Origin of the sequence: Nocardiopsis deserti (assembly GCF_008638355.1) — a bacterium.
Lineage (GTDB): Bacteria > Actinomycetota > Actinomycetes > Streptosporangiales > Streptosporangiaceae > Nocardiopsis > Nocardiopsis alborubida.
On the sequence record NZ_VWVS01000001.1, the window covers coordinates 112,721 to 574,093 of the forward strand.

Genomic DNA, 461,373 nt, shown 5'->3' on the forward strand with positions numbered 1-461,373 from the left:
ACCGACGCCACCGGAACCCTGGTCGGCATCGTCACCAACCGGGACATGCGCTTCGAGAGCGACCGCGACCGCCTGGTCCGCGACGTCATGACCACGGAGAACCTGGTCACCGCTCCCGTGGGCGTCAGCCGCGAGCAGGCCTTCGACCTGCTGCGCAGGCACAAGGTCGAGAAGCTGCCGCTGGTCGACGGCCAGAACCGGCTGCGCGGCCTGATCACCGTCAAGGACTTCATCAAGAGCGAGCAGTACCCCGACGCCACCAAGGACGCCGACGGCCGCCTCGTCGTCGGCGGCGCCGTGGGCGTGGGCGCCGAGGCCGAGGAGCGCGCCAAGCGGCTGGTGGAGGCCGGTGTCGACTTCATCGTCGTGGACACCGCCCACGGCCACTCCTCGGGGCTCGCGGACATGATCGCCAAGCTCAAGGCCAACTCGCGCGCCGACATCGTCGCGGGCAACATCGCCACCAGGGCAGGGGCGCAGCTGCTCATCGACGCCGGGGCCGACGCCGTCAAGGTCGGCGTGGGCCCGGGCTCCATCTGCACCACGCGGGTCGTGGCCGGTGTGGGCGCCCCGCAGCTCACCGCCATCCTTGAGGCCGCCAAGGCGTGCGGCCCGGCGGGCGTCCCGCTCATCGCCGACGGCGGGCTCCAGTACTCCGGTGAGATCGCCAAGGCCATCGCGGCCGGTGCCAGCACCGTGATGCTCGGCAGCCTGCTCGCGGGCGTGGAGGAGAGCCCCGGCGAGCTGATCTTCATCAACGGCAAGCAGTTCAAGGCCTACCGGGGCATGGGGTCGCTCGGTGCCATGCGCGGACGCTCCTTCTCCAAGGACCGCTACGCGCAGGCCGACGTGGCGACCGAGGACAAGCTGGTTCCCGAGGGCATCGAGGGCCAGGTGCCCTTCCGCGGCCCCCTCCAGGCGGTCGCCCACCAGCTCGTCGGGGGTCTGCACCAGTCCATGTGGTACGCCGGGACCCGCACGGTGACCGAGCTGCGCGAGCGCGGCCAGCTGATGCGCATCACCAGTGCCGGGCTGCGCGAGAGCCACCCGCACGACATCAAGATGACGGTCGAGGCGCCCAACTACAACGCCCGCTGACGCGGTGGCCGGGCGGCCCGGCGCCGCCCGCCTTCGGGGTCGATAGACTCACGACGGCAGGAAACGCGCCGGTAGACCGTCCGGCAAGGCACGTCAGAGGGGATCGAAACGTTGGCTCAGGTGGAGATCGGGCTGGGCAAGAACGGACGCCGGGCCTATGAGCTCGACGAGATCGGGATCGTGCCTGCCCGGCGGACGCGGGACCCGGAGGAGGTGTCCATCGCCTGGCAGATCGACGCCTACCGGTTCGAGACCCCGCTGGTGGTCAGTCCCATGGACAGCGTGGCCTCACCCCGGACCGTCGTGGCCGTGGGCGAGCAGGGCGGCCTGGGCGTGCTCGACCTCGAAGGGCTCTGGACCCGCTACGAGGACCCGGAGCCGCTGCTCCAGGAGATCCGCGAGCTCGACGACGTCGCCGCCACCCAGCGGCTCCAGGAGATCTACGCGGCGCCCATCCAGGAGGAGCTGATCGGTCGCCGGATCGAGGAGATCCGCGACGCGGGCCTGGTCACCGCCGCCCGGCTGTCGCCGCAGCGCACCGCCCAGTACCACAAGGCGGTCGTCGACGCGGGCGTGGACATCTTCGTGATCCGCGGCACCACGGTGTCGGCCGAGCACGTGTCCGGCCGCGCCGAGCCGCTCAACCTCAAGCAGTTCATCCACGAGCTGGACGTGCCGGTCGTGGTCGGCGGCTGCGCCACCTACACCGCGGCGCTGCACCTGATGCGCACCGGCGCCGCGGGCGTGCTGGTCGGCTTCGGCGGCGGCTCGGGCCACACCACCCGCTCCGTGCTGGGCGTGGCCGTGCCGATGGCCAGCGCCGTCGGCGACGTGGCCGCGGCCCGCCGGGACTACCTGGACGAGTCCGGCGGCCGGTACGTGCACGTCATCGCCGACGGCGGTATGACCGGCAGCGGCGACATCGCCAAGGCCCTGGCCTGCGGCGCCGACGCCGTCATGGTGGGCTCCCCGCTCGCGCGCGCCACCGAGGCGCCCGGCGGCGGCTACCACTGGGGCAGCGAGGCGCACCACAACGAGCTGCCGCGCGGTGAGCGCGTGCACGTCGGCACGATCGGCGACCTGAAGTCGATCCTGCACGGCCCGGCCTCCACCAGCGACGGCTCCATGAACCTCATGGGTGCTCTTCGTCGCACGATGGCCACCTCCGGCTACACCGACCTCAAGGAGTTCCAGCGGGTCGAGGTCGTGGTCAACCCGCACCACTAGGGGTGTGTCCGCCCAGGGCACGGACCCGGAAAGGGCCGCGCCGGTCTCCGCCGGCGCGGCCCTTCGCGTGTGCGTCCCCGCCGCGCGGCGGCTCCCCGATCCCGAGGGCACCGGCCACGAGGCGTCGCCGGTCGCGTACTTTGGTTCCGGCGTGATGTGGAATTGACGTTTCCTTGACGATGTGGAGTGCCCATGGGTGAACGACGTGCGTCCGGGGCCGAGGGGCGCCGGAGTCGTGGCCCGCTGGTCGCCGTCTGCGTGACGCTGACGGTGTGCCTGCTGCTGACCGGTGGAGTGGTCGTCCTGGTCAACCGGATCTCCGACGCGTTCAACGAGTGGTCGCCGCCCAGTGCCTCGGGCGTCGAGCCGCCGGTGGGCACGATCCAGACCCCGCCCCACGACGAGCTCACCGGTCCGCCGGAGCCCGCCGACGTGGCCCCGGCGGAGGAGGAGTCCGCACCCGAGGAGGCGGGCGCCGACGAGCGCCAGACCCCGGCCGCCCCGGAGTCGCGCCCCAGTGCCGAGTGGCTCGACCAGGTGTCGGAGACGACCGGCATTCCGCGCCGGGCCCTGGAGGGGTACGCGGGCGCGCAGCTGGTGGTCGCCCAGGACCAGCCCTCGTGCCGGCTGTCCTGGCCCACCCTGGCCGGGATCGGGTACATCGAGTCGCACCACGGCACCTACGCCGGGGGCGAGATCGGCGACGACGGGAGCACGACCGTCGACATCATCGGCATCCCGCTGGACGGCACCAACCGGACCCGGGCCATCCCGGACACCGACGGCGGCCGGTACGACGGCGACACCGAGTGGGACCGGGCGATCGGCCCGATGCAGTTCATCCCGCACACCTGGGAGCGCTGGGGCGACTCCCCGTCCGGCAGCGACCCAGACCCGCACAACATCGACGACGCCGCGCTCTCCGCGGCCCGGTACCTGTGCTCGGAGGGCCGCGACCTGACCGTCGCCGCCGACTGGGAGGCCGCGCTCCTGGAGTACAACAGCTCCGACGAGTACGTCGCCGACGTCCTGGCCTACGCGCACGCCTACGCCGACGCGGCCTGACCGGACGGCCGGTCCTCGTGGGCGGGCCGTCTCCGGCCCGCCGCGGGGGCGCTCCGCCGCCCGGGGAGTTGTCCACAGGCGACACGACGGGCTGTGCGCGGGGGCGGTCGCCGTGGTCTCCTGGAATTCGGGGGGACCCGCCGTCCGCCCTGGTCAGCCGTGCGCGCGAGCCTCCTGGCGCGTGGGGGCCTTCTCCCTGGCCAGGGCGCTCTCCGGGGCGAGCCGGGCGAGCAGGGTCCGGCCGATGTCGAGCAGCTGCGCCTGCTGCTGCGGGCTGAGCACGTCGAACAGGTTGTCCCGCATGCTCCGCACGTGCCGCGCACCCGCCTCGTCGAGCATCCGCTGCCCCGCGTCGGTGAGCACGGCGAACCAGCTGCGGCGGTCCTGTTCGCAGTGCACGCGCTCCACCAGACCGGCCTCGGAGAGTTTCCTGACCGCGTGCGAGACGCGGCTGGGCCGGGTGTGGGTGAGCTCGGCCAGGTCACTCATCCGCAGCGACCGGTGGTCGGCCTTGGACAGGAGCACGAGCAGCTCGTAGTAGGTCAGCGGCAGGTCGACCTCCTCCTGCAGGTCCTGCTCCACGCGCTGGTCCAGCAGCCGGAAGGCCAGCGTGGCGGCGTCCCAGGTGCGCTCCTCCGCGGTGTCGAGGCACTCGTGTTCGCTCATGCGCAGATATTACCACGCTGGAATGTTGCGCGCTGAATTATTCTGACTTACTCTCGTGCTGAACATTTCAGAGCTGAACTAAATCTCGGCCCTACGGAGAGAGCGAACCCATGTCCTCCACCGATCCCACCGCTGCCTCTCGGACCGCGCCCGAGCCCACCGGCCCCCGGGCCGCGCCCACGGCACCGCTGCCCTCCGCCGCGCTCCCACCGCTCGGCGGCCGCGCCCTGCTGGCACTCGCCCTCCTGGCGACGGCCCACTTCGCACTCTCGGTCGACTTCAACATCGTCTACATCGCCCTGCCCGAGATCGGCGCCGCGCTCGGCTTCACCCCGTCCTCGCTCCAGTGGGTCGTCAACGCCTTCGCCCTCGGCTACGGCGGCTTCCTGCTCCTCGGCGGCAGGGCCGTGGACCGCCTCGGCGCCCGCCGCGTGCTCGTCGCCGGGGCCGTGCTCATGGGCGCCGCCTCCGTCGTCGGCGCCCTCTCCTGGAACCCCGCGGTGCTGATCGCCGCCCGCGCGGCCCAGGGCCTCGGCGCCGCCGCGCTCTTCCCCGCCACCCTCGCCCTGGTCGGCTCCGTCTTCCCCGCCGGACCCGAACGCATCCGCGCCATGGCCGTGTGGGGAACCGCCGGGGCCTTCGGCGCCCTCGCGGGCGGTGCCGTCGGCGGTGTCCTCACCAGCGCCTTCGGCTGGTCCTCGGTGTTCTGGGCGCTCGTCCCGCTCCTGCTCGCCGTCACGCTCCTGGCCCCCCGCGCCCTGCCCGCCGACGGCCGCCGTCCCAGCCTGACCGGGTTCGACGCCCCCGGCGCGGTGATGGTCACCGCCGGATCGCTCCTGCTGGTACTCGGCATCTCCCAGGGGCAGAGCGTCGGCTGGGCCTCATGGCAGAGCACCGGGGCCGTCCTGCTCGGCCTCCTGGCCCTGGGCGCGCTGCTCCTGACCGAACGCCGATCGGCCGACCCGCTGCTGCCTCCCCGCCTGCTCACCAACAGGTCCCTGCTGGTCACCATGGCGCTGATCTTCGTGCTCATGGGCACGGTCAACACGCTGCACTACGTCTACACCACCCACGTCCAGACCACCCTGGACCTGAGCCCGCTCGCGGCCGGGCTCGGCTTCCTGCCCCAGGGCGTCGCGGCCATGCTCGGCTCCGCGCTGCTGCTGCCTCCCCTGCTCAACCGCTGGGGGGTGCGCCGCGCCCTGTTCGCGGGCACCGCCGGGGCCGGCCTCACCGCCGTGCTCTTCGCCGCCGCCGTCGCGGCCGACTCCTACTGGGCGATGCTCCCGGCCGTCGTCCTGCTCGGCGTCACCGCCGGGACCACCTACCCGGTCGTGTTCGCCGCGGCGGGGGCGGCCGTCGACGACGCCGAACAGGGCGTGGGCTCGTCCGCGGTGTCCACCTCCCAGCAGATCGGCGGAGCGGTCGGACTGGCCGCGCTGGTCGCGGTCGGCGACGCCGTGTCCGGGGCCGGTGCCGCCGGGCTGGGCGCCGCCGCCCTGGTCGGAGGCCTGGTCACCGCGGCCGCCGCTCTCCTCGCCCTGGCCCTGCCGAGGAGGTGAACCGGTTCCCGCCCCTTCCGCCCCGACCCGAACTCCCCGTGACACGCCGGTCCCGGACGCCCGGTGTGATCATCGCCCCCGGTTAGCCTGGGGCCCTCTCGGATGGACACGGGCCCGGGGCGGGTATGCGCCTGGGAGAAAACCCATCGAGACGGAGGAGACGGATGACTACCACCTGGCTGGGACCGAAGGGGCGCACCGAGGCGCTCGCGTCGATGGCCGACGAGGAACTCGACGTCCTCGTGGTCGGGGGAGGCATCGTCGGGGCGGGCATCGCCCTGGACGCGGTCTCGCGCGGACTGTCCACGGCACTGGTCGAGGCGCGCGACTTCGCGTCGGGCACCTCCAGCCGGTCCAGCAAGCTCATCCACGGCGGCCTGCGCTACCTGGAGCAGTTCGACTTCGAGCTCGTCCGCGAGGCGCTCCACGAACGCGGACTGCTCCTCACCACCATCGCCCCGCACCTGGTCCGCCCGGTGCCGTTCCTGTTCCCCTTCGCCCACCACTGGGAGCGCGCCTACATCGGCGCGGGCGTCACCCTCTACGACGCCCTCGCCATGAGCTCGCGCAACAACCGCGGACTGCCCACGCACCGCCACCTGACCAGGTCCGGGGCGCTGCGGGTCTTCCCCGCGCTCAAGCGCAGCGCCCTCGCCGGGGCCATCCAGTACTGGGACTGCCAGGTGGACGACGCCCGCCTGGTCACCAGCGTGCTGCGCACCGCCGCCGGCCTGGGGGCCAAGATCGCCTCCCGCGCCCAGGCGGTCGGGTTCCTGCGTGAGGGGGAGCACGTCGTCGGCGCCACCGTCGCCGACCTGGAGGGCGGAGGGGAGCGGCGCGTCCGCGCACGCCAGGTGGTCAACGCCGCGGGGGTGTGGACCGACGACATCCAGGAGATGGTCGGCGGCCGCGGCCAGATCCACGTCAGCGCGTCCAAGGGCATCCACCTCGTGGTGCCGCGCGACCGCATCCAGGCCTCCTCCGGGATGATCCTGCGGACCGAGAAGAGCGTCCTGTTCGTCATCCCGTGGGGCCGCCACTGGATCATCGGCACCACCGACACCGCCTGGGACCTGGACAAGGAGAACCCCGCGGCCAGCCGGGCCGACATCGACTACGTCCTCGACCACGTCAACCAGGTCCTGCGCACGCCCCTGGGCCGGGACGACGTGGAGGGCGTGTACGCGGGCCTGCGCCCACTGCTGACGGGGGAGTCGGAGGAGACCTCCAAGCTCTCCCGCGAGCACACGGTGGCCCACCCCGTGCCCGGCCTGGTCCTCATCGCCGGGGGCAAGTACACCACCTACCGCGTGATGGCCAAGGACGCGGTGGACGCGGTCGCGCACGGCCTGGGCAACGGGATCCCGGCCTCGGTCACCGACCGGTTGCCCCTGGTGGGCGCGGACGGCTACTGGGCGCTGTACAACCAGCGCCACCGGCTGGCCCGGAACTCGGGTCTGCACGTCTCCCGCGTCACCCACCTGCTGCGCCGCTACGGCTCCTCGGTCCACGACCTGCTCGACCTGGTCCGGGAGCGCCCCGACCTCGGCCGACCGCTCGCGCACGCCGAGGACTACCTGCGCGCCGAGATCGTCTACGCGGCCGAGGCCGAGGGGGCCCGCCACCTGGAGGACGTCCTGTCCCGGCGGACCCGGATCTCCTTCGAGACCTGGGACCGGGGCATCGCCGCCGCGGAGGAGGCCGCCGAACTGCTCGCCGGTCCCCTGGAGTGGAGTGAGGAGCAGGTCGGGCGCGAGGTCGAGTACTACCGCAAGGGGATCGAGGCCGAGCGCGCGGCGCAGGAGCAGGACACCGACCAGGAGGCGGACGCGATCCAGCACGGTGCTCCGGAGATCGTCCCGGAGGCCAGCATCACGCGCCCCTGAGCGTCGAGCCGCCGCACCGCCGAGGACACCGGGATATGCGCCCGGTCGGCGCGGAGCCGTTCGTACGCTCGGGCGGTCAGGGCCCCGGTGGCCCCGCCTCCGGGCACGGGACCACCGGGGGCCGGTCACCCGCCGCCCTCAGGAGAGCTGCCTGATGACCGGCTCCAGTTCGCCCCTGAGCCAGCCCAGCCCGATGGGCGCCGGGGAGTTCAGGGCGTTGGCGAAGGCCAGGTCGGCGTAGTACACGGTCGAGGCCCGGACCGCGGGCAGCTCCTGGAAGAGGGGGTCCCCGGCCAGCCTGTCGCGGTCCTCCCCGGTCGGTGCCCACACCATGAGCACGTCGGCGTCGAGTTCCTCGGTGCGCTCCAGGGGCAGCGGATCGCCCGTCTGCGTGTTGTCCTGGTTGTCCGCGGGCCGGAGGCCGAACAGTTCGAGCACCGAGCCGTTACCGAAGGCGTACTGCCCTGGATCGGCGCGCACCCACTGGTAGGTCCTGGACCCGATGTCGGGCACCGGCGCGCCGACCTCGGCGAACGCCGCGCTGATGTCGGTGATCAGCTCCTCGGCCTCCTCCTCCCTGTGCAGTGCCTGGGCGGTGGTGCGCAGGCGCGTGTCCCAGTCCACGTTGGCGGCCTCGGAGTCCGGGGCGACCGTCGGGGCGATGGCGTTGAGCTGCTCGAACGTGGTCGCGTCCGGAACCTGGTAGGTCTCGGCCAGGATCAGGTCGGGCTCCATCGAGGCGATGGCTTCGAGGTTGGGTCCGCCGTCGGCCGAGACCAGGCCGGGGACGGCGATCCCGGCCAGCTCCTCGGTCAGCCAGGGGGTGGCGGTCTCCAGGGCCTCGGGGTCGGCGGCGACGGCGACCGGCGTCACCCCCAGGGAGACGGCCTCGTCGGCCGCGGCGAAGCCCAGGGCCAGGACCCGGCTCGGGCTCTCCTCGACCGTGACCTCGCCGTGCCGCGTCTGGACGGTCACGGGATAGCCGTCGGCGCCGGAGGAGGACCGCTGGTCGCTCTCCCCGGCCCCGGCTCCGCAGCCGGTCACGGCGACGGCCAGCGCGATCGCCGCGGCGGCGCGGCGCCTCCTGCGGCCGGCAGCCGCGCGGCCTCGTGGAATCCTCACGTACGCACACCTCTCACTCGGTGCGAAGCGCTGCTCCGCGCCGCCCGTCGGACGCGGGGCGCCGGACGGGCCCCACGTCGACGTGCGGTTAAGGGAAGGCTTACCTTAATAGTCGCCGGTGGGGGAGCGCCACCCCGCCCTCCCCCGAACGGCGCCGGGCACGGGGCGGGGGCGCCCCGGAGACCGGTGTTCCTCGTTCCCGACCAGGTCGCCGGGCGGGCCCGTCGCCTCGGGGGCCCGCGTTCCCGCTACGCTCGGTCGCATGTGGCGATTCGTACGCAAACCAGCCAGGGTGCCGCGTCGGGGCGCCGACATCGGGGCGCACCTGGTGCCGGAGGCCTTCGGAGTCGACCCCGTCCTGAGATCGGCGTGCGAGGCAGTCCGCGAGGGCGACCTCGAAGCCGGTACGTCCCTGCTCGTGGAGAGCCGCGAGGACCCCGAGACCCGGGTGCTGCGGGTCGAGGCGCTGGCCAGGGCCGCCGCCGACCTGCCCGAGGAGGTCGTCGGCCTCTTGGAGACCGGTGCCGACCGGGCCGACACCATGCTCTGGCTGGGCCACACGCTGCTGGCCCGCGCCCTGGTCCGGCCCTCCGGGAGGACCCGGGCCGACGAGAAGGCCGCCTCCGCCGCCCTGCACGAGGCGGGGGACGCCCTGGAGGCCGCCGCGCGGCTGCGCCCCGACGACGCGGCGCCCTGGGCGGGGCTCCAGACCGCCGCGATGGGCCTGGGCGCGGACCGGGAGGAGAAGGACCGGGTCTGGGGCGAGATCACCGCTCGCGCTCCCCACCTGTTCCCCGCCCACGCGGTTCGCACGCGCACCCTGTCGGCCGCCCGGGGCGGCAGCGCCGAGGAGATGTTCGCGTTCGCTGGAGCCGCCGCCGACACCGCGCCCGCGGGCAGCCCGCTGCCGTCCGTGCTCGCCCTCGCCCACGCCGAGCACGTGCGCACGGAGCAGAAGCGCCTGCTCGCCGAGGGCAGCGCCCCCTACATCGTGGACATGGCCCTGGGCCGCCTGCACGGGGAGTCGGTCCAGGAGCTGTTCGCGCTCGCGCGGGCGTGGGCCGTCGAGGCGGTGCCGCACCCGCGCGACGCCCAGGCCCACCACCTGTTCGGATGGGCCTTCCACCGGGCCGGGATGGCGGAGGCGGCGCACTGGCACCTGAGCGCCGCGGGAACCGTGCGGTGCGACATGCCCTGGTCCTTCTTCGGCTCCGCCCACACCGAACTGATCCGCGCGATGGCCGAACTCGGGGTCGACCCGGGCCGGGGAGACCGGGGCCCGGCGGCGACCTGAGTACCGCTACTCAGGTGGGGGCGGCGCGCACCGGGCAGTCTGGGGTACATGAACCACCGGTCTCCCGCCCCCACCCCGCGCACGGTCCTCCTCGCCGTGGCCGCGGCCCTCGCCGCCACGGCCCTGGCCCACCTCGTCGGGTGGGGCGTCGCCCACGCCATGGACGCGGCCCACACGGCGCCCGACGCCAACATCGGCGCGGGGATGGCCCTGCTGCTCCTGCCCTTCCCCCTCGCCCCGGTCATGGCCTGGCCGCTGGTGTGGGCCGTCCGCCTGCCCCGGCCGGGGATCACGGCGCTGGTGTGCGCCCCCGTGTACCTGGTGCTGGCCGTCGGGGTGTGGACCCTGTGGCCCGGCGCGGCCGACCGTGTGCCGCGGACCTCGTTCCTGTACCCCGTGCTGGAGTCCACGTGGAGCCTGGTCGCCGCCAACGCGGTCATCCTCGCGATCGCGTTGGTCACCGCGGCGCTCATCGTCCGCGGCCGGTCCGCCCGCGCCGTCCGTTCCTGAGGGAGCACGCGCCCCGGTGTCCGAAAAGCCCTCGCCACGGCGGCGGGGCTCGGCGACAATGCACGGGTGCTACTGACGATCACGACCACGGCGAGCCCGGCGACGGACCTCGGTTTCCTGCTGCACAAGCACCCCGACAGGGCGCAGAGCTTCGAGCAGTCCTTCGGCACCGCCCACGTCTTCTACCCCGAGGCCACCGAGCAGCGCTGCACCGCGGCGCTGATGCTCGACGTCGACCCGCAGGCGCTGCTGCGCACGCGCACGTCGGTGAGCACACCCGACTTCGCGCTGGCCCAGTACGTCAACGACCGTCCGTACGCGACGTCGTCGCTGTTCACGGTGGCGCTGGGACGGGTGATGCGCTCCGCGCTCCGGGGGGACTGCAAGCAGCGCCCCGAACTGGCGCGCACGCCGATCCCGCTGGAGCTGCGCATGCCCGCGGTGCCCTGCCGGGGCGGCGCCGAGCGCGTCCGCGCGCTGTTCGAGCCCCTGGGGTGGGCGGTGGAGGCCGAGCCGGTCCCGCTCGACCCGGGGCTGCCCGGATGGGGCGACTCGCACTACCTGTCGCTCACCCTCACCGGCACCGTCCGGCTGTCCGAGGCGCTCAGCCACCTGTACGTGCTGCTGCCGGTCCTGGACGGCAACAAGCACTACTGGGTGGACCGGAGCGAGGTGGACAAGCTGCTGCGGGCCGGTGGACCGGCTGTCGGGACCACTGCCGGAACCACCGGTGGCGCCGGGACCGGCGCTGCCGCTGAGCCCGCTGACAGCGACGGAACCGACGGAACCGACGGGCTTGCTGGGCTCGCTGAGACCACCGAGAGCGCTGAGAGCGACGGGGTCGACGAGAGCGACGGGCCCGCGGAGACCGGCTGGCTCGCCGGGCACCCCGAACGCTCCTGGATCGTCCGCCGCTACCTCAACCGCCGCGACGGCTACGTGCGGACCGCGCTGGCCCGCCTGGCCGAGGCCGACGACCTGACCGGGGACGAGGAGGGCGACGACCCCGGAGTCGAGGAGGCCTCCGCGGCGCCGCCCCCGGAGGAGCGCGCCCCCAGCCTGGCCGAACAGCGGGCCGGGGCGGTCATGGCGGTGCTGGGCGCCGAGAACGCCACCAGCGTCATCGACCTGGGCTGCGGCGCGGGGCAGCTGCTCACCCGCCTGGTCCGCGACCACTCCCTGGAGCGCGTCACCGGCGTGGACGTCAGCGTCGTCAGCCTCGAACGCGCCCACCGCAGGGTCTGCAAGGGCTGCGACCCGGGCGGGCGCGGCCGCCACCGGCCCCTGTTCTCCGACACCGTCACGGCCCGCGGCCGCGGGGAGGCGCGGCAGAGGCCGGAGCTGTTCGTCGGCTCGGTCGTCTACCGCGACAGGCGGTTCGAGGGCTACGACGCCGCCGTCCTCATGGAGGTGGTCGAGCACCTCGACCCCTCGCGGCTGCCCGCGATGGAGGAGAGCGTCTTCGGCTCCGCCCGGCCCCGCGTCGTCGTGGTCACCACGCCCAACGCCGAGTACAACACCCACTACGAGGGGCTGGAGGACGGCGCCTTCCGGCACAGCGACCACCGCTTCGAGTGGACGCGCGCCGAGTTCACCCTGTGGGCGGACGGGGTCGCCGAGAAGCACGGCTACCGCGTCCGCTACCTGCCGGTCGGGCCCGAACACCCCGACACCGGCGCACCGACCCAGATGGGAGTCTTCAGCAGATGAGTACGACCGAGAGGGCCGGGGCCGCCGAGCCGCGCGTGCTCGGCGTGCCCGAGATGGGGCTCGTCGTGCTGGTCGGGGTGTCCGGTTCCGGCAAGTCCACCTTCGCCGCCCGGCACTTCGCGCCCACGCAGGTGATCAGCTCCGACCACTGCCGCGGCATGGTCAGCGACGACGAGAACGACCAGGCCGCCACCGCCGACGCGTTCGCGCTCCTGCACACCGTCGTGGACATCCGGCTGCGCCGGGGCCTGCTCGCCGTGGTCGACGCCACCAACGTGCAGAGCAGGGCGCGCCAGGAACTCGTGCGCATCGCCAAGGACAACAACGTGCTGTCCACGGCCATCGTGCTCGACGTCCCCGAGGCCCTGGCCCGGGAGCGCAACCGGGACCGGCCCGACCGCGACTTCGGCGACCACGTCATCCGCCGCCAGCGGCGCGACCTGCGCCAGAGCCTGCGGCACCTGCGCCGGGAGGGCTTCCGCAGGGTGCACGTGCTCCAGGGGCCGGAGGAGATCGACGCCGCCACCATCGAGCTGGAGCGCGCCTGGCCCGACCGCAGGGAGCTCACCGGCCCCTTCGACGTCATCGGCGACGTGCACGGCTGCCGTGGGGAACTGGAGGAGCTGCTGGGCGTGCTCGGCTACGAGCTGGCCCGCGACGACCTGGGGCGCCCGGTCGGCGCCCGCCACCCGCAGGGGCGCACCGCGGTGTTCGTCGGCGACCTCGTGGACCGGGGCCCCGACAGCCCCGGCGTCCTGCGCCTGGCCATGGGTATGGTCGCCGACGGCGACGCCCTCTGCGTGCCCGGGAACCACGAGAACAAGCTCGTCCGGGTGCTCAAGGGGGGCAAGGCCCAGCTCACGCACGGCCTCGCCGAGACCATGGAACAGCTGGGACGCGAGGACGAGGAGTTCCGCAAGCGGGTGCTGGACTTCTGCGACGGACTGGTCAGCCACCTCGTCCTGGACGGGGGCGCGCTGGTCGTCGCGCACGCCGGACTCAAGGAGGAGTACCACGGGCGGGCCTCCGGCCGGGTGCGCTCCTTCGCCCTGTACGGCCAGACCACCGGCGAGACCGACGAGTACGGCCTCCCGGTGCGGCTGCCGTGGGCGCGCGAGTACCGCGGCCGGGCCGCCGTGGTCTACGGGCACACGCCCATGGTCAAGGCCGAGTGGGTCAACAACACCCTCTGCCTGGACACCGGCTGCGTGTTCGGCGGCAGGCTCACCGCGCTGCGCTACCCCGAGCGCGAGATCGTCGACGTGGAGGCGCACCGCACCTGGTACGAGCCCACCCGGCCGCTGACGGACACGGCGGGCGGGGAGGCCGCCACACGTCCCGACGCCGCCGTGGACGTCACCGACATCGGCGTCGGCGACACCCGCACGGGCATGTTCGTGGAGACCGGGCACGGCCTGGTGCGCGCCGACGGCGGCAGCACACTGGCCGCGCTGGAGGTCATGAGCCGGTTCGCGGTGGACCCGCGCTGGCTGCTCTACCTCCCGCCGACCATGGCGCCCGCGCCGACCTCGGCCGAGCCCGGTCTGCTGGAGCACCCGAACGAGGCCTTCACCTCCTTCCGGGGCTCGGGGATCGGCGAGGTCGTGTGCGAGGAGAAGCACATGGGGTCGCGTGCCGTGGCGGTGCTGTGCCGGGACGGCGCCGCCGCCGAGCGGCGGTTCGTGCCCGGGGAGCTGGGCACCGTCTACACCCGGACCGGGCGGCCCTTCTTCTCCGATCCGGCCCTCCAGGCGCAGGTCGTGGACCAGCTGCGGCAGGCGGTCACCGACGCCGGGCTGTGGGACCGGCTGGGCACCGACTGGGTCGCCCTGGACGGGGAGATGCTGCCGTGGTCGGCCAAGGCCCGGTCGCTGATCCGCGAGCAGTACGCGTCGGTGGGCGCCGCCGCCCGCGCGGCCCTGCCCGCCGCCGGGATCGCGCTCGCCGCCGCGGCCGGGCGCGGTGTGCCCGTGGACGGGCTGATCGACGGGGTAGCGCGCCGGACGGAGCAGATGGAGGAGTTCAGCCGGGTCTACCGGCGCTACTCCTGGGACACCGACGGCACCGCCGGACTCCGGTACGCGCCGTTCATGGTGCTGGCCTCCGAGGGGCGCGAGTACGGGGACGCCGACCACCTGTGGCACATGGCGGTCGCCGAACGGCTCGCCGAGGCCAGCGCACTGGTCCACCCCACCCGCTACCGGGTCGTGGACACCACCGACCCGCAGGCGTGCGCCTCGGCCGCCGACTGGTGGACCGACATGGTCTCCACCGGCGGCGAGGGGATGGTGGTCAAACCCGTCCTGGGCGCCCGCGCCACGGGCCGCAAGGGCCTGGCGCAGCCCGGACTGAAGGTGCGCGGGCCCGAGTACCTGCGCATCATCTACGGGCCCGACTACACCGACCCCGAGCGGATGGCGGTCCTGAAGGACCGCAACGTGGGCCGCAAGAGCGGGCTGGCCATGCGCGAGCACAAGCTGGGCCTGGAGGCGCTGGCCCGCCACGCCCGGCGCGAGCCGCTGTGGCGCGTGCACGAGCCGGTGTTCGCGGTGCTGGCCCTGGAGTCGGTCCCGGTCGACCCCCGGCTGTAGGGAGAGGGGGCGGTCGCCGCCTCCTCTCCGCCATGATCTTGTACCTATAGCGAGGTTCGAGCGCCGAGATCGGCTACAAGTGCAAGACCATCCCAGGTCAGGGTCCCGTGTGCCACATCAGCACCACCTCCGGCCAACCGGGTCCGGGCGCGGCGGAGCGGCGGACTAGGAGGTTCCCACGAGGCGGAGGCGCCGCCGGACCGGTCCGATCCCACCAACGGCGTTCCGATTCGCCTCCTTTTCACGCCCTCTCTTTCGGTCGGACATCCGCAGGGGTCATGATGTGCACGCCCGTCAACCCCCAGTCCCCTCCGGAGAAGATGTGTCCCCCAACCGACCCGGACGCCTGGTCGCGTCCACGTCCGCCGCGGCGGCGGTACTCCTGGGCCTCGGGCTCACGTCCGCGCCGACCGCCCTCGCCGACACCGCCGCCCCGGTGGTCAGCGAGGTCTACGGCGGAGGCGGCAACAGCGGCGCGGACCTGCGCCACGACTTCGTCGAACTGGGCAACCCCACCGGCGAGCCGTTCTCCCTCGACGGCTGGAGCGTGCAGTACCTGCCCGCCAGCCCCAGGCCCACCACCCAGGTGCAGGTCACGGACCTGAACGGCGAGATCGGCGCGGACGGGCACTACCTCGTGCGCCACGCGGCGGGCGCCGGGGGCAGCGTCGACCTCCCCGACCCCGACGCCACCGGCGGCACCAACATGTCCGCCACCTCCGGCACGGTCCTGCTCGTACGGGGCACCGACCCCGTCACCTGCCGGACCGCCGCGGAGTGCGCCGCGGACGAGTCCGTCGCCGACCTCGTCGGCTACGGGGACGCCGTCATCCACGAGGGCGCGCCCGCGCCCCGGCTGAGCAACACCACCTCCGCCTCGCGCGACGACGCCCTCACCGACACCGGCGACAACGCGGCGGACTTCACGTCCGGAGCCCCCACGCCCACCAACACCGCGGGCCAGACCCCCGGCGGGGGAGGAACCGACCCCGAGGAGCCCGTCGAGCCCGGCGACCTGCGCGTCCACGACGTCCAGGGCACCACCCGCACCTCCCCCTACGTCGGACAGCAGGTCACGGGCCTGCCCGGCGTGGTCACGGCGGTCAACCCCTTCGGCAGCGCGCAGGGCTTCTGGTTCCAGGACACCGAGGGCGACGGCGACCCGCGCACCAGCGAGGGGTTGTTCGTCTTCACCGGCTCCACCACCCCCGACGTGGCCGTCGGCGACGAGGTCCTGGCCGCCGGACGGGTCAGCGAGTACCGGCCCGCCTCCGGGGCGCAGACCATCACCCAGCTGGACCGGGCCCGCTGGACCGTCCTGTCCTCGGGCCACGCCACGCCCGCCCCGGTCCTGCTCGACGAGGACGCCGTCCCCGAGGCGTACGCGCCCGAACCCGGCGGGGACGTCTCCGCGCTCGACCTGGAGCCCGGAGAGTACGCCCTGGACTTCTGGGCCGCGCACGAGCACATGCTCGTCCGCGTGCAGGACGCGCCCGTCGTCGGCGCCACCGACGACTACTCCGCGCTCTGGGTGACCACCGAGCCCGGACAGAACCCCACCGTCAACGGCGGCGCCCGCTACGGCTCCTACGACGACCCCAACTCCGGACGGATCAAGATCGAGTCGCTGCTCGACCGCGACCGGCACCCGTTCCCCGAGGCCGACGTGGGCGACACCCTCGCCGGGGTCACCGAGGGGCCCGTCTACTACAGCCGGTTCGGCGGCTACCTCATCCGCGCCACCACCCTGGGCGAGCACGTCCGGGGCGGCCTGGAGCGCACCGCCGTCCGCGACGCGCGGCGCCACGAGGTCAGCGTGGCCACCTACAACGTCGAGAACCTCGGCGGGCGCGACGACCAGGCCAAGTACGACGCGCTGGCCACCGGGATCGTCGAGTCCCTGAACTCGCCCGACATCATCGGCCTGGAGGAGATCCAGGACAACACCGGCCCGACCGACGACGGCGTCGTGGACGCCGACGTCACCCTGGACCGGCTGGTGGAGGCCGTGGCGGCGCACGGCGGCCCCGCCTACGAGTGGCGGCAGATCAGCCCCGAGGACAAGCAGGACGGCGGTCAGCCCGGCGGCAACATCCGCAACGCGTTCCTGTTCGACCCCGAGCGCGTGCGGTTCGTCGACCGCGAGGGCGGCGACGCCACCACCGCCGTGGAGGTCGTGGAGGGCGAGCGCGGCGCCGAGCTGTCGGTGTCCCCGGGGCGGATCAGCCCGCGGGACGAGGCCTGGGACTCCAGCCGCAAGCCTCTGGTCGGCCACTTCCGCGCCCTGAACCGGGACATCTACGTGGTCACCAACCACTTCAACTCCAAGGGCGGGGACGAGTCCCTGCACGGCGTCCACCAGCCGCCGCGGCGCACCAGCGAGACCCAGCGCCACGCCCAGGCCGGGCTCGTGCGCGACTTCGCCGAGGAGCTGCTGGCCGTGGACCCCGAGGCCAACCTGGTGGTCATGGGCGACCTGAACGACTTCCAGTTCTCCCGGACCCTGGAGATCCTCACCGCCGACGGGCCGCTGCACAACCCGATGACGGACCTGCCCGAGGAGGAGCGCTACAACTACGTCTTCGACGGCAACTCCCAGGCGCTGGACCACATCCTGGTCAACCAGGCGCTCGCGGGCCGGGTCGAGTACGACATCGCGCGGATCAACTCCGAGTTCTCCGACCAGGTCAGCGACCACGACCCCCAGGTGCTGTGGCTGGACACCCGCCGCGGCACCCCGCCCGGGCGCCCCTGAGGCCGACCGGCTCCCGGCGCGACCCCCGCGCCGGGAGCCGGGTCCCCCGTGCCGCGAAGGCGACCGTCCCCCGGTCGCCTTCGCGTTTTCTCCGGGACGGACCCTCAGCGCACGTCCCTGCGGCTCAGCACCGTCGCGGAGAGCGCCCACAGGGCGAGGGTGGTCACCGCGGCCGCGAGCACGACGGAGAGCGCCGTCGACAGGTCGAGGGACCCCGCACCGGAGACGGCCGTGCTGCCCAGGCTGAGCGACGTGGTGACCAGCGACTGGGGCAGGAGGTAGGAGACCGCCCCGCCCTCCCCGGAGTAGAGGAGGCCGACCCCGGCGACGCAGCCCAGGAGGCCCAGGGCGACGGGCGCGGCGAAGGAGCGGACCAGCATCGACAGCAGGGACTGTAGCGCGACGACCGGTAGCGCGGCGACGACGCCCAGCAGGGCCGCGGCCGCGCTGTGCCAGGGCAGCCAGCCGTCCAGGCCCAGGACGAGCTTCCCGCTCAGCACCACCAGCCCCAGCAGCACGAGCTGCATCACCAAGGCCACCAGGGCGAGCGAGACGAGCTTGGCGCCGACGACCGAGAACGCCCGCGCGGGGGTGGCCATCAACAGGTTCCAGTTGTGACCCCGGTGCTCCATGCGCCAGGCGGCCGACGCCGCCACCGCGATCCCCATCGACATGAACACCATGCCGTAGAAGAGCACCACCTGGGACCAGTAGGACGCCCACCCGGAGGAGAGGGCCTCCGCGTTGCCCGCGTAGTTCACCGTCCCCGTGATGACCGCGAGCAGCGGCAGCACCACGGCCACGATCCACAGGGCCGAGCGGCGCAGCTTGGCGAGTTCGGCGAGGACCATCCCCATCACGCCTCCGTCCGGTCGAAGCGGTGGCTGGCCACGGCGAACAGGGCGGCCACGAGCACCAGGAACGCGGCCAGCCAGCCGTATCCGGGCGTGATCGCGACGAAGCCGTCGTCGCCCATCCCCAGCGGGGAGACGACCGCGTAGTAGCCCCAGGGCAGCGCGCGCGCCAGGGCCGGGGGCATCAGCAGGGTGAACACCCCGCAGAACGAGCCGAGCAGCCCGAGCGCCAGCCCGACGAGCTGGTTCTCCACCCGGGCGGCCAGCAGCACGTGCAGGCACAGCATCGCCAGGTTCACCAGGAGCAGGCCGAAGGCGTACCAGACCCACATCCCGACGCGCGGCTCCACGGTGATCCCCGCGGCCAGGCCCGCCGTGAAGACCAGGGCGGTCTGGAGGGCCACCGCGACAGCCAGCAGCAGGCCCAGCACCGCGACCTTGGCCCGGCACAGCCGTCCCGGACCGAACCCGGCCACCTGCGACAGCGTCCAGCCCCGGCCCTGGTGCTCGATGTCGACCTGTCTGCTGGCCAGCACCGAGACCAGGAGGGGCGAGGTCATGGCCGCGATCATGACGTAGCTCATGAGCAGGCTCTCCCACGGCTGGGCGGCCGGATCGCCGAAGCCCTCCCGCACGGAGTCCGACATCAGGTTCATACAGGACAGGCCCACGACGGCGGCCACCATGACCGCGCAGACCACCACGACCCGGAGCCTGCGCGCCTTGCGCAGTTCGAGTTTCACCGCCGTCAGGATCACAGCAGCCCCTCACGGCCGGTGAGGTCCATGAAGACCTCCTCCAGGGACTGCTGGACGCGCCGTACCCCGTGGACCGGTACGTCGCCCTCGACGAGGCGCCGCACGAGCGCGGCGGTGTCCTCGTCACCGAAACCGGACAGGCGCACGCCCCGCTCCGCGCGCACGGCGGGGATGCCCAGGGCCAGGGCCCGGTCGGGTTCGGGGGTGTCCACGAGCAGGTCCGGCACGCTGCGGTGGAACAGCTCGGTCCGGGTGCCCTGGAAGACCAGCTTTCCGCGGCCCAGGATGCCCAGCACCGAGGCCATCCTGTCGATCTCGTCGAGCAGGTGGCTGGAGACCATGACCGTGACGCCCTCCCCGGCCAGCGCCACCAGCAGCTCGCGGATCTCCTCGATGCCCGCGGGGTCCAGGCCGTTGGTGGGCTCGTCGAGGACGAGCAGGCGCGGCTCCCGCGCCAGGGCCATCGCGATGCCCAGGCGCTGCTTCATCCCCAGCGAGTACGCGCGGACGAGCTTGCCCATGTGCTCCTGGAGGCGCACGGTGGCGACCGCGCGGGAGACCTGCCGGTCGCTGAGCCCGAGCATCCGCTGGACGATCGCCATGTTCTCCCGCCCGGTCAGGTGGGCGTAGCCGGGAGGCGCCTCGATGAGGGAGCCGATCTCCCGCAGCAGGGCGGGGCGCGTGTCCCGGTTCATCGGCTGCCCGAAGACGGTGATCTCGCCCCGGGTGGGCCGGGCCAGCGACAGCAGCATCTTCATGGTGGTGGACTTGCCCGAGCCGTTGGGGCCCAGGAAGCCGTAGACGCAGCCCGGCGGCACCCGCAGGTCGAGGTCGTCGACGACGGTGCGCGCACCGTAGGCCTTCGTCAGGTGGTGGGTGGTGATGATGTGGTCCATGGAACTCCTTCCGCCGAGGAGTCTCCGGTGCCGGACCCGAGGAGGGCATCGTGCCGGGGGAGGGGAAACGCGCTCGTACCGCGGTAGGAGGAGGGGACGCGGGGCGGCGGGGGGCGCCGGGGCGGGGCCGGACACGCGGAGCCGGGCGGGGCGGGGGCGCGACGCCGGAGCCCGGGAGACCGGGCGCGGATCCGGGCGGGGGGACGCGGTGCCGGGGGCCGGAGCGTCGGGGCGTCAGGGCTTCGGGGTGGCCGCTCACGCCTCCCGGAGCAGGTCCTCGCGGTCCACCAGCCCGGCGCGGAACGCGAACAGCACGGCCTGCACCCGGTCGCGGGAGCCGGTCTTGGCCAGGACGTGGCCGACGTGGGTCTTGACCGTGGGCATGGACAGCACGAGGCGCTCGCAGATCTCCGTGTTCGTGTACCCCAGCGCCACGGCGACGAGGACCTCCTGCTCGCGCGGGGTGAGCGAGGCGACGGCGCGGCGGGTGTCCCTGTCGGTCGGGGCCGGACGGGAGGGCGGGCCGCCGAGCAGCGGGCGCACGTGCCCGAACAGCCTGCGCGTGGAGCTGGCGGAGATGACGGAGTCGCCGCGGTGCACGGTCCGCACGGCCTCCAGCAGCTCCTCGGGCGGGGTGTTCTTGAGCAGGAAGCCCGCGGCCCCGGCCTCGACGCCCTCGACCACGTACTCGTCGGTGTCGAAGGTGGTGAGGATGACGATGCGGCAACCCGCCCCGGAGGAGACGAGGGAGCGCGTGGCGCTCAGCCCGTCCGTGCCGGGCATCTGGACGTCCATGAGCAGGACGTCGACGGGGTCGGAGCGCTGGCGGCTGAGGGCCTGCGCCCCGTCGCCCGCCTCCCAGGCCACGGTCAGGTCCGGCTGGGAGTCGATGACCATCGCCATGCCCGCCGTGAACAGCACCTGGTCGTCGGCCAGCCCCACGCGGATCACGCGTCCTCCCAGGGGACCACCGCGCGCACCCGCCAGGTGCCGGTCGCGTCGTCGACACCGGCCTCCAGGGTGCCGCCGTGCAGGCCGACGCGCTCGCGCATGCCGACCAGGCCGTGGCCGGGGCCCCGCCGACCGCCGTCCGGGGCCGCCCCGGGGGCGGAGGGCGCCCCCGCCGGGGAGGAACCTCCGGTGGGAGAGGGTGCCCCGGTGCCGGAGGGTCTTCCGATGCCGACGTGCCTCCCGATGACGGAGCGTCTTCCGGTGACGGAGGGCGTTTCGGTGCCGGAGGAACCCGCGGGCGCCGAGGACTCTGAGGGGCACGTGGGTGTGGTGAGGGCCGCGGGTACGGCCTCGCGGACGGAGTTGGCCACGTCGATCCCGACCCGCCCGGGCGACCACGTCAGCTCGACCCGCACGGCAGCGGGTCTCCCGTGCTTGAGCGCGTTGGCCAGCGACTCCTGCACCACGCGGTAGACCGTCAGGGACGCGGTCGTCGGCAGGGCGGCCGGGGCGTCCGCTTCCGTCCGGCCGCCGCGCGGGGCGGCCGGGGACCCGTGCTGGACCAGGCGGATCCGCAGACCGGCGCGGCGGTACTCCTCGACGAGGCCGGGCAGGTCGCCGACCCCGGGGGCAGGGGCGGCCCCGCGCTCCTCGCCGTCGCGCAGGACACCCAGGAGCTGGTGTAGTTCCGCCGCCGACTCGCGCCCCACCTGGGCGATGGTGGCCAGGGCGGTCACCGCGCGCTCCGGGGCGGCGATCGCGGCGTAGCGGCCGCCGTCGGCCTGGGCGACGATGACGTTCAGCGAGTGCGCGAGGATGTCGTGCATCTCCCGGGCGATGCGGGTCCGCTCGTCGAGCGCGGCCAGGCGCACCTCCTGCTCCCGCTGGGTCTCCAGCAGCCGGGCGTGCTCCACGACGCGGGCGAACTCCTCGCGGTTGCTCCTGCGGAACACTCCGAGCAGGGAGAACAGCGCGACCGCCGTCCACGCCGAGAAGACGCTGTTGAGGCGCATCTCCGGATCCGTCGAGAGCGCCTCGGCCGGAACGTCGAGAACCCCCCACGCCGCTCCGGCCAGGAGCAGGACGAAACCGACGACCCGCCACGGGCGGGCGAGTTCGGCCTGCACCGTGTAGGCGGCGATCAGGGCGCTGACCAACGTCGTCGCGGTGAGGTGCTCCAGCCACAGGATGTGGCACGCCAGCAGCACCGCCAGGGCCGTCAGGGCCGGGAGCGGTCGCAGGCGGCGCAGGGCCAGGGCGGCGCAGCACCCGGCGGTCATACCGAGGTAGGCCCACGACTCGGCGGTGTGGAACCCGGACACCGGCAGGGACGCCGCCGACAGCCCGAACCAGACCGCCGCCCAGAGCGCGTCCACGGCGAGCACGTGGCCGCGGGCCCAGAGCGCGGCGCGGTCCAGGAGGGAGCGCGGGGACAGGTCGGCCATTCCTCCACGATAGGAACGCGCAGGCCGTGGAGCCTCATGCCCCGGCATGAGATCGCGGTGTCCGAAAGGCGGTCCCGTGGCCCCCGGATGTCGTCGAAGGGCAGGTCGGGGGTGTGGCGTGTCCCCGGGGCCGCTTCCGGAGGACGCCTATCCTGGGGAGCGCTCGCGACGCGGCGGGCGCACTCCACCCAGGGAAATGAGACATGAACGTACTGCTCACCGGTGGTGCCGGATACATCGGCTCCCACACGGCGGTCGAACTCCTCGAAGCCGGGCACGAGGTCGTGGTCGTGGACCTCCTCTCCAACAGCCACGAGGAGGCCCTGCGCCGCGTCGAGCGCATCACCGGGCGCACGGTCGCCTTCCACCGGGCCGACTGCGCCGACCCCGAGGCGATGCGCCGGGTCTTCGCCGAGCACCGCGTCGACGCCGTCATCCACATGGCCGGGCTCAAGGCCGTGGGGGAGTCGGTGGAGCAGCCGCTGCGCTACTACCGCAACAACATGGACGCCCTGTTCACGCTCATCGAGGTGATGGACGAGCACGGCGTGCGCGACCTGGTGTTCAGCTCCTCGGCCACCGTCTACGGCGACCCCGAGCGGGTGCCGATCACCGAGGACAGCGCCCTGTCCGCCACCAACCCCTACGGCGCGACCAAGCTGTTCGCCGAGCGCGTCCTCCAGGACGCGGCCGCCGCCGACCCGCGCTGGCGGATCACCGCCCTGCGCTACTTCAACCCCATCGGCGCCCACCCCAGCGGCCTGATCGGCGAGGATCCCCAGGGCGTTCCCAACAACCTCTTCCCCTACGTCGCGCAGGTCGCCGCGGGTCGCCGCGGGCGGCTGAACGTGTTCGGCGACGACTACGACACCCCGGACGGCACCGGCGTGCGCGACTACCTGCACGTGGTGGACCTGGCCCAGGGGCACATGGCCGCCGTGGAGCACCTCGCCGACGCGTCCGGGTACCGCGTGTACAACCTGGGCACCGGGCAGGGCACCTCCGTCCTGGAGGGCCTGCACGCCTTCGAGCGCGCCACCGGCGCGGCCGTTCCTTACGCGGTGGTCGAGCGTCGCCCCGGCGACATCGCCGTGTGCTTCGCCGACCCCTCGGCCGCCGCCCGCGACCTTGGCTGGAAGGCCGTGCGCACGGTGGACGACGCCTGCCGCGACGCCTGGCGCTGGCAGTCGGCCAACCCCGCGGGCTTCACGGCCTGAGCCCCGGGGGAAGCCCCCGGACGGTCCGTCGGCGCGTGCTGAGCCGGACCGCACACGCGTGCGGGGCCCCCGAGCACGCGTGACGTCCTAGACTGGGCGGACATCCCTGTACTTCCTGCGGAAGGTCCTCCGTCGTGTCCGTTGGTGCTGAGAGCACGTTCGACACCGTTCTCGTCGTCGACTTCGGTGCGCAGTACGCGCAGCTGATCGCACGCCGCGTCCGCGAATGCCACGTGCACAGTGAGATCGTGCCCTCGACCATGCCCGTCGAGGAGATGCTCGCCAAGAAACCCAAGGCCATCATCCTCTCCGGCGGACCGTCGTCGGTCTACGCCGAGGGGGCCCCGAACCTGGGCCCCGAGCTGTTCGAGACCGGGGTGCCCACCTTCGGCATCTGCTACGGCTTCCAGGCGATGACCCGGGCCCTGGGCGGCACCGTCGCCAGGACCGACCTCAGTGAGTTCGGCCGCACCGAGCTGTCGGCGGTCACCGACTCCCTGCTGTTCGCCGGGATGCCCGCCGAGCAGCTGGTCTGGATGTCGCACGGCGACTCGGTGGTGGAGGCCCCCGAGGGCTTCGCCACGACCGCCAGCACCGCGGGGGCTCCGGTCGCCGCGTTCGAGCACACCGGCCGCAACCTCTTCGGCGTCCAGTTCCACCCCGAGGTCCTGCACACCGAGCACGGCCAGGAGGTGCTGCGCCGCTTCCTGTACGAGGGCGCCGGGTGCCGTCCCACCTGGACGATGGTGAACATCGTCGAGGAGCAGCTGGAGCGCATCCGCGAGCACATCGGCGACAAGCGCGTCATCTGCGGGCTGAGCGGCGGAGTGGACTCCGCCGTGGCCGGTGCCCTGGTGCAGCGCGCCGTCGGCGACCAGCTGACCTGCGTCTTCGTGGACCACGGCCTGCTGCGCAAGGGCGAGGCCGAGCAGGTGGAGAAGGACTTCGTCGCGATCACGGGCGCCAAGCTCAAGGTCGTGGACGCCGAGGAGCGGTTCCTGTCCGCCCTGGCGGGGGTGACCGACCCCGAGGAGAAGCGCAAGATCATCGGCCGCGAGTTCATCCGCGTGTTCGAGCAGGCGGCCCGCGAGGTCGTCGCCGAGAGCGGCGAGACCGGTGCCGAGGTCGAGTTCCTGGTGCAGGGCACCCTCTACCCGGACGTGGTGGAGTCCGGCGGCGGTACCGGGACCGCCAACATCAAGTCCCACCACAACGTGGGCGGCCTGCCCGACGACCTCCAGTTCACGCTGGTGGAGCCGCTGCGCGAGCTGTTCAAGGACGAGGTGCGCAAGGTCGGCGAGGAGCTGGGGCTGCCCGCCGAGATGGTCTGGCGCCAGCCCTTCCCCGGCCCCGGCCTGGGCATCCGCATCATCGGCGAGGTCACCCGCGAGCGCCTGGAGATCCTGCGCGAGGCCGACGCGATCGCCCGCGAGGAGCTGACCCGCGCCGGGCTCGACCGGGACATCTGGCAGTGCCCGGTGGTGCTGCTCGCCGACGTGCGGTCGGTGGGCGTGCAGGGCGACGGGCGCACCTACGGCCACCCGGTCGTGCTGCGTCCGGTCAGCAGTGAGGACGCCATGACCGCCGACTGGTCGCGCGTGCCCTACGACGTGCTGGCCAGGATCTCCAACCGGATCACCAACGAGGTGCGCGAGATCAACCGGGTGACGCTGGACGTGACCAGCAAGCCCCCGGGCACCATCGAGTGGGAGTAGCCCCTCCAGGGGGGTGAACCCCCGGGAGGCGGGCCTCTCCGAGGCGGCGGACGGGCCCGGGGCGACGACGCGTCGTCGCCCCGGGCCCGTCCGTTCGTTACGGCGGTGCCGTCCCGGGTGCATCCGCCGTCGCGTGGCGCGCGGTCAGCTCGGGCGTCGGTTCCGGGGCCGAACCTCCCTCAGCGCGATCCGGGTGTGTGTCTGCGCTGCTCCGGAGTGCTGCTTTAGGCGGCGCAGGAGGTGGTCGAGCGCCGCCGTGCCGGGGACGAACACGTGCAGCAGGTAGTCGTGGGGCCCGGTCATGTGCACGGCGTCGTGGATCTCGGGGATGTCCGCGATCCGGGCCAGGAACGTGTCGTAGTCGATACCGCTCTCAAGCCGCACGTCCACGTAGGCCTCCAGGCCGCAGGGCGCGAGAGGGAAGCCATCGGCCAGGACGGCCTGGTAGCCGACGATGGTGCCGTTGCGCTCCAACCTCCGTACACGCGCGGCCGCGGCGTTCGTGCTCAGGCCCACGGCGGTACCGAGAGCGCTGAAGGAGATCCTGCCATTCTCGCGCAGGATGCCGAGAATCCTGCTGTCGATGTCGTCCACGCGGGAAGAATATCCGTGGAACGGAGGTCTTCTCCGCCGGTTCCGGGGCGCTGCGGCAGTCTGCCCGCATGGATACGGGAGAGCTGTTCGTCGCGGGGGGCCTCGCCGGACTCGGTGTGGCCATGCCCCTGGGCGCCATAGGAGTGCTGCTGTTCCGACAGGGGACCACCGGCGGGTTCGCCTCGGCCTCGGCTGGCGCGTTGGCGGTGGCCGCCGTCGACACGGCCTACTGCATCGCCGCGGTCGTCCTCGGTTCGACGGTGGGAACGTGGGTCGCGTCCTTGGGCAGGGCGCCCGGGGCCGTGGCCGGGATTGTGCTCGTGGCCCTGGGTGCCCACGGACTGTGGCGGTCCTGGGGAACCTCCCGGTCAAAGGCCCGCGGTCCGCGCCCGGGGCGCCCGGAGACGGTCGCGGGGACGGAGGCGCTCCGGCAGACGGCCGCGGTGACCTCGAAGACGGTGCCGAGGACGCACACGGGGCGGGTCTTCCTTCTCTTCCTCGGTCTGACCGCCGTCAACCCGGTCACTCTGGTGTACTTCACCGCGCTCGCCACCGCGCTGGAGGGGGTGGGCGCGTCGGTGTCGGCGACGGCCGCCTTCGTCGCGGGGGTCGCCGCGGCCTCGGCGCTCTGGCAGATCGCGCTCGCCGGAGTCGGTGCGTTCCTCGGCGGCAGGATCACCGAGCGGGCCCAAAAGGCCGTCGGCACGGTCAGCTCCCTCATCGTCCTTGTTCTCGGCGCGGCCGCGCTCCTGCGGGCCACGGGCTGAGCCGCCACACGCCCAGGGGGCCGCCGAGCCGCCGTGCCCGTCCCCGGCCCGGACCCCGACCGCGCCGTCCCGGGCGCCGGTTGTCCACAGGCGCGAACCGGGGGTGGCGGAGCGGGGCGCGGATGCGGTGTCCTGGAGGTACGGGGGGCCTCCCGCCCCGTCGGCACGGTGCTGCCCTCCGACGGGCCCGCCCCGGGCCGTCCCGGTACGTCCCGGCCTGCTGTGGTCTCGGTCCGCCCCGGACTCAGTCCACGATGTGCTCGATGTTGATCTCCGTGGCCTCCGCGCCCGCCCGGTGGTTGAGGACGAGCGTCCGCGGCTCCATGTCGTCGCGGAGTATGAACACCAGCTCGCCCTCCGCGGCGGCCCCGGGACCGATCCCGGCCGGGTCCCACAGCGGATCCTCGACCTCGCGCACGGACGGCGCCTGGGCGCTGACGGGTTCCCCGCTGGTCGTCATGTGCTGCGCCGCGTGGTCGAACTCCACCAGTTCGTCGCTGGTGTTGACCAGTTCCAGGTCCACCACGCAGTACTGGCCGGTGGAGGGCAGCTCCGAGCGGATGTTGTGCTCGGTCAGGCCGCAGCTGACCCCGCTGATCCAGTACTCGACCATACGGTCGGCCGAGGCGCCCGACATCCCGCTGGGCACCTCGCCGGGCGCCTCCTCCTCGTCGGCGCCGCCGGGGGACTCGTCACCGGGCGCGGGATCCCGCGGTTCCTGGGCGGAGCCCGTCTGCCCGGAGGCGTCCCCCTGGGAGTCCCCGTCCCCGAAGAGCGACCAGTCGCTGAGGTTGGTCAGCACGGTCGCCATGATGACCAGCGCCGCCAGCAGCGCCACGGCGCCCAGGACCAGGGCCACGACCGTCCCCCTGCGCCGGTTCGGCGCGGCGGGCCGGTGCGGTGGCGGCGGCACCGGCGGAACGTAGGGCTGCGGACCCCGGCGGCCCGTCTGCTGGTCGGCCGGGGGAACCATCGGGATCGGACCGGTCGAGGCCGGGTGCGGCGCCTGGGGGGGACCGGGCACGGGCCGGGGCTGCTGCACCGGCCCGCCCTGGGGCTGCCCGCCCGGAGCCTGGCCCCCGGGGGCCGGCCCGCCCTGCTGTTGCGCCTGGCCCCCCGGCGGGGGACCGGCGGGGTGGGCGGCCGGATGGCCCGGCGGGGGCCCCTGCGGGCGCGGGTAGTTGCCCGTCTGGTGTGCGGGCGGGGGCATGGGCGGTGCGCCCTGGTACTGGCCGGGCGCAGGGTGCCGCATGCCCGCCATGGTCTGGCGCGGCCCCTGCTGGGGGTGGGGCATGCCGGGCGGGGGCACCGGCGGCAGGTTGGGCCGCCACGACTGGTGCAGCGCGTGGGAGACCATGTCGTTGGGGTTGCTGTTGTCCTCGCCGCCCGCCAGCTCCAGCAGCAGGTCCTGCGCGGTGGGGCGGCGGCCCGGCTCCTTGGCCAGCGCGCGCGTCACCAGGCGGTCCAGGGGGCTGTCCAGGTTGCCGATCTGGGGTTCGGCGAACAGCACCCGCTTGCCCAGCGTCATCGCGTCGCCGTTGCCGAAGGGGTGGGTTCCGTTTCCGGCGAAGGCCACCAGGCAGCCCCAGGCGAAGATGTCCGCCGAGGTGGTGACCTTCTCCTCCAGCAGCTGCTCGGGCGCCATCCAGCCGGGGCTGCCCATGACGATGCCGGTCTGGGTGTGGTTGGTGGCGGTGTTCATCGCGCGGGCGATGCCGAAGTCGATCACCCGGGGCCCCGAGAGCGACAGCAGCACGTTGGCGGGCTTGAGGTCGCGGTGGACCAGCCCGGTGCGGTGGATGGCGGCCAGGGCGGCCGCCACGCCCAGCGCGAAGCCGTGCAGCGTCGAGGAGTCCAGGGGGCCGTTCTCGGCGATGTGCTCGGCCAGGGCGGTGCCCGCGATGTACTCGGTGACCATGTAGGGACGGTTCTCGAACGTCCCGTGGTCGAGCACCTTGGCGGTGCAGAAGGAGGCGACCTTGCGGGCGTTCTCCATCTCGTCGCGAAAGCGCGCCCGCGTCGCCTCGTCGAAGGCGAGCTCCGGGCGGATGACCTTGATGGCTACCTGGTTGTTGCGCTCGGGAGTGCTGCCCAGGTAGACGGTTCCCATGCCGCCGCTCCCCAGCTTGCCGGACAGCACGTAGGGACCGATGGTGGCCGGATCCCCGGCGGCCAGCGGTTCCAGGTTCTTCGGGAGCCCATCCGACGGCAAGCGACCCTCCCCGACGGTGTCCAAACTCCGCCTTGCCCCAAGGTAGCGGTGTTTGTGCCCGGATTCCCACTCACGGGCCTGGTTGGGCCGTTCTGGGGGCGGGCGGAAACTGACATGACAGTGGTGACGATCCCCGAACCGCGTCCGGGGTTCCCGTTTTCCTCTGACGGCGTACGCGCCGACGGGAGGCGGTGAACACACCGACGCCCCTGGAGGGCTCTGTGTTCACGCAAGGTGGGGGTTCCTTTACGATTGGGGACTCGTGACCGTTAATACCACCGTAACCGTGCGGGTCCCCGCGAAGGTGAACCTCCAGTTGGCGGTGGGGCCCAGACGTGAGGACGGGTTCCACGACCTCGTCAACGTGTTCCACGCCGTCTCGCTGTTCGATGAGGTTACCGTCCAGGCGGCTTCCTCGCGTCGACCGAGCCCCTCCGGCGGTGTCGGATCCGCCGCCGGGGCCTTCGCCGGACTGACCGCGGGCGGTGCGTTGGGGTCCCACCTGTCCCGTGTGCCCCTGGACGGGTCCAACCTGGCCGCGCGCGCCGTGACCCTGCTGGCGGAGCGGACCGGCCGGGGTTTCCCGGTCACGGTCCACCTGGACAAGCACATCCCGGTGGCGGGCGGCATGGCCGGGGGCAGCGCGGACGCCGCGGCCGCCCTGCTGGCCTGCGACCGCCTGTGGGGCTGCGACCTGCCGCTGGAGGAACTGCTCGGGTACGCGGCCGACCTGGGCAGCGACGTGCCCTTCGCGCTGTTGGGCGCCACGGCGGTGGGCATGGGGCGCGGGGAGATCCTGCGGCCGATGACCAGCCCGGGAAGGTTCCGGTGGGTCTTCGCGCTGTCGGCGCACGGACTGTCCACGGCCAGCGTGTTCGCCGAGTACGACCGCATCCGACCGGACGCCCCCGAACCCCGGCGGGACCGGGTGCTGGCCGACGCGCTCGTCAGCGGCGATCCGGCGGCCCTGGGCGCCGCGCTGACCAACGACCTCCAGGAGGCCGCTCTCTCGCTGTTGCCCGAACTGGAGCGCACCCTCAAGACCGGCTCCGGAGCGGGGGCCCTGGGCTCCCTGGTGTCGGGGTCCGGTCCGACCTGTGCCTTCCTGGTCGGCGGGGGCGACGAGGAGGAGTCGGTCGTCGCGGAGCGGGAGGCCGCGGTGGTGGCGGCGCTGGAGGGCAGCGGACTGTGCGAGCAGGTCGTGACGGCGTACGGGGACGTCCCCGGGGCCACCGTCCTGTGATCTAAATCACTCCCGCTTTTCCTGGTCGGAGAGGGTCCGCGCCAGTTGACCTCAACCTTTGTTGGGGTTCAACACTGGTGGACATGACGACCGCAACCGCCCTCTCGCGCTACGCCGACCTGCCCGCCCTCATCGGACTCATGGAGGGTGACGAGAAGCACAACGGAGCGGCCCACTCCACACTCGACGTCGTGTGGGTGCTCTACGACCGCGTGCTGTCCGTCACCCCCGAGACCGCCGACGATCCGGCCCGGGACCGGTTCCTGCTCTCCAAGGGCCACGGTCCCGCCGCCTTCTACGCCGTGCTCGCGGCCAAGGGCTTCCTGGACGTGCCGACGCTGCGCGGTTGGACCGCCTTCGGCTCCCCGCTCGGCCACCACCCGGACCGCCTGCTCGTGCCGGGGGCGGAGATCGGCAGCGGGTCGCTCGGCCACGGGCTGCCCCTGGGGCTGGGCAGCGCGCTCGGCCTGCGCGCCCAGGGGATCCGCCGCCCCGACGGCGCGCGGCCCCGCGTCGTGGTGCTCGTCGGCGACGGCGAACTCGACGAGGGCAGCAACCACGAGGCCATCGCGGTCGCCGGACGGCTCGGCGTGGACAACCTCACCGTCGTCGCCGTGGACAACGCCTCCGCCAGCCACGGGTGGCCGGGCGGGATCGGCGCCCGCTTCGAGACCGAGGGCTGGGAGGCCCGCGACGTCTCCGGACGCGACCACGACGCCCTGTACGGGGCACTCACCCGACCCCACCCCGGACGGCCGCTGGCCGTCGTCGCCCGCGTCCGTTCCTAGGAGAGCCTCATGCGTGACACCTTCGCCGCCACCGTCAACCGGGCCATGGACACCGACCCCCGCCTGACCGTCGTCCTGGCCGCCATCTCCGCGGGCATGTTCCGGGGCGCCGCCGCCCGCCACCCCGGGCGGGTGATCGACGTGGGCATCCGCGAGCAGGCCATGATCGGCGTGGCCGGGGGACTGGCCCTGACCGGGATGCGCCCGGTCGTGCACAGCTACGCGCCGTTCCTGGTGGAGCGGCCCTTCGAACAGGTCAAGCTGGATCTGGGCCACCAGGGCGTCGGCGCCGTCCTGGTGAGCATCGGCGGCTCCTACGACGCCGCCGAGGAGGGGCGCACCCACCAGGCGCCCGGCGACGTGGCGCTGCTGGACACCCTGCCGGGGTGGACCGTGTACGCGCCCGGGCACCCCGACGAGGTGCGCGCCGCCCTGGAGGCCGCCCTGCCGGGCGAGGACCGTGTGTACGTGCGGCTGTCGGGGACCTCCAACCGCGCGGCGATGTCGTTGGACGGACGCCTCAGCGTGGTGCGGACGGGCTCGCCGCGCTCGGCCGGGGTGGTGGTGGCGGTCGGACCGATGCTGGACCGGGTGCTGGAGGCCACCGCCGACCTGGACGTGACGGTCGCCTACACCGCCACCGTGCGCCCCTTCGACCGTGAGGGGCTGAGCGCGCTCGTCGGCGCGGCGGGCAACGCCGACGTGCTGGTGGTGGAGCCCTACCTGAGCGGGACCTCGGCGCACGAGGTCGCCGCGGCGCTGGCCGACCGGCGCCACCGCCAGCTGGGCCTGGGCGTGGCCCGGGACCGCGAGGTGCGCGCCTACGGGACCCCGGCCCAGCACGCCCGGGCGCACGGGCTGGACACCGAGGGCATCGCCAAGTCCGCCCGGGCCTTCTTCCTGGTGTGACCTGTTGCTGGTGTGAAGCCCGCGCGTCCGGAGGGGGGACGCCGCCCACCCGGCCTGTGCGCGCCCTGACGTGACGCCCGCGCGCCCGGAGGCGGGGACCGCCGGCCCGCGCGGGCCTTCACCCGCCGGTGGTCCACGCCTCCCGGTCCGCCCGTCGGGCGGGGCTCCCCAGCCCCGCCCGACGGGCGGACCCCGCGTCCCGGCAGCCGCCCCCGCTTACTTGACGGCGCCCATCGACAGACCGCGCACGAGCTGGCGCTGGGCCGTCCAGCCGATCACCACGATGGGCAGCGAGGCCATGACGGCGGCCGCCGCCAGCTGCGCCACGAACAATCCCTCGCTCGTGATGAAGCCGGTCAGGAACACCGGGACGGTCGCGGCCCGGGCGGCGGTGAGGTTGACCGCGAAGAAGAACTCGTTCCAGGCGAAGATCATGCAGATCAGCGCGGTCGCCGCGATGCCCGGGGCCATCACCGGCATCATCACCGACCACAGCACGCGCGCCAGCCCGGCGCCCTCCACCCGGGCCGCCTCCACGATCGCCTTGGGCACCTCCAGGAAGAACGACCGCAGCATCCACACCGCGATGGGCAGGTTCATCGCCGTGTACAGCACCACCAGGGTCCACACGTTGTCCAGCATCGACAGCTGCGAGGCGGCGACGTAGATCGGCACCACGACCGCCACCACCGGCAGCATCTTCGTCGAGATGAAGAAGAACAGCACGTCCTGGGTCCGCTTGACCGGGGCCACCGACAGCGCGTAGGCGGCGGGCAGCCCGAGCAGCAGCACCAGGAGCGTGGACGCCAGGGTGGCGATCATCGAGTTGCCCAGGTACGGCAGGAAGTCCGCGCCCAGGACGGTGGAGAACCGGTCCAGCGTCGGCTGGAAGAAGAGCGTCGGCGGGTCGGTCGCGGCCTGGTTCTCCTCCTTGAACGCCGTCAGCACCAGCCACAGCACCGGGAACACGAAGACCAGTCCCACGGCCCACGTGAACACGGTGAGGGCGGCGCCCCCCAGACGGGCCCGGGAGCGGCGGGCCCCGCGCGGCGCGCGTGCGGCGACGGCGCCGCCTCCGGTGCCCGTGGGGCGTTCGGGGGCTCGGGCGGTCACGAGCTCACCTCCTGTGCGTTCATGAACGTGCGGAAGATCAGCCGCAGGGCCAGCGTCGCCACGATGATGGTGCCGACCACCACCACGACGCCCATGGCCGCGGACTGGCCGATGTCGAACCCGAGGAAGGTCCGCTGGTAGACGTAGAAGGGCAGGTTGGAGCTGGCCGTGCCCGGCCCGCCCTGGGTCATCATGTAGATCGTGTCGAAGGTGTTGACCACGTAGACCGACCCCAGCAGCACGCCCAGCTCGATGTAGCGGCGCAGGTGCGGCAGGGTGATCCAGGCGAACATCTGCCACCGGGACGCGCCGTCGACCTGGCCCGCCTCCAGCACGTCGGAGCCCTGGCTCTGGAGTCCCGCCAGCACCAGCAGCATCATGAACGGCGTCCACTGCCAGACCAGCGCGGCCACCACCGACAGCACCGGCGCCTGGGAGACCCAGTCGAACGACTCGACCCCGAACGGCGACAGCACGAAGTTCACCAGGCCGAACACCGGCTCCAGCATGATGTGCTTCCACAACAGCGCCGTGGCCACGGGCAGGATCAGGAACGGGGTGATGACGAGCGTGCGCACCACGCCGCGCCCCCGGAACCTCCGGTCCAGCAGCAGCGCCAGTCCGATGCCCAGCAGCATCGCCACCACGACGCAGGAGGCGGTGATCAGCACCGTGTTCGCCGCCGCGCCCAGGAACTGCCGGTCGGTGAAGACCGCCGCGTAGTTGGCCAGGCCCACCCACGCCTGGGAGTCCGGCCGCAGCAGGTTCCACGAGCGCAGCGAGTACACGACCGTCGCCAGGAACGGCAGCTGGGTGACGACCAGCATGAACACCAGGGCGGGCAGCAGCGGGGCCCTGCGGGCCCATCCGCCCCCGCCGCGGCTCCGCCTCGGCCGCTCGGGCGGCGTCGGTGCTGCGGGCGCCTCGCGCGCGGGCGCGGTCACAGCGCTCATCGGTCGTCCTCCTTGTAGGTCTCACCGACGGCCTCGGCGTACTCCTGGCTCTGCTCCAGCGCCTGTTCGACGGTGATCTGCCCGGCTATGGCCGCGCTCAGCTGCTGGCTGACCCGGGTTCCCAGGTCCTGGAACTCGGGGATGGCGAGGAAGCCGATGCCCTCGTAGGGAACCGGGCGCGTACCCGGGTCCTCGGGGTCGGCGCGCTGGATGCCCTGGAGCATGGGCTCGGCGTAGGCCCGCGCGACCTCCTGGTACTCGGGCACCTCGAACGTGGAGAGCCGGTTGCCGGGCGGCACCCGCTGCCAGCCGTACTCCTCGGCGACGGTGCGGACGTAGTCCCTGTCGGTCATCCACTCCAGGAACGCCCACGCCTCCTCCTTGTGCTCGGAGGTGGAGGGGATGCCCAGCGCCCAGGTGTAGAGCCAGCCGCCGTAGTCGGTCTCGGCCACCGGCGCCGCGGCGTAGCCGTTGAGCCCGGCCACGGTCGCGGAGTCCGGGTCCTCGATGGTGCTGACCATGGAGGTGGAGTCGTAGAACATGGCCGCCCGGCCCTGGGAGTAGCGGTTCAGGCAGTCCCCGAATCCGCTGTTGGCGGCGCCCGGCTGGCCGTGCTCGCGCGCCAGGCCCACGTAGAACTCGGCCGCGCGCCGGAACTCGGGGGAGTCGATCTCGGCGTTCCAGTCCTCGTCGTACCAGCGTCCGCCGAAGGTGTTCAGGACGCTGTTGAAGGGGCTCAGCACCTCGCCCCAGCCCGCGAGGCCGCGCAGGCAGATCCCCGAGACCCCCGGCTCCACGCCGTCGAGCTCGGCGGCCAGGTCCGCCACCTCCTCCCAGGTGGGGTTCTCCGGCATCTCCACGCCGGCCTCCTCGAACAGGTCCTTCCGGTAGGCGAGGAAGGAGGACTCGCCGTAGAAGGGCACCGAGTACATGTCGCCCTCGTAGGACAGGTCCTCCCGGATGGAGGGGATGAAGTCCTCGTGGTCGTAGCCCTCGGCGGCGTCGATGGAGGGTTGCAGGTTCTCCAACCAGCCGTACTCGGCCCACTGGCGGGTCTCGTAGTTGCTGATCATGACGACGTCGAACTCGCCCCCGCCGGTCGCCACGGAGGTGGTGATCTTGGCGCGGGCCTCGTTCTCCGGCAGGGACACGAAGTCGATCCCGATGCCGGGGTGCTCCTCGCGGAACCGCTCCTCCAGGGAGATCGCGTCCTGCATCTGCGGGTTGGACACGATCGCGACGGTCAACCGGACGGCGCCGTCCTCGGAGGAGAGGGCGCCCATTCCGGCGCACCCGGTGAGCAGCAGTCCGGAGGCGGCCACGGCGGTCGCCCGGACGGCGTAGGTGGTGTGCACGTTCGCTGCCTTCCCGGGTCAGGCGGTCTCGTCGGGGACGATCTGGACCTTCACCCCGGTGCCCGCGCGCATCATGGCCAGCGCCTCGGGGAACTTCTCCAGGGGCAGGGCGTCGGTGAGCAGTGGAGCGGTCCGCACGGCGCCGGCGCTGATGAGGTCCACGGCCGCCCCGTAGCTGTTCAGCACGGCCATGGAGCCCACGACGGTGATCTCGTCGTTGTAGATCCGGAACGGCGACAGAGCCACGCGGGCGGCCTCGTCGGCGACCCCGAAGACCAGCAGGCGCCCGCCCCGCCTCAGCGAGTCGAAGGCCGCCTCGATGGCCGGGGGCGCGCCCGTGACGTCCACCGCGGCGTCGAAGCGCTCGTCGCCCAGTTCGGCCGTGTCCGTCGCGGTGGCGGCGGCGCCGAGGTCGGCCGCGATGGCCAGGCGGCGGGTGTTGCGGTCGACCACGGTCACGCGGGCGCCGGAGTTCTGCAACAGCTGCTGGAGGAGCAGGCCCATCGTCCCGGCCCCCACCACCAGGAAGCGCTCGCCGTTCTCCACCCCGATGCGCCGGACACCGTGGACGGCGCACGAGAGCGGCTCGACCAGGGCGCCCTCGCGCATGCTCACCGAGTCGGGGAGGCGGTAGCAGTTGGCGGCGGGGACGGCCACGTACTCGGCGAACGCGCCGTCCACGGTGTCGCCGATCGCGCCCCAGTTGGCGCACAGGTTGCCCCGTCCGGCGCGGCAGTACTCGCAGTGCCCGCAGAACAGGGAGGGGTCCACGGCCACACGGTCGCCCGGGCGCAGGTCTCCCGGGGCGTTCTCGCCGACGGCCGTGACCGTTCCGGCGAACTCGTGCCCGGGCACCAGCGGGTAGGGGCTGGGCGGGAACTCCCCGTCGGCGATGTGCAGGTCCGTCCCGCAGATCCCGCAGGCGCCGACCCGGATCACCACGCCGTCCGGAGTGGGGTGCGGGTCGGGGCGGTCCCCCACGGTGACGGAGCCCGGTTCGGTGATGATGGCAGCACGCACGGTTGGGAACCTCCCGTTGAACGCTCATGTGAGCGACATGAGTCACAGATGTTTCGAACATTGAACGCCCACGGGAAACCGCTGTCAATGGATGGGAGCACATTCGAGTACACTCCTGCACGTATGAGCGATCAGCGTGGTGAGGTTCAGGAGACGGCCCCCAGCGGCCCCGCGGAGATGGTGCGGCTCGCCGCGATCGCCCGCAGGTTCTACCTGGACGGGCGGTCCAAGGTGGAGATCGCCGAGGAGTTCGGCCTGAGCAGGTTCAAGGTCGCCCGGGACCTGGAGGCCGCCCGCAGCAGCGGGATCGTGCGCATCGACATCCGCCTGCCCGCCCGGCTGGACGGGGAGCTGTCCGAGCGCATGCGCGCGGCCTTCGGCCTGCGCCGGGCGATCGTCGTGGACGCCCTGGACGACCCGCGGGACACCCGCCGGGCGCTGGGGTCGGTGGCGGCGCGGCTGCTGTCGGAGATCGTGCGGCCCGACGAGGTGCTGGGGCTGGCCTGGAGCAGGTCGCTCCAGCTGATGGGCGTGGACATGGTCGACCTGCCGCGCTGCACGGTGGTGCAGCTCAACGGTGTGCTGTCCGAGCACGCGGAGGGCGGCGGGTCGGTCGAGACGGTGCGCCGGGCGGCCGCGCTCTCGGGCGGGCCGGCGTACCCGATCTACGCGCCGCTCATCCTGCCGGACGCCGCGACGGCGGCGACGCTGCGGGCCGACCCGGGCATCGCCTCCGCGTTCGCGCACTTCGACCGCCTGACGACGGCCGTGGTGGCCATCGGGGGCTGGGACGAGCGCAACTCGACCGTCTTCCAGGCGCTGGACCCGGACTCGCGGGACAGGTACACCGCGCTGGGTGTGTGCGCGGAGATGTCCGCCCAGCTGTTCGACGCCGACGGACACCAGGTGCACTCCGACCTGGACGAGAGGGTCATCAGCGTCCGGGCGGACCAGCTGCGCCGGGTGCCCGAGGTGGTGGCGGTCGCCGGGGCCGGGGACGAGGCCAAGGCCAGGGCGATCGGCGCCGCGCTGCGCAGCGGCCTGGTGTCGACGCTGGTGACGGACGACGCCGTGGCCCGGCTGCTGCTCGACGAGGAGCCGGCGGAACGGGAGTGAGGTCCGGCAGCCGTCCCGGGGACCGGGCGGCGGACGCGGGCGCGGGGAGAGGCGGGGGGACCGGGGACGCCGCGTGCCCGGCGCTTTCGCCCGTCCGGGGGCAGCCCTTCCGCCCCGGGGCCGTCCCGGGGACCGGGCGGCGGTCAGCGCACCACGGCACTGCCGCCACAATGGACAGTGATGAATCTGGTCAATCTTCAGGACGTGTCCCTGGCCTACGGGCCGCTCGTACTCCTCGACAAGGTGTCGCTCGGCGTCGACGAGGGTGAGCGCATCGGCGTCGTCGGCCGCAACGGCGGCGGCAAGTCCACGCTCATCTCCGTGCTCTCGGGCATCACCCAGCCCGACTCCGGGCGGGTGGTGCACAACCGCGGGCTGCGCATCGGCTTCCTGCACCAGCGCGACACCTTCCCCGACACCACGGTGGGGGAGTTCGTCCTGGGCGACCGGGCCGAGCACGAGTGGGCGGGCGACGCCCGCGTCCGCGACATCCTGCGCGGACTCCTCGGCGGCTGGGCCCTCGACACCCCCATGGCGGGCCTCTCCGGCGGCGAGCGGCGCCGCTCCGGCCTGGCCCGGCTCCTGGTCGGCGACCACGACCTCATCGTCCTCGACGAGCCCACCAACCACCTCGACATCGAGGGCATCGCCTGGCTCGCCGAGCACCTGCGCGGCCGTCCCGAGGCGCTCGTGGTCGTCACCCACGACCGCTGGTTCCTGGACGCCGTCACCACCCGCACCTGGGAGGTCGGGCGAGGCGCCGTCGAGCGCTACGAGGGTGGTTACGCCGCCTACGTCCTGGCCAAGGCCGAGCGCGAGCGCCAGGCCGCCGCGTCCGAGGAGCGCCGCCAGAACCTCATGCGCAAGGAGCTGGCCTGGCTGCGCCGCGGCGCCCCGGCCCGCACCTCCAAGCCCAAGTTCCGCATCGAGGCGGCCAACCAGCTCATCGCCGACGAGCCGCCGCCCCGCGACACCGTCGAACTGGTCAAGTTCGCCAGCTCACGGCTCGGCAAGACCGTCATCGACCTCAAGAACGTGTCGGTGGCCATCCCCGACCGGACCCTGCTCGACCACCTCACCTGGCAGCTGGGCCCCGGCGACCGGGTCGGCCTGGTCGGGGTCAACGGCGCGGGCAAGTCCACCCTGCTCAAGATCCTGGCCGAGGAGCGCGAGCCCGACTCCGGCACCGTGCGCACCGGCCGGACCGTGAAGCTCGCCCACCTGTCCCAGAACGTCGTCGAACTCGACCCCGCCGCCCGCCCCCTCCAGGCGGTCATGGACGTGCGCGAGCACATCACCATCGGCAAGCGCGACTACACCGCCAGCCAGATGCTGGAGCGGTTCGGCTTCCGCGGTGAGCGCCAGTGGACCCCGATCGGCGACCTGTCCGGAGGTGAGCGCCGCCGCCTCCAGCTGCTGCGCCTGCTCATGGACGAGCCCAACGTGCTGCTGCTGGACGAGCCCACCAACGACCTGGACATCGAGACGCTCACCGAGCTGGAGGACCTGCTCGACGGCTGGCCCGGCTCCCTGGTGCTGGTCAGCCACGACCGCTACTTCCTGGAGCGCATCACCGACCGCGTGCTGGCCCTGATGGGCGACGGCGGCCTGGCCTTCCTACCCGGGGGCGTGGACGAGTACCTCCAGCGCCGCGCGGCCAGCGCCGGTGAGGCCACCGTGCCGCTGGGCGCCTCCGAGACCGCCGCGGCCCAGGCCCCGGCGGACCAGCAGCCCGCGGTGTCGGCGGCCGAGCGGCGCGCCGCGCAGAAGGAGATGCAGCGCGTCGAGCGGCGCATGGACCGCATCGCCAAGCGCGAGGGGGAGCTGCACGAGCTGATGGCCGCCGCGGCCGAGGACTACACCCGGCTCTCCGAACTCGACGCCGAGGCCAAGGCCCTGGCCGCCGAGCGCGGGGAGCTGGAGGAGGTCTGGCTGGAGCAGGCCGAACTCGTCGGCGAGTGAGGTCGTAGCGCGGCGGACCGCGAAGGACGCCAGGCCGGAGCGTTCCGGCCTGGCGTTCGGTTACGTCGGTGGCGGACAAGCGGCCTTGTCCCGCGCCGTTTCCCGGAACCCCGCCTGGCTCACAGCGGCCCGGCGGGGACGCGCGGTGTCGACCCTACAGCTTGACCTCGCGGGTCAGCCTCGACGCCCACGGGCACCAGTGCAGGCCGGGCAGGAAGGCGCCGCCCGCCTCGTCCAGGTGGTCCTCGACGTAGATGGGTGAGGCGTCGCAGACCTCGATCGCGACCTCGAAGAAGTGGACGGTGTCGGGGTCGAGGTGGAAGCTGTACTTCGGGTTGTAGGGCTTCGCCCTCTTCATGAGCCTGCCCATGACGTGTACCTCGTTCTGCTCCTCCCCGGAGAGGATGCGGCGCGCGTGGGCGATCTTGCTCTCGTCGGTGAGTTCGAACACGAATTCGGGGCTTCCGTCGTGGAAGCCGTTGAACGCGAAGTAGGCGGCCTGGGCCATGGGGTCTCTCTCCTTCTGCATCCGTGCCGGAGACAGCGGCCTCCGCCGTCAGCCACCAGCCGGGGTGGGTCGTGCTGTGTACAGGGGTAAGCATCCGACGGCGGAGGGCGGCTGGCGGTCGAAACTCCGGGAGCCGGTCGAGGTGTCGGGCAGCGGTGTGCGGCAGAACGGGGCATAGCGGTTCGGAGGCCGCATGGAGACAGCAGAACCGGACCGGAGGAATGCCATCCCCCGACGTGTCCGGAACGGTCCGGGGCCTGGTCCGCGTGACCGGCCGGGCGCGGTGCGCGGGCGGTACGGCTGGACCGGGACCCTTTCCTGAGAAAGAATCCGAGCCACGGCGGCGTGTGCTCCGAATACGTCGTGAAGCACCGCGCCGCGCGGTGGGCGTCGGCGCCCCGGCAATCAAGGAGATGGACGCGGATGAGCGACCTGGACGAGATCCCCGTGACCCTGATCGACGGACGCGAGACGACGTTCGGCGAGTGGTCCGGCAAGGTGAGGCTGGTGGTCAACGTCGCCTCGCGCTGCGGATACACCCCGCAGTACGAGCGGCTGGAGAAGCTCCAGCACCAGTACGGCGACCGGGGGTTCACCGTGCTCGGCGTCCCCAGCAACCAGTTCCTCCAGGAGTTCGGCAGCGAGGAGAGCATCGCCGAGTACTGCTCGGCCACCTGGGGCGTCACCTTCCCCATGACGGCCAAGGCCAAGGTCAACGGCAGGCAGCAGCACCCGCTCTACGCGGCGCTCTCCTCGGCCGCCGACGAGGACGGCAGGGCCGGGAAGGTCAAGTGGAACTTCGAGAAGTTCCTCGTCCTTCCCGACGGCGGCGTGCACCGCTTCCGCACCTCGACCGAGCCCGACGACCCCAGGATCACCGCGCTCATCGAGAAGGCGCTCCCCGGCGGCGCGGAGTAGCCGCCCCTCCGCGACCGAATTCGCCGTGATCTTGTACTTGTAGCGAGGTTCGAGCGCCGACGTCGGCTACAAGTACAAGATCATCGCAGGTCAGGGCCTCACAACTCACGCCGGCAACACTTCCGGCCAGCCCGGGGCCCACCCCTGCCCGCCCCGAACGCGGCCGCCGGGTCCACCGGACCCGCCGGTCGGACGGCCCCGGTCGCCTCAACCGACCTGCCGGGCGAAGACGGCGGCGATCTCGCGCGCGCCCTCCTCGTTGGGGTGGATGTCCGGTCCCCGCTCGCCGTGGCACATCCACGTCAGGTCGCAGACGTTCTGGAGGTTGGCGGGCAGCCCCGTCTCGCTGCCCTGGGGCACCTCCTGGTTGGTGGACTCGAAGACCGCGTCCACCTCCGCCACGTCGATCCCCTCCGCCCGGTAGGCGTCGGCGATCGTCCCGTTGACCTCCAGCAGGATGTCCACCGCCTCCTCGGCCAGACCCCCGCGCGCCTCGATCTCGGGGAAGAGCTCCTCGGCCTCCTCCGCCGACGCGGCCGCCTGATGGGCGGGGTCCCCGTCCATCAGCAGGAAGGCCAGGAACGGGTTGTAGTAGGTCATCCCGATGATCTGCGTGTCCGGTCCCGCCGCCTCGCGCAGCCGCTCGGCGATCTCGGGGGTCTCCTCCCGGAGCCGGTCCAGGCCCTCGTCCACGCACGCGCGGTCGATGTCCACGTCCCCGGAGTCGGGGGCCTGCCCCTCGGGGGTGCTGATCCCCCGCACGCAGCTCGTGAAGTTGTTGGCGCCGATGGTGAGCGTCACCAGGTCGACCTCGCCCCCGTGCTCCGCCAGGAAGGCCTCGGCCTCCTCCAGCTGCGAGCCGTGCTCGTAGCGGGGGTCGCAGCCGGGCAGGCCGCCCTCCATGAAGGTGGTGGTGTCCTCGCCCGCGCACCCCATCCGCTCGTGCCGGAGCTCCGGCCGGTCCTCCTTCAGGGTGCGGTACAGGATGTCGGTGTACCCCTCGGAGGTCTCCACCGGTTCGCCGTTGCCGTCGGGCTGCACGCCCACGCTGATCGAGTCGCCCAGGGACAGGTAGTGGCCTCCGGAGTCCGCCCCGCCGCCGTCACCGCTCCCGCCACCGTTGCCCGAGCACCCCGCGACCAGCACGGCCGCGGCCGCCACGGCCATCCAACGGACTCGCACATGTCCCCCCGAACGATCGACTGCGCGTACCGGGGCTGCACTACCCCGGGAGGCGCGGACCTCACGCGCGGTGCCCGGGAGGCGTTCGCCACACGGCGGCGATCTCCTGCGCGCCCGCCTCGCTCGTGTGGATGTCCGGACCCCGTTCGGCGCCGCGCACCCGCGTCGGGTCGCGGATACCGCTCGCCCTAGCCCTGCTGCCCCTCGGGGCCCCTGTCGAGGGGCGCCAGGAGGCGTCTCAGCAACGATGCCAGCTGTTCGCGGTCTCCGTCGGCCATCGGCGCCAGCAGGGTCTCCTCGTAGCTCAGGAGCGACTTGAGGGCCGCGTCGATGCGCTGGGCGCCCTGCTCGGTCAGCCGGACCAGGACCCCGCGCTTGTCGGCGGGGTCGGGGCGGCGCCGCACCAGACCGGCCGCGGCCAGCCGGTCCACCCGGTTGGTCATGGTCCCCGAGGTCACCAGGGTGGCGCGCAGCAGCCGCCCGGGGCTCAGCTCGTACGGGGGGCCGGAGCGGCGCAGTTCGGCGAGCACGTCGAACTCCCAGGGCTCCAGGGCGTGTTCGGTGAAGACGGTGCGCCGGGCGCGGTCCAGGTGGCGCGCGAGCCGCGACACCCGGCTGAACACCTCCAGCGGCGTCACGTCCACGTCGGGGCGTTCGGAGCGCCACGCCTCGATCAGCCCATCCACCTCATCGCGCATGGGGACAGCTTATCTCTTGACATCAAGATAGTGGGGCGGGTATGCCGTGCACACCCGCCCCACAGGTCAAGGAGGACCGTCCGAGGTCAGCCCGCCCTGCGTTTGCCCGGACTCAGCTTCGGCTTGGGCTCCAGGCTCGACAGCCCGTTCCACGCCAGGTTGACCAGGTGCGCGGCGACCACCTCGCGCTTGGGCCTGCGCACCTCCAGCCACCACTGGCCGGTCAGGGCCCACATCCCCACCAGGGCCTGGGCGTACATGGGGGCGAGCGCCGGGTCGTAACCCCGTTCGGCGAACTCGTCGACCATGATGTGCTCGACCTGGCTGGCGATGTCGTTGAGCAGACTGGCGAAACTTCCCGTGCCGGAGGCCGCGTGCGAGTCCCGGGTCAGCACCCGGAACCCCACGGTGTTCTCCTCCACGTACCGCAGCAGGGCCAGGGCCGCGTTCTCGATCTTGCTCCGAGCGCCGTCGGCGGAGAGGGCCTCGCCCATCATCGCCAGGAGGGTGCGCATCTCACGGTCGACCACGACCGCGTAGATGCCCTCCTTGCCGCCGAAGTGCTCGTACACCACGGGCTTGGACACACCGGCCCGCGCGGCGATCTCCTCGACGGAGGCCGCGTCGAACCCGCGCTCGGCGAACAGCTCCCGGCCGATCTCCACCAGCTGTTGCCGACGCTCCTTGCCCGTCATGCGCTTGCGGCGCACACGGATCTTCTGATCGCTGTCGGCTGCTCCCATGATGGCTACCGATCCTAGACGCTGACCCGTTTGGCGGCGAGTCGCTCGTTGTTGGGCCAGCGGACCTTGGAAGCCCAGCCGAGCTTCTCGAAGATCCAGATGACGCGGGCGGAGATGTCGATCTGGCCCTTGAGCACGCCGTGGCGCGCGCAGGTGGGGTCGGCGTGGTGCAGGTTGTGCCAGGACTCGCCGAAGGACGGGATGGCCAGCCACCACACGTTGCGGGAGCGGTCGCGCACCTCGAAGTTCTCCTCGCCGATGGTGTGGCAGATGGAGTTGATCGACCAGGTGACGTGGTGCAGCAGGGCCATGCGCACCAGGCTGGCCCAGAAGAAGGCGGTGAACGCGCCCCACCAGGACATGGTGACCAGGCCGCCGATGAGCGCCGGGGCGCCCAGGGAGAAGACCACGATCAGCCCGAAGAGCCTGTCGACCAGGACGATGTCCTTGTCCTTGAGCAGGTCGGGCGCGAAGCGGCGCGGCGAGGTCTTCTTGTCGTCCAGGTACATCCACGCCATGTGCGCGTAGTACAGGCCCTTGGCGACCGACTTCCAGTCGTCTCCGAAGCGCCACGGCGAGTGCGGGTCGCCCTCGGCGTCGGCGTACTTGTGGTGGCGGCGGTGGTCGGCCACCCACTTGATGACACTGCCCTCGATGGCCATCGAGCCGGCGATCGCGAGCGCGATGCGCAGCGGGCGATTGGCCTTGAACGAGCCGTGCGTGAAGTGGCGGTGGAAGCCGACCGTGATGCCCAGCCCGCTGATCAGGTAGAAGACCGAGGCGATGGCGATGTCGGTCAGGGTCAGGCCCCAGCCCCAGAAGAAGGGCAGTGAGGCCAGCAGCGCGATCAGCGGCACGAACACGAACGCGAAGACCGTGTACCGCTCGGCCTTGCCGCGCAGTTCGGGCTCGTACTCGGGGATCGCCTCGCGCTTCGTCTCTGTCTTCTTGGTCGGTAGCTCGGGAGCAGCGGTCATGGTTCTTCCTCGCTGTCAGGCAGTCGGGCGACGTCGTCGCGGTCAGGACGGCGTCCGAGGGCACCTGAGTGACCGCCGCGACGACCCAACCTATTCCTACGTAACCGTAACCTACGATGCCGTAGGTTTGGCAACCCCTCCATGAAAGGCGCTATCTTGGTGGCTGGCGTGCGGGTGGTGTGTTCCACCCCGACGCGTTCCCGGATGATGTAATCGGCAGCATGTGGGGTTTTGGTCCCCATCGTCCAGGTTCGAGCCCTGGTCCGGGAGCTACCCCGGTGTCGCGCGCGCAAGCGCGGGGCGCTCCAGCGGGTCCGCGCGCGTCCCGCCGAGGACGTGCCCGGAACGCGGTGTCCGGCGCCGTCCGAAGACCGCGCTCGTCGCGCCGGGTCGTACGTCCCGTCTCACACCGCGTACCCCTGCGGAACGGACACAACCATCCGAAGCGGTGCATCTCACACCGAACCCTCGGAAACCGACGCCACAGGCGCGGTGCGGCCAACAGCCGCTCACCCCCGCGTCACGCGCCCGTGGGGCGCTGGTGACGCACATGTATCCTTCCCATGTCGGCCGCTGGTCATCCGACGGCCGCCCGTGCGGCATGCGGGTCGCGCCGCCGAAGGGTGAGCCGACATCTCAGCCACCAGCTACCACGAGGGACTCCTCAGTGAGCGTGAACCGTCCGGCTGCCGTCATCGTCCTCGCGGCGGGCGAGGGCACCCGAATGAAGTCGAAGCTTCCCAAGGTCCTCCACGAGCTCAACGGCCGCAGCATGCTCGGCCACGTGCTCGCGGCGGCGCGGGAACTCGATCCCCAGCACGCGGTCGTGGTCGTCGGCCACGCGCGTGAGCAGGTCAGATCCCACCTGGAGGAGATCGCCCCCCAGACCGCCACCGCGGTCCAGGAGGAGCAGAACGGCACCGGTCACGCCGTTCGCATGGCGATCGAGGACCTGGCCGCCAAGGGCGTCAAGCTCAGCGGCACCGTGGTCCTGACCTGCGGTGACACCCCCCTCCTGCGCGGTTCCACGCTCGCGGAGCTCGTCGCGGCCCACGAGGAGGAGGGCAACGCCGTCACGGTGCTCTCCGCGCGCGTACCCGACCCCCACGGTTACGGCCGCATCGTCCGCGACGCCGACGGCGACTTCACCGGCATCGTCGAGCACGCCGACGCCACCCCCGAGCAGCACGCGATCGACGAGATCAACTCGGGCATGTACGCCTTCGACGGCGCCCTGCTGTCCGAGGTCGTCCAGCGCCTGTCCACCGACAACGCCAAGGGCGAGGAGTACGTGACCGACGCCGTCTCCCTGCTGCGCGGCGACGGCCACCGGGTCGGCGCCTGGGCGGCGGGGGACTGGCACGAGGTCCAGGGCGTCAACAACCGCGTCCAGCTCTCCGAGGCCCGCCGCGTCCTCAACGACAGACTGGTCAACGAGCACATGCTCGCCGGGGTCACCGTCGTCGACCCCGCCACCACCTGGGTGGACGCCCAGGTCGCCATCGGCCGCGACACCGTGATCGAACCCGGGACCCGGCTGCTGGGCGCCACCTCCGTCGGCGAGGACGCCGTGGTCGGCCCCCGCGCGGACCTGAGGGACACGGTCGTCGGCGCGGGCGCCACGGTGCGCGAGACCACGGCGGACCGTGCCGAGATCGGCCCCGGGGCCTCCGTCGGCCCCTACACCTACCTGCGGCCGGGCACCCGCCTGGCCGAGCGGTCCAAGGCCGGAGCCTTCGTCGAGGTCAAGAACTCGAACGTCGGCGCCGAGTCCAAGATCCCGCACCTGACCTACGTCGGCGACGCGGACATCGGCGTGGGCAGCAACATCGGCTGCTCCTCGGTGTTCGTCAACTACGACGGGGTCAACAAGTCCCGGAGCGTCATCGGCGACCACGTCAGGATCGGCAGCGACAACACCATCGTCGCCCCGGTCCACGTGGGCGACGGCGCCTACTCCGGGGCGGGGACCGTGGTCCGCGACGACGTGCCGCCCGGTGCTCTCGCGGTTTCCGAGGGGCACCGCCAGCGCAACGTCGAGGGCTGGACCCGGCGCAAGCGCCCGGGCACGCCCTCCGCCGAGGCGGCGGAGCAGGCCGATCGGCACAGAGCCGACGACAAGCAGTGACTGTGGGGGAGAAACACGTGACCGGGATGAAGGCCACCGGCCAGAAGAACCTGATGCTCTTCTCGGGGCGCACGCACCCGAGCCTGGCCGAGGAGGTCGCGAAGGAACTGGGGATCGACGTGGTCCCCACCCGGTTCGACACCTTCGCCAACGGTGAGATCTTCGTCCGTTACCTGGAGTCGGTGCGCGGCTCGGACGCGTTCGTCATCCAGTGCCACTCCGACCCGATCAACGAGTCCATCATGGAGCAGCTGATCATGGTGGACGCGCTCAAGCGCGCGTCCGCCAAGAGGATCACCGTGGTGACCCCGTTCTTCGGCTACGCCCGGCAGGACAAGAAGCACCGCGGCCGCGAGCCCATCTCGGCCCGCCTCATGACCGACCTGTTCCGCACCGCGGGCGCGGACCGGATGATGGCCGTCGACCTGCACACGGACCAGATCCAGGGCTTCTTCGACGGACCCGTGGACCACCTGTTCGCGCTGCCGATACTGGCCGACCACATCGCCAGCCGGGTCGACCAGTCCGAGATCACGGTGGTCTCCCCGGACGCGGGCCGGGTGCGCACCGCCGACCGCTGGGCGGACCGCCTCGGCGCTCCGCTGGCGATCATCCACAAGCGCCGCGACCCGGACGTGGCCAACCAGGTCCGCGTGCACGAGGTCGTCGGTGAGGTCAAGGGCCGCGTCTGCGTGCTGGTGGACGACATGATCGACACCGGCGGCACCATCGTCAAGGCCTCCGAGGCCCTGTTCGAGCAGGGCGCGTCCAAGGTCCTGGTGGCCGCCACGCACGGCGTGCTGTCCGGTCCCGCGGCCGAGCGCCTCCAGAACTCGCGGATCTCCGAGGTGGTCATCACCAACTCGCTGCCCGTTCCGGAGGAGCGCGCCTTCGAGAAGCTGACCCAGCTCTCGATCGCGCCGCTGGTGGCCCGCGCCATCAGCGAGGTCTTCACCGACGGTTCGGTCACGAGCCTGTTCGAGTAGACGCGGGGGACGCGCGTCCCGCCTGCCGTCCGGGACCTCCCGCGGCCGCCCTTTTGGGCGGGCCGCGGGAGGTCTCCGCCGTTGCGGGCCCCCTCCGGGAGTGGCGCACGGCGGCGCGGACGGTCCCCAGCGCGTGGATCGGCGCGTTCCCGGTCCCGGCGTGACCGGACCGGCGTCCCGGCGCCCTGGCGGCGACCTGGAGGGCGGGCGGGGTCGACCCCCGCCGCCGTGGCGGATGTCCCCGCCGACGTCCACCCGGAGGCCGCCCGGCCCGCAGGTTTCTCTGGGGGCTTGTCCGGACCGGGGAGGGAATCGCGGACCATGTTCGGAGTCGTCGGCGAAGCCATTAGACTTGACCGAGTGTCCCCGTGCCCAGGCGGAGCCCTAAGAAGGCTGCGTGTGGAAGGCGGGCAGGGGTGCGCGACGAGCGTTCCCGGGCCGGGCGGGTCCGGTGGCGGCTCGCCGGGCACGCCTGGAACCAGGGCGGTTGCGTCCCTGCCTGAGGGCAGTCCCCGCCGCATTCACCGCCGAGGGCGGGAATCGTTCGTGCTACTGGAGTCGTGTTCCCCGTGCTGCGGGGTTGAACCCGAGGAGTTTTGTCGTGTCCGAGGTACGTATCGCTGCCGAGCCCCGCACGGAATTCGGCAAGGGCGCCTCTCGTCGCGCCCGCCGCGCGGGTAAGGTGCCGGCCGTCCTCTACGGCCACGGCACCGAGCCCCGCCACCTGAACCTGCCGGGCCACGAGCTCATGCTCGCCCTGAAGACCCCCAACGTCCTGATCCGCCTCGACGGCCTGGACAAGGACAACCTTGCCCTCCCCAAGAGCGTGCAGCGCGACGCCATCAAGGGCTTCCTGGAGCACATCGACCTGCTGGTCGTCTCCAAGGGCGAGAAGGTCGAGGTCGAGATCCCGGTCCACCTGATCGGTGAGGTCAAGGCCCCGGGTGTGCTGAACCAGGAGCTCGTCACCGTGGCCGTCGAGGCCGAGGCCACCCACATCCCCGAGGGCGTCGAGTTCGTCATCGAGGACCTGGAGGTCGGCGCCAACCCGACCGCCGCCGACATCAAGCTGCCCTCCGGCGTCACCCTGGTGACCGACCCCGAGGCCATCCTGCTCACCGTCTCCGCCCCCCGCGTGGAGGAGGAGCCGGAGACCAGCGAGGAGGCCGCCGAGGGCGCCGAGGCCGCTGAGGGCACCGAGGCCGAGTAGACGGTCGCAGGCCACAGACGACGACGCGCGGTCTCCCGAGAGGGGCCGCGCGTCCGTCGTGTCAGCCGCCGTCCCGGTAGGGTCGTGCCCCATGGGCAACTGGTGGGGCAGGCTGTTCGGCGGCAGGGGCTCCGGCGCGGAGAGCGCCGGGGACGGCAACGTCGGCGGAGAGAACGAGGACATGGCCGATACCGAGCGCTGGCTCGTCGTGGGGCTGGGCAATCCCGGGCCCAAGTACGCCGGGAACAGGCACAACGCCGGTTTCCTGGTGGTGGAGGCACTCGCGGGCGGCGAGCGCTGGAAGGCGCACAAGGCGCACGCCGAGGTGGTGGAGACCCGCCTGGACGGTGTTCCCGCGGTGCTGGCCAAGCCGCGGAGCTTCATGAACCTGTCGGGCGGCCCGGTCTCCGGCCTGGCCCGCTTCTACAAGGTCCCGGTCGAGCGGATCGTCGTGGTGCACGACGAGATGGACATCGACTTCGGCGCGCTCAAGCTCAAGAAGGGCGGCGGGCCGGGCGGGCACAACGGCCTGAAGTCGATGACCTCCTCCCTGTCCAGCCCGGACTACATCCGCGTGCGCTTCGGGGTGGGCCGCCCGCCGGGCCGGATGGACCCGGCCGCGTACGTGCTCAAGGACTTCTCCTCCACCGAGCGCGCCGAGCTGGACCTCAACGTCGAACGCGCCGCCGACGCGGTGCGCACGGTCCTCACCGACGGCCTGGGCCGGGCGCAGAACATCTACCACACCGCCGCCTGACCTCCGGGGCGCCGGGGTCCGCCGGGGCGGGGTTCACACGCCCGCCGGACAACCGCTTCGGCCAGGGGTTGCGCGGGGCCCCGAGTCGGGCACGGCGCACGCTGGGTCGGAAGTACCGCGCCCGCCGGCGGAGGAAGGCCGACGGGCGCGGCGACGGGGGCGCGGTACCCGGCTACCGGCCGTGGCCCGCCCAGGGCGGGCGGCCCTGCCCGTCGTCCTCGGCCTCCTTCAGAAGGGAGCGGAGGGTGAAGTAGGCGGGCTTGCGGTCGAAGTCCCCGTCCATGACGGTCGCCGCGCCCTCGCCCTCGAAGAACACCGGTACCCACGAGTACCTGTCGGTGAAGCCCCAGATGGTGAAGGAGTCGCAGCCCTCCACCCCCAGGCAGGCCTCCAGCGCCTGCCCGTAGTAGTCGGCCTGCCGCTCCAGCTGCTCCCCGGTCGGCTCCCCGTCCTCGGGCACCGCCATGCGCACGTCCACCTCGGTCAGCGCCGTGCCCAGGCCGAGGTCGTCGAAACGCTGGAGGTTCTCCTGCAGGCCGGACGGGAAGCCGTACCGCATGCTCAGGTGCACCTGGGCGGAGAACCCGTGCACCGGCACGCCGTCCGCCAGCAGTTCCTGGACCAGCGCGTGGTAGGCGTCGCTCTTGGCGTTGACGTCCTCGACGCCGTAGTCGTTGAAGTACAGCTCCGCCGACGGGTCGGCCTCGTGGGCCCAGCGGAAGGCGTCGGCGATGATCCCCGGCCCGAGCTCGCGGATCCAGATGTTGTCCTCGGTGCGCAGCTCCCCCGACTCGTCGAAGATCTCGTTGGCCACGTCCCACTGCGAGATCCGGCCCTCGTAGCGGCCGACGACGGTGGTGATGTGGTCGTGCAGGATCTCGCGCAGCTCCTCGTCGGTGAAGTCGCCCTCCTCCAGCCACCCGGGGTTCTGGCTGTGCCACAGCAGCGTGTGCCCGCGCACGTCCTGGCCGTGGCGCTCGGCGAAGTCCACGATCCTGTCGGCCGTCCCGAACGCGTACTCGCCCCGTGCGGGGTGGATGTACTCCCACTTCATCTGGTTCTCGGGGGAGACCGAGCTGAACTCCCGGGCCAGGATCCGGCGGTACTGCCGGTCCGAGGTGAAGGGGTCGGGGTAGTCCTGGTCCTCGTGGTGTCCGCCGCCCGCAACGGCGGTGCCGATGACCAGCCCGTCGGGCGCGGCCCAGCGCAGCGTGCCCGGCTTGGCGTTGTGCCGGGGGTGGTTCGGCGGCCAGTGGCCGTGGTCGTGCCCGGGGGAGGCGACCGCGGGGGCGGCCAGGGGGACCGACAACGCCGTCGCGGCGAGGACGGCGGTGACGAGGCGGAGCGGCTTCATGGGGGGATCTCCGATCTGGCGACCGACGAAACTTCCGGAAAGTTCCGTAACATGTGAAGGTCAATGGACCCTAGGTCGCCGCCGGGCGCAGCGTCAAGATCCCGTCTCGGCGCTGTCGCCCCACCAGCTGTGCTCGTACTCTGGGTGAGCACAAAGGAGGACCATGCCCGACACCCCGTCCCGAGACGTCACGATCTCCGCCATCGCCGAGGAGGCGGGCGTCTCCGCGCCGACGGTCTCGCGCGTGCTCAACGGCCGGGGTGACGTCGCCCCCGCCACGCGCGAGCGCGTGGAGAGCCTGATCCGCGCCCACGGCTACCGGCGCCGCGGAGGTCGGCCCCGGGAGCGCGTCGGCCTGCTCGACCTCGTCTTCAACGACCTGGACAGCCCGTGGGCCGTCGAGATCATCCGCGGGGTGGAGGACGCCGCGCACGAGAGCGGGACCGGCATCGTGGTGTCGGCCATCCACCGCCGGGTCAGCTCCACCCGCCAGTGGCTGGAGAACGTGCGCTCGCGCGCCACCGACGGGGCGATCCTCGTGACCACGGACCTGGATCCCGAGCTGCGCGAGGAGCTGCGGGAGCTGCACGTGCCCGCCGTGGTCGTCGACCCGGTCGGCGTCCCGGACCTGGACACGCCCACGGTCGGCGTCACCAACTGGGCAGGGGGCCTCAGCGCCACCGAGCACCTGATCCACCTCGGCCACCGGCGCATCGCCTTCGTCGCCGGGCGCCCCGAGCTGTGGTGCAGCCGGGCCCGGCTCGACGGCTACCGGGCGGGTCTGGAGACCGCGGGGCTCGCGGTCGACGACGAGCTGGTCGTGCCGGGGGAGTTCGGCTACGAGTCCGGCTTCCGGGCGGGGGAGCGATTGTTCGAGCTCGCCGAGCCGCCCACGGCCGTGTTCGCGGCCAGCGACCAGATGGCGCTGGGCGTCTACGAGGCGCTGCGGCGGCGCGGCCTGCGGGTGCCCGCCGACGTCAGCGTGGTCGGCTTCGACGACCTGCCCGAGGCGCGCTGGTCCTCGCCCTCCCTGACCACCGTGCGCCAGCCGCTGTCGGACATGGGCAGGCTCGCGGTGCGCACCGTGCACCGCCTCGTGCAGCGCGAGACCATCGAGAGCCCGCGGGTCGAGCTGGCCACCGAGCTCGTCGTGCGGGACAGCACCGCCCCGCCGCCGTGAGGAACGGGGGGAGAGCGTTGACACCCCGACACGGCGCTCCTTAGGCTGCTTTCGCCGGAATGTTCCGGAACCCCCCAGGCTCCGTGCCAAGGAGACCCGCGTGACCACCACCCCCCGACGGACGCGGGGCCGCGCCCTCGCCGTCCTGCTCGCCCTCGGCTTCGCCCTGTGCGCCGCGGCTCCCGCGGGCGCCCGCCCCGCTCCGCCCTCCCCCGGCGGACACGCCACCCCCGACATCGTCGACTCCACCCAGCACGGCGGCCGTGCCGTGGCCCTCACCTTCGACGACGGGCCCGACCCGCGCAACACCCCCCGGCTGCTCGACGTGCTGCGACGACACCGCGTCCACGCCGTGTTCTGCCTCTGGGGTGAGCGCGTGCGCCAGCACCCCGACCTCGTCCGACGGATCGCGCGGGAGGGGCACACTCTGTGCAACCACTCCATGCGCCACGACGACATGAGCGCCTGGTCGCCGGAGCGGATCCGCGCCGACCTGCTGGAGACCGGCGCGGCCATCCGCGAGGCGGTGCCCCGTGCCCGCGTCCCCTACTTCCGGGCGCCCTACGGGGCCTGGGGCCAGAGCCCCGAGGTGGCGGCCGGGCTGGGCATGCAGCCGTTGGGCTGGAGTCTGGCCGTCGAGGACTGGGCGCCGCCCGGCACCGACGAACTCGTCCGGCGTCTGGAGGAGGGCGTCGCCCCCGGATCGGTGGTGCTCCTGCACGACGGCGGGGGCGACCGCGGCCAGACCGTCGACGCCGTGGCCCGGATCATCCCGGCACTGAGGGCCGAGGGCTGGCACTTCACCCGCCCCGCCCGACGCTGACAGGCCGTGTTCCCTCCGGTCCTCCGCTCCGCCTCGTCCCGCCCTGCGCTCACAGCCCCACGTCCGAGGAGAAGACCATGTTCCCCATCCGCGCCCGGCGAGGCCTGGCCGTCGTCATGACGAGCACGCTGTTCCTGATCGGCGGCTGGAGCGCCGTCGGCGCCGCGGCCGCACCGGCCGAGGCCGACGCCGGGAACTGGGTCGGCACCTGGGCGGCCGCGCCGACCGCCACGCCCGCCACGGCTACACCGGTCCTGCACGACGAGACCATCCGCCAGGTCGTGCACACCAGCGTCGGCGGCGACCGGCTGCGCCTGCGCCTGACCAACGAGTTCGGGGAGAGCGCGCTGCGCGTGGGCGAGGTGCACGTGGCCCTGCGCGCGGGCGACTCGGGAACCGACATCGACCCGGCCACCGACCGCACGGTCACCTTCGGCGGCCGTGCGTCGGTGACCGTCCCGGCGGGCGCGCCCATGGTCAGCGACCCGGTGCCGCTGGAACTGCCCGCACGTTCCGACCTGGTCGTGAGCATCCATCTGCCGGAGGAGACCCGGGTGACCACCCTGCACGGATCCTCCTACCAGGAGAACGCGGTGGCCGCGGGCGACGTCACCGGTGACACGTCCGTCGAGGCGACCCGCACGCTCACCCAGTGGCACTTCCTCTCGGGGGTCAGCGTGCGGTCCCGCACGCGGCTCGCGGACGCGGTCGTGGCCCTGGGCGACTCCATCACCGACGGTTCCGAGACCGAGGTGAACGCGAACCACCGGTGGCCGGACCTGCTCGCCCGGCGCCTGCCGCACACCGGCGTGCTCAACGCGGGGATCGCGGGCAACCGCCTGCTGCACGACCCCAACCCGCCCGAGGGCAGCGAAGCCGAGGGCTTCGCGGCCTTCTTCGGGCAGAGCGCCCTGCGCCGCTTCGACCGGGACGTGCTCGCACACCCGGGCGTGGGCCACGTCATCGTCCTGCTGGGGGTCAACGACCTGGGCCACCCCGGCACCGTGGCCCCGGTCTCGGAGACCGTCACGGCCGAGGAGATCATCGGCGCCCACCGCCAGATCATCGCCCGCGCCCACGCGGCCGGACTGCGGGTCTACGGGGGCACCGTCCTGCCGTTCGGGGGCGACACCCTGGGGTTCCACACCGAGGAGAACGAGGCCAAGCGCCAGGCGGTCAACGCGTGGATCCGCACGAGCGGGGAGTACGACGCCGTCATCGACTTCGACGAGGTGATGCGCGACCCGGCCGATCCGCTGAGCCTGCTGCCCGCCTACGACAGCGGTGACGGCCTGCACCCCAACGACGCCGGTATGGCCGCCATGGCCGACGCCGTACCGGCCCGGCTCTTCCGTCCGGGGCGGGAGGGGTAACCACACCGGGAGGACCGGGGGCGGCCCGCGACCACCCCGGCGCGGCCGGGGCCGGACGCGGTCCGCTTCCGTGCCCGGTGTCCGCACCGCCCTGTTCCCAGTGGTTGCCCTGTGCTGTCCGGTGCCCGTGCTGCGGGTGGTGCTCGTGCGGCTCCGCACGGCGCTCCCGCCGCAACCGCAGGGCCGCTGTCGGCGGGGAAGGACACGAGGCGTGGACGCCCGCCTCAGCCGCGTACCAGGCGCCAGAAGGCCAGTGCGGCCTCCTCCGGTGCGGTGGGCCCGCTCGACCCGTCCGCCTCCCAGGCCCCCCCGGTCTCGGGAGGCCTGCCTTCCACCTCTCCGGTGCCGACCCAGTCGGCGATCACACCGACCAGCGCCCCCGCCAGGTAGGCGGCGTGCGTGCGCACCGGCACGTCGTCGAACCCGGGCGGCCTCGCCCCCCGCGCGAACCGTGCGGCCAGCTCCTCGGCGAGCCGCCCCCGCAGGCGGTTCGTGAAGCGGGCGCTGCCGTGGTCCGACAGCATCCGGCGGTAGAGCACCGCGCTGTCCGCCACGTGCCCGAACAGGTCCACCAGCGGTTCCGGAGCCCGGTCGCGGGGCGCGTCCAGCGGGCACAGCGCCGCGCAGCGCGCCACGTGCGCCACGGCGCTCTCCATGGCGTCGGCGACCAGCGCGTCCAGGTCGGCGTAGTGCTGGTAGACGGTCGCGCGGTTGACCCCGGCTCGCCTGGCCACGGTGGAGACCGTGACGGTGCCCGACGGGCTCTCCGCGGTCAGTGACAGCAGGGCGGTGCGCAGGCGGTCGCGGGTGCGCTGGACACGGGGGTCGTCGGGGTTCACGGGGACAGTATACGACGCCTGTATCTCATCGGCATGTGTTGTTTAAGCGACAATCGTCGCTTATGTTGTCCCCATGAGGATCGAGATCTGGGCCGACACGGTCTGCCCCTGGACGTACGTCGGCAAGCGGCGCCTGGAGCGGGCGCTGGCCGGGCTCGACGGCGCGCTCCGTGAGGAGGCCGAGGTGGTCTGGCGCCCCTACCGGATCGACTCCACCGCCCCGGCCGCGGCCGAACCCCTGGACCCCCTGCTGGGGGACCCCCTCGTGGACACCGCCCTGAGGGCCTGTGCGCCCGACCTCACTCCGGCCCAGAACCGCGTCCGCGTGGCCGAGGCCGCCGCGGCGGAGGGGCTCGGCCCCCGCTGGGGCGCGGTGTGGAGGGTCAGCAGCCACGACTCCCACCGCCTCCTGGCCCTGGCCCTGGAGGCCGGCGGCCCCGCTCTTCAGGGCGCCGTCGCCGAGGGCGTCCTGCGCGCCCACTTCACGGCGGCCGAGGACATCGGTTCCGCAGACGTCCTGGACGGCGTCGCCCGCGAGGCCGGGTTCCCCGACGGCGGCCGACTCCTGGCCGGGGGCGCCGGGGAGGGGCGGGTCCGCGAGCTCCTCCTGCGGGGCAGGGCCGTGGGCGTGCGCACCTCACCGACCCTGGTGGTCAACGGCCGGGCCCTGGAGGGCGCCCAACACCCCGACGCGATCCGCGGCTTCCTGGTCGGAGCCGCCGGGCACACCCCGCGCCGACTCCCCGAGGAGGTCGAGCGCTTCCGCCAGGCGGAGTCCCTGCTGGGCCGGGGCGACCCCCTCGGCGCGCTCACCCTGCTCCGGCCGATGCTCGACGAGCACGCCGCGGACCGGAACGTGCGCCTGCTCGCGGCCCGCGCCCACTACCGCTCCGCGCAGTTGGGCCGCGCCCGCCGCACACTGGAGGAGCTGGTGGCCCAGAGCCCGGACGACGCGTACGCGCGCCTGCTCCTGGGCCGCACGCTCCAGCGCCAGGGGGAGCGGGAGCTGGCCGAGCCGCACCTGCGCCTGGCCGGTGCCATGGCCCCCGAACACGTCTGACCCGGAGCCCGGGCCGCCGCAGGGAGGTCCGGGTTTCGGCTGTGTCCCCCGGGCGGCCACCGGTGTCCCCATCAGGTCACCCCAGCGTGGCCGAACGGATCCAGGCACAGGCACATTCTCGTGTTGAACAGGGCTTCTTGTCCAACAAGCCGCAACGCCACGCGACTTTTCCACTACTTTTGGTTACTGTTCGGGGCGTTGGTCTCCGCGCCCGACGCACCTGCCCCGCTCACGTCCTCAGAGTGCTCTCCCGTGGCGCGCGGAGCGATGCCGTGTGAGCTGCCAGAGTCGTGGGTCTTGGGGGAGTGTACGTGGTCACAACCAGCCGGACGGAGACCGTCCGCGAACAGTCGACGCGGATCGTGGTCGGCCCCGGGATCCCAGGGGCCTCAGGGATCCCCGGGACCGCGGGCGCCACCGGGCAGCGCGGAGCGATCGCCCCCGGCGGGACCAACGGCGCCTGGGTGCGCCCCTACGTGGTGAGCCTGGTCGGCCTGGACCTGGCCGCCGCCCTCACGGCCACCCTCAGCGGCACCGCGGCCCGCTTCCCCTCCGCCCTCGGTGCGGCCACCACCCTGCCCTACCTGGCCCTCTCCCTCCTGCTGCCCCCCGTGTGGGTCCTCTTCGTCTACCTGGGCGGCGGCTACGCCCGCCGCTTCCTCGGCGTGGGCACGGAGGAGTACCGCCGCGTCGCCACGGCCGGGATCGCCCTCGCCGCGACCGTCGCGGTCGGCGCCTACGCCATGCGCTTCGACCTCGCCCGCGGCTACGCGCTCGTCACCCTGCCGCTCATCCTCCTGCTCACCCTCGGCCTCAGGTACGCGCGCCGCAAGGCCCTGCACCGGCGCCGCGGTTCGGGCCAGTGCATGAGCGGGGTCGTGGTCGTCGGCTACCGCGTGGCCGTCCGCGACCTGGTCCGCCGGTTCCGCGGCGAGGTCTACCACGGCATGCGCGTGGTGGGCGTGTGCCTGCCCCAGGAGGAGGCCGACTCCGGTTCGGGCGCCGACGAGGTGGAGGGCTGTCCGGTCCTGGGCACCTTCACCGGCGCGGCGGAGGCCGCCGCCCTGGTCGGGGCCGACACCGTCGCGGTCCTGGCCTGCCCGGAGATGGACGGGGCCGAGCTGCGCCGCCTGGCCTGGCGGCTGGAGGAGACCGGCACCGACCTCATCGTCGCCTCCGCGCTCATGGACGTGGCCGGGCCGCGCACCTCCATCCGCCCGGTCGCGGGGCTGCCCCTGCTGCACGTGGAGCACCCCGAACTGGTGGGCGCGCGCCGCGTCCTCAAGGGCGCCTTCGACCGCTGCGCCGCCGCCCTGGCCCTGGTGCTGCTGTCTCCGCTGTTCCTCGCCCTGTGCGTCCTCGTCCGGTCCGAGGGCGGCGGGCCCGCCCTCTTCACCCAGACGCGCGTGGGCAGGGGCGGGGACGAGTTCACCGTCTACAAGTTCCGTACGATGGTGATGGGGGCCGAGGCGTTGAAGGCGATGCTCCAGCCCCGCAACGAGCACGAGGGCGTGCTGTTCAAGATGCGCCGCGACCCCAGGGTGACGACCGTGGGGGCCTGGCTGCGCCGGTACTCGCTCGACGAGCTCCCCCAGCTCGTCAACGTGGTCCGGGGGGAGATGTCGCTCGTCGGCCCGAGGCCGCCGCTTCCGGAGGAGGTCGCCCGCTACGGGGACGACGTCCGCCGCAGGTTGGTGGTCAAGCCGGGTATGACGGGTCTGTGGCAGGTGAGCGGCCGCTCCGACCTCTCCTGGGAGGAATCGGTCCGGCTCGATCTGCGGTACGTGGAAAACTGGTCGCTGACACTGGACGTCCAGATCTTGTGGAAGACGTGGTCAGCGGTGATCCGTGGGGCGGGAGCATACTAGCCGGTGAAGAACATCCGAAACGATCATGAGGTGGCCCGGGACCTGGCGAGCGAGGCGGGGCAGCTGCTGCTGCGCCTGCGCGCCCGACACGGTTTCGACGAGCCCGACGTCCTGCGCACCCTGGGGGACCGCACCTCCCACGAGTTCCTGTTCTCCGCGCTGGGACGGCTGCGGCCCAGCGACGCGGTCCTCTCGGAGGAGGGGGCCGACGACCCCGCGCGGCTCAACGCGCGCCGGGTGTGGATCATCGACCCCCTCGACGGCACGCGCGAGTTCGCCGAGGCCGGGCGCACCGACTGGGCGGTGCACGTGGCGCTGTGGGAGAACGGCGACCTGGTCGCGGGCGCCGTGGCGCTGCCCGCCCAGGGCAGCACCCTGTCCACGGTCGACCCGCCGTGGCTGCCCGAGGAGCGCCCCTCGGACCAGCGGCTGCGCATCACCGCCAGCCGGACCAGGCCCCCGGCCTTCGTCCAGAGGATGGCCACCCAGCTGGGCGCCGAGGTGGTCCCGATGGGCTCGGCGGGCGCCAAGATCTGCGCGGTGCTGCTCGGCATAGCCGACATCTACGTGCACGCGGGCGGCCAGTACGAGTGGGACAGCGCCGCCCCGGTGGCGGTGGCCCGGGCCTCGGGTCTGCACACCTCCCGGATCGACGGTTCCCCGCTGCGGTACAACACGGCGGACCCGTTGCTGCCGGATGTCCTTGTATGCCGATCGGAATTGTCGGGTATGTTGTTGGCGAGCATCCGCGACGGCGCGGACCTGGACAGCGCGGGTCCGCACGCGGGGGGCTGATAGGACGACCCCTCCGCCGTCGGCCCTGTCGGTATTTCTAAGGCGGATTCATGGGTCAGGCGAGTCAGCAGGCCGGACGCTACCAGCTCTCCCAGCTGGACGTCCTGGAGGCCGAAGCCATCTTCATCATGCGCGAGGTGGCCGCGGAGTTCGAGCGGCCGGTGCTGCTCTTCTCCGGCGGCAAGGACTCCATCGTCATGCTGCGCCTGGCCGAGAAGGCCTTCTGGCCCGGCGCCGTTCCGTTCCCCGTCATGCACGTGGACACCGGCCACAACTTCGACGAGGTCATCGAGTTCCGCGACCGCCGGGTGGCCGAGGCCGGCGTCCGCCTGGTCGTGGCCTCGGTGCAGGAGCAGATCGACGCGGGCAAGGTCACCGAGCCCACCGGCCGCTGGGCCAGCCGCAACCGCCTCCAGACCTCGGCGCTGCTGGAGGCCATCGAGGAGAACGGCTTCGACGCCGCCTTCGGCGGTGCGCGACGCGACGAGGAGAAGGCCCGGGCCAAGGAACGGGTCTTCTCCTTCCGCGACGAGTTCGGCCAGTGGGACCCCAAGAACCAGCGCCCCGAGCTGTGGAGCGTGTTCAACACCCGCATCGAACGGGGCGAGCACATCCGGGTCTTCCCGATCTCCAACTGGACCGAGCTGGACGTGTGGGCCTACATCAAGCGGGAGCGGCTGGAGCTGCCCTCCATCTACTTCGCCCACGAGCGCGAGGTCTTCGAGCGCGACGGCATCCTGCTGTCGAACTCGCCCATCATCAACCGCGACGACACCGAGGTCCCGTTCACCGAGACCGTCCGCTACCGCACCGTCGGCGACCTCACCTGCACCGGAGCGGTCAAGTCCACGGCCGTGGAGATCGACGACATCATCGCCGAGATCGCCGCGACCCGGGTGACCGAGCGGGGGCAGACGCGGGCGGACGACCGCACCAGCGAGGCCGCCATGGAGGACCGCAAGCGCGAGGGCTACTTCTAGCGCGACGGCCGGAAGGGGTTCACGGCCCGCCTCATCCGTCGTGATCTTGTACTTACAGCGGGGTTCGACCGCCGACATCGGCTATAAGTACAAGATCATCGCAGGTCAGGGCCTCATGTGCCACACCGGCAACGTTTCCGGCCAGCCCACGGGCATCCGCGCCGGAACCCGTTCTCCGCAGACCACACACTCCGCATTGGACCAGGCAAGCATGAGCAACGACATCCTGCGGTTCGCGACGGCGGGTTCCGTCGACGACGGCAAGAGCACCCTGATCGGCCGACTGCTGTTCGACTCCAAGTCCATCTTCGAGGACCAGCTCGACGCGGTGGAGCGCACCAGCGTCGCGCGCGGCGAGGAGCAGACCAACCTGGCGCTGCTCACCGACGGCCTGCGCGCCGAGCGCGAGCAGGGCATCACCATCGACGTGGCGTACCGCTACTTCGCCACCCCCAAGCGCACCTTCATCATCGCCGACACCCCCGGGCACATCCAGTACACCCGGAACATGGTCACCGGCGCCTCCACGGCCGACCTCGCCATCATCCTGGTGGACGCGCGCAAGGGCCTCCAGGAGCAGAGCCGCCGCCACGCCTTCCTCACCACCCTGCTCCAGGTGCCCCACCTGGTGCTGGCGGTCAACAAGATGGACCTGGTGGACTACTCCCAGGACCGCTTCGAGGAGATCAAGGCCGAGTTCGCCGACTTCGCCACCAAGCTGGACGTGTGCGACCTGACGTTCGTGCCGATCTCGGCCCTGAACGGCGACAACGTGGTGACCCGCTCGGAGAACATGCCCTGGTACACCGGGCCCTCCCTGCTCCACCACCTGGAGAACGTGCACATCGCCTCCGACCGCAACCTCATCGACGCGCGCTTCCCCGTGCAGTACGTGATCCGGCCGCACAGGTCGGCCGACCCCGAGCTGCACGACTACCGGGGCTACGCGGGCCAGCTCGCGGGCGGCGTCCTCAAGCCGGGCGACGAGGTCACCCACCTGCCGTCCGGGCTGAACACGCGGATCGCCAGGATCGTCACCGCCGACGGCGACGTCACCGAGGCCTACTCGCCGATGTCGGTCACCCTCCTGCTGGAGGACGAGATCGACATCTCCCGGGGCGACATGATCTGCCGCCCCAACAACGCCCCCGCGGTCACCCAGGACGTGGAGGCGATGGTGTGCTGGATGACGGACGCGCGCAAGCTGGAGCCGCGCTCCAAGCTCATCCTCAAGCACACCACCCGCACCGCGAAGGTCGTGGTCAAGGACCTGCGGTACCGGCTGGACGTCAACACGCTGCACCGCGACGAGCAGGCCGAGCACCTGTCGCTCAACGAGATCGGCCGGGTGCGGCTGCGCTCCACCCAGCCCCTGTTCGTGGACGAGTACGCCAAGAACCGCCAGACGGGCGGGTTCATCCTCATCGACGAGTCCACCAACGTCACGGTCGCCGCGGGGATGGTCGTCAAGACCGACTGACCCCGGTCGGGGTGCCACCGGGCGCCCAGGGCCGCGACCGACCGTGCGACGGGGCCGCCTCCGGGCGGCCCCTCGCTCCGTCCGGGCGCCGGCGCACGCACGGAATCCGGGATGGGACGGGCCTCTTCCCTCCAGTCATCACTTCGGGCGCACGAGGCGTGACCGAAAGTAATAGCCTGGTGGGGTGGACGATGGTTATCGACTGGTGTTCGTCGGCGGAATGGGCCGCTCCGGCTCGACCCTGATCGAGCGGCTCCTCGGCGAACTGCCCGGGTTCTGTTCGGTCGGCGAGGTCGTGCACCTGTGGCGGCGCGGACTGGTGGAGGACGAACGGTGCGGCTGCGGCCGACCCTTCTCCGGCTGCGGTTTCTGGTCCGACGTGGGTAAGGAGGCCTTCGGCGGCTGGGACCGTCTGGACACCGGGGAGGTGCTGCGGCTCAAGGACCGAGTCGACCGCACCCGGTTCCTGCCGGTGCTGCTCAACAGCCCCCACCAGGGCCTGCTCGCCTCCCGCTGCGACCGTTACACCGAGCTCTACCACCGCCTGTACTCGGCGGTGTCCCTGGTCAGCGGCGCCCACGTGATCGTGGACGCCAGCAAGCACGCCTCCCTGGCCGCCTGCCTGCGCTGGCGCTACGGCGCCCGGATGCGCCTGCTGCACGTGGTGCGCGACCCGCGTGCGGTGGCCCACTCCTGGGCCAGGCGTGTGGCGCGCCCGGACGCCTCCCCCGACAGCAGCGAGCCGGAGATGGCCCGCTACTCGGCCGGACGGGCGTCGGTGCAGTGGATGACCCAGAACGCCTGCTTCGACGCCCTGGCCCGGCGCGGCGTCCCGACGCTGCGCGTGCGCTACGAGGACTTCGTCGCCGACCCCGGTGGCGAGTTCGACCGGATCGCCGGGTTCGCGGGGTACGCGGGCACCCCGCCGGACGCGGCGCAGGGCTGCTCCGGCCTGTCGGAGGGGCACGCCGTGTCGGGCAACCCGATGCGCTTCACGGCCGGGCGCGTCGGGGTCCGCGCCGACCACGGGTGGCGCGAGGCGATGCCCTCCTGGCGGCGGCGCCTGGTGGCCGCCGTGACGGCTCCGTCCCGGGGGCGTTACGGATACTGAAGTCCGTTTTGCCACTTCAAGGACTGTTGTCCACCCCAAATATGACGTATGGTGTCCATCTAAATACACTGCGTCACATTTGGAGAGCTAGGGGGAGTTCGCCGTGGACAGGGGACCGGTACGGGCACTGGCGACGACGGGGGCACTGACCCTCGTCCTGACACTGGCCGGGGCGGGGGACAGCCCGGCGGGCGGGACCCCGTCCTCTCCACGGCACCCCTCGGACCGGCCGGCGGGGGCGACGGAGCCGCCCTGGCGCGGGGGGTACGCCACCGACGAGGAGTGCACCGTCTCGGAGATCCTGGAGCCCTCGTGCGGGGTCTGGTGGGGGGCCAGCCCCTACCAGGACCGGATCGAGCCGCTGGAGGAGGCGGTCGACCGCCGCATGGACATCGTCTACACCTGGCGCGGCGTCGACCAGGCGAACATCCCCGGCAGGCGCGAACGGGAGCTGATCGCCGAGGGCAGGTTCGTGCACACCAACATCGAGGCCCGGCGGTTCACGCGCTCCGGGCATCCGGCGATCTCCTACGAGTCCATCATCGACGGCGAGTTCGACGACTCCCTGCGGTCCCAGGCCGACGCCATCGCGGAACTGGGGGTGCCCTACTTCGTCACCTTCGACCACGAGGCCGACGCCAACACGCGCTACGACAGGCGCGGCACACCCGAGGAGTTCGTGCGGGCCTGGCGGCACATCGTGGACCTGTACCGCGAGGAGGGCGCGGACAACGCCATCTGGGTGTGGAACGTGACCGGGTGGGAGGGCAACTTCGACCGCCTCCCCGGCCTGTGGCCCGGCAACGACTACGTCGACTGGGTCAGCTGGGAGGCCTACAACATGACCGGCTGCGACTCCCAGCCGCACTGGGACGAGGTGTACTCCTTCGAGGACATGATGCGCCCGGCCTACGAGTGGTTCCAGAACGAGGGGCCCGAGCACGGGATCGACCCGGACAAGCCGGTGATGATCGGCGAGATGGGCACCACGCCCATCGGCCCGCAGGAGACCCTGGAGTGGTACTCCGAGATCCCCGACGTGCTGCGCCGCTACGAGCGGGTGCGCGCGGTCAAGGTGTGGGACAACAAGCTGTCCTCGGACTGCGACTTCCGGATCCGGGCCAACGAGTACGCCCAGCGCGGCTTCGAGGCGGCCGGACAGGACCCGTACGTGTACCTGCCCGAGCAGGTGCGCGACCTGGCCGAGTACGCCCAGGAACGGGGTTGACCGCCCGGGGCCCGGATCGTCCGGGACGGTCCGCGCGGGCCGCCGCTCCCACAGGGGGCGGCGGCCCGCGCGTGTGAGGGCCGTGCGCGGGGGGCGTGTCGCCACCCTCGCTCCAGTGCCGCGTCCTCGCCCGGTGAGGCCCGTGCGCGGGGGTGTACCGGGTTCAGCCGCCCACGGGCCGGAACATGGACCAGGTGCGCGGGCCGCTCCCGGGCAGCCCGTACTCGGCGGTCACCCGGAAGCCGAGCGACGTGTACAGGCCCACGTTGTCCTCCGTCGAGGTCTCCAGGAACGCCGGGAAGCCCGCCGCGTCGGCCTCGTGCAGGCCAGCGCCGATCACCGCGCGCCCCAGGCCCTGGCCCCGGGACGCGGGGTGGACGCCGACGGTGCCGAGGAACCACACCGGCTCCTCCGGCCGGTACGGCTCCATGGCGGCCTCGGCCGCCGCGTAGGCCGGGGCGCGGTCGCCCGCCAGCTCCACGAGCCGGGGGAGCAGGGCCTCCACGGCCTCCTGCGCGCCGTCGGAGCCGGGCACCGTCCAGACGGAGGCCGCCCGGAGGTCGTCGCTCACCCACACCCGCCCGTACGGAAGGCCGACGTCGGCGAGGAAGACGCGCTGGAACTCCCGCAGCCGGGTCCCGTGGTCGTCGGCGCTGATCACGTGACGCGTGAAGGGATAGTCCGCGAAAGCGGCGGCCAGCGTGTCCGCCGCCCCCTCGACGTCCTCGGGGGTGGCTTTCCGGATCATGCGCGTCCTTCCCGGCTGCTCGGTCCGCGCGCCGGACGCCCCGGTGCGCGGACCGAGGCTACACGCCCCTGCCGCGCAGGTGCAGCGCGCGCGTGATCCACCCGGCGGGCACCCCGAACACCACCGCCAGCGCCAGGTAGGCGCGGACCTCGGCCGGGCGGCTGCGGACCGTGGTGCCGATCCAGCGCAGCGCGGCGCGCCGGCGCCCGGAGGCGGCCTCGGCGAAGGCGATCTGCCCGGCCACGCGCGCGTGGCCGCGCGGTACCAGCGCGAACTCGGGGTAGCGGTCCAGCAGCCAGCGCAGGGCGGTGGAGATGGTCCGCCAGCGCCCGGAGAAGTGCGACCTGCGGTGCCACAGCACCCGCACGCCCGGTTCGGGGATGTTGCGGATGGGGCCGCGCCGTGCCAGCCGCAGCAGCAGTTCGTAGTCCTCGGCGTAGCTGCCGGGGATCTCCTCGCTGACGGTTCCGCAGCCGTCGATCATGGCGCGGCGCCGGATGAGGAACGTGGACGGGTGCAGCTCGGTCAGGCGCGACCCCAGCAGGTCGCCGAAGGTCACACTGGTGCGGTCCAGGCTGCGGACCGCCTCGACCCTGTCGTAGACCACCCGGATGCCGCAGCACACCAGCTCGGTGCCGGGCTCGTCGAGCATGACGTCGACCTGTGCCCGGAGCTTCCCGGGCAGCCACGTGTCGTCGTCGTCGCAGAAGGCCACCAGGTCGGTGTCGGCGGCGAGCACGCCGGTGTTGCGGGCCCCGGCCAGGCCGGGGGTGAGGGTGTTGGTGACCACCCGCACGGGGCGGTCGCCGTCGGAGCGGGCCAGGGAGGGGTCGGGCTGGTCGTTGTCGAAGACGACGATCGTGGTGATGAGACCGGAGTAGTCCTGTTCGCTGATCGCCCGCAGGGTGCGGCGCAGCAGTTCCGGCCGGTCCCGGGTGGGCACCACCACGGTCACGCCGGGCCGGGGCGCGGTGTCGGGCGCGTCGGCCGCGCCGGTCTGGGCGCCGGTCTGCGCGGAGGTGTGGTCGGCGGCGCGGTCGGTGGCCTTGGGGACGGTTCGGGTGGTGGTCAGCGGGTCCGTGCCGCTTCCGGCGGTGCGGACGGCGGAGCCGGTGGCCGTGGCGGCGGGGTCCGCGGCGGTTTCCGCCGCCACGGCCCGGGTGCCCGTGAGCAGGTCGATGAGCTCCCCGGCGCGCAGCGCTGCGCGCTCGGTGCCCTCGCCGTCGTCGGGGTCCACCCGGAAGTCCCCCGGTGAGGCGAGCGCCCTGTCCAGGAGTGCGGAGAGCTGCTGGGGGGTGGCGCAGGAGCGTATCCGGCCCGCCTCCTCCAGGCGCCGCACGAACAGGAGCTGGTGCTCGTCGACGTGCTCGTCCAGTTCGGGGTCGCGGGCGACGACGATGGGCAGGCGTCCGGCGCGGCGGGCCTGGACGATGGTGCCCGGCCCGCCGTGGGCGACGACCACCCGGGCCCGGCGCATGTGCTCGCCGAGTTCCTCTCCGGGCAGGAACGGGGTGCCCGCGGCCACGGCGGGGGCGGCACTGTGCCCGTGCTGGACCAGGAAGCGCAAGGCCCGGTGGCGCCGGGCGTAGTCGTCGATCCAGCGGACCAGCCGGTCGAAGGAGTGGTGGTCGGTGCCGAGGCTGACGACCACGTCGGGGTGGCCGCTGTCGTCGGAGCGCGGGACGGGACGCGTGGTCTGTTCGGTCAAAGCAGCGGTCCTACCGTGATGGCGGTCGGCATGAAGGCGCGCTGTTCCTCCCACTGGGCGAGGAACAGCCGGGTGAACGGACGGCACAGCCGGGCGGTGAGCGTCGGTGTGTCGAGGCGGTCGTAGACCTCGATGTAGACGGTCGGTATCCGCAGCAGCCACGCCAGGGCGAAGAACGGCAGGGCCACCCCGGCGCCGGTGGTGACCACGGCGCAGGGGCGCCGCTCGCGCAGGACGCGGACGGCCAGCCAGGCGTTGCGCAGCAGGTTGCCCACGTGGCGGGTGGTGGGGTGGAAGGCCCACCGGACGCGCTCACCGGCCAGGGCGGACTCGGCGTCGGGGGTCCGGAAGGTCACCCACACGCGCTCGCGGTGCCGCCACCAGGGGCGCAGTGAGCACAGCTGGGTGAGGTGCCCTCCGCTGGAGGCCACCAGGAGAACCGGTCGTGGAGACATGTGGTCATCATTTCATAACTCTGTGTAGTCGTTGGGATGGTCGCGGCGAGGCGCACCGGTTGTCCACAGGCGAGAAGTGCGTCTTCCGCGGAGCGCACGCAGGGGCTTTCATGGATAACGGGGGGTCCCCGGGCCCGCCCTGCCTCGGCGTGCCCGCACCGCCTCCGGCTGCCGTCGTGTGTCCGCGCAGCTCTCGTTCACCGCCGTGTGTCCGCGCAGCTCTCGTTCACCGCCGTGCGCCCGCACCGCCTCCGGCTGCCGCCGCAGCTGCCGCCTCTGGCGGGCGTCGTCGGTTGCCGCCGCCGTGTGCCTTACCGGCGCGGGCCCAGGCCCAGGAGACCTCGCAGCGACCACACCGTCACCAGGTGCCCCACGGCTCCCGAGGTCACCGCCATCGCCAGCGTCGCGATTCCGCCGCCCAGCAGCGCCTCCAACAACAGCGGCAGGGCGCCGAACCACGTCAGCGCGCTGGCCGTCGCGGCCAGCACCGGACGGCTGAACGGGTGCAGCACCACGCGGGACCGCAGCTGCCACAGCGGGAGCAGCTTGCGCACCAGCATCGCGGCCACCAGGGCCACGGCCGCCCCGGCCGCTCCGGCCACGGGCACGAGCAGCACGCACACCAGCACGTTCGCCGCCAGCGACAGCACGTTGTTGACCAGGTTCAGCCGGGTCAGCCCGGTCATCGTCAGGACCAGGTCGCCCATCCCCAGCGCGGCGGCCGTCAGCTGGCCCGCGCACACCACGACCAGCGCCGTCGCCCCCGCCGCGTACTCCGGCCCGAACAGCCGCATCACCTCGTGGGCGAACACCAGCACCGACAGGTACAAAGGCCACAGCAGGCACACCAGCCACGCCGTGCCCGCCTGGTAGAGGGTCCGGACCCCGGCGTGGTCGCCCGTCGCCAACTGCTCGGCGAACCTGGGCTGGGCCGCGTACAGCACCGCCTGCGTGCCGAACTGACCGACCACCATGACCCGTGTGGCCGCCGTGAACACCGCCGCGCCGGTCAGCCCGCCCAGGAGCGCCACGAGGACCACGCCGCCGCGCTGCACGCCCATCTGGGCGACCGCAGCCACCGCGCGAGGCAGGGAGAAGGACCAGAACGTCCGTGCGTCCACCCGTTCCACGGACTCCTGAGTCACAGGGGTTGCGGCGAACACGGGTGCACCGGGGGCACTGCCGGTCTCCGGAGCCGCGGTCGTCCCCGTGGTCGCGGTCTCGTCATGGGTATGGCCAGCCCCCGGAACCACAGCCGTTCCGGTGGCACCGGGGCCACCAGTGGCGCCTTGCTTCCCTGCGGGCACCGCCTCTCCGGGGCCGTCCGTCTTCCCGGGGCCATGCGCCTCCCCGGGGACACCACCGGCCTCGGGAACGGCCCGGCGCACGACACGGCCCAGCCAGAACCACGCCACCACGGCCGCGGGCAGGTACGGCCCCGCCCACGCCAGCGCCAACAGCCCCGCCGCCCCCGACAGCGCTACCCCCGCCACCAGGGCCAGCTGGGCCAGCGGACGGCCCACCTTGTCCACCAGCACGGTCCCGGCCATGTCGTGGTGGGCCCGCGTCGCGGCCAGGGCCGTGTCCGCCAGCACCGCGAACGGCAGGAACACCGCCAGCAACCGCAGGTAGACCTCCGCCCCGTCGCCGCCCAGGCCCCGCGCGACCGGCCCGGCGCACACCAGCAGCAGCACCGCCAGCGCGCACGCCACCAGCACGGCCGGGGCCACGGCCGTCCGCAGCAGCCGGGGCCCGCCCCCGGGTCCTCCGAACACCCGCATCCGGGCGATGAAGTACACCAGCCCGTCCGACGCGCCCAGGTTGGCCACCACAGCGGCGATCAGGAACACCGACGTCGCCGAGAACAGCAGCCCCGCCGTCTCCTGGGAGAACGCCCGCGTGATCGTCACGATCACGGCCAGGTTCAGCACGGCGCCGACCACGGCCCCCGCCATGTTGACCGCCCCGCCGCGCAGGACGCGGCGCAGCCCCGCCCGCTCCCGCTCCGAGAGGGCGGTCACGCGCGCCACGAGGGGACGCGCCCCCACCAGTCCGCCAACCGGGCGTCGCTGTCGGCGAACCGCGCAGTCAGTTCCGCGCGCAGCCCCTCGGGCATCGTCGTCCGGGCGCGCGCGTTGTGCCTGCCCGGGGCGTTCCCCGGCCCGGGCGGCAGCCCCAGGAACCGCTCCACCCCGTTCAGCGCCCGCGCCGTGCCGTCGAACAGGTCGGCGTGGTCCACCACGTGCATCCGGTCCCGTCCCAGGTGCTTCTCCATCCGCGCCAGCTGGTCCGCGTAGCGGCCGCGCGCCACGTAGCCGTGGTGCTGGTGGGAGTACGAGCGGTACCCGGGGTCGGCCAGCATCCGCTCCTCCTCACCGGCCAGCCGCTCCGGCTCCAGCTCCAGCGCCCGCTCGAACGGCTCCGTCTCGAACCCGCGCGCGGTCTCGTGCGCGTGCGCCGAGTAGGCGCGCTCCACCGGGTCGCGCAGGATGACCACCACCCGCACGTCCGGCAGGTCGCGGGCGATCCGCTCGGCGGCCAGGGGATGGAACAGGTAGTACGGGCTGGACTCGACGACCCTCACCCGGGGGCGCCCCCGCCGGGCCCGCAGCGACGCGCGCAGGGGAAAGTACGCCCGGTACCGGTCCGGGCCGCCGCGGTATCCGGTGTCGAAGTAGTGCACCCCCTTGCGCAGGGTGGGTCCGGTGACGCACGGGTGCAGGCACAGCGACCTGAACAGCGACGTCGTGCCCGAGCGCTGCGCCCCGCAGACGAGGAAGTCGGGCAGCGCGCGGGCCGGTGCGGTGAGCGCGCCCAGGCCGTCGGCGAGGGGCAGGAGCGCCTCCCGGGCCGGGGCGGCCATGCGGTGGAACAGGACGGGAACGGTGCTCCGGGGCATCACGTGCTCCTTCTGTCGCGGTTTCGGTCACTCCGGTCGCCGTCCTCGGCGCCCGGGCGCGGCGGGTCGTGTCGATCGATCGGGGGGCCTGGTCCGGCGGGTCCGCCCGGACCTGGCGGGCCGCTCGGACGGGCGGGCCGTTCAGACCTGGCGGGCCTCGTGCGCCTCGTGGGCCGCCCTCTCCTGGAGCCCCTCCAGCGCGGGCAGCAGCCAGTCGTCCACGGCCGCGAGGTGGCCGCCGCTCTCGTCCTGCCGGTCGTGCAGGTACCGGGTGGCCAGGTCGATGAGGTACAGCGCCATCACGGTGGACACCGTGTGGGAGCTCACCCCGGTCTCGGACATGAGGGGGTCGCGCAGCAGCCGCGACCCGCTCTCCAACCACCGGTGCACGCCCGGGTGGACCCCGGCCTGCACGCACTCGTTGAGGTCGTAGTGCAGGGCGTCGAAGCCCGCGGGCGCGTCCATGGCGAGCCGTTCCCAGTCCCACACGAACGCGCGCCGGGCGGTGCTGGCGATGTTCCACCTGGTCAGGTCGCCGTGCCAGGCGCCGAACGGCACGTACACGTCGGGCAGGCGGCGCAGCGCGGCGCGCAGCGGCGCCACCTCGGGGCGCGTGCCCAGTGTCACGATCCGCTCCTCCAGCGACCGCCGGTAGGGGCTGTCGGACAGCCTTCGGCGCCGCACCCTGGACAGCCCGACGATCTGTGTCACGCACCTCAGCAGCTGGCGCCGCGTGGGCCGGTCGGTCTGGACGCCGACCGGCAGCGCCTCCTGCACCAGCAGCGGGTGGCTGTTCCACTCGCCCTCGTGCATCAGCCGGGGAACGGTCACGTCCGGCAGACGGGCCTCGGCCAGCTGGCGCAGGGCCCGCGTCTCGGCGCGTACCAGGCGCGAGGTCAGGTCGTTGACGGCCACCTTGGCGTAGCCGATCGTGCGGCCGCCGGGCGTGAGCAGCAGGAGTACGGGCTTGCGGTTGGCCCGGGGCGGGCCCACGTGGATGGCGACGGCCAACTCGCGGTCCAGCGCCGACGTGAGCGCGTGCTCGATGCCCGGGCCGACCCCCACGTAGAGCCGGTCGCGCAGCAGGAGCGGAGCCAGCCCGGTGGCGAACGCCCCGGTCAGCAGCAGCGTGCGCGCCCGCTCCCGGAACGAGTGCCCCTGGGAGAAGGACGTGATGCCCCGGGTGGCCGCCGACCGGTCGTGGGCGGGCAGGATCACCCGGGGGTTCTGCGCGTTGGGGACCGGAAGGTACTGGGTGCCCCGGTCGCGGCGGACCAGCCGCCGCATACCGCGGTCGCCGGGGCCGAGCAGCCCGCCGCACGGCCACAGCACCGCGGCGAGGTCGGTCAGGTAGGTCGTCTCGCTGTTCACCAAAGACCCCCGCGGGTGCGCGAGGTCCGCCGCCGGAGCACCGGTTCCTCGCCCCGCCACAGCAGGGCGACGGCGACCATGGTGACGGCCAGCGGGGACATCAGCGCGACGTAGAAGAACATGTACCAGAACAGCAGCAGCACGGTCAGCAGCGCGCCCTGCCCCTCCAGAGAGGACACGCGGCGGTAGCGCCACACGACGTGTGCGAAGAAGGCCAGCATGAGGCCGGTGCCCACCCAGCCGCCGGCGATCAGCGTCATCCACAGCTGCCCCGCGTTGCCGATGACGTGCTGGCCGCAGCCGGGGCACTCGGCGGTGGGGCCGACCGCGATCGAGTCCGAGCTGCCCAGGCTCTCCCGGGTGGTGCCCCACCCCATGACCGGGGACAGCTGGGCGGCCTCCACGGACGCCGCGTTGGTGGCGGCCCGGCCGTCGTCGCTGTGCGGGTTGTCGAGCCTGGCCCGCACCACGTCGGCGAGCGGGGAGGCGGCCAGCGCCAGCAGCACCGCCAGGCACGTGACGGCGCAGGCGCCCACCAGGACCACCCGGCCGCGGCGCAGCGCCACCAGGGCCGCGAAGGCCGCCGACAGCGCCAGCCCCGCCCACAGGGCCCGGTTGAGCGAGTACACGGCGGGGACCACGGCCAGCGCGGCGGCGGCCAGCGCACCCCAGCGCACCCATCCCGAACCCTGTGCCACCCAGCTCACCACCAACCACACCAGCAGCAGGGAGAGCATGTATCCCCAGATGTTGGTGTACTCCCAGGGCGCCTTCGGGCGGGCCGACTCGTACCCGAAGATGTCCATGACCTGTGCGGACGCCGGGTGGATGAGGGTCTGCATGTAGGGGTCGGAGGCCAGGGGGGCGGGGAGCAGGTACTCCGCCGGGGCCGTGAACTCGAACCGGGGCGCGAGCATGCCCAGGTAGCCGCCCGCGATCGTGGCCAGGCACAGTACCGCCAGCGCTCCCGCGACCGCGCGCGTGGGCAGCTCGCGCTCGGAGAGGTTGCCGACGTAGAGCATCAGGACCGTCAGCACCAGGTAGTTGACCGCACGGAGCACGGCGCCGCCGTACCCGCCGCTGCCCGGCACGGTGCCGGGCATCTCCAGCTGGACCAGGCACAGGCCCAGCACCGTCCACAGCAGGAACAGCGCCCACAGCCAGAACCCCGGGGGGACCCGCAGCCCCGTGGCCCGGTGGCGGCGCACCAGTTCGGCGGCCATCGGGACCGCGAACAGCCAGTACGCGAACTGTCCCAGGCCCAGCGCCCACCACAGCGGGTACCCGGCCAGCAGCCAGAGCAGCGGCCGACCGGCGACGTCGTCGGTTCCGCCCGCCGGGAGCGGGTTCCCAAAGCCCCCGGCGACAGGGCCCACCGCCCCGGCGGTCGGCCGGGGAACGCGGGCGGACGTGCTCCAGGCCATCAGTTCCGGGTCCCCGACGCGGTGTCCGGGGCGGCGGAGTCCTCGGCGGTCCCGGTCGGCCGGGAGTTCTCGGTCTCCTCGGTCTCCTCGGCGGCGAAGGCCACGAGGGCCTCGGTGGCCTCGGCGCCGCTGACGGTCGTTTCGGGGGCGTGGGGCTCCTGTGCCTCAGCGTTCCGGGCCAGCCCGAAGGCCATCTCCGCCTCCGAGGCCGTGCCCGGGGCCGCGGTGGTTCCCGCGGTGTCACCGCTGGTCCCGTCGGTCCTGTCCGTGCCCGCTGGGTCCGTGCCCGATGGGTCCGTGCCCGCTGGGTCCGGGGCAGTGGTGTCTTCCGCCGCCCGGTCGGTCTCGGTGGCCTCCTCGTCAGGGGAGCCTTCGGTGACCTCGGGGGCCGCCGGGACCTGGGTGGCACCGTCGCCTCCCAGCACGCGGGGGACCTCCAGACCCGCGGGTATCCCACCGTCGCGGGACGACTCCAGGTCCTCCGAGGACTCCGCCGGATCCTCCGTGGCCTCCGCACGCCGGGGACCGGGCACCCCGGGGACCCCTTCCGCCTCCCTGGGCGCCGGAGGCCGGGCCGTCTCACCGCGCCCCTCCGTCCCCTTGGTTCCGGCAGCCGCGGGCAGTTCGCTGACGATGCCGGTCAGCGTGATCCCCGCACCGGCGCGGCCCTTCACGGTCCCCGTCGACCCCCCGGCCTTCTCGGTCGCCACGCCCGCCTCGTCCGTCTCGGCCTTCTTCTCGGCCGCTTCGTCCCTCCCGGGCGTGCGACCGGCTCCGGCGGGTCCTTCCTCCCCGCGCACTCCGGCGGCGGACGGCGACGCCAGCGGCGCGGGCCCGGCCAGCGGCTGGCGCGGCAGGACGGCCGTGCCCGGGACGGGGACCCCGAACCGGTCGGCGAGGACGAGCAGCCCCCTCAGCTCGGCGCGGCGCGTGCGGCCCAGCTCGACCACCGGCAGCATCAGGTCGGCCGAACCGGCCAGCGCGTGCGCGTCGGCGCGCTCGCTCACCGGTGCCACCGCCACCACCACGTACTCCGCCCCCGCACGCAGCAGCCGCACCAGCTCCGGCATCGCGGTGCCCTGCACCGGCGCGTCCAGGCCCGGCGACCCGTACCGCAGGACCCGCAGGCGGGGCACCAGGTCGGGCCGCACCTCCAGGTCGGCGGGGTCCTCGCCCTCCAGCAGGGCCTCGGCCAGGCCGGGGCCCTCCGGCAGCCCCAGCAGCTCCCCGACGGTGTCGGTGCGGGGGTCGGTGCACACCAGCAGCGTCTCCGAGCCCGTGCGGGCCAGGGAGGCGGCCAGGTTCACCGCGGTCGCCGTACCCGCGCGGCCCGGGGTGGTCGCGGTGACGAGCAGGACGCGCCCGAGGACCGCCTCCTCGCCTTCGAGGAGCTCGGCCAGCCCGACCTCCCCCTCGGCGCCGCCCGCTCCTGCGGACCTTCCTGCGCGGTCGGTCACTCCGGTCCCACCCGACCCGGTTCTGGTCAGCCCAGCGCCCTCCGAAGGGCGGTCGGCCGCCGCGGGAACGGGGCCCGCGGCGAGGCGGGCGCGCACCAGGTGCGCGAACTCGTTGACCCGCTGACCGCGGCGGTCACCGTCCGGCAGCAGCCCGGGGGAGCGCTGGCCGCGCCCGACCCGCTCGGACAGGTCGAGCAGTACCGGCACCGCCCCGATCCGCCCGGTCTCCTCGGCGTCGTGCAGCCCCGGGTCGAGGCGGTCGCGGACCACGGCCGCCAGCAGCCCCGCCAGCAGGCCGAGCGCGGCGCCGCCGACCAGCCACAGGGCGGGCAGCGGGCTGCTCGCGCGCTCGGGGAGCCCCGCCGGGGTGATGACCCTCCCGGGCTCGACCGTCTCCGCCAGGGCGCTGAGCGGGCTGATGCCGTTGCCCAGCTCGGTGATCTCCGCGCGCAGCGCCTCGACCCGCGCGTCGGCGCCGGGGTCCGCGGACTCCCCGGCGGCCTCGGCGAGGGCCTCGTAGCGGGCCTCCTGCTCCCCGCGCAGCGCCTCCAGGTGGCTGTCGATCAGCCCGTCGATCCGCTCGCGGCGCAGTTCGAGGTAGGCGTCGGCGTAGGCCTGCGTGCCCGCCCGCGCGGCCTCGGGGCTCCCGGCCGAGTAGCTGATCTCCAGGACGCTGCTGTTGGGGGGCACGCTCACGTCCACCCGCTCGCGCAGGTCCTCCACGGAGGGCGCGGTGCCGCCTCCCGCGCCCAGGGACTCGGCCACGGCGGACGACACGCGGTCCGACAGCAGGACCTGCGCCTCGGTGTCGAGGTTGACGTCCCCGGCCAGACGGCCGGAGCGCTCCCCGGTGAACTCGGCCATCCCGCTGGGCTGGACCTGGACGGCGGAGACGGAGGTGTAGGCGGCGGGGAGTCCGATCACCGCGGCGGCGGCCAGGGCCAGCCCGCCGAGCACGCCGGCGCCGACGAACCGCCGGCGGCGGCGCAGCAGTGCCGTGTACTCCCTCAGTTCCGGTCCGGACGGGCCGGGGGCGTCGGTGTCCATCGAGTCCTCTCCGCACAAGAGTGGTCAACACTTTTAGTGATTGATTGCATACTAAGTGTAATCCCTTGGGAGATCTTCGCGGCATGGGCGAGCGGCCGTTTCTCGATGCGGGAAGTGACCGGAACGGGAGAGCGCGTAACGGGAGGGCACGGCATGACCGAGGAGGACCCCGGACACGCCGAAGGGGGCGGCGGGACACTCCCACCGCCCCCTCGGGCGTTGCCGGGGTGGCCGGACCCCTGGTGTGACACGAGGGTCTTGACCTGCGGTGATCTTGTACTTATAGCGAGACTCGACCGCCCAACCTCGCCATAAGTACAAGATCACGCCGGAGGAGGGGCCCGGCGAACCCGTGTGGTCACGGTCTAGCTGAGGACCACCGTGGGCGGAAGGCCGGTGGAGGACTCCCACGCCTCGTCGCACTCGTTCTGGCTGGAGACCGTGTGCGCCAGGGCCGAGCAGGTCCGGTACTGCGCCATCTGCTCCTGGTACACCACGGCCACCGCGAACAGCGACAGCGACATCACGATCCCCAGCACGCCCACGACCACGCTCATCAGCGCGCCCGGCGCCTCGGTGCGGTTGGCCCGCGCGGCCCGCCTCGCCCGGAAGCCCTGCACGACACCGAACACGGACAGCACGACCCCGTAGGGCGGCAGCAGCAGGCCGGCCGCCCCGAAGAACAGGCCCCACAGGCCGCCGCGTTCGGCTCTGGGCGGCTGCCCCTCGGTCCGGGGCTCCGGGCTGTTGTCGGTCAAGGTTCACTCCTTATGCGCGCCCCCTCGGGGCGCCGTGGTCGCCTCCGCTGCGCGGAGGCTACCCGTCGTCCATGGTCACGCCGGTCCGCGGGCCGCCGAGACCCCCGTCACAGGCCGGCCAACACCCACTCCCCGTGGGTAGACGCTACCTGGACCGATAGGGTGTGACCGCGGGCGGGCCCAGCGGGCGCGCCCGCTGCCCGCACGTCACCCGCCGCCACCCCCAACGGACGCCTCCGGTCCACGGACGCCCGACAGGGGCCGCGCGGCGGAGGACGATCGGGTCACCCGCAAACCCTGCCTTCGGCGCGATGGCATGGGCTGGCGTGCGTCACACACCGCGCCTGCGGCGGGGTGGCGCGGTCCGGCGCGCGCGCCGAACCCCCGGACCGGCATACGCGAGATCCGGATGCTGCGCCGTCCCCCGGCGCCCCCGGAGGCGGGAGGCGGCTCTCGCACCGTTCTCTACACAATGGGAGAAGCATTGTCCGCGCGAGTGGTGGTCCTCATATCGGGCACGGGCAGCAACATGGCCGCCCTGCTGGACGCGGCCAGGGACCCGGCCTACGGGGCGACCGTCGTCGCCGTCGGCTCCGACCGCGAGGGGACCCGCGGCGTCGAACTGGCCGAGGAGGCCGGGGTACCCGCGTTCGTCGTCCCCTTCCGCGACTACTCCGACCGCTCGCGGTGGAACGCCGCCATGGCCGAGCGCATCCACGAGCACCGTCCCGACCTGGTGGTCTCCGCGGGCTTCATGCGCATCCTCGGCCCCGCCGTGATCGGCAGCCACCCGGCGGTCAACATCCATCCCGCGCTCCTGCCCTCCTTCCCCGGCGCGCACGCCGTGCGTGACGCGCTCGCCCACGGTGTCCGCGTCACCGGCACCACCATCCACTTCCTCGACGAGGGCGTCGACTCCGGTCCGATCATCGACCAGGTGGCGGTACCCGTCGAGGACGGCGATGACGAAGCCAGCCTCCACGAGCGCATCAAGTCCGTGGAGCGGACGATGCTGGTCGACACGGTCGGCAGGCTCGCCCGCGAGGGCTGGACCATCGACGGCAGGCACGTGCGGTTCGGCCGCACCGAGCAGCGCGTCACCGACGCGACCGACACGAAGGAGAACCGGTGACCCAGCAGGCCATCAGGCGTGCGTTGATCAGCGTCTACGACAAGACCGGTCTGGAGGAGCTGGGCATCGGCCTGGCCGAGGCCGGGGTGGAGATCGTCTCCACCGGCTCCACCGCCGCGCGGTTGCGCGCCGCCGACATCCCCGTCACCCCCGTGGAGGACGTCACCGGCTTCCCCGAGATCATGGAGGGCCGCGTCAAGACGCTGCACCCCTCCGTGCACGCCGGACTCCTGGCCGACCGGAACAACCCCGAGCACGTCGCCAGGATCAAGGAGCTGGGCATCGCCCCCTTCGACCTGGTCGTGGTCAACCTCTACCCCTTCCAGGACACCGTCGCCTCCGGCGCCTCCGAGGCCGACTGCATCGAGAAGATCGACATCGGCGGCCCCGCCATGGTGCGCGCCTCCGCCAAGAACCACGGCAGCGTCGCGGTCGTGGTCGACCCGGGCAGCTACGACGCCGCCCTGGAGGCCGTCCGCGACGGCGGCTTCACCCTGGAGCAGCGCAAGCGCCTGGCCGGGCTCGCCTTCCAGCACACCGCCGCCTACGACGCGGCCGTCGCCGGGTGGTTCGCGGCCGACTACGCCCCCGACGAGGAGGCCGCAGAGACGGGCTGGCCCGGCTTCCTGGGCACCGTCCACAGCCGCAGGGACGTGCTGCGCTACGGCGAGAACCCGCACCAGAAGGCGGCGCTGTACACCGTCGCGGGCGCCCCGGAGACCGGCCTGGCCGGAGCCGAGCAGCTGCACGGCAAGGCGATGTCCTACAACAACTACGTGGACGCCGACGCCGCGCTGCGCGCCGCCCACGACTTCGACCAGCCGTGCGTGGCCATCATCAAGCACGCCAACCCGTGCGGGATCGCCGTCGGCGCCGACAACGCCGAGGCCCACCGCAGGGCGCACGCCTGCGACCCGGTGTCGGCCTTCGGCGGCGTCATCGCCACCAACCGCCCCGTCGGCGAGGAGCTGGCCGGACAGATCGCGGAGATCTTCACCGAGGTCGTCGTCGCGCCCGCCTTCGAGCCCGCGGCCGTGGAGGTCCTCAGCCGCAAGAAGAACATCCGCCTGCTCGTGGCGGACGGCTCCGGCTCCGGCGCGGGCGTGGAGCACCGCCAGATCAGCGGCGGCCTGCTGGTGCAGTCGCGCGACGCGATCGACGCCCCCGGCGACGACCCCTCCACCTGGACCCTGGCCACCGGCGAGCCCGCCGACGAGGCCACCCTGGCCGACCTGGCCTTCGCCTGGAAGGCCGTGCGCGCGGTCAAGTCCAACGCCATCCTCCTGGCCTCCGGCGGCGCCACCGTGGGCGTGGGCATGGGGCAGGTCAACCGCGTGGACTCCGCCCGCCTGGCGGTCACACGCGCGGGCGAGAGGGTGACCGGGTCCGTGGCGGCCAGCGACGCCTTCTTCCCCTTCCCCGACGGCCTGGAGATCCTCACCGAGGCGGGGGTCCGCGCCGTCGTCCAGCCCGGCGGCTCGGTCCGCGACGAGGAGGTCGTGGCCGCGGCCAAGGCGGCCGGGGTGACCATGTACCTCACCGGGACCCGGCACTTCTTCCACTGAGCGAGGAGACACACGCATGAGCGCGATCGTTCTGGACGGCAAGGCCGTCGCGAAGTCCATCCGTGAGGAGCTCTCCGAGCGGGTGGCGAAGCTGCACGACCGCGGCGTCACCCCCGGTCTGGGCACCGTCCTGGTCGGCGACGACCCGGGCAGCCACTCCTACGTCCGCGGCAAGCACCGCGACTGCGCGCAGGTGGGCATCGCCAGCATCCGCCGCGACCTGCCCGCCGACGCCACCCAGGAGCAGGTGGAGCAGGCCGTCCACGAGCTCAACGCCGACCCGGCCTGCACCGGCTACATCGTGCAGCTCCCGCTGCCGAGGGGCCTGGACGAGAACCGCGTGCTGGGCCTGATCGACCCGGTCAAGGACGCGGACGGCCTCCAGCCCTCCAACCTCGGCAGGCTGGTGCTGATGCAGGAGGCGCCGCTGCCGTGCACCCCGCGCGGCATCGTGGAGCTGCTCACCCGCTACGACGTGCCGCTCAGGGGCGCCGAGGTGGTCGTGGTCGGGCGGGGCGTGACCGTGGGCCGTCCCCTCGGCCTGCTGCTGACGCGCCGGTCGGAGAACGCCACCGTCACCCTGTGCCACACCGGCACCCGGGACCTGGCCGAGCACACGCGCCGCGCGGACATCATCGTCGCCGGTGCCGGTGTGCCGGGGCTGATCACCAAGGACATGGTGAAGCCGGGCGCCGCGGTGCTGGACGTGGGCGTCTCGCGCACCGAGTCGGGCCTGGTCGGCGACGTCGTCCCCGACGTGGCCGAGGTGGCCGGGCACCTGTCGCCCAACCCCGGCGGCGTGGGCCCGATGACCCGGGCGATGCTGCTGGTGAACGTGGTGGAGGCCGCCGAGCGGCAGGCCGCCGCCCTCTAGCCGTGCCTCTCCGGGCCCCGTCCGAGGCGGGGCCCGGACACCGGGCGGGCACGGCGGTGCCTGTGGCGGGCGGGCACGGGCCCGCCCGCTGCCGCCCCCGGCGGTCTGCCCGGGGCCGGACCTTCCGCCGCCCGCGGGCGCGCTGACCGCGCCCGGAACGGCTCCGGTGTCACACACGGGCCGAAACCGCTCACACCGAGTAGCCGACCTCGACCCGACCGCTGGCGGAGGACCCCTCCGGCGGGGCCGGGAACGCTCAGCTGGCCTTGCGAGCCGGTCCGCCCATCGGCATCGGCCGTACCAGGCCCAGCGCCACGACCTCGTTGGCCAGCCGCGTCCTGCGGTTCTGCCCCTCGGGGATGCGGAACTTCTGGTACAGCCGCAACAGGTGCTGTTTGACCGCCGCCTCGGTGACCACCAGTGCCTCGGCGATGTCCCGGGCGGTGGCGGGGGCGACGAAGGCCTCCTCCGACAGCGCGGGCTGGCACAGCGCGGTCAGCACGTCCAGCTCCCGGCGGGTGAGCTCGGGGGCGGCACCGCGGCGCAGCTCGATGTCGGGGCTGATCTGCTCCTTGGGGAGCCCGCCGACCCGGCAGCGCGCGGTGCCGAAGCTCACCACGTCGCCCTCCTCCAGCACCCGGCGGGCGATGGGGCGGCCGTTCACGCGCGTCCCGTTGCGCGACAGGCCCAGGTCCACCACGTAGACGTAGGGGCCGCGGCGGACCAGTTCGGCGTGCAGCTGGGAGACGCTCGGATCGTTCAGCCGGATGTCGGCGCCCTCCCCGCGGCCGACCGTGGTGACCTCACCGGCGAGCTGGCGTATGTCCCCGGTCTCTTCGACGCGGAGGTAGGGCCCGTCCACGGTGGTTCCTCCCGGACTGGGGTGGCGCTGCCGGTGGGGGTGCGGGCGACGGTGGTGGAGGGGAGGCTGTCGGGGGGTGACGGTTCGGTCTACGCGTGGAGTGGGCTTCATGGGGGTGGTCCTCGCTCACCGGTGCACTCATCTCCACCTTGGTTACCCGGGCGGTAAGCGTTCTACGCGCTTACTCCGGAGTTAGACGGATAAGGCGTGCAAATACGGCTCTGTGGCCGAACCGGAAGCGGGAAACGGTCACGGGCTGTCGGGGCCGGGGCGGGTCCGTTTCCGTGAGCCCTGAGGAGCCGGCGATACGGATCACTACAATGGGCGCTGTCTCTCCCGGACGGGAAGCCTCGCTTCCCGCGCGGCGCCGCCGAAACCCTCACGGACGTGAGCCTCCGGAGCGGTGTTCGGTTTTCGGACAGCCAGTCCTCGACGGATGGCCGGTCCGTGCCAGTTCCCGGGAGAAGACCGTGAACGAGCCGCGAGGCGGCCAAGCACATTCGTAACCGAACGGGTCGGGACGCGGTGGACAAGGCGGGGCAGGCGGATTTGGCGGACGCGGACGAGGGCGCACCCGGTGCGAGGGCACCCGGCGAGGCGGCCCGCGGCGGGCGGGTTCCCGAGGGGGGCCCACCGGACGGGGACGGCCCCGACGGGCCGGAGCCCGGCGACGACTCCGGGGAGGATTCCGGGGAGGTCGCGCGCGGGCGGACCGCAGGGGAGGAGGGGCCCGAGGCGCCGTACTGGCTCTCGCAGGTGCCCTACTTCCTGGTCATGTCGGCGCTCGCGGCGGGGATCGTGGTCGTGGCCGCGGCCTACTTCAAGCGCGGACCGGCGATCATCGCGGGAGCGCTGCTGCTGGCGGCGACCTTCCGGGTGCTCCTGCCCCGGGACTGGGTCGGCATGCTCGCCGTGCGCCGCCGGTGGATCGACCTGCTCACCCTGACCACCCTCGCGGTCCTGCTGATCGTGCTGGCATGGGTGGCGCCGCAACTGTCCGCCTAGGCGTCGAATAAGCTTGACGTCGAGATACCGCGACACCGAGAAGCCACCGCCTCCCCGGGGAGCACGGACCCCGGGCGGGACCGGTGGACCGCCGGGTGCGCGGACCGGCGCCGGCCACGAGCCGGACGCGGGTCCGCGACGCACGAGGCGGCAGCGAAGACTGAAGGGACAGCCACACAGCCATGGCCAAGATCAAGGTCGAGAACCCCGTAGTCGAGCTCGACGGCGACGAGATGACCCGGATCATCTGGTCCTTCATCAAGGACCGTCTGATCCTTCCCTACCTCGACGTCGACCTGAAGTACTACGACCTGGGCATCGAGGAGCGCGACCGCACCGACGACCAGATCACCGTCGACGCGGCCAACGCCATCAAGGAGCACGGCGTCGGCGTCAAGTGCGCCACCATCACCCCGGACGAGGCCCGGGTCGAGGAGTTCGGCCTCAAGAAGATGTGGCGGTCGCCCAACGGCACCATCCGCAACATCCTCGGCGGCGTCGTCTTCCGCGAGCCCATCATCTGCGAGAACGTGCCCCGCCTGGTCCCGGGCTGGACCAAGCCGATCATCATCGGCCGCCACGCCCACGGCGACCAGTACAAGGCCACCGACTTCAAGGTGCCCGGCCCCGGCACGGTCACCATGACCTACACCCCGGCCGACGGCAGCGAGCCGGTCGAGTTCGACATCGCGAACTTCCCCGAGGCGGGCGGCGTCGCGATGGGCATGTACAACTTCCGCAAGTCCATCGAGGACTTCGCGCGCGCGAGCCTGAACTACGGCCTGGACCGCAACTACCCGGTCTACATGTCCACCAAGAACACGATCCTCAAGGCCTACGACGGCATGTTCAAGGACGTGTTCCAGGAGGTCTTCGAGAGCGAGTTCAAGGACCGCTTCGACTCCGCGGGCCTGACCTACGAGCACCGCCTCATCGACGACATGGTCGCCGCCGCGCTCAAGTGGGAGGGCGGCTACGTCTGGGCCTGCAAGAACTACGACGGTGACGTGCAGTCCGACACCGTCGCCCAGGGCTTCGGCTCCCTCGGCCTGATGACCTCCGTCCTGCGCACCGCGGACGGCCGCACGGTCGAGGCCGAGGCCGCCCACGGCACGGTGACCCGCCACTACCGCCAGCACCAGCAGGGCAAGCCCACCTCCACCAACCCGATCGCCTCCATCTTCGCGTGGACCCGCGGCCTGGAGCACCGGGGCAAGCTCGACAACACCCCCAAGGTCGTCGAGTTCGCCAACACGCTGGAGGACGTCGTCATCAAGACCGTCGAGGGCGGCCAGATGACCAAGGACCTCGCGCTGCTCGTCGGCGGCGACCAGGAGTTCCTGACCACCGAGCAGTTCCTCGCCGCTCTGGACGAGAACCTCGCCAAGCGCCTGGCCTGAGCCCCTGCGCTCCGCCCGTGCGGCGGTGCGCGGGGCCGGGCGGAGCCCGGACGGTCCTGATCCCGGCCGTCCGGGTGAGACCTCGGTCACGCCCGGCCGCCCCCAGGGGCGGCCGGGCTTCGCCGTGTCCGGGGCGGGGCACAACCCGCTTTCGGGCGGGTCCGGTTGTCGCAAACGCGGTGTTCGCGGGGTTCTGGGCCCGCGGTCGACCAAAGTTTCCCGGCGTGTTTCCCGTGTTCGGCGTACATACGCGGGTCCGCGGTGGGAGGATGGCAACGCCGGATCACCGCAGAGGCCCGAGGGTGCGACATAGGCCACGTGCACAGGATTCGCACCTTAAGCGAGCTTTGACCTATTGTGGAGACGTGCCGGTGAGAACCGGCAGGCCAGAGCGGGTTTCGGCTCCTCTGCCACTATGACCGACGTGCCGGCCGTGCGCCCGCTGGGGGGTAGGCGCGCACAGTACGGAACGTCACGAAGAAGGGCCCGTCGCTTCGGCGACGGGCCCTTCGCCTTTCCCCGGACCGCCTGCTCTCCCCCGACCCGCGGCGGTCCGGCGTCCGGCCTACTCCTGGAAGGCGCTCTCGGGGATCGGCTCCCCGGCCCGCATGGCGCCGAACATCTCCTCGGAGCGGACCTCGTCCCAGACCACCACCGAGCCGACCCCGTCCAGCGTGGGGGTCTGGCCCACCGGGATCGCGGTGGTCTGCGTACCGCCGCGCATCGCCAGGAGCATGCTGCCCAGGTGCCGCAGGTCGTCGCCCTCGTCCACCATGAAGGTGTCGGTGCCCGCGAGCACCAGCGGGACGGACTCGAAGGGGTTGAACAGGGTGGAGGGCGCGCTGGCCGTCTGGACCAGCGCCGAGAAGAACTCGCGCTGGCGGGCGATGCGGTCCAGGTCGGCGCGCGGCGTGGCGCGGGTGCGCACGTAGCCCAGGGCGGTGCCGCCGTCCATCATCTGGCAGCCCGCCTCGATGTCCAGCCCGGCCTTGGGGTCGACCATGGCCTCCTCGGGGCACAGCTCGACGCCGCCGACCGCGTCCACGATGTCGACGAAGCCGCCCATGCCGATCTCCACGTAGTGGTCGATGTACACGCCCGAGGCGCGCTCGAAGGTCTCCACGAGGGGGGCGGGGCCACCGCAGACCTCCTCGCCCGCGTCGTTCGTGCCGCACACGGCGTCGGCGAAGGCGGTGTTGATCTTGTTGTCGGCGTAGCCGGGGACGGCGAGGGGGACGTAGGAGTCACGGGGGACGCTGACGATGACGGGGTCGCCGTCGTCGGGGATGTAGAGCACCATGATGGTGTCGGTCCGGCGGCCCTCGGCGTAGCCGGTGGCCATCTCGTCCATCTGCTCCTCGGACAGGCCCTGACGGCTGTCGGAGCCGACGATCATGTAGGTCGTGCCGGGCTGCCCGTCCGGGCGGCCCTCGTAGTCCAGCAGGGCCTCCACCCGCTCCAGCCGCGAGTTCGCGTACACGTAGAACCCGCCGACGAAGGCCAGGGGCAGGACCAGGACCAGGGCCAGCACGGTCACCGTGATGGTGGTGGCCAGTCTGCGCTTGCGCTCCTTGCGCCTGCGCTCGATGCCGCGGCCGTCGTAGACGCGCCCGGCGCTGTGGGTGCGCCGGGACCTCTGGGACCTCTGGGATTGCTGGGGCCGCCTCGGCCGCGCCGGGGGCACGTCCTCGGCGGGCGGGAGCCGACGTGTCTCGCCGACCACCCTCTGCTCGGACTCGCGCGGGCGGTAGAGCTTCTCGAACTCGTCCGGCCTGCCAGGGGTCCCGCCGCGCCGGAACACGCCCGGTCTGTCGTGCTCGCCGGTGCGACCGGGGTCGTCCCGGTTCCGTCGGTCAGCCATCGCATCGCCCATCTGCTCAGCGTCGTGGATCGCCTCGTCGCTTACTTCCACCCTGTGTGATCGCGAAAAGGGTAGCGGGGTTCGGCGGGATGTCTCTTTTCGGCCTCCGGGGCCCGGAGGGACCGGCCGCGAGACCGCCTCCGCACGGTACCCGGGGTCCCGCGCCCGTCGGACCGTTCGGCTTCCATCGCCGCAGATCAGACAGCTTGCGTCACACCAGCAACGCTCCCGGCCCGGCCGTTCCAGGCCGGTGCCCGGCCCGAGCGGGTCAGCGCAGCCGGTGGGCGCCCGCGGAGGGCACGGCGGCGCGCACGCGCGGAGGGACCCGCCCGTCGGCGCGGAACTCCCGGGCCAGCGCCTCGCCGATCCCCTCCACGCGCTCCCGGGCGGCCAGGGCCAGCACGGTCCCGGCCCAGCCGGACATCCGCACCCCGCGCGCCCCGGCCCGGGCGGCGGTCTCCGCGGCCAGCTCCACCTCCGGGGTGGGCAGACCGAAGCGGCGCAGGGACAGGTGGGAGGCGGACAGGACCGGCCCGATCTCCCCGAAGCGCCCGGCGCGCAGCAGCCCCACGGCCGCGTTGAGCCGGTGCACCTCGGTCACCGCGTACTCGACCCGGCGGCGCAGCACGGGGTCCGGCAGGCTCGCCAGCGCCCCGGACAGGTCCTGGACGGCGCGCAGCGGCCCGAGCGTCCGCTGCGCGCGCTCCAGTTCGGCGGAGCGGGCCGCGCGCAGGTCGCGCCGGGGCAGGGCGCCGGTGTCCGCCACCACGAGCCGCAGCCCGGCCTCGGCGAGGTCGAACGGCAGCACGGTGGTGCGCAGGGTCCTCAGGTTCACCCGGACCGCGCACCCGGGGCGGGCCGCCAGGGCCACCCGCTGGTCGGCGGTGGCGCCCTCGGGCGGCGGACCGCCGCCCAGGTCGGCCAGGGCCAGCGCCACCGCCGCGCCCACGGCGGCCGCGTAACCCAGGGAGGCGTGTTCGGGCAGGTCCGATCCCAGCACCGCGCGGACGCCCGTGTCACCGCCCAGGACGCCCGCCCGGCGCGCGTCGGCCACGGCCCCGGCCACGGCCCGCGCCGCCGCCTCCCGGGGGCGCAGCGGGCGGTGCGGTGCGGCCACGTGCACGCCCCGGTCCGGCGCGGGGCCCACGGCGGCCGTCACGCCCCAGGGCAGGGCGGCGTACAGCCCGACCCCCGCGCTGGCCGCGGTGTGCTCGCCCATGACCGCCAGGCGCCCGGGCGCGTGCCACACGCCCTCGGGCGGCGTCCCGAACCGCGTCTCGAAGCTCCTGACCAGTGCGTCGGCGTCCGGCGCCTCCTCGGGCCACGCCCCCCGAGGACCCGCCGACCGCACACCCAACACGGCACGCAGCCGCGCCCCCGCGCCCCCCACCGAGGCCCCCTTCTCCGGATGGACTTCCGACCCCAAGTCTGCCCAAGGCCCGGACGTGTCCGTGATCACCCCCGGCGAAGTGCTTCGTCCCGTTACGGGGGCCTCGCCGCCGAACCCGGAGCGGAGGCTTCACGGGGAAGCGCGGCACCGCTACGGTTGCGGGCCACCGGTGACCGCGGAGCCACGCGGGGTAGGACACGGGTGACACGGGAGACGGAGAGGGAGGCCGCGTGGCCGCAGCGCTGGACCGGGCCAGGGACACCGGCAGGCACTACCGGAACCTGGGCATGGACACGTACTGGGAGCTGCGGCGGCGCAGGCCCGCCGTCGACCACCTGGTCCGGGCCTACGAGCGCTACGCCGACCGCAACGGCAACCAGCTGGCCGGGGCGGTCACCTACTTCGCCTTCCTGTCCTTCTTCCCGCTGCTGGCGCTGGCCTTCGCCGCGGTCGGCTACCTCGCGGCCGTGCAGGTCGAGGTGGGCGACTACCTCCAGCAGGCGCTGGACGGCGTCCTGCCGGGCCTGTCCGGCGAACTGCCCATCGACGAGATCGCCCGGGCCCGCGTGGGCGCCGGCGTCATCGGCGCGCTCGGTCTGCTCTACGCGGGCCTGAACGCGGTGGCGGCGCTGCGCGAGGCACTGCACTCCATCTGGCTGAAGAACCTCAAGGAGGGCCCCAACCTCCTCCTGCGCAAGCTGGTCGACCTGCTGGTCATGCTGGGCCTGGGCGCGGCGCTGCTGCTCGCGGTGGCCTTCACCAGCGTCGCCCAGACCGCCACGCAGTGGCTCCTCGGGCTGGTGGGCCTGGACGGCTCCCTCCTGGCCAACCTGTCCCTGCGCGCCCTGGCCCTGGCCATCGCGATCGGCGCCAACATGGCGATCTTCGTGCTGGCGTTCGCGCTGCTGTCGGGCAGCGGGCGGCCCACGCGGATGATGTGGCGGGGCGCCCTGCTGGGCGCGGTCGGGTTCGAGGTCCTCAAGGCCGCGGCGGCGGTGCTGCTGGCCGGGACGCTCAGCAACCCCGTCTACGCGTCCTTCGCCGTCCTGGTGGGGCTGCTGGTGTGGATCAACCTCGTGATGCGCCTGGTGATGTTCAGCGCGGCGTGGACGGCCACGTGGCTGCCGATGCCGCCGCCCTACACCGGTTCCCTGCCCCTGCCGGGGGAGTACGGCATGGACTGGACCCGTCCGGACTGGGGCCCGGGGGTGTCGGTGCGGGAGGCGGCCGAGCGCGGCCGGGCCCGGCGCGCGCTGGCCGGGGCGTTGTCCCTGCTGGGGGCGGCGACCGCCGCGGGCGCCGCGGCGTGGGCGCTGCGCCGCCGCGGCGGCGGCCGCGGATAGGCGTTCCGGCGGCGCGGCCGAAACAGAAATTCTTTCCATGGAATTCGCATTACACGAGGCGATTGTCCCGTATGCGTGCGGTGCGTGGGGGGTAGTCCTCCCCTGTCCCGGTTGACCGGTTCTCCGGGGCGCGACGGTGCGACGGCCGGAGACGGTCGGCAAACACCCCCTTCGGAGGGCAGATGGGAATCGCATTCAACTCGTCCGAACGCGCGACGATCGGAGTGGAGTGGGAACTCCAGCTCGTCGACCGGCGCAGTCGGCACCTGAGGCAGGAGGCGCCCAAGCTCCTCGCCGAACTCCCCGAGCTCAGCTCCGACTCCGCCCCGCCGCTGCGCCACGAGCTCATGCAGTCCCAGGTGGAGGTCGTGACCGGGATCTGCGAGACCGTCGAGGAGGCCAGGGGGGACCTGGGCCGCAACCTCGACCGCATGAGGGAGGTCCTCACGCCCTGGGGGACCACGCTGACCTGCTCGGGAACCCATCCCATCGACGACTGGCGCGACCAGGAGCTCAGCCCGGGCAAGCGCTACGGCGAGCTGGTCGAGCAGATGCAGTGGCTGGTCCGGCGCATCCTGACGTGCGGCGTCCACGTCCACGTCGGCGTGCGTGACAGGGACAAGGCCATCCCCATGGTCAACGCCCTGACGCGCTACCTGCCGCACTTCCTCGCCCTGAGCGCGTCCAGCCCGTTCTGGGGCGGCCAGGACACCGGCCTGGCCTCCTCCCGATCCGTCATCTTCGGCACGCTGCCCACCGCGGGGCCGCCGCCGAACCTTCCGCACTGGGCGGCTTTCGAGGAATACCTCGAAACGCTTCTCCGGGCAGGTACCATCGCCTCTATCAAGGAAGTGTGGTGGGACATCCGTCCGCACCCTGATTTCGGCACCATCGAGATCCGGATGTTCGACGGTATTCCCACCCTGCGCGAGGTGGGAATGGCCGCCGCGCTCTCTCAGAGCCTGGTGGAGCTGTTCGATCACCAGCTCGACCGCGGGTACGGTCTGCCCAGCCCGCCGTCCTGGGTGGTGAAGGACAACAAGTGGCGTGCCACCCGCTACGGACTCGACGCTCGTGTCATCACGGACGCGCGCGGAACCACCGTTCCGCTCCGCGACGACCTGTACGAGCTGGTCCGCGAGCTGAAACCGGTCGCGACCCGCCTGGGTTGCGCCGAGGACCTGGACCTGATCTCCGAGATCCTGGACAAGGGCGCCTCCTACGAACGTCAGCGCGCGGTCATCGCCGAGGGTGGATCCCTCGACGACGTCGTGGACATGCTCGCCGCCGAGCTCCAGGGCGGTCCTCCCACCCGCGCAAGGGTCGGTGCCGGCGACGGAGCCGGTACGCGCTGAGACGTGGAGAAGAGGGGACCCTCGCATGCAGGGACATGACCTGCCGGAGCAGTTGACCGCTTTCCTGGCGCGACACGGGCGGGATCTGAGCGGCTTCCGCCGGGACCTGCACATGCACCCCGAACTCGCCTTCGCCGAACACCGCACCACGGGGCGGATCGCCGAACGCCTGCGCGGGGTGGGCCTCGAACCCCAGGAACTGCCCCAGGGCACCGGTCTGGTCTGCGACATCGGATCCGGCGCCGGTCCCCTGGTGGCCCTGCGCGCCGATATCGACGCCCTGCCGCTGACGGACGAGAAGGACGTCCCCTACCGCTCCACCGTGCCGGGGGTCGCCCATGCCTGCGGGCACGACGTGCACACCACGGTCGTGCTGGCGGCCGGGGTCTTCCTGGCGCAGCTGGAGAGGGCGGGCGCGCTGCCGGGCAGGGTCCGGCTCATCTTCCAGCCCGCCGAGGAACTCCCCGGCGGCGCCGTGGAGGTGATCAACGCTGGGGCCATGGAGGGCGTGGACCGCATCTTCGCCCTGCACTGCGACCCCCGCCTGATGGAGGGCCGGGTCGGGCTGCGCACGGGCGGCATCACCGCCGCCTGCGACCAGCTCATGGTGCGCCTGTCGGGCCCGGGCGGGCACACCGCGCGCCCGCACCTGACCTCCGACCTCGTCTACGCCCTGGGCAAGGTCGTCACCGAGCTGCCCGCCGCGCTGTCGCGGCGGATCGACCCCCGGGCCGGGTTCAGCCTGGTGTGGGGCAGGATCAGCGCCGGATCCGCGCCCAACGTCATCCCCGACGACGCGGTCGCCGAGGGCACCGTGCGGTGCCTGGACGACGAGGCCTGGCACGCGGCCCCCGACATCATCAAGGGGCTGGTGGAGTCGGTGGCCTCCTCCTACGGCGCCGAGGCCGAGGTGACCTACCGGCGCGGCGTGCCGCCCACCATCAACGAGGCGACCAGCGTGGCCGTCATGCGCGAGGCCGTCACCGCCGCGCTGGGTCCCGAGGCGGCGGCCTCCACCCCCCAGAGCCTGGGCGGCGAGGACTTCGCCTGGTACCTGGAGCACGTCCCCGGCGCGCTGGCCCGTCTGGGCACCCACTCCCCGGACTGGGACGGTCCCATGCTGGACCTGCACCGGGGCACCTTCGACGTGGACGAGCGCGCCATCGGCACGGGCACCCGCTTCATGGTGACCACCGCGCTGACGGCGCTGTGGGAGAGCTCGCGCCGCGACACCCGCGTGGACACCGAGGAGGCCATGGCCTGAGCGGGCCGCGGGAAGCAGGGGCGGGGAGCCCCGCGCCGCCGTGCGCACGGACGGCGGCGGACCCCAGCGCGCACGAGCGCATAGCACCGACCGGCTCCCCGCCCGCGTACCGCCCCGTCCGCCTGATCCGGCGACCCGCGCCCGCCTGTCAGGGCGCCTCCCCAGCTGGTGGCATCCTGAATCCATGAACCAGCCACTCACAGTCGACCAGATCCGGCGGGCGCCGAAGGTACTGCTGCACGACCACCTCGACGGCGGGCTGCGCCCGGCCACCGTCGTGGAACTGGCCCGGGAGACCGGCTACACCGGCCTGCCCACCTACGACGCGCAGGAACTGGGGCGGTGGTTCCGCGAGGCCTCCGACTCCGGTTCGCTGGAGCGCTACCTGGAGACGTTCGCGCACACCACGGCGGTCATGCAGACCCGTGACGCCCTGGTGCGGGTCGCCGCCGAGGCCGCGGAGGACCTGGCCGCCGACGGCGTGGTCTACGCCGAGCAGCGCTACGCCCCCGAACAGCACCTGGAGGCCGGGCTCACCCTGGAGGAGGTCGTCGAGGCCGTCCAGGAGGGCCTCGAACTCGGCGAGAAGCGCGCCGCAGACCAGGGGCGCGGCATCCGCACCGGCCAGCTCGTCACCGCCATGCGCCACGCCGCGCGCTCCTCGGAGATCGCCGAGCTGGCGGTCCGCTACCGCGACGCGGGCGTGTCCGGGTTCGACATCGCGGGCGCCGAGGCGGGCAACCCGCCCACCCGGCACCTGGACGCGTTCGAGTACCTGCGCCGGGAGAACTTCCACTTCACCATCCACGCGGGCGAGGCGTTCGGCCTCCCCTCCATCTGGGAGGCCCTCCAGTGGTGCGGGTGCGACCGCCTGGGCCACGGCGTGCGCATCATCGACGACATCGACACGGAGGGCGGCGGCGCCCCCAGGCTGGGCCGCCTGGCCCAGTACGTGCGCGACAAGCGGGTGCCGCTGGAGATGTGCCCCAGCTCCAACGTGCAGACCGGAGCCGCGGAGTCCATCGCGGACCACCCCATCCGGCTCCTGCACGACCTGCGCTTCCGCGTCACCGTCAACACCGACAACCGCCTCCAGAGCGGCACCAGTCTGTCGGAGGAGTTCGCCCGGCTCTCCCAGGCCTTCGGGTACGGCTGGGACGACCTCCAGTGGTTCACGGTCAACGCCATGAAGTCGGCCTTCCTGCCCTTCGACGAGCGCCTGGCACTGATCAACGGGGTCATCAAGCCCGGCTTCGCCCAGCTGAAGTGGACGACCTCCTGATGGACAGACCCAACCCCACCACCCACTACTCCACCTTCACGCGGGTGGCGGCGATCGCGTGGATCGTGGTCGCCGCCCTGCTGCTGGTGGACGTGCTCCTGCGCGGCGAGGGCCGCCAGGCCTGGATCGCGGGGGCGCTGCTGATCGCGACCGTCTCCGCGGTCCACCTGATCTGGCTCCGCCCGCGCGTGGTCTCCACCGAGCGCGGCCTGCGGGTGGTCAACCCGCTGCGCGAGACCTTCGTGCCGTGGGCGGCGGTGCTCTGGGTGGACGTCACCGACGTCCTGCGGGTGCACACGCCGGGGGGAGTGGTGCGCTCGTGGCCGCTGCGCGAGACCAAGCGCCAGCGGGTCCGCGACAACATGCGCAGGGAGGGGGGCTTCCTCGACCCGGACGACGAGGACTCCGCCTCCACGCGTCCGGTGGACCTGGCGGCCCGGCAGCTGCGCCAGGACGCCGAACGCCACAAGGCGCGCCCGCTCAGCGGGCCGGTCAGGGACGTGGACGAGGCGGGCCCCGCCGCGCTGGGCGCGGAGGACGAGCCCCAGACCATGGTCCCCCTGGAGGTGATCGTGGTCGTCGGCGCGACCGCGGCCCTGCTCGTGGCGGTGTTCCTGCTGGCCTGAGTGCTTTCCCTCCCGGATCCGGCCCGGCCCCACCCCCGTGTGGCGGCCGGGTCCGCCGTGTCGGGGGTTGACGCGCCCCCCGAGTTCTGGTTAGGTAAGGCATGCCTAAGGGAGAGTGTTCCGGGCGGACGACTTCGCGCGGATGGCCGTCCACCCGGAACTTCCCCCGAGGGTGACGCGCGCGGTTCAACTGAATAACGGAAGTACAAGGTGCCCAGGTCGCGAGTCCAACGGGATCTGCGGGGATTCCGCGCGACGCGGGCGCCGGGGCAAGCACCGCCTCCGACCGGAACCCGGTCGGTACCGTCCACCCCAAGGCCTCGGGGTGTACGCTCGCCACGCCGGTACCGGACGGGTCCGGTCGGAGGCGCCCCACCCACGGTTCCCAGGGCTGGGTTCCTAGGCCTGGCCGAGGACCCTGTTGAGCAGCTCGCCCAGCCTGCGGGCCCGCTGCGTGACCACCTCCAGGGCACGTTCGGCCTCGAAGGGCTCGAACACCGCCCCCACGGCGTCGTTGCTGACCACCACCAGCCCCAGCACCTCGGCGCCCGCCTCCACCGCCGCGACCGCCTCCAGGGCGATCGAGTGGCCCACCAGGTCCGCGCCCGCCTGCCGCAACACCTTCAGCTCCGCCGGGGTCTGTGTCTGCGGCCCCGTCGTGCACACGTACACGCCCTCGGGGACCGAGGCGTCCGCCTCCTGGACGGCCCGCCGCAGCCGGGGGCTGTAGACCGACGTCAGGTCCACGAACGAGGGCCCGACCAGCGGCGACCGGGCGGTCAGGTTGATGTGGTCGCGCACCACCACGGGCTGCCCCGTGGCGAAGTCCGTGCGCAGCGACCCGGCGGCACCCGTCAGCACGACGGTCCCCGCGCCCGCGGCCACGCCCGTGCGGACGGCGTGGGCCACCTCCAGCGGGCCGCGGCCCTCGTAGAGGTGGACGCGCCCCATGAACACGATGGCGCGCTTGTCGCCCACCCACATGCTGCGGACCTTGGCGGAGTGCCCCCCGGCGGCGGGCGCGTGGAAGCCGGGCAGGTCGGTGACGTCCAGCTCGATGTCGTACGAGCCCAGCGTGTCCACCGCGCCCGCCCAGCCCGAGCCGAGCACCACCAGCGCGTCGAAGCTGTCGGCCCCGGTACGGGACAGGAGTTCGCGCGCCGCGTCGGCCGCCATCTCCCCGGCCTCGCCGACCGTCCTCGGCTGCTGCTCTGGTTGCATCACACGACGGATGCTACCTCCGCGTGACCGCGGCGTCCGGGAGCGTGCGCACGTGTGTTCCCGCGGGCCGCCGGGCGGCGCGCGCGGGGGTTTCGGGGAGGGGAGCGGTCACAGCTCGGTGGGCAGGCACTCCCGGGCGAGCAGGTCGGAGACGTACCAGTCGGGCGCCCCGGCCTTCTCGGCGGCCACCGCCAGCTCGCCCAGCTGGATCGCCGAGGGCATTCCGCCCTCGTAGCCGTCGAGTACGTAGGCCCACGCCGTCACCACGCCGCGGTCCGCCGTCCGGGCGCGCACCGTGACCTTGCGGTAGGCCCGTCCGTCGCCCGCGACCGACCACAGCGCCCGGCTGCGCCGCAGTTCCTCGTACTCGTCCTCGGACACGCCCCGCAGACGGCGCTGACCCCCGCGAGACTCCTCCAGGGCCCCCTGCCAGAAGTCCAAGTGGGGTTCGTCCCATTCCATGAGGTCGTACAGGGCCACGAAGACCCGTCGGTCCGCGTCCTCGACCAGGGTCGCCAGCGCGCCCCCGGGCTCGGGGAGGCACTCTCCGAAGGTCAGACGCCAACCCTCCAACCAGCCCGTGGTGATCAGGGGGGAGTGCGGGGCCCGCCGGGCCATCTGCCCGGGGTGGAGACTGGTTCCGTACGCCGCGTAGATGGACACGGGGCCATCGTAGACCGGTTGGCCCGGGGTGCCTGCTATTTCCCCCGGTCGGCATGGCCGACAATGGGAACAAGCGACGAGAACAGGTGGTGCCGCGCCATGCCCGCATATCACCCGGACCGGGGACGCGCGTGGCGGCCAGGCCGCAGAGGGAGTGAGGCAGCGTGACGAAGGTCGTGATCATCGGTGGCGGACCCGGGGGCTACGAGGCGGCGCTGGTCGCCGCGCAGCTCGGCGCGGACGTGACGGTGGTGGAACGCGACGGCATCGGCGGCGCCTGTGTCCTCACCGACTGCGTGCCCTCCAAGAGCCTGATCGCCACGTCCACCCGCACCACGTACGTACGCGAGTCCGACAGCCTCGGCATCCGCATCCGCGACGCCCAGGACGAGGACGCGGTCCGGGTGGACACCGACCGGATCAACTCCCGGATCAAGCTCCTGGCCCAGGCCCAGTCCGAGGACACCCGCGCCCGCCTGGTCAAGGAGGGCGTGGAGGTGATCAGCGGCGAGGCCCGGCTGGTCGACCCGCACATCGTCGCCGTGGGCGACCAGCGCCTGCGCGCCGACGTCGTCCTCATCGCCACGGGCGCCCACCCCCGGGAGCTGCCCTCCGCCAGGCCCGACGGCGAGCGCATCCTCACCTGGCGCCACCTCTACGACATGGAGGAGCTGCCGGAGAGGCTGATCGTGGTCGGCTCCGGCGTCACCGGCGCCGAGTTCGCCAGCGCCTACCAGTCCCTCGGCTCCCAGGTCACCCTGGTCTCCTCGCGCGACCGCGTCATGCCCACCCAGGACCCCGACGCCGCCGAGGTGCTGGAGCAGGTCTTCATGCGCCGCGGCATGACCGTCCTGAACAAGACCCGCGCCGAGTCGGTGGTGCGCACCGACGACGGCGTTCTCGTCACCCTCTCCGACGGCCGCACCGTGGAGGGCAGCCACTGCCTGATGACGGTCGGCATGATCCCCAACACCCAGGACCTGGGTCTGGAGGAGGCCGGTGTCCGCCTGGGCGGCGGCGGCTTCGTCGAGGTCGACCGGGTCTCGCGCACCACCGTCCCCGGCGTGTACGCCGCGGGCGACTGCACGGGCGTGAACATGCTGGCCTCCGTGGCCGCCATGCAGGGCCGCATCGCCATGTGGCACGCGCTCGGTGAGGCCGTGTCCCCGCTCAAGCTCTCCACCGTGGCCTCCACCGTGTTCACCCACCCCGAGCTGGCCGCCGTGGGCGCCAGCGAAGACGACGTGCGCAGCGGCCGGATCGACGGCCGGTCGGTCACCCTGCCGCTCAACACCAACCCGCGCGCCAAGATGAACGAGGTCAAGGACGGTTTCGTCAAGCTGATCTGCCGCCAGCACACCGGCATCGTGCTGGGCGGGGTCATCGTCGGCCCGCGCGCCAGCGAGCTCATCCTGGGCGTGTCCATCGCCGTCCAGCAGCGCCTGACCGTGGACGACATCGCGCACACCTTCTCGGTGTACCCGTCGCTGTCGGGCAGCGTGACCGAGGCCGCCCGCTCGCTCATGCTGGCCTCCCCGGAGTAGGGGGGAGCGCCCGGAACGGGGATCTGCCCGGCCCGCCGCGGGGAGGCGGCGGGTCCGGTCGGTCGGGTCCGATCGGGCGGGCTTGGTTGGCGACCTCTTTACCCGCTTCTGACAAGAATCGAGTAATGTCGTTTCGTGATCTGTCCCAAGTGTCAAAGCACCATGCGCACGTTCGACCGCCAGGGCGTCCACATCGACCGGTGTGACGGATGCCAGGGCATCTTCCTCGACCGGGGTGAACTGGAGCGGGTCGTGAACGCCGAGCAGCGGCACTACGGTGTCGCGCCGCCGCCCGACCCCCACCAGGCTCCGCCCCACGGCTACCCGCAGCAGCACCGCGGCGGTTACCCGGACTCCCCGAAGGGCTACCGCGGCGGCCGAGGCGGTTACCCCGACTCCCCCAAGGGCTACCGCGGCGGTCACGGCGGTTACCCCGACTCCCCGCGCGGCTACGGCGGACGCCGCAAGAAGAGCTTCCTCGAGGGATTCTTCGACTGAGCCGAGCCGTTCCGACAACCTGATCGAGCAACCCGTGCACCCGCTGATCTGTACCCACTGCGGGGAATGGGACGAGACCCCCGACACCGCTGCGGGGGTCTCCGTGCTGCGTTGCGCCTTCTGCCAGCGCACCCGCCCGTTCCTGCGCCTGCCCCTGTACTGCGTGTCGGGGCCCAGCGGCACCGGCAAGTCCACCATCGCCGGAGTGCTGCTGGAGCGGCTCCGCGACCGCTTCGTCGTCCTGGAACAGGACCTGTTGTGGGTCGGTGGACTCCGCGACCCCGCCGACCACCACCGGCTGTTCCGCTCCACCTGGCTGCGCACCGCGGCCATGGTCCAGCAGAGCGGACGGCCCGTCGTGCTGTGCGGCACGGTGGTGCCGCCGGAGCTGGAGCACCTGCCCGAGCGCGCCCTGTTCACCGGCGTCCACTACCTCGCGCTGACCTGCGAGCCCGGCGTCCTGGCAGGGCGCCTGCGGGCCCGCCCCGCCTGGCGCGAGTGGGACGAGGAACGGATCGCCGAGACGCTGGAGTACGCGGCCTGGGTGGAGTCCGAGGCCGCGCACCTGGAGCCCCCGGTCGACCTGCTGGACACCAGCAGCGCTGAACCCCGGGAGACCGCCGAGGCCGTGTGCCGGTGGATCGAGAAGCTGCACGCGTCGGAGGCGGCCACTCCCTGACGTGCGCTTCCTGGCGGCCACTTCCTGACGTGCGCTTCCTGGCGGCCACTTCCTGACGTGCGCTTCCTGGCGGCCACTTCCTGACGTGCGCTTCCTGGCGGCCACTTCCTGACGTGCGCTTCCTGGCGTCGTTGCAGGGAGAACCCTGGACCGGCCGTGGGCGCGGGAGGGCGACCAACACCCGGGGGCGGGAGATGGCCGGTCTCTGCTGCGTTGGCACCAACGGCGGGAGCGACTCCGGGAGGGCGGTCAACGCTTGCTGTGCGCGCGTGGTCGCTCGCTCCTGCGGCACCGGCTGCCACGTAGTGGTGTGGGAGGGCGTTCAACGGTGGGCGTTCGGGGGTGGTGGGCCTCTGCTGCGTTGGCACCAAAGGCGAGCGGGCCCTCCGGCCTCGGGCAGCGGTGCCGACCCCCGGTGGTGGGGGTGGGCGACGGTGGCAGCGACGACGGTGGGTGCGGGGCGCGGGCTGCATGTCGGGCGCGGGCATGCCAGGGCTCGGCACGGCCGGGGGTCATGCCCGGGGCGGTGGGTCCGGGTCCCCGCCGGGCGGGTGGTGCCGTTCTCGTCCTCGGTGTTGGTGTGTGCGCAGTTCGCGTTGGTACTTGGCCCGGTTGTGCGGGCCGCACAGCGGTTGCAGGTTCGCCACCACCGTGCGCCCGCCCCGGGAGAACGAGGTGACGTGGTCGGCCTGGCAGAACGAGACCGGCACCTCGCATCCGCCCGGGTGCGCACACGTGCTGTGTCCGTGGAAGGCGGCGGTGCGCTGTCGGGCTGAGGCCAACCGTCGGCTGTGGCCCACATCCAATACCTGTCCGGTGGGGGGTGCGGTGAGCACCCGCACCACCTCGGCGTCCCCCGCGAGTTCGTGGACCACCCCGGCCGGAATGACGCGGCCGCGCTCGTCCAGAGCGGGCCTCTCCTGGCCTTCGGCGTTCAGGTAGGTCTGCACCGGCACCAGGAGGCGGATCTGCGCGAGCGGGGCAGGGGCGTTGTCGCATCCGGTGTGGGTGGTGGCAAAGCGCAGTGCCGCGATGAGCGCGTCATGCTCACGCTGAGACCGGGTACGGGTGTCCTCGTCCGAAGGCGGGGTGGTGAAGGTGTCGATGGCCGCGCGCACGACCAACGCGTCCCCACTGCCTCCCCAGGCCTGCAACTGGTAGCTGCCCTGGAACGTGTCGTGCACGCTCAGGCCACGCCCGGCATGGGCGGCCTCGTGGTCGCGGTCCAGGCGGTGCGGGTCCAACCGGTAGGCGACCTGGCGGGCCACCGACCGAAGCTGGTTGACCGACAACGCAGGCCGCTCGACCTTCGCGGCCACCAACGCCGACTCAAACCCGCCCCGGTACCCCTGCTCGTCAGGAAAGTGGTCCTCATCCCGGTTCTGGACGGCTTTATCGGTGGCCTTGGCGATCGCCACCGCCTCACCCAAGGCCACCGTGTTTTCCTCCAAGGCCTGGGCGGTGGCAGGCAAGGTCTCCTCATGCACGTGCTGGGCCAAACGCACCAAATCCTTCGCCTGACCGGCAGGCACCTTGCACTGGTGGGTGATCCACTTATCCAACGTGGAGTAACCGCTGTAGCGGCCCACCTCGCCCCGCGCGTACAAACCCGCCATCCGCACCAACGCGCGCAAGCGGATCTTCTCCAGCTGCGCCCACAGGGCGGCGACTTCCTCAGCGGCGGCCTCGTCCGCTCCGGGCGGCAGTTCCCCGCTCCATGCCTGGTCGATGATCTCGCGCGCAACGGCCAGCGCGGCCACGACCGGGGAGCATTCCCCGGGGGCCGCGTCGGGCGCTGCAAGCATCATCTCCATACCTCTTATTATAAGCCAGAGCCCGCCATTATTCCACTATTCACAGCCCTGGATTTCCTACCTTTCTGGCTTTCTTCTCGGAGATCCGCCCATGATCGGCAGGCCACAATTACGGCGACCCGAAAGCCGCCCGAAAAGGCGCAACCAGAATGGTCGCTCACTGTTGGTGCCACCGTCGCCCACCTCGACCACAGGAGCCCGGGGCGCCACCCAAGACTGGAGGGTCCGCCTGCCGTTGGTGCCGACGCAGCAGAGCCCCACCACCCCCGCACCCCAGGCGTTGGTCGCCCTCCGCCAGTGGCTCCCGCCGTTGGTGCCGCTGTTCGTCGGGAACCCTCAGCCCATCCAACGCTCACCGCTTACCAGAGCCCGTTCCATTTCGCGGCAGCGGGCGCGCTTTCGTTGCCGCCAACAACCCCTGGCAGGAATGGCGTAGGGAGGGAACCTGATGACGGCCCCTCCCTGCCCCTCAATCCATTAATTCCCTTGGGGTGCCGGGCCCGGGTGTTTAAAGGCATGCCAAAACACGCAGGGGTGGGATCCCCCCTATTTCCAGGAAACCATCACCACACCACCCACGACCAGCCCCAACCACCACCTGTGGAAAACGTGGAAGACACGGGAAGGGCCCCGGGCGGGGTGCCCGGGGCCCGAGGCCCTTCATCGTTCTGTCGACTGCGGGTGGGGCGGAAGCCGAACCCCCAGAAGCCGACCCTCAGAAGTCGAAGCCGCCGAAGTCGCCGCCCCCGAAGTCCCCGCCTCCGAAGTCGCCTCCGCCGAAGTCCTCTCCGGCGCCGACCTCACCGCCGCCCATGCCCATACCCATGCCCATCATCGACCCCATCATGGAGCCCATCATCATGCCGGTGAACATACCCATCATCATGTCCGTGCCGAAGTAGCCGCCCGCGTAGGGCGAGTAGGCCGGACCGGCGTCGTAGTACGGGCGGCGCTGGCCGTTCACCTCGACCAGGCGGACGTCGGGCTGGCCGCCGGTGCGTACCGCACGCGCGCAGTCGGCGCAGGCGGTGACCTCGCGGGGCGCGCCGCCGGGCGGGGCCCAGGTCACGTCCTCCACGGACGGGCCGTGCTGCGGGTTGAAGAAGCAGGGGCCGCGCCGCTCGGGCACCGGGTCGCCGTGGAGACGGGCCCGGGTGGCGGTCATGTAGTACCGGCCGTCCTCCAGCGAACTGGTGACCAGACGGACCTGCTCGGGCTCGCGGATGTTGTCCAGCTGGGCCTTGGCCTGGTCGTAGGCGTCCATGGCCTGGGAGTAGTCGTTGCGGGTGGCGTCGTCGACCTTGGAGACGTCGATCTCCAGCCGGGCGACGTCCTCACCGAGGCGCACGACGTCCTCGGTGGCCATCTGCCTGATCTCCTCCAGCTGCTTGGCCTTCTCCGCCTCGCGCTTCTTCCGCTGGTTGTAGACGAACCAGCCGCCCGCGGCGACGATCACCAGCAGGAGCCCGAGGAGCACGAACCCGGAGGTGGCCCCGGCCTGCTCGGCCTCCTCGACCTGGGTGGCGGCGTCGGGGACGGCGACGAGGGTGTCGACCTGGTTGCCACCGCCCTCCCGCATGGCGATCTCCCGGATGGCCTCGGTGTCCTCGACGTTGGGGGACATGACCTGGAAGGTCTGGCTACCCGCGAACACGCCGTAGACGCCGTCGCCCACCTCGTCCATGACGGGGTTCATCAGGGCGTCGAGACCGGCCTGGGAGGAGATGCTGTCAGTGGGCAGGATCACGTAGTAGACGGGGACGTCCGCGTCGGCGGCCGTCGTCTCCAGGATTCCCTGCTCGGCCTCGGGGATCGCGTCGATGCTCGGATCGACGAAGACGTTGTCGTTCCCGAGCTCCTCGGCGATCGCCTGGGACTCGGGCGGTTGGGTCTGGGCATCGGCCGAGGCGGGCACCACCGCGGCGCTCACCATCGCCGCCGCGAGTCCGGCGGTCAGCACTGTGGGTGTTACCAAGCGGCGCAACATGATCGTTCCTCTCGCCTCCCTCTCCAACCTAGACGAACGGGTGCCCCCGCGGGGTTCCCCCTGTGCCGGATCTCACCGGCCGTACACGCGGCGCGGCCCGCCGGAAGCGCTCCGGCGGGCCGCTGGGGACGGGGGAGAGGCGTGTCAGCCCTGGCCGGAGGCCCCGGCGGGAACCTTCTGCACACCGGGTTCGCCGACCTCGCCCTCGACGTCGTCGTGCGCCTCGTCCAGCGGCACGAAGCCGGAGGCGTCGCGCGGCGCGTGGTAGCGGGCCACGTCCAGGATGCCCTCGCGCTTGGCGACGATGGTCGGGACCAGCGCCTGACCGGCCACGTTGACTGCGGTGCGGCCCATGTCCAGGATCGGGTCGACGGCCAGCAGCAGGCCCACGCCCTCCAGGGGCAGGCCCAGGGTGGACAGGGTCAGGGTCAGCATGACCGTCGCGCCGGTGGTCCCGGCGGTCGCGGCCGAACCGATCACCGACACGAACACGATCAGCAGGTAGTCGGTGAGGCCGAGGCTGATCCCGGGGAAGAACTGGGCGATGAAGATCGCCGAGATCGCCGGGTAGATGGCGGCGCAGCCGTCCATCTTGGTGGTCGCGCCGAAGGGCACGGCGAACGCGGAGTAGTAGCGCGGCACGCCCAGGTTCTGCTCGGTCACGCGCTGGGTGACGGGCATGGTGCCCATCGAGGAGCGGGACACGAAGGCCAGCTGGACCGCGGGCCACACGCCGCTGAAGTACTTCGCCGGGGACAGGCCGTTGAGGCGGGCGAGCACCGGGTAGACGACGAACAGCACCAGCGCCAGGCCGATGTAGATGGTCAGCGCGAACTTGCCCAGGGCGCCGATGGTGGTCCAGCCGTAGCTGTACACGGCGTTGCCGAGCAGGCCCACGGTGCCGATCGGGGCCAGACGGATGATCCACCACAGGGCCTTGAGCACGATCTGGAGCGCGGAGTCGGTGAAGGCGATGAAGGGCTCGGCGGCCTTGCCGACCTTGATCGCGGCGATGCCCAGGACGATGGCGATGACGATCAGCTGGAGGACGTTGAAGTCCAGCGAGGCGCTGAAGCTGCCGTCGTCGGCGGAGGACACGCTCGCGCCCAGGCCGAGGAAGTTGGCGGGGACGATGCTCTCGATGAACGCCATCCAGGAGCCGGTGCCCGAGGGCTCGGCGGCGGTGGTGGCGTCCACGCCGCTGTTGACGCCGGGCCGCACGAGCAGGCCCAGGGCGATGCCGATGCCCACCGCGACCAGGGCGGTGCCGCCGAACCACAGCAGGGTCTTCCAGGCCAGCCGCGCCGCGTTGGTGACGTTGCGCAGGTTGGCGATGGAGGAGATGACGGCGAGGACGATCAGCGGCGGGACGATGGTCCGCAGCAGCGTGACGAAGGTCGAGCCGACGGTGTCGAGGGTGACGGCGAGCCAGTTGGTGGCGTCACCGGTCTCGGGGGCGGGCGGGCTGAGCTGGAAGGCGACGGCGCCCAGGACGACGCCGAGGACCAGGCCCGCCAGGACCTGTGCCGCGAACGGAAAACGGAGGGTTCTGCGCTTCTTGGGCGCGTCTGTGCTCTGTGCGGACACGGGATGGGACTCCAGTGGTGGTGAAGGCAGCCGGAGGGGTACGTACGGCGGAGCGGTCGGCGCCGCCGGGGTTTCCGGCACGGGAAACGGCGGGCATCACCGAGGGGATGGTGACGCGGGGAAGGGTGCGCGGCGCGCTGCCCGGAAGGGCGCGCGTGAACCTAGCGACACGCCTGAGAGCCGCGGCGGCACAGGTCGATGTGCCACCGTCGCGTCAGTCCCCAGATGTTCGTCACAGACAAGGACAATAACGTCCGTTCCTTATCTATTCCATACGCGGGTGTCGACAACTTGCTGTCCCTGGCGCCACATCGTCCACTCCACGGGCGCTGCGGCGCGTTCCGCCCGGCGCGGATGCGTCGAGGATCACTCCAGGGGCGAGGCCGGGTGGGACAATCTGTGGAAAACACCGTTACGGGGTGACAGTGATGGCTACCGTGGGCGACGAGAACGATCCGACGAACGGAGACCGTGACATGTCCGTTCCAGCCGTGGCAGTACGCCCGGACCCTGAGACCGATGGTGCGGTACTGCTCCCGATGCCGCCGCAGGACGGGTTCACCGCCGAGGACCTCGACCGCATCCCGGATCTTCCGCCCCACACCGAACTCATCGACGGAAGTCTGGTGCTGGTGAGCCCCCAGAAGCTGTTCCACATGCTCTTCCTCGAACTGTTGGGAGACGCGCTGAAGGCGCACGCTCCCAGCGGTCTTCGGTTGGCCAGGGAGTTCTCGGTCAGACTGGGTGAACGGCAGCGGCCAGAGCCGGATCTGATGCTGGTACGGGCGGACGCCTTCGCGAGGTTGGAACAGACGTGGTTTCCCCCCGAAGCGGTGGAACTCGCGGTCGAGGTCGTCTCGCCGGAGTCGGTGATCAGGGACCGTGAGCGCAAACCCCAGCTCTATGCCCGTGCGGGCGTCCGGTTCTTCTGGAGGGTCGAGCAGGAGGGAGACGACGCGGTGGTCTACGAGTACGAGAAGGATCCGGCAAACCCCTCCGGCGACTACGGACGACCGATCGCACATCGTCAGGAACTCAGGACCTCCGCGCCCCTCAAGCTGGAGTTCGACCTGACCGATATCCTGAACCGCTGACCACGTGCGAGGGGGAGGCACCGGCTGCCGGTACCTCCCCCTCCCCCTCCCCCTTCGCCCGCGCGTGGCGCGGACGCTAGGCGTCCTTGATCTCGCAGACCACCGCGCCGTTGCCCACGGTCTCGCCCGCGGTGATCCTCAGGCCCGTCACCGTCCCGGCCTTGTGCGCGTTGAGCGGCTGCTCCATCTTCATGGCCTCGATGACGACCACGGTGTCGCCCTCGGCGACCTGCTGGCCCTCCTCGGCCACCAGCTTGACCACGGTGCCCTGCATCGGCGAGACCAGCGAGTCGCCGCCGACCGCCACGGTGTTCCCGCCGCCCCTGCGCGCGGCCCGCTTTCCGCGGCGCTGGCCGCCCGCGGCCGGGGCGGCTGCCGAGGCGCCCAGGCCCGCGGGCAGCACCACCTCCACGCGCCTGCCGCCCACCTCGACCGTGACCCTCTCGCGCTCGGCCCCGACCGGCTCGCCCGGGGTGCCCGACCACGGCTCGATGGTGTTCTCGAACTCGGTCTCGATCCAGCGGGTGTAGACCCCGAACGGCTGCCCGGGGTCGACCGGGGCGAAGGCCGGGTCGCTCACCACGGCCTGGTGGAAGGGGATCACCGTGGGCATCCCGCCGACCGTGAACTCGGCCAGGGCGCGTCGCGAGCGCTGGAGCGCCTCCTGGCGCGTGCGGCCCGTCACCACGAGCTTGGCGACCATCGAGTCGAAGGCCTGGGGCACCGTGAACCCGGCCTCGCAGCCGGTGTCCACGCGCACGCCCGGGCCGCCGGGCAGGCTCAGCTCGGTGATGGTGCCCGGCGCGGGCATGAAGTTGCGTCCGGCGTCCTCGGCGTTGATGCGGAACTCGAAGGAGTGCCCGCGCACCTCGGGGTCGCCGTAGCCCAGCTCCTCACCGTCGGCGATGCGGAACATCTCCCGGACCAGGTCGATCCCGGTGACCTCCTCGGTCACGGGGTGCTCGACCTGGAGGCGGGTGTTGACCTCCAGGAAGGAGATGGTGCCGTCCACGCCCACCAGGAACTCGCACGTGCCCGCGCCCGTGTACCCGGCCTCGGCCAGGATGGCCTTGGAGGAGGTGTGCAGCCGCTCCATCTGCTCCGCGGACAGGAAGGGCGCGGGTGCCTCCTCCACCAGCTTCTGGTGGCGGCGCTGGAGCGAGCAGTCGCGGGTGGAGACCACCACGACGTTGCCGTGGGTGTCGGCCAGGCACTGGGTCTCCACGTGCCGGGGCCTGTCCAGGTAGCGCTCCACGAAGCACTCGCCGCGCCCGAAGGCGGTGACCGCCTCGCGCACCGCGGACTCGTAGGCGTCGGCGACCTCGTCCAGGGTGTGGGCGACCTTGAGGCCGCGCCCGCCGCCGCCGAAGGCGGCCTTGATCGCGATGGGCAGGCCGTGCTCCTCGGCGAAGGCCACGACCTCCTCGGCCGACTCGACGGGGTCGGCGGTGCCCGCCACCAGCGGGGCGCCGACCTTCTGGGCGATGTGGCGGGCCTGGACCTTGTCGCCCAGGGCGGTGATCGCCGAGGGGGACGGACCGATCCAGGTCAGTCCGGCGTCGATGACGGCCTGGGCGAAGTCGGCGTTCTCGGCCAGGAACCCGTAGCCGGGGTGGACGGCGTCGGCACCGGAGTCCTCGGCGATGGCCAGGAGTTTGGCGATGTCCAGGTAGGAGTCCGCCGGGGTGGCGCCGCCCAGCGAGTGGGCCTCGTCGGCGACCTTGACGTGCAGGGCGTCCAGGTCGGGCTCGGCGTAGACGGCGACGCTGGAGAGTCCGGCGTCGCGGCAGGCGCGGGCGATGCGCACGGCGATCTCGCCGCGGTTGGCGATCAGTACTTTACGCACGGTGGGAAATCCTTCTGCTCGGCGCGGGGCGGACAGTGCGCCGACCGCTCCTTGGAGAGTCTGTGTGTGGGGACGGCGGGGTCATCGCGTACTCAGCCGCCAGGCGCCGGGGCCCGGACGCGGCGGGGCGCCGCGCACCAGGCGCGAGCGGTCCCGCCACCCGGACGGGCGCTCGGGCGCGGGCTCCTCGGCCGCACGGGCGGCCCGGGCGCGGGCGCTGAGCACGGCGGTCAGGGCCGCGAGCTCCTCGGCGGTGGGCTCACCGCGGACCACGGCCAGGTGCGGCGGGTTCTCCGGCGCGCTCACAGCGGGATGTTCCCGTGCTTCTTGGGCGGCAGCTGCTTGCGCTTGTTGCGCAGGGCCTTGAGGGACTTGGCGATCCGGACCCGCGTCTCGGAGGGCATGATGACCCCGTCCACGTATCCCCGCTCGGCCGCGGAGTAGGGGTTGAGGAGGGTGTCCTCGTACTCGCCGACGAGCCGGGTGCGCTCGGCCTCGACGTCGTCGGAGGCGGCCAGGGTGCGCCGGTGCAGGATGTTCACTGCGCCCTGGGCGCCCATGACCGCGATCTGCGCCGTGGGCCAGGCCAGGTTGACGTCGGCGCCCAGGTGCTTGGAGCCCATGACGTCGTAGGCGCCGCCGAAGGCCTTGCGCGTGATGACGGTGACCAGGGGCACCGTGGCCTCGGCGTAGGCGTACAGCAGCTTGGCGCCGCGGCGGATGATGCCGTCCCACTCCTGGTCGGTGCCGGGCAGGAACCCGGGCACGTCCACGAAGGTCAGCACCGGCACGTTGAAGGCGTCGCAGGTGCGCACGAAGCGCGCGGCCTTCTCGGAGGCGTCGATGTCCAGGCAGCCCGCCAGGCTCATGGGCTGGTTGGCGACGATGCCGACGGACTGGCCGTCCACGCGGCCGAAGCCCACCACCATGTTCGTGGCGAACTGGGCGTGGACCTCCAGGAAGTCGCCGTCGTCCAGGACGGCCTCGACCACGGTGCGCATGTCGTAGGGCTGGTTGGCCGAGTCGGGGATGAACGCGTCCAGGGCCAGGTCGGCGTCGGTGGTCTCGTCGCCCGGGGAGTCCTCGGGAGGCAGCGGCGGAGCCTCCTCCAGGTTGTTGTCGGGCAGGTGCGAGAGCAGCGTCCTCACGTACTCGATCGCGTCCTGCTCGTCGGCGCCCATGTAGTGCGCCACACCCGACCTGGTGTTGTGGGTGCGGGCGCCGCCCAGCTCCTCCATGGAGACGTCCTCGCCGGTGACGGTCTTGATGACGTCGGGGCCGGTGATGAACATCTGCGACGTCTCGTCCACCATCACGACGAAGTCGGTGAGGGCGGGGGAGTAGACGTGGCCGCCCGCGGCGGCGCCCATGATGAGGGAGATCTGCGGGATGACGCCCGAGGCGTGGGTGTTGCGTTTGAAGATCTCGGCGTACAGGCCGAGCGCGACCACGCCCTCCTGGATGCGCGCGCCGCCGCCCTCGTTGATGCCCACGACGGGGCACCCGTTGGTGAGGGCGTGGTCGAGGACCTTGACGATCTTCTCGCCGTAGACCTCGCCCAGCGATCCGCCGAAGACGGTGACGTCCTGGCTGAACACGGCGACGGGACGCCCGTCGACCGTTCCGTGGCCGGTGACGACGCCGTCACCGTAGGGGCGGTTGTGCTCCAGGCCGAAGCTGGTGGAGCGGTGTCGGGCCAGGGCGTCGAACTCCACGAACGAGCCGGGATCGAGCAGTGCGTCGATCCGCTCGCGGGCGGTCATCTTGCCTTTGGCGTGCTGTTTCTCAACGGCTCGAGCAGACCCTGCGTGTACGGCCTCGTACCGGCGTCGTTGCAGGTCGGCGAGCTTGCCCGCGGTCGTGTGGATGTCGATCTCGTCCGCGGACAGCGGTTCAGGGGCTTCGGTGGCCATAACTACGCAGGTTAACCGCGAGGGATCGTCACACGGGAACCCAGCCCGGGGTTACCGACGGGTAGGTATGCTGCGGGGCCGCTCCGACCAGGCCCGTCGCCGAAGCCCGGATCCGGAGGGCGAGGAAGGCGCACGGAGCGTGCGCGCGGAGCCTCGGCGCGGAACGCGGTATCGCCGAAACCGCGTGAGGAAATGTGCTCCCCTTTCTTGTGAGCAACAATGGTTAACGTGCGGGCAAAACATCAGAAATGCGCCCCCGCGCACCTGGCGGCGGGTGCGATCTCTGTAGGGTCGGTGACCATGACAGCGGTAAGCGCAGAACGCGACAGTGCACGGCAGGAAGTTCCCGAGCAGCTCAGGAATGACGTCAAACTGCTCGGCGAGATGCTCGGAACGGTCCTCGCCGAAAGCGGCGGCGAGGATCTGCTCGCCGATGTCGAGAAGCTCAGGAGAGCGGTCATCGGCGCCCGCGACGGATCGGTCACGGGGGAGGAGATCACCGCGATCGTCGCCGCCTGGCCGCTGGAGCGCGCCAAGCAGGTGGCCCGCGCCTTCACCGTCTACTTCCACCTGGCCAACCTGGCCGAGGAACACCAGCGGATGCGGGCCCTGCGCGAGCGCGACGACGCCGCCAACCCGCCCCGCGAGTCCCTCGCGGCGGCCGTGCGCGCCATCCGCGAGGACGACGGGGGTGAGGAACGACTCAACGAGCTGGTCGCGGGCATGGAGTTCCACCCCGTGGTCACCGCCCACCCGACCGAGGCCCGCCGCCGCGCCGTGTCCACCTCCATCCTGCGCGTCAGCGCCCAACTGGAGGCCTGGCACGGCTCCCACCAGGGCAGCAGCGCCGCGGCCGAGGCGCACCGCCGCCTGCTGGAGGAGATCGACCTGCTCTGGCGCACCTCCCAGCTGCGCTACACCAGGCTCAATCCGCTCGACGAGGTGCGCACCGCCCTCGCCGCGTTCGACGAGACGATCTTCTCCGTCATCCCGCAGGTCTACCGGAGCCTGGACGCCGCCATCGACCCCGAGGGCACCGGTGTGCGCCCGCCCCGAGCCACGCCCTTCGTGCGCTACGGCAGCTGGATCGGCGGCGACCGCGACGGCAACCCCTACGTCACCTCCGACATCACCCGCGAGGCCGTGCTCATCCAGTCCGAGCACGTGCTGCGCGGTCTGGAGGCCGCCTGCACCAAGGTGGCCCGCACCCTCACCGCCTACTCCAACCTCACCCCCGCCAGCCCGGCGCTGCTCGACGCGCTCTCCTCGGCCAAGGCGGGACAGCCCGAGCTGACGGCGGAGATCGGGGCGCGCTCGCCCAACGAGCCGCACCGCCAGCTGTTGCTGCTGGCCGCCGCCCGGCTGCGGGCCACGCGCGAGCGCGACGCGGACCTGGCCTACCCCGACGCCGACGCCTTCCTGGCCGACCTGCGCACCGTGCAGGAGTCCCTGGCCGGGGCGGGCGCGGTCCGGCAGGCCTACGGTGAGCTCCAGCACCTGGTCTGGCAGGCGCAGACCTTCGGCTTCCACCTCGCCGAACTGGAGATCCGCCAGCACAGCGAGGTGCACGCCGCGGCGCTCGCCGAGCTGCGCGAGGGCAAGGAGCTGTCCGAGCGCACCGAGGAGGTCCTCGCCACGATCCGGGTGATCGCCTGGATCCAGGAGCGCTTCGGCGTGGAGGCCTGCCGACGCTACGTCGTCAGCTTCACCCGCTCGGCCGAGGACATCGCGGCCGTGTACGAGCTGGCCACCCACGCCCTGCCCGCCGGACGCGTGCCGGTCCTGGACGTGGTCCCGCTGTTCGAGACCGGCGCCGACCTGGACGCCTCGCCGCACGTGCTCGACGGCATGCTCAAGCTGCCCCAGGTCAACAGGCGCCTGGACGAGACCGGCCGCAGGATCGAGGTCATGCTCGGCTACAGCGACTCCGCCAAGGACGTCGGCCCGGTCAGCGCCACCCTGCGCCTCTACGACGCCCAGGCCCGCCTGGCCGCGTGGGCGGGCGAGCACGACGTGCGCCTGACCCTGTTCCACGGCCGCGGCGGCTCGCTCGGCCGCGGCGGCGGCCCCGCCAGCCGCGCCCTGCTCGCCCAGGCGCCCGGCTCGGTCGGCGGACGGTTCAAGGTCACCGAGCAGGGCGAGGTCATCTTCGCCCGCTACGGGCAGGCGGCGATCGCCCGCCGCCACATCGAGCAGGTCGGCCACGCGGTGCTGATGGCCTCCACCGACGGCGTCCAGGAGCGCGAGCGCTCGGCCGAGCGCGAGTACCGCGCCCACGCCGACACCATCGCCCGCGCCGCCCAGGAGGCCTACCTGGAGCTGATCAACACCGAGGACTTCGCGGTGTGGTTCTCCCGGGTCAGCCCCCTGGAGGAGCTGGGCGAGCTGCGGCTGGGCTCGCGCCCCTCGCGGCGCGGCGCCGCGCGCGGGCTCGGCGACCTGCGGGCCATCCCGTGGGTGTTCGCCTGGACCCAGACGCGGGTCAACCTGCCGGGCTGGTTCGGCCTGGGCACGGGCCTGGCCGCCGTGGAGGACCTGGGCGTGCTCCAGGCGGCCTACCGCGAGTGGCCCATGTTCTCGTCGCTGCTGGACAACGCGGAGATGAGCCTGGCCAAGACCGACCGCGACATCGCCGAGCGCTACCTGGCGCTGGGCGGGCGGCCGGAGCTGACCGAGCTGGTGCTCGCCGAGTACGACCGCACCCGCGAACTGGTGCTCAAGGTGACCGGACACAGCCGCCTGCTGGAGAACCGGGCGGTGCTCTCCCGCGCGGTGGACCTGCGCAACCCGTACGTGGACGCGCTCTCCCACCTCCAGCTGCGCGCCCTGGAGGCGCTGCGGGGCGAGGAGGCCGACTCCCTGTCGGAGGAGGACCAGCAGCACCTGGAGCGGCTGCTGCTGCTCTCGGTCAACGGTGTGGCCGCCGGACTCCAGAACACCGGCTGACCACCGGTCGGCCCGCACGCGCGAGGGCGCCCCGCACCCGGGAGGGGGTCGCGGGGCGCCCTCGCGCGCCCGAGCCCGTTACTCGGGGAAGGCGCTGGTGTCGATGGTGAGGTCGAACGGCTCGGGGAGGTGGATCTCCTTGCCGAAGGGGACCTTCGTGGAGCTGGTGTACCTGCCGTTCCCCGGATCGGAGTAGAGGGTGACCTCGCCCCCGCCGGTCTGCGGGTCCCAGCGGTCCACCAGCAGGTACAGGGGGATTCCGGCGTGGGCGTAGCCCCAGAGCTTGGGCTTGCGGTCCTTGTCCGCGGTGCTCTTCGACGTCACCTCGACCACCAGCAGGGCGTCGGACATCATGCTGTCGGGGTCGTACTCCATGGCCGAGTAGGGCAGGACCACGAGGTCGGGGATGTAGACGCCGGTCCTCATGGGGACGCGCACATCAAGGGTCTGATGGAGGCTCGCGTCCGCGAGGTCGCTTCCATCCCGCAGGAACTCGCGATACATCTCCCTTTGGATCAGGGAGACGATGTGGGCGTGTTCGCGTGTTGGGGGTGCCACAAGAAAGAGCCCGCCTTCAATGATCTCGGCCCGCCACCCGTCGGGCAGGTCCAACTCCTTCCAGGTGCGCAACATGAGCTCCCAGTGAGACGGTGTTCCGGGAGCCGTCTCAGTTTCCGCGATACTCATCTGTCGCGTCACCTCCAGTAGCTGAACGTAGCAACGCACGACCATCAAAGCGCTGGTTTCAGCTTAACGGGCTACCCTTTGCCGCACAGGGGTTTCCGGACAGGGTTGCGGCGCTGCTGTAATGGGGGCATGGCCAGCGCACACGACCCCTTCCCGCGACCCCCGCTCGACGCGGCGGCCCTCGACGCGGCCCTCGCCCGACCGGGCGGCATGTGGCACCGGGTCGAGGTGCTCCCCGAGGCCGCGTCCACCAACACCGAGCTGACGGCGCGCGCGGTGGAGGGCGCCCCGCACGGCAGCGTGCTGGTCACCGAGCACCAGACCGCCGGGCGCGGACGCCTCGGCCGCGGCTTCTCCACCCCGCCGCGCGCCGCCCTCACCTTCTCCCTCCTGGTCCGGCCCGCGGTGCCCGTCGCCCGGCTGGGCTGGCTGCCCGCGCTCATGGGCGTGGCCGCGGTCGGCGCCGTGCACCGGGTGACGGGGGTCAAGGCCGCGCTCAAGTGGCCCAACGACGTCATCGTCCCCGCGCACCTGCGCTCGGAGCCCGCGACGGCCGACGGCAAGCTCGCGGGCATCCTCTCCGAGGCCGACTTCTCCTCCGGTCAGCCCGGCGTGGTCGTGGGGATGGGCCTCAACGTGTCCCAGGAGCGAGCCGAACTCCCCGTGGACACCGCCGTCTCCCTGCGCGGGGAGGGGTCGGACGCCCTGGACCGGGGCGTCCTGCTCGCCGCCGTCCTCGGTGAGTTCGAGGAGCTGTACACGGTGTGGACCGCCGCCGGAGGCGACGCCGAGGCCAGCGGGCTGGCCGCCGCCTACCGGGACGCGTGCGTCACCATCGGGCGCCGCGTGCGGGTCCACCTGCCCGGGGACCGGGTGCTGGAGGGCGCCGCCACCGGCGTCGACGCCGACGCCCAGCTGCTGGTGCGCGGGCCCGGCGGGGAGCGGGCCCTGAGCGCGGGCGACGTCGTCCACGTGCGCCCCGGTTCCTGACCCCCGCCCCGGGCCCTTCGCCGCCGTCCACAGGGGACTTCGGGCACTCCCGCGGCGACCCTTCCGTGTGCGATCATCACCGGGTGCGGCCGCCGCCGACCGCGGGCCGCGCGGGCCTGTCGGCAGGCACCCTGTCAGGGGAGAAACCGCGGGCGTAAGCTGGAGTGGAACCCCGTGCCGCATTGTCGGCCGGTGCCGAAGTGACTGTTCCCCGTCCCGGCGGGGATGGCCCGTGAAAGAGAACGTATGCCGTCGCGTCCCGACCCGAAAGCGATCGAGTCCGCCCTGCTCGGCGGTGAAGCGGTCTACACCAGGGAGCAGGCGATCGAGCTCGCCGGCGCCGACAACGAGCTGGCCGGGCGCATCTGGCGCGCCCTGGGCTTTCCCAACCAGGGCGACGACACGGTCACCTTCGCCGAGAGCGACGTCGAGTCGCTGCGCATCGCCAACTCCCTCGTCCAGGAGGGCGTCCTGGACGAGGAGGGCGTGGTCCGCTTCGCCCGTGCGATGGGCCAGACCATGGCGCGCCTGGCCGACTGGCAGACCAGCATACTGAGCACCCTCATCTACCAGGAGGGGGAGGACTCGGTCAGCCCGCTGATGAACCAGGTCAAGGAGCTGCTGCCGGACGTGGAGCGGCTCCTGCTGCACATCTGGCGCAGACAGCTCGCGGCCTCCTCCGCCCGTACCCTCGCGGTGATGTCCGACAACGACGCCGTGCCCAACTACTACCCGCTGGTCGTCGGGTTCGCCGACCTGGTCTCCTTCACCACCCTGAGCCGCGAACTCGACGAGGTCGAGCTGGCCGGGGTGGTCGAGGGTTTCGAGGCCACCGCCGCCGACATCGTCGCCTCCGGCGGAGGCCGGGTCGTCAAGACCCTGGGCGACGAGATCCTCTACGTCGCCGACTCCCCGGCCGAGGCCGCCGACATCGCGCTGCGCCTGGCCTCGGGCGTCAAGACCCACGTGGAGGTGCCCGACGTCCGGGTCGGCCTGGCCGCCGGGCCGGTGCTGACCCTGCACGGCGACGTGTTCGGCACGACCGTCAACCGCTCCAGCCGCCTGACCTCCTTCGCCAGACCCGGCACGGTCCTCATCGACGAGAGCCTGGCCGAGAGCCTGACCGACGAGGAGGGCCTCCAGGTGGTGCGGGTGCGCGCCCGGCACGCGCACGGTCTCGGCCTCATCCAGCCCTACGCCCTGCGCCGCAACTTCGAGCCCGCGGGCTGAGAACCCCCGCGTTTTTCCCCGCCCGACCACCGTGTGCGCCGAAGCCCGCCGGGATAGGCTCGGAGGCGTCGCACCAGCCCGCGAGAGGTCAGGTGGTGAACCGGTGACTGCCCCTTCCCCCGTCCAGCGTCTGCGCACCTCGGGTGTCTTCAGCCTTGAGGGCAACGGGTTCGACGTCGAGAACAACGTCTGGATCGTCGGAGACGACGACAGCGCCATCGTCATCGACGCCGCCCACGACCACGAGGCGATCGCCCGCGGTCTGGGCGACCGCGAACTCATGGCCATCGTGGCCACCCACGGACACAACGACCACGTCAACGCGGCCGTCGCGCTGGCCGACCTGGCCGACTGCCCGATCCTGCTGCACCCCGACGACGCCGAGCTGTGGCACCGCGTGCACCCGCACCGGGAGCCGGACGCCCCGCTGCTGCACGGTGAGACGCTGGTGGTCGGGGGAGTGGAGCTGGACGTCCTGCACACCCCGGGCCACACGCCGGGCGGGGTGTGCCTGTACGCGCCCGCGCTCGGGGCGGTCTTCACCGGCGACACCCTCTTTCCGGGCGGCCCCGGCGCCACCGGTCAGCCGTTCTCGGACTTCCCGACGATCATCGCCTCCATCCGCGAGCACCTCGCGGGCCTGCCGCGGGACACGGTCGTCCACCCCGGGCACGGGGAGTCCACCACCGTGGCCGAGGCGGCCGAGAACCTCGACGCCTGGGCGGCACGGGGGTTCTGAGCCGGGTACTGGTCGGCGCCGAGCGGCACCGGGCGGGCCGCTCCGCCGGGGGCGCCCGAGGCCCGGTCCGGCATCCGCCGAGCCGGGATCGTCCGGGGCAGTCCCGGACAACGGGGCCGATCAGACTCTTCCGAACCGGTCCTCTACGCTCGGATTGCACTTTCTGGATCGGAGCACCATGAACCCCACCCGTCTCGCCCCCGCAGCCCTCCTCGTCGCCCTGGCCGCCACCGCGTGCGGCCCCGAGCCCACTGCCGAGAGCGAGAGGCAGACGGCCGCGGACACGTGCCAGGAGCACGTCGAGCGATCGTGGGAGTCCCTGGTCAGCGCGGAGTTCGAGACCTCCTCCGACATCACCGTGACCAGCGACGAGAACTCGTGGGATTACGAGGTCGTCGCCAGCGCCACCACGGAGAACGACGCCGGTGAGGTGGAGCGCGCCGAGTACAGGTGCTTCGCCGTCCACTACTCCGGTGACTGGTTCGTGGTGGATATGCGGGACGCCGCGTAGGAGCCGGACACGGCGAAGGCGCCACACCCGCTGGGGAAGCTCGTCCCCCGGGGGGCACGGCGGAGGCCCGTTCCGGCTGGACGGCTCCGCCCTCTGACCGGGCCCGGGGCGACCGCTTCGGAAGGCCGTCCCGGCCCGGCCAGCGGTCCCGGTCCGGATCTGGTTTCGATCCGGTGCCCGAGTACCGGACGGTTGTCAACGTGCTGCCGAAGGCTCGTCAGTGGATGCGCAGGGTGTCGATGAGGCGGGCGATGTCGGCGGCCTCGTCGTGGGCGCCGATGGTCAGGGCGAGCCGGTGGACCTCGGTCAGGGCGACCAGCAGGTCGGTGATGAGAGTGGACACGGGGGGTGCGGTTCCGTTTCGGGGGTCGGGGGCTCATCCCGGCAGGGGACAGGGCCCGTGGAGCGTCGGGTTGACGGAGGTCCACGCGCACCCGGACACGGGGCAGTGCCAGTGCGCGTTGGGATGGACCCGGGCGATGGTCGCCTGGGCACGGCGGATCCGGGTGTCCAGCCCGTGCGGGGTGGCGTCCGAGAGGGGTGCGAACTCGGCGTCGCCCTGGTAGAAGGCGAAGAAGCGCCGGGACGCCGGTGCCCACATCACCCACCAGAGGCGGCGGTGGAGTGAGTGGAGCTGCTGGGCGGCCGAGTACTGCGCGCGGTCGTCGCTGACTTCCCAGGCCACTGCGCTCACCGTTTTCCCACTGCTCACGTCCGAGTCGGGCGAAGGGCGGTCGGTAGTCTCGGCCCTTCACGGAATCAGCATGCGCCTTGGAAGAAAGGTCCCTCCACCGTCTGCGGAGTTTCGGCAAACGCCTGACGGGATGGGGAACCCAGGCGTAACCTCTCGCGTATGGCGGAACCCCCTTTTTCCGATGTGCTCACCAAGTTCCGAGAGCTGAACGGGCTTTCCCAGAAGCAACTCGCGCACCGTGTTCACACGTCCGTGGCCTCGGCTTCCCGATGGACGAACGGGCATGCACTGCCCCAACTGCCGATGGCGGAAAAACTGGACGCCGAGCTGAAAGCCAACGGGAAACTGTTGGCCGCGTGGCGTCAGGCTACTGCGGGCACGACGTTGCCGGAGTGGGCCCAGACATTGTCCGGCATAGAGGAGGCCGCGCGCACGCTCCAGATCGTGTCGCCCGTACTCGTCCCGGGATACCTCCAGAGTCCGTCGTATGCCACAGCCGTGTTCCGGTCCGGTTGGCCGTTGGCTTCAGATGAGGAGATCACCCAGCTCACCAACCTACGCACAGGACGCCTCGCGAAACTCCCCCGGCTCCGGGTGACAGCGGTGTTCCCTGTGGCCGCTCTGACCAGCTTCGATGATGCGGTAAGGAAAGAGCAGGTAGCGCACCTGTTGGAGCTTGTCGGCTCGGGGCGGGTCGTGGTTCATCTGGTTCCGGTGGGCTCGATCCTGGTCGATCCAGCGTCAACGCTTCTGGCGTTTCGGCTGCACTCCGGGGAACTGGCTATCAGCAGTGATCATGCAGACGGTAACGTCATCCACGTAGCCGAAACCCATGAAAGGTTGCAAGCACTCGTCATGGGGGCTCTGGCGGTGGCCCTCCCCGCCCGACACTCACTCGATGCGTTGAAGGACCTCGCATGAACGACTGGCACAAGAGCACCTACAGCTCGACAGGATCGAACTGTGTCGAGGCACGCGAGCACGTGGGAGGCGTGGACGTGCGCGACACCCAGAACCGGCAGCATGGGTACATCACGGTCCCGGCGGGTCAGTGGGTGGCGCTGCTGGCCGGACTGGATCGGGGCCTGTAACAGCCCATCCGGCACTCGGGGGGTTGGTATGAACGACTGGCACAAGAGCAGCTACAGCCCCAACGGGTCGAACTGCGTGGAAGCGCGGGAGCACGCGGGAGGCGCGGACGTGCGCGACACCCAGAACCGCGAGCTGGGGCAGTTGGAGTTCGCTGCCAGCGAGTGGACGGCGCTCGTGGACTCCCTCAAGCTCCACGGCTAGTGCGGTGACCGGAAAGGTTCACCGGGGCGTGCATATCGGGGATGATCTTGCTCCCAGAGGCACTGTCGACGGTCCACAGTGGCACCAGTAGCAAGATCACCGAGGTCAGGGACCCTCGTGTCACACCGGCAACGTTTTCGGCCAGCCCACTAGCGACCGCGCAACGAAGGGCAGTGCTTCCACGGGAGGCGCTGCCCTTCTTCGTGTCCGTCATGGCGCTCGCAAATGATTCCAATTCGGGCGAATAGGATAAGTCTGGTGGAGGGTGAAAACTCACCTGTCCTTTTCCGGTGTGCGCTCTGATCTGGGCTTATGTCCGACCGGGTGGCTTTTTCGAACCAGGTTCGAAGAAAAGTTCGCCATCACGCTCCGTGTGCCCTACTCTTCTACCCGAACACACAACTCCATACGCAGAAAGACCCCGCGACGGTTTCCCACCGCCCGGGGTCGTGGCCAGCAACTAACCACCTTTACAGCAAGGATTTTGCCAGCATGCGCCAGTTTAGCGCTGCGCTTCTCAGCCGTGCCCTCGGCCCGCTGATCGCGTTCTTCTCCTCCCCGTGCGGACGCCACTCCACCGTCGTCGGCCGCCGACGACGCTCCACCCGCGTCCGCCGCTACGCTCCTTCACCGCCCGCCGCTCCCGTACAGGCCAGCCGGAACCGGGCCCCCTCACGCCGCGGGGCTCCCGGACCTCCCGCGTCTCCCGGGCCTCGCGAAACGCCCGCGCGCACCAGGGTTCCCGCACCGCGACTCAGGCCGCCCAGCGAACAGATCGACGCCGAGGAAGTCGCCCTCGTACGCCCCTACTTCACCGCCCACGAAAGCCTCCGCGCCGCCGAGCCCCGGGTTCCCGCACCTCGCAAGCCTGGGCCCAAGACCCCCACGCCCAACAGCCCCGCGCCCGGTAGCTCTGCACCCTGGGAGACCGAGACCGAGGAGGTGCGCCGCGCGTTCGAGCAGGCCCGGATACGCGCCGCCGCCATCGTCCGGCAGCGGCGGGAGGACCCCGGCGGTGACCTGCTCGGCGGCCCCGCACCCCAGTTCGGCGTCGTCCGGCCCCCACGACCCGCGCCCGCACCCGCTCAGCCCGGTAAGTGGGACGAACTGACCTCCCGCATCCGCCTCCTGCTCCAGCAGCGGCAGGGCGCGACGGCGTGAACGCCGCCCCGACGGGGGAGGACCCCGGCCCGCGCCCCGACGACCCTCCCGCCGCACCGGCCAGGAGGCACGGCGGGGCCGGTTCGGGTGCGCGCCCCGTCCGCCCGCCCGTCCGCCGACCCGGGAACGCGCCCCGGGTCGGCGGACGGGACCGCCTTCAGGCCAGGTCCGAGTACCGCCCGACGTTGGGCACCGGCGGGGTGTCCTTCGGGCGCACACCGATCTTGGACCCCAGCCACACCAGGGGGTCGTACTTGCGGTCCGCCACCCGCTCCTTGAGCGGGATCAGCGCGTTGTCGGTGATGCGGATGTTCTCCGGGCACACCTCAGTGCAGCACTTGGTGATGTTGCAGTACCCCAGCCCGAACTCCTCCTGGGCGATGAGCCTGCGGTCGGCGGTGTCCTCGGGGTGCATCTCCAGCTCCGCCACCCGCATGAGGTAGCGCGGCCCCGAGAAGTGCTCCTTGTTCTCCTCGTGGTCGCGGATCACGTGACACGTGTTGTTGCACAGGAAGCATTCGATGCACTTGCGAAACTCCTGCTGGCGTTCCACGTCCGCCTGGCTCATCCGGAAGTCGCCCGGCGCCTTGGCCGGATCCGGGGTGAACGAGGGGATCTCCCGCGCCTTCTGGTAGTTGTACGACACGTCGCACACCAGGTCCCGGACCACGGGGAAGGCGCGCATCGGCGTCACCGTCACCACCTCGTCGTCCTCGAACACGCTCATCCGCGTCATGCACGACAGCCGGGGACGGCCGTTGATCTCCACCGAGCACGAACCGCACTTGCCCGCCTTGCAGTTCCACCGCACCGCCAGGTCCGGGGTCTGCGTGGCCTGGAGGCGGTGCAGCACGTCGAGCACCACCTCGCCCTCGTTGACCTCGACCCGGTACTCGGCGAGCCCGCCCTCGCCCGAACCCCGCCACACCCGGAACACACGCTCGCTCATGACTGGCCCTCCTCGGCCGCGTCGTCCGCCGCCCCCGTCGCCCCCGCTGTGGGCAGCTCCTCCTCCGTCAGGTACTTGGCCAGCTCGTCGCGTTCGAAGAGGGCGAGCAGCCCGGCCGGGATGTCGGCGACCGCGAGCCGCGACAGCGACACCCGGTCGGCGCGGTCGGCCCGCACCGCCAGGTTCACCCGCCGCCACTCGGCCGACATGCCGGGGAAGTCCTCGCGCGTGTGCCCGCCGCGCGACTCCGTGCGCTCCAGGGCGGCGGCGGTGACCGCGCGCGAGACCAGGACCATGTTGGGCAGCGCCAGCGCCAGGTGCCAGCCCGGGTTGTACACCCGGTCGCCCGGCGCGCTGAGCATGCGCGACCGCTCCTCCAGCTCCGCCAGCCGCTCCAGGGCCCGCTCCATCTCCGGGCCCCTGCGGATGATGCCCACCAGGTCGTTCATGGTCTCCTGGAGGTCGGTGTGCAGCGTGTACGGGTTCTCGCCGCCGCCCTGCTTGAGGAAGTCCAGCGCGTACGAGGACGCCTCGGCCGCGACCCGGTCCAGGAGTCCGGCCGGTGCGGGCCGGTCGCCGAGCCCGTCCACGTAGGCCGCGGCGCCCAGCCCGGCCCTGCGCCCGAACACCAGCAGGTCCGACAGGGAGTTGCCGCCCAGCCGGTTGGAGCCGTGCATGCCGCCCGCCACCTCACCGGCCGCGAACAGCCCCGGCACGTCGGAGGCGGCGGTGTCGGCGTCCACCCGCACCCCGCCCATCACGTAGTGGCAGGTGGGGCCCACCTCCATGGGCTCGGCGGTGATGTCCACGTCCGCCAGCTCCTTGAACTGGTGGTGCATGGACGGCAGCCGCTTCCTGATCTCCTCGGCGGGCAGGCGCGTGGACACGTCCAGGAACACGCCGCCGTGCGGCGAGCCGCGCCCCTCCTTGACCTCGGTGTTGATCGCCCGCGCCACCTCGTCGCGGGGCAGCAGCTCCGGCGGCCTGCGGTGCCCCGCGGGGTCGTCGTACCAGCCGTCGGCCTCCTCCTCGCTCTCCGCGTACTGGGAGCGGAACACGTCCGGCACGTAGTCGAACATGAACCGCCTGCCCTCGGAGTTGCGCAGCACTCCGCCGTCGCCGCGCACCGACTCGGTGACGAGGATGCCCTTCACCGACGGCGGCCAGACCATCCCGGTGGGGTGGAACTGGACGAACTCCATGTTGATCAGGGACGCCCCGGCCCGCAGCGCCAGCGCGTGGCCGTCGCCGGTGTACTCCCAGGAGTTGGAGGTGGTGCGGAAGGCCTTGCCGATGCCGCCGGTGGCCAGGACCACCGAGGGCGCCTCGAACAGGACGAACCCGCCGTCCACCCGGCGGTAGCCGAACGCGCCGACGATCCGGCCCGGAGTCCTCCCGGCCGTGCCCCTGTCAGCACTCCCGTCCGCGTCCACGGCCGTGGCACCGGCACCAGTACTGCCACCGGCACCGGCGCTGCCGCCAGTACCGCCGCCGGGCCCGTCCTCCTCGGTGACCAGGCGGGTGATCGCGGTCTCGGCGAACACGCGGATCCGCGCCTCGGGGTCGCCCAGCTCCGCGGCGTCCTCCTGCTGGAGCGCGACGACCCGCTGCTGGAGGGTGCGGATCATCTCCAGGCCGGTGCGGTCGCCCACGTGCGCCAGCCTCGGGTACTCGTGGCCGCCGAAGTTGCGCTGGCTGATCCTGCCCTCGGCGGTGCGGTCGAAGAGCGCGCCCCAGTACTCCAGCTCCAGGATGCGCTCGGGCGCCTCGCGGGCGTGTAGTTCGGCCATGCGCGGGTCGTTGAGGAACTTGCCGCCGCGGACGGTGTCGCGAAAGTGCACGCGCCACTCGTCGTCGGGGTTGGCGTTGCCCAGGGCGGCCGCCGCGCCGCCCTCGGCCATCACCGTGTGGGCCTTGCCGAACAGCGACTTGGAGATCACCGCGGTGCGCTTGCCCTGCTCGCGGGCGGCGATCGCGGCCCGCAGCCCGGCTCCGCCCGCCCCGATCACCACGACGTCGTAGGCGTACCGGGTGACCCCGGGTTCTGCTGTGGGGGGCATCTGGTCGTGCCCTCCTTCCCCTTGGCTCAGTTGAGGATGCGCAGGTCGTTGATGGTGCCGCTGGCGATCAGGGCGATGTAGGCGTCCGTGAGGATCAGGGTCGCGATGCTCAGCCAGCCGAAGTACATGTGCCGGTGGTTGAGCACGGAGAGACGGCCCCACATCCAGTAGCGGACGGGGTGCCTGCCGAAGCTGCGCAGCCGTCCGCCGAAGACGTGGCGGCACGAGTGGCAGCTGAGCGTGTAGCCCCACAGCATGACCACGTTGAGGAGCATGATGAGGTTGCCCAGCCCGATGCCGAAGCCGCCGTCGGTCCCGTGGAAGAAGGGGACCAGCATGTCCCACGTGTTGAGGACCGTGAGGACGAGGGCGGCGTAGAAGAAGTAGCGGTGGCCGTTCTGGACCAGCATCAGCGGCCGGGTCTCGCCGGTGTAGGCGCCGTGGGGTTCGCGCACGGCGCAGGCCGGGGGCGAGAACCAGAACGAGCGGTAGTAGGCCTTGCGGTAGTAGTAGCAGGTCAACCGGAACAGCAGCAGGATCGGCAGGCTGATCAGGGCGTAGGGGATGAGCGGCGGGAACTCCACCGGCAGGCGCCCGAACAGGGCCGCGTCGGGCGCGCACTGCTGTGCGATGCACGGCGAGTAGAACGGGGTCAGGTAGTGGTGCTCCTGGACCCAGTAGTGGTCCTGCTGGAGCACCCGCAGGGTCGCGTAGACGACGAAGGTGGCCAGCCCCAGCGCGGTGAGGAGGGGGCCGAGCCACCAGTTGTCGGTGCGCAGGGTTCGTTGGGGGATGCGTGCCCGGCCTCCCCCGGGGCCTGCGCTTTCGGTCGCTGTCACCGTTGTCTTGCACCTCCTGTGGGAAGGTCCCGGCCGGGCGGGGCGCGGTATCCGCCTGTTTCGGCCGCGACCGTTGCGCCGGACGGCTGCGGGGAGGAGTCGTAGCGAACCGGCCCGCAACGCAACGTTAGGCCGTTGTGATCACGGTCACGTCCCGGAGAGTGGGAGGCGTCGGGGAAAGCCGTGTGAAATGCGCCACTTCTGAGCGCTTATTTGGGGTGTTTTGTCGGGTTAAGTAGTTAGAGATCCCTTATGCCAAACCCGTTTCTTCAGGGGTGCCAGTGGCATGTGGTAAAGGAGATATCCATCGGAATCCGACAGGAGGCGTTCCCGGACCGGGGTGCCCCGGCAGACGCGCGGATGACGGCGGTGCCCGGGACGGGGATGGTTGCGGAGCGTCCGCCAAGGGGTGCTGGGTTCGGGCTGACCGGAAACGTTGCTGGTGTGACGCGAGTGGCCCTGACCTGCGGTGATCTTGTACTTGTAGCGAGTTTGGGCGCCCAAACTCGCTACAAGTACAAGATCACGGCGGAGGGGACGGGGCCGCTCCGGCTGCGTTCGTGCGGCGGGTCAGTCCGAGGGCTCGTCCTCGCCGGAGAGCAGGACCTCCAGGTCCGGCCCCAGGTCCTGCGGCGACATTCCCAGCAGGTAGCCGTTGAGGTGGCGGCGGAACGCCTCCGCCGAGTGCGAGGGCTCCACGTCACGGCGCCGCGCCAGCGCCACCGTCCGCAGCAGTCGGGGCCTGGCCAGCGGCGTTCCGCGCAGGCTCTGCCGGTTGCGCAGCACCATGCTCGGCACCACCGCCAGCCCCATGCCCGCCTCCACGAACCGCAGCACGGCGTCCATCTCCCCGCCCTCCACAGCCAGCTCGGGCTCGAACCCGGACGCCCGGCACGCGCGCAGCGTCGCCTCGCGCACGTCGTAGCCGCGCCGGAACATCACCAGGGGGCGCCCCCGCAGCTCGGTGATGCGGATCGAGGCCCGCCCGTTGGGGGAGGGGCCCGACATCGGGCTCGCCACCACCAGGTTCTCCCGCAGGATCGGCGTGGTGGAGAAGTCGGGATCGCTGCTGTGCAGCGGCAGGATGATCAGCGCCAGGTCCAGCTCGCCCCGCCCCAGGTCGCGGATGAGGTCGCGTGAGCCGCTCTCCTCCACCTGGAGTTCGATCCCGGGGAAGCGGGTGTGGAAGTCGGCGAGCACGTCGGCCAGCAGTCCCGCGCACAGCGACGGGGTCGCGCCGAGCCGCACCCGGCCCCGGCGCACCCCGGCCAGCTCCGCGACCTCGCGCCGGGCCGTCTCCAGGTCGGCGAGCATGCGCTGGGCCAGCGGAAGCAGCGCCTCACCAGCCGGTGTGAGTGTGATGTTTCCCCGGGCACGACTGAATAACGGCGCACCCAGCTCCTGTTCAAGACTGCGGATCTGTTTGCTCAAACTGGGCTGCGCGACGCGGGAAAGCTCTGCTGCGCGGGTGAAATGGCGTGTGCGGGCCACCGCGACGAAGTAGGCCAGCTGCTGGAACTGCATGTTCCATAGCCTACGTCTATCGACTCAAGCATCCTGATGACTTGGACGTCAGGCTTAACCAGAACTTACAGTGACAGGCTGTGGCGAACAGTACCTTGACCAAGAAGCGGTCTACGGCCTACGGGTCCACGGTGGCGCTCAAAGCAGCGATGGCGGTCACCGGGGCGATCCTCGTGCTGTATTTGATCGCGCACATGTACGGCAACCTCAAGATCTTCTCGGGCCAGGAGGCTTTTGACGGCTACGCCCACAGCCTCCGTGAGCTGGGCTACCCGCTGCTGCCCGAGAGCGGATTCCTGTGGATCTTCCGCATCGTCCTGCTGGCGAGCGTCCTGATCCACATCTACGCGGCGGTGTCGCTGTGGGCCCGCGCCCGCAGAGCGCGTCCCGCCGCCCAGCGCTACCAGGTGAAGAAGAGGGTGGCCCGCAGCTACGCCTCCTACACCATGCGCTACGGCGGCGTCCTGGTCGCGCTGTTCGTGGTCTTCCACATCCTGCACCTGACCACGAACACCATCGCTCCCGGCGGCGCGTCCGACAGCCCCTACGAGCGGCTCGTGAACGGGTTCCAGCCCGAGTTCTGGTACGTGACCCTGTTCTACGTCCTGTCCGTGATCGCTGCGGGCCTGCACCTGCGACACGGCATCTGGAGCGGCCTGGCGACCCTCGGCGTCAACCAGGCCAGCCGTCAGGGCATGCTCAACGCGGTCGCCGTGGGTCTGTCGCTGATCGTGACGGTCGGCTTCCTGCTCCCGCCTCTGGCGGTCACCTTTGGACTGGTGAGTTAATTGTCTGAGAACGACTTCTACCGCGTCGGCGACCCGATCCGGGACGAGAAGGCCCCGGAGGGCCCGATCAACGAGCGCTGGGACAAGCGGCGCTTCTCGGCCAAGCTGGTCAACCCCGCGAACCGGCGCAAGCTCTCCGTGATCATGGTGGGCACCGGCCTGGCCGGCGCCTCCGCGGCCGCGACCCTGGGCGAGGCGGGCTACAACGTCACCTCGTTCTGCTACCAGGACAGCCCGCGCCGCGCGCACTCCATCGCGGCCCAGGGCGGCATCAACGCCGCCAAGAACTACCGCAACGACGGTGACAGCATCTACCGGCTGTTCTACGACACCGTCAAGGGCGGCGACTTCCGCTCCCGCGAGTCGAACGTCTACCGCCTGGCCCAGACCAGTGTCGAGATCATCGACCAGTGCGTCGCCCAGGGCGTGCCCTTCGCCCGCGAGTACGGCGGCCTGCTCGACAACCGCTCCTTCGGCGGCGTGCAGGTCTCGCGTACCTTCTACGCGCGCGGCCAGACGGGCCAGCAGCTGCTCATCGGCGCCTACCAGGCGCTGGAGCGCCAGGTCGCGGCGGGCAGCGTCAAGATGCACACCCGCCACGAGATGCTGGAAGTCATCGTCGTGGACGGCCGGGCGCGCGGCGTCATCGTCCGCGACATGGTCACCGGTGAGATCGAGACGCACTTCGCCGACGCCGTGGTGCTGGCCACCGGCGGCTACGGCAACGTGTTCTTCCTGTCGACCAACGCGATGGGCTCGAACGTCACCGCGACCTGGCGCGCGCACCGCAAGGGCGCGCTCTTCGCCAACCCGTGCTACACGCAGATCCACCCGACCTGCATCCCGGTCAGCGGCGACTACCAGTCCAAGCTGACCCTGATGAGCGAGTCGCTGCGCAACGACGGCCGCATCTGGGTGCCCAAGGCGCACGGGGACACCCGCGACCCGCGCCAGATCCCCGAGGACGAGCGCGACTACTACCTGGAGCGCATCTACCCGGCCTTCGGCAACCTGGTGCCGCGTGACATCGCCTCCCGCGCCGCCAAGAACGTCTGCGACGAGGGCCGCGGCGTCGGCCCCGGCGGTCTGGGCGTCTACCTGGACTTCGCCGACGCCATCGGGCGCATGGGGCAGGACGCCGTCGAGGCCAAGTACGGCAACCTGTTCGACATGTACCAGCGCATCACCGGCGAGAACCCGTACGAGGTGCCGATGCGCATCTACCCGGCGGTGCACTACACCATGGGCGGCCTGTGGGTCGACTACGACCTCCAGAGCTCCATCCCGGGCCTGTTCGTGACCGGTGAGGCCAACTTCTCCGACCACGGCGCCAACCGCCTGGGCGCCAGCGCGCTGATGCAGGGACTGGCGGACGGCTACTTCGTCCTGCCCAACACCATCAACGACTACCTGTCGGCGGGTCCCTTCGACGCCATCGACGAGTCGCACCCCGAGGCCGTGTCGGCCAAGGAGCAGGTCACCTCCCGCATCGACAAGCTGCTCTCCATCCAGGGCTCCCGCACCGTCGACTCCTTCCACAAGGAGCTCGGCCACATCATGTGGGAGTACTGCGGCATGGAGCGCAGCGAGGAGGGCCTGACCAAGGCCATCGAGCTCATCCGGGCGCTGCGTGCCGAGTTCTGGCGCGACGTCAAGGTGCTGGGCACCAACGAGGAGTTCAACCAGGCCCTGGAGAAGGCCAACCGCGTGGCCGACTTCCTGGAGCTGGGCGAGCTCATGTGCATCGACGCCCTGCACCGCCGCGAGTCCTGCGGCGGCCACTTCCGCGCCGAGAGCCAGACCGAGGACGGCGAGGCGCTGCGCCACGACGACGAGTTCGCCTACGTGGCTGCCTGGGCGTTCGGCGGCGATGACAGCAAGCCCGTACTCCACAAGGAGAACCTGGAGTACGAGTACGTCGAGATGAAGCAGCGGAGCTACAAGTGAACATCACCCTGCGCGTATGGCGTCAGAAGGGGCCGGACGACGAGGGTCGGCTGGCCACGTACAAGCTCACCGACGTCTCCCCGGACATGTCGTTCCTGGAGATGCTCGACGTCCTCAACGAGAAGCTCACGCTGGAGAACGAGGACCCGGTCGCCTTCGACCACGACTGCCGTGAGGGCATCTGCGGTGCCTGCGGTGTCGTGATCGACGGTGAGGCGCACGGCCCCGAGCGCACCACGACCTGCCAGCTGCACATGCGCAGCTTCAACGACGGCGACACCATCACGGTGGAGCCGTGGCGGGCCAAGGCGTTCCCGGTCGTCAGGGACCTGGTCGTGGACCGCGGCGCGTTCGACCGCATCATCCAGGCGGGCGGCTACATCAGCGCCCCGACGGGTACCGCGCCGGACGCCCACGCCAACCCGATCCCGAAGCCGGACGCGGACCGCGCGTTCGACGCCGCGACCTGCATCGGCTGCGGCGCGTGCGTGGCGGCCTGCCCGAACGCCTCCAGCATGCTGTTCACCGCCGCGAAGGTCACCCACCTGGGCATGCTCCCGCAGGGACAGCCCGAGCGGTCCTCGCGCGTGGTGAAGATGATCAACCAGCAGGACGAGGAGGACTTCGGCGGCTGCACCAACATCGGTGAGTGCGCCGCGGTCTGCCCGAAGGGCATCCCGCTGGACACGATCTCGCAGCTCAACCGCGACCTGCTGGGCTCGCTCAGCAAGGGCGTCGGCTGACCGCCGACCCCTGTCGCACCGCACGGGCCGCGCTCCTCCGGGGGCGCGGCCCGTCGCCTCTCCCGGGGATCACTCGGCCAGGCGCCGGAGCGGTCCGGCGTCCTGCTCCGCCGTCTCCCGGGCGCGCTCCGGGACCTTGCGCGTCTGACGGCTCGCGACGAAGTCCTCGACGGCGGTGACGACCGCGGCCTCGACGCTGACGCCGTCCTCCTCCGCGACCTCCCTGATCAGGGCGTGGAGGCCGTCGTGCATGTGCAGATGCATGTCCATGCCACGACGCTACCCGGAGACGGTCTCCGGTACGGGCGGAAACGGGGAACGCGTGAGGGATTCCCGGCCCCGCGCTCCCGGCGGCCGACCGCGGGCCCGCAGCGGTCAGCGGGGTGACGACGTGGGACGCCAGCGGTTCAGGGCGGACGCGGCCGCGGATCTCAGGTCCGGTAGCGCCGGGCGACCGTGTGGAAGGCCTCCTTGGGCTCCCAGGACGACGGATCGCCCCCGGCCGTGCGCACCACGCCGAACCCGGCCGCGTCCAGGTCGTACACGGGGTTCTCGCTGTGGGGGAAGTCCGGCATGGCGAACGTGAACACGAACGCGCCGTGCACCCCCCGCTCCCGGTACAGCCCCAGCAGCGCGTCGAGGTACCCGGCCTGCACGGCCTCGTTGCGCGCGGTGCCCCGGCGCAGGCGCGGCGGATCGGCGAACCAGTTCACCGCGAGGAAGGACCCCGCCCCCCGCAGGTCGGCCCCGTCGTGCGCGCCGCAGCCGAACTCGGTGATCACCAGGGGCTTGGCGGAACCGCTCCGGAGGGCGTCCAGGCGCCGCTCGTAGGCGTCGGCGTCGGTCCCGAACCGGTACAGGTTCACCCCGGCCAGGTCGAAGCCCGACCAGTCCACCTCCTCCCAGCCCCCGGCCCCGTAGGTCACCGGCCCCCCGAAGTTCTCGCGGGCCACGTCCAGGGCCGCGGTGAGCAGCGCGGCGAGCCTGCGGTTCATCCGCCGTTGGAAGGGACGGCGCAGCCACGGGCGGATGACGAACTGCAGGCGGGCGAAGTCGCTCGCCCCGGGGAGCAGGCCGGGGGAGGTCAGCGAGAACTCGGTGCCGACCATGAGGGTCACCCGGCCCGGGTGGTCCAGGCGCAGCTCCTCCGCCATGCGGGCGGTGGCGGCCAGGTGCTCCAGCCGCTCGGCGACCGGCGGGTTCTCCGGCTGCGGGCGCACCCACACGTCCAGTCCCGCCTCCAGGGCGGCGCGCGCGGCGGCCCGCTGGCGTCCGGTGTCGGCGCCGATCAGCATCACCGCGGTGCAGTGCAGGTCCTGGCGGATGACGCGCATGTCGCGCGCCGCCGCCTCCTCGGGTACGCCGTCGGTGTGGTGGGAGATTCCTCGGATGTCCACGCGCCCATCCTGTCAGGAGGCCCGGTGGATCAGAAGGCCCTGCCCCGTCCGCGGTGCGTTCTCGGCCGGGAACAGGGGCGCCGCAGGTCCCGGCCCCGGCTCTCCGGCCGGGTCCGGCCGGAGAAGCGCGGGCAGCGGACGACCGGGTTCAGAAGGCGGCGGGGCGCAGCATGCAGTAGGCCGAGGGTGCCGCCGGGGGGTGGACCGCCCGCACCATCCGGAAGTCGTAGTCCTCGTAGTAGCCGATGTCCGCCGGGTTCGCCGTCTCCAGGTAGACCGGCACGCCGTCCGCGTCGGCCCGGGCCAGGCCCGCGCGCAGCAGCCGCGCCCCCGTGTCGCTCCCGTTCGCCGCGGGGTCGGAGCCCAGCACGCACAGGTACCAGTGCGGGTCCTCCGGAACGGACGCCCTGAGCTCGCCGTTGTACCAGGTCAGCTCCGGCAGCCGGGACAACCCCACCAGCCGGATCCAGTGCGGCAGCGACCGCAGCGGGACCGCGGCGCCCTCCCGCCTGACGCCGGGCGGGGTCCACAGGGCCGCGCCCCGCACCACCGGTTCGCGCGCGGGGCCCTCCAGGGTCTCCGCCACGACGGCGTGGCCGCCGGGGACGTGGCCGAACCCGGCCAGCAGCGCGCACGCGCGGAAGTTCTGCACCATGCGCAGGTCGTCGTCCGGGAAGAGCCACCGGAAGAGCGGGTCGTGGTAGAGGGCGCGGCTCAGCACCCGTGCCACGGCGGGCACGTCGTTCATGGTCGCGGTGCGGACCGCCTGTACCGCTGTGGGGGTCACGGGCGCTGCCTCTTCCCTGGGGCCGGGGTTCCCTTGTGCCGGGGGGCTCCGATCACCGCTCATGGTAGGGCTCGCGACCGTCGCGGGTGGGGTGTTTCCTCAGGAAGGGGCAGCGGGCCCGCGAGGCCTCAGGAGGGGTCGCGCAGCAGGAAGTAGTTGGTCCCCGCCTCCGGGCTCTCCGTCTCCCGCACCAGCCGGAACCCGAACCGCTCGTAGAAGCCGACGGTCTTGGGGTTGAGCGTCTGGGTGAACACCGGAAGCCCCTCGGAGTCGGCGCGGTCCAGGCCCGAGGCGAGCAGTCCGCCGCCGACGCCGGTGCCGGAGGCGGCCGGGTCCACGCCCAGCGCCGCCAGGTACAGGTGGGGTTCCTGAGGCGCGGCCAGCTTCCACTCGGCGAACACGCGCACGAACGCCGCCAGGCGGGTGCGGCCGATCAGGGGACCCCAGTGCGGCCAGGTGCGCAGCGACACCAGTTGGCCCTCGGGGTTGGTGGTGGGGGGCGCCCACAGCGCCGCGCCGCGCACCACCGGCGCCTCCTCGCTCTCGTCCCTGGTCTCGGCGACCCTGGTCCCACCCGAGGGAACGTAGCCGAAGCCCGCGGTCAGGGCGAAGAAGCGGCGCGTCCTGGCCATCCGCAGTTCGTCGTCGGGGAACAACCACCGGAAGAGCGGGTCCTCCTGCGCTGACCTGGCCAGAACGCGCGCGACGCCGGCGACGTCGTCGATCGTGGCGGTACGGGAGGCTGCTGTGACGGTTGGACTCATCCCGGAATCTCTCTGATAGGGGCCTTTCGACCATGGTAGATCACGGAACCATCACGACAGTGCCGTGGTGGGGGTCGGGGCGTCCGGGGAGAACGCGGCCGGGACCGGCTGGTCGAACACGTGGGCCCGCACCCAGGCGTGCATCGCGATCGCGGCCGCGGCCCCGGCGTTGATCGACCGGGTCGAGCCGAACTGGGAGATCGACAGCACCGCCCGGCACACCCGCCGCACCTCCTCCGAGAGCCCCGGACCCTCCTGCCCGAACACCAGCACCGCGTTCCTGGGCAGCGGGTAGGTCTCCAGCGGCACCGAGCCCGGCAGGTTGTCCACGCCGAGCAGCGCCAGACCGCGTTCCTCGGCCCACGCCACCAGCGCCTCCGTGTCGGGGTGGTGGTGGACGTGCTGGTAGCGGTCGGTCACCATCGCGCCGCGCTTGTTCCAGCGGCGGCGGCCCACGATGTGCACGGCCGCGCACCCGAACGCGTTGGCGGTGCGCACGACCGAGCCGATGTTGAAGTCGTGCGTCCAGTTCTCCACGGCGACGTGGAAGGGGTGGCGCACGGTGTCGAGGTCGGCCACGATCGCCTCGCGCCGCCAGTACCGGTAGCGGTCCACGACGTTGCGGCGGTCGCCACCGGCCAGCAGTTCGGGGTCGTAGTGGTCGCCCTCGGGCCAGGGGCCCTCCCACGGGCCCACGCCCACCTCGCGCGCCTCGTCCTCGTCGGCGCCGTCCGCGGACGCGCGGGAGGCGGGACCGCGGACGGCGCCGGAGGGAGGGAACTGGGGTGCGGGGTGCTCGTTCATCCGTTCCAGCTTACGAACGCTCCGCGGTGGGGCCTCCTACAGGTTGATGTCCCCGTGGAAGTCGCGGCCCTGGAACACGCGCGCCTTGCCGCTGACGTCTCCCTGGATGCTGTTGTGCACGGCCCCGTCGCCCTCCTGGACGACCTCGCGGCGCAGTTCCTCCATCAGCGCGTGGATGGCGGGGTCCGCGCCCTCGGCCCGCTCCAGGTGCTCGGCGACGGCGGCCAGCGCCTCGGGGTCATCCGGCTCCAGGAGGGCGTCGTCCAGGACCTGCTGGGATTCGGGGTCGGAGCGAAAGCGCGCGAAGACCGCCTTGCGCAGGGACTTGAAGGCGGCGACGGTGCCTTCGGTCGCCGCCTCGGTGATCTTGCCGACCGCGCCGGTGACGACGGCGGCGGCGATGGCGAGGGTGACGGGATCGGCCACGGGGGGGGCTCCTTCGTGAGGGAGGTCGCGTTCGCCCCCAGTCTTCCCCCTCAGGCGCGGTGCTGTCGCCTCTTCGTCACAAAGAGTGCCACCGTGCGCCAGCCGAGCATGGTCGCGGCGAGGAACAGCGAGGTGACGATGACGAAGCTGAGCGGGGCGCCCTCTCCCAGGAACACGCGCAGCGCCATCCCCGCGGCCACGGTCACGGCCCACACGAACACGCCCGTCGGCCAGATCCGGGCGGGGGCGGTCCAGGCGAGGGTGACCGCCCAGCCCAGGACCGTCCCGGCGGCGAACGGCCACGCGGTCCAGGCGGTCTCGGCCAGGGCCGTGCCGGTCCCGTGGTCGGTCCTGCCGATCACGACGAAGGCCAGCACGCAGACCAGGTCGGCCAGCAGCGCGGCGAGGGCGCGGGGCGCGGTGGAGGAACGCATACGGCCAGGCTATGCCCGGGTCGCGGGAGCGGTCGGGCGGGGCGGTGCGGTGCGCCGCGACGTGTCGCGGCGGTGGGTCGCGGGCGCGGGGCGCGGTGGTGCAGGGGAAATCCGGTGGGCGGGCGGAGAGGGGGAGAACCCCTACCGTCGCGGGAGTGTCCTAGGTTGGTGGTCGCCGATCGCGCCGACCGCCGGTGGCGAACGTGCCCCCGCAGCCCCACCCGACCCCGGATCCAGAAGGTCGTCCACGCCACATGAGCGCCGCCCCCTCGCCCATGCACCCCGGTTCCGCGCCGCCTCCCCTGCCGACCGGCGTGCGACCCCTCGCCTCCGACGAGCCCCGGCGCGTCGGCCCCTTCCGGGTGGTGGGCCGGATCGGCTCGGGCGGTATGGGCGTGGTCTACGCGGCGCTGGACGACGCCGACCGGCGGGTGGCGGTCAAGTGCGTGCACCGGGTCTACGCGGGCGACGGGGAGTTCCGGGAGCGCTTCGCCCGCGAGGTCGCCCTGGTGCGCCGGGTGCGCGCGGCCTGCGTGCCCGGGTTCGTGGGCGCCGACACCCGTGCCGAGGTTCCCTGGCTGGCCACCGAGTACGTCCCCGGGCCGACCCTGGACGCCCGTGTGCGGGCCCGGGGACCGCTCACCGGCGCGGCACTCACCGCGTTCGCACTGGGCGTGGCCGAGGCCCTGACCGCGATCCACGGGACGGGTGTGGTGCACCGCGACCTCAAGCCCGGCAACGTGATCCTGTCCCCGGACGGCCCGAGGGTGCTGGACTTCGGTATCGCGCGGACGGTCGACGGCACCGCGCTCACCCGGACCGGCGGGCTGGTCGGCACGCCGGGCTGGACCTCCCCGGAGCAGTACGCGGGACGCGGGGCCACCGACCGCTCCGACATGTTCGCCTGGGGCGGGCTGGTGGCCTTCGCCGCCACCGGACGCAACCCGTTCGGCGCGGGCGGCACCGACACCATGGTGCCGCGCGTGCTGTCGGAGCCGCCGGACCTGGAGGGCCTTTCCGGGGCCCTGCGCGCGCTGGTGGAGCGGGCCCTGGACAAGGACCCGGCGCGGCGGCCGGACGCGGACGCGGCGCTGCGGGAGGCGGCCGCGCTGCTGCGCGCCGCCTCCGGTGAGGACACCGGCGCGGACATCCCCCGGCTCGTGGCACGGGCCTGGACCGGCGCAGCCGACCCCGACGACGGCCGGACCGACCTCTGGCGCTTCCACGCCCCGCCCCGGCGCTCCTGGGCACGCCGCAACCAGCGGCCCCTGGCGGTCGGCGCGGCCGGACTCGCGCTCGCCGTGCTGGCCGGGACGGGTCTCGCCTCCCTCTCCGGCGGCGGGGAGGGAGGGTCCGGGGCGGACGGCACCCCCGGCGGGGGGACCTCCACCGCGGACACCGCCGACGGCGGCGGTGCGGGGCAGGGCGGTGCGGGGGAGGACGTCCCCGCCGAGTACCGGGACCTGTACGCCACCGGAACCGTGGCCGTGGAGCCCGTCCCCGGCGACAGCGCCCGGCTCGTCCGCACGCTCGAACCCGCGGAAGGGGGCGGCGAAGCGCTGGACCAGCTGCGGCTGACCTTCACCCGCGGGGAGCGCTTCACGAACTCGGTCACCGTCACGGCCACCGCCGAGTACCTCCCCGACTTCGGCGGCCTGAGCATCCACAGCGACGACTTCTCCTGGGTGTGGATGATCACTCCGGAGCAGGAACACCTCGACTTCTCCCGGCCCGGCAGCCGGGGCATGCTCGCCGAACTCGACCCGGCGAACCCGGTGGCCGAGTTCACCGTGACGATCGTCGGCGCCGTCACCGGCGGCGTCTTCTACTACATGCCCGCCGAGGTCCTGGACGAGGGCCAGCGGGCCGCCCCCGGCTACCCCGGCGGTTTCTGCCACGTGGCACCGAACCTGGGCAACGAGCAGACCTACCCCGGCTTCACCGACTCGCCGGGCCTGGCCCCGCACGACGCCACGCTGGTCGACGGCGTCCCCGTCAACAGCTGCGTGTACGAGGAGTCCGACCCGTTCTCCTGAGCCCGCGCCCACCGCCTTCGACCCCGAACCCCAGGAAGGGCACACGTTGACCTCCCCGACCCCGCAGACCACGCCTCCCTTCGACCGGAAGCGGCTTCCCCCCGGCGTGGAACCGCCCACCGCGGCCGACCCCGAGCGCATCGGCGGCTACAGCGTGGTCGGCTGCGTCGGTGCGGGCGGTATGGGAGCCGTCTACGCGGGCCTGGACGCGGGCGGCGGCTGCGCCGCGGTCAAGGTCGTCCACGCCCACTTCGCCGCCGACGCCGACTTCCGGGCCCGGTTCGTCCGCGAGGTGGAGATGGTCAGGCGGGTGCGCGCCGCCTGCGCGCCCGCGTTCCTGGACGCCGACGCGCGGGCGGACACGCCGTGGCTGGCCACCGAGTACGTGCCCGGCCTGACCCTGCGCCAGCACGTACGGCGGCACGGACCGCTCTCGGGGGGCGTCCTGCTCGCCCTGGCGGTCGGCCTGGCCGAGGCGCTCACCGCGATCCACGCGGCGGGCGTGGTGCACCGCGACCTCAAGCCCGGCAACGTCATCCTGTCCCCGACCGGACCGAAGGTGCTCGACTTCGGGATCGCCCGCGCCGTGGAGGGCACCGCGCTCACCCGCACCGGCGGCCTGTTCGGCACCCCGGGGTGGGTGGCCCCGGAGCAGTACGAGGGCCAGGCCGCCAGCGACCGGTCCGACATGTTCGCCTGGGCGGGTCTGGTCGCCTTCGCCGCCACCGGCCGCGACCCCTTCGGACGGGAGTCCGCCGAGGTGGTGTCCCACCGGGTCCGCAACGGCGAGCCGGACCTGGACGGGGTGCCGCCCGAGCTCCTGGACCCGGTGCGGCGGGCGTTCGACAAGGACCCCGGACGCAGGCCCCCGGCGGTCGAGGTGGTCACCGCGCTCACCTCCGGCTGGAACGCCACCCGGATCCAGCCCTTCCACGGCGACCCGGTGACCGAGGTCGTCCCCGGCCTGCTCGCCACCGAGTGGCGGGGGGTGGAGGCTCCCGCGCCCCGCCGGGTGCGCCGGTCGGGCCGGGCGCCGCTGCTCGCGGCCACCGCGGCCGTCCTGGTCGCCGCGCTGGTCGGCACCTGGCTGGTCGTGCGCCCCGAAGGCGGTCAGGAGGCCGCCGACGGGGGAGCCGCCGACGGGGGAACCGCCACCGGGGACGCGGCGGGCACCACCGGGGACGCGGCGGGCAGCGGGGAGCCCGCCGTGCGGACCGACCCCGAGAACTTGGAGGCGGTGGTGGGGGAAGCCGTCGAGCTGGCCCTCGGCGCGTCGAGCTTCACGGCCTACTCCGCGACGAGGGAGGCCGAGATGAGCACGGGGAGCACGACCAGGTACTCCTACACCGAGGACCCCGAACCCAGGTACTTCCAGAGCCTCTACGCGGGACCGGCCACCTTCGTCACCCTGGAGGTCGGCGAGGGGCCGGACGACGTCCTGGCCCGCACGGACTCCAACCTGGTCGGGCTGGTCGAGGGCGCGTACTACCGTCCCGCGCCGGAGGAACTGGAGGACGGGCCCCGGGCGGGCTGGACGTCCACCGTGGAGTCCCTCCGGGCCGTCCTCGGCGAGGGGAGACAGGTCAGCTACCAGGGGGAGTCGGCGCCACCCGTCACCGACTACCCCGAGGACATGACCGAGGGCGTCGACCTGAGCGGACGCACGGGACACCACTACACCGGAACCTACGTCGGGGAGTCGATCCTCGCTCCAGGACAGGAGGCGGAGTTCACCTTCGACCTGTGGATCGGCGGGGACGGCTACCCGCAGCACTTCCAGACCTACGAGTCCTCGGAGGGCGAGGGCGTCAACGGCACCTTCCTGACCGGGAACTCCACGACCGTCGGCTTCCTCCAGTTCAACGGGCCCGTGGAGGTCGAGGTCCCCGACGAGTCGGAGATCGCCGCCAGCAGGGAGGAGGCGGCCCCGCAGACCGGGACCGGCTGAGCTCCGCGCCGCGTCGCGTGCAGACGTCCGCGAGGACACCGGGGGGAGCCGCCCCCGACCCCGGACGATCGCGCCGTCCGAGCCCGCCCGGTGCCGAGCGCCGTCCCGCGCGCGGCACCGGGCGGGGCGGTCGCTACCCCTCGCCCCGGAGGTTCTCCCTGAGGAACTCCACCTGGAGCAGCATCAGGTTCTCCGCGACCGTCGGGTCCGAGGGCGAGTGCGTCACCCCCGACAGCGGCAGCACCGTGTGCGGGCGCCCCGCCGCCATCAGCGCCGACGACATCCGCTGCGTGTGCGCGAAGGCCACGTTGTCGTCCGCCAGGCCGTGGACCATCATCAGCGGGCGCTCCAGCCTGGCCGCCTCCGCCAGCAGCGAGCTGTGCCCGTAGGCTTCCGGCTCACCCTCGGGGGTGCCCAGGTAGCGCTCGGTGTAGTGGGTGTCGTACAGCTCCCAGTCGATGACCGGCGCGCCCGCGACCGCCGCGTGGAACACGTCCGGGCGGCGCAGCACCGCCAGCGCCGCCAGGTACCCGCCGAACGACCAGCCGTGGATGCCCACCCGTGACACGTCCAGGCAGTCGAACCGCTCCGCCGCGTCCTCCAGTGCCGCCACCTGGTCCTCCAGGACGGGCGCGGCCAGGTCGAGGTGGACGCTCTGCTCCCACTCCACCCCGAGGCCCGGCGTGCCCCGACCGTCCGCGATGAGCACCGCGAACCCCTGTTCGGCGTACCACTGGGCGGTCAGGTACGCCCCGCGCGCGTTGAGCACCCGCTGGGCGTGCGGGCCTCCGTAGGGCGCCATCAGCACCGGCAGCGGTCGCAGCTCCTCCCGGTACCAGGACGGCAGCACCAGGGCGCTCGGGATGCGGCGCTCACCGGCACGCCAGAACTCCACGCGCGGCTCCGGCAGGTCCGGGGCCTCGGCCAGGCTCTCGATCTCGGAGCAGGACCGGCGCGTCTCGGTGCTGGCGCCGCGCAGCACCACCGTGTGCGCGCCCGGGAAGTCCATCGACCGGTGCTGCACCACCAGGGTGTCGCCGCGCAGCCGTCCCGAGCGCAGGCCGCTGTGCGCGCCCGAGTCGGCGGACCTGCTGCACCCGTGCCCGGGCACCTCCACCGGCGCGGCCAGGCCCGTGTCCAGTTCGACCAGCCACAGCGACACGTCGCCGGGGCTCCCCGCAGGCGATCCCGAGTACAGGACCCGGTCGCCGTCCACGTCGACCACACCGCGCACGTACACGTCCGCGGGGCTGACCGGGGCGTCGCCGACGTAGACCCGGCGCTCGCCCCCGGCCTCGCGGCCGATCCACACCAGGGCGCCCGCACCGGTGTAGGCGGGCACGCCCGGCATCAGCTCGACCCACACGCCGTCGGACTCGGTGCGCGACTCCGCCACCAGGCCGGTCGCGGGGTCGGCGCTGAACAGGGTCAGCGTGCGCTGGTCGCGGCTCTGCGCGGTGAACACCACGGTCGGCGTGCCGTCCGGCCCGGTCGTCCAGCCGACCGTCGCCAGGTAGGGCAGGGCTTCGCGGTCCCACTCGACCCAGGCCGGCTCGGGCCGTTCGCCCCCGCGCGGGCCGACCGGGAACACGGCCAGGCGCACGTCGGCGTTGGCGCCGCCCGCGGGCGGGTAGCGCAGGGCCGTCGGCTCCTGGCCGGGACTGCCGGGATCGGAGACGTACCAGGTGTTCACCCCGGACTCGTCCACGCGCGCGACGGCGAGGGCGGAGCCGTCCGGCGCCCACCAGAAGCCCCGGTAGCGCCCCATCTCCTCGGCGGCCACCAGCTCGGCCAGGCCCCACGTGACGTCGGGGCCGTCCGGTTCGACCACCGGGCGGTCGCCGTGGTCCGGTTCGGCGGCGTCGATGTCCAGGACGCGCACCGCGCCACCGCTGACGTAGGCGATCCGGTCGCCCGCCGGGCTGATGCGCGGGTCCACGACGGGGGCGGCGGCGGGCAGCTCGCGCGGAACGGCGCCGTCACCGACCAGGTCGACGTAGAACAGCCGCCCGGACAGGGTGAACACCGCGCGGGTGAACGCCTCGTCCACCGAGTACGACACGATTCCGCCGCCGCTCTCGCGCAGCCGCTCGCGGCGGGCCCGCTCCTCGGGCGGAAGGTTCTCGTCGTCGGCGCCCAGGGACCGGGGGTCGGCGACCACCGTGTCCGTTCCCGTCCCCTCCGTGTCGTGCACCCACAGGCAGGTGGCCTTGTCCACCCCGTCGCGCCCCCGGAGGAAGGCGACGCGCCGTCCGTCCGGCGAGATCTGGAACGCGCGGGGGACACCGATCGAGAAGCGCTGCGTGCGGGCCTGTTGGCGAGGAAAACTCATAGGCCGATTGTGTCCCATGCCGCGTCCGCCCGGGGCGCCGGTCGGCGGCCGAACGCCCTCCGTGAAGCGTGCGGTGTGGGAGGTGGCGCGCGGTTGCGACCGGTATCGTTCGCTACGTGACTGACAGGCGACTGATGATGGTGCACGCGCACCCCGACGACGAGAGCATCGTCACCGGAGCCACCCTGGCCAAGTACGCGGCCGAGGGGGCAGGTGTGACCCTGGTGACCTGCACGCTGGGGGAGGAGGGCGAGGTCATCCCCGAGGAGCTCGCGCACCTGGCCTCCGACCGCGAGGGCACCCTCGGCGAGTACCGGATCGGCGAGCTGGACAAGGCCTGTCTGGCCCTCGGCGTACGCGACCACCGCCTCCTGGGCGGACCCGGCCGCTACCGGGACTCGGGGATGATGGGCGCGCCGACCAACGAGCACCCCCGGGCGTTCTGGGGTGCGGACGTGGAGGAGGCCGCCACGCTCCTGGCGGAGGTCATCCGCGAGGTCCGCCCGCACGTGCTGGTCAGCTACGACGAGCACGGCGGCTACGGCCACCCCGACCACATCCAGGCGCACAGGGTCGCCCGGCGGGCCTTCCTCCGGGCCGGGGAACGGGCCATGCCCGGCACGCCCTGGCAGGTCCGCAAGCTCTACGCGATCGCCCAGCCGGTCTCGCGCATCGAGGAGTCCATCGCGCGGCTGAGCGAGGAGTCCGGTTCCTTCACCCCGCCCGCCCGGGTGTCCGACATCGCCCGGGGCACCCCCGAGACGGCGGTGACCACCCGCGTGGACGCCACCGACCACTGGGCGGCCAAGACGCTCGCGATGCGCGCCCACGCCACCCAGATCACGGTGGAGGGCGAGCGCTTCGCCCTGTCCAACGGCATCGCCCAGGAGATCGACGCCGTGGAGTACTTCACCCTGCTGGTGGGACCGACGCCGCGCGCCCACCGCGGCGAGTACGAGACCGACCTGTTCGCGGGGCTGTGACCGCGACCGGTGGCACCGAGCGTCTACCCTCGTCGCTGTGACCACCACACCTGAGACCGCCGCGCCCGCCGAGGGCGAGTCCTCCGCCGGGTTCCTGTCGCCGGTGCTGACCGGGACGACCTTCGTGGTCCTGCTGCTGCTCGGCGCCGCCGTGGGCATGCTCGGCACCACCGGCGCGGGCTGGCTGACCCTCCGCTGGGGCGCGGGCACGGCGGTCCAGGCCGCGAGCGCGGCCGGGCTGCTGGCCTTCCTGGCGCTGCTGTACGGCACGTGCCGCCTGTGCGCGTGGGGCAGTCGCCGCACCTCCGGGGCGGTGGCCTTCGCGGCCGGCTACCTGGCCGCGCTGATAGGGACGGTCGGCTACATGCCCGGCGGCGACATCGTGCTCACGAACCACATCATGCACAACGCGTACCTCTTCGGGGTGATGCTGGTGCTGGTGGTCGCCGTGATCCGCAGCTGGTCCTTCGTCCCGCCGCCCGGTCCCCCGAGGGCAGGGACGTCCGGGACCGACGTGCGGTCCGCGGGCGGGGGCTACCGGCGGACGCGGCCCTCCGAGCGGGCGCGGCCCTGGCGAGAGGGCTAGGACCGCGGCCCGGGAACCCCCTCCCCGCGCCGAGGCCTGCGACCCCCAGCGGACGCCACGCGCAGCACTTTCCCCGTCCGGGCGCCCGCAACAGGTTCCCGAACGACGAGGGCCCGTGAGGCGCACGCCTCACGGGCCCTGCCGGCCTCGGGCCCGGTCAGGCCCAGAACTGGAGGAGCAGCTCGCCGTAGAAGGCGACGCCGCTGAACACCGGGTTGGGCAGCACCAGGTCGAACAGGCTGTAGACCGCGTTCACCAGCAGGTCGTTCAGGCCCGGGAACCACAGGATCGCGAACACGGCCACCGAGCCGAACAGCGCGTTGTCGCGGGCCACGGTGACCCAGCCGCCGCGCTGCCAGGCGGCCAGTACCTCGAAGCCGTCCAGGCCGGGAACCGGCAGCAGGTTGATCACGGCGGCCGTCAGGTTCGCGAAGCACAGGAAGGCCATCGCCGAGATCGCCCAGTTGGTGGTGTCGTTGCCCGGGGGTACCAGGACGGACACGGTGATCGCGAACGCGGCGGACACCAGGAGGCTGGCCAGCGGTCCGGCGAGCGCCACCAGGACGCGGCGGCCCCGGGACGGGATGCGGTCCCAGTCCACGTAGGTGGGCGGACCGGTCATGCCGAAGGCGCCCAGGCCCAGGTAGGCCGAGGGCAGGACCAGCCCGGCGAAGGCCTGCCGGTAGGCGAACGGGTTGAGCCGCAGGTAGGCGCTGCCGCGCAGGGACCGGTCACCGGCCAGGTAGGCGGCGAGCGCGTGCGCGAACTCGTGGACGGCCAGGGAGACGATCCAGCCGAGCAGGATGAACACCGGCGGGACCAGCGGGGTGACGCTGGTGCCCTCGGCGACCCACTCCAGCTCCGCGGCGGTCCACGACAGCCAGCCCGCGAACCCCGCCAGGCCCAGCAGCAGCACGAACACCGGGCTGGGCACGAAGTCCGCCCAGCTCTCGGGGCGCGGGGTGTCGGGGTCGCTCCCGGACGCGGCGTCCTCGGAGGCGTCCGGTTCGGCGTCCGCCTCGGAGGCGTCCGGCCGGGCGGACGAGGGGTCTGAGGCCTTCGTCCTCACGGCGTCCCGTGACCGGGCGCCGGTCCCGGAGTCCTCGACGCCGCCGGGGCCGTCGGTGTCCTCCTCCAGGTCCGGCCGGTTGAGGGCGTCCTCGGGCATCTGCTCCCACGGGTCGGCGACTGCCCCGCCGGCCTCGGGCACGTCGGTCGTCTCCGCCTTGCGCGGCGGCTCGGGCGCGGGCATGGTGCTCCTGCTGGTCTCGGGTGGTTCGCGCTCCAGGTTAGGCCCTGGCCGGCACCCGTTCGCAGCGGGTGGCCGATGCGGGGCGCAGCCGGAAGGCGCGGTTCCCCCGCATGCGGACTCCGGGCACCGAACGCGGCTCCCGGGCCGCGCCGCGACCGCCCGTCACGCCATGCCTGCCGGTCACGCCATGCCTGCCGGTCACACCACGGCCCGGGGCGCCACCGCCGACTGGTGCAGGCAGGCGATCGCGAACGCCCGCCCCGGGGCGGTCAGCTCCCGGCGCCCGGCGCCGTCGTCGTCGGTGAGCAGGCCCAGGGTCTCCAGCAGCCAGCTCACCGCCATCACCAGCGCGCGCACCTGGTCCGAGGCGGCCTCCGCGGTGCGCCGGTGCGACGCGGCGTGCCTGCCCGAGGGCGCCGGAGGCTCCACCGGCACCCACCCCGACTCGGTCAGCGCCCTCTCGGCCGCCTCCACGTCCGACTCGCCGCGCCGCGCGTGTGAGCCACTGCCCTGCGGAGTGCGCGCCAGCAGCATGCCCAACAGCGTCTCCGCCGCGGCCTGGTCCAGGCCCCCGGTGCGGCACAGGGTCTCGGTGGCCGCCTGCCACAGCGCCTCGGGATCCTCCCGCAGTTGGCGCCCGCGCCGCGTCAGGACCAGGCGGCGGCCCGACCGGCGCACCGCGCGCATCCCCCGCAGCGCCTGGTGCAGGGCGATCAGCTGGGTGGCGTCGGTCTCGCTGCGCGGCGGCTCGGGGACGGTCCGCCAACCGAAGTCCTCGCACATCTGGCGCACCACGCCCGGCGAGATGTAGCCGATCTGGGTGAGCGCGATCCCCTCCGCGGCCAGGTCCAGCAGCCGCTGCAGCGGTGCCATCGCGGCCTCGGCGCCGCGCGGCACGTCTGCGCCCGCGATGATCTGGCCCACCAGCGGCCACAGGCGCTGGCGGTGCGGATGCGCGGACGAGCTCAGCCAGGCCCGCACCCGCTCCTCGCGTATCCGGTCCAGGTGGCTCAGCCCCCGGTTGTCCGGCTGGGTGAGGAACGACCGGGCGAACCGCTCCTGGGCAGGCCGCCACCCGCGCTTGCCGGGGCGCACGTCGCCCAGGGTGATCGCCAGCTCCAGCGCCGACGCGGTCTCGTCGCGGGCCACGATCTCGGCGTCGCCGACCGCCGTCCCCCAGGTCAGCTCGGGCAGGTCCGGAGGCTCCACGCCCGACTCCCACATGAGCCGCTCGTACATCGCCAGGCCCGCGGCGTGGTCCCCGCCGTAGACGGTGAGCAGGGCCGCGGTCTCCGGCGCCGAGCAGATCTGCGCGTACCGGTGCAGCTGGAGGAGGGCGAAGAGGTTGCCGAGGGCGCGGACCGCGAACAGCTGGTCCTCGGCGGAGTCGTGGAAGCGGACCGGTAGCTCGAACCAGCAGAACCGCTGGACGGCGTGCTGGTTGAGCCTCTCGATCTCCTGCTCCGGAGCGAGCGTGTCCAGGGCCGACCGGGCCATGTCGGCCGCACGCTCGTCCCGGCGTGCCAGCTCGGCGAGGGCGGACGCTACTGCTTCGCGCATGACGGGCGCTCACCACCTCCCCGCGTACCGGCGCCCGTTCCGCGTGGATGTGCCGCCGGGGGGCGCGATGCTTCGTTGTCGGTTCCTCGGCGGGCTGGCTGGACCCGCTGCGGAACTGTGCGTTTTCTACCCCGCAGGGCTCGAAGAATGCCACTGTCCAGGCGCGACATGCGCGCCTCGCGACGCCCGCCGGGCGGACACCGCCTCACTTCGTGGAATCCGGAACGCACGGGGTTCAGGGCGTTCGCGGCGGGCTCCCGCCGCGGCGGCGAGGGGGTACGGGGGGAACGACCCGGCTCGCGGCGATCGTCGGCTCGGCGACCTCCACCGCGGAGCCGTCACGGCGGCGCACGGTGAGGACGCCGTCGTCCCAGGACTCCACGACACCGACGATATCGGTGAACCCGCCCTCGGGGAGGCGTATTCGTACAGAGACTCGCCGACCGATGTCCGCAGGAGAGATCCTGTGGACCAGACGTCCTCCCATGTGCAAGGAAATGCCCCCCGGTTGTGCGCTGGGTGTTCTCCGCCGTCATACTAGGAGTACGACATCTGTGCCAATTGCTTGCAGAGCCCGGGAACAGGGGCAGGGCGCCCGCACGCCGGTCCCGGCCCGGGGTCTGCGAAGATCCCCGCCTCCCCCGTGGGACGCGGGGGTGAGACAAGGAGTACGACGTGACCTACGTCATCGCGCAGCCCTGTGTTGATGTACTGGACAAGGCGTGCATTGACGAGTGCCCCGTGGACTGCATCTACGAGGGCGACCGCATGCTCTATATCCACCCGGACGAGTGCGTTGACTGCGGTGCGTGTGAGCCGGTCTGCCCGGTGGAGGCCATCTACTACGAGGACGACCTCCCCGAGCAGTGGTCCGACTTCTACAAGGCCAACGTCGACTTCTTCGACGACCTGGGCTCCCCGGGCGGCGCCTCCAAGGTCGGCAAGATCGACCGCGACCACCCGCTCGTGGCCAAGCTGCCGCCGCAGGCCGAGTAGCCCGGCGGCGCGCCGGGCGGGTTCCGGTGCTCCGAGGCCGGGGAGGACACCCGCGGCACCCCCATGGCGCAGAGGGTGCGCGGTCTCGCGCGGCCCGGCGTGGACGACGTGTCGCGCCGACCCCCGTGGCGGGGTCGGCGCGATTCCTGTGTGACGTGTGGTCCTGTGTGACCTGTGGCAACAGACCCGACCTGGATGGAGTAAGTGCGATGGCCGAGCGGCGACCCGTGGCGAAGCGGCTCCCGACCTTCCCGTGGGACCGGCTGGCGCCGTACAAGCGCAGGGCCGCCGAGCACCCCGACGGCATCGTCGACCTGTCCGTCGGCACCCCCGTCGACCCGGTGCCCGCCCTCCTGCGCAAGGCCCTCGCCGACGCCGCCGACGCGCCCGGCTATCCCCAGACCTGGGGCACCCCCGCGCTGCGCGCCTCCGTCGCGGGCTGGCTGGAGCGCCGCCACGGCGTGCGCGTCCCGGAGGGCGCGGTCCTGCCCACCGTGGGCTCCAAGGAACTCGTGGCCTGGCTGCCCACGCTCCTGGGCCTGGGCGCGGGCGACACGGTCGTCCACCCCGAACTGGCCTACCCCACCTACGACATCGGCGCGCGCGTGGCCGGGGCCACCCCGGTGGCCTCCGACGGCCTGACCCCGCTCGGCCCCGCCCCCGTCGGACTGGTGTGGGTGAACTCGCCGAGCAACCCGACCGGCCGGGTCCTGGGCACCGCGCACCTGCGCAAGGTGGTGGAGTGGGCCCGCGAGCGCGGCGCGATCGTGGCCTCCGACGAGTGCTACCTCGACCTGGGCTGGGACGGCGCCGAACCGGTGTCCATCCTGCACCCGGACGTGTGCGGCGGCTCCCACGACAACCTGCTGGCCGTGCACTCGCTGTCCAAGCGCTCCAACCTGGCCGGGTACCGCGCGGCCTTCGTCACCGGGGACCCCGCGCTGGTCGAGGAGCTGCTGGCGGTGCGCAAGCACGCCGGGATGATCGTCCCCGCGCCCGTCCAGGCGGCCATGAGCGCCGCTCTGGACGACGACGCGCACGCCGCCGAGCAGAAGGAGCGCTACCGCTCCCGCCGCGCCAGGCTGCGCGAGGCCCTGGAGGGCGCGGGCTGGCGCATCGAGCACTCCGACGCCGGGCTGTACCTGTGGGCCAGCCACCCCGGCCACGACGCCTGGGGCGCGGTGGCCCACCTCGCCGAACGCGGTGTGCTGGTCGCCCCCGGGGACTTCTACGGCCAGGCGGGCGCCGGGCACGTGCGCGTGGCGTTCACCGCCACCGACGAGCGGGTCGAGGCCGCGGCCGAGCGCCTGGCCTGAGGCGGGCGCCGCCGTCCGGGCGGCCCCTCCGCCGGTTGTCCACAGGCGGGCGGAGCCGGTGGCCGCCGCGTACCGGAGTGTGGTCCCCTTGTCGTGTCGGGGGCCCACCTCCCCCGGTGCCATGCGGCGTGCCCGCCCGGCCACCGGCGCGCGGGGCCGGTTCCCGAACCGGTCAGCGAACCGGCCCGGAAACGGGACCGCGAACCGTCCCGGACCACCGGGTCACTCCAGTGCCCGGATCATTCCGGGGCTCGGGTCACTCCAGAGCCCGGGTCAATCCAGGACCAGGCCGCCCCCGGTGTCGCCCCCGCCGGCCGCCGCCCAGTCCTCGGCGTCGTCCGTGCCGTCCGAGGCCCGCCACCGCTGGCCGTCGTAGGACACCGACGTCAGCCCGTACTCCTCGGCGTGGGCCACCGCCCACAGGGCCATCGACCAGCCCAGGTCGCCGGTCCGCGGCTCCTCGTCCCCGTCCAGCGGCAGGTCCGCCGGGTCGGTGCCGAACACCCGCTCCATCTCCTCCAGGGCGGCGTCGGTGTCCGCGTCCCCGGACCGCAGGTCCTCCAGCCCCTCGGCGCCGTACCAGCACGTCAGCGCGGCCCCCTGCGTTCCGGTGAAGACCTCGGCCATCCGCGTGGACAGGCGCTCGTGCTGGTCGTAGGCGTAGCCGTCGGCGCTGCGCTGCACCGCCTGGGCCGCCTCGTAGACCGGGATGGACCTCCAGCCCTCCACCTCCACCAGCTCCTCGTAGAACGAGCTGCTGGCGTACACCGGGTCGAGGATCTGCTCCGGGTCGCCCCACTCCTGGGAGGGCCGCTGCTGGAACAGCCCCAGGGAGTCCCGGTCGCCGTACTCCACGTTGTAGAACGCCGACTCCTGCCACACCGTCGCGAAGGCGATCGTCACGGCCTCCGGGGGCAGGTCCCGGCCGAACGCCACGCCTCCCACGGTGGCCGCGCTCGCGGCCTGCGCGCCCTCCATCGAGTACCGGCCGTCGGACAGCGTCAGGCGGCAGCCGGGCTCGGGCGGGGGAGTGGTGTCGATCGGCTCGAACGTGGTCAGCACGTAGTAGGCCCCGGCGACGAGCGTGCCGCAGACGAGGACCAGGGAGAGCAGGATCTTGACGAAGGCGGAGAGCCTCCGGCGCTTACTGGGCACGGGCGAACCAAGGGTCGGCGACAGGTGGGCGCGCCGCACCGGGAGGGGCGTCGCGCGGGGGCGCACGCGGCGCCACGGCCGCATTCTAGCCGCCGTCACGGCGGCGGGCGGGCCGTGCCGGAGGTGCGTGCCGGAGGTGACGGCCGCCTCGGGGAGGGGGTGCCCCCGCACCCGGCGCGAGCGGCTAACGTGTGTGCACATGACCAGCTCGTACTCCAGCCCGCTGCCCGACCGGATCGACGAACTCTGGGAGAGCCGCGCCGAGCTCACGCCCGGCCACGCCGAGGCCCGTGAGACCATCATCGGCGCGATCGACCAGATCGACGAGGGCAAGGCCCGCGTGGCCTTCGTCGACCCCTCCACCGACGAGGTCGTGGTCGACGAGCGCGCCAAGCGCTCCATCCTCCTCGGCTTCAAGGTCCTGGAGATGAAGGAGTCGCACGTCGGCGACTTCTACCACCACGACCGCATGCCGCTCAAGACCCGCTTCGACGGCGTCCGCGTCGTCGCCGGGGCGATCGCCCGCTGGGGCTCCTACCTCGCCCCCGGCGTCGTCCTGATGCCGTCCTTCACCAACATCGGCGCCCACGTCGGCTCCGGCACCATGGTCGACACCTGGGCCACGGTCGGCTCCTGCGCCCAGGTCGGCGAGAACGTCCACCTGTCCGGCGGCGTCGGCGTCGGCGGCGTCCTCGAACCGCCGCAGGCCTCCCCGGTGGTCATCGAGGACGACGCCTTCCTCGGCTCCCGCAGCATGGTCGTCGAGGGCGCCCGCGTGCGCAAGGGCGCCAAGCTCGGCGCGGGCACCATCCTCACCTCCTCCACCCGCGTGTTCGACGCCGAGACCGGCGAGGAGCTCCCGCGCGGCGAGGCCCCGGCCTGGTCGGTGTGCGTCACCGCCAACCGCGCCAAGAGCTTCCCCGGCGGCGACTTCGGCATGCCGGTGCTGCTCGTGCTCAAGCGCCTGAAGGAGGGGCAGGAGCACGACAAGCTCGCGCTCAACGACCTGCTCCGCGAGCACGGCGTCAACGCCTGACCCGCCCGCACCTCCTCCGGGGCGTCCTTCCGCGCAGGGAGGGCGCCCCGGCCGTGTCTCCGGGGCGAGTTCTGGTCGCACCCCCGGCTGCCCCAAACTAGGTGTGCAGCTACTCCGGAGCGGGGGTGCGGATTCCCCGGCTCGACGGTCAACCAACCTCACCGAAACGGGGCGACACATGCTGGACCTGACCTCGGACGCCGCGGCCCTGACCGCAGCCCTCGTGGACATCCGATCCGAGAGCGGCGACGAGAAGGTCCTCGCCGACGCCGTCGAGGGCGCCCTGTCGGCCCTGCCCCACCTGCGCGTCAGCCGCGACGGCGACGCCGTCGTCGCCCGCACGGACCTGGGCCGCCCCCGCCGCGTCGTCATCGCAGGGCACATCGACACCGTCCCCATCGTCGACAACGTGCCCTCCCGCGTCGTCGGCGACCGCCTCTACGGGTGCGGCACCTCGGACATGAAGGCCGGTGTCGCCGTCCAGCTCAGGCTGGCGGCCCTGGTCACCGAGCCCGTGCACGACGTCACCTACGTCTTCTACGACAACGAGGAGGTCGACGCCTCCCGCAACGGCCTGCTCCGTCTGGCCCGCGACCACCCCGAGTGGCTGGCGGGGGACTTCGCGGTCCTCATGGAGCCGACCGGCGGCGTCATCGAGGGCGGCTGCCAGGGCACCATGCGCGTGGAGGTCACCACCCGGGGCAAGCGCGCCCACAGCGCCCGCTCGTGGATGGGCGTGAACGCCATCCACGGCGCCGGAGCCGTCCTGGACGTCCTGCGCGCCTACACCCCGCGCGAACCCGAGGTGGAGGGGCTGCGCTTCCACGAGGGCCTCAACGCCGTGGCCATCGAGGGCGGGGTCGCGGGCAACGTCATCCCCGACGCGTGCGTGGTCAGGGTCAACTACCGCTTCGCCCCCGACCTGTCCGTCGCCGACGCCGAGGCGCACCTGCGCGAGGTCTTCGACGGGTTCGAGGTCGCGGTGGTCGACGCCGCCGCCCCCGCCCGGCCCGGGCTGGACGAGCCCTCGGCCGCGGCGTTCGTCACCGCGGTGGGGGAGGGCAGCGCCCGCGCCAAGCTCGGCTGGACCGACGTCTCCCGCTTCTCCGAGCTGGGCGTGCCCGCCGTCAACTACGGCCCCGGCGACCCGACGCTCGCCCACACCAAGGACGAGTACGCCGAGATCCCCCGGATCCACGAGGCCGAGGAGCGCATGGCCGCCTGGCTGTCGGGCACCCGCTGAACCCCGCCGCGCCCCGGTCGGCGGGTCCGTGACCAGTCCGGACACCGGCCGGGGCGGCGAAAAGGCCGTTGGCGGTCACCCCGGTGAAACGTGTGATTCACGTGTGAGCCGGTTCCACGCGGATAGCTTTACCTCATGACGGAAGAAGAAGAGACCGTGCGACGCGCAGGGCCCCTCACCTACCGGGGCGACTCCATCCCCAACACCACCACCGACCAGCGCCTCCTCGACCAGCGGGGCCCCACGGACTGGGTGCACACCGACCCGTGGCGGGTGCTGCGCATCCAGTCGGAGTTCGTGGAGGGCTTCGGCCTGCTCTCGGAGCTGCCCTCGGCGGTGAGCGTGTTCGGCTCGGCCCGCCTGCGGCCCGGGAACCGCTACTACGACATCGGCGTCCAGATGGGCGCCAAGCTGGCGGAGGCCGGGTACGCCACCATCACCGGCGGCGGGCCGGGGATGATGGAGGCGGTCAACAAGGGCGCCCAGCAGGCGGGCGGGCTGTCCGTCGGACTCGGCATCGAGCTGCCGTTCGAGCAGACGCTCAACGACTACGTCGACATCGGGGTGACCTTCCGGTACTTCTTCGTCCGCAAGACGATGTTCGTGAAGTACTCCCAGGCGTTCGTGGTCCTGCCCGGGGGCTTCGGCACCCTGGACGAGCTGTTCGAGGCGGCCACCCTCGTGCAGACCAACAAGGTCACCCGCTTCCCGATCGTGCTGGTCGGCACCGAGTTCTGGGGCGGGATGCGCGACTGGATCCGCTCCAGCCTGATGGAGAACCAGCTCATCAAGTCGCACGACATGGAGCTGGTCCAGGTGACCGACGACCTCGACGAGGTGGTCGAGATCATCCGCAAGTCCCACCTGGACATCACCCGCCAGCACGTGCAGTCGGAGGAGCAGCCCGGTCCGGAGCAGTAGGGGAAGGCGGGTGGCGACCCGCGGGGGAGAGCGGTGGACCGCCGGGGGACGGTGCACGGCCCCCGGCCGAGTGCCGTCCCGGCCCGGGCGGCGCGGTGGTCCCGGCGGGGTGCGCCCCGGGCCGACCGCGACGGCCGTACCCCGCCCGGGCGGCGTGTGGCACGATCGTGTCCGTGCCTGTTCTCATCATGGTCCTCGTCGCCGCCGCCGCGCTCGCCGTCCTCGTGGGGGTCGTCTACGTCGTGCTGGGCAAGGGCGGCCAGCTCGCCCGCTTCGAGGCCGACCACCCCCCGCTCGCCCTGCCCGAAGACCGGCCCGTCAAGGCGTTCGACCTCGGCCGCCTGATGCTGCCCCTGGCCATGTGGGGCTACCACGTGCGCGCCGTGGACGAGCTGCTGCTGCGCCTCACCGCCACGCTGCGCGAGCGCGAGGAGCACATCCAGGACCTGGAGTGGCGCCTGTCGCGCCTGGACCCCTCCTACGTTCCGGAGGGCACCGGGCCGATCCCCGGGACGCACCTGCCCGGCGACGCCTACGCCCCCGAGCAGAGCGCGCGCGGCCCCGCCGGGGCCGGGAGCACCGCGGTCGGGGGCTTCGGGAGCGGTGCCCTCCGGCCCGGGGCCGTGGCCGGACCGGCGGATTCCACAGCCTGGGGTCCCGCGCCCGCCGGGGCCACGGGGGCCACCGCGCCCACCGCGCCCACCGAGGTCATCGAGGGCTCCGAGGCCGCGGAGAAACCGGAGAACGCGGAGACCGAGGAGAAGTCGGAGAACGCCGCGCGCCCGGAGGGCACCGGGAGCCCTGAGTCCTCACGGAACCCCGATCCGGACCGGAACCCCGAGCACGACCGGAGCCCGGAGTCCACCCGGAGTTCCGGGGGAGCGGAGGGTTCCGACGGGACCGGGACGCCCGGGGACCCGACGGCCGCCGGGGCCGGGAAGCGCCCCGAGGCGGCGGGAGGCTCCGGGGCCGCGGACGCCTCCGGCGGCTCCCCGTCCCGCGGCGACGAACACTGACCTCGCACCCAAACCTGTGACGCGGGTCACGTCCGGCGGTACCTCCCTGACCTGGTGTTCGCCTTTCCCTATGCCGTGCATCACAGTCCCCGCGCGGTTATCGGGCGAAACCTGCGGGTTCCGGTGCTCTATCCTCGGTCGCTGTATCCGCGTTCCCCCCGCTCCGCCGGAGCGGGTGCATCACCGTTGAGGATGGCGAGGATGGACACAGCAGCCGAACTGGAGTCGGGAGCCGACGACCGGCGCGAAGGGCCCGCTTCCTCCGTGACAGCCGCCTCCCCCGTGCAACAGCTGTCCCTGTGGCCGCCGCCCAGGTCGACCCGGCACAGCGGCAGGCGCCGCCGCCAGTTCACCGTTCTGGGCGCGGTCGTGCTGGCCGTCCTCCTGGTCGGCGGAGGGGCCACCGCGTGGGCCCTGCTGGCCGACGGCGAGGAGACACCGCAGGAGGCCGCGGCCCCGGCGGAGGAGTTCGTCGGCGCCTGGGCGGGCGAGATGGTCCAGGTGAACACCGAGGGCCAGCACGTCGCCGACTGGCACGCCGAGGTACGGATCGAGGAGGGCGCCGAGCGCGGCAGCACCGCCTGGACGACCTTCACCTGCTCGGGGACGCTCGTGCTGTCCGCGGGTGACAACGACCGGCGCGTCTACGCCTACACCGAGACCGCCGACCCCGAGGACCGCTGCGTCGACGAGGCCGAGCTGACCCTGTCGCCCGTCGCGGACGGCGGACTGAGGGCGGAGTGGTCCTCGATCACCGACGAGGGCACCCGGATGACATCGACGGGTCCTCTGAGCTGATCCGGTCGTCCGGATCACCGCCCGCTCCGGGCGCTGGTCCGACCGCCGGGAGGCGGTACCGTCTCCGGGTCGTCCGACCGCGGCCCTGAGGGGTCGGGTTCCCGCTGAGGGGCGAAATCCCAGGTCGGAGTTGTTGTTCAGGTGTCGCCGGACTTTCGGGTCCGGCCGCCGCCCCGGGTGCGGGTCCGCGCGGAGCCTTGTGCGCTCACCAGGTTTCGGCCAGTACCGATATAACCTTACTGACCGACGTTTCTTCGTTGGTGGAGACCGCCGGAGGCGGCCCGGCCGCTGACTGGCGCACACACGGGGGCCAACCTCCGAGATAATGGTCGAAGAGTGATTCACGTCCCTTAAGCCACACGGGCGAGAGTCACGCGGAACCGGCCCACGGCTCCGGAGCCGAGACGACCCAAGCGGATCGGCGCCGGTGCTGTGGGTCGGCCCCGGTCACCCGCGAGGAACACCTAGAAAGGGGAATGGCATGGCGGCGATGAAGCCGAGGACCAGCGACGGGCCGATGGAGGTCACCAAGGAGGGTCGCGGCATCATCATGCGGGTCCCGCTGGAGGGGGGCGGACGCCTGGTCGTCGAGCTGACGCCGGCCGAGGCGACCGAACTCCGGGACGCGCTCAAGGGTGTCGTCGGCTAGGTCCGACACCACGTTCTTCCCTCCCCCACCCGGGCAGGAACGCCCGACGACCCCCCGAGGTCGTAGACCCCCATGACAGCGAACGATTGTGAGCGGCCTGTGCCATTCGCCACGGAGATCCAGCCCCGTCCGGGGAGCCTCGCCGAATCCACCGCGGACCTGCTGGTCCTTCCCGTCCTCTCGGGAGACGGCGGACCCGCGGAGGTTGAAGGGGTCGCCGAGGGCGGCCTGACACAGGTGCTTCCGGCTCCGCTCACCGATCTGTTCGCGCACTACTCGCTCGCCGGGAAACCCGGTGAGCTGGCCCAGTTCCCGGTGCCCCGGGACCAGGGGCTGGTACGGCTGGCCCTTCTGGGGGTCGGTTCGGGTTCCCCCGACGACCTCCGGAAGGCCGGCGCAGCCCTGTCCCGGGCCGCCCGGGGAAGAGAACGGGTCGCCCTGGCCTGGCCGGGGGTCGGCGGCGACGCCGCCACCGCCTTCGCCGAGGGCGCCCTCCTGGCCTCCTACACCTTCAGCCTCAAGACCGCCGAACCCCCGGCGGACAGGCGCCCCGCCCCGGTGATCGAGGTGGTGGACCCGGGCGCCGGGGACCTCGCCGACGCACTGGAGCGCGGTACCCGGCTGGCCGCGGCCACCGCCCTGGCCCGCGACCTCATCAACACCCCGTCCCTGACCAAGGACCCCGAGTGGATGGCCGCCCGCGCCCGCGAGGTCGCCGCCGACTCCGGCCTCCAGGTGCGGGTCTGGGACGAACGGGAACTGGAGGACGAGGGCTTCGGCGCCATCCTCGGCGTCGGCCGGGGCTCCTCGCGCCCCCCGCGTCTGGTCCAGCTCTCCTACACCCCCGACGACCCCGCCGCACACGTGGTGCTGGTCGGCAAGGGCATCACCTTCGACACCGGCGGCCTCTCGCTCAAGCCCAACGACAACATGTCGCTGATGAAGACCGACATGAGCGGCTCGGCGGTCGTGCTCGCGGTGCTGTCCGCCCTGGCGGCCGTGGGCTCCTCGGTCCGGGTGACCGGCCTGCTGGCGCTGGCCGAGAACGCCTTCGGCGGCGACGCCACCCGCATCGGCGACGTGCTCACCACCTACGGCGGCACGACCGTCGAGGTGCTCAACTCCGACGCCGAGGGCCGCCTGGTCCTGGCCGACGCCATGGGCTACGCGGTCGCCGAACTGGCCCCGGACGTGCTCGTGGACGTGGCCACCCTCACCGGCGCGGCCAAGGTCGCGCTCGGCACCGGAACGGGCGCCCTGTACAGCACCGACGACGCGCTCGCCGCGGAGATCGAGACCGCGGGCCGGGCCTCCGGCGAGCCCCTGTGGCGCATGCCGCTGACCGAGGAGTACGTCGAGACCACCAAGTCACGCGTGGCGGACCTGGCCAACATCGGGACCCGCCGCGACTTCGGCCCGGCGGGCGCCACCGACGCCGCGCTGTTCCTGCGCGAGTTCACCGGCGGCCTGCCCTGGGCCCACCTGGACATCGCGGGCCCCGGCCGGTCGACCAAGGAGAGCGGCCTGCTCAGCAAGGGCGGCACCGCCTTCGCCACGCGCACCCTGCTGCGCTGGCTCGCCGAGCGGTAGGACGGGTCCGGGCCGAGGGGATCCCGGCCGCACGTACGCGGCCGGGAGGGTGTTCATACGTGCGCCCTCCCGGTGCCGGTTCCTCCGGTTCGGCTGAGCGCGCTCGCGACGAGCAGGGCCGCGACCCCCGTGCCGGCGGCCAACGTGAAGACGCCCGGATACCCCGCCAGCAGTTCCGCGGAGAGCACGGCCCCGGCGACGGCGAGCAGGGCGGACGTGCTCAGCGAGTCGAAGACCTGGAGCGCCGAGCTGTTGCCGCCCTGTTCGTCGGAGGCGGACAGGGACAGCACCGTCGACGAGATCCGCGGGTACGCGATTCCCATGCCGGTCCCCATCAGGACGCACCCGAGGGGGACACCCGCGAGGGGGAGCACCCCACCGATGAGTCCCAGCACCGCGACCGGTCCGCACAGGACGAGCAGGGCTGCGGGCCACAGGGGGAACGGCCGGTCGCTCCCGCCCTTGCCGCGCCGCCCCTGCACCCAGGCCCCCAACGCCCATCCGAAGGCACCGATCGCCACGATGAGGCCGGAGAGGGCGGGCGGGTGGCCGAGGCCGTGCTGGAGGTGGAGGGCAAGGTAGACGTCGGTGACCGTGACGGTTCCGCCCAGGAGGCCGCGCAGGGCGATCCACCGGGGGACGCCCGCTCCCGCGCGAAGGGTGCCCCTCGGGACCAGGCGGGCCGCCGCCACCACCAGCACGACCACGCTGAGCGCGGTGCCCACCAGGAGTTCCGGTGGCGGCCGCTGCCCGGCGACGTGCAGTCCCACGACGGACGCCATGGCGACGACGGACCAGAGCACGCGTCGGTTCAGCAGGCGTCCGGGGGCGGGGTCAGACGTGAGCTGCCGCGCGGGCCCGGCCAGCACGAGCAGGAACGCGGTCGCCCCCGCCAGGACCAGGGCGAACACCGCACGCCAGTGCAGTGCCTCGACCAGGACCCCGGTGAGCAGCGGCCCGGCGACCGCGGGCAGCAGCCACGCGGCGGTGAGCAGGCCGAACACACGAGGCCGCAGCTCCTCGGGGACGCCGCGTGCGATGATCACGTACAGGACCACGGAGTCGATTCCCCCGCCGACGCCCTGGAGCAGGCGGCCGAGCACGAAGACCCCGATGTTGGGAGCCGCGACGCACAGCGCGATGCCGACCAGGAAGGCCAGCCCCCCGACGAGCAGGGGTTGTGCGGGCCCGCGTCGGTCCGCCCAGCCTCCGCCGACAGTCATGCCGATCAGCCCGGCAGCCAGGGTGGCGGAGAAGGCCAGGGCGTACCACCGGTCGGCGGACAGGTCCCGGACGACCACGGGCAGGGCGGTGGTGACGGCGAAGGACTCGAAGGCGATACAGGTCATCAGCCCCAGCACACCGACCAGCAGGGACCGGGTCCCTGGTGCCCACAGGCGGACCGGGGACGGTGACGGACGTGTCCTGGTCATCGGAGCTCCGCGTCGTCTCCGAGCACCAGGGCGATCTTGCCCCGGCCGTGCCCGGTCTCCACGTCCCGGTGCGCGTCCGCCGCCCCGGAGAGGGGAAGCGTGCGGCGGACGGCGACGTGGAGCCTTCCCCCGGCGCACAGGTCGAGGAGCTCCCGCAGGCGTGCCGCCGACCGGTCGCTCCGGATCCACCGGCAGCCCAGGTCCTGGACGAGGTCCATGTCGACGATCGTGCCGATCCTGTCGCGGTCGGGGACCAGGCGCACGGCGGTCCGGAGGTTGCCGTGACCGGCGGTGTCGAAGGCCGCGTCGACGCCCTCGGGGGCGGCCTTCCGGACGCGGTCGAGTTGGCCGTCGCCGTACTCGACGGCGACGGCGCCCAGCGAACGCACATACTCCAGGTTGGCCGCGCTCGCGGTGCCGACCACCCGCGTGCCGCGCCCGACCGCCAGTTGGACGGCCATCGAACCCACTCCGCCCGCCGCACCGTGGACCAGCAGTGTCTCCCCGTGCGCCACGCGCAGGAGTTCGAGCGCTGTGTGCGCGGTCTGCCCCGAGGCGGACAGGGCGCCGGCGACCGTCCAGGGGATCCCCGCGGGCTTGTGCGCGATCTGGTCCGCGGGCACGGCGACGTACTCGGCGTAGCAGCCGAGCACCCGGAACCCGGCCACCTCGTCGCCGGGGGCGAAGCCGTCAGCCTCGGGGCCGACCTCCTCGACCACGCCCGCGAACTCGTTGCCGAGGATCTGGGGGAACCCGATCACGGCGCCCGGGGGGACCCACCCGCCCCGGATCGCGGCGTCGGTGGGCTGCACACCCGCCGCCCGAACGCGCACCAGCACCTCGCCGGGTCCTGCGACCGGGCGGGGAAGATCCCGCTCGGTGAGCAGGTCGGCGGGTCCGAAGCGGTCGATCGCGGCGGCTCTCATCGTGGTCATCGGACGGCCTCCCCGGCGCCCAGGAACGCGACCAGTTCGTCCTCGGATCGGTGCCCGCTGAGAACGCGGTCTCCGCTGACGAAGGTGGGGACGGACCTGATCCCGCGCACGACGGCGGCGCGGTGGTCGGCCTCGACCTCCGCCAGGAGGTCTTCGCCCGCGAGGAGGTCGTCGACCTCCGCACCCCCGATCCCCCAACTCGCGGCCAGCCGCCGCAGCGCGACGGGGTCGGTCAGGTCGTCGTTGGCGGCCAGGTGGGCGGCGAAGGCGTCGTCCCACGCGCGGTGGGCGTCCACACCGCGTGCGGTCGCGTACTTCAGCAGACGGTGCACGGGGCGCGAGTCCACGCTCCGGGCCCCGTCCATGTCGATGGTCAGGCCCTGGGCTCCGGCGGCGGTCGCGACCCTGGACCGGACCGCCTCCCATCCCCTCTCGTCCATGCCCCACGAGGCCAGGGCCGTCTCGCGAACGGTCAGGAAGGCTCCCTCCGGACCCGTGGGCTCCAGCAGGAAACTCCGGTGCTCCACCACGGCCTCCCCGTCGAGGCGGCCCAGCGCGGACCGGAGCCGCCGGTGCCCCATCCAGCACCACGGGCACCGGACATCGGCCCACACGGTGATCGTCGTCGTCATGTCCGCCCACTTTCCCTTGCGTGATCGGTAGGGAGCCCAGCAGACTTCATCAAGCGGACTTGATGTCAAGTCGTCGATGGGGGAGGTGGGACGGGTGCCACAACTGGATCCCGATCTGCTGTGGCTCAGACCGGGCCAGGTCGCCGAGCGGGCGGGAGTGGCCGTGTCGGCGCTGCACTACTACGAGAGCCTCGGACTGATCCGCAGCCGGCGCACGGCCGGGAACCGCCGCGAGTACCGGCGGGACACGTTGCGGACCATCGCGTTCATCCGCACGGCCCAACGCCTCGGCGTCTCGCTGAGCCGGATCAGGGAGGCCCTGGACCAGCTCCCCGAGGAAGGGTTGCCGACCAAGCGGGACTGGGCCCGGATCTCGCGGCAGTGGTACGACGAACTGACCGAGCGGATCGAGGAGCTCACCGCCCTGAGAGACCGGTTCTCCAACTGCATCGGCTGTGGATGCCTGTCGCTGACGGCGTGCCCCTACTCGAACCCGGACGACGTCCTGGGCCGGGAGGGGGCGGGCGCGCGCCGCTTCCCCTGACGCTCGGGGGAGCCGCCGGTCGCGCGGGCCCCCGGACACTCCGGAGGGAGCCGCGACCCCCGCTCGCGCCCACCGGCACGCGCACGGGAGGGGGCGCCTCGGCAGGGCGCGGGACGGGACTACCCCGGCAGGACGCGCTGGAACTCGTGGAGGCGCTCCACCGGGCGGAAGCCCAGGCGCAGGTTGACCCCGCGCATGGGGGCGTTCTCCGGGGCGTTCCAGGTGCGGACCTGGACCCGCTCGGGGAACTCCGCGGCCAGCACCTCCAGGTTGCGCAGCTTCAGCGCCGAGCCCAGGCGGTCGCCCCGGTGCTCGGGCGCCACCAGGGTGTCCTCCTGGTAGGCGGCGCCCTCCCCCTCGGGCAGGGCGATCTCGCTGTACCCGGCCAGGCCGCCGGTGGAGGTCCGGGCCGCGCAGACGAGCGTGCGGTACCGCTGGGCGCGGCGGCGGTCCTCCTGGTCACGGACGCGTGCGGGGTCCCAGAGCCCGCGCTCGAAGGCCATCTCCCCGAGCGGGACGTCGGCCTGCATCCGCGTGCGCAGCCGCGCGTAGTCGGCCAGCAGCTCCTCGGGGCACGTGTCCGTCCAGGTCAGCAGCTCGTAGCGGGACCCGAGGGCGAGCACGTCGGCGCCGACCTCCTCGCGGACCCGCGCGGCCAACGGGAGTTCCAGGACGTAGTAGTCCTCCTCGTGGACCGCCCCGAACCCGTGGGCGAGCGCGAAGCGGACGCCGGACCAGTCCTCGAAGGAGCGGTCCGGGGGCAACTGGACCTCGCCCAGCACGGTCGTGCGCCCCTCGTCGGCCAGGACGCGCTCCGCGTGTTCCAGGAGGCGGCTCCCGTGGCCCCGGCGCCGCACCCCGACGGGCACGTTGACGTCCGCCTCGGCCAGGTGCAGGTTGTCCTGGTCGCCGAACTCCAGCAGGAGCGCGCCCACGACCCCGCCGTCATCCCCGTGGGCCGCGTAGGCCAGGGCCCGCCGTTCGCCCCCGCGTCCGGAGAGCACCGCGCGCAGGGAGTCCGGGTGCGGGAGCGGGACCACCCCGGGGTCGCGGTCGGCGAGCGCGGCCGCGCGCACGGCCGCGTACCAGGCGTCGAAGGCGGCGGGATCGGTGCTGTCGATGCGGCTGATCACCGTCGTTCGGTTCCTTTGCGTGGGCGGGTGCGCGGGGCGGTTTCGAGGAGGGCGGAGCCGTGGAGAGCGCCCTACCGGATGGCGGCCAGCAGCCCCTCGCCCACCGGCATCAGCATGGGGATGAACTCCTCCCCCTCCCGCACGCGGCGGATCACCTCGCGCACGGCGGTCTCGCGGGGGTCGGGCACGCGCAGCGGGCCGTCCGGCTCGCTGGAGGCCACCATGGCGCCGTTGAACACCACCATCCCGCCCCGGCGCAGCAGGCGCAGCGCCTCGTCCATGTACAGGGGGTAGGACACCGTGTCGGCGTCCACGAACACCAGGTCGTACCCGCCGTCGGTCAGCCTCGGCAGCACCTCCAGGGCCGTCCCGCGGATCAGACGCGCCCGGCCGGGGCCGAAACCCGCGCGGGAGTACGCCGAGCGCGCGTAGTCCTGGTAGGCGGCGTTGGTGTCCACCGTGGTCAGGATCCCGTCCGGGGCCATCCCCCGCAGCAGCCAGATCCCCGACACCCCGCACCCGGTACCGATCTCCACCACGGAGCGGGCGCCGATGGAGGCGGCCAGGAAGCGCAGGGCCGTGCCCGTCGCCGCGTCGACCGGTGGGGCCGACGACCGGCCTCCCGCCTCGTAGGCCTCCGCCAGCGGCTCGTCCTCCATGGCGTCCTGCTCGAACCGGGACTGCTCGGCGCGGACCCAGGTGATCCGGGCCGAGGTCTCCTCCGGGCTGGCGATAACGGCCTCCCACAGCGTTCACGTGTCTGGTGGGGCTCTGACCAGGGGGTGGTCACCCAACGTAGGATGTCGGTCGCGGCCAGGTCATGTCCCTGGCAAAAGACTAGCCTGAACCGGACCGAACTCCGAGCGTTGCGGCGGGAACTTAATCCACGTCTCCCGGCGTTGAAACGGGATGAACGTACGTTGATCGCCACGAAGCAAACGCCCCCGACCAACCTGGCGGCGAATCGACGGGATGAAGGGAGCAGCGGTGCCAGAGTCCGGCCCTGCCGTGGAATTCGAGGCATGGGAACCCCCGAGCTGGGACGAGGTCGTGCGGACCCACTCCCCGCGCGTGTACCGGCTCGCCTACCGGCTGACCGGCAACAAGCACGACGCCGAGGACCTCACGCAGGAGGTCTTCATCCGGGTCTTCCGCTCGCTGGCCAACTACACCCCCGGCACCTTCGAGGGGTGGCTGCACCGCATCACCACCAACCTCTTCCTCGACATGGCCCGGCGCCGGGCCCGCATCCGCTTCGAGGGCCTGGCCGAGAACGCCGACGAGCGCCTGGAGGGCCGCGAGCCCTCTCCCGCGCAGCGCTACGACGACCGGCACTTCGACGCCGACATCCAGTCCGCCCTGGACGCGCTGCCCGCCGAGTTCCGCGCCCCGGTCGTCCTGTGCGACATCGAGGGACTCTCCTACGAGGAGATCGCGGCGACGCTCGACGTCAAGCTCGGCACCGTCCGCAGCCGGATCCACCGGGGCCGCGCCCAGCTGCGCCGGGCCCTGGAGCACCGGCGGTCCCTGGCCGTCGACAACGAGGCGCGCAGCGGCGGAAACGTCATCAACGGGGAGGCGGAGTGAGTATGAACCACCTCGGAGAGCGGCTCTCCGCGCTCATCGACGGCGAGCTCGGCCCGGTCGACCACGAGAGCGCCCTCATCCACCTGGCCAAGTGCGAGTCGTGCCGCTTCGAGGCCGACATGATGCGCCGCCTCAAGCGCCGCCTGCACGGCCTGTGCGAGCCCGAACCCGACATGGACTTCATGGGACGGCTCACCAGCCTGTCCCGCGACCAGGGCCCCTCGGACCGGGGGCCCTCCGGCCCCTCCGGCGGCGGGAACGGCTTCGGCAGCAGCCCGCCCCTGGGCTCCTCCCGTCCCCTGGGGGGCTTCCCCGGCGCCCTGGCCGCCGCACCTCCGATCCCGGGGGGCCCACCGCCCGCCGCGGGCGGCCCGGCTCCCTCCCGGCCGGAGCGCGCCGCGGGGGCCGAGCGCCGACGCCGCGGCGACCGCCTCGCGGACCTGTTCCCGACCTTTCCCGGCGGCCGCTACGCCGTCGCGGGCTTCGCCGTGGCCACGGCCCTGCTCGGCAGCGCGTTCGTGGCCGGGGGCGACACCGAGGAGACGCCCGTGGTCGAGCCCCGCCTGGCCGACTACGCGGTCGAGCACGCGCTGACCAGCCGCAACATCCCGGTGGTCGACGCGCGGCCCACCGCCGCCGAAGCCCCCCACGGCCCCACCGAAACCACCCGGTGAGCGCGGAGGAACCCTCCTCCGCGAACTCCGCCCCGGTCACGATCCTCGTCGTGGCACTGCTGTGCGCCCTGCTGCTCACGGCCGCCGCGCACCCCCATCCCACCGCGGTCCCGGCCGAGGGAGGCGACGACGGGATGTCGGTGCTGCACCGCGCCGCCGCCGCGGAGGACGAGGTCGCCTACTCGGCCGTGCGCGAGATCACCGGACCGGAGGACGCCGAGGGCACGGAAGGCACGCAGGCGGCGGAGGGCCGTGCGCTGCGCGTGCGCGTGGTGAGCAGGCCCGGCGACGGCATCGCCCTGGCCCCCGTCGGCGACGAGGAGTCCGCCCTCGTGGTGGACGCCTCCTCGGCCCTGGAGTCACTGGACGACCGCCTGCTCAGCATGCTCGGCGACACCTACGCCGTCTCGGACGCCGGCTCCACCCGCCTGGACGGCAGGGAGGCCCGCCTGGTGGAGGCCAGACGCGCCGACGGCACCGTCGCCGGGCGGTTCTGGGTGGACACCGCCACCGGCCTGCTCCTGGGCAGGACCGTCTACGGGACCGACGGCGAGCAGGCGCTGGGCTTCCGTCTCACCGGGCTCGAACTGGGGGAGGAGGCCTGGCCCGAGGAGGCGCTTGGCGACTCCCCCTGGAGCGACACCCTCACCGGGACCGAGCGCGCCGACCTGCGCGCGAAGGAGTGGCCCCTCCCGGAGCACCTGGCCTGGAACCTGCGGCTGGTCGACGCCAGGTCCACCGAGCACGGCGGGCACCGCGTCGTGCACGCCGTCTACTCGGACGGTCTGTCCCAGGTGTCGGTTTTCACCCAACGTGGGAAGCTGGACAGCAAGCATTCCCCCACAGACCCGACCGGATACGCCGGAACCGGGACGGGGGGAAGCGGCGTCACACCACAACACGGCACGATCTTCGGCGGAGACGCGGGTCAGTACCAGAGCATGTGGCAGGCGAACGGCTTCGTCTACACGGTGCTCGCGGACGCCCCCGCGGGGCTGGCCTCGTCCGCGGTGACCGCGCTGCCCGGGCCGGGTTCGGGTTTCTGGGCCCGGGTGCACCGCGGTCTGTCCCGGCTGGGGTTCCTCTAGGGCCCCGGCCGGTCCCGTGCCGTCCCACAGCCGAGCGACTTACGGAGCAGGTCTTGAGCGAGGAAAACGGCCGCCCGGAACACGGGGGAGAGCCCGGCCGGGCGACCCCGTCGGGCGGTGGAACACCCCCTGAGCGCGCCGCACCCGGTCCGGCGAGCGCGCCGACCGGGGCACCCGCGGAGCGCCCCCGGTGGCCCGCACGGGCCGCCGGAACACCGCTGACACCCTCCCGGAACACCTCCGCGGACCAGGGGGGCGACCCCGCGCCCCCACGTCACCCCGGGCCGGTTCCGCAGCCCGGACAGGGAGTCCCCGGCGCGCAGGCCGCCCCCATCCAGCCTCCCGGCAGTGGAGACCCCATGAACCCCGCCCCTGACCCCGGACCGGGTGAGCAGCCCGCCACCCCCCGATCCGACCAGACCTCCCCCCATCCCGGGACCGGAGGCTTCCCCGGTCCCGGCACTCCCTCCGGCCCCACCGCCTACGGTGGTTCCGCCGCCCACCCCGGTTTCGGTGACCCCTCGGGCCCCACCGCCTACACCAGCTCCGCCAATCCCTCCGGTCCCGCCTACCCCGGCCCTGGTACCCCCTCGGGCCACGGCGGCCCCATGAACCCCGGTGTTTCCTCGGCTCCCGGACAGCACACCGGCCCCACAGGTCAGTCGGCCGCCCACGGCGGCTACGCGGCGGCATTCCAGGCGGGGCACGCCGCCCCCGCGAACCAGCCCGGCGCCCCCGGCCCGGGTTCCCCGGCGCCCGGTGTCACCGGGACCCACGCGACCGACCCCTACGCAGCCCCGCAGCCCCCCGCGCCCAGGCGGCCACGGCGCGGAGTCCCGGTGTGGATGGTGCTGTCGGGCATGCTCGTCGTCGCGCTCATCGCCGGAGGCGCCGGCGGCGTCGCGGGCACCCTCCTCGGCGGCTCCTCCGGCAACGAGGCGGCGCAGGAGGAGGGCCCGGTCATGAACGAGCCGCCGCCCGAGGCCCCCCAGCGCGACCCCGACACCATCGCCGGTGTGGCCCAACGGGTCAGCCCGAGTGTGGTGTTCATCCGCAGCGCCGACCCCAGCGTCCCGAGCAGCGGCTCCGGGTTCGTCATCGACGGGAACTACGTGGTGACCAACGACCACGTCTCCGCCGGTCTGGAAGCGGACGGCATCGTCGTGGAGTACAGCGACGGCAGCCTCTCCGACGCCTCCGTGGTCGGCTCCGACCCCAGCTCCGACCTCGCGGTGCTGTCGCTGGACGACCCGATCGACGTCGAACCGCTCCAGTTCGGCGACTCCGAGCAGGTCATCGTCGGCGACGAGGTGATCGCCATCGGCGCGCCCCTGGGCTTCTCCGGAACCGTCACGCAGGGCATCATCAGCGCCGTCAACCGCCCGGTCAGCTCCGGCGAGGGCGAGAACGCCAGCCGCTTCTACGCGCTCCAGACCGACGCCGCCATCAACCCGGGCAACTCCGGAGGCCCACTGGTGGACCTGGAGGGCCGGGTCATCGGGGTCAACTCGATGATCGTCACCATGGGCTACATGGGGGAGCCCACGGGCAACATCGGCCTGGGCTTCGCGATCCCGTCGGCGGAGGTCGACCGCGTCGTCAACCGCCTCATCGAGTACGGCGAGACCAGCTACGCCGACATCGGGGCCGAGATCGACCTGGACAGCCCGGTCGCGGGCGCGGTCATCGCCGACGGCGGGAACGCGGTGGAGAGCGGCGGCCCGGCGGACCAGGCGGGTCTGGAGCCGGGCGACGTCATCCTCTCCCTGGACGGGCGCCCGGTGAACTCGGGTCAGGAGCTGCTCGCCATGCTGCGCAGTCGCAGCCCGGGTGACGAGGTCGAGGTCGAGTACGACCGCGACGGCCAGCGCGAGACCGTCACGGTCACGCTGGGCTCGTCGGACTGACTACCCCGGACCGGCCCCCGCCCCGGACACACGCGAGGCCCCCGAGCCCGGAGCTCGGGGGCCTCGTCGCCGCCCGGGGCCGCAGCCCCTGAGGGGGTGTCGTCCGGGAGCTGTCTTTCGGACCGGCCTCAGTTCGAGGAGGTTGGCTCGGGCGCCCGGACACGGACCGAGGCGAAGGTCCGAAGAACCGCTGCCTAGCGGCCCGCCGGGGAGATGCCCAGCTGCATACCGGCCAGCCCGCGGGGCTTGCCGACCAGGGTGTCGGCGATCGAGGTGATCACCCTGCTGGCCTCGGCCTCGGGCTCGGTCAGCACCAGGGGCTTGCCCTCGTCGCCGCCCTCGCGCAGCCGGGTGTCCAGCGGGACCTGGCCCAGCAGCGGGATGTCCGTGCCCAGCGTCCGGGTGAGGGCGTCGGCGACCGTGCGGCCGCCGCCCTCACCGAACAGGTGGACCGGCTCCCCGCCGCCCGGCGGCAGGTAGTACGACATGTTCTCGATCACGCCCGCGATCCGCTGGTGGGTCTGGGCCGTGATGGCGCCCGCGCGCTCGGCGACCTCGGCGGCGGCCTGCTGCGGGGTGGTCACCACGAGCAGCTCCGCGTTGGGCAGCAGCTGCGCGGTGGAGATGGCGATGTCACCGGTGCCCGGGGGCAGGTCCATCAGCAGCACGTCCAGGTCGCCCCAGAACACGTCCGACAGGAACTGCTGGAGGGCGCGGTGCAGCATCGGGCCCCGCCACACCACAGGCTGGTTGCCCTGCGTGAACATGCCGACCGAGATGACCTTGATGCCGTGCGCGCTGGGCGGCAGGATCATGTCCTCGACCTTGGTCGGGAAGTCCGACGCGCCGAGCATGCGGGGCACCGAGTGGCCGTAGATGTCGGCGTCCACGACGCCGACCTTGTGGCCCTGGGCGGCCATGGCCGCGGCCAGGTTCACGGTGACGGAGGACTTGCCGACGCCGCCCTTGCCGGAGGCGACGGCGAAGACGCGGGTGAGCGAGTTCGGCTTGGCGAAGGGGATCTCCTTCTCCGCCTGGCCGCCGCGCAGCTTGGTCTGGAGTTCCTTGCGCTGCTCGTCGCTCATCACGTCGAGCTCGACGCGCACGGAGGTGACCCCGGCGACCTTGGTCACCGCAGCGGTCACGTCCTTCTCGATACGGCCCTTCATCGGGCATCCGGCCACCGTGAGGTAGATGCCGACGCTCACGGTACCGTCGTCGGCGATGTCGACGCTCTTGACCATGCCGAGATCGGTGATGGGGCGGTGGATCTCCGGGTCTTGCACCGTGGCCAGGGCTGTGTGCACCTGCTCGGTGGATGGTGTGGAGGACATGTGCTCAATCGTAGGTCAGCGGGACGGGACGGCGGCCTGCCGGATCGCTCCCGCGGGCCATCTCCTTCAACGAGGGCGCCGTGCCGCGCATTCCGTGCCCCGTGGACCCGCCCGGTGCGGCCGCCGCCACGGCGGCGTGCCGCGGGGCCCGTGAAGGACCGGGGGAGGGGCCGCGGGGGGAGGGTGTGAGGGATGTCGCGGGGAACACGGGGCGCGGAGGGCGCCGTCCGGCACCGTGCGCACCACCCTGTGCGTGCCGTGAGCAGGCGATAACGGCGTGGCCTTAACGCTGGCAATACATGCCCGGATAGTAGTCTCGGCGCACGATGGGAAATGTGCCGCCACCGCCTGGTTCGTCCTGGCCCGCCGCGCCCGAGGGGCCGGAGGGGCGGGCTGCCGGGGCCTACACACAGGAGCAGACCTGGGCGGATCCTCCCGGAGGGGGGAGGTTGACACCGCCCGGGGGCTACGCCGTGGCCGCCGCCGACCCGAACGTGTGGGCCTGGCCGCCGCCGAGGCCGGTGCGCAGGAACCACTTCGCCCGCGCGGAACTCCCCGGGGACGAGTCCTACCACAGGCTGGGCCGGACGTCCCGCTTCCGCTGGTGGTTCACGCCGCTCACCCTGGCCGTCCTCGCGGTCCTGGTCTTCTTCCTGTGGATGGCCATCATCCTGTCGGTGACGATCGTGGCGATCATCAACGGCAGCGGACTGGCCCCGGACTCGGTCACCCTGAGCGTGATCGCCGAGATGGCCTTCGGACTCCTGGCGTCGGCGCTGTTCATCCCCATCGTCCTCTTCCTGGTCCGCGTCGTGCAGTGGCGCCGGATCGGTTCCCTGTTCTCCGTCGAGGGGCGGATGCGCTGGGGCTGGCTGGTCCGCTGCACCGCGGCGGCGGTCGTCCCGGTCGCCCTGTGCGTCGTGGCCTTCCTGCCGCTGGCCGAACTCCTCCGGCCCGACCTGGTGCCCCGTGAGGCCTCCGGCGGAACCGAGGTGTTCGCCGCGGCGATGACCGTCATCGTGCTGCTGGTGCCGCTGCAGTCGGCGGCCGAGGAGCTGACCCTGCGCGGCATGCTCATGCAGCTGGTGGGCGCGCTCGGAGCCCGTCCCGACGAGCGGCGCGGCGGGTCGGCGGTCTCCCGGGTCCTGCGCTCCCCGAGCCTGGCCGTCCTGGCCAGCGGAACCCTGTTCGCGGCGCTGTACCTGGCCACGCACCCGGGCGACCCGTGGACCACCGCGGCGCTCGCGGTCATGGGGTTGGGGGTGTCCTGGCTGACCTGGCGCACGGGCGGACTGGAGGCGGCGATCAGCCTGCACGTGGTCAACAGCCTCGTGCAGTTCACGCTGTGCGTGTTCGAGGGCCGCACGGAGCAGATCGGCACGGGGGTCATGGTCGGCTCCGGCCTGCCCCTGGGAGCGGGCACACCGCTGGTGCTGGTGCTGACCCTGATCCAGGTGGGACTGTACGCGCTGGCGGTGGTGTGGTTGGCGGGCCGCCGCGGGGTGCGGCGCAGGAGCGCGGCCCCGGCGCGTTAGGGCTCGCGGATCCCGGGTCGGGCGACCGGCTCGCCGGAGGGGGCCTTCGCGGGCCCGCGGACCGGGTCGCCGTTCTGCTCGGGGAACACCCACGCGCGGTAGGAGAAGAACCGGAAGAGCGTGCCCAGGCCCACCCCCACCACGTTGCCCGCGATGTTGCTCGCGAGCGGGCCGTCGAACCCCAGCACGTACACCGAGAAGCCCAGGCAGGCCAGCTGGAGGAGCATCCCGACGCCGTTCATCAGCAGGAACAGCGCGGTCTCGCGGCCGTAGCCGGTCCGGGCCCGGTCGCCGAAGGTCCAGAACCGGTTGCCGACGAACGCCACCGCGATCGAGCACAGCGTCCCGATCACCTGCCCGGTGAGCGGACCCGCCCCGGCCGCGCTCCACAGCAGGTTGGTCGTTCCCAGCTGCACCACGTAGGCCACGGCGCCCACGGAGCCGAACTTTCCCACCTCCCGGACGAGCTTGGCGATCCTGGGACGGCGGGCGAGGAAGTTCCGCACGGTCTGGGCCTCCGGTCCTGTGGTCGGGGTGGTCGGGCCCGCCTCCGCGCGGACCCGTCTCGGCGCGGACCCGTCTCGGCCGGGCCGCCGACCGGGGGCGGCGGGGGCCTGGGACCGCCGCGTTCGCACGCCCTAGACTCTAACCGGGGGTCGCACCAAGGCCCCGGCCGCGGGTTCCGAGCCGATCCGGCCAGGTCCCGCCGCGCGGGGCCGTCCCGTCACCGCGGTTGACGAGCAGCATGTGAGTTGAGGAACTGTGAGCGAGCGTAACCGCACCGTCCCGCGCGTGGGAATGGTGGGAGGGGGCCAACTCTCCCGGATGACCCACCAGGCGGGCATCGCCCTGGGGGTCGACTTCTCGGTACTGGCGGCCAGCCCCACCGACAGCGCCGCGCTGGTGTGCGGTGACGTCTCCCTGGGCGACGACCGCGGCCTCGACGACGTCCTGGCCTTCGCCAAGGCCCACGACGTCGTCACCTTCGACCACGAGCACGTGCCCGAGCCCGTCCTGCGCGCGGTCGAGGAGGCCGGGGGCCTGCTGCGCCCCGGCCGCGACGCGCTGCGCTTCGCCCAGGACAAACTGCGCATGCGCACCCGCATGGCCGAGCTGGACGCGCCCTCGCCGCGCTGGCGGGCCGTCACCACCCTGGAGCACGTCACGGCCTTCGCCGGGGAGACCGGGTGGCCGGTCGTGCTCAAGGCCGCCCGAGGCGGCTACGACGGCAAGGGCGTTTGGGTCGTCGGCGGCGCCGACGAGGCGCGCGGGGTCGTGGACCGCGCCGCCGCCGAGGAGGTGCCGCTCCTGGTCGAGGAGAAGGTGGACTTCTCGCGCGAGCTCGCCGTGCAGGTCGCGCGGTCCCCGCACGGGCAGGTCGCGGTCTACCCGGTCGTGGAGACCGTGCAGCGCGGCGGCATCTGCCACGAGGTGATCGCCCCCGCCCCGGGCCTGTCCGAGGACAAGGCCACCCGCGCCCAGCAGCTGGCCATCGAGATCGCCCAGGCGCTGGACGTGACCGGGGTCCTGGCCGTGGAGCTGTTCGAGACCGCCGACGGCGTGGTCGTCAACGAGTTGGCCATGCGCCCGCACAACTCCGGCCACTGGAGCATCGAGGGCGCGCGCACCTCCCAGTTCGAGCAGCACCTGAGGGCGGTGCTGAACCTGCCGCTGGGCTCGCCGCGCACCAACGCGCCCTACACCGTCATGGCCAACCTGCTGGGCGGCGAGGACCCCGAGGTCTACCGCCGCTACCTGCACGTGATGGCGAAGGACCCCGAGGTGAAGGTGCACTTCTACGGCAAGGACGTGCGTCCGGGCCGCAAGATCGGGCACGTCACCGTGATGGGTGAGGACTACCGTGACCTGCTGGCGCGCGCGCGAGACGCCGCCGCCTACCTGCGAGGAGACGAACAGTGACCGACAGCGCCAACGGGCGGGACGCGAGGGGCCCCGTGGTGGGCATCGTGATGGGCTCGGACTCCGACTGGCCGGTGATGCGGGAGGCGGCCGAGGCCCTGCGCGAGTTCGACGTCCCCTTCGAGGCCGACGTGGTCTCGGCTCACCGCATGCCGCACGAGATGATCTCCTACGGAGCCGAGGCCGCCGGTCGCGGCCTGAAGGTGGTCATCGCCGGTGCGGGCGGGGCGGCCCACCTGCCGGGCATGCTGGCCTCGGTGACGACCCTGCCGGTGGTGGGCGTCCCGGTGCCGCTCAAGTACCTCGACGGCATGGACTCGCTGCTGTCCATCGTGCAGATGCCCGCCGGGGTGCCGGTGGCGACCGTGGCCGTGGGCGCGGCCCGCAACGCGGGTCTGCTGGCGGTGCGCATCCTGGCGGCCAGCGACCCCGCGCTCGCCGAGCGCATGGCCCGCTTCCAGGAGGAGCTGAAGGAGCAGGCCCACGCCAAGGGCGAGCGGCTGCGTCGTGAGGTGGAGAGCGGGGGCAGGCCCACCGGCTTCGGCCGCTAGCCCGACCACGCCCGAACGGCCCCGGCGCCCGTCCACGGGTGCCGGGGCCCTCGCGCGCCCGCTCAGTCCCCGGCGGGCAGGAGGACGCGCAGGCCCTCGACGGCCTGGTCCACGGTCGGCAGCGCCTCGGGGTCGATGAGGTACTGGATGAGGTAGCCGGTGACGAAGTTGTAGGCCATGGAGCCCAGACCGGCCTCGACGGCGGGGTCGACCTCCCCGGGTTCCAGGTCGAGCAGGAGCGCGGCCAGCCCCCTGCGGGCGCCCTGGAGGCCCTCGGCCAGGACGGCGCGGACACCGTCGTCGAACTGGGCCTGCGCGTAGGCCTGGACACTGGCGACGAGCAGGTCGCGCTCCTCGGGCAGGGTCCGGAAGAGCGCGTCGAGCAGGACGCGCAGCCTGTCGGCCGGGGCCTCGGCGCGCGAGGCGCCGACGGCGGCCTCGAAGGTGTCGCCCCACTCCCCGGTCGCCTCGATCACGGCCGTGTTCATGAGGTTGTCCTTGGACCCGAAGTGGTACCCGATGGAGGCCAGGTGCGCCCCGGAGGCGGCGGCGATGTCGCGCGCCGTGGTCTTGTTGTAGCCCTTCTCCACCAGGCACTTCCTGGCGCCCGCCAGCAGGTCTTCGCGTTGGCTCATGCCGGTGATCCTACCACTTGAACGTACGTACATATTGACACCTGATTTTGACGTACGTACGATCACGGCCATGAATCCTCAACGTGCCACCGCCCGTACGTGGGCCGGACTGGTCTGCCTGCTCATCCCGGCGCTGCTGGTGTCCATGGACATCTCGGTGCTCTTCGTCGCCGCGCCCGCCATCGCCGAGGCGCTCCAACCCACGTCCGCGCAGTGGCTGTGGATGATGGACGTCTACGGCTTCGTGATGGCCGGACTGCTCGTCACCATGGGCGGTCTGGGCGACCGGATCGGCCGCAGGCGGCTGCTGCTCACCGGCGGGGTGCTCTTCGGCGCCGCGTCCGCGCTGCTGGCGCTGGCGCCCACGGCGGAGCTGTTCATCGCCGGGCGGGTCCTGCTGGGCGTGGCCGGGGCGACCCTGGCGCCCTCCACGCTCTCCCTGGTCCGCGACATGTTCACCGACCCCCGGCAGCGCGGCACGGCGGTCGGTGCCTGGACCGTCGCCTTCACCGGCGGCGCGGTGGCCGGGCCGATCCTCGGCGGGCTGCTCCTGGAGTTCTTCTGGTGGGGCTCGGTCTTCCTCGTCAACCTGCCGTTCATGGTCGTGCTGGTGGTCGCCGCGCCCCTGCTCGTCCCCGAGTCGCGCGACCCGGAGGCGGCCGGCTTCGACCTGCCGGGTGCGGCCCTCTCGCTCGCCGCCGTCCTCGGCCTGGTCCACGCGGTCAAACGCCTGGCCGAGCACGGGATCGACCTCCACGCCCTCACCGCCCTGGCGGTCGGAGCGGCCCTCCTGGCGCTGTTCGTGCTCCGGCAGCGCCGCGCCGCGCACCCGCTGATGGACGTCTCGCTCTTCACCCGCCCCGCGTTCACCGCCGCGGTCAGCGGCAACACCGTCGTGGCCTTCGCCGCCGGGGGAATGGGGCTCCTGACCTTCACCTTCCTCCAGACCGTGCACGGGTTGAGCCCGCTCCACGCGGCCCTGTGGGGTCTGCCGACGCTCCTGGGCACCGTCCTGGGGGCGACCCTGGCCGGCGCGGCCGCGCCCCGGGTCCGCCCCGGCGCGCTCATGGCGGGAGGACTGGCCCTCAGCGCGGTGGGGTTCGCGGTCGTGGGCCTGGTGGACACCGACACGCACCTGGCGGTGTTCCTCGGCGGCTACACCCTGCTGACCTGCGGCGTCGGCGTCGTCGCGACCCTGGCCAACACCCTGGTCCTGGCCACGGCACCCCGCGAGCGCGCCGGTGCCGCCGCGGGGATCTCCGAGACCAGCACCGAGTTCGGCGCCGCCCTGGGCATCGCGGTCCTGGGCACCGCGGCCGCCACCGTCTACCGCACGACCGTGGCGGACGAGCTGCCCTCGGTGGACGGGGGCGCGGCCGAGACCGTCACCGGAGCCCTGGCCGCCGCCCCGGGGGCACAGGACCCCGGAGCCCTGCTCGACGCGGCCTTCACCGCCTACACGGCCGGGGTCAACACCGCCGCCCTCATCGGCGCGGGCGTCCTGGCCGCGATCGCGCTCCTGGTCGCCGTCGCCCTGCGCAGGCTACCGCCCGGGACGGGAGAGGAGTCCGGCGCACCGGCCCCGGCCGACGACGCGCCGGCCCGTCCGTGACCGGAGAGCCGTCCACACCGGTCGCCGTCCACACCGCGCGCCCCGCACCGGCGGCTGCCCGCTCCGGCTCCGGCCGACGACGCGCCGGTGCGCGCGAACCCCACGGGGCGGGCGCACCGGCGCCCGTTCACCTCGGGGCGGTGCCGAGGTAACCGGCGAAGCCCTCGGTCAGGACGCACTCCCCGGCCGGGCGCTGTTCCAGGTGGCCGCCCTCCAAGAGCTGCCTGACCGAGGCGTACTCCGCCCCGGGCGCCTCCACGAGCCCCTCGGCGGGGACGAGCACCTGCTCGCCTCCGCCGGGCTGCTCGAAGTGCGGGGCGATCGGCCCCACCAGGGCGGTGAACTCCTCGGTCACCTCGTAGCAGTTGTAGTTGTGCTCGGGCCCGTCCGGCCAGGTGTTCAGCGAGTCCGGCGGCAGGGCGCGCTGTTCGTACCGCGCCCCCGCCGGAGCCAGGAACGTGCCGCGCGGGGACCCGAACCGGTCCAGCATCCACCCCTCGGGCAGGACCCGCAGCTCGGTCACCGGCTCGCCGTCCTCCACCACGAAGCCCATGTGGTCGGGGTAGTCCCAGCCCTCGGGTGTGGCCCAGCGGTCCAGGAACGCGACGGGGGTGAGGCCGCCGAGCCGCTCGTACCCCTCCATCAGCGTGCCGACCGGTCCGTCCTCGGGCAGGTCGGCGGGGCCCAGGCGGCGGTCGCCGCACAGGTACCGCTCCAGGTCCTCCTCGCTCGGCGGGGGGTCGAGCACCGGGCACCGTGCCTCCTGCGGCGCGAGCGACACCGAGGGCGCGGGCGGCGCGGGCACCGCGTGGGCGGGCTGGGCCGCCAGGAGCAGGGCCAGCGCGGTGCCGACCGTCACGGAAAGCTTCACGGGTGGGACTCCGTCCGTCCTCGGACGCCCGGCACGGCGCCAGACGTACTCAAGTAACTACGGAGTGAAGTCAACCATGGTCAGTGCGTCACGATCGGGGTTCCGGCCGAAAAGGCGGACGGCCGGACCCGCGCGGGTCCGGCCGTCGTGCGTGACGAGGGGGAGGGGCTACTGGCGGCCCAGCGCCCGGTAGGTCCAGCCCGAGGCACGCCAGAACGTGGGGTCGAGCGCGTTGCGCCCGTCCACGATGCGCTTGCGGGCCACCACTCCGGCCAGCTCCTCCGGGTTGGCCTCGCGGAACTCCGCCCACTCGGTGAGCAGCAGCACCACGTCGGCGCCGCGCGCCGCCGCCAGCATGGAGTCGGCGTAGTTCAGCTCCGGGTGCGCCTCGCGCGCCCGCTCCAGGGCCTGCGGGTCGTACACCGTCACCTGGGCGCCCAGGGAGGCGATGGTGGAGGCCACGTCCAGGGCGGGCGAGTCGCGGATGTCGTCGGAGTTGGGTTTGAACGCCGCGCCCAGAACGGTCACCGTGCGACCGGCGAAGCTCCCGCCGATCAGCTGGCGGGCGATGTCGATGGTGCGCGCGCGGCGGCGCTGGTTGATCGCGTCCACCTCGCGCAGGAAGGACAGCGCGGGCTCCACGCCCAGCTCGTCGGCGCGCGCCATGAACGCGCGGATGTCCTTGGGCAGGCAGCCGCCGCCGAAGCCCAGACCCGGACCGAGGAACTTGCCGCCGATGCGGTCGTCGTAGGACAGCGCCTCGGCCAGCTGGATGACGTCGGCCCCGGCCACCTCCGACACCTCCGCCATGGCGTTGATGAAGGAGATCTTCGTGGCCAGGAAGGCGTTGGCCGACACCTTGACCAGCTCGGCGGTCTGGAGGTCGGTCAGCAGGAAGGGGACGCCGTCGTCGATCTGGCGCTGCCACAGGGCGCGCACGGCCTTCTCGACCCGGGGGGAGTCGGTGCCGATCACGATCCGGTTCGGGTGCAGGGTGTCCTCCACCCCGAAGCCCTCGCGCAGGAACTCCGGGCTCCACCCCAGCTCGGCCTCCTCGCCGGCGGGGGCCAGCGCGGACAGCCGTGCTGCCAGGGTCGCCGCGGTGCCGACGGGGACGGTGGAGCGGCCCACGACCACGGTGGGCCGGGTCAGGTGCGGGGCCAGCTGGTCCACCGCGGCGTTGACGTAGCGCAGGTCGGCCGCGCCGGAGTCGTCGCGCTGCGGCGTGCCCACGCAGATCAGGTGCAGGTCGGCGAACTCCGCGGCCTCGGCGAAGGAGGTCGTGAAGTGCAGGCGGCCGGTCCCCAGGTTCGCGGTGAGCAGCTCCTCGAGCCCGGGCTCGAAGAAGGGGACCCTGCCGGAGCGGAGCATGTCGATCTTGGCCTCGTCGACGTCGAGTCCCAGGACCTCGAACCCCATCTCGGCCAGGCAGGCCGCGGTGGTGGCACCCAGGTACCCGGTACCGATGACGGAGACGCGCATACGGTCCGCTTCGACCACTGGTGGTGTCCTTCCTCGCTTTCGTCCGCTCCCGTGTCGCTAGGTTGTGCCCGCTGGAGGCGGTCAACACCCTGCTTGAGGGCAGAAAACGGACATTGTTCAGCCTACGGGTGTGCCCGGGGCGCGATGCATCACCTTACGCGCCGGGGTGTGGCGCACGACCGAACGCCGCGTGAACAGTCAGGCGCTCAGGTTACCGGTGGGTGCGGCGTATCGGTCACGGGGGCGCTTTCAGCGCCGGCGACCGAATCTCGGCCCGCGCCCGCCCCCGTCCAGGGGGGTCCACCCGGTGCCGTTCTCACCGCGGTGGAAGGGCGTGGTCGTCCTGTCCGGGTCGTCCTCGAAGCCGCCGGGGTCGGCGCCCAGGCCGCCGCCGAACCCGGCGGCGGGGTCGGCGGCGGGCTCGTCAGCGAGGTGTGCCGGGGCCGGAACATCGGGGACCGCGTCCGGGACCGTGTCGCCGACCGTCCCGCGCCGGTACTCCTCCCGGCTGGCGCGGGCCACGACCCGGCCGCCGGAGGGCGAGGCCCCGTCGACCGCGGCACGCCACCGGACGGGCATCGCGGCGGAGAACAGCAGCAGCGTCCCCAGCGGCAGCGCCACGGCCAGGCCCGCGCCCGAGGGGTAGAGGAAGCTGTCCTCGTTCAGCCAGGACAGCGCCGCCTCCATGGACGCGGGGTGCGCGACCGGCCACAGGCTCAGCACGGTGAGCAGCGCCCCGCTGGCCCCGGCCACCAGCGGCGACAGCCGGGACGCCACCAGGTAGGCGCACACGGCGCCCAGCAGCCCCAGCACCACCGCCGACGACACCGTCGCCACGCTCACCTCACCCTCGGCGAACCGGGGGAGCAGGCCGGACGACCAGGCCGCGGCGACCCACAGCACGGGGGCCAGGGCGACGCCGCCGAGCAGGCCTACCAGGTGGTGCAGCACGGTGAATCCTTCCCTCGCGTCACCCGCAGACGTTCTCCTGAGCGGTCGAGACCGAGCCGGACTCCTCTCCGGCCGACGGCTCCTCCTCCGGGGTGGCGTCCGCGGTCTGCGGGGCCTCGAACGCCGTGTAGTCGAATCCGATCACGATCTGGAGCTCACCGTCCAGGGCGGTGTCCTCGACCGCCTGGGAGCCCGGCATCATCCCGGCCACGTACTCGGCCGCGGCCGCGTCGCCCGGTCCGTGGCGCACCTGGGTGGTGGCGACGTCGAGGCTGCTCCAGTTCCGCGCCGGGGAGGACACCTGGAACCCGGCCGCGGCCAGGTCGGCGTCCAGCTGCGCGCCCAGGCCCGCGGTGCCGATCCCGTTGAACACCTGGACCCGGATGTCGCCGGGCCGGAGCTCGGACCCGGCCTGCGCCTCCTCCTCGGGGGACTCGCCGACGGGCCGGTCGGCACGGACCGCGGCGAACAGCTCGCGGGCGGCGGGCTCGTCCCACAGCACGGCGACGTCGCCGCGCGGCGTCCAGTACTCCATGTCGGCGATGGGCACCTGCGTGAAGGTGACCTCGCTCATGTCCAGGTCGCGCATCTGGTACGCGAGCTCGTTGATGGTACTGGTGTCCAGTCCCTGGTCCACGGTCACCGACGACAGGGCGCTGTCCAGGAAGTCGGTCAGCTTGGCCGGGTCGGAGAGCGTCTCGGTGCTCATCGCCTGGTCGAGCATGGCGGACAGGACCTGCTGCTGGCGCTCGATCCGGTCCAGGTCGCCGCGCGAGGTGGCGCGGGTGCGGGAGAAGGCCAGGGCCTCGGTCCCGTCCACCCGGTGCGTGCCCGCCTCCATGTCCAGCTGGGCCTTGGGGTCGTGGATCGCCTCGGGCAGGCACACCTCGATGCCGCCCAGGGCGTCCACCACGTCCACGAAGCCGTTGAAGTCCACCTCGACGTAGTGGTCGATGCGCACGTCGGTCACCGACTCCACGGTCCGCACGGCCAGCTGCGGGCCGCCGTGGGCGTAGGCGGCGTTGATCTTGTCGGGGCCCTGGCCGGGGATGTCCACCCACAGGTCCCGGGGGATGCCGACGACGGTGAGCTGGTCGCGGTCGTGGTTGAGCCGCACCAGCATCATGCTGTCGGAGCGCTGGCCCGGGGTGGAGCCCACGCTCAGGTCCTCCTGGGCCTCCGCGCTCATCTCGTCCCGGTTGTCGGAGCCGATCACCAGGAAGGTCAGGCCGCCGGTCTGTTCGGGACGGCCCTCCTCGGACAGGCCGCCGAACACGTCGAACCGGTTCAGGGCCCCCGACATCCACCCGGTGAGCGCCCACGAGGTGCCCGAGGCGAGCAGGACCAGCGCCGACAGCGCGCTCATCACCAGCAGGCCGGTGCGGCGCCGGCGGGTGGCGGCGCTGGGCACGGTAACCCGTCCTGACCTGGGGGAGCGCTCGGGCGGGAGGGGCTGCGAGCGCTGGCGGCGGAACTCCTCCGCGGGCCCGTGCCGTCCCGCCCTGTCATCGCTCATCGGCGTCCCCGTCCCAACCGGTCAACGGTGTCCTTATCTCTAGGTTGTCACCCGATTCGCCGAAGCGCGCGAGATGTCGACCCCCGGCGTGTTGTCCTCCCCTTTGCCTGTCCGTCCCCTTGTTATGACGCCGTGAACTGCGCGGGGGTTCCGTGCGAACGGTGCCATCCTGAGCCGTATCCGGTACCACCACGTGACCGAAATCGCGGTCCGGTGCGGTGACAATGTCCTGGCCCGGTCACGTCGGGCCCGGTCACGTCGGGCCTGACCATGTCCTGGCCCGGTCCGCGGCCGAACGCGACCCCCGCCGTATCCGAAAGGGGCCCGCGCGGGGTGCGCCCGCCGCGCACCGTCCCCCTCACCACATCCCTCTCGCAGCACGGAGTTCCAGTGACCCACCCCTACCCCGAGGCCGTCTCCAGCAGGAACTGGCTCGTGGCCCTCCTGCTCTGCCTGTTCCTGGGCACGATCGGCGTCCACCGCTTCTACACGGGCAAGATCGGCACCGGCATCCTGATGATCGTCACCTGCGGCGGCGTCGGCGTCTGGACGCTCATCGACCTGATCATGATCATCGTCGGCTCGTTCAAGGACGCCGAGGGCAGGCCCGTCAAGAACCAGGGCTGAGGCACCGCGGCCCCGGCCCGGCGGGTTCGCGCCGGGCCGGGGCCACGGCGGGCGTGCAGTACCGTTGACGCGCGTACGACACGCTCCTACGCAGTCCCGACACGTCTTGACCCTGGGAAGTGCCCGTGTCCTGGCCGCCTGTCTCCGTCGTCATGCCCGTACTCAACGAAGAGCGCCACCTCGCCGCCGCGGTGGAGCACGTCCTCGCCCAGGACTACCCGGGCGAACTGGAGGTCGTGCTCGGGGTCGGGCCCTCCTCGGACCGCACCCGCGAGGTCGCCGACGGGATCGCCGCCGCCGACCCGCGCGTCAAGGTGGTGGACAACCCCACGGGGAGGACCCCCTCCGGGCTCAACGCCGCCATCGGAGCCTCCTCGCACGACATCGTCGCCCGCATCGACGGGCACGCCATGATGCCCTCGGACTACCTGCGTGTGGCGGTGGAGACGCTCCGCGAGACCGGCGCCGACAACGTCGGCGGGATCATGGCAGCCGAGGGCACGACCCCCTGGGAGAGGGCGGTCGCCGCCGCCATGACCTCCAAGGTGGGCGTGGGCAACGCGCGCTTCCACACCGGCGGCGAGGGCGGCCCGGCAGACACCGTGTACCTGGGCGTCTTCCGGCGTTCGGCGCTGGAGCGGGTCGGCGGCTACGACGAGGCGTTCCTGCGGGCCCAGGACTGGGAGATGAACCACCGCATCCGCACCACCGGCGGCACGGTGTGGTTCCAGCCGCGCATGCGGGTCTCCTACCGTCCCCGGCGCAACGCGCGCCTGCTCGCCAAGCAGTACTTCCACTACGGCCGCTGGCGCAGGGTGGTCTCCCGCCAGCACAAGGGCACCATCAACCTGCGCTACCTGGCCCCGCCCGTCGCCCTGACCGGTGTGGTCGTCGGTCTGGTCGGCGGCTTCTTCCTCTGGCCGCTGTTCCTGGTCCCGGCCGCCTACCTGGCGCTGGTCACCGCCGCGTCGGTGCCGCTCGGCCGCGGCCTGCCCGCCGCCAGCCTGCCGATGATCCCGTTCGCGCTGGCCACCATGCACATGTCCTGGGGCGCCGGGTTCATCACCAGCCCGCCCGGACTCGGCTCGGACTCGCGTACGGCGCAGGCCGCCCGGACCTGAAGCGCCCTCACCCCGGCCGTTTCCGGCCCCGGCCCTCCCTCGTGCCGGAGCGGGCCTTCTGCTAAGCAGTGGGAAGAGCGACAGGGAACGGAAAGTGGGCGTCATGGACGACTTGCGCGGTGACCAGGCCGTGTGGCGGTTCGACGGTGAGACGGTCGCGATCAGGTACGAGGCCCAGGGCTGGTTCAAGGACCCCCTGCTCAAACGGATCGGCCAGCTCGAACTCCCCGTGGCCGCGATCGCCGAGGTCGACTTCCAGCCCGGCGCGGGCCGCAGGAAGGGATGGGTGCTGCAACTGCGCCTGCACGAGCGGACCGACCCCTACGCGGCGGTCGGCGCGATGCTCAAGGAGAAGTCCCAGCCCTTCCGGCTCACCGGCCAGGCCAGCGGCGAACTGGTCGCCGAGTACCTGGCCGACCAGATCCGCTTCGCCGCCGAGCAGAGCGGGCCGCCCGCCCCCGACACGGCCGCCCTCCTGGTGCCCCGCCTGCCCTTCCACATCCAGACCTCCGAGGGCACCGCGACCCTGGACGGCTCCACCGTGCGCCTGGTCTGGTCCGGCGGCGAGGCGAGCGGGCGCAAGCGCAGGGCGCAGCGCCGCGAGTACGACCTCTCCGAGATCACCGGGGTGGACTGGGCGCCCTCCGACGGCTGGGAGCGGGGCTACATGCGCCTGGTCACCGCCGACGCCGGCAAGGACGCCGGGAAACCCAAGCAGGACCTGCGCGCCCTCGTCGCCGAGGAGGGCGCGCAGGGCTACGACACCCTGCTCATGGCCGCGACGGTCACCGCCCACGTGTGGGCCGCGGCGGCACCGGGGGCCGGCGGCCCGGAGGGGCGCGGCGTCGCCGCCAGGCTCAGGGACCCCCGGTGGTGGCTGGACGCGGCGGTGCGGTCGACGGACCAGCTGCGGAGCCTGACAGTGGGATCCGCGGCCCCGGACACGGACGCGGGCACGGAGAACGCCGGGCCCGGCGCGGGAACGGGGGCCGCCTCCGGGGAGGCGGCCGGGCTCCCCGACACCGAGTGGATCTTCCGGCAGATCGAGCACCTGGGCGAGCTGCACGCCAGGGGACTGCTCACCGACGAGGAGTTCTCCGCCAAGAAGGCCGAACTCCTCGGCCGGATCTGAGGCGTCCGTCCTGTCCGGGCCCCGCCGGTGTGATCCTGTCGGTGGGGTCGGTGGGGTCGGTGGGGTCGGTGGGGTCGGTGGGGTCGGTGGGGTCGGTGGGGTCGGTGGGGTCGGTGGGGACGGTGGGGACGGTGGGGTCGGTGGGGTGCGGTCCGGCTCAGGGCTTCCCGGAAGCGCCGTCCTTGAGCGCGGACACCGTCCCGGGGACGTCGTCCACCACGACCGCGTCCATCCCCGCCTCGGCGAACCGAGCCGCGTCCACGGGGTCCGGGCACCAGGAGACGACCTCGATCCCCGCCCGGTGCGCCAGGTCCACGGTGTACTCCACCGACCGGCGGCCGGGTCGGGGCGCGTCGCCGGACAGGCCGAACGAGCGCGCGTCGATCGCCACCACCGGGCACCCCATCCCGGCTGCGCCCGCCACGGCCTGGTCCAGCGGGTTGCGCACGAACGGCATCCACGCCGTGGGCACCGACGGAACCTCCTCGCGGACGGCGAGCAGGACGCCCGGGTCGAAGGAGCAGACGAACACCCGGCGACGTCCGGCCTCCCTGCGCAGGTAGGGCAGGAGAAGCGAGACCGTCCGGCGCGAGGGCGCGTCGACCGCGTCCTCCATCACCGACTTGACGTCCACGTCCAGGCCCACCCCGGTCGGGATCGCGGCCAGGCCCTCCTCCAGGCCGATCAGCCCGGCCTCGGCGCACTCGCGCGCGGTCAGCTCCACGATCGCGCGGCCGTCGTCCAGGGCGGCGTTGTGGTGGAGGACCAGCGCGTCGTCGGCGGTACGGCGCACGTCGATCTCGACCCAGTGCGCCCCGGCCCGCGCCGCCGCGGCGTAGGACTCCGCCGTGTTCTCCCGGGCGCCGTCCACCACGCCGCGCCCCGCGCCGCGGTGCCCGACCACCTCGGTCGCCTCGAAGACCCGGTTCACGCGTCCGCCCCCGACAGGGCGGCCCGCTCGCGTTCGCGGCGCAGCAGCGTCTCGGCGATCTCCACGTCGCCCGGGTTCGTCACCTTGATGTTCGTCTCCTCGCCCGGCACGATCCGCACCTCCTCCTCCGGCAGGTACCGCAGCACCACGCCGCAGTCGTCGGTGGCCACCAGGTCCGGGTCGGCCGCGGCCAGCTCGTAGGCGCGTCGGACCACACCGAGCCGGAAGCCCTGCGGGGTCTGCATCCTGCGCAGCTCCGCGCGCGGGGGGACCCGCGCGATCACCTCGCCGCCGGAGCGGCCGGTCGCCACCCGCACCACGGTGTCGGCGCTGGGCACCGCAACCCCGACCGCGCCCGCCTCCTCCAGCGCGGCCACGCACGCGCTGATGACGGCCGGGCTCACGAGCGGGCGCGCGGCGTCGTGCAGCAGCGCCAGGTCGGTGTCGGCGGCGCCGCCCATCGCGGCCAGGGCGGCGAGGGAGGTGCCGGTGCGGGTCGCGCCGCCGGGGAGGACGGCGGTGACCTTGGTGAACCCGGCGGCGTCGACGATCTCCCGGACCCGGTCCAGGTACTCCTCGACCATGAGCACGACGATCTCGTCGACGTCCGGGCACGCCTCGAAGGCGGCGATCGCGTGCTCCAGAATGGGCCGACCCTCCAGGGGCAGCAGCTGCTTGGGCGCGGGCGCGCCCATCCGCGTGCCCACCCCTCCGGCCAGAACCGCCGCGATCACGCGCGGACGCATGGCTCCACCTCTTCCGTCGTCCACGGCCGCCGTCCACAGCGGCCGAATGCCCCTGGCGCGCCCGGTCGTGTTCGGGTTTCCCGGGTGTACGGGGGTCCCAACCGTCGCCCTCCACCAGCCTCAACGGACGCGCTCCGCGCGCGGTTTCCTCTGGACCCGCCGACACCGTGCTGCCCAACGACACCGTGCTGTCCGCGGTCCCGCGTCCTCCGCGATCCAGCGCGGCCCGGTGCGTTCCCGGCCGAGGCTAGCCGACAGCCCGCCGCGCCGCGCCTTCGCACGGCGCCTTCGCCCCACCCGCCCTGTCCGACCCCGTCCCGCCGCACAACACCACTTCCGTCGGATTCGGCATCCGGTCCGGCGCCCCCGTCCGACGGCGCCTCCGCCCGGGGCGACGCCCCGTCCCACAAGGCACCCCGCCCTCCGCGCACCGCTCCCGGCGCCCCTGGGTGAAGGTACAAAACACGCATTGGTGACAGGTGGGGTGGCACAGCCCGTCGTTCGCGGCGGTAACCTATGGACGCCTGTATGGCGTGCCCGGTGCCGACCTCCTCCCAGAAGCGGTCGTTGAACCGGGCGCGGTCCGTGACATCCCCCGGTCGCCCGGACACGCTCCCCCGTTTCGGTACGCCGTACGGGGTGGACCGCGTATGTCGGCCGGTGCGCACAGGCGAGTACGAGCACGCCCGTCCGGGCCTCAGCGTGGACCGGACGAGACATCAACCCTTGGAGGTGGCGGTGGCGTCAAGGGCGCTGGCCGTCTGGGAGCACCGGAAGGTCGTCGGCCTCCTGGTCCGGCGCGACCTGAAGGTCAAGTACCAGCAGTCCGTACTGGGGTACGCGTGGACGATGTTGGAGCCGCTGGCTCTGACGATGGTCTACTTCGTCGTCTTCGGCCTCATCCTCAACGCGCAACGGGGCATGCCGGAGGAAGCCCGGGCCCAGGGCGGCTTCCTGCTGTTCCTGGTGGCGGGGATCCTGCCGTGGAACACCTTCGGAGCGATCCTGTCCGAGGCCCCCCGCGCGATGATCACGCACGCCAAGCTGATCACCACCATGAAGGTGCCGCGGGAGATCTTCCCCACCGCCACGGTCGGCACGAAGCTGATCGAGTACCTGCTCACCTGGCCCGTGCTGATCCTCTTCGTGATCTTCCTCGGCGGCAGGCCCTCGTGGGAGGGCGTGCTGGTGTGGCTGCCGCTGGCCATCGTGCTCCAGTTCGTCTTCGGGCTGGGCCTCACCCTCTTCCTGTCCGCGGTCAACGTGCTGCTGCGCGACGTCGAGCGCCTGGTGCGCATCGCCTCCCGCATCCTCTTCTACGGCTCGGCGATCCTCTTCCCGGCCGCGATGGTGCTCGACTCCGCCGCGGTCCCCGAGTGGGCGAAGACACTCTTCCAGCTCAACCCGCTGCTGGGTATCTTCGAGATGCACCGTGCCGTGTGGTTCGCCGGGTTCGAGGAACTCACCCCGAGCACCCTCGCGTTGACCTCGTCGGTGGTCGGTTCGATCCTCATGCTGATCATCGGATACTGGACGTTCCGCCGTCTGGAGATGTCCGTCCTGAAGGAGCTGTGATGGCGCACACGACCTACGGCGCCGGGACCACCACCGGGCCGGTCATCGAGGCCAAGAACCTCGGCGTCAAGTTCGCCGTGAACCGTCGGCGCAAGCGCAGCCTGCGCGAGATGTTCATCCACGGCACCAAGCGCGACCCCAACGCCGAGGGCGACGAGTTCTGGCCGCTGCGCGACGTCACGTTCGACATCGGGCGCGGCGAGTGCGTGGGCATCGTGGGCAAGAACGGCACCGGCAAGTCGACCCTGCTCAAGCTGATCGCCGGGGTGCTCATCCCCGACGAGGGCGAGGTGCACGTCCACGGCAAGGTGGCCCCGCTGCTGGAGCTGCGCGCCGGATTCAACGACAACCTGACCGGCCGCGAGAACGTGTACCTGGTCGGCTCCCTGCACGGGATGACCGAGAAGCAGATCGACGAGCGCTTCGACGAGATCATCGACTTCGCCGAGATCAAGCCCAAGTTCGTGGACACCCCGGTGCGCCACTACTCCAGCGGCATGAAGGTGCGGCTCGGCTTCGCGCTGATCTCCCAGCTGGAGCACCCGATCATGCTGGTCGACGAGGTCCTCGCGGTCGGCGACAAGGCCTTCAAGAAGAAGTGCTACGAGGCCATCGACCGCATGCTGGCCAACCACCGCACGATGGTGCTGGTGTCGCACAACGAGAACGACCTGCGCCGGTTCTGCAACCGCGGGCTCTACGTCAAGGGCGGCGGGCTCGCCCTGGACACCGACATCGACGCCGCGCTCGCCGCCTACAACGACGACACCCAGGCGGAGATCGCCGAGCGCAAGAAGCGCGACGCGGACAAGAAGAAGCGCGCGGAGGAGAAGGCCAGGAAGGCCGCCGAGGCCGACAACGGCGGCGGAGCCGACGGCGACGGCGGACAGGCCGCCTGAACCGCCCGGGTCCGCCCGGTCCTCTCCCCGAACGCACTGACGCACTGACGCGCACCACCGGAGTCCTGTCCGGCGGTGCGCGTCTCGCGTGTCACCACATGTCCGGACAGGGCCCCGCGTCGCCCGGCCGCGCCACGGCGACCCGCGCGTGTGTCAGTGATTGAACCGTTACACAGAGTGAGGAACGGTGTCTCTCAGCAGAGCTGGAAGGGGACACGTCCATGGCCCACAGCGGCACCGTGGCGCGGCTGGCCGCGCGGATGCTGGAACGCAGACACGTCACCCGCGCCGGGGTGGCCCGGATCAGCGTCCTGGGGGCCGTCGGCGCGGCGGTCTGGTTCTCCCGGGCCGACACTGTCGGTGGTCTGGCGGGCTCGGCCTTCCTCGGCGCGGTCCTGTTCTGCGACGCGGTCCGCGAGCGCATGCGGGCCGACCGGCGCGACGCCCTCACACTGTGGCTCGTGGCGATGCTGTCGCAGCTGCGCGAGTACGCGGTCTACCTCGGCCTGGCGGCGGGCGCCGTGGCCGCCGGGATCGGCGGGGCCTGGGGGTGGGCCGCGGGCGCGCTGGTCGCCCTGGCTCTGCGCGAGTCGTTCCTGGCCTCCGGGTCCGCTCCGGCCGTCCCGGGGCAGGGGCCGGGTCGAAGGAGGCCCCCGCCGTCCGCCCAGCGACCCGCTGGCGGCCTCCTGGGAGGTCTGGCGCCCCGTCCCCCCCAGGGATCCCGCACCAGCGACCCCGGACTGACCGCGCGACTGTTCGGCGCCACTGTGGTGGACGGCACAACGGGCGGCTCGCGCCCGCCCCGTGCCCCCGCCGGAGCCGCCGCGAACGGAACGGCCGTGAACGGACCCGCGGTGAACGGAATCCACGTGAACGGGGCCGTCGGACGCGGGGTCCCCTTGTGCGGGAGCTCTGAGGAGGAGACCTCCCCGAACGGGGCCTCTGCCGGGGACCGCGCCGCCGACCGCGCCGACCGTTCCGCCCCCTCGCCGCTGCGTCGGATCGCGGACTTCCCCCAACCCGTGCGCTTCCTGGCCATCGCGGTGACCGCCACGCTCTGGGACGCGCGCGTCGCCTTCGTCACCCTCGTCGTCGGCTGCGTCGTCGCGGCCACCGCCCAACTCGCCGATCCCGCCCGGAGCCGGCGGTGAACGAGAGCGCCGCGCACGGGGGACCGGACCGGGGGCAGTATGACCCGTTCCGTCCCGACCTGCGGTTTCTTCGTGATGACAGTCACATGGCGCTCCTGCTCGGCCGGATCGCCCCCGGGGGAGCGCCGCCCCTGCTCACAGCGCTCACCGGGCTCCTGGTCGTCGGAACGCTCCTCGCGGCAGGCCACGGACGGCTGGCAGGCATTACCCTGTTCGCACCGGTCGCTGCCCTGCTACTGTCCGGACTGGCCTCGGGCCACCCCCACGACGGACGGTTCGACTGGCTCGTGCCACCCGTCCTGCGCGTCACCGAGTACGGATACCTGGCGGTCCTGGGGCTGGCTTCCGGTGTACCGGGTCCCCTGGTGTTCGTACTCTTGGTGGCGGTCGCCTGTCACCACGGCGACGACGTGGCCCGTCCCGCGGTCGGCTCGGCCCGTCCCGAAGGGGTGCGCGCCGCGGCCCTCGGCTGGGACGGCCGCATGCTCGTCATCGCGGTCGGAGGAGCGCTGCACGCGCTCGCCCCCGCCTACGGCATACTCGCCGGATACCTGGCGGTGCTGCTCGTCCGTGAGGCCGTGCGCACCTGGAGCGCGACACCGGTGGCCGACGTGCGCGCCAGCGCCGCCCCCGGCGACGGCGACACGGGCCGGGGGGATCCGCGGATCCCCCGACCAGGCCACGCAGACGGGGGCCAACCGGCCGCCGGAACGAACGGGGAGGCGTGAGAGCCCTCCCCGACTAAGGAGGAACACGCCCTCATGCTCGGAATGGTTCTCGCCGCAGGCGCGGGGCGCCGTCTACGCCCCTACACCGACACCCTGCCCAAGGCCCTGGTGCCCGTCGACGGTGAGACGACCATCATGGACATCTCGCTGCGCAACCTGGCGGCGGCCGGGCTGACCGACGTCGTCGTCGTGGTCGGCTACCGCGCGGAGGCGGTCGAGGCGCGCAAGGAGGCCCTGGAGGAGCGCCACGGCGTCAAGCTCACCCTCAGCCACAACGACAAGGCCGAGGAGTGGAACAACGCCTACTCCCTGTGGACCGCGCGCGAGTTCTTCTCCGAGGGCGTCCTCCTCGTCAACGGCGACACGGTCCACCCCGTGAGCGTCGAGGAAACGCTACTCGCCGCACGGGGACCGGAACTCCTCCTCGCGGTGGACAGCGTCAAAAGCCTCGCTGACGAGGAGATGAAGGTGACCCTCGACGAGGAGGGCCACCTGCGCACGATCACCAAGCTCATGGACCCGGCCACCGCCGCGGGCGAGTACATCGGCGCCACCCTCATCGAGGGCTCCCTGGACGCCCGCCTCGCCGACGCCCTCAAGGCCACCTGGGAGCGCGACCCGCAGCTGTACTACGAGGACGGCTACCAGGAGCTGGTCAACCGCGGCGAGAAGGTCGCCGTGGCGCCGATCGGCGAGGTGGACTGGGTCGAGGTCGACAACCACGACGACCTGGCCAAGGCGAGGGAGATCGCATGCCGCTACTAGCCCGCATGCTCCCCTCCCCGCTGGCGATCGACGTGCGCAGGGGAGCCGTCGCCTCCCTCGGGGCGCTGCTCGCCGACCGCAGGATCGCCACCGAGGGCCGCATCGCCGTGGCCGTCGGCCCTGGCCAGGGGGCGCAGATCGCCGCCGAGCTGGACCTGCCCAACTGCGAGGTCTTCCACGTCGAGGAGGGCACCGTCGACGCGGCGACCGAGCTGGGCAAGAGGCTCCGCTCGGGCGCCTACGAGGCGGTCGCCGGGATCGGCGGCGGCAAGACCATCGACGTGACCAAGTTCGCCGCCACCATGGCGGGGATCCCCATGGTGGCCGTGGCCACCAACCTCGCGCACGACGGCATCGCCTCGCCGGTCAGCTCGCTGGAGCACGAGGGTGGCAAGCCCTCCATCGGCGTGACCATGCCCATCGCCGTGGTCATCGACGTCGACTACGTCCGTGCGGCCCCCCCGCACCTGGTGCGCTCGGGTATCGGCGACGTGGTCAGCAACATCTCCGCCATCGAGGACTGGGAGCTGGCGGGCCGGATCAACGGCGAGCCGGTGGACGGGATGGCCGTCACCTTCGCCAGGGTCGCGGCCGAGGCGGTCCTGCACCGCCCGGACTCGGTGGAGTCCGAGGCCTTCCTCACGGTGCTCGCCGAGGGCCTGGTGCTCTCGGGGATGGCCATGTCGGTGGCCGGGTCCAGCCGCCCCGCCAGCGGCGCGTGCCACGAGATCCTGCACGCGGTCACCCAGCTCCACCCGGGCACCAGCAACCACGGCGAGCTCGCCGGGCTGGGCGCGCTGTACGCGTCCTTCCTGAGGGTGCGGCACCTGGGCTGGTCGCAGGCGCGGATGAGCGAGATCCGCGACTGCCTGATCCGCCACGAGCTGCCCGTCGTGCCCTCCGACGTCGGACTCGACGAGGCGGAGTTCGCGCGGGCGGTGGTCCACGCCCCGGACACCCGTCCGGGCCGGTTCACCATCCTGGAACACCTGAACCTCTCCGAGGACGAGATCGGACGGAGTGTCAAGGACTATGTCGAAGCCGTCGGTCGCTGAGGTCCGCGCGGGCGGCCAGCCCGTCGGCATCAAGGAGAGGACGAACGAGGAGCACTGGGCGGGCCGCCTCTACATGCGCGACCTGTCCCCGTACCTGACCACGTTCTTCGTCCGGCTCGGCGTCCCCCCGAACCCGATCACCTACCTGATGATGGCCTTCGGCGTGCTCGCCGGGGTCGTGGTCGCCTTCGGCGGCCTGTGGTCGGCGATCGTGGCGGCGCTGTTCGTGCAGGTGTACCTGCTGCTGGACTGCTCCGACGGCGAGGTGGCCCGCTACACCGGCCGCACCAGCGTGGCCGGGATCTACCTGGACCGGATCGGCCACTACGTGTCCGAGATCGCGCTCCTCATCGGACTGGGCGTGCGTGCCCAGGGCGAGTGGGAGCCGGGCGGCTGGGTGATCCTGGGCATGGCCGCGGCGATCGGCGTGGCGCTCATCAAGGCCGAGACCGACAACGTGGTGGTGGCGCGTGCCAAGGCGGGCCTGCCGGAGAAGGTCTCGGACGAGGCGATGCGTCCGCGCTCGTCCGGGCTGAGCCTGGCCCGCCGCCTGGCCTCGGCGCTGAAGGTGCACCGCCTCATCCAGGCCGTGGAGCTGTCCCTGATCGTCGTGGTGGCGGCCGTGGTGGACGCCTTCCTCGGCGACCTGGCGGCCACCCGGATCCTGGTGGCGGCGTGCGCGGCGGTGGGCGTGCTGATGAGCTTCGCGCACTTCGTGAGCGTGCTCGCCTCGCGTCGCCTCGAATAGCACGGACAGTTCGGGCGTCCCCGTCCCGAACCGGGGTGGAGCGACACGAACAACGCGCCGGTGACGTTGACGTCACGAACGGGGCCGTGCAGGTTACCCTGTCCACGGTCCCGTCCACCTTCCCTTTATTCTTTCGTTAGTCTGTTTCTGCGAGTGTTGGTCATGTGTCAACCTTCCAGAAACACTTCGTCCACTGAACGGTCGCAGCCATGGCCACACCCGTGATTCCGTCCTCGCCGAGCCCGGAGAAGCCTGAGATGACGGTCTCCCCAGCGCCCAGAGCCGAACGGAGCCGCCCCCAGGTGTCCGCGCCCACCCTGTCCTGCGTCCTGCTGACGATGGGCAACCGTCCCGCCGAGCTGCGCCGTGCCATCACCAGCGTGTTCGAGCAGGAGGACGTGGACGTCGAGGTCGTGGTCGTCGGCAACGGCGCGGACCTGCCGGAGCTGCCCGAGGGCGTCACGCGGGTGCGCCTGCCGGAGAACGTGGGCATCCCCGAGGGGCGCAACCACGGTGTGCGCGCGACCAGCGGCGACATCATCCTCTTCCTGGACGACGACGGCTGGTACCGGTCCACGGACCTGGCCCGCCACGTGCGCGAGCGCTTCGCCGCCGACCCGTCGCTGGGCGCGCTGTCCTTCCGTATCGCCGACCCCGACGGCGGCCCCGACCAGCGCCGCCACGTGCCGCGCCTGCGCGTGGGCGACTCCCGGAAGTCGAGCGTGGTGACCACGTTCCTGGGCGGGGCGTGCGCGATCCGGCGCACCGCCTTCGAGGCCGGGGGCGGCCTGCCGGGTGACTTCTTCTACGCGCACGAGGAGACCGACCTCGCCTGGCGGATCATGGACGCGGGCTACGAGATCGAGTACGACGCCGAAGCGGTGATGTACCACCCGGCGGTGGCGCCGACCCGGCACGAGAACTTCTACCGGCTCAACGCCCGCAACCGGGTGTGGCTGGCCCGCCGCAACCTGCCCTGGCCCCTCGCCGCGGCCTACCTCGGCACCTGGGTCGGGCTGACCGTGCTGCGCGAGCGCGACCGCGGCGCGCTGCGCTCGTGGTTCGCGGGCTTCCGGGAGGGCTGGCGCGAGGAGGCCGGCCCGCGCACCCCGATCAGCTGGTCGACCGCGTGGAGGATGACCCGCGCCGGACGCCCGCCGATCATCTGAGCCCCCGGCGCCGGGCGGGCCCGCCGCCCCCGCGCGCCGGTAGCCGGCGGGTTCCGCCCGCTCAGCAGCCCGGGACGCCGACGGAGCGGGGAGGTTGCTGGCGACACCACAGCGGCTCCCAGATTCGAAGGCGGGGCGACAGCCATGTCCGAGCAGCCTCTGGTCCAGGTGCCCGAGCATCCGATCGTTCCGCGTCCGGCCCCCCACCCCCGCCGCCCTGCGCGAGGCCGTGGCCCGCATCACCCCCTCGCGGCTCAGGGAGTTCGACCGTCGGCTCGTGGAGACCAGCACCAGAGCCCGGACGGGACAGACTCCGGGACCCCTGTGGCTGTTCTGCCGTTCGTGGGCCCAGTTCGTGGAGATCCACAGACACCCCGACGTGGCACGCAGACACGAGGAACTGCTGGCCATGGTCGAGCAGGGCCATCCGGACACGCGGAAGGCGATCTCGGAGATCTCCCGTATCCTGGCCTGGGCCGACGAGGAGCTCGACGAGTGAGCGCGTGGTCCTGAGTGAGCGCGTGGTCCTGGTGTTTCGAGCCCCCCCGACCTGGCCGAGGGGCTGCCGGTCGGCGCGGTGGCGGAGATCGAACGGTTGGCTTCGGAGCTGGCGGCCATGGGAGCCGAAACCGACCATGTGGGGCACCCGCAGGACCGTTCAGGAGGGCTACGCGAGTTCCCTCTGGGGAACGGCGTCGGGTTCTTCCCGTTCCCGATGGCGCACCATCTACGGGAGATCGTGATCGGGCAGGTCACACTGTGGCCGCACAAGGCGTGAGGGAGGGGCCGGGCACCGCGGGTGCCCGGCCCCTCGCGCGTGTGCGTACCGGACGGCGGCCGCGGCCGCGGTGTCTCGCGGCCGGAAAACTGTTGCCGCTTGACAATAGTTGACTCTGTCGGCATTGTTTACGATTGGGAAGCCCGCCCCCGGGGTGCTGGCTGCCCCGGGCAGGGCGGGGACGCCGAGGTTCCACCCACACGTGGCGCCGGGCCGACCGCCTGGCCCGCACCAGTGGCTCAGGCCGTACGGAAGTTGGTCTGGTCGGAGCTGTCGGAGCGTTCTTCGGCGCGGTTCGCCGCCTCGCGGAAGGACACGAGCCCTTCCATGAGCATCACCCGCTTCCGCGGGGGCATGCGGGCGATGACCTCGTGGAGCTCCGCCTCCCTGCGGGCTCTCAGGTCGCGCAGGAAGGACCGGCCGCTCTCGCTCAGCCAGAGCCTCAGCTCACGACGGCTGTTGGGGCTCGGTGTCCGGGTCACGAAGCCGACCGCCTGGAGGCGGTCGCACAGCCGGCTCACGGACGGAGGGGTGGAACCCAGGCGCTCGGTCACAGTACGCAGGTTCACGCCGTCCTCCTCCTCAAGGATGAAGAGGACCTTGAGCTGCGGAGGAGAGACCGGTGAGGAGGCGACCTCACGGCCGCGCCCCCAGAGCACTTCCATGAGTTCGGTGACGGTGGATGCCGCACGGGCTGCCTCGGCTGTCGGTTCCTGTGATTCAGGACTCACTTTCCACTCTCACACATCGCGTCTGTGAGCCGTACCCGTCCGCGAGCCGGAAACCGGGTATCTCTACGACCATAACGGAACGCCCCGTTCCGTGCCCGCCGACCGTACCCGTGCCGGTGCGCGGGGTACTTCTCCAATCGGCACAGAAAACGCAGGTCGAGCCAGTGAACATATTCGAGACCGTAGCGCGGTCCCTTCGTGAGGCCCAGCCGCACGGGCTCATGGCGGTCCTCCGTGAGGCTCTCGCTGCGGACTACGCGGCGGCGTCCGCCGAACTCTTCCTCGCCGACTACGGACTCAAGGTACTCTGCCACGTCCCCGATCCGCCCGGGGAGTGCGCGGGGGAGTACTCCGTCTTCAACAGCGTCGTGGGCCGGGTCTTCGGCGCGCAGGAGACCTTCGTCGAGGACAGCTTCGGGTCCGAGGCCGTGACCGTCCACCTCCCGGTGAGTGCCCGCGGCGACCGCCTGGGCGTACTCACCGTCGAGCTGAAGGCGGACGACTACTCCGCCGAGGTGCTCACCCAGCTGGAGCAGGTCGCCGACGTGCTCGGGCACGAGCTCCTCGTCGCCGAGCGCGACACCGACGTCTACCGGGCGCTGCGCCGCAGGGACCGCCTCACCCTGGCCGCCGAGGTCCAGTGGGACCTGCTGCCGGGCCGGGGCTTCGAGTGCCCCGAGTACAGTATCGGCGCCCAGCTGGAGCCGGCCTACTCCATACGGGGTGACAACTTCGACTGGTCGGCCGCACCGGACCAGCTCATCCTGGGCATCACCAACGGCATGGGCGAGGGCATCGACGCCTCGCTCCTGACCAGCCTGGCGGTCAACGCCCTGCGCAACGCCCGCCGCGGCGGGATCCCGCTCGCCGACCAGGTGGCCCTCGCCGACAAGGCCGTCTACTCCCACTACCGGGGGGAGCGCTACCTGGACGTCCTCCTGCTCGGCTTCGACCTGGCCACCGGCGAGGTGCAGGCGGTCGACGCCGGCTCGCCCCTCCTCTACCGCCTGCGCGGCGACCGGGTCGAACAGCTGCCCTTCGAGGCCCAGCTGCCCATGGGTATGGCGGAGGACACCGTGTACACCGCGGAGAGCTTCAGGGTCGAGCCCGGAGACCGGCTGGTGTTCGTCAGCGACGGGGTGTTCGACGCCCGGGGCTCCTCCGAGGAGGAGACCTTCGGCAGCCGGGCCCTGTCCCGGGCCATCCTGGCCACCAGGCTGGTGCCCAGCGCCTCCGTCCCCCAGGAGGTCCTGCGCCACCTGGCCGAGTACCGGGGCGAGCACGAGTCCGTCGACGACGCGCTGGTGGTCTGCCTGGACTGGAGGGGACGGACCGAACAGGCGTAGGCGCGGTGCCGCGCCCGCGGTCCGGTGCGCACCGTGTCCCATTCCCACCCGTCCCCCGTCTGGTAGACAATTGCCACGCGGCAACAACGTAGGACCTACCCCTTACAGCGACATGCAGTGACCACGAGGAGATGTATGACTGACGGAGCATCCGACCACTCCGGGTCGGGCGCGCGGATCTTGTCCGCCTTCCTCCGGCGCCGCAGGGAGCAGATCGCCCAGCGGTGGGCCGACCTTCCCCTCTTCCAGACGGTGTTCACCGTCACCCGGGACGAGGCCGTCGAGGCCTGTCACGCGGTCGTCGACTCCCTCTCGGTGGTCGCCGACAGCGGACGCGTCGACGACCTGGAGGCCCCGGGCTTCCACCCCGTCCGCGACCAGCTCGTCGCGATGACCGCCTCGCGCGCGAGGTCGGGCCTGTCCACCGCCCAGGTCGACCGCGAGGTCGGCGTCCTGGGCGAGGCCGCGATGGAACTGCTGGTCGCGGACGCTCCCGAGACCGGGCCCGAGGAACTGTGCGACATCCGCGTCCAGCTCGCCACGCTGTTCGCCACCCTGCGGGTCATGGTCGTCGAGAGCATGCTCCAGGAGAACCAGGAGATCATCCAGCGCCAGCGCCAGCAGCTCCTGGAGATGGCGACCCCGGTCGTCAAGCTCTGGGACCGCCTCGTCGCCGTGCCGCTCATCGGCATGCTCGACAGCGCGCGCAGCCAGGTGGTGATGGAGAACCTCCTGGAGGCCATCGTCGAGCACAAGGCCACCATCGCCATCCTGGACATCACCGGCGTGTCGACGGTGGACTCGCTCGTCGCGCAGCACCTCATGAAGACCGTCGCCTCGGCGCGGCTCATGGGTGCGGAGTGCGTGATCTCCGGCATCCGCCCCGCCATCGCCCAGACCATCGTCCAGCTCGGCCTGGACCTGGGCCCGGTCACCACCCGGGCCAGTCTGGCCGACGCGCTGGAGTGGGCGCTGGAGCGCCGCCAGCGCAACGCGCCGTCCATGCAGGGTTCCTGAGAGCTGATCGGACAGGTACGTGAATAGTCCTCCCACCATCCCGGTCCTCGACCTCGGCGGGTTGCTGCTCGTGAGCATCCAGGGCGAACTCCCCGACGAGGCCGCGGTCGACCTCCAAAGCGACGTGACCTCCGCGGTGGCCGACACCGGTTCGCGCGGACTCATCATCGACATCAGCTCGCTCGACATGGTCGACTCCTTCCTCGCACGCGTCCTCGCCGAGGTGGCGGCCTCCTCCCGGCTCCTCGCGGCCAGGACCGTCCTGGTCGGCATGCGCCCGGCGGTGGCCATCACCCTGGTCGAACTGGGCCTGACCCTGCCGGGCATGGACACCGCCCGTACGGTCACCGAGGCGGCGGCCAGTTTCGGGGTCACCATCGAGCGGAAGGAACGGCCGGAACGGGGCGCGACGTGAGCCAGGTCTCCGTGGAGCCGATCCGCGTGCCCATCCGCAGGGACACCGACCTGACGTCGGTCCGTCAACAGGTGCGCGCCCTGGCGCAGCAGACCGGGTTCGGCCTGGTCCAGCAGACCAAGCTCGTGACCGCGGCCAGTGAGCTGGCCCGCAACACACTCCTGCACGGCGGGGGCGGGTCCACCGAGATCCGCGTCGTCCACGGCCGGTTGGGGCAGGGCGTGTGCGTGTCCTTCGTGGACTCCGGACCGGGGATCCCCGACGTGGACATGGCCCTGACCGACGGCTACTCCACCGCGGGCGGCCTGGGCATGGGCCTGAGCGGCTCCAAACGCCTCGTGCAGGAGTTCGAGATCCAGAACCTCCCCGAAGGAGGGACCAGGGTCACCATCACCTCCTGGGCCGATCCCTACGGGCGCGGAGCCCGATGACCAGAGTCTGGGACCTGGCGGTCACCGACGCCACGCGCGTGCCCGAGGCGGCCAGGACCGCACGGAGCGCCGCGCGCGGCGTCGGCCTGGACGGGGCCGTGGCGGACGCCGCGGCCCTCACCGCGTCCGAACTGGCGACCAACATGTGCAGGTACGCGGGCGGGGGGCGCTTCGTGGCGGAGGAGGTCCGGGACCCCTGGGGGGTGGCCCGGGCCCTGCAGATCCTCGCGCTGGACCACGGCCCCGGCATCCCCGACGTCCCGCGCGCCATGGAGGACGGCTTCTCCACCGCTACCGAATCCCTGGGCACTGGGCTCGGTGCCTGCGCGCGCGCCGCCGACTTCTTCGAGGTCCAGAGCGTCCCCGGCAGGGGGACGGTCGCGGTGGCCCGGTTCGCCCGGTCCGCCGACCGCGCCCTGTTCGGGGCCCGCGCGGCCACGGGCGGGGTGCACCTGTCCCTGGGCGGTCACACGTTCTCCGGCGACGCCCTGGCCTTCCACAGCTCCGGAGGACTGCGCACGGTCATGCTCGCGGACGGGCTCGGGCACGGTGAGGCCGCCGCGGAGGCCTCCGACGCGGCCGCCCGCTTCGTGACCGGCAGCAGGGGAGGAGCCCCCGACGCGCTGCTGCGCGGGCTGCACGAGGCGCTGCGCCGCACGCGCGGGGCTGCCGTCGCGGTCGCCGCGGTCGACGAGTCCAGGGGGCGTCTCACCTTCTGCGGGGTCGGCAACATCGGCGCGCGCCTGTACAGGGACGGGCGCTGGGAGACGCTGCTCTCCAAGCCCGGCATCGTGGGGGCCTTCTCCCTGCGCACACCTGCCCCGGCGCTGCGAGAGTGGTCCCCGGGCGACATGCTCGTCCTGCACAGCGACGGGCTGCCGGGACACTGGAAGCCCGAGGGCGCCGAGCGGCTGCGCGGCCACGACGCGGCGGTCGCGGCCGGAGCGGTGTTCCGGGACTCGGGCAGCGCCGCCCGCCGGCTGCGCGACGACACCAGCGTCGCCGTGGTCACGCACACCGTACGTCCTGACGGAGGAGGACGATGACGCAACCGCTGCTCGACCTGCGGGTCCGCGGCGCGGTCGACGCGGCGCTGGCCCGCGCGGCCGTGGCGCGCGTGCTCGGCGCCGCGCGCGCCGGGGACGAGGCCGAACTGGAGTTCCTGGACGACGCCTCCTCGTGGGCGCTGCGCGCGGCGGGGCCCGGCGGTCCGGCCGCGCTGGCGGTGGAGCTGTCCGAGGACGGGCTCGCCCTGCGCGCCACCGTCCGCGACGGCTCGGGGGAGAGCAGGTGGGAGTCCGACCTGTCCCTCCCCGAGCCCCTCGACGCGGGGGTCGCGGCGGACGGGGGACCGGAGGGGCCGGACGCCGAACTCCTGGCGGCGGAGCTGCTGCGTGTCTCCGAGCGCGCGGGGAGGGTGGCCGCCGTCGCGGCCGAGCGCGCACGCGAGCTGGAGTGGCACCAGCGCGAGCTGGAGGAGACCAACCAGGGCGTGCTCGCGCTGCACGCCGAGCTCGCCGAGGCCAGCGACGAGCAGCGGAGGCTCCTGGCGGCCGAGCGGTCGGCCCGGGACCAGGCGGAGGCCGCCCGCAACAGGCTCACGTTCCTCTCCACGGCCAGCGCGAGGCTCATGACCTCCCTGAACCAGTCGGAGATCTTCGCCCGCCTCCAGGACCTGCTCGTGCCCGGGCACGCGGACGCCGTCGAGGTGTGGCTCGCCGGTGAGGACGGCGGCCTGTGCGCCTCCGACGGGCGCGAGGCGGCCGTGCCGGACACGGTGCTCCTGGCCGCGGCCCGGCGGCGGCCCACGGACTCCCTCGCAGAGGAGGGGCAGCTGGCCCTCCCCCTGCTCACGGGTTCGGGGCTGCTCGGAGTCCTGCTGCTGCGCCGCGCCGACCCCCCGGACGCCGACGACGAGGTCGTGCTGGTCGAGCTCGCGGGGCGGGTGGCGGCGTCGCTGGACAACGCGCGCCGCTTCGAGCGCGAGCGCGACACGGCGGCCACCCTCCAGCGCGCCATGCTCACCGAGCTGCCCGAGACCCCGGGGATGGAGCTGACGGCCCGTTACCTGCCCGCCACGCGCGGGATGAACGTGGGCGGTGACTGGTACGACGTCTTCTCGCGGGGCGACGGCGAGTTCATCGGCGTGGTCGGCGACGTCACCGGACACGGTATCCACGCCGCGGTGATGATGGGCCAGCTGCGCACGGCCCTGCGCGCGTACGCGCTGGAGGAGCGCAGCCCGGCCGTGCTGCTGGAGCGTCTGCACCGGCTGCTGGGCCACCTCGAACCGGACCTGTTCGCGACCGCCGTCATCGTGCGCTTCCGGCCGGGGGACCCCGAGGTGGTGATGGCCGGAGCCGGGCACCCGCCGCCGCTGTGGCGGGACGGCGAGGGCACGGCGCAGGCGGTGCGGCTCCCGTCCGGAGGCATGCTCGGCCTGCCGGTGGAGCTGACCTACACCGACCACACCGTCGAGCTGCCGCCGGGCTCCGCGCTGCTGCTGTACAGCGACGGCCTGATCGAGCGGCGCGGCGAGTCCATCGACGACGGGATCGCGCGCCTGGTGGAGGGCTTCGGCGGGCCACCGTACTGGCGGGGCGGCCCGGACCAGGCAGCCGACGACCTGCTGGACGCCATGGTCAAGTACCAGGACTGCGACGACGACGTCTGCCTGCTGGTCTTCCTCGCCGCTGAGCGGGACACCCCGCGGGCGGACGGGTAGCGGCCCGGCCCCGCACACGTCGGGGCCGGGCACCTCCTCGGCGCCCGGCCCCGTCGCTACCCGGCCCCTCGGGGCGCGTCAGTCCGCGGATCAGACCTCGGTGACGGCCTCGTCGTACTCCAGGCGCGGCAGGCGGTCGAACCACGCGTCCGGACCCGGCCTGCCGATGTTCATGACCACCAGGGGCCGCAGCGTGGAGTCCTCGCCGAAGAACTCGCGGCGCACGCCCTCGGCGTCGAAGCCGGTCATCGGTCCGGCCGCCAGGCCGGCGGCGCGCACGCCCAGGAGCAGGTAGCCGATCTGGAGGAAGGCGTTCTGCAGGGCCATGCTCTCGCGGGCCTCGACGGGCATCCCGGAGAAGTTGTCCCGGGCGTCGGGCGCGACGGGGAAGGTCTTCGGGAAGTGCTCGTGGAAGTCGGAGTCCGCGGACAGGATCAGGGTGAGCGGCGCCGTCGAGGTCTTGGGGGCGTTGTTGCCCGCCATGTGCGGCACGAGGCGCTCACGGGCCGAGGCCGAGCGCACCACGGTGACCCGCAGCGGCTGGTTGTTCATGGCGGTCGGCCCGTACTTGACCAGGTCGTGGATCGCGCGGACCTGTTCCTCGGTCACCGGTTCGTCGGTGAAGCTGTTCGCGGTACGCGCGTCCCGGAAGAGCAGGTCCTGGGCCGCCTTGTCGAGAACCAGGGCGTCAGTCATGTGTTTCCTCGTCGTGCTCGTGGTGTGGCGGGGGGCCGTGCGGAGTCGGCTCCGACAGGGACCACAACACTTGTTGACGAGGAAGATATTTCTTGGAGAGTCAGAAGTGGGTTCAATCACGCACGGGAGTGCGCTGGCGACTCCGCGGGGGCGGTACGACGGGCAGGGGTTCGCCGGAGGCCTCGTCCGCCCACGCCTCCAGGCGCTTGACGAACAGGCGCGCCTGGACCGGCCAGTGGAAGGAGGTCCGCGCGATCCGGTGCCCGGTGCTCGCCAGGTTCCGGCGCAGCTCCTCGTCCCGGCGCAGCCGCAGCACCGAATCCGCCGCGGCCGACACGTCCCCGAACGGCACCACCAGGCCCGACGGGCCCTCGGGGCGGCCGGTCACCAGCTCCTGCGCCATCGGGTTGGGCGTGGTCACCACCGGCAGGCCGTGCGCCATGTACTCCACGACCTTGGTCGGCATCGAGTGCCGGTAGTTGGGCGTGTCGTGCAGCAGGCTCAGCCCCGCCATGGCACCCGCGCAGATCCGCAGCGCCCGGTCGTTGGGCACGAACCCGTACCAGTTGAGGACGTCCTCCTGCTGGGCCTCGCGCAGCAGCGGCCGCACCCCGGCGTCGGCGCCGCCGATCACCTCCAGGCGCACGCCGTGCGGGCGCAGCATGCGCCCCAGCTCCACCAGTTCGCGCGCGCCGCGCGCCTCGGACACCTGGCCCAGGTACACGATCCGGTCGTCGCCCGGTTCGCGCGCCGGGAACTCCGGCACGTCGGTGGTGTTGGGCACCACCGGGTGCTCCAGGCGGAACCGGGAGCGGTAGCCCTCCTCGGCCAGCAGCAGCCGCATCCGCCGCTCCGCGTGCCGCTCGAAGGAGCGCACCACCGTGCCCAGCGGACGCCGCAGCGCCCGGGGCACCCACGCCTTGGTGAGCAGGGCCGCGGCCGTGTCCTCGTGCACGTCCCACACCGTCACCGGGCGCCTGGACGGCAGGGCCAGCAGGAGCTCGGGGTCGTGGAAGAGCAGCAGGTCGGCCATGGGCGCCTGCTCGGCGAGCACCGCGCGGGCGGCGCGCAGCGAGGCGAGCCGTTCGCGCCCCGAGGCGCGCGGCACGTCCACCGAGCGCAGTTCCGACCACGGGGTCACCCCGCACTCGCGGAACGGCGCCACATAGGTCACGGTGTGTCCGGCGTCCAGCAGGGCGCGGATCTGCCGGTGCAGGATCCGTGCGTCCTCCGGATGGTGCACCACCGTGGCCACGAGCGCGTGCATCGAGTTCACCTACCTGTGTCGCCGTCTGAGGCCCTCTCGGGCGGATCGGCCGGGCCGCTCCTCCTGGGGCGGTATCAGCTCTTCGCCACGGTATTCAGCGGGGGAGACGTGCCGAGGAAAGCCCGGTGGCCGCACGGGGTGCAGCGGGTGAACCTTCGGTCAGGGGAAGGTGAACGCCGAAAGGCACGCCGATGGACGGGGTGTGCGTCCGGGTCGGCGTGCCTGACGGGCGGGCTTCCTCAGGTCACAGGACCTGGAAGCCCTCGCGCGTGACGTGGCGCCGCACCTGCGAGGGGACCGCGGGGTCCGTCTCGGGGTCGGGGCGGCGCAGCACGCCCCGGGTGTCCAGGAGCAGCCGCGCGTACTCCTCCAGCCGCTTGGGCCGGTACTCGGCGTGGTCGGTGAGCAGGATGGTCAGGTCGGCCTCGGCCAGGGCGCGGTCCAGGTCGGTGGACCTGGGCACGTCCACGCCGTCGACCTGCCAGGACTCCACGTGCGGGTCGTGGTAGGTCAGCGTGGCGCCCTTGGCGGCCAGCTTGCGCGCGACCGGCCGGGCCGGGGACTCGCGCTGGTCGGCGATGTCGGCCTTGTAGGTGACGCCCAGCAGCAGCACCTTGGAGCGCGACAGCGCCAGGCCGGAGTCGTTGAGCAGCTCCTGCGCCCGCTGGATGACGTAGGAGGGCATGCGGCCGTTGATCTCCTGGGCCAGCTCCACGAACCGGAACGGGTAGCCGAGGGTCTTGACCTTGTACGACAGGTAGTTCGGGTCGATGGGGATGCAGTGGCCGCCCACGCCCGGGCCCGGGTAGAAGGCCTGGAAGCCGAACGGCTTGGTGGCCGCCGCGGCGATGGAGTCCCACAGGTCCACGCCCAGCTCCTGGCAGAAGATGGCCATCTCGTTGACCAGGGCGATGTTGACGTGGCGGTAGGTGTTCTCCAGCAGCTTGGCCATCTCCGCCTCGCGGGTGCCGCGAGCCCGCACCACCGTGTTCACGAAGGCGCCGTAGAAGTCCGCCGCGGCCTCCCCGCACTCCGGCGTCAGGCCGCCGACCACCTTGGGCGTGTTGGCCACGCCGAAGGTCGGGTTGCCCGGGTCGATGCGCTCGGGCGAGAAGGCCAGGTGGAAGTCGGCGCCCGCGACCAGGCCGGACTTCTCCAGCAGCGGGCGGACGACCTCCTCGGTGGTGCCGGGGTAGGTGGTCGACTCCAGGATCACCAGGGTGCCGGGCTGCAGCTGGGCGGCGATCGCCTCGGCCGCGGACGTGACCGCGCTCAGGTCGGGACCGCCCTCGGCCGACAGCGGCGTGGGCACGCAGATCACGATGGTGCGCGTGGCGGCCAGGCAGGCCGGGTCGGTGGTCGCGGTGAAACCGCGGTCCAGCATCCCGCGGACGTCCTCCGCGGAGAGGTCGTCCACGTGCGACACGGCGTTGTTGAGCCCGGCGACGACGCGGTCGCTCACGTCCAGACCGGTGACCTTCAGGCCAGCGGACACGGCCTCGGCCGCCAGCGGCAGGCCGACGTAGCCGAGGCCGAGAACGACGAGGTCGCTGACCGCACCGGCGGACTGCTCGGAGACAAGGGCTGGGTTGGAGGCTGCGGCATCCACTTCGTGGTCACACTCGCATTCATCTCGTGAACGGGCGTAAATAGCGGGGAGTGCCATTGCTCAGTGCGTTGGACGTCCGAGTGTAGGCACGTGTTGTCCACGCTTACGGGTTCTGGCCTGGTTCGGTCATTTCTCGAATCTGAACCCGATACGCCTGGTTGTAGCGGTATGCGGCCTCGGCCCAGGTGCGGTCAGCGCCGACGAGGCTGCGACCTGCACTGCCGTAGGAGATCCGCTTTTCACGACTGTAAGCGAGTTTTGTCAGCACATCGGCTAGAGTCGCCGATTCGCCCGCCGGAATTAACTCTCCGGTCACTCCCGGTTCCACGATCTCTTGCAACGCGGGAAGATCACTGGCCACCACCGGAAGGCCGCCCGCCATGGCCTCCACGGGTTTGAGCGGGGTGACCAGACGACACACCCGCTCGTCGCGCCGCGGCACCGCGAACACGTCCAGGGCGGCGTGGTGGTCGCGCACCCGCGCGGCCGGGACCCGGCCGGTGAAGTGCGCGGCCCCCTCCAGGCCCAGCGAGTCGGCCAGGGAGCGCAGCGCGGGCAGCTCGGGGCCGTCCCCCACCACCAGGGCGTGCGCCGCCTCCCCGCGTTCGCGCATCAGGGCCACCGCCTCCAGCAGCGTGTCCAGGCCCTCGTAGCCGAAGCAGCTGGTGGTGGTGCCCACCACGAAGTCCTCGCCGCCGATCCCCAGCTCAGCGCGCACCCCGGCGCCCGAGGGCAGCGGGGCCAGGAAGGAGGCGTCCACCGCGTTGGGCACCACCAGCAGGCGCTCGCGCGGCACGCCGCGCGCCTCGATGTCGGCGCGCATCGCCTCGCCCAGGGTCACCACCAGGTCGGCGGCCAGCATGCACTCGGTCTCGCTTGCGCGCTCGGCCTGGTAGAAGGCGTCGTCCACGCTGCGCGAGGGGTCGCGCGAGAGCCACGACTCCTCCAGGAAGCCCCGGACCTCGTACACCACCGGCAGGCCGAACCTGCGGCCCAGCTCCAGGGCCAGGCGGGCGTTGTGGTGGTTGCTCGCGGCGTGCAGCACGTCGGGCCGCAGCGCCTCCACCAGCTCCGACCCCAGCCGCACCCCCGCGGCCAGCTCCCGCCCGGCGTCGGCGGGCGCCGTCCAGGGGAGCAGCCGGTGGTAGGGGACGCCGTCCACCCGCACCAGCGTGCGGGGGTCGGGCACCCCCTTGACCAGCGGGTACCCCGCCCGGGTGACCACGTGCACGTCCATCCCGGCCTCGCGCTGGGCGACCGCGATCTTGTGGGTGCGCTGGGTGTAACCCGCGTTGGTGTGCGGCAGCGCGTTGGTCACCAGATGCAGCACCCGCAGACCCGCCCCGGGTGACGCCGGATCCCCGGCCACACGCCACCGTTCACCCTCCGATGCCTCCGGTCGCCGAGCGTTCACCGTGGCGTCGGGCGGCGTTCGTGGATCGCGGGTTAACGTGATGGCGTGACGGTCAGGCGACGTGGACGGAGGCGTGGCGACAGCGCGTCCCGTGGCCAGGGCCGTCCGGTACTCCGCGGCCTCCCGGAGAGCGCCTTCCGGAAGCTGTTCGACCAGCTCCCGGGCGGTGGCCGCGTCTCCTGCCGCCAGGCAGGCCGCCACCAGGCGGCCCACCCGGCGGGGGGAGGCACCGCTCGCCGCGGCGAGCACCGCCTCGCGGGCGTCCGCGCGCCGGCCCTGGTCCCACAGGGCGTAGGCGCGGGCCCGGCCGCCCGCACGGGAGGCCAGGGCGCGCACCGCGCGTCGCGGCGGACCGGGCGTCAGCCGCAGCGCCAGCAGCGGCAGCCGGGCCGGTTCGGCCCGCAGGTGTCGCCAGGCCAACGAGAGGGTGAACGTCGCCGCCCGCGGCCAGCGGGTGCGCGGACGCGGAACCTGGGATTCGGAAGCTTGGGTGTCATGCACGGTCAGTCACACAACCACGCGGACGTGACCGTACGGTGACACCACGGCGACACGGACGGGACGGCTCGGGCAAGGAACGCCGCCGAACCACACCAGCCCCGCCGGTCACGGCGGGAACACCACCCCAACAGAAGGAAACGTGAGAGCCGTGGCAACGAGTGCCCCCCTGGGGAGCCAGGACACCGGGATCGTGCACGTCGTCGGCGCGCGCCCCAACTTCGTCAAGGCAGCGCCCGTCGTCTCCGCCCTGCGCGGACGCGGCGCCCACCAGGCGGTCGTGCACACCGGCCAGCACTACGACGACCGCATGTCCGCCGTGTTCTTCCGCGACCTGGGCCTGCCCACCCCCGACGTCGACCTCGGCGTCGGCTCGGGCTCCCACGCCGCCCAGACCGCCGCGCTCATGGTGGGCCTGGAGCAGGAGTTCACCGAGCGCCGGCCCGGCATGGTGGTCGTCTACGGCGACGTCAACTCCACCGTGGCCGCGGCCCTGGTCGCCGCCAAGCTGCACGTCCCCGTCGCCCACGTGGAGGCGGGGCTGCGCTCCTTCGACAACACCATGCCCGAGGAGATCAACCGCCGGGTCACCGACCAGCTCAGCGACGTGTGCTTCGCCACCAGCCCGGAGGCCGTCGGCCACCTGGCCGCCGAGGGCGTCCCGCCCTCCCGCGTCCACCTGGTCGGCAACCCCATGATCGACACCCTCCTGGGCAACCTCGACCGCTTCGACGCCGACGCCCTGCGCGAGCGCCTCGACCTGCCCGAGCGCTACGTCGCCGCCACCCTGCACCGGCCCGCGAACGTGGACGACCCCGACACCGTCGCCCGCCTCGCCGCGCGCCTGCACGAGATCGCCGACCTCGCCGACGTGGTCATGCCCGTGCACCCGCGCGGCAAGGCCGCCTTCGACCGGGCCGGGCTCGGCGACCACCCGCGCGTGCGGCTCCTCGAACCCCTGGGCTACCTCGACTTCGTCGCGCTCACCCGCGGCGCCGCCGCCGTGGTCACCGACTCCGGCGGCGTCCAGGAGGAGACCACGATCCTCGGCGTCCCCTGCCTGACCCTGCGCCCCAACACCGAGCGCCCCGTCACCATCACCCACGGAACCAACCAGCTCGTCACGGAGGCCGACCTCCTCCAGGCCGTCACCAAGGTCCTGCACGGGCGGACCCCGGAGCGGATCGGCGACACCCCGCCCCTGTGGGACGGCCGCGCCGGGGAGCGCATCGCCTCCGTGCTCACCCAGTGGTCGAGGTGAACCCGATGACACACGAACACCGCGCACCCGTTCCCGCACCCAGGAACGCCAGCGCACGGGAACGCGCCGTACGGGGCGCGGTCCCGGTCCAGGCACGCGGGGTCCGCCGGAGAGCGACCCCGATTCCCCCGCAGCGGTCCAGGTGATCCACCATGGCACACGTCCCTCCATCCGTCCCGCACCCCAGAGGCCCCGCCGGGCCCGCGACACGCCTGGCCAAGGGCATCCGCACCCGGCCGGGCGCGCGCAGGGTGCACCGCACGTCGCAGTCGGACCCGACGCACGGCGCGGTGGTTTCGCCGAACCGAACCGAACACAAGGTGGCAGACCGTGAAACGGCGTGAACAGAGCCAGACCGAACAGCTCCGGCAGGCGCTGGCCGAGCGCGAGGCCCAGCTCCAGGAGGCGCGCACCCGGCTCGCCGCCCTGGAGGGCTCCACCTCGCTCCAGGTGGGCAAGGCGCTCACGGCCGCCGCGAAGCGCCCCGGCCGGTCCCTGGTCAAACTTCCCCGTGACCTCTACCGCCTCTGGCGCAGCAGCGGTACCACCCGGCACACCGAGCGACGCCGCGGCGGCGCCGAGCCGGTCCGCTCCTTCGACGCCGAGCGCCAGGAGTCGCGCCTGCTCACCGGCCTGACCGGCGGCAGGGAGGACCTGCTGGTCGCCGCCACGGTCGTCGGTCCCTCCATCGCGGAGGCGATCGACCCCTACGTGCGCTCGGTGCCCCTGCGCCCGCACGACGCCCAGATCGTCATGGACGGCGTCGACGTGGACCTGGTCCTGGTCTCGGCCTCGGCCGCCGCCCCCGGGTCGCCGTGGGCGCACGTGGGAGACCCCGCGGCAGCCGACCGCACCCGCGCCCTGCACTGGGTGCTGGAGTCCGCCGCCTCCCGAGGCATCCCCACGGTGCTGCTCGACGACGTCCCCTCGCCGCCCGCCCTGCGCGAACTGGGCTTCGACAGGGTCCACCGGGGCGACGCCGGGGTCCCCCTGCACCTGTTCAACCCCGTCGCCGCCGACCTGACGCCCGGACCCGAGGCGGTGTTCGTGCGCGTCCACCGCGAGGAGCCCGTCCCCGACGTCCTCGCCGAGCTGGGCGCGGGCGTGGTGGAGGCCGACTCCCGCGGCCTGGCCGACGCCCTGCGCGCCGCCAACGTCGCCGTCGTGGCGCCCCTGACCGCAGAGGAGGCCCGGCTGCACCGCCGCGCCTGGGCCTGCGGCACCCGCGCGGTCACCGCGGGGGAGGGCCTGGCCGTCACGGTGCCGCGCATGCGCGTCGAGGAGCCCACCGCGGCCGAGCAGCGGGGCATGCTCCGCCAGGTCTTCCTGCGCGAGGCCACCCCGGTGCGCCTCGCCGAGATCCTGGACGGTCTGGACTTCCCGCCCGGCACCCCCGGCCCGGAACTGCCGCTGCGCGGCCGCTCCGTGGCCGTCCTGGCCGACCCGGCGGGGGAGGCCGACGCCGACCGGCTCGCCGACGACCTGCTGTCCGCCGCGCTCAGGCCGGCCGAGGTGGTCGTGCCCGGCGCGGCCTCCCGCCTGCCCGGGGTCCAGCGGCTGCGCGCCGAGGGCGTCACCGTGCGCACGGTGCGCTTCAGCGCCCCGGACACCCCCGAGGAACTCACCCGCGACGAGCCCGGCGCCCGCGCCGGGGAGCCCTGGGCCGTCCTGGCCGAGCGCGCCACCGCGCCGTGGTCGCACCTGTGGACCGCTCCGGTCGGCCGCAGGCGCCTGGCCGACCTGGTGTGCGCCGTGGAGTGCACGGACGCCGACGCGGTCGGTACCGTCGACGCGGCGGCCCCCGAACCGGGCGAGCACGGTTTCTTCGACCGTCCGGACACCGCGGACCGTCAGTACGTCTTCGTCAGCGCGGTCGTGCCGGAACTGGTCCGCACCACGCTGCTGAGGCGCGGCTGGGACCCGGCGGAGTGGAACCGCCGCGGCACCCGGCTCCTGGCCCTGGGCCCCGACCACGGGACGGGCGACGACGCGGAGGACCCCGTGTCCGACGCGGCGGATGCCTCGACCGGCGCCGTCGGATGAGCCGTACGGGCAACGAGAAAGCATCCGAAGGGAAGAACGTGAGCACACCGCCTCCGCGCGCACTCCTGTACGGGGACGTGGACCTCAACATCATCGACGGTTCCGCGGTCTGGGCGCAGTCGATGGCGCAGGCCCTGGCCGCCGCCGGATGCGAGGTGACCCTGCTGCTGAAGGCGCCCGTGCGCACCGACCGGCTCACCGAGCCCCTCACCAGGGTGCCCGGGGTCCGGCTGCTGCGGCCCTACGAGGACAAGGCGCTGCCCGACCTGGGGCCGAGGGGGCTCACCCCGGAGCAGGCCGTCACCCTGATGACCAGGCACCACGAGCGCAAGCCCTTCGACCTCGTGGTCGTGCGCGGGCGCCGCCTGGCCGGGCTGGCCGCGCAGGAGGAGGCGCTGGCGGGCCGCCTGTGGACCTACCTGACCGACTTCCCGCACAGCGTGGGAGAGCTGTCCGCGACCGCCACCGCCGAGCTCACCGAGATCGCGCTGGCCTCCCGGTTCCTGCTCTGCCAGACCGAGGAGCTGCGCGCCTTCCTGGAGTCGACGGTGCCCGCCGCCTGCGGCCGGTCGGTCCTGTTCCCGCCCGTGGTGGTCGTCCCCGAGGACGTGCGCGCCGACGGCGGGACCCAGGCCCGGGCCCGCCTGGCCTACACCGGCAAGTTCGCGCCGCGCTGGAACACCCTGGAGATGACCGAGCTGCCCGCCGAACTGGCGCGGCGCGGGGTGGACGCCGAACTGGTGATGATCGGCGACAAGATCCACGCCGAACCCGCCGACTGGGCCAAGAACATGCGCAGGGCCCTGGAGGGCACCCCGAACGTGGACTGGCGCGGCGGGATGTCGCGCGCCGAGGCGCTCCGCCAGGCCGCCGAGTGCGGCTTCGGGCTGTCCTGGCGCGACCCGTCCATGGACGCCAGCCTGGAGCTGTCCACCAAGGTGCTGGAGCTGGGCGCGCTCGGCCTGCCGGTGGTGCTCAACCGCACGCCCATGCACGAGGCCATGCTGGGCGCCGACTACCCGCTGTTCGCCGGGACCGACGTCGCCTCGGTCGCCGACGCGGTGGCCCGCGCCCACGGCGACCGCGCTGTCTACGCGGACGCCGCCGCGCGCTGCCGCGACGCCGCGGCCGACCACACCCTGGAGCGGGCCGCCGAGCGGCTGCGCGGCTACCTCGCCGACGCCCTGCCCCCCGTCCCCGAGGGCGCCGACCCCGAGCGGCCGCTCAAGGTGGTCATCGCCGGGCACGACATGAAGTTCTTCACGCGTCTGGCCGAGTACCTGGACTCGCTGCCCGGCCTCGACGTGCGCATGGACGAGTGGGAGGGGCTGAGCACCCACGACCAGTACCGCTCCCGGGAGCTGGCCGCCTGGGCCGACGTGGTGATCTGCGAGTGGTGCGGGCCCAACGCGCTGTTCTACTCCAAGTGGAAGCGCCCCGACCAGCGGCTCATCGTGCGGCTGCACCGCTTCGAGCTCTACGCGGAGTGGCCCCGCAAGCTGGACATCGACAAGGTCGACGCGGTGGTGTGCGTGAGCCCCCACTACGCCGACCTGACCCGCGAGATCACCGGATGGCCCGCAGGGAAGGTGGTCGTGGTCCCCAACTGGGTGGACGACGAGCAGCTGGGCCGCCCCAAGCTCCCCGGGGCCGAGTACTCCCTGGGCATGGTCGGTATCGCGCCCTCGCGCAAGCGGTTGGACCGGGGCCTGGACGTCCTCGCCGAGCTGCGGCGCATGGACCCGCGGTACACGCTGTCGGTCAAGACCAAGCAGCCGTGGGAGTACTGGTGGATCTGGAACCGGCCGGAGGAGCGCGCCTACTTCGAGCGCGTCTACCGGCGGATCCAGCGCGACGAGCGCCTCGCCGCCGGGGTGGTGTTCGACCCCTTCGGGCCGGACGTGGCCACCTGGCTGCGGCGGGTGGGGTTCATGCTCTCCACCAGTGACGACGAGTCCTTCCACCTGGCGCCCGCCGAGTGCGCCGCCTCGGGCGGGGTGCCCGCCCTGCTGCCGTGGCCGGGCGCGGACACCATCTACGACCCGCACTGGATCCACGACGACGCCGTGGCGATGGCCGAGGCCATCCACGCGACCGTCAGCGAGGGGCGGTTCTCCGCCGAGGCCGCGCGCGCCCACGAGGAGGTCACCACCGTCTACGGCCTGTCCCGGGTGCGGTCGCTGTGGAGCGACCTGGTGGTCCGCGGCAGGGCGCCCCAGGCGGAGCACTCCACCGCCGCCGCGGGCGCCTGAGGAGGGCCGGGAACCGGGGCGCGGGCCCGGTCCGAGGCGTCGGCCGGGCCGCGGGTCCGGGCCCCGGTCCGAGGCGTCGGCCGGAGCCCGGGTCCCTCCCCGGGGCCTCGGCGCCTACACGGGCCCGGTCATCTTGGACAGGCCCCCCGCGCCCGCGGGCAGGAACAGCGCGAAGGTCGTCGGCTTGGTCTGCACCAGCTCGATCCGGGCACCCTCGGACTCGGCGATGTGCCGGGCCAGGGCCAGGCCCAGCCCGGTCCCGCCCCCTCCGCTCACCTCGCGTTCGAAGATCCGGCCCGACAGGTGCTCGGGCACGCCCTCGCCCTCGTCGCTCACCTCGATGCGCACCGACTGCCCGGTGTCCAGCCGTCGGATGGTGACCGTTCCCGCGCCGTGCTTGTAGGCGTTCTCCACCAGCGTCGCCACGATCTGGGCCAGGTCGGTGGAGACGGTCATCGCGGTCAGCCCGTCGTCGCCGGTGACGAGCAGTCTGCGCTGCGCGGACTGGAAGACCGGCTGCCACTCCTCCTGGAGGTGGTTCAGGACGGGGTCGAGCTCCACCGCCTCCACCTCGGGGTTCTGGCTCTTGCGGGCCCGCCCCAGCAGGCTCTCCACGGTCTCCACCAGGCGTTCGGTCTGGGCGAGGGCGGCCTCGCCCTCCTCACGGACCACCTCGGGGTTGTCCGCCTCGGCGAGGATCTCCTCCAGGCGCATCGTCAGTGCGGTCAGCGGCGTGCGCAGCTGGTGCGAGGCGTCGGTCGCGAAGTGGCGCTCGGTGGCGATCAGTCCGGCGATGCGCTCGGCGCTGCGGTCCAGGACCTCCGCCACCCGGTCGGCCTCCGGTATCCCGTACCGGTGCCCCCACGGCGTGGTCACGCCCGAGCCCAGGCGCTCGGCGGTGGCCGCCAGGTCGAGCAGGGGCAGGGTCAGCCTGCGGGCCTGGAACATCGACAGCCCGACGGCGACGCCGATGGCCAGCAGGGACAGCGACGCGATCCCCATCCAGGCGCGGACCACGCTCTGCTGCACGCTCTCGGCGCTCATCCACACCTCGACGCGCGTGCCCCGGCCGGTGGTCGCGGCCGCCTTGAGCATGCTCGGGGAGTCGGGCGCCTCGGGGTTGAGCGCGGGATCGCCCGCGGTCACCGAGGTGGGCTCCCCCGCCGGGGTGATCCGGATGAAGCGGTGGGGATGGTCGCGGTCGAACTCGCCCAGGTCGAGTTCGCCGTGCAGCTCCAGCATGGTGTCGCTCTCGGAGCCGATCAGCTCCGCCTCGCCCTGGAGCTGACGGGTGCTCTCGTCGTACACCAGTTTGTACGTGAGCGCGCCCAGGGGCAGCCCGAGCAGCATGACGGCGATGACGGTCACCACCAGGGTGGAGAAAACCATCCGCCTGCGCATGTCACCTCATGTCCGTCCGACCCGGAGGCGACCGACCGGCGCGGGGCGCCTCGAAAGGTCGTGTCAGTCTCGCTCGAACCGGAAGCCCACGCCCCGGACGGTCGTGATGTACGACGGCTGGTTGGCGTCGTCCCCCAGCTTGCGGCGCAGCCAGGAGATGTGCATGTCCAGGGTCTTGGTCGAACCCCACCAGTTGGTGTCCCACACCTCGCGCATGATCTGCTCGCGGGTGACCACCTTGCCCGCGTCGCGGACGAGCACGCGCAGCAGGTCGAACTCCTTGGTGGTGAGCTGGAGCTCGCGTTCGCCCAGCCAGGCCCGTCGGGAGTCGTTGTCGATGCGCACGCCGTGCACGACGGGCACCTCGGCGCCGCCCCGGCGCAGCAGGGCGCGCACGCGCGCCAGGAGTTCGGCGAGCCGGAAGGGCTTGGTGACGTAGTCGTCGGCGCCCGCGTCGAGGCCGACGACGGTGTCGACCTCGTCGGCGCGGGCGGTCAGGATGAGAATGGGCGTTCCGTGACCCTCGGCCCGGAGCCGACGCGCCACCTCAAGCCCGTCCATTTCGGGTAGCCCGAGATCCAGGACCATGAGGTCTATGTCTCCCGCACGGGCACGGTCGAGTGTCTCAACGCCGTTGACGGTCACGTCCACCGTGTAGCCCTCGCGCCGGAGCGCGCGCGCGAGAGGCTCGGAGATCGAGACATCGTCTTCGGCCAGCAAAACGCAGGTCATGTTGTCGATCGTAGGTCCGGGGACGCGCATTTCCCTATTATGCGCGCCGGATGTCCCAAGGTTGGTCGAAAATACGCTAATCACATACCGGGCAAAAGGTTCAATTCGCCATCCCAGTACTTTTCTTTACACTTACATGGTGATACTGGGAAACTCGTGTCAGGTTCCGTGTCATCCGGACCGCGCCCCCGGGTGAACAGTGTGGCTGGGAAAATGGGACGATTCATTGCAAAACGTTTGGTAGGTCGGCGCCAGGACAACGAAGCGTGGAGCCGAAGCACCCGTCACCAGCCCCGACAGCGAGGAGAACGTACGTGAGTCCCGACAGTTCGCCACCGCCCTGGAGACCGCCGGGGGCGTACACGCCCCAGGGAGGGCAGCCTCCCCACGGGGTCCAGAACCCGCAGGACGCACAGGGTCCTCAGGGCCGACCGATGCCTCCGAACCCGCAGAGCCCCCAGAGCCCTCAGAGCTTCCAGAGTCCTCAGAGCCCGCAGGGCCCACCGGGAGGCCCGAACCCACAGACAGCACAGGGGAGCCAAGGGCCACACACCTCCCAGACTCCCCAGGGGCCTCCACACCCTCAGGGGTTCCAGACACCTCAGGTCTCTCCTGCCCCTCAAGGCTCGCGGGGTCCTTACGGACCGCAGATTTCCCAAGGACCTCAGGGACCTCAGGGACCTCAAGGTCCGCAGGGGCCTTACGGGCAGCCGCCCCAGCCGCCCCGCCCGTCCCAGCCGGGCCGCTACGGCACCGGTCTGCTGGCCGTGCTCGCCGTGATCGCGGTGCTGGCGGGTGCGTCCTTCCTCGGTGGAGGACTCGCCCTCGGTGGCAGGGTGACCGGTCTCGTCGCCGCGGACAGCGGTTCCGAGCCCTCGGCGGAGCCCGGCGGCGAGCCGACACAGGAGGCGCCGACCGAGGACCCGGCTCCCACCGGGGCCCCAGCGCCCACCCGGGAGCCCCTGCCCACCGACGAGCCCTCCGCGGAGCCGACGGACGAACCGACCTCCGAGACGGAGAACCTCATCAGCTCGGAGGAGCTGATCAACGAGCTGCGCCGCGACTTCGAGATCGACGCCCGCCAGGACATCACCGACGAGGTCTGCGGTTCGGACCCCGGCGCCGAGGAGACCACCCTCTTCCAGTGCACCTCGTCGATGGACACCAACCTGGTGCGGGTGGCAGCCTTCGAGAACTCCGGAATCGCGATGATCGCCGCGATGGCCATGCTGGAGAGCGAGGAGAACTCCGCGGCGGACATCCAGGACGCCTGCCACTTCGTGCTGGTGTGGTTCGAGGAGAACGGCCTGGACCAGCAGGAGCGCGACGACATGGCCGAGGCCACGCGCGAGATCGTGGGCTGCCCCTGACCGGATCCGGCGGGCTCCGGGGCCCGGCCGAGGGACCGGACCGCCGGGAGGACTGCCGGTGCGGAGCCCAGGGCCCGCAGGCCCGCAGACCAACGAAGCGCCAGGGCCGGACGGCCGCCCGACTCCGCACGCGCGGTGTCAGCAGGCCGTCCGGCCGCCCTTGGAACCAGCACTGTGGGGCCAGCACTGTGGGGCCAGCCCTTCGGGGCCGACCCGGTGGGGTCGGCCCCGGTGTCAGGAGTCCGAGCCCGGGGAGTCCGCGCCCGCGGCCTCCCCGCGCCTGCGGCCCAGGTAGAGCGCGGCCCCACCGGCCGTGACGGCGACCGCGGCCGCCGCCACCAGGCCGAGCAGCGCGCCGCCCGTCCGCGGCAGGGAGCCGTCCGCGTTCCCGCCGGGCCTGCCGGAACCGTCGTCCGGGCCGTCCGTGGCGGGCGGGTCCGTCGGGTCAGGTCCCGGCCCGCCGTCCGGGTCGGTGGGCTCGCCGGTGGGTTCGCCGGTCGGCGGGTCGGTGGGCGTTCCGCCGCCGTCACCCTCGGGGACGGTGGCCCGCTCTCCCACCACGATGCGGCCGGAACCGCCCTCGGGGTAGGCGGCCTCGGTCACCCGGCCCTCCAGCGTTCCGGTGAGCAGCCCCTCCAGCGCGGCCTGGTAGGTCGCGCCCACCACGGTGAAGTCCGCTCCGCGGAAGGGGTACATGTCGCCGCCCCGGGCGGAGAAGTCGTTGGTCACGATCGTGATCGGGTCGCCGTCCACGACCTCGCCGTCCTCGACGAGCACCGTTCCGTCGTGCAGGATCGCGCTGCGGACCCGCTCGCCGGGGGCGGTCACGGTGCCCTCCTCGTCCACCACCTGCGCCGCGCGCTCCGGGTCGTAGGCGAAGTTGACCCCGGCGACCTGCATGAACGCGCCGCTGGCCGCGGGAGCCGCGGCCACACCCTGCTCCAGCAACTCCTTGACCTGCGAGCGCGGGAGGTCGGGGACCACCGCCACCTGGTTGGCGAACGGGGCGATCGAGTAGGTGTCCAGCGCGGTCAGCGGACCGGCCGGGAGCACCGAGGCGTTGCGGATGCCGCCGCCGTTCTGGATGCCGATCCGCGGAGCGGGCACACCGTACTCCTGCGCGTTGCGCACGCCGGTGTCCAGCAGCGCGTCGGCCACCAGGTTGCCCAGGTTGGTCTCCTGGGTGCGCACGCCGGGGTTCTGGACGCCGTTGAGGTCGACCTCGCTGGTGGCCACCTCCGTCTCCGCCAGCCCCGCGACGTACTCGGACACGGGCGCGGTGACCTGCGACGCCACCTCGGGGTGGGGCCCGACCGCGTCCTCTCCGACGCCGGAGACCCGGACCGGCCCCGAACGGTCGGAGACCGACACCAGGTCACCGCCGTCGAAGTTCACGACCAGCCGGCCCACGTACTTGTAGTTGGACCCGGCGGTGACGATGGGCACTCCGACGCCCTCGGGGTTGGTGGCCATGAGCGGGTAGGTCAGGGGCTCGCCGGTCTCCGGGTGCGCCGTGACCTCGTCGCCGGGCACCAGGGCGTCGTCGGCGTCGGCCATCACCTCGTGTCCGCCACCCGCGACGATGACGTCGACGCCGGTCAGCTCACGGGCCACCCGCTCCTCGTAGGCGATCCCCTGGAGGTGCGACAGGAGGATGATCTTGTCCACGCCCTCGGCGGTCAGCCGGTCGACCTCGGCCTGCACGGGGGCGACGAGGTCCTCCACCACCACGTCGCGCGGACTGGTGATGGTGTCCAGCGGCGGGTACAGCGCGCCGACGACGCCGACCTCGTGGCCGGAGGCCTCCACCACGGTGCTGGGCGCGATCCGGCCCCCGTCCGCCAGGGCGGCCAGGCGCGGCTCGGCGGACACGTCCACGTTGGCGGCGACCACCGTGGTGTCCCCGCCCAGCCGTTCGAGGAAGTCCGCGTACACGTCCGGGCCGAAGTCGAACTCGTGGTTGCCCATGGAGACCGCGTCGTAGTCCGCGTGGTCGGCGGCGAGGGCGTCGTGGAAGGGGGCGCCCTCCTCCCGGGAGGCGGCGAACTCCGGCCCCGGCAGGTACATGTCCCCCGCGTTGACCGTGACGACGCCGCGCTCGTCGGCCTCGTCCTCCCCGGCCGCGGCGCCGCCGCCCTCGGCCTCGCGCAGCCGGTCGAGCAGTGTCGTGAAGCGGGCGGCGCCGCCGAAGTCCTCCTGTCCGGAGGCGGAGAGCAGCTGGGACTCGGGGTCGTTGGCGTGCAGGACCGTCAGGGTGAAGTCGGCGCCGTCCCCGGGGTTCATGGGGACGGCCGCGCCGGCCGCGGGGGCGGACGGCACCACCAGGGCGCCGGTCAGCACCAGAGCGGCCGAGGCGCGCACGAGTCTGGACATCGTTGCGGGGCTCCTTCGCGGGCGGGGGATCCGCCGGGGCGGACGGGGCGGGGGACAGGTCCGGAGGGGTTCACACTAGAGCCGCCGGGGCCGGGGCACATGGTTCCCAGGGTTACGATTTGCAGAATCTGCGGTTCCGATACCGGTTTTCGGCCTGCCCGTATCGCGCTGCGTGATCGGGCGGCTCCCATGGTCCGCCCGGAGCCGCGCCTCCCGCGCCCCGGACCCCTACCATGGGTGGGACAAGCCGTCTCGACATCCCTCGGAGGACGTCCGTGTTTTCCTCTGGCCAGGACCCGTACGACCCCAACGGGCCGCAGGGCGCGGGCGGCGTCCCGCCGTACGGGACGCCCGGCTACGGGGCCGGTTTCGACGCGCTCCACCCCGACGCCCCCCTCCCCAGGAAGGTGGCGGTCGTCCGCGCCCTGATGTTCGTGGGCGGCGCCTGCGGGCTGGCCCTGTCCGGCCTCTTCCTCATGGGGCTCAGCGTCTCGGCCGACGCGATGGACGAGGCGCTGCGCCAGCAGGCCGAGCTCGCCGCGGAGGAGGGCCTGGAACTCGCCGTCAGCGCCGAGGCGATGCGCGCCATGATGGTCGTCATGGCGGCGGTCACGGGCGTGTACGGGCTGCTGTCCACGCTCCTGGCGGGCAGGATCCGGCGCCGCACGGTCGGCGTGTTCTGGGGCGTCGTGCTCTTCCAGGGCGCGGCGGGCGCGCTCCTGCTGTGGACCGTGCTGGCCGGGGACGTCCTCGCACTCGTCCCGCTGGGCTTCGCGGTCATGATGCTGGCGTACATGCTCTCCCGCGAGGGCCGCGCCCACTACGGGCTCCTCTGACCGGGGTTGTCCACAGCCCCCTACCGGAGGCCGGGCCTCTCCGGTTTCCTGGAAGTCGGGGGCCCCGGGGCCCGCCCACGTCGTGCTGCCCGCCTTCCCCGGCACGCCACCCCGAGCGGGCCCCGCCCGGTCCGGCGCACGCCGCCAGCCCCTCCCACGCTCCTTTCCGCGTCCCCTTCCACGGTCCCTCCGCGACCCCTCCCTCAGCCCTCCCCGCGGCTGAACAGCCCCGTCCGCGGGGGCTGCGGCGGGCGCACCGCCACCTCCGTCCACCGCCGCTCCAGCAATCCCCGCACGGCCGCCGCCCCGGTGACGGCCCCCGCCTCCCCGGAACCACCGGACGCGCGCACCCCGCCCCCGGCGTTCTCCAGGGACAGGGCGGCGCGCAGCAGTCCGGCGGAGTCGGGACGCTCCCCGGGGTCCTTGGACATCGCGGCCAGCACCAGCCGCTCCAGACCGGGCGGCAGGTACTCCAGGTCCGGCTCCTCGAACATCACGCGCCGGGCCATCTCCTTGGCCCCGGCCCGGCCGAACGGGTCGTGCCCGGCCGCCGCGAAGGCCACCGTCGCGCCCCACAGGAACACGTCCGCGCTCTGTGCGGTGGGCTGGCGCCGGTACTGCTCGGGGCTGATCCACCCCGGGGTGCCCAGCCGGTCGACCCGCTCGCTGACCCGCCCGTCGGCCAGCCCCTCCGGCGAGGGCAGCCGCAGGTCCCGGTAGGCCCGGCGCATCCGCCGCAGACGCATCCACTTGGTGGGGTCGGGGTCCTCCACCGGGTGCGCGATCCCGAAGTCCAGCAGTTTGGGCCCCTTGTCCGAGAGCACCACGTTGCTGGGCTTGAGGTCGCGGTGGACCACTCCGGCGGCGTGGACGGCCCGCAGCGCCTCGGCGGCGCCCACGGCCAGTCCCAGGAGCATCCCCCCGCGCAGACGGCCGTACCGCTCCACGTGGTGGCGCAGGGTGGGCCCCGGCACGTACTCGGTGATCATCCACGGCCGCGGCGCCTCCACGTCGGCGCGCACGAACCGCGCCACCGAGGGGCTGTTCACCCTCGCCAGGAGGCGGGCCTCGTGCGCGAAGCGCTCCCGGAAGCGCCGGTCCGCCGCCTGCTCGGCGTGGACGACCTTGACCGCCAGGTAGCCGTGCACGCCGGGGGAGTCGGCCGCGTAGACCGTGCCCATCCCCCCGGAGCCGATCCGCCCCCGCACCCGGTGCCCGCCGATCTCGCGGGGGTCGTCCGGCTCCAGGGGGTCGAGCCTGCGCACGCCTCGCGCCTTCATGGGGACTCCCGTTTCACTGGGGACACAGGGGACGCGATCCTATCGGCGTGGGCACGGCGTTCGGAGGTCCATGCGGCCGAAAACCCCTACACGGCAGGAGGTTTCGGTATAAAGATGTCGTAAAGCTCATGCGTGGCCGCACGCCCGAACCGGGAAGGACACGATGGAGCTCACCCTCTCCGGCGGGCACAACGTCATCCTCACCTCCGACATGCGCCGGTCGATCCGCCTCGCCGCGCCCCTGGGCGACCGGAGGGACGTGTGGTGCCCCGACGTCCGCAAGCCGGGGGAGAGCGCGCCCCTCATCGCCCAGGGCCTGGCCGAACGCGACGCCCACGGGGCGCTCGTCCTCACCGAGCGCGGGGTCCAGGTCCGGTCCGTGCTCCTGCCCCTGGTCGGCCTGGTCGGCGAGCCCGGACGGGAGGGCAGGCCCACGCTCGATCCCTCCCTGCCCGAGAAGCGCGCCCGCGCGCTACGTGCCGCCCTGGACCAGACACGGGTTGGAGGTGTTCCTCGCGGTGTCGGCCGACCGGACGGACGGGGCAAAACGCTCCTGCGCGTGCTCTACGCGTCCTTCTGCACCCTGGGCATGGCCGGGGGCTTCCTGGGCCTGCCGTTCGTTGTCGTACTCGTGCTCCTGGTGGTCACTGTCCTTGCGGTGGGAGGCGCGTCCATGGCTCACCTGCGTCTTCAGCAGGCGGATACGGAGCACGACCCCGTGCGGACCGTGGTGTCCGCGGAGGGGGAGTTCGTGTCCCCCGGAACGCTCGACGAGGAGTCCCGCGCACTCCTGGAACGCGCGCAGGGCGCCGTCGACGCTGTCCTGGGCTCCCCGCTGCACGAACGCGGGCTCCTGTTGGACACCGTCCGCAACCGCGTGGTGCTGGCCGACGTGGAGTGGTCCGTCGCCCGCAGCCTCCTCCACCAGACCCGGGTCAGGGAGCGGATCGCACGGACGCCCACGCCCGGCCAGCGCAGCCGCGAGGCCGCCGCCCGCGCCGGTGCCGTCCTGGCCGCCGAGACGGCCGAGGTGACGGCGCGGATCGCCGTCCTGGAGGACTACGCCGGACGCGTGCGCGCCGCCGAACTGGACGAGCAGGACCGCCGGTCGGCCCGGGAACTCGACGCGATCGCCGCCGAGGCGGCCGAGGTCGGTGCCGTGCACGAGCAGAGCGCCGAGATGCTCGACTCCCTCGTCCGGGCCCAGGAGCTGGCCCTGCGGGTGGCCGCGCTCGCCGACGACCAGGACTGAACCGCTCCCGCGCGGGGTCGTCCACAGGCCGAGGCCGGGCCTGCCGAACGTCGGCGGTCTCTGGCACTGTCGTAGGGGAGGAAGGGAGCTCCGCCATGACCCCCGGACAGTTCATCGACGCCGCCCTGTGGTTCCCCGAGGCCGAGGAGACCGAGCCCTTCGGCCCCGGCTACCTGGTCTACAAGGTGGCCGGACAGAAGATGTTCGCCCTGCTCATGGGGGGAGGTGCCGGGGGCGGCCCCGCCACGGTCAACCTCAAGTGCGATCCGGAGCTGGCCCTGGAGCTGCGCGACCAGTTCCCCGCGGTCACCCCCGGGTACCACATGAACAAGAAACACTGGAACTCCGTGCTCCTGGACGGCACGGTGCCCGAGGACGAGATCCTGGAGATGCTCAGACACTCCTACGTCCTGGTGGCGGGGAGCCTGCGCCGGGCCGACCGCGACCGCGTGCTCGCGGTGCTGGGCGACGGCGCGCCGGAGACCGGCGGACCGGCCCCGCTGGCCCCGGAGAGGGTGTGAACGAGGAGAGGACCGCCACGTGCCCGACGCGACCTTCCGACCAGCCGTCGTCCAGGGCGTCCTGGAGCGGGTCACCTACGCCAACGAGGAGAACGGGTACACCGTCGCCAAGGTCGACACGGGCCGGGGCGCGCACGACCTCCTCACCGTCGTGGGTTCCCTCATGGGCGTCCAGCCCGGCGAGGCGCTGCGCATGCGCGGCCGCTGGGGCTCCCACCCCCAGTACGGCCGCCAGTTCCACGTGGACGACTACACGACCGTCCTGCCCGCCACGGTCCAGGGCATCCGCCGCTACCTCGGCTCCGGCCTGATCAAGGGCATCGGCCCCAAGATGGCCGAGCGGATCGTCGGCCACTTCGGCACCGACGCGCTGGAGGTCATCGAGGAGCACCCCGAACGGCTCATCGAGGTCCCGGGCCTGGGGCCCAAGCGCACCCGGCTCATCGCCGACGCCTGGGAGGAGCAGAAGGCCATCAAGGAGGTGATGGTCTTCCTCCAGGGCGTGGAGGTCACCACCTCCCTGGCCGTGCGCATCTACAAGAAGTACGGCGACGCCTCCATCCAGATCGTGCAGAAGGAGCCCTACCGCCTGGCCACCGACGTGTGGGGGATCGGCTTCAAGACCGCCGACACCATCGCCCGCGCGGTCGGCATCCCGCACGACAGCCCGCAGCGGGTCATGGCGGGCATCCAGTTCACCCTCTCGGAGTCCACCGGCGACGGGCACGTCTACCTGCCCGAGGAGAAGCTCATCTCGGCGGCCGTGAAGATCCTCCAGGTGGAGGCCGGGCTGGTGATCGAGTGCGTGGCCGAACTCGTGGCCACCGAGGGCGTGGTCCGCGAGACGGTGCCCGGGCCCGAGGGCGAGCCCGTGCGCGCCGTCTACCTGCTGCCCATGCACCGCGCCGAGATCGGCCTCGCCTCCGGCCTGCGCGGCCTGCTCCACGCCCCGGCGGACCGCATGCCCGCGTTCGCCGGGGTGGACTGGGACGTGGCCCTGGACTGGCTGCGCTCGCGCACGCGCGCCGACCTCGCCGAGGCCCAGAGCGAGGCCGTGCGGCTGGCCCTGTCGGAGAAGGTGTGCGTGCTCACCGGCGGGCCCGGCTGCGGCAAGTCCTTCACGGTCGCCTCCATCGTCACCCTGGCCATGGCCAAGCACGCCACGATCGTCCTGGCCGCGCCCACCGGACGCGCCGCCAAGCGCCTCACCGAGATGACCGGCATCGAGGCCCGTACGGTGCACCGGCTCCTCGAACTCCGCCCCGGAGGCGACGCCGCCTACGACCGCGACAACCCCCTCGACTGCGACCTCCTGGTGGTGGACGAGGCCTCCATGCTGGACGTGATCCTGGCCAACAAGCTGGTCAAGGCGGTCCCGCCCGGGGCGCACCTGTTGTTCGTCGGAGACGTGGACCAGCTGCCCTCCGTGGGCGCGGGCCAGGTGCTGCGCGACCTGCTGGACGGGGACTCCCCCGTGCCGAGCGTGCGCCTGACCCACGTCTTCCGCCAGGCCCAGCACTCCGGGGTGATCACCAACGCCCACCGGATCAACGGCGGCGAGCCGCCGGAGTTCCAGGGGATGTCCGACTTCTTCCTCTTCCCGTGCGAGGAGTCCGAGGACGCGGCCGAGATGACCGTGGACGTGGTCGCCCGCCGTATCCCGCGCCGGTTCGGCCTCGACCCGCGCCGGGACGTGCAGGTCCTCACCCCCATGAAGGGCGGCCCGGCCGGCGCGGCCAACCTCAACACGGCCCTCCAGGGCGCCGTGACGCCCTCCGGCGAGCACGTCCCCGAACGCCGGTTCGGCGGACGCGTCTTCCGCGTCGGCGACAAGGTCACCCAGGTCCGCAACAACTACGACAAGGGCGAGAACGGGGTGTTCAACGGAACGCTCGGCGTGGTCACGGGGCTCGACGAGGTGGCCCAGGAGGTCCTGGTCCGCACCGACGAGGACGAGGAGATCGCCTACGACTTCGCCGAGCTCGACGAGCTCGCCCACGCCTACGCCATCACCGTGCACCGCTCCCAGGGCAGCGAGTACCCCGCGGTGGTCGTGCCCGTCACCACCAGCGCCTGGATGATGCTCCAGCGCAACCTGCTCTACACGGCCGTCACCAGGGCCAAGAAGCTGGTCGTCCTCGTCGGCTCCCGCCGCGCCCTGGCCCAGGCGGTGCGCAACGCCTCCTCCGGACGCAGGCACACGGCCCTGGCGCACCGGCTGCGGTCGGCCGGTCGTCCGCTGGGGGAGCCCCCGGCCGCGGACGCCCCCTGACAGCACACCACGAGAAAAGACGGTGAACGTTCGCCGATATCCATCACGCGCGTCCGTCGGGCGAAATATGCTCTGCCCCAGTCTCCGGCTTCGGGCGCCGCGTCCCGACCCGATCGGACGACCAGCCACATCGGAGGCCGACGCTCTTTCCACTCCCCCCGGAGAGCGGCGGCACCCCCGGGCGCCGGCCTCCCAGCGCCGGCGCCCGGGGCCCACGCCCGCCGCCCCGAAGGTCCCAGGCCCTGGCTAGGGTGGAGCACTGTGGAACAGCAGACCCTGATCGTGGTGGGCGCCGTCATCGTCCGTGACGGCCGCGTCCTGGCCGCACAGCGCGCCGAACCCGAGGTCCTGCGCGGCCGGTGGGAGTTCCCCGGGGGCAAGGTCGACCCGGGGGAGGCCCCGGATCTGGCCCTGGTCCGCGAGTGCCGCGAGGAACTCGGCGTCACCGTCCGCCCCCTGCACCAGCTCGGCGCGGACGCGCCCTTTCCCGCGCCCGCCAGGAGGCACACGCGTCCCGCGGTGCTGCGGCTCTGGCGCGCGGAACTGGTCGCGGGGGAGCCCCGCCCCCTGGAGCACCTGTCCCTGCGCTGGCTCGCCGCCGACGAGCTGCGCGGACCGGACTGGCTGCCCGCCGACGTGCCCTTCCTCGACCTCGTCGAACCCCTGCTCACCCCGGGCGCGGTACCCCGTTCCTGACCCACGCGGGTGCGCGGGCGCCGCCGTGCGCGCGGGAGCGGGCGGACGGTCCCGCGCGTCGCCGCGCGCCGGACAGGGGCGACCGGGCTCCGCGGGGCCGTGACGACGGCGGCGGCCTGCACGTTTCCCCACCAGACCACCATGACCGCATAAACTGGCGGCGGGCCGTGGCACTCCGCGGTTCTTCCCAGTACCAGGAGAACGAGACTTTCCCATGTCCAGCGCTACGCCCGTCGAGGGCTCCGCACGCCGCAGCGACCTCCGTAACGTCGCGATCGTGGCCCATGTGGACCACGGCAAGACGACCCTCGTTGACGCCATGCTCTGGCAGTCCGGTGTGTTCCGGGAGAACCAGGACGTCGACGACCGGGTGATGGACTCCAACGACCTCGAGCGCGAGAAGGGCATCACCATTCTCGCCAAGAACACGGCCGTCCACTACACCACGCCCGAGGGCGAGGACGTGGTCATCAACATCATCGACACCCCCGGCCACGCCGACTTCGGCGGCGAGGTCGAGCGCGGCCTGTCGATGGTCGACGGCGTGGTCCTGCTCGTGGACGCCAGCGAGGGCCCCCTCCCGCAGACCCGCTTCGTGCTGCGCAAGGCCCTCCAGGCCAAGCTCCCCGTCATCCTCGTGATCAACAAGGTGGACCGGCCCGACAGCCGGATCGCCGAGGTCGTGGACGACACCTACGAGCTGTTCATGGACCTGGACGCCGACGAGTCGCAGATCGAGTTCCCGATCGTCTACGCCTGCGCCCGCGACGGCAAGGCCTCCCTGGAGCGCCCCGCCAACGGCACGGTGCCCGACAACGACAACCTCGTGCCGCTGTTCAGCACCATCCTGGACACCATCCCGGCACCCGAGTACGTCCCCGGGGCCCCGCTCCAGGCGCACGTGACCAACCTGGACGCCTCCCCGTTCCTGGGCCGCCTGGCGCTGTGCCGCATCCAGCACGGCGAGCTGCGCAAGGGCCAGCAGGTCGCGTGGATCCGCACCGACGGCAGCATCCAGCAGGTCAAGCTCACCGAGCTGCTCATGACCGACGGCCTGGAGCGCAAGCCCGCCGAGAAGGCCGGGCCCGGCGACATCGTCGCCATCGCCGGTATCGAGGAGATCATGATCGGCGAGACCCTCGCCGACCTGGAGAACCCGGTCGCGCTGCCGCTGATCCGGGTGGACGAGCCCGCCATCTCCATGACCATCGGCACCAACACCTCGCCGCTGGTCGGCAAGGTCAAGGGCGCCAAGGTCACCGCGCGCCTGGTCAAGGACCGCCTCGACAAGGAACTCATCGGCAACGTCTCCCTGAGGGTCCTGCCCACCGAGCGCCCCGACACCTGGGAGGTGCAGGGCCGCGGCGAGCTGGCGCTGGCCATCCTGGTCGAGCAGATGCGCCGCGAGGGCTACGAGCTGACCGTCGGCAAGCCGCAGGTGGTCACCCGGGTCGTGGACGGCAAGGTGCACGAGCCCGTCGAGCGCCTCACCGTGGACGCCCCCGAGGAGTACATGGGCGCCATCACCCAGCTGCTCAGCATTCGCAAGGGCCGCATGGAGAACATGGTCAACCACGGCACCGGTTGGGTGCGCATGGACTGGCTGGTGCCCTCCCGCGGCCTCATCGGCTTCCGCACCGAGTTCCTCACCGAGACCCGCGGCACCGGCATCGCCCACCACGTCTTCGAGAAGTTCGAGCCGTGGTTCGGCGAGCTGCGCACCCGCCCCAACGGGTCCCTGGTGGCCGACCGCGCCGGCGCCGCCGTCGCGTTCGCGATGTTCAACCTCCAGGAGCGCGGCACGCTCTTCGTCGAGCCGGGCACCGAGGTCTACGAGGGCATGATCGTGGGCGAGAACTCGCGCTCCGACGACATGGACGTGAACATCACCAAGGAGAAGAAGCTCACCAACATGCGCTCGGCCACCGGCGACGAGCTGGTGCGCCTGGTGCCGCCGCGCAAGCTGTCCCTGGAGCAGGCCCTGGAGTTCTGCCGCGAGGACGAGTGCGTGGAGGTCACCCCCGAGCACGTGCGCATCCGCAAGGTCGTCCTGGACCAGAAGGAGCGCGGCCGGATGACGGCCAACAAGAAGCGCCAGCAGCAGTAGGACCGCTGCCCCCGTGCGTGGGCGGGCCGCCTCGGCGGCCCGCCCACGACGCGTTTTCCGGTGGCTCCCCTCGGGTAGACCCGTGAGCAGCTTGACTTCTCTCCCAGCTGAAGCGGGGAGATTCTTTCCTCGCGGGTTGAGCCTTCTGCTTCGTAGCCGGTTGTCGACCCGAACCAACGGCGGGGGACGGGGGGCCGCCCATCGGTCTTACATCAGCTCCACAGACATCTTCCGCCAGCCCGGCGGTAGGCCGAACCGGACGTGGTTCTCGTCCGAGCCGACGCGGGTCAGGCGAGCACCGGCTCGAGCGTTGGTTCGCGGGTTCGGCGATTCTGGTGGGCGGTGATCCGCCCGGGGCGGACAACCGTTTCCCGTCCCGTTCCGTGGGAGCCGATTCCTCGCTTGCCCGAGAGCCAGAGTTTCCTCGGAAGGATCCAGATGAAGTCCGAGCCCACGTGTCCCCGTTGCGGGCGCGCGGTCCAGCCTCCGGGGCTGTGGACCAGCGCCTGGCAGTGCGAAGCCCACGGGCCGGTGGCGCCGCTCCAGGAGGTGCGCGCCCCCGGGCCGGCCGCGCTGGAGGCACTCCTGCCCAAGGCGCACGTCCCGGTCTGGATCCCCTGGCCGCTACCCGCCAACTGGGTGGTCACCGGCTTCGCCGAGGCCGGTGACGACCGCAGCGGCGCCCTCGCCACGGCCGTCGCCCTCTCCGGTCCCGACCTGGTCGGCGGTGTCGGCGAGGTGGTCATCGTCGCCGAGGACCCGGGGGTCGGGCTCGGCGCCCGCCTCGCCGGGCTGGAGGGCCCCGACCCCGGCGACGGCTTCGACACCTCCGCCGCCGACGCCAAGGTGCGCTTCGACGGCCACGAGATCGCCCTGTGGAGTCTGGCCCTGGGTCCCGACCGCGCCGTCTACACCGGCGAGGCGCTCGCCCAGTGGCTGTGGCTCGTCTTCGCCTCCGCCGACACCGGCGTGCTCATGTGCGAGATCAGCGCCCTGCGGGACCTGCGCGACATCCGCGACGGCGGACTCTCCCTGGAGCCGCCCTTCGGCGCCCCCAGTCCCTTCCTCACCCGGGCCCTGGCGCCCCGGCGGGACGCGGGCTGAGCGGGAGGCCCTCGCCCCGGCGGACCGCGCCGGACCACGGCCTACGTACAATCGCCCGGTGACACGTATCGACCTGCACGCACACAGCTCGGTCTCCGACGGAACCGACACCCCCGCCGAAGTCGTCGAGCACGCGGTCGCCGCGGGTCTCGACGTGCTCGCCCTCACCGACCACGACACGGTCGGCGGAATCGGAGAGGCGGCCGAGCACCTGCCCCCCGGATTCACCCTGGTCCCCGGGATGGAGCTCTCCTGTGCCCACGCCGGGTCCAGCGTCCACCTGGTGTGCTACCTGTTCGATCCCGACGACCCCGCGCTCACCGGTGAACTGCGCCGGGTCCGCTCCGACCGGGCCTCCCGCGCCGAGGAGATGGTCCGCAAGCTCCGCGAGCACGAGGTCGACGTCACCTGGGAGCGGGTGCTGGAGATCGCGGGCGCGGGCCGCGACGAGTACGCCGACGCCAACACGATCGGCCGCCCGCACCTGGCCCGCGCGATCGTGGAGGCGGGCGCGGCCAGGGACGTGCAGGACGCCTTCGACCGCTGGATCGGCTCCGGCGGCCCGGCCTACGCCTCGCGGTACGCGATCGACCCGGTCCACGCGGTGGAGCTGGTCCGGGCGGCGGGCGGGGTCTGCTCGCTGGCGCACCCGGGGCGGGCCGAGGGCGCCCTCAACGGCGCGGTCCCCCTCGAACTCGTGGAGCGCATGGCCGGGGCCGGCCTGGGCGCGATCGAGGCCGACCACCCCTCGCACAACCGGCAGCAGGCCCGCCACTGGCGGGGCGTGGCCGGGGAGCTGGGCGTGCTGGTCACCGGCTCCAGCGACGACCACGGAAGCCTCACCGGTCACCGCCTGGGGTGCAGGACCACCGCCCCGGAGGCGTTCGAACAGCTCGTGGCGCCCGCGACGGGGGTACCCCTTCTGCGCGGGTGAACCGCGTGTCGTCCTCCCGGCGTCCGGTACGGTACCGACCACTGTGCGGGAGCGCGACAATGGTCGCAGCGCAACCACCCATACCCGGACGAAGTCGAGAGGTCTGAGCCGTGTTCTGGAATCGGAAGTCGAAGAAGCAGGAGGGCCAGGAGGCCACCGATTCCGCTGCGGAGGCCGCGGCGGAGCACGAGGAGACCGCCTCCGCCAGCGGGGACGGGTCCGCTGACGACGGGGCGAAGGACCCGGCCGGAACCGCTGAGGCCGCGGCGGAGGCCGCCGACGACGGTGCCGCGGAGCCCGCCGCCGACGCCGGGGACGCCGCGAAGGCGGAGGACGAGGGTACCGACGGCACGTCCGACGAGGACACCACCGCGGACAGCGTCGAGGACGACGTGGACGACACGGACGACGTCGAGGACTCCGCGGACGGGGACGGGAAGACGGAGAAGGCCGGGGCTTCGGAGGAGTCCGAGGACTCCGACGAGTCCGCGGAGGCCGAGGAGCCGGTGAACGCCGACGTCTTCGCCGACGAGGGCGAGGAGGTCGGGGTGACCGGCCCCGACGGAGAAGGCATCACCCGCGTGCGCACCGCCGGGACCTTCGAGTTCGACGACGAGGAGTACCCGGTCGTCAGCAACACCTGGATCATCGACGCCGACGACGAGGGCGTCGTCGTCATCGACCCCGGCCACGACGCCGAGGCGATCCTGGCCGCCGTCGGTGAGCGCGAGGTCTACCTGGTGGCCTGCACCAACGCCTACAGCCCCCACATCGAGGCGGCCATCAAGGTCGCCGAGGAGTCCGAGGCCCCCATCGCGCTGCACCCCCGCGAGATGCGCGCCTGGCGCCGCCACCACGGCGCCGAGCACCGCCCCGAGATCGAGGTGGAGGGCCAAGGCGCCCTCGACATCGGCAAGCTGCACATCGACGTCCTGGCCCTGCCCGGAACCTCCCCCGGCACCGTCGGCTACTACCTCAGCGAGCGCGGCGTCGTCTTCGGCGGTGACACCCTGCGCAAGGGCGAGCCCGGCATGGTCGGCAACACCTACATCGACTACACCACGCAGCTCGCCTCCATCGGCGAGGCGCTGCTGTCCCTGCCCCCGGACACGCGCATCCTGCCCGACCGCGGCCCCGCCACCACCGCGGCGGCCGAGGGCAAGAACTTCGACTCCTGGGTCTGAGCACGGACTCTCCGGGGCCCCGTCCCCGCACGGCCGCCGCTGACCCGCCACGTTGACGGGTCAGCGGCGGCCGTCGCCGTGGGGACCGCGATCAGCGACGGCCCACCGACTCCGCCTCGTTCCAGAACGCGGTCAGCGCGCTCGCGACGGTCTCGGGCGCCTCCACGTTGGGGGAGTGCCCGGCGCCGGGCACCACGAGGCGCTTGGCGCCCAGCCGCTCGGCCATCCGGTCCTGCTCCTCCAGCGGCCAGGCGTCGTCGTTCTCGCCGTACAGGACCAGCTTGGGGGCGTCCACCCGGGCCAGTTCGTCCACGCGGTCCGGCGCGGACACCAGTTCCTCGGCCATGTGCATCAGGCCCACGGCGCTGCTCCTCAGCAGCCGGTCGCGCAGGAAGTCACGGATCTCGGACCGGGGGCTGCGGGCCCGCGCCACGGAGTCGAACTGCTCCTCCCACAGCTCGCGGAGCCGCTCGGTGGTGGGGTTGATGGACACGGCGGCGATGAGGCCGCTCGCCGTGCCCGCGCCCGGACCGCTCAGGGCGCCGGGGCCCGAGCACAGGAGGGTGAGCGAGGCCAGCGGCGCCATCTCCACCAGCGCGGCCTCGCGTGAGACCAGCCCGCCGAAGGAGTGGCCCAGCAGGTGGACGGGGCCGCCGTCGCCGACCTGGTCCAGGACCTCGGCGACCACCGCGCCCAGGGAGGGCAGGCCGTAGTCCGGCCTGCGCACGCCCGGGGGAGGGGAGAGGGATTCGGGGCCCGGTGACTCGTAGGTGCCGGGAAGGTCGATCGCGACCACCTCCCGCCCGGCCTGGGCCAGGCTCTGGAGGAGGGCGATGAAGTCCTCCTTGCTGCCGGTGAACCCGTGCACCAGGACAGCGGGGGCCAGTTCGGGGCCGCCGGAGGTGGGCAGCGCCCGCAGGGCGGCCACCGGACCGTACGACAGGGTCAGATCGGCGCGTCGCACGCCCGGTGGCAGGTCGATGAACTGAGGTGTACTCACGTCGGGTCACCCTAGACGATCGTCGGCCCGGGCAGACATAACCCGGGCCGTGGCCGACGGCCGGGGCCGGTGTGGACGTCGGCCCCGGGGCCCCGCGACCGGGCCGCGGGGCACACGGCCGCGACGCCCGCCCGTGGCGGGCGCCGGAAGGGATCAGGTGTTCTCGGGGTCCCTGCGGACCGCGCCGCGGGTACGGCGGCGGCGCCGTACCTTGCGCGCGCCCTCGTCGGAGGGTGCCGCGCCCTCACGCGGCGCCTCCTGGGCCGCCGGGGCGCCCTCGGCCTTCCTGCCCGCCGCGGCCTCGGCCCCGGCGCTCTGGCCGCCTCGGGTGCGCCGACGCGGACGGCTGCTGCGGCTCCGGCCGCGACCGCCCTCGTCACGGCCGCTCTCACCGCGTGCGCTCTCACCGCGTGCGCTCTCACCGCGCCCGCTCTCGGCACGCGAGCCCTCGCCGCGGCCCCGGCCCCGTCGGCCGCCGCGCTCGCCGCGCGCCACGCCGGTGTCGCCGATGTCCTCGATCTCCTCGGCCTCCAGACCCGCGTGCTCGTCACGCCGGTCCGCGGCCAGCTTGCCCTTGGTCCCGGTCGGGATCCGCAGCGCCTCGAAGAAGTGCGGCGAGTTGGAGTAGGTCTCCTCCGGCTCGTGGAAGGGCAGGTTGAGGGCGCCGTTGATCAGCTTCCAGCGCGGCATCTCCTGCCAGTCCACGAAGGTGACGGCGGTGCCGCTGCGCCCGGCGCGGCCGGTGCGGCCGATGCGGTGCGTGTAGGTCTTCTCGTCCTCGGGGGTCTCGTAGTTGACCACGTGCGTGACGTCGTCCACGTCGAGTCCCCGGGCGGCCACGTCGGTGGCGACCAGGATGTTGATCTTGCCGTTGCGGAAGGCCCGCAGGGCCCGCTCGCGCTGGCTCTGCCCCAGGTCGCCGTGGACGGCCGCGACGGCGAACCCGCGCGTCTCCAGGTCGCCCGCCACCCGGTCGCAGGCGCGCTTGGTCTGGCAGAACACCATGCTCTGGCCGTGGTCCTGCGCCTGGAGCAGGCGGGCGAGCATCTCGATCTTGTCCATCTGGTGGGTACGGAACGCGTGCTGCGTGATCTGCCCCGTGATGGCCGAGCCGTCGATCTCGTCGTCGTCGCTCGCGCGCACGTGCGTGGGGCGGTGCAGGTACTTGCGCGACAGGGAGACGATCTCGCTCGGCATGGTGGCCGAGAAGAGCATCGTCTGGCGCTCGCTCGGGGTCCTGGTGAGGATGCGCTCGATGTCGGGCAGGAAGCCCAGGTCGAGCATCTTGTCGGCCTCGTCCAGCACCACCGCGGACACGCCGCCCAGGCTCAGGTGCTTCTGCTTCTCCAGGTCCAGCAGGCGGCCCGGGGTGCCGACGACGACGTCGGTGCCCTCCTTGAGGCCGTTGACCTGGGGCTCGTAGGAGCGGCCGCCGTAGACGGTCAGGATGCGGGTCCCGCTGCGCTTGCTGGCGGTGGTCAGGTCCGCGGCGACCTGGATGGCCAGCTCGCGGGTGGGGACCACGACCAGGGCGCGCGGCCGCTTGGACGTTCCGGGGTCCTTCTGCGCCCGCTGGAGCAGGGGCAGGCCGAAGGCCAGGGTCTTACCGGTGCCGGTACGGGCCTGGCCGATGATGTCGCTGCCGCCCAGCGCGATCGGCAGGGCGAGCTCCTGGATGAGGAAGGGCTCGATGATCCCCTCGGCCTCCAGGGCGTCCGCGAGTTCGGTGCTCACACCGAGGTCGCGGAAGGTCGTCTTCGGTTTGGTTGTGACTTCTGTGCTGCTCAGGGCTCAAGCCTCCATCTTGGCGGGCCGCAACGTTGGCGTGGCCGCGGCGGGATGCGGTCGCGGACGGCTCCTTGGCCGCCGCGGGGGCGCGGCTCACCGGTCGTTCCTCTCGCGGAACGGTGCGGTGGCGCTGCCGTGAGGACCCGTGCGGCGCAGGGGTTTTGTCCGGCCGCGGATCGGGACCTTCCCCGCTCGGGACGGGGAGCATCCGTGGTTCGTTGTTTTCCTCGCGCGGTCCGGTCCACCGTCGGTGGGGCCCGCGCCTGTGCGGGCGCCGCCTCCGCGGCGCCGGTACGTGGGAGATCCCGCGTGTGTGAGGGAGATGTTCGCGTCGGACGCACACACCGGTCATCACGCAGAGTCTAGCTGCTGACTCGCCAGGTGGACATACCAGTTCACCGGGCTGTGGACGGCGTGGACCGTACCCGCTCCCGGCGTGTACAACCGTGCCTTCGGTCCGTTTAGTCCCCGGTTCGGTGCCCGGGAGGCCTGGCGATACCCTGGCGGGCATGACCCACGGCCCCTCCGCCGAGCCCGGCGTGATCGACCTGCTCGGCCTGCTCGCCTACGCGGAGCTCGGCTCCTTCTTCCGCCTCGCCGACGACGCGGGCCTGGCCCCGTCGCTGCGCTCCAAGGGTCAGCTGGCCGCCCTGGCCGCCACCGAGCAGGCGCACTACCAGTCGCTCCGCGACCGGCTGGAGGAGCTGGGCGTCGTGCCCGAGGAGGCCATGGGGCCCTTCGTGGAGCCGCTGGACGCCTGGCACGACAGGACCGAGCCGCAGAGCTGGCTGGAGAGCCTGGTCAAGACCTACGTCGGCGAGGGCATCGCGGGGGACTTCTACCGCAAGGTCGCCGAGCTGGCCGACGAGGAGACGCGGACCCTGGTCGTGGGCGTGCTGGCCGAGACCGGCCGGGCCGAGTTCGTCTCCGCGACGGTGCGCGCCGCCGTGGAGGAGGACCCCAAACTGGTCGGGCGCCTGTCCCTGTGGGCCCGCCGCCTGGTCGGCGAGGCGCTCAGCCAGGCGCAGGCGGTGGCGGTCTCGCGCCCCCAGCTCGCCGCGCTCCTGGCCGGGGATCCCGGACGCGTCCCGGACGGCACGGGGCTCGGCGACCTCGCCGCGGTCAGCCGGATGTTCGCCTCGCTCACCGACCGCCACTCCGACCGCCTCAAGGCCATGGGACTGACCGCCTGACACGCGGTCGCGGCGGCCGGATTCCTTGCCCGTCCTTGACCGGGTCCTGTGGGATCTTGGTCAAGCGCGGGTAATATCCAACACTTTCGTGACGATTCGTTGGGCACTGGCCGTAAAATCGATGAAGTTTCCGTCTCCTGACCACGCGAGTAGGTACTTCCATGCCCAGTGGGACCTCCGTGCGCCATCCGCTGGCCGGACTCACCCGTGACTTCCACCGGATCGGCCCCCTCGGCGCCCCGATCGAACCCTGGATGTGCGCTGAGCTGGACCAGCACGCCGCACAGGTGTGCGAAGGCATCACCTCCTCCGGCGGCGAGCTCAACGCCCGTACCCTGGGCACCTACCTGCACGGATTCCTCGACGGCTGCCTCGAACGGGGCTGGGACTCCGAGGCGGTCGAGTACGACTGGGAGACACTGCGCATCCTCGCGATCTGCCGACTGGCCAAGGAGCGCGGTTTCGTCCGCTAGGTTTGGTGGCGTCCGCAGACCGGTGTGGTCCACAACCCGAGCTCCTCGTGGCCCCCGTCCCTGCCCGTTCTCCGGTGGAAACCCGTCTTCGGGCGTACGCTGAAAAGTACCGGTGACTCCACAGCGGCCGATTCCGGTCCGGCGCACCGCGGCAGAACCAGGGCCCTGCGGAATGCAACCTGGGACTGACGGCGTTATGTCGGTCCGGAAAACGGACCCACAGGCACCGTAACTGGCGGAGCGGCCCGCAGAGCCGCGAGAAAGGAAGGCGAATGAGGAGCGGTCGGCATGGGGCGGCGCGCCCACCGGTCGGCGTCCTGATCCAACAGGACCGCGTCGACTTCGCGCTTTTCGCACTGATCTTCGTCGTCGCGCTGGTGTCGATGGTCTTCACCGGGCCCGGGAACGTCGCTTTCTGGCTGGCCTTCCTCCCGATCATCGCCTCCGTCGTGCTGACCTTCCGGCGGATCGAGCACCTCTCGCGCCTGGAACTGCGGGACTCGGAATTCCTCTAGGAGGCGTCCGGCGGGCCGGTCGCAACGGCCCGCCGAGCGCTCCCGACGGCACACGGCGGGGGCGGGGCCGCACGGCCCCGCCCCCACCCCGTGTCCGCGCCCGTGACTACGGTGCGGGCGGCTCACCGCCCGCACCGCGCCGCGCGCTCTGGGAGGTCGCGCCCTCGCGCGGCTCCGTGCGCTCTGCGGCCGCGGGACGGCCCAGGGCCGCCTCGCGGCCGGCCCGGTAGCTGCTCTCCTCGCTCATGCGGCTGGTCTCGCGCTCGGCCACGTCCAGCCAGCGGGACCAGCGCGAACGCATCGGCTCGATCATGCCGCCGCCCACACCGACGACGAGGATGCCGCCGACCGTGGCCAGGACCGCGATCAGCACCGGCACGGTGACGGTCACCGCCACGCCCATCTGGTTCAGCGCCGCGATGACGCCGAGGGCCAGGATGAACACCCCCGCGGCGTTGGCCAGGAAACGGCCGTAGGAGAGGCCGCCCAGCGCGCCGGAGACGATGTCGCGGACCGCCTTGGCGATCATCGCGGCCACCACCACGATCACCAGCGCGACGATGCCGCGCGGGATCCAGGCGATGACGTCGTTGAGCAGCGTGCTGATCGGGTTCGGTCCGAAGACGCTGAACGCGAGCGTGAACACGAACAGCAGCCCGACGTAGTAGATGATCTTTCCGCACAGCTCGCTGGCGCTCCAGCGGCTGCGCTCGAAGTACTCGCCCACACCTCCGCGGTGCAGGGCACGGTCCAGCCCGACGCCGTGCAGACCCTTGGCGACGGCCTTGCCCACCAACCAGGCGATGATCCATCCCAGGACCAGGATCACCAGGAAGCCGATCAACAGCGGCACGAAACTCGCCACCGCCTGCCAGGCCGTCATCAGGCCCTGACCCATGTCCATAACGTCTTCACCCCCAAATCGCTTGCTCCGCCGGGGCTTCGAAGCGAAGGACCGGGCGGATACGGCGAAGAGAAGTGCGTTACTTCTCATTCCGGCGATACCCGGAGGGCGGCAATTGAATCGCTTGTCCCACACAAGCGAAGGCGATTACCTTTTTTTGGGACATTCCTTGCCCGACGATGGGAAGAAATCCCTTTCTCGGCTGTCGGGGCGCTTCTGGGACGTCGCCGGGAAAGGCGAAGGCCCCCGTGCGCGCACGGGGGCCGGTCGTCGTCCGGGCAGGCGCGAGGCCGACGGTGGGCTGGCCGGAAGTGTTGCTGGTGTGAGACGTGGGTTCTGACCTGCGATGATCTTGTACTTGTCGCTGGTGTCGGGGCTCGAACCTCGCTACAAGTACAAGATCACGGAGGGCGGGGCGGGTCGGCGGCCCCTCCCGGTCAGCGCGCTAACCCTGTTCGCCGGAGCCGCGTTGCAGGTCCCAGCCGCTGATGCCGCGCCAGGCCAGGCGGGCCACCAGCTGCTCCGCCGCGTCCTTGGGCACGGAGCCGCGGCTGTTGAGCCAGTACCGGGCACTGGTCTCGGCCATGCCGACCAGCCCGATGCTCAGCAGGTGCGCCTCCTCGTCGGAGATGCTGGTGTCCTGGCGGATCACCTCGCCGATGAGCTCGGCGCAGCGCTGGAAGGTCTCCTCGCTCTTCTCCCGTACGGCCGGGAGGTTGCGCAGGTCGGACTCGAAGACCAGGCGGAAGGCCTCGCCGTCGCCCGCGACGAAGTCGAAGTAGGCGCGGAAGCTCGCGATGACGCGCTGGCGGTTGTCGTCCGTGCTCTCCAGGGCCTCGCGCTGCTTCTCGACCAGCACCTCGGAGTGTTCCTCCAGCAGGGCCAGGTACAGCTCCAGCTTCCCTGGGAAGTGCTGGTAGAGGACCGGTTTGCTGACTCCGGCGCGGTCGGCGATCTCGTCCATCGCCGCCGCGTGGTACCCGCGCGCGACGAAGACCTCCTGGGCCGCTGCCAGGAGTTGGCGGCGGCGCCTGACCCGGGGCAAGCGGGTACCCCGGGCGCGGGAGTCTGAAGGAGCTGTCACACCGACCCTCCGAACTCGGCATGGCAGATGCACGCCATAACCGGACATCTGCGTGGCTAGTGCTGACGGACCGCGGCCAGTGGGCGCGCTCCACAGCGGTCCCCCTCATCCTACTCCGGCGTAAGTTCCCCGTGAGCAGCGGGAAGCCGGTTGGTGCCCCGGACGGGCGCGGCGCGGCACCGGCCGAACAGGTGGTCAGGGTCGCGATCGGCGGCCGGGAGGAAGCGGAGGAAAAAGGACGCGGGCCCGGGGGAGACCTCCCCGTCAGCGCCGGTCCTCGTCGTCCACGCCCGCCTCCCGGGCCTGTTCCACCACGTCCGCCTCGGCGGCGCGCTCGAAGCTCTCCTCGGACGGGTCCTCCCATCCGTCCACGCCCTCGTCGCCCCCGGCGGACGCGCGCTGCTCGACCGCGTCGGCCTCGGGCACCTCGGACGCGGGATCCCCGTCGGCGGCCGGGCGTCGTCCCACGGAACGGTTCTCCTGTGCCACAGGGTCCTCCCCAACGTCGTCGCCGTGCGTACGCCCGACCACTACCCGCCGCCCGGGCCGGTACGCGCGGCCCCGGGGACGAACCCGCCCGCGGGGCGGGTCGCCGACCAGGGCCGGGGGCCCGGCGGACCGCGTGGGGACGAAGCGGGATGAACCCGCCCGCGGCGTTGGTTGTGACGGGGAGGGACGGGCCCGCGAAGGGTGTGCTCCACGCCTCCCGGTGGCGGGAATGCAATACCCCACCCGTTAGGTTGGGTATAAGTGCAAGCACGCTTCGCGTCCCCGCCCCCTCGCCCGGTGGCCCCTGCGGTACGGGCGGTGCGAAGCAACCCGAACAGACATGAGGAGTCACCGTGTCGCTGCCGCCGCTGGTCGAACCAGCTGACGAGCTGACCGTGGACGAGGTGCGCCGTTACTCGCGTCACCTGATCATCCCCGACGTGGGTATGGACGGGCAGAAGCGCCTGAAGAACGCCAAGGTCCTGGTCGTCGGCGCGGGCGGCCTGGGCTCCCCGGCGCTGCTCTACCTGGCCGCCGCGGGAGTGGGCACGCTCGGCATCATCGACTTCGACGTCGTCGACGAGTCCAACCTCCAGCGCCAGGTCATCCACGGACAGAGCGACGTCGGCCGCCCCAAGGCCGAGTCCGCCCGGGACAGCATCAAGGAGGTGAACCCGGGAGTCCGCGTCATCCTGCACCAGGAGCGCCTGGAGTCGGACAACGCGCTGGAGATCTTCGCCGACTACGACCTGGTCCTGGACGGCACCGACAACTTCGCGACCCGGTACCTGGTCAACGACGCCTGCGTCATCCTCGACAAGCCGTACGTGTGGGGTTCGATCTACCGCTTCGACGGCCAGGTCAGCGTCTTCTGGAACGAGTACGGGCCCCAGTACCGCGACCTGTACCCCGAGCCCCCGCCGCCCGGAATGGTGCCCTCCTGCGCCGAGGGCGGCGTCCTGGGCGTGCTGTGCGCCTCCATCGGCTCGGTCATGGTGAACGAGGCCATCAAGCTGATCACCGGCATCGGTGACCCGCTGGTGGGCCGCCTGCTCATCTTCGACGCCCTGGAGATGACCTGGCGCGAGGTCAAGGTCCGCAAGGACCCCGACACCGAGCCGGTCACCGAGCTCATCGACTACGAGGCGTTCTGCGGCGCCGTGTCGGAGGAGGCCACCGAGGCCGCCGCCGGTTCCACGATCACCGCGGGCGAGCTCAAGGACCTGCTGGACAACAAGCCCGAGGAGATCTTCCTCGTGGACGTCCGGGAGAAGAACGAGTACGAGATCGTCAGCATCCCGGGGGCCACGCTCATCCCCAAGGGCGAGTTCCTCAACGGCAGGGCCCTGGAGCAGCTGCCGCAGGACCGGCGCATCGTCCTGCACTGCAAGTCGGGCGTCCGCTCCGCCGAGGCGCTGGCCGCGGTGCACGCGGCCGGGTTCTCCGACGCCGTCCACGTGGGCGGCGGCGTCCTGGCCTGGATCAACCAGGTCGACCCGAGCCTGCCCGAGTACTGACGGACGGGCCCGACGGGGGACGGGGCGGTGCCGGGAGGCGATCCCGGCACCGCCCCGCCGCGTTCGCGCCCCGGCTCCCGCCGTCGTGCCTGCTCAGCCCGCCGGTTGGGTAGGAGTCCGGGTAGGGGCCGTCGGCCTGCGGCGGCCCGCTCCTCGGGAGGTGGCTCCATGGGACGCAGGGGACGCTGGGCGGACTGGGTGGCGATCCTCGCCGGTCTTGCCCTGGGACTGAGCTGGATCTGGCACGGGATGTACGGCTTCGGCGGGGGCGCGATGTTCGTCCTCGGGCTGGGCGTCATCATGGCCTCGGTGGTCTCCATCACCCGGCCGGGGGCGCTGTCGAGCGAGGCTGGCGTCCTCGCGATCGGCGTCCTGGTCTTCGTGATGCCGTGGCTGCTGGGCTTCACCGACCTCACCGCCGCCGCCTGGACGGCGTGGATCCTCGGCGCCGTCGTGGCCCTGCTGGGGGCGTTCGGCCTGTTCAGGGCCTCCCAGGCCCGCAGGCGCGATCCCGAGCTCGCCTGGGGCGAGCACGGCGACCAGGTCACCGCCTGACCGGGCGCCGCACGCGCCCCGGGGCCGCCTCCGCGCGGCCCCTCGCCGTGTCGGTGGCCCCCGGTAGGCTGCCGTCTGTGTTCGAGGACGCGGAGGGCGGGCCGGACGACTACGCCGAGGAGGTCCTGGCGGTGGTCGAGCGGATCCCGCCGGGACGGGTGATGGCCTACGGCGACATCGCCGAGTACGTCGGCAGGGGAGGACCCCGCCAGGTCGGCTCGGTCATGTCCTCCTGGGGCGGTGCGGTGGCCTGGTGGCGTGTGGTGCGCGCGGACGGCAGACCGCCCTCCTGCAACGAGGTCCGCGCCCTGTCCCACTACGCGGCGGAGGCCACGCCCATGCGCCCCGGAAGCGATCGCGTGGACATGCGCAGGGCCCGCTGGGACGGGGAGGGCGGAGCCTGAGCGGTCCACTGTGGCGGGGATGACGTGCGGGATGGTCGCCACCCTCTGGTGAACTGGTGGGTGTGAACACATCTCCGTACCGTCTCGTGCGGCGCGCCCACCAGGTGCAGCCGCCGCCGGTGCTGGACGAGAACCAGCGGCGCGTGGTCGAGCACGAGGGCGGGCCCCTGCTGGTGCTCGCCGGGCCCGGGACAGGCAAGACCACCACGATCGTCGAGTCGGTCGTGGACCGCATCGACCACCGGGGCGCGGACCCCTCGCGCGTGCTGGTGCTCACCTTCAGCCGCAAGGCCGCCCAGGAGCTGCGCGAGCGCATCACCGCCCGGCTGCGCCGCACCACCCGCGAACCGCTGGCCCTGACCTTCCACAGCTACGCCTACGCCCTGATCCGGCGCGAGTTCCAGCGCATGGGCGACCTGCCGCCGCGCCTGCTCTCGGGCCCCGAACAGCTCATGGAGGTCCGCGAACTCCTGCGGGGCGAGGCCCTGGACGGCGCGCGGGACTGGCCCGAGCGCCTGCGCCCCGCCCTGGAGACCCGCGGGTTCGCCGAGGAGCTGCGCGACTTCCTCATGCGCGCCCAGGAACGCGGCATGGGCCCGGCGGAGCTGGCCGCGCTCGGCCACGAGCGCGACCGCGACGACTGGGTGGCCGCGGCCGGGTTCCTGGACCGCTACACCGGCCGGTTCGACATCGCCCCCGTGCCCACGCTCAACTACGCCGAGCTCGTGCGGGTCGCCGCCAACCTGCTCTCCGACCCCGGGGTCCGCGCGCGCGAGCGCGCCGCCCACGAGGCGGTGTTCGTCGACGAGTACCAGGACACCGACCCCGCCCAGGAGGAACTCCTGCGCGCCCTGGCCGGAGACGGCCGCGACCTGGTCGCGGTCGGCGACCCGGACCAGTCCATCTACGCCTTCCGCGGCGCCGAGGTGCGGGGCATCCTCGACTTCCCGCGCCGCTTCCCGACCGTGCGGCGCACCGAGGCGCCCGTGGTCGCGCTGCGCACCTGCCGCCGCAGCGGCCGCGCCCTGCTCTCGGCCTCCCGCGGCCTCACCCGGCGCCTGCCTGCGGTCGCCTCCGCCCGCGGCCACGTCAACGAGCACCGCGACCTGACCCCCGCCGAGGGCGTGCCCGACGGCGAGGTCCGCGTGCTGCTGGCCGACAGCGCCGCACAGGAGGCCGCGGTCGTCGCCGACACCCTGCGCCGCGCCCACCTGGTGGACGGCGTCCCGTGGTCGGACATGGCCGTGCTGGTGCGCTCCTCCACCCGGCAGCTGCCGGTGCTGCGCCGCGCCCTGACCGCCGCCTCGGTCCCGGTCGCGGTCGGCGCCGACGACCTGCCCGTGGCCGCCGAGCCCATCGTGCGCCCCATGCTCGCGCTGATCCGCTACGGCCTGGCCCCGGGCGAGCTGGACGACGACGCCGCGCGCGAACTGCTCACCAGCCCCTTCGGAGAGGCCGACACGGTACGGCTGCGCAGGCTCGTGCGCGCGCTGCGCCGCCTGGACCTGGACCGCGCCCGCGACGGACGGGCGGACGGGAGCGCGGCCGAAGGCGCGGACGGGAGCACCGACGGGACCGGGCACGCGGACGAGGGAGCCGGTGTGCGGACCGCGCCCGCGACGGGGCCCGGCGCGACCGGCGCCGGGGAGGACCCCACGGCACCCTCCGGTGCCTACCGGCCGTCCTCGCAGCTGCTCGTGGACGCCCTGCGCGACCCGGCCGAACTCGTCCTCGTGGACCCCGAGGTCGCCGCGCCCGCCACGCGCGTCGCCCAGGCGCTGCGCACCGTCCGGGAACTGGCCGCCAGGGGAGCCGACGCCGAACAGGTCCTGTGGGAGCTGTGGCGCGACAGCGGCCTGGCCGACCGCCTGCTGCGCGCCAGCCTGGCCGGGGGCCGCCGCGGCGCCGCCGCCGACCGCGACCTGGACGCCGTGGTCGCCCTGTTCGAGAGCGCCGCCCGCTACTGCGACCGGCTGCCCCCCGGCAGCCCCGCGGGGTTCCTGGAGGACCTCGCCGCCCAGGAGATCCCCGGCGACAGCCTCGCCGAGCGCGCGCCCGAGGGCGAGGCGGTGCGCATCCTCACCGCCCACCGCTCCAAGGGCCTGGAGTGGGGCCTGGTCGTGGTCGCCGGAGCCCAGGAGGGCGACTGGCCCGACCTGCGCCTGCGCGGCTCCCTGCTCGGCGTGGAGGAGCTCGTCGACACCGACGTGCACTCCGCCGACTCCTCCGGCGCCGCCCTGGCCTCCAAACTCCTGGACGAGGAGCGCCGACTGTTCTACGTGGCCCTCACCCGCGCCCGCCGCTCCCTCGTGGTGACCGCGGTGGGCGGGGAGGACACCGACGAGCGGCCCTCGCGCTTCCTGACCGAGATGGGCCTGGGCGACCCCGAGCCCGTCAGTACCGGCCTGCGCTGGCTGTCCCTGCCCGCGCTCGTCGCCGACCTGCGCTCGGTGGTCACCGACCCCTCCGCGCCCGAACCGCTGCGCGAGGCCGCCGCCACCCACCTGGCCCGTCTGGCCGAGGAGGGCGTGCGCGGCGCCGACCCCGCGGAGTGGTACGCGCTCACACCCTTCACCGACGACCGCCCCCTGGCAGAGGAGGAGGACACCGTCCGCGTCTCGCCCTCCCAGGTGGAGAGCTTCACCAACTGCCAGCTGCGCTGGCTCCTCGAACGCGCCGCCGGAGCCTCCTCCGGCGACTCCGCCTCGGCCCTGGGCACCGTCGTGCACGCGGTCGCCGTCCTGGTCGCCCAGGGCAGCACCCCCGACGAGATCAGCGGGCGCATGGACGAGATCTGGGCCGACCTGGACTTCGGCGGCCCCTGGCAGGCCAGGGCGCAGCGCGACCGCGCCGACACGATGGTCCGCAAGCTCGTGGACTGGGAGGCCGCCAACGACCGCGAACTCGTCGTCACCGAGGAGGGCTTCCGGGTGGACGTGGGCGGCATCGAGATCACCGGCCGCGTGGACCGCCTCGAACGCGACGACCAGGGGCGCGCCGTGGTCGTGGACATCAAGACCGGCAGGAACAAGGCCGACGACCTGGCCCGCCACCCCCAGCTCGGCGTCTACCAGATGGCGGTGCTCAAGGGCGCCTTCGCCAAGCTCGGCCTCACCGAGCCGGGCGGTGCCACGCTCGTGCAGGTCGGCGAGAAGATCCAGAAGGCCCGGGAGCAACCCCAGCCACCACTGAGCGAGGACCCCGACCCCGGATGGGCCGGGACGCTGGTGCGCGAGGTCGCCACCGGCATGGGCGGGTCCCGCTTCACCGCGACACGCAACAAGGGATGCAGGTCGTGCGCCGTGCGCGCCTGCTGCCCGGTTCAGGACGAGGGCAGACATGTCTGAAACCCACCCCCACCCCCGCCAGTCCCCGTCCCCGCCCCATCCAGACCCCGGCTCCGCCCCCGCTTCCCGTCCCCGCTTCTCGCCCCCGGAACTGGCCCGCCTCCTCGGCCAGCCCGAGCCCACCGCCGAGCAGTCCGAGGTCATCTCCGCCCCGCTGGAGCCCGGCGTGGTCATCGCGGGCGCCGGGTCCGGAAAGAGCGAGACCATGGCCTCGCGCGTGGTGTGGCTGGTCGCCAACGGCCACGTGCGCCCCGAGCAGGTCCTCGGCCTGACCTTCACCCGCAAGGCCACCGCCGAGCTGGCCGAGCGCGTGCGCAAACGCCTGGAGCAGCTGCGCGCCACCGAACAGCTGCCCGAGGAGCTGCTCGACGGCGAGCCCACCGTGTCCACCTACAACGCCTACGCCGGGCGCATCGTCTCCGACCACGCCCTGCGCGAGGCGGTCGAGCCCACCTCCCGGCTGCTCAGCGAGGGGCAGGCCTGGCAGATCGCCGCCCGGATCGTCGGCGAGTACGACGGCCCCATGGACCTGATCACGGTCGGGGCCGACACCGTCACCCGCCGGGTCCTGGAACTGTCCGGGCAGATCGCCGATCACCTCACCACCACCGAGCAGGTGCGCGGCATCGGCCGGTGGCTGCGCGCGGCCGTCGACGCCCTCCCGCGCAAACCCGCGGTGCCCACCCGCAACCTGCTCAACGCCCAGCTGCGCCGCGAACAGCTCCTGCCGCTCGTGGAGGGCTACGAGCACGCCAAGCACGTGCGCGAGGCCATGGACTTCGGCGACCAGGTGTCCCTGGCCGCGCGCATCGCCCAGAACCATCCGGAGGTCGGCCTCATCGAGCGGGGCCGGTTCCGCGTGGTGCTGCTGGACGAGTACCAGGACACCAGCCACGCCCAGCTCGTCCTGCTGCGCGCGCTGTTCGGCGAGGGCCACGCGGTGACGGCCGTCGGTGACCCCTGCCAGTCCATCTACGGCTGGCGCGGGGCCGTCGCCGCCAACCTCGCCAACTTCCCCAACGACTTCCCGGCCGCCCCCGGCCGGGCCGCGTCCGTGCGCCGTCTGGCCACCAGCTTCCGCAACGGTGAGAGGGTCCTGGAGGTCGCCAAGCACATCTCCGAGCCGCTGCGCGCCGAGAGCGCCGAGGTGCCCGTCCTGTACCCCGGCCCGGCCCGGCGCGGCCGCGGCGCCGTCCGGACCGGCCTGTTCATCGGACAGCGGGAGGAGGCGCAGTGGATCGCCGAGCAGGTCAGCGGCTACCTGCGCGCCGCCCCCGGTCGGGCGGGCAGCGCCGCGACCGCCCCCGACGGGCTGTCCTGGCCGCCGGGGGAGTCGGGCAGCGCCGCGGACGGCGGCGTCAGCCCCGGGGACGTCGCCGTGCTGTGCCGCAAGCGCTCGCAGTTCCCGGCGATCAGGGAGGCCCTGGAGGCGCTGGACATCCCGGTGGAGGTCGTGGGCCTGGGCGGGCTCATGATGGTGCCCGAGGTCCGCGACATCATCGCCACCCTGCGCGTGGTCCACGACGCCTCCGCGGGTAACGAGCTCGCCCGCGTCCTCACCGGGCCGCGCTGGCGGATCGGCCCGCGCGACCTGGCCGCGCTCGGGGCCCGCGCGGCCGAGCTGGCCCGCCAGACCCGGCGCGACCTCACCACGCCCGATCCCGGAGAGAGCGCCGAGGACGACATCCTGCGCCGCACGGTCCTGGACCTGACCGCCGAGAGCGGCAGCCTGGTGGACGCGGTGGACGACCCCGGCCCCGCCGAGAGGTACTCCGCGGCCGCCTACGAGCGCCTGGGCCGCCTCGCCGAGGAACTGCGCTCCCTGCGCAAGCTCGTGGGCCAGCCGCTGCCCGACCTGGTCACCGAGACCGAGCGGATGCTCGGCCTGGACATCGAGGTGGGCGCCCGCAGCGGCCGCGACCCCCTGTCCGCCCGCGCCGACCTGGACGCCTTCGTCGACCACGCGGTCCGCTTCGCCGGAAGCAGCGAGGACCCCACCCTCGGCAGCTTCCTCAGCTACCTCAGGGCCGCCTCGGAACGGGAGAGCGGTCTGGCCCCCGGCGAGCGCGTCGGCGGGAGCGACACCGTCAAGCTCATGACCGTGCACGCCTCCAAGGGACTCCAGTGGCCCGTGGTGGTCGTGCCCGGTGTCAGCGGCGGCAAGTACTCCCCGCTGTTCCCCACGAGCCTGTCCGAGGGCGACATGTGGATCAAGGGCGAGCACCTGCTGCCCTACCGGCTGCGCGGCGACCGACAGAACCTGCCCGAGCTCCTCGCGGTGGACAAGAAGGGCATCGACGCGTTCAAGGAGGCCGAGCGGGAGCGCCACCTGCTGGAGGAGCGGCGGCTGGCCTACGTCGCCGTCACCCGCGCCTCCTTCGCCCTGCTGTGCACCGGTCACTGGTGGGGGACCGACGCCGCGAGCGAGCGCGGGCCCTCCCCGTTCCTGGAGGAGATCCGCCTGGCCTGCGAGGGCGGTGCCGGGGAGGTCGCGCACTGGGAGCCCAGGCCCGACCCCGACGACAACCCGTACGAGGAGGAGGACGACGGCACGGCCCTGTGGCCGCCGGAGGAGGACGACGGCGCCGACCCCCAGGCGGAGGAGGGCGCTGACCCGGACCGGCCGCGCGATCGCCGCGCCCAGATCGCCGAGGGCGCGGCCATGGTCGAGCGCGCCCGCGCCCGCCTGCTCGCGGGTGAGGCCGACCCCGCGGAGGAGGCCGCGCCGCCGCCCGGGCTGCGCCGCCGCATCGGGGGCTGGGAGCGCGACACCGAGCTGCTGCTCGCCCACCGCCGCACCGAGGGGCAGAGGTCGGGGGACGGCACGGTTCAGGTCGAGCTGCCCGCCCACCTGTCGGTGTCGTCCATGGTGTGGCTGGCCCGCGACCCCTCCGCCCTGGCCCGGCAGATCCGCAGGCCGCTGCCCCGGCCGCCCGCGCCGCACACGCGTCGGGGCACCGCGTTCCACGCCTGGCTGGAGCAGCGCTTCGGCCAGCGCGCCGCCCTGTTGGACGAACTTCCCGGAGCGGCCGACGAGACGGCGGGGGAGGACGAGGACCTCGCCGACCTCCAGCGCCGCTTCGAGGAGAGCGAGTGGGGCCCGCGCGTCCCGGTCGAGGTGGAGGTGCCCTTCGAGACGGTCATCGGCGACCGCCTCGTCCGGGGGCGCATGGACGCGGTCTTCCACGACCCCGCCTCCGGCCGCTACGACGTGGTGGACTGGAAGACGGGGAGTCCGCCCGGCAGCGGAGCCGAGCGCCGCGCCGTGGGCGTGCAGCTGGCCGCCTACCGGCTGGCCTGGGCCGACCTGGCGGGGGTCGGCCTGGAGGAGGTGAGCGCCGCCTTCCACTACGTGCGGGCCGGGCTGACCGTGCGCCCCGCGGACCTGCTCGACGCCGAGGGGCTTGCCGCGCTCATCGACGCCGTCCCCGAACCCGGGTGAGAGGTCCGCCACCGCTGAGGGTCGCCGTCCGTTCACCGGTGTGGTGGACAATGACCCGCGTGTCGATCCCAGGAATCCCCCAGGACAGCGGCGCCCCCGTGCGCGCGGGAGTGCCCGAGCACGGGCGCGTCCCCAAGTACTACGCGGTCCGGATACGGCTCACCGAGCTGGTGTCCGGACTGGCGGTGGGCCAGCCGCTGCCCACCGAGCGCGAGCTGGCCGAGCGCTTCGGCGCGGCCCGCGAGACGGTCCGCCAGGCGCTGCGCGACCTCCTGCTGGAGGGCAGGCTCAGCCGCCGGGGGCGCGGCACGGTGGTGGCCGGTCCCAAGCTGGAGCAGCCCCTGTCCCTGGCCAGCTACACCGAGGGCGTGCGCCGCCAGGGGCTCCGGCCGGGCCGCTCCCTCATCGACCTGCGCAGCTGGCCGTGCCCGCCCCGGCTGGCCGAGGAGCTGCACCTGAGCCCGGGCGAGCCGGTCTGGCACCTGGAGCGGGTCCTGCTGGCCGACGACGAGCGGGTGGGGCTGGAGTCCACCTACATCGCGGTGGCGCGCGTGCCCCGCCTGGACGTCGACTTCGACCCGGACTCCACCTTCTACGGCTACCTCGCCGACAGGGTCGGCATCACGTTCGGCGACGCCGACGAGCGCCTGGAGACCGTGCTGGCCACCCCGCGCGAGGCCCTGCTCATCGGCACCCCTCCGGCGCTGCCGATGCTGCTCATCCACCGGGTCTCCCGGGACGAGAAGGGCGGTCCCTTCGAACGGGTGCGCTCGCTCTACCGGGGCGACCGGTTCAGCTTCAGCGTCCACCTGGCCGGGGACGGGCGGGGATGAGGGTCTTCGCCGGTGGCCGCGACCCTGTCGGCCGCAGTTCAGAACCCCTGTGCCACACCAGCAACGTTTCCGGTCGGCCCGAGGCCAGCACCTACGGGCGGACGCTCCGAGCCCGGATTCCGGGACGTGCGGGGAACGTCGGGCGCCGTGGGCCGTCCGCCGAGGAGGGATCTGCTCGCCGGGTACTTTTTATATCAGAATGATAACGGGTCTGGTCCAAAGTTTGGCCCCGGTTCACCGGGGGGTCCCCGCCGCGCTCGGTCGCCTCCACCCGCACCGACGAACCTCGAACCATGAGAGTGATCATCGTCGGTGCCGGAGTCCTCGGCACCATGCACGCCTGGCACGCCGTCTCCCGAGGCCACGAGGTCGTCCACCTCGAACGCGAGGCGGCCGCCCGCGGCGCCTCCGTCCGCAACTTCGGCCTCGTCTGGGTCGGCGGACGCGCGCCCGGCCCCGAACTGGAGGCCGCCCGCCGGGCCCGCGTCCTGTGGCAGGAGATCGCCGAACGCGTCCCCGCCCTGGGCTTCCGCCCGTCCGGCTCCCTGACCGTCGCCACCACCGACCACGAGCTGGCCGTGGCCGAGGCGGCGGCCTCGGCACCCGACGCGGCCGAGCGCGGCTACGAGCTCCTCGGCCCCGAGCGGACCCGCGAGGTCAACCCGGCCCTGCGCGGCGACCACCTCGGCGCCCTGTGGTGCCGCAGCGACGCCCAGGTCGAACCCCGCACCGCCCAGGCCGCCCTCCAGACCGAACTCGGCCGCAGCGGCCGCTACACCCTCCTGACCGGGCGCGAGGTCCGCGACCTGGCCGGACCGGGCGCCGTCCGCGACGACCACGGACAGGTCCACCGCGGCGACGCCGTCGTCCTGTGCACCGGCGCCTGGCTCGGCGGCCTGGTCCGCGAACTCGCCCCCGACCTGCCCGTGCGCCGCGTCCGCCTCCAGATGGCCCAGACCGAGCCCCTGGGGGAGACCCTCACCACCTCCGTCGCCGACGGCGACAGCTTCCGCTACTACCCGGCCTACCGGGGCCCCGAACTGGACGCCCTCAACGAGGCCCAGCCCCAGCCGCCCACCGCGCGCGACCACCGCATGCAGCTGCTCATGGTCCAGCGCGCCGACGGCTCCCTGACCATCGGCGACACCCACGAGTACGACGCGCCCTTCTCCTTCGACACCGCCGAGGACCCCTACGAGCACCTCGCCGGGGTCGCCAGCCGCCTCCTGGGCCGACCGCTGCCCCCGATCCGCCAGCGCTGGGCGGGCGTCTACGCCCAGTGCGCCGACCCCTCCCGGGTCGTCCACCGCGCCCCCGTGGGCCCCGACGCCTGGCTGGTCACCGGACCGGGCGGGCGCGGGATGACCTGCTCCCCGGCCATCGCCGAGACCACCGCCAACGAACTGGGCTGGTAACCATGCACTCCACCACCGTCCCCGCCCCGCCCGTCGAACTCGTCGTCCTGGACATGGCGGGCACCACCGTCGCCGACGACGGCCTCGTCGAGGCGGCCTTCGAGGCGGCCCTGCCCGACCACACCACCGAGGCCGCCGCGTACGTGCGCGCCACCATGGGCGAGTCCAAGATCACCGTCTTCCGCCACCTGTGCGGCGACGAGGACCGCGCCCAGGAGGCCAACCGCGCCTTCGAGCAGGCCTACGCCCGCCTGGTGGACGAGGGCCGCTGCGCGTCCCTGCCCGGAGCCGAGGAGGCCCTGCGCGAGCTGCGCGCCCAGGGCCGCACGACCGCCCTGGCCACCGGCTTCTCCCGCGACACCCAGGAACGCGTCCTGCGCGCCCTGGGCTGGCGGGACGCCGCCGACCTCGTCCTGTGCCCCGCCGACGCGGGCGGACGCGGTCGGCCCCACCCCGACATGGTGCTCACCGCAGCCCTGCGCGCGCGGGTCTCCTCCGTGGCCGCCGTCGCCGTCGTCGGCGACACCGCCTCCGACGTCCGCAGCGGACTGAGCGCGGGGGCCTCGGTCGCCGCGGGGGTCCGCACCGGCGCCCACGACGACGCCGCCCTGCGCGCGGCCGGGGCCACCCACGTCCTGGACGGCGTGGCCGACCTGCCCGGGCTGCTCGCCGCGCGGGAGGGCTGAACCCGTGGGTATCCGCTTCGACCGCGTCAGCGTCGCCTACGGGGAGACCGTGGTCCTGGACGACCTCGACCTCACCGTCGGATCCGGCGAGTTCATGGCGCTGCTGGGCCCCTCCGGCTCGGGCAAGACCACCGCGCTGCGCGCCGTCGCCGGGTTCGTCCGCCCCGCGTCCGGACGCGTCCTGCTCGGCGGGCGCGACGTCACCGGCCTGCCACCGCACCTGCGGGGCGTGGGCATGGTCGTGCAGAGCTACGCCCTCTTCCCCCACATGCGGGTGGACCAGAACGTCGCCTTCGGGCTGAGGGCGCAGGGCGTGCCGCGCCGCGAGATCGCCGGGCGGGTCGCCGAGGCGCTGGAGATGACCGGGATGGGGGACTACGCGCGCCGCCACCCGCGCGAGCTGTCCGGCGGGCAGCAGCAGCGGGTGGCCATCGCCCGCGCCCTGGCCATCCGCCCCGGCGTGCTGCTGCTGGACGAGCCGTTGTCCGCGCTCGACGCCCAGCTGCGCTCGGACATGCTCGCCGAGCTGGCCCGCCTGCACCGCGACCTGCCCGACGTCACGATCCTCTACGTCACCCACGACCAGAGCGAGGCGCTCACCCTGGCCGACCGGGTGGCGGTCCTGGACCGGGCCCGGCTGCGCGACTGCGACACGCCCCAGCGCCTCTACCAGCGCCCCCGGACGCCGTTCACCGCCCGCTTCGTCGGCGGCGCCAACCTGCTGCCCGCGCGCCTGGCCGACGGGCGGGTGCACTGCTGCGGCACCGCCCTGGAGGCCGACCCCGGCGACCTGCCGCCCGGCACCGGCGACGGCGACGGGCTGCGGGTGTGCCTGCGCCCGCACAGGCTCACCCTCGGCGGGGGCGAGCACACCCTGGAGGGGCGGGTCACCGACGTCCAGTGGCGCGGCTCCACCCACCGGGTCACCGCCCTGGTCGACGGCGTCCCCGTCACCGCCGAACTCCGGGAGATGCGGACCCCGCCCGAGACCGGTGCGGCGGTGACGCTCGGCTTCGCCCGCCGGGACGCCGTCCTGCTGCCGGAGGAGGCCTCGTGAGCGTCCGGACCGCACCGACCCCGGCGGGCACCGCGTCCGCGCCCTCCGAGGGCGGGGCCGCACCGGCCCGGGCGCCCCGCACCCTCCCCGTGTGGGTGTGGGCCGTGCCGCCCGTCGTGCTGCTCGCCCTGGTGTTCCTGTACCCGCTCGCCCTCGTCGCGCTGGAGTCGGTCACCGCGTCCGGAGGCGGACTCACCGCCGCCCACCACGCCGACGTCCTGTCCTCGGAGTCCTTCCGGTCGGCGCTGGTCACCACCGTGCTCATCGCGGTCACCGCCACGCTGGGCTGCCTGGTCCTGGGCTTCCTCCTCGCCCTGGTCGTGGCGTTCGTGCCCTTCCCCGGCAGCGGGGCCGCCGCCCGGTTCATCGACACCTACCTGTCCTTCCCGTCCTTCCTCATCACCCTCGCGCTGCTGTTCCTCTACGGCACCGTGGGCGTGGCCAACGGCGTGTGGACGGAGGCCACCGGCGCCGAGACCGGTCCGATCAGCTTCCTCGCCACGCCCTGGGGCGTGGTCCTCGCCGAGATCACCTACTTCACGCCGTTCGTCATGCGGCCGCTGCTCGCCGCGTTCGCCCAGCTCGACACCGCGCAGATCGAGGTCGCCTCCTCCCTGGGGGCCCGCCCCCTCAGGATCGTGCGGGCCGTCATCCTGCCGGAGGCCCTGCCCGCGCTCGCAGCCGGAGGCGCGCTCGTGCTGGTGCTGTGCCTCAACGAGTTCGCGATCGTCCTGTTCACCGGGGCCAAGGACGTGGTGACCCTGCCGATGCTCGTCTACAGCGCGGCGATCCTGGAGGCCGACTACACCACCGCCTGCGTCGTGGCCACGGTCAACGCGGCCCTGTCGGTCTCCCTCTACCTCGTCTACCGCGCGGCCACCGCCCGGCTGCGCGCACCCTCCGGAGGCCGCCGTGCTCGTGCATAGCCGACCCGCCCGCTGGGTCGTGTGGGCGCTGTTCGCCGCGCTCGTCCTGCCGCTGTTCCTGCTCCCGCTCGGCGTCATCGTCACCGCGTCGGTGTCCACCAACTGGAGCGGTGTCCTGCCCTCGGGGCCCACCCTGGACAACTTCGCCGGGCTGTCCCGGGGCACCACCCTGGAGGCGCTGCGCGTCAGCGTGGTCACCGCCGCCACCGCCAGCGTCCTGGCCCTGGTCGCCGGGACCTGGTCCGCGCTGACCGCGCACGCGCTGGGCCGACGCGGCAGGGCCGTCCTCGACGCCCTCTTCATGCTGCCCGTCGCGGTCCCCACGGTGGTGGTCGGACTGTCCCTGCTGGTGGCCTTCAGCCGCCCGCCCCTGCTGCTCAACGGCACCCAGGCCCTCGTGCTCATCGCGCACACCGTGCTGGTGACGGCCTTCGCCCACCAGTCGGTCTCCGCCGCCCTGGACCGGCTCGACCCGGCCTACGCGCAGGTGGCCGCGTCCCTCGGCGCCCGTCCGGCGCGGGTGCTGTTCCAGGTGCGGCTGCCCCTGCTGCTGCCCTCGCTCAGTGCCGCCGCCGGGCTCTGCTTCGCCCTGTCCATGGGCGAGCTGAGCGCCACGATGATGCTCTACCCGCCCAGCTGGATGCCGTTGCCGGTCCAGATCTACGCCGCCACCGACCGGGGCGCCCTCTTCTCCGGGGCGGCCTCGGCCATCGTCCTGATGGCCACCACCCTGGCCGTCCTGCTGCTGCTCTCCCGTGTGCGCACCCGCGCCGCCTACCGCTGACCTCTTCTCCCAGGAAGGCCCGCCATGTCCGCCGTCCGCATGACCGCCGCCCGCATGACCTCAGCCGCCACGGCGCTCGTCCTCGCCGGTGCCCTGACCTCCTGCGCCGCCTCCGACCCCGTCGACAGCGTCACCGTCTACACCGCCGACGGCCTGCGCAACGAGGAGGGCACCGGCTGGCTCGACCAGGTCTTCGCCGACTTCGAGGCCGAGACCGGCGTCACCGTCCAGTACGTCGAGGGCGGCTCGGGTGAGATCGTCCAGCGCGCCGGACGCGAGAAGGCCAACCCTCAGGCCGACGTCATCATCACCCTGCCGCCCTTCATCCAGCAGGCCGACGGCATGGGCCTGCTCCAGCAGTACGAGCCGCAGGGCTCCGAGCACGTCGAGGCCAAGGACCCCGAGGGCAGGTGGACCTCGATCGTGGACAACTACTTCTGCCTCACCTACAACACCGAGGAGCTGGAGGAGCCGCCCGCCACCTGGGAGGACCTGCTCGACCCCCGCTTCGAGGGCCGCCTCCAGTACTCCACGCCGGGCGTGGCGGGCGACGGCACGGCCGTGCTCATCCAGACCATGCACGACTTCGGCGGCCTGGAACCCGCCATGGACTACCTCGGGCGGCTCCAGGCCAACAACGTCGGCCCGTCCTCCTCCACCGGCGCGCTCGGCCCCAAGGTGGACAAGGCCGAGCTGCTGGTCGCCAACGGCGACGTCCAGATGAACTTCGCCCAGGCCCGCACCATGCCCAACCTCGGCATCTGGTTCCCCGCCACGGAGGGAGGCCGACCGACCACCTTCGCCCTGCCCTACACCGCCGGGCTCGTCGAGGGCGCGCCCCAGGCCGACAACGGCCGTGCCCTCCTCGACTTCCTGCTCTCCGAGGCCGCCCAGGAGCAGGTCGTCCCCGTCGCCGGGGGCTTCCCCGCCCGCACCGACGTCCCGGTGGAGGGCGGGGGCGCCGAGGAGCTGGAGGCGCTCATGGAGGGCGTGGAGGTCTTCGAGCCCGACTGGGACGACATCGACGCCAACCTGCCCGAGTACCTCGACGCCTGGCGCGAGGCCACCGGCAGCTGACCCGGGCCCGTCGCGGGCCCCGGGTGCCCGCCCGGGGCCACCACCGACCCGTACGCGGCCGCCGGTCCCGCGTGCCGGAGGGAACGCACACGAGCCCGGCGGGGTGTCCGGCGCTCCGGGCGGAGGCGGGGCGCCGAGAACCCCTCTCGGCGCCCCACCCGCGCCGACGCGTCCGTCCGGGCCCGCGCTCAGATCACGCCGAAGACGAACCCGCCCGGGGAGGCGGAGTCCTCGCCGAAGAGGTACTCCCGGGCCGACAGGACGAACTCCGCGCGGCCGATGAACCCGTCGCCGTCGGTGTCCAGGGCCTTGAACCGGTCCAGGGCGTCGGAGGAGGAGGCCCCCAGGACCTCGGCGTACCTGACGTACTCCGCCTCGCTGATCGACCCGCCGTCGTCGGTGTCGAGGAGGTCGAAGACCGCCTCGGCCACGCCCTCGGTCATGTTGAACCGGCTCCTGTCCTCGGAGGCCGCGTGCATCGCCGCGACGAACGCCTCCCGGTCCAGGCGCGCCTCGACGGGCGACCCGTGGCGGAGCAGCTCCAGCCAGAGCATCTGGTAGGAGGCGTGGACGGCCTGGGCCCGGCGGTCGCTCAGGTCCAGCGCGTACCCGTTCGTGTAGCGGTCGACCAGGCGCTGGTAGTCGTCCCAGGTGATGGCCCCGTCGCGGTCGGTGTCCAGCGTGTCGAAGAGGCGGCCGAACCTCTCGGCGACCGCGGTGGCGGGAACGGTGTCCACGTGCATTCCTCTCGTCGGCGGGCGGGCGCGTCCCGCCCCTGCACCTTCGAGTGTCCCGCGACCGGAGGGGTTCCCCGACCCCCCGCGGCGCCGCGCGCCCGGGCGGTCGGCGCCCCCGCGCGCCCGGCCCGGCCCGAGGCCGCGCACCGAGCGGGCGGGGAGGTCCCCGGCCCGCGTGCCGGGGCGGTTCGCGCAGGTCCTAGGCTCGTTCCCGACAACGACGTCGAGCAAGGACGGGCCCCATGGACGTACGCGCCCACATCGAGGCACACCGGGACGAGTTCGTCTCCTCCCTCAAGGAGTGGCTGGCGATCCCCTCCATCTCCGCCGACCCCGCGCACCACCCCGACGTGGTCCGCTCCGCCCGGTGGCTCGCCGACCACCTCACCGCGACCGGCTTCCCCACCGTCGAGGTGTGGCAGACCCCCGGCCTGCCCGCCGTGTTCGCCGAGTGGCCCGCCGCCGACCCCGACGCCCCCACCGTGCTCGTCTACGGACACCACGACGTCCAGCCCGTCGACCCGGTCCAGGAGTGGGAGACCGACCCGTTCACGCCCACCGAGCGCGGCACCTCCCTGTTCGCGCGCGGGGCCTCCGACGACAAGGGACAGGTGCTCTTCCACGCCCTCGGCGTGAGCGCCGCCCTGGCCGTCTCCGGCGCGGACGCCCCGCCCGTCACGCTCAAGCTGCTCGTGGAGGGAGAGGAGGAGTCGGGCTCGGTCCACTTCGCCGACCTGATGCGCGCCAACCGCGACCGCCTGGCCTGCGACGTCGCCGTCATCTCCGACACCACCATGTGGGCGGCCGACACCCCGTCCATGTGCGTGGGCATGCGCGGCGTCACCGACGTCGAGATCAGCCTGTACGGCCCCGGACGCGACCTGCACAGCGGCTCCTTCGGCGGTGCCGTCCCCAACCCGCTCAAGGCCATGAGCGACCTGCTGTCCGGCCTGCACGACGAGGACGGCCGGGTCGCCGTCCCCGGGTTCCACGACGGGGTGGTCGAGGCCAGCCAGGAGGAGCGCGACCTCATCGCCCGGCTGCCCTTCGACGAGCGCGAGTGGCTGGCCACCGCCGCCTCCACCGCCACCTGGGGCGAGCGGGGCTACAGCACGCTGGAGCGGATCTGGTTGCGCCCGACCGCCGAGATCAACGGCATGTGGGGCGGCCACACCGGCTCGGGCGGCAAGACCGTCGTCCCGCGCTCCGCGCACGCCAAGGTCAGCTTCCGGCTGGTTCCCGGCCAGGACCCGCTGCACGTGCAGGACCGTGTCCGCGCCTACGTCGAGGCGGCCACTCCCGAGGGCCTGCGTGCCGAGACCGAGTTCGGCGGACCGGGCGTGCGCGCCTGCGCCTCCGACCTGTCCTCCACCGCGCTGAAGGCGGCCCGCTCGGCCATGGAGCGCGCCTTCGGCACGCAGGTCCTGTTCACCCGCGAGGGCGGCAGCGGCCCCGAGGCCGACATCGCCGACGTCCTCGGGGCACCGCTGGTCTTCCTCGCCGTCGGCCTGGACGAGGACCGCATCCACGCCCCCAACGAGAAGGTGGAGGTCCCCCTGCTGCTCAAGGGCGCCGAGAGCGCCGCGTACCTGTGGGAGGAACTCGGCGGCGTCGGCTGAGCCGTGACCGCGCCGCGCACGGGGGCCGCGCAAGGATGCGCGCGGCCCCGACGGGTGTTATGCACGCTGTAGACACGGGCCCCGCCAGGCGGGCCCGCCGAACCGGAAGGACCCATGGACGCCGACGCGACTCCCTCCCTCTCCCGCTTCTCCGTCGACCCCGCCGCGCACCGGCGCCTGGACGGGGAGTGGCTGGCCGAGGCGTGGGCCGCCCCGGGCACCCGGGTGCTGGTGCTGGAGGGCGGGGACCCCGTCAGCCACGGCTGGCGGGCCGTCATGGCCAAGCAGTCCCGGGCCCTGATCACCACCGGGGACAGCCCCGAACTCGTCATGGTCCCCCCGGCCGAGGCGCCCGAGGGCGAGCGCTACCTGCTCGGCACCGACGGGCGGGACGCCTACTTCGCGGTCCGCTCCGGCCGGGAGCTCGCCGCCACCGAACAGGCCGTCCCGGCCTCCCTGCGCGAGATCGGCTCGTTCCTGGGCGACCGCGACACCGGGCTGATGACCCGCGCCGTCGCCCTCGCGAACTGGAACGCCACCCACGGGTTCTGCCCCCGCTGCGGCTCCCGCACCACCCCGGCCGCGGCCGGGCACGTGCGCGTGTGCGACGAGGAGGGCACCGAGCAGTACCCCCGGATGGACCCGGCGGTGATCATGCTGGTGCACCGCGAGCGCGACGGCCGCGAGGAGATGCTGCTCGGCAACAACCCCAACTGGGACGCCCGCCGCTTCTCGGTGCTGGCCGGGTTCGTCGACGCGGGGGAGTCGCTGGAGCAGGCCGTGGTCCGCGAGGTCGCCGAGGAGGCGGGGATCGTGGTCGAGCGCCCGCGCTACCTGTCCTCGCAGCCCTGGCCCTTCCCGCGCAGCCTGATGGTGGGCTACACCGCGCGGGCCGTGGGCGAGACCGAGCGCACCGACGACGAGATCGGCGTCACCCGGTGGTTCACCCGCGCCGAACTGGCCGAGGCCGTGCACTCGGAGAAGATCCTGCTGCCCGGGCGGGTCTCGATCGCCCGCACCCTCATCGAGCACTGGTACGGCGCCGAGCTCCCCGGCGGCTGGTGACCCGGACCAGCTCCCGCGAGCGGCCCCGCGGCGGCCGGGAGCCGCTGCCGGCGAGGACGCTTCCGGGGCGCGGGGGAGCGCCCGGGGCGGGGCCGGGGCCCCGCCGTGATCTTGTACTCATAGCGCGTCTCGACGGCCCAACCTCGCTATAAGTACAAGATCACCGCAGGTCGGAACCTCTCGTGCCACACCAGTAACGTTTCTGGCCAGTCCGCTAACGCGAACCGGGGGAGGCGCCCAGTTCGTCGGGCAGCACGGTGAGAGGACTCGTGCTGCTCTCCACCACGTCCCGCGCCAGTTCGGCCACCTTGCGGCCGCGCGAGCGCGCCGAGGAGCGCAGCCGCTCGAAGGCCTCGCGGGGCGCCATCGTGTGCCGCTCCGCCAGGACCCCGATCGCCTGCTCGACCACCACGCGCGAGTGCAGCGCGTGCTCCAGCTGCGCGATGGTGTGCCGCAGCCGCTCCACCTCCGAAGCGCCCTCCGGGGCCCGGCCGGGCGCCTGGGAACGCGGGGTCCGGTTCCCCGACTCGCCGGTGAGCAGGTCCGCCAGGACCATCGCGCTCACCAGGTCGGGCACCTCCTCGCCGCCGCCCACCCGCCACCCGGCCGGGGTGCGGCGGACCACACCGGTGTCCACCGTGTCGGCGACCGCAATGTCATGAGGCCTCATGTCCTCCCCCAACTCCACACTCCCCGTCGTCATCGTCCGAGCCCTTCGTGACCCGAGCGCCGTCGGAGGTGCACCGCCGAAGGCGGGCCCCGCGGTGCGCGCCCCGGGCCGCGCCCCAGGGCGCGGCCCGCGTACCGCGTACCGTCCTACGACAGCTCGGCCAGCTTCTGCTTCACCTGAGCGAGCGACGGGTTGGTCATCGCCGCGCCGTCACTGAAGACCAGCGTCGGAACCGTCTGGTTGCCGCCGTTGGCCTTCATGACCAGTTCCGCGGCCTCCGGGTGCTCCTCGATGTTCACCTCACGACCGGTGATCCCCTCGCGGGCGAGCTGGCTCTTGAGCCGCTTGCAGTACCCGCACCACGGGGTGGTGTACATCGTGAACTGTTCGGTCGCCGCGCTCGTCATGTCGCTCACGTCCTTCTTTCGTCTACGGTCGATGGGTCGGTCCGGTCATCTCAACACCGAGGGGGCCGGACCGCTTCCCGGGACCGCGCGACACAACGTGGGACGCCTCACAGGACCAACTGGTTCTGGAATGTCTGATGTGCCTCACGCGGCCCGGCGGCGGGCGGGGGCCGATCCGCTCCCCGCCACGACCGATACTTGAGAGACTGGGACCCCATCCACCCCGACCCTACGCAGGAGCACCATGGATCCCGACCGCGTCCTGGAGGGACTGGACCCGGAGCAGACCCAGGCCGCACGCGCGCTGCGCGGCCCCGTGTGCATCCTGGCCGGTGCCGGAACGGGCAAGACCCGGGCCATCACCCACCGCATCGCGTACGCGGTCTCCAGCGGGGTGGTCGCCGAGCAGCAGGTCCTCGCGGTCACCTTCACCGCGCGCGCCGCCGGGGAGATGCGCGGCAGGCTGCGCGCCCTGGGCGCCCCCCGCGTGCAGGCCCGCACCTTCCACGCCGCCGCCCTGCGCCAGCTCTCCTTCTTCTGGCCCCAGGTCGTCGGCGGCGAGAAGCCCACCCTGATCGAGAGCAAGCTCTCGGTGGTCTCCCGCGCCGCCCACTCGGTGGGCCTGCAGCCCGACCGCAACGGCCTGCGCGACCTGGCCAGCGAGATCGAGTGGTCCAAGGTCACCCAGGTGCGCCCCACCGACTACGACAAGGCCGTGGTCAAGGCGGGCCGCCAGCCCCCGATGCCCGCGGGCGAGGTGGCCCGGGTCTTCGAGGCCTACGAGGACATACGCCGCGAGCACAACCTCCTCGACTTCGAGTCCATGCTCGAACTCACCGCCGGAATGATCACCGAGTACCCGGCCATCGCCCAGCGCGTGCGCGAGCAGTACCGGTACTTCGTCGTCGACGAGTTCCAGGACGTCAACCCCCTCCAGCGCCTGCTCCTGGACGCCTGGCTGGGTGACCGCGACGACCTGTGCGTGGTCGGCGACCCCAGCCAGACCATCTACTCCTTCGCCGGGGCCACCCCCGGCTACCTGACCGGGTTCGGCGCCCGCTACCCCCACGCCACCGTGGTCCAGCTGGTCCGCGACTACCGCTCCACCCCCCAGGTCGTGCGGGTGGCCAACCACGTCATCGCCCAGGCGCGCGGCACGACCTCCGCCCAGCACCTGACCCTCCAGGCCCAGCGTCCCGACGGCCCCGACCCCATGTACCAGGAGTACGACGACGAGCCCGCCGAGGCCACGGGGGTCGCCCGCAAGATCAGCGTCCTGATGGAGGGCGGCACCCCGGCCAGCGAGATCGCGGTGCTGGTGCGCACCAACGGCCAGTCGGCCTCCTACGAACAGGCCCTGACCGACGAGGGCGTGCCGTTCACGATGCGCGGGACCACCCGGTTCTTCGAGCGCCCCGAGATCAAGCAGGCCGTGCACACCCTGCGCGGCGCCCGGCACGGTGCGGCGGGGGAGGAGGCCGAGCCCCTGGTGCGCACCGTCCGCCAGCTGCTCGGGCAGCTCGGCCTGACCGAGGCCGCGCCCGAGGGGCGCCAGGCCCGGGAGCGCTGGGAGTCGCTGTCCGCGCTGGCCCAGCTGGCCGAGGACATGGCCGCCGCGCCGCGGCCCGACGGCGCGCCGGTGACCATGGCCGACCTCGTGGACGAGCTCGACGTGCGCATGGCCACCGAGCACGCGCCCGGCTTCGAGGGCGTCACCATCGCCTCCCTGCACGCGGCCAAGGGCCTGGAGTGGGACGCCGTCTTCCTGGTCGGCCTCACCGAGGGCATGATGCCGATCATCTACGCCGAGACCGACGAGCAGGTGGAGGAGGAGCGCCGCCTGTTCTACGTGGGCGTCACGCGGGCCCGCGAACACCTGGCGATGTCGTGGTCCCTGGCCCGCTCGCCCGGCGGCAGGAAGACCCGCAAGCCCTCACGCTTCCTCGACGGCCTGCGCCCCGCCTCCCCGTCCACCGCCTCCCGGCGCGCCGAGCGCCGCAAGGGCGGTGTGACCCGCTGCCGGGTGTGCTCGGCCACCCTCACCGACGCGGCCGAGCGCAAGCTGGGCCGCTGCCTGGACTGCCCCTCCAGCTACGACGAGGCCCTGCTGGAGCGGTTGCGCGAATGGCGCCGCGCGTGCGCGCAGGAGCAGAAGGTGCCCGCGTACGTGATCTTCACCGACGCCACCCTCCAGGCCGTCGCCGAGCAGGAGCCCGGCAGCCTCACCCAGCTCGCGGCCGTGTCCGGTGTCGGCGCGGTCAAGCTCGATCGCTACGGTGAGGCGGTACTGGCGCTGGTGGCGGGCGCGGACCCGGCGGACGTCGCGGACCGCGGGGCGCAAGACGACGGGGAGGAGGCGGCGGATGAGTGAGAGCGCCGACGCGCAGGTGCGGGGGCAGTCCCTCGCCGATCTGCTGACCGTGCTGGACCTGGAGCGGATCGAGGACGACATCTTCCGGGGCAGCAGCCCCGAGGAGGGCCCGCAGCGGGTGTTCGGCGGCCAGGTCGCGGGCCAGGCGCTGGTCGCGGCGGGGCGCACCGTCCCCACCGAGCGCCACGTGCACTCCCTGCACGCGTACTTCATACGCCCCGGCGACCCCTCCGTGCCCATCGTCTACGAGGTGGACCGCGTCCGGGACGGCCGCTCCTTCACCACCCGCCGGGTGGTGGCCGTCCAGCACGGCAAGCCGATCTTCACCCTGTCGGCCTCCTTCCACAAGGAGGAGCCGGGCCTGGACCACCGGATCCCGATGCCCGACGTCCCGCCGCCGGAGGAGCTGCCGAGCACCCGCGAGCGCCTGCGGGAGGCCTTCGGCCGGGTGCCCGGGTTCGTGCGCTGGCACCCCATCGAGCTGCGCCCGGTGGGACCGCTGTCCTACGAGGCCGAGCGCGACCCGCGGCTGCGCACCGCCAACAACCCGGTGTGGCTCAAGGTGGACGGCGAGCTGCCCGACGACCGCCTCACCCACGTGTGCCTGATGACCTACGCCTCGGACATGACCCTGCTGGACACCGTGCTGCTGCGCCACGGCCGCTCCTTCGCGGGGATCTCCATGGCCAGCCTGGACCACGCGATGTGGTTCCACCGGCCGTTCCGCGCCGACGAGTGGCTGCTGTACGCGCAGGAGGCCCCGACCGCCCAGGGGGCCCGCGGCCTGGCGCGCGGGCTGGTCTACACCCGCGAGGGCGAACTCGTGTGCTCGGTGGTGCAGGAGGGACTGATTCGGGTGGTGGACGCCGAGGGCTGGTCCGACACCCTCCCGGAGCCGTTCTAGAGGTCGCGGGGACGACCCCGGACGGAGAAGGCCCCGGTCACGGCACGTGCCGTGACCGGGGCCTCGTCGCGTCGCGGGGAGGGGACCGGCCGGGAGGGCGGGGGATGCCAGAGGGCAACGCTTCCGGGCGCCGCGGCATTCCCGCGAACCCCTGACCGGATGCGGACGTTTCCGCAGGTCAAAAATAGGTTGCTCTCTTTCTGAGCCAACCCATAGTGTGTACCTCGTCGCAATGACCGCTCCCGGCGCGGGTGCAAGATCCCGTCGCCCGACAGTGAAGGAGGTGCCCGATCCAATGACCAGCATCACGGAGACCACAGGCTTCGTCGCCGGCTTCGCCATGCCGTCGCGTCAGCTGTCCCCGACCGCTGTCCAGGGCACCCTCCTGGGCGGTCACACGGACGTCTTCGCCGTCTTCGGCGAGGCTGCCACCGCTGGCGTCGGCAACGGCGGTACCGGGTTCCTCGGATCCCGTTCCCCGTTGATGGCGTCCCAGGTCGAGCGGACCGTCCTCGGCAACGGCAGTGGTGTGCCCGTCGAGTCCGAGCTCGCCCTTGATCGCGGCAAGCGCCAGACGAAGCACGCAGCAGAAGCTACCCAGCGCCCGTATGGCGCATCGGGGGAGTGTCCACGGAGGATTCCGGCCTAGAGCAGGACAGGCCGAGAGCTTCGACCGTGGCCGCGGACCCCGACAGGGGCCGCGGCTTTCTTTGTATCTTCGCCAGTTCCCCGTCCCCCAGGGACGAGGGAGAGGGCGGCGGCATCGCAAGTCCAGGTCCCCCACCGGACCGGTTCCGGTGACCAGTCACCGACCGCGTTGTACGAAACGATCAAAGATCTTGGAGGGCACCGATGCTTGCGTCGGTCCTGGAAACGCCCTGGCTGGGCGACACCGAAGTTCCCTGCCGCCTGGAGCCCGACCTGTTCTTCGCCGAGGCGCCCGCCGACGTCGAGGCGGCCAAGGCCGTCTGCGGCGCGTGCCCCGTACGGGAGCAGTGCCTGGCCGACGCCCTGGAGCGCGGCGAGCCCTGGGGAGTCTGGGGCGGGCAGCTGCTCGTCTCCGGACAGGTCGTGGCGCGCAAGCGCCCCAGGGGTCGCCCCCGGAAGAACCCCGCTCCGGTCGCGGCCTGACCGTTCCAGCCACAGCCTCACCCCCGTAGACCCGAAGGATCGAAGACAGATGATGATGATGGAACTCATGCGCGTGGTCGAGCGGACCGACGTCGAGACGCGTGAACAGCAGGGCAGAAGGCTCACCGCCCGCCAGCTGCGCGCCCGCCAGCGCGAGGAGCGCCGTGCCGAACAGGCGCTCATGGAAATCGCGTGGTCACGTCTGTGTTGACGTGACGTGACGCACGACGCCCTGAACTGATCACGGTGCCGGTCCGGGACCGGGCGGGGCTCCTCCGGGGGTCACCGTCCGGTCTCTTTTGTGTATCCGAAAGGGCGCAGGAATGTCTCGGGAAGCCCCTTCGTGGCCTGTCCCACAGCCGAAAAACGGCCCTGGTCAGGGCGGAATGTGCTATCGGTCCGTGTTTTTCGGTTACGTTCCGGGAGTCGGAGAAGCCAGCAGATCAGCGACATAACAGGACAGGACACACCTGTGCTGGAGCGCCTCGCTCGGCTACCGTAAAGTTCGTGCTCTCGAACACCAAAATCGAGGTACGACGCAGTCCTCGTCGCCGCCGCACGGTGTCGGCCTACAGGGACGGGGACACCACGGTCGTCCTCGTGCCCGCGACGTTCTCCCGCGCAGAGGAAAAGCGCTGGGTGGGCCGCATGCTGCAACGACTGGAGGCCCGCGAGGGGCGCCGTAACCCGGGCGACGCCGAACTCCACGAGCGAGCGCTGGAACTGGCCCGCCGCTACCTGGACGGCACCGAGCTCCCCGAGAGCGTGCGCTGGGTGGACAACCAGAACTCGCGCTGGGGGTCGTGCACCCCCGAGACCCGCACGATCCGCATCTCCCGCCGCGTCGCCGGAATGCCCTCCTGGGTCGTGGACTACGTCCTCATCCACGAACTCGCGCACCTGTTCATCCCGCACCACGGCCGGGAGTTCTGGGCCCTGGTGCGCCGCTACCCCAAGGCCGAGCGGGCCCGGGGCTACCTGGAGGGCTTCAGCGCCGCCTCCCGCGCCGAGTCCGGCGAGCCCTTCGGCGCCGGGGACGACGAGGAGGAGCTCGACGTCGCCGAGGTCGCCTTCGAGGAGTGATCGGGCCCGCTGGGGTCCGTCCTCACACAGATCTCGCCCAGAGCAGGGACGAGGCGGGAGAGACCGCCGCTTCGTAGCCACCCGCGGCCGACCCGTCGCGGCCCGTGGAACGAGCGGAGCGAGTGGCTCCCGCCCCTCATCGGTGGGTTCATGGCGGCGTACCACGCCGCCATGAACCGCCATCTGGCGACCTGTGAAGACGGACCCTAGATGGCGGCCCCGGCTTCGAGGTCGAAGGGGACGCCTGTGAGCTGCTCGCTCGCCGCCCACAGCCGCCTGCCCTCCGCGGGGTCGTCGGCGCCTGTGGGGAGCTTGACGGGCTTGGGGGTGCCGGAGGTCTGATCCCGTCCGGCGGGGCCGATGAACCTGCCCGACCGGACGTACGGGCTGGTCGCCGCGTACAGGGAGGGCCAGGCCGCACCCTCGGCCGAGCCCATGAGCAGGCGTGCGGCGACCGGGGTGATCATGCGGCTCAGAGCGCCGCTGCCGTGCTGCTGCAGACCGGTCATCGCCGCCCCCGGGTGGACGACGAGCGCCTCGACGGGGCTGCCTGCGGTGCGGCGCGCGAGTTCGAGGGTGTAGACGACGTTGGCGCGCTTGGACTTGGCGTAGGCGCCCATGGCACGGTAGCTCCTTTCGCTCATCAGGTCGTCCAGTCTGGCCATCGGCCACCGCGCCGCGATGGCGCTGACGGTGACCACGCGCGGTGCGGACGAGCGGCGCACGGCGGGCCAGACCTGGGCGTCGAAGGCGAAGTGGCCGAGGTGATTGGTGCCGACCGTCATCTCGAGGCCGTCGTGGGTGGTCCGCCGCTCGGGCAGGTTCATCACGCCGGCGTTGTTGAAGAGCAGGTCGACCGTCTCGGTCTCGGCGATTCGGGTGGCCGCGTCGCGGACGGAGGAGAGGTCGGAGAGGTCGAGCACGAGGGTGTCCGTCCGGGCCTCGGGGGACGCGGCGCGCACAGTCTCCGCGGCCTGCTCCAGCCTGGTCCGGCTGCGGCCGGCCAGGATGACGCGGGCCCCGTGCCGGGCGAGCGCGCGGGCGGTCTCGAGTCCGATCCCGCTGTTCCCGCCGGTGATCAGTGCCGTGCGGCCGGTCTGATCGGGGATGTCGTCGGGAGTCCAGTGGTTCACCGTTGTCACGCTCCTCGGATGCGTTGGTTCTGTGATCGGCCATGCGGCGCTCGGCAGGGTCGTGATGCCGAACGGGAAGAGCATGCCGAGGGCGTCCTCGGCGAAGGCGGCTTCGGGGGCGACCTGGGATGCCGTCCAGGCGCATGCCGCTGAAGGCCCCGGCGGCACCGGGCCGCCATGCACTTCCTGTGGGTGTCGGTGTTCTCCCGGGCTGCCGCCGCGCCAGATCATGTCGTCCGCCCAGAGCCGGTCGACAACGTCGAGACAGCCCCCGTTGACGGCTTCACCGATGAAGGGCGTCGGTCCCGGTGCGCGGCCCAAGACCTGCCCCCTTTTCAGACCGGTGGTCTGTTCGACTGTGCCCCCAACATAGAAGACCACCGGTCTGATGTCAAAAGACCGGCAGTCTGTAGCCTGGGGGCATGACGAACTTCCAGCGCGCGCGCAGTGAGGAGCAGCGCGGGATACGGCGCCAGGCCATCCTCGACACCACCGCCGCCATGCTCGAGGAGCTGCCCATCGGCGAGATCAGCCTGAACGAGCTGAGCCGCCGCGCCGGGCTGGCGAAGTCCAACGTGCTGCGCTACTTCGAATCGCGTGAGGCGATCCTGCTGGAGCTGCTCGACCGCGCCTGGCGGCAGTGGGTGGCCGACCTGCCCGCCCTCGTGCACGCCGGCGTCGACCAGGACGCTCCGGTGAGCCGGCGCGCAGAGCAGTTCGCCGCCGTCATCGCGGGCTCCCTCGCCCAACGCCGGGTCCTGTGTGACCTGCTGAGCGCGCAGGCGGGCGTACTGGAACACAACGTTTCCCCGCAGGTGGCCGCCCGCTACAAGCGCGCGGCCGTGGCCAACGTCGCCGACATCGCGGCGTTGGCCCACCAGTACCTTCCTGAGCTGGGCGAGAGCGCACCGCGGTTGACCGCGGCCATGATCATGGCCGTCGGCGCCGTGTGGACACACGCACGGCCCTCCCCGGCGATGCTCGCCGCCTACGAAGCCGACCCCTCGCTCACCGCGTTCAAACTGGACTTCGTGACCGCTCTGCAGGAGATGCTGGCCACGCTCACCGCGGGCACCATCGCCCGCGCCTCCGCCTGAGCCCGTCCAGGCGGCAGCCGTGAGCCGGGCCGCGGTGGCCGGCGCGCGGTGGCGCGTCGCGACCAGGTACGACAAGACCGCCACCTCCTACGGAGCAGCGGTCTCTCCCGCCTCGTTCCCGCTCCTGGTGAGACCTGTTTGAGGACGGACCCCAGGGCGGAGCCGTGCACGGACTCGACGGGGCCCGCGATCGACGGGAGCTCGCGGTCGGCAGGGGACCGAACGCCGTTTCGGCCCCGCTCCGCCCCTCGGGGTTCCGGTGGCCGAACCCGTCGGGCTCTCCCGCTCCGGGACCCGGGAACTGCCCGGTCGTTCGGACACGGGCGGGAACACGTGGGCGTCGCTACCGATGCGGACAGGAACAAAAGGCCTCTTTCGCCCTTATCGCTCTCCTTCTCCCGTGTGTTCTGGGGTACTTTTCTGCGGTCACGCGGGCCACGGGCCCCACCGAACCGAAACGGACACCCACTCCCCATGAGGACACTCAAGAAGACCCTGGCGACCGCCGCCGCGACCCTGACGCTTCTGGCCGCCGGTGTGGTCACGGCCTCTCCCGCCAGCGCCGCCGCCTACAACGGCGCCTGCGGTTCGGGCTACTCGGTGGTCAACTCCGCCCCGGTCCGCTTCGACCTGGGCACCGTGTTCCTGACCTACAACAGCTCCAACGGCTACAACTGCGTGGTCACCGTCCGCAGCGCCGACAGCGAAGGCTTCGCCATGCCCATGAGCGCGGGTCTGCGTCGGGCGGGGGACGACGGTTCCTTCGTGTCGGACACGGGCGAGTACAGCTACTACGCCGGTCCGGTGTACGTGTACGCCAGCGGCTCCTGTGTCGACTGGCGAGGCGTCATCGGCAACCAGGCCACCGAGCGCTACGCCACCAACTGCGGCTGACCCGAGACGAACGGCCCCGCCGGAGAGCTCCGGCGGGGCCGTCGTGTGCCATGGGACCGCGGGAACGGGGCCAGCGCCCGCGTCGGCGGGCGCCCGAGCCAGCGCGCGCCCGCGTTCCGCGTCAGCGCGTGCCCGGGTCCGTGCCCAGAGGGCGTGCGGACGAGCGCAGGTGGCGGGCCACCGCCTCGGCGGCGGTGCGCACCAGGGAACGGCACACCTCGTCGGAGGGGTCGGGCAGGTCGTCCACCGGGAACCAGCCCAGGTCGGCCGACTCGTCGGGGTCGCGCACCAGCACCGCGTCCTCGGGGGCGACCGCCGCGTACTGCACGTCCAGGTGGAAGCTGCCGCCCCCGCAGGGCACCGCGTGGCGGTCCAGCCCGACGGGCTCGGGCAGCAGGGTGAGCCCCCGGATGCCCGACTCCTCGGCCGCCTCGCGCAGCGCCGCCGCGCCCAGGGTGGCGTCCTCAGGCTCGCAGTGCCCGCCGGTCTGCAACCAGATCCGGTGGATCCGGTGCAGGGTGAGCACCGCACGCGAGCCGTCGGCGGAGATGATCGCCGTGCTGGCCGTCACGTGGCCGGGCAGGCAGGAGCGCCACATCCCGTCCCCGTGCGCGTCCAGGTGGTCGAGGTAGGAGCGGCGCAGCTCCTCCTGCCGGGCGTCGGGCGCGGTCCACGCGCCCAGCACCGCCCGGGCGTCCGCGTGCAGTGACACCTACGCGCCCTCTCCCCGGTCTCCCCGGCCGTCGTCCTCGTCGCCGTCCCGGTCGGCGCCGGAGGCGTCCTCATCGGACCTGCCCTCAGCCGACGCGTCCTCGTCGGCCCCCGCCCTCTTCTGGCCGGGGACGTCCCCGGTCAGCGAGGAGATGTCGAAGTCGGCGCCGCCGAACTCGTCACCGCCCCCGCGCACGAAGGCCTCCGGGTCGTCCAGGTCGCCGCCGGTGGGCATCAGGTCCGGGTGCTCCCAGACCGCGTCCCGGCCCTCCACGCCACGCGCCTCCTCCAGGGCGGACCACAGGGCTGACGCCTCGCGCAGACGGCGCGGGCGCAGCTCCAGGCCGACCAGGGCGGCGAACGTGTGCTCGGCGGGCCCGCCGGTCGCCCGGCGCCGCCGGGTCGCCTCGGCCAGGGCGTCCGCCTGCGGCAGACGGCCGGACACCGCGGACGAGACCACGGTGGCCACCCAGCCCTCGATCAGGGCCAGGGTGGTCTCCAACCGGGCCAGCGCGGCCTTCTGCTGCGGGGTGTCCTCGGGCTGGAGCAGTCCCTCGCCCCCGACGCCGCCCAGGGCCTCCTGGAGCGCCTCGGGGTTGGTGAGGTCGATCTCACCGAGCCGGTCCTCCAGGCCGCTGATGTCGAAGGACATCCCGTCCGCGTACTCGTTGACCAGCCGGGACACGTGCGAGCGCAGCCACGGCACGTGCGAGTACAGCCGGTGCACGGCGGCCTCGCGTGCGGCCAGGTACAGGCGCACCTCGTCCTCGGGGACCTCCAGGCCCTCGCTGAAGCGCGCCACTCCGGAGGGCAGCAGCGCCGCGCGGCCCTCACCGGCCAGGGGCAGCCCGATGTCGGCGGTGCCGACCACCTCGCGGGACAGCTCGCCCACGGCCTGGCCCGCCTGGCGGCCGACCATCATGTTGCCCATCTGCTGGATCATGCCCAGCAGCGGACCGGCGACGGACCGCATCTCCTCGGGCAGGTTCTGCCCCATCGACCGGACGGTCTTGCTGGTCAGCGGGTCGCACAGCTGCACCCACGAGTCCATCGTCCGTTCGATCCACTCCGACCGGCTCCAGGCCTGGGCGGTGTGGACGCCCGACGGCAGGTCGGTAGCCTGGTCGAGCCACAGGTCGGCCAGGCGCAGGGCCTCCTCGACCCTGGCGTAGTCGGACGCCGGAACGCTCGGGTCGCCCTCCTGGGCGACCGTCTGGCGCGCGACGTCCTTGGCCATGTCCCAGTTCACCCCGGACGACGACTTCTGGTCGCCTCCGGGACCGGGACCGGGTTGGGCCGACATCATGTCGGCGAACTGACGCAGCATGTTGGCCATCTGCTGCGGGTCGCCGAACGGGAAGCCGTCCGGCGTTCCGGATCCTCCTCCGCCCGGGCCGCCGCTGCCGGCACCCGAGCCGGAGTCGCCAGAACGGCGTCCGGACTCGTCATCGGGATCGTTCGGCATGCTGAAACCGAATGGCAGGTCGCTCACAATCAGACCTCAGGCAGGATTAGGTTTGGTCTCCACTGTCACGTTAGCTGGGAGTCGCCCGGAGTGAATACCGAAAGCAGCCAGGTTCGCCCAGAGCACAGCCCCTCCGAGGGAGCGGGCACGGTGGTCGCTGTCACCGGTGCCGCCTCCGGGGTGGGCCGGCTCCTCGTGCAACGCCTGGCCGCGCCAGAGAGTTCCGCACGCCTTCGCGAGGTCGTCGCCATCGACGCCGAACTCGCCGACCTGCGCGGTGTCACCTGGCGCATCGCCGACGTGTGCGACCCCGGACTGGTCTCCCGGCTCGGCGGGGTCGACGTGCTCGTGCACACCGCCGACGACCGCTCCCTGGACACCCGGCCGGCGCGGCGCCGCGCGCACAACATCCGCGCGGCCCAGACGGTCCTGACCGCCGCGGCGGCCTCGGGGGTGCCCCGCGTCATCCTGGTCACCAGCACCATGGTCTACGGAGCCGCCCCGGACAGCCCCGTACCCCTGGCGGAGAACGCGGCGCGCGTGTCCGACAACAGCGAGGGGCTCATGGGCGACTTCGCCGAGATCGAGGCCCTCGCCGAGCGCGCCCGCCGGGCCCACCCCAGCCTCACCGTCACCGTCGTGCGCCCCGCCCCACTCGTGGGGCCCGGGCTCGACACCCTGCTCAGCCGCCACTTCTCCGCCCCGCGCCTGCTCACAGTCAAGGGACACGAACAGCACTGGCAGTTCTGCCACGAGGACGACCTGGCCAGCGCCCTGGCCTTCTGCGCCCTGCACGGGGTGGACGGGCCCGAGGGCGTGGTCGCCGTCGCCAGCGAGGGCTCCCTCACCCAGGACGAGGTGGAGGCCGTCGCCGGGATGAAGCACTTCGAGGTGCCCGCCAACCTGGCCTTCGGCGCCGTCCGCCGTCTCCACCAGGCACGGATCACCCCGGCGGCGGAGGGCGAGCTGAAGTTCCTCGTCTACCCGTGCGTGGTGGACTGCGCGGTGCTGCGCGAGGCCGGGTGGAAGCCCGCCCACGACAACGGATCCGCCCTGGCCGCCCTGCTGGAGTCCCGGAGCGGCAGGCCCGCGCTGGTCGGCCGCAGCCTGGGCCGCAAGGAGGTCACCATCACCGCCGCGGGCGCTGCCGGAGCCGCCGCGGCGGCCATCGGCACCGCCGCCGCCATCCGCCACCTGCGCAAGCGCAAGGGGGTGTGACGCCCGGGGCCCGTGCGCGTGCGGCGCGCACCGGTGCCGCCCGCCGTCGTACCCGATCACGACCCCGGAGCCCGTGCGCGTGCGACGGAACGCGCACCCGGTTCCCCGCAAGGGGGAACGTCCGGTTGGTACGGTCATGTCGTGGAAGAGATCACTCTCGCGTCAGTACGCGACACCCCCCTGTCGGTGGACGAGGTCCTCGCCGCGGTCTCCGACCCGCGCGCGGGCGGCACCGCGGTCTTCGTCGGCACCGTCCGCGACCACGACCACGGCCGTGACGTCGCCCGCCTGGCCTACTCCGCCCACCCGACGGTGGAGGCCCAGCTGCGCGTCGTCATGGAGAAGGTCCTCAGCGACACCTCCGTCCCGGGCCGCCCCGTGGTGCGGATGGCCGCGACGCACCGCGTCGGTCAGCTGGAGATCGGCGACATCGCGGTGGTCGTGGCCGCCGCGGCCGAGCACCGGCAGGAGGCCTTCGAGGCCTGCCGCCGCCTCATCGACGACCTCAAGGCCCAGGTGCCCATCTGGAAGCAGCAGGACTTCGAGGACGGCCGCAGCGAGTGGGTGGGCGCTCCCTGACCGTCCGCGGCGGCCGGACGGACCGGAGGGAGGGCGGACCCCCGCGGGTCCGTGCGCGGCAATAGGCTGGGGGGCATGCTTCGTCGTGCCATGACCCTCGTTGTCGCGCTCGTCCTCCTCGTCGGGCTCGGGATCGGCAGTCTCTACCTGCCCGTGCCCTACCTGGTCGCCGCGCCGGGGCTGACCGTCAACACGGTCGGGCAGACCGACCGCGGGCCGGTCATCGAGATCGAGGGCGCCGAGAGCTACGAGCACGAGGGCGCGCTGTCCATGGTGACCGTGCAGTACGCGGGCGGCCCCCAGCACCGGCTCGACTTCCTCACCGTCGTCACCGCCTGGCTCTCGCCCACCCAGGCGGTCCTGCCCGAGGAGCTGCTCTTCCCCTCGGGGCGCACGCCCGAGGAGGTCAGCGAGCGCCAGACGGTGCAGATGAACGACTCGCAGACCGACGCCACCGCCGCCGCGCTCACCCAGCTCGGCATGGAGTACGAGGCGGTCCCCGTGGTCAGCGGCACCGTCGAGGGCATGCCCGCGCACGGCGTGGTGGAGGCGGGCGACGCCGTCGTGGCCGTGGACGGCGAGCCGGTGCCCACACGGGGCGGCGATCCCGACGCCCCCGCGGGCAGCGCCGCGGTCGTGGAGATGGTCGGCGACCGCGAGCCCGGCGACCCGGTCGGGCTCACCCTGGAGCGCGACGGCGAGACCGTCGAGGTGGAGGTCGCCAGCGAGGAGGGCGACTCGGGCGGCGCGGCGGTCGGCGTGCTCATCGCCGACGAGACCGACTTCCCCGTGGACGTGGAGATCACGATCGGCGACATCGGCGGACCCAGCGCGGGCATGATGTTCGCGCTCGGGATCATGGACCGCCTCAGCGAGGAGAGCCTCACCGGCGGCGCGGCCGTCGCCGGGTCGGGCACCATCACCGCGGACGGCCGGGTCGGCGGGATCAGCGGCATCCCGCAGAAGATGGTCAGCGCCCAGCGCGACGGGGCCGAGTACTTCCTCGTGGCCGCCGACAGCTGCTCCCAGGTCTCCCAGTCGGCCGCCTACGGCGAACTGGAGGTGGTCCGGGTGGAGACCCTCGACGACGCGGTCGGGGCGCTGGAGACCATCCGTACCGGCGAGGGCGAGCTGCCGCGCTGCGAGTAGGGGGTCGGCGCCCGCTTCGGGACCTCCGCCCCGCTTCGGCCCGTGCCCGGGTACCCGGAGTACTCGGGCGCCCGGAGCAGGGGGACCTTCGCCCCCGCGCGCACCCCCGTTCCTCGGGCGCGCGCTTCGGGCCCTTGGAACCCCGTGGGCGCCCTCGCGGTCTCCGGGCACCGCGCGGGTCAGCCCTGTTCGGACTCCTCGTCCAGGTCCAGGGTCAGCGCCAGCGCCGAGGTCAGCGCGGGGATGAGGTCCGCCCCGTTGAGCACCTCCGACTCGCTGTCGTGGCTGCGCATGCGCATCGCGCAGTGCCGCGAGCCGTCGCGCAGCACACCGGCGACCATGCGGATCTCCTCGGTCTCGCGGCCGGAGGAGGCCGGCTGCTCGTCCGGGGCCAGGGTCTCGTCCGTGCCCTTGACCACCAGGCGCTCCATCACCAGCGCGCACCCGGCCACGCCCTCCGGCCACAGGATGCGGCCCAGCGCCTCCTCCAGCGGGACGTCGGCGGGCAGCTGCTCCTGCTCGACGGGGGTCAGCTCACCGGGGTCCGCGGGGGAGTCGATGCCCAGCAGGCCGGCCAGTGCGGGCTCCGCCCGCAGCAGCTCCGCGGTCGGCACCAGGGCGTACAGGCCCAGCGGCCGGTCCCAGCCCTGTTCGGCTGCGTGGCGTTCGAGGTCCATGACGGCTTCGCGAATGTTCGACACGTTTCCATAGTGACCGATGCGGGAAGCGCGACGCCCCTGTTTTCGGACAGTAGGGTCGCCACGTGGCCTTCCGGATGCGACTCCGATACAGCAACGATGCAGCCTTGTCACTCTGACGAGGGCCATTTCGGGAACCCTGCGGCCACCGATTAAGTTTTCAGTAACAGAGCGCCACACGCGCACCCATACGCACCTACCAAGCCAGAACGAGGGGGAGGCGTGAGCTTCCGATCGCCCGGCGCACCACCTGCGCGTATGCCTCGCCGATCAAGGTTGCTCGCGCCAGTCGCGGCGACCGTGGTCGTCATCATCGCGGGGCTGATGCTCGCCGCGAACTTCTGGACCGACTTCAAGTGGTTCGATTCCGTCGGCTACACCTCGGTCTTCCTGACCGAACTGTGGACCCGCGTGCTGCTGTTCGCCGTCGCCGGCCTGGTGATGGCCGTCATCGTCGGCGCCAGCATCTTCTTCGCCTACCGCTCCCGGCCCGGCATCCGGCCGATGAGCCTGGAGCAGCAGGGCCTGGACCGCTACCGGCAGTCCATCGACCCGCACCGCAAACTCTTCTTCTGGATCGCGGTGGGAGCCCTCGCGCTGCTGGCCGGAGCCGCGGCCAGCGGTGACTGGCGGTCCTACCTCCAGTTCGTGAACAGCACCGACTTCGGGGTGAACGACCCCGAGTTCGGCATGGACGTGGCCTTCTTCGCGTTCACGTACCCGTTCCTGCGCATCCTGCTCGGCTACCTGTACGCGGCGGTCATCCTGGCGTTCATCGCCGCGGTGATCGTGCACTACCTGTACGGCGGGGTCCGCCTCCAGAACGACTCCGGTCAGCGTGCCACCCCCTCGGCCCGAGTGCACCTGTCGGTGCTGCTGGGCCTGTTCGTGCTGCTGCGCGGCGGTTCCTACTGGCTGGACCGCTACGGCCTGGTCTTCTCCGAGCGCGGCTACACCTTCGGCGCCTCGTACACCGACGTGAACGCGGTCAAGACCGCGCTGCTCATCCTCACGGTCATCTCGGTCATCTGCGCCGTGTTGTTCTTCGCCAACATCTACTTCAAGAACATCATGGTTCCCATGGCCAGCCTCGGACTGCTGGTGCTGTCCGCGGTGCTGGTCGGCGTGGCCTACCCCGAGATCGTCCAGCGCTTCCAGGTCTCGCCCAACGAGCAGCGCCTGGAGAGCCCCTACATCGAGCGCAACATCGAGTACACGCGCCAGGCCTACGGCATCGCCGACGCCGAGGTGGAGGCCTACGACGCCACCACCGAGCTCAGCGCGCAGGACCTGGTGGAGGAGTCCCAGGACACCACCGTGCGCCTGGTCGACCCCTCGGTGGTCTCGCAGACCTTCCAGCAGATGCAGCAGGTCCGCGGCTTCTACCAGTTCCCCGAGGTGCTGGAGGTCGACCGCTACCCGAACTCCGAGGGCAACCTGATCGACACGATCGTGGCCGTCCGCGAGCTGGACGGGCCGCCCGCCGACCAGGACAACTGGCTCAACCGGCACCTGATCTACACCCACGGCTACGGCATGGTCGCCGCCGCGGGCACCCAGATCGACGCCGAGGGCCGACCGGTCTTCACCGAGTACAACATCCCTCCGCGCGGTGAGCTGAGCGACGTCGTCGGCGAGTACGAGCCGCGCATCTACTACGGCCGGGAGGGCGCCGAGTACGCCATCGTCCAGGCCGAGGAGGAGTACGACTACCCCCTCGACGCCGAGGAGGAGACGGGCGACGTCCCGACCCCGGAGGACGCCGTCGAGGCCGAGGTCACCCCGAGCCCGGACGAGGCCCGCGCCCCGGCCGACGCCGACCAGGAGGCCGCGGAGCAGACCGCCGAGGAGGCCCCCGCCGAGGGTGAGGGCCAGGGCGGCGGAGAGGGCGGTGAGGGCGCCGAGGAGGGCAGCGACTCGCAGGCCTACAACCGCTACGACGGCGACGGCGGCGTCCAGCTGGCCAGCTTCTTCGACCGGATCCTGTACGCGATCAAGTACCAGGAACCCAACATCCTGCTCAACAGCGCCATCACCGACGACTCGCGCATCATCTACGAGCGCGACCCGGTGGAGCGCGTGGAGAAGGTGGCCCCGTACCTGACCACGGACAGCCGCCCCTACCCGGCGGTCGTCGACGGCCGGGTCGTGTGGATCGTGGACGCCTACACCACCTCCGACGGCTACCCGTACGCCAACCGGATCGACTTCACCCAGGCGGTGACCGACACCTTCACCGACGGCTCGGCCCAGCAGGTGGGCGCGCTGCCGGGCAACGAGGTCAACTACATCCGCAACTCGGTGAAGGCCACCGTCGACGCCTACGACGGCACCGTCACCCTGTACGCGTGGGACGAGGCGGACCCGGTCCTCCAGACCTGGATGGACGCCTTCCCCGGGACCGTCGTCAGCAGGGACCAGATGAGCGAGGAGCTCATCGACCACCTGCGCTACCCGGACGACCTGTTCAAGGTGCAGCGCCAGATCATGCGCGAGTACCACGTGACGGACGCCGCGGCCTACTACGGCGGTCAGGACTTCTGGTCGGTTCCCAACGACCCGACCAACGAGACCGAGGCCCCCGAGCCGCCCTACAGGCAGACCATCCAGTACCCGGGCGAGGAGTCGACCTTCTCGCTGACCAGCACGTTCGTGCCGCGCGGCCGCGAGAACCTGGCGGCCTTCATGGCGGTGGACAGCGATCCGCGCTCCGAGAACTACGGCCAGCTCAAGCTGCTGGAGCTGCCGCGGAGCACGGTGATCCTCGGCCCCGGGCAGGTGCAGAACGCCTTCGACGCCGACGCCGACGTCCGCGAGGTGCTGCTGCCGTTGGAGCAGTCCAACGCGGAGGTGACGCGGGGCAACCTGCTCACGCTGCCGTTCGCCGGCGGCCTGCTCTACGTCGAGCCGCTGTACGTGCAGGCGGGCGGCGGCGGCGCCGCCTCCTTCCCGCTGCTCCAGCAGGTCATGGTCGGCTTCGGTGACGAGGTGGCCATCGGCAACAGCCTGCCGGACGCGCTCAGCAACCTCTTCGACGGGGAGGGCGCGCCTCCCGAGGAGGGCGCCGAGGAGGCCCCCGAGGAGGAGGCCGGAGCCGGTGACGGCGGAGGCGGCGAGGGCGGCGGAGGCAACCAGGACCTCACCGACTCCCTCAACGAGGCCGTCGAGGCCTGGGAGGAGGCCCAGCAGTCCAACGAGGAGGCCAACGACCGCCTGCGTGAGGCGCTGGAGGACATCCAGCAGCAGCTGGACGAGAACTGAGCCCCGCCCTACGGCGGTGACCGCTCGGTGAGGGGGCGGGGGTCCGAGGACCCCCGCCCCCTCCGGCGTTCCCGGGAGGCCGTGTCCGGGGGCCTCAGCGTCCCCGGGACCCGTGTCCCCGGGAGAGCCACGGGGGCGGGGTCCGAGAGGGCTCCACGCGCCCCGTGTCCGGCGCTGGCGAGGGCTCCGCGCGCCCGCTGGCACGTCCCGGTCCGCCGATTTGGGTTTTTGTTCAGGGCGCGCTACTGTGTAGACACAACGACGCGGGGTGGAGCAGTTCGGTAGCTCGCTGGGCTCATAACCCAGAGGTCGCAGGTTCAAATCCTGTCCCCGCTACCAGACCCGGACCCGGGAGAAATCCCGGGTCCGTCGGTTTTCCTTTCTCCTCCTTTTCGGAGGAGAGCGGAAGCGGACGCCCCCCAGGGGGAGTCCGGGTGGTCAGACCAGGGTGCAAGCGCTGGTAGGATTGCCGAAGGCGGTCGGGAAACCGACTACCACAGGGTGGGATCTCCACCGGTTTTCTCCAGGGAAACTCAGGGAAAACCGATTTGCCACCCGGGGCTAAACCCCCTAAAATAGAGATCACGACGCGGGGTGGAGCAGTTCGGTAGCTCGCTGGGCTCATAACCCAGAGGTCGCAGGTTCAAATCCTGTCCCCGCTACCAGTAAAACGCCGGGCGCATTTCGCGCCCGGCGTTTTTCGTGTGCCCGTGTGCCCGTGTGCCCGTGTGCCCGTGTGCCCGTGTGCCCGTGTGCCCGTGTGCCCGTGTGCCCGTGTGCCCGTGTGCCGCCCGGTCTCCCGGGCGGCACACGCTCAGCGGGTGCGGCCCTCCACGAGTTCGACCACGCGGTCGGCCCGCTCGGCCACCTTGGGGTCGTGGGTCACCACGACCACCGCGGCGTCGCGGATCCGGGCCTGCTCCAGCAACTGCTCCATGATCATGGTGCTGCTGGCGGCGTCCAGGGCGCCCGTGGGCTCGTCGGCGAGGATCAGGGCGGGTTCCCGGCTCAGCGCCCGCGCCAGGGCCACACGCTGCTGCTCACCGCCGGAGAGCTGGTGCGGCTGCGAGTGCAGCCGGTGCCCCAGCCCCACGGCCTCCAGCAGTTCGCGGGCCCGCGCCCGGCGGCGCAGCAGCGGCACGCCGCCGAGCACCATCGGCACACCGACGTTGGCCAGGGCGGTCCGCCGCTCCAGCAGGTGGAACTGCTGGAACACGAAGCCGATCCCCTCACCGCGCAGGCGCGACCTCGCCCCCTCGCCCAGGCGGGTGGTGTCCACGCCGTCGAACGTGTACGTGCCGCCGCTGGGCCGGTCGAGCAGGCCCAGGACGTTGAGCAGGGTGGACTTGCCCGAACCGGACTGGCCGACGATCGCCACCACCTCGCCCCGCCCCACCCGGAACGTGCAGTCGCGCAGCACGTCGATCCGGTTCCCCGACACCGTGAAGTGCCGGGTCATCCCCTCCACGTCCAGCAGGGGCGCCGGACGGGGGCGGCGCGGCACGGCCTCGGGGACCGGTGCGTCGAGGGACATCTAGCCCTCACCCTCCTCGGCGGTCTCGTCCTCGGAGCCGTGCGCGCCGGGCACGTCGAACCGGGGGTCGAGCGGGATCGGGTCCAGGACCCTCTCACCGACGCTCAACCCCTCGGTGACCTCGACGGACGACCCGTCGGAGACGCCCAGCTCCACCTCGCGGGTCTCCTCGGCGCCGTTCTCGCCCACCACCACGACCTCGCCCGACCCGGCGGTGCCGCGCACCGCGGTCACGGGGACGATGAGCGCGTTCGCGGCCGCGCCGGTGCTGACCGACAGCTGTCCCAGCACGCCCTCGAAGACCTCCAGGTCGGCGGGCACCCGGCAGGCCAGTTCGGCCCCGCCGCCACTGCCGACACCGCCGCCCTCGGCGTTCTCGCCGCCCTCGGCCCCGGGGACGGTTCCGCCTCCTCCGGCCGTGCCCAGGGACAGGAACTCGCACCCGGCCGCGGGCGGCCCCTGATCGATCTGGAGCAGGATGTCCTCGGGGTCCTCGTAGAAGCGGTAGAGGTCGTTGGGCGGGATCGACGCGACGGCGCGGAACTCCTCGGGGGCGACCGTGGCCACCACCGCGCCGGGCTCCAGCACGTCGCCGACCAGGACGTCCTCCAGACCCGACACCGTTCCGGCGGCGGGCGCGTACAGGGTGACCTCCTCGGTCGCGGGGGCGTCGGGGGCCTCCCCGCCCTCCCCGGTGACGGGCGCCTCCCCGGCGGGCACCCGAACGTTGACGACCGGGGCGCCACGGTCGACCTCGGCGCCCTCACCCACCCACAGGTGGGAGACCGTGCCCCCGTTGCGGGCCTCGACCGTCTCACCGGGCTCGGCCCGGACGACGGCGTCCAGCACCAGCACGGAGCTGACCTCGCCCATCACCACCTCGACCGGTTCCCCTCCCACGTCCAGGGCGGCCTGCTGCATGCCCGCGTCCTCTCCGGCGCCTGGGCCGCCCAGACGGGACACCAGGAGGTAGCCGGCGCCGGCCAGTCCTCCCACGAGGACCAGGACCGCGCCGATGATGATCCACTTCTTCACGTGATCTCTCCTATTCCCGGAGTCCGGCGACCACGGACGCGCGCAGCGCCCGCATCGCGGGGATGATCCCGGCCAGCATCCCGACGAGGGCGGCGCTGCCCAGGCCGACGAGTACTCCGGACGCGGGGATGTTCAGGGGGACGTCGGCGGGCAGCGACACGAGGCTCCCCAGCACCGCGCCGCCCGCGGCCAGCAGGGCCCAGCAGGCGGCGAGCGCGATGATCCCGGCCACCAGGGACACCACGACCGACTCCATGACCACGGCCACGAACAGGGTGAACCGGCTCGCGCCCAGGGCGCGGTAGGTGGCCAGTTCGCGGCGGCGCTCGCGCACGGTGACCAGCCCCACGTTGAGCACGCCCAGCAGGCCGGTGGTGAGGGTGACGGCGGCGATACCGGTGAGACCCCAGGACATGTAGGTGATGACCTGGCCGACCTCCTCGGCGTAGTCCGTGCGGTAGGCCATGACGGCGTCCCGCTCCTCCACGCCCCAACGCCAGGACACCGACGCCAGGCGGTCGGAGAAGACCTCGCCCCACGGGTCCTGCGCCGCGGGGTCGCGCGGGTCGATCCGCACCTGGTAGGTGGTCATGTCGCCCATGAGGAACGGGTCGGCCGACTCCTCCTCCTGCTCCTGCGCGCCGGTGGAGGTTCCGAAGAGCAGTTCCTCGGAGGAGGGGGCGCGCAGCAGGTAGGCGCTGTACCAGCCCATGTCCAGCGCGGAGCTCTCCAGGACGCCGACGACGCGCACGTCCGTCCACCGGCCGGTGCCGATCTGGACGCGGGTGAGGTCGCCCAGCGCGTCGGCGAGCTGCTCGTTGACGACCATGACCGGGGCCAGCGACTCGGTGTCGGCCTCGGTGAACCAGCGGCCCTCGGCCAGGTTCATCCGCCGGATGTCACCCAGGGTGGGGTCCACGCCGAGGAACTCCACGTCGGGCAGGACCGAGCCGTCGGCGCGGATCGCCGGGGCCTGGGAGGGCCTGTGGTAGATCGAGATGTCCTGGCCGCCCGCACGGAGCAGGTCCTCCTCGAAGGCGGTGCGGTCGGTGACCCGGCCGTACACGGTGACCTCCAGGGTCGCCGGGCGGCCCGCGTTGGCCTCGCTGTAGGCGGTGGCGAAGCGCTGGCCGAAGTCGCTGGCGCTGACCACGAGGATCAGTGCGCCGACACCGACGACGATGCCCGCGCAGGACAGGATGGTCCGGGCCACGTTGGCCCGTGAACCGGCGAAGGCCAGCACGATCCCGGCTGTGAGGGAACGCAGCATTCGGCCCCTTCCCGTGATGTCTGTGAGATCCGGGCGCCGCGACGGCGGCGCCGGGATACCCGCGGGGGTGGCGGGGTTTCACCAGACTCATCGTGGAAGGAGGCGGTTTCGGTTCAGCCCGTCCGAATTAATTTCGGGCCGCCGTTTTGGACCGCACGCTGGAGAGGGAATGGACGGAAGCGCGGCGGGGCCGGGGCCTCAGACCGCCTCGAAGTCGTCACAGGTGAGCGGTGCTCCGGAGCCGGTGTCCGACCAGACCACCGTGTGCACCCCCGCGGAGGGGGAGTCCTCCGCACCCTCGAAGTCGTCGGGGTGGCGCACGCGGGTCCACTCGCCGGACGCGACCGCCGCCTTGGTGGTGGCGGTGCCGCCGCGGGGGCCGATGACGGAGACGGTCACCGATGCGGTGTCCGCGTCCTCCGGTGCCAGGACGCCCAGTTCGACGGGGCCGCCCGCGGGCACGCGAGGCACCTCGGTGCGCCAGGGACGGGCGGTCCGGCTGTCCACGGCGGGCACGCACAGGTACCTGGAGGGGTCGAACGCGGTGTCGGGGACGCCCAGGCCGGGGCCCTCACCCTGGACGGAGGAGCGCACGGTGTCGGCGATCATCTCGCGCAGCTGTTCGGGGCTGTGCCCGTGGCCGCCGCCGCAGGCGGTGGCCAGCAGGACCGCGGCCGCGCACAGGGAGGCCCGGAGGGGTGTCGTGGTCAGCACGCCACCGCACGTTACTACGTACGGTGGCTCCGTGTGTGCTCTCTGTTGTTCTCGGGGGGTGGGGTCAGACGCGGTGCAGTGGGGTGGGGCCTCCGTTGAGCCAGGTCAGCACCTGGTCGTGGACCGCGCCGTTGGTACACACCAGGGGGCCGCCGTCCTCGAAGCCCCCGCCGCGCAGGTTGGTGGCCCGTCCGCCCGCCTCCTCCAGGATGACGGGCAGCGGTGCGGCGTCCCACAGCGACAGCTCGGGCTCGGCGGAGATGTCCACGACGCCCTCGGCGACCATCACGTGCGACCAGAAGTCGCCGTAGGCGCGGGTGCGCCAGACCGAGCGGGTCAGGCCGAGGAAGGAGTCGAGGCGGCCCTGCTGCTCCCAGCCGGTCAGCGAGGAGAAGCTCAGCGAGGCCTCCGACAGCTCCGACACCTTGGACACGTGGCAGCGCGAGGCCTTCGACAGGCTGCGGCCCTGCCAGGCGCCGCCGCCCCGGGAGGCCCACCAACGGCGGTACAGCGCCGGGGCCGAGACCACGCCCACCACGGGACGGTCCCCCTCCAGCAGGGCGATCAGGGTCGCCCACACCGGGACACCGCGGACGTAGTTCGCGGTGCCGTCGATGGGGTCGATGACCCACACCCGGTTGCTGTTGCCCGTCTTGCCGTACTCCTCGCCCACCACGGCGTCGCGGGGCCGGGCGCGGGAGAGCACGCCGCGCAGCGTCTCCTCCACCATCCGGTCGGCCTCGGTGACGTGGGTGAGGTCGGGTTTGGTGTCGACGACGAGGTCAAGCGCCCGGAAGCGCTTGAGCGCGATGTCGTCGGCAGCGTCGGCGAGCACGTGGGCCAGCCGCAGATCATCGTCAAAGGACACCATGACCGGTAACGCTACCCTCACGGGCACGAACATGGCCAAAGGGGCGCACGCGCGTGACCAGAGTGTTAGTTCCCCGCCGCCGGGATCCGAGGGAACGACGGCCCGGCGGGGAGCGTCAGGGGTGTCGTCCGCGGCGGCGGATGCGAGGATGGGGACATGGACACCGCGAACCGGCAGGGGCGCGCCGAGGGCACCTCGGCGCGGGAGCGCTTGTTGGACGCCGCCTACGCCGAGGTCGTCTCGGGCGGGTGGTCCGACCGGCGCATGGTGGACATCGCGGCGGTCGCCCGGGTGTCGCGCCAGACCCTGTACAACGTGTTCGGCAGCAAGGAGGGCCTGCTCCAGGCCGTCGTGGTACGCGAGGTCAACGCGCTGCTCGACCGGGTGGTGCGCCTCCTGGAGGAGGAGGGCGAGGACCCGCCGCACGCGGTGAGCCGGGCCACGCGCCTGGTGCTGCTGTCCGCCCGCGACAACCCGCTGCTGCGCGCGGTGGTGACCGGGGACCACGGGCTCCTGCCGGTGCTCACCACGCGCGCCGAGCCCCTGCTGGACGTCCTGGGCGAGCGCATCACCGCCCTGCTGGGGGAGCGCTATCCGGAGCTGGCCGACTCCGCCGCCGAGGTCGCGGCCGACGTCGCCCTGCGCCTGACGGTGTCCTACTCGCTGCAACCCATCGACCCCGACGAGGCCGCGCGCAGGGTCGAGACGGTCGTGCACGGGATGCTGATGGTCGGCCGCTGAGAGGGGTGGCGGCGTGGTGGAGGGTCCGCTGACGGAGAGCGAGCGCCGGGAGGTGCTGCGCGCCTGCATGGCCGACGGGCGGATCACCGCGATCCCGGTCCGCCGCGCCGCCCGGCTGATCCTGCTCGACCAGGTGGCCCGGGCCTTCGAACCGGGGGTCCGCTACAGCGAGGCCGAGGTCAACGCGGTCCTGAGCGGGTTCAGTGCGAACGTGGCGGTGCTGCGCCGCGGCCTGGTCGACGAGGGGTTCATGGAGCGCGACCGCACCCGGTACTGGCGCTGCGGCGGAACCGTGGAGGTCTAGCACCTGCCGGGAACGTGGCTGGTGTGGTTCCAGGAGCTCTGACCTGTGATGATCTTGTACTTATAGCCAGTGTCGGCGCTCGAACCTCGCTACAAGTACGAGATCACGCCGCAGAGCAACGGCACGATGAACCCTTCCGGTCCCCGTCTCCTCGGGGTTCCGGCCCGGGCAGCCACAGCCGATGGAAGCCGACGCGGCGGCCCGGGGAGGACAGCCCGGCCGCGTTCAGCGGCGGGGCGCGGCGAGCAGGTCCACCACTCCCGTACCGTCCTCGTCTCCGTGGCCCCGTGCGAGGCGGTGCTCCATCAGCTCCGCGTACGGCGCCAGGAGTTCGGTGCTCACCCCCTGCTCCTCGGCGGTGCGCAGCAGGGTCCGGTTGCCCCGTACCTGCATGGAGAGGTTGGAGACGACGCCCCTGGTGTAGTCGCCGCTCTCCAGCTGCTCCGCGGCGGTGTGGACGCCGACGGTCATCGCGCTCAGCCAGTCCGCCAGCAGGGACGCGAACCCCTTCAGCGGCACGTCCTCGTCGCGGACCAGGGCGAAGGCGTGCGCGACCCCGGCGAACATGCCGCTCATCGCGCTGAGCAGGGCCACGTCGTGCAGGTCTGCCAGCCCGGCGTCCTCACCGACGAACACGGTCCCGGCCACGGTGGACAGGGCCGCCTCGTGCTCGGCGAAGGCCTCCCCGGAACCGCTGTAGAACACGTACCCGCCCGAGCCGGAGGCGCCGATCATCGGCGGAACGGCCATGACGCCGCCGCTGACGAAGCGGGCGCCACGTCCGTGCGCCCACTCCGCGCGGGCCCGTGCCTGGTCCGGCGTCCCGGTGGTGAGGTTGAACAGGTCCCGGCCCGCCAGGTCGGCGGCGTCCAGCACCGCGCCGACGGAGTCGTCGTCGAGCAGGCAGGTCACCACCAGGCGGGCGGAGGCGACCGCCCCGGCCGCCGTCGCGGCGACGTCGGCGCCCTCCCGGGCCAGCGGCTCGGCCCGGGACGGGGTTCGGTTCCAGACGGTCAGCGGGTGTCCGGCGGCGAGCCAGGCGCGGGCGAGGGCGGTGCCCATGTCCCCGAGCCCGAGCAGGGCGACGCGGGGCTTCTCGGTGTCGTGTGCGTTCATGTGCACTAGGCTCGTCGCCCGTCGGAGCCCCGACAAGTACGCACTTTCAGGTGCGTGCGCACTCCGGGGTAAGCACGCAGGCGGGAGGGAGGGCGATGGCCGTCGTACGGAGGCCCGGCGCGTACCACTGCGGTATCGACGCGGCGATGGACGTCATCGGTGGCAGGTGGAAGGTGCTCGTCCTGTGGGCGCTGGAGGAGGAGCCGCACCGCTTCGGCGAGCTGCGCCGCATGCTCGACGGCGTCACCGAGAAGGTCCTGGCCTCCCACCTGCGCGAGCTGGAGCAGGACGGAATCGTGCGCCGACGGGACTTCGGGGAGGTCCCGCCGCGGGTCGAGTACTCGCTCACCCCGCTGGGGAAGTCCCTGAACGAGGCCCTGGCCCCGCTCGGGGCCTGGGGCCGCGCGCATGCCCTGACACCGGCCCGGCCGGTGTCCGAGGAGTCCAGGGCGGCTCCCTGACTCCCTCTACCCGTTCCGTTCGACGGAGTGCCTGCCCGCGCCGCCTCGACGCCTGAGAGGCCGTACGAAGAGAACCGCCTGCCAAGCGAGCGCGACGACGGCGAGCCCGAGGAGCACGTAGGCGAGGACCGTCAGGTCCGGCCCGCCGTTTTCCCTCCACACGTCCAGGAGTACCGCCGCTATCACGAGGAGGGCGTTGGCGGCCCCCACGACGGCCACCGCGGTCACCCGTCTGTCGTTGTCCTTCATGGAAATGCCTCCTGGGGGTGGAGCCGGTCAGGAATCCGTCTCGTCGGTGTCCCTGGTGTCCCTGGTGTCCCTGGTGTCCCCGGTGTCCCCGGCGTCCCCCTCGCGACTGGTGAGCAGGCGGCGCAGGGAGGCCACGCGGTCCGGGTCGAGTCCTCCGCGCTCCAGCGCGGCCTGGATCGCGCAGCCGGGGGAGTCGGGCTGGTGGGAGCAGCCCGCGGGGCAGTCCTCGGCGGCCTCGGCCAGGTCCGCGAAGCCCTCGACGATGTCCTCGGGGTCGATGTGGGCCAGGCCGAAGCTGCGCACGCCCGGGGTGTCGATCAGCCAGCCGCCCCCGAAGGGCAGCGCGGCGGCGGACGTGGAGGTGTGGCGGCCGCGCCCGGTGACGGCGTTGACGTGGCCCACGGCCCGGTCGGTGCCGGGGACGAGCCGGTTGACCAGGGTGGACTTGCCCACTCCGGAGGAACCCACGAGCACGGTGGTGCGGTCGGCCAGACGGGCGCGCAGGCCGTCCAGGCCGCTCTCGGGGTCGAGCACCTCGTAGGGCACGCCCAGGGGCGCGTACACCCGCACCAACTCGTCCGGGGCGGCCAGGTCGGCCTTGGTCAGGCACAGCAGGGGGGAGAGCCCGGCGTCGTAGGCGGCGACCAGGCAGCGGTCCACGAAGCGCGGCTGCGGCGCGGGATCGGCCAGGGCGCAGACGATCGCCAGCTGGTCGGCGTTGGCCACGATCACCCGCTCGACCGGGTCGGTGTCGTCGGCCGTGCGCCTGAGCACGGACGCGCGCTCCCTGACCCGTACGACACGCGCCAGGGTGTCGGGTCTGCCGGACAGGTCGCCGACCACGTCGACGCGGTCGCCGACCACGATCGAGCCGCGGCCGAGCTCGCGGGCCTTCATCGCCACGACGGGAACGCCGTTCACCAGGCAGCGGTACCGGCCCCGGTCCACGGCGGTGACCAGGCCCTCCACGGCGTTCTCGTGCTTGGGGCGGTTGCGGGTGCGGGGGCGCGAACCGCCCCGGGCGCGCACGCGGATGTCGTCCTCGTCCAGGTGGCGTCCCCCGCCCCGCGTGCGGCTCATGCCAGGGCCTCCGCCCACAGGCCCGGGAAGTCGGGCAGGGTCTTGCGCGTGGTGGCGATGTTCTCCACCTCCACCCCGGGCACCGCGAGCCCGATCACCGCTCCCGAGGTGGCCATCCGGTGGTCGTCGTAGGAGTGGAACACCCCGCCGCGCATCGGGCGCGGGTTGATGACCAGTCCGTCGGGCAGCTCCTCGGCGTCGCCGCCCAGCCGGTTGATCTCGGCGGCCAGCGCGGCGATGCGGTCGGTCTCGTGGCGGCGCAGGTGCGCGATGCCGGTCAGCCGGGAGGGGGTCGTGGCGAGCGCGGCCACGGCGGCGACGGTGGGCGTGAGTTCGCCCACGTCGCGCAGGTCGGCGTCGATGCCCAGGATCCGACCGGTGCCGCGCAGGGTGAGCAGCCCCTCGGGCGAGCGGGAGACCTCGCCGCCCATCCGGGTGAACAGCGAGCGCAGCTCGTCGCCGGGCTGGGTGGTGTGCTCCGGCCAGTCCTCGACCGTCACCTCGCCCCCGGTGACCAGGGCGGCGGCCAGGAAGGGCGCGGCGTTGGACAGGTCGGGCTCCACGGTGATGTCGGAGACCTTGACCGGTCCGGGCTCGACCCTCCAGGAGTTGTCGGCGGTGGACACGGCGACCCCGGCCGCGCGCAGCATCTCCACGGTCATGTCCAGGTGCGGCTGGGAGGGCACGGGGGGCCCGGAGTGGCGCACGTGCACGCCCTCGGTGAAGCGGGCGCCGCTCAGGAGGAGGGCCGACACGAACTGGGAGGAGCCGGACGCGTCGAGCGTCACCTCGCCGCCGCGCACGGCGCCGGTGCCGTGCACGGCCATCGGCAGCGCGCCGCGGCCGCCGTCGTCGATGTCGGCGCCCAGGGCGCGCAGCGCGGCCAGCAGCTCGCCCACGGGCCGCTCACGGGCACGCGGGTCACCGTCGAACTCCACGGTGCCCGAGGCCAGGGCCGCCACCGGCGGCACGAACCGCATCACCGTGCCCGCGTTGCCGACGTCGACGGAGGCCGGGCCGCGCAGCGGGGCGGGGGTGACCGCCATGTCCTCCCCCTCCGCGGCGATCCCCGCGCCCAGGGCGCGCAGGGAGCCCGCCATCAGCTCGCTGTCCCGGCTGACCAGCGGACGGCGCACCAGGCACGGTGTCTCCGACAGGGCGGCCAGGACCAGCGCGCGGTTGGTCATCGACTTGGACCCCGGCAGCGACAGCCGGGCGCGCACCGGCCGCTCGGCCGTGGGCGCGGGCCAGTGCCCGCCGGGGGTCCCGGCGGAGCGCGGGGACGTGGCGGTGTCGGGGTTCTGGCCGGACTGGACGGGCTGCGAGGACGCGGACTCAGGCATGACACAAGGTTATCGGGATCGGCGCGGCCGCAGGCGAACGCCTTCCCGCCTGTGGACAACCCGTCGGACGGGAGCGGCGCCCGATTCGTCGGCACGTCCGCAGACCGGTCCGGCGGTTGGCCCGGCGCCCGCTTCGGCCACGGTTCCGGCGGCCGGTCCGGCGGTTGGCCCGACGGTGCGTCCGTCACGGGCCCGGAGCGGCCGGACGATCCGGGACGGACGTATCCTTGTCAGGCCATGGTGTATCTGGATCACGCTGCCACGACCGACGTGCGCCCCGAGGCCGCCGCCGACATCGCGGCCGAGCTCGGCGCCCTCGGGAACCCGTCTTCGCTGCACGCCCACGGGCGCGCCGCGCGCCGCACGGTGGAGGAGGCGCGCGAGCGCCTGGCCGGGGCGCTCGGCTCGACCCCGCACGAGGTGGTCTTCACCGGCGGCGGTACCGAGTCGGACAACATCGCCGTCAAGGGCCTGTACTGGGCGCGCAACACACCCGACGCCCGCAGGCCCAGGATCCTCACCAGCGCCGTCGAGCACCACGCCACCCTCGACCCCGCGCACTGGATGGCCGAGCACCAGGGCGCGGTGCACGAGAAGGTCCCCGTGGACGCGTGGGGGCGGGTGGACCCCGAGGCCCTGCGGGAGGCGATCGAGGGCGGCTCCGGGCCCGAGGCGGTCGCGCTCGTGTCGGTCATGTGGGCCAACAACGAGGTGGGCACGGTGCAGCCGGTCCGGGAGTTGGCCGCCGTCGCCGCCGAGTACGGCATCCCCTTCCACACCGACGCCGTCCAGGCCGTGGGCGTGGAACCGGTCGACTTCGCCGAGAGCGGGGTGAGCGCGCTGACGGTCAGCGGCCACAAGCTCGGCGGCCCGGTGGGCGCGGGCGCGCTCCTGGTCGCGCGCGGTCTGGCCCCGGTGCCGGTCCTGCACGGCGGCGGCCAGGAACGCGACATCCGCTCGGGCACCCTGTCCCCGCCGCTGCTGCGCGGGCTGGCCACGGCCGTCCACCTGGCGGTCGCCGAACGCGAGGAGCACGCCAAGCACCTGGCGGCCCTGCGCGACGAACTGGAGGAGGGGGTCCGCGCCGCGGTCCCCGACGCGGTCGTCAACGGCGACCCCGCGCGCAGGCTGCCGGGGATCTCGCACATCTCCTTCCCCGGCTGCGAGGGGGACGCGCTGCTCATGCTCCTGGACGCCAAGGGCATCTCCTGCTCGACCGGTTCGGCCTGTTCAGCGGGGGTGGCCCAGCCCAGCCACGTGCTGCTGGAGATGGGCGCCGACGCCGGGACCGCGCTGAGCAGCCTGCGCCTGTCGCTGGGCCGCACCTCCACCCGGGAGGACGTGGCGGCGCTGGTGCGGGCCATCGGACCGGTCGTGGAGAGGGCCAGGGCCGCGCGCGCCAGACGTCGCTAGCGCCCTGACCACGAAGGTTCGCCGGGGCCGCCCCCTCCGCCGTGATCTTGTACCTAGAGCGCGTCTCGACCGCCCAACCTCGCTATAAGTACAAGATCACCGCATGTCAGGGCTCTTGTGGCACACCAGTAACGTTTCTGGCCAGTCCACCCGAGGAACGCGGCGGCCCCGAAGACGGAGCGGCTACTCCGCGCGGTGCACGGTGACGGACTCGATGGTCACGTCCTGGGTGGGGCGGTCGTTCATGTCGGTCGCCGCGTTGGCGATGCCGTTCACCACCTCCATGGAGGCCTCGTCCGCGACGTGCCCGAAGATCGTGTGCAGGCCGTTCAGGTGCGGGGTGGGCTCGACGGTGATGAAGAACTGCGAGCCGTTGGTGTCCGGGCCGCGGTTGGCCATGGCCAGCACGCCCGGCTCGGAGAACTCCCGGCCGGAGCCGAACTCGTCCTCGAAGGTGTAGCCCGGGCCGCCCTGGCCCGTGCCCTGCGGGTCGCCGCCCTGGATCATGAACCCGTCGATCACCCGGTGGAACACGGTGCCGTCGTAGAACGCGGCCTCGCCCGTGGCCGGGTTGGGCACGCCCTCGCCCTCGGCGAGGCCCACGAAGTTGGACACCGTGACGGGCGCCTCCTCGGGGAACAGCTCCAGTTCGATGTCGCCCTCGCTGGTGTGCAGCGTGGCGCCCTCGACTCCGGTGACGTCCACCTCGGCGGGGCTGCCGGTCTGCTCGGAGGTGGTCTCCTCCGGCGTGCCGCCGCCCTCCGAGCCGCCCTGGTCGGCCGGGGCGGCGGCACCGTTGGCGCAGGCGGAGGTGGCGAGCAGGGCGGTGCAGGCCAGGAGGACTGTCGCCGGGAGGGGCAGAAGCTTCATCGGTTCACTTCCGGAGAATGAGGATCGCGGCTGGGCGGCACACAGGCTACTCGGCCGGGGGAAGTGCCCTCGTCAGCGGGTTGGCTTTCCGTCATGGCGTGACCACGGTCCGCCCCCGAGGCCACTCCCGCCGCCCCGCCGCGACGCCCCGATGACTTGTCACGGATCGCCGTACCCGTCCGGTCGCTTGACCGGCGACCCCGGCACGGGAGAGGGTCGGAAGAGGACGGGGCGGGGCACCGGCGGTGTGCCGGGAGCGAGGCCCCGCCGGGCGCTGGAGGGAGGGAAGTGGATTGAACACCGCACTACCGTCCGCGATGTGGCTCCCCTTCGCCGCGAGGGTGCTGCGCGCGCGCTCCGACAGGGGGCTCTCACGCGCCGAACTCGCCGCGACGGTGGGGGTGACCGACGACAAGCTCCGCGAGGTGGAGAACGCGCACTGCCGACCGGCCCGCTCGCTGGTCGAACGGGTGGACAACGCCCTGGGCGCCGAGCACCAGCTCGTGGACGCCTGGGCGATCACCCTCCAGGCGGAGGCCTTCCCCAACGAGTTCGGGGACCAGCGCGAGCTGGGCGTCCACGCCACGCACCTGTGGGAACACCAGCCCATGGCGGTCCCGGCGTTCCTGCGTACCCCCGAGTACTCGCGCGCGGTGCTGCGCCCGCGCCATCCGGACCTGTCCCCGGACGAGGTCGAGGAGATGGTGGAGGAGGAGATGGCCCACCGGGCCGCGATGACCGGAACGGAGGGGCCCGTGCTGCGGGTGGTCCTCAACGAGTCGGCCCTCCAGCGCCCGCAGGGCGGCGCGGCCGTCCTCAACGCCCAGCGCGACTTCCTCGCCGACCTGATCGAGGCGGGCATCGTCACCCTGGGCGTGATCCCCGAGCAGACCCCGAACCACCCCGGGCTGGGCGGCGCCTTCCGGCTGATGGAGTTCGCCGACCGCCCCAGCATGGTCTACGCGTTCGCGGCCGAGGGCGGGGACCTGACCGCCGAACCCGAGCAGGTGGGCCGCTGCACCACGGTGCGCGAAGCCATCGAGGCCGCGACCGTGGAACTCACGCCGGGGTCGGCACTGCTCGCCGCCCGCTGGCCGGCGGGGTAGCGGGCCGCCCGCCGAAACCCCCGGAGGCCTTGGGGGTACGCCCCGTGATGGGCTAGGTTGCCCGCCATGGATATCGCGATCACATCCGGATACGTCGTCCCCGTCGACGCAGACCCCATCGACGGGGGCACCGTCCTCATCTCCGACGGCCGGATCGCCGCCGTCGGCGCCGACGTCACGGTCCCCGAGGGGGCCACCGTCGTCGACGCCTCCGGCAGGTGGGTGCTCCCCGGCTTCGTGGAGGCCCACGGCCACATCGGCATCGACGAGGAGGGCATCGGCTGGGCCGGTGACGACACCAACGAGATGACCGACCCCAACGGCGCCCGCATGCGCGCGCTGGACGCCATCAACCCCGCCGACCGCGGCTTCGCCGACGCCCTGTCCGGAGGTGTCACCAGCTCGGTCGTCAAGCCCGGTTCGGGCAACCCCATCGGCGGCCAGACCGTGGCGGTCAAGTGCTGGGGCCGCAGCATGGAGGACCGCCTGATCCGGCACCCGGCCAGTGTCAAGAGCGCCCTGGGTGAGAACCCCAAGCGGGTCTACGGCAACAAGGACAAGCTGCCCTCCACCCGCCAGGGCGTGGCCGCCGTCATCCGCGACGCCTTCACCAAGGCCCAGGACTACCGGGCCAGGCGCGAGCACGCGGCCTCGGAGGGCACCCCGTTCGACCGGGACAACACCCTGGAGGTGCTGGTCCGGGTCCTGGACGGCGAGCTCCCGTGGTGCCAGCACACGCACCGCGCCGACGACATCCACACCGCGATGCGCCTGTCCGACGAGTTCGGCTACCGGCTGATCATCAACCACTGCACCGAGGGCCACCTGCTGGCCGACGAGATCGCCGAGCGCGGTATCCCCGTCATCACCGGCCCGCTCATGACCAGCCGCTCCAAGGTGGAGGTCAACAACAAGACCCTGGCCAACCCCGGCATCCTCGACCGGGCGGGCGTCAAGGTCGCCCTGACCACCGACCACCCGGTCGTCCCGATCGAGTTCCTGGTCCACCAGGCCACCCTGTGCGTCAAGGAGGGCATGGACCCGGTCTCCGCGATCCGCGCCCTCACGGTCAACCCCGCCGAGATCATGGGCATCTCCGACCGGGTCGGCTCCCTCAGGCCGGGCCTGGACGCCGACGTGGTCGTGTGGTCGGGTGACCCGCTGGACGTGATGAGCCGCGCCCTGCGCGTGTTCGTCGACGGCCGCGAGGTCTACACCTACGACGAGCGCACGCGCGAGCGCACCGTGCTCGACGCCTACTACCGCGAGCGCTGAACGGCCGAGCCGGGACCCCCCGACCCCGGGTTCCCGGACGCTCCGCTGCCGCCGGACAGCGGTCGGGCGGCGGACTGACCGGGTGCGCCGGCCCGCCGCCCGACACGGAGGCGTCACGGTGAAGGGGAGGGGCCGGGGGCCCGCGGAACACGTCCTCCTAGGACAGCCCCACCGTCCGGAAGGGGGCCCCGTCCGGCGGAGCCGTGGCGCCTTCGGACCCCTCGGCCCCGCGGAGCGCCACGGTGACCTTCTCCATGCCGGTCCTGCGCAGTACCTCGTCCGGACCCGCGGAGCCCAGCGGCGTCAGGACGATCGGAGAGCCCGCCGCGACCGGGGCCAGCAGCAGTTCCGCGCCCCCGCCGAGCAGGGGCAGCGGGGCGTCGGGTTCGGCGAACAACGCCACGCGATCCCCGGCGTCCAAGGCCCACCGGTCCGCCCAGCGGCGGCCGCCGGAGGCCAGCTCCGTGCCGGTCCGGACGTCGGGGCCGCGCAGCGCGGGCGCCCCCGGGTCCACGGGGTAGGGCGAGAAGTGGTCCCCGTGCCCGCGCACCTCCACCGAGTAGTCGAGGACCATGGGCGGCACGTCGGCCAGCGGCAGCCCCAGCGGGTGCAGGGACGTGCCCACCACCTCCTCGGCGCCGCTGTCCAGGGCGGCCTCCAGGCGGTCGGCGTCGGCCACGGCGACCTGGGCGCCCTCGGGCAGGTCCGCGCCGGGCCGCGCGAACTCCGCCACGGCCCCCACCGACCAGCACGAGAGCAGCCACACCAGCGACTGCCAGTGCACCGGCAGGGCGAGCACCACCCGGTCGTCCGGTTGCGCTCCCAGACCGTCCACCAGCATGTTCGCGGTCTTGGACACCCAGTTGTCGAAGGTGGCGCGGGACAGCTCCACCCGGCCGCCCGAGGCGTCGTAGGAGGTCACGAACGGTCGGGACGGGTCGTCGGAGACCAGGGCGCGCCACAGCTGCGCGGGAGTTTCGGACATGACCGCCACTCTAGGGCGTCGCACGGGGTCCGTGCGGACCCCGTGCGCGGGCCGTCGCGGGCACCGGACAGGGCGTTTCGCACTCCCCCCTCGAGCGGGGCCCGCGCGCGGGCCGCCGCGGGTGTGCGTTGGTACCGGGGAGCTGTCAGAGTTGCCCCATGCGCTTGCTCCCCGGACGGTTCCTCGCCCGTGCCACCGCGCTTCCCACGATCGCCGTCTCGGCCTGGCTCCTGGTGGCCTTCCCCCTCCTGGCCCTGGGCTCCCTCACCCCGCTGACGGCAGCCGTCCTCGGAACGCCCGCCGTGCTCGCGGCCTGCCTCCTGGTGCCCCGGCTCATCCCGGATCCGCCTGACCAGGAGGACGCGCCCTGGTGGCCGGTCGTCCTCGTCGTGCTGATCACGGTCGCCTTCGCCGCCGTGCAGATCGCCTACCACGCCGAGGCCCTGGTCATCCGCCGCGACCCGGCCTCCTACGCCATGTACACGGCGTGGATCGCCGAGAACGGGTTCCTGCCCATCCCGCAGCAGCGCGAGCTCATCGCGGGCGACGACCCCTCGCTCAGCTACGAGAGCCTGGCCCACTACCAGCGCGGCGACGTCATCTGGCCGCAGTTCATGGCCGGTGCGCCCCTGGTGGCCTCCATCGGCTACTGGCTGGGCGGGCTCGACGGGATGCTCGTCACGACGCCTGTCCTGGGCGCGCTGGGCGTGCTCACCTTCGCCGGGCTCACCGCGCGCCTGGTCGGGATCCGGTGGGCGCCCCTGGCCGCCCTGGTCCTGGCCGTGTGCCTGCCCCAGCAGTGGGTCAGCCGCTTCACCTACAGCGAGCCGGTCACCCAGGTCCTGCTTCTGGGCGGCCTGGTCCTGGCCTACGACGCGCTCGTGCGGCGCACCCGGATCACCGACCGGTGGTCGTCCGCGCACACGCTGGCCGCCGTGGCGGGACTGGCGTTCGGTCTGGGGCTGGTGGTGCGCATCGACGCGATCCGCGACCTGCTGCCCGTGATCGGGTTCGCCGGCCTGCTGCTGCTCGCCCGCCGGGGACAGGCCCTGCCGCTGCTGGGCGGGCTGGCCGCGGGAGTGGGGCTGGGACTGTACGCCGGATACGGGCTGTCCCTGCCCTACCTGGAGTACCTCTCCGACTCCCTCAACCCCCTGCTGCTCATCAGCGCCGTCGTCATCGCCGTCACAGTCGCGGCCACCGCCGCCCTGTGGCGCCACGGCATCCCGCACGTGGAACGCGTGCGCTGGCTGCCCGACGCGGTGACCGCGCTCGCCCTGCTCGCCATGGCCCTGTTCGCCCTCCGCCCCCTGCTGTGGCCGGACTACGGGCACGGCAGCGACTTCACCGACGGCTGGGTCGCCTACGTCCAGCAGCGCGAGGGCCTGGCCCTCGAGGGAAGCCGCACCTACTACGACATGAGCCTGTACTGGGTGGGCTGGTACGTGGGCCTGGCCGCGGTCCTGTTCGCCTCGGTCGGCGTCGCCCACGTGCTGCGCCGCCTCTTCCAGCGGCGCGACCCCCAGTGGCTGCTGCCCGCCATGCTGCTGGTGTGGACGGTCGGCACCACCCTGCTGCGCCCCGCCATCACCCCCGACCACCCCTGGGCCAGCAGACGGCTGATCGCACTGGTCATCCCGGCGTTCATCCTGTTCGCCGTCTGGTTCCTGGCCTGGCTCACCCGCTACTGCGCCGTCGCCGCCCACTCCGGCCGGAGCACGGCGGTGGCCCGCGCCCTCCCGGTCGTGGTCGCCGCCAGCGCCGCGGTGGCGCTGCTCGTCCCCACCGCGGGCACGGCGGCCGCCGGGATCATGGGGTACAGACAGGACGTCGGCAGCGTCGCCGCCACGCACCGGCTGTGCGCGGCGCTGTCGGAGGACGCCTCGGTGGTCGTGGTCGACTCCGACATGGCCGGGAACTACATGCCCCTGCTGCGCAACGTCTGCGGGGTGCCCACCGCCTCCATGGACGAGCCGACCCCCCAGGACGTGGACCGCGTCGTCTCCGAGATCCACGAGCGCGACCGCGACGCCGTGCTCGCCGCCTCCGACTGGCAGGTCCTGGAGGACCTCACCGGAGGCGAGGCCGAGCCGGAGCGACCCTTCCACGTGCTCGCCCGGATGGACCCGAGTACCCTCATGGAACCGCCGACCGGTTCCTGGGCCTTCAGGGGAAGTGTGTGGGTGTCCGTGTTCCCCGACGGGGGATGAGGGCCCGGTCCGGCCCCTCCCGATCCCATCCCGCTGAAGAAGAACCCATGAGCGACAGACGCGACGACGCACCCAGGCAGCACGGCGAGGACCAGCCGGTCCGCGTCACCATCGTGCTCCCCTGCTACAACGAGGAGAACCACGTCGTCGACGAGGTCAAACGGATCTGCGGCGCCATGGACGCCTCGGGGTACTCCTACGAGCTGCTGGCCGTGGACGACGCCTCCACCGACGCGACCCTGGCCCGGCTGCGCGATGTGGAGCCCCTCTACCCGCACATGCGCGTCATCGCGTTCGGGCACAACGGCGGGTCGGGCACCGTCCGCCGGATCGGCAGCCAGCGGGCCCGCGGCGAGTTCGTCGTGTGGACCGACGCCGACATGAGCTACCCCAACGAGCGCATCCCCGAGCTGGTCGGCATGCTCGACGAGGACCCCGGGACCGACCAGGTCGTGGGTGCGCGCACCCAGGAGATGGGCAGCCACAAGGCACTGCGGGTGCCCGCCAAGTGGGTCATCCGCAAGATCGCCGAACGCCTCACCAACACCCGCATCCCCGACCTCAACTCGGGGCTGCGCGTGTTCCGCCGCGACATCGCCCGCCCCTACCTGCGGCTGCTGCCGCCCGGGTTCTCCTGCGTCACCACCATCACGCTGGCCTTCCTGTCCAACCAGCACCCCGTCAGGTACGTGCCGATCGAGTACGCCAAGCGCGCGGGCACGTCCAAGTTCCACTTCGTCGGCGACGCCTACCGCTACATCCTCCAGGTGCTGCGCATGGTGATGTACTTCAACCCGCTCAAGGTGCTCATGCCGCCCGCCCTGGTGCTGCTGGGGGTCGGCGCCGCCAAGTTCGTCTTCGACCAGGTGCGCAACCCGCTCTACGTCCCCAACAACACCGTCATGATCCTCATGACGGGGCTGATCATCGCGGCGATCGCCCTGCTGGCCGACCTCATCGTGCGCTCCAGGGAGAGCGCGTGAGCCCGGTGACCCGGGTGGCCCTGGTCGGGCCCGCGCACCCCTACAAGGGCGGCGGCGCCCGGCACACCACCGAGCTGGCGCACCGGCTGAGCGCGCTCGGCCACCCCACGGCCGTGGAGTCCTGGCGGGCGCAGTACCCGGCCGCCCTCTACCCCGGCCAGCAGACCATCGAGGACCCCGAGGGCGAGCCCCATCCCGGAACCCGCCACGAGCTGGCCTGGTACCGGCCGGACGGGTGGTGGCGGACCGGGCGGCGCCTGGCCCGCGACGCCGACCTGGTGGTGCTCACCCTGTTCTCCCCGGTGCAGGTGCCCGCCTACCTGGGCGTTCTCGCCGGGGTGCGCTCCGTGCGGCGTTCCGGGGCGCGGGTGGTGGCGCTGTGCCACAACGTGCTGCCCCACGAGCGGCGGGCCGTGGACGTGTCCCTCGTGCGGGCCCTGCTGCGTCGGGTGGACGGCGTGGTCGCCCACTCGCCCGAGCAGGCGCGCCTGGCCGAGGGGCTCAGGGGGCCCGGGACGCGGCGGCCCGTGGTCGCCGAGATGCCCCCGCACCTGCCCGAGACCGGCGGTGCCGCGAACCCGGTGCCGGGGGAGCGGCGACACCTGCTGTTCCTGGGCATCGTCCGCCCCTACAAGGGAGTGGACCTGCTGCTGCGTGCCCTGGCCGACGGGGCGCCCGGGGACGTGGCGCTCACCGTGGCCGGGGAGTTCTGGGGCGGCACCGCGGAGCTGGAGGAACTGGCCGCCGGGCTGGGGATCGCCGACCGGGTGCGGTTGCGGGACGGATACGTCCCCGCAGACGAGCTGCCGGAGCTGTTCGCCTCGGCCGACGCGGTGGTGCTGCCCTACCGCACCGCCACCGCCACCCAGAACGTGTGGCTGGCGCACGAGCACGGGGTGCCGGTGGTGGCCACCCGCGCAGGAACCCTCCCCGAGCACGTGCGCGAGGGGGTCGACGGCCTGCTGTGCGCGCCGGGCGACGCCGCCGACCTGGCCCGCGCGCTGGGGGAGTTCTACGCGCCGGGGGAGCCCGAGCGTTTGCGCGCCGGGGTCCGCCCGGTGGAGGCGGAGCCGTACTGGCGGGCCTACACCGAACGGCTGCTCGGGGCCTGAGCCCGTACGCCGGTGAGGACGCGGGGCGGCCCGGGCCCCGGGCCCGAGCGACGGGGAACCGGGGCCCGCGCGGTCACTCGGGGCGGTCGTCGGTCCAGCCCATGGACTCGTGGAGCCGGTAGCCGACCACGTCCGCGGGCCTGAGCCAGGCGGTGTCCGACGCCGCGGGTTCGATCACGACCACTTCGTAGGACAGCAGGGCGCCCGTCTCCGGATCGAGGAGGAGGCGGTACTCGTACGCACCCGACTCCCCCGACCCGGCGTCGTAGGCCAGGCCGACGGCTGGCCGTCCCGACACGTCGGTCACCCCTTCCAGCGGACGGGCCCCGGGGAGCCGCGCGAGCACGGTGTACACGCCCGCCCGCACCTCGGGCGGGAACGGGTACTCCAGCATGTGCGCGATGGAATCCACGTTCTCGCTCACGGTGGCCTCCTCGGAGGCGTACAGCAGCAGTCCCGACAGCTCCTCCGGGTCCGGGGACAGGTCCTGGAGCTCCTCGAACGTCAGGACCTCCGTGCCGAGGGCGTACGCCACGGGGTGGTCCTCGTCGGAGGGACCGAGGTCGGATATGTCCGGAGGGACCTCCCCGCTCTGGGTCTCGTGGTCCGGGGGCCAGTAGGTGGGGCGGCCGTCGCGTTCCCAGGCGTTCCGGTCCTCCTGCCGCACCAGGGACCAGTCGGTCGAGACCACCCGGTCCGTGGTGGCCCCCTGCTCCATCGACGTCCACGTCTCCCAGGTCTGGAGCCCGTAGACGCCGTAGCGCTCCTCACCGGAGCCCGCGCTCCGGGAGCTGCCGCGGACGGTTCGTACGTACCAGGTCCCGCCGTCGGCCTCCTGGGAGCGTGCGGCCTCGATGACGGGCCCCATGACCTCCATCACGCCGGGGGCGCCCCCGGGCTCCTCGGAGGAGGTGGGGCCAGGTCCCACCGCGACCGAGTCCGGCTCCGGGCCGCCGACCGGGCCCAGGACCAGGAAGGCGAACACGGCGGCGGCTGTCAGGACGGCCGCTCCGGACAGGGTCAGGGGCAGCAGGGAGACCGGTCGGGAACGGGACGGTCTGCCGCCGCCCGGGCGCCAGCCCGTGCGCAGGGCCAGTTCCTCGATGCCGGGTTCGCGGACGTCGGCCCGCATGCGGCGCAGGTGGTCGAGCTCGTTCACCGGAAGTCCTCCTTCACGGCCGTGGCGGCGGAGAGAGCGGCGCGCACCCGTTTGCGGGCGCGGTGCAGCCGGGAACGCACGGTGCCCACGGGAATGCCGAGCACCAGGGCCGTCTCCTCGTAGGTCATCTCGCCCCAGGCGACCAGGAGCAGGGCGTCGCGGTCGCCCTTGGACAGGCGGGCCAGGGCGGCGGCCAGGCTGCCGGAGAGCGCGGTGGCGTCCACGCGCGCGGCGGCGCTGTCGGCGAAGCTCTCCAGGACCGGGTCCACCCCGGTCCGCGCCAGGGCCCGGTAGTGGCGCGTCTCCGTGCGGTGGTGGCGGCGCACCAGGTTGGCGGCGATCCGCCAGAGCCAGGGACGGGCGTCGGGGTGGGCCGGGTCGTAGCGGTGGCGCTTGCGGAAGGCGGTGTGGAAGGTCTCGGCGACCACGTCATCGGCGTCCGGGCCGCCTAGTCGCCGGGCGACGTAGCGGTGCAGGGCGGGCGCGTGGCGGCGGAAGACCTCGCCGAAGCGCGTCGGCTCCTCCAGCGACCGCAGGATGACGGCCGCGTCGGTCTCCGCGTCGTCGGGCGCACCGGCCCGGGAGGCGGCAGGGGGCATGGGGGATCCCATCGCTTCGGGTTCTGTCGGGGGTGGTCTCACACCTGTAGTAGCCCGATGCGGGGAGGAGGGTTCACGGGTTGTCCGGTGTTCCGTATATGTCGCACGTCACTTCCGTGCCACTGGTGTCCGCACGTCACGTCTGCGCCGCTGGTGTCCGCAGGTCGTTTCCATGCCGCTGGCGTCCGGCCGTCACACTCGTGCCACCGGTGCTGCGCAACGGGTCAGGGGCGCGGTCCGGGTACGGCCTCCGGCCCTGGTAGGGCCCGCCGGGACAGCAGCACCGACAGCCCCGCCCAGGCCACGTCCGCGACGGTCATCACCAGTCGCGACAGCACTGCCACCACCAGCGCTGCCCCGGCGTCCACCACCGGTGACAGCGCCACCACCAGCACCGCCTCGCGCACCCCCAGGCCCGCCGGGGCGAACACCACCAGCAGCCCCAGCGTCCACGCCAGCGCGTAGGCGCCCACCGCCGGGCCGAGCGACCGCAGCGCCTCGCCGCCCACCGCCCAGGTCAGCAGCCACACGTGCAGGCCCAGGGGCACCCACGCCACCAGGGTCCACCCCACGGCTGCGGCCATGGACCGCCCGCGCACGTCCAGGGGCCCGGCCTCGGCGACCTCGCGGAACCGGGCGAACGGGCGGGCCGCCAACCGGATCCCCCAACCGACCACGCGCGGGTGCAGCGCGGCGAGCAGCAGGGGCGCCAGCGCCAGCGCCCACCACCAGCGGCGGGCCGCCTCCGCAGACGACAGCGGCAGGGCCACCGCCGCGACCGCCAGACCGGCCGCGACCGTCACCCCCACCGCGAGCAGGGTCGCCGCCGCGCCGCGCGTGCGCGGCACGTTCCAGTCCCGGGCCAGCTCCACCTGGGCCACGAAGGCCCACACCGAACCCGGCAGGTACTTGCCGAGCTGCCCCACGAACATGACGCGGGCCGCCGTGCGGCGGGGCAGGGGGGAGCCCATCCCGGCCAGCAGCGCGCGCCAGGCGAGCATCTGCGCGGTGAGCCCCGCCATGCCCGTCAGCGCCGCCGCGGGCAGCACCCACAGGGGCAGCGCCGCCGCGGCGTCCCGGGCCTGCCCCCAGTTCGCGCGCAGGGCAAGCCCCACGCACACGCACACCACCAGCAACAGCGCCAACCGCACCCACGGGCTACTGCGCAGCCGACTCAGCACGTGGCCTCCCTCCCGTACGTGCCGACCCTACGCCGCCCGCACATCCAGTGATTCCCGCGCACCCAGCGGCCCCCGTGGACGTCCGGGACCGGCGTCGCCCCGTCCTCCCGGCCGCGTGGGCGTTCCGGTCCGGCGTCCCCGCGCGCTCCGACCCGCAGCCCCGTGGACGCCCCGGACCAGCGGTCACAGCCTGCACCCCTGGACCGCAGGCCCCACCACACCCCGAGGCCTCTCCCGCACCCCCGGCCAGCGGCGGAACGCGGCGGTGACACCCCGCACACATCCGGCGCCACCGGTGGTGCGTCCGCACGCGCCAAAGGAGTGGAGCGTAGGGTTGCGCCCTATGAGTGGTGCGAACGACCCGGCCCCCGTCCCCTCCCCGACCCCGTCCGCCATGCGCAGGGCCCTGGCCCGCGCCCGGGACGGCAAGACCCTCGACGTCACCGAGGCCGAGGTGCTCCTGCACGCCAGGGGCGAGGACCTGGACGTCCTCCTCGACCACGCCGCGAGGGTGCGCGACGCCGGGCTGGAGGCCGCGGGCCGCCCCGGGGTCGTCACCTACAGCCGCAAGGTGTTCGTCCCCCTGACCCGCCTGTGCCGCGACCGCTGCCACTACTGCACGTTCGCCACGGTGCCCGGCCGCCTCGACGCCCCGTTCCTGTCGCCCGACGAGGTCCTGGACATCGCCCGGCAGGGTGCCGCGATGGGTTGCAAGGAGGCCCTGTTCACGCTCGGCGACCGGCCCGAGGACCGCTGGAAGCAGGCCGCCGAGTGGCTCAACGCCCACGGCTACGACGACACCCTGTCCTACGTGCGGGCCATGGCCATCATGGTGCTGGAGGAGACCGGCCTGCTCCCGCACCTGAACCCGGGCGTGCTCACCTGGGCCGACTTCCAGCGCCTCAAGCCCGTCGCCCCGTCCATGGGGATGATGCTGGAGACCACCTCCACCCGCCTGTTCACCGAGAAGGGCCAGGCCCACTACGGCAGCCCCGACAAGGACCCGGCGGTACGGCTGCGCGTGCTGGAGGACGCCGGGCGCTCCGGCGTCCCCTTCACCACCGGCATCCTCCTGGGCATCGGCGAGAACACCGCCGAGCGCGCCGAGTCGATCTTCGCGATGCGCGGCGCCTCCCGCCGTTACGGCGGCGTCCAGGAGGTCATCGTGCAGAACTTCCGGGCCAAGCCCGCGACCGCGATGATGCACCGGCCCGACGCCGAACGCGAGGAGATGGCCGCCGCCATCGCCGTCACCCGCCTGGTCATGGGCCCCAGAGCGCACGTGCAGGCGCCGCCCAACCTCATCGGCGCCGAGCACGGGGGCGTGGACGAGTACGGGCTGATGCTCCGCGCGGGCATCGACGACTGGGGCGGCGTCTCCCCGCTCACCCCCGACCACGTCAACCCGGAGCGGCCCTGGCCGCAGATCGACGACCTGGCCGCGCGCACCGCCGCCCACGGCTTCGCCCTGCGCGAGCGGCTCACCGTCTACCCCGAGTACGTCCTGGCCGGGGAGCCCTGGCTGGACCCGCGCGTGGCCGGGCACGTGGCCGCGCTCGCCGACCCCGGGACCGGCCTGGCCCGCGAGGACGCGCCCGTGGTGGGCCGCCCCTGGCAGGAGCCCGAGGCGGTGCTGGTCTCCTCCGGCCGCACCGACCTGCACACGGGGATCGACACCGAGGGGCGCACCGCCGACCGCCGCGGCGACTTCGACGCCGTCTACGGGGACTGGGACGAGCTGCGCTCCGGCGTGGACCGCGAGGGGGCCGTGCCGCGCAGGTTCGACCCCGACATCGCGGCGGCGCTGCGCAGCGCCGAGTCCGACCCCGCGGGCCTGTCCGACGACGAGGCACTCGCCCTCCTGCACGCCGACGGGGCAGAGCTGGAGGCGTTGACCGACCTGGCCGACCGGGTGCGCCGGGACACGGTCGGCGACGACGTCACCTACGTCGTGACCAGGAACATCAACTTCACCAACGTCTGCTACACCGGGTGCCGCTTCTGCGCGTTCGCCCAGCGTCGCACCGACGCCGACGCCTACACGCTCTCCCTGGAGCAGGTCGCCGACCGGGCCGAGGAGGCATGGAAGGCCGGGGCGACCGAGGTGTGCATGCAGGGCGGCATCCACCCGGACCTGCCCGGCACCGCCTACTTCGACATCGCCGCCGCCGTGCGCGAGCGCGTCCCGGACATGCACGTCCACGCGTTCAGCCCGATGGAGGTGGTCAACGGGGCGGCGCGCACGAACCTGCCGGTCCGCGAGTGGCTGCTGCGCGCCCGCGAGGCCGGGCTCGGCTCCGTGCCGGGCACCGCCGCGGAGATCCTCGACGACGAGGTGCGCTGGATCCTCACCAAGGGCAAGCTGCCCGCGGCCGAGTGGATCGACGTGATCACGTCCGCGCACGACCTGGGCATCCCCACCACGTCCACGATGATGTACGGGCACGTGGACTCGCCCAGGCACTGGGTGGCGCACATCAAGCTGCTGCGCTCCCTCCAGGAGCGTGCGGTGGAGCGCAACGGCCGCCGGGGGTTCACCGAGTTCGTCCTGCTGCCGTTCGTGCACACCAACGCGCCCATCTACCTGGCCGGACTGGCCCGCACCGGACCGACCGTCCGGGAGAACCGCGCCGTGCACGCCCTGGCCCGCCTGCTGCTGCACGGGCACGTCGACAACATCCAGTGCTCGTGGGTCAAGCTGGCCGAGGACACCTGCCGCCAGCTGCTCTCGGGCGGGGTGAACGACGTCGGCGGCACCCTGATGGAGGAGACCATCAGCCGGATGGCCGGGTCGGGGCAGGGGTCGTTCAAGACCATCAGCGACATCCGCGCCCTGGTCGAGCCGACGGGCCGCCCCGTCCGCCAGCGCACCACGACCTACGGTCCGGTGCCGGGGGAGCGCCAGCGCGCGGCCGAGGCCAGCGACGGCGTGGCCCCCAGCGTCCGGCGCCCCTCCCTGCCGCTGGTCTAGAAGGAAGAGGGGGCGAAGCACCGGGGGATGGCGCTTCGCCCCCTCTCGCGGGGGTCGGCGGCCCGTCAGCCGACGGGGAGTGTGTGACGGGCCGCCGGGGAGCCGCGTGTGGCGGAAGGGGTGGGCCCCTCCGTGCGGCCTCGGGTCAGCAGGCGCCGACGAGCCTCCAGACGCCCCACTCGCCGGTGGTGCCCGGCTCCTCGCCCCGGGTCCACCACTGGGCGCGGTACTCCGAGCCTCCGTGGGAGACCACGTCGCCGCCGGTGTAGACGCTGTCGGACGTCCAGGCCGCGGCGGTGCAGTCGCCGGGCTGCTCGGTGGGCCCGTCGGTCGGCTCCTCGGTGGGCCCGCCGCCGTCGCCGGGGCCGTCGGCCAGGCGGGCCGAGATGGTCTCGGCGAAGGCGTAGCCGCTGGTGGCGTCCCAGTTGATGGACCAGGTCATCACACCGCCGATGGGGCCGTACGGGGTGGCGGGGGAGAAGGACCCGCAGTTGGTCCCGGCCTCCAGGCAGTCCAGGGCGCGCACGACCTGGCTGGGCGCCATGTACCCGCCCCCGGCGGCGGACTGCACGGCGGGCAGCCCGAGGCCCACCTGGTCCGGGCTCAGGCCCATCTCCAGCTGGATGCAGGCCAGCGCGGCGACGAAGTCCGGGGTGCCCTGGTGGTACACCTGGTCGTCGCACCCCAGCATCGAACCGGAGTTGTAGTACTGCATGTTGACGATGGTGAGGATGTCGGAGATGTTCGACGCGAGCTTGTAGTACTCCCGGTCGGGGCTCTGGAAGTCGATGGTCTGCGGCGCCATCGTGACGATCAGGTCCGCCCCGGCCCGGCCGCTCAGGTCGTGCAGGGCGTCGGACATGTACTGGGCGTTGATGCCGTGCTCCAGGTCGATGTCGACCCCGTCGAAGCCGTACTCCTGCATCAGCTGGTACGTGGTGTCGGCGAAGTTGCGGGCCTGGGCGGCGTTGGCGACGTCCACGTGCCCGAGCTCGCCGCCCACGGAGATGATGACCTTGCGGCCCTCGGCCTGGATGGCCGCGATGTCGTCGCGGAACTGCTGGTCGGTGTAGCCGTTCAGCTCCTGGCTGGCCAGGTCGAACGTGATCCCGCCGTCGAGGGTGGGGTGGTTCTCGGCGAAGGCGACGGCGACCAGGTTGTACGAGGAGGGGATCTCCGACAGCGGCATCACGGTGGAGCCGTTGGAGAAGTTGTGCCAGTACCCGGTGAGCCACTGGCCGGTCTGCTGGACCTGGGCGGAGTCGCTGTCGGACACGGTCTCGACCTCGGCGGGTGCGGGGGAGAGCTGGCTGAAACCGGCGAGGAGTCCGGCGGTCAGGAGGGCGAGGGCGCCGGTCAGCGCGGCCTTCGCAGCTCTGGGGGCTTTCCTGGGGCGGTGTTCGGGCATGGGGGGTGCTCCTTTCGTCGAGCGGGGGAGACGAAGGGGCTCTGGGAGCCGCTAATTGTTAGGAAACTTTAAAGTTGTCACGCGGCTGCGTCAACGAAAACGGTAAGGAAAGTTTGTAGTTTTTCTGTGGGTCTCAGTACCTTCCTGAGCCTCAAGAACCCCTTCAGTACCAGGAGTGGCGACCGCCGCGCGTACCGTTCGTCACGTTCCGTGCGCGCCCGCGCGGGCGTTCGCGCCCCGCGGGCTCTGGTTCCCACGGATTCACACGGAGCGTGCGGAACGGCCTCCGGAGGCCCCGGCTCCCGCGGAGAGTCGCGGCCCCGTCCCGGGCCTCACGAGTCCTGCGGACCGGCCCCGGCCGCACCGGGACTCACGGGCGGTACACGGGCCTCACCCCCTGCCGCCCCGGAACTCACGAGCCGTACGGACCCGCGCCCGTGTCCCGGATGTCCAGGTCCCGGCTCATCTCCTGGAACACGGCGTGGTCGATGTCGCCCTCCCGGTACATCGACACCAGCGCGTCCCTGCGCGCCTGCGTGATCTGCGCGTGCACGGCCCTGCCGCTGTCCGCCCGTTCGCGCGCCCGCCCGTCCCCGGCGTCCATCAGCCCCCGCACCTGCGAGACGCGCCGCGTGTACACCGAGCGCAACGATTCGGCGGTGCGGTCGTCCACCTCGCCCTCCCGCAGCAGCTCGTCCACCTTGCCCAGCGCCGCGCAGCTCATCTGCTCGTCCGCCCGCAGGAACTCCATCCGCCGCGCGCCCTCGCGCGCCATGCCCAGCTTGCGCAGCAGCAGCGGCAGCGTCATCCCCTGCCCCACCAGCGTCCCGAGCACCACGACCCCCGCCACGAAGACCAGCGCGCCCCGTTCGGTGAACGGCTCACCGCCCAGCGTCGCGGGCAGGGACAGGGCGATCGCCAGCGACACCGCCCCGCGCATCCCGCTCCACCCGATGACCAGCCGCTCCCGCGGATCGGCCCCCTCCAGCTTCGAGAACGGCGGGATCCGGTGCAGCGGGATCACCACCAGCATCAGCCCCATGCGCAGGGCGACCGCCGTGGCCGTCGTCGCCAGCGCCACCCACACCAGGTCCAGGAAGGCGAACTGGTCCCGCACCGCCGTGACCACCGAGTCCAGCTGCAACCCCAGCACCACGAACAGCATCGACTCCAACAGCCCCACGAGGGTGCCCCAGATCGTCTGCCCGTTCACCCGCACCCGCGGCGGAAGCAGTCCCTCGCCGCGCGTGCCCAGGTAGAACCCGGCGACCACCGCCGCCAGCACCCCGGAGAACCCCGCCATCTCCGCCGGGATGTAGGCCGCGAACGGCGTGACCAGCACGACCATCAGCTGGAGGGACGGATCCCGCATGCGGGTCCGCGACCACGACACCGCCAGCGCCACCGCGGCGCCGTAGACCAGGCCGCCCGCCACGACCTTCAGCAGCTCGACCAGGCCCTCCTGGGGCGTGAGCGGGTGCGCCATCGCGGTCACGGCCAGGCTGAACAGCGTCAGCGCCACGCCGTCGTTGATGAGGGACTCGCCCTCCAGGAGGGTCAGCACCCGGCGCGGGGTGCCCACCCGCTTGAGGATCGCCGACGCCGCCACGGCGTCGGTCGGCGCGACGGCGGCGCCCAGGGCGATCGCCGCGGGCCACCCCACCGACGGCATCAGCAGGTGGACGATCCCCGCCAGGCCGAACGCCGTCAGCAGCGTCACCCCCACCGCCATCACCACGATGGGGCGCGCCAGCTCGCGCATGTCCTTGGGGGAGGAGAAGAACGCGACGTTGTAGATCAGCGGGGGCAGGAACACCAGCAGGATGACCTGGGGAGGGATCGACAGCGAGTGCAGCCAGGGCACGAGCCCCAGGGCCATGCCCAGCAGCACCAGCACGACCGCGCCCGGCACCCGCAGCCGCCCCGCGACCAGTCGGCCGCAGATCACCGCGACCACGATCACCAGCGTGGCGACCACGTATTCCTCGACGGACACCCCGCACCTCCCCGCCGGCCCCCGGACGCACCAGCATGGCGCTGCCGGGGTCCGCCGGTCGCCCTGACGCGCCGGTCGCCGGGGGACACGCCCCCCGGCGACCACCGTGTCAGCCGGGCTGACCGGAAACGTTCACCGGCCCAGCGTGATCTTGTACTTGCAGCGCGTCTCGGACGTCCAACCTCGCCATAAGTACAAGATCATCACGAAGGCAGTTCCCTGGTTCACGCCAGCGACGGTTCCGGCCATTCCACTAACGCACGGCGACGAAGTCCTCCGGGTCGCGCGGCGGCCTCTCCCGCGGCGCCTCGGCCGCGTGCCCCACGGCCACCGCGCCCATCGGCCGCCACTCCTCGGGAACCTCCAGCACCTCGCGCACCACGTCCGCGCAGAACATGGTCGAGGAGACCCAGGCCGACCCCAGGCCCTCCACGGCCAGTCCCACCAGCAGGTTCTGCACCCCGGCGCCCATCGCCACCAGGAACATCGACCCCTCGGCGTCGGCCCGGCGCGCGTCCGGGTAGGGGTGCGCGCCGTCGGCCACCAGGAAGGGCACCACCAGGTACGGCGCGCCGCGCAGCACGTCGCCGCGCCGCGTGCGCCGGGCGATCTGCTCCTCGGTGAACCCGTCGCCGCGCAGGTCCGCCACCCACGCCGCGAGCATCGCGTCCAGCAGCCGCTCGCGCGTGTGCGCCGACTCCACCAGCACGAAGCGCCACGGCGTGGTGTGGTGCGGCGCGGGGGCCGTCACCGCAGCGGCCACCGCCCGGCGCACCGCCGCCGGGTCCACCGGCGCGTCGGTGAACGAGCGCACCGTCCGTCGGGCCGGGACCACGTCCCGCGACCCGTACCGGAACAGGTCGGCGTCGGGCGGGCGGATCAGCACCGCCGCCCCCGGGCCGTCCTCCTCGGTGACCAGGTCGCCCAGACCGCTGACCACCGCGACCGGGACCCCGTTCGTCTTGCCCTTGACCAGCTCTCCCGCCCCGGCGATCTCGTCGGCCACCGCGTTGACGGTCGCCTCCATGAGGTTGCCGTGGGTGTCGGCGGTGCCGCGCAGGTCCTGCACGGCGGACAGCCCGGCGGCGCCGATGGCCACGTCGGTCTGCCCGACCCTCCACGGCCGCCCGAAGGTGTCGGACACGATCACGCCGACGTTCACGCCCAGGCGCTCGCGCAGCCCGGCGCGCAGCGCGCGGGCGGAGGCGTCGGAGTCCTCGGGCAGCAGCAGCACGGTGCCGGGCTCGACGTTGGAGGCGTCCACTCCCGCGGCGGCCATGACCAGTCCCTGCCGGGTCTGCATGATCCCGGTCCTGCCCGCGCGGGCCACCACCCGGACGGTCTCGGAGGCGACCGCCTCGTCCCGGTCCATGCGGCGGGCACGGCCCTCGGCCTTGCTGACGACCTTGGAGGTGACCACGAGGACGTCCCCGTCGGCCAGCGCGGTCCCGGAGGCGGCCACCGCCTCGGCGACCAGGGCCGACAGGTCGTCGCCGGAGCGCACCTCGGGGATGCCGCCGAGTCCGCGCACGCGCAGTTCGGCGCTCACTCGCCGTCTCCCCGCCCGCGAGCCAGCTCCACGGCCAGGTCCACGGCCGCCTGTGCGAGCGCCTCGGTGGCGGCGGGGTCGCTCATGTACAGGGGACGCGAGCGCACCTCGATCCCCTCCACCTCGGTACCCGCGTCGGCCTCGTCCACCAGCCAGCCGTCCAGCAGGTCGGCGCCCAGGTGCGCGGCGACCGCGCCCGCGCTGGTCTCCACCCCGATCGCGGTCAGGCAGGCGTCGGCCATGCCGCGCACCGGCGCGCCGCCGATGATGGGGGAGACGCCCACCACGGTCTTGTCCACCATGGCCTCGCGGATCCCGGGGACGCCCAGGACGGAGCCCACGCTGACCACCGGGTTGGACGGGGGCAGGATCACGGCGTCGGCCCCGGCGATCGCCTCCAGCACACCGGGCGCGGGCTTGGCCGTCTCGGCGCCGACGCTGACGATCTGTTCGGCGGGCAGCGCCGCGCGGTGTCGGATCCACCACTCCTGGAAGTGGATGGCCCGGCGTCCCTCCCCGTCGTCGACGACCACGTGCGTCTCGACCTGGTCGTCGGTCATCGGCAGCAGCCGCACGCCCGGCCGCCACCGGTCGCACAGCGCCTCGGTGACCGCCGAGAGGGGGAACCCGGCGGCGAGCATCTGCGCCCGAACGATGTGGGTGGCGGTGTCACGGTCGCCCAGACCGAACCAGATGGGCTTCATCCCGTAGGCGGCGAGCTCCTCCTTGACGGTGAAGGACTCGTCGGTCCGGCCCCAGCCCTGCTCCTCGTTGATCCCCCCGCCGAGGGTGTACATCACCGTGTCCAGATCCGGACAGATTCTCAGCCCGAACAGGGTGATGTCGTCACCGGTGTTGCCGATGACGGTGATGCTGCTGTCTGTGGTGTGCTCTTCGGTGGCCGACGCCACGGTTCCGAGCGCCGCCCTGAGGCCGCGGAGGAACCGCGCGCCGCCGATACCGCCAGCCGGTACGACTATCCGCATGCGTCCAAGTCTGGCAGTCTGGGGGCGTGTATGGGTCGTCTGCCCCGCCGTGGGCACGACCCGTGCGTGACCGTTCCGGTATCGGAGGTCCGTGAACTCCGGGGCTGCGGTCGCCATCCCACTCTTCGGCCCCGCCCGGTGTCCCCACATCCATGCCCGGACGCGGCCGATCCACACGTGACAGCCCGACGCCGTTTCCATCGACCCGACGGCGAAGCAGCAGTAGATGGGGAACCTCTCTTGAAGAACGAAACGCTAGAACGCCTGCGCCTTCCGGGGGCCTGGGTCCTGCTTGCAGCCGCGGGCGTGCTCATGCTCTCCGGGCTCATCCAGGTGATCGTCCGATCCAGCGGCTGGCGCTCGGAGACCTCCTTCGCCTCGGCCATGTACGACGCGGGCTCCGCCAACTTCTTCGGCGTGACCATCACGGTTCTGGTCGCCGTCGCCGTGGCCCTGGTCCTGACCAGCGAAAGGACCAGGTCCGGGGCCTCCCCGGTCGTGCTGACCGCGATGATCGTCACCGGTGTGGGCCTGCTGTTCTGCCTGATCACGGTGATCTGCGGCTTCATCGACGCGATCAACATCGGCCACGGCTTCGCCCGGATGCTGAGCACCGTCGCCCAGGGCGCGGTGCTCGGCATCTTCGGCTTCGCCGCGCTCAAGGCCTTCAACGACCCCACCCTGGTCCCCAGAGTGGTGGCGCCGCAGAACGCCTACCCCCAGCAGTTCCCGCCCGCCACCGGCGCGCAGCAGTCCTTCGCCCAGCCGGCCTACCCGGGCCAGCCCGCCGACCCCACCCAGAGCGCCGCCCAGCAGTACGGCGTGGACCCGGCGCAGCAGCAGGCCTACGGTCAGCAGTACGGTGCGGACGCGGCCGCCCAGCAGTACGGCGCCGACGCCCAGCAGTACGGGACCGGCGCGCAGCAGGCGTACGGTCAGCAGTACGGGGCCGACCCGGCGCAGCAGCAGTACGGTACGGGCGCGCAGCAGGCGTACGGCCAGCAGTACGGCGCCGACGCCTCCGGGCAGCAGCCCGTCCAGCAGGGCTACGAACAGCAGGGCTACGACGCCTCCCAGCAGTACGGCCAGCAGTACGGGGCCGATCCCGCCCAGCAGTACGGTGCGGACCCCGCGCAGCAGCAGGCGTACGGTCAGCAGTACGGGGCCGACCCGGCGCAGCAGCAGTACGGTACGGGCGCGCAGCAGGCCTACGGTCAGCAGTACGGCACCGACGCTTCCGGGCAGCAGGCCGCCTACGGCCAGCCGGGCGAGTACGCCTACGACCCGTCCCAGTACGCCCCGCAGGGCACCGAGCAGCAGCCCGCCTCCGGCGAGCAGGCTGCCCAGGACGCGATCCAGTACGGCTGGTACCAGGGCGCTGACCAGGGACAGCAGGCGCAGGACACCCCGGCCGACAGCAATCTTGATCCTTTCTTTAACTCCGGTGAGAACAACGGTAACCAGACGCCCGGACAGGGTAGGGGGTCGTACGGAGGCCAGTACGGACCGGACACCGGATACGGCTCTGACCAGCAGGGACAGGGCGGTACCGGTGGCCAGCAGGGGTGGTACGGCGGCGAGGACAAGCGCTGACCCGGTTCCGGCGGCCCGCGCTCCCCACCGTCTCGGAAGGTCGTGAATTGCGTGGTAATTCGCAGAACGGACATCACCGGACTGCCGCTGGCGGTTCGTCGCATGATATTCAGTGGATTACCACGCAGGGCGCTTGACTCTCAGCAAGCGACCCGCGTGTAATTTCAAGGTGGGATTCCACCCGGCCCGGGGGACGAAAAGGGCCGGGGACATCTATGGGGGGCAACAGGAGGTGCGCATGAGCGAGGTCATCCCGCTGGCGCACGGCTCGGATGAGGATCTGGGCTGGCAGGAACGTGCCCTGTGCGCGCAGACCGACCCGGAGGCGTTCTTCCCCGAGAAGGGCGGCTCGACGCGGGAAGCCAAGAAGGTCTGCCAGTCGTGCGAGGTACGTGCGGAGTGCCTGGAATACGCGCTGGAGCACGATGAGCGCTTCGGCATCTGGGGGGGACTCTCCGAACGCGAGCGCCGCAGGCTGAAGAAAGCCGCCGGGGGAGATTTCGATTTCCTGGCGGAGATGCTCTAGGGCCGCGTGTTGGGACGCGCGTCCGGGTTACGAACCCGGGCGCGCGTTTCTCATGTCCGCCCTCTCCCCGGGTGTGCGGCGATTGCGTCCGGGGTGCGGCCGGAGGCGGTAATGCCCCGATATGACGGACGCCATTCGGACGTGTGTTCGGATTCGGTGTTCCCGTAGTGGTGGGAATGCTCCGATATGGCCGGGCCGCAGCGGCGTGTGACGAAGAGGCCCGCAATGGTGCCGAGTGGCGTAGGGTGATGTCCCGCGCGGGCCGTGTCCGGCCCCGACGAGGTCATGAGGGCCGCGGCCGGCCGTGAACGTCCCGCGCGCGGACCGCGTCCGGAGCGCGGTCGCCCCCGTCGGCCCCGCCCGGCCGGACCCGCGGACCCGATCGGGGCCGCGCCCCTCCCGGAGAGAACCCACCACAGCCGTGCCTGACCAGGATTTCGCCCGACACGTCGTCACCGCGGTCATCGTGTCCCACGACGGCGCCCGCTGGCTGCCCGAGACGATGCAGGCGCTGCGCGACCAGTCCTGGCCCGTGCAGCGGGCCGTCGCCGCCGACACCGGCAGCGCCGACGACAGCGCCGACGTCCTGGCCCGGTTCCTGCCCGCCGACGCCGTCGTGGGCCTGCCCGCCAGCACCGGGTACGGCGACGCCGTCCGTGCCGCCCTGGAACTGCCGCGCTCCACCAGCGCCGTACGCGGCTTCGACGAGGACGCCACCGAGTGGATCTGGCTGGTCCACGACGACCTCACCCCGGACCGGGACGCCCTCGCCCACCTGCTGGACGCCGCCGACCAGGACCCCCGCGCCGCCGTTCTGGGCCCCAAGCTGCGCGACTGGTTCGACCGCCGCCTCCTGGTGGAGGCGGGCGTGACCATCGACGGCGCCGGCCGCCGCGAGACCGGGCTGGAACAGCGCGAGTTCGACCACGGCCAGCACGACGGCACGCGCCAGGTCCTCGCGGTCTCCAGCGCGGGCATGCTCGTACGCCGCGACGTGTGGGACCGCCTCGGCGGCTTCGACCCCTCCCTGCCGCTGTTCCGCGACGACATCGACTTCTGCTGGCGGGTGGGCGGCGCCGGGCTGCGCGCCCTGCTCGTCACCGACGCGGTCGCCTACCACGCCGAGGCCTCCGCCCGGCGCCGTCGTCCCATCTCCGCCACCCGCAACCACCCGCGCCGGGTGGACCGCCGCCACGCCGTCTTCGTGCTGCTGGCCAACCTGCCCCTGGGCGGCATGGTGGCCGCGCTGCTGCGCAACTCCGTGGCCTCGCTGCTGCGCGTGGTGGGGTACCTGCTCATCAAGCAGCCCGCCAACGCCCTGGACGAGGCCGCCGCGATCACCCTGGTCTACATGCGGCCGCTCCGGCTGGTGCGCGCCCGCTTCCGGCGCCGCCGCGACCGCCGCCGCACCTACAGCGCCATCCGGCCCTTCCTCGCGCGCGGCGTGGCCATGCGCCAGGTGCACGACGTGGTCACCGGAATCCTGTCCGGCGAGCCCGTGCGCAACACCCCCGGCCGCCACCAGGCCGTCACCGCGCCACCCGCCGCCGAGGAAGAGGACGAGGTTCCCACCGACACCGCCGGCTTCGTGCGCAGTGTGCTCCTGCGCCCCGGGGCGCTGCTGGTCCTCGCCCTGACCGCGGTCGCCCTCGTCGCCGAGCGCTCCCTGCTCCTGGGCGACCTCCTCGCGGGCGGCGCCCTGCCCCCGGTCGCGGGCGGCGCGGACGACCTGTGGAACCTCTACCTCTCCGGCAGCCCCGACAGCGGACTCGGCGCGGACGACCCCGTCCCGCCCTACGTCGGCCTGCTCGCCCTGCTGTCCACGCTCACCCTGGGCAAGCCCTGGCTGGCCGTCACGATTGTCCTGCTGGGCTGCGTGCCCCTGTCCGGGCTGACCGCCTACCTGCTCGCCCGCGAGGTGCTGGGCTTCGGCCCCGCCCGCCTGTGGATGGCCGCGGCCTACGCGCTGCTGCCGGTGGCCACCGGCGCGGTCGCCCAGGGCCGCCTGGGCACCGCCCTGGTCCACGTCCTGCTGCCGGTGCTGGGGCTGCTGCTGGTGCGGCTGGTGTCGATGCCGCCCAAGCCCTCGCGCCGAGCGGCCTGGGGGGTGGGCCTGGTCCTGACGGTCGCCACCGCGTTCGTCCCGATGGTGTGGCTGCTGTCACTGGTCACGGGCCTGCTGGTGGCCGTCGCCTTCGGCCACCTGGGCCGCCGGATCTACGTCAGCGTCGCGCTGGGCCTGGCCGTCCCGCTCGTGCTGCTGATGCCGTGGACGCTCGAACTGCTCCTGCACCCCAGCCTGTGGCTGCTGGAGGCCGGGCTGCACCGCCCCGAACTGTCGGCGCCGGGCGCCACCCCGCAGGAGCTGCTCATGCTCTCGCCTGGCGGACCCGGGACGCCGCCGTTCTGGGTCACGGCCGGGTTCGCCGTGGCCGCGCTGTGCTCCCTGCTGCTGCTCCGCAACCGGATGCTGGCCGCGGCGGGGTGGTCGCTCGCCCTGTTCGGGATCCTCGTGGCCGTCCTGACCAGCCGGGTGGTCATCGAGCCTTACTACGGCGGCCCCCCGGCGCCGGTCTGGCCCGGTGCGGCCCTGACCTTCGCCGCCACGGCGGTGCTGCTGTCGGCGGCGACCGCCGCGCGCTCCTTCGGTGACATGGTGCGCCTGGGCGGGCCGCGGCGGGTCTTCGCGCTCGCCGTGGGCCTGCTCGCCCTGGCGACCCCCGTCTGCGCTGCGGGTGTGTGGATGTGGGAGGGCGTGCGGGGGCCGGTCACCGCACGCGCCGAACCCGTCGTTCCCGGCGTGCTGGTCGAGGCCGAGGCCGCCGGGGGTGGCGGCCCAGACGACGGGGCGGAGACCCGGCCGCGCACCCTCGTCGTCACCGCCGACGGGGAGGGCGGCGTGGACTACCTGGTCGTGCGCGGGAGCGAGCCGCGTCTGGGCGAGGAGCAGCTCGTGCCCGAGAGCGGGGTCCGCGAGACGATGAACCGGGCCGTGGCCGAACTCGCCGTGGGCCAGGGCGGCGACCAGATGTACACCCTGGCCGACTTCGGCATCCAGTACGTGCTCTACCCGCGCCCGGAGATCAGCGGACCCGCCGACGTCACCATGGTCGACACCCTGGACGGCACACCGGGACTGGAGCGCCAGTCGCTGTCGCAGCACTACGCGCTCTGGCGGCTGGCCGTCCCCACCGGCGCGCTGCGGGTGGTCTCCGAGGACGGTGTCGACGCCGATGTCCTCGCGGTGCGGGGAGCTGCGGACGAGGTGAGCGCCCCGGTCCCGCGGGGCGACACCGGGCGGCTGCTCGCCCTGGCCGAGGCCGCCGACAGCGGCTGGCGCGCCAGTCTGGACGGCGTCGAACTGGACCCCGCCCCCACCCGGAGCGGAACCCAGGCCTGGACGCTGCCCGTGGAGGGCGGCGAGCTGCGCGTCTGGCACACCGACTACGTTCGCGCGGCCTGGCTGCTCACACAGGGACTCCTGCTCACGGTGGTCGCGGTCCTCGCCGCGCCGGGTGTGCGGACCGAGGAGGACGTGCGGCTGATCGAGGCCACGCCCACACCCCGTCCGCGGCGGCCGGAGCGGCTGCGGCGTTCGGGGAGGTCGCGCGGGTCCTCGCATCGGGGCTCACGCGCCGGCTCCGGCCGTTCGGGACCCGACGGTGAGGGCTCCGGCGCGCGCGCGGACGGGGACGCCGCACCGGACGCGACGGAGGGCGGCCCGGCCGGTCCCCCGCCCCCGGGGGAGGACACCGGCGCTCTGCCCGCCGTCCGGGGCAGGGGCCGCCGCCGGGGCACCCGCAGCGTGCGCAGGGGGGAGCGGCGCCGTGGTCGGTGACCGGGGGAGGCGAACGCGCCGGGGAGCAGCGGACGAGGAGACCGGGACGGCCGGGCCGACCAGGCCCGCCGGGTGTCCGGTACCGAACGGGAGGACCAGGCCGTGCGACTGATCGTGGAGAACCGGTTCGCGCTGTTCGGGCTGGTCGCGCTGGCCCTGGCCGCGCTGTTCGGCGTCGCGTTCGCGACCGGGCCGATCACCGCCGAACTGGGCGTCACCACACCCGGGACCGTGCGGCCCGACCACGCGGTGCGGGTGTGTCCCGCCCCGCACGAGTCGGGGGAGAGCTCCGTGGCCGCGTTCGCTCCGAGGGTGAGCCGCGACGACGAGGGCGAACTGTGGGCTGAGTCGGTTCCCGAGGCCCCCGAGGAGGACGTGGACGGTGGGGAGAGCGGTGAGGACGGGAACGGCGGTGACGCCGAGGGCGGCAGTGACGGCGGGAACGGCGAGAGCAGCGGTGACACCGAGGACGGTGAGGACAGCGCGACCGATGGGAACGGTGGAAACGCGGGGAGCGCGGACGGCACCCGGGGCGACACGGTCGGCGGGGAGCTGACCGAACCCGGCCGGGTGTGGAACACCGACACCGCCGGGACCGACACCCCCACCGCCGTCCGCGCCGAGGGGGCCCTGGCCTCGGGCCTCGACGCAGCCCAGACCACCCTCTCCGACGGCTCGGCCACCGAGGTCCGCTGCCTCGAACCCGCCGTGGGGACCTGGTTCGCCCTCCCCGGCGGCGACGGCACCGAGGGCATGCGACTCGACGCGCTCACCGTCCACCTGGCCAACCCCGAGGACTCCCGGGCCACGGTCAGCGTGGACGTCTACACCGAGGGCGGCCCCTCCTACTCCGAGGAGAGCAGGGGCATCGCCATGCCCCCCGGGGCGTCGACCGCACTGGACCTGACCGAGCTGGTCGGCGGAACCAGCGCCGTCGGCGTCCACGTGCGCACCAGCACGGGACGGGTCGCGGCCTCCCTGCTCGCCGAGCACTCCTCCGGTACCGCCGACTGGGTTCCGCCCACGGCCGCGCCCGCGCGGGAGCACGTGGTCCCCGGCGTTCCCGGGGGCGAGGGCCGTCGGCGCCTGCACGTGGCCGCGCCGGGTGACGAGCCCGTCCAGGTGCGCGTGCACACCGTCACCCCGGCCTCGGAGGGCGAGGCGGACGAGGCGGAGGAGGAAGGCGGGCAGGGCGAGGAGGGGCAGGGCACCGGGACCGCCGACGACCCGCTGACCTTCAGCGTGCCCCCGGCGGCCTCCGCCTGGCTCAGCCTGGAGACCGTCCTGGCCGGGGAGCCCGGCGCGGTCGTGGTGGAGGCGGACGCGCCCGTGGTCGCCGGTGTCGCCGCGGAGGCGGTCACCGGCGAGGGGGAGGACGTCGAGGTGGTCGAGGCCGCCTACACCTCCGCCGTGCCGCCGCTCGGCTTCCCGCTGGACACCACCGCGGTCCTGCCCGATGTCCCCGAGGGCGCCGACACCGAGCTGCTCCTGACCGCGGTCGGGGGCGACGCCACGCTCATGGCCACCCCGATCGGCGCCGACGCGACCCAGGGGGACGCCGTGCGCGTGCAGGTCGCAGCCGGGACCACCACCGCGTTCGGCGGGGACGACGGCTGGCAGGCGCCTCCGGGCACCGGGTCCGAGGACGGCTACGCGGTCCGCCTGGAGGTCCTGGACGGCTCCGCGCCCGTCCACGTCGCCCGCGTGCTGCGCGGCGGCGGAGACGGCCTGGGCGTGCTGCCGGTGACTCCCGCGCCGGTGCGGACCGAGCTCCCGGTGACGCGCGACAGCATGGTGGGAGTGGTCCCCTAGGCACGCTGGCCGGGACTGTCGCCGGTGTGACGCAAGACCCCTGACCTGGGAAGGGGGCCAGCGCCCCGGGGCAGCCCTGAGGAACCCCGGGCGAGGGCGGTCAACCCTCGGGGTCCACCGACTCCGGTTCCACGCCGAGCAGGTTGGCGACCTCCTCGACGACCGTCTCGTGAACGAGGAGGGCCGTCTCCTCCGGATCCTTCGTCCGGATCTCCACCGGACGCCGGTACACCACGATCCGGGCCCGGCCGGAGGGGTCGGTCTCCAGGCGGGAGAACGGGATCGCCTCGGTCAGGGGGCCGTGGGGCGGAACCGGGGGGACGTCCTCCACGAGGAAGTCGACATTGGCCAGCTCTCGGGCCCACAGGCGTTCGAGCCGTTCGACGGCGTCCAGGACAAGATCGTCGAAGGCCTGCGCTCGGCTCCGAAAAACCGGCAGGTCAGAGGGCACGAGAGGACCGCGGATGCCTCGGCCTCTGCGGTCCCGGCGCCGCACTCGGTCTGGTTGGCCACTGGAAAGGCGCACTCGTCGCACACTTCGAGACTAAGCCATCACGGGCCCCGCGCGTAGTCCCTCCCGGGGCGAAAGCGCTCACGCGCCCGAGGAGCGGCCGCCGGACGGTGACGGGGGACGGGTCGGAGGTGGTGAGCCGACCCCCGGGAGGCGGCCGGAGGACGGCGCGCGGAGGCCGCGGACGAGCGCGAACGGACCAGCTCATGGAACGATGCTGGCGTGTCCCTCAGTAAAGGCATACAGTCGAACGCTGTGAGCCCTGTTCGACGCTGCTCCCGTACCGCTTGCAGACAGCCTGCCGTCTTCACGCTCACGTACGTCTACGCCGACTCGACGGCCGTCCTCGGCCCGCTCGCCGCCTACGTGGAACCGCACTGCTACGACCTCTGCGCCGTGCACGCCGACCGGCTGACGGCACCGCGCGGTTGGGAGGTCGTCCGACTCCCGGTCGAGACGTCGGGCGGCGGCCCGGGCAGCGACGACCTGGAGGCCCTCGCCGACGCCGTACGTGAGGCGGCCCGCCCGCCTGCCCGCAAGGACCCCTCCGACGAGATCGGCGAGGGGACCGAGACGCTGCGCCGGGGGCACCTGCGCGTGGTCAGATCCGATCCGGGGCGCGGTGAACAGCAGCCCCCCCGGCACTCCGGCGGGTAAGCCGGTAGACGGCGCCGACGCCGCCCCGCCCCGCCGCGGCGGAGAGGGCCCCGGGGCCGAACCGGCGGCGGTGCGGGGGTTCGCGGGGGCGCCTTGCTAGTTTTGTACCGCGCGCGGCCCGGCCGCGCGGGACCGAAGCCAAGCAGGACCGACCTGGCCGGAGAAGACGTGGCTGACCTCGCAAGCATCTTCAAGGCATACGACGTGCGGGGCGTGATCCCCGACACCTTCAACGCCGACATCGCCCGGGCGATCGGCGCGGCCTTCGCCCGTGTGGTCGGCGGGGAGGCCGTCGTGGTGGCCCACGACATGCGCCCGTCCTCGCCCGAGCTGGCCACCGCCTTCGCCGAGGGCGTCACGGGCCAGGGCCTGGACGTGGTGTTCGCCGGTCTCGGCTCCACCGACCTGCTCTACTACGGCTCGGGCCAGCTGGACCTGCCCGGCGCCATGTTCACCGCCAGCCACAACCCCGCCGAGTACAACGGCATCAAGATGTGCCGGGCCGGGGCCGCGCCCATCAGCGGCGAGACGGGCCTGGACGAGATCCGCGGCCTGGCCGAGGAGATCCTGGCCGGGAAGGAGCCCGTCGGGGGAGCGTCCGCCCACGACGGCCCCGCCGGGACCATCACGCACCGCGACCTGCTGGCGGGGTACGCGGACTACCTGCGTGAACTGGTCGACCTCTCGGACATCCGGCCGCTCAGGGTCGTGGTGGACGCGGGCAACGGCATGGGCGGCCACACCGTCCCCGCCGTCCTGGAGGGCCTGCCGCTGGAGGTCGTCCCCCTCTACTTCGAGCTGGACGGCACCTTCCCCAACCACCCGGCCAACCCCCTGGACCCCGACAACCTGGTGGACCTCCAGGCGAGGGTCCGCGAGACCGGCGCCGACATCGGCCTGGCCTTCGACGGCGACGCCGACCGCTGCTTCGTCGTGGACGAGAACGGCGACGCCGTGCCGCCCTCGGCCGTCACCGCGCTGGTGGCCGCCCAGGAGTTGGAGCGCGAGCCGGGCGCCACGGTCATCCACAACCTCATCACCTCCAAGGCCGTCCCCGAGATCGTCCGCGAGAAGGGCGGCGAGCCCGTCCGCACCCGGGTCGGGCACTCCTTCATCAAGGCGACCATGGCCGAGACGGGCGCGATCTTCGGCGGGGAGCACTCCGCCCACTACTACTTCCGCGACTTCTGGCGCGCCGACACCGGTATGCTCGCCGCGATGCACGTCCTGCGGGTGCTGGGCAACGACGACCGCCCCCTCTCCCGGATCGCCGAGGCCTACTCGCGCTACGCCGGGTCCGGCGAGGTCAACTCCAAGGTCGCCGACGCCCCCGGGCGGATGGCCGCGGTACGCGAGGCCTTCGCCGGGCGGGACGGCGTCACCGTCGACGAACTCGACGGCCTGACCGTCTCCCTCCCCGACGGGTCGTGGTTCAACGTGCGCGCCTCCAACACCGAGCCGCTTCTGCGGCTCAACGTCGAGGCCCCCGACGAGGCGTCCATGGCCGGTCTGCGCGACGAGGTCCTGGCCATCGTCCGCGCCTGACCAGGCATCATTGGGAGCAGAGGGACACCCCACTGCAGAGGAACGAGGACATGAGCACGAAGATCGACGGCTGGCTGCTGGAGATCCTGGCCTGCCCGCAGAGCCAGGCCCCGCTGCGCCACGACCCCGAGACCGACGAGCTGGTCTGCGACGAGAGCGGCCTGGCCTACCCCATCCGGGACGGCATCCCGGTCCTGCTGGTCGACGAGGCGCGAAAAATCGGGTGAGACCGGGAACGCCTCGGGCGTTCCAGCAGTCATAACGGTTGCGCCGGGGTAACGGGGCACGACGGGACGCACCACCGCGTTCCCCGCAACCCGTACCCTGGTGCTGCGCGCCCTCTCACCCCTATCCTCCCGGAGGACACCGATGCCCGGTCCCGAATCGCTACTGCCGAGCGACCCCTCCTCGTTCGGCGAGTACAGCGTGACAGGACGGCTGGGCAAGGGCGGCCAGGGAATCGTCTACCTCGCCGAGGACGCCGGCGGCGAGCAGTACGCGGTCAAGGTCCTCAACGACCAGTGGTCGCGCGACAGCGACCTGCGCAAGCGGTTCGAGAAGGAGGTCCGGGCGGCGCAGAAGGTCGCCTCCTTCTGCACCGCCGCGATCATCGACGCCCAGCTCGACGGCGACCCGCCCTACGTGGTCAGCGAGTTCGTGCCGGGCAAGGACCTCCAGGAGACCATCGCCAAGGGCGCCACCCAGAAGGGCTCCACCCTCCAGCGGCTCGCCATCACCACCGCCACCGCCCTGGTCGCCATCCACAAGGCGGGCATCGTCCACCGCGACTTCAAGCCCGGCAACGTGCTGCTCGGCCCGGACGGCCCCCGCGTCATCGACTTCGGCATCGCCCGGATCGACGACGGCACCGCCACCATGACCAACTCGATCGTCGGCACGCCCTCCTACATGGCGCCCGAGCAGATCGAGGGCCGCGGCATCACCGACAAGTGCGACATCTTCGCCTGGGGCTGCGTCATCGCCTTCGCCTCCACCGGGCGGGCGCCGTTCGGCTCCGACACCGTCCCGGCGGTCGTCCACCGCGTGGTCAGCGCGCCCCCGGACCTGACCGACATGGACGAGGCCCTGCGCCCGATCGTCGAGTCCTGCCTGGACAAGAACCCGGACAACCGGCCCAACGCCCAGACGCTCCTCATGCGCCTGCTGGGCCACGACGGGCCCGAGACCTCCGGTCCGTCCACCGACGACGTCGTCAAGCAGGGCGAGAAGATCGCCCAGACCGGCCTTTTCACCGGCGCCCAGATGCCCTACCGGCCGCACACCGGGCCGCAGCAGCCGCACACGGGCCCCCAGCAGCCGCACAGCGGTCCGCAGGCGGGTGCCGCCGCCGGGTACATGCAGCCGGGCACCTCCAACCCCCGCCCGGGCATGCCGGGGCACCCGATGGGCTCCGACCCCCGCCACGGCTTCGTCCACCCCGGCACCTCCAACCCCAGGCCCGGGATCCCCGGACACCCGGGGGTGTCCAACCCGCGTCCGGGTGCTCCCGCGTACCCGCCCCCGCCGCCCGGCATGCCCCACGGCCCGCACGGCGTCGGCAACCCCATGGCCACGGGCATGAACCCCAACCAGACCTACGCCCGCCCCGGGGCGCAGCAGCCCATGCCGCGCCCCGTCGAGCAGAACTCGGTGCTCCAGCAGAGCTGGGTGATCCCGGCGGTGCTCATCACCATCGTGATCCTGCTGCTCGTGCTGCTCCTGATCGCCGTCAGCGGCGGCTGACCACTCAGATCCGGGTGAGCTCGTTCATGGCCCGGGACACGGCCTCGTCCACGAGGTCGCGCACCTGGGGCCAGCGGTCGTCCACGCAGTCCGTGGGCATCACGGTCACGCTGTCGGTGCCGGACATGCCCAGCGCGTCGCGCACCCCCTCCGCGGTGGTCAGACGCGCGTCAGCGGTGACCGCGAGCACCCCCGTCCGGGGACGGCCCACCTCCTGGACCACCACGAACAGCGACAGGGACGCCCCGCCCACCGTCAGCTCCAGCGCCGTCCACCAGTGCGCGGCCCCCGGCGTGAGCAGGTTCCGGGCCACGACCTCCGAGGCGGTCCCGGGCTCGGAGTCGTCCGAACCACCCGAGTACACCGACGTGCGCGCCGCGGGGTCCAGCGCCCGCAGGATCATGGCCAGCGACTCCCGGCGCGAGCGCACGTAGTCCAGGACGCGGCGGCGCGTCACCGCCGCCAGCGGCGACACGGGGGAGCGGGGCTCGGGGACGTGCTCGGGGGTCCAGCTCAGCTCGTCGAGCAGCGTGCCGGTCACCAGGCGCGCGAAGTGACGGACCATCCCGGCCAGGCGCTCGTCGGCGTCGCGCCCGCTCCACGGCGGCGCCAGGGGGTCGGGCAGCAGCGGCGGGAAGTCCGCCCGCCGCAGCACCAGGGACGCCAACAGCCACGGCAGTGCCCACGCGTGCGTGCCCTCGGGGCGCTCGGGGTCCAGTTCGGCCAGCACCGCCACGCCCTCGGCGTAGATCTGGGCGGCGCGCACCACCGGATGGGCGGGCACCGAGGCGGCCCGCGCCAGCCGCAGCGCCTGCTCGGAGTCCACGGGGCGCAGGGGGGAGCGCGCGGGGCAGTCCTCGGGCAGGTTCCTGGCGCGCTCGGCCAGCTCCGAGACGAACGCGGCGGTGAACTGCCGCCCGGAGGCCCCGTCCGCCGCGGCGGACACCACCAGCTCCTCCAGTGCGGGGCCGCCGCCCAGCGCCCGCACACGGCGGACGGTCAGCTCGCGCCGCGCCGCGGCCCGCGCCTCCCGGGGCTGGCTCTGCCGGTGCTGGGCCCAGATGGCCCGCAGCCGGTCGACGTCCATGAGGTCCTCGCGCACCAGGGCCGGAATCCGGTCCAGGTCCGCACCGCAACGTAGGGTATCCACGTGTCTTCCGTAGCCAGTGGGCAGTTGGCCAAAACCTGTCACGGGCCCCGACCTGTGGCCGCTACCGGACGCGTCGGCGTGTAAACCGGGGGTGGTCAGGGGCGGCGGCCGTGCAGCAGCCGCATCGCCTTCTGCTTCTCGAAGTCCAGTGCACGGGCGGGCGCCGCGGCGAGCCTGCCCAGCCGCTCCCCGTGCGAGCGCACCCGCGCCAGGACCTCGGGCTCGGCCAGGACGCGCAGGGCGAAGGCCAGCGCGGCGGGCGGGATGTCGAACTCGCGCTCCAGTTCCAGGCCCACCGCGATCGTGCGCAGGTCCTCCTCCGTGAACCGGCGGTGCCGGTGCCCGCGCCCGGTGGGCTGCTCCTGGGTGCGGGGCAGCAGGCCCAGACCCTCGCGGTAGCGCAGCATCCGAGCGGTGGTGCCCACCCGGTCGGCGGCCGCGGAGATCGGCACGGGGCCGAGCGGCTGGAGGTCGGACGGGGTCGGGTCGTCGTCGAGGGCGGCCATGTCCGCGACCCTAACCGAACCTCCCGGCCAAAGAGCGCAAAACTGACAGTCAAATGTCAACTTCGTACGGTCGTCCGGGCCGCGGCCCTAGAATCGGGTGCGCCACGACCATCACGAGTGAGGAACGCATGGCTTTCGACTTCAAGGTCGCCGATCTCTCCCTGGCCGCCTTCGGACGCGACGAGATCCGGCTCGCCGAGCACGAGATGCCCGGCCTCATGGCCACCCGCGCCGAGTACGGGGACAGCAAGCCGCTCCAGGGCGCCCGCATCATGGGCTCGCTGCACATGACCGTCCAGACCGCGGTCCTCATCGAGACCCTGGTCGCCCTGGGCGCCGAGGTGCGCTGGGTCAGCTGCAACATCTTCTCCACCCAGGACCACGCCGCCGCGGCGGTCGTCGTCGGCCCCGACGGCACCGCCGAGGACCCCAAGGGCGTCCCGGTCTTCGCCTGGAAGGGCGAGACCCTGGAGGAGTACTGGTGGTGCACCGAGCAGGCGCTGACCTGGCCGGGCGCCGAGGGGCCCAACATGATCCTGGACGACGGCGGCGACGCCACCATGCTCGTCCACAAGGGCGCCGAGTACGAGAAGGCGGGCGCGGTCCCCGACCCCGACAGCGCCGACAGCGAGGAGATGGGCGTCGTGCTGCGCCTGCTCAGCGCCAGCCTGGAGCGCGACGCCACCAAGTGGACCGAGATCGCCAAGCGCATCAAGGGCGTCACCGAGGAGACCACCACCGGTGTCCTGCGCCTGTACGAGATGCGCCGCGAGGGCACCCTGGCCTTCCCCGCGATCAACGTCAACGACTCGGTCACCAAGAGCAAGTTCGACAACAAGTACGGCATCCGCCACTCGCTGCCGGACGGCATCATGCGCGCCACCGACGTGCTCATCGGCGGCAAGGTCGCCGTGGTGTGCGGTTACGGCGACGTCGGCAAGGGCGCGGCCGAGGCCCTGCGCGGCCAGGGCGCCCGCGTGGTCGTCACCGAGGTCGACCCGATCAACGCCCTCCAGGCGGCCATGGACGGCTACCAGGTCACGCTCCTGGAGGACGTGCTGGAGACCGGTGACATCTTCATCACCACCACCGGCAACTTCAACGTGATCATGGCCGACCAGATCACCCGCATGAAGCACCAGGCGATCGTCGGCAACGTCGGCCACTTCGACAACGAGATCGACATGGCCGGTCTGGCCAGGGTCCCCGGCGTCGTCAAGAAGGAGATCAAGCCGCAGGTCCACGAGTGGACCTTCTCCGACGGCAAGTCCGTCCTGGTGCTCTCCGAGGGCCGTCTGCTCAACCTGGGCAACGCCACCGGCCACCCCAGCTTCGTGATGTCCAACAGCTTCACCAACCAGGTCATCGCGCAGATCGAGCTGTTCACCAAGCCCGACGAGTACCCGACCGACGTGTACACGCTGCCCAAGATCCTCGACGAGAAGGTCGCCCGGCTGCACCTGGACGCGCTCGGCGTCAAGCTGACCCAGCTCACCAAGGAGCAGGCCGCCTACATCGGTGTGGACGTCTCGGGTCCCTACAAGCCCGACCACTACCGCTACTAGGCGGTGTCGCTTTAGGGCTCCGCTGCGCTCCGCCCCGTGTTCGGGCGCCCGGAGAACAGGAACCTTCGGCGCCTACGGCGGGTTCGCTCGTTCCTCACGAACCCGCCTCCGGCACCTCCAGAACCCTGTGGGCGCCCGAACGTGTCGCCCACGGGGGTGAGCCGACCAAGAAAGCAGGAGCCGGGCAGCACATGACACTCCCCTCCCACCAGGTGGCGGACCTCGGCCTCTCCGGGGCCGGGGTCCGCCGCGTGGACTGGGCCGAACGCTCCATGCCGGTGCTGCGCAGCGTGCGCGAGCGTTTCGCCGCCGAACGCCCCCTGGACGGCCTGCGCGTGGCCGCGTGCCTGCACGTGACCGCCGAGACCGCCAACCTGCTGCGGGCCCTGCGCGCGGGCGGCGCGAGCGTGTGGCTGGCGGCGTCCAACCCGCTGTCCACACAGGACGACACCGCCGCCGCCCTGGTCACCGAGTACGGGGTTTCGGTCCACGCCTGGGCCGGAATGGACCCGGTCTCCTATGACCGGAACCTGGTCACGGTCCTGGAGTCGCGGCCGCACCTGTTGCTCGACGACGGGTGCGACCTGGTCAACACGGCCCACCTGGCCCGCCCCGACCTCCTCGACGGAGTGCTGGGCGGCTGCGAGCAGACCACCACCGGCGTGATCCGGCTGCGCAGGATGAGTGCCGAGGGCGAACTGCGGCTGCCGATGGTCGCGGTCAACGACACCGCCACCAAGCGCATGTTCGACAACCGGTACGGCACCGGCCAGTCCACCATCGACGGCATCCTGCGGGCCACCAACGCCCTGCTCGCCGGGCGCACGGTCGTGGTCGCCGGGTTCGGCTACTGCGGCCGGGGCCTGGCCGAGCGCGCCCGCGGCATGGGCGCCCGCGTGGTCGTCACCGAGGTCGACCCGGTCAAGGCCCTGGACGCGGTCATGCAGGGCTACACCGTCAGCACCATGGAGGAGGCGGCCCCCGCCGGGGACGTGTTCGTCACCGTCACCGGCAACCGCGACGTCGTCCGCGCCGAGCACCTGGACCTGATGAAGGACGGCGCGATCCTCGCCAACTCCGGCCACTTCGACCTGGAGATCGACCTGAACGCCCTGGAGGACCGGTCCGTGGAGGTCAACCGGGGCGTGCGCGAGCAGGCCGACGAGTACGTGCTGGCCGACGGGCGCCGACTGCTCCTGCTGTCCGAGGGGCGCCTGGTCAACCTCGGCGCCGCCGAGGGGCACCCGGCCGCCGTGATGGACCTGTCCTTCGCGGTGCAGGCCCTGACCACGGCCTGGCTGGCCCGCAACGCCTCCGACCTGGAGCCGGGCGTGGTGGAGGTGCCCGCCGAGACCGACACCGAGGTGGCCCGGCTCGAACTGGCCGCGCTGGGGGTGCGCATCGACGCGCTCACCCCCGGGCAGGAGGCCTACCTGCGCTCCTGGCACGCCTGACGGGCGGCCCCGCGCCCGACCGGTCCCTCAGGTCGCGCTCAGCGCGGTCGCGGCGGCCGTCGCCGGAGCGGGAACCGGCTCGCCGCGCCCGCTGTCTCCAGACGTCCCGATTCAGGGGGAGGAGTGCGGGCCGTACCACTGCTGCCGGGGGCCGCCCTGCGGGTACCCCGGCTGGGAGCGCTGGGCGGCGATCTCGTGGCGGCGCCGGCGCTCGGCAAGCACCGCGGCCAGGAAGTAGGGCGGGGTGGTCCCCGGCGGAGGGGGCGGGCTGATCTGCGCGGCCACCGCGTCGGCCAGCCGGACGCCCATCTCGTGGCGGGTGTGCTCGGCCAGCTCCCCGTACCGGAGCACGTACTGGCGCGCCGCCGCCGCGGTCTCCGGGGACAGCCTCGACAGCTCGGTGTTCGACGCCCAGGCCGCCAGGTGCGGGGGCATCGGGACGACCTCCTCGCGCGGCCTGCCGCCGCGCTCCTCCACCACCATCGTCCCGGCCACGAAGTCGCCCACGCGGCGACCGTCGCGGTTGATCATGGACGTGACCAGCGCGACCACGCCACTCGTCAGCCAGATCTCCACGAACGCGGCCAGCGCCCGGCCCAGTGCCTGCCGGAACCGCTCGGGGGAGCCGTCGGTGCCGACCACGCGCAGGCCCAGGGCCATCTTGCCCAGGGAGCGCCCCCGGGAGACGGTCTCGAAGACGGCCGGGTAGCCGACCAGGACCAGGACCATGCTCGACAGGGACACGGCCGCGGTGATCGCGGGGTCCAGGTCCCTGCCGATCCAGGTGACCAGGACGCTCAACGCGATCAGGGCGATGACCTGGACCAGGGCGTCGATGGCCAGGGCCGCGGCCCTGGTGGCGAAACCGGCCGGACGCAGGTCCAGGACCACGGCGTCACCCGTGACCAGAGGTGTCACGCCGTACACGTCGGCGCGGGCGTCGCCGTTGCCGGGATAGGACACCAGCACTCGCTCCCTCAGGGCTGTCTGAAACCGTCGTCCCGACATTACCCGGCACGCGGGACGGCTGTTCGCAGCGGAGTCGGGAGTGCGCTCCGAAGGGGTGGGCCGAGGGGGCCCGGCGACCGGCGCCCGAACCGGACCGCGCGCGAAACGGATAGGGTCCCTTGCGTGGATATCGACGTGTTCGCCGCGGCGCACGCCCCGGAGTGGGAACGGCTGGACCGACTGGTGCGCAGGCGCCGCTCGCTGGACGGTGAGGAGATCGACGAACTCGTCGAGCTCTACCAGCGGGTGTCCACCCACCTGTCGGTGGTGCGCTCCTCCGGGCAGGACCCGGCGCTGGTGGGCAGGCTGTCCGCGCTGGTGGCGCGGGCCCGCTCCGCGGTGACCGGCGCGCACGCCTCCGCGTGGCGCGACGTCGGCGGGTTCTTCACCCGCGTGTTCCCGGCGGTGCTGTACCGGCTGCGGTGGTGGTGGATCGGCACCAGCGCGGGCATGGTCGCGATCGCCGCGGTCACCGCCCTCTGGATCGTGTCCGAGCCCGACGTGCTGCACGCCCTGGGCACGCCGGACTTCATGGCGCAGTACGTCGACCACGATTTCGCGAACTACTACATGGAGAACCCCCGGGGCTCGTTCGCCGCCCAGGTGTGGACCAACAACGCGTGGGTGTCGGCGCAGGCGATCATCTACGGCGTGGCCCTGGGGCTGCCGACCCTGGCGGTGCTGCTGATGAACGCGGTGAACGTGGGCGTCGCCGCGGGGATCATGCTCGCCCACGGCCAGGGCGACGTGTTCTTCGGGCTGCTCCTGCCGCACGGGATGCTGGAGCTGACCGCCGTCTTCGTCGCGGGCGGGGTGGGCCTCAAGCTGGGGTGGACCATCATCGCGCCCGGCGACCGCACCCGCATGCGCGCCCTGGGTGAGGAGGGGCGCGCGGCCATCGCGGTGGCCCTGGGGCTGGTGGTGGTGCTGCTCATCTCCGGGCTCATCGAGGGCGCGGTGACCGGCAACGCCGCGGCCGGGGTCATCCCGATCCCGGTGGCACTGGGGATCGGCGCGCTGGCGGAGCTGCTGTTCGTGGTCTACGTGTTCACGGTGGGCAAGAAGGCCTACCGGGAGGGCGAGACCGGCGACCTGGAGAACGCCCCCGCGGCCGTCCCGGTGGCCTGAGGTCTTCATCCCGCCCGGCGCTTTTCCGTGGCATCATCCGGGTTATGGAGACCGACACCTCCCACTGGTTCAAGAGCTCCCACAGCAGTTTCGAGGGCGCGTGCCTGGAGGTTGCCTTCGCCCGCCCGGGCTGGTTCAAGAGCAGCCACAGCTCCGCGGAGAGCCACCACTGCGTGGAGGTGGCGTTCGAACACACGGGGAACTCCGTGCGGGTGCGTGACTCCTTGGCGCCCCGGGCCGGGAGCCTGGCGGTCAGTCGGGGAGAATGGTCCGCCCTGGTCCGTTCGCTGGGTGCGGCGGTGGACTGACCGCTCCGGGACGGCCTCCGGGGCAGCATGAGGTCGGCGGCCGCGTAGGACCCCTTGTTTCCACAGTAAGCCGGGGGAGCCGTCGATGGCGGCCTGTGTCGCTGCCTGTGGAAAACGCGGGCCCGTCAGTGCTCCGGCTGCTCGCCCCGTGCGGCCCGGTCCCGCCACTCCCGGGTTCGTTCGGTGTCGGGATGGTCCCTGCCCAGAGCCTGGTCACGTACCTTCAGGCAGGCCTCGAACCAGCTCTGGGCGGCGTTGAGATCACCGCTCTCGAAGGCAGCGCGGCCCAGGTAGTAGTCGGCCTGGGCGGTCAACGGATGTCGTTCTCCCATGGTGCGCGCCCGGATCAGCCGTACCTCGCGGAACTCCTGTCCGGCGCTGACCGGGTCCCCCTTGCGCATCACGGCATAGGCCAGGTTCTCCCACGCGGCCAGGGCCCTGGCGTCCTCTGGTCCGGATACGCGGCGCCAGGCGTCGAGCACGGCACGGAACTCCTCCGTCGCGGTGCCCCACTCCTCACGTCTGATCGCTATGAGGGCGAGTTGGAAGCGCGCGTCCAGGGTGTTCTCGTGGTCGGGGCCGTGGTGGAGTTCGCTGAGCTCGAACAGAGCACGGTACTCGGTCTCAGCCTCGTCGACGAGCCCCTGGTTCATCTGGGCCTCGGCGCGGTGGTGCCTCGCTCTGAGCGTGAGTCGATGCGTGGGACCGTAGTTCTCCTCAGCGATGCTCCACAGTCGCGTGGCCTGGTCGTAGGCCCACTCCATGAGCCCCAGGTGGATGAGCCTGCGATTGATCTGTGCGGAGTTCTCCATGAGCGATCGCACGAAGGACTCAGCGTTGGCGTTGATCGTCGGCAGGTCGACCGGGCGGAGCTGTGCGCGCAACGCCAAAAGGTTGCTGTAGGCGGTCAGCTCGACCAGGGGGTCGTGATCCTGTTGCCAGGTGAGCAGCTCCTCCGCCTCCTCCAACAGGGGAAGCTCGGAGGTGGTGAACCCGGCGCGTACCGTCTCCGAAACCAGCGGGTGGAGGCGCAGCGCGGTCTCCTCGTGGGCTGTCACCACCGTGACCAGGCCCTGCACGACGAGGGAGTTCACGGCGCGCGCCAGCTCCGCCTCGTCCAGGAAACCGAGGGGATCACCACTCATCCTGGACACGGGTAGCCGACGCAGGGGGACCTCCCGGCCCTCCCCGCCGAAGACCGACAGCAACCTCAGCAGCGGCACGGCCTTGGGCTCGCGCTCCTCCACCAGGCGCAGGGACAGCTCCCACACCCCCGACAGCAGCCCGCGCTCGACGTCGCCACCGGTGATGAAGGGCGCCGCCAGCTCGTCCAGGGCCCCGACGCCCTCGTCGAGCCGCGTCAGCAGCGCGTGCGCGTCCGGGAACAGCACCCGGTGCGTGGCCAGGATCCGACCGGCCAGCGCCAGCGCCAGCGGCACCCCGCCCAAACGGCGGGCCAGCTCCTCCGCGCCCGCGAGCCCGGCCGCACCGCCCGCCCCCGCGTGGTCGGCCAGGGCCTCGGAGGCCGCCGGCCCCTCCAGCTCCCCGATCCGGTGCACCCGCGCGGGCGCCCACTGCGCGGGGTCGTCCACCCGGCTGGTCACCAGCACGAACCCGCCCGGGCTCGCCCGCATCCACCCCAGCTGGTCCCCGGGCCGGTTCTCCGGGTCCAGCTCCTCGGGCCGGTCGGCGTTGTCGATCACCAGCAGCCACGGCCGCGCCGCCGCGTCCAGGTGCCGCCACACCCACCGGGCCGCCTGGCGCCGCGCCCCCTTCACCTGCTCGGCCTCCTGCCGGGAACCGCCCACCTCCACGGCGGCCTCGACCATGCTCGCAGCCACGCTCCCGGGCCGAACCCAGAACACCGTCCACCCGTCGCGCCGCGCCCGCTCGGCCAGCTCAGCCGCCACCGTGGTCTTGCCGAACCCGCCGGGCCCGGTCAGCACGTGCGGAACCGGCGCACCGGCCTCCATCGCTCCGCCCAGGGATTCCAGGAGCCCCTCACGTCCCCGTACGGCCGTCGCCAGCCGCGGCGGGTCAAGGGACACGTCGGCGAGCTGCGGCGGAGCGGGAGCGGGCGCCTGGAGGGTCACGCCGCCGTGGATGTCGCGCACCTGGAGCAGCTGGCCGTGGACGGCACCGGAGGAGGCGTTGCCGTGGGCCCCGGGGGGAGAGGTCATACCCTCCATACTGCACGCCCGGGCGCCGCCCCGGGGAGGGGCGGCACCCGGACGGTGACGGAGGGGGCCCGGCCCTACAGCCTGCCCTGGGCCTTGAGGTTGATGTAGGCGTCCGCCAGCGCAGGAGCGATGTGCTCGGGGTCGGCGTCGACCACCTCCACCCCCATGCGGCGCAGCTCGGCGGTCACCCGGCGCCGCTCGCCCAGCGTCCGCTCGGCCGCGGCCGCCCGGTACAGCGCGTCCGCGCTGCCCCGCTCGGCGGCCATCAGCTCCACCGCCGGGTCGTTGACCGCGGCGACCAGCAGCAGGTGCCGGGAGGTGAGCACGGGCAGCCTCGGCAGCAGCCCTGCCTCCAGCGACGCCGCGTTCAGGTCGGTCAGCAGCACCACCAGCCGCCGGGCCCGTCCCTGGGTGCCCAGGACGGTCCCCACCAGGCCCGCCGGGTCGGACTCCACCAGCTCCGCCTCCAGCGGCGCCATGGCCTCCACGATCCGGCCCACCTGCTGTCCGCCCTTGCCCGACGAGCGCACCTGCGCGCGCGTGCGCCGGTCGTAGGCCAGGAAGTCCACCCGGTCGCCCGCCCTGCCCGCCAGCGCCGCCAGCAGCAGCGCCGCGTCCATGGCGTGGTCCAGGCGCGGGGTGTCTTCCACCCGACCCGCCGACGTGCGCCCGGTGTCCAGCACGATGAGGATGCGCCGGTCCCTCTCGGGCCGCCACGTGCGCACCACCACGCCGTCGCCTCGGGCCGTGGCCCGCCAGTCGATGGACCGCACGTCGTCGCCGGGCACGTAGTCGCGCAGGGAGTCGAACTCGCTGCCCTGCCCGCGCACCATCGCCGTGTGCTGGCCCTCCAGCTCGCGCAGCCGGGACAGCTTGCCCGGCAGGTGGCGCCTGCTGTGGAAGGGCGGCAGCGTACGCACGGTCCACGGCGCGGGCAGCGTACGCTGCCTGCCAGCCAGTCCCAGCGGCCCCAGGCTGCGCACGGTCACACCCGCGGCCCGGGCGTCGCCGCGCCGCGTCGGGGTCAGGACGGTCCTCACCCGGCGCCGCTCCCCGGAGGGCACGCGCAGCGGCTGGCTGCGCGGCGCGGCGTGCGCGCTCGGCGGCCAGGCGTCGCGCACCGACCCCCGCAGCCCCCGCCGCGTGGGGTTGGCGACGGTCACGTACACCGTCGCCGAGTCGCCCAGGCGCAGCGACGTGTCTCCCTCCCGGGACAGCAGCACCGCCTTGGGGCTCGCCGCCAGCACGACGTCCAGGGCGAGCAGCACCGCCAGCACGCCCAGGGCCGCGGCCGCGGCCGCGGCGCCGATCAGACCGGACAGCGCCACCGCGACCGTGGCCGCCAGCGCCAGCAGCACCGCCCGGCCGGTGACCACCATCAGCGCGGCACCGGGACGGAGGCGAGCACACCGTCCAGGATTCCGTCGGTGGTCGCCCCCTCCAGCTCGGCCTCGGGGCGCAGCGCGATCCTGTGCCGCAGTGTGCCCTTGGCCAGCGCCTTCACGTCGTCGGGGGTGACGTAGTCGCGGCCCGACAGCCACGACCACGCCCGGCTGGTGCGCAGCAGCGCCGTGGCGCCGCGCGGGGACGCGCCCAGCTGGAGCGACGGCGACTGCCGGGTGGCCCGGCACAGGTCCACGATGTAGCCCAGCACCTCGGGCGCCACCCGCACCCCCTCCACGGCCTGCCGGGCCGCGCGCAGCTCCGCCGCGCCCGCCACCGCGGTCACCCCGGCCGCGACCAGGTCGCCCGGGTCGAAACCGGCCGCGTGGCGGCCCAGCATCTCCACCTCGGCCGCCCGCTCGGGCAGCGGGACGGTCACCTTGAGCAGGAACCGGTCCAGCTGGGCCTCGGGCAGCGGGTAGGTGCCCTCGTACTCCACCGGGTTCTGGGTGGCGGCCACCATGAACGGGTCGGGCAGCGCGGACGGCCTGCCCTCCACGGTCACCTGGCGCTCCTCCATCGCCTCCAGCAGCGACGCCTGGGTCTTGGGCGGGGTCCGGTTGATCTCGTCCGCGAGCAGCAGGTTGGTGAAGACCGGCCCCTCCATGAACTCGAACTTCGCGGTGTGCTGGTCGTAGACCAGCGAGCCCGTCACGTCGCCCGGCATCAGGTCCGGGGTGAACTGCACCCGCTTGTGGTCCAGGGACAGCGCCGCCGCGAGGGTGCGCACCAGCAGCGTCTTGGCGACGCCGGGCACACCCTCTATCAGCACGTGGCCGCGGCACAGCAGCGCCACGACCATCGCGGTCACCGTCTCGTCCTGGCCCACGACCGCCTTGGCCACCTCGCGGCGCAGGGCGACCAGGGCCGCGCGCGCCTCGTCGGCTGATGGCAGTGCCTCGGGTGTGAAGGCGCTCACGTGCCGTCTACCTCTCTCGATACCTCAGTGGTCGGTCGCTGGTCCCCGCGGCTCAGGGTCACCGGAGCCTCCGGGCGCGCTCGTCGAGTTCGTCGGCGAGCCTGACCAGCATGTCGTCGTCGCCCGCGTACGGGTCGGGGGGCTCGGGGTAGAGCAGTGCCCTCAGGTGGGCGGGGTCGTCGCCGGTCCGTGAGGCGACCGCCGCCACGACCGCGTCGGGCGCGGCGTCCGCGCCCAGCCCGAGCTTGGGTGCGACCCGGTCAAGGAACCCCGACCGCAGCGCGGCCGCGGCCCGGTCCCGGGCCCTGCGCGACCGGTACAGTCCCGCACGTCCCTCGGTGGTCTCGGAGGCGCGTACGACCACGGGCAGCGACTCGGGAACCAGGGCGCCCATCCGGCGCCCCCGCCACAGGGCGAGCAGTGCCAGCGCGGCCACCAGCGGGACCAGGGACCAGCGCAGGCCCAGCGGCAGCAGCTGCCACAGGCCGGAGCCGCCCTCCTGCTGGGGCGGGTCGGGACGCAGCCACACCACGTCCTCGGCGGCCAGGAGGTTCATCGCCAGGGCGGCGTTGCCTCCGGCGGAGAGCGCGGTGTTGGTCAGCGGCCTGCCGGTGCCCAGTACGGTCGTGGTGGCCCCGCCCCGTCCCACCTGGACCAGGGCGTCGCCGCTCCCGCCCGGGTAGCAGCCCACGGCGTCCGTGCCGGACCCGGCCGTGTACAGCTCACCGGCGACGTAGGCCTCGCCCGCGGCCTCGGCGGCCGACAGCCCGCACTCGGGGGCGTAGGGGGTCTCCGGCGTGGGGAACCCCTCGGGCTCCTCCCGGCCGGTCATCGTCACCCCGGGGGCGAACGCCTCCAGGGACTGCGTGGACGGTTGCACCAGGACGGTGTCCACGTCGAGCGCGGCCAGGGACTCCAGCTCCTCGGGGAGCAGCCTGTGGTCCAGGAAGACCGCGAGCACGGCGTCGTCCCCGGCGTCGGCCACGGCCTCCTCGGCGGCGGAGGAGGAGCGCACCACGTGCACGTCGCGGTCCTGCTCCAGCACGTTCACCAGGGCCCGCGTGCCGTCCGGGGCGATGGAACCGGGCTCCAGGTGGCCGGTGGGGAACTGCTCGCTGCCCAGCGACAGCAGCACCGAGACCGTGACGAGCGCGGTCACCACGGCGGCCGGGACCCGGACCGAGCGCCACACCCGCAGGGCGCGCGATCCCTCCCGTGACGGCGCGCGGCCGGTGCCGCGCGGGGGAGCGGCGGGGGAAGCGGTGGCCGTCATCGGCTCGCCCCCCCGGCGGGCCGGGCGGCCCTGAGCCGCGTGTCCAGCTCGCGCAGGAGGCGCGCGGAGTCGGCGGTCGCCGGGCGGTCGCCGTAGGCCACGTCGTTGAAGACCCGCGCGCCCTCGCTCAGCCCCTCGGCCTCCGCGGTCAGCACGGCGGAGGCCTCCGCGGCCAGCTCGGTCGCGGTGCGCCCCGCGCGCGGCGTGATGATCGCCCGCTCCTCAAGGTCCACGCTGACGGCCCTCAGCCTCTCCGTGACGGCGGCGGCGAACTCACCGGCGCTCTCGTGCCGGTCGGCGGCGGCCCGGTGGTCGGTCGCCGACATCGGAGCGCCCTCGTGCACGGGCGCGCCCGTGCGACGGCTCCGGGTCGGGCGCAGCCAGAGGACCAGCCAGACCACCAGGACCGCGACGACCACCAGCAGCGGTCCCAGGATCGTCCAGCCGCTGAGGACGCCCGGCGCGTCGGAGACCAGACCCGCGAGGAGTTCTTCCAGCCAGGAGAGGAAGCGGTCCCACAGGGAGGGCTCCTGTTCCCCGTACAGGGGGTCGCTCAGCTCCTCGACGGCGCGCCGCTGCCCCTCTTCACGGGTCACCTCCCCGGCGGCGGGTGCCCTCACGTCCGCGGCTCCGGCAGGTAGATCTCCGGGCCCGCCTCGTAGCCCGCCTGGGCCGCGTTGTGCAGCTTCAGGTCCAGGCCCTCGCCGCGCATCCGCGCGTCCACGTAGAGCAGGGTGGCCACGCCCACGGTGAAGGGCGCGGTGAGCGCGTAGACCACGACGTTGCCCACGTAGATGACGGCGCCCGCCACGACCGCGGCCCAGGTCTCACCGGGGGCGACGAAGGTGGGGATCACCGAGAGGAGGCTGAAGGGCGTGCTCAGCAGGCCGCTCACGAAGAACATCAGGACGAAGGCCAGCAGTGAGATGCCGAAGGTCCGCCACCACCTGCCCCGGTTCAGGCGCCAGGAACGGGCGAGGGCCGCGCCCACGCCGAGGCGTTCGAGCACCACGATCGGCATGGCGAAGTAGATGCGGATGTAGATCCAGGTGGCCAGCGCGGTGGCGCCGAGTCCCAGCAGCACCGCGGCGACGGCGATGACGACCCCGACGGCCTGATCGCCCGAGACACCCACGAAGACGCCCAGGACCAGGCCGAGGACCACCACCAGCATGATGACGAAGGAGGCGATGAAGAGGTACAGCAGCTTCAGGACCGCCAGGCCGACGACGCCCCAGATCCGGCCCTTCACGGCGTCCCAGGCCTGCCGCGGGCTGAGCTTGTGGCCCAGGACGGCCATGCCGACCACAGCCGTGAGAAGACCGGTGACCAGGATGATCCCGGCCTGGGTCAGCAGACCGCCGCCGTACGCGGCGGCGAGGGACCAGCCGCTGAACGGGAACGGGTCGTTGGGGTCGACCGACGCGGGGTCGGACATCACCTGGTCGACGAAGGCCCCGTAGTCGGACATGTAGCCGCTGACGCCGACCGAGCTGATGATGCTCGCGACCGCCATGACGATCAGCGCGAGCCCGACGGTGGTCTTGGGGTTGTTGCGGATGAGGCTGAACGCGCCGTTGAGGATGTCCCCGAGCGTCATCGGCCGCAGCGCGACCACACCGGGCTTGAGCGCGCGCGGCTGCCCGTACGGGAGCTGTTGGCCGTATCCGGCCGGTGCTCCGTATCCGGGCTGTCCGTAACCGGGCTGCTGACCGTACTGTCCGTAGCCCGGCTGCTGTCCGTATCCGTACTGCTGCCACTGCGCCTGCTGGCCGTGTCCGTACGGTCCGTGACCCGGCTGCTGTCCGTACGCGGGCTGCTGGCCGTACCCGCCGCCCCGGGGCGGCTGCTGGCCGGAGGCGTGCCAGCCGTACTGGTCGTACCCGGGCTGCTGCCCGGGGGGCGCCTGCCCGGCATCGGACCCCTGTCGGCCGTATCCGGGCGTCTGCTCGGGAGGGGCGAAGCCCGGCTGTCCCTGGGGCGCCTGTCCGGCGGGCGCGGAGCCCGGCTGCCCACCGGGGGGCGTGGAGGGGGCGGAGGGCGGACCCTCCTGACCCGGGGCGGCCCAAGCGCCGGACGCGGGCGGGGGAGCGGCCTCGGAAGCCCCGCCGCCGTCCGGTCCGTCCGGGGGGTTCCCCGACGTGTCCCGGTGGTCGTCCTCCTGGGTCATCTGCCCCGCCCTCCATGGGGTTCGGTTACGCTGCGCGAGCACGCTTCCGCGGTTTTCGGCCTCTGGGAAACCAACCTACCCGCCGGTTCCACCGCTGCCCGCGATGTTCGGGCGTATGCGGACGCAACCGACCCACTTCATTCCTTTTGTATGCTTTCTGTTACCAACAGGCCAAGTCGCGAAGGTTCGCGTGCCAGGTCACCAGGGTCGACGCGCCGCAGGCCGAAACGGTTCCCACGGACCGAAAAACACCGACCACTCTCCCGATCCCGCCCGAAGGTGGCAAGGTGGGGGGAGGACGAAGCAGTTTCTTGCGTCTCGGGGCGCACCGAACGTTTATGCCGCTTGAGTGTTTCCAGAGAGAGGAGTAGGCGCCGCCGTACCCGCTTTCGCGCGGGTCCGACGCCCGGCGCCGGACGCACCGATGAAGGGACGTGTACTGGTTGTCGACGACGACCTCGCCCTCGCTGAGATGCTGGGCATCGTTCTGCGTGGCGAGGGGTTCGAGCCCTCGTTCGTGCATGACGGGGACAAGGCCCTGGAGGCCTTCCGTGAGACCAAGCCCGACCTGGTTCTCCTCGACCTGATGCTCCCCGGCGCCGACGGGATCGACGTCTGCCGTCAGATCCGCGCCGAGTCCGGCGTGCCCATCGTGATGCTCACCGCCAAGAGCGACACCATCGACATCGTCCTCGGGCTGGAGTCGGGCGCCGACGACTACATCGTCAAGCCCTTCAAGCCCAAGGAGCTCGTGGCCCGCGTCCGCGTGCGCCTGCGCCGCACCGAGGAGCCCGCGCCCGAGGTGCTCCAGATCGGGGACATCACCATCGACGTCGCCGGGCACGCCGTGCGCCGCGACGGCGAGCAGATCAGCCTCACCCCGCTGGAGTTCGACCTCCTGGTCGCCCTGGCCCGCAAGCCGCGCCAGGTCTTCACCCGTGAGGTGCTGCTGGAGCAGGTCTGGGGCTACCGGCACGCCGCCGACACCCGCCTGGTCAACGTCCACGTGCAGCGCCTGCGCGCCAAGATCGAGAAGGACCCGGAGCACCCCGAGGTCGTCGTGACCGTCCGCGGCGTCGGCTACAAGGCCGGAACCGCCTGATCCCCCCGAGCCGCACATGACCGCAGCCACACCAGAGGAGGAGCGGGGGACCGCCTCCGACACGCAGATCCCGCCCTCCGGGCCGCCCGCGACCGGAGGGCGCCGGCGCGACGGCGGCACGGGGCTCACCCGCTCCTACGCGCTGGCCCAGCGCGCCGCCCGCGCCCTGGTGCGCGGCGTCCACAGCAACTGGCGCCGCTCGCTGCACCTGCGGGTCATCTCCACCACCCTGGTGCTGTCCCTGGTGGTGATGGTGGGCCTGGGATACGTGCTCATCTCGCAGGTGCGCGGCGGTCTGCTCGACGCCAAGATCTCCACGGCCGTCACCGACCACCGCGCCGGGCTCAACTACGCGTCGGCCGAGCTCCAGGAGAACGAGTCGGGCGACCGCAACCGGCTCATGTACAACCTCGCCAACGAGCTCACCAGCCGCAGCGGCGACACCGGGCTGTACAGCGTGGTCATCCTGCCCTCGGTGGGCGGCGAGGTCGGCTGGGCCACCGGCGAGGGCAGCGTCCCGCAGCGGCTCATCAACCAGGTCCACGAGTCCGAGGTGGACGAGCAGCAGTACCACACGTACACGCGCATCACCACCGACCGGGGCGAGGAGCCCGCGCTGGTGGTCGGCGCGCAGCTCACGCACGCCTACGAGCTGTACTACATCTTCCCGCTCCAGCACGAGCAGCAGATCCTCGACCTCGTCCAGGGCACGGTCGGCCTGGTGGGCGTGCTGCTGGTCATCCTCCTGGGCCTGATCGCCTTCGTCATCACCCGGCAGGTGGTCAGCCCGGTCCGCTCGGCCGCCCAGTCCGCCGAACGCCTCTCCTCGGGCGTCCTCACCGAGCGCATGGCCGTCCACGGCGAGGACGACCTCGCCCGACTGGCCCTGTCCTTCAACGACATGGCGGGCAACCTCCAGGAGAAGATCCAGGAGCTGGAGGAGCTGTCCAAGCTCCAGCGCCAGTTCGTCTCCGACGTCTCCCACGAGCTGCGCACCCCCCTGACCACCATCAAGATGGCCGGGGACGTGCTCTTCGACGAGCGCGAGGAACTCGACCCCACCATGCGCCGCTCGGTGGAGCTGTTGCAGAGCCAGGTGGAGCGGTTCGAGGAACTGCTCTCCGACCTGCTGGAGATCAGCCGCCACGACGCCGGTGCCGCCACCCTGGGCACCGAGTCGCTCGACATCCGCGACGCCGTGATGAAGGCCGTCGGTGACGCCGAGCAGATCGCCGAGCGGCGCGGCATCAAGGTCGTGCTGCGCCTGCCCACCGAGCCCTGCACCGCCGAGTACGACGGCCGCCGCATCAACCGCATCCTGCGCAACCTGGTGGTCAACGCCATCGAGCACAGCGAGGGCCGCGACGTGGTGGTCACCGCCGCCTGCGACCGCGACGCGGTCGCCGTGGCCGTACGCGACTACGGGGTGGGCCTCAAGGAGGGGGAGGAGCACCTGTGCTTCGACCGCTTCTGGCGTGCCGACCCGGCCCGGGTGCGCACCACCGGCGGCACCGGACTCGGGCTCTCCATCGCGAAGGAGGACGCCACCCTGCACGGCGGCTGGCTCCAGGCGTGGGGCCAGCCCGGCCAGGGCTCCCAGTTCCGCCTGTCCCTGCCGCGCCGCTCCGGCAGCGAGCTGCGCGGCTCCCCCCTGCCGCTGGTGCCGCCGGAGTTCGCGCTGGGCCGCACCTACGCCGCGTTCACCGACAAGTCCGACAGGACCGACAGGAGTGAGAACGGCAACGGCGCCGTCCGCGCCGAGAGGGTTCCCGCCAGGAACGGCGCGGACGCCACGGAGGAGGGCGCGGCGGCCGCCCGCGCCGAGCAGCGCGAGGGCGAGGAGAAGCTGTGAGGACACCGCACCGGTTCGGCCGCGCCGCGCGCGCCTGCATGGCCGCGGCCGTGGCGGCCGTGTCCATGGCCGCCTGCGCGACCGTTCCCACCACCGGCCCGGTCGTGGCCAGCGACGGCAACGAGTCCGAGGGCGACCCCTACGGCGGCTACGTGCGCCTGCTGCCCGCCGGACCCCAGGAGGGCGTGGCCCCGGAGGGCCTGGTCAGCGACTTCCTCAAGGACATGGGCAGCTTCGAGCAGGACTACGAGGCCGCTCGCAGCTTCATGCTGTCGAGTACGGACGAGTCGTGGAGCCCGGACGGGACGGTCAAGGTCTTCCCCGGCCACGACACCGTCGACCTCGACACCGAGATCAGCGGCGACGGGATCACCGCCACCGTGCGGATGCGCAGCTCACTGGTGGCCACGATCGACGAGGACGGCAGGTACGTCTCCGGAGACTCCGGCCGCCTGCTCGACGAGACCTTCGTCCTGGCCAGGGAGGACGGCGACCCCGAGGGCGAGTGGCGCATCCAGAGCCTGCCCGACGAGCTCATCCTCAGCCAGCTCGACGTGGAGCGCACCCACCGCCCGTTCAACCTGTACTACTTCAACCCGGACGAGAACGCCCTGGTCCCGGACCCGGTCTACCTGCCGGTCAGCAACGACGAGCTCACCAAGCGCCTGCTGCACAGGCTCGTCGAGGGCCCCAGCGCCTGGCTGGACCCCTCCGTGCACTCCTCCTTCCCCGAGGGGGCCGATCCCGAGGTGGAGGTGGACGAGGCCCGGGTGACCGTCAGCGTGACCGTCCCCGGGCAGGCCGACGAGTTCGGCATGGGCGCCCAGATCGCCTGGACCCTGCGCCAGCTGCCGGAGATCCAGGAGTTCACGCTGCGGGTGAACGGCACGGAGGTGGACTTCCCCGGAGCCGAGGGCGAGAGCGCCGACCGGCCGCGGCCGGGCAGCGCCTACTGGTCGGAGGTCAGCCCCGGCGCGACCTCGCCCGGCGTCCACGTCTACTACTCCCACGAGGGCCAGCTGTGGTCGGCCTCGGACTGGGACACCGACACCTTCGGCAACAGTGAGCCGGTACCCGGCCCCCTGGGGTCCGGTGAGGTCCCCCTGGAGAGGTTCGCGGTGTCGCTGGACGAGCAGACCATCGCCGGGGTCACCACGGGCGGCCGCGAGGTCGTCACGAGCGAGGCCACCCCGGGCGCCGCCGTCCGGGAGGTCCTGGCCGACGGGGTCTTCACCGAGCTGTCCTGGGACGTCAACGGCGACCTGTGGGTGGTCGAGGAGGTCCGCGAGGAGGACGGGGAGGACGGCGAGGAGGCGCGGGAGGACTCCGACGCCGAGAGCCCGAACCTCAACGGCCCGCCGCCGTCCCCGGGCCCGACGGACCTGTGGCTGCTGCGCGAGGGCCACGAGGTGGTCCGCGTGGACGTGTCCGACCTGCGCGAGAGGCCGCTGGTGCAGTTCCAGATCTCCCGTGACGGCACCCGCGCCGCGGTGGTGACCGAGGTGGACGGGCGCCGCTCGCTCCAGGTGGGCCGCGTGGTGGAGGACGCCGACGGGCAGGTCTCCGTGGAGTCGTTCGTGACCCTGGCCCGCGAGCTGGAGGACGTCACCGACATCTCCTGGCGCTCGGGCGACCAGCTGGTCGTGCTCGGCACCCGCGAGGGCGGTACGAGCCAGGCCCTCCTGGTGTCGCTGGACGGCGGCACGCCGCCCGCCAGCGCCGGGACCCCCGTCGCGAGCATGGTGACCGTCTCAGGCGCCCCTGGCCAGCCCCTGGTGGCCGGTTCCGACGACGGCAACATCTGGGTGTCCAGCGACCCGCTCAACTGGCAGAGCGTCGTGGAGGGCGGCTCACCCGCCTTCCCGGGCTGAGGAGCCCGGGAAGGCGGCCGGACCCCGGTCGCCTTCCCGGGACGAAACCGGGATGCGCCCGGCGCGGGGGCCTGGAAGGGTGGTGCCATGGACGACCTGACGCGGCTGGGCACCCCGATCGACGCACGCCCCCACTTCGCCGGTGAGCGGGAGGACCTGCTCGCGCTCCTGCGCGGCCTCACCCCCGACGAGTGGCAGGCCGAGGCCGTGACCGGGTGGAGCGCGCGCGACGTGGCCGCCCACCTGCTCGGCGACGACTACTGGCGCATCGCGGGGATGCGCGACCGCTACCGGGCGGCCCCGGCACCGGCGCCCGGGGAGCCGCTGGCGGCGTTCGTCCACCGCAACAACCGGGAGTGGGTGCGGGCCACCGCCAGGATCAGCCCGCAGGCGCTGGTCCAGACGCTGGAGATGACCGGACGCGAGCTGGCGGGACTCTGGCGCTCGGTGGACCCGCACGCCCCGGGTGTCGCCGTCTCCTGGGCGGGCGCCGACCCGGCGCCGGTCTGGCTGGACTGCGCCCGCGAACTCACCGAGAACTGGGCCCACCGGCAGCAGATCCGGCACGCGGCCGGACGGGCCACCGACCCCGGGCCCGCGGGCTCCCTGGTGCTGGACACCTTCATGCGTGCGCTGCCGCACACCCTGCGCGACACCCCGGCGCGGACGGGAACGCGGGTGAGCGTGGCCGTGGACGGCCCGGACGGCGGGGAGTGGACCGTCACCCGCACCGGGACCGGCTGGTCTCTGGCCACGGCCGGAGCGGGCGGCTCCGGTGCGCCCGCGGCGGCCGTGCGGTGGGACTTCGAGACCGCCTGGCGGCTGTGCGTGCGGGGGATCGAACCCGAGGAGGCCGAGGAGAGGGGTGAGCTCTCGGGCGACCCCGCCCTGGCCCGGGCCTGCTGCCGGATCGTGTCGATCATCCGCTGACCGCGCGGACCGGCCCAGCGGGCGGCTGCGCGGACCGGCCCTCCTCGGAGCCGGTGCAGCGGCGCCGGGACAGCGAGGCCCGGACCACGGCGCAGGGACAGCGTTGCCCGGACCGGAACCGGAGTCGGTGAGGGGCGGGGAGGCCTCCGAGCGCGTCGTCCACGGGTCCGACGTTGTCCACAGGTTCGGGAAGGGGCTGGCGGATGCCGGTTCGGGCGCTGACCCTCGAGGTATGGACGATCGGACACACCCCACGGGCGTGCTGAGGTGGATACTCGGCGCGCTGCTCGACCTGCTCCTGCCGCAGTCCTGCGCGGCGTGCGCGGGCCCCTCGGGGCCGCTGTGCGCGGACTGCCTCACCGCGCTGCGGCGCCGTCCCCACCGGTGCGCGCCCAGGCCGGGCTGCCCGCCCGTCTGGGCGGCCGGTCCCTACGCCGGACGCCACCGCCGGGTGCTGCTCACCTACAAGGAGGGCGGTGCGGACGCCCTGGCCGCGCCCCTGGGCGGGTGGCTGACCGCCGCCTACACCGCGTCCGGTCTGGCCCGTCCGGACACCCTGCTCGTCCCCGTCCCCGGGCGCGGCCCGCCGGGGGACCCCCGGGCGCCGGTCACCCGGCTGGCACGCGCCTGCCTGGCGGAGGCGGGCGGAGCGGGCGCGGGGAGGGTGACGCCCCTGCTGCGCTACCGGAGCCGTCCCCGGCGCCAGGCCGGTCTGGGACGGGCCGAGCGCCTGGCCAACCGGGCGGACACCCTCGTCGCGGACCGCCCGCTTCCCCGGCTTCCCGCCTCGGTGCCCGGCACGGGGGTCGGGGGAGTCGCGGTCGTGGTGGACGACGTCCTCACCACGGGCGCCACGGTGGCCGAGGCGACCCGCGCCCTGCGGGCACGCGGGATCCCCGTGGCGGGCGCGGTGGTCCTCCTCGAACGTCTGCCCGGCGTTGTCGGCGGTCCTTCGAACGGGGAGGAGGCGGACGGTGCAAGAAGGTTTTACGAATCCTCGTGAACAGGTGAAAAGTCCATGTACGAAGGGCTTTGAGGCACTTGCCGATGAGTTGGGAGGGTGGCCGCTACCTGACATCCTCGCCAGGACAGGTTACGGTCACGGTATGGCACCCGTCCGGGTCCGTGGTTGCGTCGGAGACTCTGAGCTCCCGGGAACACCGGGGCGCCACTCCGGCAAGCCGATGCCAGGCGCAGGCGAAACGGCCCACGTAAGGCGACTTTTCGTCGACCGATCACGGTGCGCCTTAGAGGTAAGCCCTGCCCCGCGGAGGGTCCAGATGTCCCTCATGACAGGGAGAAGAGCAGTAGTCGCGGACAAGAGCGGCGACACTCTCAGCAGGCGGATGTGGGGACGAAGACCAGGTCGGCCGGACGGGTGGCATCCCATCGTCCGGGGGTTCGCCAACGGCGAACCCCCGGCGGCGATCCCCTCGTGTCATCACCGTGCCCGTTCCGCCGCGGTCCCGGACAACCCGTGGGTTCTTGAAGGGCGCGCTGTCCCACCCGCCCCAGTAATCCTTTCCTCCATCACGGTGGTTCTCACCAATCGTGTCCGCGGGGCGCGTGATGAGGCCCCCGCAGGTGGGTATACGCATCTCCAACCGAGCCGTGCCCCCTACAGGACAGGGGCACCAGCGGAAGGGGGCTAGCGAGCGACACCCCTTCCGCCCCCCTGCTGGCGGAAGGGACGCAGAGCCAGCCTGGCCGTCGTCTTCTGACGGCCACGCGATGAAGGGGGTCCTATGGACATCATCGTCAAGGGTCGACGCACCGGTGTGAGTGAGAAGTTCCGTCAGCACGTCGACAGCAAGCTCGACAGGCTCTCCAAGTGGGAGAAGAAGGGCATGACCATCGACGTGGAGGTGTCCACAGAGCGCAACCCCAAGCTCGCCGACGTCTGCGAGCGGGTTGAGCTGACCATCCGGACCAACGGTCCGGTCATTCGCAGCGAGGCCGCCGCCTCGGACCGGTACGGCGCCCTCGACCTCGCCCTCGACAAGATCGAGGCCCGCCTGCGCAAGTCCGCGGACCGGCGCAAGGTCCACCGGGGCAACCACGCTCCCGTCTCCGTCTCGGCAGCCACCGCCGGCCTTCCCGGAGACCTGCCCTCGTCCACCACCGCAACCGCGACGCAGGCTCCCCCCGTCCAGCGGCGCGGCGGCGAGGAGGACGTCAACGGCACGGAGGTGGACGGGAGGTTCTCCGACGAGTTCGTCGAGCTCGACACCCAGGGAGAGGTTCCCGTCGTCGTCCGGGAGAAGTTCCACAGGGCCAAGCCCATGAGCATCGACCAGGCGCTCATGGAGATGGAACTCGTGGGCCACGACTTCTACCTCTTCCACGACGAGGTCAAGGACGCCCCGAGCGTCGTCTACCGGCGCAAGGGCTTCAACTACGGCGTCCTCCGACTGGTCGACTAGACGTCCGCGACCGCCCTCGACGGATCCCCCCGCACACGAAGCCGCGGCGGGTCCGCTCGGACCCGCCGCGGCGGTGCGCGCTCCCCCCGTACCCGGTCCGACGCCCAGCTTTCGTCCCCGGTCGGTCGGGCCGCGGGCTCCCGCCTACTCCGGCCGGTGCTCGGCCTCTTCCTGCTTGATCCGGTGCAGCGGGGTGTCGTGCGGCTCCTCGGCCTCCGCCCGGGGCGTGTCGAGGACGACGTCGCTCATCAGGTCGAAGACCAGGGCCACGACGGCCGCCGCCACCAGCAGGACCGCGGCGATCACCAGCAGGACCACGGACATCCCCATGGCGACGCCGATCCCGCCCACGACGAACCCGGCGCACGCGAGCAGGACCGCCGCCCACGACGACACGCGCCCGCGATGGCTGTTGCTCGGGGCCAGGCTGCCGCCCTGGTTCTGAAAACCACGGATGCGTCCGAAGCGGCTGTTGCCGTCGGGATGCTCCTTCTCCCAGGCCAGGGCGGGGTCGTCGGCCACCGGGTCGCGCCGCAGGACGGGCGACTCCCCGACGACCTCCTTGGCCGCGTCGTCGGGAGAACGAGGGGAGGGGGCCGACAGGTTCCTCGCCTCGCGGCCCCCGTCGTCCCGGGTCCCGCGATCCTTCTTGTCTCGGTTCGTTCGCATGGTGATCCCCCCTGGGAACACGTTCGCGTCCAGTCCGCCCGCGGCCGTTCGACCGCGGTGCGACCTCCTATGACGTGCCTACCCACGAAAGCCGGGAGCCATCGGCGCCCACGCGGGAAGAGTGGGAAGGTGGTCGGCGTACGCGACCGGCGCCCCGTCCGCGCCGGTACCCGGTCCCCCCTGGTATCGGGGCGTCGCGAAAAACCTTCCGGCTCCTCTGTCAGGTCTGTGACATGCGGGAACATATCGGTTGGTTTTCTTCGTTGCGCACAGGGAAACGTGCGGGCGGACCGCTCCACCTGAGAGGGTGGGCGTAGGGTTCGTGTCCTCTAGGATGTAGGGCCGAGGGCCCAGGAACCCCCGCCGTCCTCCGCGGCCACGGGAAAGCGGTCAGCGGGCCTAGATCTGAACTCCACGTGGGTGGAGCCAACCGCGATCTGCGAGGAGCGCATAGGAAGTGCCAGGGATACTCGACAAGCTCCTGCGCGCGGGTGAGGGAAAGATCCTGCGCCGACTCAACAAACTGAAGGACCAGGTCAACTCGCTCGAGGAAGACTACGTCGACCTCACCGACGAGGAGCTGCGCGACCTCACCGGCGAGTACAAGGAGCGCTACGAGGACGGGGAGTCCCTGGACGACCTGCTCCCCGAGGCCTTCGCCACCGTCCGGGAGGCGGCCAAGCGCACCCTGGGCCAGCGCCACTTCGACGTCCAGATCATGGGCGGCGCAGCGCTGCACCTCGGCAACATCGCCGAGATGAAGACCGGTGAGGGCAAGACCCTGACCGGCACCCTCGCGGTCTACCTCAACGCGCTCGCGGGCAAGGGCGTCCACGTCATCACGACCAACGACTACCTGGCCAAGCGCGACGCCCAGAACATGGGCCGCATCTACCACTTCCTCGGCCTCGAGGTCGGCGTCGTCGGACCGCAGATGACCGCGGCGGACCGCCGCAGCGCCTACCAGGCCGACATCACCTACGGTACGAACAACGAGTTCGGCTTCGACTACCTGCGCGACAACATGGCGCTCTCGCTCAAGGACACCGTCCAGCGCGAGCACTACTTCGCCCTGGTCGACGAGGTCGACTCCATCCTCATCGACGAGGCCCGCACCCCGCTGATCATCAGCGGTCCCTCGGAGCAGAACTCCCGCTGGTACGCCGAGTTCGCCAAGATCGCCCCGCGCCTCAAGCGCGAGGAGGACTACGAGGTCGACGAGAAGAAGCGCACCGTCGGCATCACCGAGTCCGGCGTGGCCAAGGTCGAGGACTGGCTGGGCATCGACAACCTCTACGAGGCCGTCAACACCCCGCTCATCAGTTTCCTCAACAACTCGCTCAAGGCCAAGGAGCTGTACAAGCGGGACAAGGAGTACATCGTCAAGGACGGTGAGGTCCTCATCGTCGACGAGTTCACCGGCCGCGTCCTGGCGGGCCGCCGCTACAACGAGGGCATGCACCAGGCCATCGAGGCCAAGGAGCGCGTCAAGATCAAGGACGAGAACCAGACTCTCGCCAAGGTCACCCTCCAGAACTACTTCCGCCTCTACGAGAAGCTCGCCGGTATGACCGGTACCGCCCAGACCGAGGCGGCGGAGTTCACCCAGACCTACAACGTCGGCGTGGTGCCCATCCCCACCAACAAGCCGATGATCCGCGACGACGTCAAGGACGTCGTCTACAAGCACGAGGACGCCAAGTTCCAGGCGCTCGCCGAGGACATCGCCGAGCGGAACGAGGCCGGACAGCCCGTCCTGGTCGGTACCACCAGCGTCGAGAAGTCCGAACTGCTGTCCCGGATGCTCAAGCGCGAGGGCGTGTCCCACGAGGTCCTCAACGCCAAGAACCACGCCCGTGAGGCCGCCATCATCGCCCGCGCGGGCAAGCTCGGCGCGGTCACCGTCGCCACCAACATGGCCGGTCGCGGTACCGACATCATGCTGGGCGGCAACCCCGACTTCCTCGCCGACGAGGAGCTCCAGGGCCGCGGCCTGAGCCCGCTGGAGACCCCCGAGGAGTACGAGGCCGCCTGGCCCGAGGCGCTGGAGAAGGCCAAGGCCGACTACGAGGAGGAGCACGAGAAGGTCGTCGAGGCCGGCGGTCTGTACGTGCTCGGCACCGAGCGCCACGAGTCGCGGCGCATCGACAACCAGCTCCGCGGACGCTCCGGCCGCCAGGGCGACCCCGGTATCTCCCGCTTCTACCTGTCACTCCAGGACGACCTGCTGCGCCTGTTCAACAGCAGCCGCCTGGAGGCGTTCATGAACCAGCTGAACATCCCGGACGACCAGCCCATCGAGTCCGGCATGGTCAGCAAGGCGATCGCCTCCGCGCAGGGCCAGGTCGAGACGCAGAACTTCGAGATCCGCAAGAACGTCCTCAAGTACGACGAGGTCCTCAACCGCCAGCGCAAGGTCATCTACGCCGAGCGCCGCAAGGTCCTGGAGGGCCAGGACCTGCGCGACCAGGTCGTCAGCATGCTGGAGGAGGTCCTGCGCGGCTACGTCGTGGAGGAGACCGCGGGCGGCGACCCCAGCGACTGGGACCTCGACAAGCTCTGGCGGGCGTTCAAGCAGGTCTACCCGATCAGCGTCACGGTCGACGAGTTCATCGAGGAGAACGGCGACCTGCACACGCTGACCACCGAGGTGATCGCGGACCGCGTGGTGGAGGACGCCAACAGCGCCTACGAGGCCCGCGAGGCCGAGCTGGGCGAGGAGGCCATGCGCGAGGTCGAGCGCCGGGTCATCCTCCAGGTCATGGACCGCAAGTGGCGTGAGCACCTCTACGAGATGGACTACCTCCAGGAGGGCATCGGGTTGCGTGCCATGGCGCAGCGCAACCCGCTGATCGAGTTCCAGCGCGAGGGATTCGACATGTTCCAGCAGATGCTGGAGGCCATCAAGGAGGAGTCCGTCGGCTACCTCTTCAACGTCGAGGTGCAGGTCCGCAAGAAGGAGGAGCCCGCCCTCACCACCGCCGCCGCGGCCAAGACCGCCGCGGCCGTCGGCGGCTCCGCCAGCGCGACAGCCGTCGCGACCGCGGTGGAGGAGGACGAGGAGGTCGAGGACGCCGCCTCTCCGGTGGAGGAGGCCGAGCCCGCCGAGGACGTGGTCGTCCCCGGCTTCGGCGAGGGCCAGCCCAACCGGCTCCAGTACTCCGCGCCGAGCGAGGACGGCACCGTCGAGCGCCACAGCGAGACGGCCGACGAGTACTCCGGCACGGCGCGCAACGCGCCCTGCCCCTGCGGCTCCGGCAAGAAGTACAAGAAGTGCCACGGCGACCCGGCAGCCAAGTAGGCGGACAGTAGGCCCCGGCGAGAGCCGGAGAGAAACGCGGGCGGGGGGGGGGCGCCCCCCCCCCCCCCCCCCCCCCCCCGGGGGGACGGCCCCCCGAGGGAGCCGCGCCCGCGCGCGTTTCTCTCCGGCCCCGTGTCCGGGCGGCGGTCCCGCCGCCCGGACACGGGGCCGGGCTCAGGCGGGCAGGGGCCGCTCCCGGACGACGTGCTTCATCACCAGCGTCGAGCTCAGGTGCTGGACGCCGGGCAGCGTGGCCAGCGCCTCGTCGTAGAGCACGCGGAAGGCGGCCAGGTCGGCGCTGACCACGCGCAGCAGGTAGTCGGGGTCTCCGAACAGGCGCTCGGCCTGGACGACCTGGGGGATGTCCTCGACCGCCCGCTCGAAGGCCGCGACGGTGTCCCGGTCCTCCTGGCGCATGGTGACGAAGACCAGCGCCTGGAAGCCCAGTCCCACCGCCTCGGCGTCCACGACCGCGCGGTATCCGCTGATCACCCCGGCGCGTTCGAGTTCGCGCAGTCTGCGGTGGCACGGGGAGACGCTGAGTCCGACGCGGTGGGCCAGTTCGGTGATGCTCAGGCGGCCGTCCTCCTGGAGCTCCGCAAGAATCTTCCGGTCAACGTTGTCCATGGAGAAGATTCTTCCACCAGTAGCCGTTTCCGCCGTAAGAAGTGGAACTATTTTCGGGCGTTTTATGGCTACTCTTCCCCTCTGAACAGGTATTTCGAGGAGAGGGGTGTCCGTGGAACCGGCTTCGGTCGCGGCGTTCTGGACGGTGTCCGTCCTGCTGATCCTGGTGCCGGGGGCGGACTGGGCGTACACCATCTCCGCCGGGCTGAGGGACAGCTCGGTGCTCCCCGCGGTGTCCGGGCTGCTGCTGGGCTACGTCGCCCTCACCGGGGTCGTGGCAGGCGGGGTCGCGGCGCTCGTGGCCAGCACACCGGCCGTGCTCACCGGCCTGACCGTCGCGGGCGCCGCCTACCTGGTGTGGCTCGGAGCGGTCACCCTGGCCCGTCCCGCGGTGCCCGGAGCGGGCGGCACCGCGGTGCCCTCCTCCCGGAGTTCGCGCGTGCTGACCGGTACCGGCGTCAGCGGCCTCAACCCCAAGGCCCTGCTGCTGTTCCTCGCCCTGCTGCCGCAGTTCACCGATCCGGAGGGCGGATGGCCGATGGCCGCGCAGATCGGGACCCTCGGCCTGGTGCACACGGTCAGCTGCGGGGCGGTCTACCTGTGTGTGGGCGCGCTCGCCCGCACGGTGCTGGGGACGCGCCCCGCCGCCGCGCGCGCCGTCAGCCGTTTCTCCGGTGCGGCGATGATCGTCATCGGCGTGGGCCTGGCGGCGGGCCGCTTCCTCTAGGCATCGACGGGCGCAGCCAGAGGCCGAGTAACGGGCACCGGCGCCCAGCACCCGGGCGACCGGGCCCCTAACGCGTGGCGCGGCGGTGGAACCCCCGGACCGCGATCGGCGCGCAGATCGCCACGATGACGAGGCACCAGGCGAACGCTCCCCATCCGCGCCACTCCAGCGGCTGTTCCAGGAGGAAGCCGCGGACGGCGTCGACGACCACGGTGATCGGCTGGTACTCGGCGAACACCCTCAGGCCGGTGGGCATGGACTCGGTGGGGACGAAGGCGCTGCTGGCGAAGGTCAGGGGGAGCAGCCAGACGTAGTTGGCCGACTGGACCCCCTCGGCGTTGCGGACCAGCAGCCCTATGAGCGAGGAGATCCAGGAGAAGGCGAGGCTGACCAGGAGCAGCAGGGCGATGGCTCCGATCCAGCCCGCCACCCCCGCCGTGGGCCGGAAGCCGACCACGAGTCCGATCAGTACGCCGACCAGGATGACCAGCGAGTTGCGCACCACGTCGGCCAGGATCCGGCCGCTGAGCACCGCCGAGGGCGCCATCGGCAGAGAACGGAACCGGTCGACCAGCCCCCGCTTCATGTCCTCGGCCAGGCCGACGCCGGAGTTGACCGCTCCGAACGCGACGGTCTGCACGAGGATGCCAGCCATGAGGAAGTCGGTGTAGGCCATGTCGGGGGTGAGGATCGCGCCCCCGAACACGTACCGGAACAGCAGCACGAAGATGATCGGGTTGACCGTCGCGAAAACGAGCTGCTCCGGGATACGGGGGACGTGCCGCAGACTTCGCTCGGTCAGTACGAGTGTGTCGGTGATGGTCCCTCGCAGCGCCCCGTGGACAGGTGCGCGGTCGAACGCGAGGGGCTCATCGCCCGGGAACCCGACCCCGAGGACCGGCGCGCCACCCTGCTGCGGCTCACGGCTGACAGCCGGGCCCGGATGCGTCGACTGCACGAGGCGCAGAACCAGCTCGCTGAGGAACTTCTCCTCCCTCTCCGCTCAGGGGACCGGGTGGAGCTCCACCGCATGCTCACCCTGCTCAGGGACGCCGCCACGCACGAAGGGGCGCCCCTTGCGGGGCGCCCCGAGGAGGCATCCGACTGAGCGGAACCCGGACGGGTCAGCAGGAGGAGCCCGCCTCGCCCTTCGACGAACCTCCGGACTCCGGCGGGTCCTCGCCCGTGTTGGTCCCGGTGTGCACCCGCACGGTCTCGCCCGGGTCGTCCGGGTCCTGCTCCCGGCCCGGCGTGGGCAGGTTGAGGCGGGTGATGAGCAGGTAGAAGATTCCGAAGTAGGCCGCGAAGTACACCAGGCCCAGCAACAGGATCAACCCCAGCCCCTGGGTGTTGTCCTTGGTGGCGTTCAACAGCATGTCGATCAGCCCCGCCGAGAACCCGAAGCCCAACTGGGTGTCCAGCGCGTTCATCACCGCCATCGAGATGCCGGTCAGCACCACGTGCACCGCGAACAGCGCCGGAGCCACGAAGATGAACGCGAACTCCACCGGCTCGGTGATGCCCGTGACGAACGCGGTCAGCGCCGCGGGGATCATGATCGAGCCGATCTGCGTCCGCCGGGCCTTGGGCGTGGCCAGCCACATCGCCAGAGCCGCACCGGGCAGGCCGAACATCAGCACCGGGAAGAACCCGGACAGCAGACCGCCGGCGTCGGGGTCGCCGGCGAAGTAACGGGTGATCTCGCCGTGCGTCACGGCGCCGTCGGGCGCGGTGTAGGTGCCCGACACGAACCAGATGAACGAGTTCACCACGTGGTGCAGGCCCAGCGGCAGCAGCAGGCGGTTGATCACCCCGTAGGCTCCGGCGCCCACCGCGCCCGCGCCGATGATGCCCTCACCCAGGTCCTGGATCCATCCGCCCACGACCGGCCAGATGAGGCCAAGCGCCACGCCCATCAGCAGACCGGCCAGCGCCGTCACGATCGGCACGAACCTGCGGCCGCCGAAGAAGCCCAGCCAGGTCGGCAGCTTGATCCGGTGGTAGCGCTGCCACAGCAGGGCCGCCACCAGGCCCACCGCGATGCCGCCGAGCACGTCGGTCGGGTTCTTCACCGCGTGGTTGATCACCGGCATGACCGCGTTGACGGCCTCGGGATCCGTGATGGGCTGGCGGGTCACCGGGTCCACCGCCAGCGGGTACGTGGTCAGCCGCGACCCCAGGTCGCCCGTGGCGCCGTCGAAGGTCACCATCGTCCAGGTGGCCACCCGGTCGAACACCAGGTAGCCCACGACCGCGGCCAGGGCGGTCGAACCGTCGGCGCGCTTGGCGAACCCGATCGCCACACCGATCGCGAACAGCAGTGGCAGGGCCTGGAAGACCGCGTCGCCCGCCATGCCGACGGCACCCGCGACCGGCTCCATCCAGCCCATCCCGGAAAGCCCGGCCAGGCCGTCGGCGCCGAGCAGGTCGGGCTGGCCCAGACGGAGCAGGATCGCGGCGGCGGGCAGGACCGCGATGGGCATCATCAGGCTGCGGCCGAGCCTTTGCAGGACGGCGAGCGTCGACGATCCGCGCTTGGACCGGCTCGCGTCGCCGCCCGGGGGCTGCGACGCGGTCGGTGTCGGGGTCTGGTCCGAACTCATGGGGGGTCCTTCCTCGGACACGCGCCTCGTGGGCGCGGGACTTCAGTCGCCGTGCCGCCGGGGGTCCAGCCGGGAGTGCAGCTGGTAGCGGTCGGCTCGGTAGGTGGACAGCGCCAGTTCCACGCACTGTCCGTTGGCGAAGCTCCGGCGCTGCATCACCAGCACCGGGCTCCCAGCTGGCAGGCCGAGGAGTCGGGAGTCGGCCGAGTCGCAGATCCCGGCCTCGATGGTCTGTTCCCCGGAATCCAACAGGATGTCGAACTCGTTTTCCAGCACCTCGTAGAGGGAGCGTTCGGCGAGGTCGTAGTCCTCCAGGCCCGGGACCATGGCGGCGGGGATGTTGGAGCGTTCCACGGCCATCGGCTCGTCGTCGGCGGTGCGCATGCGCTCGATGTGGTGCACCAGGGTGCCCGGCGCGATGTCGAGCATGCGCGCGGTGTGCCCGCTCGCCGGGATGACCTGGCGGATCAGCTCGCGCGCGCCCGGCTCGAAGCCGCGTGCGCGCATGTCCTCGCTGAAGGAGGCCAGGACCAGGGACATCTCGATCTTGGGGCGGGCGATGAAGGTCCCCTTGCCGGGGACCCGGTACAGCCGCCCCTCGGCCACCAACAGGTCGATGGTCTGGCGGACGGTCATCCGCGAGAGCCCGTAGGTGGCGCTGAGCTCGCGCTCGGAGGGGATCATGTCGTCCACGCCCAGCCCCGCCGCGGTGATCCAGTCCAGGAGCAGGTCGCGCAGTTGGCTGTACTTGGGCAGCGGGTTGCTGGGGTCGATCGACATGGAGCGGGCGGCCTTCTCGGTCGGCGGGCGGGGTTGGCGTCAGACCTTAGCGCGGACGGACCGTGCGTGTCCGGCGGACCCGGCCCGGGTACTTCCGGGACGATTCGGACATGACTGGTATAGTCCGGACTAGACCACAGCTCCGACCGCGTGTCAATCCACCCAGAGGCAGGCGGTTCGCACCTGTTACCAGGGCAGACCGCGGGATCCGTCCGGGGGTCCGGCCCGACCGTGCGGGCGCCCCTGTCCGCGGTCCGTCAGCCGAGGCACGTGTTCGGCAGCGTCCACCGCCCGCGCCACCCACAGGAAAGGCCCTCCATGACCACCACGACGAGCGCGATGCGCTCCGAGATCGCCGAGCAGCCGGAGGCGCTGCGCCGCACCTTCGCCGAGCTCCTGCCGCTGCGCCCCGAGATCGAGGCCCTGGGCCGCCGCACCAGGCACGTGCTGTTCATCGCCCGCGGCTCCTCCGACAACGCGGCGGTCTACGGCAGCTACCTCCTCCAGGCGCACACCGGCCGCCTGGCCACCCTGGGCTCGCCGTCCATCGCCACCACCTACGGGGCCCGGATCGACCTGTCCGACGTCCTGGCCGTCGCGCTCTCCCAGTCCGGCAGGACCGAGGAGATCGTCGAGACCATGCGCTGGGCCGCGGACTGCGGCGCGCGCACCGTCGGCGTCACCAACGGCGCGGAGTCCCCACTGGCCAAGGAGGCCGACGTCGCCCTGGTCACCCGGGCCGGGGACGAGGTCGCGGTGCCCGCCACCAAGACCTACAGCACCCAGCTGGCCGCCCTCGCCGTCCTGGCCCTGGGCCTGGGCGCCGACCTGGACCCCGGCGACCTGACCCGGGCCTCCGACGGCATCGAGGAGACCCTCGCGGCGCCCTCGGACGCCCTGGAGGAGATCGTCGAGCGCATGGTCGCCGTACAGGGAGCGGTCATCTCCGGCCGCGGCATGGCCTTCTCCACCGCGCTGGAGGCCGCTCTCAAGCTCAAGGAGGCCTGCTACCTCCACGCCATGGGCCTGTCCTACGCCGACCTGCTGCACGGCCCCATCGCCGTGGTGGACCCGCGCACCCCCGCGCTGCTGGTGGCCGCGCCCACCGGCCCGACCCTCCAGGGCACGGTCTCCCTCGCCGAACGCGTCCGCTCCGCCGGGGCGCCGGTCTTCGGCTTCGGCGGCGGCGACGCGCTGGCCGCCGCCAGCGACGTGTCCGTGCCGGTCCCCGACGTGCCCGAGTGGGTGTCCCCGATGAACCTCATCGTCCCCGCCCAGCTGCTCACCGAGCGCCTGGCCCGCCGCCTGGGCTACGACCCGGACGTCCCGCGCGGCCTGAACAAGGTCACGCAGACCTCCTGAGCGGAGCACAACACCCCGTCCGGCCCCGCACCCTGGTGCGCGCGGTGCGCCGCCCCTAAGCTCGCCCTCAGGTTTCGGGTACACCCCGTTCCACGGCAGAACACGGAGGACACATGGCGGACAAGGCAGCGGCGATCGTCGCCGGTCTGGGCGGCGCGGACAACATCGAGGACATCGAGGCCTGCATCACCCGGCTGCGCACCGAGGTGGCCGACCCCGGTCTCGTGGACGAGAAGGCCCTCAAGGCCTCCGGAGCCCACGGCGTGCTGGTCTCGGGCAACGTCGTCCAGGTGGTGGTCGGCCCCGAGGCCGACGCCCTCACCGACGACATTCGGGACCTGCTCGAATAGGCCCCGCCAGGAAGGATCAAACCCCCCAGGGAGGGAAGACATCCCCCATGCCAGACGTGATCGGTACGCTGCGCGTACTCTCCCCCGTGCCCGGAACGGCGCTGTCCCTCGAAACCGTGCCCGACCCCGTCTTCTCCCAGTCGATGGTCGGCCCCGGGGTCGCCGTCCACCCCGAGCCCGGTCAGGAGGGCGGGCAGGAGGGGGTCCAGGACGCCGTGTCCCCCATCGCGGGGACCCTGGTCAAGCTGCACCCCCACGCGTTCGTGGTGATGGCGCCCGACCACCGCCGGGGCGTGCTCGTCCACCTGGGCATCGACACCGTCCAGATGGCGGGGGAGGGGTTCACCCTCCTGGCCGCCGAGGGCGACGAGGTCGAGCCGGGCACCCCGGTGGTCCGCTGGTCGCCGGGTTCGGTGGCAGCGCAGGGAAGGCCGTCGGTGGTCCCGGTGGTCGCCCTGGACGCCTCGCCCGACGCGCTGGGCGATGTGGTCAGCGGCTCGGTCGACCGGGGGGACGCCCTCTTCACCTGGGCCTGAAAGGTGCGCGGACGCGCGCCCGCGCACACCGCTCACCGGAGCCCGAACCGCCGCCACGCGCGCCCGTGTGGCGGCGGTTCCGCGTCTCGGCCTGTCGCAACGGGTATTCTCCGGCGGCGAACCCACGATTTCGCCGGAGATGAAGCCCGCCATGAAACTGTCCGTTCCGTACGCCCTGGCCCCGGCCTGCGTGGGACTCGCGCTGATCGCCACCGCATGCACCACAGAGGAGGTGGGTTCCTCGCAGGAGGACCGCGAACCCCAGCCGTCGGCCGAGGCCGAGCCCTTCGAGCCCGTGCTCGCGCCCCGGCTGCTGTCCGAGATGGACCTGGACGACAAGATCGGCCAGCTTCTCGTCCTGACCGCCCAGGGCACCTCGGCCGCCGAGAACGCCGCCCAGATCGAGGCCCACCGGCCCGGCGGCATCATCTACTTCGACGCCAACCTCACCGACGCCGAGCAGATCGCCACCATGTCGGCGGGCGTGCAGGACCTCGCCGCCGAGCAGGGACAGGGCGTGCCGCTGTTCGTCGGGATCGACCAGGAACAGGGCCTGGTGGCCCGGCTGCCCGTGGGCACCAGCTTCCCTGACGCCATGGCCGTCGGCGCCACCCGCGACACCGGACTGGCCGCGCTGCGCGCCTCCACCACCGCCGAGGAGCTCACCGCCCTGGGCATCAACCTCAACTACGCGCCCGACGCCGACGTCAACACCGACCCCGCCAACCCGGTCATCGGCATCCGCTCCTTCGGCTCCGACCCCGACCTGGTCGCACAGATGGCCGTCGCCGAGTCGGGCGCCTACTCCGAAGCCGGCGTGGTGTCGGTGGTCAAGCACTTCCCCGGGCACGGCGACACCGACGTGGACAGCCACAGCGGCCTGCCCGTCATCGACATGCCGCGCGAGGAGTGGGAGGCCGAGCACCTGCCGCCGTTCCGGGCGGCCATCGACGCGGGCGTGGACGCCATCATGACCGCCCACGTGCTGATGCCGCAGCTGGACGGGAGCGAGGAACCCGAGCCCGCCACCATCTCCCCGGAGCTGATCGACGGCATCCTCCGCGACGAGCTGGGCTACGACGGCGTGGTGACCACCGACGCCCTCAACATGGAGGGCGTGCGCCAGCGCCACTCCGACGGCGAGATCGCCGTGCGCGTGCTGGAGGCGGGCGTGGACCAGCTGCTCATGCCGCCGGACCCCGCCGCCGCGGTGTCCGCGATCCGCGAGGCGGTCGAGCAGGGCCGCCTGACCGAGGAGCGCATCGACGAGTCCGTGCTGCGCGTCCTGGCGCTCAAGGAGGAGCGCGGGATCCTGGAGGCCGGACCGGTGGACGTGCAGGGCGCCGCCGCCGTCCTGGAGGACCCCGAGCACACCGAGGCCGCCCAGCGCGTGGCGGACGCCTCCGCGACCCTGCTGCGCAACGAGGGCGACCTGCTGCCGCTGGCCGAGGGCAGCGGCGTCCGGGTCCAGGGGGTGGGCGCGGAGCAGATCGCCGCCGCGCTCACCGAGGCCGGGATGGACGTGGTGGAGAGCGGGGCCGACGCCGTGGTCGTGGGCACCGGGGGCGGCAGCGGGGCCTCGGAGCAGAGCGGTCTGGTCCAGGCGGCACGTGCCGAGGGGCTGCCGGTCGTCGTGGTGTCCCAGGGCACGCCCTACGACCTGGCGGCCTTCCCGGAGGCGGAGGCGTTCGTGGCGGTGTACTCGTCCGTGGACGTGTCCCGGGCGGCCGCCGCGCGGGTCGTCGCCGGACAGGTGAAGCCCTCCGGGAAGCTGCCGGTGGACATCCCGGCGGCCGACGTGGAGATCGGGACCGGGCTGACCACCTGACCGGCCGGGTCTCGCCGGGGGTTGAAACGGGCGGGGAACGGGAAGAACGCCTCCCCGCCCACCTGGGGAGAGGCCACCGACGACCGGAGGAGGGATCGGATGGACGGCACGGGACGTGTGGACGGAACCCGGCGAGGGGTTATCTGCGACTGGGGCGGTGTCCTCACACCGCCGCTGCCCGTGGGCATCCGGGCCTGGCTGCACGCCGACCGCATCGACGTCGAGCACTACCACGAGGTCATGCGCCCCTACTTCGACGGCAGCGTCGAGGGGGAGAACCTCGTGCACGCGCTGGAGCGGGGCGAGATCGACACCTGCGCGTTCGAGCGCGAGCTGGCGGCCCTGCTGCGCTGCACGCACGGCGGCCCGGTGGTGGCCGAGGGGCTGATCGACCGCATGTTCTGCGAGTTCGACCCCGTGCACGACATGTACGAGGCCCTGCGCGAGGCCAGGGCCGCAGGAGCCGCGACCGCCCTGCTGTCGAACTCCTGGGGCAACTGCTACCCCCGTGAGCACTTCGACACCACCTTCGACGCGGTGGTGATCTCGGGCGAGGTGGGAATGCGCAAGCCCGAGCACCGCATCTACCTGCACACCTGTGAGCGGCTCGGCCTGCGTCCCGAGGAGTGCGTGTTCATCGACGACCTGGAACACAACGTCCGCACGGCCGAGGAACTCGGCATGACCGGCATCCTGCACACCGACGTGGACACCACGCGGTTGGAGCTGGAGCGCTTCCTGGCGCCGGACGGCGACGGCGCGCCCCCGGTGCCCGGGGAGCGGGCGGCCTGATCCCGGGGTTTGGCACACTTGATGTGTTCAGCCCACATTTTGGAGAGCCACTCGCATGTACGTCTTCCTGCCCAGCACCATCCCCGCCCTGGCTCGCCTGCTGGAGGAGGGGCGGCTGGAGGGCGTGCCGCTGACCGCGTTCGCGGCCGACCCCGGTCCGGACGAGGACGTGGAGGAGACGGAGTACGAGGCCATGTACGCCGCCGCGCGGGAGTCGCTGGCGCTGCTGGCCGCCGAGCCCGACGCCCCCCGGAGGCGGGTGGTGCTGGCCGCGAACATGCCCGACCACGTCGTCGAGCGCGCGGGCCGCGCGGGGCGGGGAGTGGTCCGGGTGAGGGTCACCGGAGCCGTTCCGTACAAGAAGCTGGCGTCGGCGCACGTGGACGACGCCGACGCCGTCGCGGACGTGACGGCGGCCGTCCAGGACCCGTCCTCCGACGCGGTCGAGGACCACGAACTGATGTGGTTCGCCGTCCAGGAGTTGCGCTACCTCGTAGAGGAAGCCTCGACCAAGCACCCGTAGAGCGCGAACGCACACCCCCGACCTCCGGCTGACGTGCTCGCGACCACACACCCTCCTGGCCGGACCCGGACGGAGGTTTCCACCCTTGTGCGCCCATACGGCAAGATGGAGGGGACCCCACCCCCGTCGCGTCCCGAGGAGTTCGCCATCAGCCGCCTGGTGCTATGGAACATCGACCTCACCCTCCTCGACGTGGGACGGGTGACGAGGGCGGCCTACGCCGAGGCCTTCGAGAAGGTCACCGGTGAGCCCCTCGTCTACCTGACCTCGTCGGCGGGCCGGACCGACTCGGAGATGTTTTTCGAGTTCTGCGCCCGCAACTACGTCGACGTCGAACCCGACACCAGCTCCCTGGGCGAGTTCCTCGACGCCCTGGAGGAGTCCTTCGGCAGGCGTTCCGAGGAGCTGCTCTCCAAGGGCCGCGTCATGCCCGGTGCCGCGGCCTCGCTGGCGGCGGTGGCCTCGATGCCCGACACCGTCCAGACGGTGGTCAGCGGCAGCACCCGCGCCAACGCCACGGCCAAGCTGGTCGCCTTCGGCCTGGACACCTACCTCAACCTGGCCATCGGCGGCTACGGGTCGGTCAACTACCCCAAGTCCAGCCTCATCCAGTCCATCCGCCTGCACGCGGCGGGTGAGGGCGGCCGGGTCTACCCCGAGGAGGAGACGGTCTTCATCACCGACTCCGCCCCGGACGTGCGCGCCGCCGTGATCGGCGGCGCGACCCCGGTCGCGGTGCTCAACGGCTCGACCACGGAGAGCCAGCTGCGCGAGGTCGGGGCGGTCGTCGTCCTGCCCGACCTGACCGACCCCCGGGCCGTGATGACCGCGGTCCACCAGGCAACGGCTCGGTAACGACATGTCCCCCCTGTTCGGGGGGTAGGTGGTGGCCCGTGTACGCAGTAACCGATCACCGCAATCTGTTTCTAACACTCCGCAACCACCCTGTAACGGTGTTGGTCCTGCCCCCGGGCCCGAAAGCCAGTAGCCTTGGCACCGGGCGGGGCGGGGACAACGAGGTCCGGCGCCCCGCGACCCCAATCCGAACCACCACGGCCGTGGGCTCCTTGCGGCCCAGGGAGTTCACACCGAATCACGCAGTGGCCCAGAAGTTCACAGGTCATATGACCGGTTGTTCTGCCAGCACTCGTGCGACGTTGCTCACAAAGGAGTGAGAGATCCCTATGTCCGGGCAATCCGACGTCCAGCTCCAGAAGCTGCTCAGTGAGGCGGCCGCCAAGTGGTCCCCCGGGGCGCGCATCAGCCCCGAGGAGGCCGACGCCGTCCGCCGTTTCCTCCCCGTGTACTACCGGCACACGGATCCCGAGGAGATCAGCGGCCGTTCCCCCGAGCAGATCTGCGGCGCGGCCGAGGCCCACCGCTCCTTCGGCGCCCAGCGCGCCGTCGGACGGGCCAAGGTCCGCGTCTACACCCCCGACGCCGCGCGCGACGGCTGGGACCAGCAGACCGGCGTCGTGGAGATCGTCACCGACAACGCCCCCTTCCTCGTCTCCTCCGTCACCATGGCCCTCAGCGACCTCGGTGCCGGGGTCCGGCTGATCATCCACCCCCAGATGACCGTCGGCCGCGACCTGGAGGGCCGTCTGGTCCGGGTGGACCCGGAGACCGGCGGCGAGGGCCTGCTGCCCATCGACGAGTCCTGGATGCACATCGAGATCGACCCGCAGCCCGACCCCGGGCGCCTGCGGGAGATCACCGCCCGCGTCGAGTCGGTCCTGGCCGACGTGCGCTACGTGGACGAGGACGCCGGCAAGATGAGCGACCGGGCCATCCGGATCGCCGACGAGCTCGCGGCCTACCCCGACCGGCTCGTGGCCGGGGGAGTGGACCCGCGGGAGATCGGTGAGAGCGTCGACTTCCTGCGCTGGGCAGCGGGACGCCACTTCACCTTCATGGGCTACCGCGAGTACACCCTGGTCACCGACGAGAACGGCGACGACTCCCTGCGCCCCGAGCCCGGCTCGGGTCTGGGCATCCTGCGCATGGACTCGCCCGCCTCCACCAGCTTCGCCGCCCTGCCCCCCGAGATCCGCGGCAAGGCCCGCGAGCCCTACGTCCTGGTCCTGACCAAGGCCAACTCGCGCGCCACGGTCCACCGGCCCAAGTACCTGGACTACATCGGCGTCAAGAAGTTCGACGCCCAGGGCAACATCGTCGGCGAGCGCCGGTTCCTCGGCCTGTTCACCTCCCAGGCCAGCACCACCAGCATCGCCCAGATCCCCATCATGCGCCGCAAGCAGGCCGAGGTGCTGGCCCTGGCCGGGTTCGAGGCCGACAGCTACGACGGCAAGGACCTCACCGAGCTGCTGGAGACCTTCCCCCGGGAGGAGCTCCTCCAGATCCCCGTGGGAGAGCTGTACAACATCGTCCGCGGGGTCCTGCGCCTGCGCGACCGGCGCGGCACCAAGCTGTTCATGCGCCGCGACCCCTACGGCGGCCGGTACATGTCCTGCTTCGTGTACATGCCGCGCGACCAGTACAGCACCCGGGTGCGCCTGGACATCCAGAAGGTCCTCGCCGAGGCCTTCCACGGCGCCACGATGGACCACAACGTGCTCATCGGCTCCGCCCCGCTGGCCCGCCTGTACCTGGTGGCCCGCGCCCAGCACGGGCACACCCTCGCCGACATCGACCAGGTCGCCCTGGAGGAGAAGGTCCGCGAGGCGGCCCGCTCCTGGGACCTGGACCTCGACGACGCCCTCGCCGCGGCCTTCGGCCCCGTGCGCGCCACGGAGTTCAAGGAGCGCTACTCGGGCGGCCTCACCGAGGCCTACAAGGTCGACAACAGCCCCGCCACCGCGGCGGGCGACATCCGCGAGCTGGAGAAGCTCCTCTCCCGCACCGCCCCCGAGCGGCGCCACGGCGAGTTCTCCGCGGTCCTGTACCAGCGCGAGGACGCCGACCCCGGCTGCTGGCGGTTCCGCCTCTACCGGATCGGCGAGCCCATCTCGCTCTCGCGCGTCCTGCCCGTCCTGGAGAACCTGGGTGTGGAGGTCGTCGACGAGTGGCCCTACGACGTCACCGTCCGGGACGTGGGCCGGGTGTGGATCTACGACTTCGGCCTCGGCCCGATCCCCGAGTCCGACCTGGCCCCCGAGCGCCTCAAGTGCCTGTTCGAGGAGGCCTTCGACGCCTCCTGGCGCGACCTGGGCGAGAGCGACCGGTTCAACGCCCTGGTGGTGCGGGCGGGCCTCGACTGGCGCCAGCTCACCGTGCTGCGCGCCTACGCCAAGTACCTGCGCCAGACCGGGTCCACGTTCACCCCCGAGTACCTGGCCGACGTGCTGGTGGCCAACGTCGGGATCGCCAACCTGCTGGTCGAGCTGTTCGAGACCCGCTTCGACCCCGACCAGCCCGGCGAGGGCCGCGACGAGCGCGCCGACGTCCTCGTCCGCAAGGTCGAGGGCGAGCTGGAGGCCGTGGCCAGCCTGGACCACGACCGCATCCTGCGCGCGTTCCTGGCGGCCATCCGCGCCACCCTGCGCACCAACCACTACCAGGGCCACCCCTACCTGGTGCTCAAGCTCGACCCGCAGGAGATCCCGGACCTGCCCCACCCGCGGCCCCGGTTCGAGATGTACGTCTACTCCCCGCGCGTGGAGGGCGTGCACCTGCGCTTCGGCGCGGTCGCGCGCGGCGGACTGCGCTGGTCGGACCGCTTCGAGGACTTCCGCACCGAGATCCTGGGCCTGGTCAAGGCCCAGATGGTCAAGAACTCCGTCATCGTCCCCAGCGGCGCCAAGGGCGGCTTCGTGTGCAAGCGGCTGCCCCAGAACGGCACCCGCGACGAGGTGATGGCCGAGGTCGTGGCCTGCTACAAGCAGTTCATCAGCGGCCTGCTCGACGTCACCGACAACCTCGTGGACGGCGAGACCGTGCACCCCGAGCGCACCGTCCTGCACGACGGCGACGACTCCTACCTCGTGGTCGCCGCCGACAAGGGCACCGCCACCTTCTCCGACACCGCCAACGCCATCTCCACCGAGCGCGGCTTCTGGCTCGGCGACGCCTTCGCCTCCGGCGGCTCGGTCGGCTACGACCACAAGGCCATGGGCATCACCGCGCGCGGCGCCTGGGAGTCGGTCCGGTTCCACTTCCGCGAGATGGGGGTGAACGTGCAGGAGGAGCCGTTCACCGTCGTCGGCATCGGCGACATGTCCGGCGACGTGTTCGGCAACGGCATGCTGCTCTCCCAGCAGATCCGGCTGATCGCGGCCTTCGACCACCGCCACGTCTTCCTCGACCCCGACCCCGACCCGCACACCTCCTGGGTGGAGCGCAAGCGCGTCTTCGACCTGCCCCGCAGCACGTGGGAGGACTACGACCCCAAGCTCATCTCCGAGGGCGGCGGCGTGCACCCGCGCACGGCCAAGTCCGTGCCGATCACGCCGCAGGTGCGCGAGGCGCTCGGCATCGACGAGGGGGTGCGGAGCCTCACACCGGACGAGCTGATCCGGTGCGTGCTCACCTCCCCCGTCGACCTGTTGTGGAACGGCGGCATCGGAACCTACGTCAAGGCGAGCACCGAGACGCACGCCGACGCGGGCGACAAGGCCAACGACCAGCTGCGCGTGGACGCCGCCGAGCTGCGCGTCAAGGTGGTCGGCGAGGGCGGCAACCTGGGCCTGACCCAGGACGCGCGGATCGAGTTCGCCCGCGCGGGCGGCCGGATCAACACCGACTTCATCGACAACTCCGCCGGTGTGGACACCTCCGACCACGAGGTCAACATCAAGATCATGCTGGACCGGGAGGTGTTGGCGGGCAAGCTGGACAAGGCCGACCGCGACCAGCTGTTCATCGACATGACCGACGAGGTCGCCGAGCTGGTCCTGGACAACAACGACGCGCAGAACACCGTGCTGGCCGCCGCGCGCAAGCAGGACGGCCAGATGCTGCACGTCCACGGCCGGTACATGCGCCACCTGGAGCGCACCAGGGTGCTCAAGCGCAAGCAGGAGGACCTGCCCTCCGACAAGACGATCGCGGAGCGGCGCGCGGCGGGCAGGGGCCTGACCAGCCCGGAGTTCGCCACGCTGCTGTCGTACACCAAGATCAGCCTCAAGGACCAGCTCGACCTGTCCGACCTGTCCGAGGACCCGTACCTGACCGACGCCCTGACCTCGTACTTCCCGACGCCCCTGCGGTCGGAGCGCTTCGCCGCGGGTGTGCACTCCCACCCGCTGCGCCGGGAGATCATCGTCAACCAGGTCGTCAACCAGATGGTCAACCGCTCCGGTCTGACCTTCGCGTTCCGGCTCAACGAGGAGCTGGGGTCCAGCTCCGCCGACATCGCCCGCGCCTACCTGGTGGTGCAGGACGTGCTGGGGCTGCGCCGGTTCTGGAGCAGGCTGGAGGAGCTGGACCACGAGATCTCGATGGACAGCCAGCTCGTCCTGCTGCTGGAGGCGCGCAAGCTCGCCGAGCGCTCCGCCCGGTGGCTGCTGCGCAACCGCACCTTCCCCTTCGACATCAGCAGCGAGATCGGCTACTTCGCCGACGGCGTGGGCGAGGTGCTGCCGCAGCTGGTCCAGCTGCTGCGGGGCCGAGACCGCGAGGCCTTCGTCGAGCGCCGCGACCGCTACACGTCGATGGGCGTGCCGACCGAGCTGGCCGAGCAGGTGGCCGTGATGGTGCCCGCCTACTCCACGCTGGACCTGGTGGAGATCGCCCAGCGCACCGGGCGTCCGGTGGAGAAGGTCGCCGAGCTCTACTTCGAGCTGGCCGACCGGCTCAACATCAGCTGGTGGCGCGAGCGCATCATCGACCTGCCGCGCGACGACCGGTGGGTGACGACGGCGCGCTCCTCGCTGCGCGACGACCTGTACGCGGCGCACGCCGACCTGACCGCGCGGGTGCTGGAGAGCGGCCCGGCGCAGGAGCCCTCCGAGCTGATCGCCGCGTGGATCGACCAGAACCGCGACCGGGTGCAGCGCGCCGGGATCACGCTGTCGGAGATCCAGGAGAACGAGCGCTTCGACCTGGCCACGCTGTCCGTGGCGCTGCGGTCCTTCCGCGGCCTGGTGGGCTAGCCAGTGTTGTTCTGGGCCTCCGCTCCGCTTCGTCCCGTCCGTCGCCCGCCACCGTCCTCAACGGACGCCTGCGGCGCGGTCGTTCGGGCGCCCGGAGCACGGGAAGCGGGTTGAAGCAGGCACAGGGGCGCCGGAGGCGGGTCCGCGAGGAACGAGCGAACCCGCCTCCGGCTCCTCCAGAACCCCGCGGGCGTCCGAACCGAACCCCCGCAAGCTGAGGTCCCTCCAGAAAACAGGACCTGGCCCCCGTCCGCCCCCGACGGGCTCCCCGCGCCGGTGCGCGCGGGGAGCCCGCACCTGTTTGGGGCCTACACTGGGGTCCGTGGCAGAACTGGACCCAGCAGAGAAGATCAAGGACCTCGCGGCGACCCTGGCGAGCGTCAGCGCCGTGTTGGACCTGGAGGCCATGCACACGCAGATCGCCGAGTTGCGCGAACAGTCCGCGGACCCCGAACTGTGGGCCGACCAGGACAACGCGCAGAAGGTGACGCGCCAGCTCTCCAGCCTGGAGTCCATGGTCAACAAGGTCAACGGCATCAGCCAGCGGCTCGACGACCTCGGCGTGCTCTACGAGCTGGCCGAGGGAGAGGACGACGCCGACACCAAGGCCGAGGCCGACCGCGAGCTCGACCAGCTGCGCAAGGAGATCGGCGAGCTGGAGGTGCGCACCCTCCTCAACGGGCCGCACGACGAGCGCGAGGCCATCGTCACGATCAACTCCCAGGCGGGCGGCGTGGACGCCGCGGACTGGGCGCAGATGCTCCAGCGCATGTACCTGCGCTGGGCCGAGCGGCACGGCTACCCCACCGACATCTACGAGACCTCCTACGCCGAGGAGGCGGGCATCAAGTCCACCTCCTTCGCGGTCAAGACCCCGTTCGCCTACGGCACCCTGCGCGGCGAGCACGGTACGCACCGCCTGGTGCGCATCTCGCCCTTCGACAACCAGAACCGGCGCCAGACCTCGTTCGCGGGAGTGGACGTCGTCCCGGTGGTGGAGCAGAGCGACCACATCGAGATCGACGACGGCGACCTGCGGGTGGACGTGTACCGCTCCAGCGGCCCCGGCGGCCAGGGCGTCAACACCACCGACTCGGCGGTGCGCATCACCCACCTGCCGACCGGCATCGTGGTGTCCTGCCAGAACGAGCGGTCGCAGCTGCAGAACAAGGCCACGGCCATGTCGATGCTCCAGGCCAAGCTGCTGGTGCGCAAGCGCGAGGAGGAGCAGGCGGCGCTGGACGAGATCCGCGGCGACTCGGTGAGCAGCTGGGGCACCCAGATGCGCAACTACGTCCTGCACCCGTACCAGAGCGTCAAGGACGTGCGCACCGGTGCCGAGACCGGCAACACCTCGGGTGTGCTGGACGGGGACATCGACGAGTTCATCGACGCCGAGATCCGCTGGATGCGCAGCCGCGAGCGCTCCGAGGACGCCTAGGGGAGCCTTCCCCCGGCGGCCCCGCCGCGGGGGAGGGCCCCGGCGGGCCAGGTGTGCCGGGACGGTCACCGAGCCGGGGCGCCCTCCGGGGGACGGCGGCGAGCGGGACGGAACCCGGGGTCCGCGGTCCGCACGGCCGGAGTCCCCGGCGGCCGGGACGGTTCCGGCGGAGGCCGCGGACACGCCCGGTCGCAGCGGCGGAACCCCGTGTGAGCAGGTGGGACAGATGTGGATGTTGTGTCCCAATGGTGATGATCACGTCTCCGCAGTTTTACCGAAACTGCTATATGTGAACGTTATCATCGGTTGACGCCTCCGATATGCTCGAGGCTGTTGTCCGATGGTGCACTGATCTTCGGGTGTGAGGCGACCGGGACAATCCGGGCCGCTCCCCCCTCTACACTGTCGGTTGGCCATGTGGCCGGTACGATCCCGCGCGGAGTGCCCTCCACTGCGGGTGCCCATACCTTCGAGAACCTTGTGATGCGCCTGTGATCCACTTCGATAACGTCACCAAGGTCTACCCGACCCAGAAGCGCCCCGCGCTCGACGGCGTTTCCATTGACGTAGACAAGGGCGAGTTCGTCTTCCTGGTCGGCCCGTCCGGCTCCGGCAAGTCGACCTTCCTCCGCTTGGTCCTCAAGGAGGAGAAGCCCGACAAGGGGCGTGTGCACGTCGCCGGCAAGGACCTGGCGCGCCTGTCCAACTGGAAGGTCCCGCACCTGCGTCGCCGTATCGGCTGCGTCTTCCAGGACTTCCGCCTGCTGCCGAACAAGAACGTCTTCGAGAACGTCGCCTTCGCGCTGGAGGTCATCGGCAAGCCCCGCCGCTTCATCCGCAAGGTCGTCCCCGAGGTCGTCGAACTGGTCGGCCTGGAGGGCAAGGCCGGGCGGATGCCCAACGAACTCTCCGGCGGTGAGCAGCAGCGCGTGGCCATCGCCCGCGCGTTCGTCAACCGCCCCCAGATCCTGCTGGCCGACGAGCCCACGGGCAACATCGACCCCGCGACCTCCATCGGCATCATGAAGGTGCTGGACCGAATCAACCGCACGGGCACCACCGTCGTCATGGCGACCCACGACGCCGCCATCGTCGACTCGATGCGCAAGCGCGTGATCGAGCTTGAAGAGGGCTTGGTAGTGCGCGACCAGACGCGCGGCGTCTACGGCCAGGCGTACTGACCTCCCGCTGCGAGGACCGGCGCGGCGAAGCCCCGAAGGATGGACCTTTAACAGATCATGCGAGCACAATTCGTTCTCTCCGAGACGTGGATCGGCCTTCGCCGAAACCTGACGATGACCATCGCGGTCATCACGACGGTGGCCATCTCACTGACTCTTTTCGGCGCCGGTCTACTGGTCAACCAGCAGGTCTCCGAGATGCGCACCTACTGGGACGAGCGGATCACGCTCACCGTCTACATGTGCACCGAGATCTCGCCCACCACGGCCTGCCAGGAGAACGGTCCGGCCACCGACGAGGACCGCCAGGCCCTGGAGCAGACCCTCGACGGCCTGGAGCAGGTGCAGGAGTACACCTACCTCACCACGGCCGAGGCCTGGCAGGACTTCCAGGACCGGTTCGGCTCCTCCAACGAGGCGCTGGCCAACGCCACGCAGGAGGGCGACATCCCGGACAACTACCGGGTGCAGCTCACCGACCCCTCCCAGTACCAGACCGTGCGCTCCGCGGTGGAGGGCGCCCCGGGCGTCGACAGCGTCTCCGACGACGAGCTCGTGCTGGAGCAGTTCTTCGGACTGCTGGACGGCCTGCGCGCGGCCGCCCTGGTGCTCGCGGGGGTCCAGCTGGCCGCCGCCGCGCTGCTGATCGGCAACACCATCCGGCTGTCGGCCTACAGCCGCCGCCGGGAGACCGGCATCATGCGGCTGGTCGGCGCGTCGAACTTCTACATCCAGCTGCCGTTCCTGCTGGAGGGCGCGGTCGCCGGCCTCATCGGCGGTCTGATCGCCTCCGGCTTCATCGTGGCCACCCGCTACACCCTGCTCACGCAGATCGAGGACTGGTTCCAGTTCGACATGGCCCTGGGCGCGGGTTCGCTGTTGTACGTCATCGGCGTCTCGATGATCCTCGGCATCCTGCTGTGCACCATCACCTCGTTCCTCACCCTGCGCCGCTACCTCAAGATCTGACGCGGCCGCCTGGGGCGGGGAGGATTCGACACCGGGGGGCCACGTGCCCCCCGGACGTATGAAGGGACACATCTGTGGCACGGGAGACCGGGCGCAAGCTCATCGCGCAGAACCGCCGGGCCCGGCACGACTACCACATCGACGAGACCTACGAGGCGGGCCTCGTCCTCACGGGTACCGAGGTCAAGTCGCTGCGGCAGGGCCGCGCCTCCCTCGTGGACGGCTTCGCGCACATCAACGACGGCGAGGTGTGGCTGGAGAACGTCCACATCCCCGAGTACTCCCAGGGGACGTGGACCAACCACGCCGCCCGACGATCGCGTAAGCTACTCCTGCACCGCGAGCAGATCTCCCGGCTGATCGGCAAGACCCGGGAACCCGGCCGCACGCTCGTCCCGCTGTCCCTGTACTTCAGTGACGGGCGCGCCAAGGTGGAGATCGCTCTGGCCCGCGGTAAGCGTGAGTACGACAAGCGCCACGACATCGCCGAGCGCGAGGCGAAACGCGACATGGAACGCGCGATCCGCCGCCGTCGATGAGGCACCCGAAAGGAACACACACGGTGTCCCCCCGTCCCCTCGGCCGGATCACGGCCGCCGGCAGCGGCCTGCTCCTCGCCGCCGCCCTGGTCGCGTGCACACCGCATCCCAGTCCCGAGGTGGCGGTCAGGTCCTTCCTGCTCGCCTGGCAGGACGGTGACCACGAGACCGCCGCCGCCTACACCGACGGCGACCCCGCACAGGTGTCCGCGGCCCTCACGGACATGCGCGAGCAGCTCGACCTGGCCTCCCTGCGCTTCCAGCTCGGACCCATCTCCCGCGAGGGCGAGTCGGCCCAGGCCGAGTTCGGCGTCAACGCCGACCTCGGCATCGGCGACCCGACCTGGAGCTACACCGGGCGCATGCCCCTGGAGTGGGGCCCCGACGGCTGGCGCATCTCCTGGTCCACGAGCGTGCTGCACCCCGACCTGAGCGAGGAGGAGCGCCTCGCGGTCAGCTACGAGAGCCAGGAGCGCGGCCAGATCCTCGACCGCGAGGGCGAGCCGCTGGTCACCGCGGACAGCGTGACGGCCTTCGGCGTCTACCCCGCGGACATGGAGGACAAGGAGGCCGGGGTCACCCAGCTCGCCGAACTCCTCGACGAGGACCCCGACCCGCTCCTGAACCGGGTGCGCTCCGCGCCGCCCGAGCAGTTCCAGCCGCTGGTGCTCATGCGCGGCTCCAGCGTGGACGAGACGCTGCTGAGCGAGGCCTCGCGGATCTCCGGGGTGGACACCCAGGAGGTCCAGGTCAACCTGACCCCCTCGGTGTCGCCCTTCCTGCTGGGCGAGGTCGCCGGCACCGCCGAGCACCGGGTCTCCTCCCGGGTGCCCGGCTCCTACCAGGCGGGCGACACCGTCGGCCTGAACGGGCTCCAGAACATCTTCCAGCACGAGCTGGCCGGTTCGGGCACCACCCAGGTGGTCTCCCTGGACCAGGACGGTCAGGTCACCGACGTCCTGGAGGCGTGGGAGGGCTCGCTCAGCGGGGCCATCGACACGACCCTGGACCTGGACGTGCAGCGGGCCGCCGAGTACGCGCTGGACGTGGTGCCGGGCAACGGCTACCTGGTGGCGGTCGACACCGGCAGCGGCGAGGTCCTGGCCGCGGCCAGCGCCTCGGGCAGCACCGCGGACGACAACGCCTTCACCGGTTCCTACCTGCCGGGCAGCACCTTCGGCATGGTCACCGCCCTGGCCGCCCTGGAGTCGGGCGCGGCCACCCCCGAGAGCGAGGTGCCCTGCGGCTACTCCGCGGAGATCGGCGGGCGCACCTTCGTCAACCCGGGCGGCGGGGCCCTGCTCGACCAGCCCACCCTGGCCCGCAACATCACCTTCAGCTGCAACGTCGGGTTCGCGGGCCTGGGCACCGAGGTGGGGGCGGAGGCGATCGCCGAGACCGCCGGGCGGATGGGCATCGGCGCCGAGTGGCAGCTGCCCGTCCCGGCCTCCTCAGGCTCGGTGGAGGTGGAGGACGGCGAGGAGAACGTGGCCGCGGCCATGATCGGCGAACACGGGGTGCGGGTCAGCCCGCTGTCCATGGCCCTGGTCGCGGCCGCGGTCGCGGACGGTACGTGGAACGCGCCGACCCTGGTGCCCGAGGAGGGGCCGGATCCGGTCGGGGCCACCTCCCTGGACAGCGCCCATCTGGAGGTGGTCCGCACCGGGCTGCGCGACGCGGTGGTCAACCGCATGCCCGAGCTGCTCGCCACCGGGGGAGAGGTCCACGGGCAGGCGGCCCGCGTGGAACAGGACGACACCTCGCTGCACTGGTTCGTCGGCTACAAGGACGACGTGGCCTTCGCCGTCCTGGCCGAGGCGGACCCGGCGACGACGCTGGTGTCGCAGCACGCGGTGAACGCCGCGGGCTCCTTCCTCAGCGGGATGGCCAACGGGGTGCCCGAGGAGGCGCCCGTCGGACCAGCGGCCGGTGAGCAGGTGCTCGACGGGACCACGACCGGCGAGGGTGTGGGCCTCCCCTCGGAGCAGACGGGGCCGACGCAGACGGGGCCGACCAACCAGGCCGACCTGACGGGCACGGAGGAGACCGGCTGGTAGGGCCGTCCGGTCGACGGCGGCTCCGGTCACCGCTGCCTCCGGACAGGGCAGAACCCGGCAAAGAGCGGGCACTCGGGCAACCCCCCGGGGGCCCGCTCGCGTCTTCCCCTATGACTGGGCCGCGACAGGGGGTAGCGGACCAGTGAGGGACAGGACCTCATCTCGGGGGAGATCCTGTCGTTTCCCAAGGTCGGCCCGACCCTGCCGACCGCCCCCGCGGGTCGCGTCGACCACCTCTTGCGTCCGCGCCCGCGGGGGTTTCTCCCTGTCCGGTCCGGAGGCGGTCGCGGATTCCCCACCGCGAGCGGGAATCAGCTTGGCCCCCGTGCTGTTCAACAGGTAGAGTGACGGACGCGCGAGCGTTCGCCGCTCGCTTGTCGGTCGCCCCGCCTGGCGGGGAGGCCGTGAAAATTGCACAGGGGGTGATCGGTTTCGACTTCGGTAGTCGTTCCAGGGGAAGCGGGTCGAGGGTTGCGTTTGTGACCTCGTTAATCCTGCATTCGCGTAAACACAAGTGCCAATTCTAAGCGCACTGAGTTCGCTCTCGCTGCCTAAGCGATAGCGTCTCTGTCGGCCTGGGCTCGTCATCGGCCCAGATCCCGGCATCAGCTAGATGACTCACCGCTCAGATCAGGCCACGGGGCCTGAGCGGGACATTTTCGTGGCTGGGCCTGTCAGCGATGTGTCCGTGCAAGCGCTGGGGCCGAGTAGAACGACAGCGCGGACTGCACCCGGAGAAGCCCTGGCTCGGTGCTGAAGGACGCGGGTTCGATTCCCGCCACCTCCACGTGTGCGCGGGCTGCTGCTCGCCGGTCTTCGACCGGCTCGCCGCAGCCCGCGATGCTTTCCGGGGGGAGACCCCCCGAACCCCCCGAGGTGCCCCCCTGTGGTTGAGGCCGTGCTGGTCGGTGGGGTGGGTGGGTCGCTTTCTTGCGACGTGAGGCTTCGCCTCGCGGGTCGTGGTCAGGCCACGGCGTGGGCTGTTGCTTGTCGGTCTTCGACCGGCTCGCCGCAGCCCGCGATGCTTTCCGGGGGGAGACCCCCCGAACCCCCCGAGGTGCCCCCCTGTGGTTGAGGCCGTGCTGGTCGGTGGGGTGGGTGGGTCGCTTTCTTGCGACGTGAGGCTTCGCCTCGCGGGTCGTGGTCAGGCCACGGCGTGGGCTGTTGCTTGTCGGTCTTCGATCGGCTCGCCGCAGCCCGCGATGCTTTCCGGGGGGAGACCCCCGGTGGGCGGCTCGACCTGTGGTCGGGGCCGTCTCCTTGTGTTTTCTGGGGGCACACCGTGACGCGGGCTGTCGCTCGGAGGCTTGTCGCCTCCTTGTGGCAGCCCGCTTTTCTGTGTCCGCCTGCGCCCCTGACCTGCCTGTTCGTGGTGGTTCAGGGGCGTTTTGCGTGTCAGCGAACGGGGAGGTGACGCTACCTAGGTTGTATTCCTAACTAGGTAGCTCTATGGTCTAGGTAGCGAACACGAACACGGAGGTGTGGAGATGACGTTCCCCCCGACCCTGGAGTTCTCGTCCCTCGGACTGGGACTGGCCGCGCTGGTCGTGCTCTACCTGCTGGCCGTCGAACCCTGGTGGGGCAGGAGCGCCTACGCCCGGCTGGAGCGCGTGCGCGACACCGACTCCGGAGCGCTGCTGCGGCTGTTCGGCACCAGCGCCTTCGTCTGGTGGGGGCTCACCGCGGTCGTCCTGCTGATCGTGGCCCTCTCGCCCGGACTGCGCTTCGCGGACGTGGGGTTCGCGGTCCCCGAGGAGGGCATGGCCGACACCCTCGGAACGATGGCCGGCGTGCTCGTCGCGGTCGTGGCGGGCCTCGTGCTGATGCGGGTGAGCGGACTGGACCGCCGCCTCCTCGCCGGACAGCGGGCGGTCTCCGCGATGCTGCCGCGCGACCGGCGCGAGCGCTGGGCCGCGGCCGGGGCCTCGGTCACCGCGGGCGTGTGCGAGGAGGTCGTCTTCCGTGGTCTGCTCATCGCCCTCGGCGTCTCCCTGGGGCTGGACGTGGTCGTCGCCGCCGGGCTCAGTCTGGCCGTCTTCGCCGTCGCCCACGTCTACCAGGGCCGCACCGGCGTCGTCCTCGTCACCCTGGTCGGTTTCGGCTTCACCCACCTGTACCTGAGCACGGGCAGTCTGCTGCTGCCGGTGTTCCTGCACGTCCTGATGGACCTGCGCTCCCTCCTGGTGGCCCCGGGGCACCGCGAAGCCGGGACAATCAGTGTCGGCAGTGCCCGATGAAGGGGGAGACACGCATGGACCGCCGCGCGAGCTGGCTCAAGGGGGTGCTCGACCTCCTGGTCCTGGCCAGCCTGACCGGGGGCGAGAGCTACGGTTACGCGATCGCCAGACGGCTGGACGAGTCCGGGTTCGGCAAGATCCGGGGCGGGACGCTCTACCCCGTGCTCAACCGGCTGGAGGAGGCCGGGCTGGTGGCCGCCGAGTACCGGGCGGCCGAGAAGGGCCCGGGCCGCCGCTACTACGTACTGACCGACGAGGGCCGCGCCGTCCTGGGCGAACAGGGTGCGGCCTGGATGGAGTTCGACGCCTCGGTGCGCTCGGTACTCGCGGAGGGAGGAATCCGATGAGCGACTACCTCACCCGGCTCGGAGACCGGCTGGGCGAACGCGGTGTGGACGCGGACAGGTCCCGCGTCCTGCTGGAGGACCTGGCCGCGCACACGGCCGAGAGCGGGGTCGACCCGGAGGAGGAGTTCGGCCCGGTCGAGGAGTTCGCCGACGCCCTGGCGCCCCCGCCCGACGCGCGGGACGAGGCCGCCGCGCAGCCGGACGTGCTGGTCTGGTCCGCCGACGCCTTCGAGGGTCCCGCCCGCCTCGCCGCGATGGGCGCCCAGGGCTGGGAGGTGGAGCGGGTGGACCGGCTCGGCCGCTTCGTCAGCCGCCGCGCCCCCGAGCGGCCGCAGACGTGGGAGTACCGCCAGGAACTCAGCCCCGGTCCGGGCGACCGCGAGCGCCTCGCGGAGCGTCTGGCGCCCGAGGGGTGGGAGCCGTGCGGTCACTGGTCGGTCCTGGCCTACTTCAAGCGCCCGGGGTCGGCCACCGCCGGGCCCGCGGCCGAACTGTCCGCCCCGCCCGCGCCCGGCCGCCGCCGCTACTTCCTGGGCTGGAGGGGCGCGCTGGCCATCGGCGCCTGCCTGCTGGTCGCGGTGGTCGCGGGGACCTGGTCGATCCTGCGGCTGACGGAGGGCTCCTCCGGGGCGGAGGGCACCGCCGACTGGGCCGGGTTCGCGGTCGGCGCGGTCCTCGGCGCGCTCCTGGCCGTCGGGCTCCTCCGGGGCGCCGCGCGGCTGGTGGCGGTCCGGCGCGGCCGCGGCTGACCCTCGGCGGGGGACACCCTCGGAGGGTGGGGTACCGCACTCCCGGTGACTTTCCGGGTACGGTCGGATCCGAGGCGGTGAACCGGTGCCGCGACGAAAGCGTTATCCTCTTTGCCCCCCGACCCCGTATCCGCGGGTGAGCGAGAGCCTTCGACCGAAAGCCTTCCGATGCCGAAGAAGACAGCCGCCTCCCTCAACGCCGATCGCTCCTCCCTGGCCCACAAGGTGCGCTACGCACTGCGCAACCCGGGCAAGGTGGTGCCGTACGTGCGCCGCTCCGCCCGTGACCTGAAGCTGCGCCTGGCCCACCGCGCCCACGTGGACTACTACCGGGCGGTGATGGCCTCCGACGCCGCACGCGACCCCAGGTCGGCTGTGGGCAGCCAGAGCCAGGAGCGCTGGCTGGCGCTGGGGCAGATGCAGTTCGACTACCTGGTCGAACACGGCCTCAGACCGGAGCACCGGATGCTCGACATCGGCTGCGGGAACCTGCGCGCCGGGTGGCGGCTGATCGACTACCTCGACCCGGGCGGCTACTACGGGATCGACATCTCCCCGGACATCCTCATCGCCGCGAAGGGCGTGCTGGCCGAACGCGGGTTGCAGGAGAAGCTGCCGCACCTGACCATCACGCGGGACCTGACCTTCTCCTTCCTTCCGGAGGGGTACTTCGACGTCGTCCACGCGCACAGCGTGTTCTCGCACTCGCCCATCGAGGTGATCGACGAGTGCCTGGCCAACGTCGAGCGGGTCCTGGCGCCGGGCGGGTTCTTCGACTTCACCTACGACCGGACCGAGGGAGCCGAGCACCAGGTCCTGCGGGAGGACTTCTACTACCGGACCGCAACGCTCGTCACCCTCGCGGAGAAGCACGGGCTGTCGGCCCGGTTCATGGAGGACTGGGAGGAGCGGCCGCACGGCCAGTCCAAGATCCGTGTCACCGCGCGCGGCTGACCCCGTCGCTCCCTCCCGTCCGCCCCCGGGTGTCCCGGAGTGGCCCGGACGTCCTCAGCGCCTTCCACGCATGCCTTCCACGCGTCCTCCCCCGCATGCCTCCCGCGGGCGCCGCGGGTGCGGGGCCGGGGACGGCCCCGCACCGGACGGTGTCAGAAGCCGGAGGTCGGGCGCGGCGTGTAGTGGCGCTCCAGCTCCTCCACCTCGTCCTCGGTCAGCTCCAGCGACAGCGACGCGATCGCGTCGTCCAGGTGGTGCGGCTTGGTGGCGCCGATGATCGGCGAGGTCACCGCGGGGTTCCGGGACACCCAGGCCAGCGCGACCTGGGCGCGGGGGACCCCGCGCCTCTCGGCGATCCCGCCGACGGCGTCCGCGATCGACCGGTCCGCCTCCGCGTACAGCCGCGCGCCGAACGCGTCACCGCGGCTGCGCTCCGTCTCGGCGTCCCACGCGCGGGTGAGCCGACCGCGCGCCAGGGGGCTCCACGGGATGACCCCGATGCCCTCGTCCGCGCACAGGGGCAGCATCTCCCGCTCCTCCTCGCGGTAGAGCAGGTTGTAGTGGTTCTGCATGGTGGCGAACCTGGTCCAGCCGTTGACGTCGGCGACCCGCAGCGCCTTGGCGAACTGCCAGGCGTACATCGAGGAGGCGCCCACGTAGCGGGCCTTGCCCGCCCTGACCACGTCGTGCAGGGCCTCGACGGTCTCCTCGATCGGCGTGGTGGGGTCCCAGCGGTGGATCTGGTAGAGGTCCACGTAGTCGGTGCCCAGGCGCCGCAGGCTGTGGTCGATCTCGGTCATGACGGCCTTGCGCGAGAGCCCGCCGCCGTTGGGGCCCGGGCGGGTGCGGCCGAACACCTTGGTGGCCAGCACGATCTCGTCGCGGTCGGCGTACTCGGCCAGGGCGCGGCCGACGATCTCCTCGCTGCTGCCGTCCGAGTAGGTGTTGGCGGTGTCGAAGAAGTTGACGCCCGCCTCGACCGCCTGGCGGATGAAGGGTCTGCTGGCCTCCTCGTCCAGGGTCCAGTCGTGGGCACCCCTGGCGGGATCTCCGTAGCTCATGCACCCGAGGGTGACGCGGGAGACGTCCAGTCCGGTCCGGCCCAGCTTGACGTAGTCCATGGGCTCGCCTTCCGTCGAGGGAGTGGGACGGCACGACTCTAGGGTGCCGGAGTGCTGGCGCCCCGCACGGCCTCCAGGAATCTACGTCGTAAAGCTCCGTGGAGACGCCGGGGCGATACGCGGACGGGTGCGGTGCCGGTCGCACCGCACCCGTCCCGCGTGGCTGTCACGCCTCGGTGGCTCCCACGAGCCAGGCGACCTTGTGGGCCGTGACGCCGAGGCTTCCGCTACTGCCGAGGTAGACCCCGAACGAGGCGATGAACGCGTAGTCGTGCTCTCGGCGCTCACAGATCACGTCCTCAACCGCACACGCGGATGACGGGTTGCGCACGCGCAGACACGGCGACGACTGTTCGTCGACCACGTCCGCCCGTACGTCGTAGCGGGACAGTTCCGCGGCGAGTTTGCCGAGGTGCTCGTGCTCCTCGGAGGGCACACGGGTCGGCTGCTCGTCCCTCGTCTGTCTCGACTTGGCCATGGCGCAGATCCTTTCGTGTCGAGCGTGGTGGCTCTCCTCGATGCCCTGTCGCCATTGTCACCCAGGGTTATATTACTAGTCCGTAACGCGGTTACGACACGCCGTTACTCCACCCAGGCGCCCTCGTACATCACCTCGCGAACGCCGAGGTCGTCGTCGAGCACGACGAGGTCGGCACGCCCTCCGACCTCGATCCGGCCCACCCCGTCCAGTCCCAACGCCGCGGCCGGAACCGACGACGCCGACCGCACGGCCTCGGGCACGCCGACGTCCAGGCCCCGCACGGCGTTGCGCACCGCCTGGGGCAGGACGATCGTGCTGGAGGCGATCGTCCCGCTCTCCGCCAGACGCGCCTCGCCGCCGCTCACCCGCACCCGCAGGTCGCCCAGCGTGTACTCACCGTCGCCCAGGCCCGTCGCCGACATCGCGTCCGTCACCAGGGACACCCTGCCGGCGCCCGCGGCGTCGAACACCAGCCCGGCCGCGCCCGGGTGGACGTGCACGTTGTCCAGGATCAGCTCGACCGTCACGCGCTCGTCGCCCAGCGCGGCGGCGATCGGTCCCGGGTCGCGGTGGCCCAGCGGGCGCATCGCGTTGTAGAGGTGGGTGGCCACCGACGCCCCCGCGTCGAAGGCCGCCAGCGTCTGCTCGTAGGTGGCCTCGGTGTGCCCCACCGCCGCCACCACGCCGGAGGAGGCCGCCGCGCCGATCAGGTCCAGCGCTCCGGGCAGCTCCGGGGCCACCGTGACCATGCGCACGTGCCCCCGTCCGGCCTTGAGCCAGCGGTCGAACTCGGCGGTGTCAGGGTCGCGGAGCAGTTCGGGGTCGTGCGCCCCGCACCTGGACCGGGAGATGAAGGGGCCCTCCAGGTAGATGCCCGCCAGCTCGCCCGCGTCGCACAGCTCGGCCAGCGCCGCCACCTGGCGGACGGTGTCCTCCGGGGTGGCCGCCACGAGGCCGCCCACCAGGGAGGTCACACCCCGGGAGCGGTGGAACGCGATCGTTGCGCGGACGCCCTCGGGGTCGGTCTCGGTGAACGCGTGCCCGGCGCCGCCGTGGACGTGGGTGTCGACCAGCCCGGGGACGACCCAGGCGCCGCCGAGGTCGCGTCCGCCGGGAACGGGGTCGTCCGATCCGAACGCGGCCACGCGGCCGTTCTCGATCCTCAGCCATCCCTCGTGGACCCCGTCGGGGGTGACGGCGCGCGCGTTGGTGAGTGTGACGGGGGTGTGGGCCATGTGAGGGGTCCCTCGTGTCGTCTCGTCGGTGTGTGTCGCACATTACACAGGCCTTCGGGGCCGTCACCGCGGGCTTCCGTATTGCCTGCAGAGCTGGGCGATCCCGCTCCCTGGGACGGCTGTCCGAGGGCTGGACCGCCCACCGTGGTGGGCGTGCACGCATTGACGATAACGGCCGGGGCGCCTCATGATGGAGACATGTCCGCCGGTGAGCTGCTTGTCCAGCGCCTGCATGTCGATCTGAGACAGCAGGCGAGCGCGCTCTGTCGTAGCTAGCGCCCTGCGGGGCCCCGCCCCGCGCCTCCGTGCCCTGTCGCAGACACCGGACGCTCATCTCTCCCCTGGGTTCTGTCGGGACCGCACCGCGGTCCCGGAAGCAGACCTGCCAGGCCCGACACAGGCGGTTTCCGGACAGCGCCGTCCGCTCCCCGTGTCGGATGCGAGGAACCGCGAGAGTCCAAGGACGTTCGTCATCCCCTCCTTCCGGTGTCAACCGCCTCCGCCGTCTTCTCCGGCTGGTGTCCCCTCCGATCCCGGCTCGCTCTGTTCGAACCCAGGAGTTCTCGCATGACCCGCTTCACCGTGCTCGTCGCCGCCCCCCAGGTCCGCTCCTCCGTCCGTGACGCCGCCCTGCGCGCGGCCTCCGAGGTCGCCGCCCGCGCGGGTGTCGGCTCCCGTCCCGACGTCATCGACATCGCCGAACTGGGCGCCGAGCTGCTCTCGGAGTCCTCCGCCGCCGTCGGGGCCGCGCTGGCGAAGGTGCGTGAGAGCGATGTCCTGCTCGTCGCCTCCCCGCAGGCGCACGGCACCTACACCGGTCTGCTCAAGGTCTTCCTCGACCGCCTGCCCGAGCTGGGGCTGGGCCACACGGTCGCGATTCCGCTGGCGGTCGTGGAGGACCTGCGCAACAGCCGGGGCATCGAGGAGGACCTGCGCATCCTGCTGGCCGACCTGGGCGCCTGGGTGGCCGAGCCCGGCCTGATCCTGGCCGAGGGGGAGACCGGCCAGCCCGACAGCGTGGTGCGGGCGTGGGCCGACGTCGCCGCCCCGGGCCTGCGCGAGGCCGTGTCGGTGGCTGTCTGACAGGGTTTCCTGTGGCAGCGGTCCCGCGGTACCGGGGGAGGCGCGGACGAGTTCCGCCCTCCCCCGTCATCGAAGGGGTGTGTGCCGCCCCCGCGCACGCCCACCGTCTCCGCGCGGTCTACGCGTGGGCGCGCCTGCGGCTGGTGTCCGCCTCGGCGGCGGCCACGTTGCCGCGGACCAGGACGACCACGACGAGGGTCAGCGCGAACCCGCCCACGCGCAGGGCCAGCATGACGGGGTCGTCGGGCAGCCGCTCGCCGAACAGGATCGTGCCCGTCACGACCATGAACACGTTGCCCACGACGTTGGACACCGGAGCGGTGATGGAGGCGCGTGAGCGCTGGAGCGAGGTCTGGAAGAGGACGATGCCCACCGCCCAGCCCACCGCGTACAGGTAGGGGTAGGGCGACAGCAGCGCGGGGACGACCGCGTCCCACAGACCGTGGTCGGCCAGCAGGCCGCCCAACCCCTTGCCCTGGAGGCCCGCGCTGCCCTGGGCGAAGCCCGCGGCCGCGCCCAGGGCGGCGGCGGACACGTAGCGGCCGCGGCCGCCGGCCAGGCCCACGACGACCAGGCACACCGCCACGGTGAGCAGGCTGACGGTGATGAGCAGCGGGGTGTCGGCGGTGGTCCCGGTCTCGGCGCCCTCGGCGGTGGACAGGCTGAGCAGGCCGAGCGCGACCGGCATGATGCCGAGCGCCACGTACTCGCCCCGCGTGAGGCGCTCGCCCAGGACGAGGGTGATGACGAGGATGCCGCACGCGACCCCGGCGGCGAAGGCGGGCTGGGCCACGGACACGGGCGCGAGGCCGAGTGAGACGATCAGGCCCACGCTGCCCAGGGCGGCGAAGAGGCAGCCGAGCATCCAGCGGGGGTTGGTGAGAAGGACCCGGGCCAGGTGGAGGGGGCGGTTGATCGAGATCGACTCCGCGCCGTGCAGTGCGCGCTGTTCCACGGTCAGGCCGACGGTGTAGACCACCGCGGACAGCAGGGCTGCCAGGAGTCCGGTCACGGGGGCCCTGCTTTCCGTCGGGGCGCGGAGTCGAGAGGCAAGCAGCGGCCGCTAACGTCGGTGTAGGCGGTCCCGCTCAGCCGCAGAGAGTTGACGAATTCTATATAACCAGTTCTAGTCTTGTCTGACGAACCCCCTGTGGGGGGTAGAACCCGTTATGGGAACGCAGGGGGCGCGGTGCGCGGATCCGAGAAACGCTCCGTGTGGTGGTCGCGCGTGGCCGACCGTTTCGGGAAGCCTCAGCTCCGCCGCTTGGGCCTGCGCCGGTCCCAGGCCCGTGAGCCGCGGCGGCCCCGCCCGCCGCTGTCCCGCTCGGGGCGGCTCCTGGACCGGTGGCCCGGGCGGCTCCGCCTCCCGTGGCTCCGGCCCCGCTGGGACAGCCACTCCCGCTTCGAACCCGGGCCCCTCGGGCTGCTCGGGGTCATGCTCTCGGCGATGGCGGTCACCCTGCTGCTGATCCAGACCGGCTCCGGGGGAGGGGCCGCGGAGGACGGGCGCACCGAGGAACCCGTCACCGTGCCGGGCCCGCCCGACGGCGAACTGCGCGTCATGGTCGTCGGCGACTCGCTCTCCCAGGGCAGCAGCGGCGACTACACCTGGCGCTACCACCTGTGGTCCCATCTGCGTGAGGCCGAGGTGGAGGTCGACTTCGTCGGCCCCTACGACGGCGTGTACGGGCTGGCGGACCGGGAGTTCGGCAACCAGGACTACGCCGACCCCGACTTCGACACCGACCACGCCGCCCGCTGGGGCACCACCGCGCAGGACCTGTCCGCCGGGGCCGCGCGGGTGGCCGCCGAGTACCAGCCGCACTACCTGCTCCTCCTGGCCGGAACCGAGGACATCCTGGCGGGCGACGACGCGGACAGCGCGCTGGAGGGGGTCGGCGAGACGGTGTCCACGGTGCGCGTCGTGCGGGGGCAGACCCGGTTCGTCCTCGGGGAGCTGCCGCCGGTGGAGGACCCCCGGGCCAACGCCGAGATCGACCGGTTCAACATGGGGCTGGTGGACCTCGCCGCGCAGCTCACCTCCAGCGACTCCCCCGTGGTGGTCGCCCGGATCGCCGACGGGTACGCCTCCGTCAACGACAACTGGGACGAGGCGCACCCCAACGCGCGCGGCGAGCTGAAGATCGCGGCGGCCTTCGCCGATGCGCTCGCCGAACCGCTGGGGGTCGGCCGGACCTACCGGCGGCCGCTGCCGGATCTGGCGGTGGGCCCCGCGACCGCGCCCGAGCCCGTGGCGGAGGAGTCCGACGACGGCCTCGTGCTCAGCTGGGACGCCGTACCCGGCGCGACCGGCTACCGGGTGGTGCAGCGGCGCATGGGACCGGACCCGGACGAGGCCGCCGTGCTCCCCGTGGACGTGCGCGTCGACGGGGACAGCCGTTCCGTGCTGGTGGAGGCGCTCTTCAGCGGAGCCCGCTACGAGTTCGTGGTGCGCTCGTTCAAGGGCAGGGACGAGGGGGCGGAGTCCGAGCCCCTCCAGTGGGTGTGGGACGACGACCCGCCTCCGGGGCCGTCCTGGCTGCGGGTCGTCGACGGCGGGGCGACCGTGGAGTGGGAGGACGTCGAGGAGGCCTCCCACTACGAGGTGTGGGTGCGCGCGCTGGACTGCGGCGTGGCCGACGACCGGCGCGTGCCCGTGCCCGAGGGCCGGTTCGCGCCCGCGGCCGACCGCGGCCGACACGCCTTCCCGGCTCTCGACCGGCGCGTGCCCGTGGACGGCGGCCCGTACGCGCCCCTGGAGGGTGACCGCGCCTCGGAGGCCCCCGTCGAATCGCCCGCCCCCAGCAGCGGACCGTCCGACCCCGAACCCGACGCGGGCCCCCGGCCGCAGCCCACACCCGCCCCCACACCCGCTCCCACGCCGTCCGAGCCGGAACCCGGGCCCGTCGCGCCCGCCCCGGACTGCGAGCGCCGCGACGGGCTCGGTCCCGGGGACGGGCAGGGATGGCGCACGCTGGGCCCGGCGGGGGAGGAGCCGCGCTGGTCGGCGACGGTCTCCGGCCCCTACGAACTCGTGGTCCGCTCCTACCGCGACTACGTGGAGGGCGGCTACTCCGACAGCGTTCTGCTCGCTGGGGGCTGACGGCGGGGCGGGGGCTGTTTTCCTGGGGCGGAGGTCTGATGGTGTCGGTCGTAGGGCTGGTGTTCCGGCGAGTGCGGGGAGGAAGGGGCGCCCGGTCGCTGCCCCGCCTGCTGCCGTGGGCGGTGGGGCTGCTCGCCGGTGTGCTGGCGCTCGGCCCCGCGCTGGGGCCCGGGTACGTGCTGCGCTACGACATGGTGTTCGTGCCCGACCTGTCGCTGGGCACGGTGCTGCGGGGCGCGGACGGGTTTCCCCGGGCGATTCCCAGTGACGCCGTGGTGGCGGCGCTGTCCGCGGTCCTGCCCGGGGACGTGGTGCAGTCGCTGGCGCTGCTGGCGGTGTTCGCCGTGGGCGGGGCCGGTGCCGCGCGCCTGGCGCTGCGTGTGCTGCCCCGTGGGGGCGCCGGGGCTCTGGTGGCGTCGGCCGCCGCCGGAACGGCCTACGTGTGGAACCCGTTCGTGGCCGAGCGGCTGCTGTTGGGCCAGTGGGCGATGCTGCTGGGTTACGCGGGGCTGCCGTGGGTGGTGGGGGCCGCAGTCCGTCTGGCGGAGGTGCGGCCGGGCGCGGGGCTCGCCGGGCTGGTGCGCGCGCTGGTGCCCGCCGCGGTCGGCGGGTTCTCGTCGGTGGTGCTGACCGCTCTCACCGCCGGTCCCGTCGCCCTCACCTCCCGCCCGCGCGCGCCGGTCTGGCGGGCACCGGGCTGGTGGGCGCGTGCGGGGCTGTTCGCGCTGGCACTGGTGGTGGTCTCCCTGCCCTGGCTGCTTCCGTCCCTGACCAGCGGGGCGGGCACGGACCCGGCCGGTGTGGCGGCGTTCGCGGCCCGCTCCGACACCCCGTTCGGGGTGGTCGGCTCCCTGCTGCTCCTGGGCGGGGTGTGGAACTCCGGTGCGGTTCCGGCGGGTTACGGCGAGCCGGTGACGGCCGCGGCCCGCCTGCTGCTGTGCTTGCTGGCGCTGGTGGGCTGGGTGTGGTTGCTGCGCCGGGAGCGACCGGGGTTCGGCCCCGGCCTGTCGGCGGCCGCCGCCCTGGGCCTTCTGATCGCCCTGCTGGGCGCCACCGGACCGGGGCGTGCGCTGCTGGTCTGGCTGATCTCCGCCTGGCCGGGGTTCGGGCCGCTGCGCGACGGCCAGCTCTACGCGGCCCCGTTGTCCCTGGTCCAGGCGCTCGGCCTCGGCGCGTGCGTGTGGTGGCTGGCCGGGCGGGAGGGCGCTGCGCTGCGGACGGGGCTCGCGGTGTTCGTGGCGCTGCTGCCGGTGGTGGTGCTGCCGGGGCTGCTGTGGGGCGCGAGCGGTCGGCTGGCCCCGGTGCACTACCCCGGGGAGTGGCTGGCGGCGCAGGAGGCGGTGGCCGCCGACGACCGGCCCGGGGCGGTACTGGTGCTGCCCTGGAGCGCCTACCGCGGACCCGACTGGGCGGGACGGGCCGCGGTCGTCCTCGACCCGGCGACCAAGCTCTTCGACCGGCGCACCCTGTGGAACGACGACCTGGTCGTGGGCACCCCGGACGGGGGAGAGGTGGTCGTGACCGGCGAGGACGCGCTGGCGCGGTGGGCCGCCGGGGTGCTCGGACCGGACCCGGAGACGGGCCTGCCCGAGCGGCTGGACGCCGCGGCGCTGGGCGGGCTGGGGGTGCGGTACGTGGCGTTGTCCGCGCCGGTCGATAACCGGTTCTGGTCAGGTGTGGAGGGCCTGTCCGTGGTGGTGGAGGGTCCCGACATGGTTCTTCTCCGGGTGCAGGACCAGCATGTAAAGGCTGACAAAGCTGGCATTCCGGGGTTGGAAGTTACCAGCGGGTTAGTTACAGTTGGGGCAATCATCTGGTCTATGGCTAGATCAGGTTCTAGTCTCGTTTTCCAGCGCTCCGGCCCCAGCGCGGGATCGGGCGCGCGGAAGGAGATCCCCAAGTGATCAAGGTAATCGCCGCCTGCGTCATCGGCGCGGCCCTGGCGGGAGGTGCCACCTTCGTGGCCACCAACCTCGCCACGGACTCGACCGCCACCGCGGAACCGGTGAACGAAACCCTCTACAACTACGGCGACCGCTAGGACGGCCGTACGGCGGAGGTCCGCGGGCGCTCCGCCCCCAGCGGGGCGCCCCACTCCCCGACCCCCGCGGCCCCGGGCACCGTCCCCCGGCCGCCCACCACCACCGACGTCCGGCCCACGGGCCTGTTCGGCGTGCGCCCCATCCTTCCCCCAGGTGGTCGCCGTGCGTGCTCGACCGCACGCGCGAGGTAGCGGCACGCGGTCCGGCCGGACACCGCGCGGAAGGAGAGCGTGTGGTCTTCCAGAAGGTCCACCGGATCCGCCAGGAGGCGGAACCGGGCCTGCCCGCGGTCACCGGGGCCCCGGCCGCCGTCGTTCCCGCCCAGGTCCCCCTGACCGGCACGGGCGCTCCCGCCGTCCCAGACAACACCGGTACCCCCGCCATCCCAGGTGTTCCAGCCGAAGCAAGCGCCCCAGGCAGTACCGGTGCCCCCGTCAACACGTCCGTCACCGCCAGCACAGGCGTCCCGGCCAGCACGGGCGCGCACACCGTCCCGGACGCACCCACCGACCTCGGTCCGCGTCTGGACGGCGTCCGCCTGGTCATGGTCAACTGGCGCGACCCCTGGCAGTCCACCGCGGGGGGAGCCGAGGAGTACTCCTGGCGGATCAGCCGCCACCTGGCCGAACGCGGTGCCATCGTCACCTTCCTCACCAGCCGTGAACCCCACCAGGCGCGCGTGGAGACCAGGGACGGGGTCGTCATCCGCCGCATGGGCGGCAGGTTCACCGTCTACCCGCGCGTCATGGCGTGGCTGACCCTGTGGCGCCGCGAGTACCAGCTCGCCTTCGACTGCATGAACGGCGTCCCCTTCCTGTGCCGACTCGTCCTGCGCCGCAGCACGCGGGTGGTCAGCGTCGTCCACCACGTCCACGACCTCCAGTTCAACGCCTACTTCCCGGCGCCGGTCGCCTGGCTGGGCCGCATGCTGGAGTCGGCCGTGGCCTCGCGCGTCTACCGCCGCTGCACCACCGTCACCGTCTCGGAGTCCTCCCGCCGGGCCATGCGCGAGAAGCTGGGCTGGCGTGCGCCGATCGAGATCATCCACAACGGCGGACTCCCCGGGCCGCAGAAGCCCCTCGACGACGCCCCCGCCCCCGCCGACATGGGCTGCCCGGCCGTGGTCAGCCTGGGCCGCCTGGTCGTCCAGAAGCGGGTCTCGCGGGTGGTCGACCTCGCCCGCGCGCTGTGCGAGGAGCACCCCGACCTGAAGGTGCACATCATCGGTCGCGGCCCCGAGGGCGGACCCCTGGCCGAGCAGGTCGCGCGCGACGGCACGGGCGACCGCGTGCGCCTGCACGGCTTCCTGTCCGAGGAGGACAAGAACAGCGTCCTGGCCTCGTGCCGCCTCCACGTCACCGCCTCCGAGTTCGAGGGCTGGGGGCTGACCGTCATCGAGGCGGCCCGCCTCGGCGTGCCCACCGTGGCCTACGATGTGGACGGACTCCGCGACTCGGTCCGCGACGGCGAGACCGGGTGGCTCGTGCGCGAGGGCGAGGAACTCGCCGACGCGGTCGCGCGCGCCCTGGAGGAGCTGTCCGACCCCCGCCGGGCCGAAGCCGTCCGCCGCGCCTGCCGCGCGTGGGCGTCCCGGTTCACGTGGGAGGCCAGCGGCGCGCGGATGACCCGGCTCGTCGCCGGGGAGCTGGGCCTGCCCGGCGCCGCCGAACCGGACGGTTCCACCGCCCCCACCCCCACCCCCACCCCCGCCCCCGACGCCCCGCCCCCCACCTCCGCCACCCCCGTCACCACCTCCGCACCGAGCACCCCCGTCCCCCCCACCCCCGACGACCCGGGCACCCCCGCCGCCCGGAACACGGCAGCAGGCAGGAAAGCGAAGACGTGACTCCGACGGAATCCACCGCCAGGCGCGAACCGGAGGATTCCCGCACACCGCCTTCCACCGACCCCGGCGGCGCCGATCCCCGCCTCCTTGCCCGGCTGAAGGTCCTCACGGTGTGCCTGCTCCTGGGAGCGCTGGCCGCCAGCATCGACCCCGGCAGGATCGTCAGCGACACCAAGCTCGACCTGACGGCCGACCCCCTGGGGTTCATGGAGCGCGCCCTGCACCTGTGGGACGCCTCCTACTTCGGCCAGATCCAGAACCAGGCCTACGGGTACTTCTTCCCCAACGGCCCCTTCCACCTGCTGTTCGACCTGCTCGGCATGCCCGACTGGCTCCTCCAGCGCCTGTGGATGGCCGTCCTGCTCATCGCCGCGTTCACCGGCGTGTACAAGGTCGCCGGGGCGCTGGGCGTCGGCACCGTCAACACCCGCATCCTGGCCGGGGTCGCCTACGCGCTGGCCCCCCGCGTGCTGACGCTGCTGTCGTACAACTCCGCCGAGTTGCAGCCCATGCTGCTCATGCCGTGGATCCTGCTGCCGCTCGTGCTCGGGGCCCGGCACGGCCGCTCGCCCGCCCGCATGGCCCTGCTGTCGGGCCTGGCCTTCCTGCTGTGCGGCGGCACCAACGCCGCCTCCGAGCTGGCCGTCCTGGTCGTGCCGGGGCTCTACCTGCTCACCCGGGCGAACGGCCCGCGCAAGTGGCGCCTGATCGCCTGGTGGACGGCCGCGCTGGTCCTGGCCTCGTTCTGGTACGTCGCGCCGCTGCTCCTCATGGCGCGGTACGTGTTCTCGTTCATGCCCTACACCGAGGACGCCGCCGTCACCACCGGCGTCACCTCGCTGCTCAACGCGCTGCGCGGCACCTCCAACTGGATGGGCTTCCTGCCCGACCAGGGCAACACCGCGCTCCCCCCCGGGGCGGAGCTGTCCACCGCCCCCTGGCTGATCGCGGTCACCGCGCTGGTGGCGGGCCTGGGCCTGGCCGGGCTGGTCAACCGGCGCACCCCCGAGCGGCCCTTCCTCATCGCCAGCCTCCTCACCGGTACCGCGGTCATCGTCGCGGGCTTCACCGGCGACCTCACCGGCCCCTTCGCGGGGACCATGCGAGACCTGTTCGACGGCGTCCTCTCCCCGTTCCGCAACGTGCACAAGTTCGACGCGCTCGTACGCCTGCCCCTGGTGATGGGCCTGGCCCACCTGCCGGTGGTGGTGGCCCGGGACCTGGCCGACCGCAGGGGCACGCCCGTGCCCGGACACGTGCGCCGCACCGTCGCGGGCGCCAGCGCCGCCGTCCTCGCGGTCACCCTCGTGCCCGTCGGCACCGTCGGGATCGCGCCCGCGGGCGGCTTCGTGCAGATCCCCGACTACTGGCACGAGGCCACCGACTGGCTGGAGGCGCGCGCCGACGAGCGCGGCATGACCATGGCCCTGCCCGGTTCGGCCCGCGGCGAGTACGAGTGGGGGCGCCCCATGGACGAACCCCTGCAACCGCTGTTCGAGGGGGCCTGGACCAACCACCAGATCATCCCGTGGGGTTCGGCGGGCGTCTCCCGCATCACCCACGAGATCGACCAGCGCGTCTCCTCGGGCCGCGGCTCCGCCGGGCTCGCCGACACCTTCGCGCGCATGGGCGTCACCCACCTCCTCGTGCGCAACGACCTCCAGCGCACCGGCAACAACGGCGGCTGGCCCGCCCGCGTCCACCAGGCCCTGGCCGACTCGCCGGGTATCACCCTGGCCGCCGAGTTCGGCCCGGTCATCGGCTCACTGGACCACCAGTCCGCCTCCCAGTGGTTCGACCAGCCCTACCAGGCGCTGAGCGTCTACGAGGTGGAGGACGCCGCGCCCGCCGTCGGCACCGTGCCCGCCGACGAGGTGCTGCGGGTCACCGGCGGTCCCGAGTCCGTGCTCCACCTGGCCGAACAGGGGGTGGTCGACGACGACCGCCCGATCCTGCTCGGGGACGACCCCGGAGCCGGGGAGGTCGCCGCCCGGGACACGATCGTCACCGACACCGCCCGCCGCCGCGAGGTGGTCCACTCCGACGTGCGCCGCAACGTGTCGGCCACCCTCACCGAGGACCAGGGGCTCGAACGCGACGTCCCCGCCCCCGACGTCATCGACCCGGCGTGGGAGGACCACGTCGCCCACGCCGAGGACATCGGGATCGCCTCGGTGAGCGCCTCCTCCGCCGAGAGCGGGGTGGGGGCGCGCGCCGCCGACCGCGACCCGGGGCACGCCCCGCACGCCGCTCTCGACGACGACCTCACCACCTCCTGGCGCTCCAGCGCCTTCACCGGCGCCCTGGGGGAGTGGATCGAGGTCGAGTTCGAGGAGCCCCAGGACCTCACCGGACTCAGCGTCGCCTTCGAGCACCTGCCCGGCGAGCCGCCGCCCTCCCGGGTCACCCTCGTCACCGACGGCGGCGAGGCTCAGGTGCCCGTCGCCGAGACCGAGGAGCCGCAGGAGCTGACGGCCCCGCCCGGCACGACCACCACGCTGCGCGTGCGCGTGGACGAGCTGGCCTGGGAGCCGGAGTACCGGTTCGGCACCCGGGTGGGCGTCGCCTCGATCTCCGTGCCCGGCCTGGAACCGGCCCGCACGCTGCGGGTCCCCGGGCCCGCCGACACCGGAACGCTGCTGTTCACCGGCTCCACCGGTACCGCGCCCGGCTGCATGGAGGGCTCGCACGTGTGGGTGTGCAACCCCGACCTCCAGGTGCAGGGCGAGGACGCGCGCCGCCTGGACCGCACGTTCGAGCTGTCGGCGGAGTCGGCCTCCGCCCCGCACACGGTCTCGGGCGGGGTCGTGCTCACCGACCCCCGGGAGGCGGAGAACGCCGCCAACCGGGCCAGCCCCCACCCGCACGTGAGCGCCTCCTCCACCGCCGTGCAGCACCCCGCCGCGACGGGCCGGGGCGCGCTGGACGACGACGAGAGCACCGTCTGGTACCCGGACCCGGAGGAGAGGAACCCCTGGCTCGACATCGAGTTGGGCGCACCCACCGAGATCGGGTACCTGGAGGTGGAGTTCCCCCGCGCCGACAGCGTGCTGCGGCCGATCCGGGTGACCGTCGAGGGCGGCGGCACGGTGCGCGAGGGGTGGCTGGACGGCAGCGGCCGGGTGGACTTCGCCGAGTTCACCGCGGAGTCGCTGCGGGTGACCTTCGAACGCCCCGAGGGCCAGGCCCTGGAGATCGGCACCGTCACCCTGCCCGGGGTGGAGCCGGTGGAGCCGCTGCCCGAGGGCGACGCCTCCACCGCCTGCGGCCTGGGCCCCACCCTGCGCGTCAACGACCAGCGGGTGGAGACCCGGATCAGCCGGGGCACCCTCGCCGACCAGCTCACCGGCCGCCCGCTGCGCTACGAGAGCTGCACCGACCTGGACCTGGTCGGGGGCGAGAACCGGATCGTGGTCGATCCGGGCAACCGCTACGAGGTGCGCTCGGCGCTGGTGGAGTCCGCCGACCCGGTCTCGGACCGCCCCGAGGTCACCATGGCCGAGGTGGAGGAGGTGCACGCGTGGGGCCCGGGCGAGCGCCGCTTCGACGTGGACGTCGCCGAGGACAGCCTGCTGGTGGTCAACGAGAACTTCAACGAGGGCTGGCAGGCCCGTCTGGAGGGGGCGGACGCGGCCCTGGAACCGGTCCGGCTGGAGGGCTGGAAGCAGGCCTGGGTGCTCCCCGCGGACAGCGCGGGCACCGTCACCCTGACCTACGCGCCCGACTCCGCCTACCACAGAGCCCTGGCCGTGGGCGCCGCGCTGGCCGCGGTGCTGGTGGTCGCCGCCCTGTGGCCCAGGCGCCTGCTGCCCGGGGGAGCGGCGGCCGGGGCCGCGGCGCCGCGGGGCGCCCGCGCCCTGCCCGACGCCGGGCCCGGGTGGCTGGGGCGGCGGATCGTGCTGCCGCTGGGCCTGGCCTACGGGGTGTGGGTGGCCGGTGCGGTCGGAGCCGCCCTGGTCGCCGTGATCCTGGTGTGCGTGTGGTGGCTGGGGCGCAGGGCGCCCCGGAGGCTGCGGCACGCCAAGCCGGGACGGCCGTCCATGGGCGGCCGCCTGCTGCCCCGCCTGGCGGGGCCCTGGCCGGTGGTGGTGTCGTTGGCGCTGGCCGGGCTGGCCATGGGAGCGGGTACCCACCTGGCGCTGTACATGCCCTTCCACGACGTGACCGAGGTGTTCGGGGGAGCGCTGCGCGGCTGGGTGTCCCAGCTGCTGTGCCTGCCCGCGCTGGCCAGGCTCGTGCTGACCCTGGGCCAGCCGGGCGACGGTGAGGACGCCGACGCCGACCCGCCGTCGGTCCGCGCCCGAGCGGCCGCGGAAAGCGCCGGTGGCGGCGGGACGGACGAGGCCGCTCCGTCCCGTGGTGCGCCCGATGAGGTCGGTGCTGTCGTCGGTGCCGGGGCAGGCAGGGCCAATGGGGCCCATGCGGCTCCTGAGGGATACGGGCCTGACAGTGCCGGGGCCAGCGGGGCCAGTGGGTCCAACAGTGCTGCCGAGAGCCCGGGGGCCCCTGCGAACGGCGAGACCGACGGTGCTTCCCGAGGCGCAGGTTCCTCCGAGGGCGACGACGACCGGTGGGAGAACGATCCCGAGGAGGCCCGGACATGAGCGCGTTCAGCGCCGGGGAGGCCGTCCCCAGCCAGGTCGGCCCCGAACGCGGGCCGGGGCGTTCCCTGCCCCGGGGCACCCTCCTGGTGGCCGTGGGCGCCTTCCTGCTCACCCTGGCCGCCCTGCTCCCGCTCTACGTGTACGAGCGGGTGGCACCGCTGCCCGCCGAGGCCGGGTTCGACATCCGCATGCTGGACGAGGACGCCGGTTACCTGGACACCTCCACGTGGTCGTGGGTGGAGTTCGCCGAGGTCACCCGGGTCACCCGGGTGGACGCCTCCGCGCACGGCGACGACTGGTCGGCGTGGGAGATGTCCGTGGACACCTCCGTGCCCGACCGGATGATCGACCACTGGAGCCGCCGCGTCATCGTCGACCGGGAGAGCGGTCGGGCGGTCAACTGCTGCGGTGAGCACGTCGACGGCGACCGGGCGGTCCGGCAGGCGGGGCTGGTGTACTTCTGGCCGCCCGGGGACGAGGAGGGCGAGTACCCCTTCTACGACGCCGAGGTGCGGTCGGCGCCGATGCTGGAGTTCCAGGAGTGGGAGGAGGTGGCGGGGGTGCCGGTGCGCCGGTACAGCCAGTGGATCGAGTCCACCCAGGTGCCCGACTCGGCCCGCCCGGTGCCCGCCTCCCTGTTCCGCCCCGGGGCCTCGGGAACGGTCACCGCCACCCGCTGGCTGGAGGTCAGCCGGACGTTCTGGGTGGAGCCGGTCAGCGGGATCGTGGTCAACGCCCACGAGACCCGCGCGGAGACCCTGCGCCCGCAGAACGACAGCGGCGAGGCACCTCTGCTGTACGCGCAGCTGGTCCTGGACGAGCAGCAGGTCGCGGCCCGGGCAGAACAGGCCCGCGTGCGCTCGGTGCTGCTGCGGGCCCTCTCCTCGTGGGCCCCGTGGACGCTGGCCCCGCTCGGTGGCCTGGTCGTGCTGGCCGGCCTCGTCCGGGCCCGGCGGGGCCGGGACGCGGACGGGGGAGCGGAGCGGGGGGCCGCCCGCGCGGAGGGGGAGCCCGCCGCACCGACGCCGACCTGAGGTCCGGCGCAGTCGGTCGGACGGGCGGGCGGAACCGGCGGGCCGGCCGGGCCGTACCCGGTGCCCGAGGGGTGGGAAACACCGGCGGATACGGGTGTTCCGGGAGAGAACGAGCTGTTTCGACCGTAGGATCACACCTATGTGCGGTCGTTATGCCCAGTCCAGGAACGTGCACCAGTTGCAGCTCGCCTTCGGCCTGCCCGAGCAGGCACTCCCCGAGGAGACCGATCCCCGGGCGTGGCCGCCGCTGGAGGAGCTGGACCCGGACTACAACATCTCTCCCGGCAGGCCCGTGTACGCCGTGCTCGGCCCGCCCCCGCAGGCCGACGACCGGGGCGAACCGGGGCCCCGCTCCCTGCACACCCTGCGCTGGGGCCTGGTCCCCTCCTGGGCCAAGGACCGCAACATCGGCTACCGGATGATCAACGCCCGCAGCGAGACCATCGCCGACAAGCCCGCCTTCCGCACGGCCTTCCGCCGCCGCCGCTGCCTGCTGCCCGCCGACGCCTACTACGAGTGGCAGCTGATCGGCAGGGACGGGACCGTGCAGGCCAGCACCTCGCCCGTCACCGACCCCCACCACAGGAAGCGCAAGGCCAAGGCGGACAAGAAGCCCTACTCCATCCACTACCCCGACGACCGGCCGCTGGCCATGGCGGGGATCTTCGAGCGCTGGCGCGACCCGGAGGTGGCCGAGGACGACCCCGCCGCGTGGGTGTGGAGCTGCGCCGTCGTCACCACCGAGGCCGCCCCCGAACTCGCCCACATCCACGAGCGCATGCCCGTCGTCGTGCCCTCCGAGGACTGGGCGGCCTGGCTGGACCCGGGAACCGGGGCCGACGAGCTGGCCCACCTGCTCCAGGACACCCCGGCCGACCGCTTCGACGTGGACGAGGTCTCCACCGACGTCAACAGCATCAAGAACAACCGCCCCGACCTGCTCGAACCGCTCTCGGACGTCGGTGGCGGCGAGCCGGAGACGCTCTTCTGACCCGGGGAGCGCGGCACGGACCCCTCCCGCTCCGAACGGTGCGTCCTGTGCTGCCCGCCCTGCCGGGTGTGGCGTGCGGGGGACAGTTTTGTATCCCGGGGACGGTGGACAACCCCTCCTGACGGACGGATACAGTGTCCGGGGCCACACCGGCCGGGTCCGCCCGGTCCGGCGTGCCCGGGGCGCCCGAGGCGTCCCCACATCTTCATACGCAACGCGGGAGCTCGCGCCATGGCGGGCTGAGAGGGCGACTCAACGGTGTCGCCGACCGCAGAACCTGTTCGGGTAATTCCGACGTAGGGAGGCATGCCATGACGGCTCTCGACGGCCGCGACGTCAGTTCCACCGCGGACCACCGGGTGACCACCGGTCCCATCATGGGATCACGCAAGGTCCACCGGGAGGTCGCCACCCCCGAGGGGCACACCCTCCGCGTCCCGCAGCGCCGGGTGGAACTCAGCAACGGCAGCCACTTCGACCTGTACGACACCTCCGGTCCGTACACCGACGACACCGCGCACATCGACGTCCACCGGGGCCTGCCCCCGACCCGGGGGGAGTGGGCCCACGCGCCCGCCCCCTCCGGTGGCGCGACCACCCAGCTGGCCCGCGCCAAGGCCGGGACCATCACCCCCGAGATGCGTTTCGTGGCCGCCCGCGAGGGCGTGGACCCCGAGTTCGTCCGCCAGGAGGTGGCCGTGGGCCGGGCGGTCATCCCCGCCAACCGGTGCCACCCCGAGTCCGAGCCGATGATCATCGGCAAGAACTTCCTGGTCAAGATCAACGCCAACATCGGCAACTCCGCCGTCACCTCCTCGGTCCCCGAGGAGGTGGAGAAGATGGTGTGGGCCACCCGCTGGGGCGCCGACACCGTCATGGACCTGTCCACCGGCAAGCGCATCCACGAGACCCGCGAGCGCATCCTGCGCAACTCGCCCGTCCCGATCGGGACCGTGCCCATCTACCAGGCCCTGGAGAAGGTCAACGGCGACCCGGCCGCGCTGAGCTGGGAGGTCTACCGCGACACCGTCATCGAGCAGTGCGAGCAGGGCGTGGACTACATGACCGTCCACGCGGGCGTGCTGCTGCGCTACGTGCCGCTCACCGCCCGCCGGGTCACCGGCATCGTCTCGCGCGGGGGCTCCATCATGGCGGCCTGGTGCCTGGCCCACCACAGGGAGAGCTTCCTGTACACCCACTACGAGGAGCTGTGCGAGATCCTCCGGGAGTACGACGTCACCTTCTCCCTCGGCGACGGGCTGCGGCCGGGATCGATCGCCGACGCCAACGACGAGGCCCAGTTCGCCGAGCTGCGCACCCTGGGCGAGCTCACCCACATCGCCCGCGCGCACGACGTGCAGGTGATGATCGAGGGGCCCGGGCACGTGCCGATGCACAAGATCGCGGAGAACGTGCGCCTGGAGGAGGAGCTGTGCGGCGAGGCGCCGTTCTACACGCTCGGCCCCCTGGCCACCGACGTCGCACCCGGCTACGACCACATCACCTCCGCGATCGGCGCCGCCCAGATCGGCTGGCTCGGTACGGCGATGCTGTGCTACGTCACCCCCAAGGAGCACCTGGGGCTGCCCGACCGGGACGACGTCAAGACCGGCGTGATCACCTACAAGCTCGCCGCGCACGCCGCCGACCTGGCCAAGGGCCACCCGAAGGCGCAGGAGTGGGACGACGAGCTGTCCAAGGCGCGCTTCGAGTTCCGCTGGCAGGACCAGTTCCACCTGGCCCTGGACCCCGAGACCGCGCAGTCCTTCCACGACCAGACCCTGCCCGCCGAACCGGCCAAGACCGCGCACTTCTGCTCCATGTGCGGGCCGAAGTTCTGCTCCATGAAGATCACCCAGGACGTGCGCAGGTACGCCGAGGAGAACGGACTGGAGACGGTCGCCGCCATCGAGAAGGGCATGGCCGACAAGTCCGCGGAGTTCGCCGAGCAGGGTAAGCGGGTCTACCTGCCCCTGACGGAGTAGGGGGCCGCGGAGCAACGGGGAGGGGCGGGGGCGCGGTGGCGTCCCCGCCCCGGTGCGTCCGCCCCGTCGGCGGAGGGCGGTCCTCGGGGCGGCGGGGCGGTTTCGCGGGGTCGCCACCGGCGGGAGCGGGGCACGGCCACCCCCGTGTCACCCCCGCTCCACCGGAGTGTTGGCCCCCGTACGACCTGGGATTTCGTGCGCGGCGGCGAGTCCCAGCGTTCACCTGACGGCAATTAGTGCACCGACGGTATCGAAACCGCCGGTTCACGAATCCCCTGTTGCCTCGGAGGCGTCACATTCCTCCCTCCGCCAAGGAGCGACGGTATGCACCGCCACCCCCGTCCCGCACTCACCGCACTGACCGCCCTCTCCGTCCTCGCGCTGGCCGCCTGCGCGCCCGCCGAGGGGGACACCGCCGACGAGGCCCTCGTCTTCGCCTTCCCGCCCGGGACCGACGACCCCGAACAGCTGGCCCAGGTCGAACCCGTCTCCGACCACATCGCCGAGGCCACCGGGCGCGAGGTGGTCACCGAGTCGCCCGCCGACTACATGGGAGTCGTGGAGGCCCTGCGCCAGGGGCACGTCGACGTCGCCCTGCTCAGCCCCTTCGCCACCGCCATCGGCCAGCAGGCCGGAGGCCTGGACGTGGGCCTGGTCTGGGAGGCCACGGACGACCCCGCGTCCGTGCTGCTCACCCGCGCCGACAGCGGGATCGAGACGATCGCCGACGTCGAGGGCCGCCAGGTCGCCTTCGTGGACCCCGGCTCCACCACCGGCCACTTCATGCCCCGTGCCCTGCTCAAGGAGGAGGGGCTGGAGGCGGGGACCGACTACGAGATGACCTTCGCGGGCGGCCACGACTCGGCCGCCCTGGCCCTGGCCCAGGGCGGGGTCGACGTCGCGGCGACCTCGGCCACGCTCGTCGGGACCCTCACCGAGGCGGGCGTCATCGACTCCGAGGAGGTCGTCGTCCTGGCCGAGAGCGGCCCCATCCCGGTCGGCGTCACCATCGTCTTCTCCGAGGACGTGGACGAACGGACCCGAGCCGCCGTCGTCGAGCGGCTCCCGGAGCTGGTCGAGGGGGACGAGGCCCTCACCACCCTGGTGGGCGAGGGGGAGGCCATCGCCAACCCGGACGCGGAGGTCTTCGCACCGCTGCTGGACGTCGCCGAGTCCGTCGGCCTCGAACTGGAGGACATCCGATGACCGCCGACGCCACCACCGCGGCCGCGCGGACCCGGCACACCGGCCGGGACGTGGACCCGCTGACGACACCGGTCGTCAGCGTCCGCGGCCTCACGGTCGTCTACGACACCGCGCCGGTCCTGGACGGGGTCGACCTCGACGTCGCCCCCGGCGAGGTCGTGGCGCTCCTGGGCCACAGCGGCTCGGGCAAGTCCACCCTCATGAGGGCTCTCACCGGCATGGCGCCCGTGACCTCCGGAGAACTGCGTGTGGCCGGACGCGACGCCACCGCGCTGCGCGGACGGGCGCTGCGCTCCCTGCGCGCCGACGTCGGACACGTCTTCCAGCACTTCCACCTGGTGCCCCGTCTGTCCGCCCTGGCCAACGTCCTCACCGGCGGACTGCACGAGGCCGGGCCCGCGTCCAGGATCGGGGTGTTCTCCCGCGAGCAGCGCGTCCGCGCCCTCGCGCTCCTGGACCGGGTCGGGCTGGCCGACCAGGCCCGCCAGCAGGCGCGGACCCTCTCCGGCGGCCAGCAGCAGCGGGTGGCCATCGCCCGCGCCCTCATGCAGGACCCCGGACTGATCCTCGCCGACGAGCCGGTGGCCTCCCTGGACCCGCGCCTGGCCGGTTCCGTCCTGGGGCTGCTGTCCGAGCTGGCCCGCGAACGCGGTGTGCCCGTGCTGGTCAGCCTGCACGTGGTCGCCCTGGCCCGCCGCTACACCGACCGCGCCGTGGGCCTGCGCGAGGGCCGCGTGGTCGCCGACCTGGCCTCCGCCGACCTGGACGGGGCCGCCGTGCGCGAGATCTACGGCGCCGACACCGAGTTCGGCACCGACACCGACGAGTCCGCGGCGCGACGCGGCGCCGCCCCGCTCCCCGGAGGTACCGCGTGACCAGCCGACCCGAACCCGCGCCCGCACCCGGGGACCCCGCCTCCGGCGGCCCCACGGCCCGGGGCGGGCCCGCCGACCTCCCCGAGGATCTGCGCCGCCTGTCCTCCCCCTGGCAGCCGCCCGGGCCGAAGGGCACGCTGACCATCGTGGTCGGTGCCGCCGCCGTCGCCTGGTCGGCGGCCGGATCCGGGTTCAGCCCGTCCGCGCTGGCCGAGGGGGTGCCCGCCATGGGCTCCTTCCTGTCGCGGCTGTGGCCGCCGGACTTCGGCAAGGTCGCCACGATCGTCGAACTGCTCGTGGAGACCCTCCAGATGGCGGTCCTGGGCACCCTGCTCGGCGCCCTGCTGTCCCTGCTGCTGAGCTTCGCGGCGGCCGAGAACATCGCGCCGCGCCCCGTCTACCTCGCCGCCAGGTTCGTCCTCAACGTCCTGCGCTCCGTCCCCGAACTGATCTTCGCGCTGATGTTCGTCTCGGCGGTCGGCCTGGGGCCGTTCGCCGGGATCCTCGCCATCACCCTCGGTTCGGTCGGCACCATCGCCAAGGTCTACGCCGAGGCCATCGAGTCAGTCGACCCCGGGCCGGTGACCGCCCTGAGAGCGGCCGGGGCCTCCTCCGGCCAGGTCATCACCTTCGGGATGCTGCCCCAGGCCGCGCCGATGCTCACGTCGTACACGCTGCTGCTCTTCGAGGGCAACGTCCGCGGCGCCACCATCCTCGGCCTGGTCGGCGCGGGCGGCATCGGCCTGGAGCTGACCACCGCCCTGCGGCTGTACGACTTCGGCCACCTGTGCGCCATCGTCATCGGGATCGTCCTGCTCGTGACCGTGATCGACCGCCTGAGCGCCCTTGTCCGCGCCCGTCTGACCGCCTGACCCACGTCCCTCCGGTGAGCCGAGCCCCGGCGGCCCGCCCTTCGAACCAGGAGCACCATGAGCACCACAAGCCCCGAGAAACCCGCCCTCCCCGCCGAGGCCCCCTACCTCCCCGTATCCGTCGAGCCCAGCGTCCCGGTCAACTTCCGCGACCTGGGCGGCGTCGCCGTCCACGGCGGCCGGATTCGCCCCGGCCTGGTGTTCCGCAGCGACGACCTGGCCACCGCCACCCCGGACTTCGTCCGCTCCGCGTGCCGGGAGCGGGGCATCGGCCACCTCATCGACCTGCGCTCCCCCGGGGAGGTCGCGTCCACCGGCAGGGGCCCGTTCGCCGACCGGGAGGTCACCGGGCACACCGTGGACTACCACCACATCACGTTGAGCGTGGACCTGACACCCGGAGGGCGCGACCTCGCGAGCCTGCCCACCACCCCGGAGGGGGTCGCCGCCTTCTACGCGGACATGGCGGACCGCTCCGCCGCGTCCCTGGCCACGATCCTCACGCTCCTCGCGTTCACCGACCGGCCCGCGGTCTTCCACTGCGCGGCGGGCAAGGACCGCACCGGGGTCCTCGCGGCCCTGCTGCTGGGGGCGGTCGGGGCAGGGGAGGACGCGGTCGTCGAGGACTACGCCCGCACCGACGCCGCCATGCCGGGGATCAACCGGCGCCTGGCACACCTGATGGGGCCGCTGCTGGCGGAGCTGGGAACGGACACCGCGGCCCCGGGCAACCCCATGATGCGCGCTGACGCCGAGACCATGCGCGCCTTCTGGAGGACCATGACCCGGCGGCACGGCGACCCGCTGGGCGGGCTGCGCGCCGCCGGGTTGGACGGGGACGTCGTCCAGCGCTTGCGCGGACGTCTCGTGCAGGACGCCTGACCGACACCGAGGTCCGGTAGAGTCCTGCGGTTCGGCCCGGGAGGGGCGCCGACCCCTCCCGGCCCCGGACCCGGCGCCGTGTGCGAGCCCTGCGGCCGCGGCGCGGCGTGCCGGTCCGCGCCGCCGGACGAAGGACCCGGGACGCTCCCGGGAAGGACACCGAGACACTGAGGAAACCCATGCCCACGCAGCCCGCACGCGGCCCGGGACGCCCCCGCGAGGAGGCCGCCGGACGCGTGCTGCTGGACGCGACGGTCGAACTGCTGCTCGAACACGAGGACCCGGGCAGGGTGACGGTCGCCGCGATCACCGACCGGGCCGGGGTCGCCCGCGCCACCCTCTACCGGCGCTGGGAATCACGGGAGGAGCTGATCGCCGAGGCCCTGGACAGCGTGCGCGAGACGCCGCGCATCGCCGACACCGGAGACCTGCTGGCCGACCTCGAACCCTGGTTCGGGCCCGAGGCGGTGGACGACGACCCGCGGACCCACCGGCTGGTCCGCACACGGCTGATCCAGGCGCTGAGCAACCCCGAGCTGCGCCGTGTGTACTGGGAGAGGTACATCCGCCCGCGCCGGGAGCCGCTCATGGCCCGGTTGCGCGCGGAGGCGCGCCGGGGAGGGCTGCCCGCGGACACCGATGTGGAGACCCTCGCCGAGCTCATCGCGGGGGTGGCGTACTACCAGATGTTCGTCCGACCCGACGACGGACGCTACCTCGACCGGATGCGCCGTGCCGTGCGCCTGCTCCTGGGTGTCCACGGAGAGGAGCGCTCCCCCGCCGAGGGGACGGACTGAGGCGCGCCCGGCGGGCTCCGCGGGGACGCTCGCCGAACGCGCCCTAACCGGGCTTGCGCGCGCTCGCCACCAGGTGCACGCCCACGTAGTCGTCGGACTCCGTGGCGCGCAGTTCCATCTCCACCAGGCGTCCCATCGACCTCGGGTCGCGCGCCAGCATCATCTCCACCGTGGAGGCGGACAGCACCGTGCGGGGCTTGACCCACTCCAGCTCCAGACCGGCGTCGGTGAGAGCCTCGGTGAGCTGCTCGGCTGTGAAGCACCGCGTGATGGAGCCGTCCGGCCAGGGCACCAGGAGCACGTCCGCGTTGGGCGCGTGGCTCAGCTCGGGCCAGCGGTCCTGCTCGGCCAGCATCGCCATGCCCAGCACCACCGAGTCCACGCACAGCAGGGCACGGCCCCCCGGGCGCAGCACCCGGCTGACCCGCGCCAGGGCCTCCTCGGTGGCCAGGTGCCTGGACAGCACCCGGTTGTCGGCGATGACCCCGTCGAAGGAGTCCGGGGCGAAGCTGCGCAGGAAGGCGGAGTCGCCCACCACGTGGCGCAGCCGTCCGCGCCGGGCCGGCCGGGGCACCATCGCGCGCCCGTTCACCAGGGTCAGCGGGCGGCGCACGGCCACGTCCACCGAGGGCAGCAGGGTGACCACGTCGTGTCCGGCGGCCACGGCGCGCGGGGCGCCCTGGTAGTCCGCGCCGGAGAGGTCGAGCAGCAGGGAGGGGGAGTCGGGGAGCCACCGGGCGACCTGCGCCTCGGCGACCGCCCAGTAGAACCGCCAGTAGTCCGACAGGCGGTCGGGAGTGGCGAACTGGGCCGCCGTCGACCGGGGGCGGTCGGAGGCCGGGGTCGGGGACGGTCGCACGTGCACTCCTCTCCCATTCTCCAGTGTGTCCTACCCGCACTCTGCCATGCCTCACCTCCGGCGACGGAGGTAAACGACAAAGTTCGCCCAGGGAGGGGACCTTCGTCCCCGTGCGGCGCGGAATCAGCTCGCGCGAAGCGTTGTTCTCCCCTACACCGCGTCCGGAGGCCAGATCGTCCGGGCACGCCACACGCGAGTATCCGGGGAGGGCCGACAGACCATGCCGACAGCCGCGACGTGCCTGGAGCGCGAGGAGACGGCGACGGCGCCACGCGGCGCCGATGCGCGGGTCCACGCCACGGGACCGTATCGTTGGGGTATGGACGCCCCAACCGGGACCAGCGCGAGGAGGCCGACGGGCTTGGAACAGGGCCAGGAGCAGGAGACAGCCGAGGAACGGGAAGAGCGCTTCGAGAGGGACGTGCTTCCCTTCCTCGACCAGCTCTACTCCGCGGCGCTGCGGATGACCCGTAACCCCGCCGACGCGGAGGATCTCGTACAGGAGACCTTCGCCAAGGCGTTCGGTTCGTTCCACCAGTTCAGACAGGGGACGAACCTCAAGGCATGGCTCTACCGCATCCTCACCAACACCTTCATCAACTCCTACCGCAAGAAGCAGCGCGAACCGAAACAGGCGGGGACCGAGGACGTCGAGGACTGGCAGCTGGCCCAGGCCGCGTCGCACACCGCGGCGGGTCTGAAGTCCGCTGAGGCCGAGGCGCTCGAACACCTCCCCGACACCGACGTCAAGCGGGCGCTCCAGGAGCTGCCCGAGGACTTCCGGATCGCGGTGTACCTCGCCGACGTCGAGGGCTTCGCGTACAAGGAGGTCGCCGAGATCATGGGGACGCCCATCGGGACGGTCATGTCCCGGCTGCACCGCGGGCGCCGCCAGCTCAGGTCGATGCTGGAGGAGTACGCGGTGGAGCGGGGGTTCCTGCCGGCGAGGGCGGCGGCCGAGGCCGGCGCGGTCGCCTCGGGGTCGTCCCCGCGCGGACGGGGACAGGACGTCTCGGATCGAGGAGACCGGCAATGAGCGGCGGCCACGGCGAACACAGCGACACCCCGTGCAGCGAGGTGCTCGACAAGCTCTACACCTACATCGACGGCGAGCTTGAGGAGGGCAACTACGAGCAGGTCCGCGAGCACCTGGACGGGTGCGGGCCCTGCCTCGACGAGTACGGGCTCGAGGAGGCGGTGAAGAAGCTCGTGGCCAAGCACTGCGGCTGTGATCCGGTGCCGATGGACCTGAGGGACAAGGTGCTCAGCCGCCTGGCCCGGGCGCGCACCGAGCAGCTGGCCCGGGAGGCGCGCGTGGAAACCCCCGGCACACCCTCCTGAGGGGACCGAGTCCGACCGCGCCCGTTATACAACCAAACCTGGCACACCTGGTGGCGGAAGCTGGAATTCCAGCTTCCGCCGCCTTTTTGTTGGACTTTGTGCCCTGTTCCGTTATTAGTGCGCTCTGAAGTGGTGTGTTACTTTTATGCGCCTTTGTGGGAATGTCGTGCCGTATTCCCCGTGCCTGTCGGGTTTTTGGTCAGGCGCTTCCCGGCCGCCTTCCCGGCTCCTCCCCCGACACGCCCGGCACGCCCGGGCCGTTCCTGGTCGTGACCGACTCGGAATGATTTTTCTCCCGGCTCCAGAGGCCGTTTCGCGTGGTTACCTGGGGTAGTCATGCCTGGTGGCTTCGGTTGGTGGTGGCTGGGGCAACTGCCCGTGCGGTGGATCTTCGTGCGTCCGCGGATCAGGGGGTGCGGTTACGTAGGGTGATCGGAGCGCACCACTAATTGAATTCGTAATTCCATATTCCGGAACTTGGTGCCAGGGAGAAGGGGTGCGATGGCAGTAGTTCGGGTTGGGGGTAATCGGGGCGCTGTCGTTGCCCGTTAAACTGGACGCCATATCCAACGAATGGGGTAATTTACGCGGCGTGCCCGGGAAAAACGGCGGTGCGCGCGCGTCGGGGGAGAGGGGACAACGATGTTCGTCGGCATGCTCCACGCGGTGATGGGTGTTCTTTGGGTGGTAACCGCCTTCAACGGATGGTCCTGGTGGTAGAACAGAACCGGTGAAACCATGACAGTCCGGTCGTCGTCGGCGGGGGGTGAACGGGGGTGCGGGCTCTTCCTGGGGGCGCGCGTGTCTACGTCGGAATCATCGTTGTCAGTGCTGTCACCATCATGCTCATCGGTCCCTACACGGGCCTGGATCTGCACACACTGATCCTGATCGCGATTCTCTTCGTGGTCGCGGAGTCGATCAGTACGGCGGTCCTGACGGGCGTCAAGGCGGGGATCTCGCCGAGTTCGGCGGTCTCCCTGGCCGCCGTCGTCCTGGTCGGGCCGGTCGGGGCGGCGGTGGTCGGTTTCGCCTCCTGCCTCGCCATCCGCAGGCAGAACCTCGTCAAGAGGGCGTTCAACGGAGCACAGTTCGCACTGGCGGCCTACGCGGCCGGACACGTCTACCTTCTGCTCGGCGGGGCGGTGGGAGAACCCGGCCGGGAGGACTTCCCGGCCATCGTCCTCCCCTACGTCGCCGCCGTCCTGACCCACTCCCTGGTCAACTCGGCGCTCGTGGCCGTCCTGATGTGGACCCTGGGCGTGGTGCGCCCCGGCGGTTCGCGGGGCCGGTTCGACTGGCGACCGCTGGTGGGGGTGGAGCTGTCCTCCATGGGCTACCAGATGCTCGGCCTGGCCATCGCCGCGGTCTGGGGCGGGGTCGGCCTCATCGCGCCGCTGCTGGTGCTGCTCCCGCTGTTCATCGCGCGCTGGACCTTCGCCCAGCAGCTGGACGAGGCCCGCGCGCACGAGGCCACCCTGGCCACCCTGTGCCAGGCGGTGGAGACCAAGGACTACTACACCCGGGGCCACTGCATGCGCGTGGCGGAGGGCGCCGCCATGATCGCCCGGGAGCTGGGTATGCCCGCTGACCGGGTGCAGAAGATCCGCTACGCCGGGATGCTGCACGACATCGGCAAGCTCGGAGTGCCCACCAAGGTGTTGCAGAAGACCGGCAAGCTCACCGACGACGAGTACGCGGCCATCAAGCTGCATCCCACGCGCGGCTACGAGATCGTGCGGGAGATCAGCTTCCTGGACGAGGCGCTGGCCGGGATCCGGCACCACCACGAGCGCCTGGACGGGCGCGGGTACCCCATGGGTCTGGTCGGGATGGAGATCCCCGAGTCCGCGCGCGTCATCAGCGTCGCCGACGTCTTCGACTGCCTGACCTCCACGCGCTCCTACCGCAGGGCGTGGTCGGTGGAGGACGCCATCGCCGAGCTGCGCGCCTGCGCCGGGACCCAGTTCGACCCCAGGATGGTCGAGGCGCTCGTGCGCGCCGTCGAACGCGAGGGCTGGGAGACACCCGACATCGCCGAGCCGCCGGGCGGCTGCTACGGGTCGGATGCGGCCGAGCGCTCCGTGGAGGGGTCCGGCCGCGCCGGTGGACCGGAGGAGGTGTCCGCCGACGCGCACGCCGAGGAGCGCGCCGCCGGGGAGCCCTCCTCCGCAGGGGCGGCGGCCGACGAGGCCGCCTCCGCGGACGCCGCGGCCTCCGCCGAGGCAGTGACGGGCGGGCGTGAACGATGATGACGCAGAGACAGTCGGACGGGGCCCGGTCGTCCGGACTCGTACTGGGCGGCCCCGAGGGCGGGGTCCTCAACCACCAGCGCCCGCGCGGGCCGATCTGGCGGACCTCCCGTCCGGTGCGCGCGGCGCTGGTCGGCACGGTGGGCTCAGGCGCCCTGGCCGCGCTGGTGTGGACGGCCTCGACCGGGGTCGTGGAACCGCACGTGGCGCTGGCGTTCTGCCTGGTCGTCGCGGCCGGTGAGCTGGCACGGATCACCCTGCCGGGCCACCGGGAGGTGGCTCCCATCGCCTCGGCCGGCGCGATCAGCTACGCGTTCCTGCTGTCGCTGGGTTCCGGGCCGCTGCACCACTCCGCCTGGCAGGTGGTGGCGGTGGTCGCCCTGGGCGTGGCACTGGGCGAGCTGCCGCACATCGCCGTGGGCCGCAGCCCCCGGGTGGAGGACGTGGCCCGCAGGGTGCTCTTCGCGGCGGCGCTCGCGATCGCCTTCCGGCCGCTGGCCGACCAGCTCCACCTGTCGGGCCCCTCGGTGACGGCCACGCTGCTGATGGCGGCGCTGGTCATGCTCGTCTGGGTGGTGGACTCCCTGCTGGCGGCGGTGCTGCGGGCCGAGCGCCTGCGCACCAGTCCCTCCGTCGCGGTCCGCGACGAGCTGCGCGCCCAGTTCGCCACCGGTGCCGCGATCGGCTCCAGCGGCGTGCTGATCGCGCTGGCCTGCACGGTGACCGGCCTGGGCGGGCTGCTGGTGTTCATCGCCCCGCTGCTGGTGTCGCAGGTGGCCTTCCGCCGTCACGCGGAGGTGCGCCGGACCTACCTGGAGACGGTCCGGGCGCTGTCGCGGGTCACCGAGGTGGGCGGCTACGTGGAGAACGGGCACTCGCGCCGGGTCAGCCACCTGGCGCACGGGATCGCCTGCGAGCTGGGCCTGTCCGAGGCCGAGCTGCTGGAGCTGGAGTACGCCGCCCTGATGCACGACATCGGCCAGCTGTCCCTGCGCGAGCCCATCGCGGGCGGCGCCACCGTGCTCGCCTCGCCGAGGGAGCAGCGGCGCATCGCCGAGCTGGGTTCGGCGATCATCCGGGAGACCGGTGTCCTGGACAACGTGGCCGAGACGGTCCGCCGCCAGTGCGAGCCCCTCGCCGGGGACGGCGACGAGGGTGTCCCGCCGCTGGGCAGCCGGATCATCAAGGTGGCCAACGCCTTCGACGACCTCGTGGGCGACAACGGCGACGCCGAGCGCCGCACGGCGGTCCTGGAGCGCCTGCGCATGGACACCGACAGCGAGTACGACCCCCGCGTGGTGGACGCGCTGGCCACGGTGCTCTCCCGGCTCTGACCCCCGGGGCGTCCGGCGGGGCGTCACCGGCCCGGCTCCGGCCGAAGCGGTGGCCGGGCACGGGGCGTGTCCCGGCCACCCGGCGGCCGGTCAGTCCCGGGGCGGGCGCAGGCGTGTGACGAACTTGTACCGGTCGCCCCGGTAGAGCGAGCGCACCCACTCCACCGGGTGCCCGTCGCCGTCGAAGCTGTGCTGGCAGTGCAGCACCAGCGGCAGGCCCACGTCCACGCCCAGCAGCCGCGCCTCGTTGGGCGTGGCCAGGACGGTCTCGATCGAGGCCTCCGCCTCGGCCAGGGAGACGTCGTAGGCGCTCGCCAGAGCCTCGTAGAGCGACGCGTAGCGGTCCAGCTGCCGACGCAGTCCCGGGAAGCGCCGTGCGGCCAGGTGGGCCGTCTCCACGGCCATCGGCTCTCCGTTGGCCAGCCGCAGCCGCTCGATGCGCAGCACGCGCCCGCCGGAGCGGATGGCCAGCAGTTCGGCGAGCTGGTCGTCGGCGTTGATGTAGCTCACGTCCAGGATCCGCGTGGCGGGGTGCAGGCCGTGCGCGCGCATCTCCTGGGTGTAGCTGGTCAGTTGCAGGACCTGTGCCACCTTCGGCTTGGCAACGAAGGTGCCCTTGCCCTGGATGCGCAGCAGGCGGCCCTCGACCACCATCTCGGTGAGCGCCTGGCGCACGGTGGTCCGCGAGGTGCCGAACTGGGTCGCCAGGGCACGCTCCGGGGGGACCGGGTTGCCCGCGGGCATCGCCTCGATCAGTTCCAGGAGCTGCTTCTTCACCTGGTAGTACTTCGGCACCCGGGGGTTGCCGTCCAGTGTGCGCTGACCAGTCATCAGTCTCCTTCGCCGAGTCCCGCGCTTGCCGCACAACCCTCCCGGTGTGGTCGGCACGGCGGGGGTCGCGGCCGCCGATTGGTGTGGACCACTGGTCGAGTGCGTACCTCTTGAGTATGCACGCCTTCATGGGATGATTTGTGAGTGCCTCACCTCAGTGATCTCATCTGGCGACACACGTCACTCAAGCAGGCCGATCTGGAGTGGTTCCACTCCCTGGTCTCGGACTGGCAGCTCCTGGCGGACCTGTCCTTCGCGGATCTCGTGCTGTGGGTGCGTCTGCGCGAGGACGACGGCTGGGTGGCCATCGCCCAGATGCGTCCCACCACCGGACCCACCGCCTTCCAGGACGACCTGGTCGAGACCGTCCTGCGCGACGACATGACCGATGTCACGTCCCGCTCGGCGCCGCGCGTGATCGGGCGCAGGGCCCTCATCGACCGCGCCTGGGAGGAGGGGCGCATCTGCCGCGACGGCGACCCGGACTGGTCGGGCGGCGTCCCGGTGCGCGAGGAGACCATTCCGGTGCGCCGCCAGGGCAACCTCATCGGGGTCATCCAGCGCAGCACCAACCTCAGCTCGGCGCGCACGCCCAGCCGCCTGGAGCTGACCTACCTCCAGAGCGCGGGCGACCTGGCCCAGATGATCGCCGAGGGCGCGTTCCCGTTCAGCGACCAGGGCCCCCTGATGGTGCGCTCGCCCAGGGTCGGCGACGGACTGCTGCGCCTGGACCAGAACGGAGAGGTGGTCTACGCCAGCCCCAACGCGCTGTCGGCCTACCGCAGGCTCGGCCTGACCGCCGACCTGGTGGGTGCGCGCCTGGACCGCACCACGCTGGAGCTGGCGGCCCCGGGGGAGGCGCGCGACGAGGCGCTGACCTACACGGCGAGCGGTCGGGCGCCGCAGGAGGCCGAGGTGGACGCGCGCGGGGTCACCGTGCAGCTGCGCGCCATCCCGCTGGTCATCGACGGGGTGCGCATCGGCGCCCTGGTGATGGTGCGCGACGTCACCGAGCTGCGCCGCCGCGAGCGCGAGCTGATGACCAAGGACGCCACCATCCGGGAGATCCACCACCGGGTGAAGAACAACCTCCAGACGGTGGCTGCCCTGCTGCGCCTCCAGGCGCGGCGCCTGGACGTGCCCGAGGCGCGGGCGGCGCTGGACGAGGCGGTGGGCAGGGTCGGGTCCATCGCGATCGTGCACGAGATGCTCTCGCACACCCCCGACGAGGTGGTGGACTTCGACGACATCGCCGACCGGGTGATCCAGATGGCGGCGGAGGTCTCCTCCACGGGCACCGCGGTGGTGCCGCGCCGGATCGGCGGGTTCGGCCTGTTGAACGCGCTGGTGGCGACGCCGCTGTCGATGGTCCTGGCGGAACTGGTGCAGAACGCCGTGGAGCACGGCCTGGGGCAGGGGCCGGGGCGGATCGAGGTGCGGGTGCGCCGGTTCGACGCGGAGCCGGGCTATCCGGGGCCGAGCAGTCTGGAGCTGGCCGTCTCCGACGACGGCGGGGGACTGCCCGAGGACTTCGACCTGGAGGGCACCACGAGCCTGGGCCTCCAGATCGTGCGGACCCTCATCGTGGGCGAGCTGGGGGGGACCCTGGCGATCAAGCCCAAGGAGAGCGGCGGAACCGAGGTGGCAATCACCCTGTCGCTGGAGCACGAGGAGGGGGAGCTGCCCTGAGGCGGGGGCTCGCGCGGATCACGCGCGGGGGCCGCCCCGAGGGGTCCCGGAGGGATACCGGCCGCGACGGCCCCGGGCGCCGGTCCCCGCCGCGCCGAGCGGGGACTCCTCGGGACCCTTCCGTGCGGAGGACCTCAGCTGCGGACCATGGTGCGGTACGCGCTGCCGCGGCGCTTCTTGAGCACGCGGCGCTCGTCCTCACTGGTACCGCCCCAGACACCGCCGTCCTGGCCGCTCTCCAGGGCCCAGCGCAGACAGGCCGAGCTGACCGGACAGCGGTTGCAGACCGCCTTGGCCTCCTCGATCTGGATCAGTGCGGGGCCGAAGTTCCCGATGGGGAAGAAGAGTTCGGGGTCTTCGTCACGGCAGGCTGCGTCATGGCGCCAGTCCATGCGGTCCACTCCTCACGGTGAGGCGATCGGGGGCTTGTGAAGCTTTTCACGATCTTGTGCGCGTCCGTAACGGGCGAAGGGCGCCCGATGGATGGGTTCCATCGGAAGGGTGTTCGGGCCGAGGGCCGTCAAGGTTTCATCCCACGGCCATGTGGGAAGCGCCCCAATTAACTCGCCTGTAACTCGCGGCGATATCTTGAGCGTGACAGGATCGATCGGCCCATGCAAGAGCTGCCGAGGCCAAAGGTCCTGTTCGGCGTGTCGGGTGCGTCACAGTGGCTCGGAATGGCGTCTTTCGGCGTAATTAACAGACGATTCGTAATGCCTTCGGTACAGAGTGGAAGTTGACCTGTTCGCGGTCTCCCAGGTATTCACCGTCGATTTGGAAGGCCCTGGGGTGGGATGACGTGATCTGGAGAGAGTCCTGGTCATGCCACGTCACGTAGCCGTCCCCACGTGCGGGAAGGCCTTTGGGGAAGAACATTTGGGAAAGGATCCACCCCGTGAGCGCGTGCGAGGAGTGCGTCAGCGCGAAAGCGTCCAGGCCCAGCTCGAAACGTGAGGACGGGGTCGGCTGAAGCGGCAGCGCCCCCGCGTAGGTCCAGGGTGTGGTGTTGGTGACGAGCGCGAAATACGCCCCCACAAGGGACCTTCCGTGGCTGACCACGCTTAGTGACGGATCGCGGATATCCCCCTGGAAGAACAGCTTTACCGCCACTTCCGCGTACAGCGCCGGAGTGGCCCTGCGGCCGTTGGCGCGCTCGTTCTCCACCTGCTGGACCACGTCGGCGTCCCAGCCGAAACCAGCACAGAAAGTGAAGTAGCGGTCGTCCTGATCGCTGGTGATCCGGCCGAGGTTGATCTCGCGCTCGCGGCCCTCGCGGACCGCCTCCAGCACCAGACCGGTGGCCTCCACAGGGTCGCCGGGCACGCCCAGGGCGCGGATGAAGACGTTGGCGCTGCCGCCGGGGATCACCGCGTAGCGGGGGCGCCTGAGCTCCTCTGGGGTGGACAGGAGGCCGTTGACCACCTCGTTGACGGTGCCGTCGCCGCCCAGGCTCAGTACCAGCTCATACCCGTTCTCGGCCGCCTCGCGGGCCAGCTCGCCCGCGTGGTCGCGGTACTCGGTCTCGGACACGGTGACGTCCAGCTCCGACGCCAGGGCGCCCATGATCACCTCGCGCGTGTGGGACGTGGTCGTGGTGGCCTGGGGGTTCATGATGAGAAGGGCGCGCACCACGCCAGTCTAGGGTGTGGCGCCGGGACCTCCGCTTCGCCACGGGTGCGAAGCCGGGGCCGAGGGGAGGGAGCCCCGGAGCGCGTATAGGCTCGTCAGGTGTCTTCACGTCCCGTCACCATCGTCATCGCCGCCGCCCTGGAGGCCCTGATCGGGCTGGCCGCCGCGGTCAGCGGGGCCTACAGCCTCTTCACCGCGGTCACCGGCCGGGCCAGCGACCTGACCAGCGCGATCCCCCTGACCGCCCTGGGACTGGGCGCGGGCGCACTGCTGGTCTTCGTCGCGCGCGGGCTCTGGCAGCTGCGGGACTGGGCGCGCACGCCGGTGTTCGTCACCCAGCTCTTCCTGGCGGTGGTGGCCTACTACATGTTCACCAGTGACCAGTACGCGTTGGGCGCGGTGCTCGCGGTCGTGGCGGTGTGCGCCTCAGCGGCGGTGCTCTCGCCGCCGACGACCGCGGCGCTCTTCCCCGACGAGCGGGGGAAGTAGCGCCGCGGCCGCCCACGGCGACCGCTCGCGTGTCAGTCGTCGGTGGTCAGCGCCTGACGCAGCTGCGCCAGGGTGCGGGCCAGCAGACGGGACACGTGCATCTGCGAGATCCCCAGCTCCTGGGCGATCTGCGACTGCGTCATGTTGCCGAAGAAGCGCAGCAGCAGGATGCGCTTCTCCCGGGGCGGAAGCTGTTCCAGGAGCGGCTTGAGCGACTCCCGGTACTCCACGCCCTCCAGGGACTCGTCCACGATGCCCAGTGAGTCGGCCACCGCGGGCGCGTCCTCGTCCCCGCTGTCGGGCGCGTCCAGCGACACCGTCGAGTAGGCGTTGGCGGACTCCAGGCCCTCCAGCACCTCCTCCTCGGTCATCTGGAGGTGCGCCGCGAGCTCGGCGACGGTCGGGGAGCGCCCCTCCCGCTGCGACAGGTCGCTGACCGCCTTGGTGAGCGAGAGCTTCAGCTCCTGGAGGCGACGGGGGACCCGCACCGCCCAGCCCTTGTCGCGGAAGTGCCGCTTGATCTCACCGACGATGGTGGGGGTGGCGTAGGTGGAGAACTCCACCCCGCGCTCCAGGTCGAACCGGTCGATGGACTTGATCAGTCCGATCGTGGCCACCTGGGTGAGGTCGTCCAGCCACTCGCCGCGGTTGCGGAAGCGGCGGGCCAGGTACTCCACCAAGGGCAGGTGGAGCTCCACCAGCTCGTCGCGGATCCGCCGACGCTCCTCGGAGTCCGCCTCGAGTTCGCCGAGGCGCTCGAACAACTCTCTCGCGCGGGCCCTGTCGGGCACCGCGTGCTCGGTCTTCGCTGTCAGAGCGGGCCCCCTCTCGCTCACGCCGACTCCAGTGTTCCGCGGCGTTTGTACAGGACGATGTGGACACGGTCGTCCGGTCCGACCCCCGCGTCGACCTCTCCCGCGAGGGCGGACAGGACGGTCCAGGCGAAGGTGTCGCGGGCGGGAAGGCGCCCGTCCGCGGTGAGCACCGAGACGGAGATGCGCATCCCGTCGGGGGTGAGTTCGAATTCCGTGGTCAGTTCCGTGCCGGGCAGCGCCTGGGAGAGGAGCATGGCGCAGGCCTCGTCGACACCGATCCTCAGGTCCTCGATCTCGTCGAGGGTGAAGTCCAGTCGCGCGGCCAGACCCGCCGTCGCCGTCCGCAGAACGGACAAGTAGGCGCTGTCCGCGGGCATGTTGACGGTGACAGCGTCCCGGACGCCGATGGCGTCGGCCGTGGGCACAGCGGTTTCTTCGGTCACGTCCCTCCTTCGGGGGGCGGGGTTGCCGCTTGAGAGCAATGTATCTGGTTTACCCTGCCACTGACGCAGGGCGAACGGATCGTGTCCATACGATCCGGGGCGAAAAGCGGGACGGACGGCCGGTCTCAGGGGCCCTCCGAGCCCAGTGCTTCCAGCGCGCCGCCGTCCAGGCGGCGGACCGTCCACCCGTCCATGGGGCGTGAGCCCAGGGACTCGTAGAACCGTATCGAGGGCTCGTTCCAGTCGAGCACCGACCACTCCAGCCGGGTGTAGCCCCGTTCGACGCAGATCCGCGCCAGGGTCCGCAGCAGGGCCAGGCCGTGGCCCCGTCCGCGCGCCTGCGGGCGCACGTACAGGTCCTCCAGGTACACGCCGTGCCTGCCGGTCCAGGTGGAGTAGTTGCGGAACCACAGCGCGAACCCGACGACCTGGCCGTCCCCGTCCTCCTGGGCGACGTGCGCGAACACCGCCGCGTCCGGGCCGAAGAGGGCGGTGCGCAGGTCCTGCTCGGTGGCCACGACCGCGTCCGGCTCCTTCTCGTACTCGGCGAGCTCGCGGACCAGGGCGTGGATGACGGGAACGTCGTCGGGACGTGCGGGACGGATCATCGGACCACCTCGGGCGCGCGGCGGGGACACGGTCGCCTCCAGGGTATGCGCTGCGGCGGGGCGTCCCCGCGCTCCGGAACCGCTCAGGGCCGGTGGGCGACCACCCGCTCCACCAGCCCGAGGAACAGCCGGTCGTGGTGGCCGACCTCGAACCCGGCCTCGACCGCGACCTCCCGGGGCAGGCGGCGCGGGTTCTCCCTGCGCCGCTCCACGAGCCGCCCGGGCATACGCGCGTACTCGATGTGGTCGACCATCAGGAGCCTGCCGCCCGGCGCCAGCACGCGGTACATCTCCGCCAGGGCGCGCCGCTGGTCGGGGACGGCGCACATCGCCAGCGTGCACAGGACGGTGTCGAAGGCCCGGTCGGGGAAGTCCAGCTCCTGGACGTCGCCCTCCACGAAGCGCACGGCCCTGCCCAGCTCCTCGGCCCTCTCGCGGGCGCGGTCGAGCATCTGCGGGCTGAGGTCGACGGCGGTGAGGCGCACCTGCGGCGGATAGTAGGCGAGGTTGCGGCCCGTTCCGACCGCCACCTCCAGCGTCTCGCCGCGCGCCCCGGCGCACAGGATCTCGCGGGTGCGGCGCATGGCGGGGCTCTGGAAGCGCTCGCTGTGCTCGCAGTAGGCGGCCATGCGGTCCCAGCGCCTGCGTGTGTGGTCCGTGCGAGCGTCCATGTGCCTCTCCCGAGCGGGGCGCGTACACCACGACTCTGGCGACGCGCCGCCGCGCGGTCAAGGGATCCGGGGGTGTTTCCCCGGCCGGTACCGGCCGCCGCGCCCGGGGGGCGGGGCGGCGGCCCTTCCGGAGCGCTCAGAGCACCTTGGACAGGAACGCCCGGGTGCGCTCGTGGCGCGGGTTGGAGAGCACCTCGGCGGGCGTGCCCGACTCCACGACCAGGCCGTCGTCCATGAAGACCAGGGAGTCGCCGACCTCGCGGGCGAACCCCATCTCGTGGGTGACGACCACCATGGTCATCCCGCCCCGGGCCAGGTCGCGCATGACGTCCAGGACCTCGCCGACCAGCTCCGGGTCCAGGGCGCTCGTGGGCTCGTCGAACAGCATCAGCGACGGCTCCATGGCCAGCGCGCGGGCGATGGCCACGCGCTGCTGCTGGCCGCCGGAGAGCTGGTCGGGGTAGGCGTCGGCCTTGTCCGGCAGGCCCACCCGCTCCAGCAGCTCCATGGCCCTGGCGGTGGCCTCGCCCCGGGGGACCCGCTTGACCTGCACGGGCGCCTCGGTGATGTTGCCCAGGACGCTCAGGTGCGGGAACAGGTTGAAGCGCTGGAAGACCATGCCGATGTCGCTGCGCTGGGCGGCGATCTCGTTGTCGCGCAGCTCGTAGAGCTTTCCGCGCTTTTGCCGGTAGCCCATCAGCTCGCCGTTGACCCACAGCCGCCCGGCGGTGAGCTTCTCCAGGTGGTTGACACAGCGCAGGAACGTGGACTTGCCCGACCCGGACGGGCCGATCACGCACATGACCTCGCCGCGCCCGACCTGGAGGTCGATGCCCTTGAGCACCTCCAGGCGGCCGAAGCTCTTGCGCACGTTCTCCGCCACGACGAGCGCGTCGGCGGGCAGGGTGGCGCCCTCAGCGGTCTCCAGGACGCCCGGGTCCTTCGTCTTGTCGCTCACCTGTGCGCCCCTCCGACGATGCGGTCGCGGATACTGCCGTACTGGCCGGGGTTGAACCTGCGTTCGAGGAAGTACTGGCCCACCATCAGGACGCTGGTGATGGCCAGGTACCACAGGCACGCGGCGACCAGCATCGGGAAGATCTGGTAGGTCCGGGAGCCGATGGCCTGGAGCTGGTAGAACAGCTCGATGGTCACCGGCACGTAGGCCAGCAGCGCCGTGTCCTTGAGCATGGCGATGGTCTCGTTGCCCGTGGGCGGCACGACCACCCGCATCGCCTGCGGCAGGGTGATCCGGCGCAGCACCTTGCCCTTGCTCATGCCCAGCGCCTGCGCGGCCTCGGTCTGGCCCCTGTTGACCGACTGCAGGCCCGCGCGGATGATCTCGGCCATGTAGGCGCCCTCGGACAGCGACAGCGCCAGCAGGCCCGCGGTGTAGCCGCTCAGCACGGTGCGGGTGTCGATCTCGAAGAAGCGGGCGTCGCCCTCCAGGCCCAGCCACGGCATCCAGTAGTTGTCGAAGGGCAGGCCGAACTCGATGGTCTGGTACAGGATGGCGATGTTGCCGAAGAGCACCGCCAGCACCAGGCGGGGCACGCCCCGGAAGAACCAGGTGTACAGCCAGGAGACGGACACCAGGACGGGGTTGCCCGACAGCCGCATCACCGCCAGGACGACGCCCAGGACGACGCCGATGACCATCGACAGCACGGTGGCGCTGAGGGTGATCCACACGCCGCGCACGACCGGCTCGGAGAACATGTGGTCGAACATGAACGGCCAGTTGAAGGCGTCGTTCGTGAAGAGCATGTGCACGAACATGGCCGCGAGGACGAGGATGACCCCGGCGGCGACCCACCGCTCGGGGTAGCGCACGGGGACGGCGGTGACGTGGTCGGCCGGACGGCCCGGTGTCGAGGTCTTCGACACCGGGCCGTCCGTCGGTTCGGTCGGTGAGGACAAGGGTCGGTCTTTCGCTCAGTGGGTGTCGGTCGGCCTGCTTATTCGGCCAGGTCGGGGTTCACCTCGGCGGACTCCATGCCGCCGGCGTCCACGCCCCACTCTCCCAGCACCTCGGCGTAGGTGCCGTCCTCGATGAGCGCGTTGAAGGCGGCGGCCACGGCCTCGGCCAGCTCCGTGTCCTCCTTGTTGGTGAGGATGCCGTAGGGAGCGGTGGAGTACTGCTCACCGATGAGCTCCAGGACGCCCTCGCCGGTCTGGTCCAGCGCGTAGACGGCGGTGGGCAGGTCGGCGAGCGAGGCGTCGTTGACGCCAGAGACGACCGTCTCGGTGGCCAGCGGCTGGCTCTCGAACTTCTGGATGGTGATGGCCTCCTCACCGGCGTCGACGCAGGCCGCGCTGCGCTCCTCGATGTCGGTGTCGTGCGTGGTGTTGGACTGCACCGCGATCCGCATGCCGCAGGCGTTGTCGGGGTCCACGTCCTGGGGGTTGCCCGCCTGGGCGAACCACTGGGTGCCCGAGGAGAAGTAGCTGACCATGTTGACCTGCTCCATGCGCTCCTCGGTGACCGTGAAGGAGGAGGAGCCCAGGTCGTAGGTGCCCGTGTCCACACCGATGATGATGGAGTCGAAGGCGGTGGGCTCCCACGTCGTCTCCAGGCCGAGCTTGGCCATGGCGGCGTTGACGAGGTCCACGTTGAAGCCGAGGACGGTCTCGCCGTCGGGGTCCAGGTACTCGCCGGGCGGGTAGGAGGCCTCGACACCGACCGTGACGGTTCCGGCCTCGGCGATGTCCGCGGGCACGAGGGCGGCGAGCTCCTCGTCGACCTCGACGGCGGGCGCCTCGGGGGCGGCCGACTCCTCGGAGGCTCCGCCGCCGTCCCCGCCGCCGCAGGCGGTCAGCGCCAGGACACCGGCGAGGGACAGGGCGCCGAGGCCGAACGGCGTGGGCAGGGACTTGTGCAGAGCCATCGCGGGGTCTCCTTCGGGGGCGCGTAACGCCTGGCGGGGGCGGGTTCGTGACCCGACCGCCCGAGCCGGAACGACATTCAGGACAATCTTCTTTTAACACTCAGAAGCCGGTGCCGTCCCATCGTGCACACCCGCGATGTTCCTGTGGTCACCGTTGTGAGAGGATTGCGTAACGGGTCATCCCCGTGAGAGGCGGCCGCGCAGCAACTCGTATAGGAGTCCGGCGAAGAACGACTCTCCCCGGCGACACCACCGGTCATGGCCGACCGGCGCCGAGGAGGGCCCCCTAGCAATCGTCACGTCTTCGCGCGCGGTCCGCACCACCGCCAGGTCCGCCCCCGTCATGGCCGACGGTCGGGTGGAACACGCAAGACCTGAGGGGTTTTCAGCCGTGACCACCGTTTCGCGTTCCCAGAATCCTCGTCGTGACGACGACCCCGCCTTCGCCATGCACCGCGGCGGCAAGCTCCACGTGACCTCGTCCGTGGACGTCCGAGACCAGGAGGGACTCTCCCTCGCCTACACCCCCGGCGTCGCCCGCGTCTGCGACGCCATCGCCGAGTCCCCCGAGCTCGTCGACACCTACACCTGGAAGAGCAACCTGGTCGCCGTCGTCACCGACGGCACCGCGGTCCTGGGCCTGGGCGACATCGGCGCCGAGGCCTCCCTGCCGGTCATGGAGGGCAAGTCGCTGCTGTTCAAGCAGTTCGCCGGCGTCGACTCCGTGCCGATCGCGCTGGGCTGCACCGGGGTCGACGAGATCGTCGAGACCGTCGTGCGCATGGCGCCCTCCTTCGGCGGGATCAACCTGGAGGACATCTCCGCGCCCCGCTGCTTCGAGATCGAGCGCCAGCTGCGCGAGCGCCTGGACATCCCGGTCTTCCACGACGACCAGCACGGCACCGCCATCGTCACCGTGGCCGCGCTGCACAACGCCGCCCGGCTGACCGGGCGCACCCTGGCCGACCTGCGCGCCGTGGTCTCCGGCGCGGGTGCCGCGGGCGTGGCCGTCACCAAGATGCTCATCGACGGCGGGATCGGCGACATCGCCGTGGCCGACTCCAAGGGCATGATCTACGACGGTCGCGAGGGCCTGACCCCCGTCAAGCAGGAGCTGGCCTCCATCAGCAACAGGGCGGGGCTGCGCGGGTCCATCGAGAGCGCGCTGGAGGGGGCCGACGTGTTCATCGGCCTGTCCGCGGGCGAGGTCCCCGAGTCCGTGGTCGCCACCATGGCCGACGACGCGATCATCTTCGCGATGGCCAACCCCAACCCGGAGGTGCATCCGGACGTCGCCCGCAGGCACGCGAGCGTGGTCGCCACCGGGCGCAGCGACTTCCCGAACCAGATCAACAACGTCCTGGCCTTCCCGGGCGTGTTCCGGGGCGCGTTCGACGCCGGGGCCACGGACATCACCGAGAACATGAAGCTGGCCGCCGCCACCGCGCTGGCCGGTCTGGTCGGCGACGACCTGTCCGCCGACTACATCATCCCCAGCCCCTTCGACGAGAGGGTGGCCAAGGCGGTCGCCGCCGCGGTCGCCGCCCAGGCCCGCGAGGACGGCGTCGTCCGCGGTTAGACACACCGGACACGACGGGGCCCGGAGGGCGCGCCCCCGCGCCGCCCTCCGGGCCCCTCGGCGTACCGCCTACCTGCCGTCGCCGGGGTCGTCGACCGCCTCGCTCCAGGGGTCGGCGGACGGCTTCGGACGCGTCCCGTCCTCCGGGGCGGATCCGCCCTCGGAAGGCCCGGGCCGCTCGGGGGCGGCGGGCCCCTCCTTCTCCGCCTCGGGGGCGGCGGGCCCCTCCTCGGCGGGAGCGGCCCCGCCGGTGTCGCCCCCGGCCTCCTCCGCGCGGTCGGCGGGCGGGCCCCAGTGCCGCATGTCCCGGCGGATCACCTCGACAGTGTCGTCCAGGATGCGCCGCAGGTCGACGGCTGCGGCCTCCCCGACGTGGCCCGCCTCGCGGACCACGTCGCGCACGCGGTCGCCGAAGTCGTGCAGCGCGCGCTCGAACTCCGGGCCCTGCGACGGGCGCTCGGAATCGCGCCTGCCGCCCCAGGCGGCACCGAACGCGCCGAAGCCCTGCGTGAAGCGCTCCCACTCGCGGGACCACCGCGAGCCGTCATCGCAGCCAGGTCCGGTCTGCTCGCGTCGCTCACCGGAGTCCCCGGACGCGTCCGTCCCCTCCCCGCCGTGACCGGCCTCCTCCGAGGCGGTGGAGTCGCCGGGCTCCGCGGTCCCGGTGGAACCAGCGGTCCCAGCGGTCCCGGTGGACCCGGTGGACCCGGCGGGTTCGCCCGGGGCCCCGGTCCCGGAGCGGCGCGTCCCGCCGGAGGCGAACTTGAGCTCGTCGCGCAGCGAGCTGATCGTCGCGCGCACGTCCTGCTTGACCGCGCGGGCGATGTCGCGCACCGAGTCGGTGATCTCCCGCTCCAGGTCGTTGAGGTCGCTCTCGCGCTCGCGCAGCTCCTCACGGCCCTTGTCGGTGAGGCTGTAGACCTTGCGGCCGCCCTCCTCGGTGTGGGTGACCAGCCCCTCCTCCTCCAGCCGCGCCAGCCGGGGGTAGATCGTGCCGGGAGAGGGCGAGTACACGCCGAGGAAGCGGTCGCGGAGCAGGCTGATGATCTCGTAGCCGTGCCGCGGGTTCTCGTCCAGCAGCTTGAGCAGGTAAAGCCGTAGTCTGCCGTGGCCGAAGATGGTGCTCATTCAGGCCCCCTCGGGGATCGCGGCCGGGGCCTCGGGCGCGCGCCGCAGCAGCGCCGTCCGTCCGGACGCGGAGTTGATGGTGATGGACGCGGGGTCGACACCGCTGCCGATCCTCCCGCTCAGGACCGTCCTGGCCGGGGCGCTGCGGCGGTCCAGCCCGAAGTCGGACTTGGCGGGCGCGGCCGCGGTGCGCAGCTCCACGGTGGCCGAGGTCTCGGAGGGCACCCGCAGGGCGATCTCGCCCGAGATCGAGGTGAGCCGCACCCGCCCCGCCGGGGCGACGCCGGTGTCGGCCAGCAGCTGGCCGGAGACGGTCTTGGCGCTCAGCGCGGACAGCCGTCCGCCCGCCACCGCCAGCTGGCCGCTGACGCTGTTGAACTTGAGGCTGCCGTGGGGGTCGCGCACGGCGGTGCTCCCCGAGACGGTGTTGATCTCGGTCTCGCCCGAGGTCTCGTCCAGGGTGATCTCCCCGGTCGCGGTCCGCAGCTGGCTGCGGGCGCTGAGCCCGGCGGCGACGATCGGCGCGCTGACCGTGCTGACCTCGACCGGGCAGTCCTTGGGCAGCCGCAGGTTCACGGTGGCCCTGCGGTTCTGCACGCTCTTGTAGCCGTTGAGCTGGACCGGCCGCAGCCGGTCCAGGAGCCCCTGGCTGGTGAGGTCCTCGTAGTGGATGGTGAGGATGCCCGCCTCCTGCGTGACCAGGAGGGGTTCGCCGACGATGTCGGTGACCTCGAAGGTGACCGGATCGTCGGTGGGAAGAATGTTGACGTGGCCTCCGATGATCCGGACCCGCAACGCGACGATGCCGTCCAGGGTCTGGGTCATCGGCCTGTCGATGGTCCAACGTGCCATCGTGCTCGGCCCCTTTCGCTCGCTCCGTGTTCTCACGATATGTCGCGTCTACGGCAAACTCAAGATATGTCGCGGATCGGCGAGGCGTTTCAGGGGGACCTCCGGGGAAACCCCGAGACCGTCGCGGGCAGGGCCCCGGACACGTGAAGGGGCCCGGACCTTCCGGGGCGGCGTCGGGGATGTCGCGGGTCTGCGCTTGAATGGGCGGTCGGCCCGGTCGGACCGACCGTACGACCTGGAGTGACCGAGAATGCACCATCCCCCGACGCCCGTCTTCGCCCCCGGCCCGCCGGGGACGGGCGGCCCCCCACGCATGCCCCGCGCCCTGCGGTTCCTGCGCGTGCTGTTCAGCCTCTTGGGCACCATCGCCGCGCTGATGGCCCTCTACTACCTGTTCCTGCTGCTGAGTCTGTACCTGTACCCCTCGGCGAACTTCGAGGAGTGGCTCTCCGTGCAGGGCTTCTCCGTGGCCGAACTCTGGGTCATGCCCGCGCTGCACGTCCTCAGGGCCCTCTCCTGCGCCGTCGCCGCGATCCGGCTCGGCGGGGGAGGGCGCACGGGCCGCAGGTGGGCGCGCGTCGCCGTGGGCGTCGAGGCGGGAGCGATCCTGGTCGGCGCGGCCGTGGGGGTGGCCGCGCTCGGCGTCACCTCGGTGTTCGACGCCGTCCTGTGGGTGTTCAGCGCCGCGGTGGGTCTGCTCTTCCCCGCTCTCCTCTTCCTCCTTCTGCTGGTCGCCCGCTCCAGCCGGGAGTGGTTCCGCGCCACCGGCGCCTGAGGCCCCCTCAGACACGCGAAGGGGCCCGGGTCGTGTGACCCGGGCCCCTCAGGCGGTCCCTATTCGTCGTCCTCGTCGTCCAGCCGCGCCAGCCACGTGGCCAGCCGGTCGACCGGGGTCTCGAACTCGGGGTTCATGTCGGTGAACGCCCGCAGCTGCTCGGCGAGCCAGGCGAAGCTGACCTCCTCGCCGCCGCGGCGGTTCTCCAACTCCTCGATTCCGCGATCGGTGTAGTACACGCTGTTCCCTCTACGTGCTCGCAGGCCCGAACGCTAGTCCGCGGGCGGGAAGACCGTGTCCACCAGGGCACGCTGCTCGGCCTCGTGGCGCTTGGCCGAACCGGCCGCGGGCGCGGAGGAGGCCGGACGCGAGATCCGGGTGAACGGACGGTCGAGCTGCTCGGAGAAGACCAGCGCGACGAAGGGCCACGGGCCCATGTTCGCCGGCTCCTCCTGCACCCACAGGACCTCGCCCGCGTTGGGGTAGGCCTTGAGCTGCTCGCGGATCTCCTCGATCGGCAGCGGGTAGAGCCGCTCCGCCCGGATGATCGCGGTGTGCTTGTCACCGCTCTTGCGGCGCGCCGCGTCCAGGTCGTAGTAGATCTTGCCCGAGCACAGCACCACGCGCCGCACCTTGTCCGGCGCGATCGAGTCGTCCTTGATCAGCGGCTCGAAGTGGCCCGAGGTGAAGTCCGCGGCGGCCGAGGCGGCGGTCTTCAACCGCAGCAGCGACTTGGGCGTGAACACCACCAGCGGGCGCTCCAGCGGCGACTTGGCCTGCCAGCGCAGCAGGTGGAAGTAGCTCGCCGGGGTGCTCGGGTAGGCCACCGTCATGTTCTCCTGCGCGCACTGCTGCAGGAACCGCTCGATGCGGGCGGAGGAGTGGTCCGGCCCCTGGCCCTCGTAGCCGTGCGGCAGCAGCAGGGTCACGCTGGAGCGCTGCCCCCACTTCTGCTCGCCCGCGCTGATGTACTCGTCGATGATGGTCTGGGCGCCGTTGACGAAGTCGCCGAACTGCGCCTCCCACATCACCAGGGCGTCGGGACGGGTCAGCGAGTACCCGTACTCGAAGCCCAGGGCCGCGTACTCGCTCAGCAGGGAGTCGTGCACGTGGAACCGGGTGATGCCGTCGTCGAACTGCTTGAGCGGCGTGTGGGTCTCGCCGGTCTCGCGGTCCATCAGCGTGGCGTGGCGCTGGCCGAAGGTGCCGCGGCGGCTGTCCTGGCCCACCAGGCGGACCGGGTGGCCGTCCAGCAGCAGCGACCCGAAGGCCAGCAGCTCACCGGTGGCCCAGTCGATCGCGTCGGTCTCGACCATCGTCGCGCGGCGCGAGAGCTGGGGCGCCAGCCGCGGGTGCGGCGTGAAGCCCTCGGGCAGCGACACCTGGGTGTCGATGACCCGCTTGACCGTCTCGGTACTGATCGCCGTCTCGACCGCGGAGTGCTCCAGGCGGCCCTCGGTGAACACCTCGGGCTTGACCACGGCGCCGGGCTCGATCGGCTTCTTCTCGACCTCGCGGGTCTCGGTGAAGGCCCGCTCCAGCTCGGACTGGTAGTCGCGCAGCGCCGACTCCGCCTCCTCCACCGTGATGTCGCCGCGCCCGATGAGGGACTCGGTGAACAGCTTGCGGGTGGAGCGCTTGGCGTCGATGACGTCGTACATCAGCGGCTGGGTGAAGGCTGGGTTGTCGCCCTCGTTGTGGCCGCGGCGCCGGTAGCAGACCAGGTCGATGACGACGTCCTTGTTGAACGCCTGGCGGTAGGCGAAGGCCAGGTGCGCGACCCGGACCACGGCCTCGGGGTCGTCCCCGTTGACGTGGAAGATCGGAGCCTGCACCATCCGCGCCACGTCCGTGGCGTAGACGCTGGAGCGGCTGTCGGACGGCGAGGTGGTGAAGCCCACCTGGTTGTTCACGATGACGTGCACCGTGCCGCCGGTCCGGTAGCCGCGCAGCTGCGACAGGTTCAGCGTCTCGGCGACCACGCCCTGTCCGGCGAACGCGGCGTCGCCGTGGATGAGGATCGGCAGGACGGTGAAGCCCTGCGGGCCCTTGTTGAGCACGTCCTGCTTGGCGCGGACGATGCCCTCGGCCACCGGGTCGACCGTCTCCAGGTGGGACGGGTTGGCGGCCAGGGTGATCTGGATCTTGTCGCCGTCGTGGGTCTCGAAGGTGCCCTCGGTGCCCAGGTGGTACTTGACGTCGCCGGAGCCGTGCGCGCTGCGCGGGTCGAGGTTGCCCTCGAACTCACCGAAGATCTGCCCGTAGGACTTGCCGCAGATGTTGGCCAGCACGTTCAGGCGGCCGCGGTGGGCCATGCCGATGACGGCCTCGTCCAGCTCGGCCCTGGCGGCCTTGGAGATCACGCCGTCCAGCAGCGGGATCAGCGACTCGCCGCCCTCCAGGGAGAAGCGCTTCTGGCCCACGTACTTGGTCTGGAGGAAGGTCTCGAAGGCCTCGGCGCTGTTGAGCCGGTGCAGGATGTGCAGCTGCTCGTCGCGGTCGAGCTTCTCGTGCTCGCGCTCGACGTGCGCCTGGATCCACTCCCGCTCCTCCGGGCTCTGGATGTGCATGTACTCGATACCCACCGTGCGGCAGTAGGTGTCGCGCAGCACGCCCAGCACGTCGCGCAGCTTCATGACCTGCTTGCCGCCGAAGCCCCCGGTGGGGAACTCGCGGTCCAGGTCCCACAGGGTGAGGCCGTGTTCGAGCACGTCCAGGTCGGGGTGCTTGCGCTGCTCGTGGTCGAGCGGGTTGGTGTCGGCCATCAGGTGGCCGCGCACGCGGTAGGCGTGGATCAGCTCCTGGACCCGGGTGGTCTTGTCGAGCTGGGTGGCCTTGTTGACGTGGATGTCCTGCACCCAGCGCACCGGCTCGTAGGGGATGCGCAGCGAGTTGAAGATCTCGTCGTAGAAACCGTCCTCGCCCAGCAGCAGCTGGTGGATCCGGCGCAGGAACTCGCCGGACTGCGCACCCTGGATGATGCGGTGGTCGTAGGTGGAGGTCAGCGTCATGACCTTGCTGATGCCCAGCTCGGCCAGGGTGTCGGAGGAGGCGCCCTGGAACTCGGCCGGGTACTCCATCGCGCCCACGCCCAGGATGGTGCCCTGGCCCGGCATCAGGCGCGGGACCGAGTGCACGGTGCCGATGCCGCCGGGGTTGGTGAGGCTGATGGTGGTGCCCTGGAAGTCCGGCACGCCCAGCTTGTTGGTGCGGGCCTTGCGGACCAGGTCCTCGTAGCCGCTCCAGAACTCCGTGAAGTCCATCTCGTCGGACTTCTTGATGGAGGGCACGACCAGCTGCCGGGAGCCGTCGGGCTTCTGGAGGTCGATCGCCAGGCCGAAGTTCACGTGCTCGGGCTTGGCGACGCCGGGCTTGCCGTCCACCTCCGCGTAGGAGTGGTTCATCTCCGGCAGGGCCTTGAGGGCCTTGACCATGGCGTAGCCGATGAGGTGGGTGAAGGAGACCTTCCCGCCACGGCCGCGTCGGAGGTGGTTGTTGATGACGATGCGGTTGTCGAAGAGCAGCTTGACCGGCACCGCGCGCACGCTGGTGGCGGTGGGCAGGCCCAGGCTCGACTCCATGTTGGTCGCGGTCCGCGCGGGTGCGCCGCGCAGCCGCTCCTGCTTGACCTGGAGGGCCTCGTCCTTGCCCTCCTTGTCGTCCTTGCTCTTTGGCTTGGAGGCCGGGGCCGCGGGGGCGGTCGGCTTCTTCGGGGCGGAGGCCGCGGGGGCCTTCTCGCCCTGCGCCTTCGCGCCGCTCCCGCCCTTCGCGCCAGCAGTCTCCGCGGGCTTGTAGTCCGCGAAGAAGTTCCACCAGGCCTTGTCAACGGAGTTCGGGTCGTTCAAGTACTTCTGATAAAGCTCCTCGACCAACCACTCGTTGGGACCGAAATCTGTCAGGGGTTGAGACGCCTCAGACGACACGGCGGAGATCGCCCACTTCCGCAGCTCGCTTGTGAATGTGTAGGAAGACGGGTGGCTGCTGGCAAGGCGGGCTCAGGAAACGAACGCGGGAGCTGTTCCGCGCATACGGAGAAGCATCTGGCCTGGCCAGCACTCGTCGGGTACAAGGCTACTTGTACCGGCCTCCGCGCGGGGAACGCTGACGTTGTGGAAACTAGGAGATAGGTAACAATCTTTCACATCAACGTTGGCGCTACGTGTGAGTAACAATGCCCAGCGTTGCTTGAGTGCCTGACTTGTGGGGTTTTGCAGGGGTTTCGCGATGTGAAGATGTTGGCCGCGACCGGCCATGACGGATGTGGCGTGTAACACGGTGCTTCTTGGGGAACCCGCCGGGGCGGGCCTCCGTCGGAGGGGTGCGAGCGGCCGGGCAGGACGGCCGGGCTCCCTCCGCCGGTCTTCCCAGCGGGCGGGAGGGGCCCGGGCCCGGCCGCGAACGCTCTTTCCCTCGTGTCCGGGCGTGCGTTCGCTGGTGAAACGCCGGTGACCGGTGCCGAGGATGTACGTATCTGTGTGCTCTCCGGAGTTCTCCCACGCGGGAGGCCCCCTCGTGTCTACGATCCATCGGAACCGAGGACGCGACGGGCGGGGAGGCCATGAGGGGTCTGGGTGAACTGGAGGCGGCCATCATGGACGCGCTGTGGCGGTCCGAGGAGCCGCTGTCCGTGCGCCAGGTCCGCGAGAGCATGGTCTACGACCGCGACGTGGCCTACACGACCGTCATGACGGTGGCCAACATCCTCTTCAACAAGGGGCTGCTGGACCGGGAGAAGACCGGCCGAGCCTGGACGTACTGGCCGCGCGAGTCGCACGCCGAGTACACCGCGCGGATGATGGACGAGGTCCTCAACACCGGGCCCGACACCGGGGTCACCCTGCTGCGCTTCGTGGAGCGCTTCAGCGACGAGGACGTCGCGCGCCTCCACCGCGTGCTGGCCCAGGCCCGGGACCGCCGCGGCATCGCCAGCTAGCGCCGTGACCACAAGGGTTCGCCGGAGCCCGCCCCCTCCGTCGTGATCTTGTACCTACAGCGCACCTCGACCGTCCAACCCCGCTAAGGCGCAGGTCAGGGCCCTCGTGGCACACCAGCAACGTTTCTGGTCAGACCGCTAGGCGCGGGTCAGGGTGCGCACGCTGCGCGAGGAGACCGCGGCCAGGGTGGCCAGCAGGGTCAGCGAGGCCACCAGTACCAGGGCCGGGGCCGGGCCGAAGCGCTCGGCGAACGGACCGATCGCGACCTGCCCCAGGGGCATCGCCACGAACGAGCCCAGCGCGTCGTAGGAGTACACCCGCGACAGCTTCTCCCGCGGCACGTTCTCCTGGACCGCGACCTCCCAGGCCACGTCGAACTGCTGCACCGCCACACCCGCCAGGAACATCGCGGCGAACAGCACCGGCAGCGGCGACGGCCCGGTCAGGGCCAGGAAGGGCACGGCGTGCGCCGTCATCAGGGCCGCGCCGTAGACCAGCGCCCGCCGCGGCTGCCAGCGGGCCGCCAGCACGCCGCCCGCCAGCAGCCCGACGCTGTTGGCCGCCATGAGCAGGCCCCACGCGGTCCGGCCGAAGGTCCCGTCGGCGATGCCCGGCCCCAGCACGGCCGTGGCCGCCGACCAGCCCGCGTTGACGACCATGAACTGGAGCACGATGATCCAGACCCAGGGCCGCGACACGAACTCGCTCCACCCCTCGCGCAGGTCGTGCAGCACGTTCGCGTTCCCGGTGTCCACGGGCCTCTCCGACCGGGCGGCCCGCACGGAAAGGAAGGCCGCCCCGGCGCAGGCGAACAGCGCCGCGTCCGCCGTGATCGCCCAGCCCGCGCCCAGCAGGCCCACCACCACGCCGCCCGCCGACATCCCCAGGAACATTCCGCCCTGGACGCCCACGCCCATCGCCGCGTTGGCCTGGCGCAGCAGCTCCCGGGGCACGGTCTGCGGAGTCAGCGCCGCGGAGGCGGGCAGGTTCACCGCCGCGGCGGCGCCGTTGACCAGGCTCAGCGCGATCATCAGCGGCAGAGAGGCGGTGCCCGTCAGCAGGAGCGTTCCCAGGAGCGCCTGGGAGGCCGCGGCCAGGGCGCATCCGCCCTGGAGCACCAGCGCGCGCGGCAGCCGGTCGGCGATGACGCCGCCGAGCAGGAGCAGCGCCACGTTCGCGACCGAGCGCGCGCCCACCACCAGCCCCACGCCCGTCAGGGAGCCGGTCACGTCCAGCACGGCGAAGGCCAGCGCCACCGACGCCATGCCGTTGCCCAGGGCCATCAGGGCCCGGCCCAGCGCCAGTCCGCGGAAGGCCGGGCACCCCAGCGGGGCAGTCAGCCCCGCGCCCCCGCCGCCGGTGCGCACCATGGTCCCGTGACCCCGCCTCCGCTCGCCCGAACCGGAACGGCAGCGACGATCCCGCCCTTCCCGCGGGGGTGTCAACGGGTTTTCGCGGAACGTCCGGCGACCCCGGTCAGCCGAGCACCCAGCTGCGGCCCTCGGCGGCCAGCTTCTCCACCAGGGTGGCGCTGTCGTGCTCCTTGGCGAACAGGTGCTCGGGACGGGTGATCGGCACGATCCACAGCCACCGCACGGGGTCGCCCTGGAAGGACAGCCCGGTGGTGTCCGGCGGCCGGTGCTCGGGGCGGGTGACCAGGGCGGCGGGGTCCTCCAGGAGCAGCACGGCCCCCGCGCCGCCGCGCATGGCCCGGTCCTCGGGGTTGTCCAGCCACTTGACGGTGTGCCCGGTGCCGAACCAGGTCACCGCCCGCCAGGGGAAGGCGCCGATCCACCGGAAGACGCGGGCGGCGTGGTGCGCCGGCAGCGTCGTGGCCAGGGCCAGCTCCACCCGGGCGTGCTGGGAGGTGTTGGCCATGTAGCGGTCCAGGGTGGGCATGCGCTGGCCGCACATCCCGACCGTGGACAGCACCGTGTACGGGCGGTCCGCGGTGGGCGGGCGCTCCGAGACGCGCAGCAGCGGGGGGTGGCCGTCGGAGACGTCCCAGTAGTGCCCGGGCTCGCCCACGTTCCGGTTGAGGTGGCTGAGCACCGTGCGCTGCACGCTGCGCCAGGCGCCCGAGGCGCGCCGCCAGTCCCAGTAGGCCTCGGCGTGCACCACGCGCGGCCACAGCTGTCCGCGCACCGAGTCCAGCTCCCAGGCGTAGGCGCTGCGGCCGATCGCCTCGCGCGCGTACCCCGGCAGCCCGCTGTCGGCCTCCGCCCAGCCCGGGATGACGGCCAGCAGTCCCTCCTCGTCCACCAGGGCGACCCCGTCGCCCTCCTCGAACCACACGGCGCGCAGGCGGTCGGGGTCGAAGCGGGGGCGGCCCTGCGGATGCTTGGTGTAGGCCTCGGGCATGAGCGGGGCCCGGCCCTCGTACAGCCCGCCGGACTCGCTCGTGCGCGGCGCGATCTCGTGGTTGGCCAGCCACACCGGGACGCGGATGCGCCCGCGCGCGTCCAGCAGGTAGGCGGCCGTGGTGTGGGAGTCGCACTCGACGACGACACGTCGGCTCTGGTACGGGCTGATCTCGTCGAGCAGGACGTCGATCCCTGTCACCGGCCCTCCCACACACCGATCCCCGGTCGTCGTAGCCGGACGGACCCGTCAGGCCCGTCCGCGCAGTGCGTAGAATCGACGGTAGTGCCCTGACAGGCGGAGCTGCACCGCGGCGGCGTATAGGTCGTATAACGACACGTTCCGCCGCCGTCCGCGCCCGGGCGCCAGACCACCGACTTCCACTTCCTACGGACTGTCTATGCCCGCCGAGCTCACCTTTGTCGCACCCCGTCGTGCCAAACCTCCCCGGCACCTGGCCGACCTCAGCCCCGAGGAGCGGGCCGAGGTCGTCCGTGAACTGGGCGAGAAGCCCTTCCGGGCCAAGCAGCTCGCCCAGCACTACTTCGGCTCCCTGGTGTCGGACACCTCGGCCATGACCGACCTGCCCGCCTCCTCCCGGGAGCGGCTCGGCGAGGCGCTGCTGCCCACCCTGCTCACGCCCGTGCGCCACATCACCTGTGACAACGGCATGACCCGCAAGACCCTGTGGAAGGCGTTCGACGGGGTGCTGTTCGAGTCGGTGCTCATGCGCTACCCGGACCGCGTCACCCTGTGTGTCTCCTCCCAGGCCGGGTGCGGCATGAACTGCCCGTTCTGCGCCACCGGCCAGGCGGGCCTGACCCGCAACCTCTCCACCGGGGAGATCATCGAGCAGGTGGTCGCCAGCGCCCGCGACCTGGCCGCCGGTGAGGTCGCAGGGGGGCCGGGCCGGATCAGCAACATCGTGTTCATGGGCATGGGCGAGCCCATGGCCAACTACAAGCGCGTGCTCCAGTCGGTGCGCCGCATCACCGACCCCATCCCCAACGGCCTGGGCATCTCCCAGCGCGGGGTCACCGTGTCCACGGTCGGCCTGGTGCCCGCCATCAACAAGCTCATCGACGAGAGGATGCAGGTCCGCCTCGCGATCTCCCTGCACGCCCCCGACGACGAGCTGCGCGACGAGCTGGTGCCCATCAACACCCGCTGGAAGGTCGACGAGGTCCTGGACGCCGCCTGGCGCTACGCGGGCACCACGGGCCGCCGGGTCTCCATCGAGTACGCGCTGATCAAGGACATCAACGACCAGGCGTGGCGGGCCGACCTGCTGGGCAAGCTCCTCAAGGGCCACCTGGTGCACGTCAACCTCATCCCGCTCAACCCCACCCCGGGCTCCAAGTGGACGGCCTCGCGCCCCGAGGACGAGCGAGAGTTCGTGCGGCGGCTGGAGTCGCACGGGGTGTCGGTGACCGTCCGCGACACCCGCGGGCAGGAGATCGACGGCGCGTGCGGGCAGCTCGCGGCGGCCGAGAACTGACCGGCCCGCCCACGGCGCCCGGGAGCACGGGGTGATCGAGACGGCGCTGGCCTTCGTGGTCGCCCTCGTCTCCGGGCTCGTCCCGGTCATCAACATCGAGGTCTACCTGGTGGGCGCCGTCATCGCGATGGACGACGGCGCCCTGGTCGCCATGGCGGTGGCGGCCGGGGTCGGACAGACCCTGGGCAAGCTGCCCTACTACTACGCCGGGCGCGGGTCGCTCTCCGCTCCGTGGATCCGCCGCAGGAGCGCCACGCCCGGCAGGTGGGCCGCGCGGGCCGAGGGCTGGCGGCGCAGGGCCGAGGAACAGCCGCTCTGGGGCGCGGGCCTGGTGGCGGTGAGCTCCCTCGCCAGCGTTCCGCCGTTCATGGTGGTGTCGGTGCTGGCCGGGGTGGTGCGGATGAACGTCGTGCTGTTCGCCCTGATCACCTTCGTCACCCGCACCGCGCGCTTCATGGCCGTGGTGTTCGCGCCCGCCTGGGGCCTGTCCTTCCTGCCCTGACCGGGGCTCGGCCCCCTCCCGCGGTCCGGGCGCCGTCGAACCGGTCCCCGGCCCGACGGCCCACCGGACCGCGCCCCGTCAGACGCTGGCCAGATCCCGGCGGCGGAAGCCCGCCAGGGCGATCGCGTTGGCCACGAGCACGACCCCCAGCGCGACGGCCACCGGGGCGGCGTCGAACTCGTCGGCGGGCAGTTTGGGCAGCAGCTCGAACGCGCTCAGGTCCAGCAGCCGCTCGTCGAGGCCGAGCATCGGTCCGAGCAGCGAGACCAGGAGGCTGTAGCCCAGCCACGCCCACACCAGCGGGACCAGGCGCGGAACCACTCCCACCAGCGCCGCGGTCAGCGCGGCGAACAGCAGGGCCACCGGCAGCTGGGCCAGCGCCGCCTCGGTCATCGTCCACGTCCAGGAGGAGTCCCCCAGGGCGGCGGACGCGCTCAGGCCCATGCCGACGCCGCCCGCCGCCACGATCACCGCCGAGGACAGCACGCTGACCAGCAGGGCGCCGCCGAACCAGCGCACCTTGCCGACGGCCGCGGACAGGGTCAGCTCGGCGCGCCCGGAGGTCTCCTCGCTCCGCGCCCGCAGCACGGACATGACGGCGTAGGCCGACGCGGCCATCAGCACGTAACCGCTCATGGTGCCGAGGAAGCCTCCGGTGACGTCGTCGGCGGCGTCGCCGAGGACGGCCACCAGGTCGGGGTTCTCCTCCAGCATCCCCTCCACTTCCGTGACCAGCGAGCCGAACGCGAAGGCGAAGAGGAAGGTAGCGCAGGTCCAGGCGGCGACGGCCCCGCGCTGCTGGTGCAGGTGCAGCGCGAACACGCCGTTGAGCAGCCCGCCCGCGCCGGCCGGACCGGGCCGGGAGGCGACCAGCCCCGCGCCGAGGTCGCGCCGTCCCGCCAGGGCGTAGGCCAGGGCGAAGAGCACCACGATCAGGACCGCGTACAGCACCAGCGGCCACCAGCGCAGGTCGTGGAACACGCGGGTCTGCTGGACCCAGGCGAACGGAGACAGCCAGGACAGCGCGTTGCCTCCCTCCTCCGCCATGTCGCCGACGACCCGGAACAGGAACAGCACACCGACGGCCAGGAAGGCCAGCCCGGCGGCGGCGCGTCCGTGCTCGGTGACCTGCGCGCACACGGCGGCGAAGGCGCCGAAGGAGATCCCGGCCAGGGCCAGCCCCAGCCCGTAGGCCGCGGAGTCGGCGACCGCCAGGCCGTTGCCCGCCAAGGCCAGCGCGGTCAGGCCGCCGACGAGCAGGTTGACGACCGAGATGGTCGCCAGCGCGGCGGTCATCTGGGCGCTCGCCCCCAGGACGCTGGCGCGCAGCAGTTCGGCGCGGCCGCTCTCCTCCTCGGCGCGGGTGTGCCGGACCACGTGCAGGACGCTCATGACCGCCAGGGCGATGAGCACGCTCATGGTCAGCTCGTTGACCACCATGGGGCCGAGCTGGTAGTCGTCCAGCCCGTATCCGGGACCGCCGAAGACGACACCGGTCGGGGTGTCCATGAGCGCGGCCCGGGCCTGGCGCTGGGCGTCGGTGGAGAACATGTCGTCGAGCGTCGGAACGGTCGCGACGACGGTGCCGACCAGGGCGAGGGTCCAGACCGTCAGACGGACGCGGTCGCGGCGCAGGACGAACCGGACGAGGGTGCCGGTACCGGTGAACGCGCTCATGCCGCCGCGCTCCCGTCGCCGTCGCGGGCGGCCAGTTCGTCGCCGTAGTGGCGCATGAACAGCTCCTCCAGCGAGGGCGGGTTGCTCACCAGGGAGCGGATGCCCAGGCCGGTGAGCGTGCGCATGGCGGCGTCGATGTGGACGTTGTCGACGTCGAAGGCGACGGTGTCGCCGTCGAGCCGAAGGTTGTGCACCCCGTCGGCGCCCTCCAGGACCCGGGCGTCCCCGGACACGGTGGCGCGCACGGCGGAGCGGGTCAGGTGGCGCAGGTCGTCCAGGGTGCCCGACTCCACCGCACGCCCCCTGCGGATGATGGTGACGGTGTCGCACAGCTTCTCCACCTCGGACAGGATGTGGCTGGAGAGCAGCACGGTGCGGCCCCGGGCCTTGGCCTCCAGGACGCACTCGGTGAACACGGCCTCCATGAGCGGGTCCAGGCCGGAGGTGGGCTCGTCCAGAATGAGCAGCTCGGCGTCGGAGGCCAGCGCGGCGACCAGGGCGACCTTCTGCCGGTTGCCCTTGGAGTAGGTGCGCGCCTTCTTGGTGGGGTCCAGTTCGAAGCGGGACAGCAGGTCCCTCCTCCGCGCGGGGTCGAGGCCGCCGCGCAGCCGCCCGAGCAGGTCGATGGCCTGGCCGCCGGTCAGGTTGGGCCACAGGGTGACGTCGCCGGGCACGTAGGCCAGGCGCCGGTGCAGGGTGACGGCGTCCCGCCAGGGGTCGCCGCCGAGCAGGCGGACCGCCCCGGCGTCGGCCCTGAGCAGGCCGAGCAGGACGCGGATGGTGGTGGACTTCCCGGAGCCGTTGGGCCCGAGGAAGCCCGCGACCTGGCCCGTGCGGACGGTCAGGTCCAGCTTGTCCAGGGCCTGGAAGCGGCCGAAGCGCTTGTCGACGCCGCGGACCTCGATGGCGGTTGGTGGCATGGTCGGGGTTCCCTCCGTGCGTGGTGGGGGTCGGGTACGGGGGTTCGGGGCGGTCAACGGGGCTCCTCGGGGGGATCGCTGACGTACAGGAGGTAGGCGTCGAGCATCGTGCGCTCGGTGAGCAGGCCCTCGGTGTACAGCTCCAGGGTCGGGAGCATGTACTCCCGCGACCACTCGCGTGCGACCCGGCCGAAGTCGGCCTCCTCCTCGAAGCGCTCCAGCGTGAGGAACATGAGCAGCGAACCGAGGGAGCTGGTGGCCAGGTAGCGGGCGCGCCGGGCCGGGTCCCGGCTCGGGCGGATGGTGCCCTCGGCCTCGCCCGCGGCGAGGTAGACCTCGATGTCGGCCACCATGCGCTCGAAGAGCGAGGCCGCGAGCGGGCCCCCGGTCTGCATGGAGCGGACGACGTAGGCCAGGAGGGGGGCGTACTGCTCCATCGTCGTGAGCTGGTGGAGGAAGGTCTGCCCGTCGTGGCTGGTGACCGTGTCCGTCTTGACCTCGTTGACGACCGCGGTGACGTGCTCGTCGCAGGCCCGCCGGAGCTTGTCCTTGGAACCGAAGTGGTGGATCACCAGTCCGGGGGAGACCTCGGCCTCTTCGGCGATCGCCCGCACGGTCACGCCGAACCCGCGCTGGCCGAAGCACCTGATCGCCGCGTCGCGGATCCTGGCGCGTGCCGTGAGGTCGGACTCCCTGTCGGGCCGGTCCGGACGGTCGGTTGAACTCATGTTCAACAGATTAAACGCTTGTTCAGTCCTTTGGCAAGGGGGTGGTCCCGGAGGCGGTCCGGTCCGCGCGGACGGGGCCGCGGAGCTGGCCGTACACTCGGTGCACGGCGCCTCCGGGCGTCCCACGCCGACGAGGAGAGGTTCGATGGTGCAGGTCGCGGTCGCCCAGTTCGCCCCCGGTCAGGACAAGGCGCGCAACCAGCGCTCGGTGGCGGAGCTGACCGCCCGCGCGGCGGCGGATGGGGCCCGGGTGGTCCTGTTCCCCGAGTACACGATGTTCACCGCGGGCCGCGTTGACCAGCGCTACGTGGCGGCGGCCGAGCCCCTGGACGGCCCCTTCGTCTCAGAGGCGGCCGACACAGCCCGGCGGGAGGGCGTGTACCTGGTGCTGGGGGTCGGCGAGGCCCAGAGCGGCCAGGACGCCACCCACTTCACCAACACGCTGGTGGCGCTGTCGCCGGAGGGTGAGCGGGTCGCGCACTACCGCAAGATCCACCTGTACGACGCCTTCGGGGCCCGGGAGTCGGACGTGCTGCGCCCCGGCCCGATCGAGGAGCCCGAGACCTTCGTCGTCGACGGTGTGGTGTTCGGTCTGCAGACCTGCTATGACCTGCGTTTTCCCGAGGTGACGCGGCGCATCGCCGAGGCCGGTGCGCACGTGGTGCTGCTGGCCGCGCAGTGGGTGCCCGGCCCGCTGAAGGAGGAGCACTGGCGGACCCTGGCCCGGGCGCGCGCCATCGAGAACACCGTGTACGTGGCCGCCTCCGGGCAGGCGGCGCCCACGGGAGCGGGCAACAGCATGGTGGTCGATCCCATGGGGACCCCCCTCGCGGCGCTGGGGGAGCAGACCTTCGCGGTCGCCTCGGCCGAGGTTTCGGCCTCCCGGGTCCAGGAGGTGAGGGATCTCAATCCGGCGCTCTCCCTGCGCCGTTTTTCGGTCTCTGTACGGGCCGAGGACTGAGGTCCCGGATCACTACCGCCCCGTAGCTAACCGGACAAAGCAGGTGAAGCTTGTCCCACCAGACAGGGTCTTCCCAGGTCTCATCACTTAGGGTTATGATTCCCCTGCATGGTGTGATGTAGATCGGTCCGAACCATTCCAGGTGCCCAAAGCTTCTGATTCAATAAAGAGCCGGTAACTATCGGCCCGCCAGACTGTCCTAAACCACGGGGGGAGCAAGGACATTGCGCGGAACGAGCATGATGTGCGAACCAGACACGCGGCCCGCGATCGACGTCGACGTCTACGATCCGGACTCGCTGAGCTGGGCGCAGTGCATGGGGGATGCCTGCGTCGTCTGCCACACCAAGTGGCCCCGGCCCCGCCGGGTGCTCGGCGAGCTCCCGGACGGGAGCGCGGTGTTCGGTTGTGAGGAGTGCGCCGACCTCGTCGGCGCGGAGCCCCGGATCGCCGCCGAGGAGCGGCTGTTCGCGGTGCGCTAGCGGTGCGGAGACGGTCGCGCTCCGGGTCCAGGGGGAGAGGCGGACCCGGAGCGCTCCCGTCGGCGCGCCCGCTTCCATTGGGGAGGAGGGGAAATGAGCGCGCCCTTCCCGGATGGTTCGTGCGTCGACTGTCGGCGCCGACCACGCCCCGTGAGGGGCGTATGCTGACAACGATACTCCGTGTCGTTCACCGCCGACCGACAGTGAGAAAGATCCGTCCGGTATTTTCGCGGACCCGGCGTCAACCGTTGGTGGGGAACCCCAGGTTGACGCCCCCTTCGGGCCTCTGGCCCGGGTCGGTCCAGCGGGCCGTGACCGCCTTGGTGCGGGTGTAGAAGTGGACACCCTCCGTTCCGTGCGCGTGTGAGTCCCCGAACAGGGACTGCTTCCAGCCGCCGAAGGAGTAGTAGGCCATCGGTACCGGGATGGGGACGTTGATCCCCACCATGCCGACCTCGACCTCGTTCTGGAACCGCCGGGCGGCGCCCCCGTCGTTGGTGAAGACCGCCGTGCCGTTGCCGTAGGGACTGGCGTTGACGAGCTTGACCGCCTCGTCGTAGTCGCCCACGCGCACCACGCTCAACACCGGGCCGAAGATCTCGTCCCGGTAGCACGACATCTCCGGGCCGACGTGGTCCAGCAGCGACGGGCCCAGCCAGAACCCGTCCGGGTCCCCGCCCGACACCGGGTGCACGCGGCCGTCGACCGCCAGGGTCGCGCCCTCGCGCACTCCCGACTCCAGGTAGGAGGCCACCCTGTCGCGGTGCTCCCTGGTGACCAGCGGCCCCATCTCGCTGCGCTCGTCGTCGCCGGGGCCCACGCGCAGGCGCGCCACCCGCTCGCGGATCCGCTCCACCAGCCCGTCGGCCACCGAGTCCACCACGGCCACCGCGGAGATGGCCATGCACCGCTCGCCCGCCGAGCCGAACCCGGCCGAGACCGCCGCGTCCGCGGCCAGGTCCAGGTCGGCGTCGGGCAGCACCACCATGTGGTTCTTGGCCCCGCCCAGGGCCTGCACGCGCTTGCCGTGCTCGGCGGCGGTCCGGTAGACGTACCGCGCGATCGGGGTGGAGCCCACGAAGCTGACCGCCGCCACGTCCGGGTGCTCCAGAAGGGCGTCCACCGCCTCCTTGTCACCGTGCACCACGTTGAACACGCCCTCGGGCAGCCCCGCCTCGGCCCACAGCCCAGCCAGCAGCACCGACGCCGAGGGGTCCTTCTCGCTGGGCTTGAGCACGAACGCGTTGCCGCAGGCGACGGCCACCGGGAACATCCACATCGGCACCATCGCGGGGAAGTTGAACGGCGTGATCCCGGCGACCACGCCGAGCGGCTGGAGGATCGAGTAGGCGTCCACGCCCGTGGACACGTTCTCTGAGTAGCCGCCCTTGAGCAGGTGCGGGATGCCGCAGGCGAAGTCGACGACCTCCAGGCCGCGGGCCACCTCGCCCCGGGCGTCGGAGAGGACCTTGCCGTGCTCGGCGCTGACCAGCTCCGCCAACCGGTCGGCGTTGGCGCTGAGCAGCTCGCGGAAGCGGAACAGGACCTGCACCCGCCGGGACAGCGAGGTGTCGCGCCAGGCCGGGAAGGCCTCCCGCGCGGCCGTCACCGCCGCGTCGACCTCCTGCGGTCCTGCGAGGTGGACCGTGCCGGTGACCCGCCCGGACGCCGGATCGTAGATGTCCCCCGTGCGCCGGGCCGGGCCCTCGTGGGCGGCTCCGCCGATCCAGTGGGTGACGTGCTTGCTCATATCCGCTCTCTCCCTTGTCCACAGGCGTCCGGTCGGGGCTGGCGCGCGGTGCCCCGGCGCGGTTTGCTTGATACGGGGGGTCCCCGGGGGCCGCCAGCGTCGTGCTGCCCACCTGCGCACGGAGACCGTGCCGCGGCGGCCCTCAGTCCCCGGTCGTTCCTCCTCAGACCCCGGTCGTCATCAGAGCCCGGCGTCCACGGTGCGCACCGCGTCCAGCAGCACGTCGCGGCCCTCCACGGCCTCCTCCTGCGACAGCGTCATCGGCGGCGCCATCCGCAGCACGTTGCCGTGCACACCGCCCTTGCCCACCAGCAGACCGCGCTCGCGGGTGGCCTCCAGCACCCTCCCGGCCAGGGGGGAGGACGGTGCGCCGGTGGCGGGGTCCACCATCTCCACGGCGAACATCAGTCCCTTGCCGCGCACGTCGCGCACGCTCGGCAGCGAGGTCAGCGCGCTGAGCCCCTCCAGGATCAGCGCGCCCTGCCGCCGCGCGTTGCCCTGGAGGTCGTGCTCCAGCACGTAGTCCAGGGTCGCCCCCGCCGCCGCCATCGACACCGGGTTGCCGCCGAACGTGGCCACGCCCAGCGCGCCCAGCCGGTCCATCAGGTCGCCGCGCGCCACCACGCCGCCCACCGCGAACCCGTTGCCCAGACCCTTGGCGAAGGTCATGGCGTCCGGGACCACCCCGTGGTTGCCGATGCCGAAGAAGCTCGTGCCGGTACGCCCCCACCCGGTCTGCACCTCGTCGGACACGAACAGGATGCCGTGCTCGTCCAGCACCTCCTTGTAGGCGGCGTACAGGCCGTCCGGCGGCATCGCGAACCCGCCCACGCCCTGCACCGGCTCGGCGATCAGGCACGCCACGTTCGGCGCCGCGGTGTCCAGCACGTCGCGCAGGTCGGCCACGCACGCCTCGACGTACTCCCGGTCGGTCATCCCCCGGAAGGCCGGAGCCGCGTGGTCGGTGCCGTGCAGGTAGTGCACGTTCAGCGGCGACAGGGAGGAGTTCTTCCACGCCCGGTTGCCGGTCACGGCCACCGTGCCGAACGAGCGCCCGTGGTAGCTGCCGCGCATCGCCAGCACCTCGTCGCTGCCGCGCGCGTACGTGGCCAGCAGCAGGGCGGTCTCGTTGGCCTCGGTACCGGAGTTGGTGAAGAACACCTTCGCGTCAGGGATGCCCGACAGGCCAGCGATCTTCTCCGCCAGTTCGACCTGGCTGCGGATGAGGTAGAGGGTGGAGGTGTGCACGACCCCCCTGGCGATCTGGCGCTCGACGGCCTCGCGCACCTCGGCCACGTCGTAGCCGAGCATGTTGGTCACGATGCCGGTGAAGAAGTCCAGGTAGGTGTTGCCGTCGGCGTCCGTGACACGGGCGCCCTTGCCGCCGGTGATCTCCAGCGGGGACTCGTAGTACAGGGGCAGCCAGGAGGGCATGACCGCGCGGTGGCGCGAGAGAAGTTCCGACATGCCCCCAGTCTCGCCCCGCCTCCCGGACTTGGCCAGGATCAGCATGTTGACAACATGGCGGCCGGACTTACGACGTGTAAGGACCTCCGTGCGCGCCCTCTCCTCAGGTCAGGCCCGGACGGTGCGGTACACCGTGTAAGCCCGGGGGCCGGACACCTGACACCGCGTCCAGTGCGCGCCTCCTAGGATGGAGGCCGTGCTCCCCACCCTCGCCGAGGTCCTCCAGCTGCCCGCCCTCCAGCGCGCCCGCCCCCGGGTCGTGGCGTGCCCGGACCGGCTGGACGTGGCCGTGCGCTGGGTGCACATCGCCGAGGTCACCGACCTCGCCCACCTGCTCCGCGGCGGCGAGCTGGTGCTCAGCACCGGCATCGCCATGCCCGACGACCCCGAGGCGCTGCGCCGCTACATCGACGACCTCGCCGCGGCCGGGGTCAGCGGCATCGCGGTCGAGCTGGGCCGCAAGTACCACGCCGAGCTCCCGCCCGCCTTCCTCGACGCCGCGCGCGACGCGGGCGTGCCGGTGGTCCTGCTCGACCGCGAGGCCCGCTTCGTGGAGATCACCGAGGCCGTGCACATCCGGGTGGTCAACGAACAGCTGGAGGAGCTGCGCGAGTCGGAGAAGCTGCACTCGGTCTTCACCCAGCTCTCGGTGGAGGGCGCCGACACCGGGCGCATCCTGCACGAGGTCGCCCAGCTCTCCGGCTGCCCGGTGGTCCTGGAGAACCTCACCCACCAGGTGCTGGCCTGCGACCTCAACGGCGAGGAACCCGGAACCCTGCTCACCTCCTGGGAGAGCCGCTCGCGCGCGGCGCGTTCGGGAACGCGCACCGTCCACACGCCCGCCAACGGCTGGCTGGTCACCACGGTCGGAGCGCGCGGCCAGGACTGGGGTCGGCTGATCCTCGTCGTCGGGGCCAACCCCACCCCGCGCCAGAGCATGCTCATCGAACGCGCCGCCACCACCCTGGCGCTGGGCAGGCTGCTGGAGCGCCACCAGGAGAGCCTGGAGCGGCAGACGCACCGCACGATCATCGCGGGCATCATCGACCGGGCCTACTCCGACCCGGAGGAGGCCCTGGTGCGGGCCCGAGCCGTGGGCGTGCCGCTCAACGGCCGCGAACTGGTGGGACTCGTGCTGCGCCTGCGCGAGAGCGGGACCGGGCTGGCCGCCCAGGCGCGCCTGTCCGACACCGCCGAGGGCGCCGCGCGCGCCTGCCGGGAGCTGCGCCTGCCCGCACTGGTGGGCTCGCTCGACGACCTGCGCGTGGGCATCCTGCTCGCGCTGCCGGGCCGCCAGCGCCTGGACCCGACCCTGCACATGCTCGCCGACCGCATCCGCACCGCCGTGGGCGGCGCCGCGGTGCTGGCCGTGGGCTCCTCCGCGGACGGCGTCCGCGAGGTGCGGCGCTCCTTCCTGGAGGCGCGCCAGGTCGGCGACGTGGCCATCCGCCAGAGCGACCAGCGCCCCTTCTACCGGCTGCCCGACCTGCACCTGCGCGGCCTGCTCCACCTGTTCCGCGACGACGAGCGGCTCCAGACCTACGTCGAACGCGAGCTGGGGCCGCTGCTGGACCACGACGCGCGGCACGGCGGCGACCTGACCGACATGCTCCGCCACTACCTGGGCGCGGGCCGCAACAAGGCGCTCGCGGCCGGACGGGCACACCTGTCCCGCCCGGCGTTCTACGACCGGCTGCGGCGCGTCGCCCACGTCCTGGACGCGGACCTGGACTCGGTGGAGACCTGCCTGTCCCTGCACGTGGCGCTGCTGTCACTGGACTCGGTCCGCGACGAGCGCTGACCCGGCGCACACCCAACTGCCCGACGTTTCCGGCGGGGCGGCCCCGCCGCCAGCGTCACCACCGCAGTCCACAGCGATGCCGGGGGCGGGAACCCCGCACGGGGGACTACAGCTGGGCGAAGGCCTCCTCCAGGATGTCCAGGCCCTCGTGCAGCAGCTCGTCGCCGATCACCAGCGGCGGCAGCATGCGGATCACGTTGCCGTAGGTGCCCGCGCTCAGCAGGACCAGGCCGCGGGAGTGGCAGAAGGACAGCACCTTGGCCAGCGCCTCCGTGGCGGGCGTGCGGTCGGCGTCCTGGACCAGCTCGATCGCGATCATCGCGCCGCGCCCGCGCACGTCACCGATGACCTCGTACTTGGCGGCCAGCTCGCGCAGGCGGCCCAGCATCAGCTCGCCGATCGCGCGGGCCCGCTCCACCAGGCCGTCGGCCTCGATCGCGGACAGGGCGGCCAGCGCCGCGGCGCACGCCGCCGGGTTGCCGCCGTAGGTGCCGCCCAGGCCGCCGCCGTGCACGGCGTCCATCAGCTCGGCGCGGCCGGTCACCGCGGCCAGCGGCAGGCCGCCCGCGATGCCCTTGGCTGTCGTGATCAGGTCCGGGACCACGCCCTCGTGCTCGCTGGCGAACATGTCGCCGGTACGGGCGAAACCGGTCTGCACCTCGTCGGCGACGAACACGATGCCGTTGGCGCGGCAGAACTCCACCACCGCGGGCAGGAAGCCGGGGGCGGGCTCGATGAAGCCGCCCTCGCCCTGGATCGGCTCGATCACCACGGCCGCCACGTTCTGGGCGCCGATCTGCTTGGTGATCTGCTCGATCACCATGGCCGCCGCCTCGGGGCCGCAGTTGTCCGGGCCCGTCGGCCAGCGGTAGGGGTAGGCCATCGGCATCCGGTGGATCTCACCGGCGAACGGTCCGAAGCCCTGCTTGTAGGGCATGTTCTTCGCGGTCAGCCCCATGGTGAGGTTGGTGCGGCCGTGGTAGGCGTGGTCGAAGACCACCACCGCCTGGCGGCCGGTCGCGCTGCGGGCGATCTTCACCGCGTTCTCGACCGCCTCGGCGCCCGAGTTGAGCAGGATCGAACGCTTCTCGTGGTCGCCCGGCGTGATCCGGTTCAGCGCCTCGCACACCTCCACGTACGCCTCGTACGGGTTGACCATGAAGCAGGTGTGCGTGAACCGGCCGAGCTGCTCGGCGGCGCGCTCCACCACGCGCGGGTCGGCGTTGCCGACGTTGGTCACGGCGATGCCGGAGCCGAAGTCGATCAGCGCGTTGCCGTCGACGTCCTCCACGATGCCGCCGCCCGCGCGCTCGACGTAGACGGGCAGGACGCTGCCCACGCCCTGGGCGACGGCCGAACGGCGGCGCTCCTGGATCGCGCGGGACTTGGGGCCGGGGATCTCGGTGACGATCCGGCGGGACTGGGCGACCTCGGTCGCTGCCATGCGGCTGCCTCCTTCTGCGGTGGACGGGAGCGGAGAGGAGCCGGGGGTGGGCTCCCCGACCTGGGATGACACTAGGGCGCACGGAACCTCCCCCACATGGACAGCGTGGATAACCTGGACTGATCCTTGCGCCAACGCGTCAGGGTTCGCACGAAGCGGGTCCGCTGGCGCGGGGGAGAGGGCGGTCCGCCCGCGTCCGGCCCCGCCGACCGCACCGGACCGCCTCGACCGGCGGACGAAGTGGAGGGGACGCCGATGCCACCGACCCTGGGGGCCCTGATGCGCACGCCCCGCCTGCGCATGAACCTGCTCACCGGCCAGGAGAACCTGGACCGGCGGGTGGAGTGGGTCGCGGTCAGCGAGCTGGAGGACCCCACGCCCTACCTGGCGGGCGGCGAACTCCTGCTCACCACAGGCGTGCGCTGGGCCACCGGCGTCCCCGACCTGCGCGACTACACGCGCCGCCTGGCCGAGCGCCGCGTCACCGCGCTGGGCTTCGCGGTCGGCGTGGTCCTGGAGCGCACCCCCGAGCCCCTCCGCGAGGCCGCCGCCGAGTTCGGCCTCACACTGCTGGAGGTGGCCCGGGAGACCCCCTTCATCGCGATCGGCAAGGAGGTGTCCCGCCTCCTGGCCAAGGAGGAGTACGAGGGGCTGAGCCGGGCCTTCGCCGCCCAGCGCGACCTCACCCGCGCCGCCCTCACCGGGGAGGCGGCGATCGTGGACCGGCTGGCCCGCGAACTCGGCGCCTGGGTGCTGCTGCTGTCCGCCGACGGCACCGCCCGGCACGCCGCCCCCGCCGGGGCCGCCCCCCGCGCCGCCGGGCTCGCCGAGGAGCTGGACCGGCTGCGCGAGGCGGGCGTGCGTGCCAGCGTCTCCCTGACCTCGGGCGGCGAACACGTCTCCGTGCAACCCCTGGCCACCAGCCGCCGGGTCCGCGGGTTCCTCGCCGTGGGCACCGGCGGGCGCCTCGGCTCGGACGAGCGCACGCTGGTCAACGCGGCGGTGTCGCTGCTCTCCCTCGAACTGGAGCGCACCGCGCACAACGCCACGGCGCGGGTGCGCGAGGGAGTGCTCGCGGCGCTGCTCACCGGGGCGCTGGACCCGCTCCACCCGGGGGCGGAACGGCTGCGCGGGGTCCTTCCCGCCGAACCCGTCGTCGTGGCGGCCGCCGACGGGGTGGGGCCCGCGCAGCCGCCCGAGGGCGTCCTGGTCACCGAGCACGGCGGTCGCGCCCTGCTGCTGGCCCCCGCCGACACCGGCGCGGGAGTGCTCGGCGAGGTCCTGGAGGGGCCGGTCGGGGTGAGCGACCCGTCCCCCTACGCCGAACTGTCCGCGGCACTGTCCCAGGCCGGGCGCGCGCTGGCCGCCGCGCGCGACGCGGGGGAGGACCTGCTCCGCGTCGGCGACCTGCCCGGCGGACTGCTCGGACTGACCGACACCCCCGCCGGGGCGCGCATGGCCGGGGACCTGCTCGCCCCGCTGCTGCGCCAGCGCACCTCGGCCGAACTGCTCTCCTCGCTGCGCGCCTACCTCGCGGCCTCGGGGAGGTGGGACACGGCGTCGGAGGCCCTGGGAGTCCACCGGCACACGCTCCGCTACCGCATGCGGCGCATCCGCGACCTGCTGCCCGGCGACCTGGACGACCCCGACTACCGGACCGAGCTGTGGATCGCCCTGCGCGTCCACGGGACCGCGGGCTGACCCTCCTCCCGATTCCCGCACGCCGTCACCCGGAGTGAAAGCGGCGACGGGTTCCGGCGTTCGCGGGGTCCGGTACCGGTCCATCCACCACAATGGCTTGCTGTCGGTGGGTAGTCGGCCGATGACACATCCGGGCGGGGGAGACGTTGAGGTCACTGCGGGACGACGAGCACGAGATCGGGCACGCGGGCGTGCCGGGATCGCCGCCGGGAGGGCTCCCGGGAGCCGCCGGACCCCTCCCCGCGGTGCCCGGCGGACGGTCGGGCGTCGGCACGGCCTCGCTGCGCTGGAAGCCCTCGATCGACCGATCCGAGGTGCGCTCCCTGCTGGCCTACCTGCGCGCCTGCCTGCGCCGCGAGGCCGTGCACACCCACGTCATCCCGGTCGGCGACCTCGGCTCCGACAGCTGTGCCTGCCTGCCCCCGGGGCCCGAGGCGCTGTTCAGCGGGGTCAGGGAGACGCTTCCGCTGCACCCGGAGTCCGTCCGCGTCCTGCGCGCGGCCCAGAACCTCGGCCAGTCCCCGCGTTACGGCTACCCGCTCGTGATCCTGGGGGAGGGCGACGACCGGGTGGCCCTGCCCCTGCTCACCGTCGACGTGCGGGTCGTGGACGAGACCGCGGACGCCCGCACCGGCTCCGGGGACACACTGGTCCGCGCGGTCGGCCCGCCCGACGTCAACCCCGCGCTCCTGGAACGCCTCGGCCTCAGCGATTCCGAGGACCTGTTCGAACTGCGGACCCGGCTGCGTTCCGGGGCGCCCGACCCCTCGCGGCGCCCCGCGGCCGTCGCCGACCTCGCCGCCAGGATCCGCGTCCTGCTCGCCAGCCTGGGGATCGAGCGGGTGGACGACATCGCCCCCCTGGGCACCCGCGGCGCCCCGCGCACCGGTGTCGACGGCGCCCACAACGTCGCCGTGCTCTTCCGGGCCGGGCCCGCAGGGCACCACGAGGCCGACGAGCACGAGCCCGTCGGCGTCGAGGGCGTCCTGGCCGACCTCGACCCCTCCGGCCGCGACGGCCTCGTCCCCGAGGACGTCAGCGGGACCGCGCTGGAGACCCTGCTCGGGCAGACCGCGCGGACGGCCGCGGCCCCCGGCCCCGCGGCGTCCGGACGGCTCTTCCGCGGCTCCCGCGCCGGGATCCGCCGCGGTCCCGCCGACCCGGCCGGGGACACCGCCGAGCCTCCCGCCCCGATCTCGGCGACCGCCCTCGACCAGTCCCAGTACGCGGTCCTGTGCGCGGCCATGCGCGAGCAGCTCACCGTGGCCGCCGCCCCGCCCGGAAGCGGTGTGCACGACCTGGTCGACGCCCTCGTGCGCACCGCCGTCAGCAACGGCCAGAGCGTCCTGGTGTGCGGGCGCACCGAGGCCGACGTCGCCGCGGTGCGCCTGCGCGCGGACGCCTCCCCCGGACACCCCGTCGTGCGCGTCGGCGGGGACGGCCAGCGCACGGCCGAGGCCGTGCTGCTCACCCGGCTCCTCACCGAGCACTCCCGGAGTCTGCCCGCCGCCCCCTCCGGTCCCGGCGGGGAGGACCCCACCGTCCACTGGGCGAACCTGGCCGCGGACTGGGCGGCGGTCCGCGAGGCGTGGCGGGCCATGGACACCATGGCCTCCGGCGGCCACGCGCTCGCCCGCCTGGCGGAGGAGCGCGGCCGGGTCGTCGCCCAGGGGTGGGACCCCGACTCCCTCTTCACGCCGGAGCGGGGCGGCCCCGAGTACTGGCTGCACCGGGCCGAGCGCGCGTGCGCCGGAGGCCTCGCCGCCCTGGCGCACCGCGGCGCCGTCCGCCGTGAACTGGGCGTGGACACCGACCCCGACAACCTCGCCCGCCTGTGCGCGGTCGCCCGTCTGGAGGGCGAGTGGCGCTCGGCCGTGGACCGGCGGACCCGCTGCGCGCCGCTGAACGCGCTCACCGCCGACCTGGCCGAAGCCCTCGACCGGCACCGCAGGTCCAGCTCCGCCTGCCTGCGCGCGGTCGGCGACCCCCGGTTGTGGCGGGGACGCGCCGCCATCGAGAACCGGTTGGAGACCCTCAACTGGCACCGCGGCCACGGCTGGCCCGCCCTGGGCGGTCTGCTCGACACCCTGCCCGCGTGGGTGTGCCGCACCGACCAGGTCCGGGCGCTGCAACCGCAGGCGGGCCTGTTCGACCTGGTCGTCGTGGTCGGTGCCGAGCGCACCCGGCTGGCCGAACTGCTGCCGGTGCTCTACCGCGCCAACCGCGCCGTGGTGTTCGGCGACCCGGCGCACCCGGGGCCGGTGAGCGTGCTGGAACCGGAGGAGGAGCGCCGTGCGCTGGCCGCGGCGGGCCTGGCCGCCGACCAGCTGGACGATCGGGGCCTGCGCTACGGCGGCGGTTCGGCGATGCGCGCCCTGTACCGGGCGGCGCCGCCCATGCGGTGGCTGGACGAGCACGACGGGGCGCCGCCCCAGCTCGCCGGAGCCGCGTCGCGGCACTGTTACGGGGGCAGACTCGCGGTGCGCACCGTTCCCGACCCCTCCGGCGGCCCCGCGTTCGAGTGGCGCGACGTGGCCGGGGCCTGCGAGGCCGCGTCCGGGGTGTCCTACGTCAACCGGGACGAGGCCTACCGGGTGGCGGTGGTGGTGGACGAGCTCGACGAGCACCTGCCCCGGGGCCGGGTGGTCGCGGTGGTCGCGCCGACCCAGCCCCAGGCGGCCCTGGTGCGCCGCCTGCTGCGCAAGCGCGTCCTGCGCCACGAGGTGCGGGTGGGCGGGCCGGACCTGTTGGCGGACGACCACGACCCGGCGGACGTCACCGTCCTGACACCGACACTCGCCTCCGGGGCGCCCGCCATCGCCGAGCGGCGGGTCCGCCGGATGGGCCACCTGTGGTCGTCGGCGCTCACCCGCACCCGCCAGCGGCTCGTGGTGGTGGGAGACCGCGGGTACTGGTCGGGCGACGACGGCCCGTTGGGCGAGCTGGAGGCGGCGGCGTCGGGAGGCAGGACGGAGCGGATCGACGCGGCCGCCTCAGCACTGGTCAGGGAGCTGCGCGGGGTGGGGACGGAGGTGACCCTCCAGCAGACGGTCGAGGGCTGGACCGCCGACATGGTGGTCCGGTTCGGCTCCCGCCGCCTGCTGCTCCTGCTCGACCGGGAGCCCGACGGCCGGTCCCTGCGCTGGCTGCTCGCCCGGGGGGAGGCGCTCAACCGCACCACGGGGGACCCCGTGGTCGTGGTGCCCGCCTGGCGCTGCCTGGCTGATCCGCGCACCCTCGTGGAGGAGATCCTCACCGCTCACTGACCCGCGGGGAGGCCCCTCCCGAGCCGACCGCTGACCGGACCGGCGGCCGGGGAGGGCGCACTACCCTGGACCCGGATGTCCGGAAAGCGGCGGTCACGCCGCCGCCCCGGGCGGACGGGAGAGGGGAGGACCGGTGCCTGAGGGCCACACGCTGCACCGCCTGGCGGCGCACTTCGACAAGACCTTCGGCGGCGGCACGGTACGCGCCAGCAGCCCGCAGGGGCGCTTCGCCGACGGCGCCGCCCGGATCGACGGCCGGGTCCTCACCGAGAGCGAGGCCCACGGCAAGCACCTCTTCCTCGGGTTCGACTCGGGGGAGTGGCTGCGGGTCCACCTGGGTTTGTACGGCGCCTGGTCCTTCGGCGACGCCGACGGCGAACGCCACCTGGGCGCGCCGCGGGCCGCGGGCGGCGCCCGCACGGAGCTGCTCCGCGACGCGGAGGGCTTCGTCGTGGCGCCCGAACCCGTCGGCGCGGTGCGCGCCCGGCTGGTCAACTCCTCCGGCTGGGCCGACCTGCGGGGCCCCTCGGCCTGCGAGGTCGTCACCGAGGACGAGAAGCGTGCCGTCCAGGACAGGCTGGGTCCCGACCCCCTGCGCGACGACGCCGACCCCGAACGCGCCTGGCGCGTGGTCAGCCGCTCCCGGACCAGCGTCGCCGCGCTCCTCATGCGCCAGGACGTGGTGGCGGGCATCGGCAACATCTACCGCGCGGAGTCGCTGTTCCGGGCGGGCCTGGACCCGATGACCCCGGGCCGCGACCTCACGGCCGACCAATGGTCGCGGCTGTGGGACGACCTGTCGGGCCTGCTCCGCGACGGCGTGCGGGACGGCTACATCATCACCACCCTCCCCGAGCACCGCCCCGACCCGGACGCGCGTCCCGTGCCCCGGGCCGACAGCCTCTACGTGTGCTACCGGACCGGTGACCCCTGCCGGGTGTGCTCCTCGCCGGTCGCCTCCGCGGAACTGGCCGGACGCACCCTCTACTGGTGCCCCGGATGCCAGGGGGTTTGAGGGTATTAGTGAGGTAAGTGCCCTTTTGTCTGATTGGATGCCAAGGGCATGCAGTACAATCCCCAACCGTCTGCTTAACCGGTTCAGCGTTGTGTGATCAGGGGGACGAATGGGGGGTTTGATGCGGCGTCCGACCATCATGGACATCGCCAAGGCCGCGGGGGTGTCCAAGGGGGCCGTGTCCTACGCGCTCAACGGGCGTCCGGGGGTCTCGGAGGAGACCCGAAGACGCATCCTGGCGATCGCCAGCGACCTCGGCTGGGCGCCCAGCAGCCCGGCGCGCGCCCTCGCTCCCGGCGGCCGGATCGGGGCGGTCGGCCTGGTGGTCGACCGGCCCGCCCACTCGCTCGGGCTGGAGCCCTTCTTCATGCAGCTGGTCTCGGGGATCGAGACCGAGCTGGCCTCCTCGGGGGTGGACCTGCTGTTACAGGTCACCGAGGACATGGGCGCCGAGATCGCGGCCTACCGGCGGTGGTCGTCCGAACGCCGGGTGGACGGCGTGATCATGGTCGACCTGCGCGTGGGCGACCCGCGCGTCCAGGCCGTCGAGGACCTCCCTCTGCCCGCCGTCGTCCTCGGCGGGCCCGAGGGCGTGGGCTCCCTGCCGTACCTGTACACCGACGACGCCACCGCCATGCGCGAGGTCGTCCACTACCTGGCCGCCCTCGGCCACCGGCGCATCGTCCAGGTGGCGGGCCCGGAGAAGTTCGTGCACACCCGCGTGCGCACCCAGGCCTTCCTGGACGCCGCGTCGCAGGCCGGGCTGGGCGAGGCCCGCTGGGTGCACGCCGACTACACGGGCGAGGGGGGCACGAGGACCACGCGCAAGCTGCTGGCCACCACCGACCGGCCGACCGCCCTGATCTACGACAACGACCTCATGGCCGTGGCCGGGCTGGGCGTGGCCCACGAGATGGGCATCGACGTGCCCTCGCAGCTGTCCATCGTGGCCTGGGACGACTCGGTGCTGTGCCGCCTGGTCCGCCCCTCGCTGACCGCCATAGTGCGCGACATCGTGTCCTACGGCCGCCAGGCCGCGCTGATGCTGGCCAGGACGATCGAGGGCAAGCCGGTGGAGAACAGGGAGACCTCCCGGGGGGAGCTGCTCCCGCGGGGGAGCACCGGCCCCCTGGGCGCGTGATCCGGCGCCTCCGCCCGGTCGCCCGCGGCCGGAGGCGGTCGCGCCTCCCGGACACGTGCCCCGGCGGGCCGCGCGTTCCGTCCGGCGCGTACCCCGCGTGAGGCCCCGGAAGCCCCGCGTGGCGCGGGTGCCGGGGTTCACGGCGGATGCCGCGACGGATGTTAACGATGTGAAAACTGAGCCGTGAGTTGCCCCGGTGATCTCTGTGGCCTTGGTGTCCAAAAGGTGACCGTGAGGGTGCTGCCCCCTTCCCGCGGGCTGTGGAAGGCTACGGCGCGTAACGCCCCACGCCGACAGGCCTCCGAGGGAGCGAGAACACCCGTGCGGAACCGGTTCAGCGCCGCCGAACTTACTGACATACCCGCATCTGTGCTGTTACAAGCGAATAACAGCGAAGTGTCGGGCATTGACGCCCTTCCTGCAGACGTGTTGTTGTTAACGTCACTTACCCGGTTCAGCAACGGTCTCGCGCGCTCACCACTGGGAGCGCTCCCAACCCTTCCGGTCTCTCGGAGGGGACTCCCCCCATAGGCCGGCCGGGTGACAAGGAGGAGTCGAGATGAGAATGCTGCGGCTTCCGGCGGCCCTCGCGGCCCTGGCCCTCGCGGTCAGCGCCTGCGCGGGTGACGGCGGGAACAGCGGGGGCGGTTCGGGGCAGTACCCCCGGAACGAGACCCTGTACACCACGGGCACGGCGTGGGAGGCCCCCACCAGCTGGAACCCGATGATGAGGGGCAACTTCGCGGTCGGCACCAACGGCCTGGTCTACGAGTCGCTCTTCCACTACGACCCGGAGGCGGGCGAGTACGTCCACTGGCTCGCCGAGAGCGACGAGTGGACCTCGGAGACCGTCCACGAGATCACCCTGCGCGAGGGCGTGACGTGGAACGACGGTGAGCCCCTGGTCGCCCAGGACGTGGTCACCACGCTGGAGCTCGGCAAGGTCTCCGGAGTCCCCTACGGCAACGTCTGGGACTACATCGAGAGCGTCGAGGCCACCGACGAGCGCACGGTCACCGTCACCTTCTCGGAGAGCCGTCCGCAGGAGTGGATGAACTGGGCCTACTCCAACCCCATCGTCCCGGACCACATCTGGGCCGACATGGAGGAGACCCAGATCACCGACAGCCCCAACGAGAACCCCGTCGGTACCGGCCCCTACGTCTACGAGTCGCACACCGACGACCGCATGGTCTGGGAGCGCAACGACGAGTGGTGGGCCGTCGAGGCCCTCGACATGACGATGGACGCCCGCTACATCGTCGACATCGTCAACGCCTCCAACGAGGTGACGATGGGCATGCTGAACCAGGGCGAGGTCGACCTCTCCAACAACTTCCTGCCCGGCATCGACCAGGTCCTCAACAGCAACGAGAGCATCACCAGCTTCTACGAGGGCCCCCCGTACATGAAGAGCGCCAACACGGCGTGGCTCATCCCGAACCACACCCGTGAACCGCTCAACGACGTGGAGTTCCGCCGGGCCCTGGCCCACTCCATCGACATCACCCAGATCGTCGAGGGCCCGTACGCCAACCTGGTCCAGCCGGCCAACCCCACGGGCCTGCTGCCCGAGTGGGACGCCTACATCGACCACGAGCTGGTCGAGCGCGAGGGCTTCAGCTACGACGCGGACGAGGCAGTGGCCATCCTCGAGGGGGCCGGCTACATGGACGAGGACGGCGACGGCTTCGTCGAGACGCCCGACGGCGAGCCCATCGCCCTGACCCTCGCGGTCCCCTCCGGCTGGACCGACTGGATGGAGGCCGCCCGCCTCATCGAACAGGACGCCCAGGACGTCGGCATCAACATCACGGCCGAGTTCCCCGACGCTGGTCTGCTCGACGAGAACCGCAACTCGGGTGAGTTCGACCTGGTCATCAACAACGCCCGGCAGCTGAGCAACTCGCCGTGGACCTACTACGACTACCTCTACCAGCTGCCCATCCAGGAGCAGCAGACCACGGTGAACTTCCACCGCTACGAGAGCGACGAGGCCTGGTCCCTCACCGAGGAGCTCGCCCGGGTCCCCGCCGACGACGTCGAGGCCGCCGCCGAGGTCACCTCGCAGCTCCAGGAGCACTTCCTGGCCGAGCTGCCGACCATCCCGCTCTGGTACAACGGCCAGTGGTCGCAGGTCAACAACGCCGCCTGGACCAACTGGCCCAGTGAGGCGGAGGACACGCCCAACAGCGCCGCGGTGATGTGGGAGGGCTGGTACGAGCTCGGCGGGGTCGAGACCCTCGCCGCGATCGAACCGGTCGAGTAGGGGCGGGGGAGAGGCCCCCCGTCCACCCCGCTGACCACTCCCCGACCCCGGCCGAGGCACGGCGCGAAAGAGCCCGGCCGGGGGACGCCCCGGGAGAGCGGGCGCGGCACGGACACCCCCACAGGGTCCGGGCCGCGCCCCCTCCGGGGCCACTCGACTGTCCGCCGCCATCACCTGGAGGAACGTGTGTGGCGCTATATCGGTCGTAAGCTCTTCGTCTACCTGCTTACGTTCATCGTCGCGGTCACCATCAACTGGATGATTCCGCGCTTCATGCCCGGCGACCCCATCCGCAACATGCTCTCCCGAGCCTCGGTGGGCGACCCCGAGGCCCTGGCGTCCATGACCGCCTACTACGAGGAGGTCTTCGGCCTCGACAAGCCGCTGCACGAGCAGTACCTGAGCTTCTGGGCCGGTCTGTTCCGGGGGGACCTGGGCATCAGCGTGATGCTCTACCCCGAGCCGGTCACCGACGTCATCATGCGGGCGGTCCCCTTCACCCTGGGACTGCTGCTCCCCGCGATCCTGCTCAGCTGGATCATCGGCAACCGCTTCGGCGCCTTCGCCGCCCGCAGCAAGGCCCTGGACAACACGGTCCTGCCGGTCGGCTACATCCTCACCGCCACGCCGTACATGTGGCTGGCCCTGCTGCTGGCCTGGAGCCTGGGCATCGTCGCCGGGGTCTTCCCGGCCGCGAACGGCTACAGCCTCTCCCTGCGCCCCGAGTTCAGCTGGCTGTTCATCTCCAGCCTGATCACCCACTGGTTCCTGCCGTTCCTGTCCATGTTCCTGGTGGCGCTCGGCGGCTGGGCGATCGGCATGCGCAACATGATCATCTACGAACTGGACGCGGACTACTCCAACTACCTCCAGGCCCTCGGTGCCCCGCGCAAGCTGGTCCGGCGCTACGCGTTCCGCAACGCCATGCTGCCGCAGATCACCGGACTGGCCGTCCAGCTGGGCACGATCATCGCGGGCTCCCTGCTCACCGAGATCGTGTTCAACTACCCCGGCCTCGGCAAGCTCATCCTGGACTCCCTGGAGAACCGTGACTTCTTCCTGCTCCAGGGCGTCTTCCTGTTCGTGGTCATCGGCGTGCTGATCGCCAACTTCATCATCGACATCGTCTACGTGCTGATCGACCCGCGCACCCGGGTCCAGATGACGGGAGGCTCCTCATGACGAACGTCGCCGGAGCTCCGGGAACCGCCGAGAAGGCGGCCGCCCCCGAACCGGCCGAGCGCAAGGGCTCCGAGGCCCTCTACTACGCCCGGCGCAACCCCAAGCTGCTCATCGGCTCGGGTATCGTCCTGGCCTTCCTGCTGCTCGGGATCATCGGCCCCTTCTTCGTCAGCGACAGCCCCAACGAGTACGTCGGCCCGCAGATGCAGCCGCCCAACGGCGAGTACTGGCTGGGCACCACCACGTTCGGCCAGGACATCTGGGCCCAGTTCGTGCACGGTGTGCGCGCCACGTTCATCATCGGCCTGTTCGGCGGCGGCGTCGCCTTCGTCATCGGCACGGCGGTCGGCTTCGTCGCCGGGTACAAGGGCGGGATCGTCGACGAGATCCTCAACATGATCACGAACGTGGTCCTGGTGCTGCCCGCGATGGTCGTGCTCATCGTCGCGATCGCCTACCTGGACGCGCGCGGCCTGTTCGTGCAGGGCCTGTTCATCGGCCTGACCGCCTGGCCGTGGGCGGCCCGCGCGGTCCGTTCGCAGGCGCTGTCCCTGGCCACCCGCGACTACGTGGACCTGGCCCGGCTGAGCGGTCGGCGCACGTGGAAGATCATCACCACCGAGATCGCGCCCAACATGAGCTCGTACCTGGTGATGTCCTTCATCCTGCTCTTCGGCGGCGCGGTCCTCACCGCGGCCGGCCTGGACTTCATCGGCCTCGGCCCGTCCAACGGCGTGTCCCTCGGCCTGATACTGGAGAGCGCCGTCGCCTGGAGCGCGCTCACCCTCGGCATGTGGTGGTGGTTCATCCCGCCGGGCCTCGGCATCACGGTGATCGTTGGCTCGCTGTACATCCTCAACGTCGGGTTGGACGAGGTCTTCAACCCCAAGCTGCGGGAGCTGTGATGACCCTGCGCGTCAAGGACCTGAAGGTCTACTACCAGACCCTGCGCGGGGACGTCCACGCCCTCGACGGCGTCACGTTCGACCTCGCCGACGGGGAGATCATGGGCCTGGCCGGGGAGTCCGGCTGCGGCAAGACCACCCTGGGCAAGAGCCTCATCCGCCTGGACTCGCGAATGCGCCACGTCGGCGGCACGATCGAGCTGGACGGCAAGGACGTGCCCATCGCCGACGACCAGGCGATGGTGCCCCTGCGGTACCACGAGATCTCGCTCATCCCGCAGTACGCGATGAGCGCGCTCAACCCGACCCGCAAGATCGGGAAGATGATCAACGAGCTGCTGCGCGCCCGAGGCGTGCGGCCCGCCGACATCACCGAGGAGCTCCACCGCCGCCTGGAACTGGTCGGTCTGGACACCGACGTGCTCAACCGGTTCCCGATCGAGCTGTCCGGCGGCATGAAGCAGCGCGTCGTCATGGTCATCTCGACCCTGCTCAACCCGTCGCTGCTGATCGCCGACGAGGTCACCTCGGCCCTGGACGTGTCCACCCAGCGCTCCGTCGCGGAGTCGATGGTGGAGTTCCGTGACCGGGGCTACATCAAGAGCATGGTCTTCGTGACCCACGACATCTCGCTCGTGTACCAGATGGCGGACACGATCATGGTGATGTACGCGGGCCACATCGTGGAGAAGGCGCCCGCGGGCACCATCATCAACGAGCCCAAGCACCCCTACACCCAGATGCTCATCGGGGCGCTGCCCGAGGTCGGCTCCACCTCCACCGTGCAGGGGGGCCGCCTGGAGGGCATCCCCGGCACCCCGCCGGGGCTGCTCAACCCGCCCACCGGCTGCCGGTTCAAGGACCGCTGCCCGATGGCGTTCTCCAAGTGCTCCGAACAGCCGCCGCTGGTGGAGATCGAACCCGGCCACTGGGCCGCCTGCTGGAAGACGGGGTGAGGTAGACCGTGCTGGAACTCAGCCACGTGCACAAGGTGTACAAGGTGGGCGCGTTCGGCGGTGGCCGCCTGCGCGCCGTCCGCGACGTGAGCCTCACGGTGGGTGCGGGCGAGGTCGTCTCGCTGATCGGTGAGAGCGGCAGCGGCAAGAGCACCCTCGGCAAGATGGTGCTGGGCCTGTCGAGTCCGACCTCGGGGAGCATCACCTTCGAGGGCACCGACATCACCACCATCAAGGGCCACACTGCGCGCAAGGAGTACTACCGCCGCGTGCAGGGGGTCTTCCAGGACCCGTTCAGCTGCTTCAACCCCATCTTCAAGGCCGACCGCGTCTTCGAGATGGTCCGCACCTCCTACTTCCCGCAGACCCCGGAGACGGAGTGGCGGGACAAGGTGCTGGACGCGATCGCCACGGTGCGCCTGGACCCGGGCAACGTCCTCAACAAGTACCCGCACCAGCTCAGCGGCGGCCAGTTGCAGCGCCTGCTGATCGCGCGGGCGCTGCTGCTGGACATCAAGCTGCTGGTCGCCGACGAGATCATCAGCATGCTCGACGCCTCCACGCGCATCGACGTGCTCAACCTGCTCGCCGACCTCAAGGAACGCGGCCTGGGCATCCTGTTCGTCACCCACGACCTGTCGCTGGGCAACTACGTCAGCGACAAGTCGGTGATCCTGCGCAAGGGCGCGATCGCCGAGATGGGGCCGACGGCCAGGGTCTTCGACAACCCGCTGCACCCCTACAGCCGCCACCTGCTGTCCTGCGTGCCGCAGCTGCACCGCACCTGGGCCGAGGTCGACGCCGAACTGGCGGCCAACCCCCCCGAGGACGTCGTCCTGCCGACGGCGCCCGACGAGGACTCGGCACCGCTGATCGAGGCCGAGGAGGGCCACTTCGTGGGAATCGACCAGGGCTGAGCCCCCGCTTCCCCCCATCCCGGCGCCCGTCCACCCCCCGCGGGCGCCTCGGTCTTTTCCGGACCTCCCCGCGCACCGCCGGGGGAGGCGCCCCGGGCCCGGGGGTCCGGGGCGTGAGGTCCCCACCGCCGAAGGGCGGAAAACGGGCGCGGCGGTCCTTCGCACGCGATCTCGACACCGACCACCGAAAGCCGGAATTGGACGCGTGAGCCCGTGCGGTCGGTGGTGATTCGCGGATGTCCGTACGGTCCCGGCCCTCTTGCGGTACCTGTCCCCGAACGTCGACGGCCCCGGTCCGGAAGGGGCCTGCGGACGCCTTCCCGGCCACCCTGCCGCCCGGTGGGGCGCACACCTTCCGTGGTCGCGGGCGGAGCCGTCCCGAGCCCGGACGCGGCCACGAGCGCACCCGCCCTGAGGTGCGTCGACGACATGCTGGCGACGTCCGCCTGAACGGGAGGGGACATCGCGGTGTGCGGTCACACGCGGCACACCGGTACCCTGGAAGGTCCATCGGTATTCCCCGGCGGGCCGTGCGGGTTGCCACACCGGAATCCTCTGCCAGCTGGCCCGTCTGTGGTAGGTTCGAAGTGATTGTTAGTCGTTGAATTTCGCAGTTGGTGTCTTGCCCGCGGAGTTTGTGACCGGCGGGCGGTTTCCAAGGGAGTCCGGCTCGCGGCAATTCGCGGACGTGAGTTTGCGTCCGTGTACACCGAGCTGAAGGAGAGAACATGGCTCAGGGAACTGTGAAGTGGTTCAACGGCGAGAAGGGCTTCGGCTTCATCTCCCCCGACGGCGGCGGCCCCGACGCCTTCGTTCACTACAGCGCCATCCAGGGTTCGGGCTTCCGTAACCTGGAGGAGAACCAGCGCGTGGAGTTCGAGATCGTTGAGGGCACCCGTGGCCCGCAGGCCGAGAACGTCGTCGCGCTCTAGCACGCGATAACTTCGCGCAACGCCCCGGAAGGCACCGCCTTCCGGGGCGTTCGCGTGTCCGGCCCCCGGAGGGGGCGGGGACTCACCCCTCCAGCAGGGCCTCGGTGCGCCGACGGACCTCGGGGGTGTCCAGTCCCCGCACGGTCACCGTGGTGCGGCGGCGCAGCGCGTCGTCCGCGGTCACCGCCCACTCGCGGTCGCGGGCGAAGACCACCTGCGCCCAGATGTCGGGACCGTCGGGGTGGATGCGCTCGCCCAGCCGCGGCTCCTCGCGCACCATCGCCGCGATGTCCATGGCCAGGCTCCCGTAGTGCGATGCCAGGTGCCGGGCCACCAGCGGGTCCAGCGGGGCGCCGGGCGCGCGGTCGGTGATGAGCCGCTGGGCCACCGCGTCCGGGCTGGCCAGCCCGGGCAGCGGCACCGTGCGCAGCGGGTCGGCCATGTCCTCGGACAGCGGCACGGCGCTGACCTTGCGCAGCTCCTTCAGGACGGCGCGGCCGATGTGGCGGTAGGTCGTCCACTTGCCGCCCGCGACCGAGAGCATCCCGCCCCGGCCCTGGCTGACCACGGTCTCGCGCTTGGCCGCGCTGGTGCCGCCGGGCCCGCCGGGCAGCACCCGCAGCCCCGCGAAGGAGTAGTCGACGTGGGAGGCGTCCAGGTAGGGCGCGTCGATGCCCAGTGCCGCCTCGCCCAGGATCTGCTCCACGTCGGCGGGCACGACCGACACGTCGGCCGGGTCCCCGGTGTACTCCTCGTCGGTGGTGCCCAGCAGCAGCCTGCCCTCCCACGGGATCGCGAACGACACCCGGTACTTGTCCACGGGGATGGTCAGCGCGGCGCGCCAGGGCTCGGGGGTCCGCAGCACCAGGTGCGCGCCCTTGGACAGGCGGACGCTGGGCGACGCGGAGGGGTCCTCCATGCTCCGCAGCCGGTCCACCCACGGACCGGTCGCGTTGAGGACCAGCCGTGCGTCGATGCCGAACTCCCCGCCGTCGACGCGGTCGCGCAGGTCGGCGCCGGTGACCCGGCCCCGGGTGGTGCGCAGCCCCACGACCTCGGCGTGGTTGAGCACCACCGCTCCCGCGTCCACGGCGGCGCGCACGCTCATGACGGCCATGCGGCTGTCGTTCATCTGGTGGTCGCTGTAGGCGGCCACCGACCGCAGGCCGTCGGTGCGCAGGCCCGGGGCGAGCCGCCGCGCCTGGGCGGGGGAGAGCAGGCGGCCCATGCCGTCGCCGAAGGCCGACAGGGCCGAGTACAGGAACACCCCGGCGCCCATCTTCGCGGCTCCGTGCGGGCCGCCGGAGTAGATCGGGACCAGGAACGGCATGTGGTTGACCAGGTGCGGTGCCACGTCGGAGGCCAGGGAACGGCGCTCGCGGTGGTTCTCGGCGACCAGGCGGACCTGGCCGCTCTGGAGGTAGCGCAGTCCGCCGTGCACCAGTTTGGAGGAGGCGCTGGAGGTGGCCCCGGCGAAGTCCCCCGAATCGACCATGGCCACGCGCAGACCCGCCTGGGTGGCGGTCCAGGCGACGGAGGTCCCGAGGATACCGCCGCCGACGACCAGGAGGTCGAAGGTCCCCCGGGTGAGTTCGTCGCGTGTGCGTGAGCGCGACGAGGCGATGCGGTTCTGGCTGGCGCTGACGGTCATGGCTGTGCTCCTCGGAGGGATGGAGGGGGCCTCGCGTGCACCTGAACAGTCTCCACGTTTCAGGCGATGTATCGCCTTCATAATACGACAATGCCGAACGCTGGTGAAGGAGAGGGGGTAGTCCAGCCGAGAAAACAGGCCCAGGGGCGTCCCAGGGCGAGGGGAAGTTTGCCGAAAGTCGCGCAGGGGAACCAGGTGGTCGCACAGGGCTCAGGAGATGCGGCATTGTCGAACTTCGGCGGCCGCACGCGCGGCCGACCCGCGTGGAGGGCGCGCACGGGAAAGCCCCGGGGCGTTCCGCGTGCGCGGAACGCCCCGGGGCGGTGCGGGCCCGGGGCCGTCGCGGCGGCCCCGGATGAGGGGGCCTCCGGGCCCCGGACGGTCGTGGGAGGACCGGTGGCGCTCAGGCGCCGAAGCCGGTGAGCCTCCAGATCCACGCGCCGATCACACCGCCCACCAGAGGGCCGACCACCGGGATCCAGGCGTATCCCCAGTCGGACGGGCCCTTGCCCGGGATCGGCAGCACCGCGTGCGCGATGCGCGGCCCCAGGTCACGGGCCGGGTTGATGGCGTACCCCGTCGGGCCGCCCAGGGACAGGCCGATCGCCAGCACCAGCAGACCGGTCAGCAGCGGCGCGAGGCCGTTGGTGAACAGGCCGCTCAGGTCGACGCCGCCCTCGATGGAGACGTAGCCGGAGTTGGCGCCGATGCCCAGCACGCCCAGGAGCAGCATGGCGGTGCCGACGACCTCGGTGATCAGGTTGGCCACCGGGTTGCGCACGGCCGGAGCGGTGCTGAACACGCCCAGCTTCGCGTCCGGGTCGTCGGTGATCTTCCAGTGCGGCAGGTAGACCAGGTAGACCAGGACGGCGCCGGTGAACGCGCCGCCCATCTGGGCCAGGATGTAGCCCGGGACCTGGGCCCAGGCGAACTCGCCGACGCTGGCCAGGCCGAGCGTGACCGCCGGGTTGATGTGGGCGCCGCTGGTGGCGCCGACGACGTAGACGGCCATCGCGACGGCCATGCCCCAGCCGAAGGTGACGACGATCCAGCCGCCGTTGAGGGCCTTGGAGCGCGCGAGTGAGACACCGGCGACGACACCGCCGCCGAGCAGGACCAGGATCGCCGTACCGACGAACTCTGCCAGATAGACCATGGAGACCTCCGCCCCGTCAGGGGGAACCGGGTCACGGGGGCCTCGCCCCCGCCGACCGGCGCCGGGCCGGAGGCAGGGGTTCAACAGGACGCACCCGTCACAGGAATGGATGGAGCGGAGCGCGCGGGGCGCTCCGCGGGCCGGTTCCCGGGAGCCGAAGGTGGCAGCCGGGGCTCCTGGGAACCGGTCGTTCGGTGGGGTGTCGCCGCCCCCGCGCTACTGGGCGTCCTCGTGCTCGACCCAGTCCAGGGTGCGGCGCACGGCCTTGTTCCAGTTGCGGTACTCGCGCTCGCGCACGGCGGGCTCCATCTTCGGGGTCCACTCGGCGGCCTTGTGCCAGTTGGCGCGCAGCGTCTCGACGTCGGGCCAGTAGCCCACGGCCAGCCCTGCGGCGTAGGCAGCGCCCAGGCAGGTGGTCTCGGCCACCATCGGGCGTACGACCTCGGTGTCGAGCACGTCGGACAGGATCTGCATGAGCAGGTTGTCGGCGGTCATGCCGCCGTCCACCTTGAGCGTGGTCAGCTCCATGGGCGCGTCGGCGTTCATCGCGTCGACGACCTCGCGGGTCTGCCACGCGGTCGCCTCCAGGACGGCGCGCGCGATGTGGCCCTTGTTGACGTAGCCGGTCAGGCCCGCGATGACGCCGCGCGCGTCGCTGCGCCAGTGCGGGGCGAACAGGCCGGAGAAGGCGGGCACGATGTAGCAGCCGCCGTTGTCCTCCACGGTGCGGGCCAGCGTCTCGATCTCGGGGGCGGTGGAGATCAGGCCCAGGTTGTCGCGCAGCCACTGCACGAGGGAGCCGGTCACCGCGATGGAGCCCTCCAGGGCGTACACGGCCGGTTCGTCGCCGAGCTTGTAGCCCAGCGTGGTGAGCAGGCCGTTCTCGGAGGTCACCGGCTCGGTGCCGGTGTTCATCACCAGGAAGGTGCCGGTGCCGTAGGTGCCCTTGACGTCGCCCGGGTCGAAACAGGTCTGGCCGAACAGGGCGGCGTGCTGGTCGCCCAGCGAGGAGGCGACGGGGGTTCCGGCCAGGTAGCCGTTGGCCTCGCCGTAGACCTCGGAGGAGGAGCGGATCTCGGGCAGGACGCCCTCGGGGATGCCGATGGCCTCCAGGATCTCGGGGTCCCACTGGAGGGTGGACAGGTTCATCAGCATGGTGCGGCTGGCGTTGGTCACGTCGGTGACGTGGCGGCCGGTCAGCTTCCAGATGATCCAGGTGTCCATGGTGCCGAACAGGACCTCGCCGCGCTCGGCGCGTCCGCGCAGGCCGTCGACGTTGTCGAGCAGCCAGCGCAGCTTGGGGCCGGAGAAGTAGGTGGCCAGCGGCAGCCCGCACCGCTCGCGGAAGCGGTCCTGCCCCTCCTCGCCGCCCAGCTCGCGGACCAGATCGTCGGTGCGGGTGTCCTGCCAGACGATGGCGTTGTGGACCGGCTCGCCCGTCTCGCGGTCCCAGACCACGGTGGTCTCGCGCTGGTTGGTGATGCCGATGGCCGCGATCTGGTCGGGGGTGATGTCGTTCTTGTCCAGGGCCCCCTGGACGACCGCCTCGACGTTGGTCCAGATCTCCGAGGCGTCGTGTTCGACCCAGCCGGGTTTGGGGAAGATCTGCCTGTGCTCGCGTTGGTCGACCGAGACGATACGTCCGTCGCGGTCGAAGAGGATGCAGCGGCTCGACGTGGTGCCCTGGTCGATCGCGGCGACGTACTGCTGACTCATCGGGTGCTCGCCTTCAGGGTGGGGCTCGGGACGGGGCCGGACGCACACGGTTTCGGATTAAACCCGCACGTTGTACGACATTGACGTATGAGTAGCCGTTAGTTTCATCCGTCTTTCCTTCCCATGTCAAGGCCGCGTGACGCAATCGTGTCGCGTGCGTCACGTCCTCCCGGCGGCAACGCTGCCAGGCGCGGGCGAACGCCGGAAGCCGCCGCGCGGAAGGTGTTCCGCGGGCGTTCGGACACGGGAGGGGTCACGACCGCGGGCCGTCGGCTGGGCGCGGCGGTGGACGACGGGAGGAGAAGCGAAGCGGAGATCCGGAGAGGCGCTGCTCAGTAGGGGGTGACGCCGAGTTCCCGGGAGATGGCCCGCGCCGCGTCGCGCACGTAGGAGACCTGCTCCATGTCGGGCCTGCCCCCCTCGCCGCGCAGGCGTTCGACGGCGCCGCGCACCCCGATGGCGCCGACGGTCGTGCCGCGCCGGTCGCGGATGGGGGCGGCGATGGAGACCTCGCCGTCCACGAGCTCCTCGGCCTCCCAGGCCCAGCCGTCGTCGCGCACCTGGTCGAGCTGGCGCTCCAGCGCGGCGGGGGAGGTGACGGTGTGCCGGGTGAAGGAGGTCAGGACCGGGGCCCCGCCGTTCTCGACCACGGCCGGGTCCTCCTCGGGGGCCGCCAGGGGGTCGAAGGCCATGAGGACCTTGCCGATGGCGGTGGCGTGCAGCGGCAGCAGGGTGCCCACGTCCAGGGTCTGCTGCGAGGCGTCGGGACGGAACACGTGGTGGACCACGAGCACCTGGTGCTTGTGCAGCGTGCCGATCCGCACGCTCTCGCCGCTGCGCGAGGCCAGGCTGTCCGCCCAGTTCAGGGCGCGGGTGCGCAGCTCGTTGCCGTCCAGGTAACGGGTGCCCAGGCTGAGCATGCCCCCGCCCAGGCGGTAGCGGCCCGACTCGGGGTCCTGCTCGACGAAGCCCACGTGCTGGAGGGTGCGCAGGATGCCGAGCACGGTGCCCTTGGGCAGCTCCAGGGACCGGGAGATCTCCGCCAGGCTGAGCCCGCGGGCGCCGGTGGCCAGGATCCGGAGGATGGCTGCCGCGCGTTCGATCGACTGGATTCTTCCCGGCATTGCGGTGCTACCACTCTCTAGTACGACAATGTCATACGCGGAATGCTACTACGCGTTGTGACGTGTGGCACGCCCGCGGCAGTCGGACGGTCAGACGGTCGGCACAGTCCAGATCGGCCGAAACCGTTGCTGGTGTGTTACGAGAGCTCTGACCTGCGATGATCTTGTACTCATGGCGAGGTTGGACGGTCGAGACACGCTATAAGTACAAGATCACGGCACGAGGTCGGCCGCCGGGGTCACAGCTCGGCGGCGGCCTTGGCCACGCTCCGGGCTGCCTCCTCGACGTCGCGGTCGGTGGTCTCCAGGTGCACCACCAGGCGCACGGCGTCGCCGATGCCCAGCCCCGCGACCCCGTGGCGGGCGAAGGCCTCGGCGTGGCGCGCGCCCTGCCCGGCCGGGGCGGGCACCAGCACCATGTTGGTCTGCGTCCGCACGGCCAGCCCGGTCTGGTCGGCGATCAGCCGGGCCAGCTCCGCGGCGCGCTCGTGGTCCTCTGCCACCCGCTCCCGGTGGTGGCGCAGCGCGTACAGGGCCCCGGCGGCGATGATCCCGGCCTGGCGCATCCCCGCGCCCAGCAGCTTGCGCCCGCGCCGGGCCCTGCGCACCGTGTCGGCGTCCCCGGCCAGCGCCGAGCCCACCGGGGCGCCCAGGCCCTTGGAGAAGCACACCGACACCGTGTCGAACCCGTCCGCGACCTCCGCGGGAGTCGCACCCAGGGCGGTGGCCGCGTTCCACAGCCGCGCCCCGTCCAGGTGCGCGCGCAGCCCGTGCCGGTGCGCGAACCCGGTGACCCGGCGCTGCTCGGCCAGCGGCACGACCCGGCCGGTGAAGGTGTTCTCCAGCCACACCAGGGCGGGCTCGGCCCGGTGGACGTCGCCCCGGCCCGCGATCCACGACTCCAGCAGCGCGTCGGTGGGGCAGAGCCCGTCCGAGTACAGGCGCGGCAGGGCCCGGGCCAGCACCGCGGTCGCGCCCTGCTCGTCGCCGATGAGGTGGTGGTTCTCGTGCGCCCACACCTCCTCGCCGCTGCGGGTGGACACGTACAGCCCCAGCTGGTTGGCCATGTGCCCGGACGGCACGTACAGCGCGGCCTCCCTGCCCAGCAGCCCGGCGGTCTCCTCCTCCAGCTCCCGCACGGTCGGGTCCTCGCCCCACACGTCGTCGCCGACCTCGGCCTCGGCCATGGCCCTGCGCATGGCCGGGGTGGGTCGGGTGACGGTGTCGGAACGCAGGTCGATCATGGCGTCTTCCTCCTGGTGGGACGCGTGCCCTCGGGCGGGGGGAGCGGATCCGGGACCCGTGTCCGGGGCGAACGGGGTGTCCGCCCGACGATACTGCCCGCCGCTCAGTCGCTCCCGATCCGGTCCAGGGCACGCGAGAGCTGGCGCAGCGCCTCCAGCACGCGCGCGCTGTCCTCCTCGCCCAGTTCGGTGACCAGGGCCTCGGCCACCCGGTTGTGGTCGGGGCTGATCCGGCGCAGGGCGTCCAGGCCCTCCCCGGTGGCGGCGAGCAGCTTGGCGCGGCTGTGCGCCGGGTTCGGCCGGTACTCGGCCAGCCCCTGCTCCACCAGCAGGTCGGCGATGCGCTGCACGCTCTGCCGCGTGGTGCCGAAGCGGCGGGCGATCGCCGACACCGGCAGGGGCTCGCGGGTCACCGCGCCGAGCACCTGCCAGCGCGCGGCGGTCAGCCCGGCGGTGCGGGCCAGCTCCTCGGCCACCGACAGGAACTGCCCGTTGAGGCGGAAGACGGTGAGTGCGGTCCCGGTGAGCAGGTCGGAGTGTCTGTCCTCGGCAGGGGCCATGCTCAGGCCCCCTCCAGCAGCACGTGGTAGGCGCCGGGGTCGTGCTCGGCGTGCAGCCGGTACCACGCGTCGAGGACGCGGGGCGTGTACAGGTCCAGGGCCGCGAAGACCTCCCGGGCGAACTCCAGGGGTGCGGTGGGCCCCGCGGTGATGAGGCCGCCGTCGGAGACCGCGAGCGCGGAGCGGTAGCGGCGCATCCCGGCGTAGCCGGTGGCCAGCAGGTACTCGGGCGCGGCGCTGGTGTGGTCGCGGTAGTCCAGGAGGCCCTCCCGGGCGAGCCCGGCCGTGGCGCCGCAGATGGCCGCCACCGGCACACCGGCGTCGAGCCAGATCCCGGCCGCCGAGGCGAACGGGGAGAAGGACTCGGGGTCGAGGTCCCAGCCGTCGGCCCCCGGCAGGATGAGCATCGCGCTGGAGGAGGGCTTGAGCTGGGGCAGGGTGATGTCCGGAAGGATGGTCAGCCCGCCCGCGGTCGTGACGGGCGCACCGGTGAGGCCGACGGTCACCACGTCGTAGCGCCCGGGGTCGCGCTGCCAGTCGCCGCCCCGGATGGTCGCGGTGGTGTGCCCGATCTCCCAGTCCGCCAGCTGGTCGTACACGGCGAGGTGGACGGTCTGCCTGGTGTCTTCGATCATGACAGCATGCTGTCAAATGGACAACATGCTGTCAATGTCTGAGGGTGAACGGATCGTCAGTGCCCGGGTGAGTCCGATGTGCCCTCTGAGGGGATATGTGCTGGTCCGCAGGTCAGACGGTCAGCATGCCCACGGCCATCATGGATCAGGTGTCGCCTGCCGTGCTTTTTCGGCCGGTCTACAAGTGCGCGTCGCCCCTGAAGAAACCCGGAAAGTTACCCCGGTCGGTGCCGGTGATCCCACTGACGTCAGCCCCAGGGGGTTTGGACCCCGGCCATGCAGTGGTTGGGCGTGCACGGTCGCGTCTTCCTCAGCCCGAGGGGGTCGGGGGTGTGCGTTCGCGCTCGCCTCAGTCGGCGGGGGGTTTGAACCCCGACCCGTGGGGGGTTTGAAGCTCAGCCCTGTGGGGGGTTTGGACCCCGGCCGTGTGGTGGTTGAGCGTGCACGGTGCTGCCCTCCTCGGACACGGCGGGGTACCAACGGAAAAGATGACTGGGCGGTAGGGGTGTGGGGGTTGGCCGTAGGTCCCGGGCTTCCTGCCCGGACGTAGGGGGTTTTCTCCAGTGCTGGGGACCACGCGATGCGCACGTCGGTTGTCCTGGGGGTGAGCGCATCGCGTGCTTCGCCCCGGTTCTCCAGTGCCGCGGTCGACAGCGCGTGCGCGAAGTGCGTGATAAGCGGCTTAGCCACCACCCCACGCTGTGAGAACAGCTTCCAGACCCCGGCCGCTGGGGGTGGTACGAACGTGCACGCACGCGCCCTCCACAGGTCAGGGGGTGAAAGGGAGGCGTTACGCGCGGCCTTGAGTACAGGGGGGTTTGAAGCCCGGACGCAGACAGGCAAGCAGTCACGGATCAGGTCACCGCCCTCCCGCACCACAAACAAACCCAGGGGTGCAGGCCACAGGGGTGCACGCCCAACAACAGCAGCCACTGACGGCACGCTGAAAACCGGGACCGTGGCTCAGGTTCCACACACGTACAGGGTCTGTGGCTCAGGCCCCGCGAACCTGCACGGTCTGTGGCTCAGGTTCCACGCACGTACAGGGAAGGCGAGCGCGACCACGCCCCTCACACGCCGCCCCCACCCCACACGCGGCCTCCACCCCACATGCCACACCCCACACCCCACACGCCGCCCCGACCCTCGGGGAGTGACGGCCGAACGTTCCCGTGTGTCGCATGTCACCATGGCCCTGAAAGCTGCTGGTGGGTCGGGTTTTCGGTGACGCAGGTCTCGCGGGCGTAACAGAAAGGAACGGTGGTGTTCACATAACCTCACAAATGGTATTACCATTCTCGGAGCCTGCCCCCAGAGCAGGTCGGAGTCGTACTCCCGTACAGCTCAGCACCACCGCACACCCACGGAAGGCTCCGTCATGGAGAACTTCGAACCCGTCTACGGGACGGGCCCCCTTCTCGGGATCGCTGCGGGCGCCATCGCCCTCCTGCTGTTCCTGATCATCCGCCTCAAGCTGCACGCGTTCGTGGCACTCATCCTGGTCAGCGTCCTGACCGCTCTGGCGACCGGCATCCCCGTCTCCGGGGTGGTGCCCACCCTCCTGGACGGCTTCGGGGGCACCCTCGCCAACGTCGCCCTGCTCGTCGGGCTCGGCGTGATGATCGGCCGCATGCTGGAGATCACCGGTGGCGCGGCCGTCCTGGCCGGGGCGCTGATCAGGCTCTTCGGTGAGAAGCGCGCGCCGCTCGCACTCGGAGTGGCCTCGCTGCTCTTCGGCTTCCCGATCTTCTTCGACGTCGGCCTCATCGTCATGCTGCCGATCGTCTTCAGCGTGGCCCGTCGCGTCGGCGGGTCCGTGCTCATGTACGCGCTGCCCACGGCGGGCGCCTTCGCGGTCATGCACGCCTTCGTGCCCCCGCACCCCGGCCCGGTCACCGCGGCCGTGGAGGTCGGGGCGGACATGGGCCTGGTGCTCCTGGTCGGCGCCGTCCTGGCCATCCCCACCTGGTACCTGGCCAGCTACCTGTTCGGCCTGTGGGCAGGGAGGAAGTGGGAGCTGCCGGTCCCCGAGGACATCATGTCCGACGGCACCGTCGAGCACGAGAACCCGCCGCACCTGGGTACCGTCCTGGCCATCCTCCTGCTGCCGATGCTGCTGATCTTCGCCAACACCGGTGTGACCACGTTCGTCTCCACGGGCGCGGTGTCCGCCGAGGCCACGTGGGTGCAGGTCCTCCAGCTGCTCGGTCAGACCCCGATCGCGCTGCTCATCACCGTGCTCTTCGCGATGGTCGTGCTCAGCCGGGGCCGCTTCACCCGCCAGCGGGTGGAGGAGATCGTCGGCGGCGCGCTCGGCCCGGTCTGCGCCATCATCCTCATCACCGGCGCCGGCGGTATGTTCGGCGGCGTGCTGCGCACCAGCGGCATCGGCGACGCCCTCGCCGACAGCCTGGAGTCCACCGGCCTGCCGGTGATCGTCGCCGCCTTCGTCATCGCGCTCGCGCTGCGCGTCGCCCAGGGCTCGGCCACCGTCGCCATCACCACGGCGGCGGGTCTGATCGCCCCGGCCGTGGCGGCCACCTCGGGACTGTCCTCGATCGACCTGGCCCTGATCGTCATCGCGATCGCCTCCGGCGCCACCGCCCTGTCGCACGTCAACGACTCCGGGTTCTGGCTGGTCGGCCGTTTCCTGGGTATGGACGTCAAGACAACGCTCAAGACCTGGACGGTCATGGAGACCCTGATCGGCTTCATCGGCTTCGGGCTCGCCTTCGGACTCAGCCTGGTGCTGTGACCGCACGGGCGGAACCCCGCCGTCCGCTCAGGGCGCGGGTTCCGCCCTACCGGTCGCCCTCCAGCGCGGCGGACACCTCGGTGACGATGGAGCGCATCGCGGCCTCCGCCACGTCGGGGAGGCCGTCCCGGATCGCCTGGGCCACGGCCTTGTGCAGCCGCAGCGCCTCCGGGCGCGGGTTGCGCGGCATCAGGTGGTAGGAGGTGCGTCCGACCAGGACCTCCGCCACCACCTGGGACAGGCCGACGAACATCTCGTTGCCGGACAGCTCCAGGATGCGGCGGTGGAACGTGACGTCCAACTCCAGGAAGGTCTCCAGGTCCCCGGCTCGCCCGGTGCGGACCATCTGGTCGGCGACCACCACCAGCTGGGCCCGCTCCTCGGCGTCGCCGCGCTCGGCGGCGAGCGCGGCGGCGCCCGGTTCCAGCGCGGCGCGCAGCTCGTTGAGCGAGCGCAGCTGCTCCATCCGGCCGGGTCCGGCCAGGCGCCAGCGGATGAGCTGGGGGTCGAAGACGCTCCAGTCCCGGCTCGGGCGCACGCGGATGCCGGTGCGGGGGCGGCTGACCACCAGCCGCATGGACTCCAGGACGCGCACGGCCTCGCGCGCGACCGTCCTGGAGACGCCGAAGTCCTGTTCCAGGCCCTGGAGGGTGAAGGTGTGGCCGGTCCGGTACTCGCCTGAGGCGATGGCGGGACCGAGCACCGCCAGCACCCGGTTGTGCAGCGTGCGGTGGTCAGCGGCCATCGTTCTCCTCGCGCTCCGGGACCGTCCGGTTGGCCACATGCGGCCGGGGGGTCACGCTGAAGCCTAGCCGGATTGATTGATATCACTATTAATGGTGACGCTTGCGGCCACGCAGGGGCACCACGACACGGAGAAACCATGCACTTTGTCTTCATGGGCGTCTCGGGTAGCGGCAAGACCACCGTCGCCGAACGTGTGGCCGAGCAGCTGGGGCTGCCCTTCGCCGAGGCCGACGAGTTCCACCCGCGGGCCAACATCGACAAGATGGAGGCGGGCGTCCCGCTGACCGACGGGGACCGCTGGCCGTGGCTCCACGAGCTGGCCCGCTGGATCGGCGAGCACGAGGCCGCCGGCGAGTCCACGGTCATGGCCTGTTCGGCGCTCAGGCACAGCTACCGCGACGTCCTGCGCGAGGCCGCCCCGGGGGTGCGCTTCCTGCACATGCACGGCTCCGCCGAGGTGATCTGGCAGCGGATCGAGGCACGTCGGGACCACTTCATGCCGCCCGCGCTCCTGGAGTCGCAGCTCGACACCCTCGAACGGCTGAAGGCGGACGAGCCCGGCCTCGAACTCGACGTCAGGGACGACGTGGAGTCCCTCGTCGGGCAGGCGCTGGAGTACGCGGGACCGCTGCTGCGTCCGGCGAAGGCGCCGGCCGTCGGGGACTGAGGGGAGCGGCGGCGGGCCACGGTCGCGTCACCGTCGGGTCTCAACTTCCGTGCACGGTCCCGCGGGTGCCTTGCGCGGTTCCTCCCGGAACGCGACCCTGTTCGGCATGTCGAATTCCGTTTCGTCCCCCGTGTCCCCCGCCTCACGGATCCTCGGCACCGCACGGGCCTCCGCCGCGGGCCTCCTCGCGGAGCGCCACCCCGGCGTGCGGCCTCCGCGTGACGTGCGCCAGACCTGCGTCCTGATGCTGGTCGCCGTCCCCGCCTACGGTCTGCTGGCCTACCTGGCGGGCGACCGGATGCTCTCGGGCGCGCACGAGGACGCCGTCGGCGGCCTGCGCGCCCTGATGGTCGCCGCCGCGCTCGTGGGTGTGGTCCTGGCCGCCCTGGCCGTCCCGGTGCGCCGCGGCGGCAACGCCCTGTGGCGCGGCGCCCAGTGCGGCGCCGTGGCCGGGCTGGGGGTCGCCCCGGCCGGTCTGTACGCGGCCGCGCGGCTGGTGGACACGCCGCTGCTGCTGGCCGCGGTCCTGGTGGCGGTCGCCGCCATCGTCGTCAACATCGCGCTGTGGAGCACCGGGGTCCACCGCTGGTGCGACCCCAGACGGTCCTGAGCCCGGCGGCGGCTCCGGCGTCCCGAGGCCGCTCCGGCCCCGGCGACACGCCCCGCCGCCCGTCGGCGGAGCGGCCGGGAGCCCCGCGTCCCCACCGCCCGCGTGCCGGAACAGAGGAGGGGCCGACGGCGCGCCGTCGGCCCCTCCTTCGCTAGACAGTGTTTTTTGGGACCTCCGCTTCGCTTCGGCCCGTGTCCGGGCGCCCGAAGCACGGGAACCTTCGGTGTCTCCGGCGGGTTCGCTCGTTCCTCACGAACCCGCCTCCACCACCTCCAGAACCCCGTGGGCGCCCGAACCAACCCCCCCACAAGCTGAGGCCGGTTCAAAAAACAGACCCTAGTCCTCGTCGTCCTCGCCGTCGGCGGCCGCGTGCAGCCGCGCCAGGTGGTCGCTGTCGTCCTCCCCGTGGCGTCCCAGGTAGATCTCCCTGGCCTCGTCCGCGATGTCGGCCGACTCGTCCTCGAAACCGTAGTCGGTCAGGTCGTCCAACAGGTCCAGCGCCCGGTGCAGGGCGTCGCCGTCGTCGGGGGACTGGGCGGACTCCTGCGGGAGGTGGTCCACGACCCTGGCGAGGACGGCGGCACGCGCCTCGTCCACTGCGCTCTCGGATCCGGCCGCGGCGGTCAGCCGGATCCTGGTGATGGGATCCTCGTCGGCCACCAGCATCAGCTGTTCGGCCAGCCAGGAGGCCTCCTGGCCCTCGAGGAACGCGGTCAGAGCCGCGTCGTCAAGCGGTGTGGTCATTCGCAGATCATAGGCCCGCCCGGAGTCTCCACCGACACCGGAGCCCGGGCCACGGGGGCGGATCCGCGGGCCCGAAAAACACGCCCTTTCATCCGATCATCGGATACCAGGTGACAGGAAAATGCTTTTCCCGAAGTTGCGGGGGTGTTGCTGTGAGGTTCCACGTGATAGTGCGTTCATCCGTTCGACAACTCGTATCCGAAAATGCGCCTATGGATCACGGCACAGATGGGAAACGGTTGTATTAATACCCAGCTGTCTACCTTCACAGCCGCTCTCGGAGCGGTCTAGGGTCCACTCAATCGTTCCAGGGCCTGCCGGGCCCCGCACTGAGGTGGACCATGTTCAGGAAGCCTTTCCGAAAGCCGCTGGCCCTCCTGGCCTCCGCGGCTGCGCTCACGCTGGTGGCCACGGCGTGCGCCGAGAGTAACCGCGAGGGCGAGGGGGCCGACGCGTCGGAACCCTTCGTCTTCGCCTCCGCGGGCGACATCAAAACCCTCGACCCCTTCCTCACCAGTGACGGCGAGACCTTCCGTTACAGCAGGCAGGTCTTCGAAACCCTTCTCGAACACGAATCGGGCGGGACCGAAATCGTCGGCGGACTCGCCGAGGAGTGGGAACAGTCCGAGGACGGCACCGTCTGGACCTTCCACCTGCGCGACGGAGTCCTGTTTCACGACGGCGACGAGTTCAACGCCGAGGCGGTCTGCGCCAACTTCGACCGCTGGCACAACCTCACCGGCGGTTTCCAGAGCTCGAACAACTCCTATTACTGGCAGTCGATCTTCGGCGGCTTCGCGGAGAACGAGAGCGAGGACCTCGCCGAGTCCCGGTACGTCTCCTGTGAGGCCACCGACGAGCTGACCGCGGTCATCACGATCGACGAGTACTCCTCCATCTTCCCCGGCGGGTTCAGCCTCGCCTCGTTCGGCATCATGAGCCCCAGCACGCTGGAGGCCATCGCCGACGCCGAGATCACCGGCGAGGAGGGCAACTTCACCCTCCCCGAGTACACCCAGACGGCCGGGACCGTCGCGGGCACCGGACCCTTCACCGTCCAGGAGTGGGACCACGACCAGGCCGAGGTGACCCTCCAGCGCTTCGACGACTACTGGGGCGACACCGCGGGCTTCGAGACGATGATCCTGCGCGCGATCCCGGACGAGACCGCCCGCCGCCAGGCCCTGGAGGCGGGTGACATCCACGGCTACGACCTGGTCGCCCCCGCCGACGTCGCCCCCCTGTCCGAGGCCGGGTTCCAGGTGCCCACCCGCGGCGTCTTCAACGTCATGTACATGGCCTACCAGCAGGAGGCCAGCGAGGCGCTCGCTGACCTGGAGGTGCGCCAGGCCCTCGCCCACGCCGTGGACCGCCAGCGCATCGTCGACACGATCC

393 protein-coding genes, 2 tRNA genes, 1 other RNA gene and 2 pseudogenes (2 of these 398 only partly in view) are annotated in these 461,373 nt (G+C 72.5%); 235 read left to right on the forward strand and 163 right to left on the reverse strand.

Annotated features, from left to right (window positions below; genetic code table 11):
- From guaB to FYW99_RS10255, 3 genes are all read left to right on the forward strand, one after another.
- A protein-coding gene (gene guaB / locus FYW99_RS10245; protein ID WP_150251797.1) for an IMP dehydrogenase crosses the window boundary here: on the forward strand, positions 1 to 1,098 show its 3' portion. Its footprint begins 399 nt before the window's first position; the window shows 1,098 of its 1,497 coding nt (coding positions 400–1,497); its start codon lies beyond the left edge, outside the window; it ends in the stop codon at positions 1,096 to 1,098.
- A gap of 120 nt (positions 1,099 to 1,218) precedes the next feature.
- Positions 1,219 to 2,325: a GuaB3 family IMP dehydrogenase-related protein gene (locus tag FYW99_RS10250; protein WP_097632240.1), complete on the forward strand. Its 1,107-nt coding sequence runs from the start codon at positions 1,219 to 1,221 to the stop codon at positions 2,323 to 2,325.
- 192 nt (positions 2,326 to 2,517) lie between these two features.
- A complete protein-coding gene (locus FYW99_RS10255) occupies positions 2,518 to 3,390 on the forward strand; it encodes a lytic transglycosylase domain-containing protein (protein ID WP_150251798.1) in 873 nt (290 codons plus the stop codon).
- A gap of 153 nt (positions 3,391 to 3,543) precedes the next feature.
- Here the strand turns inward: FYW99_RS10255 and FYW99_RS10260 are convergent, their stop codons facing one another.
- Entirely contained in the window at positions 3,544 to 4,056 is a 513-nt protein-coding gene (locus FYW99_RS10260) for a MarR family winged helix-turn-helix transcriptional regulator (RefSeq protein WP_150251799.1), read from the reverse strand.
- Positions 4,057 to 4,166: 110 nt separating this feature from the next.
- On the opposite strand from FYW99_RS10260, the gene FYW99_RS10265 reads away from it, so the two are divergent.
- Positions 4,167 to 5,618 (forward strand): MFS transporter, encoded by a 1,452-nt coding sequence (locus FYW99_RS10265; protein WP_150251800.1) that lies wholly within the window; start codon positions 4,167 to 4,169, stop codon positions 5,616 to 5,618.
- 164 nt (positions 5,619 to 5,782) lie between these two features.
- The gene (gene glpD, locus FYW99_RS10270; RefSeq protein WP_150251801.1) at positions 5,783 to 7,504 is read left to right on the forward strand and encodes a glycerol-3-phosphate dehydrogenase; all 1,722 of its coding nucleotides are present in this window, start codon (positions 5,783 to 5,785) and stop codon (positions 7,502 to 7,504) included.
- A 138-nt stretch (positions 7,505 to 7,642) separates the two neighbouring features.
- On the opposite strand, the gene FYW99_RS10275 is transcribed toward glpD, so the two are convergent.
- On the reverse strand, positions 7,643 to 8,626 hold the full coding sequence (locus FYW99_RS10275; protein ID WP_150251802.1) for an ABC transporter substrate-binding protein: 984 nt from the start codon (positions 8,624 to 8,626) through the stop codon (positions 7,643 to 7,645).
- A gap of 262 nt (positions 8,627 to 8,888) precedes the next feature.
- Between FYW99_RS10275 and FYW99_RS10280 the strand changes: the two genes are divergently transcribed.
- The 5 genes from FYW99_RS10280 (at position 8,889) to FYW99_RS10300 (ending at position 17,486) form a co-directional block, all read left to right on the forward strand.
- Positions 8,889 to 9,920, forward strand: coding sequence for a hypothetical protein (locus FYW99_RS10280; RefSeq protein ID WP_190394618.1), 1,032 nt, complete (start codon positions 8,889 to 8,891; stop codon positions 9,918 to 9,920).
- Between the two features lie 48 nt (positions 9,921 to 9,968).
- Complete coding sequence (locus FYW99_RS10285) at positions 9,969 to 10,430, forward strand: transporter (protein ID WP_150251803.1); 462 nt, start codon at positions 9,969 to 9,971, stop codon at positions 10,428 to 10,430.
- 66 nt (positions 10,431 to 10,496) lie between these two features.
- On the forward strand, positions 10,497 to 12,140 hold the full coding sequence (locus FYW99_RS10290) for a 3' terminal RNA ribose 2'-O-methyltransferase Hen1 (protein ID WP_150251804.1): 1,644 nt from the start codon (positions 10,497 to 10,499) through the stop codon (positions 12,138 to 12,140).
- The gene (locus tag FYW99_RS10295) at positions 12,137 to 14,731 is read left to right on the forward strand and encodes a polynucleotide kinase-phosphatase (RefSeq protein ID WP_150251805.1); all 2,595 of its coding nucleotides are present in this window, start codon (positions 12,137 to 12,139) and stop codon (positions 14,729 to 14,731) included. The genes FYW99_RS10290 and FYW99_RS10295 overlap by 4 nt, the downstream gene beginning before the upstream one ends.
- A 322-nt stretch (positions 14,732 to 15,053) precedes the next feature.
- A complete protein-coding gene (locus tag FYW99_RS10300) occupies positions 15,054 to 17,486 on the forward strand; it encodes an endonuclease/exonuclease/phosphatase family protein (protein WP_150251806.1) in 2,433 nt (810 codons plus the stop codon).
- Between the two features lie 104 nt (positions 17,487 to 17,590).
- Here the strand turns inward: FYW99_RS10300 and FYW99_RS10305 are convergent, their stop codons facing one another.
- The 5 genes from FYW99_RS10305 to FYW99_RS32820 form a co-directional block, all read right to left on the reverse strand.
- Positions 17,591 to 18,343: an ABC transporter permease gene (locus FYW99_RS10305; protein ID WP_150251807.1), complete on the reverse strand. Its 753-nt coding sequence runs from the start codon at positions 18,341 to 18,343 to the stop codon at positions 17,591 to 17,593.
- Positions 18,343 to 19,098 (reverse strand): ABC transporter permease, encoded by a 756-nt coding sequence (locus FYW99_RS10310; RefSeq protein WP_150251808.1) that lies wholly within the window; start codon positions 19,096 to 19,098, stop codon positions 18,343 to 18,345. Before FYW99_RS10310 ends, FYW99_RS10305 begins: the two co-directional genes overlap by 1 nt.
- Positions 19,095 to 19,994 carry an ABC transporter ATP-binding protein gene (locus tag FYW99_RS10315; RefSeq protein ID WP_150251809.1) on the reverse strand — a complete coding sequence of 300 codons (900 nt, stop codon included), beginning with the start codon at positions 19,992 to 19,994 and terminating at the stop codon, positions 19,095 to 19,097. Before FYW99_RS10315 ends, FYW99_RS10310 begins: the two co-directional genes overlap by 4 nt.
- A 255-nt stretch (positions 19,995 to 20,249) precedes the next feature.
- Positions 20,250 to 20,945: a response regulator gene (locus tag FYW99_RS10320; RefSeq protein ID WP_150251810.1), complete on the reverse strand. Its 696-nt coding sequence runs from the start codon at positions 20,943 to 20,945 to the stop codon at positions 20,250 to 20,252.
- Complete coding sequence (locus FYW99_RS32820; RefSeq protein ID WP_150251811.1) at positions 20,942 to 22,390, reverse strand: sensor histidine kinase; 1,449 nt, start codon at positions 22,388 to 22,390, stop codon at positions 20,942 to 20,944. Before FYW99_RS32820 ends, FYW99_RS10320 begins: the two co-directional genes overlap by 4 nt.
- A gap of 203 nt (positions 22,391 to 22,593) precedes the next feature.
- Between FYW99_RS32820 and galE the strand changes: the two genes are divergently transcribed.
- Both galE and guaA read left to right on the forward strand, forming a co-directional pair.
- Entirely contained in the window at positions 22,594 to 23,607 is a 1,014-nt protein-coding gene (galE, locus tag FYW99_RS10330; RefSeq protein WP_150251812.1) for a UDP-glucose 4-epimerase GalE, read from the forward strand.
- A gap of 134 nt (positions 23,608 to 23,741) precedes the next feature.
- The gene (gene guaA / locus FYW99_RS10335; protein ID WP_150251813.1) at positions 23,742 to 25,322 is read left to right on the forward strand and encodes a glutamine-hydrolyzing GMP synthase; all 1,581 of its coding nucleotides are present in this window, start codon (positions 23,742 to 23,744) and stop codon (positions 25,320 to 25,322) included.
- 144 nt (positions 25,323 to 25,466) lie between these two features.
- Here the strand turns inward: guaA and FYW99_RS32985 are convergent, their stop codons facing one another.
- Positions 25,467 to 25,916, reverse strand: coding sequence for an Lrp/AsnC family transcriptional regulator (locus FYW99_RS32985; RefSeq protein WP_150251814.1), 450 nt, complete (start codon positions 25,914 to 25,916; stop codon positions 25,467 to 25,469).
- A gap of 68 nt (positions 25,917 to 25,984) precedes the next feature.
- Here FYW99_RS32985 and FYW99_RS10345 point away from each other — a divergent pair, with 68 nt between their 5' ends.
- On the forward strand, positions 25,985 to 26,683 hold the full coding sequence (locus FYW99_RS10345; protein WP_150251815.1) for a LysE family transporter: 699 nt from the start codon (positions 25,985 to 25,987) through the stop codon (positions 26,681 to 26,683).
- Positions 26,684 to 26,927: 244 nt separating this feature from the next.
- Here the strand turns inward: FYW99_RS10345 and FYW99_RS10350 are convergent, their stop codons facing one another.
- Complete coding sequence (locus FYW99_RS10350; protein WP_150251816.1) at positions 26,928 to 28,895, reverse strand: serine/threonine-protein kinase; 1,968 nt, start codon at positions 28,893 to 28,895, stop codon at positions 26,928 to 26,930.
- Between the two features lie 262 nt (positions 28,896 to 29,157).
- On the opposite strand from FYW99_RS10350, the gene FYW99_RS10355 reads away from it, so the two are divergent.
- The 3 genes from FYW99_RS10355 to FYW99_RS10365 all read left to right on the forward strand — a co-directional run bounded on the left by FYW99_RS10355 (position 29,158) and on the right by FYW99_RS10365 (position 31,835).
- Positions 29,158 to 30,138, forward strand: coding sequence for a 4-(cytidine 5'-diphospho)-2-C-methyl-D-erythritol kinase (locus FYW99_RS10355; RefSeq protein ID WP_150251817.1), 981 nt, complete (start codon positions 29,158 to 29,160; stop codon positions 30,136 to 30,138).
- A gap of 83 nt (positions 30,139 to 30,221) precedes the next feature.
- Positions 30,222 to 30,926: a thiamine pyrophosphate-dependent enzyme gene (locus tag FYW99_RS10360; protein ID WP_150251818.1), complete on the forward strand. Its 705-nt coding sequence runs from the start codon at positions 30,222 to 30,224 to the stop codon at positions 30,924 to 30,926.
- A gap of 9 nt (positions 30,927 to 30,935) precedes the next feature.
- Positions 30,936 to 31,835 carry a transketolase family protein gene (locus FYW99_RS10365; protein ID WP_150251819.1) on the forward strand — a complete coding sequence of 300 codons (900 nt, stop codon included), beginning with the start codon at positions 30,936 to 30,938 and terminating at the stop codon, positions 31,833 to 31,835.
- Between the two features lie 216 nt (positions 31,836 to 32,051).
- Here the strand turns inward: FYW99_RS10365 and FYW99_RS10370 are convergent, their stop codons facing one another.
- From FYW99_RS10370 to FYW99_RS10385, 4 genes are read right to left on the reverse strand one after another with little or no spacing between them, the layout of a single operon-like run.
- Positions 32,052 to 32,948 carry a carbohydrate ABC transporter permease gene (locus FYW99_RS10370; RefSeq protein WP_150251820.1) on the reverse strand — a complete coding sequence of 299 codons (897 nt, stop codon included), beginning with the start codon at positions 32,946 to 32,948 and terminating at the stop codon, positions 32,052 to 32,054.
- Positions 32,945 to 33,901, reverse strand: coding sequence for a carbohydrate ABC transporter permease (locus FYW99_RS10375; protein WP_150251821.1), 957 nt, complete (start codon positions 33,899 to 33,901; stop codon positions 32,945 to 32,947). The genes FYW99_RS10370 and FYW99_RS10375 overlap by 4 nt, the downstream gene beginning before the upstream one ends.
- Positions 33,898 to 35,256, reverse strand: coding sequence for an ABC transporter substrate-binding protein (locus FYW99_RS10380; RefSeq protein ID WP_150251822.1), 1,359 nt, complete (start codon positions 35,254 to 35,256; stop codon positions 33,898 to 33,900). Before FYW99_RS10380 ends, FYW99_RS10375 begins: the two co-directional genes overlap by 4 nt.
- An 18-nt stretch (positions 35,257 to 35,274) precedes the next feature.
- Positions 35,275 to 36,276, reverse strand: a complete 1,002-nt coding sequence (locus tag FYW99_RS10385) for a zinc-dependent alcohol dehydrogenase family protein (protein WP_150251823.1) — start codon at positions 36,274 to 36,276, stop codon at positions 35,275 to 35,277.
- 177 nt (positions 36,277 to 36,453) lie between these two features.
- Between FYW99_RS10385 and FYW99_RS10390 the strand changes: the two genes are divergently transcribed.
- Together FYW99_RS10390 and FYW99_RS10395 are read left to right on the forward strand one after the other, a co-directional pair.
- Complete coding sequence (locus FYW99_RS10390) at positions 36,454 to 37,392, forward strand: sugar-binding transcriptional regulator (RefSeq protein WP_150252234.1); 939 nt, start codon at positions 36,454 to 36,456, stop codon at positions 37,390 to 37,392.
- 180 nt (positions 37,393 to 37,572) lie between these two features.
- Positions 37,573 to 39,354: an ABC-F family ATP-binding cassette domain-containing protein gene (locus tag FYW99_RS10395; protein WP_150251824.1), complete on the forward strand. Its 1,782-nt coding sequence runs from the start codon at positions 37,573 to 37,575 to the stop codon at positions 39,352 to 39,354.
- Between the two features lie 154 nt (positions 39,355 to 39,508).
- Here FYW99_RS10395 and FYW99_RS10400 read toward each other — a convergent pair whose 3' ends face one another.
- Entirely contained in the window at positions 39,509 to 39,862 is a 354-nt protein-coding gene (locus FYW99_RS10400) for a BP74-related protein (protein ID WP_150251825.1), read from the reverse strand.
- 423 nt (positions 39,863 to 40,285) lie between these two features.
- Between FYW99_RS10400 and FYW99_RS10405 the strand changes: the two genes are divergently transcribed.
- Positions 40,286 to 40,780: a glutathione peroxidase gene (locus FYW99_RS10405; protein WP_150251826.1), complete on the forward strand. Its 495-nt coding sequence runs from the start codon at positions 40,286 to 40,288 to the stop codon at positions 40,778 to 40,780.
- A gap of 207 nt (positions 40,781 to 40,987) precedes the next feature.
- Here FYW99_RS10405 and FYW99_RS10410 read toward each other — a convergent pair whose 3' ends face one another.
- The 4 genes from FYW99_RS10410 to FYW99_RS10425 form a co-directional block, all read right to left on the reverse strand.
- A complete protein-coding gene (locus tag FYW99_RS10410) occupies positions 40,988 to 41,947 on the reverse strand; it encodes a GDSL-type esterase/lipase family protein (protein WP_150251827.1) in 960 nt (319 codons plus the stop codon).
- Positions 41,948 to 42,150: 203 nt separating this feature from the next.
- Positions 42,151 to 42,660, reverse strand: a complete 510-nt coding sequence (locus tag FYW99_RS10415) for a MarR family winged helix-turn-helix transcriptional regulator (RefSeq protein ID WP_150251828.1) — start codon at positions 42,658 to 42,660, stop codon at positions 42,151 to 42,153.
- Positions 42,661 to 42,746: 86 nt separating this feature from the next.
- Positions 42,747 to 43,403, reverse strand: a complete 657-nt coding sequence (locus tag FYW99_RS10420; RefSeq protein WP_026114641.1) for a TetR/AcrR family transcriptional regulator — start codon at positions 43,401 to 43,403, stop codon at positions 42,747 to 42,749.
- Between the two features lie 14 nt (positions 43,404 to 43,417).
- On the reverse strand, positions 43,418 to 44,380 hold the full coding sequence (locus FYW99_RS10425; protein WP_150251829.1) for an acyl-CoA desaturase: 963 nt from the start codon (positions 44,378 to 44,380) through the stop codon (positions 43,418 to 43,420).
- A gap of 667 nt (positions 44,381 to 45,047) precedes the next feature.
- Between FYW99_RS10425 and glmU the strand changes: the two genes are divergently transcribed.
- The 4 genes from glmU to pth all read left to right on the forward strand — a co-directional run bounded on the left by glmU (position 45,048) and on the right by pth (position 49,461).
- Positions 45,048 to 46,508 (forward strand): bifunctional UDP-N-acetylglucosamine diphosphorylase/glucosamine-1-phosphate N-acetyltransferase GlmU, encoded by a 1,461-nt coding sequence (gene glmU / locus FYW99_RS10430; RefSeq protein ID WP_150251830.1) that lies wholly within the window; start codon positions 45,048 to 45,050, stop codon positions 46,506 to 46,508.
- A 17-nt stretch (positions 46,509 to 46,525) separates the two neighbouring features.
- Entirely contained in the window at positions 46,526 to 47,494 is a 969-nt protein-coding gene (locus FYW99_RS10435) for a ribose-phosphate diphosphokinase (protein ID WP_150251831.1), read from the forward strand.
- A gap of 601 nt (positions 47,495 to 48,095) precedes the next feature.
- Entirely contained in the window at positions 48,096 to 48,704 is a 609-nt protein-coding gene (locus FYW99_RS10440; protein WP_150251832.1) for a 50S ribosomal protein L25/general stress protein Ctc, read from the forward strand.
- Positions 48,705 to 48,795: 91 nt separating this feature from the next.
- Positions 48,796 to 49,461, forward strand: coding sequence for an aminoacyl-tRNA hydrolase (gene pth / locus FYW99_RS10445; RefSeq protein ID WP_150251833.1), 666 nt, complete (start codon positions 48,796 to 48,798; stop codon positions 49,459 to 49,461).
- A 172-nt stretch (positions 49,462 to 49,633) separates the two neighbouring features.
- On the opposite strand, the gene FYW99_RS10450 is transcribed toward pth, so the two are convergent.
- Positions 49,634 to 50,815: an endo-1,4-beta-xylanase gene (locus FYW99_RS10450; RefSeq protein WP_150251834.1), complete on the reverse strand. Its 1,182-nt coding sequence runs from the start codon at positions 50,813 to 50,815 to the stop codon at positions 49,634 to 49,636.
- Between the two features lie 163 nt (positions 50,816 to 50,978).
- On the opposite strand from FYW99_RS10450, the gene FYW99_RS10455 reads away from it, so the two are divergent.
- From FYW99_RS10455 to FYW99_RS10465, 3 genes are all read left to right on the forward strand, one after another.
- Positions 50,979 to 51,995, forward strand: a complete 1,017-nt coding sequence (locus tag FYW99_RS10455; protein WP_061083731.1) for a LacI family DNA-binding transcriptional regulator — start codon at positions 50,979 to 50,981, stop codon at positions 51,993 to 51,995.
- Positions 51,996 to 52,095: 100 nt separating this feature from the next.
- Complete coding sequence (locus tag FYW99_RS10460) at positions 52,096 to 52,818, forward strand: polysaccharide deacetylase family protein (RefSeq protein WP_150251835.1); 723 nt, start codon at positions 52,096 to 52,098, stop codon at positions 52,816 to 52,818.
- Between the two features lie 77 nt (positions 52,819 to 52,895).
- Entirely contained in the window at positions 52,896 to 54,191 is a 1,296-nt protein-coding gene (locus FYW99_RS10465; RefSeq protein WP_150251836.1) for an SGNH/GDSL hydrolase family protein, read from the forward strand.
- A gap of 224 nt (positions 54,192 to 54,415) precedes the next feature.
- Here the strand turns inward: FYW99_RS10465 and FYW99_RS10470 are convergent, their stop codons facing one another.
- Positions 54,416 to 55,030 (reverse strand): TetR/AcrR family transcriptional regulator, encoded by a 615-nt coding sequence (locus FYW99_RS10470; protein ID WP_150251837.1) that lies wholly within the window; start codon positions 55,028 to 55,030, stop codon positions 54,416 to 54,418.
- Positions 55,031 to 55,103: 73 nt separating this feature from the next.
- On the opposite strand from FYW99_RS10470, the gene FYW99_RS10475 reads away from it, so the two are divergent.
- From FYW99_RS10475 to FYW99_RS10505, 7 genes are all read left to right on the forward strand, one after another.
- Positions 55,104 to 56,090, forward strand: a complete 987-nt coding sequence (locus tag FYW99_RS10475; RefSeq protein WP_150251838.1) for a DsbA family protein — start codon at positions 55,104 to 55,106, stop codon at positions 56,088 to 56,090.
- 311 nt (positions 56,091 to 56,401) lie between these two features.
- Positions 56,402 to 57,958, forward strand: coding sequence for a sugar transferase (locus FYW99_RS10480; protein WP_150251839.1), 1,557 nt, complete (start codon positions 56,402 to 56,404; stop codon positions 57,956 to 57,958).
- A 3-nt stretch (positions 57,959 to 57,961) separates the two neighbouring features.
- On the forward strand, positions 57,962 to 58,753 hold the full coding sequence (locus FYW99_RS10485) for a 3'(2'),5'-bisphosphate nucleotidase CysQ (RefSeq protein WP_026338425.1): 792 nt from the start codon (positions 57,962 to 57,964) through the stop codon (positions 58,751 to 58,753).
- A 50-nt stretch (positions 58,754 to 58,803) separates the two neighbouring features.
- Positions 58,804 to 59,733, forward strand: a complete 930-nt coding sequence (gene cysD, locus FYW99_RS10490; RefSeq protein WP_150251840.1) for a sulfate adenylyltransferase subunit CysD — start codon at positions 58,804 to 58,806, stop codon at positions 59,731 to 59,733.
- Positions 59,734 to 59,848: 115 nt separating this feature from the next.
- Positions 59,849 to 61,213, forward strand: a complete 1,365-nt coding sequence (gene cysN / locus FYW99_RS10495) for a sulfate adenylyltransferase subunit CysN (RefSeq protein WP_394350356.1) — start codon at positions 59,849 to 59,851, stop codon at positions 61,211 to 61,213.
- 220 nt (positions 61,214 to 61,433) lie between these two features.
- Entirely contained in the window at positions 61,434 to 62,324 is an 891-nt protein-coding gene (locus FYW99_RS10500; protein ID WP_150252236.1) for a sulfotransferase, read from the forward strand.
- A 103-nt stretch (positions 62,325 to 62,427) separates the two neighbouring features.
- Positions 62,428 to 63,552: a glycoside hydrolase family 26 protein gene (locus tag FYW99_RS10505; RefSeq protein ID WP_150251841.1), complete on the forward strand. Its 1,125-nt coding sequence runs from the start codon at positions 62,428 to 62,430 to the stop codon at positions 63,550 to 63,552.
- 163 nt (positions 63,553 to 63,715) lie between these two features.
- On the opposite strand, the gene FYW99_RS10510 is transcribed toward FYW99_RS10505, so the two are convergent.
- The 9 genes from FYW99_RS10510 to FYW99_RS10550 all read right to left on the reverse strand — a co-directional run bounded on the left by FYW99_RS10510 (position 63,716) and on the right by FYW99_RS10550 (position 75,419).
- Positions 63,716 to 64,300, reverse strand: coding sequence for a GNAT family N-acetyltransferase (locus tag FYW99_RS10510; RefSeq protein ID WP_150251842.1), 585 nt, complete (start codon positions 64,298 to 64,300; stop codon positions 63,716 to 63,718).
- A gap of 58 nt (positions 64,301 to 64,358) precedes the next feature.
- A complete protein-coding gene (locus FYW99_RS10515) occupies positions 64,359 to 66,008 on the reverse strand; it encodes a glycosyltransferase (RefSeq protein WP_150251843.1) in 1,650 nt (549 codons plus the stop codon).
- Positions 66,005 to 66,463: a glycosyltransferase family 28 protein gene (locus FYW99_RS10520; protein ID WP_150251844.1), complete on the reverse strand. Its 459-nt coding sequence runs from the start codon at positions 66,461 to 66,463 to the stop codon at positions 66,005 to 66,007. Before FYW99_RS10520 ends, FYW99_RS10515 begins: the two co-directional genes overlap by 4 nt.
- A 311-nt stretch (positions 66,464 to 66,774) precedes the next feature.
- A complete protein-coding gene (locus FYW99_RS10525) occupies positions 66,775 to 68,511 on the reverse strand; it encodes a lipopolysaccharide biosynthesis protein (protein WP_150251845.1) in 1,737 nt (578 codons plus the stop codon).
- On the reverse strand, positions 68,481 to 69,362 hold the full coding sequence (locus FYW99_RS10530) for a sulfotransferase domain-containing protein (RefSeq protein WP_150251846.1): 882 nt from the start codon (positions 69,360 to 69,362) through the stop codon (positions 68,481 to 68,483). The genes FYW99_RS10525 and FYW99_RS10530 overlap by 31 nt, the downstream gene beginning before the upstream one ends.
- 141 nt (positions 69,363 to 69,503) lie before the next feature.
- Positions 69,504 to 70,733 carry a phosphotransferase gene (locus FYW99_RS10535; RefSeq protein WP_150251847.1) on the reverse strand — a complete coding sequence of 410 codons (1,230 nt, stop codon included), beginning with the start codon at positions 70,731 to 70,733 and terminating at the stop codon, positions 69,504 to 69,506.
- On the reverse strand, positions 70,730 to 72,157 hold the full coding sequence (locus FYW99_RS10540) for a ligase (RefSeq protein ID WP_150251848.1): 1,428 nt from the start codon (positions 72,155 to 72,157) through the stop codon (positions 70,730 to 70,732). Before FYW99_RS10540 ends, FYW99_RS10535 begins: the two co-directional genes overlap by 4 nt.
- On the reverse strand, positions 72,157 to 74,661 hold the full coding sequence (locus FYW99_RS10545; RefSeq protein WP_150251849.1) for a lipopolysaccharide biosynthesis protein: 2,505 nt from the start codon (positions 74,659 to 74,661) through the stop codon (positions 72,157 to 72,159). Before FYW99_RS10545 ends, FYW99_RS10540 begins: the two co-directional genes overlap by 1 nt.
- Before the next feature lie 365 nt (positions 74,662 to 75,026).
- Positions 75,027 to 75,419, reverse strand: a complete 393-nt coding sequence (locus FYW99_RS10550; RefSeq protein ID WP_150251850.1) for a DUF4190 domain-containing protein — start codon at positions 75,417 to 75,419, stop codon at positions 75,027 to 75,029.
- A 496-nt stretch (positions 75,420 to 75,915) separates the two neighbouring features.
- Between FYW99_RS10550 and purN the strand changes: the two genes are divergently transcribed.
- The 3 genes from purN to FYW99_RS10565 are packed head-to-tail and all read left to right on the forward strand — an operon-like array spanning position 75,916 to position 78,990.
- Positions 75,916 to 76,551 carry a phosphoribosylglycinamide formyltransferase gene (purN, locus tag FYW99_RS10555; protein WP_150252237.1) on the forward strand — a complete coding sequence of 212 codons (636 nt, stop codon included), beginning with the start codon at positions 75,916 to 75,918 and terminating at the stop codon, positions 76,549 to 76,551.
- On the forward strand, positions 76,548 to 78,116 hold the full coding sequence (gene purH, locus FYW99_RS10560; protein ID WP_150251851.1) for a bifunctional phosphoribosylaminoimidazolecarboxamide formyltransferase/IMP cyclohydrolase: 1,569 nt from the start codon (positions 76,548 to 76,550) through the stop codon (positions 78,114 to 78,116). The genes purN and purH overlap by 4 nt, the downstream gene beginning before the upstream one ends.
- Positions 78,117 to 78,132: 16 nt before the next feature.
- Entirely contained in the window at positions 78,133 to 78,990 is an 858-nt protein-coding gene (locus FYW99_RS10565; RefSeq protein WP_150251852.1) for a bifunctional methylenetetrahydrofolate dehydrogenase/methenyltetrahydrofolate cyclohydrolase, read from the forward strand.
- 256 nt (positions 78,991 to 79,246) lie between these two features.
- Here the strand turns inward: FYW99_RS10565 and FYW99_RS10570 are convergent, their stop codons facing one another.
- Complete coding sequence (locus FYW99_RS10570; protein ID WP_017564066.1) at positions 79,247 to 79,852, reverse strand: FHA domain-containing protein; 606 nt, start codon at positions 79,850 to 79,852, stop codon at positions 79,247 to 79,249.
- A gap of 525 nt (positions 79,853 to 80,377) precedes the next feature.
- Between FYW99_RS10570 and FYW99_RS10575 the strand changes: the two genes are divergently transcribed.
- Both FYW99_RS10575 and FYW99_RS10580 read left to right on the forward strand, forming a co-directional pair.
- Positions 80,378 to 80,857: a DUF3017 domain-containing protein gene (locus tag FYW99_RS10575; RefSeq protein ID WP_150251853.1), complete on the forward strand. Its 480-nt coding sequence runs from the start codon at positions 80,378 to 80,380 to the stop codon at positions 80,855 to 80,857.
- A gap of 182 nt (positions 80,858 to 81,039) precedes the next feature.
- Positions 81,040 to 82,257 carry an NADP-dependent isocitrate dehydrogenase gene (locus FYW99_RS10580; protein WP_017564068.1) on the forward strand — a complete coding sequence of 406 codons (1,218 nt, stop codon included), beginning with the start codon at positions 81,040 to 81,042 and terminating at the stop codon, positions 82,255 to 82,257.
- A 565-nt stretch (positions 82,258 to 82,822) separates the two neighbouring features.
- Here FYW99_RS10580 and FYW99_RS10585 read toward each other — a convergent pair.
- The gene (locus FYW99_RS10585) at positions 82,823 to 84,118 is read right to left on the reverse strand and encodes an LCP family protein (protein ID WP_150251854.1); all 1,296 of its coding nucleotides are present in this window, start codon (positions 84,116 to 84,118) and stop codon (positions 82,823 to 82,825) included.
- A gap of 268 nt (positions 84,119 to 84,386) precedes the next feature.
- Entirely contained in the window at positions 84,387 to 85,508 is a 1,122-nt protein-coding gene (locus FYW99_RS10590) for a galactokinase family protein (RefSeq protein ID WP_150251855.1), read from the reverse strand.
- Positions 85,509 to 85,738: 230 nt separating this feature from the next.
- Between FYW99_RS10590 and FYW99_RS10595 the strand changes: the two genes are divergently transcribed.
- From FYW99_RS10595 to FYW99_RS10615, 5 genes are all read left to right on the forward strand, one after another.
- The gene (locus tag FYW99_RS10595) at positions 85,739 to 86,851 is read left to right on the forward strand and encodes a YihY/virulence factor BrkB family protein (RefSeq protein ID WP_150251856.1); all 1,113 of its coding nucleotides are present in this window, start codon (positions 85,739 to 85,741) and stop codon (positions 86,849 to 86,851) included.
- 182 nt (positions 86,852 to 87,033) lie between these two features.
- Positions 87,034 to 88,206, forward strand: coding sequence for a glutamate--cysteine ligase (locus tag FYW99_RS10600; protein ID WP_061082774.1), 1,173 nt, complete (start codon positions 87,034 to 87,036; stop codon positions 88,204 to 88,206).
- Positions 88,207 to 88,231: 25 nt separating this feature from the next.
- Positions 88,232 to 89,470 (forward strand): M20 family metallopeptidase, encoded by a 1,239-nt coding sequence (locus FYW99_RS10605; protein ID WP_150251857.1) that lies wholly within the window; start codon positions 88,232 to 88,234, stop codon positions 89,468 to 89,470.
- 184 nt (positions 89,471 to 89,654) lie between these two features.
- Complete coding sequence (locus FYW99_RS10610; protein WP_150251858.1) at positions 89,655 to 90,752, forward strand: adenosine deaminase; 1,098 nt, start codon at positions 89,655 to 89,657, stop codon at positions 90,750 to 90,752.
- Positions 90,752 to 91,378 carry a PH domain-containing protein gene (locus tag FYW99_RS10615; RefSeq protein WP_190394619.1) on the forward strand — a complete coding sequence of 209 codons (627 nt, stop codon included), beginning with the start codon at positions 90,752 to 90,754 and terminating at the stop codon, positions 91,376 to 91,378. Before FYW99_RS10610 ends, FYW99_RS10615 begins: the two co-directional genes overlap by 1 nt.
- 399 nt (positions 91,379 to 91,777) lie before the next feature.
- Here the strand turns inward: FYW99_RS10615 and FYW99_RS10620 are convergent, their stop codons facing one another.
- Both FYW99_RS10620 and FYW99_RS10625 read right to left on the reverse strand, forming a co-directional pair.
- Positions 91,778 to 92,599 (reverse strand): purine-nucleoside phosphorylase, encoded by an 822-nt coding sequence (locus FYW99_RS10620; RefSeq protein WP_394350357.1) that lies wholly within the window; start codon positions 92,597 to 92,599, stop codon positions 91,778 to 91,780.
- Between the two features lie 108 nt (positions 92,600 to 92,707).
- On the reverse strand, positions 92,708 to 93,262 hold the full coding sequence (locus FYW99_RS10625; protein ID WP_190394620.1) for a gamma-glutamylcyclotransferase family protein: 555 nt from the start codon (positions 93,260 to 93,262) through the stop codon (positions 92,708 to 92,710).
- A 164-nt stretch (positions 93,263 to 93,426) separates the two neighbouring features.
- Here FYW99_RS10625 and FYW99_RS10630 point away from each other — a divergent pair, with 164 nt between their 5' ends.
- The 3 genes from FYW99_RS10630 (at position 93,427) to FYW99_RS10640 (ending at position 95,983) form a co-directional block, all read left to right on the forward strand.
- The gene (locus FYW99_RS10630) at positions 93,427 to 94,806 is read left to right on the forward strand and encodes an NAD(P)H-quinone dehydrogenase (RefSeq protein WP_150251861.1); all 1,380 of its coding nucleotides are present in this window, start codon (positions 93,427 to 93,429) and stop codon (positions 94,804 to 94,806) included.
- Between the two features lie 135 nt (positions 94,807 to 94,941).
- Positions 94,942 to 95,304 carry a TFIIB-type zinc ribbon-containing protein gene (locus FYW99_RS10635; RefSeq protein WP_150251862.1) on the forward strand — a complete coding sequence of 121 codons (363 nt, stop codon included), beginning with the start codon at positions 94,942 to 94,944 and terminating at the stop codon, positions 95,302 to 95,304.
- A gap of 34 nt (positions 95,305 to 95,338) precedes the next feature.
- Positions 95,339 to 95,983: an AAA family ATPase gene (locus FYW99_RS10640; protein WP_150251863.1), complete on the forward strand. Its 645-nt coding sequence runs from the start codon at positions 95,339 to 95,341 to the stop codon at positions 95,981 to 95,983.
- Positions 95,984 to 96,495: 512 nt separating this feature from the next.
- Here the strand turns inward: FYW99_RS10640 and FYW99_RS10645 are convergent.
- The 3 genes from FYW99_RS10645 to FYW99_RS10655 all read right to left on the reverse strand — a co-directional run bounded on the left by FYW99_RS10645 (position 96,496) and on the right by FYW99_RS10655 (position 101,371).
- Positions 96,496 to 97,788, reverse strand: coding sequence for an HNH endonuclease signature motif containing protein (locus tag FYW99_RS10645; RefSeq protein ID WP_150252239.1), 1,293 nt, complete (start codon positions 97,786 to 97,788; stop codon positions 96,496 to 96,498).
- Positions 97,789 to 98,512: 724 nt separating this feature from the next.
- Positions 98,513 to 99,757 carry a chemotaxis protein CheA gene (locus tag FYW99_RS10650; protein WP_150252240.1) on the reverse strand — a complete coding sequence of 415 codons (1,245 nt, stop codon included), beginning with the start codon at positions 99,755 to 99,757 and terminating at the stop codon, positions 98,513 to 98,515.
- A gap of 171 nt (positions 99,758 to 99,928) precedes the next feature.
- Entirely contained in the window at positions 99,929 to 101,371 is a 1,443-nt protein-coding gene (locus FYW99_RS10655; RefSeq protein ID WP_150251864.1) for a dicarboxylate/amino acid:cation symporter, read from the reverse strand.
- A gap of 476 nt (positions 101,372 to 101,847) precedes the next feature.
- Here FYW99_RS10655 and FYW99_RS10660 point away from each other — a divergent pair, with 476 nt between their 5' ends.
- Complete coding sequence (locus tag FYW99_RS10660) at positions 101,848 to 102,465, forward strand: Uma2 family endonuclease (RefSeq protein ID WP_394350358.1); 618 nt, start codon at positions 101,848 to 101,850, stop codon at positions 102,463 to 102,465.
- A gap of 76 nt (positions 102,466 to 102,541) precedes the next feature.
- Here the strand turns inward: FYW99_RS10660 and FYW99_RS10665 are convergent, their stop codons facing one another.
- The 3 genes from FYW99_RS10665 to FYW99_RS10675 all read right to left on the reverse strand — a co-directional run bounded on the left by FYW99_RS10665 (position 102,542) and on the right by FYW99_RS10675 (position 106,224).
- Positions 102,542 to 104,311, reverse strand: a complete 1,770-nt coding sequence (locus FYW99_RS10665; protein WP_150251865.1) for an acetyl/propionyl/methylcrotonyl-CoA carboxylase subunit alpha — start codon at positions 104,309 to 104,311, stop codon at positions 102,542 to 102,544.
- 81 nt (positions 104,312 to 104,392) lie between these two features.
- Complete coding sequence (locus FYW99_RS10670; RefSeq protein ID WP_150251866.1) at positions 104,393 to 104,617, reverse strand: acyl-CoA carboxylase subunit epsilon; 225 nt, start codon at positions 104,615 to 104,617, stop codon at positions 104,393 to 104,395.
- Positions 104,614 to 106,224 carry an acyl-CoA carboxylase subunit beta gene (locus FYW99_RS10675; RefSeq protein ID WP_150251867.1) on the reverse strand — a complete coding sequence of 537 codons (1,611 nt, stop codon included), beginning with the start codon at positions 106,222 to 106,224 and terminating at the stop codon, positions 104,614 to 104,616. The genes FYW99_RS10670 and FYW99_RS10675 overlap by 4 nt, the downstream gene beginning before the upstream one ends.
- Positions 106,225 to 106,524: 300 nt before the next feature.
- Between FYW99_RS10675 and FYW99_RS10680 the strand changes: the two genes are divergently transcribed.
- Complete coding sequence (locus tag FYW99_RS10680) at positions 106,525 to 109,170, forward strand: phosphoenolpyruvate carboxylase (RefSeq protein ID WP_223838922.1); 2,646 nt, start codon at positions 106,525 to 106,527, stop codon at positions 109,168 to 109,170.
- Between the two features lie 78 nt (positions 109,171 to 109,248).
- Here FYW99_RS10680 and FYW99_RS10685 read toward each other — a convergent pair whose 3' ends face one another.
- Positions 109,249 to 109,803 (reverse strand): Uma2 family endonuclease, encoded by a 555-nt coding sequence (locus FYW99_RS10685; RefSeq protein ID WP_317846988.1) that lies wholly within the window; start codon positions 109,801 to 109,803, stop codon positions 109,249 to 109,251.
- A gap of 183 nt (positions 109,804 to 109,986) precedes the next feature.
- On the opposite strand from FYW99_RS10685, the gene FYW99_RS10690 reads away from it, so the two are divergent.
- The 4 genes from FYW99_RS10690 to FYW99_RS10705 all read left to right on the forward strand — a co-directional run bounded on the left by FYW99_RS10690 (position 109,987) and on the right by FYW99_RS10705 (position 113,327).
- Positions 109,987 to 110,847, forward strand: a complete 861-nt coding sequence (locus tag FYW99_RS10690; RefSeq protein ID WP_130395172.1) for a biotin--[acetyl-CoA-carboxylase] ligase — start codon at positions 109,987 to 109,989, stop codon at positions 110,845 to 110,847.
- 246 nt (positions 110,848 to 111,093) lie between these two features.
- Positions 111,094 to 112,077, forward strand: a complete 984-nt coding sequence (locus FYW99_RS10695) for an adenylate/guanylate cyclase domain-containing protein (protein ID WP_061082235.1) — start codon at positions 111,094 to 111,096, stop codon at positions 112,075 to 112,077.
- A gap of 103 nt (positions 112,078 to 112,180) precedes the next feature.
- Positions 112,181 to 112,816 carry an MBL fold metallo-hydrolase gene (locus FYW99_RS10700; RefSeq protein ID WP_150251869.1) on the forward strand — a complete coding sequence of 212 codons (636 nt, stop codon included), beginning with the start codon at positions 112,181 to 112,183 and terminating at the stop codon, positions 112,814 to 112,816.
- A 178-nt stretch (positions 112,817 to 112,994) separates the two neighbouring features.
- Entirely contained in the window at positions 112,995 to 113,327 is a 333-nt protein-coding gene (locus FYW99_RS10705) for a hypothetical protein (RefSeq protein WP_130395169.1), read from the forward strand.
- Between the two features lie 217 nt (positions 113,328 to 113,544).
- On the opposite strand, the gene FYW99_RS32825 is transcribed toward FYW99_RS10705, so the two are convergent.
- Positions 113,545 to 113,670: a hypothetical protein gene (locus FYW99_RS32825; RefSeq protein ID WP_263364055.1), complete on the reverse strand. Its 126-nt coding sequence runs from the start codon at positions 113,668 to 113,670 to the stop codon at positions 113,545 to 113,547.
- Between the two features lie 33 nt (positions 113,671 to 113,703).
- Positions 113,704 to 114,021, reverse strand: a complete 318-nt coding sequence (locus tag FYW99_RS10710) for a hypothetical protein (RefSeq protein WP_223838923.1) — start codon at positions 114,019 to 114,021, stop codon at positions 113,704 to 113,706.
- 159 nt (positions 114,022 to 114,180) lie between these two features.
- Between FYW99_RS10710 and FYW99_RS10715 the strand changes: the two genes are divergently transcribed.
- From FYW99_RS10715 to FYW99_RS10730, 4 genes are all read left to right on the forward strand, one after another.
- Positions 114,181 to 114,942 (forward strand): helix-turn-helix domain-containing protein, encoded by a 762-nt coding sequence (locus tag FYW99_RS10715; RefSeq protein WP_150251870.1) that lies wholly within the window; start codon positions 114,181 to 114,183, stop codon positions 114,940 to 114,942.
- Positions 114,939 to 115,112, forward strand: coding sequence for a DUF397 domain-containing protein (locus FYW99_RS10720; protein WP_150251871.1), 174 nt, complete (start codon positions 114,939 to 114,941; stop codon positions 115,110 to 115,112). Before FYW99_RS10715 ends, FYW99_RS10720 begins: the two co-directional genes overlap by 4 nt.
- A 28-nt stretch (positions 115,113 to 115,140) precedes the next feature.
- Complete coding sequence (locus FYW99_RS10725; protein WP_150251872.1) at positions 115,141 to 115,314, forward strand: DUF397 domain-containing protein; 174 nt, start codon at positions 115,141 to 115,143, stop codon at positions 115,312 to 115,314.
- Positions 115,315 to 115,806: 492 nt separating this feature from the next.
- On the forward strand, positions 115,807 to 116,475 hold the full coding sequence (locus FYW99_RS10730) for a hypothetical protein (RefSeq protein WP_150251873.1): 669 nt from the start codon (positions 115,807 to 115,809) through the stop codon (positions 116,473 to 116,475).
- 157 nt (positions 116,476 to 116,632) lie between these two features.
- Here the strand turns inward: FYW99_RS10730 and FYW99_RS10735 are convergent, their stop codons facing one another.
- From FYW99_RS10735 to FYW99_RS10750, 4 genes are all read right to left on the reverse strand, one after another.
- On the reverse strand, positions 116,633 to 117,424 hold the full coding sequence (locus FYW99_RS10735; RefSeq protein WP_150251874.1) for a succinate dehydrogenase/fumarate reductase iron-sulfur subunit: 792 nt from the start codon (positions 117,422 to 117,424) through the stop codon (positions 116,633 to 116,635).
- Positions 117,421 to 119,484, reverse strand: coding sequence for a fumarate reductase/succinate dehydrogenase flavoprotein subunit (locus FYW99_RS10740; RefSeq protein WP_150251875.1), 2,064 nt, complete (start codon positions 119,482 to 119,484; stop codon positions 117,421 to 117,423). Before FYW99_RS10740 ends, FYW99_RS10735 begins: the two co-directional genes overlap by 4 nt.
- A 26-nt stretch (positions 119,485 to 119,510) precedes the next feature.
- Positions 119,511 to 120,323, reverse strand: coding sequence for a hypothetical protein (locus tag FYW99_RS10745; protein ID WP_150251876.1), 813 nt, complete (start codon positions 120,321 to 120,323; stop codon positions 119,511 to 119,513).
- A 570-nt stretch (positions 120,324 to 120,893) separates the two neighbouring features.
- Entirely contained in the window at positions 120,894 to 121,847 is a 954-nt protein-coding gene (locus FYW99_RS10750) for a LysR family transcriptional regulator (protein WP_150251877.1), read from the reverse strand.
- 131 nt (positions 121,848 to 121,978) lie between these two features.
- Here FYW99_RS10750 and FYW99_RS10755 point away from each other — a divergent pair, with 131 nt between their 5' ends.
- The 3 genes from FYW99_RS10755 to FYW99_RS10765 are packed head-to-tail and all read left to right on the forward strand — an operon-like array spanning position 121,979 to position 125,325.
- Positions 121,979 to 122,635: a succinate dehydrogenase cytochrome b subunit gene (locus FYW99_RS10755; protein ID WP_150252244.1), complete on the forward strand. Its 657-nt coding sequence runs from the start codon at positions 121,979 to 121,981 to the stop codon at positions 122,633 to 122,635.
- Complete coding sequence (locus FYW99_RS10760) at positions 122,636 to 124,582, forward strand: fumarate reductase/succinate dehydrogenase flavoprotein subunit (protein ID WP_150251878.1); 1,947 nt, start codon at positions 122,636 to 122,638, stop codon at positions 124,580 to 124,582.
- The gene (locus tag FYW99_RS10765) at positions 124,579 to 125,325 is read left to right on the forward strand and encodes a succinate dehydrogenase/fumarate reductase iron-sulfur subunit (RefSeq protein ID WP_017564106.1); all 747 of its coding nucleotides are present in this window, start codon (positions 124,579 to 124,581) and stop codon (positions 125,323 to 125,325) included. Before FYW99_RS10760 ends, FYW99_RS10765 begins: the two co-directional genes overlap by 4 nt.
- Positions 125,326 to 125,394: 69 nt before the next feature.
- Here FYW99_RS10765 and FYW99_RS10770 read toward each other — a convergent pair whose 3' ends face one another.
- The 7 genes from FYW99_RS10770 to FYW99_RS10800 form a co-directional block, all read right to left on the reverse strand.
- Positions 125,395 to 125,595, reverse strand: coding sequence for a CopG family transcriptional regulator (locus tag FYW99_RS10770; RefSeq protein WP_150251879.1), 201 nt, complete (start codon positions 125,593 to 125,595; stop codon positions 125,395 to 125,397).
- 161 nt (positions 125,596 to 125,756) lie between these two features.
- A complete protein-coding gene (locus FYW99_RS10775) occupies positions 125,757 to 126,722 on the reverse strand; it encodes a hypothetical protein (RefSeq protein ID WP_150251880.1) in 966 nt (321 codons plus the stop codon).
- A gap of 148 nt (positions 126,723 to 126,870) precedes the next feature.
- Positions 126,871 to 127,509, reverse strand: a complete 639-nt coding sequence (locus tag FYW99_RS10780; RefSeq protein WP_150251881.1) for an N-acetyltransferase — start codon at positions 127,507 to 127,509, stop codon at positions 126,871 to 126,873.
- 128 nt (positions 127,510 to 127,637) lie between these two features.
- A complete protein-coding gene (locus FYW99_RS10785) occupies positions 127,638 to 128,273 on the reverse strand; it encodes a GNAT family N-acetyltransferase (protein WP_150251882.1) in 636 nt (211 codons plus the stop codon).
- A gap of 51 nt (positions 128,274 to 128,324) precedes the next feature.
- Entirely contained in the window at positions 128,325 to 129,077 is a 753-nt protein-coding gene (locus tag FYW99_RS10790; RefSeq protein ID WP_150251883.1) for a TrmH family RNA methyltransferase, read from the reverse strand.
- Positions 129,078 to 129,113: 36 nt separating this feature from the next.
- Positions 129,114 to 129,503 carry a hypothetical protein gene (locus FYW99_RS10795; protein WP_150251884.1) on the reverse strand — a complete coding sequence of 130 codons (390 nt, stop codon included), beginning with the start codon at positions 129,501 to 129,503 and terminating at the stop codon, positions 129,114 to 129,116.
- A gap of 50 nt (positions 129,504 to 129,553) precedes the next feature.
- Positions 129,554 to 129,937 carry a DUF3054 domain-containing protein gene (locus FYW99_RS10800; protein WP_150251885.1) on the reverse strand — a complete coding sequence of 128 codons (384 nt, stop codon included), beginning with the start codon at positions 129,935 to 129,937 and terminating at the stop codon, positions 129,554 to 129,556.
- A gap of 254 nt (positions 129,938 to 130,191) precedes the next feature.
- On the opposite strand from FYW99_RS10800, the gene FYW99_RS10805 reads away from it, so the two are divergent.
- Complete coding sequence (locus FYW99_RS10805) at positions 130,192 to 131,973, forward strand: serine/threonine-protein kinase (RefSeq protein WP_223838924.1); 1,782 nt, start codon at positions 130,192 to 130,194, stop codon at positions 131,971 to 131,973.
- A 46-nt stretch (positions 131,974 to 132,019) separates the two neighbouring features.
- Entirely contained in the window at positions 132,020 to 133,921 is a 1,902-nt protein-coding gene (locus tag FYW99_RS10810) for a serine/threonine-protein kinase (protein ID WP_150251886.1), read from the forward strand.
- A 133-nt stretch (positions 133,922 to 134,054) separates the two neighbouring features.
- Here FYW99_RS10810 and FYW99_RS10815 read toward each other — a convergent pair whose 3' ends face one another.
- Positions 134,055 to 136,253: a S9 family peptidase gene (locus tag FYW99_RS10815; protein ID WP_150251887.1), complete on the reverse strand. Its 2,199-nt coding sequence runs from the start codon at positions 136,251 to 136,253 to the stop codon at positions 134,055 to 134,057.
- Between the two features lie 116 nt (positions 136,254 to 136,369).
- Here FYW99_RS10815 and mshB point away from each other — a divergent pair, with 116 nt between their 5' ends.
- Together mshB and FYW99_RS10825 are read left to right on the forward strand one after the other, a co-directional pair.
- Positions 136,370 to 137,236 (forward strand): N-acetyl-1-D-myo-inositol-2-amino-2-deoxy-alpha-D-glucopyranoside deacetylase, encoded by an 867-nt coding sequence (gene mshB, locus FYW99_RS10820; protein ID WP_190394622.1) that lies wholly within the window; start codon positions 136,370 to 136,372, stop codon positions 137,234 to 137,236.
- 37 nt (positions 137,237 to 137,273) lie between these two features.
- Positions 137,274 to 137,822 carry a hypothetical protein gene (locus FYW99_RS10825; protein WP_150251888.1) on the forward strand — a complete coding sequence of 183 codons (549 nt, stop codon included), beginning with the start codon at positions 137,274 to 137,276 and terminating at the stop codon, positions 137,820 to 137,822.
- Between the two features lie 157 nt (positions 137,823 to 137,979).
- On the opposite strand, the gene FYW99_RS10830 is transcribed toward FYW99_RS10825, so the two are convergent.
- The 3 genes from FYW99_RS10830 to FYW99_RS10840 form a co-directional block, all read right to left on the reverse strand.
- Positions 137,980 to 139,074 (reverse strand): site-2 protease family protein, encoded by a 1,095-nt coding sequence (locus tag FYW99_RS10830; RefSeq protein WP_150251889.1) that lies wholly within the window; start codon positions 139,072 to 139,074, stop codon positions 137,980 to 137,982.
- Positions 139,075 to 139,272: 198 nt separating this feature from the next.
- On the reverse strand, positions 139,273 to 140,634 hold the full coding sequence (locus FYW99_RS10835; protein WP_150251890.1) for a hypothetical protein: 1,362 nt from the start codon (positions 140,632 to 140,634) through the stop codon (positions 139,273 to 139,275).
- 235 nt (positions 140,635 to 140,869) lie between these two features.
- Positions 140,870 to 141,127, reverse strand: a complete 258-nt coding sequence (locus FYW99_RS10840) for a putative acetyltransferase (RefSeq protein ID WP_150251891.1) — start codon at positions 141,125 to 141,127, stop codon at positions 140,870 to 140,872.
- Positions 141,128 to 141,309: 182 nt separating this feature from the next.
- Here FYW99_RS10840 and fdxA point away from each other — a divergent pair, with 182 nt between their 5' ends.
- Both fdxA and dapC read left to right on the forward strand, forming a co-directional pair.
- Positions 141,310 to 141,630 (forward strand): ferredoxin, encoded by a 321-nt coding sequence (gene fdxA, locus FYW99_RS10845; RefSeq protein ID WP_013154907.1) that lies wholly within the window; start codon positions 141,310 to 141,312, stop codon positions 141,628 to 141,630.
- Positions 141,631 to 141,839: 209 nt separating this feature from the next.
- The gene (gene dapC / locus FYW99_RS10850; RefSeq protein WP_150251892.1) at positions 141,840 to 142,946 is read left to right on the forward strand and encodes a succinyldiaminopimelate transaminase; all 1,107 of its coding nucleotides are present in this window, start codon (positions 141,840 to 141,842) and stop codon (positions 142,944 to 142,946) included.
- 273 nt (positions 142,947 to 143,219) lie between these two features.
- Here the strand turns inward: dapC and FYW99_RS10855 are convergent, their stop codons facing one another.
- Positions 143,220 to 144,101, reverse strand: coding sequence for a hypothetical protein (locus FYW99_RS10855; RefSeq protein WP_150251893.1), 882 nt, complete (start codon positions 144,099 to 144,101; stop codon positions 143,220 to 143,222).
- A 199-nt stretch (positions 144,102 to 144,300) separates the two neighbouring features.
- On the opposite strand from FYW99_RS10855, the gene FYW99_RS10860 reads away from it, so the two are divergent.
- The 7 genes and pseudogenes from FYW99_RS10860 (at position 144,301) to FYW99_RS10895 (ending at position 151,354) form a co-directional block, all read left to right on the forward strand.
- A complete protein-coding gene (locus FYW99_RS10860; protein WP_150251894.1) occupies positions 144,301 to 145,137 on the forward strand; it encodes a 2,3,4,5-tetrahydropyridine-2,6-dicarboxylate N-succinyltransferase in 837 nt (278 codons plus the stop codon).
- A 178-nt stretch (positions 145,138 to 145,315) separates the two neighbouring features.
- Complete coding sequence (gene dapE, locus FYW99_RS10865; RefSeq protein ID WP_150251895.1) at positions 145,316 to 146,380, forward strand: succinyl-diaminopimelate desuccinylase; 1,065 nt, start codon at positions 145,316 to 145,318, stop codon at positions 146,378 to 146,380.
- A gap of 135 nt (positions 146,381 to 146,515) precedes the next feature.
- The gene (locus FYW99_RS10870) at positions 146,516 to 147,301 is read left to right on the forward strand and encodes an LOG family protein (RefSeq protein WP_150251896.1); all 786 of its coding nucleotides are present in this window, start codon (positions 146,516 to 146,518) and stop codon (positions 147,299 to 147,301) included.
- Positions 147,302 to 147,474: 173 nt separating this feature from the next.
- A pseudogene (locus tag FYW99_RS10875) lies at positions 147,475 to 147,838 on the forward strand (hypothetical protein); the annotation flags it as partial.
- A 680-nt stretch (positions 147,839 to 148,518) separates the two neighbouring features.
- Positions 148,519 to 149,115 (forward strand): flagellar basal body-associated FliL family protein, encoded by a 597-nt coding sequence (locus FYW99_RS10885; RefSeq protein ID WP_150251897.1) that lies wholly within the window; start codon positions 148,519 to 148,521, stop codon positions 149,113 to 149,115.
- A gap of 481 nt (positions 149,116 to 149,596) precedes the next feature.
- Entirely contained in the window at positions 149,597 to 149,764 is a 168-nt protein-coding gene (locus FYW99_RS10890) for a DUF3117 domain-containing protein (protein WP_013154899.1), read from the forward strand.
- 99 nt (positions 149,765 to 149,863) lie between these two features.
- Positions 149,864 to 151,354 carry a leucyl aminopeptidase gene (locus tag FYW99_RS10895; RefSeq protein ID WP_150251898.1) on the forward strand — a complete coding sequence of 497 codons (1,491 nt, stop codon included), beginning with the start codon at positions 149,864 to 149,866 and terminating at the stop codon, positions 151,352 to 151,354.
- Positions 151,355 to 151,407: 53 nt separating this feature from the next.
- Here the strand turns inward: FYW99_RS10895 and FYW99_RS10900 are convergent, their stop codons facing one another.
- From FYW99_RS10900 to FYW99_RS10910, 3 genes are read right to left on the reverse strand one after another with little or no spacing between them, the layout of a single operon-like run.
- On the reverse strand, positions 151,408 to 152,787 hold the full coding sequence (locus tag FYW99_RS10900; protein WP_150251899.1) for an MFS transporter: 1,380 nt from the start codon (positions 152,785 to 152,787) through the stop codon (positions 151,408 to 151,410).
- Complete coding sequence (locus tag FYW99_RS10905; RefSeq protein ID WP_150252248.1) at positions 152,784 to 153,713, reverse strand: NADP-dependent oxidoreductase; 930 nt, start codon at positions 153,711 to 153,713, stop codon at positions 152,784 to 152,786. The genes FYW99_RS10900 and FYW99_RS10905 overlap by 4 nt, the downstream gene beginning before the upstream one ends.
- A gap of 5 nt (positions 153,714 to 153,718) precedes the next feature.
- Entirely contained in the window at positions 153,719 to 154,354 is a 636-nt protein-coding gene (locus FYW99_RS10910; RefSeq protein ID WP_150251900.1) for a DsbA family oxidoreductase, read from the reverse strand.
- A 94-nt stretch (positions 154,355 to 154,448) separates the two neighbouring features.
- Between FYW99_RS10910 and soxR the strand changes: the two genes are divergently transcribed.
- The gene (soxR, locus tag FYW99_RS10915; RefSeq protein WP_150251901.1) at positions 154,449 to 154,898 is read left to right on the forward strand and encodes a redox-sensitive transcriptional activator SoxR; all 450 of its coding nucleotides are present in this window, start codon (positions 154,449 to 154,451) and stop codon (positions 154,896 to 154,898) included.
- Positions 154,899 to 155,017: 119 nt separating this feature from the next.
- Here soxR and FYW99_RS10920 read toward each other — a convergent pair whose 3' ends face one another.
- Together FYW99_RS10920 and FYW99_RS10925 are read right to left on the reverse strand one after the other, a co-directional pair.
- Positions 155,018 to 156,031, reverse strand: a complete 1,014-nt coding sequence (locus FYW99_RS10920; protein ID WP_150251902.1) for a GNAT family N-acetyltransferase — start codon at positions 156,029 to 156,031, stop codon at positions 155,018 to 155,020.
- A 71-nt stretch (positions 156,032 to 156,102) separates the two neighbouring features.
- On the reverse strand, positions 156,103 to 156,690 hold the full coding sequence (locus FYW99_RS10925) for an O-methyltransferase (protein WP_150251903.1): 588 nt from the start codon (positions 156,688 to 156,690) through the stop codon (positions 156,103 to 156,105).
- A 313-nt stretch (positions 156,691 to 157,003) separates the two neighbouring features.
- On the opposite strand from FYW99_RS10925, the gene sigE reads away from it, so the two are divergent.
- The 4 genes from sigE to FYW99_RS10945 all read left to right on the forward strand — a co-directional run bounded on the left by sigE (position 157,004) and on the right by FYW99_RS10945 (position 161,287).
- Positions 157,004 to 157,618, forward strand: coding sequence for an RNA polymerase sigma factor SigE (gene sigE, locus FYW99_RS10930; RefSeq protein WP_190394624.1), 615 nt, complete (start codon positions 157,004 to 157,006; stop codon positions 157,616 to 157,618).
- A 2-nt stretch (positions 157,619 to 157,620) separates the two neighbouring features.
- Complete coding sequence (locus FYW99_RS10935) at positions 157,621 to 158,292, forward strand: anti-sigma factor family protein (RefSeq protein WP_150251904.1); 672 nt, start codon at positions 157,621 to 157,623, stop codon at positions 158,290 to 158,292.
- A complete protein-coding gene (locus FYW99_RS10940; protein WP_150251905.1) occupies positions 158,289 to 159,380 on the forward strand; it encodes a LolA-like protein in 1,092 nt (363 codons plus the stop codon). The genes FYW99_RS10935 and FYW99_RS10940 overlap by 4 nt, the downstream gene beginning before the upstream one ends.
- Positions 159,381 to 160,225: 845 nt before the next feature.
- The gene (locus tag FYW99_RS10945; protein ID WP_223838960.1) at positions 160,226 to 161,287 is read left to right on the forward strand and encodes a S1C family serine protease; all 1,062 of its coding nucleotides are present in this window, start codon (positions 160,226 to 160,228) and stop codon (positions 161,285 to 161,287) included.
- Between the two features lie 194 nt (positions 161,288 to 161,481).
- On the opposite strand, the gene FYW99_RS10950 is transcribed toward FYW99_RS10945, so the two are convergent.
- Complete coding sequence (locus FYW99_RS10950; protein ID WP_150251906.1) at positions 161,482 to 162,621, reverse strand: Mrp/NBP35 family ATP-binding protein; 1,140 nt, start codon at positions 162,619 to 162,621, stop codon at positions 161,482 to 161,484.
- 473 nt (positions 162,622 to 163,094) lie between these two features.
- Here FYW99_RS10950 and FYW99_RS10955 point away from each other — a divergent pair, with 473 nt between their 5' ends.
- Positions 163,095 to 164,156, forward strand: coding sequence for a CPBP family intramembrane glutamic endopeptidase (locus FYW99_RS10955; protein ID WP_190394634.1), 1,062 nt, complete (start codon positions 163,095 to 163,097; stop codon positions 164,154 to 164,156).
- Here the strand turns inward: FYW99_RS10955 and FYW99_RS10960 are convergent.
- The gene (locus FYW99_RS10960; protein ID WP_150251907.1) at positions 164,153 to 164,662 is read right to left on the reverse strand and encodes a GtrA family protein; all 510 of its coding nucleotides are present in this window, start codon (positions 164,660 to 164,662) and stop codon (positions 164,153 to 164,155) included. The two genes, FYW99_RS10955 and FYW99_RS10960, sit on opposite strands and share 4 nt — an antisense overlap.
- Before the next feature lie 256 nt (positions 164,663 to 164,918).
- Here FYW99_RS10960 and FYW99_RS10965 point away from each other — a divergent pair, with 256 nt between their 5' ends.
- Both FYW99_RS10965 and purE read left to right on the forward strand, forming a co-directional pair.
- Positions 164,919 to 166,076 carry a 5-(carboxyamino)imidazole ribonucleotide synthase gene (locus FYW99_RS10965; RefSeq protein ID WP_082768506.1) on the forward strand — a complete coding sequence of 386 codons (1,158 nt, stop codon included), beginning with the start codon at positions 164,919 to 164,921 and terminating at the stop codon, positions 166,074 to 166,076.
- Positions 166,073 to 166,627: a 5-(carboxyamino)imidazole ribonucleotide mutase gene (purE, locus tag FYW99_RS10970; RefSeq protein WP_223838925.1), complete on the forward strand. Its 555-nt coding sequence runs from the start codon at positions 166,073 to 166,075 to the stop codon at positions 166,625 to 166,627. Before FYW99_RS10965 ends, purE begins: the two co-directional genes overlap by 4 nt.
- Positions 166,628 to 166,689: 62 nt before the next feature.
- Here the strand turns inward: purE and FYW99_RS10975 are convergent, their stop codons facing one another.
- Positions 166,690 to 167,262 (reverse strand): TetR/AcrR family transcriptional regulator, encoded by a 573-nt coding sequence (locus FYW99_RS10975; protein WP_150251908.1) that lies wholly within the window; start codon positions 167,260 to 167,262, stop codon positions 166,690 to 166,692.
- Between the two features lie 70 nt (positions 167,263 to 167,332).
- Between FYW99_RS10975 and FYW99_RS10980 the strand changes: the two genes are divergently transcribed.
- The gene (locus tag FYW99_RS10980; protein ID WP_150251909.1) at positions 167,333 to 168,874 is read left to right on the forward strand and encodes an MFS transporter; all 1,542 of its coding nucleotides are present in this window, start codon (positions 167,333 to 167,335) and stop codon (positions 168,872 to 168,874) included.
- Positions 168,875 to 169,001: 127 nt separating this feature from the next.
- Here the strand turns inward: FYW99_RS10980 and FYW99_RS10985 are convergent, their stop codons facing one another.
- The 4 genes from FYW99_RS10985 to FYW99_RS11000 all read right to left on the reverse strand — a co-directional run bounded on the left by FYW99_RS10985 (position 169,002) and on the right by FYW99_RS11000 (position 173,694).
- Positions 169,002 to 169,745 (reverse strand): TNT domain-containing protein, encoded by a 744-nt coding sequence (locus FYW99_RS10985; protein ID WP_150251910.1) that lies wholly within the window; start codon positions 169,743 to 169,745, stop codon positions 169,002 to 169,004.
- Between the two features lie 168 nt (positions 169,746 to 169,913).
- Positions 169,914 to 171,245 (reverse strand): UDP-glucose dehydrogenase family protein, encoded by a 1,332-nt coding sequence (locus FYW99_RS10990; protein WP_150251911.1) that lies wholly within the window; start codon positions 171,243 to 171,245, stop codon positions 169,914 to 169,916.
- Positions 171,246 to 171,476: 231 nt separating this feature from the next.
- Positions 171,477 to 172,178 (reverse strand): YIP1 family protein, encoded by a 702-nt coding sequence (locus FYW99_RS10995; RefSeq protein ID WP_150251912.1) that lies wholly within the window; start codon positions 172,176 to 172,178, stop codon positions 171,477 to 171,479.
- A 19-nt stretch (positions 172,179 to 172,197) separates the two neighbouring features.
- Positions 172,198 to 173,694 carry an LCP family protein gene (locus FYW99_RS11000; RefSeq protein ID WP_150251913.1) on the reverse strand — a complete coding sequence of 499 codons (1,497 nt, stop codon included), beginning with the start codon at positions 173,692 to 173,694 and terminating at the stop codon, positions 172,198 to 172,200.
- Between the two features lie 390 nt (positions 173,695 to 174,084).
- Here FYW99_RS11000 and FYW99_RS11005 point away from each other — a divergent pair, with 390 nt between their 5' ends.
- The 3 genes from FYW99_RS11005 (at position 174,085) to FYW99_RS11015 (ending at position 176,574) form a co-directional block, all read left to right on the forward strand.
- The gene (locus tag FYW99_RS11005; protein WP_150251914.1) at positions 174,085 to 174,321 is read left to right on the forward strand and encodes a TM2 domain-containing protein; all 237 of its coding nucleotides are present in this window, start codon (positions 174,085 to 174,087) and stop codon (positions 174,319 to 174,321) included.
- Positions 174,322 to 174,446: 125 nt separating this feature from the next.
- Complete coding sequence (locus tag FYW99_RS11010; protein ID WP_150251915.1) at positions 174,447 to 175,442, forward strand: glycosyltransferase family 2 protein; 996 nt, start codon at positions 174,447 to 174,449, stop codon at positions 175,440 to 175,442.
- A 103-nt stretch (positions 175,443 to 175,545) separates the two neighbouring features.
- Entirely contained in the window at positions 175,546 to 176,574 is a 1,029-nt protein-coding gene (locus FYW99_RS11015) for a DUF4429 domain-containing protein (protein ID WP_150251916.1), read from the forward strand.
- A gap of 157 nt (positions 176,575 to 176,731) precedes the next feature.
- Here the strand turns inward: FYW99_RS11015 and FYW99_RS11020 are convergent, their stop codons facing one another.
- The gene (locus tag FYW99_RS11020; protein ID WP_150251917.1) at positions 176,732 to 177,505 is read right to left on the reverse strand and encodes a glycerophosphodiester phosphodiesterase; all 774 of its coding nucleotides are present in this window, start codon (positions 177,503 to 177,505) and stop codon (positions 176,732 to 176,734) included.
- On the reverse strand, positions 177,502 to 178,251 hold the full coding sequence (locus tag FYW99_RS11025; RefSeq protein WP_150251918.1) for an IspD/TarI family cytidylyltransferase: 750 nt from the start codon (positions 178,249 to 178,251) through the stop codon (positions 177,502 to 177,504). Before FYW99_RS11025 ends, FYW99_RS11020 begins: the two co-directional genes overlap by 4 nt.
- Before the next feature lie 726 nt (positions 178,252 to 178,977).
- Here FYW99_RS11025 and FYW99_RS11030 point away from each other — a divergent pair.
- The 10 genes from FYW99_RS11030 (at position 178,978) to FYW99_RS11075 (ending at position 187,119) form a co-directional block, all read left to right on the forward strand.
- Positions 178,978 to 179,826, forward strand: a complete 849-nt coding sequence (locus FYW99_RS11030; RefSeq protein ID WP_150251919.1) for an ABC transporter permease — start codon at positions 178,978 to 178,980, stop codon at positions 179,824 to 179,826.
- On the forward strand, positions 179,826 to 180,725 hold the full coding sequence (locus tag FYW99_RS11035; RefSeq protein WP_150251920.1) for an ABC transporter ATP-binding protein: 900 nt from the start codon (positions 179,826 to 179,828) through the stop codon (positions 180,723 to 180,725). Before FYW99_RS11030 ends, FYW99_RS11035 begins: the two co-directional genes overlap by 1 nt.
- 221 nt (positions 180,726 to 180,946) lie before the next feature.
- Complete coding sequence (locus FYW99_RS11040) at positions 180,947 to 181,876, forward strand: hypothetical protein (RefSeq protein ID WP_150251921.1); 930 nt, start codon at positions 180,947 to 180,949, stop codon at positions 181,874 to 181,876.
- 86 nt (positions 181,877 to 181,962) lie between these two features.
- Positions 181,963 to 182,604, forward strand: coding sequence for a DUF5941 domain-containing protein (locus FYW99_RS11045; RefSeq protein ID WP_394350348.1), 642 nt, complete (start codon positions 181,963 to 181,965; stop codon positions 182,602 to 182,604).
- A 33-nt stretch (positions 182,605 to 182,637) separates the two neighbouring features.
- The gene (locus FYW99_RS11050; protein WP_013154871.1) at positions 182,638 to 183,369 is read left to right on the forward strand and encodes a phosphocholine cytidylyltransferase family protein; all 732 of its coding nucleotides are present in this window, start codon (positions 182,638 to 182,640) and stop codon (positions 183,367 to 183,369) included.
- Positions 183,370 to 183,374: 5 nt separating this feature from the next.
- Positions 183,375 to 184,424, forward strand: coding sequence for an iron-containing alcohol dehydrogenase family protein (locus tag FYW99_RS11055; RefSeq protein WP_150252253.1), 1,050 nt, complete (start codon positions 183,375 to 183,377; stop codon positions 184,422 to 184,424).
- Positions 184,402 to 185,172 (forward strand): CDP-alcohol phosphatidyltransferase family protein, encoded by a 771-nt coding sequence (locus tag FYW99_RS11060; RefSeq protein ID WP_150251923.1) that lies wholly within the window; start codon positions 184,402 to 184,404, stop codon positions 185,170 to 185,172. Before FYW99_RS11055 ends, FYW99_RS11060 begins: the two co-directional genes overlap by 23 nt.
- A gap of 257 nt (positions 185,173 to 185,429) precedes the next feature.
- On the forward strand, positions 185,430 to 186,341 hold the full coding sequence (locus tag FYW99_RS11065) for a glycosyltransferase family 2 protein (RefSeq protein WP_150251924.1): 912 nt from the start codon (positions 185,430 to 185,432) through the stop codon (positions 186,339 to 186,341).
- A 229-nt stretch (positions 186,342 to 186,570) separates the two neighbouring features.
- Positions 186,571 to 186,840, forward strand: a complete 270-nt coding sequence (locus tag FYW99_RS11070; RefSeq protein WP_150251925.1) for a hypothetical protein — start codon at positions 186,571 to 186,573, stop codon at positions 186,838 to 186,840.
- A gap of 78 nt (positions 186,841 to 186,918) precedes the next feature.
- A complete protein-coding gene (locus tag FYW99_RS11075) occupies positions 186,919 to 187,119 on the forward strand; it encodes a hypothetical protein (RefSeq protein WP_223838926.1) in 201 nt (66 codons plus the stop codon).
- Between the two features lie 239 nt (positions 187,120 to 187,358).
- Here the strand turns inward: FYW99_RS11075 and FYW99_RS11080 are convergent, their stop codons facing one another.
- The gene (locus FYW99_RS11080; RefSeq protein ID WP_150251926.1) at positions 187,359 to 187,784 is read right to left on the reverse strand and encodes a MarR family transcriptional regulator; all 426 of its coding nucleotides are present in this window, start codon (positions 187,782 to 187,784) and stop codon (positions 187,359 to 187,361) included.
- A gap of 287 nt (positions 187,785 to 188,071) precedes the next feature.
- Between FYW99_RS11080 and FYW99_RS11085 the strand changes: the two genes are divergently transcribed.
- The 6 genes from FYW99_RS11085 to FYW99_RS11110 all read left to right on the forward strand — a co-directional run bounded on the left by FYW99_RS11085 (position 188,072) and on the right by FYW99_RS11110 (position 193,784).
- Positions 188,072 to 189,196 carry a PP2C family protein-serine/threonine phosphatase gene (locus tag FYW99_RS11085; RefSeq protein WP_150251927.1) on the forward strand — a complete coding sequence of 375 codons (1,125 nt, stop codon included), beginning with the start codon at positions 188,072 to 188,074 and terminating at the stop codon, positions 189,194 to 189,196.
- A 135-nt stretch (positions 189,197 to 189,331) separates the two neighbouring features.
- On the forward strand, positions 189,332 to 190,213 hold the full coding sequence (locus FYW99_RS11090) for an STAS domain-containing protein (RefSeq protein ID WP_150251928.1): 882 nt from the start codon (positions 189,332 to 189,334) through the stop codon (positions 190,211 to 190,213).
- A 19-nt stretch (positions 190,214 to 190,232) separates the two neighbouring features.
- Positions 190,233 to 190,628: an STAS domain-containing protein gene (locus tag FYW99_RS11095; RefSeq protein WP_150251929.1), complete on the forward strand. Its 396-nt coding sequence runs from the start codon at positions 190,233 to 190,235 to the stop codon at positions 190,626 to 190,628.
- Positions 190,625 to 191,059 (forward strand): anti-sigma regulatory factor, encoded by a 435-nt coding sequence (locus tag FYW99_RS11100; RefSeq protein ID WP_150251930.1) that lies wholly within the window; start codon positions 190,625 to 190,627, stop codon positions 191,057 to 191,059. Before FYW99_RS11095 ends, FYW99_RS11100 begins: the two co-directional genes overlap by 4 nt.
- Positions 191,056 to 192,105 (forward strand): SpoIIE family protein phosphatase, encoded by a 1,050-nt coding sequence (locus tag FYW99_RS11105; protein WP_150251931.1) that lies wholly within the window; start codon positions 191,056 to 191,058, stop codon positions 192,103 to 192,105. The genes FYW99_RS11100 and FYW99_RS11105 overlap by 4 nt, the downstream gene beginning before the upstream one ends.
- Positions 192,102 to 193,784 carry a PP2C family protein-serine/threonine phosphatase gene (locus FYW99_RS11110; RefSeq protein ID WP_150251932.1) on the forward strand — a complete coding sequence of 561 codons (1,683 nt, stop codon included), beginning with the start codon at positions 192,102 to 192,104 and terminating at the stop codon, positions 193,782 to 193,784. Before FYW99_RS11105 ends, FYW99_RS11110 begins: the two co-directional genes overlap by 4 nt.
- Positions 193,785 to 193,874: 90 nt before the next feature.
- Here the strand turns inward: FYW99_RS11110 and FYW99_RS11115 are convergent, their stop codons facing one another.
- The 4 genes from FYW99_RS11115 to FYW99_RS11130 all read right to left on the reverse strand — a co-directional run bounded on the left by FYW99_RS11115 (position 193,875) and on the right by FYW99_RS11130 (position 199,190).
- Complete coding sequence (locus FYW99_RS11115) at positions 193,875 to 194,480, reverse strand: malonic semialdehyde reductase (RefSeq protein WP_150251933.1); 606 nt, start codon at positions 194,478 to 194,480, stop codon at positions 193,875 to 193,877.
- 112 nt (positions 194,481 to 194,592) lie between these two features.
- Positions 194,593 to 195,747, reverse strand: coding sequence for a glycosyltransferase (locus tag FYW99_RS11120; RefSeq protein ID WP_150251934.1), 1,155 nt, complete (start codon positions 195,745 to 195,747; stop codon positions 194,593 to 194,595).
- Between the two features lie 244 nt (positions 195,748 to 195,991).
- On the reverse strand, positions 195,992 to 197,356 hold the full coding sequence (locus FYW99_RS11125) for a nucleotide sugar dehydrogenase (RefSeq protein WP_150251935.1): 1,365 nt from the start codon (positions 197,354 to 197,356) through the stop codon (positions 195,992 to 195,994).
- Positions 197,357 to 197,459: 103 nt separating this feature from the next.
- Entirely contained in the window at positions 197,460 to 199,190 is a 1,731-nt protein-coding gene (locus FYW99_RS11130; protein WP_150251936.1) for a glycosyltransferase family 4 protein, read from the reverse strand.
- A 229-nt stretch (positions 199,191 to 199,419) separates the two neighbouring features.
- On the opposite strand from FYW99_RS11130, the gene wecB reads away from it, so the two are divergent.
- The 3 genes from wecB (at position 199,420) to FYW99_RS11145 (ending at position 204,824) form a co-directional block, all read left to right on the forward strand.
- Positions 199,420 to 200,529, forward strand: coding sequence for a non-hydrolyzing UDP-N-acetylglucosamine 2-epimerase (gene wecB, locus FYW99_RS11135; protein WP_150251937.1), 1,110 nt, complete (start codon positions 199,420 to 199,422; stop codon positions 200,527 to 200,529).
- A 330-nt stretch (positions 200,530 to 200,859) separates the two neighbouring features.
- Entirely contained in the window at positions 200,860 to 202,572 is a 1,713-nt protein-coding gene (locus tag FYW99_RS11140; RefSeq protein ID WP_150251938.1) for a hypothetical protein, read from the forward strand.
- Positions 202,573 to 202,610: 38 nt separating this feature from the next.
- Complete coding sequence (locus FYW99_RS11145) at positions 202,611 to 204,824, forward strand: glycosyltransferase (RefSeq protein ID WP_223838928.1); 2,214 nt, start codon at positions 202,611 to 202,613, stop codon at positions 204,822 to 204,824.
- 114 nt (positions 204,825 to 204,938) lie between these two features.
- Here the strand turns inward: FYW99_RS11145 and FYW99_RS11150 are convergent, their stop codons facing one another.
- Both FYW99_RS11150 and FYW99_RS11155 read right to left on the reverse strand, forming a co-directional pair.
- Entirely contained in the window at positions 204,939 to 206,225 is a 1,287-nt protein-coding gene (locus FYW99_RS11150; protein WP_150251939.1) for a sensor histidine kinase, read from the reverse strand.
- A gap of 63 nt (positions 206,226 to 206,288) precedes the next feature.
- Positions 206,289 to 206,957, reverse strand: coding sequence for a response regulator transcription factor (locus FYW99_RS11155; protein ID WP_013154850.1), 669 nt, complete (start codon positions 206,955 to 206,957; stop codon positions 206,289 to 206,291).
- Positions 206,958 to 207,724: 767 nt separating this feature from the next.
- Here FYW99_RS11155 and FYW99_RS11160 point away from each other — a divergent pair.
- On the forward strand, positions 207,725 to 208,327 hold the full coding sequence (locus FYW99_RS11160) for a hypothetical protein (protein WP_150251940.1): 603 nt from the start codon (positions 207,725 to 207,727) through the stop codon (positions 208,325 to 208,327).
- 234 nt (positions 208,328 to 208,561) lie between these two features.
- Here the strand turns inward: FYW99_RS11160 and FYW99_RS11165 are convergent, their stop codons facing one another.
- Positions 208,562 to 210,700 carry a bifunctional metallophosphatase/5'-nucleotidase gene (locus tag FYW99_RS11165; protein WP_150251941.1) on the reverse strand — a complete coding sequence of 713 codons (2,139 nt, stop codon included), beginning with the start codon at positions 210,698 to 210,700 and terminating at the stop codon, positions 208,562 to 208,564.
- Between the two features lie 275 nt (positions 210,701 to 210,975).
- On the opposite strand from FYW99_RS11165, the gene FYW99_RS11170 reads away from it, so the two are divergent.
- Positions 210,976 to 211,536, forward strand: a complete 561-nt coding sequence (locus tag FYW99_RS11170) for a hypothetical protein (RefSeq protein ID WP_150251942.1) — start codon at positions 210,976 to 210,978, stop codon at positions 211,534 to 211,536.
- 203 nt (positions 211,537 to 211,739) lie between these two features.
- Here the strand turns inward: FYW99_RS11170 and FYW99_RS11175 are convergent, their stop codons facing one another.
- On the reverse strand, positions 211,740 to 212,816 hold the full coding sequence (locus FYW99_RS11175) for a serine/threonine-protein kinase (RefSeq protein ID WP_150251943.1): 1,077 nt from the start codon (positions 212,814 to 212,816) through the stop codon (positions 211,740 to 211,742).
- A 163-nt stretch (positions 212,817 to 212,979) separates the two neighbouring features.
- Between FYW99_RS11175 and FYW99_RS11180 the strand changes: the two genes are divergently transcribed.
- The 8 genes from FYW99_RS11180 to FYW99_RS11215 all read left to right on the forward strand — a co-directional run bounded on the left by FYW99_RS11180 (position 212,980) and on the right by FYW99_RS11215 (position 222,886).
- Positions 212,980 to 214,068, forward strand: coding sequence for a hypothetical protein (locus tag FYW99_RS11180; protein ID WP_150251944.1), 1,089 nt, complete (start codon positions 212,980 to 212,982; stop codon positions 214,066 to 214,068).
- 95 nt (positions 214,069 to 214,163) lie between these two features.
- Positions 214,164 to 214,589: an MmcQ/YjbR family DNA-binding protein gene (locus FYW99_RS11185; protein WP_150251945.1), complete on the forward strand. Its 426-nt coding sequence runs from the start codon at positions 214,164 to 214,166 to the stop codon at positions 214,587 to 214,589.
- Between the two features lie 19 nt (positions 214,590 to 214,608).
- Positions 214,609 to 216,861, forward strand: coding sequence for an SF1B family DNA helicase RecD2 (gene recD2 / locus FYW99_RS11190; RefSeq protein WP_150251946.1), 2,253 nt, complete (start codon positions 214,609 to 214,611; stop codon positions 216,859 to 216,861).
- A 261-nt stretch (positions 216,862 to 217,122) separates the two neighbouring features.
- Positions 217,123 to 217,557, forward strand: a complete 435-nt coding sequence (locus tag FYW99_RS11195; protein WP_150251947.1) for a (deoxy)nucleoside triphosphate pyrophosphohydrolase — start codon at positions 217,123 to 217,125, stop codon at positions 217,555 to 217,557.
- 214 nt (positions 217,558 to 217,771) lie between these two features.
- A complete protein-coding gene (typA, locus tag FYW99_RS11200) occupies positions 217,772 to 219,664 on the forward strand; it encodes a translational GTPase TypA (RefSeq protein WP_150251948.1) in 1,893 nt (630 codons plus the stop codon).
- Positions 219,665 to 220,102: 438 nt separating this feature from the next.
- On the forward strand, positions 220,103 to 220,768 hold the full coding sequence (locus FYW99_RS11205; RefSeq protein ID WP_150251949.1) for a DUF6758 family protein: 666 nt from the start codon (positions 220,103 to 220,105) through the stop codon (positions 220,766 to 220,768).
- Between the two features lie 58 nt (positions 220,769 to 220,826).
- Positions 220,827 to 221,702, forward strand: a complete 876-nt coding sequence (locus FYW99_RS11210) for a PHP domain-containing protein (protein WP_150251950.1) — start codon at positions 220,827 to 220,829, stop codon at positions 221,700 to 221,702.
- Positions 221,703 to 221,812: 110 nt separating this feature from the next.
- Complete coding sequence (locus tag FYW99_RS11215; protein ID WP_150251951.1) at positions 221,813 to 222,886, forward strand: MBL fold metallo-hydrolase; 1,074 nt, start codon at positions 221,813 to 221,815, stop codon at positions 222,884 to 222,886.
- Between the two features lie 91 nt (positions 222,887 to 222,977).
- Here the strand turns inward: FYW99_RS11215 and FYW99_RS11220 are convergent, their stop codons facing one another.
- Both FYW99_RS11220 and FYW99_RS11225 read right to left on the reverse strand, forming a co-directional pair.
- The gene (locus FYW99_RS11220) at positions 222,978 to 223,850 is read right to left on the reverse strand and encodes an alpha/beta fold hydrolase (RefSeq protein WP_150252255.1); all 873 of its coding nucleotides are present in this window, start codon (positions 223,848 to 223,850) and stop codon (positions 222,978 to 222,980) included.
- 189 nt (positions 223,851 to 224,039) lie between these two features.
- The gene (locus tag FYW99_RS11225) at positions 224,040 to 225,620 is read right to left on the reverse strand and encodes a DEAD/DEAH box helicase (protein ID WP_150251952.1); all 1,581 of its coding nucleotides are present in this window, start codon (positions 225,618 to 225,620) and stop codon (positions 224,040 to 224,042) included.
- Positions 225,621 to 226,183: 563 nt separating this feature from the next.
- On the opposite strand from FYW99_RS11225, the gene FYW99_RS11230 reads away from it, so the two are divergent.
- The 3 genes from FYW99_RS11230 to FYW99_RS11240 all read left to right on the forward strand — a co-directional run bounded on the left by FYW99_RS11230 (position 226,184) and on the right by FYW99_RS11240 (position 227,855).
- Positions 226,184 to 226,867, forward strand: coding sequence for a ferritin-like fold-containing protein (locus FYW99_RS11230; protein ID WP_150251953.1), 684 nt, complete (start codon positions 226,184 to 226,186; stop codon positions 226,865 to 226,867).
- A 161-nt stretch (positions 226,868 to 227,028) separates the two neighbouring features.
- Positions 227,029 to 227,340, forward strand: coding sequence for a DUF6401 family natural product biosynthesis protein (locus FYW99_RS11235; RefSeq protein WP_047870279.1), 312 nt, complete (start codon positions 227,029 to 227,031; stop codon positions 227,338 to 227,340).
- Positions 227,341 to 227,612: 272 nt separating this feature from the next.
- Positions 227,613 to 227,855, forward strand: a complete 243-nt coding sequence (locus tag FYW99_RS11240; protein WP_017564197.1) for a hypothetical protein — start codon at positions 227,613 to 227,615, stop codon at positions 227,853 to 227,855.
- Between the two features lie 106 nt (positions 227,856 to 227,961).
- Here the strand turns inward: FYW99_RS11240 and FYW99_RS11245 are convergent, their stop codons facing one another.
- From FYW99_RS11245 to FYW99_RS11255, 3 genes are all read right to left on the reverse strand, one after another.
- The gene (locus FYW99_RS11245) at positions 227,962 to 228,759 is read right to left on the reverse strand and encodes a mechanosensitive ion channel family protein (protein ID WP_150251954.1); all 798 of its coding nucleotides are present in this window, start codon (positions 228,757 to 228,759) and stop codon (positions 227,962 to 227,964) included.
- A 445-nt stretch (positions 228,760 to 229,204) separates the two neighbouring features.
- The gene (locus FYW99_RS11250) at positions 229,205 to 229,843 is read right to left on the reverse strand and encodes a TetR/AcrR family transcriptional regulator (RefSeq protein WP_150251955.1); all 639 of its coding nucleotides are present in this window, start codon (positions 229,841 to 229,843) and stop codon (positions 229,205 to 229,207) included.
- Positions 229,844 to 230,107: 264 nt separating this feature from the next.
- Complete coding sequence (locus FYW99_RS11255; RefSeq protein WP_223838930.1) at positions 230,108 to 230,311, reverse strand: hypothetical protein; 204 nt, start codon at positions 230,309 to 230,311, stop codon at positions 230,108 to 230,110.
- A gap of 374 nt (positions 230,312 to 230,685) precedes the next feature.
- Between FYW99_RS11255 and moeZ the strand changes: the two genes are divergently transcribed.
- The 12 genes from moeZ to FYW99_RS11315 all read left to right on the forward strand — a co-directional run bounded on the left by moeZ (position 230,686) and on the right by FYW99_RS11315 (position 246,375).
- Positions 230,686 to 231,849, forward strand: a complete 1,164-nt coding sequence (moeZ, locus tag FYW99_RS11260) for an adenylyltransferase/sulfurtransferase MoeZ (protein ID WP_061081984.1) — start codon at positions 230,686 to 230,688, stop codon at positions 231,847 to 231,849.
- 168 nt (positions 231,850 to 232,017) lie between these two features.
- Positions 232,018 to 232,404: an SPW repeat protein gene (locus tag FYW99_RS11265; RefSeq protein ID WP_150251957.1), complete on the forward strand. Its 387-nt coding sequence runs from the start codon at positions 232,018 to 232,020 to the stop codon at positions 232,402 to 232,404.
- Between the two features lie 77 nt (positions 232,405 to 232,481).
- Entirely contained in the window at positions 232,482 to 232,808 is a 327-nt protein-coding gene (locus tag FYW99_RS11270) for an MGMT family protein (protein WP_150251958.1), read from the forward strand.
- Positions 232,809 to 232,894: 86 nt separating this feature from the next.
- A complete protein-coding gene (locus tag FYW99_RS11275; protein ID WP_190394635.1) occupies positions 232,895 to 236,155 on the forward strand; it encodes an ATP-dependent helicase in 3,261 nt (1,086 codons plus the stop codon).
- The gene (locus FYW99_RS11280) at positions 236,148 to 239,597 is read left to right on the forward strand and encodes an ATP-dependent helicase (RefSeq protein ID WP_150251960.1); all 3,450 of its coding nucleotides are present in this window, start codon (positions 236,148 to 236,150) and stop codon (positions 239,595 to 239,597) included. Before FYW99_RS11275 ends, FYW99_RS11280 begins: the two co-directional genes overlap by 8 nt.
- Before the next feature lie 50 nt (positions 239,598 to 239,647).
- Positions 239,648 to 240,430 (forward strand): GntR family transcriptional regulator, encoded by a 783-nt coding sequence (locus tag FYW99_RS11285; protein ID WP_150251961.1) that lies wholly within the window; start codon positions 239,648 to 239,650, stop codon positions 240,428 to 240,430.
- Between the two features lie 299 nt (positions 240,431 to 240,729).
- Positions 240,730 to 241,845 (forward strand): TIGR03364 family FAD-dependent oxidoreductase, encoded by a 1,116-nt coding sequence (locus tag FYW99_RS11290; RefSeq protein ID WP_150252256.1) that lies wholly within the window; start codon positions 240,730 to 240,732, stop codon positions 241,843 to 241,845.
- A gap of 2 nt (positions 241,846 to 241,847) precedes the next feature.
- Entirely contained in the window at positions 241,848 to 242,531 is a 684-nt protein-coding gene (locus FYW99_RS11295; RefSeq protein ID WP_150251962.1) for a phosphonatase-like hydrolase, read from the forward strand.
- Between the two features lie 4 nt (positions 242,532 to 242,535).
- Complete coding sequence (locus FYW99_RS11300; RefSeq protein ID WP_150251963.1) at positions 242,536 to 243,588, forward strand: ABC transporter ATP-binding protein; 1,053 nt, start codon at positions 242,536 to 242,538, stop codon at positions 243,586 to 243,588.
- On the forward strand, positions 243,585 to 244,514 hold the full coding sequence (locus FYW99_RS11305; protein ID WP_150251964.1) for a 2-aminoethylphosphonate ABC transporter permease subunit: 930 nt from the start codon (positions 243,585 to 243,587) through the stop codon (positions 244,512 to 244,514). Before FYW99_RS11300 ends, FYW99_RS11305 begins: the two co-directional genes overlap by 4 nt.
- Positions 244,501 to 245,298, forward strand: a complete 798-nt coding sequence (locus tag FYW99_RS11310) for an ABC transporter permease (RefSeq protein ID WP_150251965.1) — start codon at positions 244,501 to 244,503, stop codon at positions 245,296 to 245,298. The genes FYW99_RS11305 and FYW99_RS11310 overlap by 14 nt, the downstream gene beginning before the upstream one ends.
- A gap of 24 nt (positions 245,299 to 245,322) precedes the next feature.
- Entirely contained in the window at positions 245,323 to 246,375 is a 1,053-nt protein-coding gene (locus FYW99_RS11315) for a 2-aminoethylphosphonate ABC transporter substrate-binding protein (RefSeq protein ID WP_150251966.1), read from the forward strand.
- A gap of 188 nt (positions 246,376 to 246,563) precedes the next feature.
- On the opposite strand, the gene FYW99_RS11320 is transcribed toward FYW99_RS11315, so the two are convergent.
- Entirely contained in the window at positions 246,564 to 247,118 is a 555-nt protein-coding gene (locus FYW99_RS11320) for an EF-hand domain-containing protein (RefSeq protein WP_150251967.1), read from the reverse strand.
- A gap of 236 nt (positions 247,119 to 247,354) precedes the next feature.
- Between FYW99_RS11320 and FYW99_RS11325 the strand changes: the two genes are divergently transcribed.
- Together FYW99_RS11325 and nudC are read left to right on the forward strand one after the other, a co-directional pair.
- Positions 247,355 to 248,731, forward strand: coding sequence for a dipeptidase (locus FYW99_RS11325; protein ID WP_150251968.1), 1,377 nt, complete (start codon positions 247,355 to 247,357; stop codon positions 248,729 to 248,731).
- Between the two features lie 114 nt (positions 248,732 to 248,845).
- Complete coding sequence (gene nudC, locus FYW99_RS11330; RefSeq protein WP_150251969.1) at positions 248,846 to 249,796, forward strand: NAD(+) diphosphatase; 951 nt, start codon at positions 248,846 to 248,848, stop codon at positions 249,794 to 249,796.
- A gap of 214 nt (positions 249,797 to 250,010) precedes the next feature.
- Here nudC and FYW99_RS11335 read toward each other — a convergent pair whose 3' ends face one another.
- Both FYW99_RS11335 and FYW99_RS11340 read right to left on the reverse strand, forming a co-directional pair.
- Positions 250,011 to 250,466: an ANTAR domain-containing protein gene (locus tag FYW99_RS11335; protein ID WP_190394627.1), complete on the reverse strand. Its 456-nt coding sequence runs from the start codon at positions 250,464 to 250,466 to the stop codon at positions 250,011 to 250,013.
- Positions 250,467 to 250,612: 146 nt separating this feature from the next.
- The gene (locus FYW99_RS11340; RefSeq protein ID WP_017564218.1) at positions 250,613 to 250,873 is read right to left on the reverse strand and encodes a mycoredoxin; all 261 of its coding nucleotides are present in this window, start codon (positions 250,871 to 250,873) and stop codon (positions 250,613 to 250,615) included.
- 244 nt (positions 250,874 to 251,117) lie between these two features.
- Here FYW99_RS11340 and FYW99_RS11345 point away from each other — a divergent pair, with 244 nt between their 5' ends.
- The 6 genes from FYW99_RS11345 to FYW99_RS11365 all read left to right on the forward strand — a co-directional run bounded on the left by FYW99_RS11345 (position 251,118) and on the right by FYW99_RS11365 (position 256,362).
- Complete coding sequence (locus FYW99_RS11345) at positions 251,118 to 253,244, forward strand: ATP-dependent DNA helicase UvrD2 (RefSeq protein ID WP_150251970.1); 2,127 nt, start codon at positions 251,118 to 251,120, stop codon at positions 253,242 to 253,244.
- A complete protein-coding gene (gene tesB, locus FYW99_RS11350) occupies positions 253,237 to 254,148 on the forward strand; it encodes an acyl-CoA thioesterase II (RefSeq protein ID WP_150251971.1) in 912 nt (303 codons plus the stop codon). Before FYW99_RS11345 ends, tesB begins: the two co-directional genes overlap by 8 nt.
- A gap of 295 nt (positions 254,149 to 254,443) precedes the next feature.
- Positions 254,444 to 254,797 carry a hypothetical protein gene (locus FYW99_RS11355; RefSeq protein WP_150251972.1) on the forward strand — a complete coding sequence of 118 codons (354 nt, stop codon included), beginning with the start codon at positions 254,444 to 254,446 and terminating at the stop codon, positions 254,795 to 254,797.
- Positions 254,798 to 255,000: 203 nt separating this feature from the next.
- Complete coding sequence (locus FYW99_RS11360; protein WP_013154809.1) at positions 255,001 to 255,279, forward strand: WhiB family transcriptional regulator; 279 nt, start codon at positions 255,001 to 255,003, stop codon at positions 255,277 to 255,279.
- A 49-nt stretch (positions 255,280 to 255,328) separates the two neighbouring features.
- Complete coding sequence (locus FYW99_RS31735) at positions 255,329 to 255,490, forward strand: hypothetical protein (RefSeq protein ID WP_013154808.1); 162 nt, start codon at positions 255,329 to 255,331, stop codon at positions 255,488 to 255,490.
- Between the two features lie 296 nt (positions 255,491 to 255,786).
- A complete protein-coding gene (locus FYW99_RS11365; RefSeq protein ID WP_150251973.1) occupies positions 255,787 to 256,362 on the forward strand; it encodes a M48 metallopeptidase family protein in 576 nt (191 codons plus the stop codon).
- Between the two features lie 206 nt (positions 256,363 to 256,568).
- Here FYW99_RS11365 and FYW99_RS11370 read toward each other — a convergent pair whose 3' ends face one another.
- Positions 256,569 to 257,495 carry an oxidoreductase gene (locus FYW99_RS11370; protein ID WP_190394628.1) on the reverse strand — a complete coding sequence of 309 codons (927 nt, stop codon included), beginning with the start codon at positions 257,493 to 257,495 and terminating at the stop codon, positions 256,569 to 256,571.
- 422 nt (positions 257,496 to 257,917) lie between these two features.
- On the opposite strand from FYW99_RS11370, the gene FYW99_RS11375 reads away from it, so the two are divergent.
- Together FYW99_RS11375 and FYW99_RS11380 are read left to right on the forward strand one after the other, a co-directional pair.
- Complete coding sequence (locus tag FYW99_RS11375) at positions 257,918 to 258,592, forward strand: TetR/AcrR family transcriptional regulator (protein WP_150251975.1); 675 nt, start codon at positions 257,918 to 257,920, stop codon at positions 258,590 to 258,592.
- A gap of 474 nt (positions 258,593 to 259,066) precedes the next feature.
- Positions 259,067 to 259,486, forward strand: a complete 420-nt coding sequence (locus tag FYW99_RS11380; RefSeq protein ID WP_150251976.1) for a spore-associated protein A — start codon at positions 259,067 to 259,069, stop codon at positions 259,484 to 259,486.
- A gap of 121 nt (positions 259,487 to 259,607) precedes the next feature.
- Here the strand turns inward: FYW99_RS11380 and FYW99_RS11385 are convergent, their stop codons facing one another.
- Positions 259,608 to 260,198, reverse strand: coding sequence for an NUDIX domain-containing protein (locus tag FYW99_RS11385; protein WP_150251977.1), 591 nt, complete (start codon positions 260,196 to 260,198; stop codon positions 259,608 to 259,610).
- Positions 260,199 to 261,689 (reverse strand): zinc-dependent metalloprotease, encoded by a 1,491-nt coding sequence (locus FYW99_RS11390; protein ID WP_150251978.1) that lies wholly within the window; start codon positions 261,687 to 261,689, stop codon positions 260,199 to 260,201.
- Positions 261,690 to 261,812: 123 nt separating this feature from the next.
- Between FYW99_RS11390 and FYW99_RS11395 the strand changes: the two genes are divergently transcribed.
- The 3 genes from FYW99_RS11395 to FYW99_RS11405 all read left to right on the forward strand — a co-directional run bounded on the left by FYW99_RS11395 (position 261,813) and on the right by FYW99_RS11405 (position 264,608).
- Positions 261,813 to 262,880, forward strand: a complete 1,068-nt coding sequence (locus FYW99_RS11395; protein WP_150251979.1) for an NAD-dependent epimerase/dehydratase family protein — start codon at positions 261,813 to 261,815, stop codon at positions 262,878 to 262,880.
- Between the two features lie 141 nt (positions 262,881 to 263,021).
- Positions 263,022 to 263,459 (forward strand): molybdenum cofactor biosynthesis protein MoaE, encoded by a 438-nt coding sequence (locus tag FYW99_RS11400; protein ID WP_017564226.1) that lies wholly within the window; start codon positions 263,022 to 263,024, stop codon positions 263,457 to 263,459.
- Positions 263,460 to 263,549: 90 nt separating this feature from the next.
- Positions 263,550 to 264,608 carry a YlbL family protein gene (locus FYW99_RS11405; RefSeq protein ID WP_150252258.1) on the forward strand — a complete coding sequence of 353 codons (1,059 nt, stop codon included), beginning with the start codon at positions 263,550 to 263,552 and terminating at the stop codon, positions 264,606 to 264,608.
- A 179-nt stretch (positions 264,609 to 264,787) separates the two neighbouring features.
- Here the strand turns inward: FYW99_RS11405 and FYW99_RS11410 are convergent, their stop codons facing one another.
- Positions 264,788 to 265,309, reverse strand: coding sequence for a PPA1309 family protein (locus tag FYW99_RS11410; protein ID WP_263364057.1), 522 nt, complete (start codon positions 265,307 to 265,309; stop codon positions 264,788 to 264,790).
- Between the two features lie 255 nt (positions 265,310 to 265,564).
- Here FYW99_RS11410 and FYW99_RS11415 point away from each other — a divergent pair, with 255 nt between their 5' ends.
- The 3 genes from FYW99_RS11415 (at position 265,565) to FYW99_RS11425 (ending at position 269,232) form a co-directional block, all read left to right on the forward strand.
- Positions 265,565 to 268,567, forward strand: coding sequence for a UPF0182 family membrane protein (locus FYW99_RS11415; protein WP_263364058.1), 3,003 nt, complete (start codon positions 265,565 to 265,567; stop codon positions 268,565 to 268,567).
- Positions 268,568 to 268,829: 262 nt separating this feature from the next.
- Positions 268,830 to 268,906, forward strand: a tRNA-Met gene (locus FYW99_RS11420).
- 249 nt (positions 268,907 to 269,155) lie between these two features.
- Positions 269,156 to 269,232, forward strand: a tRNA-Met gene (locus tag FYW99_RS11425).
- Positions 269,233 to 269,381: 149 nt separating this feature from the next.
- Here the strand turns inward: FYW99_RS11425 and FYW99_RS11430 are convergent.
- From FYW99_RS11430 to hisN, 5 genes are all read right to left on the reverse strand, one after another.
- Entirely contained in the window at positions 269,382 to 270,101 is a 720-nt protein-coding gene (locus tag FYW99_RS11430) for an ABC transporter ATP-binding protein (protein ID WP_150251980.1), read from the reverse strand.
- Positions 270,102 to 271,136 (reverse strand): efflux RND transporter periplasmic adaptor subunit, encoded by a 1,035-nt coding sequence (locus tag FYW99_RS11435; RefSeq protein ID WP_150251981.1) that lies wholly within the window; start codon positions 271,134 to 271,136, stop codon positions 270,102 to 270,104.
- Between the two features lie 10 nt (positions 271,137 to 271,146).
- Entirely contained in the window at positions 271,147 to 272,406 is a 1,260-nt protein-coding gene (locus FYW99_RS11440; RefSeq protein ID WP_150251982.1) for an ABC transporter permease, read from the reverse strand.
- Between the two features lie 198 nt (positions 272,407 to 272,604).
- The gene (locus tag FYW99_RS11445) at positions 272,605 to 273,120 is read right to left on the reverse strand and encodes a hypothetical protein (protein ID WP_150251983.1); all 516 of its coding nucleotides are present in this window, start codon (positions 273,118 to 273,120) and stop codon (positions 272,605 to 272,607) included.
- Between the two features lie 64 nt (positions 273,121 to 273,184).
- Positions 273,185 to 273,991, reverse strand: a complete 807-nt coding sequence (gene hisN / locus FYW99_RS11450) for a histidinol-phosphatase (protein ID WP_150251984.1) — start codon at positions 273,989 to 273,991, stop codon at positions 273,185 to 273,187.
- Between the two features lie 156 nt (positions 273,992 to 274,147).
- Here hisN and FYW99_RS11455 point away from each other — a divergent pair, with 156 nt between their 5' ends.
- Positions 274,148 to 274,732, forward strand: a complete 585-nt coding sequence (locus FYW99_RS11455) for a TetR/AcrR family transcriptional regulator (RefSeq protein ID WP_017564236.1) — start codon at positions 274,148 to 274,150, stop codon at positions 274,730 to 274,732.
- Positions 274,733 to 274,745: 13 nt separating this feature from the next.
- Positions 274,746 to 275,036 carry a DUF2087 domain-containing protein gene (locus tag FYW99_RS11460; RefSeq protein ID WP_017564237.1) on the forward strand — a complete coding sequence of 97 codons (291 nt, stop codon included), beginning with the start codon at positions 274,746 to 274,748 and terminating at the stop codon, positions 275,034 to 275,036.
- A gap of 225 nt (positions 275,037 to 275,261) precedes the next feature.
- On the opposite strand, the gene FYW99_RS11465 is transcribed toward FYW99_RS11460, so the two are convergent.
- The gene (locus FYW99_RS11465; RefSeq protein WP_150251985.1) at positions 275,262 to 276,152 is read right to left on the reverse strand and encodes an NAD(P)-dependent oxidoreductase; all 891 of its coding nucleotides are present in this window, start codon (positions 276,150 to 276,152) and stop codon (positions 275,262 to 275,264) included.
- Positions 276,153 to 276,247: 95 nt separating this feature from the next.
- Between FYW99_RS11465 and FYW99_RS11470 the strand changes: the two genes are divergently transcribed.
- Complete coding sequence (locus tag FYW99_RS11470; protein WP_150251986.1) at positions 276,248 to 276,613, forward strand: winged helix-turn-helix transcriptional regulator; 366 nt, start codon at positions 276,248 to 276,250, stop codon at positions 276,611 to 276,613.
- Positions 276,614 to 276,619: 6 nt separating this feature from the next.
- On the opposite strand, the gene FYW99_RS11475 is transcribed toward FYW99_RS11470, so the two are convergent.
- From FYW99_RS11475 to aroA, 3 genes are read right to left on the reverse strand one after another with little or no spacing between them, the layout of a single operon-like run.
- Positions 276,620 to 276,862: a hypothetical protein gene (locus tag FYW99_RS11475; protein ID WP_150251987.1), complete on the reverse strand. Its 243-nt coding sequence runs from the start codon at positions 276,860 to 276,862 to the stop codon at positions 276,620 to 276,622.
- Between the two features lie 27 nt (positions 276,863 to 276,889).
- Positions 276,890 to 277,942, reverse strand: coding sequence for a ribosome small subunit-dependent GTPase A (rsgA, locus tag FYW99_RS11480; RefSeq protein WP_150251988.1), 1,053 nt, complete (start codon positions 277,940 to 277,942; stop codon positions 276,890 to 276,892).
- Positions 277,939 to 279,285: a 3-phosphoshikimate 1-carboxyvinyltransferase gene (aroA, locus tag FYW99_RS11485; protein WP_150251989.1), complete on the reverse strand. Its 1,347-nt coding sequence runs from the start codon at positions 279,283 to 279,285 to the stop codon at positions 277,939 to 277,941. The genes rsgA and aroA overlap by 4 nt, the downstream gene beginning before the upstream one ends.
- Positions 279,286 to 279,522: 237 nt before the next feature.
- Here aroA and FYW99_RS11490 point away from each other — a divergent pair, with 237 nt between their 5' ends.
- The gene (locus tag FYW99_RS11490; protein ID WP_150251990.1) at positions 279,523 to 280,698 is read left to right on the forward strand and encodes a cysteine desulfurase family protein; all 1,176 of its coding nucleotides are present in this window, start codon (positions 279,523 to 279,525) and stop codon (positions 280,696 to 280,698) included.
- A gap of 183 nt (positions 280,699 to 280,881) precedes the next feature.
- Here FYW99_RS11490 and FYW99_RS11495 read toward each other — a convergent pair whose 3' ends face one another.
- The gene (locus FYW99_RS11495) at positions 280,882 to 281,568 is read right to left on the reverse strand and encodes a peptidylprolyl isomerase (protein ID WP_150251991.1); all 687 of its coding nucleotides are present in this window, start codon (positions 281,566 to 281,568) and stop codon (positions 280,882 to 280,884) included.
- A 293-nt stretch (positions 281,569 to 281,861) separates the two neighbouring features.
- Here FYW99_RS11495 and FYW99_RS11500 point away from each other — a divergent pair, with 293 nt between their 5' ends.
- Positions 281,862 to 282,674 carry a helix-turn-helix domain-containing protein gene (locus FYW99_RS11500; RefSeq protein ID WP_150251992.1) on the forward strand — a complete coding sequence of 271 codons (813 nt, stop codon included), beginning with the start codon at positions 281,862 to 281,864 and terminating at the stop codon, positions 282,672 to 282,674.
- A gap of 66 nt (positions 282,675 to 282,740) precedes the next feature.
- The gene (locus FYW99_RS11505; RefSeq protein WP_150251993.1) at positions 282,741 to 283,949 is read left to right on the forward strand and encodes an amidohydrolase; all 1,209 of its coding nucleotides are present in this window, start codon (positions 282,741 to 282,743) and stop codon (positions 283,947 to 283,949) included.
- Between the two features lie 157 nt (positions 283,950 to 284,106).
- Here the strand turns inward: FYW99_RS11505 and FYW99_RS11510 are convergent, their stop codons facing one another.
- Positions 284,107 to 284,934: a TIGR03089 family protein gene (locus tag FYW99_RS11510; RefSeq protein ID WP_150251994.1), complete on the reverse strand. Its 828-nt coding sequence runs from the start codon at positions 284,932 to 284,934 to the stop codon at positions 284,107 to 284,109.
- 158 nt (positions 284,935 to 285,092) lie between these two features.
- Between FYW99_RS11510 and FYW99_RS11515 the strand changes: the two genes are divergently transcribed.
- From FYW99_RS11515 to FYW99_RS11525, 3 genes are read left to right on the forward strand one after another with little or no spacing between them, the layout of a single operon-like run.
- Positions 285,093 to 287,144 carry a hypothetical protein gene (locus FYW99_RS11515; protein WP_150251995.1) on the forward strand — a complete coding sequence of 684 codons (2,052 nt, stop codon included), beginning with the start codon at positions 285,093 to 285,095 and terminating at the stop codon, positions 287,142 to 287,144.
- Positions 287,145 to 287,191: 47 nt separating this feature from the next.
- Positions 287,192 to 288,127, forward strand: a complete 936-nt coding sequence (locus tag FYW99_RS11520; RefSeq protein WP_150251996.1) for a glycosyltransferase family 2 protein — start codon at positions 287,192 to 287,194, stop codon at positions 288,125 to 288,127.
- Entirely contained in the window at positions 288,124 to 289,239 is a 1,116-nt protein-coding gene (locus FYW99_RS11525; RefSeq protein ID WP_150251997.1) for a glycosyltransferase family 4 protein, read from the forward strand. The genes FYW99_RS11520 and FYW99_RS11525 overlap by 4 nt, the downstream gene beginning before the upstream one ends.
- A 73-nt stretch (positions 289,240 to 289,312) precedes the next feature.
- Here the strand turns inward: FYW99_RS11525 and FYW99_RS11530 are convergent, their stop codons facing one another.
- From FYW99_RS11530 to FYW99_RS11540, 3 genes are all read right to left on the reverse strand, one after another.
- Positions 289,313 to 290,398 (reverse strand): CU044_5270 family protein, encoded by a 1,086-nt coding sequence (locus tag FYW99_RS11530; RefSeq protein ID WP_150251998.1) that lies wholly within the window; start codon positions 290,396 to 290,398, stop codon positions 289,313 to 289,315.
- Positions 290,395 to 290,997 carry an RNA polymerase sigma factor gene (locus FYW99_RS11535; protein WP_150251999.1) on the reverse strand — a complete coding sequence of 201 codons (603 nt, stop codon included), beginning with the start codon at positions 290,995 to 290,997 and terminating at the stop codon, positions 290,395 to 290,397. The genes FYW99_RS11530 and FYW99_RS11535 overlap by 4 nt, the downstream gene beginning before the upstream one ends.
- Before the next feature lie 224 nt (positions 290,998 to 291,221).
- On the reverse strand, positions 291,222 to 292,178 hold the full coding sequence (locus FYW99_RS11540) for a lysylphosphatidylglycerol synthase domain-containing protein (protein ID WP_150252000.1): 957 nt from the start codon (positions 292,176 to 292,178) through the stop codon (positions 291,222 to 291,224).
- Positions 292,179 to 292,521: 343 nt separating this feature from the next.
- On the opposite strand from FYW99_RS11540, the gene FYW99_RS11545 reads away from it, so the two are divergent.
- Positions 292,522 to 295,149: a bifunctional FO biosynthesis protein CofGH gene (locus FYW99_RS11545; RefSeq protein WP_150252001.1), complete on the forward strand. Its 2,628-nt coding sequence runs from the start codon at positions 292,522 to 292,524 to the stop codon at positions 295,147 to 295,149.
- A gap of 145 nt (positions 295,150 to 295,294) precedes the next feature.
- Here the strand turns inward: FYW99_RS11545 and FYW99_RS11550 are convergent, their stop codons facing one another.
- From FYW99_RS11550 to cofD, 4 genes are all read right to left on the reverse strand, one after another.
- Positions 295,295 to 296,557, reverse strand: coding sequence for a glycosyl hydrolase family 18 protein (locus tag FYW99_RS11550; protein ID WP_150252002.1), 1,263 nt, complete (start codon positions 296,555 to 296,557; stop codon positions 295,295 to 295,297).
- A gap of 412 nt (positions 296,558 to 296,969) precedes the next feature.
- The gene (locus FYW99_RS11555) at positions 296,970 to 298,553 is read right to left on the reverse strand and encodes a Na+/H+ antiporter (RefSeq protein WP_150252003.1); all 1,584 of its coding nucleotides are present in this window, start codon (positions 298,551 to 298,553) and stop codon (positions 296,970 to 296,972) included.
- A 253-nt stretch (positions 298,554 to 298,806) separates the two neighbouring features.
- Complete coding sequence (locus FYW99_RS11560; RefSeq protein ID WP_150252004.1) at positions 298,807 to 300,102, reverse strand: coenzyme F420-0:L-glutamate ligase; 1,296 nt, start codon at positions 300,100 to 300,102, stop codon at positions 298,807 to 298,809.
- Positions 300,099 to 301,088 (reverse strand): 2-phospho-L-lactate transferase, encoded by a 990-nt coding sequence (gene cofD, locus FYW99_RS11565; protein ID WP_150252005.1) that lies wholly within the window; start codon positions 301,086 to 301,088, stop codon positions 300,099 to 300,101. Before cofD ends, FYW99_RS11560 begins: the two co-directional genes overlap by 4 nt.
- A 240-nt stretch (positions 301,089 to 301,328) precedes the next feature.
- On the opposite strand from cofD, the gene FYW99_RS11570 reads away from it, so the two are divergent.
- The 4 genes from FYW99_RS11570 (at position 301,329) to FYW99_RS11585 (ending at position 308,857) form a co-directional block, all read left to right on the forward strand.
- Positions 301,329 to 302,681: a hypothetical protein gene (locus FYW99_RS11570; RefSeq protein WP_150252006.1), complete on the forward strand. Its 1,353-nt coding sequence runs from the start codon at positions 301,329 to 301,331 to the stop codon at positions 302,679 to 302,681.
- Positions 302,682 to 302,919: 238 nt separating this feature from the next.
- Entirely contained in the window at positions 302,920 to 303,207 is a 288-nt protein-coding gene (locus FYW99_RS11575) for a WhiB family transcriptional regulator (RefSeq protein ID WP_013154770.1), read from the forward strand.
- 421 nt (positions 303,208 to 303,628) lie between these two features.
- Positions 303,629 to 307,045: a glycosyltransferase family 2 protein gene (locus tag FYW99_RS11580; protein ID WP_150252007.1), complete on the forward strand. Its 3,417-nt coding sequence runs from the start codon at positions 303,629 to 303,631 to the stop codon at positions 307,043 to 307,045.
- A 102-nt stretch (positions 307,046 to 307,147) separates the two neighbouring features.
- Entirely contained in the window at positions 307,148 to 308,857 is a 1,710-nt protein-coding gene (locus tag FYW99_RS11585) for a DUF5719 family protein (RefSeq protein ID WP_150252008.1), read from the forward strand.
- Between the two features lie 100 nt (positions 308,858 to 308,957).
- On the opposite strand, the gene FYW99_RS11590 is transcribed toward FYW99_RS11585, so the two are convergent.
- Complete coding sequence (locus tag FYW99_RS11590; protein WP_150252009.1) at positions 308,958 to 309,353, reverse strand: metallopeptidase family protein; 396 nt, start codon at positions 309,351 to 309,353, stop codon at positions 308,958 to 308,960.
- Positions 309,354 to 309,623: 270 nt separating this feature from the next.
- Between FYW99_RS11590 and FYW99_RS11595 the strand changes: the two genes are divergently transcribed.
- The 4 genes from FYW99_RS11595 to FYW99_RS11610 all read left to right on the forward strand — a co-directional run bounded on the left by FYW99_RS11595 (position 309,624) and on the right by FYW99_RS11610 (position 313,313).
- A complete protein-coding gene (locus FYW99_RS11595; RefSeq protein ID WP_150252010.1) occupies positions 309,624 to 310,025 on the forward strand; it encodes a DUF3499 domain-containing protein in 402 nt (133 codons plus the stop codon).
- A gap of 168 nt (positions 310,026 to 310,193) precedes the next feature.
- On the forward strand, positions 310,194 to 311,570 hold the full coding sequence (locus FYW99_RS11600; protein WP_150252011.1) for a phosphomannomutase/phosphoglucomutase: 1,377 nt from the start codon (positions 310,194 to 310,196) through the stop codon (positions 311,568 to 311,570).
- A 50-nt stretch (positions 311,571 to 311,620) separates the two neighbouring features.
- Positions 311,621 to 311,797, forward strand: coding sequence for a Trm112 family protein (locus FYW99_RS11605; RefSeq protein WP_013154764.1), 177 nt, complete (start codon positions 311,621 to 311,623; stop codon positions 311,795 to 311,797).
- Between the two features lie 142 nt (positions 311,798 to 311,939).
- Entirely contained in the window at positions 311,940 to 313,313 is a 1,374-nt protein-coding gene (locus FYW99_RS11610) for a protein kinase domain-containing protein (protein WP_150252012.1), read from the forward strand.
- A gap of 4 nt (positions 313,314 to 313,317) precedes the next feature.
- On the opposite strand, the gene FYW99_RS11615 is transcribed toward FYW99_RS11610, so the two are convergent.
- Positions 313,318 to 314,463, reverse strand: coding sequence for a hypothetical protein (locus FYW99_RS11615; RefSeq protein ID WP_150252013.1), 1,146 nt, complete (start codon positions 314,461 to 314,463; stop codon positions 313,318 to 313,320).
- 95 nt (positions 314,464 to 314,558) lie between these two features.
- Positions 314,559 to 314,969, reverse strand: coding sequence for a MerR family transcriptional regulator (locus tag FYW99_RS11620; protein WP_150252014.1), 411 nt, complete (start codon positions 314,967 to 314,969; stop codon positions 314,559 to 314,561).
- Positions 314,970 to 315,097: 128 nt separating this feature from the next.
- Between FYW99_RS11620 and ahcY (FYW99_RS11625) the strand changes: the two genes are divergently transcribed.
- Together ahcY (FYW99_RS11625) and ahcY (FYW99_RS11630) are read left to right on the forward strand one after the other, a co-directional pair.
- Positions 315,098 to 316,534: an adenosylhomocysteinase gene (ahcY, locus tag FYW99_RS11625; protein ID WP_150252015.1), complete on the forward strand. Its 1,437-nt coding sequence runs from the start codon at positions 315,098 to 315,100 to the stop codon at positions 316,532 to 316,534.
- Positions 316,535 to 316,725: 191 nt separating this feature from the next.
- Positions 316,726 to 317,988: an adenosylhomocysteinase gene (ahcY, locus tag FYW99_RS11630; RefSeq protein WP_150252016.1), complete on the forward strand. Its 1,263-nt coding sequence runs from the start codon at positions 316,726 to 316,728 to the stop codon at positions 317,986 to 317,988.
- A 111-nt stretch (positions 317,989 to 318,099) separates the two neighbouring features.
- Here ahcY (FYW99_RS11630) and FYW99_RS11635 read toward each other — a convergent pair whose 3' ends face one another.
- Positions 318,100 to 318,957 carry an RDD family protein gene (locus tag FYW99_RS11635; protein ID WP_150252017.1) on the reverse strand — a complete coding sequence of 286 codons (858 nt, stop codon included), beginning with the start codon at positions 318,955 to 318,957 and terminating at the stop codon, positions 318,100 to 318,102.
- Positions 318,958 to 319,119: 162 nt separating this feature from the next.
- Between FYW99_RS11635 and FYW99_RS11640 the strand changes: the two genes are divergently transcribed.
- Together FYW99_RS11640 and FYW99_RS11645 are read left to right on the forward strand one after the other, a co-directional pair.
- On the forward strand, positions 319,120 to 320,124 hold the full coding sequence (locus tag FYW99_RS11640) for a stage II sporulation protein M (RefSeq protein WP_150252018.1): 1,005 nt from the start codon (positions 319,120 to 319,122) through the stop codon (positions 320,122 to 320,124).
- Positions 320,125 to 320,168: 44 nt separating this feature from the next.
- Positions 320,169 to 320,432, forward strand: a complete 264-nt coding sequence (locus FYW99_RS11645) for a DUF397 domain-containing protein (protein WP_150252019.1) — start codon at positions 320,169 to 320,171, stop codon at positions 320,430 to 320,432.
- Positions 320,433 to 320,557: 125 nt separating this feature from the next.
- Here the strand turns inward: FYW99_RS11645 and FYW99_RS11650 are convergent, their stop codons facing one another.
- The 6 genes from FYW99_RS11650 to FYW99_RS11675 all read right to left on the reverse strand — a co-directional run bounded on the left by FYW99_RS11650 (position 320,558) and on the right by FYW99_RS11675 (position 328,417).
- Positions 320,558 to 322,621, reverse strand: a complete 2,064-nt coding sequence (locus FYW99_RS11650) for a tetratricopeptide repeat protein (RefSeq protein ID WP_394350349.1) — start codon at positions 322,619 to 322,621, stop codon at positions 320,558 to 320,560.
- 65 nt (positions 322,622 to 322,686) lie between these two features.
- Complete coding sequence (locus tag FYW99_RS11655; RefSeq protein ID WP_150252021.1) at positions 322,687 to 323,991, reverse strand: DUF58 domain-containing protein; 1,305 nt, start codon at positions 323,989 to 323,991, stop codon at positions 322,687 to 322,689.
- Positions 323,991 to 324,974, reverse strand: a complete 984-nt coding sequence (locus FYW99_RS11660) for an AAA family ATPase (RefSeq protein ID WP_150252022.1) — start codon at positions 324,972 to 324,974, stop codon at positions 323,991 to 323,993. Before FYW99_RS11660 ends, FYW99_RS11655 begins: the two co-directional genes overlap by 1 nt.
- A 58-nt stretch (positions 324,975 to 325,032) precedes the next feature.
- On the reverse strand, positions 325,033 to 326,247 hold the full coding sequence (locus FYW99_RS11665; RefSeq protein WP_150252023.1) for a DUF4350 domain-containing protein: 1,215 nt from the start codon (positions 326,245 to 326,247) through the stop codon (positions 325,033 to 325,035).
- Positions 326,244 to 326,867, reverse strand: a complete 624-nt coding sequence (locus tag FYW99_RS11670; RefSeq protein ID WP_150252024.1) for a DUF4129 domain-containing protein — start codon at positions 326,865 to 326,867, stop codon at positions 326,244 to 326,246. The genes FYW99_RS11665 and FYW99_RS11670 overlap by 4 nt, the downstream gene beginning before the upstream one ends.
- Entirely contained in the window at positions 326,864 to 328,417 is a 1,554-nt protein-coding gene (locus FYW99_RS11675; protein ID WP_150252025.1) for a glycerophosphoryl diester phosphodiesterase membrane domain-containing protein, read from the reverse strand. Before FYW99_RS11675 ends, FYW99_RS11670 begins: the two co-directional genes overlap by 4 nt.
- Before the next feature lie 424 nt (positions 328,418 to 328,841).
- On the opposite strand from FYW99_RS11675, the gene mtrA reads away from it, so the two are divergent.
- The 6 genes from mtrA to hpf all read left to right on the forward strand — a co-directional run bounded on the left by mtrA (position 328,842) and on the right by hpf (position 336,595).
- Complete coding sequence (gene mtrA / locus FYW99_RS11680; protein ID WP_013154750.1) at positions 328,842 to 329,519, forward strand: MtrAB system response regulator MtrA; 678 nt, start codon at positions 328,842 to 328,844, stop codon at positions 329,517 to 329,519.
- A 16-nt stretch (positions 329,520 to 329,535) separates the two neighbouring features.
- On the forward strand, positions 329,536 to 331,371 hold the full coding sequence (gene mtrB, locus FYW99_RS11685) for an MtrAB system histidine kinase MtrB (RefSeq protein ID WP_150252026.1): 1,836 nt from the start codon (positions 329,536 to 329,538) through the stop codon (positions 331,369 to 331,371).
- Positions 331,368 to 333,242: an LpqB family beta-propeller domain-containing protein gene (locus tag FYW99_RS11690; RefSeq protein WP_150252027.1), complete on the forward strand. Its 1,875-nt coding sequence runs from the start codon at positions 331,368 to 331,370 to the stop codon at positions 333,240 to 333,242. The genes mtrB and FYW99_RS11690 overlap by 4 nt, the downstream gene beginning before the upstream one ends.
- Positions 333,243 to 333,329: 87 nt before the next feature.
- Positions 333,330 to 334,172 (forward strand): maleylpyruvate isomerase family mycothiol-dependent enzyme, encoded by an 843-nt coding sequence (locus FYW99_RS11695; RefSeq protein ID WP_150252028.1) that lies wholly within the window; start codon positions 333,330 to 333,332, stop codon positions 334,170 to 334,172.
- 232 nt (positions 334,173 to 334,404) lie between these two features.
- On the forward strand, positions 334,405 to 335,175 hold the full coding sequence (locus tag FYW99_RS11700) for a ComF family protein (RefSeq protein ID WP_150252029.1): 771 nt from the start codon (positions 334,405 to 334,407) through the stop codon (positions 335,173 to 335,175).
- A 742-nt stretch (positions 335,176 to 335,917) separates the two neighbouring features.
- The gene (gene hpf, locus FYW99_RS11705; RefSeq protein ID WP_150252030.1) at positions 335,918 to 336,595 is read left to right on the forward strand and encodes a ribosome hibernation-promoting factor, HPF/YfiA family; all 678 of its coding nucleotides are present in this window, start codon (positions 335,918 to 335,920) and stop codon (positions 336,593 to 336,595) included.
- A 144-nt stretch (positions 336,596 to 336,739) separates the two neighbouring features.
- On the opposite strand, the gene FYW99_RS11710 is transcribed toward hpf, so the two are convergent.
- Complete coding sequence (locus FYW99_RS11710; RefSeq protein WP_150252031.1) at positions 336,740 to 337,264, reverse strand: hypothetical protein; 525 nt, start codon at positions 337,262 to 337,264, stop codon at positions 336,740 to 336,742.
- A 457-nt stretch (positions 337,265 to 337,721) separates the two neighbouring features.
- Here FYW99_RS11710 and secA point away from each other — a divergent pair, with 457 nt between their 5' ends.
- Positions 337,722 to 340,565: a preprotein translocase subunit SecA gene (gene secA, locus FYW99_RS11715; protein WP_150252032.1), complete on the forward strand. Its 2,844-nt coding sequence runs from the start codon at positions 337,722 to 337,724 to the stop codon at positions 340,563 to 340,565.
- A gap of 174 nt (positions 340,566 to 340,739) precedes the next feature.
- Here secA and FYW99_RS11720 read toward each other — a convergent pair whose 3' ends face one another.
- Positions 340,740 to 341,192, reverse strand: coding sequence for an Lrp/AsnC family transcriptional regulator (locus tag FYW99_RS11720; protein WP_150252033.1), 453 nt, complete (start codon positions 341,190 to 341,192; stop codon positions 340,740 to 340,742).
- Between the two features lie 112 nt (positions 341,193 to 341,304).
- Between FYW99_RS11720 and FYW99_RS11725 the strand changes: the two genes are divergently transcribed.
- Complete coding sequence (locus FYW99_RS11725) at positions 341,305 to 341,919, forward strand: LysE family translocator (protein WP_223838933.1); 615 nt, start codon at positions 341,305 to 341,307, stop codon at positions 341,917 to 341,919.
- 67 nt (positions 341,920 to 341,986) lie between these two features.
- On the opposite strand, the gene FYW99_RS11730 is transcribed toward FYW99_RS11725, so the two are convergent.
- Positions 341,987 to 342,751 carry an ABC transporter permease gene (locus FYW99_RS11730; protein WP_150252261.1) on the reverse strand — a complete coding sequence of 255 codons (765 nt, stop codon included), beginning with the start codon at positions 342,749 to 342,751 and terminating at the stop codon, positions 341,987 to 341,989.
- Here FYW99_RS11730 and FYW99_RS31740 point away from each other — a divergent pair.
- Positions 342,698 to 343,027, forward strand: a complete 330-nt coding sequence (locus FYW99_RS31740; RefSeq protein WP_190394640.1) for a MarR family winged helix-turn-helix transcriptional regulator — start codon at positions 342,698 to 342,700, stop codon at positions 343,025 to 343,027. The two genes, FYW99_RS11730 and FYW99_RS31740, sit on opposite strands and share 54 nt — an antisense overlap.
- Before the next feature lie 16 nt (positions 343,028 to 343,043).
- Here FYW99_RS31740 and FYW99_RS11735 read toward each other — a convergent pair whose 3' ends face one another.
- Both FYW99_RS11735 and FYW99_RS11740 read right to left on the reverse strand, forming a co-directional pair.
- Positions 343,044 to 344,522, reverse strand: coding sequence for a PTS transporter subunit EIIC (locus tag FYW99_RS11735; protein WP_150252035.1), 1,479 nt, complete (start codon positions 344,520 to 344,522; stop codon positions 343,044 to 343,046).
- Positions 344,523 to 344,564: 42 nt separating this feature from the next.
- A complete protein-coding gene (locus tag FYW99_RS11740) occupies positions 344,565 to 345,302 on the reverse strand; it encodes a GntR family transcriptional regulator (protein ID WP_013154738.1) in 738 nt (245 codons plus the stop codon).
- 318 nt (positions 345,303 to 345,620) lie between these two features.
- Here FYW99_RS11740 and FYW99_RS11745 point away from each other — a divergent pair, with 318 nt between their 5' ends.
- From FYW99_RS11745 to FYW99_RS11830, 18 genes and pseudogenes are all read left to right on the forward strand, one after another.
- Entirely contained in the window at positions 345,621 to 346,664 is a 1,044-nt protein-coding gene (locus tag FYW99_RS11745) for an SIS domain-containing protein (RefSeq protein WP_150252036.1), read from the forward strand.
- Between the two features lie 101 nt (positions 346,665 to 346,765).
- Positions 346,766 to 347,014 (forward strand): annotated as a pseudogene (locus tag FYW99_RS11750) (glucose PTS transporter subunit EIIB); the annotation flags it as partial.
- Between the two features lie 47 nt (positions 347,015 to 347,061).
- Positions 347,062 to 347,550, forward strand: coding sequence for a PTS sugar transporter subunit IIA (locus FYW99_RS11755; protein WP_150252037.1), 489 nt, complete (start codon positions 347,062 to 347,064; stop codon positions 347,548 to 347,550).
- 151 nt (positions 347,551 to 347,701) lie between these two features.
- Complete coding sequence (locus tag FYW99_RS11760) at positions 347,702 to 349,378, forward strand: glycoside hydrolase family 3 protein (protein WP_150252038.1); 1,677 nt, start codon at positions 347,702 to 347,704, stop codon at positions 349,376 to 349,378.
- 117 nt (positions 349,379 to 349,495) lie between these two features.
- Positions 349,496 to 350,170 (forward strand): HAD family hydrolase, encoded by a 675-nt coding sequence (locus FYW99_RS11765; protein ID WP_150252262.1) that lies wholly within the window; start codon positions 349,496 to 349,498, stop codon positions 350,168 to 350,170.
- A 55-nt stretch (positions 350,171 to 350,225) separates the two neighbouring features.
- A complete protein-coding gene (locus FYW99_RS11770; protein WP_150252039.1) occupies positions 350,226 to 350,693 on the forward strand; it encodes a DUF6912 family protein in 468 nt (155 codons plus the stop codon).
- Positions 350,694 to 350,798: 105 nt separating this feature from the next.
- Entirely contained in the window at positions 350,799 to 351,548 is a 750-nt protein-coding gene (locus FYW99_RS11775) for an HAD family hydrolase (RefSeq protein WP_190394629.1), read from the forward strand.
- A 329-nt stretch (positions 351,549 to 351,877) separates the two neighbouring features.
- A complete protein-coding gene (locus FYW99_RS11780; protein ID WP_150252040.1) occupies positions 351,878 to 356,746 on the forward strand; it encodes an NAD-glutamate dehydrogenase in 4,869 nt (1,622 codons plus the stop codon).
- 322 nt (positions 356,747 to 357,068) lie between these two features.
- On the forward strand, positions 357,069 to 358,187 hold the full coding sequence (prfB, locus tag FYW99_RS11785; protein ID WP_017567750.1) for a peptide chain release factor 2: 1,119 nt from the start codon (positions 357,069 to 357,071) through the stop codon (positions 358,185 to 358,187).
- Between the two features lie 491 nt (positions 358,188 to 358,678).
- Positions 358,679 to 359,368: a cell division ATP-binding protein FtsE gene (gene ftsE / locus FYW99_RS11790; protein WP_013154728.1), complete on the forward strand. Its 690-nt coding sequence runs from the start codon at positions 358,679 to 358,681 to the stop codon at positions 359,366 to 359,368.
- A gap of 57 nt (positions 359,369 to 359,425) precedes the next feature.
- Positions 359,426 to 360,337 (forward strand): permease-like cell division protein FtsX, encoded by a 912-nt coding sequence (gene ftsX, locus FYW99_RS11795; protein WP_223838934.1) that lies wholly within the window; start codon positions 359,426 to 359,428, stop codon positions 360,335 to 360,337.
- A gap of 74 nt (positions 360,338 to 360,411) precedes the next feature.
- Entirely contained in the window at positions 360,412 to 360,876 is a 465-nt protein-coding gene (gene smpB / locus FYW99_RS11800; protein WP_017567748.1) for an SsrA-binding protein SmpB, read from the forward strand.
- A 23-nt stretch (positions 360,877 to 360,899) separates the two neighbouring features.
- On the forward strand, positions 360,900 to 362,933 hold the full coding sequence (locus tag FYW99_RS11805) for a penicillin-binding transpeptidase domain-containing protein (protein ID WP_150252041.1): 2,034 nt from the start codon (positions 360,900 to 360,902) through the stop codon (positions 362,931 to 362,933).
- A 418-nt stretch (positions 362,934 to 363,351) separates the two neighbouring features.
- Positions 363,352 to 363,723, forward strand: a transfer-messenger RNA (tmRNA) gene (gene ssrA / locus FYW99_RS11810).
- A 697-nt stretch (positions 363,724 to 364,420) separates the two neighbouring features.
- Positions 364,421 to 365,170, forward strand: a complete 750-nt coding sequence (locus FYW99_RS11815; RefSeq protein WP_150252042.1) for a CPBP family intramembrane glutamic endopeptidase — start codon at positions 364,421 to 364,423, stop codon at positions 365,168 to 365,170.
- Positions 365,171 to 365,184: 14 nt separating this feature from the next.
- On the forward strand, positions 365,185 to 365,517 hold the full coding sequence (locus FYW99_RS11820; protein ID WP_150252043.1) for a PadR family transcriptional regulator: 333 nt from the start codon (positions 365,185 to 365,187) through the stop codon (positions 365,515 to 365,517).
- On the forward strand, positions 365,514 to 366,266 hold the full coding sequence (locus tag FYW99_RS11825; protein ID WP_150252044.1) for a DUF2812 domain-containing protein: 753 nt from the start codon (positions 365,514 to 365,516) through the stop codon (positions 366,264 to 366,266). Before FYW99_RS11820 ends, FYW99_RS11825 begins: the two co-directional genes overlap by 4 nt.
- Positions 366,267 to 366,434: 168 nt before the next feature.
- Positions 366,435 to 367,220, forward strand: coding sequence for a class I SAM-dependent methyltransferase (locus tag FYW99_RS11830; RefSeq protein ID WP_150252045.1), 786 nt, complete (start codon positions 366,435 to 366,437; stop codon positions 367,218 to 367,220).
- Between the two features lie 152 nt (positions 367,221 to 367,372).
- Here the strand turns inward: FYW99_RS11830 and FYW99_RS11835 are convergent, their stop codons facing one another.
- The 3 genes from FYW99_RS11835 to nagA form a co-directional block, all read right to left on the reverse strand.
- Positions 367,373 to 368,341, reverse strand: a complete 969-nt coding sequence (locus FYW99_RS11835) for an aldo/keto reductase (protein WP_150252046.1) — start codon at positions 368,339 to 368,341, stop codon at positions 367,373 to 367,375.
- A gap of 166 nt (positions 368,342 to 368,507) precedes the next feature.
- Entirely contained in the window at positions 368,508 to 368,819 is a 312-nt protein-coding gene (locus FYW99_RS11840) for a hypothetical protein (protein ID WP_013154720.1), read from the reverse strand.
- 104 nt (positions 368,820 to 368,923) lie between these two features.
- Positions 368,924 to 370,057: an N-acetylglucosamine-6-phosphate deacetylase gene (gene nagA, locus FYW99_RS11845; protein ID WP_150252047.1), complete on the reverse strand. Its 1,134-nt coding sequence runs from the start codon at positions 370,055 to 370,057 to the stop codon at positions 368,924 to 368,926.
- A 567-nt stretch (positions 370,058 to 370,624) separates the two neighbouring features.
- On the opposite strand from nagA, the gene FYW99_RS11855 reads away from it, so the two are divergent.
- The gene (locus FYW99_RS11855) at positions 370,625 to 371,140 is read left to right on the forward strand and encodes an NADPH-dependent FMN reductase (protein ID WP_150252048.1); all 516 of its coding nucleotides are present in this window, start codon (positions 370,625 to 370,627) and stop codon (positions 371,138 to 371,140) included.
- Positions 371,141 to 371,258: 118 nt separating this feature from the next.
- On the opposite strand, the gene FYW99_RS11860 is transcribed toward FYW99_RS11855, so the two are convergent.
- Entirely contained in the window at positions 371,259 to 372,152 is an 894-nt protein-coding gene (locus tag FYW99_RS11860) for a hypothetical protein (protein WP_150252049.1), read from the reverse strand.
- Between the two features lie 177 nt (positions 372,153 to 372,329).
- On the opposite strand from FYW99_RS11860, the gene FYW99_RS11865 reads away from it, so the two are divergent.
- The 13 genes from FYW99_RS11865 to FYW99_RS11920 all read left to right on the forward strand — a co-directional run bounded on the left by FYW99_RS11865 (position 372,330) and on the right by FYW99_RS11920 (position 391,377).
- Positions 372,330 to 374,243 carry a fibronectin type III domain-containing protein gene (locus tag FYW99_RS11865; protein ID WP_150252050.1) on the forward strand — a complete coding sequence of 638 codons (1,914 nt, stop codon included), beginning with the start codon at positions 372,330 to 372,332 and terminating at the stop codon, positions 374,241 to 374,243.
- Positions 374,244 to 374,281: 38 nt separating this feature from the next.
- Positions 374,282 to 376,147, forward strand: a complete 1,866-nt coding sequence (locus tag FYW99_RS11870) for an MmpA family trehalose lipid delivery protein (RefSeq protein WP_223838935.1) — start codon at positions 374,282 to 374,284, stop codon at positions 376,145 to 376,147.
- On the forward strand, positions 376,144 to 376,284 hold the full coding sequence (locus FYW99_RS31745) for a hypothetical protein (protein ID WP_168443978.1): 141 nt from the start codon (positions 376,144 to 376,146) through the stop codon (positions 376,282 to 376,284). Before FYW99_RS11870 ends, FYW99_RS31745 begins: the two co-directional genes overlap by 4 nt.
- 233 nt (positions 376,285 to 376,517) lie before the next feature.
- A complete protein-coding gene (locus FYW99_RS11875) occupies positions 376,518 to 378,131 on the forward strand; it encodes a glycosyltransferase family 4 protein (RefSeq protein ID WP_150252051.1) in 1,614 nt (537 codons plus the stop codon).
- Positions 378,128 to 382,735 carry an alpha-(1->3)-arabinofuranosyltransferase gene (locus tag FYW99_RS11880; RefSeq protein WP_150252052.1) on the forward strand — a complete coding sequence of 1,536 codons (4,608 nt, stop codon included), beginning with the start codon at positions 378,128 to 378,130 and terminating at the stop codon, positions 382,733 to 382,735. The genes FYW99_RS11875 and FYW99_RS11880 overlap by 4 nt, the downstream gene beginning before the upstream one ends.
- Positions 382,732 to 383,769 carry a cell envelope lipid trafficking protein PgfA gene (locus FYW99_RS11885; protein WP_150252053.1) on the forward strand — a complete coding sequence of 346 codons (1,038 nt, stop codon included), beginning with the start codon at positions 382,732 to 382,734 and terminating at the stop codon, positions 383,767 to 383,769. The genes FYW99_RS11880 and FYW99_RS11885 overlap by 4 nt, the downstream gene beginning before the upstream one ends.
- 139 nt (positions 383,770 to 383,908) lie before the next feature.
- Positions 383,909 to 384,760 (forward strand): SOS response-associated peptidase, encoded by an 852-nt coding sequence (locus FYW99_RS11890; RefSeq protein WP_150252054.1) that lies wholly within the window; start codon positions 383,909 to 383,911, stop codon positions 384,758 to 384,760.
- Between the two features lie 311 nt (positions 384,761 to 385,071).
- A complete protein-coding gene (gene thiC, locus FYW99_RS11895) occupies positions 385,072 to 386,745 on the forward strand; it encodes a phosphomethylpyrimidine synthase ThiC (RefSeq protein WP_317846989.1) in 1,674 nt (557 codons plus the stop codon).
- A 324-nt stretch (positions 386,746 to 387,069) separates the two neighbouring features.
- Positions 387,070 to 387,951 (forward strand): phosphate/phosphite/phosphonate ABC transporter substrate-binding protein, encoded by an 882-nt coding sequence (locus FYW99_RS11900; protein ID WP_150252055.1) that lies wholly within the window; start codon positions 387,070 to 387,072, stop codon positions 387,949 to 387,951.
- Positions 387,948 to 388,826 (forward strand): phosphonate ABC transporter ATP-binding protein, encoded by an 879-nt coding sequence (locus FYW99_RS11905; protein ID WP_150252056.1) that lies wholly within the window; start codon positions 387,948 to 387,950, stop codon positions 388,824 to 388,826. Before FYW99_RS11900 ends, FYW99_RS11905 begins: the two co-directional genes overlap by 4 nt.
- Positions 388,823 to 389,698, forward strand: coding sequence for a phosphonate ABC transporter, permease protein PhnE (gene phnE, locus FYW99_RS11910; RefSeq protein WP_223838937.1), 876 nt, complete (start codon positions 388,823 to 388,825; stop codon positions 389,696 to 389,698). Before FYW99_RS11905 ends, phnE begins: the two co-directional genes overlap by 4 nt.
- A gap of 57 nt (positions 389,699 to 389,755) precedes the next feature.
- Positions 389,756 to 390,580: a tyrosine-protein phosphatase gene (locus FYW99_RS11915; RefSeq protein WP_150252057.1), complete on the forward strand. Its 825-nt coding sequence runs from the start codon at positions 389,756 to 389,758 to the stop codon at positions 390,578 to 390,580.
- Positions 390,581 to 390,759: 179 nt separating this feature from the next.
- On the forward strand, positions 390,760 to 391,377 hold the full coding sequence (locus FYW99_RS11920; RefSeq protein WP_150252058.1) for a TetR/AcrR family transcriptional regulator: 618 nt from the start codon (positions 390,760 to 390,762) through the stop codon (positions 391,375 to 391,377).
- 43 nt (positions 391,378 to 391,420) lie between these two features.
- Here the strand turns inward: FYW99_RS11920 and FYW99_RS11925 are convergent, their stop codons facing one another.
- On the reverse strand, positions 391,421 to 392,242 hold the full coding sequence (locus FYW99_RS11925) for a methyltransferase domain-containing protein (protein WP_150252059.1): 822 nt from the start codon (positions 392,240 to 392,242) through the stop codon (positions 391,421 to 391,423).
- 313 nt (positions 392,243 to 392,555) lie between these two features.
- Here FYW99_RS11925 and FYW99_RS11930 point away from each other — a divergent pair, with 313 nt between their 5' ends.
- From FYW99_RS11930 to FYW99_RS11945, 4 genes are all read left to right on the forward strand, one after another.
- The gene (locus FYW99_RS11930) at positions 392,556 to 393,272 is read left to right on the forward strand and encodes a sigma-70 family RNA polymerase sigma factor (protein ID WP_150252060.1); all 717 of its coding nucleotides are present in this window, start codon (positions 392,556 to 392,558) and stop codon (positions 393,270 to 393,272) included.
- Positions 393,269 to 393,577 (forward strand): mycothiol system anti-sigma-R factor, encoded by a 309-nt coding sequence (rsrA, locus tag FYW99_RS11935; protein ID WP_017567728.1) that lies wholly within the window; start codon positions 393,269 to 393,271, stop codon positions 393,575 to 393,577. Before FYW99_RS11930 ends, rsrA begins: the two co-directional genes overlap by 4 nt.
- Before the next feature lie 842 nt (positions 393,578 to 394,419).
- Positions 394,420 to 395,829 carry an HD-GYP domain-containing protein gene (locus FYW99_RS11940; RefSeq protein ID WP_150252061.1) on the forward strand — a complete coding sequence of 470 codons (1,410 nt, stop codon included), beginning with the start codon at positions 394,420 to 394,422 and terminating at the stop codon, positions 395,827 to 395,829.
- Positions 395,829 to 397,163 carry an HD-GYP domain-containing protein gene (locus FYW99_RS11945; RefSeq protein ID WP_150252268.1) on the forward strand — a complete coding sequence of 445 codons (1,335 nt, stop codon included), beginning with the start codon at positions 395,829 to 395,831 and terminating at the stop codon, positions 397,161 to 397,163. The genes FYW99_RS11940 and FYW99_RS11945 overlap by 1 nt, the downstream gene beginning before the upstream one ends.
- A 90-nt stretch (positions 397,164 to 397,253) precedes the next feature.
- Here FYW99_RS11945 and FYW99_RS11950 read toward each other — a convergent pair whose 3' ends face one another.
- Positions 397,254 to 397,994, reverse strand: a complete 741-nt coding sequence (locus FYW99_RS11950; RefSeq protein WP_013154702.1) for a GntR family transcriptional regulator — start codon at positions 397,992 to 397,994, stop codon at positions 397,254 to 397,256.
- A gap of 144 nt (positions 397,995 to 398,138) precedes the next feature.
- Here FYW99_RS11950 and FYW99_RS11955 point away from each other — a divergent pair, with 144 nt between their 5' ends.
- Entirely contained in the window at positions 398,139 to 399,683 is a 1,545-nt protein-coding gene (locus tag FYW99_RS11955; RefSeq protein ID WP_150252062.1) for a sensor histidine kinase, read from the forward strand.
- Positions 399,684 to 399,817: 134 nt separating this feature from the next.
- Here FYW99_RS11955 and FYW99_RS11960 read toward each other — a convergent pair whose 3' ends face one another.
- Both FYW99_RS11960 and FYW99_RS11965 read right to left on the reverse strand, forming a co-directional pair.
- Entirely contained in the window at positions 399,818 to 400,075 is a 258-nt protein-coding gene (locus tag FYW99_RS11960) for a WhiB family transcriptional regulator (protein WP_017567721.1), read from the reverse strand.
- Between the two features lie 304 nt (positions 400,076 to 400,379).
- On the reverse strand, positions 400,380 to 401,312 hold the full coding sequence (locus FYW99_RS11965) for a diacylglycerol/lipid kinase family protein (protein WP_150252063.1): 933 nt from the start codon (positions 401,310 to 401,312) through the stop codon (positions 400,380 to 400,382).
- Positions 401,313 to 401,411: 99 nt separating this feature from the next.
- On the opposite strand from FYW99_RS11965, the gene FYW99_RS11970 reads away from it, so the two are divergent.
- The gene (locus FYW99_RS11970) at positions 401,412 to 401,801 is read left to right on the forward strand and encodes a hypothetical protein (RefSeq protein ID WP_150252064.1); all 390 of its coding nucleotides are present in this window, start codon (positions 401,412 to 401,414) and stop codon (positions 401,799 to 401,801) included.
- A 32-nt stretch (positions 401,802 to 401,833) separates the two neighbouring features.
- On the opposite strand, the gene FYW99_RS11975 is transcribed toward FYW99_RS11970, so the two are convergent.
- The 7 genes from FYW99_RS11975 to FYW99_RS12005 all read right to left on the reverse strand — a co-directional run bounded on the left by FYW99_RS11975 (position 401,834) and on the right by FYW99_RS12005 (position 407,226).
- Complete coding sequence (locus FYW99_RS11975) at positions 401,834 to 402,592, reverse strand: RNA polymerase sigma factor SigF (protein WP_061080583.1); 759 nt, start codon at positions 402,590 to 402,592, stop codon at positions 401,834 to 401,836.
- A gap of 41 nt (positions 402,593 to 402,633) precedes the next feature.
- Entirely contained in the window at positions 402,634 to 403,059 is a 426-nt protein-coding gene (locus tag FYW99_RS11980; RefSeq protein WP_013154696.1) for an ATP-binding protein, read from the reverse strand.
- A 125-nt stretch (positions 403,060 to 403,184) separates the two neighbouring features.
- Positions 403,185 to 403,667 carry a GNAT family N-acetyltransferase gene (locus FYW99_RS11985; protein ID WP_150252065.1) on the reverse strand — a complete coding sequence of 161 codons (483 nt, stop codon included), beginning with the start codon at positions 403,665 to 403,667 and terminating at the stop codon, positions 403,185 to 403,187.
- Positions 403,668 to 403,750: 83 nt separating this feature from the next.
- The gene (locus tag FYW99_RS11990; RefSeq protein WP_150252066.1) at positions 403,751 to 404,338 is read right to left on the reverse strand and encodes a class I SAM-dependent methyltransferase; all 588 of its coding nucleotides are present in this window, start codon (positions 404,336 to 404,338) and stop codon (positions 403,751 to 403,753) included.
- A 136-nt stretch (positions 404,339 to 404,474) separates the two neighbouring features.
- Complete coding sequence (locus tag FYW99_RS11995; protein ID WP_317846990.1) at positions 404,475 to 405,296, reverse strand: amino acid ABC transporter ATP-binding protein; 822 nt, start codon at positions 405,294 to 405,296, stop codon at positions 404,475 to 404,477.
- Positions 405,293 to 406,258, reverse strand: coding sequence for an amino acid ABC transporter permease (locus FYW99_RS12000; RefSeq protein WP_150252067.1), 966 nt, complete (start codon positions 406,256 to 406,258; stop codon positions 405,293 to 405,295). The genes FYW99_RS11995 and FYW99_RS12000 overlap by 4 nt, the downstream gene beginning before the upstream one ends.
- A gap of 38 nt (positions 406,259 to 406,296) precedes the next feature.
- The gene (locus FYW99_RS12005) at positions 406,297 to 407,226 is read right to left on the reverse strand and encodes an ABC transporter substrate-binding protein (RefSeq protein ID WP_150252068.1); all 930 of its coding nucleotides are present in this window, start codon (positions 407,224 to 407,226) and stop codon (positions 406,297 to 406,299) included.
- 448 nt (positions 407,227 to 407,674) lie between these two features.
- Between FYW99_RS12005 and FYW99_RS12010 the strand changes: the two genes are divergently transcribed.
- A complete protein-coding gene (locus tag FYW99_RS12010) occupies positions 407,675 to 408,805 on the forward strand; it encodes an NAD(P)-dependent malic enzyme (RefSeq protein ID WP_190394639.1) in 1,131 nt (376 codons plus the stop codon).
- Positions 408,806 to 408,874: 69 nt separating this feature from the next.
- Here FYW99_RS12010 and FYW99_RS12015 read toward each other — a convergent pair whose 3' ends face one another.
- Positions 408,875 to 409,933: a PadR family transcriptional regulator gene (locus tag FYW99_RS12015; protein WP_150252070.1), complete on the reverse strand. Its 1,059-nt coding sequence runs from the start codon at positions 409,931 to 409,933 to the stop codon at positions 408,875 to 408,877.
- Positions 409,934 to 410,785: a DUF4097 family beta strand repeat-containing protein gene (locus tag FYW99_RS12020; protein WP_190394630.1), complete on the reverse strand. Its 852-nt coding sequence runs from the start codon at positions 410,783 to 410,785 to the stop codon at positions 409,934 to 409,936.
- Between the two features lie 250 nt (positions 410,786 to 411,035).
- Here FYW99_RS12020 and FYW99_RS12025 point away from each other — a divergent pair, with 250 nt between their 5' ends.
- On the forward strand, positions 411,036 to 411,560 hold the full coding sequence (locus FYW99_RS12025) for a hypothetical protein (protein ID WP_223838939.1): 525 nt from the start codon (positions 411,036 to 411,038) through the stop codon (positions 411,558 to 411,560).
- 59 nt (positions 411,561 to 411,619) lie between these two features.
- Here FYW99_RS12025 and FYW99_RS12030 read toward each other — a convergent pair whose 3' ends face one another.
- Complete coding sequence (locus tag FYW99_RS12030; protein WP_013154687.1) at positions 411,620 to 411,799, reverse strand: DUF6104 family protein; 180 nt, start codon at positions 411,797 to 411,799, stop codon at positions 411,620 to 411,622.
- A gap of 33 nt (positions 411,800 to 411,832) precedes the next feature.
- Positions 411,833 to 415,483, reverse strand: coding sequence for a multifunctional oxoglutarate decarboxylase/oxoglutarate dehydrogenase thiamine pyrophosphate-binding subunit/dihydrolipoyllysine-residue succinyltransferase subunit (locus FYW99_RS12035; protein ID WP_150252071.1), 3,651 nt, complete (start codon positions 415,481 to 415,483; stop codon positions 411,833 to 411,835).
- A gap of 635 nt (positions 415,484 to 416,118) precedes the next feature.
- Between FYW99_RS12035 and FYW99_RS12040 the strand changes: the two genes are divergently transcribed.
- Positions 416,119 to 416,493: a BlaI/MecI/CopY family transcriptional regulator gene (locus FYW99_RS12040; protein WP_150252072.1), complete on the forward strand. Its 375-nt coding sequence runs from the start codon at positions 416,119 to 416,121 to the stop codon at positions 416,491 to 416,493.
- Between the two features lie 138 nt (positions 416,494 to 416,631).
- Here FYW99_RS12040 and FYW99_RS12045 read toward each other — a convergent pair whose 3' ends face one another.
- Together FYW99_RS12045 and FYW99_RS12050 are read right to left on the reverse strand one after the other, a co-directional pair.
- A complete protein-coding gene (locus FYW99_RS12045; RefSeq protein WP_150252073.1) occupies positions 416,632 to 417,864 on the reverse strand; it encodes an MFS transporter in 1,233 nt (410 codons plus the stop codon).
- Between the two features lie 106 nt (positions 417,865 to 417,970).
- Positions 417,971 to 419,056 (reverse strand): suppressor of fused domain protein, encoded by a 1,086-nt coding sequence (locus tag FYW99_RS12050; RefSeq protein WP_150252074.1) that lies wholly within the window; start codon positions 419,054 to 419,056, stop codon positions 417,971 to 417,973.
- A gap of 199 nt (positions 419,057 to 419,255) precedes the next feature.
- On the opposite strand from FYW99_RS12050, the gene rlmN reads away from it, so the two are divergent.
- Both rlmN and FYW99_RS12060 read left to right on the forward strand, forming a co-directional pair.
- Positions 419,256 to 420,353 carry a dual-specificity RNA methyltransferase RlmN gene (gene rlmN / locus FYW99_RS12055; RefSeq protein ID WP_150252075.1) on the forward strand — a complete coding sequence of 366 codons (1,098 nt, stop codon included), beginning with the start codon at positions 419,256 to 419,258 and terminating at the stop codon, positions 420,351 to 420,353.
- 31 nt (positions 420,354 to 420,384) lie between these two features.
- Entirely contained in the window at positions 420,385 to 420,855 is a 471-nt protein-coding gene (locus FYW99_RS12060; RefSeq protein WP_150252076.1) for a YqaA family protein, read from the forward strand.
- 78 nt (positions 420,856 to 420,933) lie between these two features.
- Here the strand turns inward: FYW99_RS12060 and FYW99_RS12065 are convergent, their stop codons facing one another.
- From FYW99_RS12065 to FYW99_RS12075, 3 genes are read right to left on the reverse strand one after another with little or no spacing between them, the layout of a single operon-like run.
- A complete protein-coding gene (locus FYW99_RS12065) occupies positions 420,934 to 422,532 on the reverse strand; it encodes an ABC transporter permease (protein ID WP_150252077.1) in 1,599 nt (532 codons plus the stop codon).
- A complete protein-coding gene (locus FYW99_RS12070) occupies positions 422,529 to 423,452 on the reverse strand; it encodes an ABC transporter ATP-binding protein (RefSeq protein WP_150252078.1) in 924 nt (307 codons plus the stop codon). Before FYW99_RS12070 ends, FYW99_RS12065 begins: the two co-directional genes overlap by 4 nt.
- A gap of 53 nt (positions 423,453 to 423,505) precedes the next feature.
- Positions 423,506 to 424,180, reverse strand: a complete 675-nt coding sequence (locus FYW99_RS12075) for a TetR/AcrR family transcriptional regulator (protein ID WP_150252079.1) — start codon at positions 424,178 to 424,180, stop codon at positions 423,506 to 423,508.
- A 145-nt stretch (positions 424,181 to 424,325) separates the two neighbouring features.
- On the opposite strand from FYW99_RS12075, the gene FYW99_RS12080 reads away from it, so the two are divergent.
- Together FYW99_RS12080 and FYW99_RS12085 are read left to right on the forward strand one after the other, a co-directional pair.
- Complete coding sequence (locus FYW99_RS12080; RefSeq protein ID WP_150252080.1) at positions 424,326 to 425,141, forward strand: carbon-nitrogen hydrolase family protein; 816 nt, start codon at positions 424,326 to 424,328, stop codon at positions 425,139 to 425,141.
- A 239-nt stretch (positions 425,142 to 425,380) separates the two neighbouring features.
- Positions 425,381 to 425,623, forward strand: coding sequence for a hypothetical protein (locus tag FYW99_RS12085; protein ID WP_150252081.1), 243 nt, complete (start codon positions 425,381 to 425,383; stop codon positions 425,621 to 425,623).
- Positions 425,624 to 425,864: 241 nt separating this feature from the next.
- Here FYW99_RS12085 and FYW99_RS12090 read toward each other — a convergent pair whose 3' ends face one another.
- Together FYW99_RS12090 and FYW99_RS12095 are read right to left on the reverse strand one after the other, a co-directional pair.
- Complete coding sequence (locus tag FYW99_RS12090; protein ID WP_150252082.1) at positions 425,865 to 427,373, reverse strand: CoA-acylating methylmalonate-semialdehyde dehydrogenase; 1,509 nt, start codon at positions 427,371 to 427,373, stop codon at positions 425,865 to 425,867.
- 180 nt (positions 427,374 to 427,553) lie between these two features.
- Entirely contained in the window at positions 427,554 to 428,840 is a 1,287-nt protein-coding gene (locus tag FYW99_RS12095; protein WP_150252083.1) for an aspartate aminotransferase family protein, read from the reverse strand.
- A gap of 196 nt (positions 428,841 to 429,036) precedes the next feature.
- On the opposite strand from FYW99_RS12095, the gene FYW99_RS12100 reads away from it, so the two are divergent.
- Positions 429,037 to 430,641, forward strand: a complete 1,605-nt coding sequence (locus tag FYW99_RS12100; RefSeq protein WP_150252084.1) for a PucR family transcriptional regulator — start codon at positions 429,037 to 429,039, stop codon at positions 430,639 to 430,641.
- Positions 430,642 to 430,747: 106 nt separating this feature from the next.
- On the opposite strand, the gene gabT is transcribed toward FYW99_RS12100, so the two are convergent.
- Positions 430,748 to 432,085, reverse strand: coding sequence for a 4-aminobutyrate--2-oxoglutarate transaminase (gabT, locus tag FYW99_RS12105; protein WP_150252085.1), 1,338 nt, complete (start codon positions 432,083 to 432,085; stop codon positions 430,748 to 430,750).
- A 255-nt stretch (positions 432,086 to 432,340) separates the two neighbouring features.
- On the opposite strand from gabT, the gene FYW99_RS12110 reads away from it, so the two are divergent.
- The 10 genes from FYW99_RS12110 (at position 432,341) to FYW99_RS12155 (ending at position 446,369) form a co-directional block, all read left to right on the forward strand.
- Positions 432,341 to 433,786: a PucR family transcriptional regulator gene (locus FYW99_RS12110; RefSeq protein WP_150252086.1), complete on the forward strand. Its 1,446-nt coding sequence runs from the start codon at positions 432,341 to 432,343 to the stop codon at positions 433,784 to 433,786.
- A 146-nt stretch (positions 433,787 to 433,932) separates the two neighbouring features.
- Entirely contained in the window at positions 433,933 to 437,052 is a 3,120-nt protein-coding gene (locus FYW99_RS12115; RefSeq protein ID WP_150252087.1) for a DEAD/DEAH box helicase family protein, read from the forward strand.
- Positions 437,053 to 437,185: 133 nt separating this feature from the next.
- On the forward strand, positions 437,186 to 438,067 hold the full coding sequence (locus tag FYW99_RS12120) for an Fpg/Nei family DNA glycosylase (RefSeq protein ID WP_150252088.1): 882 nt from the start codon (positions 437,186 to 437,188) through the stop codon (positions 438,065 to 438,067).
- A 121-nt stretch (positions 438,068 to 438,188) separates the two neighbouring features.
- Positions 438,189 to 439,208 (forward strand): LacI family DNA-binding transcriptional regulator, encoded by a 1,020-nt coding sequence (locus FYW99_RS12125; protein WP_150252089.1) that lies wholly within the window; start codon positions 438,189 to 438,191, stop codon positions 439,206 to 439,208.
- Between the two features lie 565 nt (positions 439,209 to 439,773).
- The gene (locus FYW99_RS12130) at positions 439,774 to 441,477 is read left to right on the forward strand and encodes an ABC transporter substrate-binding protein (protein WP_150252272.1); all 1,704 of its coding nucleotides are present in this window, start codon (positions 439,774 to 439,776) and stop codon (positions 441,475 to 441,477) included.
- Between the two features lie 186 nt (positions 441,478 to 441,663).
- Positions 441,664 to 442,659, forward strand: a complete 996-nt coding sequence (locus FYW99_RS12135) for an ABC transporter permease (RefSeq protein ID WP_150252090.1) — start codon at positions 441,664 to 441,666, stop codon at positions 442,657 to 442,659.
- Positions 442,656 to 443,564, forward strand: a complete 909-nt coding sequence (locus FYW99_RS12140) for an ABC transporter permease (protein WP_150252091.1) — start codon at positions 442,656 to 442,658, stop codon at positions 443,562 to 443,564. The genes FYW99_RS12135 and FYW99_RS12140 overlap by 4 nt, the downstream gene beginning before the upstream one ends.
- Positions 443,564 to 444,520 (forward strand): ABC transporter ATP-binding protein, encoded by a 957-nt coding sequence (locus FYW99_RS12145; protein ID WP_150252092.1) that lies wholly within the window; start codon positions 443,564 to 443,566, stop codon positions 444,518 to 444,520. The genes FYW99_RS12140 and FYW99_RS12145 overlap by 1 nt, the downstream gene beginning before the upstream one ends.
- A gap of 8 nt (positions 444,521 to 444,528) precedes the next feature.
- A complete protein-coding gene (locus tag FYW99_RS12150; protein WP_150252093.1) occupies positions 444,529 to 445,437 on the forward strand; it encodes an ATP-binding cassette domain-containing protein in 909 nt (302 codons plus the stop codon).
- A 728-nt stretch (positions 445,438 to 446,165) separates the two neighbouring features.
- Positions 446,166 to 446,369, forward strand: coding sequence for a cold-shock protein (locus tag FYW99_RS12155; RefSeq protein ID WP_061082122.1), 204 nt, complete (start codon positions 446,166 to 446,168; stop codon positions 446,367 to 446,369).
- Between the two features lie 82 nt (positions 446,370 to 446,451).
- On the opposite strand, the gene FYW99_RS12160 is transcribed toward FYW99_RS12155, so the two are convergent.
- From FYW99_RS12160 to FYW99_RS12190, 7 genes are all read right to left on the reverse strand, one after another.
- A complete protein-coding gene (locus FYW99_RS12160; RefSeq protein ID WP_150252094.1) occupies positions 446,452 to 448,020 on the reverse strand; it encodes a glycerol-3-phosphate dehydrogenase/oxidase in 1,569 nt (522 codons plus the stop codon).
- Between the two features lie 403 nt (positions 448,021 to 448,423).
- Positions 448,424 to 449,176 (reverse strand): MIP/aquaporin family protein, encoded by a 753-nt coding sequence (locus FYW99_RS12165; protein WP_150252095.1) that lies wholly within the window; start codon positions 449,174 to 449,176, stop codon positions 448,424 to 448,426.
- Positions 449,177 to 449,392: 216 nt separating this feature from the next.
- Positions 449,393 to 450,892 carry a glycerol kinase GlpK gene (gene glpK, locus FYW99_RS12170; RefSeq protein ID WP_150252096.1) on the reverse strand — a complete coding sequence of 500 codons (1,500 nt, stop codon included), beginning with the start codon at positions 450,890 to 450,892 and terminating at the stop codon, positions 449,393 to 449,395.
- 332 nt (positions 450,893 to 451,224) lie between these two features.
- The gene (locus tag FYW99_RS12175) at positions 451,225 to 452,016 is read right to left on the reverse strand and encodes an IclR family transcriptional regulator (RefSeq protein WP_017567676.1); all 792 of its coding nucleotides are present in this window, start codon (positions 452,014 to 452,016) and stop codon (positions 451,225 to 451,227) included.
- Between the two features lie 239 nt (positions 452,017 to 452,255).
- Positions 452,256 to 453,260 carry a threonine aldolase family protein gene (locus FYW99_RS12180; RefSeq protein WP_150252097.1) on the reverse strand — a complete coding sequence of 335 codons (1,005 nt, stop codon included), beginning with the start codon at positions 453,258 to 453,260 and terminating at the stop codon, positions 452,256 to 452,258.
- Between the two features lie 104 nt (positions 453,261 to 453,364).
- A complete protein-coding gene (locus FYW99_RS12185) occupies positions 453,365 to 453,820 on the reverse strand; it encodes a MarR family winged helix-turn-helix transcriptional regulator (protein ID WP_150252098.1) in 456 nt (151 codons plus the stop codon).
- Positions 453,821 to 453,822: 2 nt separating this feature from the next.
- Positions 453,823 to 454,455, reverse strand: coding sequence for a DJ-1/PfpI family protein (locus FYW99_RS12190; RefSeq protein ID WP_061082115.1), 633 nt, complete (start codon positions 454,453 to 454,455; stop codon positions 453,823 to 453,825).
- Between the two features lie 1,378 nt (positions 454,456 to 455,833).
- Here FYW99_RS12190 and FYW99_RS12200 point away from each other — a divergent pair.
- The gene (locus tag FYW99_RS12200) at positions 455,834 to 457,210 is read left to right on the forward strand and encodes a GntP family permease (protein WP_150252100.1); all 1,377 of its coding nucleotides are present in this window, start codon (positions 455,834 to 455,836) and stop codon (positions 457,208 to 457,210) included.
- 46 nt (positions 457,211 to 457,256) lie between these two features.
- On the opposite strand, the gene FYW99_RS12205 is transcribed toward FYW99_RS12200, so the two are convergent.
- Positions 457,257 to 457,955 (reverse strand): FadR/GntR family transcriptional regulator, encoded by a 699-nt coding sequence (locus FYW99_RS12205; protein ID WP_150252102.1) that lies wholly within the window; start codon positions 457,953 to 457,955, stop codon positions 457,257 to 457,259.
- A 138-nt stretch (positions 457,956 to 458,093) separates the two neighbouring features.
- Between FYW99_RS12205 and FYW99_RS12210 the strand changes: the two genes are divergently transcribed.
- Both FYW99_RS12210 and FYW99_RS12215 read left to right on the forward strand, forming a co-directional pair.
- Positions 458,094 to 458,624, forward strand: a complete 531-nt coding sequence (locus tag FYW99_RS12210; protein WP_150252105.1) for a gluconokinase — start codon at positions 458,094 to 458,096, stop codon at positions 458,622 to 458,624.
- A gap of 106 nt (positions 458,625 to 458,730) precedes the next feature.
- A complete protein-coding gene (locus tag FYW99_RS12215; protein WP_223838940.1) occupies positions 458,731 to 459,234 on the forward strand; it encodes a hypothetical protein in 504 nt (167 codons plus the stop codon).
- Between the two features lie 336 nt (positions 459,235 to 459,570).
- Here FYW99_RS12215 and FYW99_RS12220 read toward each other — a convergent pair whose 3' ends face one another.
- Entirely contained in the window at positions 459,571 to 459,978 is a 408-nt protein-coding gene (locus tag FYW99_RS12220) for a hypothetical protein (protein ID WP_150252106.1), read from the reverse strand.
- Positions 459,979 to 460,319: 341 nt separating this feature from the next.
- Between FYW99_RS12220 and FYW99_RS12225 the strand changes: the two genes are divergently transcribed.
- A protein-coding gene (locus FYW99_RS12225; protein WP_150252108.1) for an ABC transporter substrate-binding protein crosses the window boundary here: on the forward strand, positions 460,320 to 461,373 show its 5' portion. It continues 614 nt past the right edge of the window; only the first 1,054 of its 1,668 coding nucleotides appear in the window; it begins with the start codon at positions 460,320 to 460,322; its stop codon lies off the right edge, out of view.

Excerpts from the sequence above, each read along its gene's own strand:
- FYW99_RS10255 (WP_150251798.1), top strand. The coding sequence starts at position 2,518 with ATGGGTGAACGACGTGCGTCCGGGGCCGAGGGGCGCCGGAGTCGTGGC.
- FYW99_RS10260 (WP_150251799.1), bottom strand. The coding sequence starts at position 4,056 with ATGAGCGAACACGAGTGCCTCGACACCGCGGAGGAGCGCACCTGGGAC.
- FYW99_RS10265 (WP_150251800.1), top strand. The coding sequence starts at position 4,167 with ATGTCCTCCACCGATCCCACCGCTGCCTCTCGGACCGCGCCCGAGCCC.
- glpD (WP_150251801.1), top strand. The coding sequence starts at position 5,783 with ATGACTACCACCTGGCTGGGACCGAAGGGGCGCACCGAGGCGCTCGCG.
- FYW99_RS10280 (WP_190394618.1), top strand. The coding sequence starts at position 8,889 with ATGTGGCGATTCGTACGCAAACCAGCCAGGGTGCCGCGTCGGGGCGCC.
- FYW99_RS10285 (WP_150251803.1), top strand. The coding sequence starts at position 9,969 with ATGAACCACCGGTCTCCCGCCCCCACCCCGCGCACGGTCCTCCTCGCC.
- FYW99_RS10295 (WP_150251805.1), top strand. The coding sequence starts at position 12,137 with ATGAGTACGACCGAGAGGGCCGGGGCCGCCGAGCCGCGCGTGCTCGGC.
- FYW99_RS10305 (WP_150251807.1), bottom strand. The coding sequence starts at position 18,343 with ATGGGGATGGTCCTCGCCGAACTCGCCAAGCTGCGCCGCTCGGCCCTG.
- FYW99_RS10315 (WP_150251809.1), bottom strand. The coding sequence starts at position 19,994 with ATGGACCACATCATCACCACCCACCACCTGACGAAGGCCTACGGTGCG.
- FYW99_RS32820 (WP_150251811.1), bottom strand. The coding sequence starts at position 22,390 with ATGGCCGACCTGTCCCCGCGCTCCCTCCTGGACCGCGCCGCGCTCTGG.
- galE (WP_150251812.1), top strand. The coding sequence starts at position 22,594 with ATGAACGTACTGCTCACCGGTGGTGCCGGATACATCGGCTCCCACACG.
- FYW99_RS10345 (WP_150251815.1), top strand. The coding sequence starts at position 25,985 with ATGGATACGGGAGAGCTGTTCGTCGCGGGGGGCCTCGCCGGACTCGGT.
- FYW99_RS10360 (WP_150251818.1), top strand. The coding sequence starts at position 30,222 with ATGACGACCGCAACCGCCCTCTCGCGCTACGCCGACCTGCCCGCCCTC.
- FYW99_RS10365 (WP_150251819.1), top strand. The coding sequence starts at position 30,936 with ATGCGTGACACCTTCGCCGCCACCGTCAACCGGGCCATGGACACCGAC.
- FYW99_RS10375 (WP_150251821.1), bottom strand. The coding sequence starts at position 33,901 with ATGAGCGCTGTGACCGCGCCCGCGCGCGAGGCGCCCGCAGCACCGACG.
- FYW99_RS10390 (WP_150252234.1), top strand. The coding sequence starts at position 36,454 with ATGGTGCGGCTCGCCGCGATCGCCCGCAGGTTCTACCTGGACGGGCGG.
- FYW99_RS10395 (WP_150251824.1), top strand. The coding sequence starts at position 37,573 with ATGAATCTGGTCAATCTTCAGGACGTGTCCCTGGCCTACGGGCCGCTC.
- FYW99_RS10400 (WP_150251825.1), bottom strand. The coding sequence starts at position 39,862 with ATGGCCCAGGCCGCCTACTTCGCGTTCAACGGCTTCCACGACGGAAGC.
- FYW99_RS10405 (WP_150251826.1), top strand. The coding sequence starts at position 40,286 with ATGAGCGACCTGGACGAGATCCCCGTGACCCTGATCGACGGACGCGAG.
- FYW99_RS10410 (WP_150251827.1), bottom strand. The coding sequence starts at position 41,947 with ATGGCCGTGGCGGCCGCGGCCGTGCTGGTCGCGGGGTGCTCGGGCAAC.
- FYW99_RS10415 (WP_150251828.1), bottom strand. The coding sequence starts at position 42,660 with ATGCGCGATGAGGTGGATGGGCTGATCGAGGCGTGGCGCTCCGAACGC.
- FYW99_RS10420 (WP_026114641.1), bottom strand. The coding sequence starts at position 43,403 with ATGGGAGCAGCCGACAGCGATCAGAAGATCCGTGTGCGCCGCAAGCGC.
- FYW99_RS10425 (WP_150251829.1), bottom strand. The coding sequence starts at position 44,380 with ATGACCGCTGCTCCCGAGCTACCGACCAAGAAGACAGAGACGAAGCGC.
- pth (WP_150251833.1), top strand. The coding sequence starts at position 48,796 with ATGGGCAACTGGTGGGGCAGGCTGTTCGGCGGCAGGGGCTCCGGCGCG.
- FYW99_RS10450 (WP_150251834.1), bottom strand. The coding sequence starts at position 50,815 with ATGAAGCCGCTCCGCCTCGTCACCGCCGTCCTCGCCGCGACGGCGTTG.
- FYW99_RS10455 (WP_061083731.1), top strand. The coding sequence starts at position 50,979 with ATGCCCGACACCCCGTCCCGAGACGTCACGATCTCCGCCATCGCCGAG.
- FYW99_RS10465 (WP_150251836.1), top strand. The coding sequence starts at position 52,896 with ATGTTCCCCATCCGCGCCCGGCGAGGCCTGGCCGTCGTCATGACGAGC.
- FYW99_RS10475 (WP_150251838.1), top strand. The coding sequence starts at position 55,104 with ATGAGGATCGAGATCTGGGCCGACACGGTCTGCCCCTGGACGTACGTC.
- cysD (WP_150251840.1), top strand. The coding sequence starts at position 58,804 with ATGGGTCAGGCGAGTCAGCAGGCCGGACGCTACCAGCTCTCCCAGCTG.
- cysN (WP_394350356.1), top strand. The coding sequence starts at position 59,849 with ATGTGCCACACCGGCAACGTTTCCGGCCAGCCCACGGGCATCCGCGCC.
- FYW99_RS10500 (WP_150252236.1), top strand. The coding sequence starts at position 61,434 with ATGGGCCGCTCCGGCTCGACCCTGATCGAGCGGCTCCTCGGCGAACTG.
- FYW99_RS10510 (WP_150251842.1), bottom strand. The coding sequence starts at position 64,300 with ATGATCCGGAAAGCCACCCCCGAGGACGTCGAGGGGGCGGCGGACACG.
- FYW99_RS10520 (WP_150251844.1), bottom strand. The coding sequence starts at position 66,463 with ATGTCTCCACGACCGGTTCTCCTGGTGGCCTCCAGCGGAGGGCACCTC.
- FYW99_RS10530 (WP_150251846.1), bottom strand. The coding sequence starts at position 69,362 with ATGCCCCGGAGCACCGTTCCCGTCCTGTTCCACCGCATGGCCGCCCCG.
- FYW99_RS10540 (WP_150251848.1), bottom strand. The coding sequence starts at position 72,157 with ATGGCCTGGAGCACGTCCGCCCGCGTTCCCCGGCCGACCGCCGGGGCG.
- FYW99_RS10545 (WP_150251849.1), bottom strand. The coding sequence starts at position 74,661 with ATGGACACCGACGCCCCCGGCCCGTCCGGACCGGAACTGAGGGAGTAC.
- FYW99_RS10565 (WP_150251852.1), top strand. The coding sequence starts at position 78,133 with ATGAGCGCGATCGTTCTGGACGGCAAGGCCGTCGCGAAGTCCATCCGT.
- FYW99_RS10580 (WP_017564068.1), top strand. The coding sequence starts at position 81,040 with ATGGCCAAGATCAAGGTCGAGAACCCCGTAGTCGAGCTCGACGGCGAC.
- FYW99_RS10585 (WP_150251854.1), bottom strand. The coding sequence starts at position 84,118 with ATGGCTGACCGACGGAACCGGGACGACCCCGGTCGCACCGGCGAGCAC.
- FYW99_RS10600 (WP_061082774.1), top strand. The coding sequence starts at position 87,034 with ATGGGAATCGCATTCAACTCGTCCGAACGCGCGACGATCGGAGTGGAG.
- FYW99_RS10605 (WP_150251857.1), top strand. The coding sequence starts at position 88,232 with ATGCAGGGACATGACCTGCCGGAGCAGTTGACCGCTTTCCTGGCGCGA.
- FYW99_RS10610 (WP_150251858.1), top strand. The coding sequence starts at position 89,655 with ATGAACCAGCCACTCACAGTCGACCAGATCCGGCGGGCGCCGAAGGTA.
- FYW99_RS10615 (WP_190394619.1), top strand. The coding sequence starts at position 90,752 with ATGGACAGACCCAACCCCACCACCCACTACTCCACCTTCACGCGGGTG.
- FYW99_RS10620 (WP_394350357.1), bottom strand. The coding sequence starts at position 92,599 with ATGCAACCAGAGCAGCAGCCGAGGACGGTCGGCGAGGCCGGGGAGATG.
- FYW99_RS10645 (WP_150252239.1), bottom strand. The coding sequence starts at position 97,788 with ATGCTTGCAGCGCCCGACGCGGCCCCCGGGGAATGCTCCCCGGTCGTG.
- FYW99_RS10660 (WP_394350358.1), top strand. The coding sequence starts at position 101,848 with ATGTCCGTTCCAGCCGTGGCAGTACGCCCGGACCCTGAGACCGATGGT.
- FYW99_RS10675 (WP_150251867.1), bottom strand. The coding sequence starts at position 106,224 with ATGGCCACCGAAGCCCCTGAACCGCTGTCCGCGGACGAGATCGACATC.
- FYW99_RS10680 (WP_223838922.1), top strand. The coding sequence starts at position 106,525 with ATGACAGCGGTAAGCGCAGAACGCGACAGTGCACGGCAGGAAGTTCCC.
- FYW99_RS10685 (WP_317846988.1), bottom strand. The coding sequence starts at position 109,803 with ATGTTGCGCACCTGGAAGGAGTTGGACCTGCCCGACGGGTGGCGGGCC.
- FYW99_RS10690 (WP_130395172.1), top strand. The coding sequence starts at position 109,987 with ATGGCCAGCGCACACGACCCCTTCCCGCGACCCCCGCTCGACGCGGCG.
- FYW99_RS10695 (WP_061082235.1), top strand. The coding sequence starts at position 111,094 with ATGCCGTCGCGTCCCGACCCGAAAGCGATCGAGTCCGCCCTGCTCGGC.
- FYW99_RS10705 (WP_130395169.1), top strand. The coding sequence starts at position 112,995 with ATGAACCCCACCCGTCTCGCCCCCGCAGCCCTCCTCGTCGCCCTGGCC.
- FYW99_RS10715 (WP_150251870.1), top strand. The coding sequence starts at position 114,181 with ATGGCGGAACCCCCTTTTTCCGATGTGCTCACCAAGTTCCGAGAGCTG.
- FYW99_RS10720 (WP_150251871.1), top strand. The coding sequence starts at position 114,939 with ATGAACGACTGGCACAAGAGCACCTACAGCTCGACAGGATCGAACTGT.
- FYW99_RS10725 (WP_150251872.1), top strand. The coding sequence starts at position 115,141 with ATGAACGACTGGCACAAGAGCAGCTACAGCCCCAACGGGTCGAACTGC.
- FYW99_RS10730 (WP_150251873.1), top strand. The coding sequence starts at position 115,807 with ATGCGCCAGTTTAGCGCTGCGCTTCTCAGCCGTGCCCTCGGCCCGCTG.
- FYW99_RS10735 (WP_150251874.1), bottom strand. The coding sequence starts at position 117,424 with ATGAGCGAGCGTGTGTTCCGGGTGTGGCGGGGTTCGGGCGAGGGCGGG.
- FYW99_RS10740 (WP_150251875.1), bottom strand. The coding sequence starts at position 119,484 with ATGCCCCCCACAGCAGAACCCGGGGTCACCCGGTACGCCTACGACGTC.
- FYW99_RS10750 (WP_150251877.1), bottom strand. The coding sequence starts at position 121,847 with ATGCAGTTCCAGCAGCTGGCCTACTTCGTCGCGGTGGCCCGCACACGC.
- FYW99_RS10770 (WP_150251879.1), bottom strand. The coding sequence starts at position 125,595 with ATGGACATGCATCTGCACATGCACGACGGCCTCCACGCCCTGATCAGG.
- FYW99_RS10785 (WP_150251882.1), bottom strand. The coding sequence starts at position 128,273 with ATGAGTCCAACCGTCACAGCAGCCTCCCGTACCGCCACGATCGACGAC.
- FYW99_RS10790 (WP_150251883.1), bottom strand. The coding sequence starts at position 129,077 with ATGAACGAGCACCCCGCACCCCAGTTCCCTCCCTCCGGCGCCGTCCGC.
- FYW99_RS10800 (WP_150251885.1), bottom strand. The coding sequence starts at position 129,937 with ATGCGTTCCTCCACCGCGCCCCGCGCCCTCGCCGCGCTGCTGGCCGAC.
- FYW99_RS10805 (WP_223838924.1), top strand. The coding sequence starts at position 130,192 with ATGAGCGCCGCCCCCTCGCCCATGCACCCCGGTTCCGCGCCGCCTCCC.
- FYW99_RS10815 (WP_150251887.1), bottom strand. The coding sequence starts at position 136,253 with ATGAGTTTTCCTCGCCAACAGGCCCGCACGCAGCGCTTCTCGATCGGT.
- FYW99_RS10830 (WP_150251889.1), bottom strand. The coding sequence starts at position 139,074 with ATGCCCGCGCCCGAGCCGCCGCGCAAGGCGGAGACGACCGACGTGCCC.
- FYW99_RS10835 (WP_150251890.1), bottom strand. The coding sequence starts at position 140,634 with ATGCGCGAAGCAGTAGCGTCCGCCCTCGCCGAGCTGGCACGCCGGGAC.
- dapC (WP_150251892.1), top strand. The coding sequence starts at position 141,840 with ATGGCCGAGCGGCGACCCGTGGCGAAGCGGCTCCCGACCTTCCCGTGG.
- FYW99_RS10860 (WP_150251894.1), top strand. The coding sequence starts at position 144,301 with ATGACCAGCTCGTACTCCAGCCCGCTGCCCGACCGGATCGACGAACTC.
- dapE (WP_150251895.1), top strand. The coding sequence starts at position 145,316 with ATGCTGGACCTGACCTCGGACGCCGCGGCCCTGACCGCAGCCCTCGTG.
- FYW99_RS10870 (WP_150251896.1), top strand. The coding sequence starts at position 146,516 with ATGACGGAAGAAGAAGAGACCGTGCGACGCGCAGGGCCCCTCACCTAC.
- FYW99_RS10885 (WP_150251897.1), top strand. The coding sequence starts at position 148,519 with ATGGACACAGCAGCCGAACTGGAGTCGGGAGCCGACGACCGGCGCGAA.
- FYW99_RS10890 (WP_013154899.1), top strand. The coding sequence starts at position 149,597 with ATGGCGGCGATGAAGCCGAGGACCAGCGACGGGCCGATGGAGGTCACC.
- FYW99_RS10900 (WP_150251899.1), bottom strand. The coding sequence starts at position 152,787 with ATGACCAGGACACGTCCGTCACCGTCCCCGGTCCGCCTGTGGGCACCA.
- FYW99_RS10905 (WP_150252248.1), bottom strand. The coding sequence starts at position 153,713 with ATGAGAGCCGCCGCGATCGACCGCTTCGGACCCGCCGACCTGCTCACC.
- FYW99_RS10910 (WP_150251900.1), bottom strand. The coding sequence starts at position 154,354 with ATGACGACGACGATCACCGTGTGGGCCGATGTCCGGTGCCCGTGGTGC.
- FYW99_RS10925 (WP_150251903.1), bottom strand. The coding sequence starts at position 156,690 with ATGGAGGACGAGCCGCTGGCGGAGGCCTACGAGGCGGGAGGCCGGTCG.
- sigE (WP_190394624.1), top strand. The coding sequence starts at position 157,004 with ATGAAGGGAGCAGCGGTGCCAGAGTCCGGCCCTGCCGTGGAATTCGAG.
- FYW99_RS10935 (WP_150251904.1), top strand. The coding sequence starts at position 157,621 with ATGAACCACCTCGGAGAGCGGCTCTCCGCGCTCATCGACGGCGAGCTC.
- FYW99_RS10945 (WP_223838960.1), top strand. The coding sequence starts at position 160,226 with ATGGTGCTGTCGGGCATGCTCGTCGTCGCGCTCATCGCCGGAGGCGCC.
- FYW99_RS10950 (WP_150251906.1), bottom strand. The coding sequence starts at position 162,621 with ATGTCCTCCACACCATCCACCGAGCAGGTGCACACAGCCCTGGCCACG.
- FYW99_RS10975 (WP_150251908.1), bottom strand. The coding sequence starts at position 167,262 with ATGAGCCAACGCGAAGACCTGCTGGCGGGCGCCAGGAAGTGCCTGGTG.
- FYW99_RS10980 (WP_150251909.1), top strand. The coding sequence starts at position 167,333 with ATGAATCCTCAACGTGCCACCGCCCGTACGTGGGCCGGACTGGTCTGC.
- FYW99_RS11000 (WP_150251913.1), bottom strand. The coding sequence starts at position 173,694 with ATGAGCGATGACAGGGCGGGACGGCACGGGCCCGCGGAGGAGTTCCGC.
- FYW99_RS11015 (WP_150251916.1), top strand. The coding sequence starts at position 175,546 with ATGGACGACTTGCGCGGTGACCAGGCCGTGTGGCGGTTCGACGGTGAG.
- FYW99_RS11025 (WP_150251918.1), bottom strand. The coding sequence starts at position 178,251 with ATGCGTCCGCGCGTGATCGCGGCGGTTCTGGCCGGAGGGGTGGGCACG.
- FYW99_RS11035 (WP_150251920.1), top strand. The coding sequence starts at position 179,826 with ATGGCGCACACGACCTACGGCGCCGGGACCACCACCGGGCCGGTCATC.
- FYW99_RS11040 (WP_150251921.1), top strand. The coding sequence starts at position 180,947 with ATGGCCCACAGCGGCACCGTGGCGCGGCTGGCCGCGCGGATGCTGGAA.
- FYW99_RS11045 (WP_394350348.1), top strand. The coding sequence starts at position 181,963 with ATGGCGCTCCTGCTCGGCCGGATCGCCCCCGGGGGAGCGCCGCCCCTG.
- FYW99_RS11050 (WP_013154871.1), top strand. The coding sequence starts at position 182,638 with ATGCTCGGAATGGTTCTCGCCGCAGGCGCGGGGCGCCGTCTACGCCCC.
- FYW99_RS11055 (WP_150252253.1), top strand. The coding sequence starts at position 183,375 with ATGCTCCCCTCCCCGCTGGCGATCGACGTGCGCAGGGGAGCCGTCGCC.
- FYW99_RS11060 (WP_150251923.1), top strand. The coding sequence starts at position 184,402 with ATGTCGAAGCCGTCGGTCGCTGAGGTCCGCGCGGGCGGCCAGCCCGTC.
- FYW99_RS11065 (WP_150251924.1), top strand. The coding sequence starts at position 185,430 with ATGACGGTCTCCCCAGCGCCCAGAGCCGAACGGAGCCGCCCCCAGGTG.
- FYW99_RS11080 (WP_150251926.1), bottom strand. The coding sequence starts at position 187,784 with ATGGAAGTGCTCTGGGGGCGCGGCCGTGAGGTCGCCTCCTCACCGGTC.
- FYW99_RS11085 (WP_150251927.1), top strand. The coding sequence starts at position 188,072 with ATGGCGGTCCTCCGTGAGGCTCTCGCTGCGGACTACGCGGCGGCGTCC.
- FYW99_RS11090 (WP_150251928.1), top strand. The coding sequence starts at position 189,332 with ATGACTGACGGAGCATCCGACCACTCCGGGTCGGGCGCGCGGATCTTG.
- FYW99_RS11105 (WP_150251931.1), top strand. The coding sequence starts at position 191,056 with ATGACCAGAGTCTGGGACCTGGCGGTCACCGACGCCACGCGCGTGCCC.
- FYW99_RS11110 (WP_150251932.1), top strand. The coding sequence starts at position 192,102 with ATGACGCAACCGCTGCTCGACCTGCGGGTCCGCGGCGCGGTCGACGCG.
- FYW99_RS11115 (WP_150251933.1), bottom strand. The coding sequence starts at position 194,480 with ATGACTGACGCCCTGGTTCTCGACAAGGCGGCCCAGGACCTGCTCTTC.
- FYW99_RS11120 (WP_150251934.1), bottom strand. The coding sequence starts at position 195,747 with ATGCACGCGCTCGTGGCCACGGTGGTGCACCATCCGGAGGACGCACGG.
- FYW99_RS11150 (WP_150251939.1), bottom strand. The coding sequence starts at position 206,225 with ATGCGCAGGCGGATGGTTTTCTCCACCCTGGTGGTGACCGTCATCGCC.
- FYW99_RS11155 (WP_013154850.1), bottom strand. The coding sequence starts at position 206,957 with ATGACCTGCGTTTTGCTGGCCGAAGACGATGTCTCGATCTCCGAGCCT.
- FYW99_RS11165 (WP_150251941.1), bottom strand. The coding sequence starts at position 210,700 with ATGTCCAGACTCGTGCGCGCCTCGGCCGCTCTGGTGCTGACCGGCGCC.
- FYW99_RS11175 (WP_150251943.1), bottom strand. The coding sequence starts at position 212,816 with ATGAAGGCGCGAGGCGTGCGCAGGCTCGACCCCCTGGAGCCGGACGAC.
- FYW99_RS11180 (WP_150251944.1), top strand. The coding sequence starts at position 212,980 with ATGGAGCTCACCCTCTCCGGCGGGCACAACGTCATCCTCACCTCCGAC.
- FYW99_RS11185 (WP_150251945.1), top strand. The coding sequence starts at position 214,164 with ATGACCCCCGGACAGTTCATCGACGCCGCCCTGTGGTTCCCCGAGGCC.
- typA (WP_150251948.1), top strand. The coding sequence starts at position 217,772 with ATGTCCAGCGCTACGCCCGTCGAGGGCTCCGCACGCCGCAGCGACCTC.
- FYW99_RS11205 (WP_150251949.1), top strand. The coding sequence starts at position 220,103 with ATGAAGTCCGAGCCCACGTGTCCCCGTTGCGGGCGCGCGGTCCAGCCT.
- FYW99_RS11230 (WP_150251953.1), top strand. The coding sequence starts at position 226,184 with ATGACCCACGGCCCCTCCGCCGAGCCCGGCGTGATCGACCTGCTCGGC.
- FYW99_RS11235 (WP_047870279.1), top strand. The coding sequence starts at position 227,029 with ATGCCCAGTGGGACCTCCGTGCGCCATCCGCTGGCCGGACTCACCCGT.
- FYW99_RS11240 (WP_017564197.1), top strand. The coding sequence starts at position 227,613 with ATGAGGAGCGGTCGGCATGGGGCGGCGCGCCCACCGGTCGGCGTCCTG.
- FYW99_RS11245 (WP_150251954.1), bottom strand. The coding sequence starts at position 228,759 with ATGGACATGGGTCAGGGCCTGATGACGGCCTGGCAGGCGGTGGCGAGT.
- FYW99_RS11265 (WP_150251957.1), top strand. The coding sequence starts at position 232,018 with ATGGGACGCAGGGGACGCTGGGCGGACTGGGTGGCGATCCTCGCCGGT.
- FYW99_RS11280 (WP_150251960.1), top strand. The coding sequence starts at position 236,148 with ATGTCTGAAACCCACCCCCACCCCCGCCAGTCCCCGTCCCCGCCCCAT.
- FYW99_RS11285 (WP_150251961.1), top strand. The coding sequence starts at position 239,648 with ATGACCCGCGTGTCGATCCCAGGAATCCCCCAGGACAGCGGCGCCCCC.
- FYW99_RS11295 (WP_150251962.1), top strand. The coding sequence starts at position 241,848 with ATGCACTCCACCACCGTCCCCGCCCCGCCCGTCGAACTCGTCGTCCTG.
- FYW99_RS11315 (WP_150251966.1), top strand. The coding sequence starts at position 245,323 with ATGTCCGCCGTCCGCATGACCGCCGCCCGCATGACCTCAGCCGCCACG.
- FYW99_RS11320 (WP_150251967.1), bottom strand. The coding sequence starts at position 247,118 with ATGCACGTGGACACCGTTCCCGCCACCGCGGTCGCCGAGAGGTTCGGC.
- FYW99_RS11325 (WP_150251968.1), top strand. The coding sequence starts at position 247,355 with ATGGACGTACGCGCCCACATCGAGGCACACCGGGACGAGTTCGTCTCC.
- nudC (WP_150251969.1), top strand. The coding sequence starts at position 248,846 with ATGGACGCCGACGCGACTCCCTCCCTCTCCCGCTTCTCCGTCGACCCC.
- FYW99_RS11335 (WP_190394627.1), bottom strand. The coding sequence starts at position 250,466 with ATGAGGCCTCATGACATTGCGGTCGCCGACACGGTGGACACCGGTGTG.
- FYW99_RS11340 (WP_017564218.1), bottom strand. The coding sequence starts at position 250,873 with ATGACGAGCGCGGCGACCGAACAGTTCACGATGTACACCACCCCGTGG.
- FYW99_RS11345 (WP_150251970.1), top strand. The coding sequence starts at position 251,118 with ATGGATCCCGACCGCGTCCTGGAGGGACTGGACCCGGAGCAGACCCAG.
- tesB (WP_150251971.1), top strand. The coding sequence starts at position 253,237 with ATGAGTGAGAGCGCCGACGCGCAGGTGCGGGGGCAGTCCCTCGCCGAT.
- FYW99_RS11355 (WP_150251972.1), top strand. The coding sequence starts at position 254,444 with ATGACCAGCATCACGGAGACCACAGGCTTCGTCGCCGGCTTCGCCATG.
- FYW99_RS11360 (WP_013154809.1), top strand. The coding sequence starts at position 255,001 with ATGCTTGCGTCGGTCCTGGAAACGCCCTGGCTGGGCGACACCGAAGTT.
- FYW99_RS31735 (WP_013154808.1), top strand. The coding sequence starts at position 255,329 with ATGATGATGATGGAACTCATGCGCGTGGTCGAGCGGACCGACGTCGAG.
- FYW99_RS11375 (WP_150251975.1), top strand. The coding sequence starts at position 257,918 with ATGACGAACTTCCAGCGCGCGCGCAGTGAGGAGCAGCGCGGGATACGG.
- FYW99_RS11380 (WP_150251976.1), top strand. The coding sequence starts at position 259,067 with ATGAGGACACTCAAGAAGACCCTGGCGACCGCCGCCGCGACCCTGACG.
- FYW99_RS11405 (WP_150252258.1), top strand. The coding sequence starts at position 263,550 with ATGACCCTCGTTGTCGCGCTCGTCCTCCTCGTCGGGCTCGGGATCGGC.
- FYW99_RS11415 (WP_263364058.1), top strand. The coding sequence starts at position 265,565 with ATGCCTCGCCGATCAAGGTTGCTCGCGCCAGTCGCGGCGACCGTGGTC.
- FYW99_RS11430 (WP_150251980.1), bottom strand. The coding sequence starts at position 270,101 with ATGTCCCTCGACGCACCGGTCCCCGAGGCCGTGCCGCGCCGCCCCCGT.
- FYW99_RS11440 (WP_150251982.1), bottom strand. The coding sequence starts at position 272,406 with ATGCTGCGTTCCCTCACAGCCGGGATCGTGCTGGCCTTCGCCGGTTCA.
- hisN (WP_150251984.1), bottom strand. The coding sequence starts at position 273,991 with ATGGTGTCCTTTGACGATGATCTGCGGCTGGCCCACGTGCTCGCCGAC.
- FYW99_RS11455 (WP_017564236.1), top strand. The coding sequence starts at position 274,148 with ATGGACACCGCGAACCGGCAGGGGCGCGCCGAGGGCACCTCGGCGCGG.
- FYW99_RS11465 (WP_150251985.1), bottom strand. The coding sequence starts at position 276,152 with ATGAACGCACACGACACCGAGAAGCCCCGCGTCGCCCTGCTCGGGCTC.
- FYW99_RS11470 (WP_150251986.1), top strand. The coding sequence starts at position 276,248 with ATGGCCGTCGTACGGAGGCCCGGCGCGTACCACTGCGGTATCGACGCG.
- FYW99_RS11475 (WP_150251987.1), bottom strand. The coding sequence starts at position 276,862 with ATGAAGGACAACGACAGACGGGTGACCGCGGTGGCCGTCGTGGGGGCC.
- rsgA (WP_150251988.1), bottom strand. The coding sequence starts at position 277,942 with ATGAGCCGCACGCGGGGCGGGGGACGCCACCTGGACGAGGACGACATC.
- aroA (WP_150251989.1), bottom strand. The coding sequence starts at position 279,285 with ATGCCTGAGTCCGCGTCCTCGCAGCCCGTCCAGTCCGGCCAGAACCCC.
- FYW99_RS11490 (WP_150251990.1), top strand. The coding sequence starts at position 279,523 with ATGGTGTATCTGGATCACGCTGCCACGACCGACGTGCGCCCCGAGGCC.
- FYW99_RS11495 (WP_150251991.1), bottom strand. The coding sequence starts at position 281,568 with ATGAAGCTTCTGCCCCTCCCGGCGACAGTCCTCCTGGCCTGCACCGCC.
- FYW99_RS11505 (WP_150251993.1), top strand. The coding sequence starts at position 282,741 with ATGGATATCGCGATCACATCCGGATACGTCGTCCCCGTCGACGCAGAC.
- FYW99_RS11510 (WP_150251994.1), bottom strand. The coding sequence starts at position 284,934 with ATGTCCGAAACTCCCGCGCAGCTGTGGCGCGCCCTGGTCTCCGACGAC.
- FYW99_RS11515 (WP_150251995.1), top strand. The coding sequence starts at position 285,093 with ATGCGCTTGCTCCCCGGACGGTTCCTCGCCCGTGCCACCGCGCTTCCC.
- FYW99_RS11520 (WP_150251996.1), top strand. The coding sequence starts at position 287,192 with ATGAGCGACAGACGCGACGACGCACCCAGGCAGCACGGCGAGGACCAG.
- FYW99_RS11535 (WP_150251999.1), bottom strand. The coding sequence starts at position 290,997 with ATGCCCCCTGCCGCCTCCCGGGCCGGTGCGCCCGACGACGCGGAGACC.
- FYW99_RS11545 (WP_150252001.1), top strand. The coding sequence starts at position 292,522 with ATGAGTGGTGCGAACGACCCGGCCCCCGTCCCCTCCCCGACCCCGTCC.
- FYW99_RS11550 (WP_150252002.1), bottom strand. The coding sequence starts at position 296,557 with ATGCCCGAACACCGCCCCAGGAAAGCCCCCAGAGCTGCGAAGGCCGCG.
- cofD (WP_150252005.1), bottom strand. The coding sequence starts at position 301,088 with ATGCGGATAGTCGTACCGGCTGGCGGTATCGGCGGCGCGCGGTTCCTC.
- FYW99_RS11575 (WP_013154770.1), top strand. The coding sequence starts at position 302,920 with ATGAGCGAGGTCATCCCGCTGGCGCACGGCTCGGATGAGGATCTGGGC.
- FYW99_RS11605 (WP_013154764.1), top strand. The coding sequence starts at position 311,621 with ATGAGCACGAAGATCGACGGCTGGCTGCTGGAGATCCTGGCCTGCCCG.
- FYW99_RS11610 (WP_150252012.1), top strand. The coding sequence starts at position 311,940 with ATGCCCGGTCCCGAATCGCTACTGCCGAGCGACCCCTCCTCGTTCGGC.
- FYW99_RS11620 (WP_150252014.1), bottom strand. The coding sequence starts at position 314,969 with ATGGCCGCCCTCGACGACGACCCGACCCCGTCCGACCTCCAGCCGCTC.
- ahcY (WP_150252015.1), top strand. The coding sequence starts at position 315,098 with ATGGCTTTCGACTTCAAGGTCGCCGATCTCTCCCTGGCCGCCTTCGGA.
- ahcY (WP_150252016.1), top strand. The coding sequence starts at position 316,726 with ATGACACTCCCCTCCCACCAGGTGGCGGACCTCGGCCTCTCCGGGGCC.
- FYW99_RS11645 (WP_150252019.1), top strand. The coding sequence starts at position 320,169 with ATGGAGACCGACACCTCCCACTGGTTCAAGAGCTCCCACAGCAGTTTC.
- FYW99_RS11650 (WP_394350349.1), bottom strand. The coding sequence starts at position 322,621 with ATGGAGGGTATGACCTCTCCCCCCGGGGCCCACGGCAACGCCTCCTCC.
- FYW99_RS11655 (WP_150252021.1), bottom strand. The coding sequence starts at position 323,991 with ATGGTGGTCACCGGCCGGGCGGTGCTGCTGGCGCTGGCGGCCACGGTC.
- FYW99_RS11665 (WP_150252023.1), bottom strand. The coding sequence starts at position 326,247 with ATGACGGCCACCGCTTCCCCCGCCGCTCCCCCGCGCGGCACCGGCCGC.
- FYW99_RS11675 (WP_150252025.1), bottom strand. The coding sequence starts at position 328,417 with ATGACCCAGGAGGACGACCACCGGGACACGTCGGGGAACCCCCCGGAC.
- mtrA (WP_013154750.1), top strand. The coding sequence starts at position 328,842 with ATGAAGGGACGTGTACTGGTTGTCGACGACGACCTCGCCCTCGCTGAG.
- mtrB (WP_150252026.1), top strand. The coding sequence starts at position 329,536 with ATGACCGCAGCCACACCAGAGGAGGAGCGGGGGACCGCCTCCGACACG.
- FYW99_RS11695 (WP_150252028.1), top strand. The coding sequence starts at position 333,330 with ATGGACGACCTGACGCGGCTGGGCACCCCGATCGACGCACGCCCCCAC.
- FYW99_RS11700 (WP_150252029.1), top strand. The coding sequence starts at position 334,405 with ATGGACGATCGGACACACCCCACGGGCGTGCTGAGGTGGATACTCGGC.
- hpf (WP_150252030.1), top strand. The coding sequence starts at position 335,918 with ATGGACATCATCGTCAAGGGTCGACGCACCGGTGTGAGTGAGAAGTTC.
- FYW99_RS11710 (WP_150252031.1), bottom strand. The coding sequence starts at position 337,264 with ATGCGAACGAACCGAGACAAGAAGGATCGCGGGACCCGGGACGACGGG.
- FYW99_RS11720 (WP_150252033.1), bottom strand. The coding sequence starts at position 341,192 with ATGGACAACGTTGACCGGAAGATTCTTGCGGAGCTCCAGGAGGACGGC.
- FYW99_RS11735 (WP_150252035.1), bottom strand. The coding sequence starts at position 344,522 with ATGAGTTCGGACCAGACCCCGACACCGACCGCGTCGCAGCCCCCGGGC.
- FYW99_RS11740 (WP_013154738.1), bottom strand. The coding sequence starts at position 345,302 with ATGTCGATCGACCCCAGCAACCCGCTGCCCAAGTACAGCCAACTGCGC.
- FYW99_RS11745 (WP_150252036.1), top strand. The coding sequence starts at position 345,621 with ATGACCACCACGACGAGCGCGATGCGCTCCGAGATCGCCGAGCAGCCG.
- FYW99_RS11755 (WP_150252037.1), top strand. The coding sequence starts at position 347,062 with ATGCCAGACGTGATCGGTACGCTGCGCGTACTCTCCCCCGTGCCCGGA.
- FYW99_RS11760 (WP_150252038.1), top strand. The coding sequence starts at position 347,702 with ATGAAACTGTCCGTTCCGTACGCCCTGGCCCCGGCCTGCGTGGGACTC.
- FYW99_RS11770 (WP_150252039.1), top strand. The coding sequence starts at position 350,226 with ATGTACGTCTTCCTGCCCAGCACCATCCCCGCCCTGGCTCGCCTGCTG.
- FYW99_RS11775 (WP_190394629.1), top strand. The coding sequence starts at position 350,799 with ATGGAGGGGACCCCACCCCCGTCGCGTCCCGAGGAGTTCGCCATCAGC.
- FYW99_RS11780 (WP_150252040.1), top strand. The coding sequence starts at position 351,878 with ATGTCCGGGCAATCCGACGTCCAGCTCCAGAAGCTGCTCAGTGAGGCG.
- ftsX (WP_223838934.1), top strand. The coding sequence starts at position 359,426 with ATGCGAGCACAATTCGTTCTCTCCGAGACGTGGATCGGCCTTCGCCGA.
- FYW99_RS11815 (WP_150252042.1), top strand. The coding sequence starts at position 364,421 with ATGACGTTCCCCCCGACCCTGGAGTTCTCGTCCCTCGGACTGGGACTG.
- FYW99_RS11820 (WP_150252043.1), top strand. The coding sequence starts at position 365,185 with ATGGACCGCCGCGCGAGCTGGCTCAAGGGGGTGCTCGACCTCCTGGTC.
- FYW99_RS11825 (WP_150252044.1), top strand. The coding sequence starts at position 365,514 with ATGAGCGACTACCTCACCCGGCTCGGAGACCGGCTGGGCGAACGCGGT.
- FYW99_RS11830 (WP_150252045.1), top strand. The coding sequence starts at position 366,435 with ATGCCGAAGAAGACAGCCGCCTCCCTCAACGCCGATCGCTCCTCCCTG.
- FYW99_RS11835 (WP_150252046.1), bottom strand. The coding sequence starts at position 368,341 with ATGGACTACGTCAAGCTGGGCCGGACCGGACTGGACGTCTCCCGCGTC.
- FYW99_RS11840 (WP_013154720.1), bottom strand. The coding sequence starts at position 368,819 with ATGGCCAAGTCGAGACAGACGAGGGACGAGCAGCCGACCCGTGTGCCC.
- nagA (WP_150252047.1), bottom strand. The coding sequence starts at position 370,057 with ATGGCCCACACCCCCGTCACACTCACCAACGCGCGCGCCGTCACCCCC.
- FYW99_RS11855 (WP_150252048.1), top strand. The coding sequence starts at position 370,625 with ATGACCCGCTTCACCGTGCTCGTCGCCGCCCCCCAGGTCCGCTCCTCC.
- FYW99_RS11870 (WP_223838935.1), top strand. The coding sequence starts at position 374,282 with ATGGTGTCGGTCGTAGGGCTGGTGTTCCGGCGAGTGCGGGGAGGAAGG.
- FYW99_RS11885 (WP_150252053.1), top strand. The coding sequence starts at position 382,732 with ATGAGCGCGTTCAGCGCCGGGGAGGCCGTCCCCAGCCAGGTCGGCCCC.
- FYW99_RS11890 (WP_150252054.1), top strand. The coding sequence starts at position 383,909 with ATGTGCGGTCGTTATGCCCAGTCCAGGAACGTGCACCAGTTGCAGCTC.
- thiC (WP_317846989.1), top strand. The coding sequence starts at position 385,072 with ATGACGGCTCTCGACGGCCGCGACGTCAGTTCCACCGCGGACCACCGG.
- FYW99_RS11900 (WP_150252055.1), top strand. The coding sequence starts at position 387,070 with ATGCACCGCCACCCCCGTCCCGCACTCACCGCACTGACCGCCCTCTCC.
- FYW99_RS11905 (WP_150252056.1), top strand. The coding sequence starts at position 387,948 with ATGACCGCCGACGCCACCACCGCGGCCGCGCGGACCCGGCACACCGGC.
- FYW99_RS11915 (WP_150252057.1), top strand. The coding sequence starts at position 389,756 with ATGAGCACCACAAGCCCCGAGAAACCCGCCCTCCCCGCCGAGGCCCCC.
- FYW99_RS11920 (WP_150252058.1), top strand. The coding sequence starts at position 390,760 with ATGCCCACGCAGCCCGCACGCGGCCCGGGACGCCCCCGCGAGGAGGCC.
- FYW99_RS11930 (WP_150252060.1), top strand. The coding sequence starts at position 392,556 with ATGGACGCCCCAACCGGGACCAGCGCGAGGAGGCCGACGGGCTTGGAA.
- rsrA (WP_017567728.1), top strand. The coding sequence starts at position 393,269 with ATGAGCGGCGGCCACGGCGAACACAGCGACACCCCGTGCAGCGAGGTG.
- FYW99_RS11940 (WP_150252061.1), top strand. The coding sequence starts at position 394,420 with ATGCTCATCGGTCCCTACACGGGCCTGGATCTGCACACACTGATCCTG.
- FYW99_RS11945 (WP_150252268.1), top strand. The coding sequence starts at position 395,829 with ATGACGCAGAGACAGTCGGACGGGGCCCGGTCGTCCGGACTCGTACTG.
- FYW99_RS11950 (WP_013154702.1), bottom strand. The coding sequence starts at position 397,994 with ATGACTGGTCAGCGCACACTGGACGGCAACCCCCGGGTGCCGAAGTAC.
- FYW99_RS11960 (WP_017567721.1), bottom strand. The coding sequence starts at position 400,075 with ATGGACTGGCGCCATGACGCAGCCTGCCGTGACGAAGACCCCGAACTC.
- FYW99_RS11985 (WP_150252065.1), bottom strand. The coding sequence starts at position 403,667 with ATGATCCGTCCCGCACGTCCCGACGACGTTCCCGTCATCCACGCCCTG.
- FYW99_RS11990 (WP_150252066.1), bottom strand. The coding sequence starts at position 404,338 with ATGGACGCTCGCACGGACCACACACGCAGGCGCTGGGACCGCATGGCC.
- FYW99_RS12005 (WP_150252068.1), bottom strand. The coding sequence starts at position 407,226 with ATGGCTCTGCACAAGTCCCTGCCCACGCCGTTCGGCCTCGGCGCCCTG.
- FYW99_RS12010 (WP_190394639.1), top strand. The coding sequence starts at position 407,675 with ATGCACCGCGGCGGCAAGCTCCACGTGACCTCGTCCGTGGACGTCCGA.
- FYW99_RS12015 (WP_150252070.1), bottom strand. The coding sequence starts at position 409,933 with ATGAGCACCATCTTCGGCCACGGCAGACTACGGCTTTACCTGCTCAAG.
- FYW99_RS12020 (WP_190394630.1), bottom strand. The coding sequence starts at position 410,785 with ATGGCACGTTGGACCATCGACAGGCCGATGACCCAGACCCTGGACGGC.
- FYW99_RS12025 (WP_223838939.1), top strand. The coding sequence starts at position 411,036 with ATGCACCATCCCCCGACGCCCGTCTTCGCCCCCGGCCCGCCGGGGACG.
- FYW99_RS12040 (WP_150252072.1), top strand. The coding sequence starts at position 416,119 with ATGAGGGGTCTGGGTGAACTGGAGGCGGCCATCATGGACGCGCTGTGG.
- FYW99_RS12045 (WP_150252073.1), bottom strand. The coding sequence starts at position 417,864 with ATGGTGCGCACCGGCGGCGGGGGCGCGGGGCTGACTGCCCCGCTGGGG.
- rlmN (WP_150252075.1), top strand. The coding sequence starts at position 419,256 with ATGCCCGCCGAGCTCACCTTTGTCGCACCCCGTCGTGCCAAACCTCCC.
- FYW99_RS12065 (WP_150252077.1), bottom strand. The coding sequence starts at position 422,532 with ATGAGCGCGTTCACCGGTACCGGCACCCTCGTCCGGTTCGTCCTGCGC.
- FYW99_RS12070 (WP_150252078.1), bottom strand. The coding sequence starts at position 423,452 with ATGCCACCAACCGCCATCGAGGTCCGCGGCGTCGACAAGCGCTTCGGC.
- FYW99_RS12075 (WP_150252079.1), bottom strand. The coding sequence starts at position 424,180 with ATGAGTTCAACCGACCGTCCGGACCGGCCCGACAGGGAGTCCGACCTC.
- FYW99_RS12080 (WP_150252080.1), top strand. The coding sequence starts at position 424,326 with ATGGTGCAGGTCGCGGTCGCCCAGTTCGCCCCCGGTCAGGACAAGGCG.
- FYW99_RS12085 (WP_150252081.1), top strand. The coding sequence starts at position 425,381 with ATGATGTGCGAACCAGACACGCGGCCCGCGATCGACGTCGACGTCTAC.
- FYW99_RS12090 (WP_150252082.1), bottom strand. The coding sequence starts at position 427,373 with ATGAGCAAGCACGTCACCCACTGGATCGGCGGAGCCGCCCACGAGGGC.
- FYW99_RS12095 (WP_150252083.1), bottom strand. The coding sequence starts at position 428,840 with ATGTCGGAACTTCTCTCGCGCCACCGCGCGGTCATGCCCTCCTGGCTG.
- gabT (WP_150252085.1), bottom strand. The coding sequence starts at position 432,085 with ATGGCAGCGACCGAGGTCGCCCAGTCCCGCCGGATCGTCACCGAGATC.
- FYW99_RS12110 (WP_150252086.1), top strand. The coding sequence starts at position 432,341 with ATGCCACCGACCCTGGGGGCCCTGATGCGCACGCCCCGCCTGCGCATG.
- FYW99_RS12125 (WP_150252089.1), top strand. The coding sequence starts at position 438,189 with ATGCGGCGTCCGACCATCATGGACATCGCCAAGGCCGCGGGGGTGTCC.
- FYW99_RS12130 (WP_150252272.1), top strand. The coding sequence starts at position 439,774 with ATGCTGCGGCTTCCGGCGGCCCTCGCGGCCCTGGCCCTCGCGGTCAGC.
- FYW99_RS12140 (WP_150252091.1), top strand. The coding sequence starts at position 442,656 with ATGACGAACGTCGCCGGAGCTCCGGGAACCGCCGAGAAGGCGGCCGCC.
- FYW99_RS12145 (WP_150252092.1), top strand. The coding sequence starts at position 443,564 with ATGACCCTGCGCGTCAAGGACCTGAAGGTCTACTACCAGACCCTGCGC.
- FYW99_RS12155 (WP_061082122.1), top strand. The coding sequence starts at position 446,166 with ATGGCTCAGGGAACTGTGAAGTGGTTCAACGGCGAGAAGGGCTTCGGC.
- FYW99_RS12160 (WP_150252094.1), bottom strand. The coding sequence starts at position 448,020 with ATGACCGTCAGCGCCAGCCAGAACCGCATCGCCTCGTCGCGCTCACGC.
- FYW99_RS12165 (WP_150252095.1), bottom strand. The coding sequence starts at position 449,176 with ATGGTCTATCTGGCAGAGTTCGTCGGTACGGCGATCCTGGTCCTGCTC.
- glpK (WP_150252096.1), bottom strand. The coding sequence starts at position 450,892 with ATGAGTCAGCAGTACGTCGCCGCGATCGACCAGGGCACCACGTCGAGC.
- FYW99_RS12175 (WP_017567676.1), bottom strand. The coding sequence starts at position 452,016 with ATGCCGGGAAGAATCCAGTCGATCGAACGCGCGGCAGCCATCCTCCGG.
- FYW99_RS12180 (WP_150252097.1), bottom strand. The coding sequence starts at position 453,260 with ATGATCGACCTGCGTTCCGACACCGTCACCCGACCCACCCCGGCCATG.
- FYW99_RS12185 (WP_150252098.1), bottom strand. The coding sequence starts at position 453,820 with ATGGCCCCTGCCGAGGACAGACACTCCGACCTGCTCACCGGGACCGCA.
- FYW99_RS12190 (WP_061082115.1), bottom strand. The coding sequence starts at position 454,455 with ATGATCGAAGACACCAGGCAGACCGTCCACCTCGCCGTGTACGACCAG.
- FYW99_RS12200 (WP_150252100.1), top strand. The coding sequence starts at position 455,834 with ATGGAGAACTTCGAACCCGTCTACGGGACGGGCCCCCTTCTCGGGATC.
- FYW99_RS12205 (WP_150252102.1), bottom strand. The coding sequence starts at position 457,955 with ATGGCCGCTGACCACCGCACGCTGCACAACCGGGTGCTGGCGGTGCTC.
- FYW99_RS12210 (WP_150252105.1), top strand. The coding sequence starts at position 458,094 with ATGCACTTTGTCTTCATGGGCGTCTCGGGTAGCGGCAAGACCACCGTC.
- FYW99_RS12215 (WP_223838940.1), top strand. The coding sequence starts at position 458,731 with ATGTCGAATTCCGTTTCGTCCCCCGTGTCCCCCGCCTCACGGATCCTC.
- FYW99_RS12220 (WP_150252106.1), bottom strand. The coding sequence starts at position 459,978 with ATGACCACACCGCTTGACGACGCGGCTCTGACCGCGTTCCTCGAGGGC.